Below are 447,182 nucleotides of genomic sequence, written 5' to 3'. Positions count from 1 at the left end.
GGCGACGGCTCGAATGCCGACGAGGCGGCGGATCTGACGGTCGAGCACGGCCAGGTCGCGTCCGGCGTCGCGCGCGGCGATCTCCAGCTCCATCGAAGCCGTCTCGCCATCCTCATGCTCGGTCATGCCGATGGCGCACAGGCGATAGCCGCGCCGCTCGATGAGGCCGAGCACACGAAGAACGGCGCCTTCCGCCATCGCGAAATCGATCCGGATCTTGTCGTTCATCGGGTCTTCTCCATCATCTGAACATTGGAATGGTTGGGGGGCACGAGCGGCCAGACATTCTCGCGCGGGTCGATCCGGACGTGGCACAGGATCGGCCCCGCCGTTTCGAGAAGCCGCCGGATCGCGCCGGGCACGTCGGAGCGGTGATCGACCGTGAAGGCCTCGATCCCGAAGGCTCGCGCCACATCAGCGAAATCGGGATTGTCGGTGAGGTCGATCTCCGAGAAATTCTCCTCGTAGAACAGCTCCTGCCACTGGCGGACCATGCCGAGCTGAGAGTTGTCGAGGAGCACGATCTTCAGCGGCAGGCGGTAGCGCCTCAGGGTCGCCAGCTCGTGGATGTTCATCATGATCGAGCCGTCGCCCGACACGGTGATGACGGTGGCTTCCGGATCGGCGATGAGCGCGCCGATGCCGGCCGGAATCCCGTAGCCCATCGTACCGAGCCCGGCGCTGGTGAGATGCGCCTGGGGACGTGCGAAGCGGCAATGCTGCGCCACCCACATCTGGTGCTGGCCGACGTCGCAGGTGAAGATTGCCCGGTCGCCGGCGGCTTCCGACAATTGCTTCAGGAGCGCCGGCGCATAGACGCCATTGCCGGGCGCGTCGTACGACATGGCCCACATGCGCTTTTGCTCGGCGCATTGCTGCTTCCAGGCCTCGGCATCGGCCGGGATGGCCGTAAGCCGGTCGAGGATCGCCGTCACGTCCCCGGCGATACCGACTTCCGCGCGCCGCAGCTTGCCGATCTCGGCCGGGTCGCCGTCTATGTGGATGACCTTGGCGCGGGGCGCGAACGTATCGAGCTTTCCCGTCGCCCGGTCGTCGAAACGTGCGCCGACGCAGATCAGCAGATCGCAATTGTCGATGGCGACGTTCGCCACCCGCGTGCCGTGCATGCCGAGCATGCCGAGAAAGCTCGGGGCATCGGTCGGGACACCGCCCAAGCCCTTCAGCGTCGCGACGGACGGGATGGCGCTCCTCTCGACGAAGCCGCGCAAGGCACGCTCCGCCCGGGCAATGGCTATGCCGCCGCCGAAATAGAGGATCGGCGATTCCGCCTGGGCGATGAGGGCGTTCGCCTTCGCCAGCGCAACTTCATCGAGTGCAGGTGCCTCAAGCGCGACGGGCTCCGCCTCCTGCGGGACCGCCGCCGTCATGGCCACGTCCTTCGGCAGGTCGATCAGCACAGGCCCCGGCCTTCCCGACCGCGCCAGTGCGAAGGCTTCGGCGAAGACCGAGGGAATATCTTCCGTCCGCCGGACGATATAGCTGTGCTTCACGATCGGCAGGGTGATGCCGAAGATATCGACTTCCTGGAACGCATCGGTTCCGATCAGCGGCGCCGCGACCTGTCCGGTGATCGCCACCATCGGCACGCTGTCCATGAAGGCGTTGGCGATGCCGGTGACGAGGTTGGTCGCGCCCGGCCCGGAGGTGGCAAGACAGACGCCGGGTTCCCCCGTCACGCGGCCATAGGCGTCGGCCGCGAGCGCCGCCGCCTGCTCGTGGCGGACCAGTATGTGCGTCAGGCTCGAGCCCGGCAGCGCGTCATAAACAGGCATGATCGCGCCGCCGGGGTAGCCGAAGATGTGCCTTACGCCCTCGCGCTCCAGCGCCTCCACCACGAGGCGCGCCCCGCTGACGGGCTCGCGGACATTGAGCGGCTGGGCGTGAGAGGCAGGTCTCATGGTCAGGCCGCCTTCGCGTCGGGCTTGGACTGCAGCCATGCCATGTGCTGGCGCAGCCGCGCCCCCACCTTCTCGATCGGCTGGTCGAGATCGGCCGCAAGCATCGCGTCGTAATTCTGCTTGCCGCTCTCGTTCTCGAAGATCCATTCCTGAGCGAACTTGCCGGTCTGGATGTCGCGCAGCACTTCGCGCATGCGCTCGCGGGTCTCGCCGTTCACGACCCGCGGGCCCGAGACGAGATCACCATATTTGGCCGTCTCGGACACGAACTCGTGCATCTTGGCGAGCCCACCCTCATAGAGGAGGTCGACGATCAGCTTCAGCTCGTGGAGGCACTCGAAATAGGCGACCTCGGGCTTGTAGCCGGCCTCCACCAATGTCTCGTAGCCGGCCGTGATGAGCTCGCTCGCGCCCCCGCACAGCACTGCCTGCTCGCCGAACAGGTCGGTTTCCGTTTCTTCCGCGAAGCTGGTCTCGATCGCGCCGGCGAGCGTTCCGCCGATGCCGGAGGCATAGGCCAGCGCCCGCTCGCGCGCCGCTGCGCTCGCATCCTGCTGAACGGCAAAAAGACAAGGGACGCCGCGCCCGATCTCATATTCGCGGCGGACGAGATCGCCGGGCCCCTTGGGAGCGACGAGGACGACGTCGATGTCCTTGCGGGGAACGATCTCGCCATAATGAACCGAAAAGCCATGGGCGACGAGGAGCGCAGCTTCGGCCTTGAGGTTGGGCGCGATCTCATGAGCATAGACCGAGCGATGGCTCATGTCGGGCGTCAGCAATGCAACCAGGTCGGCTTCCTTCGCCGCCTCGGCCGGCGAGACCACGCGAAAGCCATCCGCCTTTGCCTTGCGCTCGGCCCCGCCGCCGGCGCGGGCGCCGACGACCACGTCGAAGCCGCTGTCCCGCAGATTGCGGGCGTGGGCGCGGCCCTGGCTGCCATATCCGACGATGGCGATCCGCCCGCCCTTGAGTGCGGCGGGATTGGCATGCTGTTCCGTGTAGATCATTTCCATCGAGGGTCTCCTTTGGGCAAAGAAAAACCCCCCGCTCCGGTGGGAGCGGGGGGTCCTGGTATCTGGTCGTTTAGATTTGACCGTCACACAGAGCCGTACGCCGCTCCCCTATGGCAGCTAATAAGCAGTACGGTGACGAGAATGGACGCGGCCGCGCGGAGCGCTTCCGTATTGGCTTCAATGCAAGGCTTCGAATTCAGCAGCATTGTTCGTCCTAGACGCGGGACTAAGCCCGCAGGTTCTCACTATGCATAAGCCTTCGCAGCTGCAGCATGCAACTCGTAAAAATACTGCGTTGCGCTATTTGCACGCCGACTTTCCTCATACTGTTGATGTCGCAAGTTTTTCTTCACAGAGCTCAGTACACAGACCAGCTAGGTCGGCCGAAATGCGCCGGCTGCGGGTGGTCCGGCCAGCGATGGCGGAGAGCGCCGCCGGCGGCTCGACGGCGTGGCCGATGGCCGATTCGACGATGCCGGCAAACTTGAAAGGACTGGCGGTCGCGGCCACGATCCAGGGCCGCTCGGCGCGACGACGGGGGTCGAGCCGGGCATAGGCCTCCGCCGCCGTCGCCGAATGAGGGCACCAGACATAGCGGCTTGCTTCATAGTCGGCCCGGATGCGCGCCCGGATGGCATCGTCCTCGACCCGTTCGACTTCGACATCCCGCATCTCGACGGGCAGGTGATCGAGCCGCTCGAAATTGCTCGGCGCGCCGACGTCCATGGCATTGGCGAGCGTGGCGACCGACGCGGCGGGCCGGTAGATACCCTCGGCCTTCCACCGGCTGAGCGGCCGGTTGGCGTTGGTCGCCAGCACGATCGGCCCGATCGGCGCGCCCATGGCCCTGGCATAGACGGCCGCGAAGCCATGGCCGAGATTGCCGGTCGGGATGATGAAACCCGGAGCCACCCCCGTCTCGGCGAACAGCCGGGTCGCGGCATGGGCAATATAGGCCATCTGCGGAAGGAGGCGGCCGATATTGATGGAGTTGGCCGAGGTGAGATTGAACGTGCGCGCGAGCTCCGCATCGGCGAAGGCGGCCTTCACCAGACCTTGGCAAGCATCGAAGTCGCCATCCACCTCCAACGCCCGGACAGGGTCGCCCCAGCAGGTCAGCTGCCGCTCCTGGAAGGCAGACACCCGGCCGGCGGGATAAAGGATGATCGCCCGCAAGGCGCCCCGCCCCTCGGCCGCGCAACCGACCGCGCCGCCCGTATCGCCCGATGTCGCGACGAGCACCGTGAGGGGATCGTGCGGGTCGCCGATGCGGTCGAAGCAGCCCATCAGGAAGCGCGCGCCGAAATCCTTGAAGGCGCCGGTCGGGCCATGGAACAGCTCCAGCGCCCGCAGGCCCGGCCTCATCGGATCAGGCGTCACCAACGGCACGGGAAAATCGAAAGCCTCCCGGCAGAGGGTCGCCAACTCGCCGGCCAGCCGGTCGCCTGCGAAGAAAGGCGCGAGGAAGGCCGCAGCGAAGGCGGGCAGATCCGGCTCAGCCTGGAACTGACCCGTCTCCGGCACCGTTTCCGGAAGATAGAGGCCGCCGTCCGGCGCCGCACCGGCCCGGATCGCCTCGCTGAGCGCGACCGACGGCGATACGCCCCTTGTGCTCCGATAAAGCATCAGGCCGCCGCCATCTCACAGAGCTGCTCGATCCGCGCCCCGGCGGAATGTCCCGCCGCCCGGTAGGCCTTCGCCGCCTTCCCCGCCGCGCGGAACGTGCCGGCCATCGCCGCCTCCACCGCATCCGCCCGGTCCTCCACTGCCCAGGCGAAGACCGACGGACCCGATCCCGAGAAGGAACAGCCGAGTGCCCCCGCCGCCACCGCCGCCAGCCTGACCTCCGGCAGTAGCGGAAACAGGTGCTCGCGCTGCGGCTCGACCAGCACATCCTCCAGCCCCAGACGCACAAGGTCGAGATCGCCCGTCGCGCAGCCCGCCACGAACGCCGCCATCCGCCGCGAATGTTCGACCGCCACCGCCATCGGCACCTCGCTCTTGAGCAGCGCGCGCGCGGCGCGGGTCTCGACCTTGACGTCCGGGTGCAGCAACACGCAAACGACCCCTTCGGGCACCGGCAGCCGCCGGATGGAAGCCGGCTCTTCCCGCGCGGCCAGCACCAGGCCGCCCATCAGGCTTGCGATCACATTGTCCCAGGGCGGCGGGTCTGACGCCACCCGCTCCCCTTCCAGCGCGAAGGGCAGGAGCGCCTCTTTTTCGAACGGCTCCGACAGAAGCGCATTCACCGCCGTCGCTGCCGCCACGGCCGAAGCCGCCGAGCCGCCCATGCCAGCTGCCAGCGGCACGCCCTTGTCGATCGAAAGGCGCGCGCCGAATGGAGCCTGGGCCGCCGCCAGCACGGCCTGGGCCGCCGCCAGCGCGGTGTTGTTTTCCGGGCTGTCGGGCAGCGCATCGACAAGCCCGGTCACCTTACCCAGGCGCACGCCCGGCTTGGCCTCCTGATGGGCGGTCACCGTGTCGCGAGCGGCATCGAAGGCCTGGCCGAGAACGTCGAAGCCGACGCCGACATTGCCGATGCTCGCCGGTGCACTGGCCGTGGCATAGTGGGCCATCACATCCTCCTCACGCGCTCAGGCGAAGCGGCATGGCTTCGCCCCGGGGCTTCCCTGCCGCGCTCTGGCGCAGAAGCGCGCGCTGGCAATCCATGATGTCGGCAAAGACCGACGCCGCCGTGGGCCAACGCCCTGCCCCCTTACCATAAACGCCATGCACTCGCCCGCCAGCATCGGAAACGAGGAAGCGGTTGTTCTCGTCACGGGTGCCGGCGAGGGGATGGTCGAGAGGGAGGGATTCGATCCGCACGTCGGCCTCGACCCGCCCGTCCGGGAGACGTCGGCAGCGGCCTACCTGCTTCAGCACTTCGTCACGCGCCAGCGCCGCCTTCACCATGGCGGCCGTGACATCGCGCAGCGTGTCCTTCGCGATCCGCTCCGGTGGCAGCGCGACGCCGAAGGCCTCGCGCACCAGGATCGCGAGCTTGTCGGCCGCGTCATGGCCATCGACGTCGGCGGACGGATCGGCCTCCGCGAAGCCCCGCGCCCGCGCCTCGCGCACCGCCTGGTCGAAGAGCTGCCCCTCGGCCAACCGCCCGAGCAGGAAATTGGCAGTGCCGTTCATCACCCCTTGGACAGCGACGACCTCGCCCCCGAGCCGCGCAAGCGTCTCCAGGATCGGCGCGCCTCCGCCAACCGCCGCCGAGTATGCGAGCGACACGCCGCCCGCTTCGGCGCAGGCATGGAGGGCGTCATAATGCCGGGCGAGCGCGGCCTTGTTGGCTGTCACTACATGCGCGGCCGAGCGAAGCGCGCTGCACATGATCTCGGCCGGATAATCAGCCCCGCCGAGCAGCTCGACCACCAGATCGGGCTGGCCCGCCAGCGCCTCGCTTAGCGTATCGGTGAACCGCGCATCCTCGCCATGCCTGGCGAGGTCGCGCACCAGAACCGGGTTGAGCTCGAACAGGTCCGGCCGGGCCCTGAGGTAGGCAAGGACGCCCGCGCCCACCGCGCCGCAGCCGAGCAGCGCCACCTTCAGCTTCTCGCCCCTTAGGGGCCGCGCCTTGCGAACGGGCAAGTGGGCGATGGTCGTCGCCTCGCCGGCTCCGAGCGCGGCGACCTCGATCAGCAATTCGTCGGCCTTGGCGGCCATGATCGCCTTGGGCTGGATGAGCCCGGCGCTCGCGGCGGCCGCCTCGTCATAGCCCATTTGCGCGAAGCGTTCGGCGCCGGGGTTCCTCGCCGGATCCTCGGCATAGACGCCGTCGACGTCCTTGATCAGCCGGACGCGATGGGCGCCAAGGCGCGCCGCGAAGAAGACGGCGCTGAGGTCCGTTCCGCCGCGGCCCAGCGTCACGACCCCATGCTGCGCATGGCCGGCCGTGAAGCCCGGCACGACCACCACGTCATGAGCCTCGAGGCTGGCGCGAACCGCGTCGACGTCGAGGCCCACCAGATTGGCATCGAGCGGTTCGCCTTCGGCGCAGAGGCCCATTTCATGGGGGTCGAGGGTGCAGGCGCGAACGCCAATTCGCCCCAGCGCCAGTGCCATCAGCGCGGCGGAGTGAAGCTCGCCGACCCGCGCCACCCGGGCGAGCAGGGCGGGGTTCGCGCCCGCGCCTCCGACCCTCTCGCCCTGGCCGAGCAGCGCGTCGGTCTCCCCCGCCAGCGCCGAGACCACGGCGACCACCTTCTCGCCGTCGCGGACATGGCGGTAGACCTCGAGCGCGGCGGCCGGATAGTCGGTCTCCACCCCCAGCACCGAGCTTCCGAACTTGAGGACGCAAAGCTTCGGCGCCTGCGCTTCGTAGACAGATTGAGGGTTCATCTCGCTTCTCTTTCGTTTTTTCGGGTGTCGGGGGATGTTCGAAGGCACAAAAAAACCCGCTCGCCTGGCGGGGAGCGGGTTATCTGAAGTTCGGTTTTGTCAGTCCGAGGTCAGCCGCATCCCCCGCGCGAACGGGTGGTCGTCGTCGTAATAATGAGGGTGATGGCGGCGATCGCGCACGCATCGACGCGCGCCGCGGCGGTGCGGTCGGAAGCAAACTGGAATGTAACCGGCATCATCATTCGGTCATTCCTCTATTCCCGCCACGGCGGCGGAAACGAACATGCGATTCGCACCTAAAATGACTTTCCGATTCGGCGCTCGTCAATCGCTTTTAGCTGATCAGCCGCCATATGACTGGAATTCGGCGACAAATAGTTCGTTTTAGCTTCGCAGAACCCAGGCAGACGATCGGCGACGTGATAATTTTGGGAGCTTATCTCCACCACTTTTTGGACAACTTTCCCTGCCCCTGATGCTGCATTGCACAACGGGGCTTGACAGACCAAGGCGCCCTTGTCAGCCTTAAGACAGCGGCTGCAAGTGCCGCCATTGGGAGTATCAGGCAATGCGCACAGGACAGGACATTCGTCGCCCCTCCTCGCTGATGGCCGCTCCCTATTATTTTAGCTCGTTTACGGGCCGATACGCCTACTGAGGCGTATCGGAGTCACGACCCAAACCCTTCGTAAAAACTCGAGCTAAACGCCTTCCGTCGGTACCCTTGCGCCTTGTGGCGCCTTGGGGTCGCGGCGACGGCGATCGGACATGAACAATGCCACAGATTCTTGGCCTGACGCGGCTTGTCCGCGGACCCGCGCCTGTCCCTTCCGACCTGGAAGCGCTGAGGGCGCAAATCGACCGTCTCGACCATGAGCTTCTCGATCTGATCGAGCAACGGCTGAACGCCTGCATCGCCATCGCCGGACTCAAAGCCAATGATACGAGCGGAACCCTCCGATTCCGTCCGCGCCGGGAAACGGAAGTCATCGGTCGCCTCATCGACCGCGCCGAACACGCTTCATCGGCGCTCGTCACCCATGTCTGGCGCGAGCTGATGGGGCATTGCCTCCAGGCCCAAGCCCGGACCGATCTTGTCCTGTGCGCTTCGCGAAGCCCGCACACGCTCAAGGAACGCGTCCGGGAGCGATTGGGCCGGGCCGCCCATGCCCAATGGGTCGCCACCCCGGAGGAGGCCCTCGACCTGGCCCGCCGCCGCGAGGTGGTGGCCGCGATCGAATATTCGCCACTCACCCCCTGGTGGACGGCGCTGCGCCATTCCAACCTGGCCGCCTTCGACCTGATCAGGGAGGAAAGCGGCCGGCTGCTCGCCATTATCGTCGGACGCGTTGGCCCGGACGATGTGGCCGAAGGTCCGAGCCTGAGGGTCCTTACCGAAGGCGAATTGGAGATCCGGCGCGCCCGCGGCGAGACGGTCGAGCCGATCGCCGCCAGCGGGGAGCTCCGGCTGTGCCTCACCTCTCAGGGGGAGGCGAACCGATGAGCTGGTCCCCTAAAAGCTGGCGGAATCGCCCGGCCGCGCAGATGCCGGACTATCCCGATCCGGAAGCCCTTGGCCGGGTCGAGGCTCGCCTCGCCGCCGCCCCCCCGCTCACCAAAGTCGCCGACATCATGCACCTCAGGGCCCAGCTCGCGCGGGTGGCGAGCGGACGGGCGTTCCTGATCCAGGGCGGCGACTGCGCCGAAAGCTTCGCCGAATTCGGATCGGACAAGGTCAGGACGACCTTCAACCTGCTCCTGAAAATGGGGGCGATCCTCCGCGCCGGCGGCTATGGCGAGGTCGTCCATCTCGCCCGCATCGCGGGACAATTCGCGAAGCCCCGTTCCTCGCCCAGCGAGACGATCGACGGAGTGACCCTCCCCAGCTATCGGGGCGATGCGGTGAACGGGCCGGCGTTCGACGAAGCGAGCCGAATTCCCGATCCTCGCCGCCTGCTCGACGCCCATCGCCAGGCGCAGGTCACGATCGATCTGCTCAAGGCCTATGCCGCGGCGGCCTATGCCGACCTGCCGGAGATCAACCGCGATGTCGGCAGCAACGAGCCGGCCCGTCCAGTCAGCCTGTTCACCAGCCATGAAGCCCTGCTTCTCAACTATGAGCAGGCGCTGACCCGCTTCGACGAGGCGAGCGAGCGCTGGTGGGCGCTTTCGGGCCATATGATCTGGATCGGCGACCGCACGCGGCAGCTGGACGGCGCCCATGTCGAGTTCGCGAGCGGCATCGCCAACCCGATCGGGCTCAAATGCGGTCCGAACCTGGAGCCTGACGCGCTGCTGCGTCTCATCGACCGGCTCGATCCCGACAACAGGCCGGGCCGGCTGGTCCTGATCGGGCGCTTCGGCGCCGCGAATGTCGGCGATCGCCTGCCTGAATTGATGCGTGTCACCCTGCGCGAAGGCCGTGCGGCCATCTGGTCGATCGATCCGATGCACGGCAACACGCGCAGCCTCGGCGGCTTCAAGACGCGGCTGGTCCAAGACATAATGGCCGAGGTGTCCGCCTTCTTCGAAGTGGCCGCCGCCGAAAACGTCCATCCCGGCGGCGTCCATCTGGAGATGACCGGGGCCGACGTGACCGAGTGTCTTGGTGGAAGCGTGAAGATGTCGGAGGAGGATCTGCCGCGACGCTACCTCACCCTTTGCGATCCGCGCCTCAACCGGACTCAGGCGCTGGATGTCGCCTCGACGATCGCACGGCTGCTCCGTCAGCGTCGGGCCCTCACCAGATCAGACGCGGCGTGAACGGAGGCCAGCTTATGGCCGGCGACCAGGCTACCGCCACGGCGTCGCCCGCCCTTCGCGGCACGATCGAGGTGCCGGCGGACAAGTCCATGTCCCACCGCGCCCTTATCCTCGGCGCGCTGGCGAAGGGCACGACGAGCATCTCCGGCCTTCTCGAAGGCCAGGATGTGCTCGACACGGCCGCCGCCGTGCGGGCGTTCGGCGCCACCGCCGAACGCTGCGCCCCCGGCGAATGGCGAGTCACCGGCGGCGCCTGGCGCTCGCCGCCAACAGCGATCGATTGCGGCAATTCGGGAACGGGCGTGCGTCTGCTGATGGGCGCCGCCGCGGGCTTCGACCTCGAAGCGGTCTTCACCGGCGACCGCTCCCTCACCCGGCGCCCGATGGACCGGGTGCTCGCCCCACTCCGGACGATGGGTGCCGAAGTCGAGGCGAGCGAGGGGGGGCGCCTCCCCGTACGGCTTCGCGGCGGGAGGCTTTGCGGCATCCATTTCCGGAACGACAAGGCTTCGGCGCAGATCAAGTCCGCCATCCTGCTCGCCGGCCTCCGGTCCGAGGCTGCGGTCGAGGTCCTCGAGCCCGCCCCGAGCCGCGACCATAGCGAAAACATGCTCCGCGCCTTCGGGTGCGACGTCGAGGTCGAAGAGACGGCGGACGGCCGCCTCGTCCGTCTCGGCCGCCAGCGTTCGCTCACCGCCGCCACCCTCCAAATACCCGGCGACCCTTCCTCCGCCGCTTTCCCGCTCGTCGCCGCGCTCATCTCGCCGGGCTCGAACCTCACCGTCCGCTCGGTCATGGTCAACCCGCTTCGCGCCGGCCTGTTCACGACGCTGGCCGAGATGGGAGCCGACCTCCGCTTCCTCGATCAGCGCTCTATGTCGGGCGAAGCGGTTGCGGACATCGCCGTCCGCTCCAGTCCGCTTCGCGGCGTCGAGGTGCCCGCAGAGCGCGCGCCTTCCATGATCGACGAATATCCGATCCTCGCCATCGCCGCCGCCTTCGCGCGCGGCCGGACCGTGATGCACGGCATCGGCGAACTCCGGGTGAAGGAGAGCGACCGCCTCGCTGCCATCCTCGCCGGCCTCGCCGCTTGCGGGATCGAGGCCTGGGAAGAAGGCGACACGCTCATCGTCGATGGCCTTGGCGGCCCGCCCGTCGGTGGCGCCAAGGTGCTCGCCCATGACGACCACCGCATCGCCATGAGCTTCCTCGTCATGGGCCTCGCCAGCGAACGCGCCATCTCCGTGGATTCGGCCAACATGATAGATACCAGCTTCCCCGGCTTCGCTCGGACCATGGGTTCTATCGGGGCTCGCATCGCATGAGCCGTCCAACTGTCGCCTATCAGGGGCTGCCCGGCGCCTTCAGCCACGAGGCTTGCCTCGCCTTTTTGCCCGCCTTTTGGCCCATCGCGAAACCCAGCTTCGCCGCCGTAGCCGCTGCAGTGGAGGCCGGCGAAGCTGATCTCGGTATTCTTCCCATCGAAAACAGCAGCGCCGGCCCGGTTGAGGAAGCGCATCGCGTCTTGGCCCAGAGCCCTCTCGCCACCGTTTCGGAACACTCGCTTCCCATCCGCCTCCATCTTCTATCCCTTCCCGGAGCCCGGCTGGAGGCGATTATCCGAGCGATCAGCCACCCGATGGCGCTCGCCCAATGCGCCGAGACGCTGCGCTCGCTGAAGCTCGCGACCGCCGCCGCCGCCAACACGGCCATCGCGGCGGAAAAGCTGGCGACCGGAACCGACCTTCAAACCGCGGTGCTCGCCTCCTCGGCGGCGGCCAGGACCTATGGTCTGGCGATCTTGCGCCGGGATGTGCATGACCGTCCCGACAACGCCACCCGATTTCGGGTCGTCGGTCGGCCGGGAGACAGTGCATGAGCTACAACATGTTCGGCCGCGCCCTGCGCTTCATGACCTGGGGCGAGAGCCACGGGCCAGCCATCGGCGCGATTGTCGACGGCTGCCCCCCGGGGCTCGAGCTGTCCGAGTCCGACATCCAGCCCTGGCTCGACCGGCGGCGCCCCGGCGCCTCGCGCTTCACCACCCAGCGCCGCGAGCCCGACCAGGTCCGTATCCTCTCCGGCCTGTTCGAGGGCCGCACGACCGGCACGCCGATCAGCCTCGCAATCGACAATGTCGACCAGCGTTCCAAGGATTATGGCGAGATCGCCGCCGCCTATCGTCCGGGCCATGCCGACTATGCCTATGACGCCAAATACGGGCTGCGCGACTGGCGCGGCGGCGGGCGCAGCTCGGCGCGGGAAACCGCCTCGCGCGTCGCGGCCGGAGCGGTCGCGCGGCTCATCGTCCCCGAGGTCACGATCCGCGCCTATGTCGTCGAGATCGGCGGGGACGCGATCGACCGTTCCGCCTTCGATGACTCCGCCATCGAGGCCAACCCCTTCTTCTGTCCCGACCCGGCCGCCGCCGAGCGCTGGGAAAAGCTCATCGACGATGTCCGCAAGGCGGGATCCTCGGTCGGCGCCGTGGTCGAATGCGTTGCCACCGGCGTTCCTCCCGGTTGGGGCGCCCCCGTCTATGCCAAGCTCGACAGCGAGCTGGCCGCCGCCTGCATGTCGATCAATGCGGTGAAGGGTGTGGAGATCGGCGACGGCTTCGCGGCGGCGCGGGCCCGCGGCGAAGACAATGCCGATCCGATGCGTGCCGGCCCCGCCTTCCTCGCCAATCATGCGGGGGGAATAGCGGGCGGGATTTCGACCGGGCAGCCGGTGGTCGTCCGCGTCGCGTTCAAACCGACGAGCTCGATCCTGACTCCCGTGCCCACGATCGACCGGACGGGCGCGGAAACGGAGATCAGCACCAAGGGTCGCCACGATCCCTGCGTAGGCATCCGCGGCGCGCCGGTCGTCGAGGCGATGATGGCGTTCGTCCTGGCCGACCAGAAGCTCCTCCACCGGGCTCAGTGCGGATGACCATCCTCAACGTCGCCCTCGGCCAACGCAGCTACGATATCCTCGTCGAGGAAGGCCTGCTCGATCGAGCCGCCGATCACTTGGCGGGCTTCGCTCGCGACGGCCGCCTGATCGTCGTCAGCGACGAAACCGTCTGGGCGGCCCAGGGCGAAAGGCTGAGCCGCGGGCTGGGACCCGTCCAGGCCGCGCCCATCATCCTTCCGCCCGGCGAGGCGAGCAAGAGCTGGGCGACGCTCGCGCACCTCGTCGACCGGCTGCTCGCGCTCGGCGTCGAGCGGCGCGACCATATCGTCGCCTTCGGCGGCGGCGTCATCGGCGATCTCGCCGGCTTCGCCGCCGCCATCGTCAATCGCGGCTGCGGTTTCGTCCAGATCCCGACGAGCCTCCTCGCCCAGGTCGACAGCTCCGTCGGCGGCAAGACCGCGATCAACGTGCCGGCCGGAAAGAATCTGGTCGGCGCCTTCCACCAGCCCTCGCTGGTGCTGATCGACCCGACGGTGTTGGCCACCCTCGATGCGCGCCAGCTGCGCGCCGGCTATGCCGAGATCGTCAAATATGCGCTGATCGAGGATGCGCCCCTGTTCGCCTGGCTGGAGGAAAATGGCCCGGCGCTGCTCGGAGGCGAACCCGGCCTGCTCCACCACGCGATCGCGGCCGCCGTCGCCGGCAAGGCCCGGATCGTCGCCGAAGACGAGCGCGAGACGCTCGGCCGCCGCGCCCTTCTCAATCTCGGCCACACCTTCGGTCACGCGCTCGAGGCGGAAACGGGCTATTCCGATCGCCTCCTCCATGGCGAAGCGGTGGCCGCCGGGATCGTCTGCGCCTTCCAATTCTCGGTGGAACGGCGCCTTTGTCCGTCCGCGGACGCGGAGCGAGTCCAGGCCCACCTCGCCGCCACCGGACTCCCCACCAGGCTCGGCGATATCGGCATCGCCGCCGACGGCAGGAGACTCGTCGCCCATATGATGCACGACAAGAAGCGCGAGGGGGGACGGCTTCCCTTCATCCTGACCCGCGGCATCGGCCAGGCCTTCGTCGACATGAGTGTAGAGCTAGAGGAGGTCGAGCATTTCCTCGACCGTAGAGCCTGACCGGACGGGGCGGCGCCGCTTTCATGTTGACACGGGCCTCCAAGACGGGTTGAACCCTTGCCGATGACCCGCCGTGTGACCTTTGGCCTTGAGGCCCTCGCATCGCGCGATGCCGCTGCCGCGGCGTCGGTCATTTGCTTTACCTATTATCTCACCCGACGGGCGGAGATCGGCTGACGCGCGCACGCAAAAGGCTCGCAGATTTCGAACCCCGCCCGGTCCTCCAGGCGGGGTTTTTTCTTGTTGCAAGAAGGAACCCACGATGTTGCAGAATGATAATCATCAACGAGAAAGGCACGGCGCCCTCGCCTCGCCGACGCCCCCTACTGGCGCGGCGGAGGACTGGACGGTGCCCCAGCGCTGGGACGAGCTGACGGCGGAGGACCATTGGGTGTGGGACACCCTCTTCGCCCGCCAGCAGACCCTGCTCCACGGCCGCGCCGTCGAGGCATTCGGCCAGGGCCTCGACGTGCTCCACCTCTCGCGCCCCGGCGTTCCCAATTTCGACGAGCTGAACGACAAGCTCCATCGCCGCACCGGATGGACGGTCGTCGCCGTGCCGGGCCTCGTTCCCGATGACGTATTCTTCCGGCATTTGAGCGAACGCCGTTTTCCGGCCGGAAACTTCATCCGCGCCGCGGACCAGCTCGATTATCTCGAGGAGCCGGACGTCTTCCACGACGTCTTCGGCCACGTGCCGCTCCTCGCCCAGCCCGACGTCGCCGACTTCATGCAGGCGCTCGGCCATCTGGGCCTCGAGGCGGTCGAGCTTGGCGCCCTCCATCGCCTCGCCCGTCTCTACTGGTACACCGTCGAGTTCGGGCTGGCCCGCGAGAACGGCGCGTTCAAGATCTACGGCGCCGGCATCCTGTCGAGCTTCGGCGAATCGCACTATTCGCTCGAAAGCGCGAAACCGCACCGGCTGAATTTCGATCTGAGGCGGGTCCTGAGAACGGGTTACCGGACCGACTCATTCCAGCTCAGCTACTTCGTGATCGACCGCTTCGAGGACGTACTGAAGCTGGTGCTCAGGAACGATCTGTCCGCGCTTTACGAAGAGCTGGACCGTTCGCCAGACCTCAGCCCCTGTAGCATCGAGGAGGCCGATCTGCTCGCGGCCTGAGCGGATCGCCGCGCGCCATCCCCTGCCTCCCTCTTTGACCCCCATGACTATCGGGCTTTAAGGCCCCGAAGGAGAATGAAATGAAGCTCGAGTCCGTTGCCCTGCACCATGGCTATTCGTCGGATCCCACGACCCGGTCGGCGGCGGTGCCGATCTACCAGACGACGTCCTATACGTTCGACGACACGCAGCATGGCGCCGACCTGTTCGACCTCAAGGTCACCGGCAACATCTATACGCGCATCATGAACCCGACCACCGCCGTGCTCGAGGCGCGGGTGGCGGAGATGGAAGGGGGGATCGCAGCGCTCGGCCTCGCTTCCGGCATGGCGGCGATCACCTACGCGATCCAGACGATCGCGGGGGCCGGCGACAATATCGTGTCGATCTCCCAGCTCTACGGCGGCACCTACAACCTCTTCATGCACGCCTTCCCCCGCCAGGGCATCGAAGTGCGCATGGCGGCCTTCGACGACTATGAGGGGCTGGAGGCCCTGATCGACGAGCGCACCCGGGCCGTGTTCCTCGAATCGATCGGCAACCCGGCCGGCAACGTCGTCGACATCGAGCGCATCGCCGAGATCGCTCATCGCCACGGCGTGCCCGTCATCGTCGACAATACGGTGGCGACGCCCTTCCTGTGCCGCCCCTTCGATTTCGGAGCCGACATCGTCGTCCACTCCCTCACCAAATATATCGGTGGCCATGGCACCACCGTGGGCGGCATGATCGTCGACAGCGGCAAGTTCGACTGGGTCGCCAACAAGGCCCGCTTCCCTATCCTAAACGAGCCCGATCCCTCCTATCACGGCGTCGTCTATACCGAGGCGCTGGGGCCGGCCGCGTTCATCGGACGCGCCCGGGTGGCGCCGCTTCGCAACATGGGCGCCGCGCTCGCGCCGCACAGCGCCTTCCTGATCCTTCAGGGGCTGGAGACGCTGGGCCTCAGGATGGAGCGGCACTGCGAGAACGCGCTCAAGGTCGCCCAGCATCTCCAGGCCCATCCCAAGGTCGAATGGGTCAGCTATGCCGCGCTTCCCGACAGCAAGTTCAATGCGGTCGCGCGCAAGATCACCAAGGGCAAGGGCTCGGGCATCCTGAGCTTCGGCATCAAGGGCGGGAAGGAAGCCGGCGGCAAGTTCATCGACGGGCTCCAGATGATCCTGCGGCTCGTCAATATCGGCGATGCCAAGTCGCTCGCCTGCCATCCGGCCTCGACGACGCACCGTCAGCTCAACCCGGAAGAGCTGGCCCGCGCGGGCGTCTCGGAAGATCTCGTGCGCCTGTCGATCGGCATCGAACATGTCGACGACATCATCGCCGACATCGATCAGGCGCTGGCCGCCGTCTGACGACCCCAGCGATCGCAGCTCGCCAATATGTTGGCGAGTATGCGGTCGCCGAGCGGCGTGAGGATCGATTCCGGGTGGAATTGGAGCCCGACCTGCAGCGCCTCGGGGTCGCTGATCGCCATCGCCATGCCGTCGAGCTCGGCATGTACCTGGAATCGCTCCGGCACGTCGGGCGTGCACAGCGAGTGGTAGCGTCCGACACGAAGCGGGCTTTCCAACCCCAGGAAGGGCCCCTCCGAGTCATGATGAAGGACCGAGGCCTTGCCGTGCACGATCGCGGGGGCGCCGCGGACGGCGCCCCCGGCCTCCTCGACGATAGCCTGATGGCCGAGGCAAATGCCGACCAGCGGGAGACGGCCCCGTGCGAGGCCGATCAACTCCAGGTAGCAGCCGGCATCCGCCGGCCGGCCGGGACCGGGCGAGAGGACGATGATCGCCTCGTTGCGCATCGCCACGTCGAAGGCGCGGCCCGCCTCGACATGGCTCCTCATCACCTGCACGCGGCGCCCCATTCGTTCGAAGGACTCGGCCAGGTTGAAGCTGAAGCTGTCGAGATGATCGACGAGGAGGATCTGGGGCTTCATCGCGCCGCCTCCGCCGATGCCAGCGCGATCAGGACGGCAGACGCCTTGCGCCTCGTTTCATCGGCCTCGCGCACGGGATCGGAATCATGCACCACGCCGGCGCCCGCCCGCACCCGTGCCTGTCCATCGCGGACGACGGCGGATCGGATGATGACGGCGCTGTCCATCTCGCCGGCGCCGGATACCCAACCGACCGCGCCGCCATAGGGGCCGCGCCTTGTCGCTTCCCATTGCCTAAGCAACTCCATGGCCTTGAGCTTGGGCGCGCCGGTGAGCGTGCCGACATTGAGGCAAGCCTGGAGGGCGTGGAAGGCGTCGAAGCCGATCGCAAGATTGCCGCGCACTAGCGAGACCAGATGCATGACCCGCGCAAAGCGCTCCACCTTGAGGAGCGATGCAACCCGCCGGGTGCCGGGGATGCTGATCCGAGCGACGTCGTTGCGGGCGAGGTCGACCAGCATCATATGCTCGGCCGTCTCCTTCTCGTCGAGCCGAAGATCGGCCTCAAGACGGTCGTCCAGGTCGGGAGTCTCGCCGCGCGCACGCGTGCCGGCGATCGGCTTTACCTCGACGATCGGCCAGCCTTCGTCGCGATGGACGCGGACGGCACTTTCGGGAGACGCGCCGAAGATAATTTGGTCGGGACCCGAGACGAAGAACATGTAGGGACTCGGGTCCAGCCCGCGCTGCTTGGCGAAGGCCGTAACGGGATCGCTGCAGGGCATCTCGAAGGTGCGGGACGGCACGATCTGATAGACATCTCCCGCCTCGATGTTGCGCTTGAGACGGTCGACGAGCGATGCGAAGCTCTCGTCGTCGATGTCGACCGCCACCTCGGCGGGCGCCTCGGCCGTGGCCGGGACCTCGACGCTCCTGGTGGCGGCCTCACACCTTTGGACGAGCCGTGCGAGCCGCTGGGCCGCCTCATGATGGGCCTGCTCCGCTTCCCGGCGGCAATCCGATCCGAAAGCGGTGCAGATGAGCCGCACCGACGCGTGCGGCTCCACGACGATCAGGGATTCGGCGAGCCAGAATTGGTAGTCGGGGAAGCCAAGGACATCCTCCTGCCCCGCCGGCAGGCTTTCGAACATGTCCACATGATCGAAGGAAACGATGCCGGCCGTGAAGAGGGCGAACGGCTCGTCTGCGGAGAAACTCTTGAGGTTCTGCACCAGGCTTCGCAGCGCATCGAAGGGTGACGGGGCGATCAGGCGGGCTTCGGCCCCCTCTTCGTCGGTCTTCGGAAAGCTGAGGGTGAGGATATCCTCGGCCGAAGCCGCGACATATCGCCCGAGCTGCGCTGCCGCGACCTCGAGGACGCGCCGTCCGCCGCTCGAGAGGGCGGTGAGCGTGACATCGCGGCCCCTGCACTCCGCGCGAACGGCAGCCTTGTCGACGATGAAGGCCCTGCCGCCCGCCTCCTCCAGGAGCAATGTGTCGGTGCGCTGGCCACGATCGGTCAGCGCCGCGTAGAGGCTCAGCGGATCGCGGCTTACCGACAGGATCCGCCGAAGCGCGACCGCCTCGCCCAGTTGAAGCTCCGGCGCCCTCATGCGAGCCGTCTTCCCAATATCGGCAGCAACGCGCCAAGCTTCGCCATCAGCGCGTCGAACTGCGCCGGGTAGAGCGACTGCTCTCCGTCGGACCAGGCGACTGCTGGATCTTCATGAACCTCCACGAGAAGCCCGTCCGCGCCGCAGGCCGCCGCGGCGAGGGACATGGGGAGGACGAGGTCGCGGATACCCGTGCCGTGCGACGGATCGACCAGGACGGGCAGGTGCGTTCTTGCCTTTATGTAGGGCACGGCGGCGAGGTCGAGCGTATTGCGGATCGCCGTCTCGAAGGTGCGTATGCCGCGCTCGCACAGAATGACCTGATCGTTGCCTTCGGCGAGTATATATTCGGCGGCGAGCAGCAGATCCTCGATGCGCGCCGCGAAGCCGCGCTTCAGAAGAATGGGTTTTCCGATACGCCCCAGCGCCCTCAGCAGCGCGAAATTCTGCATGTTGCGCGCCCCCACCTGGACGATGTCGGCATGGGCGGCGACCAGGTCGACGTCGGCGATCTCCATTACCTCGGTGACGATGGGAAGGCCGATCTCCCGGCCCGCTTCCGAGAGGAGCTGAAGCCCGTCGGGGCCATGGCCCTGGAAGCTGTAGGGGCTCGTCCTCGGCTTATAGGCGCCTGCCCTCAGGGCGACCGCGCCGCCATTCTTGACCGCCCGCGCGGTCGCCCGGAGCTGATCGGGCGTCTCGACGGCACAGGGACCGGCGATCACGCAAAAGTCCCGGCCGCCGATCGCGCTCCTGCCAAGGGGAATCACGGTGTCGTGCGGATGAAGCTCGCGGCTCACCAGCTTGTAAGGGGCGAGGATCGGCTCCACCGAAGCCACATGGGGGTGGCTTTCGAGCGCAAGCTCGGCGACGACAGACGCCTCGCCCAGCGCGCCCAGCACCACCCGGTCGTCGCCCGGCATGTGGAGCGCCCTCAATCCTGTTTCTGAGATCCGCGCGAGCAAGGCGTCGGCTGCCTCGGACGGCGTGTCCGGCTTCAATGTGATGATCATGACAACACAGCTTTCGTCAGGGTAAAAAAAAGCCCGCCAGGAGGCGGGCCAATTTCGCAGTCGATCTCGTGAAGGGAGATCTAGTCGAACGTCGGCGCGGCCCGCCATCGAAGGGCAGTCGAGCGCCACCAGCGCAGGGAAAGCTGCACGAAACCGGACCGCGAACGAGTCGCCGTCGAAGCCGGGTCAGCAAAATGTCCCTGGTGCGTCATGCCACCTTATTGCCCTTGCCCAGCAAGGCGCACAAGAGCGAAATTCCGGCGTGCGACGGGCCGCGTCTTCTTTGGATTGGCGGATACCTCCGAACCTGTCATTTTGGAGGGGGTGCAGGGAGGTCTTCATGGATAAGACCACGACCCAAGTTTACCGCGGCAATGACCGGCTGCTCTACGGCATCATCCTGGGCGTGCTGGCATTTTGGCTCTTTGCCCAAACCACATTGAACATCGCGCCGGTCATGGCCGCGGATCTCCGCGTCGAACAGTCGTTCATGAACATAGCGGTGTCGATCACGGCGCTGTTCTCGGGGATCTTCATCGTGGTCGTCGGCGGCCTGGCCGACCGGGTCGGGCGCGTCCGGATGCTGCTCGTCGGCTTCGGCTTTTCGATCCTGGGGTCGCTGCTGGTCGGGCTGGCTCCGGCCGGGCCGATGGGTGGGACGTTCCTGATGCTCGGCCGGATTTGCCAGGGGCTGTCCGGAGCCTTCGTCATGCCGTCGTCGCTGGCGCTGGTGAAGGCCTATTGGGACGGCGCCGAGCGCCAGCGCGCCATTTCCCTTTGGTCGATGGGCTCGTGGGGCGGCTCGGGTTTCGCGGCCCTGTTCGGGGGGCTGATGGCCGAGAATGTCGGCTGGCGCTGGATCTTCATCATTGCCGCCATCGTGTCGCTGATCGGCCTGCTGATGGTGCGCGGCACGCCGGAAAGCAAAGCGCCCCCGAAAGCCGGCTATCGGTTCGATCTCGCGGGCGTGCTGACATTCATGGTGACCATGGTTGCGCTGCAGATCTTCGCCACCCAGGGCGCCGTCTTCGGCTGGACCAGCCCGGCATCGGTGGGCCTGCTGGCGGCCGCTCTGATCTTCGGCTTTGCCTTTTACCGGATCGAGAGCGGCAATCCGAACGCCTTCGTGCAGTTCCGCCTGTTCCGAAACCTGACCTATACCGGCGCCACCATCTCGAACCTTCTGCTGAACGCGACCGCCGGGATCATCATGGTCGCGATGCTGCTGCTCCAGGAGGGCGGCGAGATGTCGGCCCAGCGGGCCGGTCTGCTCACCGTCGGCTATGCGATCACGATCCTCGCCTTCATTCGCGCCGGCGAAAAGCTGCTGCAGCGCTTCGGGCCACGCAAACCGATGCTGTGGGGGAGCTATATCGTCGGCCTGTCGATCCTGCTGCTGATGCCGACCAACCTGATGCTGGGCACCTATACGATACTGGCCGTCATCGCCTTCTCGCTCTTCGGGCTGGGTTTGGCCTTTTATGCCACGCCCTCGACCGATGCGGCGCTGTCGAACCTCCCCGAAGACCAGGCGGGCGCGGGAGCGGGCATCTACAAGATGGCCTCGTCGCTCGGCGCGTCGTTCGGGGTCGCCATATCGTCGACGATCTACACCGCCATCGCCGGCCGGGAAGAAGGCATTCGCTGGATCGAGGGGGTGATCACATTCGTTGGACGGCAGGAAAATCTGGCCTCGCGCGAGGCGGCCTTCTTCGCGCTGCTGGCCAATCTGGTGATGGTGGTAGCGGCGGTCATCTCGATCGTGACCACCGTGCCGAAGGGCAAGACCGGCGAGCAGGGCTGACCCGGGAGCCGGTCTCCCCTCACGGAGGAGACGCGACATGCAAGCGTTCGCGACGGAGCTCGAACAGGACACCCCGCGCATGAAGGAGTGGTTCGAGCATATGCACCGTCACCCGGAACTCTCGATGCGGGAAACCGCAACCGCCGATTATATCGAGGAGCAGCTGCGCAGCATCGGCGTCGACGACGTCGCCACCGGTGTCGGCAAACATGGCATTGTGGCCACGCTGACGGCCGGCGGGGGCGACAAGGCCATCGGGCTGCGGGCCGATTTCGACGCCCTGCCCATCGAGGAACGGGAGAATCTCCCCTATAAGTCGACGGTATCCGGCGTGGCGCATGTATGCGGCCATGACGGTCATTCGGCCATGCTGCTGGGTGCCGCCCGCTATCTCGCCCGGACCAGGAACTTCAACGGCACCGTCCGGCTGATCTTCCAACCCGGCGAGGAGACCATGGAGGGCGCTCCCGCCATGATCGACGACGGGCTGTTCGAACGCTTTCCGGTCGACGCGGTTTTCGGCATGCACAACATACCGGGCCTCGACGAGGGCAAGCTCTACTTCCGGGCCGGCGAGACGATGGCATCGGTCGACAACTGGGAGGTCGAGGTCGTCGGCAGGGGCGGCCATGGCGGCATGCCCGAGCTAGCCATTGACCCGATCGTGGCCGCCTCGTCGATCGTCATGGCGATCCAGAGCATCGTGTCGCGCAACGTCGCGCCCGCGCATCGGGCCGTCGTCACCATCGGCGCCTTCCTGGCCGGCAATGCCGGCAATGTGGTTGCCGACAAGGCGATCCTGCGTCTCTCGATCCGAACGACAACGCCGGACGATCGCGAGATGATCCTCGGCAACATCCGCCGCATCGTCGCGCATCAGTCCGAGTCCTTCGGCTGCACGTCGGACATCCGCGAGGGCGTTCCGGGCGCCGTTCTGGTCAATGATGAGAGCGAGACCAAAAAGGCGGTGAAGATCGCGCGGCAGGCCTTTGGCGACGACAGGGTGATCTATCCCGGGCCCGCCTTCCTGGCGTCGGAGGATTTCGCCTTCATGCTGCAGGAGAGGAAGGGGACCTATTGTTTCCTGGGCGGGGGCCCGGGCAAGATGGTCCACCACCCCGAATATCGCTTCAACCAGGCCATCCTGCCCATGGGTGCGGCCTATTGGGTGGCGCTCGTCGAGAACTACCTGCGCTGACGGCCGCGACCCCTTTCAGTTGATCCGTTTCGAGGTCTCGGCCCTGGAAGGGGATGGGCGTTCGCCGGACAGTTCCTCGATGATCGGGCAGTCGGGCCTGCCGTCGCCCGCGCACCGCTCGATCAGCTCGGTCAGCGTATGTTCCATCGCCTGCAGCTCGCCGATCTTGGCCCGAATCGTCGCCACGTGCGAAAGCGCCGCTTCCCGGACCTCGGAGCTGGCCCTTCCCTTGTCGCGATAAAGCTCGAGAAGGTGGCGGCACTCTTCGACGGTGAAGCCGAGGCTTCGAGCCCGCGCGATGAAGCGCAGCTCGTGAACCTCTCTCATCGAATAGTCGCGATAGCCATTATCCCGCCGCGCCGAGGAGATGAGCCCGATATCCTCATAGTAGCGGATCGTCTTGGGCGGCAGGCCCGACAGGTCTCCAGCTTGGCCGATGTTCATGGCTGTCCCTCAAGGTCCAGTGTCCGCAGGCGGAGCGCATTGCCGATCACCGAAACGGACGAGAGGCTCATCGCCAGTGCGGCGATCATCGGGCTAAGCAGCAGGCCGGTGATCGGGTAGAGAACCCCTGCCGCGATCGGAACACCGAGCGCGTTGTAGCCGAAGGCGAACCAGAGGTTCTCGCGAATGTTGCGGGTGACGCCGCGCGAGAGCCGCCGGGCGCGAACGAGCCCCATCAGGTCGCCCCTCACCAGAGTGACGCCAGCGCTCTCCATGGCGACGTCGGCGCCGGTCCCCATGGCGATGCCGATGTCGGCCCGGGCGAGCGCAGGCGCATCATTGACGCCGTCGCCGGCCATGGCGACCACCCTGCCTTCGCGTTTGAGACGGTCGATGACGGCGTCTTTGTCTTGCGGCAGCACGTCCGCGATCACCTCATCGATGCCGAGCTTCCTGGCCACGGCTTCGGCGGTCCTTCGGTTGTCGCCGGTAAGCATGATCACCCGGAGGCCTTCCTTGTGAAGAAGCTCGACGGCGCGCGCCGTGGTCGGCTTGATCGGATCGGCAACGGCGGCCAGGCCCGCGAACCTGCCGTCGATCGCCGCGAACATGACGGTGGCACCCTCGTCCCGATAGCGCCCTGCCGCGTCCGCAAGATCGGGTTGATCGGCGCCTTCCGCCTGCATCAATGCCGCATTGCCGATCGCCACGCGGCGGCCCTCGATCTGCCCGACGACCCCCTTGCCCGAGACGGACTCGAAGCCGTCGACCGGCAGAAGGTCAAGCGATCGGGCTTCCGCTCCAGCGATGATCGCATGCGCCAAGGGGTGCGCACTGGAGCGCTCCAGCGAGGCGGTAAGGGTCAGCAGCTCATTTTCGTCCTGGCCGGCCGCCCGTTCGACCGCCACCAGAGCGGGCTTGCCCTCGGTGAGGGTGCCCGTCTTGTCGACGACAATGGTGTCGACGGCCGCGAACCGCTCCAGCGCCTCGGCATTCTTGATGAGCACGCCCGCCTGGGCACCCTTTCCAACGCCGACCATGATCGACATCGGCGTCGCCAGGCCCAAGGCACAGGGGCAAGCGATGATGAGCACCGACACGGCGGCCACCAGCGCGAAGGGAACGCTCGGCGGCGGCGCGGCGAACGACCAGACGATGAAAGCCAGGACAGCCACGGCGATGACGGCCGGCACGAACCAGCCCGAAACCTGGTCGACCTTCTTCTGGATCGGCGCCTGGCTGCGCTGGGCCTCGGCGACCATCTGCACGATGCGCGCCAGCATCGTCTCCGAACCGACGCGCTGAGCCTTCATGATGAAGGACCCATCGCCATTGATGGACCCGCCCGTGACTTCGTCGCCGATCGACTTCGAGACGGGAAGCGGCTCGCCGGTCAGCATGGACTCATCGAGGGCCGAGCTGCCCTCGACCACGACACCGTCGACGGGGACCGCCTCGCCCGGCTTCACCCTCAGCCGATCGCCCAGTTTCACCAGATCCAGCGGAATCGTTCGATCCGTCTTGCCGTCGATCAGATGGGCCGTCTTCGGCGCCAGATCGAGAAGCGCCCTGATGGCCGAGCCCGTGCGTTCCCGTGCGCGCAGTTCGAGCACCTGCCCGAGCAGGACGAGGGTGACGATGACTGCGGCAGCCTCGAAATAGAGGCCGACGCCGCCATCATGTCCGCGGAAGGACGGCGGGAAAATGTGCGGCGCGAGCGCGCCGACCATCGAATAGGCCCAGGCCACGCCCGTGCCCAAAGCGATGAGGGTGAACATGTTGAACCGGCGGCGGACGACGCTCTGCCAGCCGCGCACGAAGAAGGGCCAGCCGCCCCACAGAACGACCGGCGTGGCCATCGCCAATTCTATGAAGTCGAGCGTCCGGCCGCCGGCGAACTCGACCGTCGCCGGCACAAAATGGCGGAGCATGACCAATATGGCGAGTGGTGCCGAAAGCACGGCCGAGACGATAAAACGCCGGCGCATGTAGAGATATTCTTCCGACGGGCCATCGGCCAGGGAGATGCCCTTGGGCTCCAGCGCCATGCCGCAGATCGGGCAGGTGCCGGGTCCGATCTGCTCGATCTCCGGATGCATCGGGCAGGTGTAGACTAGGTCTTCACCTCCGGCGGCCGGGGTCGGCGGCGCCGCATCGAGGAAGAACTCAGGACGGGCAATGAACCGCTCCCGGCATTTGGCGGAGCAGAAATGATAGGCCTGCCCTTCATGCTCGGCGTGATGCGGCGTGGTCACCGGGTCCACGGTCATCCCGCAGACCGGATCGATCACATTGGCGCTGCTTTCACCGTCGCGGTAGTGATGTCCAGGATGAGCGCCCGCGCCGCCGCCGGATTGAGCTCCCTGGTGGGCGTGACCTTCATGGCTATGGCCGTGGCAGCAGTTCTTCGTTTCCACTTCGCACCTTCCGAATCGCATATGGTGCCTCGGAAGTGGAGCTTACAGTAACTGGAAGGTCAAGAGCGCCGCCGCCGTGTCGTGTCCGCGCTTGTTTCAGATGGCTATCATTTGATTCTGACCTTGATCGTGGCGCACTGGTCGAGAGGCCGGCGGAATGTTTGACTGGATTATCACGCGGCCAGAAACGTGAACTAGAGGAGTGACGGCAGGTGGATCGGTTTGATGTGTTGATCGTCGGAGCCGGGCATGGCGGGGCGCAGGCAGCGATTGCGCTCAGGATGCTCAAATTCGGCGGAAGCATCGCGATCGTCGGAGACGAGCCCGAATACCCCTATGAGCGCCCTCCCCTCTCCAAGGAATATCTCGCCGGGGAGAAGCCGTTCGAACGACTGGCGATCAGGCCCCAGCACTTCTGGGAGGAGCGCGAGGTATCGATGCTGCTCGGGCGGCGGGCCACGGCTGTCGATGCCGCGGCCCATGTCGTGACGCTCGAGGATGGATCAAAAATCCAGTATGGATCCCTGGTCTGGGCCACCGGCGGCAAGCCCCGCCAGCTGACGTGCAGCGGCAGCGAGCTAAGCCGGATCCACTCCGTGCGCTCCCGCGCCGACGTCGACGGAATGATCGCGGAACTGGACAGCGTCCGGCGCGTCGCGGTGATCGGCGGCGGCTATATCGGCCTCGAGGCGGCCGCCGTGCTCACCAAGCTCGGCAAGCAGGTCGTCCTGCTCGAAACGCTCGACCGCGTCCTCGCGCGGGTCGCCGGCGAGCCCGTGTCCCGTTTCTACGAGGCAGAGCATCGCGCTCATGGCGTGGACGTCCGGACCGGCATCGCCGTCGAGTGCATAACCGGCGAAGGCGGCGCGGCGACGGGAGTGCGCCTGGGCGACGGCAGCGAAGTGCCGGCCGACATGTTCATTGTCGGGATTGGCATCGTCCCGGCGGTCGAGCCGCTGCTCGAGGCCGGGGCCGTCGGCGGCAACGGCATCGAGGTCGACGCCTACTGCCGCACGAGCTTGCCGGATGTCTTCGCGATCGGAGATTGCGCATCGCACGAGAACCGGTTCGCCGACGGGCTGCGCCTGCGCCTGGAGTCCGTCCAGAACGCCAACGACCAGGCCACCGTGGCCGCGCGGGCCATTGCCGGAGAAGCCCAGCCTTACGAGGCGATGCCCTGGTTCTGGTCCAACCAATATGATCTGAAGCTGCAGACGGTGGGCCTCTCGACCAACCACGACCGGGTCATCGTGCGGGGCGATCCCGCCACCCGGAGCTTTTCCGCCGTGTATCTGAAGCAAGGGCGAGTGATCGCCTTGGACTGCATCAACGCCGTCAAGGATTATGTCCAAGGCCGAAAGCTCGTGCTCGAAGGTCTTTCGCCGGACGCGAGCAGGATCGCGAATGCAGACATTCCTCTGAAGGAACTTGCGTAAGCGCCTTGCTCAACGCCTGCGGCGGTCGAGATAGAGATAGGCCGGATCAAACTCCGCCCCCCGTTTCCAAGTTGGAACCTCGAATGCAAACGATCGGTTTGCTGAATCTCGGTCGTCGGCATCATGAGCCGCGGCGATTTCCAACGAGCATCTCGAGCCAGGCATGCAGCTGCTCAGCAAGCCGTTTGCAATGGACCCAGCCAGTTATCCACCCACCGCACGGCGATGGCGCTGGCCTCCGCCGGAGTGAAAGTGGAAGGGTCTAGCGAGAGCTCCAACCAAAGGCCGTCAACCAGCGCGGTGAGCGCGATCGCCGCGGGCCGCACCTCGGCGGGATCGAGGCCGCAGCCGGCGAGAAGCCGCTCCAGCCCTTCGCGATAGCCGCGATAGGTTTCGCCATGGATGGCGGCGATGGCCGGGCGGGTGTTCACCAGGCTCCAGAAGGCCAGCCAGGTGGCGAGAAGCTTGGGGTCCGCGATCGGCGGGCGGAAGCTGGCGGTGACAAAGGCGATCAGGCGCTGACGAGGCTCCGGTCCCGCTTCCCCTTCCGCCGCCGCCAACGAGCGGGAAACCCGCTCCGTCACATCGCGATAGGTGGCGGCGATGAGGTCGCCGATGCCTTCGAAATAATGCCTGAGCAGCCCCGGCGAAACGCCTGCACGAGCGCAGATGGTGCGGACCGATGTTCCCGCCACGCCCTTGTCGGCGAGGCAGTCCGCGGCCGCTTCGATGAGGGATTGACGCCGGAAGTCGGCGCTTTCCCGCTTTGCGGCCGCTCTCGCCATTGCGCCATCATAGTCGATATTATACGATCGTGCAAAAGCTGGAGACGATCATGGCGGAAGTGCAGCGCATCAACGGGGCGCCGGACGTCGATCCCGACGAAGGCTGGAGCCTGCCCGCCTGGATCTATCGCGACCCCGAATTCTTCCGCGTCGAAATGGAGCGGGTGATGCGGCCGAGTTGGCAGGTCGTCTGCCATTTGAGCGACATCGCCGAGCCGGGCCAATGGCACACGCTCGAATTCCTGGGCGAAAGCATCATCGTGGTGCGCGGCAAGGATGGCGCGGTGCGGGCGTTCACCAATGTCTGCCGCCACCGAGGCTCCCGGATCGTCGACGGAAGCTCCGGCTGCGCAAAGAAGCTGGTCTGCCCCTATCATGCCTGGACCTACAATCTGGACGGGACGCTGGCCGGCGTGCCGGGAAAGGGCGGCTATCCGACGCTCGACCCGGCCAATAGCGGCCTCGCTCCGGTGGAAATGGAAGTGTGGCGCGGTTTCGTCTTCGTGCGGCTGGAAGGCGGCGGGCCATCCGTCAGGGATATGATGGCGCCCTATGAGGACCGGATCGCCCCCTATCGCTTCGAGGAGTTGGAGGCGCTTGGCCGCGTCACGCTCCGCCCCCGCCCGGTCAACTGGAAGAACGTGGCCGACAATTATTCGGACGGCCTCCACATCCCGATCGCCCACCCTGGCCTCACCCGGCTGTTCGGCCGCGGCTACGGTATCGAGGCGGAGGAGAATGTCGACCGGATGTGGGGCGCGCTGGTCGATCAGCCCTCCCCCAATCTGTCGGAACGGACGTATCAGTCCTTGCTGCCCGAAGTCCCGCATTTGCCGGAGGACGCGCAGCGCCTGTGGCTCTATTTCAAGCTCTGGCCCAATGTCGCCTTCGACATCTATCCCGACCAGATCGATTTCATGCAGTTCCTCCCCGTCTCGCCCACCGAGACGCTGATCCGCGAGATCAGCTACGCCCTGCCCGACGAGCGGCGCGAGATGAAGGCGGCGCGCTATCTCAACTGGCGGATCAACCGGCAGGTGAATGCCGAAGACACCGCCCTGATCGCTCGTGTGCAGGCGGGGATGCAGTCGAGGAGCTTCACCGTGGGGCCGCTCAGCGACGAGGAAGTCTGCCTAAAAAGCTTCTGCCGGAAGATGCGTGGGCTCATTCCCGAAGCCAGGCTGCACGAGCCGCCCGCGCCGGGGTGGAGCCAGCGTGGGGCTGTTAATGCCGTGAATTGACGATGGGGCACCCTAGCGAAAGCTGGGGTCCGAACTGGTGCAGCATGGATGCCAGCCTTCGCTGGCAACGAGTAGGGGTAGAGATGACCAAGAGCTACGACGCGATCATCATCGGCGCCGGCCATAACGGCCTGGTCTGCGCCTTCTACCTTGCCCGGGCTGGCCTCAGGGTTCGCATCGTCGAGCGGCGCGACATAGTCGGCGGGGCGGCCGTGACCGAAGAGTTCCATCCCGGTTTTCGAAACTCGGTCGCGAGCTACACGGTCAGCCTGCTCCAGCCCAAGGTCATTCGCGACATGAAGCTCGTCGACCAGGGCTACAAGGTCATCGAGCGGCCCATCTCCAATTTCCTGCCTCAGGAGGATGGCGGCTATCTGAAGCTCGGCGGGGGGCTGGAGCGCACCCAGGCGGAGTTCCGGAAATTCTCCACGAGGGACGCGAGGGCCCTGCCAGCTTATTATGATGCGCTGGAGAATGTTGCGGACGTGCTGCGCGACCTCGCACTCCAGACGCCGCCTAATCTCGGCGACGGTTTGAAGACGTTGCTCGATGGCGCCCGCCAGGGACGGCGCCTCGCCCGGATGCCGCTCGGCCAGCAGCGCGACGTGCTCGACCTTTTCGTGAAGAGCGCGCGGACCTTCCTCGACAGCTGGTTCGAGAGCGAGCCAGTGAAAGCGGCCTTCGGTTTCGACGCGGTCGTCGGCAACTATGCCAGCCCCGACACGCCGGGTTCGGCCTATGTCCTCCTCCATCACGTCTTCGGAGAGGTGAATGGCAAGCGTGGCGCCTGGGGCCACAGCGTCGGCGGCATGGGCGCGATCACCCAGGCGATGGCCAAAGTGTGCCGCGAAGCCGGCGTCGAGATCAGCCTGGAAACGCCGGTCGCCCGAGTCCTCGTCGACGGCAACAAGGCGGCGGGCGTCAGGCTGGAGAGCGGCGAAGAAATCCACGCCGACACCGTCATCGCCAATGTCGGGCCGAAGCTGCTTTACGAGCGGATGATGGACCCCATGGACCTCACCCCCGAGTTCCATCGCCGCATCAAGGCGTTCAAGGCCGGCTCCGGGACCTTCCGGATGAACGTGGCGCTCTGCGAGCTGCCGCGCTTCACCTCCCTTCCCGAACCGGGCGAGCACCACCAGTCCGGCATCATCATCGCCCCCACGCTCGACTATATGGACGAGGCCTTCACCGACGCGAAGCGGCATGGCTGGTCGAAGCGGCCGATCGTCGAGATGCTGATCCCATCCACCGTCGACGACAGCCTCGCTCCGCCGGGACAACATGTCGCCAGCCTCTTCTGCCAGCAGTTCGATCCCGAGCTGGACTGGGACGAGCATCGCGAGGCGGCAGCCGACACCATCATCGACACGGTCGAAACCTACGCGCCGGGTTTCAAGGCGTCGGTGCTCGGCCGCATGATCCTCTCGCCGCTCGACCTGGAGCGCAAGTTCGGTCTTATCGGCGGCGACATCATGCACGGCAACATGACGCTGGACCAGCTCTGGTCGGCTCGTCCGGTGCTCGGCAACGCCGCCTACAGGGGGCCGGTGAAAGGCCTCTATATGTGCGGCGCCGGCACGCATCCCGGCGGCGGAGTCACCGGTGCGCCCGGCCACAATGCAGCGCAAGAGATACTCGCCGACCGCTCGCTATTCGGCCGCCTCATTCGCCGCGGCTGAGCGAGGCGTCAGGAAGTAGAGCGGCACGCCGAGCGCGAGCAGGACGGCTATCCATCCCGTTGCCTCCAGGCCGGCGCCGTAAAAGGTCCAGAGGGCATAGACCAGGCCGAGCGCGGCGATGATCAGGAACGGCACCGAGCGCGGCATCTCGCCGGTGGCGGTGAGGCGCAGGCTGGCGGCGGCGCAGGCGAGGTAGAGAACCAACGTCGCCGCCGTCGACAGCAACGCCATGAAGGTGAACAAGTCCGCCATCGTCCGGCTGTAGTTCATCATGATGAGAATGCTGACGAGGGCGCTCGAGAGGACTAGGCCCCGCCTCGGCGTGTCGTTCCGGTCGGTGATTCCGAACCAGCGCGGAAAGCTCCCGCGCCGCGCCATCGAGAGCGGCAGTTCGCCCTGGATCAACACCCAGCCGTTCAGCGCGCCGATGGCGCTGATCGCGGCGAACAAGGCGATGAGCAGGGCCGGCCCGTGCCCCCAATAACGCTCGATGAAGTCGGCGAAGGGAGCACTTGACTGCGCGACCTGCTCGGCCGGCAACATCAGGATGATCGCCGAGCAGGTGACGATGTAGATCAAACCCACCAGCAGCGTCCCCACCATCGTAGCGCGCGGGATGGTGATGTCAGGCCGGTCGACCTTGCCCTGCGGGATCGACGCGGACTCGAAGCCGAGCATCGCCCATAGGGTCAAGGCCGCGGTGGCGGTGACGGCAGGGGCCGTGATGTCGGCGGCGCGGAAGGGCTGCACCTCCGCCCCGTCCATGCCGCCTACGAAGAGCAGGACGATCACGATCACGGCAAGAAGCGGCAGCAGCTTCAGCACCATCGTCGCGAGCTGAAACCCGCCGGCCGAGCGCGCCCCGAAGAGATTGACGAACGTCACCGCCCAGACTAGGGCGACGGCGAGTCCGGCCGGCAGCCCCGAAACCGACGCTATGCCCGGCGCGAAAATGCTCAGATAGCTAACCGCCGCGATCGAAATGGCCGCGTTCGCGATCCACACCGACATCCAATAGGTAAGCCCCACGAGGAAGGCGGCGAACGGTCCGAAACCCCTTCGCACAAAACCGTAGGCACCGCCCACACTCGGCAAGGCCTGCGCCAGCCGGCTGAACACATAGGCGAGGCAGAGCGCCCCACCGACCGTGAAGACCCAGCCCAGCACCGCGTTCCAGCCGTAGGGCGCGAGGCTCGCCGGCAACAGATAGACGCCGGAGCCGATCATGTTGCCCATCACCAGGGCCAGGCACATCCAGAAGCCGAGCGCCCGGCGCGGTGCTCTCTCGACAATGGGCGGCGGGGCGTGCGCGTCTGCCATCAGCGTTCCCAGCACGGGCCAGTACGAAACCGCCCCATCTAGAAGCTGTAGATCAGCGTTGCGCGGCTCAGCGTATCGACGGGGTCGACCCCCGGCGGCGTCCCGCGCTCATATTGGACATTGTAGGAAAAGCGCGCCTTCAACGATCCAATTAGCTTGGTGTCGAGCGCGGTGAGCGCGCTGGCGCTGCCATCTTCTGATTCCAGGAACAGGGAGCCCTTTTGGCTGAACTGCAGCGTCGGCGTGATCTTCCAGGCGAAATCCAGCGACGCGCGCCCGGCCAGGGTCGGTTCCGTTGCTCCGGCCGTGAAGTCGGTGAGGCGAAAGGCGGGGCCGCCTTCCAGGTCCAAGGTCACCGCGCTCGAGTCGATAACGCCGTAGCCGAGGCCGCCGCCCAGCGTGTAGCGGTTCTCGTAGCCCAGAAACCGGTCATGCTCATATTGCGCAAGGCCGAAACCATAGAGCCGATCCTGCACGACGTAATTGGGCTGCCACGAAGCCAGCACGCGCTGGGTGGTCGTGGTCCCGTTTGTCCGCTGGATGTCGGCGCGGGCGACCAGCTTGTGACTCCAGTCGATACCCTTGCGCTGCGCGCTGAAGGCTCCGTAGAGCCCGAAATTGCTGGTATTGCCGGTGGATCGGGACGCGCCCAGCTCCACCTGGCCCTTCCAATTATCGAACAGGGGCGCGGATGCGAGCTGCCGAAGCGCTTCCGCCTCCTGCCGCGCCTTTTCCTCCGCCAACCGGTGGCGCCAGGCGGCCTCGATCACGTCGATCTCGGCGACCGCCTGGGGATAGGATTTCCGCGCCACGTCCATCACGGCGGCTGCGGCCTTGGCGTCCCCGTCGGCGATGGCGGTGTCGATCATCCGCCGTGCCGGCTCGGGCAAGGCGGCGGCGAGAGCACTCGGCTCCGCGTCGCTCTCTACCACATCCAAGGTGGTGGGGAGTGGGGTCGCGGCGAGCATCAGGGCCGGCAGATAAGCCTCGATCAACATCATCTCGGATCGGTAAACTTCCGGAACGAGGGTGTCGAGTTTCGGTTTTCCCTATCTTGCCGGCCGCTATGGGAGCTCGCGCGCCGCCGCCAGCACTTCCTGGGCATGGCCGGGCACCTTCACCTTGCGCCAGACGCGTTTGATGACTCCGTCCCGGTCGATCAGGAAGGTCGCGCGTTCGATGCCCATATATTTGCGGCCGTACATGGACTTCTCGACCCAGGTGCCGAACGCCTCGCACACGGAACCGTCGGGGTCGGTCGCGAGCGGCACCTTGAGGTCGTATTTGTCGATGAACTTGCGATGCTTCTTCGCATCGTCCTTCGATACGCCCATGATCCATGTGCCGGCCTTTTCTAACTCCTCGGCGAGCGCTGTGAAGTCCTGCGCCTCGCGCGTGCAGCCGGACGTGTCGTCCTTCGGGTAGAAATAAAGGACCAGTTTCTGGCCTTTGAAGTCCGCGGGACGGACGGGTTTCCCCTCCATCCCCTCCAGCGCGACATTGGGTACGGGATCGCCTTCGGCCAGCATCGTCAGTCTCCTTTGTCGGCGGCGATATCGCGCCACAGCTCCAAAATCCTGTGCCGGGCTTCGTCATGCGCCGCAAGCAGGCTTTCCCAGTCGGGCATGCCGCAAGCTCGGGCCACGAGCGGACGCGTCGCCTCGGGCGGCACGTCGGACGCGGGCGATACCAGGCGGAACGTCACCAGCATCCGCGTGAGGAGCTGGTGCGCCTCCTCGATTTGGGAGGGGATGAGGCCCTCGGCGGCGAGTTCCGCGATGGCTCGGTCCAGCCGCGGGTGGAGACCGACTCCATGGCGAAGCTGGAGCACCTGGACGGCGAATTCGAGGTCGACCAGCCCGCCATCCCCCAACTTGATGTCATAGGGCCCCTTGGCGGGCTTGTGGGCGGCCATTTCGGCCCGCATCTTCGCCGCATCGGCGGTGACGAGTGCCGCGTCTCGAGGCCGCAGCAAAATGCCGTCCAGCACCTTCTGGAGCGCCGCACGGCCCTCGTCCGAGCCATAGACCGGCCGCGCCCGGGTCAAGGCCATATGCTCCCAGGTCCAGGCGCGCTCGTGCTGATATTCGGCGAAGCTAGGCAGCGACACGGCGATAAGGCCGTCTTGGCCGGAGGGGCGGAGGCGGGTGTCAACATCGTAGAGAGGCCCGGCCGCAGTCGGTACGGACAAGGCGGCGCTCACCCGCGGCGCGAGGCGATTGAAATAGTCGGTGGCGCCGAGCGGCCTCGGTCCGTCCGATCGCGCCTCGTGCGTGCCCGAAAAAAGATAGATGAGATCGAGGTCCGAGGCATGCGTCAGCGCCTCGCCGCCCAGTCGGCCCAGCCCCAGGATGAGAAGCTCCGACCCCGGGACCCGTCCATGCGCGGCCTCGAATTCTGCGACCGTGGCATCGGCCAGCACCCGGATGGCCGCCTCCGCCACCCGCGCATAGCCACCCGCGACCTCGAGCGGATCGCTGCGCGCCGCCACGAGCTGCACGCCAAGAGCGAAGCGCGTTCCGTTGACGCGGCGTCGAACCCGGTCGAGCAGCCACTGATAATCCTCATCGTACCGGTCCGCCCGCGCAAAGTCTTGCGCCAATGCCTCGACCGACCGGGCCGGCTCCAGCGCGCTCGCGTCGATCAGACCGTCGAGCAGCTCCGGCCGCCGGCCGAGCTGCTCCGCGAGCGCGGGGGCGTGGCTCAACACGGTGGCGAGAAGCTGCATGAGCCCCGGCCTCGCCTGCAGCAGCCGGTAGAAATTGACGCCGCTCGGCAGCTTGGTGACGACATCGTCGAAGCGGTTCATCGCCCGCATCCCGTCCGGTGAGGCGCCAAAGGCATCGACCAATGCCGGAAGCATCGCCTCGAAAGCGTCGCTGGCGGCGGCCGCGCGCAGCGACCGCGCCTTGCCCGAACGCCAGCTTTCGATCCTCAGGCGCCCGGCCATGGGATCATCGAACCCGGCCGTCCTCAGCCGTTCCTCGAGGGCTGCCGGATCGCGGGGCAGGCGCTCGCCACTGCCCTCGTCCAACTCATCATAGATGGCGGCCACCCGTTCCACATGCGGGCGGAGCCGTGCCAGCAGCGCCGCGCCATCGCCCAGCCCATGAAGACGCGCGACATTGTCGAGCGCGTCGCCACTCACGGGAAGGCTGTGGGTCTGCCGATCGTCGACCATCTGGAGCCGATGCTCGATGGTGCGGAAAAACCGGTAGGCCTCGGCAAGGTCGGCCGCCTCACCGCCGGAGATGCGCCCCGCCTCGGCCAGCGCCGACAGCGCATCGAGCGTCCCCGGCGCCCGCAGGCCCGGCTCGCGGCCGCCATGGATAAGCTGATGGATCTGCGCGAAGAATTCTATCTCGCGAATGCCGCCACGGCCGCGTTTCAGATCGTAGCCGGGGCCGAAAGCCTGTCCCTGGGCATAATGGTCGCGGATGCGCCGGGTGATCGAACGAAGCTCGCCGATGGCGCCGAAATCCAGGCTTCGACGCCATATGAACGGGTGGATCGCGTCGAGGAAATAGCGCCCCAGCCCTCGATCTCCGGCCACGCACCGCGCGCGGATGAAGGCGGCCCGCTCCCATGGCAGTGCGCTCGATTCATAATAGGAAATCGCCGCGTTCACCGGCAGCGCCAGCGGCGTCGCCTCCGGCGAAGGCCGAAGCCTGAGGTCGACCCGGAAGACATAGCCGTCCCCCTCCCGCTTCTGGATCAGTTCGACGACGCGCTGGCCGATGCGCACCGCCGCCCGCGCCGGCTCCTCGCCGGGCCGCACGGGGAGGGTGGCCGGATCGAACAGGAAGAGCAGGTCGACGTCGGAGGAATAGTTGAGCTCGCGGCTGCCGAGCTTGCCGAGGGCGATGATCGCGAACCCTTGCGGCGTCGCATCGGGCGTGCGGTCCGCGACCGCGGCCTGCAGCGCCAGTTCAAGCGCGCGGTCGGCGAGATCGGACAGTTCGGCCGTTACCCGCTTGAGCGGGAGGACACCCGCCAGATCGCCAATGCCGAGCACGAGCGCCGTCGCCGCCCGCTGGCGGCGCAAGGCGGAGCCGACGTCGGGCGCCTCGACGCCGCTCGCCCGAGCTCGATCCAGCGCGGTCTCGATGTCGTCCGAACGAAGCGCCTCGACCCAATCCCCGCCCATTTCCAGCTGGCGGGCGAGAAACGTGGAATGCGCCTCCGCCCGCCTCAGGGCCGGGTCCAGTGGCCGATTTTCGAGTGTCACCGTCATGCAACAAATCAGACCCGTTCCGTTAGCGCAGCGCAACTTTTGCAACCGGCAAGAACAAAATGCGTTCTAACCCGCGTGAATACGATGAATCCGAGCAAAGAAGCGATGGTCAATGCTTCCTCGAGGCGTTTCGTGAAGGTGGCGCCGCCCACCGTCCATGCCGGTGTCGGGAATGCCTTGCGCGAAGCTTTCGCCATGGATGGCGAGATGCGGTCGCTCGATGAGTTCGAGGCGCTGCTCGCCAAGCTTGATTAGTCGGCGGGATCCCGGTCCCGGCTAAGATCGTCCACCTCGCTCATGATCGACTGCAGCGCCGTCTTGTCGGCGTCGGTTTCATGATCGCGCCGCGACGGTAGCTTGCCTTCGGCCAACAGCGTCTCCAGCGCAACCCGGCCGCGGGCGACCCGGCTCTTGATCGTTCCGACCGCGCAGCCGCAGATTTCCGCCGCTTCCTCATAGGCGAAGCCGCCCGCGCCCACGAGGATCAGCGCCTCGCGCTGCGGCTGCGGCAGGTGCATCAGCGCCCGCTGCATGTCGCCGAGTTCAACGTGGCGGTCCTGGCTCGCCGGCGCGGCGAGCAGCTTCGACGCCGTGAGTTCGTCCCATTCGCCCTTGAAGCGGGCGCGTCGCATCTGGGACAGGAAAAGATTGCGAAGGATGATGAAGGTCCAGGCGCGCATGTTGGTGCCGGCCTGGAAGCGCTTCCGCGCGGCCCAGGCCTTGAGCAGCGTTTCCTGTACCAGATCGTCGGCCAGATCGCGGCTGCCGGACAAAGAGCGCCCAAAGGCGCGAAGATGAGGGATCACCTGGGCGAGCTGGTCCTTGAATTCATTGTCGGGCAGCGGCACCGGATCTTCCCGGCGCTCCTCTTGCTCGTCTGTCGTTGCAGGCTTGTGGCCGGCCATCAGGTTGCCCCCGGTGGAATGGTGTTGATGACTTAGGAAGGCGACGTGGCTGCCGCCAGTGCGAGCGCGCAGATTCTGCGGCTAGAGCCAGAGAAACACGATCAGCGCGAATAGAATCACGACGAGAAGGGTCGATATCGGCAGAATGTAACGCGTCATGTGAGGCGTGGTGCCCGCCCTCGCCTCCGTCTTGCCTATATGCTGTTCGCGTTCATCCATAAGCGCGCGGCTTCCCTCAAGAGTTGAACCCTGACACCGCAACGCCCGCCGCCGTGGCGAAGTTCCCTTCGGTGGTTATCCGGCCGGAACAGTCGCGCTGTCGAAAAACAGAGCCTGCGCGATCGCTGCTTTCACCGTCGACCGCTGGAACGGCTTGGTGATGAGGAAGGTCGGCTCCGGCCGCTCGCCGGTCAGCAGCCGCTCCGGAAAGGCGGTGATGAAGATGACCGGCACCGAAAATTCGGAGAGGATGTCCTTGACCGCGTCGATGCCCGAGCTGTCGTCAGCGAGCTGAATGTCGGCGAGAACCAGTCCCGGCCGCTTCGCCATCGCCTGCGACACGGCCTCGTCACGAGTCACCGCAACGCCGGTGACGCTGTGGCCGAGGTCGCGCACGATCGTCTCGATATCCATGGCGATGATCGGCTCGTCCTCGATGATGAGGACCTCTGCTCGGGTCTGACGCTCGATCTCGGCCAGTGCTTCGGCGACCAGGCTCTCAACCTCCTCCGCCGACGCGCCGATCAGATAACCGGCATCCTCCGGGGTGAAGCCTTCCATCGCGGTGAGGAGGAGCGCCTGCCGCGACAGTGGGGTGATCCGCGCCAGACGCGCCTGCGCGATCCCTTCCGGCTGGTCCCGGCCGGTATCGGCCGGCTCGTCCTCGATGTGCGCCGACGACCAGATGGCGTGAAAGGTGCGATAAAGGCCGAGACGGGGATCGACGTCGCGCGGGAAATCGTCGGGCGCGGCCACGATCGCCTCCAGGGTCGCTCGGACGAATGCGTCGCCATGACCCTGGCTGCCGGTGAGGGCGCGGGCGTAGCGGCGGAGAAATGGGAGGTGGGGCGCGAGGTCCTGGCCGAGCGACATATTCGTTACGACTCCTGAATAAATCTTGCCGGTGTTGTGATTGGCTGATCCGCCCTTGGCAACCCCGCGCCGCGGAACCGCCCAAGACGTGTGACATGCGAAAGAAAACGGCCCGGCCCGCTCCCTCTCGATGCAATGGAACCAATGGGCGACTTTTTTGTTTCCATCGCCACGCGGACTATTACAAAACGTCTGCATAAGTGGGGTCTGTTCAGGCAGCCCGGCAGGAGCCGGGATCGGCGCAGATATTTTTTATTTCAGCGGGCGCGGTTCTGCCGCGAGGGGTGAATTGTTTTGACTTTCGAGCATGATAAGGACGGCGACCGCCGGCGCAAATCCAATCATTCCACCGAGGCTGAGATCACGAACCCGTCCAGACAGGAAGACAAGCGGGCCGACATGCCGGAACTCGGCCTCGCCTTGAGAACGGTCTATCAGCGCACGGTGGAGGAGGAAATCCCGCCAGAAATGCTCGATCTCCTCGGCAAACTTGGCTAGCGCCCGCTCGGGGGACAATTGGCGCAGCGTGGAAGACGATAAAGGCTGGTTTGCATCTCGGTTCGCCGACCTTTCTACCGGACTGAAGATGCTTCTGATCCTGAGCCTGGGCCTGGCGCCGCTCGGGCTCATCGCCATACTCGCCTCGATCGAGAGCGCCCGCGACAATAATACGGACCGAGCCCAGCAAACCCTATCCCATCTCGACATAAAGGCGCAGCGAGTCAGCTCGCTCCTGTCGCGAAGCGCCAGCACGATCCGCGCCGCCAGCGCGGCGATCGCCCTGACCCCGGTCGGTTCCGGCGTCTGCCAGAGCACGCTCCTCCGGCTCCACCGCGCCCAGACCTGGCCCGGCCGCTTCGCGCTCTATGGAAGCGACAACAACCTTCGCTGCACCACCCCCGGCTTCGTCCCACCGGCGGTTGCCCCCGCCGACGGGAAACGGTCTCTGATCGAGATCAGCGAAAATGGAGAGGCGTTGCGCTTTGCCTTGTTCGACGATTCCGGCCGGCTCGAGGGCATCGGCGAATTCTCGCGGGAAGCCTTGGCGGATCTGACCTATCTCCCTGGAACCGACGGTAATTTCGATCTGACCCTCATCGGGGGCGGGCGAGAAATGCAGCTCCGGGACGGCTACGAACCCGGGCCCCTGGTCAATACCGTGACCGGTACGGTGTCTATCGTCGACGATCGGCTCCACATGCGCATCGCACTCGGCGAGCTGCCCGTCACGGCGGCGGAACTGCTGATGACCCTGCTTCCCGTGCTGATGTGGATGTTAGCCGCCTTCATCGGCTGGATCGTTCTCGACCGCTTGCTATTGCGGCCGCTGTTGAGGATGCAGCGTGCGATCGCGGCCTACCAGCCCGGGGATCGGCATGTGGATCTCCCGGCGCTGAGAACGCCGGCGCGCGAAATCAACGATCTCGGCCGCGCCTTCGAGCGAGTGGTGCACATCGTGGCGCAGCACGAGGCGGAGCTGGAAGCCGGCATCGAGCGCCAGGCTCGCCTGGTGCGTGAGGTTCATCATCGCGTGAAGAACAATCTTCAGGTGGTGGCGTCCCTCCTCAATCTTCATGCGCGGGCCTCACTCAACGAGGAGGTCGCCGCCGCCTATGCTTCGATCCAGCGACGGGTGGACGCGCTCGCCGTGGTGCATCGCAATCACTATGCCGAGCTTGAGGAGAATCGCGGCGTCGCGGTAAGGCCGCTCATATCGGAACTGGGTGCCAACCTGCGCGCCACCGCGCCAGCTTCGGCGGCCGGCATGGCCATCCGGATCGACATCGAACCTTTGTTCGTGACGCAGGACGTTGCCGTTTCAGTGGCCTTCCTGATCACCGAACTCGTCGAATTCGCGATGTTCTGCAACGCCCGCTTGGTTACGATTTCGCTGGTCGGTAGCGATACACGAACCGCTCGGCTGACAATCGAGTCGGATAGCCTCAAGGGAGAGCTTGCCTGCGACGAAGCGCTGATCGAGCGCTTCGATCGGGTCGTCATCGGCCTCTCGCGCCAGCTCCGCTCGGCCCTTGAACGCGACACCGAGAGGGGGCGCTATTCTCTCGACATCGCGATCGTCGATCAAGGCTAGAGCCGGAGCCTATTTGGTGCGGTCGTCACGGCTCTCCTCGTCTTCGACATAGCGTGGGCGGCCAACCGACTTATCCTTCGCCCTGGCCAGATCGCCGCTGTCCTGTCCCGATTTGATAGCCGCATCGACATTGTTTCTCTCGTCCTCGGCGACTCCGTCGAGATCGGAATGGGGCGGCGTTTTGGGCGGTTTTCTCATCTGTTCCTCCATCAAAGGACAACCGTCGACACAAAGGACAGTTGCCTTTCCTCAGAGGCACCGACCTTTTCCGCGACGAACGAAAAATTTTTCGGGATGGGCGGGGAACCGGGGCCGCCCTCCCTCGTTTTGATCTTCGGATAGTGACCTTTTGCCCCCCCGCTCTCGCTATCCAGAACATGAGCCCGGATGCGCCAACCTCCCCCCCCCGGTGGCGCTCCGGGCTCTACATTTTTCGGGCCATCTTCTACGGGAATCCGGCCATCGTCCGCTTGTGACGCGGGTGGAACCAAGCCGCAGCGACACGCATTTATCCCTCACCTTCGCACGCCGAGTATCGTCGCGCGTCGAACTTTAGGAGAGAGATGATGGTTCGTAAGATTTTCGCGGTCTTCGCTCTATCGAGCAGCCTTGCCCTCGCCGCCTGCAACACGATCGCGGGAGCCGGTGAAGACGTCGAATCCGTCGGCGACGCCGTCGAGGATTGCGCCGAGGGCGTCGACTGCTGACCTTCTTGGAGAGTGACTAATCCGTAAAAGGCGCCGTCCATCGGGCGGCGCCTTTTGCCCATTCAGACCAGATCGTCGGGGATGAACCAGTAGGGGCGCCCGAAGCGGCGGGCGCGGCCGAGCTGGTAGGGGATAACGAAGCCCCGGCGGTGCCCGGGATCGGCGGTGCTGTTGTGGCGGGCGATGTCGCGCCAGCCTTCGAGGTCGAGATCGGCGGCGACCGACCCCCCGAACAGCTGTTTCCAGAGGCTGCGGCGGAAGGCGGCGATGGCGTCGCCCGGCTCGGTCCAGATGAAGCCCAGCTCCGTATCCCATTCGAAGCTGCGGCCGTTGATATTGGCCGAGGACAGCAGGCAGGCCGCATCGTCGGCAATCAGCAGCTTGGAATGAATGTGGATGAGGCCGGAGCCGAAGGCGGTTCCGCGGGTGTCCTCGAACTTTTCCTCGCTGGGCTTGACGGGTTCGTCCTTGGCGAGGGTGAACAGGCCGATACGGTTAGGCCCCGCCTTTCGAAGCAGCCGGCCCAACGCTCGGGCCTGAAGATGCTCACCATGGCGATGCGCCAGATTGTCGGTCTGGCCTTCGAAGGCGATTTCCTCCGGCGCGTTGGCGACCAGGATGATCACCTCCAGTTCGGGGCTGGCCCGGAGCGCCGCCTCGATCCAGTCGGCGGCGGCGTTGGAGCGGAAGAACTGGCCCTCGATGTATAGCCGGCGCCGGGCGGAGAGGATCACCGCCTTGTGCGCCGCCTTCAACTCGCGAATACCGGGCTTCGGGCCGATGGCGAACAGGCCGTCCGACTTCAGCGACATCGTCCGGGCGAGTTGAACCGTCGCCTTATCCGTCATCCCGGCGGAAGCCGGGACCCAAGAACTCGACTTGTCCAAATTATGCCGAGCGATTCCGGCTTCCTTAGTGTTCTTGGGTCCCGGCTTCCGCCGGGATGACACATTGTTTTGGTCCGCGTCGCCAATCTCCGTAAGGGGATCGAGCATCAGCTCCCGGCCGCAGCCGTCGATCCACTCGGCGACGGTGGCGCGATAGCGCGGCATCTCGCGATTCCAGAGGCGAGCGAAATGGCACTCAGCATCGGCCACCGCCGGTCCCTCGATCAGCGCCGAGATGTCGTGCCAGGTCCGGTCGGCGCGCTGGTGATGGCGGCGGTCGTCCCAGCGCCGCTCGTCGAGGTCCAGGCCGCCGATGATCGCCTTCTCGCCGTCGATCACGACGAATTTCTGATGATAGGTGGCGGGCCAGAGACGGGGCGGCGGAGCGGCCTTCCAGCCCTGCGCCTTCTCTTCCTCCCATTCGACATGGCGCCACAGGCCCGGCCGGGTATCGAGACCGCCATCGTCGTGCGACGTCTTCTGCAGGAGCTTTTCGACCACCTTGCGGATGCGGCGGCGGAGCAAGAAGTGCAGCAGCTGCCGCCAGCCCCGGCCCATCTCGCCTTCATGCTGGATGATGATGAGCTGGAGCCGCTCGCGCTCTTCTTCCTCCAGCCTCTCCAATATGTTGCGGATCGCCCAATAAGTGCACCAGGAGCCGGCGTGCAGATAGTCGGCGAGCACCGGTTCGAAATCGGAAAGGAGGATGCGGACCTCGACACCGCGCCTGACGGTGTGGGCGAGAAGCTCGGACCAGTCGGCAAGGCCAAGCGCCTTCGCCTCCTCCGAACGGAGCTTGGTGTCCGGATCGAAGATGCGGAAGGAGAGCCAGACCGATCGCGTCGCGTTCAGCACCAGCCGCTCCAGCCGGGGATACATGTCGGCCGCCTCGACCAGCGGCGTGACGCGGCAGCCTTGCCGGGGCGGCGCCGGTTTCATCCAGTCGAGCGGGTGCTTGACCGCCAGCATTGCATTATCGGGTTCGAGAAACGGCGGGCCCCGGTCCTTCAAAGCAGCTCCGTCCCTGTTTCCCGGACCCGCCGGCGCTCGGTGAACCAGATGGCGATAAGCGACAGTTCGTAGAGCAGGATGAGGGGCACGGCGAGCATGAACTGGGAGAGAACGTCCGGCGGCGTCGCCACGGCGGCGATGACGAAGGCGACGAGGATGGCGTAGCGCCGCCCGCGTTTCAGCTGGTCGCGGGTGACGATACCGGCCCGCTCCAGCAGCATCAGCAGCACCGGCAGCAGAAAGGCGATGCCGAACGCCAGGATGAAGTGCATGACGAGGCTGAGATACTCGCCGATCGAGGGCAGCGCTTCCTGCTCGATGCCCCCGAGATTACCCTGAAAGCCAAGAAAAAAGCGGAACGCGGTCGGCATCACTACATAGTAAGCCAGTGCTCCGCCCATCACGAACAGCACCGGCGTGGCGATCAGAAAGGGCAGGAAGGCGCGCTTCTCCTTGGCGTAGAGTCCCGGCGCGACGAAGGCCCATATCTGATTGGCGATGACCGGGAAGGCGAGGAAGAAAGCGGCGAAGAAGGCGACCCTGACCTCGACGAAGAAGGCCTCATAGAGCTTGGTGTAGACCAGCTTGCCCTCGCCCGGGCCGAAAGCGTCGACGAGCGGCTGCGCCAGGAAGGCGAAGATGTCGTCGGCGAAGTAGAAGCAGACGCCGAAAGCGACGAACAGCGCCGCGAAGGACCAGATCAGCCGCCGCCTCAACTCGATCAAATGGTCCATCAAGGGAGCGCGACTGTCGTCCACGTCCCTCATGGCAGTTCCCGCCGATCGTCGCCGTCGCGAGGCGGCGGCATCTGACCCTCGGGCAGCGAGGCCGCCGAGTCCTGGCTGGTCGATGACGGCGGAGCGGGCGGGGCGGCGGAGGGGAAGTCGCGCATGATGCGCTCATTCTCCGCCTTCCACTTCTTCTCCATCTCCTCGAGCTCGGCCTCGCGCATCATCGTATCCAGGCCGGAACGGAAGTGGCGCGCCATGCCCCGTGCCTTGCCGACCCAGTTGCCGACGGTGCGCATCACGCGCGGCAGGTCCTTGGGCCCGATCACGACGAGCGCGACCAGGGCGACGATCAACAGCTCGGTAGGTGCAATATCGAACATTCAGCCCCGCCCTTCAGGCGAGCCGATCAGGGCTCGCGCCGTTCTTCCGGGTCGACGACAGGGCTGCGCTCGACGGGGGGAGTGGCATCGACCGTGCGGCCACCCTCGATGCGGCGCGGCTCGGCCGGCTTCTCCTCGTCCTCGCTCATGCCTTTCTTGAAGCTTTTGATGCCCTTGGCGACATCGCCCATCATGTCGGAGAAACGGCCCTTGCCGAACAGCAGCAAGATGATGACGCCGACGACGAGCCAATGCCAGAGGCTGAGACCACCCATTTCAAAATCTCCGATTACGCTTGAGGACTTACCTAGTCCTCATCACGCTGCGTTTCCAGTTCTAGCTGCTCCATCGCCGCATCGATCGGATCGAGCAGTCCGGCGGCCTTCAGATCGTCGATCCCCGGAAGATCGCGCCGGCTGCTAAGGCCGAAATGCTGCAGGAAGGTTGCAGTCGTGGCGTAGATGAGCGGCCGCCCCGGCACCTCGCGGCGTCCGGCCGGCCGCACCCAGCCCGCCTCCATCAGCACGTCGAGCGTGCCCTTGGAAATCTGCACGCCGCGGATCGCCTCGATCTCGGCGCGGCTGACCGGCTCGTGATAGGCGATGATGGCGAGGGTTTCGACCGCGGCGCGGGAGAGTTTCCTCACCTCGTCCCGCTCCCGCCGCAATATATGGGCCATGTCGGCCGCGGTCTGGAAATGCCAGCGCTTGCCTCGCTCGACGAGATTGATGCCGCGGCCGGCATATTGCTCCGCCAGCACCTGCAGCGCCGACGCTACATCGACGCCCTCGCCGACATAATCGACGATCTCCCGCTCCGTCATCGGCTCCTCGGCGGCGAACAGAGTCGCCTCGACGGCGCGGATGTCGTCCGGCAGCTCTTTCATGCGGCCCGGATCAAGAGCGGCGAAAAGGCGGATCGCTGATCGAGCTCGATCCTTCCCTGCCGCGCCAGCTCGAGGCTGGCGACGAAGCTGGAGGCGAGCGCCGAGCGGCGGAACTCCGCATCCTGGGTGTCGGGGAGAAAGGATTCGAGCGTCGCCCACTCAAGGCTCGCCCCGATCAACCGCTCGACCCTCTGCAGTGCCTCCTCCAAGGTCATCACCGGCCGCCGCGAAACGATATGCACCGCCGGCTCGGTCCGTGCGCGCACGGAGCCATAAGCGGAGATCAGGTCGTAGAGCTCGGCCTGCCACGCCGCCTTGCGGACGACGCGCAGCCCCTCCGGTGCGCCGCGCAGGAACACGTCGCGTCCGACCCGATCGCGGGCCAGCAGTCGCGCTCCCGCCTCGCGCATCGCACCCAGCCGCTGCAGCCGAAGCTGGAGACGAAGCGCCAATTCCTCCGGGCTCGGGTCCTGCTCCGGATCCTTGGGCAGCAGCAGGCAGGATTTGAGATAGGCGAGCCAGGCCGCCATCACGAGATAGTCGGCGGCGATCTCGAGGCGGAGCCGCTTCGCATCGGCGATGAAAGCGAGATATTGCTCGGTAAGCGCCAGGATCGAGATCTTGGCAAGATCGACCTTCTGCGTCCGCGCCAGCGTGAGCAGCAGATCAAGCGGCCCTTCCCACCCGTCGAGGTCCAGCGTCAGCCGTTCCGCCTCCGCCACGGCGGGCGCATCGTCGAAGGAATCGTCGAACTCCACGAGGGGAGACTAAGCGGAAAGACGCCCGATGCGAACCAGAAATCATCGGTTGGAGGGCGGCGGGCTTTCCTCGTCGGCGAGGCATCGTCCGACCGGCACCGGGGCCGGAGCCTCGTCAGGCTCGATCAGGTAGAGGACCGGCCCCGCAACATCGATCACGGCCCGATGCTCCTCCATCACATCGTGTCCGATGATGCCGTGAATGGGCGTCCCTCCGGCGAACGGCCTCAGCACATCGGTCAACTGCGATAGATCCGCGACCGCCATCGATCGCTGACGGATCGCCACCGGGCCGATGGCGAGGCTGTCGACCGACAGCTGGCGCGCCTTCATCGTGCCGCCCAGCCCGATCGCGGCGCCGGGCGCCGCCGTGTCTCCGGATAAGCCGAAATCCTGAACATGGGCGGCGTCCAGCACGCTGAGATTGGCGCCGGTGTCGAGCACGAAATGGCCGGGCCGTCCGTTGACGGTCGCTTCTACGAGATGATGCCCCGTCAGCAGCTCCGTCAGCGGGATGCCCGTGAAGCCGAGCAGGCAAAGCGCATGATCCACCGTCCCTGCCTCGGTCGGTCGATATTCCCCCGTTTCGGTGGCGATCTCGCGACAACCGACGAGCAGCAAAGCGAGCACGAACGGGACGATCAGAGCCTTCATGTCTGAGCCAATGACGGGGCCGCTTACGGGTTCCCGTTTGCGACCGGCCGGGGGAACATCGGCCATGGCGGCGCATTGGCTCGAGATCATGCCGCGCCGCCGGAAAATCGGTGTTCTCACCTTCCACCGCTGCATCAACTACGGCTCCTATTGGCAAGCGCGCTGCCTCGTCGAAGGCTTGCGCGCTCGGGGCGATGACGCGGTTCTTCTCGACCATGATTCGGCCAAGGTGAACCGGGCGGAATGGCGCTGCGCGCTCCGGCCGCTATTGCCCGAGCGGACGTCGCGGTCCGATTATCGGCTCTACGCTCTCAAGACCCGACGTTTCCTCGGCGCCTTCGATGCCCTGCCCCGTTCCGCGCGGTTTCGGCTCGACGATCCGCAAGGGCTCGAGCGCTATGACGTCGTCATCGTCGGCAGCGACGAGGTCTGGAACCTCCGCCATCCCTGGTATGGCGGACGGCCGCTCTTCTACGGCGCCGGACTCAACGTCGAACGCCTCGTCTCCTACGCCGCCAGCTTCGGCAACCACGACGCCGCCGACGGCCTGGACGGTTGGTGGACGGCACTGCTCAAGCGCTTTTCCTTTATCTCCGTCCGCGACGAGAACAGCCGCCGGATGGTCCGTGATGCGCTGAACCGCGAGCCCGAGCTGGTGCTGGACCCCTGCCTCCAGTTCCCGCCCAAGGTTTCGCCTGGCCAGGTTCAACGGCGCCAGCCCTATATCGCGGTCTATGGCCACAGCTTTCCGGCCTGGTTCACGGAGCGCGTCCGGCGCAGCGCGGCGGCCCATGGCTACAAACTCCTCAGCATAGGCTATCGCAACGACTGGGCGGACGAGCAGCTGCTCACCGCCGGTCCCGAGCGTTTCGCCAAGCTGATGGCCGCCTCCGCCGCGATCGCGACCAACTTCTTTCATGGCTGCGTGTTCGCGCTCCTATATGGCCGGCCCTTCGCCTGCGCCACGTCTCCCTATCGCTTCAACAAGGTGCGCGATCTCGCCGACGCTGTCGGTGCGCAGAAGCACGTCGTTGCCGAAGACACTCCCACCTCGCATTTCCACAGGCTCCTCGCCGAACCCCTAGGCCCCGCCGTCCACGAGCGGATCGCCGCGCTGCGCCGCCAGTCCGCCTCCTATCTCGACCATGTCCTCGCCTAGCTGCCTTGCTTCGCCGGAAGAGGCGCGCCCGGTCAGCCGCCGCGACATGATGGCATCCGGCCTGTGCATCGGTTGCGGCGCCTGTCTCGCCGACAAGGGCAGAATGAGGTGGGACCGCCACGGCCAGCTCAAACCCGCGGGGCCGGCCGAATGGCTAGGCGAGCCATCGCCCTCCTTTGCCCGCATCTGCCCCTTCTCACCCACTGCACGGGACGAGCGCGCGCTGGCGGCTCATCTCTTTCCGGCCGCTCGTTATCAAGACGAACGGGTTGGTCCCTTCGAGGCCGCTTATGTTGGCCATGCGCGGGACGGCTTTCGCGAGGAAGGCAGCTCCGGCGGGCTGGTGAGCTGGATCGCGGCCGAACTGCTGCGCCAGGGGCTCGTGGAGGGCGTCGCCCATGTCGTCGCGGTCGATGATCCCGAGAAGGAAGGACGCCATTTTCGCTATCGCATCTCCCGCGACGAGGCGGCCGTGCGCGCCGGCGCCAAGTCGCGCTATTATCCGATCGAGTTGTCGGGCGTGCTTGATGAAATCCGATCCGTCCCCGGGCGCTACGCCGTTGTCGGCATTCCCTGCTTCATCAAGGCGGTGAACCTGCTCCGCGCCGAGGACGAGAGGCTCTCCGATCGGATCGCCTTCACCCTCGGCCTCTATTGCGGCCACATGAAGAGCGCTCGCATGGTCGAGAGCTTCGCTTGGCAGATGGGCATGAAGGCCGAGGAGGTGCAGCGGATCGACTTCCGCCTCAAGGACCCGTGCCGGCCGGCCAACTGGTATCGCGCCGAGATCACCCGCCGCGACGGCCGTCGCGAGGCGCAGGACTGGTGGCATCTCGTCGACGGCGACTGGGGCGCCGGCTTCTTCCAGAACAGCGCCTGCGACTTCTGCGACGACGTGGTGGCGGAAACAGCGGACATCTCCTTCGGCGATGCCTGGGTGGAACCCTATTCGTCGGACGGGCGCGGGACGAACGTCGTCATCGTCCGTTCGCCGGAACTGCACAGGCTGATCAAGCAGGGGATCAGCGAAGGCCGCCTCGACCTCACTCCGGTCGACGCCGACTTCGTCGAGCAGACCCAGGCCGCCGGCTTCAGGCAGCGCCGCGAAGGGCTGGCCTACAGGCTGAGCTGGCGCCGCCCGGGCGTGCGTCCGGCCAAGCGCGTCGAGGCCAACTCAGGCGGCCTGCCTCTTCGACGCAAGCTGATCTACCGCATGCGCCACCACATCGCCGTCTGGAGCCATCCCGTCTTCGACCTCGCCCGCCGCCTGCACTGGCCCGCACTCTACCTTCGTTGGGCGCGAACGGTGGTGACCGTCTATCAGGGCCTCACCTACTCGCGCGGCCCGGTCGGCCGGATGATCGATCGCCTCGAAACGGCGACCGGTAGACACGGTTAGGGCGCCACCGGCGGCGTGCCGCTGCGAGCCTCGGCCACCGCCTCGCCGACGAAGCGCTCGATGTCCGCCGTCATCTGGCGGAGCGCGTCGGGATTGAGATAGGTCATGTGCCCGGCGGGATAATAGGTGAACTGCAGATTCCGCTGCTGCGCCGGCTCAAGCATCATGTGGCGAAGGTCGTATTCGGTGCCGTAGAAGGGCGTCGCCATGTCGTAATAGCCGTTGAGCGAAAGCACCTTGAGGTAGGGATTGGTTCGCATCGCCACGGACAGGTCCACGGCCGTGTTCGGCGTGGTCTGCTCGCGGCGGGTTCCGGGCGCCGCATGGCTCCAGTCCCACTCGAAGCCGGGCGCATCGCGAGCGCTGAGTCGATAGGTCATGTCGGTCTTGTAGCCGAGTTCATGGGTCAGATAGCCGTTCAGCGAGCCGATGAAGGCCCCGCTGATCGCTTCGGACGAGGCGTCGAAATCCGGGCCCTCGCCGGCCGCGTCGCCGTCGACGCCGGTGTAGCGGGAATCGAAGCGGCCGACCGTGATGCGGTCGTCGCGCAGCAGCTCCTTGCGGAAGCGGGAGAGATCGACACGCAGGTTCGCCCGCTTGATGAAGTCGGCCGAAAGCCCCGTCAGCTCGCTCATCCGCTGGGCGACGGCGTCGCGTTCTTCGGGGCTGATCGTCTGGCCCTTGGCGAGCGCAGCCGCATAGGGTCCCTCGGCGAATTGCCGCGCGGCCGCCACCGCTTCCTCGACGGTCTCCGGACGGCTGGGCAGGCGGTTGTGATACCAGGCCGTGGCGGCATAGCTCGGCAGATAGGTGAGGTAGATCTGGTCGAAGCCGGGCTGGCGGACGCCGTAATTCATGATCGATGAGAGCAGGATGACGCCGTTCAGCGCCATGCCCCGCTCCTGGAGCTGATGGGCCAGCGCGCCCGCGCGCAAAGTGCCGTAGCTTTCGCCCAGGATGAACTTCGGGCTGTTCCAGCGCCCGAACTTGGTGGAGTAGCGCAGGATGGCGCGGGCGAAGGCGTCGACGTCCTGATCGACGCCGTAGAAATCGGACGGCTTGGCATCGCCAAGCGGCCGCGAATAGCCGGCGCCGGGCGCATCGATGAAGACGAGGTCGGTGGTGCCGAGCAATGTGTCCGGATTCGGACCGAAGTCGAACGGCGCGGGGCGGATATATTCCGGATTGCCGGTGGTAAGCCGCACCGGAGCGAAGGAGCCCATGTGCAGCCAGAGGCTCGCCGAGCCCGGCCCGCCGTTGAAGAAGAACATGACCGGCCGCTTGGTGCCGGGCTTCGTGCCGTCCAGAGTGTAGGCGGTGTAGAAGATGCTCGCCTCGGGCTTGCCGACGGCGTCGCGGAGGGTGAGCGTTCCCGCCGTCGCGGCGTAGCCGAGCGTCTTGCCGCCGACGCGGACGCTGTGGCGGGTGACGACTTCGCGCTCCTCCACCGGCGCCCGCGCCCATCCGGCTTCCGCCTCCTCGGCGACGGCTTCCTTGTGGAGCGCCTCGATGCTCTTGCCCTTGCCGCCGCCCTTATCGGCTTCCGTTTGCGCAGTCGCGGCCGTGGCGATCATGAGGGCGGCAACGGAAACCAGGGGCAGAAGACGCATGGGCGACCTTTCGTCGGGCTGCTTGGGAAAGGCCGGCACATTCGCGCCAGATCGTTCCGGTGCGCTACCGCATAAACCGCATCGGCGGTTTTTACGGTATTCCAGCGGTCAAAAAGCGCGGATCAAGCGTAGGCGAGCAGCGCGTCGCGCTTGGCGGCGAGTTCCTCATAGGAGCCGGCCGGAGCGGCATCGGCGACGCTGGCCATGGCCCGATCGAGCCGCTCGCGCGTCTTTCCCGTCATCTCTCCCAGGCCGTTCGCGACCGCGACCATCTCGGCCATGTCGCCCGAGCAGTGCAGCGCCACGTCGCAGCCCGCCTCGACGACGCCGCGGGCGCGTCGGTCGAAGCCGCCGGTGAGGGCGTGCATGCCGAGATCGTCGGACATGAGGAGGCCGTCGAAGCCGATACGCTCCCGGATGATGTCGTTGATGACCGTCGGCGAGAGGCTGGCGGGACGATCCGGATCCCAGGCGGTGTAGACGACGTGGGCGGTCATGCCCATCGGTGCGTTGCGAAGGGTGCGGAAGGGTTCGATATCCAGGTCCAGCTCTTCGTCCGACGCGTTCACGACCGGGAGCTCGACATGGCTGTCGCTCATCGAGCGGCCGTGGCCGGGGATGTGCTTGACGACGCCGACGACGCCCGCGGCGGCCATGCCATCGAGCACGGCGCGCCCCAGGGCGGCGACCTGCATGGGTTCGCCGCCGAGCGCACGGTCGCCGATGATGTCGTGGGCGCCGGGCTGGCGCACGTCGAGGAGCGGAAGGCAGTTCACGTTGATGCCGGCTTCCCTCAACACCAGGGCGATCGCCCCGGCGTTGGCCCGAGCGGCTTCGATCGCGCTGATCGGAGCCTTGGCGTAAAGGTCGGCGAAGCGCCCCGCTTGGGGGAATTTCGGCCAGACCGGCGGCTGCATGCGGGCGACGCGGCCGCCTTCCTGGTCGATCAGGATCGGCACATCCTCGCGGCCGTGGAGGGCGCGCAGCGAGTCCGTCAGCGCGCGGAGCTGTTCCCGGTCCGCGCAGTTTCGGCGGAAGAGGATATAGCCGGCGGGATCGGCGTCCCGGAAGAAATCCCGCTCGTCGGCGGTGAGGCTTTCACCCGCCAGGCCGTAAATCGCCGGCTGCATCAGGTCTCCCAAAACTGCCTGTCATTGCGAGCGAAGCGCGGCAATCCAGCCTGGGTCTGGATTGCTTCGTCGCGATGCTCCTCGCAATGACGCTCAATGCTCACAATTAGTCGATACGCACGCAGGCCTCGCCGGCGACGCGCAGGCGACCGCAAATGCCGCTCGCATCGGGACCGCTGGCGCGCAAGCGATAAAGCGTCGCATCGCCGCTCTTCACCGGCGTGACGCTGTGGCTGAGCGGCGCCAGATAGGAGAAGCGGCCGGACAGCGCCTTCCACGCGCTGTTCGCCGCGCTCTGGCTGGAGAAGGCGCCGAGCTGGATCGTGGCACCCGCCGCGGTGGACGGCGCGGCCGCCCGCTTCGGTTCGGCCGGAGCCGCGACCGGAGCCGCTTCCTTGGTCACCGGCGTTTCGGGCAGCGCGCCGGTATCGATCGCCGCCTTGGGAACCGCGCCCTCGCTGGCGGCAAAGGCGGTATCGCCGGTGCCTTCGACCTGCATCCCGCCGGGCTCGTCCGGCTTCACCTTATAGTCGCCGGCCGGCGCGGCGATCAGCTCGGGCTCGCCCCCCTCACCGCTCGCATCTCGACTGCCGATCCAAAACAGGCCGCCGACGATCAAACCGATCGCGGCCAGGCCGATGACGACAAAAGCAATGAGCTTGGCGGCCGACGGTCCCTCGCTCGCTTCTTCCTCCTCGACGGCCTCGAGCCAGGGCAGGCGGTCCTCGTCGGGCAAGGCCTCGTCAACGCGCGTATCGGTCATCACTGCATCTCCTCAGCGGCGGCCACCCCCATGATCGCCAGGCCGTTGCGGATAATCTGCCCTATCGCCGAGGCGAGTTCCAGACGTGCGCGTGTCAAATCGGGATTCTGTGCCAACAAGAAACGGCGCGCCGGGTCATCATTGCCCTTGTTCCACTGGGCGTGGAGCGCCGCGGCGAGGTCGTTCAGGTAGAAGGCGATGCGGTGCGGCTCGTGCGCCTGGGCCGCCGCCTCGACCACGCGCGGGAATTGGGCGCCCAGCTTGATCAGCGCCAGTTCCTCATCGTCCAGCAGGGCGAGATCGGCCGTCTCCGGCAGATCCAGCGCGGCCTCTTTCGTCCGCCGGTGGAGCGAGCAGATGCGCGCATGGGCGTACTGCACGTAGAAAACCGGGTTGTCCTTCGACGCCTCGACCACCTTGGCGAAATCGAAGTCGAGCGGCGCGTCGGCACGGCGGGTGAGCATCATGAAGCGCACCACGTCCTTGCCGACTTCGCGCACGACGTCGGCCAGGGTCACGAAATTGCCGGCCCGCTTCGACATCTTGATCGGCTCGCCGGCGCGGAACAGGCGGACCATGTTGACCAGCTTGACGTCGAGGTCGACGCGGCCGTCGGTCAGCGCCCTCACCGCCGCCTGAACGCGCTTCACCGTGCCGGCATGATCGGCGCCCCAGATGTTGATGAGGTGGTCGGCGCTTTCCGCCTTCTGCAGATGATAGGCGGCGTCGGCGCCGAAATAGGTCCAGCTTCCGTTGGACTTCTTCATCGGCCGGTCCTGGTCGTCGCCGAACTCCGTCGAGCGGAACAGGGTCAGCTCGACCGGCTCCCAGTCTTCAGGCGTCTCGCCTTTGGGCGCTTCGAGCAGGCCCTCATAGACAAGGCCCTTGGCCCGCAGCGTTTCGAGGCCGCGATCGACGGCGCCGCTCGCCTGGAGGTCCGCCTCGGAGGCGAAGATGTCGTGGTGGATGCCGAGGAGGCCGAGGTCGTGGCGGATGAGGACGAGCATCGCCACCACGGTCTTCTTCTTGAAGAGCTGGAGCCATTCGGCCTCGGGCGCGCCGACATAGCGGTCGCCGAACTCCTCCGCGAGCGCCTTCCCGACCGGGAGGAGATAGTCGCCAGGGTAGAGGCCCTCGGGAATCTCACCGATCTCCTCGCCGAGCGCTTCGCGGTAGCGAAGGTGCGCCGAGCGGGCGAGCGTGTCGACTTGGCTTCCCGCGTCGTTCACATAATATTCGCGCGTGACGGCGTAGCCGGCATATTCGAGCAAGGCGGCCAGGGCATCGCCGACCACGGCGCCGCGGCAATGGCCCATGTGCATCGGCCCGGTCGGATTGGCCGAGACATATTCGACATTCACCCTTTCGCCCTTGCCGAGGCTGGAACGGCCATAATCGGCGGCCTCGGCGAGGATGGCGCGAAGCTCGCTCTGCCAGATGCCGGGATCGAGGCGGATGTTGATGAAACCCGGTCCCGCAACCTCGACCGCCGCGACTTCGTCCAGCGCCTGGAGCTTGGGCGCGATCAGCTCGGCCAGCGCGCGCGGATTGGTGCCGGCCTTCTTCGCCAGCACCATCGCCGCGTTGGTCGCGAGATCGCCATGCGAGGCATCGCGCGGCGGCTCGACCGCCACCGCCTTGCGATCGAGGCCCGGCGTGAGGCTTCCTTCCTGCTCAAGGCTGTCGAGAACGGTGCCGACATGCGCGGCGAAACGGGCGTAAAGGGTCACGTCACAATTTCCATTGGCGGGAAAGATGGCGCTGTAGCGGATGGCCAGCGCCAAGGTCCAGCGCCTAGAAGCCTTCGGGCAGCTCCACCGGGCCGACCAGCTCGCGATATTGGCGGATGGCGAAACGGTCGGTCATGCCGGCGATGAAGTCGCCGATGGCGCGCAAGGTCGGCACGGGCTCAGGCGCGGCGGGTTGCCACTCGGGGGGAAGCAGGCAGACATTGGTGCGATAGGCCTCGAACAGGCGGGAAAGGACCCGCTCCGCTTCGTCTGCCACCGCCTTGACCGGGCCGGAGCGGTACATGCGCTGAGAAAGGAAGGCTTTGAGCCCCCGCTCCTCGCGCGCCATCTCGTCCGAAAAGCCGGCAAGAAGCCGGCCCGCCTGCCGCACATCGTCGGGGCTGGCGACGCCGCTTTCGTCCAGTCGGCGGCGGGTTTCCTCGAGCACGTCGTTCACCATCCGGCCGATCTGGTCGCGGACCAGCTCTGGGATGAGGCGCTGCTCGTCGACCTTGGGGAAGCGGCTGCGCACCGCCTGCCAGCCGCGGCCGGTAAGCGGCACGGCGAGCAGTTCGTCCAAGGTGAAGAGGCCGGCCCGGAGACCGTCGTCTATATCGTGATTGTCATAGGCGATATCGTCGGCGATCGCGGCGACCTGCGCCTCCAGGCTCGGCCAGGTGGCGAGGTCGAGCGGGAAGGCGGCATCGGCTTCGGCAAGCGCCCAGCCGGGGCTGGCGACGGGGCCGTTATGCTTGGCGAGCCCCTCCAGCGTCTCCCAGCTGAGGTTGAGACCGTCAAAAGCAGGATAAGGCGTTTCCAGGCGGGTGAGGAGGCGGATGGTGTGGGCATTGTGATCGAAGCCGCCCGCCTCGACCATGGCCGCCTTCAAAGCATCCTCACCGGCATGGCCGAAGGGCGGGTGTCCGATATCGTGGGCGAGGCACAGCGCCTCGGTCAGGTCCTCGTTCAGGCCAAGCGCGCGGGCGAGCGTGCGGCCGATCTGTGCGACCTCGAGGCTGTGGGTGAGTCGTACGCGGAAATGATCGCCGTCGGGCGCAACGAAGACCTGGGTCTTGTGGCGGAGGCGACGGAACGGGACCGAATGGATGATGCGGTCGCGGTCGCGCTGGAAGGCGTCGCGGGGGCCGCGGGTGGCCCCGCGGTCCTCGGCGTGGAGGCGGCCACGGCTCCGGGCGGGGTCGGAGGCGTAAGGGGCCAGCGCCCTCACTGGACGGCCAGCTTCTCGATCTCCTGCCCCTCCGCACTGGTCCAGCTGAAAGCGGCCAGATCCGCCGCGACCAACGCGTTCACGAAGGCCTGCGCCTCGGTCTCGGATTCGAAGGGACCCACGAGAAGGCGATTAGTGAAGCGCAGCGGGGAGGTCCAGGCGGTCTTGCCCGAAAGAAGGTCGGGCGCCTTCGCCTTCAGTCGCTTGAATTCGCGCGGCAGGCCGTCCTTGTTGGCGCCACCCGCGATCTGGACCCAGTGCCGGCTAGGCGCGGCCGCCTTGGGCGCAGGGGCCCTTTGCTCGCCCTGGGCGGCATCGGGAACCGCAGCGACGGCCTCGCCGATGTCGGCGAGGCGCGGCGGCGTGCCCGGTGTCGGCGGGCCGAAGGGAAGACGGACGACCGGCGGCTTCTTCGCCGGCGGCGTGGCAGCGGCGGTCTTTGCTGGCTTCGTCCGTTCGGGCGCGCTCTTCTGAGAGGCCCCGGCCGCGCTCGCCGACCCTGTTGGGGCCGGCTTAGCGTCGGCGGCCGGAGCCGGGGCTGGGTCCGACGGCTCGGACTCCTTTTCCGACGAGGGCAGCGGGGCCGTCCGAACCGCCGTACGCCCGCTCCGCTGAGTGGGCGGCGCCGATGCCGGCTCGGCAGTTCGCTGCGCCTTCGCGAAGGGCGCCTGCCTGACGGTGCCGTCGCGGCTGCCGGGGCGGCGGCGGGCCGACGTCTTATCGGGTTCGGCCTGGGCCGCCCTGCGCGAGGAGGCGGTTGGGCGGCTGGGGCTCGTTGCTTGGCCGGTGGCGGGACCGGCGTTGGCATATTGCGTCTGAGCCGGCGGTGCGGCGGCAGCGTTCTGGGTGCCGGCGGTCGGAATGCGGCCGAAGTGGACCGCCATCGCCCGCTCGGCCGGCGTGAGCCAGGGGAGACGCGCGAAGAAGGGCTGGAGCGCCGACGCCTGCGCCGGCAGCACGGCGCGGGTCGCCTCAGTCGCTCCGGCCGTATCGCCGGTCAGCGCGAGGATGAAGGCCCGGGTCCGCCAGGCGCCGCGATCCTGCTTGCGCAGCAGGTCGTCGATCGTCTTGATCGCGCCATCGCGGTCTCCGCTGATCGCCAGCGACAGGGCCAGACGCTGGCGGACATCCGGATCCTCGCGATAGGCGAGAGACATGCGATAGTCGGCCTGGGCACGGATGGGGTCCCCGGTCAGGTCGTAGGCGAGGCCGCGGTCGCCGGCGAAGGTCCGCTCGAGGATGCCCATGCTCTTCGCCTCGGCGAAGAAGCGCAGCGCGGCCTCCGGCTGCTCCAGCAGCACGAAGGCCGAGCCCATGCCCGCCTTCACCCGGCCGTCGCGCGGCGTCACCTCTTCGGCGCGGGCGAAGAAGGTCAGCGCCGTCTGCGGATCGTTGAGCGCAAGCGCGGCCTCGCCGGCACCCTTCAACGCATTGCCGTTGCGGGGGGATTCGGCCAGCGTGCGCAGATGGCGGGCGAGCGCCACATCCGGCGTCTCGCGCAGCTGGCTACCGCTGTAGACGTGCCGGATTTCCTGCGCGCCCCCTGCGGAGCTGGCGAAACCGACCACTAGCAAGGCGGCGCCGAGCCTTAGCGTGTTCATCTTCATGGGAATCATGCCGCCGATAAGCCCATCCAAAGCTAAACCGACGATGTATGGACCCGATGATCCACGCCCAATCGGTGCCTACCGTCGATAAACGGGTGGCACCGATCGGACCGCGGTTGGGTCTTACTGATTGTTCTGGCGATTGAGGAACCGCGGAATATCGAGCGGATCGCGGCTATGCCGGGCCGGCGCTTCCTCTTCGACCTGCGCCTTGGCCGCGCCGCGGGCGATGTTCGACATGCGCTCGAACAAGGTGCCGCCGGCACGCGGCGCCTGGCGCGCCTCTTCCTGGCCGGTGAGCCAGCTGCGGTTGCCGGACGTCGGCTCCTCCGCCGGAGTCTCCTCCGCCGCCGGGACCGTCTCTTCGCCCGCCAGCATATCGCCGCTGCCAAGCAGAAGCTCGTCGCCCGTCTCCTCCTCAACCGGTGTTTCCAGCCCGAGCTCCGTCGACGCTTCCTCCTCGAGGGTCAGCTCGGCAGCCGGAGCCTGCTCCTCGGCCTCTTCCGATACGATCACGGGCTCGGCCACCGGCATCGGCTTCGGAGCCTCGGCCACGCGCGGCGAGGACGGGAAGGCGAAGACCTTGGCCGGCGCCGGCTGGATCGCCACGGCATCGGCCTCGATGCCGGTCGCGACGACCGAAACCCTGATCTTGCCGTCGAGGTCGTTGTTGAACGCCGAGCCCCAGATGATGTTGGCATCCGGATCGACCAGATCCTTGATGTGGTTGGCGGCCTCGTCCACTTCCATCAGGCGCATGTCCTCGCCGCCGGTGATCGAGATGATGACGCCCTTGGCGCCCTTCATGCTGACGCCGTCGAGGAGCGGGTTGGCGATCGCCTGCTCGGCGGCCTCGAGGGCGCGGTTGTCGCCCGAAGCCTCGCCGGTGCCCATCATCGCCTTGCCCATCTCGCCCATCACCGAACGGACGTCGGCGAAATCGAGGTTGATGAGGCCCGGCATGACCATGAGGTCGGTGATGCCGCGCACGCCCTGCTGGAGCACCTCGTCCGCCATAGCGAAGGCTTCCTTGAAGGTCGTATTCGGGTTGGCGATGCGGAACAGATTCTGGTTGGGGATGACGATCAGCGTGTCGACATGCTGCTGCAGCTCCTCGATGCCCGCGTCGGCCGAGCGGCCGCGGCGCGTGCCTTCGAAGGCGAACGGCTTGGTGACGACGCCGACGGTGAGGATGCCCTTGTCCCGCGCCGCCTTGGCGATGACGGGGGCCGCGCCGGTGCCGGTGCCGCCGCCCATGCCGGCCGCGATGAAGCACATATGGGCGCCGTCGAGCGCCTTCTCGATCTCCGCGATCGTCTCCTCGGCGGCAGCCTTGCCGATCTCGGGGCGGGAGCCGGCGCCGAGGCCCTGGGTGATCTTGAGCCCCAGCTGGATCTTCTGGTCCGCCAGGGACGCGTTCAGCGCCTGCGCATCGGTATTCGCGACGAGGAAATCGACGCCCTGAACATCGCTGTTGATCATGTTCGCGATCGCGTTGCCACCCGCGCCACCGACGCCGATCACGCTGATCCGGGGACGCAGCTCGTCAACTTCCGGACGGATGAAATCGATGCTCATTTGGTTGACTCCCCTGTGCTCACGGCGCCCCCACGAAGCACCTTGCCGACTCTTTTGCACGATGCGATTCGCGGGCGGAAGCAAAAAGTTAACGTGGGCATAATTTTTCCTAATAGTTGCTTTTGAACAATGAGATGAGGCGCTGCATCATGCCCTCCCCTTCGCCCTTGCGCGTGCCCTTTTCATTCCCGCCGAACCGCCTCAGGTCGAGCTCGTTCGACGCCGCGAACAGAGCGAGCCCCGCCAGGGTGGTAAAGGCGGGTCCGCTATGCGCATCGGGAAGGCCGGGCAGCTTCGGCCGGCCGACCCGCACGGCACGGCCGAGCACGCCTTGAGCATAGTCGGCCATGCCCTTCAGTTCCGAGGCCCCTCCGGTCAGCACAACCTGCCTGCCGAACGGCCCGGCGAAACCCAGATCCTTCAGCGCCTGCGCGATCTCGTCCATCAACTGCTCCAGCCGCTGGCGGATGATGGCGATGAGCTGGGCGCGCGTAATCCGCGTCGTCTCCGCCCCCTCCTCTGCGCCGGCGATCGGAGCGATGTCGATCATGTCGTGATTGTCGCGGGGGGAGGTGGTCGCCGAGCCGTAGAAGCATTTCAGCCGCTCCGCCTCCACCCGCCGGGTGCCGAAGGCGGAGGCGATATCGTCGGTGATGTCGATGCCGCCGATGGGGAGCGACTTCAAACCGACCAGCATTCCGCCGGCGAAGACCGAGACGTTGGTGACGCCCGCGCCCATCTCGACGAGCGCCACGCCCAACTCCCTCTCTTCCTCGCTGAGACAGGCCCGGCCGGCGGCGACCGGCGAGGCGACGATGGCGGAGACGCCGAGATGCGCCGAGCGAACGCACAGGTCGAGGTTGCGAACGGGCGACGGCTCGGTGGAGATGACGTGAATGTCCACGGTCAGCTTGTCGGCGTGAAGGCCGAGCGGCTTCTTCACCCCCTGCAACCCATCGAGCGTGTAGAGGGCGGGCAGCGCGTGGAGGAGAATCCGGCCTTCCGGATTGATCGAATCCCGTCCGGCAATGAGCAGATTGTCGATATCGCTCTTCTCGATCTTGCGGCCGCCGATGCCCACCTCGACGCTGGCGACGGTGCTGACAAGGCCGCCCGCCGAATAGCCGACGAAGGCGTCCTCGACATTGGTGCCGGCGATGCGCTCGGCCTGCTCCACCGCCTCGCGGATGGCGGCTTCGGTCCGCTCCATGTCGGCGACATAGCCGCGCTTGACGCCGCGGCTCTCGCGCTGGCCGGTGCCGAGGATGCGCAGCTCGCCCGCCTCGCCCGGCTCCGCGATGAGGGCGGAGACCTTGGACGAACCGATGTCGAGGGCGGTGACGAGCTTGCGGCCCGGAGGCTGCGGCATCCTCCTGCTCAACGGCGCGCCCTCATATCGTCGTCGCCGCGTCGATCGCGGGCGGCGGCGCCGCGGCTTCCATTTCGGGCACGGAGCTGCCGGGAACGTCGGAGACACGCACGACGATCTTCCCGGGTATGCGCATGTCGAAGCGGACGAGGCCTCGGCCCAGCAGCTGCGCCGCCTTGTCCATCCGCGCGAAATGAATGAGCGCCTTCTTGGCCGCCTCCGCTCCTTCCGGCAATGCAAGCACCTCCCCCGACTGGAATCTGATATCCCAACGCCGCCCGCCAATCCAGGTTGCGCCGGCGAGCATCGGCTTCAATTCCGGGGTCGCCGCGAAAAGGGCGACAAGCTCGTCGGCGTGATGATTGGCGGCTGGACCGATGACGAGCGGAAGGTCCGGCATCGCCTCGAGCTTCACATCCTCCAGCACGACGCCGTGGCGGTCGATAAGGGCGAGGCGCTGGTTATGCTGCCACACTGCCGCCGGCGTGCGCTCGACGACGTCGACGACCAAAGTGTCGGGCAGGCGGCGCGACACCCGCGCTTCCTCGACCCAGCCGAATTTGAGCAGTCGCTCGCGCGTGCCGTCGAGGTCGATGAGCGGCATCGCCATCGATTCCTGATCGAGCGCGACCGCATAGACAGGGAGGCGCTGCATCCGCTCCAGCCCCTTGATCTCCACCCGTTTCACGGCGAAGCCCGCCTCGCCGACTGCTTCGCCGGCGCTCCAGGCGATCGCGCGCGGAATGCCCATCGCCACGGCGACGGCAATCGCGACGGCCAGCACCATTCCCAGGAACAGCCAGAAGCCGATCCGCCGCAGCGCCGCGTCACTGATGGGGAGCGTGTCGGCCGGCTTGGCGCGACCTTTGCCGCGCGCCGGCGTCTTGGATCGCGGCCGGGACTTCGCGCTCGAGGAGCCACGGGCGATGCGTGCGCTCATCCACCCCCCCCTTTCAGCGCCTCGTCGATAATGCGCTGGACGAGTTCGGCATAGGAGAGGCCCCGATACTTCGCCTGCTCGGGCACCAGGCTGAGCGGCGTCATGCCGGGCTGGGTATTCACCTCGAGAAGGTAGAGACCCTCGACGCCGCGCTCGTCGTCCCAGCGGAAATCGGATCGCGACGTGCCCTTGCAGCCGAGCAGCCGGTGCGCCTGCAGCGCCATCTCCATCGCGGCGTCGCGAATGTCGTCCGGGATCTCGGCCGGGCAGACATGCTGCGTCAGGCCATCGGTATATTTGGCGTCGTAATCGTAGAAGCCCTGGGTCGGCTTGAGCTCGGTCACGGCGAGCGCCTCTTCGCCCAGCACGGCGACGGTCAGCTCATGGCCCTTGACGAAGGGCTCGGCGAGCAGGCGCTCGAATTTCTGCCATGGCCCCGCCACGTCGCGGCCGATCGGATTGCCGTAATTGCCCTGATCGGTGACGATAGCGACCCCCACGGAGGAGCCCTCGTTGACGGGCTTCAGCACATAGGGACGTGGCATCGGGTCTTCGCTGTAGAGGCTCTCGCTCTCAATGATCCGCCCCTCGGGCATGCGGATGCCGTGGGGCACCAGCACCATCTTGGTGAGTTCCTTGTCGATCGCGATCACCGACGTCTCGACACCGCTATGGGTGTAGGGGATCTGCATCAGATCGAGCATGCCCTGGACGGTGCCGTCTTCGCCCGGCGTGCCGTGGAGCGCGTTGAACACGACGTCCGGCCTGATGCCGGCCAGCACCTGCGCGACGTTGCGATCCATGTCGACGCAGGTGACCTGGTGGCCGAGGCTTTCCAGCGCCTCGGCTATGCCCTTGCCGCTGGACAGGGAGACTTCCCGCTCGGCCGACCAGCCGCCCATCAGAACCGCGACGTGAAGCTTATCCGGCACGCTCATTCTCCACTTTCGTCACCCCGGCGGAGGCCGGGGTCTCAGGGAGACCCGCCGCGACCTCTTGTCCTGGGATCCCGGCTTTCGCCGGGATGACGCCATTCCCCACCCTCTGTATCTCCCACTCCAGCTCGATGCCGCTGTGCTCGCGGACGCGGCGGCGCACTTCCTCGCCCAGCGCCTCGATGTCGGCGGCCTTGGCCCTGCCGAGATTGAGCAGGAAATTACAATGCTTCTCCGACACTTGGGCATCGCCGATGGTCAGCCCCCGGCAGCCGGCGGCATCGATTTCCTTCCAGGCCTTGGTGCCCGGCGGGTTCTTGAAGGTGGAGCCGCCGGTGCGGCTCCTGAGCGGTTGGCTTGCCTCACGCTCGGCCGCGATGCGGTCCATCTCGGCGCCGATCTCGGCGCGGTCGCCCGGCACGCCCTCGAACAGCGCTTCGACCACCACAGCGCCTTCCGGCACTTCGCTGTGACGATAGGTGTAGCCGAAACGCTCGGCGGGCCAGGTCTCGATCGTGCCGTCGCGCAGGACGAGGGTCGCCTCCACGAGAATGTCGGAGACTTCGCGGCCATAGGCGCCCGCGTTCATCCGCACCGCCCCGCCGGCCGTGCCGGGGATGCCGCGCAGGAATTCAAGGCCGGCGATGTGCGCGTCGCGCGCCTTGCTGGCGACGGTGATGCCCATCGCCCCCGCTCCGGCGCGGACACGATTGCCGGGCTCGATATGCACATGCGCAAGCGTCTTGGGCAGCCGCACGACCACGCCCGGCACGCCGCCGTCGCGGACGATGAGGTTGGAGCCGACGCCGACGGGGAGGACGGGAACGGAAGGATCGAGGTTGCGGAGAAACTGCGACAAGTCCTCAACACTCGCCGGTCGCACCAGCCATTCGGCCGGGCCGCCGGTGCGGAACCAGATGAAGTCCGCCAGGGAACCGCCCGCCTTGGCGGTTCCTGCCAAACCCGGAATCTCCGCTCGTTCCGAGCGAAGTCGTGGGGCGTTTTCGCCGGCGTCAGTGCCGCGCCCCTCGACTTCGTTCGGGACGAACGAGGTGGGTTGCCTCGTCACCGGCACAGCCTCGCATCCTTGATGCAGTCCGCCAGCCCGGCCGCCCATTTGGTGATGTCGCCGGCGCCGAGGCAGATGACCATGTCGCCCGGAGCCGCGATGTCGCGAAGCTGGCGGGCCAGGTCCTGCTGGTCGGCAACGCTGCCCACCATGCGGTGGCCGCGCTGCTTCAGGCCTTCGACCAGCGCCTCGGAATCAACACCCTCGATCGGCTCCTCGCCAGCGGCATAGACGGGGGCGACATAGACGATGTCGGCATCGTTGAAGGCGCCCTGGAACTCCTCCATCAGATCGCGCAGGCGCGTGTAGCGGTGAGGCTGGACGACGGCGATCACGCGTCCTTCCGCGCCCTCGCGGGCAGCGGCGAGCACCGCCATTATCTCCACCGGGTGATGTCCGTAATCGTCGATGATCGTAACGCCGTCGATCTCGCCGACCTTGGTGAAGCGGCGCTTGACGCCATGAAATTTCTCGAAGCCCTTGGCCACGATCTCGTCGGGGATGCCCATCTCGAGGGCGACGCCGATCGCGGCCAGCGCATTCTGGACATTGTGGCGGCCCGGCATGGGCAGCTCGACACCCTCGATCGTCCGCACCTCGCCGGCGCGGTCGCGGACGGAGACGTCGAAGCGGTTGCCGCCGGGGATCGGCTCGACATTGTCTGCACGCACATCGGCCTGCGCCGCGAAGCCGTAGGTGACGACGCGACGATCGCGAAGGCGGGGAATGATCGTCTGCACTTCCGGGTGATCGACGCAGAGGAGCGCAGCGCCGTAGAAAGGGACATTCTCGACGAACTCGACATAGGCGTCCTTCGCTTTCTCGAAGCTGCCATAATGGTCGAGATGCTCAGGATCGATATTGGTGACCACCGCGAGCGTGCCGTCCAGGCGAAGGAAGCTGCCGTCGCTCTCGTCTGCCTCGACCACCATCCAGTCCGACTTGCCGAGGCGGGCGTTGGAGCCATAGGCGTTGATGATGCCGCCGTTGATGACGGTAGGATCGATGCCGCCGGCGTCGAGCAGCGCAGCGACCATCGAGGTGGTGGTCGTCTTTCCGTGCGTTCCGGCGATGGCGACGGTCGCCTTGAGGCGCATGAGCTCGGCGAGCATCTCGGCACGGCGGACGACGGGTATGCGGCGCTCATAGGCCGCGTCCACCTCTGGGTTGCCGCGCTTGATGGCGGTGGAGGTGACGACGACCGCGGCGTCGCCCAAATTGTCCGGGTGATGGCCGATGGCGACGGGAATGCCCTGGCGGCGTAAGCCTTCGATCACATAGCCTTCGGCCACGTCCGAGCCCTGCACCTTGTAGCCCAATATATGCATCACCTCGGCGATGCCGGACATGCCGATCCCGCCGATGCCGATGAAATGGATGGTGCCGATGTCGGTCCCGACACCCCTCATGCCATGGCTCCGCCGGCCGGAACGGGACGGAAGGCGACCTCCTCGGGGCCGACGAGGGCCGGCGTCTGGCTCATCCGCTCGACGAGGTCGGCGAGGTCCTTGGCGGCATCCGGGCGACCGCAGCCCTTGGCCCGCTCGGCGGCATTGGCGAGCGCTTCCGGCTCCAGACCCAGCTTCTGCATCTGCTTGGCGAGCTCGACCGGCGTGAAGGCCAATTGCGGAATCATGCGGGCGCCGCCGCTCCGCGCCATCTCGCGGGCGTTGAAGGTCTGGTGGTCGTCGGTCGCGCTCGGCAGCGGGATGAGAATGGCGGGCCGGCCGGCAACGGTCAGCTCGGCGATGGTGGAGGCGCCAGCGCGCGCGATGACGAGATGGGACCAGGCGAGGCGCTCGGGAAGATCGGGCATGTACGTAGCAAGGTCGGCCGGGATGCCGAGGCCGGCATAGCGGGCGCGGACCTCCTCTATGTCCTCGGCACGGCATTGCTGCGTCACCTGCAGGCGGCGGCGGAAATGCTCGGGGAGCATGCCGAGTCCGTCCGGAACCACGCTCGACAGGATCGTCGCACCCTGGCTGCCGCCGGTGACGAGGACGCGGAAAATGCCGTCCTCGGTCAGCGCCGGGAAAGGCTGGTCGCGGAGCGCCAGCACCTCGTCCCGCACCGGGTTGCCGACCAAATGGACCTTGTCCAAGTGCCGAGGTTTCAGCCGCTGAACATCGGGATAGGAGGTCGCGATGGCGTCAACCCTGCGGGCGAGCAAGCGGTTGACCCGGCCAAGCACGGCATTCTGTTCGTGAATGAGGGTCGGAATGCCGTCCCGCTGGGCCGCGAGCAGGGCCGGAAGCGCCGGGTAGCCGCCGAAGCCGACCACCGCCGAGGGGCGGAACGTCTCGTAGAGGCGCGAGGCCATGGCGCGACCGGCGAGAATGTTCTTCAGCGCCTTCAACCAGCCGATCGGTCCGCCGCCCAGGCGGCCGGCCGGGAGGATATGGACCTGCACGCCGTCGAACAGGCCGGGGATGCGAGCGCCCCGCTCGTCGGTGACGAGGGCGACGCGGTGGCCGCGCGCGATCAGCTCCTCGGCCAGCGCGTGGGCCGGGACCATATGTCCGCCGGTTCCTCCGGCCGCCAGAACATAGTGGCGCGAGATCATCCGCCGCTCCATTTCACCACATAGGGAGAGCGATGGAGATAGGGGTTTCGCCGCGTAAAGGCGAGCAGCAATCCCATGCCGAGCGCCAGCGCGATCATCGATGAGCCGCCATAGGAAATGAACGGCAAGGTCATGCCTTTTGACGGCGCGATCTGGACGTTGACGGCCATGTTGATCAGCGCCTGCAGCCCGAACTGGCAGACCAGGCCGGCGGTGGCGAGGACGAGGAAGGGATCTTCCTCGTGCAGCAGCTTGATCAGCACGCGGGCGACGATGCCGAAATAGAGAAGCGCAATGGCGAAGCAGGCGATGAGGCCGAACTCCTCGCCGATGACCGAGAAGATATAGTCGGTGTGCGGCTCCGGCAGGCGGAATTTGTGGGTGCCGGCGCCCGGCCCGACGCCGAACAGTCCGCCGGCGGTCAACGTCCGCATCGCGCTGTCGGTCTGGTAGGTGTCGGTCGCCTCGGTGGCGAAGAGGAAGGCGTCGATGCGCTCGGTCGCGACGGGATAGAAGAAATAGGCAAGGACGATGCCGGCCAGCGCGGCTCCGCCCAGGATCATGAGGAAGCGCATCGGCACGCCCGCAAGGGTCAGGAGAAGCACCCAGACGGCGGCGAAGATGATCGTCTCGCCGAAATTGGGCTGCTGCATCAAAAGCAGGGCAACGACGGCGGTCAGGAGGCCGGTCAGCGGCACGACCGGCAGCGTCTTGTCCTTGTCCCTGAGCGACAGCAGCCAGGCGAGGCTGACGATAAACAGGGGCTTTAAGAACTCGGAAGGCTGAAACTGGGCGAAGCCGTAGCCGATCCAGCGCCTGGCACCATTGATTTCCTGGCCGACCATCGGGGTCAGGAAGAGGAAAAAGGCGAAGATCACCGCCCCGGCGATGCTGAGGCGCCGCGCCTTGGCCTTAGGCAGCATCGAGACGGCGATCATCACCGGCACGGCGACGAATATCCACATCAGCTGACGGTAGAAATAATAGAGCGGCGCGAAGGTGACGCTGCCGCCGGAATAGCGCGCGCCGGCCGCCGGCGACGCCGCCGCCACGGCGATGAGCCCGATCGAGATCAACACGGCGATGAGCAGCAGCAGGACCCGGTCGATTTCCCAGAACCAGCGACCGAGCGCGCTCCGGTCGGAGCGGCCGAGCCGGTTCGCCATAGCTCCGCGAACGCCATCCTGAACGATCCTCATGGCAGAGCCTCCACCGCCGCGCGGAACGCATCCCCCCGCGCTTCATAGTCCCGGAACTGGTCGAAGGACGCACAAGCCGGCGAAAGCAGCACGACCTCCCCCGCTTGCGCCGCGTCGGCGGCCGCGCCGACCGCCTGCGCCAGCATTTCGCATTGGCTGACCGGCACCTTGCCGGCCAGAAGCTCGGCGAACATCGGCCCCGCTTCGCCGATCGTGTAGGCCGCCTTCACATGATCGAAAAAGGGCTCGCACGCTTCGAGATCGTCCGATTTCGGCAACCCGCCCAATATCCAGTGCACCGCGGGATAGGCGGCGAGCGCCGGCGCCGTCGCCGTGGGATTGGTGGCCTTACTGTCGTTGACGAACAGGACGCCATTCCGTTCGGCCACTCGTTCCATCCGGTGCGGAAGGCCGGGATAGGTTTCGAGCGCCCGCGCGATAGCCTCGTCGCCGATGCCGAGCGCGCGGCCGACGGCCACCGCCGCCGCGACATTCTGCGCATTGTGCGGCCCCTGCAGAGAGGGCCAGCGCGACTGGTCCTTGATGTCGGTCGAGGCGACGAGGACGCGCTTGCCGCCCAGTTGGCCGGCGATGGCGCGAGTCCAATCGTCCTCCGCGGCGATGACGGCGACATGCTCCGGCGACTGCATCAGGAACAGCCGCGCCTTGGACGCGGCATAATCGTCGACGCCGTCGTAGCGATCGAGATGATCGGGCGTGATGTTGAGCAGCACCGACACGTCGCAGTCGAGGCTGTGCGTTAGGTCGATCTGGTAGGATGAAAGCTCCAGCACATAGACGCCGCCCTCGGGCAGCGGATCCTGCCCCAGGATCGGCGCCCCGATATTGCCGGCCATGGTGGCCGGCAGGCCGGCGGTCTTGAGGATGTGATGGACGAGCGCCGTGGTCGTCGACTTGCCGTTGGTGCCGGTGATGCCGACCACCTGGTGGGGCGGCAGCGAGGCACGGGCTTGCGAGAAAAGCTCGATGTCGCCGATCACCGGCACATTCGCTTCCCGCGCGCGCTCGGCGATCGGGTGACGGTTAAGCGGCACGCCCGGCGAAACGACGATCCCGTCCAGGCCATAGAGCGCCGTGGCCATGGGGTCGGCGACGCGGGCCTTGTCGGCTACCCCCGCGCGCGCTTCCTCGCGGGCGTCCCAGGCAACGATCTGCGCGCCGCTTGCCGCCAGTGCCTCGACCGACGCCAGCCCCGAGCGAGCTAGGCCGAGAACGGCATATTGCTTGTTCCGGAAGGCGTCCGAGGTGATCATCACCGTCCCCCTTCGCCACCCCGGCGGGAAAAGAGGATCGCCCTCCCAATCATCTCAGCTTCAGCGTGGACAGGCCCGCCAGCGCGAGCACGAAGCTGATGATCCAGAAGCGGATGACGACGGTCGGCTCGGACCAGCCCATCTGCTCGAAATGATGGTGGATCGGGGCCATCTTGAACACGCGCTTGCCGGTGCGCTTGTAGAAGAAGACCTGGATGATGACCGACAGCGCCTCCAGCACGAACAGGCCGCCGATGATCGCGAGCACGATCTCATGCTGCGTCGCCACGGCGATGGCGCCGAGCGCGCCGCCGAGCGCGAGGCTGCCCGTATCGCCCATGAAGACCGCCGCCGGCGGCGCATTGAACCAGAGGAAGGCGAGACCCGCCCCCACGATCGCCGAGCAGAGCACGGTGAGGTCGCCGGCACCCAGCACGAACGGAATGCCGAGATACTCCGCATAGATGGCGTTGCCGACCAGATAGGTGATGACGAGGAAGGCCAGGCTGGCGATGATCACCGGCATGGTCGCGAGGCCGTCGAGGCCGTCGGTCAGGTTGACGGCATTGCCCGCGCCGACGACGACCACCGCCGCGAAGGGGATGTAGAGCCAGCCAAGGTCGACCACCGGCCCCTGGAAGAAGGGGATATAAAGGTCTGTGCCGGTCCCCTGGACGATGATCGCGCAGCCGATGCCGGCGACGACGAACTCGGCCAGCAGCCGCACCTTCCCTGACACGCCCTTGTGATGACGCTTGGTCACCTTGTCATAATCGTCGAGGAAGCCGATCAGCCCGAAGCCGACGGTGATGAACAGGCAGGCCCACAGATAGGGATTGGAGAAGTCCATCCACAGGAGCATCGCCACCGAGACGGAGGTGAGGATCATGAGGCCGCCCATGGTCGGCGTCCCGCGCTTGGCGAGGTGGCTTTGCGGGCCATCCTCGCGGATCGGCTGCCCCTTGCCCTGACGGATGCGCAGCCAGCCGATGAATTTGGGACCGATGAGCAGCCCCAGGAACAGGGCCGTCGCGGTGGCGGCGCCGGCCCGGAAGGTGATGTAGCGGAAGAGGTTCAGGATTCCCGCGAAATCCAGTTGTTCGGCAATCCAAAGAAACATCAGCTTTTCCCGCCCGCCAGCGCCTCGACGACGGCGGCAAGGCCTACAGAGTTCGATCCCTTGACGAGTATGGCATCACCCGGCCCGATCGCTTCTTCGAGCGCTTCGAGGGCCGCGGCCGCGTCGGGCACATGCGTCATTTTAGCCTTTGCGCCAAGGACTTTCGCAAGGGCCGCCATTTCGTCGCCGACCAGGATGACGCGATCGACACCGGCCGCCTCGATCGGCTCGGCGAGGCTCGCATGGAAAGCGTCGGATGTCTCGCCGAGTTCCTTCATCGCCCCGAGCACGGCAACGCGGCAACCCGAGACACGTTCGTCGCCGAGCGTCTTCAAGGTCGCCCGCATCGACGCGGGATTGGCGTTGTAGCTCTCGTCGATCAGCAGCGCCTCGCCGCCCGGCACCGGCAGCCAGTGACGTTCGCCCCGTCCCTTGAGGCCGGCCATGTCGGCCAGCGCGAGGCCCGCCTGGGCAAGATCGCCGCCCATCGCCTGGACCGCGCCCAGCACCGCCATCGCGTTCGACACCCAATGCTCCCCCGGCTGCGAGAGCGTGAAGGTCAGTTCCGCCTCCGGCAGAAGCGCGGTAACCAGCGTTCCGCCAGCCGGCGCCGGCATCGCCTCGCGGGCTCGAATGTCGGCGCCCTCGCCGACGCCGAAGGTCAGGATCGTCGCCGCATGCGGCCGCGCGGCGGCGATCAGCCGATCGCGATGGGGGCTGTCGAACGGCACCAGGGCAGTGCCGCCCTCCTCCAGCCCCTGGAAAATCTCGCCCTTGGCGTCGGCGATTTGCTCGTCGCTCTTGAAGAAGGCGCGATGGGCCGGGGCGATGGCCGTGACGATCGCCACATGCGGCCGCACCAGCCGGGTCAGCGCCGCCAGCTCTCCCGGCGCGCTCATCCCCATCTCGAAAATGCCGAACCGCGTCTCGCGCGGCATGCGAGCGAGCGATAACGGCACGCCGGTGTGGTTGTTGTAGCTCTTGACCGAGCGGTGCGCCTGGCGCGGGGCGGCGCGGTCGAGAGCGGCATAGAGCGCTTCCTTTGTCCCGGTCTTGCCGACCGAGCCGGTGACGCCGGCGATCCGAGCCTGGGTGCGGGCACGGGCGGCGCGGCCGAGATCGTTCAAGGCCCTGAACGTGTCGGCTGCATGGACGTGCGGCTCGGCGATCTCCTGGCTGACCAGAGCGCCGGCCGCGCCCGCGGCGAAGGCCTGGCCGAGGAAGCGGTGCCCATCGGTCGCCTCACCCTTCATGGCGATGAAGAGGTCGCCTTTCCGGATCTCGCGGGAATCGAAGGCGACACCGTTCGCCTCGAACGCGCCATGAGCGGCGCCTTCCACGGCTTCCGCAATCTCGTGAGAGGTCCAGAGCGGCGTCATGCCCACCCCTCCGAAGATCGTGCTCATGCCGCGCACTCCCGCGCTACCGCGACATCGTCGAACGGGAGGACGCGGTCGCCGATGATCTGGCCTTGTTCGTGGCCCTTGCCCGCGAGGAGGATGATATCGCTCGATCCCGCTTCGGCGATGGCCGCGGCGATGGCTTCGCGGCGGCCCGCCACTTCGCGGGCACCCGGCGCGCCGGCGAGAATGTCGCGGCGGATGAGGGACGGGTCCTCGCTGCGAGGATTGTCGTCGGTGACGATGACGAGATCGGAGAGGCGCGCCGCAACCTCCCCCATCTCGGGCCGCTTGCCGACATCGCGGTCGCCGCCTGCGCCGAACACAGTGATGAGTCGGCCCTGGGTGTGGGGGCGGAGCGCCTCGATCGCCGATACCAGCGCGTCGGCGGTGTGGGCATAATCGACATAGATGGGCGCACCGGCGCGGGTGATGACGGCGCGCTCCAGCCGTCCGCGCACCGGCTGCAGGCGGGGCAGGTTCGCCAAGGTCTGCTGGAGATCGCCGCCGGTAGCGATGACGAGGCCGGCGGCGGTCAGGACGTTGGCGGCCTGATAGGCGCCGATCATCGATATGGTCACGACGTGGGTCCTGCCCTCGGCCTCGATCGTCAGCTTCTGGCCGAGTTGGCTGGTCTCGCGGTCGATGAGCTTCAGCGCCTCGCCCTTGCGGCCGACCGTCAGCAGGCGCAGCCCCCGTTCCCGGCACCGCCTGATCACCTCGTCCGACTTGGCATCGTCGGTCCAGACCACCGCCGTGCCGTCGGGCTCCACGACTTCGGAGAAGAGCCGCATCTTCGCCTCGAAATAGGCGTCCATCGTCTGGTGATAATCGAGATGATCTCGGCTGAAATTGGTGAAGGCCGCCGCCTGCACCGGCAACCCCTCGGTCCGATATTGCGACAGACCGTGGCTGGACGCCTCGAACGCGGCATGGGTGATCCCCTCCCGCGCGAGGCCGGCCATATTGGAGAGGAAGGTGACGATGTCCGGCGTCGTGAGGCCGGTCGTCACCTGATCGTCGGCGGTGGTGACGCCCAAGGTGCCGATCGAGGCGGAGGGATGCCCCGCCATCCGCCAGAGCTGGCGCACCATCTCGACATTGGAGGTCTTGCCGTTGGTGCCGGTGACGGCGACCACCGTTTCGGGGAATGGCTGGAAGAAGCGGGCCGCGAGCTTCGCGAACGCCCGCCGCGGCTCCTCGGCGGCGACATGGGCGGCGCCTTCCACCTTCACGTCGGGCCGGGCGACGATCGCCACCGCGCCCGCCTCCACCGCCGCGGACACGAAATCCTCACCGTTGAAGCGGGTGCCGCGAAAGGCTCCGAACACCGTTCCCGGCGCCACCTTGCGGTGATCGATCGCGAACCCGGTGACCGAAGCCGAATCGTCGCCGCCGATCAGCGCCCCAAGTCGCATCAGTCTTCCGCTTCTCCAACCAGAGCCATGAACCGGGAGACGTCGACGTCGCGTCGGTCGCTGGGGATCACGCCAAGCAGGGGCCCGCTGCGCGTAATCACCTTCGACACCACCGGCGCCGCCGTCCATGCCGCCGTCGTGAAGCCGAACGTGTCTGCCGTGCCCTTGGGCGCGTCCATCATCACGATCACGACGTAGCGCGGGTCGTCCATGGGGAAAGCGGCGGCGAATGTCGAGACATTGACTCGCCGGTTATAGCCGCCGCCGGCAGTGACCTTCTCCGCGGTGCCGGTCTTGGCGCCGACGCGGTAGCCCGGCGCCTCACCCTTTCGGCCGGTTCCCTTCAGCACGATCATGCGGAGGAGGCCGCGCATCGTGCGGCTGGTTTCCTCGGAATAGACGCGCCGGCCGGCCGGCGCCTTGTCGGACTTCAGCAAGGTGGCGGGCCGCCAGATGCCCCCATTCACCAGCGTGGCATAGGCAGTGGCCAGATGCAGCGGAGTGATGGCGACGCCGTGGCCGTAGCCGCTGGTCAGCACCCGCGCCCTGCCCCATTCCTTGGGGAAGAGCGTCCGGCTCTTCTCGTAAAGCTCGATATGGGCCGCCTCGTCGAAGCCGAGTGCGCGAAACGCCGCCTTCATCCGCGCCTCGCCCATCTGGTCGGCGATCTGGGCCGTGGCGATGTTGGACGAATAGACCAGCGTCTCGACGATATTGGCCGAGCCAGGAATGGGATGGTCGTCCCGGATGCTGAATCGGCCGATGCGAAGCGGAGCGCCGGTCGGGTAGCTCTGCGCCATCGACTTGATGACGCCCGCCTCGATCGCCGCTGCGACGGTGATCGGCTTGAAGGTGGAGCCGAGCTCGTAAACGCCCATCGTCGCGCGATTATATTGCGCTTCGGGCGGCGATTTCCCGGCCGCATTGGGGTTGAAGGTCGGGTAGGAGGCCATGGCCATGACCTCGCCAGTATCGACGTCGAGGACGATGCCGGTCGCGCCTTCCGCGCTGTGCTTGGCGACGGCGGCGCCGAGTTCGCTCTCCATCGCCGCCTGGACGCGGGAATCGATCGACAGGGCGACAGGGTCGCCGCGCCGGGCGGGGTCCGTCAGCCGCTCGTTCAGCACCCGCTCCATGCCGGCGACGCCCTGCCCGTCATAGTCGGTCCAGCCGAGGACATGGGCGGCGAGGTCCGTCTGGGGATAGAGCCGCTCCGGCTCCCGGTCGAAAACGATGGCGGGCTCGCCGAGCGCGTTGACGGCGGCGACCAGCTCCGGGACGGCGCGGCGCTGCAGATAGACGAAATTCTTGTCGGCGGAGAGGATGCGGCGATAGTCGGCGACGCTCCGTTCCGGCATCAGCCCATTAAGCTCCACCGCCAGCGCCGCCGGATCGCCGATCAACTTGCGGGGGTGAACGGCAATCGACCAGGCGTCGATGGTGCGGGCGAGCGGGATGCCGTTGCGATCGACGATATCACCCCGCGGCGGCAACAGCGGATTGCCGACCGAGCCGCCGTCGGAGCGGTCGGTGGAGACCTGGAGCCAGGCGAGCCGCCCGACGATCAGCAAGGTAACGCCGGCGAAGACCAGCATGACCAGCATCAGCCGGTGATAGGTGAGAGCGAGGGAGTCCTGCCGTGCGCTGCCGGGATCGAGCGGTCGGGTCTGGGCGGCGACTGCTGTCATTGCCCCCCGACGCCGCCTTCGGACTGCTTCTTCTCGACCTTCGCCGTATCACGGATCTCCGCGATCAGCTCGGCATCGAGGAGACCGGCCGGCTTGAACTTCGGCAACGGCTTATCCTCGGTGACGATCAGGCTCGCGCGGCGGACGAGCGGCTGCCCCGGCTTGTCGAGCGCGGGCGCCGGCTCATAGCTGGCGGTGATGACCTTGGCCTGGGGTGCCTCACGCTGGTCGACCGTCTCAAGCGACGCCAGATGAACCTTGGCGCGCTGCTCGATGGTCGGCTGCTGCTGATCGAAACGGGCGAGCATCACCGCGTTGTCGAGGAACTGGGCCGAACCGGGTGCGGACAGGGCCAGCACTTCCGCATTCCAGCGATCGAGCTGGGCGAGGCGGCCGCGCGTGCCGAGCTCGGTCTGGAGCTGGCGGATATCCTGCTTGGCGGCGATGATCTGGCGCTCGACGCTTTCGAGCTCGGCGCGCTCGGCGGCGACGTTCAGCGAGAGCATGTAGCAGCCGAGCGCCGCGACAGCGACGCCGGCAACCCACCCCATGGGCTTGAAACCCTTAGTGATCATGAGGTTGCTCCTTTACGCGCTGTTGACCAGGGAGAGGCATGGGTGCGCCGCGCCACGCGCAACGTCGCCGAGCGGGAGCGGGGATTGGCCCGCACCTCGTCCTCGCCGGCACGCACCGGCTTGGCCACCGCCTCGAAACTGGGCTCGGGCCTCGATGCCCTTGCCTGGGGAAGATGCCTTGAGCCGGACGGCACATCACCGCTCCGCTCCTTCAGGAACCGCTTCACCAGCCGGTCCTCGAGGCTGTGGAAGGTAACGACGGCTAGGCGGCCACCGGGCTTCAAAACCTGCTCGGCAGCCGCCAGCCCGCCCTCGAGCTCCTGCAATTCCTCGTTCAAATGGATGCGGATCGCCTGGAAGGTCCGCGTCGCCGCGTCCTTCTTGGCGCCAGGCTTGTAGCCCACCGCCTTGCGGACGATGTCGGCCAGCTGCCCGGTCCGCTCGATCGGCCGCGCGGCGACGATCGCCCGGGCGACGCGCCTGGACTTCGGCTCCTCGCCATAATGATAAAGGACGTCGGCGATCTCGGCCTCGTCCGCCATGTTGAGGAAGTCGGCCGCGGTGGGCCCCTCCTGCCCCATTCGCATGTCGAGCGGCCCATCGGCCTGGAAGGAGAAGCCGCGCTCCGGCCGGTCGAGCTGCATGGAGGAGACGCCGATATCGAGCGTCACGCCGTCCACCGCTTCAACGCCGCGGTCGGAAAGCGCCTGACGCATCCGGGAAAAACGCTCCGGTACTAGCGTCAGGCGCCCCCCGCTCACATCCGCGAATGGGAGGGCATCGCGGATGGCATCCGGGTCGCGATCGAAGGCGATGACGTTGGCGCCTTCGGCAAGCATGGCGCGCGTGTAGCCGCCGGCCCCGAAGGTGCCGTCGACATGAACCTCGCCCTCGCTGATGGCGAGCGCGGCGATCACTTCGCGCAAGAGCACCGGGACGTGCGGGGCGGCAGGGTCCGGGCTCACAGCGAAAAGCCTTTTTCTTCGAGGCGGTAGGCGGCGAGGTCGCGCAGATCCTCGTCGCCGCTCTTGAGAGCTAGATAGGGGTTCCAGATTTCGAACGTGCCGCCGACGCCGACGAACAGAGCCAGATCCTCGATCTGGCCTTTGCGCCGCATCATAGGGGGCAGGATGATACGGCCGCTGGTGTCGTAGGGGACGTCCTCGGTGATGCCGAAGGTGCGCCGCGCGCGGGCATAATGGGCGGTGGCGTCCTCGCCTTCCTCGAGGAGGCGGCGGCGCTCATTCTCGGCATGGAGGATGCGACCATAGCCACGATCGTAGGCCGTGAGGCAGGGGTCGACCTCATGCGCACCGAGAATGACGGCCTTGGCGTCCGAGCGGCGCTCGATCACCCCACGGATGAACGCCGGAACCGACAGACGCCCCTTGGCGTCCACCGCGTTCAGCGCGCTCCCGTTGAAGAGGTGCTCCAGATCCACCTGTTTCGTCGCCCCTTGATACGCAAACGGACCTTCCCTGTTCGCGAAAGCGCGCATCCGCGCCCTCGCGTGACTTGCCGGTCAGCCAGGAAGTGCCCCGAAACTTTAGACCATAGTGGATAACAGTAAGGGGCTCGGGATGGAAGGGGTTTTCATGCCCTACGCGGGGATTCCATGCCATAAGATGGAATATAGATGAGTATTCATGGTTTGTTCTCATACGAATTCTTGCTCCGTTCCAGGTGCACAACCCTGTGGATAACTATGGGGAAGAAGATTGCAAAAGCCGCCGCTAGCGACCAGCCGCGTCCCTACATCGATGAACGGAGCGCCCGAACGACCGAGTCGCCGATCACAGCCCCGGCGTTGGTCGATCCGTGCTGTTTGCCGTGCTGTTCGAGTCGATATTGCCGGGGGCGACGCCAAGCTCGGCCAGCGGTTCCTTGGGCGCGGCCGGTTCGGCGGCGGCCGCTTCATTGCCTTCGGCCGTCAGTTGCTGCTCGACCGTGTCGGCGGTGATCGGCTCTTCGTCGCTGGGATTGATGAAGATGGCGGCAAGTAGAACCAGCACGAAAACGAAGGCCAGTCCCGTCAAGCCGATACGAACACGTTGCATTTTGATGCGAACTCTCCAGCCCCCGTGTCGCGGCGCAGACTAGGCGAAGTCAATACGCTTGTCGAACCCCGAGGGCATTTCGTCGAAGATCGGAAGCCCTGCGGCGAACCGCATTTCCTAACAAAACTCTTGACGATTCGTGCTGCAATTAGCGAAGGGGCCTGCATGCAACGCACCCAGATTTTCGCTGCCGCCCCGCTTGCGGCCCTTCTCTCCCTCGCGGCTTGCAATTCGGAGCCGGAAGTCGTCAGCGCCAACGGCATCGACCCGCAGGCGGAGCAATTGGCCAAGGCGCCCCCCGTCGAGCTGCCGCCGTCGATCCAGGCGAGCCACACCTATCGCTGCGACGACAACAGCCTCCTCTACGCGACCTTCTACACCAACAACACGGTGAAGGTGGCCGCCGAGCAGGGAGCCGAGGGCACCATCCTCACCGCCGAGAACGGCCAACCGCCTTATGTCGCCGAAGGCTATTCGCTGAGCGCCAACGCCGAAGAGGTGACTTACAGCGCACCGGGCAAGGGTACGCAGACCTGCAACAGCTGATCTGACCCGCATCTGCTACTGAAAAAAAGGCCGTTCGGACCCATTCCCGGACGGCCTTTTTCATTGCCGGCAGCCGTCAGGCCATCTCGCTCGCCATGGCTGACATGCGGCGGCTCATTTCTTCTGCCGACACATCTTCGATGTGCGTGGCCAGCGTCCAGCGATGGCCGTAGGGGTCGACCAGCGTGCCCATACGGTCGCCCCAGAACTGGTCCGCCACCGGTCTTTCCTGAGTAGCCCCGGCATCCAGCGCGCGCTTGAAGGCGGCATCGACGTCGGTGACGTAGACCATCAAGCTGGCAGTGGCGCCGCCCCGCTTTGCCGGGCCCAGCAGGTTCATGTCCGGCCATTCGTCGGACAGCATCACATGGGAGTCGCCGATCTTGATCTCGGCATGGGCCACCCTGTCGCCCATCGGCATGCGCAGGACCTCGGTCGCGCCGAACGCTTCCGAGTAGAAGCGAATCGCATCCGCGGCGCCATCGATGACCAGATAGGGCGTAACGCTATGATAGCCTTCTGGGATTGGATTGACGGCCATGATCCGGTTCCTCTCGCCTAGAACAAACCGTGATCATCCATACGCCTAAAGCTCCCCTTCGACAAACGGGATTCGATGACCTACAGGGCCCGCATGTCGAACCGCATCACGCCCGAAATCGTCGCCGAGCACGGCTTTTCCCCCGAAGAATATGAGCGCGTCCTCCACGCCATGGGACGCGAGCCGAACCTGACCGAGCTCGGCATATTCTCGGTCATGTGGTCGGAGCATTGCTCGTACAAGTCGAGCCGCGTCCACCTGAAGAAGCTTCCGACGGAGGGGCCGCAGGTGATTTGCGGTCCCGGCGAGAATGCGGGCGTCGTGGACATCGGCGACGGCCAGGCCGCCATCTTCAAGATGGAGAGCCACAACCACCCCAGCTACATCGAGCCCTATCAGGGGGCGGCAACGGGCGTGGGCGGCATTCTCCGCGACGTCTTCACCATGGGCGCGCGGCCGATCGCGAACATGAACGCGCTTCGCTTCGGCCGGCCCGACCATCCCAAGATGCGTCACCTGATCGCCGGCGTCGTCCACGGCATCGGCGGCTACGGCAATTGCGTGGGCGTCCCCACGGTCGGCGGCGAGGTCAATTTCCACCGCGCCTATGACGGCAACATCCTTGTCAACGCGATGACGGTCGGCATCGCCGACACGAACAAGATCTTCTATTCGGCTGCCTCGGGCGTCGGCAATCCGATCGTCTATGTCGGCTCCAAGACCGGCCGCGACGGCATCCACGGCGCGACCATGGCATCGGCCGACTTCTCCGAGGACTCGGAGGAGAAGCGCCCGACCGTCCAGGTCGGCGATCCCTTCACCGAGAAGTTGCTGATCGAGGCGTGTCTGGAGCTCATGGCCTCCGACGCCATCGTCGCCATCCAGGACATGGGCGCCGCCGGCCTCACCTCCTCCAGCGTCGAAATGGCGTCCAAGGGGGGCGTCGGCATCGAGCTCGACATGAACGCCGTGCCCGTCCGCGAGGAAGGCATGACGCCCTATGAGATGATGCTGTCGGAATCCCAGGAGCGGATGCTGATGGTGCTGAAGCCCGGGCGCGAAGATTTCGCCGAAGCGATCTTCCGCAAGTGGGAGCTAGACTTCGCCGTCATCGGCCACGTCACCGACACCGGCCGGATGGTGCTGAAATGGAATGGCGAGGTTGCCGCCGATATCCCCCTCGCCCCGCTCGCCGACGAGGCGCCGCTCTACGATCGTCCCTCCGTGCCGACGCCCAAGCCGGAGCCGCTCGGGGCGGTGCCGCCGCAGGGCGACATCGGCGACAATCTCGTGGCGCTGATGGCCTCGCCCGATCTCGCCAGCCGCCGCTGGATCTGGGAACAGTACGATCACATGGTCGGCGCCGACACCGTCCAGCGGCCCGGCGGCGACGCCGCCGTGGTGAGGGTCCACGACACGGACAAGGCGATCGCCATCTCCACCGACTGCACGCCGCGCTATTGCTTCGCGGACCCGGTGGAGGGCGGCAAGCAGGCCGTGGCCGAATGCTGGCGCAACCTTACCGCCGTGGGCTCGACCCCGCTCGCCATCACCAACTGCCTCAACTTCGCCAATCCGCAGCGGCCGGAGATCATGGGTCAGTTCGTCGGTTGCCTCGAGGGCATGGCCGAAGCCTGCCGCGCGCTCGATTTCCCGATCGTTTCCGGCAACGTCAGCCTCTACAATGAAAGCAAGGCGACGGGCGGCGGCAGCGCCATCCTCCCCACGCCCGCGATCGGCGGCATCGGCCTCCTCCAGGATTGGTCCAAGAGCGCCACCATCGCCTTCAAGGAAGAGGGCGAAGCGATCTTCGTGATCGGCGACACGCGCGGGCATCTGGGGCAATCGCTCTGGCTGCGCGAGATCGCCGGCCGCGAGGAAGGCCCTCCCCCGCCGGTCGATTTGGAGAAGGAGCGCAAGGCCGGAGACTTCGTCCGCCAACTCATCGCCGAAGGCAAGGTGACGGCCGTCCATGACGTTTCGGACGGGGGCCTTCTCGTCGCCGTCGCCGAGATGGCGCTGGCGGGAGGCATCGGCGCGACCCTCGAGCAGATCGGCGACCACGCCACCGCTTTCGGCGAGGACCAGGGCCGCTATGTCGTCACGAGCCGCAATCCGGAGACCATCCAGGCCGCCGGCTTCCCGATGACCCGCATCGGCACGACCGGCGGCACGGCGATCAGTGGCGCCGGGCGCGAGGTTTCACTCGACGAACTGCGCCGATCCCATGAGGGCTTCTTCCCGCAACTGATGGGAGCCGACGCGGCGCTGGCTTGACTCTGAACATCCTCGGACCCGTCTGAACGGAAAAGCGACTGCCTTCAAAATCGCACTCTGCCTGCCGAAAGTATATTGCGACACATTCGCAGTAGCCTTAGAAGGCGTGCCGGAGGAGCGATTCATGATCGTGTGCGTCTGCAATGCGTTGAAGGAAACCGAGGTGCGGAGCGCCGCGCGCGAGGGGGCCTCCTGTCCGACCAGCGTCTACCGCGCCTACGGCCGCAAGCCGCGTTGCGGCCAATGCTTCTCATTCGCGCGCGAAATCATCGCATCGGAACGTGCGACTGCTTAGCAGAAGCGGCTGGTTTTCCGCAGTTTTCCGCCATTTTTTGAGTTCAAAATCGACGCTCGGTCGGCTATGCTGCACGTCAAGCATAGGAGGCCGAAATGAAGGGTGACGCCAAGGTCATCGACTATCTGAACGAGGCGCTGAAGAACGAGCTGACGGCGGTCAACCAATATTGGCTGCATTACCGCTTGCTCGACAATTGGGGCGTCAAACGGCTCGCCGAGTTCGAGCGGCACGAATCGATCGACGAGATGAAGCATGCGGACCGGCTGGCCGAACGCATTCTGTTTCTCGACGGGCTCCCCAATTTCCAGATGCTGGGACGGCTTCGCATCGGCGAGACGGTGGAAGAGATATTGAAGGCCGATCTCGAGCTGGAGCGCGAGGCGCTGCCGCAGCTCCGCGGCGCCATCGAATATTGCGAGACCAAGCGCGACTATGTCACTCGCGACCTGCTCGTCGAGATCCTCGACAATGAGGAGGAGCATGTCGACACGCTCGAGACCCAGTTCGAGATGATCGAGCGGATGGGCCTCCAGAACTACATCCAGCTTCAGTCCAAGCCGGCCGAGGAATAACCATCATCGCCGTTTCCGCCGCCTGCCGATTGCGATAACTCCGCCGCGCAGGAGGAATCGCATGAATGCCACGACGGCGCCGCGGTCGCGGATCGCGACATTGGACATCGTCCGCGGCGTCGCCGTGATGGGCATATTGGCGATGAACATCGTCGCCTTCTCCATGCCGATCGAAGCCTATGTGAACCCGGCCGCCTTCGGCATGGAGACGAGCGCGGACTTTATGGCCTGGCTCGGCAGCTTCGTCTTCATCGAGGGCAAGATGCGCGGCCTTTTCTCGTTCCTCTTCGGCGCGAGCATGCTGCTCGTCATTCAGCGCGCGGAAGCGGCCGGTGAATCGGCGCGGCTGGTGCATCTACGGCGGATGGGGTGGCTGCTCGCCTTCGGCCTCCTCCATTATTATTTGATTTGGTTCGGCGACATCCTGTTCAGCTATGCCGTCATCGGCATGGTCGCCTGGCTCTTCCGCAATCTGGAGAGCGAGGACCTCATCAAATGGGCGTTCTGGTTGATCCTGGCGCAATTCGCGATGATGGCGCTGACGGCCTGGTCCTTCTTCGAAATGCGCGAGGCCGCCACGGCTCCGGGCGCGAGCGTCGAGTTGATGGGGCAATGGTCGGCGATGAAGGCCGAGTTCGCGGTGCCGACCGCCACCCGGCTCGCCGAGACGCTGGCGCTTTACCGCGGCGATTATGCGGGGATTTTCCAGGATCGCGCCGTCGAGAACGGTACCTTCCCGATCGTCGGCCTGGTCTTCTTCGGCAGCGAGACGCTCGCCTACATGCTCCTCGGCATGGCCGCGCTGGAGAGCGGATTCCTGAAGGGGGAATGGAGCGGGCGCGCCTATCGCCGGACCGCCATCATCGGCTTCGCCATCGGGGTACCGGCCTATGCCGGGCTGGCCTGGCTGCTCGTGGCGGACAATTACAGCGTGCCGATGGTCGTGGCGACCGTCATGGCGGCCACCGTCGTTTTCCGCCCGGCCATGATCTACGCGATCGCGGCGTTCATCATCATCCTCACGCGGCGTGGCGGTGCGCTGATCGATCGGATCGCCGCTGCCGGGCGAGCCGCCTTCACCAATTACCTCGGCACCAGCCTGGTCATGACGACCCTTTTCTACGGCTACGGCTTCGGCCTTTACGGCACGATGGGCCGGGCCGAGCTGTGGCTGATCGTGGTGGCGATGTGGGCGGTGATGCTGCTCTGGTCCAAGCCCTGGCTCGACCGCTACCGCTACGGCCCGTTCGAATGGCTGTGGCGGACGCTGGCCCGCGGGACGCCGCAGCCGATGCGGAAGCGGGCGGCAATTTGACCCGCTTGGCGCGGAGAGGAATTAGAGCCGACCGAAATTCTGGTTGTGAGCCCCCGCGCGCCCGAAGGCGGGACGGCGCTCGACGAGCGGGTTGGTTTCCTTTTCGAACAGCGCCATCGTCTGGCTGTAGAGCGGGCGAAGCTTGGCGACCGCCGGAACCAGCTCGTCGGGGAAGACGCGCATCTCGATCGAACGGCGGGCGGTGAACTCGATCTCCTCGGCCAGGGCGCCGAGCGGCTCCGCGCCGAACTGGCGGGCTTCCGTCTTCAGCGTGTGGGCAGGAATGACGAGGGCGGTCGCGTCGCGGCGGTGCATCGCGTCCTCGATCTTGGCGACCGACTTTTCCCCGTCCTCGCGGAAATATCCGAGGATGCGCACGAAGCCCGGCCCGAGTTCGCTACGCGTGCGCGAAAAGGCAGCCCAGTCCACGATTGCGCTGGATTCGTCGACCAACTTCGCGTTCCTTCTTCCGGTCTTATATCCACCGTGTCCGGAGGCGACCCTAAGCCCGCAGGGTAAACAGCCGGTTGACGCGGCAGGCCAAAAGGCGCCCGGCGCCCTATTTATCGAAGGGATTCCGGGATGCGCGGGCGGAGAGGCGCACCGGCACGGCGCCGAAGCCCAGCTCCTTGCGAATCCCGTTCACAAGATAGCGCAGATAGCTGTCCGGCAGCTGGTCGACGCGGGTGCCGAACAGGACGAAGCTCGGCGGCCGCGTATTCACCTGGGTGATGTACCGGAGCTTGATGCGCTTGCCGCCCGGCGCCGGAGGCGGGTTGCGCTCGATCGCGTCCTCGAACCAGCGGTTGAGCTGACCGGTGGAGACCCGCTTCGACCAGATGTCACGCACCTCGAAGGCGGCGCCCAGCATCTGGTCGAGCCCCTTGCCCGTCCTTGCCGACACCGCCAGCAGCGGCACGCCCCGCGCCTGGCTGAGCCCCTCCTCAAGCGCCGCCTTGATGCCGTTGAAAAGCGCGCTCTGATTCTCCGCCACGTCCCACTTGTTGATCGCGATGATCAGCGCGCGGCCTTCCTGCAACACATTGTCGGCGATGCGGAGGTCCTGCGCCTCCAAGCCGCGCGTGCCGTCGAGCAGCAGAACGACCACCTCGGCGAAATCGACGGCGCGGCGGGCGTCGGCCACCGACAGCTTCTCGAGCTTATCCTCGACCTTGGCCTTCTTGCGCATGCCTGCCGTGTCGATCAGCCGCACCGGCCGCGTCTCGCCGTCCGGCGTCTCCCATTCCCAGTCGATGGCGATCGAATCGCGGGTGATTCCGGCTTCGGGACCGGTGATCAGCCGTTCCTGCTCCAGCAGGCGGTTGATGAGCGTCGACTTGCCGGCATTGGGGCGGCCGACGATGGCGAGCTTGAGCGGCCCTTCCCCGTCCTCCAGCTCCTCCTCCGGCCCGTCCTCACGTTCGACATAGGGGCGGATATGCTCGAACAGGTCGACGACGCCTTCGCCATGCTCGGCGCTGAGCGCGATCGGCTCGCCGAGACCGAGGCCATAGGCTTCGAGGATGCCGCTCTCTCCGGCCCTGCCCTCGGCCTTGTTGGCGGCGAGTACGACGGGCGTCGTCTCGCTTCTCAGCCAGCGGGCGATCTCCTCGTCGAGCGGCGTCAGGCCGGCGCGCGCGTCTATCAGGAACAGAGCGGCGTCGGACTCGCGCACGGCCGCGATCGTCTGCGCGCGCATCCGGCCCGGCAGGGTCTCGGGATCCTCGTCCTCATAGCCCGCCGTGTCGATGACGCGGAACTCGAGGCCGAGCAGGGTCGCATCGCCCTCGCGCCGGTCGCGGGTGACGCCAGGCCGGTCGTCGACCAGCGCCAGCTTCTTGCCGACCAGCCGGTTGAACAGGGTCGACTTGCCGACATTGGGCCGGCCGACGATCGCGAGGGTGGGCAGTTTCGCCATAGGCGGCGGCCCTGCCTCCTTATCTCCAGGCGGTCAACTGCCCGTTGTTGTGGAGAATATAGAGGGTGCTCCCCGCCACCACCGGCGACAGCGATACCGCCATGTCCGTCTCGACCGTCGACTGGACGCTGCCGTCATAGGGGGAAGCGTAGGCGATCTGCCCCTCCGAGTTCGCCAGCACCAGGCGCTCGCCGGCCAGGACCGGCCCGACCCAGCTGATCGGACCCTTCTTGTCCTTTTCGTCGCGCCAGCGCGGCAGCTGGGTCATCCATTTCACGCGGCCGCTGGAGCGGGCGATGGCGAGAAGCTGGGCCTGATCGGTGACGACGAAGATCCACTCGCCCGCGATCCACGGAGTGGAGATGCCGGCGACATTGATCTCCCAGATGCGCTGCCCGGTGTTGAGCTCCAGCGCGACCATGCGGCCGCCCTGGCCGATCGCATAGACTCGCTCATTGTCGATCACCGGATCGGCGTCGATGTCCGAAAGCGAGGCGACCGAAGTGGAGATGCTGGTGCGCGCGAGCGCATCCTGCCAGAGGATGCGCCCATTTTCGTAGCGATAGGCAGTGAGCTCGCCCGAGGAATAGCCGGCGACGATCGTACCGGCCGCCGCCGCGGGGGTCGCGCTGCCGAACACGCCGGCCAGCTCCACGGTGCCGGCCTCGGTCCAGCGAACCGAGCCGTCGGCGGGATTGAGCGCATAGAGCTGGTTGTCCTGGCTGATCACATAGACGTTGTTGTTGGCGATCGTCGGAGCGCCGCGCAGCGGCCCGCCCGGACGCACCTTCCAGGCGACCGCGCCAGTCTCCGCATCCAGCGCCGCCGCGAAGCCGAGGCCGTTAGTCGCGTAAATGCGCCCGTCGGCGAAGCTGACGCCGCCGCCGAACAACGCACTCTCATTGCCGCCTTCGCCGGTGACCCGGGTTTCCCAGATAGTGGCGCCGGTGTCGGCGTTGAAGGCGCGGACGGTGGCGCGCGAATCGATGGTGAAGATCTTGCCGTTGGCGACGACGGGGGCGCCGGCGAGACGCGCGGTCTTGCTGCTGCCCTGGCCGATGCTGGCGGACCAGGCCCGAGCCGGCGAGGCGGCTAGCGCAACATGGCCCAGCGACTTGGCGGCATTGCCGCCCGGCTGAGCCCAGTCCGCGTTGGCGGTCGGCGGCGGGAGCGTGATCGCCACGTCGGCGAGCGCGGGGTCGACCTCGATGCTGGTCTCGGCGCTCAGCACGGGAATGCGCTTGCCGATGGTCGGCGTCGTCGGCTTCCCGTCACCGCTAAAGAGGCCGCAACCGCCGAGCAGGCCCAGCGCGGCCGCGGTCAGGATCATTCGCTTCATTCGGCATCTTCCTTCGTTGCGGCCGGGGTTTCGGCCGCCTGGTCCGTCTCAGACGCGTCTATCCCCAACGCGCTCGCCATCTGCATGGAACGGGAGCGGATGCTTTGCGGCACGCTCGCGTCCTTGGCCATCGCCGCGAAGAGGGGTGCGGCGCGCTGCGGCTGGTTCTGCTTGAGATGGGCGAGCGCCACCATCTCGCCCGCGCTTCCAAACCAGGGGTTGCCCGGCTTCGCCAGCGGCGACAGCCGCTCGATCACGGCCGCCGGCGCAAGCGTATCGAATTCGACGGCGGTCTGCCGAACGAGCGCCAGGTCGCGATAAGGCTGCGGCAGATCATCGTCGTCGGCCACCTGCTTGAAGGCGGCGACCGCTGCGGCATCCTCGCCCGATTGAAGGGCGATGTCGGCCTTGGTCAGCAGCGCGGCCGCGCGATAGCCGGCGCCGCCATCCGCCGCGATTTCATCGAGCTTGGCCGCGGCGCCCTTGGTCCGGCCCGCCTGGATGTCCGCGATGACTGCGGTAAGGGCCTCGCCTTTCTCGCCGGCCTTCACGTCTTGGAGATGCCGCCAATAGATGACGCCGCCTATGGCTGCCAGCAGCAGGACCACACCGGCGACGACCGCTATGCCGTAGCGCTTCCAGAAGCCGGTCAGCTGCTCGCGGCGGAGCTCCTCGTCGACCTCGCGGTAGAAAGCTTCATTGTCCGTAGGCTTGATCGCCAAGGCCATCCTCCAAAATCAGGTCGGCAGCCCCACCGGATGCTGGCCTCCTTCCTTCGCGCCTTGAAGGGCAGCGAAGATGAACAGGAGATTGGCGCACGGCGGACTGCCCCTTTTTACGTTCCTCTAACCAGTGAGGCCGCCGAGCGAAAGGGCTTCACTTCGCGCGATGATAGGTCTGCTCCGCCGTGGGAAAGGCGCGGCTGCGCACTTCGGCCGCATAAGCGGCGGCGGCTTCGCTGACCCGCGTGGCTAGGTCGTCATAGCGTTTGACGAAGCGCGGCGTGCGCTCGAACATGCCGAGCATGTCGTCGGTGACGAGCACCTGGCCGTCACAGTCGGCGGAGGCGCCGATGCCGATCGTCGGGCAAGCCACCGCCTTGGTGGCTTCGATGGCGATCTCCTCCATCACCCCTTCCAGTACCAGCGCGAAACAGCCGGCTTCGGCCACGGCCTTCGCATCGGCCAGGATCTTGTCCGCCTCATTATCGTCGCGGCCGCGGGCGCGATAGCCGCCGAGCACATTCACCGCCTGCGGGGTAAGGCCCACATGGCCGATCACCGGAATGCCGCGCTTCACCAGGAACTCGACCGTCTCGGCCATCGCCTCACCGCCTTCCAGCTTCACCGCCGCCGCTCCGGTTTCCTTGAGGACGCGTGAGGCATTCTCGAACGCCTGCTGCGGGCTCGCCTCATAGGTGCCGAACGGCATGTCGACGGCAACGACGCTGTGATAGGAGCCGCGCACCACCGCTGCGCCGTGCGCGCACATCATCTCCAGGGTTACGGGGATGGTGGAAGGAAGGCCGTAGATCACCTGCGCCAGGCTGTCGCCGACCAGCAGCAGGTCGCAATGCGGATCGAGAAGCTGCGCCATGCGCGCCGTGTAGGCGGTGAGCATGACGATCGCCTCGCCGCCCTTTCGTGCTTGCAGGGCCGGGACCGTGAGCCGCTTCATCGGCACGGGCGTCGGATGGGCACGGCTGGTTGCGGTGTCGATCGTATAGGTGGACATCGCTCCCCTCTATCGCTGCCGGCGCTTCAAGCAAAGAGCGTGCAGCCTTTTCCTTTCGGAGCTATAATAAACCATCGGCGCGGCGGCCCGCCCTCGCCGGCGGGAGCGCCTATGCTTGACCTCTCGACGATCGGCTTGCTCGATGTCCTGCCCTTCATCGCCGTGGGCTTTGCCGCGCAGCTGGTGGACGGGGCGCTGGGCATGGCCTTCGGAGTCATCTCCAACACCCTGCTCATCAGCCTTGGCATCCCGCCGGCGGCGGCGTCGGCCGGTGTCCATATGGTGGAAAGCTTCACCACCGCCGCCTCCGGCATCAGCCATGCGGCGCACAAGAATGTCGACTGGCGGCTATTCTCGCGGCTCGTGATCCCCGGCGTGATCGGCGGCATTCTCGGGGCTTATGTCCTAACTCAGGTGGACGCGGAGGTCGCGCGGCCGGTCGTCCTCGCCTATCTGTCCGCGATTGGCCTCTACCTGCTCTGGCGGGGCATCAAATATCCTCCGGCTGATGGAAAACCGAAGGTGATCGCGCCGCTCGGGCTGGCCGGCGGCTTCCTCGACGCGGCGGGTGGCGGCGGCTGGGGCCCGGTGGTGACCAGCAACCTGCTGGTCCAAGGCGCCAATCCCCGCAAGGTTATCGGCACCGTGAGCGTCGCCGAATTCTTCCTCACCGTCACCATCTCGGCCACCTTCATTGCGACGCTGGGGCCGGAGGCGTTCACGGTGGCGACGATCGGCCTGCTCCTCGGCGGCGTCATGGCCGCGCCAGCGGGCGCAGTAGTGGCGAAACGGGTGCCGACCAAGGGGCTGCTGGTTATGGTGGGCGTGATCCTCACCCTGACCAGCCTCTATGGGATCTATCGGGTGCTTGGCTGATATTCAGCCGAAAGCCGCTTCGTATCGGGCCCGATCGAAGCCGACCAGCAGCTTGCCCTTCGCCTCCAGCACGGGCCGCTTGATCATCGAGGGCTGTGCGATCATCAGCGCAACGGCCTTGTCTTCGTCCAGCCCGGCCTTTTCGGCGTCGGGCAGCTTGCGGAAGGTGGTGCCGGCGCGGTTCAACAGCGTCTCCCAGCCGACCTCCCCGCTCCAACGCCTCAACCGCGCCTCATCGATGCCGGCGGCCTTGTAGTCGTGGAAATCGTAGGCGACGCCCCGTTCACCGAGCCAGGCGCGGGCCTTCTTGATCGTGTCGCAATTCTTGATGCCGAACATCGTCACAGACACGCGCGTCACTCCCACTCGATGGTGCCGGGGGGCTTCGACGTATAGTCGTAGACGACTCGGTTTATGCCGCGGACTTCGTTGATGATGCGCGTCGCACAGCGGCTGAGGAAGGCGGCGTCGAAGGGGTAGATGTCCGCTGTCATGCCGTCGGTGGAGGTGACGGCGCGGAGCGCGCAGACGCTGTCATAGGTGCGATAATCGCCCATCACGCCGACCGTCTTCACCGGCAGCAGCACGGCGAAGGCCTGCCAGATGGCGTCGTAGAGGCCCGCGTTGCGGATTTCCTCGAGATAGATGGCGTCGGCCTTGCGCAGGATATCGCAGCGCTCCTTGGTCACCTCGCCGGGGATGCGGATGGCGAGGCCCGGGCCGGGGAACGGGTGGCGGCCGACGAAGGCATCGGGCAGCCCCAACTCGCGGCCGAGCTCGCGTACCTCGTCCTTGAAGAGCTCGCGCAAGGGCTCGACGAGCTTCATGTTCATCCGCTCGGGCAGGCCACCGACATTGTGGTGGCTCTTGATCGTGACCGACGGGCCACCCGTGAAGCTGACGCTTTCGATGACGTCGGGATAGAGCGTGCCTTGGGCGAGGAAATCGGCGCCGCCGACCTTCTTCGCTTCCTCCTCGAACACGTCGATGAAGGTCTTGCCGATGAACTTGCGCTTGGCCTCGGGGTCGGTGACGCCGGCAAGGCCGCTCAGGAACAGGGTTTCCGCATCCACATGGACGAGCGGGATGTTATAGTGGTTTCGGAAGAGGCTGACGACCTGCTCGGCCTCGCCGAGTCGCATCAGCCCATGATCGACGAAAACGCAGGTCAGCTGGTCGCCGATCGCCTCGTGGATCAGCACCGCGGCCACGGCGCTGTCGACGCCGCCGGAGAGGCCGCAGATCACCCTGCCCTCGCCCACCTGCTCGCGGATTTCGGCGATCTTGGTGGCTCGGAACTCGGCCATCGTCCAGTCGCCGGCGAGGCCGCAGACGTGGCGGACGAAATTGGCGATGAGCTTGCCTCCGTCGGGGGTGTGGACCACCTCGGGATGGAACTGGACGCCGTAGAAGCGCTTCCCATCGTGGACGGTGGCGGCATAAGGCGCACCGTCCGACTGGGCGACGATGCGGAATCCGTCTGGAAGCCGCTCGACCTTGTCGCCGTGACTCATCCAGACCTGGTGCTTCTCGCCGGTCGTCCAGAGACCGTCGAACAGGGGGCACTCGTCCTTGATTTCGATGAAGGCGCGGCCAAACTCGGCATGGTCGCCGTTGACGACCTTGCCGCCCAACTGCTCCGCCATGAGCTGCTGGCCATAGCAGATGCCGAGCATCGGCACCCCGGCCTCGAACAGCGCGTCGGGCGCTCTCGGGCTGTCCTCGGTCGTCACCGAGGCCGGACCGCCGGAGAGAATGATGCCCTTGGGCTTCATCCGCTCGAACGCTTCAAGCGCGCTGCTGAACGGTGCGATCTCGCTATAGACCCCCGCCTCGCGCACCCGTCGGGCGATGAGCTGGGTCACCTGGCTTCCGAAATCGACGATAAGGATGGAATCGCTGGGCTGGACGGTCATGGATTCGGGGGACTTCCGCGCGCAAAAAAAGATGCGCGCGAGCCCTAAGACCCGCGCGCATCCCTGTCCAGCAAGCTGACGGAAATTACGCTACACGCCGTCAGATGCGGAAATCATAGACCCGGCCGTTCTCCGCATAGCAGGTGAAGGACTCGCGGTCGTAATCGTAGCCGCGGCCCCAGCGGCCATAGTTATAATCGCGGACGTAGGTCCGGCCGCGCACGCGGTAGCCGTTATAGCCGCGGCGATCGACGTCGGTGATCTCCACCCGCGCGCCATAACGCTGCGCGGTGCGGGCACAGGCGTTCACCGAGGCCTGCGGCCCGTAATAGGCGTCGCGATAGCCGTAGCCGTCATAATAGCCGCCATAAGTACGGCCATAGCGATCGTAGCGGTCATAGCGATCGTTCTTGGTGAGCGCGTCGATCGCGAGCGCGGCGCCGCCGATGATCGCGACACCCGCGGCGATATCGCCAATGTCGATGCCGTTATCCCGATCGTAATGACGCCACTGGGCCTGGGCCGGCGCGGCAGCGGTAAGGGTGACGAGGGCGGCTGCGGCGGCGCCCGTCAAGATTTTGGAAAATTTCCTCATGGCAAACCTCCATTCAAAAAACCGCCCATAAATCATGAGCTTGCCCCTCTTGTATCAAGGCCGCCATGACCTTCCGCTGAACTCATTTGTCGCCTCATGTTCAGCTTTTTCCACTGGTTAACCCAGCCTTAGCCCTTTCCGCCCTAGCTGGAGCGGACACCAACGGACGGGCGGATAAATGCCGAGACGAATCAAGGCGCTGATGGATCAGTTGGAGAGTGAAGTGGGCCGTTTCGCCGCCGCCACCGAGCGGATCGCGAAGCAGACCAACTTCCTCGCGCTCAACGCCACGATCGAGGCCGCGCGCTCCGGCGAGGCCGGACGGGGATTCGCCGTCGTCGCCCAGGAAGTGAAGGCGCTCGCCGGCCAGGCCCGGGCGGCTTCCCACGATTTCCGCGCGCTGGTGATAGACCGCCTCAAGACCGGCTCGGCCATCGCCGACAGCCTGGTCGACGACATCGAGGGCAGCCGGCTTGCCGAATTCGCCTCCGCGACCGTGCAGACCTTCGCGCGCGCCGTCTATTCGCGCAGCACCGACATTCGCATCCTGGCCACCGACGAAGCGATCATCGCCGCCATCCGCGATCCCGAGAATCGTGAGAAGGTTTCAAGGGCGGAGGACCGGCTGCGGGCGGCGATGCGTTTCTCGCCTTATTATCTGAACGCCCTGTTCGCGACGCGATCGGGCAAGGTGATCGGCTCGGCCGATCCCCGCAGCGCTCTCCTCGGCGTCGATGTCGGCGGCGAGCCGCAGTTCGCCAAGGTGATCGAAAGCCGCTCGGTCGACGACTGGTTCACCGACGCGGTGTGGGAGAATCCCTATTCGGCGGGCAGGCAGGTGCTGATCTTCGCCTGCGGCATCCGCTCGCTCGAGAATGACGGGCAGCCTGCCGAAGGCTGCCTGTACCTCGAATATGACTGGGAACGGAACGCGGCGGAGCAGCTCCAGACCCAGGTCGCGGCGGCCGACAAGGAAATACGCGGCGCCACCATCCGCATCATGGAGCATGGCGGCCGCATCGTCGCCTCGACCGCGCCGGGCGAGTTCGACAAGCATTATGCCCTCCCCACGGACCGTGCCCCAAGGGGAACCATTCCGCAAAGTGATCGCGTCATCGCCTATGCCGACGCCAACGACCGCGGCGGGCGCAATTCACTGAACCTCACCTGCGTCGTCGAGCACCAGATCGCAGGCGTGGCCGACGAGATGCTGGCCGCCTAGGCGATTCCCAGGGCCCCGATCAGGAGCCACGCCACGACTCCGAGGAGGAGGAGCGAAAGCGTTACCACGCTGGCGATCCTCCCGCCGGCTTTCGCCACCGTGCGGACGTCGACTCCGAGGCCGAGGGCCGCCATCGCCAGGATCGTCAGCCAGGTAGCGAGCGTCGACAGCGGCGCGAGTGCGATCTCGGGCACCGCTCCCGCGGCCCGGGCAGCCGCGAGAAGCAGGAATCCGACGATGAACCACGGCAGCAACTGGTGCGGCCGCGGCCTGGTTCGACGCGGCTGCGCGTCGTCGCGATCGCCCGTCTCATGCAGCCGCGCCCGAAGCAGCGACAAGCAAAGGACGACGGGGCCGAGCATCAAGACCCGGACCAGCTTCACCATCGTGCCGACCTGCGCCGAGAGCGAGCTTATCGGCGCCGTCGCCGCGAGCACCTGCGGAACGGCATAGACGGTGAGGCCGGCGAGGACGCCATAGGCTTCGGCTTCCATTCCAAGGAAAAGCGCGATGAAGGGGAGGAGCAGGACCACAGCCACGCCCAGCACGGCGGTGAAGGCGATGGAGGCGGCGACGTCCCGGCTCTCCGCGCCTATGACGGGAGCCACCGCCGCGATCGCCGAATTGCCGCAGATGGAGTTGCCGCAGGCAATCAACACCGCCATCCGGCGCGGCAGACCGAACAGCCTTCCGAGTCCATAGCTCGCGGCCAAGGACAGCGCGACGACGAGGGCGATGCCGAGCAGCAGGACCCATCCGGCGGCGGCGAGGGCGCTCGCGCTCAAGGTGGCGCCGAGCAGGACGACGGCGACCTCGAGCAGGAATTTGGCGCTGAGGTCGATCCCGGGCTGCCACACATCGCCGGGCGTCCACACCGACCGGATGGCTGTGCCGACCAGAATGGCGAGGACAAGCGCGTCGATCCAGGCGCGCCCGAACAGATGGATTTCGACGGCCTCTAGCCCTGCGGCGGCGAGAACGACGACCCCGCACAACAGCAATCCCGGCACGAGACCGGCTAGTTTTCCCGCCGATGACAACGTTCGCCCCCTTCAACAGCTCCAGGAGGCGCTTACCGGCTGTCGCGCCCGATAATCAACCGAAGGCGCGGCAGAGCCTGCTATCAGCAGCGCCGGTCGTAATCGTAGACGCGCCGGCCGGAACGGTCGACGTAGAAGCAATCGCCGCGCTCGTCCCGATACCAGCCGGGATTGCTGTCGCTGGCGATCGCGCCGACGATGCCACCGATCACCGCGCCGCCGGCCGCGCCTTCGAGCGGGTCCAACCCGTCGACGACGGCGCCGACGCCGGCACCGACTGCGGCGCCGACAGCGGCCCCCGTGGCCGCGTCCCGAATGTCGCGATTATTGTCGTAACCGTAGCGATCGTAGGTGGTGCAGGCGCCGAGCGACAGGCCTGCGGCCAGTACGATTCCCATCATTCCATTACGCATGACTCAAACTCCCTTCGTGAGAAGCGGAAGTGTGCGCCATACGATGAGTACGTCGGCCCTCTTCCGCCCCCTGTTCGGGGAGACAACAAAAGCGACCCCTCTTTCGTTCCGGAGGCGGTGCGGCCCTACGGCGCCGAGGTCTCGGCCGTTCCCTCCACATCGAGACCGGTATGGCGGGCGATGAACGCCCACATGTCGGAATATTCCTCGATGATCTTGTCCGTGGGCTTCCCCGAGCCGTGGCCGGCGCGGGTCTCGATGCGGATGAGGTGCGGCGCGCCTTCGGGATCGGCATGCTGCATGGCCGCGACATATTTGAAGCTGTGGCCGGGCACGACGCGATCGTCGGTGTCGGCGGTCGTCACCAGCACCGGCGGATAGTCCACGTCCGAATCGATATTGTGATAGGGCGAGTAGCCGAGCAGATATTTGAAGTCCGCCTCTTCGCTCGGATGACCGTAATCGTCGACCCAGTAGCGGCCGGCGGTGAAGCGATCGAAGCGAAGCATGTCCATCACGCCCACGGCCGGCAGCGCGGCGGCGAAGAGGTCGGGCCGCTGGTTCACCACGGCGCCGACCAACAGACCGCCATTGGAGCCGCCCTGGATAGCCAGCTGGTCCTTCCCCGTAATCCCCTGGGCGATCAGATATTCGCCGGCGGCGATGAAGTCGTCGAAGACGTTCTGCTTGTTGCCCAGCCGGCCGGCATCGTGCCAGGCCTTGCCATATTCGCCGCCGCCGCGGAGATTGGCGACGGCGAGCACGCCGCCCTGCTCCACCCAGGCGATCCGCGTCGCCGAATAGCTCGGCGTCAGCGAGACGTTGAAGCCGCCATAGCCATAGAGCAGCGTCGGCGCCGGACCGGTGACGCCCTTCTTCTTCACGACGAACATCGGCACGCGCGTGCCGTCCTTCGACGTGTAGAAATGCTGGCTGACGTCGAAGGAAGCGGGATCGAATTTCAGCTCCGGCTGCGCCCAGGGCGTGGCCTCGCCGGTCGCGACGTCATAGCGGTAGATGGTCGTCGGCGTGGCGAAGCTGGTGAAGGCGAAGAAAGTCTCCGAATCCCCCTTATCCCCATCGAAGCCCATCGCCGTTCCGATGCCGGGAAGGCTGACCGTGCCCTTGGGCGTCCCGTCGAGGGCGAAACGCCGGACCTCCGTCTTGGCGTCGACCAGATAGGAGGCGATGAGCGTGCCGCCGACGATCGAGGCGCCGTCCAGCGTGGCCTTGTCTTCGGCGACGATCTCGACCGGTGTCGGGTTTGGCTGCGCCACGTCGAGCGTAACCACCCGCAGGCGCGGCGCATCCTTGTTGGTGGCGAAATAGAAGGTCGATCCCTGGTTGCCGATGTAGGACCAGTTATTCTCCAGCCGCTCGATCAGCTTGTGGGGCTCGGCACCGGCCTTGGAAAGGTCGATCAGCGTGATGGCATATTTGTCGTCTGTGCCTTCGGAGGTGGTGACGATCAGCCAGCGTCCGTCGTCGGACACCTCGGCGAAATGGCCGCGCTTGGGCTGGTCGGGCGTCGCGTAGATCTTCACATCGTCGGATTGCGCGGTGCCGAGACGGTGGAAGTAGATCGCCTGATCGGTGTTCAGCGCCTGAAACTTCTCGCCTTCCTTGGGTTCGGGGAAGCGCGAATAGTAGAAGCCCGAGCCGTCCTTGGCCCAGGCGAGATTGGAGAATTTGACCCATTCCACCGTGTCGGGAAGCAGCTGGCCGGTGGCGACGTCGAGCACCTTCACGGTCCGCCAGTCGGTGCCGCCGTCCTGTACCGAATAGAGGAGCTTCTGGCCGTCTTCCGAGGGCACCCATTCGGCGAGCGCGGTCGCGCCATCCTTGGACCAGCTGTTCGGGTCGATCAGCAGCCGCGGCTCGCCGTTCAGCGCCTCGCGGACATAGAGGACGGACTGGTTCTGGAGTCCGTCATTGCGCGTGTAGAAATAACGGCCGCCCTTCTTCTCGGGAATGCCGAAGCGCTCATAATCGTAAAGCTGGGTGATCCGCGTTTTGAAGGCGTCGCGGCCGGGAAGCGTCCCAAGATAGGCGTCGGTGACTACATTCTGCGCCGTCACCCAGTCGCGCACCTGGCTATCCTCGCGCACATCGTTCTCGAGCCAGCGATAGGGATCGGCCACCTCGACGCCGAAATGCGTCTCGACGAGGTCCTGACGCGACGTCGCCGGATAATCGAATTCGGGATTGGCGGCGGTCGCGGCTTGAGTGGCTTGCATGGCGGGGGCTTGGGTTCCGGCGAGAGTGAGGAGAGGCAGGAGCAGCAGATAGGCGTGACGCATCGGGCTGGAAACCTTCGGAAAGGAATTAATGGGTGGAGCTAAGCGGGCGCCAGGGGGATTGTCCAGTGCGGTGAACCGCTAATGGAAGTTGCGGCTCTTGAGCCTGATCGGCGGATCCTGGGTCCGGCCCATGCGGCGGTCGCTGCTCCCGTGCGTGGCGCCGTCGCCGGGACCGTGGCGATGCGGGAAATCGCGTTCGCCGACGGAACGGAGGAGAGGGGTCAGATCCTCCAGGCGGTCGCTGACGATATGGATGACATCGCCTTCCTTCTGGAGCGTGCCTTTCACGCCGATCATCGGGGCGGACATGACGATCCGCCGGTGCGTGTCGAAGATGCGTTGCCAAAGGATGGCGTTGGCGATGCCGGTCTCGTCCTCCAGGGTGATGAAGGTGACATTGCCCTTGCCGGGCTTCTGGCGGATGAGCACGATCCCCGCCACCTCGACCTTGCTGCCGTCCTTGAGCCGGACGAGATCGGCCGCGCGGGTGATGCGGCGGCGGTCCAGCTCGTCGCGAAGGAAGCTCAGCGGATGGGCGCGAAGCGAAAGCTGGACGGTGCGATAATCCTCGACCACCTCCCGCCCTTCCATCATCGGGCTCAGCGCGACCTCGGGCTCGCGGTTGGCCTCACGGGCATCGGCCGCGGCGAACAAGGGCAACCGCGCCTGCCCCAATCCGCGCACCTGCCACAGCGCCTGCCGCCGGCTCAGCCCGAAACAGACGAAGGCATCGGCATCCGCCAGCTTCTCCAGCGCCGCCACCGGAACGCCGGAACGGAGCCAGACATTCTCTATAGAGGTGAAGGGCCCGTCGCCCCGGACAGTGATGATCGTGGCGGCATGATTGTTTGCCAGCCCCCGCACCATACGAAGCCCGAGGCGAAGCGGCAGCAGCCCCTCCCCCGCCTCCAGCGTACAATCCCAGCGGCTGGCATTGATGCAGACCGGCCGCACCTCCACGCCATGCTCGCGCGCATCGCGGACGATCTGGGCGGGTTGGTAGAAGCCCATTGGCTGCGCGTTGAGCAGAGCCGCGCAGAATATGTCCGGATGGTGGCATTTCATCCAGGATGAGGCGTAGGCGATCTTGGCGAAGCTCGCGGCATGGCTTTCGGGAAAGCCGTAGCTGCCGAACCCTTCGATCTGCTTGAAGGTGCGTTCCGCGAAGTCGCGCGTGTAGCCGTTGGCGAGCATGCCATCGATCATTTTGTCGCGAAACTTGCCGACGCCGCCGGTCGATTTGAAGGTAGCCATAGACCGACGCAGCGCATCGGCCTCCGCCGGGGTGAAGTTCGCTCCCTCGATCGCGACCTTCATTGCCTGTTCCTGAAAGAGCGGCACACCCAATGTCTTCTTGAGCAGCGCCTCCATTTCGGGCTTGGGATATTCCGGCACCTCCTTTCCCTCCCGACGGCGCAGATAAGGATGCACCATGTCTCCCTGGATGGGACCGGGACGGACGATCGCCACCTGAATGACGATGTCGTAGAAATCCTTCGGACGGAGACGGGGCAGCATCGACATCTGGGCCCGGCTTTCGATCTGGAAAACGCCGATCGTGTCGGCCCTGGAGATCATCTCGAATACCTTGGGATCGTCCTTCTGCATCTCCTCGGATGAAAGGGTGAGACGCGGCCCCTTGTGATCGGCGAGGAGATCGAAGGCACGGCGCATGCAGGCCAGCATGCCGAGACCGAGCACATCGACCTTCATGATCTTCAGCTCTTCAAGATCATCCTTTTCCCATTCGACAACTCTTCGATCCTTCATCGTCGCGGGTTCGATGGGAACGAGATCGTCGAGACGGTCGCGGGTGAGCACGAAACCGCCGGGATGCTGGCTGAGATGGCGGGGCGTGCCGACCAGCTGGCGTGTAAGCTGGAGTGTCAGCTCCAGGCGCGGATCGGCCCTGTCGAGCCCGATTTCATCGACATGGCGTTCGGCGACGCCCTCGTTGGACCATCCCCACACCTGTCCGGACAAGACGCTCGTCAGGTCTTCCGGGAGGCCCAGCGCCTTGCCGATCTCACGGACTGCCCCTCGGGTCCGATAGCGGCTGACCACGGCCGCCAGCGCGGCATGCCGATGACCATAGGTCTCGTAGATCCATTGGATCACTTCTTCGCGCCGTTCATGCTCGAAATCGACATCGATATCGGGCGGCTCGTCCCGGCTTTCGGAAATGAAGCGTTCGAACAGCAATTTATGCTCGACCGGATCGATCGAGGTGATACCGAGAACATAACAGATCATCGAATTGGCCGCCGATCCCCGTCCCTGACAGAGTATGTGCTGGCTGCGGGCGAATTGGACGATCGAATTGACGGTCAAAAAATAGGGCGCGTAGCGACACTTATCGACGAGTCGCAGCTCATGCTCCAGCAGGTCCGAATAATTTTTCGGCGGGCCTTCGGGGAATTTGTCCGCGAGCGCCGTTCGGGTCAGCTGTGCCAGCGCATCCTGCGGCGTGCGGCCCGACAGGACGATTTCGTCGGGATATTGGTAACTCAGCTCACGCAGGGAGAAAGTGCAGCGTTCGGCGATGTCGGCTGTGGCGCGAACGGCATCGGGATAATGTTTGAAGCGCCGTTCCATCTCTGCCGGGCTTTTGAGATGACGATCGGCATAGCGTTCCCTGCGGAAGCCCAGTTCGTCGATCGTGCATTTGTGGCGGATAGCGGTGACGACGTCCTGCAACATGCGCTTGTCGGGAGAATCGTAGAGGACATCGCCCGTCGCGAGGCCGCGCAGGCCGTAACGCCGGACGAGGAGGTCGAGCGCATGGAAGCGCGCCGCTTCTCCCGGGCGGCGTCGATGCGTCAATGCGAGATAGGCGCGATCGCCGAATATGTCGGCCGTTTGAGCGAGCGCTGTCTCGGCGACCGCGTCGGCTTCTTCCGGAATCAGCGCCGCGACCAGCCCTTGACTCCAGGCGGCGACATCTTCCCAATGGAGGAAGCACTGGCCCTTCTCGCCCTTTTTGCAGTCGATGCGGCTCTTGCCGAGAGTAAGGAGGCGAGTGAGGCGGGACCAGCCGGCGCGGTCCTCAGGCCAGACCAGCAACGATGATCCATCCATCAAATCGAGGCGGCAGCCGGCGACGAGATGCACGCCCGTTTCCTCTCCGGCTTTGAGCGCCTTGACGAGCCCCCCCACCGTGTTGCGATCGGTAATCCCGATCGCGGAGTGGCCGAGCAGGCGAGCGGCGGCGAACAATTCCTCCGTGCTCGAAACGCCACGGAGGAAACTGAAGTGCGTCGCGACCTGGAGCTCGACGTAGGTCACCCGAACACCCCCTGCAGCCACCAGCCGAGATTGCCGGTGCGCGGATCGAGGCCGTCGCCGCGGCGGTAGAGCCAGAAGCGGGCGCCTTCTTCATCCTCCACCTGGAAATAGTCGCGCACCGCTTCCGCTTCGGCGGTGCGGCGCCACCATTCGCCATGGATGCGCTCGGGGCCGTCGGCGCGGCGGATGCTGTGCATTCGTCCCCGCCAGGTGAAGCGGCGGGGCGGACCGTCAGGAAGCAGGGCGACCACATTCTCGACCGGCTCGGCGCGCGGGAGCAGCCGCACGGGGCGAGGCCATTTCGGCCAGTTTGCCGGGGATTCCACCGGCGAGAGGCGATGGACGCTGCGTTCGGGAACATCGCTTTCGACGGCGCTGAAGCGATAGAGATGGCAAGCGCCGAGACGGCCGGCGAGACGGTCGATCAAGGGAACGAGATCGGGCTCAGGCTTCTCGCTTGCCAAGAGGCTCGCGATCGGCACGGGGCCCAGAGGCTCGCAGCGGGTGGCGACGAGGCGCATGGCCTCGATGCCGAAACCGGGTTCGATCCTCTCGATCTTCATGGCGAACAGGCGCCTGAGATGCGCGGCGTCGCGGGTAGCGCGGGCGGTGCCGATCGGCAGGCGCTGCTCGCTGCCATCGACCCGGAGGCAGGCGAGCGTCAGGGTGCGGGCGGCGAGACCTTCCTCCTCCAGGGTGCGGATGAGGGCCGTCATCAGGTCGGCCAGCACCTGCTCGATCGCTTCCGCCGTGGCGATCGGTTCGACGAGGCGGAGCATGGCTTGGGGTGGGTCAGCGGGAACGATGGGTTCGAACGCTTCGCTCCCCCGCCCCAGCGCCTGGTGCAGGCGGGTGAGCAATCCTTGTCCGAAGCGGCGAACGAGGGGCGCGGCGGGCATGGCCATGATGTCGCCGATCCGTTCGATACCAAGGCGGCGCGCGGGCGCGATCACCTCCTCGTCGATCCGAAGAGCCGCCAAGGGAAGAGACGCGATGGCCTCAGCCGCCTTTCCCGGCGGACAGAGCAGGATGGCGTCGCTGCCATGCCGGGCCAGGGCATGGGCGGCGCCATAATTGTCGGCGACGGCGATGCGGGCGGTGAAGCCGAGGCGCGCGCAGAAGACGAGGATGCGCTCGGCCATCCGCCGTTCGCCGCCGAAGAGATGCGTGACGCCTGTCAGATCGAGCCAGAGACCGTCCGCGCCGGAAACGGCGGCGCGCGGTGTCCAGCGACGCGCCGCAAGCAAGGCGAGACGGGTGAGAAAGGCGGCGTCGGCGCCGGGTTCGGCCTCGCGGACATCCAGGCCCGGCACTAGGATGCGCGCCTGCGTCAGCGGCATGCCGGCGTGGAGACCGAGCGCCTGGGCGGCCGGACAGGCGGCGGCGACCTCGATGCGGTTGCCGACGCGGTGAGTGGTGATCAGGGGAGCTGTGGCGGGTTGGGCAATCCCTTTCGGCTGCGGCTGCGACGGAGCATTTTCCTGCCGCGCCCACCGCGCGCCGGGGCGCCAGCCGCCGCCACGCGGACAGGAGCAATCGGCGATGCGCTTGCCCAATTCCTCCCCAGCCTTGGCTGAGGAGGGGAATCCTGCGGAGCTTGGAATAACTGGCGAGGCCTCGACATTTACCCCTCCACCATGCTGCGCATGGTCCCCCTCCCCATCGCGTTGCGATGGGGAGGAATTAGGCTGCCAGCCGTCCAGCCGCCGCAGTCTGTCGGTCGCGAAGTTCGGCAGGTAGAGCGAGGCGACCCTCGGCATCTGTTGCCTCCATGATCCATTCAAAAGCTTGGCCGCCGCGCTGGCGGGCGAGGGTGAGGCGCCAGCGGGCGCGGCCGACCCCCTCCTCCACCGGCAGTTCGGCGCCCGGCACGCAGGCGATGCGCCAGCGGGTCATGGCGGCCGACGGGATGCCCAGCGGGTCCTCCTCCGCCTTGCGCCAGCGCTTCAGCATCAGAGCGGTGGTGCCGCCCTCCTCCGCCGCCAGCTGCAGCCGCCGGGTCGAGGCCATGGAGACGCGGGCGATTTCCCCCACCACCGCGGCGAGGCCGCCATGGCGCAGCCCCTCCTCCATCACCGCCAGCACCTCCTCGTCGCTCCGCGCCTCGGCATAGAGCACCCGGTCCGGCGGCAGGCCCGCCTGCATCAACCCCGGCGCGAAGAGGTCGCGGCGTGCCAAGGTCCAGAGCACCGCCCCCGGCAGCCGCGCCGCGATACCGGCCGCGAACAGGGTCGCGGCCGCGTCGTCGGAAAGTCCGGGACGCTCGCCCGTCATCTCATGGAGCGCCGCGATCGCCAGTCCGCCACCGTCCAGCCGCCGGTCCATCGCCTCCACGTCAAAAGGCAGGCATCCCCGCTCCTTCCGCCGCCCCGCCGCCTCGATCGCCCGCACTTCGGCGCGCAGAGCCGCCAGATGTGGGTTTCGGGTTGGCGAAGGACCGGGCATAACGACTCCAAAGACTCACTTGTTCTCTTTATGTTCCTCCTGTTCATCCAGAGTCAAGCGACTGGAACGGAAAGGAGATCGCCGCCTGCTCCCACACCCCGCGCCATCTTAGTCAGGACCCGATGCCCTTTCTTCAGCGCTGCCTGCTCGCCCTTCTCCTCATCCTCGTCACCGTCCCGGCCCACGCCGCCGGCGACCCGGACTGGCTCTATCGCGGCAGCGACATTCCACGCGACGAAGCCTGGACCTTCGGCACCCTTCCCAACGGCGTTCGCTACGCAGTGCGGCAGAATGCGCTGCCCGACGAGCAGGTCTCGATCCGCGTCAGGATCGACGCGGGTTCGCTCAACGAGGAGGATCATCAGCGCGGCTGGGCCCATTTCGTCGAGCATATGGCCTTTCGCGGCACCGAGGGCTTCGGCGACGGCGAGGCGCGCGAGACCTGGCAGAAACTGGGCGCCAGCTTCGGCAGCGACACCAATGCGTCGACCAGCGCCACCCAGACGGTCTACAAGCTCGACCTCCCCGGCGCCGACCCGCAGGAGATCGACCTCAGCCTCGATGTCCTGTCCGACATGGTCGACACCGCCCTGTTCGATCCCGCCACGGTCGAGGCCGAACGGCGGGTGATCCTGGCGGAGAAAGGGCGGCGGCCCGAACTCACCACCCGGATGCTGGAGGAAAGCTGGCCGCTCTTCTATGCCGGCCTCAAGATCGCGACACGCGATACGATCGGCACCGACGCGACCTTGAAGGGCGCGACCGCCGACGGGCTCAAGACCTTCTACGAACGCTGGTACCGGCCGGAGCTGACGACGGTGATCATGGTCGGCGACGCCGATCCGGAGCTGATGGAAAAGCTGATCGCCAAGCATTTCGGCCCCTGGCAGGCGAGCATGCCGGCGCCCGAGGAGCCGGACTATGGCGCCATCGCCTCATCGGAGCGCCGCGCCGCCGCCCTCGCCTATCCGGGCGCGCCGCACAGCGCCACGCTGCTCTGGCTGCGACCCTATGAAGTGCTCCCCAACACCAAGGCCCGGGAGAAGACCGATCTCGCCCGCTCGATCGCGGCCCGCATTGTCAACCGCCGGCTGGAGACGAAGGCGCGCGAAGGCGCCTCCTTCCTCCGCGCCGCCACGGGGGAGACGCGCTCGACCCACATCGCCGATCTCACCCAGCTCAACATCACTGCCCGCAACGGCCATTGGCAGGAGGCGCTGAACGAAGTCTTCGCCATCATCAACGACGCGCTGCGGGCGCCGCCCAGCGAAGCCGAGATCGCCCGCGAGATCGACAATGTGGAAACCGCCGCGACGTCCTCCGTCACCGGTGCCTCCACGGTGCGATCGCAGCAATGGGCGGAGCAACTGGTGACTGCCGTCAACAACAACAGCATCGTCGCGAGCCCCGAAACCGCGCTCGCCATCCTTGACGAGCTGACGCCGCAAATCACGCCGGAGTTGGTGGCAGCCGCGACCCGCGAGCTGTTCGAAGGCATCGGACCCAAGCTGATGCTCGTCGCGCCCCAGGCGACAAGCGTCGAGGCGGCCGAAGCGGCCCTCGCCGCCGCTGAAGGGGTTCCGCCGGCCGAACGGGTGGAGGGGCGTGACGTAAGCATGGACGACCTGCCCCCGCTCGGGCCGCCGGGCGAGGAAGTCTCGCGCCAAGCCATCGAGGATCTGGGCGTCACCATCGTCCGCTTCGCCAACGGCTCCACCCTCACCTTCAAGCAGACCGATTTCGAGAAGGGCTCCGTCTCCGTCCAGCTCCGCTTCGGGTGGGGTTATTCGGGGCTGCCCGCCGATCAGTCCTCGCTCGCCTGGCTCGACGGGATCGTCGGCGCCTCGGGCATAGGCGATCTCGATCTCGACGCGATGGAGCGGCTGCTGACCGGCCGCAAGATGGCGATGAGCTTCGGCGTGGCCGAGGACGCGCTGGTGCTTGCCGGCCAGACCAACGGCACGGACCTTCCCGATCAGCTGCGGCTGCTCGCCGCCAAATTGGCCCATCCCCGCTGGGACGATTCCCTGTTCGCCCGCTACCAGGCGAGCGGGCTTGAAAGCTACGATCTACACTTCGCGTCGGCCTCGGCCCGGGCGACTCGCGAATTCCCCTCGTTCAGCCGTGGCGACGATGCCCGCTGGACTCCGGTAAGCCGAGAGGCGATCGCCTCGGCCACGGCCGACGAATTCCAGGCCTTTTTCACGCCCCTCCTGGCACGGGGGCCGATCCATGCGATCGTCGTCGGCGACGTCGACCTCGAGACGACCGTGGCCGCGATGAAAGCCAGCGTCGCCGCCCTGCCGGCGCGTGCGCCGGTCGAGGCTCCCGAGGACTCGCTCAGCGTTCGTCCGCCGGAGCCCAGCCGGGAGCCGACCGTCTTCACCCATAACGGAGCCGCGGACGAAGCCTATGCGATCATCGGCTGGAACACCTTCGGCGGCACCGCCAATATCAAGCAGCGACGGGCGCTGAGCATGGCCGCCAACATGTTCGAGGTGCGGCTCTACGAACGGCTGCGCGTGATCGAAGGCGCGAGCTACTCGCCCAATGCCGCCTCCAGCACGTCGGAAAGCTTTCCGGACTGGGGCATCTTCTACGCGGCTTCGGCGATCAGCCCGGAGAGCGTCGACACCTTCTTTCGCGTCGCGCGGGAGATCGTTGCCGACATGGCCGCCAAGCCCGCCTCGCCCGAGGAGTTCGCGCGGGCCCAGAATCCGATCCTCAGCGGCATCCAACGGCGCCTCAGGACCAACGCCTATTGGCTGAATGCGATGGAGAATTGGCTCCGGCATCCCGAGCTGATCGACCAGACCCGCGACTTCCTGTCCCACTATGAGGAGATGACGCCGGAAGACGTGCGCGCGGCGGTCGCGCAGCATGTCACGGACGCTGGCGACTGGTCGATGCTCGTTTTGCCGAGTAAAGCAAAAGGCAGTGGCGACTGAACCTTTCCCCCTGACCGCCCCGCCCCTGGGCGGCGACGCGGCAAAGCGGCCGAAGCCTTTCGGGCTCCAACAGCAGCCCTTCTTCGCCGACAAGAACCGCGCCTTCTGGACGCTGCAGTCGGCGGGCTGGGCGGGCTATTTCATCCTGCGCGCGCTCTCCGGCATCGCCAATGCGATGGGGTTCACCTTCATCATCCACACGGCATTGCTGACCGCGACCGGCTACTCGATCACGCTGCTCATGTCCGCCGCCTTCCGGCGCCTCATCAAGCTGAGGCCGATCATCACCTGGGCGGTGTCGATCACCCTCGTGCTCATCGCCTCGGCCGGTTTCTCCGCGATCGAGACCTGGAGCCACGCCACCTTCCTGAGGCCCGGCACCCGGCCGCAAGGCGTCGAGTTCCTCGGCGCCATCCTGCTCGATTTCTCGCTCCTCGCCGCCTGGTCCGCGCTTTATTACGGGATCAACTATTATCTTCTGCTGGAAGAGCAGACCGACCAGCTGCTGCGGCTGGAGCATCAGGCGAGCGCGGCACAGCTCGCCATGCTGCGCTACCAGCTCAATCCGCACTTCCTGTTCAACACCTTGAACTCGATCTCGACCCTGGTGCTGCTGAAACAGACGGACAGGGCGAATGCGATGCTCTCCCGCCTCTCCTCCTTTCTGCGCTATACGCTCGTCAACGAGCCGACGGGATCGGTGACGGTGGCGCAAGAGGTTGAAACTCTGAAGCTCTATCTCGAAATAGAGAAGATGCGCTTCGAGGAGCGGCTGCGGCCGCGGTTCAACATCGATCCGGCGGTGGCGCGTGCGCGTTTGCCATCCCTCCTGCTCCAGCCGCTGGTCGAGAATGCGATCAAATATGCGGTGACACCGCAGGAGGAAGGTGCCGATATCGCGGTCGAGGCCAGGAAGGTCGGTGACAAGGTGGTGATCACCGTTTCGGACACCGGCCCGGGGGCGGACGGGCAGGCGCTAAGGCCGGGACAGACGTCGACCGGCGTCGGTCTGGCGAACATAAGAGACCGTCTGGCGCAAGCCTATGGCGCAGACCAGCGGTTTGAGACTCAAACGAACATTACGGGGGGCTTTGGGGTTATCATCGAAATTCCCTATCAAGTTGAGGAGCCGAAATGACCATCCGCACGATCCTGGTGGACGACGAACCGCTTGCGATCCAGGGGCTGCAATTGCGCCTGGAAAAGCATGAGGATGTCGAGGTCGTGGACACCTGCTCCAACGGCCGCGAGGCGATCCGCGCGATCAAGACCCACAAGCCAGACCTCGTTTTCCTAGATATCCAGATGCCCGGCTTCGACGGCTTCTCCGTGATCCAGGGCCTGATGGAGGTGGAGCCGCCGCTGTTCGTCTTCGTCACCGCCTATTCCGACCACGCCATCCGCGCCTTCGAGGCGCAGGCGGTCGACTATCTCATGAAGCCGGTGGAGGAGGACCGCCTCGCCGACACCATGGACCGCATCCGCCAGCGCCTCAGCGAAAAGCGCGGCGTCGAGGAAGTGGGCCGCCTTAAGGAAGTGCTCGCCGAGGTTGCGCCCGACGCGATAGAAGGCGTCGATACCGGCGAGGACGCCCACGCCTCCAGCCGCTACGAGAAGCTGATCAACATCAAGGACCGTGGCCAGATCTTCCGGGTCGACGTCGATTCCATCGAGAAGATCGATGCCGCCGGCGACTATATGTGCATCTATACCGGCGACAACACGCTGATCCTGCGCGAGACGATGAAGGACCTGGAAAAACGCCTCGACCCGCGCCGCTTCCAGCGCGTCCACCGCTCGACCATCGTCAACCTGGATCTCGTCCGCCAGGTGAAGCCGCACACCAATGGCGAATGCTTCCTGGTGCTCGACAGCGGCAGCCAGGTGAAGGTCAGCCGCTCCTATCGCGACGTCGTCGCCCGGTTCGTGCACTAAAGCGTGCCGATGCTCCTGCTGCTCCTGCTCCAGGCATCCGCGGCCCAGCCCGACATAGGGCTCCGCGCAACCGTGGATGCCCGGTCCGTCCGAATCGAGAAAAAAGGTGAGGCGGAACTGACGATGTCCGCCAGCCCCGACGGGGGAAGCCAAGTGAAGGTCGAGGCGCCGGAAGCGGACGGCGCCCGCACCCTTCGCGACGTTCATGTGACGGTGGATGCCGAGGCCCGGATCGCCGATCCCTCCAGCGAAGGTGGGGACACGAAAGAGGAGGACGAAACTCCCTCGCCGAACTAACGTTGTGCAGGCGTAACAGGGAGAAAATAATGCGCTCGTTGCTTGCTTCAACGGCGGCTGTTGCCGCCATGTTCGCCCTCGCCTCGCCCGCCACCGCCCAATCGAACCGAGACAGACAATCGCAGCCGCAGCAGCCTTCGCCGCTCGCGCAGCAGGCGATGGCGGGCAGCGATCAGCCCGATGTGCTGCTCGACGTGCCGAACCTGTCGGTCGAGGAAATCGCGCTCGAGGTGAACAACCTGCAGGTCGACATCGCGCTCGACGCACGGCTCGCCAACCTCCTGAAGCTCACCGCCGGCGCCAATGCCAGCATCGACAATGTGAAGCTGACCATCAAAGGGGTGCAGGCTCAGGCGACGCTGATCGTCCGGCTCGACAACGTTCGCGCGATCATCGAACGAACGCTGCAAACGCTCGACAACAATCCGCAGCTCGTCACGCAATTGCTCTCGACCGTCGACAACACCGTCGACACCGTCGGCGGCGTGGCCAACAATGCCGTCGGCACGGTCGGCGGAGTGGCCAACAACCTCCTCCAGAACGGCCAGGTGCTGGATCTTGCCCGCGCCGGCCTGACCGAAGTGTCGCGGACGGTGAACGGCGCCGGCGAGACGGTTCGCCAGGTGCGGGACAGCAGCGGCGGATTGCTCGAGGTCGTCACCGACAGCGCGGGCCGCATCCTCTCGTCCCGACCGGTGACGCGCTAGGCTTGATCGCAGGTTTCGGGAAGACGCCGCCCCTTCTTGTGCGCTAGTTTCGCGCTTTCGATTACAAGAAGGGGTGGGACGAACATGCAAAAGGACAAGGCGTTTACCTTCGCTTCGCTGCACAAGCCGGGGGAGCCGCTGATCCTGTTCAATGCCTGGGACGCGGGGAGCGCCAAGGTGGTATCCGAGGCGGGGGCCAAGGCGATCGCGACGGGGAGCTGGTCGGTCGCGGCGGCGTTCGGCTTCGCGGACGGCGAAGCGCTGCCGCTGGACCTTGCGATAGCGAATCTCGAGCGGATCATCGGCGCGGTCGACCTGCCCGTCACCATCGACCTCGAGGGCGGCTACGGTCCGGCGCCCGCCGACGTGGCGGCGACGGCGAAACGGGCGGTCGCGGCCGGGGCCGTCGGATGCAACCTGGAGGATCAGGTGGTCGGCGGCGAGGGCCTATACAAGATCGACGATCAGTGCGAGCGGCTCCAGGCGGTGCGGCGGATCGCCGACGAGGGGGGCATCCCCTTCTTCATCAACGCCCGCACCGACCTGTTCCTGAAGGCCAAGCCCGAGGAGCATGGCGGCCTCGTCAAGGCGGCGCTGGATCGCGCAAGCGCCTATGGCGAGGCGGGTGCGAGCGGCCTGTTCGTGCCTGGGCTGGCAGACGAAGACCTGATCGGCACGGTCTGCTCCAAGTCGCCGCTGCCGGTGAACGTCATGGCCATGCCGACGACCCCGCCCGCTCGCCGCCTTGCCCAGCTCGGGGTCGCGCGGATCAGCCACGGTCCGGGCCCCTACCGTCTCGCCATGCAGGCGCTGGCGGAAGCGGCGCGCGCGGCGCATAAGGGAGACTGACCGACAAGGGAGGCCGGCATGGCGAAGGTGACGGGGCTGGGCGGCGTCTTCTACAAGGTCGCCGATCCGGCCGCGACCCGGCGCTGGTATGAGGAGATGCTGGGCATAGGCGGCGAATGGGGCGCGATGTTCCCGTGGAAAGCGGGCGGCGCCGAAGCCTACAGCCTGCTGTCCCCCTTCAAGGCCTCCACCGACTATTTCGAACCGAGCGAGGCCCCCTTCATGGTCAATCTGCGCGTCGACGATCTCGACGCCTTCCTCGACGAGCTCGAGGCGAAGGGCGTCGAAGTGCTGGGGACGCAGGTGGAGGAATATGGCAAGTTCGCCTGGATCCTCGACTGCGACGGGATCAAGATCGAGCTGTGGGAGCAGGTGGGGCCCGCCCCGCCGGCCTAAGGCCGCAAGCCCCTTCGCCTTCCGTCGATTTTGGCATCCCCCTTTGCATTCAATATGCTAGCGGCAGGCCCCATGGACGGCGCGGCATCATTGCGAGCACGGCTGGAGGCGGAAGCGAGGGCGCTCGGCTTCTCCGCCTTCGGCGTCGCGCGGGCGGACGCTACGCCGAGGACCGCCAAGCGCCTGCGGCAGTGGCTCGATTCCGGCGCCCATGGCGACATGCTGTGGATGGAAACCACCGCCGAACGACGCGGATCGCCCGCGGGGCTCTGGCCGGAGGTGAAATCGGTAATCGCGCTCGGCATGAGCTACGCGCCCGCGACGGACCCGCTGGCGCTGGCGGACGAGGGGGAGGTCGGCCGCATCTCCGTCTACGCGCAGGGCGCGGACTATCACGACACGGTCAAGAAAGCGCTGAAGGCCCTGGCGCGATGGCTGGTGGCCGAGGCGGGGTGCGAGCTCAAGGTGTTCGTCGACACGGCGCCGGTCATGGAGAAGCCGCTGGCGGAGGCGGCGGGGCTCGGCTGGCAAGGCAAGCACACCAACCTCGTCAGCCGCACGCATGGCAGCTGGCTGTTCCTCGGCGCCATCTACACGACATTGGAGCTGGAGTTGGAACCGGACAGCGTCCATGAACAGCGCTGCGGAAGCTGCCGACGCTGCCTGGAGGCCTGCCCCACCAATGCCTTCCCCGCGCCGTTCCGGCTCGATGCGCGGCGCTGCATCTCCTACCTCACCATCGAACATAAGGGGCCGATCCCGCACGAGTTGCGTGAGGCCATGGGAAACCGCATCTATGGCTGCGACGACTGCCTCGCCGTCTGTCCCTGGAACCGCTTCGCCGACACGGCGCGGCGGCACCAGGCGTTCGTGCCGCGCGCGGAGCTGGTCGCGCCCTCGCTGGCCGACCTGCTGGCGCTCGACGATGCGGATTTCCGGAAGGTGTTCGCGGGATCGCCGATCAAGCGCATCGGTCGAAACCGCATGGTGCGCAACGCCGCGATCGCGGCCGGCAACAGTGGCAGCGCGGCCCTGGTTGAACCGCTCGAGCGACTGGTGGACGATCCCGACCCGGTCGTGGCCGAAGCGGCGCAATGGGCGGTTGGGAAGCTCACAAACGGTCGTTAGCGCCCTCCCAAACTCCCGCTAACGCGCCTCTTGCCGACGGGTGAGGGCCGCGGCGCAGCTCGCCCGATCCACATCGCGGCCGTCGGGTAGGCGGGCGTCGACATAGCGCACCACCGGCTCCTCGCCCCGCTCCGGCGGATAGAGATAGGCGTCGAGCACGCAGACCTGGCTCGCGAACTGGAGCTTGCGCGCCGCGCCTTCGCGGATGTCGAGGTCCGGCTCGCCGAACTGCGCTTCCAATATATGGGCGGTCTTGCCCATCACGTTTTCCAGGCCGGCCGTGCTGAAGGTCGGCGGCGCCGGCTGGCCCACATCTCCTCCTCCTCCTCCCGCTTTCGGAACCGCCGTGCAGCCGGCGGCAAGAAGCGCCAGGCCGAGGACAGCGCTCCGGCGCCTGATCGAGAATGTCATGCTGTCTCCGAATGATAGAGGTGGGTGGCGACGGCCGCGCCTAGCACGGGCGCCAGAAGATTGACGAACGGGATGGCGAACAGGACCGCCGCCCCGAGGCCGAGCAGCAGGCGCCTGAAGCGGCTGCGGGACAGCCAGCGGCGCAGCGCGTCCCCCTCCAGATGCCGCACCGCCACCATCTCGCCGAGGTCGCGGCCAAGGGCGATGGCGTTGATGACGAAGAAGAGGATGAAGGGACCAATGCCGGTCACCATCAGCAGAAGGTAGAAGGGCAGCGCAAGCAGGTTCCAGAGGATCAGCCGCCCAGCCGAGCGCAAGCCGAGGCTAAGCGAGCGTCCGATCGAAGGGTTGCGGCCGCTTGCCGCGGCGGCGGGATAATGGCGCGCCTCCACCGCCTCGACCACTTCGTCCGCGAACAGGCCGATGACGCCGATGGCGATGGCCGGGAACAGGAACCAGAGCCCGAGCACGCCGAGAACGACTGAGGCCGCCGCGCCGGTGGCCGTGCCGATTTCGCAGCGATAGTCGAGCGGTCCGATGCCGCAGGGATTGGAGCCGATTAGGAGCCAAGCGAGCAGCCCCCCGGCGAGCCCGAACAGCGCCAGGGTGAGCAGCAGCGACTTCAGGAGGACGCGGCGGATGCGGGGATCACCGAACTGGGCAAGGGCGAGCGGCAGGGCGGCGAACATGCCGTCTGATTCGCCCAGCCGGCGGCGAGCGTCAACCGGCGGTTGATCGCCTTCCCTACGGCGGCTAGGCATCGCGCTTCTTCATTCCAAAGGAACCGTCCCCCGTGACAGACACCCGCCTCGACGTCCTCGCCATCGGCAACGCCATCGTCGACGTGATCGCCACCACCGACGACGCCTTCCTGGAGGCGGAGGGGCTCGCCAAGGGCTCGATGCGCCTGATCGACGCCGACGAGGCGGCGCGGCTCTACGGCCGGATGGGACAGGCGCGGGAGACGAGCGGCGGATCGGCGGCCAACACGGTGGCGGGGCTGGCCGCGCTCGGGCTGCGCGCAGGCTTCATCGGCCAGGTGGCCGGCGATCAGCTGGGCGAAATCTTCCGGCACGACATTACCGGCCTTGGCGTCACCTTCACCACGCCGGTTTCACGCGGCGGCGTGCCGACGGCGCGTTGCCTGATCCTGGTCACCCCGGATGCGCAGCGCACGATGAACACCTTCCTCGGCGCGTCGCAGCACCTGCCGGCCACCGCGCTCGACGCCGACCAGATCGAAGGCGCCGCCATCCTCTACCTCGAAGGCTATCTCTGGGATCCGGAGGAGCCGCGCTGGGCGATGATCAAGGCGATCGACATCGCCCGCAATGCCCGGCGCAAGGTTGCCTTCACCCTGTCCGACAGCTTCTGCATCGCCCGACACAAGGACGGCTTCAACCAGCTGATCGACAGCGGCAAGATCGACATCCTCTTCGCCAACGAGGAAGAGATCAAGGCGCTGTCGGGCGAAGCCGATTTCGGCGCCGCCGTGGCCGCCACGGCCCCTCGCGTCGAAACGCTCGTCGTCACGCGCAGCGAGAAGGGCGCCGTGGCCCTGCGTGGACGGGAGCGAGTATCGGTGCCGGCCGAGCCGATCGCAAAGGTTGTCGACACCACCGGCGCCGGCGATCTCTTCGCGGCGGGCTTCCTCGCCGGACAAGCCCAGGAACGGACCCTGGAGGAAAGCCTCCGCATGGGCGCGATCGCGGCCGCCGAAGTGATCTCCCATTATGGCGCGCGGCCGGAGGCTGACCTCAAGGCGCTGGTCGCGGAAAAGCTGAGATAGAGAGTCATCCCGACGAAAGCCGGGATCCAAGAACACCATATTATTAGTTCTACAACCGGCTGATCGTTCAGCTCCATCCCGCATATTCTTGGATCCCGGCTTCCGCCGGGATGACGCTAGGCTATGGCGCAGGGGGGCTGGGCTGGAGCGCCGGGATGCTGCAGGGCTACAGTCCCGGCGGGCGGCGCGGCGGATCGAGCAGGTCGCGTTCGTCGACGCCGGGGATGCTCGGTTCGATGTCGTGGATTTCCGGCTCATGGACCTCGACGAGACCGCGTCCGAGATGGCTCCGGCGCCGCCCGTAGAGGAAGTAGACGGCGAGCCCGATCCCGGTCCAGATCGGCAGCCCCAGCAGCGCCTCGACCGGCAGGTTCAGGAACAGGAAGAGGCAGCCGACGACGGTCAGCGGCGCCACCAGCCACAAGGCCGGTACCCTGAACGGGCGCGGCCGCAGCGGATCGCGCTTGCGGAGCATCCACACCGCCACCGCGACCATCAGGAAGGCGTAAAGCGTCCCGGCGTTGGCGATGTCGGCAAGCTGCCCGACCGGGAACAGGGCCGCCAGCAGAGCGATGAGGGTGCCCATGATCATAGTGATCCTATGCGGCGTCCGCCATTTCGGATGCACCTTCGACAGCCGCTCGGGCAGCAGACCGTCGCGCGCCATGACGAAGCAGATCCGGGTGAGGCCGAAGATCAGGATCAGGACGACGGACGGCAGGGCGATGAAGGCCGCATAGCCGATCAGGTTGCCGACCGTGCCGAAGCCGATGATCCGAAGCATATGGGCCAATGGCTCGGCCGAGCAGACCAGGGCCTCCGCATATTCGGGCCGAGCGCATTGCCGGGCAAGCTCCGGCGATCCGGTGGACAGCGGCGCGCCGCCGGCCGTGATCGGATCGCCGCCGATCGTGCCGATCGCGCCCGCCGATACCAGCATGTAGAAGATGGTGCAGACGCCGAGGCTGCCGATGAGGCCGATCGGGACGTTGCGCTGGGGGTTTTTGGTCTCTTCCGCCGCCGTCGAGACGGCGTCGAAGCCGAGATAGGCGAAGAACATGGTCGCCGCCGCGCCGAGCACCCCGACGCCCGAGCCGAAGCCGCCGAAGACGCCGCCCGGCATGAATGGGCTGAAATTGGCGGCGTCCATCCGAGGAAGGGTAAGAGCCACGAAGGCGATAAGGGCCGTTATCTTGATGGCCACCAGCGCCGCGTTGACGCGGGCGCTCTCGCTGGTGCCGATCACCAGCAGCACGGTCATCAGCAGGGCGATGAACGCCGCCGGCAGGTTGACGAGCCCGCCCGGCTCTCCGCCGAGGAACAGAGGCCCGGCCCGAAGCCAGCTGGGCAGATCTATTCCCAACGATGCTTCAAGCACGGTGTTGGTGAAGTAGTTGGACCAGCCGACCGACACCGCCGAGGCACCGACCGCATATTCGAGCACAAGGGCCCAACCGACGGTCCAGGCGAGAAATTCGCCGAGCACCGAATAGCTGTAGGTATAGGCGGAGCCCGCCACCGGGATCATCGACGCGATCTCGGCATAGCAGAGCGCGGCAATGATGCAGACGGCGCCGGCGATCACGAAGGCGAGGATGAGGCCCGGCCCCGCCTTCTGCGCACCCACCGACGTCAGCACGAAGATGCCGGTGCCGATGATGCAGCCGATGCCAAGCAGGGTCAGCTGCACGGCGCCTAGCGAGCGATGCAGACCCTTCTTCGCCGCGGTCTCGAGGATTGCGTCGAGCGGCTTCACGCGGCCGAAGATCATGATCGCGCTCCCCTTTGAGGCTCAGCAAAAAGGGAGGCCGAAGCCTCCCTTTCCTTTTTACGCGTCCTTGTAGCCGGGCGTGTGCGCATCCGGCATCGGCGGGACGGGCTGCGGCGGCGCGTCGACGTCGTCCTCGTGGACGTCGATGATGCCGCGCGCGATGTTGCTCCGCCGGTGGCCGTAGAGGAAGTAGACGACGAGACCGATGCCGCCCCAGATCGGCAGCACAAGCATCGCCTCGAGCGGCAGCGACAGATAGAGGCCGACGCAGCCGACCACGGAGAGCGGCGCGATGATCCACACGGCCGGCGTCCTGAACGGGCGGTGGCGGGCCGGATCGATCTTGCGCAGCATCAGCACCGCGATCGAGACCATGAAGAAGGCGAAGAGCGTGCCCGAGTTGGACACCTCCGCCAAGCGTCCGACCGGGAAGAAGGCCGCGGCGATGGCGACGAACACGCCGGTGATCATGGTAACGATATAGGGCGTCTTCCACTTCGGGTGCACGGCCGACAGCTTCTCCGGAAGCAGCCCGTCGCGCGACATGACGAAGAAGATGCGGGTCTGGCCGAACAGCATGATGAGGATGACGGACGGCAGCGCCAGGAAGGCGGCGAGACCGATCAGGTTGCCGAACCACTCAAAGCCGATCGCCCGGAGCACATGGGCCAGCGCCTCGTTCGAGCAGGCAAGCGGCTCGCCGGCGCCCGAGGCGATGATCGCCTTGCAACGCTCAGCAAGCTCGGGGCTGCCCGAGATCAAGAACTCGCCGCTGAGGCTCTGCACCGGCTGCGCGCCATAGGCGCCGATCGCGCCGGCCGCGACCAGCAGGTAGAAGATGGTGCAGATCCCGAGCGAGCCGATGAGGCCGATGGGCACGTTCCGTTGCGGATTCTTGGTTTCCTCCGCCGCGGTCGAGACCGCGTCGAAGCCGACATAGGCGAAGAAGATCACCGCCGCGCCGGTGAGCACGCCGCCGACACCCGTCGGCATGAAGGGATCAAACTTGGCGCCGTCGAGCATCGGGAACGACAGGGCGATGAAGGCGGTGAGCGCCACCACCTTGATGGCGACCAGCACGGCGTTGACGGCGGCGCTCTCGCGCGTGCCGATCAGCAGCAGCCAGGTGACCAGAAGGGCAATGACGAGGGCCGGGATGTTGACGATGCCGCCCGCATCCGGACCATTGGCGAAGTCGGACGGGATGACGATGCCGAGCGAGCTGTCGAGCAGACCGACGAAATAACCCGACCAGCCGACCGACACCGCCGAGGCGGCGACGGCATATTCGAGGATCAGCGCCCAGCCGACCATCCAGGCGAGGAGTTCGCCCATGACGGCGTAGGTATAGGTGTAGGCGGAGCCGGACACCGGCACCATCGACGACAGCTCGGAGTAGCACAGGGCCGCGACCGCGCAGACGAAGCCGGCGATGATGAAGCTGACCATCATGCCCGGCCCGGCATATTGCGCCGCTGACGCGGTCAGCACGAAGATGCCGGTGCCGATGATCGCTCCAACGCCGAGCAAGGTCAGCTGAACGGGACCGAGCGAGCGGTGCAGCGATTTCTTCTCGGCAGTCGCGAGAATGGCGTCTAGTGGCTTGACGCGCCCAAAGATCATGTTCTTCCCCTTGAAACTATACCGGTCCGGTCGAGCCCGTTGGCTTCCATTTTGGGGCGGAACCTAAAGGCTAATCGGCGAGGCGCAATAGAGATAATCGCGAAATCCGCCGCTTAGCGTGCCAGCATGGGCCCCAAGGGCTTGCCGGCGAAGATATGGACGTGGAGGTGCGGAACCTCCTGGCCGCTTTCGAGGCCGACATTGGCGAGCAGGCGATACCCGCGCTCGACCAGCCCCGCCTCCCGCGCGATCTTCCCCACGGCCCGAACCAGCGCCGCGATCTCCTCAGCCGACCCGCACTCGGAAAAATCGTCCCACGAGACATAGGCGCCCTTGGGAATCACCAAGATGTGGGTCGGCGAGAGCGGATTGATGTCGTTGAACGCAAGCACATGCTCATCCTCATAGACCTTGGAGCATGGCAGCTCGCCCCTCAGGATGCGGGCGAAGATGTTGTTTTCGTCATAGGGGCGGGTCGGGTCGATCGGCATGGTTTCCTCCGTCGCGCCGGGATAACCTTTGAGCCGGGCCTCGCGCAACGCGCTTGACCGGCTCGCGGCCGGCGTTACGAGTCGCCGCATGAGTGACGAGACGCCCGACAGCCTGATTCCCTATGACGAAATCGTCCAGGAGGCGCTGCGCGCCGTGGTCGGCCGCGTGCTCGGCGAAGTGGAGGCGACCGGCGCCCTGCCCGGCGGTCATCATTTCTACATCACCTTCAAGACCGGCGCCGCCGGCGTCGAGATTCCGAAGCACCTCACCGAACGCTTTCCCGACGAGATGACGATCGTCATCCAGAACCGTTTCTGGGACCTCAAGGTTCGCGACGACGGCTTCGAGGTCGGCCTCAGCTTCAACCAGGCGCCCGCCAAGCTTGTCATTCCCTTCTCCGCCATCACCGGCTTCGTCGATCCGGCGGTCAATTTTGCCCTTCAGTTCCACGCCCAGGCCGAGGAGGCAGGGGCTCAGGAGCATGAGCAAGCGGAGAACGATCACCCCGGCCAGGAGCCGGCGGAAGACGGATCGAACGTCGTCTCGGTGGATTTCAGCCGGAAGAAGTGACGCCTCCCATGGCGTCACCCTGGACTTGCGTCGGGGTTCAGCCGATCACCCATTCGAGCGCCGACAAATGTATGCTGGACCGGGTTCAGCATGACGAGGAGGGGCAGGAATGACGTCCACGACCCGCACCGAGACCGACAGCTTCGGCCCTGTCGAGGTCCCCGCAGACACCTATTGGGGCGCGCAGACGCAGCGCTCGATCGACAATTTCCCTTTCGGCCTGCGCGAGGCGATGCCGGCGGAAATCGTCCACGCCCTCGGTCTGGTGAAGCAGGCGGCGGCGCGGGTGAACGCCCGCATCGGCATTCTCGACGCGGAGCTGGCGGAAGCCATCCAGCAAGCGGCCGGCGAGGTAGCGGCCGGCGCGCTCGACGACCAGTTCCCGCTCGTCATCTGGCAGACCGGGTCCGGCACGCAATCCAACATGAACGCCAATGAAGTGATCGCCGGCCGAGCCAACGAGATGCTCACCGGCCAGCGCGGCGGCAAGAGCCCGGTCCACCCCAACGATCATGTGAACCGCAGCCAGTCATCGAACGACAGCTTTCCCACCGCCATGCACGTCGCCGCCGCGCGCGCGACCCACCGACGGCTGCTGCCCGCCTTGCGCAGGATGCACGATCGGCTTGCCGCCCAGGCGAAGGCATGGGACGCTCTCATCAAGATCGGCCGCACCCACCTCCAGGACGCGACGCCGCTGACGCTCGGCCAGGAATTTTCAGGCTACGTCGCGCAGCTCAGCGACGGCATCGCGCGGGTCGAAGCGGTGTTGCCGCGCCTGCACCGGCTGGCGCAGGGCGGCACGGCCGTCGGCACCGGCCTCAACGCGCCGGAGGGTTTTGCCAAGGAATTCGCCGCCGAGATGGCGAAGCTGACGCAGCTTCCCTTCGAGACCGCGCCCAACAAGTTCGAAGCGCTGGCAAGCCATGACACGCTAGTCGAGCTTTCGGGCGTGCTCAACGTCATCGCCGTGTCGCTCACCAAGATCGCCAACGACATCCGCCTCATGGGCTCGGGCCCGCGCTGCGGCCTCGGGGAGCTGAAGCTGCCGGAGAATGAGCCGGGCAGCTCGATCATGCCCGGCAAGGTCAATCCCACCCAGGCGGAGATGCTGACCATGGTCGCCGCCCAGGTGATGGGCAATCATGTCGCCGTCACCATTGGCGGCCTGCAGGGCCATCTCGAGCTCAACGTCTTCAAGCCGCTGATCGGCGCCAATGTGCTGCGCTCGATCGAGCTTCTGTCGGTGGGGATGGAGAGCTTCACCGAACGCTGCCTCGACGGCATCAAGCCGGACGAGCGGCGCATCTCCGAGTTGGTCAATCGCTCCTTGATGCTCGTCACCGCCCTGACGCCGGAGATCGGCTACGACGATGCCGCCAAGATCGCCAAATACGCCCATGAGCATGGCCTGACGCTGAAGGAGGCCGGCCTGGAGCTGAAGCTGATCAGCGAAGAGCGGTTCGACGCCGTCGTGCGCCCGGAGACGATGCTCGGGCGGTGATCATGACATTTTTCTGCCTCCATTTCCTGGCTTCGGCTGGCGGGTCGGCATGAGCGATCTTCCCGAAGCCATCCCGGCATCGACCCTCATCCTGTTGCGTCCGGCGGAAGCCGGGCCGCCCGAGCTGCTGATGATGGAGCGGGTGCAGAGCATGGCCTTCGCCGCCGGCGCCCTGGTGTTTCCCGGTGGGCGGATCGACCCCGAGGACCATGAACTGGCCGCGGCCGTCGGCGGCGGCATCGACCACGCCGCCGCGCGCATCGCCGCCATCCGCGAGACGATCGAGGAAACCGGAATCGCCCCTGCGCTCGATCCCCTGCCCGACGCCGAGCTGGCGGCCGAGATCAGGCATGCGCTGGAGGCCGGCGCACCCTTCGCCGAGCTGCTGGAGCGCCACTCGCTCCGCCTGGACCTGGAAGCGCTGACGCCGTTCGCCCGCTGGTGCCCCACCTTTCGCGAGACGCGGCGCTTCGACGCGCTCTTCTTCGTCGCCGAGGCGCCCCGGGGCGCGCACGCCACGGCGGCCGAAGCCGAGGCCACGCGGACCCTGTGGGCGAGCGCCCAGGAAGTGCTGGCGGAGGCGGACAGCGGCCGCGCCCGCATCATCTTTCCGACGCGGCGCAACCTCGAACGCCTTGCCCGCTTCGCCGACATCGTCGAAGCCCGCGCCGACGCCATCCGCCATCCGGTCGAAACCATCGTCCCCTGGATCGAGCAGCGCGGCGGCGAGCAGTGGCTCTGCATCCCCGACGACGCGGGCTATCCGGTGACGGCGGAACGGCTGGAAACCGCCCGGCGAACCTGAGCGACGCAACCCCGGCCGCCGTTCATGCGTCGCGCTTGGCATGCGCCCGCTCCGTATCCTCAAGACGCTGCTTGTTCTCGGCCTGCTCGCCTTTGCCGGAATGCTTTTCTACGGCTGGGCCCGCAATCACCCCGAGGACCTCCCCTGGACTCCGCTCGACCTCAGCCAGCCGGTCGGCGCCTTCACCGGCCGCAAGCTGGCGGGGCTCGGCGATGATGCCGAACAATGCCGCACTCTTCTGGACCGTGCCGGAATCGAATTCACCGCGCTTCCGCCCCGCCGAACGGACGCCCAATGCGGCTATGGCGATGCGGTACGCCTCACCGGCGGCGCCCTCGAAATCGAGTACCGCCCCGCCGGCCTCGGCACGAGCTGCCCCGTCGCCGCCGCCTTGGCGCTATGGGAATGGCACGTCGTCCAGCCCGCCGCGCTCGATCATTTCGGGCAGACGGTCGCCACCATCGACCATCTGGGAAGTTACAGCTGCCGCCGCCTCTACGGGCGCGACAAAGGCCGGTGGAGCGAGCACGCCACCGCCGACGCCATCGATATCGCCGGTTTCAGCCTGGAGGACGGCACCCGGATCTCGGTGCTGAGAGATTGGGACGACGGCGGGCCCAAGTCCGCCTTTCTGGACGACGTGCGCGACGGCGCCTGCGACCTGTTCGCCACCGTTCTTTCGCCCGACTACAACGCCGCCCATCGCGATCATCTACATCTCGACCAGGCGGCGCGCGGCGAGATGGGCTGGCGGGCGTGCAGCTAAGTCCGTTTTCGTCATTGCGAGCGCAGCGAAGCAATCCAGGCTGGCTCAACTGGATTGCTTCGTCGCTTCGCTCCTCGCAATGACGCGGACTCGTCGCTCATGAAAAAGGCGAGCCGCCTCACAGGGCGACCCGCCTTCCTTGTCCCCCGCTTAGACGGGTGACCGTTTAGATCAGGGCTGGCTGAGGTGGTTCGACAGATGCTTGTTCATCTCGAACATCGACACCTTGTCCTTGCCGCCGAAAATCGGCTTCAGCTTGGCGTCGGCCATGATTTCCCGCTTGTTCTGCGGGTTCTGCAGGTTGTTCTTCTTGATATAATCCCACATCTTGCTGACGACGTCGCTGCGCGCGATGTTGCCCGAGCCGGTGATGGCCGCGAGCTCGGGGGACGGCTTCATCGGCCGCGCCAACGCATTATTCCCACTTTTCTTCGGTTCCAGCATTACGCCCTCCTTGTGATTTGCTCCTGATAGAGCGCAAACCCGCGTCCTTTGCAATGGCCGACAAGGGTTACCGGGCAATTTATCCAAAGGGAACGACCTTGTTGTCCGCGTCATGGCCGATGTCGGCAACCCCCAGCCAGGGGATGCCGGACCGTTCGCACCAATGGCGGACCACCTCCTCCTCGCTCTCGCCGAAGTCGGGATCGTTCTCCGGCACCAGGCTGCAGCGGCCGAGACGAATGCCGGCGACCCGCCGCACCGCCGGGTTGCTGCTGATGTGGAACATCGATCGGTCGGTGCGATAGGTGTGCTCGGAGACTTCCTCCAGCATCAGCACATGATCCGTGAGGTCGGGCTGAAGCGGCGTCCCGAGCAGCTGGCTGAACACGGTGATATTGAAGGCGGCGTGGCGCGCATCCTCGGCGACGCTCGGCTCCAGCGCATCTACAGAACGATCGACCAGCCAGGAAAGGGCGCGCAGCACGGCGGCTTCACCTCCGTCGCGCTTCACGTCCTGCGGCATCGGCCCGTGCGCGATCTGATCGAAGCCTGCGTGGTAGAGGCCCGCCAGCAGATAGCCCGCGTCGCTGTAGCCGAGATAGGCCTTCTCCCGTGCGGTGATGCCGAGCCGCGCCAACACATCCTCGGCGATCCGGCAGGAGCCATAGCCGCCGCGCGCGAACCAGAGCGCGTCGAAGCCCGGATCGTTCGCGACCTCGACGAACGCGTCCGCCCGGACACGGTCCTCGCCGGCGAAATGCTTGTGGACGAGGAAGCATTGCGGGTGGAAATGGACTTCCGCGCCGGCCTCCTCCGCCAGCGCCGTCACCCGATCCGCGACCGTCCGTTCGATCGGCGTGCTGGGCGCCACCACTCCGATCCGCATCCCCGCTCCTCTTCGTTTGAAATGCCCGACGCTTCCCAATAGGGCTGGCGCATGAACGAGGCCAAACCCTATTTCTTCTGCGGCATCGGCGGGAGCGGCATGCTCCCCCTCGCCTGCATCGTCCGCGCGCAGGGCCACGAGGTCGCCGGCTCCGACCGGGCGCTCGACCAGGGACGGCTCGCGCCGAAGTTCGACTTCCTGAAGGACCACGGCATCGCGCTCTTCCCGCAGGATGGCAGCGGCCTTACCCGCGCGGACCAGCTGCTGGTCACCTCCGCCGCCGTCGAGGAGACGGTGCCGGACGTGCAGGCCGCCCGCCGCCTCGGCGCCGAGCATATCACCCGACCGCAGCTCCTCGCCCGCCTGTTCAATGCGGCCCCGAGCGGCATCGCCGTCGGCGGCACCAGCGGCAAATCGACGACGACGGGGATGATCGGCTGGATTCTCCACAGCCTCGGCAAGGCGCCGACGGTGATGAACGGCGCGGTCATGAAGAATTTCGTGACGCCGGAGACCCCCTTCGCCAGCGCGCTCGTCGGCGGCGGCGACATCTTCGTCAGCGAGGTGGACGAGAGCGACGGCTCGATCGCGCTCTACGAGCCGCGCATCGCCGTCCTCAACAACATCACCCTCGACCACAAGTCGCTCGACGAGCTCCGCACCCTGTTCCGCGACTTCGTCGGCAAGGCCGAGTCCGCGGTGCTCAACCTGGATGATGACGAGACCCGCCTGCTCGCCGCCCTTCTTCCCGCCGAAAAGGTCATCACGGTGGCCTTCGAGGAGGCGGATGCCGATCTCCTCGGCAGCAACGTCCGCGAGGAGCCGCTCGCCATCAGCTTCGACGTGACGGAGCGGCGAACCGGCGAGACCGTTCCGGTGCGCCTCGCCGTCCCCGGCCGCCACAATGCCGAGAATGCCCTCGCCGCCCTCGCCGCGGTGCGCGCCCTCGGCCTCGACCTCGGCCCGGCCGCGGCGGCGCTTTCCGGCTTCACCGGCCTTCGCCGCCGCTTCGACATCGTCGGCACGCGCCACGGCGTCACCGTCATCGACGATTTCGGCCACAACCCCGACAAGATCGCCGCGACCCTCAAGACGCTCCACGCCTTTCCGGGCCGGCTGCTCATCTTCTTCCAGCCGCACGGCTATGGACCGCTCCAGAAGATGGGACGGGAGCTGATCGACGGCTTCGCGCATAATCTCGCCGCCGAGGACGTGCTGCTGATGCCGGACCCGGCCTATTTCGGCGGCACCGTCGAACGCTCCGTCGGCAGCGAGGACATCGTCGCCGGAGTGCTCGCCACCGGCCGCACGGCGGAATATGTCGGCGACCGCCCGACCGCCGCCGAACGCCTCCTGTCCCTCGCCCGGCCCGGCGACCGTATCGTCGTCATGGGCGCGCGCGACGACACGCTGTCTGAATTCGCCGTCAGCCTCCTCGAACGGCTCCAGCCAAAGAAGGACTAGCGCGAGCGCATCGGCTGTGTATTATCCATCTAAGACAGTGGAGCGATTCATGGCCAAGAAATCGAAGAAGCCGAAGATCCCCAAGAAGATCGGCGGCGTGAAGATCCCGAAGCAGGCCCGCAAGGCCGGCAACAAGGCGCTGAAGCTCGCCGTCGAGCATCCGGTGATCAGCGACGTCGTCGCCGCCGGCCTGCTCGCCGCCGCCGCCGCGCTGACCGGCGACAGGAAGCTTCGCGACGCCGCCCGGGAATTGGGCGAGGAAGTCAAGGACGCGGCCGCGGCCGCGAAGGCTGGCCGTGCCAAGGCCGCGGCCAAGGCGGCGGCGGGCGCGATGGGCAAGGCGCTGCGCGACGAGCTCCTCGCCGGCAAGGCCCGGAACGGCGCCGCAAAGCCCTGAGCGGAGACGGCGAGCGGACGTCGGGGTGCCGCTACTGCGCGATGGACGGGGGGAACCGTGCCTTCGCTCCTCGCGTTTTTCTTCCGTTCCCACCCCCTTGGGGGAACTTGAACGGAGGAGGCACTGATGCCAGGTCAGGACAAGAATAAACAGCGTCAGCAAGGCAGGCAGGATCGCCAGCAGCAGCAACAGCAGCAGAGCGATCGCCAGCGGCAGCAGGGCGGCAGCAGCGACCGCGGCCGCCAGCAGCAGTAACTGACGCTCTAATCTCCCTCTCCGGGAGAGCAGAGGATGGATGGGCCGTCTTTCGAGGCGGCCCATTTTCATTTGCCCGCCGCCTTCCGGGCAATTAAGCGGCCGGCGGCACGGCTCGCCCGACGCGATTCCGCCGTCCAGATTTATCCCCGATATCCAATTTATCCACAGGTCGATTTCGCTTGGTGCGACTCGGGAACAGGTGAGATTTTACCTGTGTGGTCGGAACGATCGACCGGAGACGGAAGAACCCTCCCGACCACAAAGCCGATGTGAAGCAGGACATCCGAGAGGACATCCATTGCGACACACAGGCGATGGCCGGAAGAAGCCGGCGCGACACCGACGATCCGAAAGCGCAAGCTTTCGACGGAAGTGAAGCGGCAGTCTTCTAAAGCCAGGCAGAGCTGGAATCCTCCCGATGATGGCTCTGTTGATCGAGAATCCATTCGAAGTCAGCTTCGACGGAAACTCGATACGCCCCAAGCGAGAAAGGCTCCGCCTTCGGGCGCAGCCGATCAAGCAAGGGACAGTGGGGGCTGGTGGCGACACCAGCCCCCATTACGTTTCGCCATGTGTCCCCGCCGCTACGGCATCCCTCCGTTCCAGCCACCTGCGGTTCCCCCGTGCTTGCCGTGGCTTAGGCTTTTGGTGATAGATGGACTCCATCTTCAGGCGAGGGGAGGCGCCGGAACATGTTTGCCAAGGAAAAGAAGGCTCGCGCTCGCGCCGCGGGCAAGTCGGGCAAGAATGGCGGCGGCTTGTCCTTCATCGGCGCCGAAGTGGTGGTGAACGGCGACATCGTCACCGAGGCCCGCCTCCATGTCGACGGCAAGATCGAAGGCGATGTGCGCTGCTCGACCCTGAGCCAGGGCGAGACCGGAACCATCGCCGGCAACATCGTGACCGATGAGGCCCGGCTCGCCGGGCTGGTCGACGGCACGGTGACGGCCCAGCGCCTCACCCTCGGCCCGACGGCGCGAATCACCGGCGACGTCGCCTATGAGGTGCTGAGCATCGAGCCTGGCGCCCGCATCGAAGGCCGCTTCGCCCGCCGCGAAGGCGCGGCGGCGAGTGCGCCGAAGCTGATCGTGGCGGCCGAGAAGGCCAAGCTGCCGCCGCCCCCGGATGCGACCGAGCCGCGCGCCGCGGCCGGCTAGCCCCTCAAGCGGGCTGCGCCGCCGCAGACTGTTTCATCGCGGCGACAAAGGCTTTGAGCGCCGGGACCGGGTCACGCTCGTTGGCCACGATCTTCACGATCGCAGACCCGGAGATCACCCCTGCCGCGCCGGCGGCGAGCGCCGAGCGGACATGAGCCGGCGTTGAGATGCCGAAGCCCAGGACGGGCGGCGGCGCGCCATGACGCGCCAGGCCTTCGAACAGGGCGTCATGGTCCAGTGCCATCTCGGCTTCGGTCCCCGTGACGCCTGGCCGGGCGACGCAATAAGTGTAGCCGCTGCCCAGGCGCGCGATCCGCTCCAGCGTCGCCGCTGGCGTGTTCGGCGCGGCGATCAGCACCGGCGCTACGCCATGCCGCTGCGCCGTATCGACATAGGGTTCGGCTTCGAAGACGGGAACGTCCGCCACCAGCACGCTGTCCACGCCCGCCTGTGCCGCCGCCGCATAGAAAGCGTCGCGGCCCCGGGCGAGCACGATATTGGCGTAGGTGAGGATGCCGACCGGGACATGTCGATGGCGTGTGCGGAACGCCCCGAGAAGATCGAAGCAGTCGGCCGGGGTGACGCCCAGGCGCAGGGCCCGGTCGGCCGCCGCCTGGATCGTGGGACCGTCCGCCACGGGATCGGAAAAGGGTATGCCGACCTCGAGCATGTCAACGCCGGCCTCGACGAGCGCATCGAGAATGGCCGCGCTTGCCTGAAGGTCCGGATCGCCCAGCATGACGAAGGCCCCGAAGGCGCCCTCGCCCCGCGCCCGGAGTCGTTCGAACATCGCTTCGTAACGGCCGCTCATGCTTCGAGCCCGATCAATCGCTGCGCCTGCTCCATATCCTTGTCGCCGCGCCCGGAGAGATTGACGACCAGCACCATCTCCTCCCTCGCCCCTTCCGCCATCTTCAGCGCGTGCGCCAGCGCGTGGGCCGATTCGAAGGCGCAGACGATCCCTTCCGATCGCGCGAGCAGGGCGAAGGCATCCAGCGCCTCGCGGTCGGCCGCGCCGACATATTCCGCGCGGCCGCTATCCTTCAGATGGGCGTGCTCCGGCCCCACCGCCGGATAATCGAGGCCGGCCGAGACCGACCAGCTGTCGGATATCTGCCCGTCCGCATCCTGCAGCACATAGGTTTCGGCGCCATGCAGAACGCCCGGCCGGCCGCGCAGCAGCGTGGCGCCATGCTCGGCGCCGTCGAGGCCCTTGCCCGCCGCCTCGACCCCGATCAGTCGGACCGACGGATCGTCGATGAAATCCGCGAACAGGCCCATCGCATTGGAGCCGCCGCCGACGCAGGCGATCACCGCATCCGGCAGCCGCCCTTCCTCTTCCACTATCTGCGCCCGCGCCTCCGCGCCGATCACGCGCTGGAACTCCCGCACCATCAGCGGAAAGGGATGCGGCCCGGCGACGGTGCCGAGGAGGTAATGGGTGTCGCCGAAGGTCGCCGTCCAATCTCTCAGCGCCTCGTTCACCGCGTCCTTGAGGCCACGGCTGCCGCTCTCGACCGGCACGACCTCCGCGCCCATCAGGCGCATTCGAAAGACGTTGAGCTTCTGCCGCTCGACATCCTGCGCACCCATGTAGATGCGCGTCGTGAGACCGAAGAGCGCCCCGACGATGGCGGTCGCGACGCCGTGCTGGCCCGCGCCCGTCTCCGCGATGAGCCTCGTCTTGCCCATCCGCCTGGCGAGCAGGGCCTGGCCCAGCACCTGGTTGGTCTTGTGCGCGCCGCCGTGGAGCAGGTCCTCGCGCTTGAGATAGATGCGGACCTTGTCGGAGCCGAGGTTGCGGCACAGCGTCAGCGGCGTCGGCCGCCCCGCATATTTGACCAGGAGATCGTCGAGCTCGGCCTGGAAGCCTGCATCCTCGCGCGCTGTCAGGAAGGCTGTCTCCAGTTCCTCCAGCGCCGGCATCAGTATCTCCGGCACATAAGCGCCGCCATATTCGCCGAAGCGCCCGCGCATCAGCATGACAGCGACCTCCTATCGTCATCCCCGCGAAAGCGGGGATCCCGCTGCCTTACGGGGTGCAGGAAGGAAGAAGCGGGATTCCCGCTTTCGCGGGAATGACGGGGAACGGTCAGCATGGCAGCGCCTCCCCGCGCTTGGCCGGCCGCAGCGCCTGGAAGAAGGCGTGGAGCTTGCCCGCGTCCTTGCGGCCCGGCGCCATCTCGACCCCCGAACCGACGTCGAGCGCGAAGGCGCCGACGCGCGAGGCTCGGCGGGCGTTGGAGGGGTTGAGGCCGCCGGCGAGGATTGCCCGGTCCAAGTCTGGTCTCCGCCTGATCCGCTGCCAGTCGAAGGTGCGCCCGGTTCCGCCCGAGCGGCCGCCGACCAGCGTGTCGAACAAGGTTCGGTCGGCACCGGGCCGCGCCGCCGGGACGCGCGCTCCGACCGCTCCCGCCGCCCAGATTTCGCACCGCTCCGGAAGCCGGAGCTTCAAGTCGCTGATGTAGTCGGCGCTCTCCATCCCGTGGAGTTGGACGGCGTGCAGCCGGAGCTCGCGAGCGAGGTCGACGACCTTCGGAACCGCTTCGTCGCGGAAGACTCCGACCAGCGGCAGATCCTGCCCCGCCGCCGTTTCGGCGATCTTCCCCGCCTGAGCGGGCGTCACTGCCCGCGGCGTATGCGGCACCATGATGAGACCCGCATAAGCCGCGCCGCACTCCGCCGCCGTCTCGACATCGTGGGGATCGGTGAGGCCGCAGACCTTCACGCGGCCGAAGGCGAGCGCCCGCGCCGCCCCCCTCGGGTCGCCGGCTCGCATCAGAGACGAGCCGACGAGGAAGGCGTCGGCGTGGCGGGAGAGGCGCTCGACGTCGCTCCTGCCCTGGATTCCGGACTCCGCGACGACCAGCCGGTCGGCAGGCACCAGGCCGGCGAGCCGCTCGGTGACGCGAAGGTCCACCGACAGCGTCCTCAGATCGCGGTTGTTGATACCGATGATCGGCGCGCCGATCCGGACCGCGCGCCGCATCTCCGCTTCGTCATGCGCCTCGACCAGCGCGTCCATGCCGAGCCGGCGCGCCTCATCCATCACGCAGGCGGCCTGCGCGTCGGAGAGGACCGACAGCATGACCAGCACCGCATCGGCGCCGTGCATCCGCGCTTCGGGCACCTGGCGCGGATCGACGACGAAGTCCTTGGCGAGGATAGGACCGTCGAAGACCTGACGGACGGCCCGGAGATCGGCAAAGGAACCGCCGAAATAGGGGCCGTCCGTCAGCACGCTGATCGCGTCCGCGGCGCCGCCATAGGCCCGCGCCTGCGCCGCCGGATCGACGCCCGCGCGGAGCAGGCCCTGGGACGGAGAGCCGCGCTTCACCTCCATGATGAAGCGACCGCCTGCCCGCGCCAGCGCCGTGCGCAAGCTCCGCCGCGTCGGCCTGGCCTGCCCGCGAAGCGCATCGAGGCCGATGTCCCGCAGCCTTTCCGTCACGTCGATCCGCTTGCGGGCGACGATCTCGCCAAGCACGTCAACCATGCGTCGCCTCCACAAAGGCGGTGAGCCGCTTGTAAGGGGCACCCGAGGCCAGGGTCTCACGGGCGAGATCGACCGCCGCCTTCAGACTTTCCGCGAGGCCCGCCGTCATCAGCAGAGCACCCGCGTTGAGCGCCACGACATCGGCCTCGGCGGCGTGGCCCTGGCCCATGAGCAGCCTCTTCAGCCGCTCGGCATTCTCCTCCGGACCGCTGCCCTCGAGCGTCCTCACGGGCGCCCTCGCCAGCCCTACCTCCTCAGGGACAATGATCATCGGCTCGAGCCGGCCACCCGTCAGGCGCAGCGCATGCGTCTCGCCATGAAGAGCGATTTCGTCGAGGCCGGCGCCGTGCACGACCAGCGCCCGCTCGACGCCGAGCGCCGCCAGGGTGAGCGCCACCGGCTCGATGAGGCGCGGATCGGCAACGCCGAGGAGCTGCACCGGGGGCTCGGCCGGGTTCACGCAGGGACCGAGCGCGTTCATGATCGTCCTGACCTTCAGCGCCCGGCGGACGGGTCCGGCATGACGCAGACCCGGATGGTAGCGCGGCGCGAACAGGAAGCAGACGCCGGTCTCGTCCAGTACTCGCCGCGACACCGCCGCCGGCACGTCGAGCTTCGCGCCCAGATGCTCCAGCACGTCGGCGGATCCGCAGCGCGAGGTGACCGAGCGATTGCCGTGCTTCGCGACCGGCAGCCCCGCCGCCGCCGCGACGAAGGCCGCGGCGGTCGAGACGTTGATCGAACCCGATCCGTCTCCGCCCGTCCCGCAGGTATCGGCGAAGAGATAATCGGGCCGCTCGAAGGGTTCGTCGGCCGCGCGAAGCGCCCGGGCGGCGCCGATCAGCTCGTCGGTGGTCTCGCCCTTGAGGCGGAGCGCGACGAGCATGGCGGCGATGGCGGGCTCCGAAAGCCGACCTCCGACCAGCTCGGTGAAGAGGCGCTCGGTCGCTTCTCGGCTCAAGGAATCCCCGGCGTAGAGCCGCCCGAGCGCGGCCTCGACCGCATCCTCCCGGGCGACTTCGGGGGCGACGAATTCGGCGAGATTGTTGTTCATGAACATGGCGATGGTTCCTGGTGGAAGCGCAATAAAAAAGCCCGCCGGGCGGCGGGCTGATCGGGTGAAAAGAGGGACTTAGAGAGTCACCATCACCATCGATGCAGGCGTGCCGCCACGGAATCGCAATTCCGCCACCAGAGCCAAGCCTGCGAATGACCCCCGCACGACACCGCGCCCGCCGAAGCGGCGGCAGCGGTCGAAAAGGGTGCACGATGGGTCATGCCCTTAAACTCACGAAAGCGGCGGGCGGCGTCAAGCCCCGATTTGTACGGCAGGCGATGGGACGAAGTCAGCCGAACGGCTTGTCCAGCGACGGCGGCGGTTCGGAGAAATATTTCGGCCCCGCGTCGGTCATGTAGAAACAGTCCTCGAGGCGAATGCCGAACTGGCCTGGAATGTAGAGGCCGGGCTCGTTCGAGAAGCACATGCCGGGCGCCAGCTTCGTCGTCTCGCCGCGGACCAGGTTGACCGGCTCGTGGCCGTCGAGACCGATGCCGTGGCCGGTGCGGTGCGACAAGCCGGGAAGCTTGTAGTCCGGGCCGTAGCCGAGGCTTTCATAATAAGCGCGCACCGCGTCGTCGACGCTGCCGCAGGTCGCGCCGAGCTTGGCCGCCTCGAAGGCGATCTGCTGGCCTTTGTGCATCTGGTCCCAGACCTCGCGCTGGCGCTGGGTCGGCTCGCCGAAGACGAAGGTGCGCGATATGTCGGACTGATAGCCGTGGACGTCGCAGCCGCAATCCATCAGCACGACCTCCCCTTCGCGCACCTCCTGGGGCTGGCCGGAGCCGTGCGGATAGGCGCTCGCTTCGCCGAGTAGTACGAGCGCGAAGCCGGGGTTGCCGCCCAGCGCCGTCGTCGCCTCGTTCATGATCGCCCCGATGTCCGATGGCGTCATGCCGCGCTCGATGCGGGAATGGGTGTGGCGATAGGCGGCGACGGTGACGTCGTTCGCCAGCTTCATCAGTGCGATCTCGGCGGGCGACTTGACCATCCGGCAGCCGCGCACGACCTGCGCGCCGGAACGAATCTCCACGCCGGGCATCGCCTTCTGGAGCCCGTCGATGGCGAAATGGCGCACCGTTTCCTCGATGCCGACGGGGCCGGTGAGCTTGCGCTTGCCGAGCCAGCCGGCGACCAGCTTCAGCGGGTCCTCATGCTCGTTCCAGGTCAGCACCTCGGCCGGGACGCCCAGGCTCTCGCGCACCGACGGCTCTTCGAAGAAGGGTGTGACGATGGCGATTTCGCCCTCGACCGGCAGCACGGCGGCGGTCAGCCGCTCGCTCCGCCACCATTGCACCCCGGTGAAATAGACGAGGCTTGCTCCGGGCTCGATCAGCAGCGCCGACAGCCCCTGGTCGCGCATCAGCCGCTGCGCCTTGGCGATCCGCGCCTGCCGCTCCTCGGCACTGATCGCCTTCGCACCGGCCGTCATCGACGTGAGGCCGCCTGTCTGCGTCTGCGCCAGCGCCGGCATCACCGCGCCGACGACGGCCGCCGCCCCGGCCAGCCCGAAAAATCCACGGCGATCGACTACAGACATCAGCGGCTCCTTTATTGGCAGCCGCCTCTCTTCCACGGCACGACCGGCGCCGCAAGATTAGCGCGTCCTCAGCGCCCCATCCGGCTAGCGCGGAGCTTCGCCCGTGCCCATTCCTCCGCGCTCAGCCGATCGTCGCGGCCGGCCGGGGCGACATAAAGACTCGGGGTCTTCTCCTGCCGAGCCTCGGGCGGAAGGGCGGCGAGCTCCAGCACCTTTCCATAGGGAATAGGGTCGAAGAAATGGATGCCGCAGAAACCGGCCCGCGCCCATACCACGTCGCCGAGCTCGTCCATGTCGCCGCGCTTCAGCGCCACCGTCCAGCCCTTGGGCGGCAGGTCGGCGCCCTCGACCATGGCGCCCGTGCAGGAGATGTTGCGCAACGTCACCGGATATTCGCGCGTCGTGCCGACCAGCGCCGCGGCGAGCTGCACGCGCGCGCGTTGGGTTTCCCGCCGACCCGTCGTGACGGCGTCGGCCGGTTCCTCTTGGCTCCCGGATTTCCGCGCCTCATCCATGTCGCGATCCTAGCCGGCCATGGCTAATGGACGGTAAAGACGGCTTGGGAAACGACGCTTTTACCGCCCCGATGCGCGCCTTTTCGCACGATTGCTCTTGGGCTTGCCGGCATGGCCGAAATTCGGTCGGCGGCTCTTCGGCCGCTTGACGCGATTGCGCTCGCCCGCCTCGCCGTCGCCATGATGCCGCGGCTGGCCCTTGGGCGGAGCGGGAGGCGCGACACGGCTGGACTTGATGCGGGCAGCCTCGGCGAGGAAATTCTCCGGCAGCGGCACGACCTCGATTCGCTGCCGAGTGAGCTTCTCGATGCCTTTCAGATAGGCCCGCTCATCCTCGGCGCAGTAGGCGATGGCGACGCCCGCCGCGCCGGCGCGCGCGGTGCGGCCAATGCGATGGACATATTGCTCGGAGACGTTGGGCAGCTCGAAATTGATGACGTGGGAAACCCCCGATACGTCGATGCCCCGCGCGGCGATGTCGGTCGCGACCAGGATCTTCACCTTGCCGGACTTGAACTCGCCGAGCGCGCGCTCGCGCTGCGGCTGGCTCTTGTTGCCGTGGATGGCGTTGGCCGCGATGCCGTTGCCGGCGAGAAGCTTCACCACCCGGTCGGCGCCATGCTTGGTGCGGGTGAAGATGAGCACCCGGTCCATATTGCCGCGATCGGAGAAACCGGCGCGTAGCATCATGGTAAGCAGCGCCTGCTTCTCGGTCTGCTGAACATAGGTCACATATTGGTCGACCCGTTCCGCCGTCGTCGACGCGGGCGCGACCGACACCTGCGCCGGATCGGTCAGGAACTTGTCGGCCAGGTCCTTGATCGCCTTCGGCATGGTCGCCGAGAAGAACAGGCTCTGCCGCTTGGACGGCAGCATCTTCACGATGGCTTTCAGCGCATGGATAAAGCCGAGGTCGAGCATCTGGTCGGCTTCATCCAGCACCAGTATCTCGACATTCTTGAGGGTCAGGAAGCCCTGCTCGACGAGGTCGATCAGCCGGCCGGGCGTGGCGACCAGCACATCGACGCCGCGCGAGAGTTCCTGCCGGTTCTTGTTGATCGAAGTGCCGCCGAAGACGGTAGCGACGCTGATATGGCTGAAGCGGCCATAAGCCTTCGCGCTCTCCGCGATCTGGCCGGCCAGCTCGCGCGTCGGCGCCAGCACCAGCATCCGGCAGGTGCGCGGCTGCGGCCGTTTGTCGGAGGCGGCGAGCCGGTCGATCGAGGGAAGCATGAAGGCGGCCGTCTTGCCGGTCCCCGTCTGGGCGATGCCGAGCAGGTCGCGGCCCTTCAGCAGCAGCGGAATAGCCTGCTCCTGGATCGGCGTGGACTGGGTGTAGTCCTTCAGCGCGAGCGCCTGGAGGACGGGCTGCGAAAGCCCGAGATTGTCGAAAGACATGGGATTGAAACTCACTCATGAGCGGCGCTCGCGCGGCCGAAAGGCGCACGGAAACGCGGCGGGTTATAGGCACCATCAAAATATTACTTTGATGGGACCCGGTGCCGACCCGCGTGAAAAGGGAAAGCCTGGAAATCCACGAAGCAGAGCCGGGGCGGACGACCGCCTGTTCACGCTGCATGATGCTTCGCTGGAGGTGCAAGTGGATGCTGCAGCGCAAAAAGTCAACCCGCAGCCACTTGCCGCCGTGACAGAATATGGTGACCCCAACGGGACTCGAACCCGTGTTTTCGCCGTGAAAGGGCGACGTCCTAGACCGCTAGACGATGGGGCCGTTGCCGGCGCGGGCGGACTTAGGCGAGCGTTCCGCGCCGGTCAAGCGGCTCAGTCGGCGAAAGCGGCGTCTTCCAGATGAAGTTCGGCGGACGGCCGGTCGCCCCAGTCGTCGCGCTTCACCCGTCCGGCGATCCAGAGCTTCCGGTGGGATGGAGCGGCGAGCAGCACCTGGCCGAGCTGGCTGTCCGCCATGCGAAAGGCGATCGCCTTGATGCGTCGGCCGTCGTCGCCCGAGACGATCAGGCGGAGATGACCGCTCCCGACCACGTCCGCCTTGACGATGCGCACCGGGCCCGCGGCGACGCGCGGAGCCGGCCAGCCGGCGCCATAGGGTCCGCCCGCCTCGAGCGCGTCGCACAGATCGGGACAGACGCCGCCCGGCGCGAGCACGGCGTCAAGCAGCAAGGCGCGGCCATCGCGGCTCTGGGCGACGCCGTCGGCCAGGCGCTCATCGAGAAAATCGGTAAGCGCCTCGATCCGGTCGCGGGCAACGGTGAGCCCCGCCGCCATCGCATGCCCACCGCCCGCGATGAGGAGGCCGCTGTCCTTCGCCGCCAGCACCGCCGCGCCGAGATCGACGCCGGCGACGGAGCGGCCCGAGCCCTTGCCGATACCGTCGCCGTCCAGCGCCACGACGATCGCGGGGCGGCCAAGCTTCTCCTTCAATCGCCCGGCGACGATGCCGATCACGCCGGGGTGCCAGCCTTCGCCCGCGACGAGGGCAACGGCGCGGTTGCCCTGGCCCTTGCACAGACCCTCGGCCGCCTCGAGCACGAGCGTCTCGATCGCCCGTCGTTCTTCGTTCAACCGTTCCAGCTCGGCGGCAATCTCGCGGGCTTCCGCCGGATCCTCGGTGGTGAGCAGACGGACGCCAAGGTCGGATTTGCCGACCCGGCCCCCGGCATTGATGCGCGGCCCCAGCGCCCAACCCAGATCGGTGGCCGTGGGCGCCCGGGTGAGGCGAGAGGCGTCGATCAGCGCGGCGAGGCCGATGTTGCGCCGTCCCGCCATCACCTTCAGCCCCTGGGTCACGAAGGCCCGGTTGAGCCCCTTGAGTTGCGCCACGTCAGCGACCGTGCCGAGCGCGACGATGTCGAGCAGATCGATCAGCCGTGGCTCGTCCCGGCCCGCGAAGAACTCTCGGCGGCGAAGCTCGCGAACCAGCGCCGCGCCGAGGAGGAAGGCCATGCCGACGGCCGCAAGGTGGCCGTGGACGGCGCCCTCCTGGCTCTCATCGAGGCGGTTGGGGTTGACCAGTGCATGGGCGACGGGGAGCGCGCTCGCGCATTTGTGGTGATCGACGACGACGACATCCACGCCGGCCGTTCGCGCCATCTCCAGCGCCTCGAAGGCCTGGGCACCGCAATCGACGGTGACGATCAGCTTCGCCCCGCCCTCGGCGATCCGCACCAGCGCCTCGCCGGAGGGCCCATACCCCTCCATCAGCCGATCGGGGATATAGGCTTGGGGCTCACAGCCGAGCGTCCGCAACAGGCGGATGAGCAGCGCCGCGGAGGTGGCGCCGTCGACATCATAGTCGCCGAAGATGGTGACGGACTCCCGCCCCTCGACCGCGTCGGCCAGCCGCTCGGCCGCACGGTCCATGTCGCGGAAGACTGACGGGTCCGGCATGAAGCTGCGCAAGGTTGGCGCGCGATGCCGCTCCAGCTCCTCGCGCGTCACCCCGCGCGCCATCAACAGCTGGTCGACCAGGTCGTCCGGCACGAACGCGGCATCCGCCTCGCCCGCCGCCGCCCCGCGCCATCGCCAGGGCTGCCCGAGGATCGAGCGCGAAATGCCGCAGACATGGGCGAAGTCGGAGGAAGGTCGGTGGAGGTTCACGCCCGCCACCCTAACCTCTTCGATCCCGGCCTGTCGAAGGGCTTGCCCCGCTTATCCACAGAAAAGGCCTTTAACGCGCTGTTACTCCAGCCATGATAGCGGCCGCTCGAAGGAGCGACGCATGGCGCCAGGCGGGATCGTCCAGCTGATTTACAATCCGACGGCGGGGCGGCATTGCGCCAAGCGGCTGGATGCGCTTCGTCTCGGCTTCGAGGCTGGCGGCGCCCAGGTCATCCTGTCCGAAAGCGCGCCGGGCCTCACCCTTTCCATCGACAAGCAAGCGAGCCATGTCTGCGCCATCGGCGGCGATGGCACGGCCCGTCATGTCGCCTTGGCCATTGCCCGAAGCGGCCGGCCGCTGCCGTTGAGCGTCTATCCGGGCGGCACCGTCAATCTCCTCCACCGGGAGTTCGCCGCGCCGACGGAACCGGCGCGCTATGCCGCCAGGGCCCTTAGCGGTGAGGCCGCCTGCCTCCATTATGCCGCCGAGATAAACGACACGCTGTTTCTCGCCTGCGCCAGCGCCGGACCGGACAGCCGCGCCGTGGCCGCGGTCACGCCCGCGCTCAAGCGCCGTCTCGGCAGGCTCGCCTATGGCGCCGCCTTCCTCGGCGTGCTGCTCCGTTGGCAGCAGCCGTCGATCCGGCTGATTTGCGACGGCCGCGAGATACGCTGCGAAGCCTTCTACGTCGCCAAGGGCCGCTATTATGCCGGCCCGTGGAGCTTCGCGCCCCAAGCCTGCCGCACCGCGCGATTGCTCCACGTCGTCGCCCTTCGGCGCGCCCGCCGCCGCGACTACGCCCGCTTCCTGTGGGCGTTGCTGCGCGGGAAGCCCGTCGGCGACGGGGCCGGGGCCCTGGCCTTCACCTGCACCGAACTCAGCGCCGAGGCCGACGCGCCGTTCCCTCTGCAGGCCGACGGCGACATCGTCGCCGACCTGCCGGTGCGCATCGCCCTTCGCGCCGACCCCTTTGCCTTCCGCTAGGCATCAGCGGCCGCCCGGCGCGTGATCGTACCGATGCTCGCCCTTCACCCAGCGCACCGTGCCGGTGCTGGCCCGCATCACGACGCTTTCGGTGGTGATGCAGCTCTTGCGCCGCTTCACGCCTTCCAGCAGCGACCCGTCGGTGACGCCGGTGGCGGCGAAGATCACGTCGCCCTTGGCGAGATCGTGGAGATGATAGATGCGATCGAGGTCCTCAACGCCCCACTTGGCGGCGCGGCCGCGCTCGTCGTCGTTGCGGAAGACCAGCCGCCCCTGAAACTGGCCGCCGACGCAGCGCAGCGCCGCCGCCGCCAGCACGCCCTCGGGCGCGCCGCCCTGCCCCATATAGACGTCGATGGTGGTGTCGGGATCGGTCACCGCGATCACGCCCGCGACGTCGCCGTCTGGGATGAGTTGGATGCCGCAACCCAGCGCCCTCAGCTCCGCGATCAACGCTTCGTGGCGCGGACGATCGAGGACGCAGGCGATGATGTCGGACGGCTCGACGCCCTTCGCCTTGGCGATGGCGCGGATATTCTCGGTCGGCGACTTGGCGAGGTCGATCGTCCCTTCCGGATAGCCCGGGCCGATGGCGAGCTTGTCCATATAGACGTCCGGCGCATTGAGCAGGCATCCCTCTTCGGCGATGGCGAGGACGGCGAGTGCGTTGGGCCCGGCCTTGGCGGTGATGGTCGTGCCTTCCAGGGGATCGAGGGCGATGGCGATCTTGGGCCCGTTGCAATCCACGCGGCCCACTTTCTCGCCGATATAGAGCATCGGCGCTTCGTCCCGCTCACCCTCGCCGATGACGACCGTACCGTCGAAATCGAGCTGGTTCAGCGCCTCGCGCATGGCCTCGACGGCGGCGGCGTCGGCGGCCTTTTCGTTGCCGCGGCCGATGAGCTTCGACGCCGCCACCGCTGCGGCCTCCGTAACCCGCACCATCTCCAGCACGAGGACGCGGTCGAGCACATGACTTGCAGTCACCATTTTTTCTGTCACCCTGTTTGAAGCGTTTGCCGCAGCGATAGGCGAGGCCCTTGGCAAAGTCGAGATTGATGGGGGTGCTGATCTGGGGGGCAATGTCCGCCGTCGCCGCGCCCGCACAACCCCTCACGGCCGAGCAGGCGATGGCCAATTATCGCGGCGCTTTCGTGCCCTTGGCGGAACTCGATTGCCCCAAGAGCGAAGACACCGACGAGATCGTCGTCTGCGGCCGCCCGACCGGCGCGCCCGACCCCAGCCGTCTCCCTCTTCCGGTCGAGCCGCTGCCGGGCGATCGGATCTCCGGCGAAGCGATGTCGGCCGTCGAGACCGCAAACATGAAGGACGAGTGCTCCCCCGTCGGACGCCAGAGTAGCTGCGGCGGATTCATCCCCATCTTCCCGATCATCGGGGTGGCGATGAAGGCGGTGAAGGCACTGGTGGACGGCGAATGAGACTGGCGCCACGCGCCGCCGCGTGGAAGCGATACTTCAGGCCTTCTCCAAGGTGCACTGGAGAGGGTGCTGGTTCTCGCGGGCGAAGTCGATGACCTGGGCGACCTTGGTCTCCGCCACCTCGTAGCTGAAGATGCCGCAGACGCCGACGCCGCGCTGGTGCACGTGGAGCATCACGCGGGTCGCGTCCTCTATGTCCATGCGGAAGAAGCGCTGCAGGACGAGGACGACGAACTCCATCGGCGTATAGTCGTCGTTCAGCATCAGCACCTTGTAGGGCGACGGAGTCTTGGTGCGGGTGCGGGTGCGGGTCGCGACGCCGAGGCCGGTGCCTTCGTCGTGGCCCGTGCGATCGTCGCTCATCGCCAGAATTTGGGAATCGTGCCTAATCATCACAACATCAAAATATGGCATTCGGCCGGCACGGGGCAAGACCAGCCACAGCCGACAGGGCGATAAATCGGGACGGCCGGTCGAGGTTCCAGCGCACGCGAAAAGGGCGGCCGCTTCGCTGGGAAGCGGCCGCCCCTCGGTCTCCCTAGGGGGTCGGGAGTGATTTAGAGAGCGAGCGTCTTCACCCGCTCGGCCGCAACCGTGTAGCGGTTGGTGATCGGCTCCGCGACTTCGCCGGCGAGCTTGATCACGGCCTCGCTCAGCTTCGAGCTCTCGGTGACGAGGCTGTCGAAAGCGGAGCGGGCATAGTCGCTCTGCAGCTTGAAGAAGTCGGTCGGCGACTTGACCTCGGCGAAGCTCTTGAGAGCGGCCGACGCTTCCTCAAAGCTCTTGCGGCCATATTCGGCGGCTTCCTGGCCGAGGGTCTCGACGCCCTTGGCGGCGATCTTCGAAGAGGCGACGAACGCCTCGACATTGCCCTTGGTCAGCTCGGTCGCCTCCTCGAACAGGCGGGTCGACTTCTCGACGGCCACCTTGGTGCGCTCATTGGCCTCGCCGAGGGCGGCCTGGAAGCGGTCCGCGGCGGCATTGCCGGTCTCGGCGGCCTTGTTGGCGGCGTCGGCGGTCTTGGCGTTGGTTTCCTTGGTCACGGTCCTGATCCCTCTTTCGATGCACTGCGGGTCTATGTTGCAATGCACAAATAAGGGATCCGATCCGCATTGCAAGATAAAAATTGTGCGATGCAACATAATCGTCACAAACAGTCGCGTTCAGCGACGGAACATGCGCCGGACCCTGCCCCGTCGTTCTTTGACGAAGGCGATGTTCGCCTGTGCGCTGGGCGATTCCTCCGCCGCGTCACGGAGGCCTGACCGAGAGGGATCGTAGGCGGTGACGATCACCCAGCCGGTGACGATGTAATCGGCCGGGGTCATCCCGCCCGCGAGCAGGCGCACACCCGTTTCGGCATCCGCGCCGAGTGTCGACACCGCTTCGTCGGTCTTCGTGCAATGGGGGTATCCGGGGAGGATTTCGAGATTCTTCGCCTCCCGATAAGTCGCGATGGACCAGAAGGTTTCGAAGCTCTGGGGGGTCAGGCGATGACCCAGGATCGCCTCACGAAGCGCAGCGCATTCGGGCGCATCCTCGCCGCGCGTGCCGGCGGCCGCCTCGCCGGCCGTGAGGAGCAGGACCAACAGCGCGAGTGGGGCCGTCCAGCCCATCAAAAGCGTCTCCTACGGACGCCCTCTTATACCATGCTTCCATCGACTTAGCGCGCCTTCACATAACTTCCCGGCGCATCTTCGATCGCCTTCAGCTTGCCCTTGCCCGGCTTGCGGGGGCCGATGGCGAAGGCCTTGTCCGGCGACAGATTGGCGATCCAGCCGATCCAGTCGGGCCACCAGCTCCCCTTGGTCTCATTGGCGCCGGCGATGAACGCTTCGAGCGTGTCGGCCTTCTCGTCGTTGGTCCAATATTGATATTTCTGCGCCTCGGGCGGATTGACGACCCCGGCGATATGGCCGGATCCGGCCAGCACGAAGCGCAGCGGCCCTTGGAAATGATGGGTGATTTTCCAGACGCTTTGCGGCGGCGCGATATGGTCCTCGCGGCCGGCCTGGACGTAGGTCGGCGTCTTCACCTTGCCGATGTTGATCGGCGTGCCGTCAACAACCACCCCGCCCGGCCGGACCAGCCGGTTCTCCCGGTAGAAGTCCCGCAGATAGGCCTGGTGCCATTTGGCCGGCAGGTTGGTCGTGTCCGAATTCCAGTGGAGCAGGTCGAAGGGCGTATAGTCCTCCCCCATCAGGTAATTGTTGGTGACATAGCTCCAGATGAGGTCGCGGCCGCGCAGCAGGTTGAAGGTGGCGGCCATGTAGCGGCCGTCGAGATAGCCCTTGTCGGCCGAAAGCTGCTCGATGAGCTGCATCTGCTCATCGCCGACGAACAGCGACAGGTCGCCCGCTTCCGCGAAATCGACCTGCGCCGTCAGGAAGGTGGCGCTGGCGACCTTGTCTGCCTCGCCGCGCGCCTCGAGCAGCGCCAGCGTGGCGGCGAGCGTGGTGCCGGCGACGCAATAGCCGACCGCGTGGACCGCCTCCACGTCGAGCAGGTCGCGGATCGTGTCGATGGCGTCGGTCTGGGCGGCGACATAGTCGTCGAGCGTCACGTCGGCCATGTCTTCGTCGGCCGACTTCCAGGAAACCATGAAAACGGTGAGACCCTGTTCGACGGCCCAGCGGATGAAGCTCTTCTTGGGGTTGAGGTCGAGAATGTAGAAGCGGTTGATCCAGGGCGGGAAGATGACCAGCGGCGTTTCGAACACCTCCTTGGTTGTCGGCGCATATTGGATGAGCTGGTAGAGCTCCGTCTGCTTGACGACCTTGCCGGGTGTCACCGCGATGTTGCGGCCGACCTCGAAGGCATTGGGATCGGTGTGGGTGAGCTGCCCCCTGGAGAGGTCGCCGAGCATGTGCTCGAGACCCTTGAGGAGGTTCTCGCCGCGCGTCTCCAGCGTCTTTTCCAGCACCAGCGGATTGGTGAGCGCGAAATTGGACGGGCTCATCGCGTCGACGAAGGCGCGGGTGGCGAAGCGCAGCTTCTCCCGCTCCTTGTCATCCAGTCCCTCGACCGCCTCGACCGAGCCGAGCAGGCGGTCGGAGATGAGGATGTAGCTCTGCCGGATCATATCGAAGAGCGGATTCTCCCGCCACTCGGGCGCCGAAAAGCGCTTGTCCCTGTCCGCCTTCTCCTCGATCTCGGACTTGCCCCCATCGCCGCCCAGCGCGCGCTGCCAAATGCCGAGCCCTTCGGTCCACATGTCGACCTGCGCCTTGGCGATCCGCCCCGCATCGGCGAACAGGTTCATGCCGGGCCATGACGGCGTCGCCGCGGGTGCCGCCGGAGCCGTCTTCGGAGCCTCGCTCCACTGCCGGGCGACATGCTCCATCATCAGCTGCTGCGCCCGGCCCATCACCCAGGTCCAGTGCTGCAGCTCCTCCAGGCTCGGAAAAGGCGCGGCCGTGGGGCGGGTATCGGCGTCCGGGTCGGCCATGTTCGGGCTCCTCAAATGCTTCGGCATTTTGACGGCTTTGATGGCTTTTACACGGAATCGCCAATATTTCCTCCTCCGCGCAAACCTGGCCGCTTCCGCTTGCGCATGGCCGGCAAAACTCTAGAAGCCCCGCATGGATCGCATCATCATTCGCGGCGGCAGGCGCCTTGAAGGCAAAGTCTGCATATCGGGCGCCAAGAACGCGGCGCTGACCCTCCTCCCCTGCGCGCTGCTCACCGACGAGCCGCTGACGCTGAGGAACCTGCCGCGCCTCGCCGACGTCGACAGCTTCGGGCATCTGCTCAACCAGCTCGGCGTCTCGACCACCGTCGAAGGCTCCAAGCCGGAGGAGTTCGGGCGGGTGATGACCCTCAGGGCCGCGACGATCAGCTCGACGGTGGCTCCCTACGATATCGTCCGCAAGATGCGCGCCTCGATCCTGGTGCTCGGGCCGTTGATGGCGCGGGCGGGCGAGGCGACGGTGTCGCTGCCCGGCGGCTGCGCGATCGGGAACCGGCCGATCGACCTGCACCTCAAGGCCCTGGAGGCGCTCGGCGCCCATATCGAGCTGGCGGCAGGCTATGTGAAGGCGACTGCGCCCAAGGGCGGCCTTACCGGCGGCCATATCAGCTTCCCGGTTGTCTCGGTCGGCGCGACCGAGAATGCGCTGATGGCCGCTGTCCTCGCCAAGGGCGCGACGGTGATCGAGAACGCCGCGCGCGAGCCGGAGATCACCGACCTCGCCAAGTGCCTGATCGCGATGGGCGCGCGGATCGAGGGCCTGCGCACCGACACGCTCACGATCCAGGGCGTCGAGGAGCTGCACGGCGCCACCTATTCGGTGATGCCGGACCGGATCGAGGCGGGCAGCTATGCCTGCGCGGCCGCCATCACCGGCGGATCGCTGGAGCTCGTTGGCGCGCGCAAGGAGACGATGCCGTCGATCCTCACCGGCCTTCAGGACGCAGGTCTCATCGTCGAGGACGTGGCGGGCGGCATCAAGGTGAGCGCCGATGGGCGGCTCCGGCCGCTGTCGATCTCGACGGCGCCCTACCCCGCCTTTCCGACCGACATGCAGGCGCAGTTCATGGCCATGCTGAGCCTCGCCGACGGCACCAGCCTGCTGACCGAGACGATCTTCGAGAACCGCTACATGCACGTGCCCGAGCTCGCCCGCATGGGCGCCGATATCGAGGTGCGGGGTCGGTCGGCCGTGGTGCGCGGCGTCGAGAAGCTGATCGGCGCGCCGGTGATGGCAACGGACCTTCGCGCCTCGATGAGCCTCGTCCTCGCCGGACTCGCCGCCGAGGGGGAGACCCAGGTCAGCCGCGTCTATCATCTCGACCGGGGCTATGAGCGGCTGGAGGAAAAGCTTCAGGCCGTCGGCGCCGATATCGAGCGGGCCAGCGACGGCTAAGGCGGGAGCCTGGGGACGTCGCCCCCAAACTTGGTTCGGCTCTAGGCGTCCTTCTTCGGCCGCCGCACCGCCTGGATGGTGATACGCCGTTCACGACCTTCCAGGTCGGGCCACTCGATCGTCTGGCCGGTGGAGAGGCCGATCAGCCCGGCGCCCATCGGCGTCATGACGGAAATCCGCCCCGCCTCGATATCCGCCTCGGCCGGCAGCACCAGTTGAACCGTGCGTTGAGCACCGCTCGCCTCGTCCACATAGTCGATCTCGGACCCCAGGGTGATGGCATCCTTGGGGAGCGACGCTTCGTCATGGATTTCCGCCCGTTCGATCTCGGCAAGCAGCATCGCCGCGACGACCGGAACGCGATGCTCCGCCCGCAGCGCGAGATCGCCGAGCAGGTCGGATTCCGTATCCAGCAGATGGATCGGCGGACGGGCGCCCGTCGATGGATCGCGAGTGGCAGCCATGGCATCTTTCCTTGAAGCATCGGCGCACGATGACGTGCGGCCGCCGGGAGTTAAAACGGTTAGTCAGGCGAAAGGAACCCCGGACCCGCGCCCGAGGGCCGATCCGGGGTCAGGCGCGTGCCGGAAGCTGGCCGGCGTGAAGGCGCAGGCGTCTCTCGAAGGCGGAAAGCGGTCCCATCGCTGCGACAGTGCTACAGCCGACGCGCCTTGTCAAAGCGAACGGGCCGCTCACGCCACCATTTCGACGCTGTGGATGACGAGGCCGACGAGGCCGCCCACCAGGGTGCCGTTGATGCGGATATATTGGAGATCGCGCCCGACCGCGTTCTCGAGACGGCCGGTGACCGTGCGGGCATCCCAGCCGCGGATCGTCTCGGACACCAGGGTGACGATCCCCGCGCCGTAGGTCGCCACCGCCCCCACCATGGCGCGTCGGGCGAACTGGTTGATCGTCGCCTTGAGCCGGGCATCCTCCTGGAGCGTCGCGCCGAGCGCACGCACCGCTTCGCCGAAGCGCCCGGCCATGGTCGCGTCGGGATCGCGGGCGGACTTGAGCAGGCCGGCACGAGTCTTCTCCCAGAGCCCGTCGATCCAGTCGCCGAACGCCTTGTTGGCGATGATGTCCTGCTTCGCGCTCTCGACCTTGCTGCGCACGGCCTCGTCATATTGAAGATCCCAAGCGAGCGCGGCCAGCGAATCCTCGGCTTTGGCGCGCAGCGGGTGGTTGACGTCCGTCGCGAGCTCGACGGTGAGGCGCCTCAGGCCGTCGATGATGCCGTCGGCGACGCGGGCGTCGAGGCCGGTGAAGCGCACAACCCAACCCGACTTGTCATGAACCATGCCGCGGATCAGGTCTTCATTGGCGTCGAGCGTGCGGCTCGCCCAGTTGATGACGGCGTCGAGCACCGGCACGTGACGGTCCTCGGTGATCGCGGCGTCCAGTGACTTGCCGAGTAGCGGCGAGACTTCCATCGCCTTCATGCGGCCGGCGATCGCGCCCTTGACCATGCCGCCGAGCCGTTCCTGATCGAGCGCCTCCAGGATGCTGGCGATGAGGCTCGAGGCGCCTTGGCGGAGCCGGCCCTCGCCCGGCGGATCGGTGAGGAAGCGGCCGATCGCGCCGGCCACGTCCGCGCCGCGCATCCGCCGGGCGACGACGGAGGGGGTCAGGAAATTCTCCCGCAGGAACTGGGCGAGGGTATCGCCGATCCGGTCCTTGTTCCGCGGAATGATGGCGGTGTGGGGGATGGGCAGGCCGAGCGGGTGGCGAAACAGGGCAGTGACCGCAAACCAGTCGGCGAGGCCGCCCACCATCGCCGCCTCGGCGAAGGCCTTGACGAAGCCCCAGGCCGGATAGGCGTCGTCCAATGTGTTGGCGAGGAGGAAGACGCCCGCCATCACCACCAGCGAGCCGGTGGCGATGATCTTCATGCCGCGGGCGCCACCCTGCGCGGGGTTGAATCGGGTGAGGCCGGTCCGTTCGAGCAGGGTCATTCCTGCATCAATAGCCGGAACCGGCCTTTGGTTCACTCCGCAGGCTGCACGCCGGGTATCTGCGCGTTCTTGCCACCGGTGGTGAGGTGCCTGGCGAGCTTGGGCCCAAGCCAGCGCTCAAAGCCGATCGCGAGGCTGAACGTCGCCGGGACGATGACCAGGGTCAGCACCGTCGAGACGATCAGGCCGCCGATCACGACGATGCCCATCGGCGCGCGCCAGCTGCCGTCGCCGCTGAGCGACAGCGCGGTCGGGATCATGCCGGCGACCATGGCGACGGTGGTCATCACAATCGGCTGCGCGCGCTTATGGCCGGCATCTTCGATCGCTTCCTGCCTGCCGATGCCCTTGGACATCTCTTCGAGCGCGAAGTCGATCAGCAGGATCGAGTTCTTGCCGACGATGCCGAGCAGCATGAGGATGCCGATGAAGACGAACAGCGACAGGGGATTGCCCGTTATCAGCAGGGCCAGGCCGCCGCCCAGCGGGGCGAGCAGCAGCGAGCCCAGGTTGACGAACGGCGGCATCACCGAGCGATAGAGCAGCACCAGCACCGCGAACACCAGCAGCACGCCGGATATGACGGCGATGACGAAGTTCACCATCAACTCCTGCTGCCATTTGGTGTCGCCCAGGATCAGCCGGGAGACGCCGAGCGGCAGGTTCGACAGCGTCGGCAGCGCCTCGATCTTGGTCATGGCCTCGCCGCTGACGATGCCCGGCGCCAGGTCCGCGCCGATCGTGATCTGCCGCACCTGGTTGGTACGGTCGATCTGGGTGGGGCCGGCGCCGAAGCCGATTTCGGCGACGACGCTCAGCGGCACCGAACCGCCATTCTGCGTCGCCACCGGCAAATTCTCGATGGTCGAGAGTCGTTCCCGCGCATCCTGGTTCAGGGCCACCCGGATCGGGATCTGACGGTCCGACAGCGAGAATTTGGCGACATTCTGGTCGATGTCGCCGAGAGTGGCGATGCGGATCGCCTGGCTCAGCGCCGCAGTGGTGACGCCAAGGTCCGCGGCCAGGTCGAGACGCGGCCGGATGACGATCTCGGGCCGCTGGAGATTGCCCTCGATCCGCGGCGCCACGATCTCGCTGATGCCGGCCATTTCGCCGACCAGCTTCGTGGCCACCTGCATCAGCTGCTCCGGATCGTCGCCGCCGAGCGTGATCGAAACGTCGCGGTTGCTACCGCCTCCGCCGCCATTCTGCGACATGAAGTTGACGCGTGCATCAGGAACCTGGGCGAGCATCGGCGCCAGCGACCGCTCGAACTCGATGCTGGTCACGTCGCGGTCGTCCTTGAGCCGGAGATAGACCGTCGCGCTTGCAACATCGATGCGGGCGAAGGCGCGCTCCACGACGGGTTGCTTCGACATCATGTTCATCACCCGCTCGGCCACGTTCCGGGTCTGCTCGAGTGTCGTCCCGGGCACCATCGCGATCGAAATGCGGCTGGTGTCCTGGTTGGTCGGCGGGAAAAAGGACGAAGGCAGCTGGGAGAAGGTGATGATGGTGGCGACGAAGGCCAGCGCGCCCATGCCCACCGTCTTCCAGCGGTTTTTAAGGGTCCAGCGCAGCACGTCCATGTAGCGGTCCATCACCCAGCCTTCGCCGTGCGAGGCATGGCCCTTGGCCTTGAGGAAATAGGCCGCGATCATCGGCGTGATCAGACGGGCGACCGCAAGGCTGGTCAGCACGGACGCGACCACGGTCATGCCGAAATTCTTGAAGAACTGCCCCGCGACGCCGGGCATCAGCGCGACCGGGAAGAAGACGGCCACGATGGTCATGGTCGTGCCGAGCACCGCAAGCCCGATCTCGTCGGCGGCCTCGATCGATGCCTCATAGGCGGTCTTGCCCATGCGCATGTGGCGCACGATGTTCTCGATCTCCACGATGGCGTCGTCGACGAGCACGCCGGCCACCAGGCTGAGGCCGAGCAGCGTCATGCTGTTCAGCGTGAAGCCCATCAGATCCATGAACCAGAAGGTGGGGATGGCCGACAGCGGTATCGCCAGCGCCGAGATCAAGGTCGCGCGCCAGTCCCTGAGGAACAGGAAAACGACGATGACGGCGAGGATCGCGCCCTCGACCAGCGCCTCCATTGCCGAGCTATATTGTTCCTTGGCGTAGTCGACGGTGGTGAAGAGCTCGGTGAACTTGACCGACGGATTCTGCTCCTGGAGCTTCTTCAGCACTTCGACGGCGTCGTCGTAGACGGTGATGTCGGATTCGCCCTTGGCCCGCTCGAAGCCGAAGGTCGTCACCTGCTGCCCGCCCTGCACCAGCGATATCGAGCGCTGCTCCGCATAGAGGTCCCGGACGTCAGCCACGTCCGAGAGCTTGACCGTGCGCCCGCCGCCGACGCCGATGCGGGTCTCGCCCAGCTCATGCGCGCTCTTCGCGTTGCCGAGGATGCGGACCGACTGCTCAGAGCCGGCGATCTCGGCCCGGCCGCCGGCCGCGTTGAGGTTCACCTGCCGCAGCTGCGCGTTGACCTCGCTGGCGGTGAGGCCATGCGCCTGCATCCTCGCCGGGTCGAGGATGACCCGAATTTCACGCGAGACGCCGCCGCGGCGATAAACCTCCGCCATGCCCGGCACCGAGAGCAAGGCCTTGGCGACATTGTTGTCGACATACCAGCTCAGTTCCTCGAGCGTCATGTCGGTCGTCTCGGCCGCGTAGTAGGCGAGCGTATTGCCGGACGTGGACACGCGGATGACTTGCGGTTCCAAGATGCCGTCCGGCAGCTCTCCCCGTATCTGCGCGATGGCATCGCGGACGTCGGTGACGGCCCGATCGATCGGGGTACCGATATTGAACTGAACGAAGGTTTCCGACGAGCCTTCCCGGATCGTCGAATTGATCTCGTCGACGCCCTCGATGCTCCGGATCGCGGCTTCGACGCGCTGGGTGACCTGCGTCTCCATCTCCGTCGGGGCGGCGCCGGGCTGGCTGATGAGGACGAGGGCCCCCGGGAAATCGATGTCCGGATCGTTCTGAATGTCCATGCGGACGAACGAAATCAGCCCGGCGAGGGTCAGCACCACGAACAGCACGATCGGCGGGATCGGGTTGCGGATCGACCAGGCGGAGATGTTGCGGAAGTTCATCGCTCGTTCCTCAGCGCCCGGCCTTCTGCCGCACAGGTCGGACCTTCTCACCCGGGTTCAGGAAGCCGCCGGCGGAGCGCACGACCCGCTCGGTGCCGTTCAGGCCCTCGACGATCGCGACGCCTTCGTCGGTAATCTGGCCGGTGCGGACCGGCCGCCGGACGACCATGTCCTTCTGGTCAACGATATAGACGTAGCTGCCCTTCTCGTCGCTGAGCACGGCCGATTCCGGCAGGAGCGGAGCGTCGATGGCGCCGGTCACGATCGTGGCGCTGGCGAAGCCGCCCGGGCGCAGGTCAGGCTGGTACGGTATCGATATGCGAGCGTCGCCCTGGCGGGTCTGCGGGTCGATCACCGGCGACACCTGCCACACCTGCCCCTGGTAGCTATCGGTGGAGCCGACCGGCGTCACCGTCGCCGGAACGCCGACGGTAACCCGCGCCAGGTCCTCCTGCGACAGCTTGGCGACCAGCTCCATCTCGCCGCCCATGGCGATGCGGAACAAGGCGCCGGAGCCCGGCCCCACGATCTGGCCCGGCTCGACCATGCGATCGAGCACAAGGCCGCTCGCCGGAGCCCGCACGTCGAGCCGCCCGATGCGGGCGCGCGTCTCGGCGAGCTGCGCCTCGGCGACACGAACGCGCGCCACGGCGGCGTCGCGGGTGGCCGTCTTGCGGTCAACATCGGCCTTGGAGATGAAACCGCGGTCGACGAGCGCGAGCGCGCGATCGAGCTCGCTCTGGGCCAGATCGGCTTCGGCGCGGGCCACCTGGATCTGGGCGGCGAGCTGGCGCGCCTGCTGCGACTGGACGGATCTCTCGATGGTGGCGAGCGCCTGGCCGGCATTCACCCAATCGCCGGCCTCGACGAGCACGCGGCTCACCTCTCCGCCTTCGCCGGCGACGCCGACGGGCATGTCGCGGCGAGCGGCGAGCGTTCCTGTCGCCGAGATGGTGCGCGAAATCTGTTCGTTCCCCGGGACGATGACCGTGACCGAAGGCAATGCCTCGGCCCCCTCTCCAGCGGCGGGGGTTGTGGCCGGATCCTCGCCACCGGCGAATGCGAAGAACGCGGCGATCAGCAGGATAGCGGCGATGGCGGCGGCGATGATGATCCGCCGGCGCTTGCGCCGCTGCGCGATGACGACCTCATCCAGCACCTCGCCCTCGAGCGCCTGGCGCCGCCAACCCGTCGTTTCGAAGTTCATGGTCCTCATCTCTCTCACACCGCAGGGCGGCCGCGCCGCGTCTCGGCCACTGTATTAGCCGAATAAGGCACCGCGCTCAAGCCATATGTTTTCTAATCTGCCGGTCCCCACATTCGCGCGCGCCCATACACTGCAAACTCTACTGTTTCCACAGGCTGAATGAAGTTTCGCTCAGGCTCGCGGGTGGGGGAAACGGCGATTGACCGAACGGGCAGCAGGAGCGCGGTTATTTTCGACGAACCTGCGCGACTTTTCGATGAAAGCCGCGTCCGTAACGTTCAGCAACCGTGCAGGGCGGGGCACGTTCTATGGGCGTGGCCCGGCCGTAGTCGGGCGCCAAATTCGGGAGAACAAAATGATCCGATACGCTCTTTTCGCTTCCGCGCTGGCCCTGGCGCTGCCTGCCGGGGCCGTGGCGCAGGAAGTTGTGCCGGTCCGGGCCATTGCCGGCACTCGGCTCGACGTCGTCGCGACCGGTGAAGTCAGCCGCGTTCCGGATATCGCCCGCATCAATGCAGGCGTCGTGACCCAGGCGAAGACGGCTACCGAGGCCATCGCCCAGAACGCCCAGCGCATGAACCGCGTCATCGCGGCGCTGAAGCGCGCCGGGATCGAGGAGCGCGACATCCAGACCAGCTCGATCAACCTCAATCCGGAATATCGCTATGTCGAGAACCAGGCGCCGATCCTCACCGGATACCGCGCCAGCAACGAGGTGACCGTCCGCTTTCGCGACATCGCCGAGACCGGCGCGATACTGGATGCCCTGGTCGCGGAGGGCGCCAACCAGATCAATGGCCCGATGCTGGAGATCGACAAGCCGGACGAGGCGCTGGACGAGGCCCGCCGCGCAGCGCTCGAAACGGCGCGCGCGCGAGCGGAGATGTATGCGCGGGCCACGGGCATGAAGGTAGCCCGCATCCTCGCCATCAGCGAATCGGCCGTGGCGGGTCCGCCCATCCCCTATCCGATGATGCGGATGGAGGCCGTGGCTCAGGACGCCTCGACCAAGATCGTGCCGGGCGAGCAGACGCTGTCCGTGACTCTCTCGGTCACCTACGAATTGCAGTGAATCCATCCCCGTCATTGTGAGGAGCGAAGTGACGAAGCAACCCAGTCTGCGCCGGGCGGTATTGCTTCGCTCGCTCGCAATGACGTTTCTCTGCGCAACAAAAAGGGGCCGCCTCGCCTGAGCGAAGCGGCCCCTTATCCTTGGACCAGAAAAAGTCTTAACGAACGCTGCCGCGGCGGAACAGGTTGACGATCGCGAGCAGGATGATCGCGCCAAGCAGGGCGACGATCAGCGTCATGATGTCGAAGGCGCCGCTGAGCAGGTTGCCGCCGCCGATGAGCGGGCCGAGCAGGAAGCCACCGAGCAGGGACCCGATGATCCCTACCACAATATTGAGGAGAATACCTTGCTGGGCGTCGGTGCGCATAATGATGCTCGCGAGCCAGCCGATGATACCCCCGATGATCAGTGCAATGATGAGATTCATCTTCTTCCCTCCTGTACTCACTGCCGATGATCCCAAGAGGTTTCAGCGGCGTTCCGAATCCAAGACGCGCGAAGCGCACGCTTGTTCCTGCGAACCGTCGCACGTTCTTCGCGCGTGGATCGGCCGCGCAGGCAGCCCGTCTTACATCGTTTCGGAAGAGTATTGAAGAAGGGAGGACTTGCCACGCGTAAGGCGCGGCAAGGACTCAGAATTTCTGCTGGCGCTCGTAAAGCGATTTGTAATGCTGGATGCGGGTGACCCTGAGACCCGGCATGCCGGACCGGTCGACCGCGCGCTGCCAGCTGGCGAACTCCTCGAGCGTGAGGCCATAGCGTTCGCAGGCTTCATCGACGTTCAGAAGCCCGCCATTGACGGCCGCGACGACCTCCGCTTTGCGGCGCACCACCCAACGACTGGTCGTGCGCGGCGGCAGGGTCTCCAACGTCAACGGCTCTCCCAGCGGGCCGATGACCTGGGCAGGGCGAATCTTCTGATGTTCGATCATTACTACCTCAACTATGGCTCCCGCTGGGGGGAGCGTCTCCTTCGTCGCCACCCGTGTTAGCGCCGAGGCATTGAAGGAAGGCTAAAATGCGAAGGTAAATTTCGCGGTCATTTGAGTTACCGCTTCATTCGGGCGGCACGGTACCGCGATGGAAGCTTCCCTGCTGGACAGCGATCGCGTCCGGCCAGTCGGGAGCGGCGAGCAGGATTTCGACCAGCGGCTCGCGGGCAGTGCGCTCCTCCTCCTCGCCATGAGCGGCGCGGATCTGGGCGCGCGCCGTCGCGCTCGACGACTGCATCGCCTCAAGCGTCGCGACAAGGACGCTGTAATCGAGATGCGCGGGCGTCTGCTTGGCGATTCGCCGGGCGCGACGGAGGAAGCTCATGTCCATTCCCCGAGTCCTAACCAAGAAGGCTGAATCCATCGTAAAATTATCCACAGGCTGGGCGCGGGGCGGCGATGCGCCTATATGGCCGCCTTCATGACCGTGGATTTCCAGCTGGACCGGCCCCTTTCGGAGGCCCGGATCGTCGTCGCCATGTCGGGCGGGGTCGACAGCTCGGTCGTGGCCGCACTCGCCGCCCGCACCGGCGCGGAAGTGATCGGCGTGACCCTCCAGCTTTACGATTATGGCGCCGCCGTCCAGCGGACCGGGAGCTGCTGTGCCGGCCAGGACATTTACGATGCGCGCACCGTCGCCGACCGGCTGGGGATCGCGCACTATGTCTTCGACTATGAAAGCCGCTTCAAGGGCAGCGTGATCGATCGCTTCGCCGACGAATATATGAAGGGCCGTACGCCCATCCCCTGCATCAGCTGCAACCAGGGCGTGAAGTTCACCGACCTATTGAGCCTCGCCAAGGATCTCGGCGCCGATTGCCTGGCGACCGGCCATTATGTCCGGCGGGTCCTGGGCCCGAACGGCGCGGAGCTCCACCGCGCGGCCGATCCGGCGCGGGACCAGAGCTATTTCCTGTTCGCGACGACTCAGGAGCAGCTGGATTATCTCCGCTTTCCGTTAGGCGACATGCCCAAGCCGGCGGTGCGCGAGATCGCCCGCGAGCTCGGCCTGCTCGTCGCCGACAAGCCGGACAGCCAGGACATCTGCTTCGTACCGAACGGCGACTATGCTTCGGTGGTCAAGAAGATCCGGCCGGAAGCGGCGGCGGAAGGCGAGATCGTCGACCTGGAAGGCCGCGTGCTCGGCCGGCACCAGGGCCTCATCCACTTCACCGTCGGTCAGCGTCGCGGCCTCGAGATCGGCGGCCAGCCCGAGCCGCTCTACGTGGTCCGCCTGGAGCCCGAGGCGCGGCGCGTCGTGGTGGGGCCGAAGGCGGCGCTGGCGGTGCGGACGGTCAAGCTCGACGGCCTCAACTGGCTGGGCGAGGACCAGCGCGAGGGTCTCACCGCCAAGGTGCGCTCGATGGCCAAGCCCGCGCCGGTGCGCTTCGACCCCGGATCGGCGTCCGGGGCAGGCGGCGAGGCCGTTCACTTCCTCGCCCCCGAATATGGCGTCGCACCGGGCCAGGCGGCGGTCATCTACGACGGCGACCGCGTCCTCGGCGGCGGCTGGATCGAAGAGACCGTCCCGGCGGAACCTATCTCCGCCTGAACGTCGCCCGGACGAAAGTCGGGGCCCAAGAACAGCTTCTTGAGACGTCCAGCGCGAGGCCTTTCCGATCACTTTGTTTTCTTGGGTCCCGGCTTCCGCCGGGATGACGATTGCGCCAGCAGGTACAGGGCGAGGCCAATCGCCGCCAGGATCAGCAGCATGCGCCAGGAGGCCCATTCCGACTGGAACGCCGCCCACAGGCAGACTATGAGGCCCGCGCTCATCAGGCCGAAGGTGGGGAGCGTCGTCCGCCGGCCCGCGATCTGTTCGGATCGGGGCAGAGCGGCGATGCTGGTGCCGTAGACGAATAGCCGCGCCAGGGTGCTCACCACGGCGAGCCAGAGGAAGCTGCCGGTGAGCGCCAGCACGGCCCCGAGCAGGCCCATGAACAGCACTGAATTGGCCGGCGTATGGTATAGCTCGCTCACGGCGGCGAACCAGCGCGGCAGCAGCCCCTCCCGCGCCAGCGCGAAGGTGATGCGCGGCGTGGAGGTGAGCGAGCCGGCGATATTGCCGCCGATCGAGGAGAGCGCCGCCACGGTAATGACCAGCGCACCGGCCGGCCCGGCCAGCAAGGACGCGAACGCGACCAGCGGCGCCTCGGGCGCCTCGCCCGCCGGCATCGCTGAAACATAGGCGAGTTGGACGATGAAATAGAGGGCAGCGGTGCCGACGATGGTGGCGATCAGGGCACGCGGGATGGTGCGTCCGGGATTGGCGGTCTCGCCGGCGGGCACGACCGAATTTTCGAATCCGATGAAGGCGTAGAAGATGATGAGCGCGGCTGCCTCCACGCCCGACAGGCTCGGCGCCGGCCCCGGCGTCGGCCAGGCGCCGGCGGTGGCGGCGAGGCCCCATATGGCCAGCGCGATCAGAGGCAGGCCCTTCAGCACGGTGAGCCCGTCCAGCGCCCGGATGGCGCGGCGGACGCCGACGATGTTGATCGCGGTGAGCGAGGCGCAGAGCGCGAGAATGGTCGCCGCGCGGCCGACGCCGAAGCCGAGCGGAGCCCACAGGGTCGCGGCGTAGGTCGCGAAGACATTGGCATTGGCGGCGAGCGCCGTCACCCGCGCCAGATAGTAGAGCCAGCCCGCCTGGAATGAAGCGAGCGGCCCGAAGGCAGCGGTGTAGGCGACCGGCCCGCCCGATTGCGGAAACAGCGCCGCGAGCCGCGCGAAAGGCATGGCGACGAGCAGGATGAGCAGGCCGAAGATCGGGAACAGCCACGGGCTGAAGGCGCCGAACTGCATATGCAGCGTCGCCGGCAGCGCGAAGATGCCGGCGCCGACGATGCCGTTGAAGGAGAGAAAGGCCGACCCGGTGAAGCCGATGTCGCGGCGCAGTCGGCTGTCCGGCGCCGTGTCCTGGCTGTCGTTCATCACGCCCCTTCCCTTCACCTGCGCCAGCTTTGCAGGACCGCTTCCGCCGGGGCAAGCCGCTTGCGGACGTCGCGCCTTCGGTGGAGGATCGCGCGGCATGCCGAAGATCAGCGCCGGAATCCTGCTCTACCGCCTGCGCCGCGGAACGGCGGAGGTGTTGCTCGTGCATCCGGGCGGCCCCTTCTGGCGCAACAAGGATGCCGGCGCCTGGATGATCCCCAAGGGCGAGGTCGCGCCCGGCGAGGCGCCGCTCGCCTGCGCGCTGCGAGAATTCGAGGAGGAGCTGGGCGTCAGGCCCGAAGGCTCGCCCCGGCCGCTAAGCCCGGTCCGGCAGGCGGGCGGCAAAAGGGTGGAGGCGTTCGCGCTCGAAGGCGAGCTCGACCCGGACCGGATCGTCAGCAATCGGTTCGAGATGGAATGGCCGCCGAGAAGCGGCCGCCTTCAATCCTTCCCTGAGGTGGACCGGGCGGGGTGGCTCCCATTGGCGGAGGCGCGGGAGAAGATATTGGCCAGGCAGCGGCCGATGCTGGACGAGCTTGCGCAAATGCTGGGCGTCACTCCGCCCGGCGATAGGGAATAAAGTCGCCGAGCAGCACGAAGCCCGTCTGCATGCCCGTGCTCCGATCGCGCAGGTGGACGACGTCGACATTGCACAGCTGGGACGACAGCGTGCGCGTCACTAGCACGTCCCACTTGCCAAGCGATTCCGCACCCGCGTCCGGCCGGTTCACATAAAGGGTGCTGCCGGCATCGTAGATGATCGCCGTGTCTCTGATGACCTTGCTTGAGCGGACGTTGCGCAGGTTGATGCAGTCCACGGGCTCTCCGGCGACGCGGCCTTCCAGCGCCTTGGCGAGCTTCGCCTCGCCCTCGGGCGTGCTGGCCATGGCGGGCACGCCGGCAAGGAGCAGCGAACCTATGAGAAGAGCAGCGGTCTTGCGCATGGGATCATCCTTTCGTCGCACTCCATAGCATATAGGGGCTGAACGTGACGTGACCGAATCGGAGCCTAAAGCCGTAGCGTGCCTTCCATGACGGTGACGCACTGTCCGCCGAGCACGACCCGGTCCCCTTCCCTGCGGCATTGGACGAGGCCGCCGCGCCGGCTTGCCTGATAGGCGGTGAAGCTCTCGCGTCCCAGCCGGTCGCACCAGAAGGGCGTCAGCGCGGCGTGGGCGGAGCCGGTCACCGGATCCTCGTCGACGCCCCAGGCGGGGACGAAGACGCGGCTCACCACGTCATGTGGGCCGTCGTCCGGAGCGGTGACGATTACCATCAGGTCGATCCGGCCGAGCGCCTTCATGTCAGGCGCGCAGGCCCGCACCGCTTCGGCGTCGGGGAGAAGCACGATCGAAGTGGCTTCGACGCCTTCATAGGAGAGGAAGAACTCGCCTTCGGGCGTCCCGAGCACGTCGAGGAGCGTCTCGTGCCGGTCGGGCTTCACCAGGATCTGCGGCAGGCTGAGGGTAAGGGCATCGCCGTCGCGCCCGACCGTCAGCACGCCCGCCTTGCGCGTGCGAAAGCGAACCTCGTCCCCCGCTATCAGCACATGGCCGCTGGCGAGGGTGGCATGGCCGCACAGCGCGACTTCCGTCGTCGGCGTGAACCAGCGAAGCTCGTAATCCGCATCGCCGTCGGTGGGCACGGTGAAGGCCGTCTCGCTGAGATTATTCTCCATCGCGATCGCCTGCATCGTCTCGTCCGGCAGCCATTGGTCCAGCGGCACGACGGCGGCCGGATTGCCGGTGAAGGGGCGGTCGGCGAAGGCGTCGACCTGAACGAGGCGCAGTTGGGTCATCTCTGGGCTCCAGGGGTGAGATCGGTCTCGACCAGGGGATTGCCGGGTTCGTCCACCTGGCCCTCCGGATCGACATGGATCAGGATTTCGACGTCCGGAAACTCCCGTTCGAGCCTCGCCTCGACCGCGTCCATCACGTCATGCGCCTCCGCCACGGTCATGCCGGGATCGACCCAGACGTGGAACTGGACGAAATCCTTGGCGCCGCTCCGGCGGGTGCGGAGATCGTGGATGCCCTTAAGCTCGGGCTGGCGGGCAATGACCTCGACGAACCGGCGTCGCTTCTCCTCCGGCCATTCCTTGTCCATCAGCTGGTCGATCGCGTGGCTCGAAGCGCGGAACGCGCCCCAGGCGAGCCACAGCGCGATGGCGATGCCGAACACCGGATCGGCACCGGTCAGCCCCAGATATTGGTCGAGCACCAGCGCCACGATCACCGACAGGTTGAGCAGCAGGTCGCTCTGGTAATGGACGTTGTCGGCCTGGATCGCGACCGAGCGCGTCCGGGCGATCACCCGCCGCTGATAGTAGAGCAAGGCAAAGGTGGCGGCGATGGCGATCAGGGAGACGCCGATCCCCAGCTCGGCGCTCTCAGTCGGCCGGTCTGCCGTCAGGCTGACGATGGCGCGCCAGCCGATCGCCGCGGCGGAGGCGGTGATCAGGGCGACCTGGAAAAGGGCCGCCAGTGCCTCGGCCTTGCCATGGCCGAAACGATGGTCGTGATCGGCCGGCATCGACGCGATCCTGACGCCGTAGAGGGTGACCAGCGAAGCGAGCAGATCGAGCCCGCTGTCGGCGAGCGACCCCAGCATCGCCACCGATCCGGTCTGCCAGGCGGCGAAGCTCTTGAGCGTCAGCAGGAAGAGCGCCGTCGCCACGCTGGCCAGGGCGGCGCGGGCGGTAAGCTTGCCCTCCTGTTGGCGCGCGGTGCTCATGGGTAGAGCAGCCCCTCGCTCCACTCGTCGCCGCTCCTCACGAAAAGCCGGCGCTCATGAAGCCGGTGCGCGCGGTCGATCCAGAATTCGATTCGCTCGGGGGCGAGGCGGAAGCCCGACCAGCGCGGCGGGCGGGGCACATCGCCTCCAGCAAAGCGCGACCGCACCTCCTCATAACGCGTCTCGAAGGTTTCGCGGCTGTCCAGCGGACGGGACTGCTCGGACGCCCAGGCGCCGAGCTGCGAATCGCGCGAGCGCGTCGCGAAATAGGCGTCCGCCTCGGCTGCGCTGACCGGCTCCACCGCCCCCTCGATCCGCACCTGCCGGCGCAGCGACTTCCAGTGGAAGAGCAGGGCCGCGTGCGGATTATGCGCCATATCCCCGCCCTTGCGACTGTCGAGATTCGTGAAGAAAACGAAGCCGCGCGCATCGTGCCCCTTCAGCAGCACCATCCTGACCGACGGCCGCCCCGTCCCGTCCGCCGTCGCCAGCGCCATCGCATTATGGTCGTTGGGCTCCAGGGCGGCCGCCTCGGCGAACCAGTGATCGAACAGCGTGTGGGGATCGTCGGCCATGGCCGAAGGCTTTAATCGGCCACGGCCACCGGGTCGAGGGTGTGCCGCCGCGCCGGCCGCTTCCGCGGCCCGAGGCCGAGCAGCGGACGAAGCGGCGTGACGCTCCTGGCGATCTCATAAGTGAGCCAGCAGCCGGCGGCGGTGATGGCGACGAGCAGCGTGCCCTCCACAAGCGCCGGCAGGCCGGCGGCCTTCAGATGATGGCCGGCCACGACGATGATCGTCTGATGGGCGATGTAGAAGGGGAAGACGGCCTGCGTCAGCGTCCTCAGCAGCCGGCTGTCGCGGGTGAGATGGCGGGCGCCGAAGCCGAGGATGGCGACGATCGCGCACCATTGGTCGGCCGCGTAGACGAGCCGCATCGCCATGCGCAGCGCTTCGGGTGCGATCGCGTCCTCCGCGCGATAAGCCCAGACATAGCTCGCATAGGCGGCATAGCAGACCGCGAAGAGCCCAAGCGCGATCCAGCGCAGGCGAACGAGGTCGTCGGTGACCGACCGTTTCTTCATCAGCAGGAAGCCGAACAGGAAGGCGGCGAAGGAGACGGCGTGATTGTACCAATCGTCGACCAGCGCGTGCGTCACCTCGAACATCGGCAGGAGGATCAGTCGCGCCGCGGCCAGGAACAGGATCGGCCAGACGAGCAGGCGAAGGCCGGTGAGCGAGGCCGCCAGCCGGTCGCCGAACCGGATAAGGGGACCTCGAGCCGCTTTCAGCATCGCCGTCAGCAGCAGCGTGTAGACGAGCAGATAGGCGACGAACCAGAGATGGTTCCAGGTCGGCAGGATCAGGCACCCGTCGGCGTCGCAGAAGCTCTGGTCGGCGGAAAGGTAGCGGCCCCAGAAGGCGAGATAGCCATCGGAATAGCCGACCTGCTCGACCACTTCATAATAGCTTTGCGGCGGCACGATGATGAGCATGCCGAACAGCAACGGCAGCAGCAGCCGCATCGTGCGCTGCCCCGCCAGCGCGCCCGGCGCGAGCTTGTCCGCCATGAAGCGGGTCGCCACTCCGGACACCAGGAACAATAGGGTCAGCCGCCACGGGTTGGTGGCGAGCATCAGCGGCTCCAGCGCGTGGCCGACATGATCGCTCTTCACATGCCAATCCCACGTCACGTAGAACATGCCGACATGGTAGAGGATCAAGAGGCCGAACGCTGTGACGCGGATCCAGTCGAGATAGATGAGCCGCATCCCCGTGCCGGCCGGCGTCAGTTCCTGCATGTCCCGTCCCTCTTCAATTGCGAACGGTCGAGCGGATGGCGTTTATCGGCATCTTCTCGCAATCGCGCCGGGGCGAGCGGCCGCCTCGCCGGTTCGGCCGGGATGACGGCGTGACGAACGGCGCCATGGGCGTGACGAACGGCAGAGCTTCGCGGCCGCCATGGCTGATCGCCTATGCGGCGATTGCGGCCATCGCCGTGCTCGTCGGCGTCATCAACGTGCTGACGGTGCTCCACGACAGCGGCCGCGACGGCGAGCCGCTGCCAGTATGGGAGCCGGCGACATGGGAGGGGACGAGTGGCATCGTGATCGTCGGCCTCGCCTGGATTCCGATGCTGATGGTGCGACGCTTTCCGCCGGCCGGGCGGGGCTGGGCCGTCGCCCTGGCGGCCCATCTGGCCGCGACCGTCGCCTTCTCGCTCATCCACATCGCCGCGATGGTCCTGCTGCGCCACGGCGTTTACGCGCTGATGGGAGAGACCTACGATTTCGGCCCGGCCGCGAGCGAGCTGCCCTACGAGTATCGCAAGGATTTCCTCACCTACTTCCTCTTCGCAGCCACATTCTGGATCGCCGGGCATTTGGGGCGGGCTCCCGTGGCGCCATCGCCTCCCGCCGCGCCGCCGCGCGACACCTTCGACATCAACGAGGGGCAGCGCCTGATCAGGGTCGACCGGGCCGACATCCTCAGCGTCCAGTCGCGCGGGAATTATGTGGAGTTCAGCCTCGCCGACGGCCGCCAGCCCCTGATGCGCGCCACGCTGGTCAGCATCGCCCAGACGCTGGACGATGCGGGCTTCCTTCGCACGCATCGATCCTGGCTTGTAAACGCGCGCCACGTCGCCGAAATCGTCCCGGCGGGTTCGGGCGACTATGAGCTGGTGCTGAGCAACGGCGCCGCGGTGCCGCTTTCGCGGCGTCAGCCGGAGGCTTTGGCCCGCTTGCGGGCGTCCGGAATCCGCAAACCGGTGGACTTTTGAGACGCGCTGGAGAACGACAGGCGAATGGCGGATCTCTATTCAGAGCTGGGGGTGGCGCGCGGCGCCAGCGAGGCGGACATCAAAAAGGCCTATCGCAAGCTGGCCAAGGAGCTGCATCCGGACCGCAACAAGGACAACCCCAAGGCGTCCGAGCGCTTCTCCAAGGTGACGCAGGCCTATGACATCCTCACCGACAAGGACAAGCGCGCCCAATATGACCGGGGCGAGATAGACGAGGAGGGCAATCCCCGCTCCCCCTTCGGCTTCGGCCGCGGCGGCGCGCAGCCCGGCGCGGGCGGCGGCTTCCGTCCGGGACAAGGCGGCTTCGGCGGCTTCGACACGGCCGGCGCCGAGGCGCCGGACCTTTCCGACCTGTTCGAGGGGCTGTTCGGCGGCGGAGCGCGGCGCGGCGCCGGCGGTTTCGGGGGCTTCGGTGGCACGCGCAGGGCGCCGCCGCCCAAGGGCGCCGACGCCCTCTATCGCCTCCCCGTGTCCTTCCAGGACGCGGCGACGCTCGCCGACCAGCGGGTCACGCTGGCGGGCGGCAAGACCGTCGACATCAAGCTGCCGAGGGGTGTGGAAGACGGCACCAAGATCCGCCTCGCCGGCCAGGGGCAGCCGGGCCCGGGCGGCAATGGCGATGCCATCGTCACCATCTCCATCCAGCCGCACCGCTTCTTCAGGCGCGAGGGCGACGACGTCCGGCTCGATCTTCCGATCTCGCTCGACGAGGCGGTGCTCGGCGGCAAGGTGAAGGTGCCGACGGTGGACGGCGCGGTGATGCTGAGCATTCCCAAGGGATCGACCTCGGGCAAGGTGCTGCGTCTCAAGGGCAAGGGTTTTTCGGGCAAGAGCGGAGCCAGAGGCGACCAGCTGGTGACCCTGATGGTGGATATTCCGGGCGACGATGCGGCCCTGGCGGAGTTCGTCGACAACTGGCCCGGCAAAGGGAAAGGAAACCCGCGCGCCGGCCTGGGCGTCTAGTCGGTCGTGACCAACATCTCCCCCGAATCGCCGGAGGAAAGGCGCAAGCGCTTCGCCGGCGCGCGCGCGGTGGTCGACAAGCATATCGGCCAGGGCACCTACGCCTTCCAGGTGGCCAAGCGAGTCGCCGTCGGCGTTTATAATGACGGCTTCATCCACGCCGGCAATCTCGCCTATCTGGCGCTTCTCACCCTTTTTCCCTTCGTCATCGTCGCCGCCGCCGTCGCCCGGCTGGTCGGCCAGCAGCAAGGCGGCATGGAGGCGGTGATCGCTCTCCTCCAGACGATGCCGCCGAGCGTCGCCGAAGTGCTGTCGAAGCCGATTGCCGACGTCATCGAGGCGCGATCCGGCAACCTCCTCTGGTTCGGCGCGCTGGTCGGCCTCTGGACCACGGGCAGCTTCGTCGAGACGATCCGCGACATCATCCGGCGCGCCTATGGCGTCACCTACAGCCGCCCCTTCTGGGAGTATCGCCTCGGCTCGGTGGGCATGATCATCGGCTCCGTCATCATCGCGATGATCGCCTTTTCGATTTCGATCGTGCTGAGCAGCGTCCAGGAGTTCGTCGTCCAGTTCCTGCCGCTCGCCGACGACATCGTCGCGCTGCTCAGCCTGCTCCGGGTGGTGCCGGGGCTGGTGCTGTTCGGCTCGCTCTACCTGCTCTTCTACACCCTGACGCCGCAGCGCTATCGCAAGCGCGGCTGCCTCAAATGGCCCGGCGCGCTGTTCGTAACCCTCTGGTGGATGGCGACGACGGCGCTGCTGCCCATCGTCCTCAGGAACCTCGGCAGATACGACCTCACCTATGGCAGCCTCGCCGGCGTGATGATCGCGCTCATCTTCTTCTTCGTTATCGGTCTCGGCGTCGTTATCGGCGCGGAGCTCAACGCCGCACTAGCCGAAACGCCGGAAGAGGGCCTAAAGGAAGGCGAAGAGGCATTCTACAACAGGGAAAGCATATGACGGGTTTGATGGCGGGCAAGCGCGGGCTGATCATGGGCCTCGCGAACGACAAGTCGCTCGCCTGGGGAATCGCCAAGGCGCTGGCGGACCAGGGCGCGGAGCTCGCCTTCAGCTACCAGGGCGACGCGCTCAGGAAGCGGGTGGCGCCGCTCGCGGAGCAGCTCGGCTCCGACTTCCTCATCGACTGCGACGTCTCCGACATGGCGGCGCTCGACCGCACCTTCGATGCACTGAAAGCCCGGTGGGAGACGATCGACTTCCTCGTCCACGCCATCGGCTTTTCCGACAAGAACGAGCTTCGCGGCCAGTTCGTCGACACCAGCCTCGACAATTTCCTGCTGACGATGAACATCTCGGCCTACAGCTTCGTCGCCGTGACCAGGCGGGCGCGGGCGATGATGCCCGAGGGCGGTTCGATCCTCACTCTCACCTATTACGGCGCGGAGAAGGTCATCCCTCACTACAATGTCATGGGCGTTGCCAAGGCAGCGCTCGAGACCAGCGTCAAATATCTCGCCATGGACCTAGGACCTGAGAATATCCGGGTGAACGCCATTTCCGCCGGGCCGATCAAGACGCTGGCGGCAAGCGGCATCGGCGACTTCCGCTATATCCTGAAGTGGAACGAATATAATTCGCCGCTCCGACGCAACGTGACGATCGATGACGTTGGCGGATCGGCCCTTTACCTGCTCTCCGACCTTGCCTCCGGCGTTACCGGTGAGATCCACCATGTCGACGCCGGCTACAATGTGGTCGGCATGAAGGCGGAGGACGCGCCGGACATCGCCACTACCTGAGGCCAGGTCCCGCCGACATCCGTCGAACGCCAGGGCGCCTTCGTCGGCCCTGGCGCTTTTTCGCCGAAGCGAAAGCGTTCGCCGTCGAAGCGGACGCGCGCGTCGCGGCGCGCCTGAATAGGACGGGGGAACGGCAGGGAGCATTCCCAATGTTGCCCCCCATCGGACGGGCTTCCTGCCGTACCCCAGTTCAGGAAGGACCAGACAAAATGAAGAATATCATCGCCCTCGCCGCACTCACCATGGCCGGCTTCGCGGCCGTCCCCTGCCAGGCCCAGCCCAATGCGGCCGAGGACGGCTTCATCGCCTTCGTTCCCTATGGCGATCTCAACCTCGCCAGCGCGGCGGGCGCCCGCCGGCTCGAGAGCCGCGTCGAGGCGGCGGCCGACCGCATCTGCGGCGTCCCCCAGGCCCCCGGCCTTGCGGAGGCGCTCCGCGTTCAGGATTGCCGCGACGACGTGCTGAACTCGGCCCGGCCGCAGGTCAGCCGTGCCATGGCGATGAACGACAAGGGCGTGATCGCCTTCGCCAGCCGCTGAGCGGACCGCGAGGGAGGCGGCGGAGCCCGGCTCCGCCGCCTCTGCTCGTTCAGGAGGACTTGGCGGTCCCTCGCCGGTTCGGCTCGGCCTTCACCGTCTTCTCGCCCTGGATCGCTTCGCCGCTGACGCCGCGGGCGCGCTCTTGCTCCTTGAGCGTCGGGTCGTGCAGGTTGTTCTTGCCTTTTCCCTGACCGCCGTTGCTGCGCATCTCGCTTCTCCTCGTGGGTTTGCCCCACCAACCCCTGTCCCGCGCGACTTGTTTCCGCCTATAGCGGCAGGGTGCGCGCTTTTCTGATCGTTCTCCTCATCCCCCTGCTCGCCGGCTGCACGCCGCTCACCGCCTTCAACGCGCTGATCCCCAAGGATGCGGGAGGCCGGCAGGTGGCGGACGATGAACCCTATGGCCAGGATCGACGGCAAAGGCTCGACATCTACGCGCCCGTCGCCGCAGCGTCGGGGCCGCGGCCGATGATCGTCTTCTTCTACGGCGGCTCCTGGAAGAGCGGTTCCAAGGAGGGATACGGCTTCGTGGGCCGCGCTCTGGCCGCACAAGGCTTCGTCGTCGCCATTCCCGATTATCGGCTGGTACCGGACGTCCGCTTTCCTGCGTTCGTGGAGGACAGCGCCGCCGCGGTCCAATGGGTGCAGCGCCATGTCGCCCGCTACGGCGGCGATCCGGATCGCATCGTCCTCGTCGGCCATTCGGCGGGCGCCTATAATGCGGCGATGCTCGCGGTTGACCCCCGATGGCTCGGACCGGATCGGGCAGCGGTGAAGGGTTGGGCGGCGCTCGCCGGTCCTTACGATTTCCTGCCTCTCGACACCGAAGTCACCCGGGCCGCCTTTAGCGCGGCAGGCGACCTGGAGGCGACCCAGCCTATCCTCCTCGCCAGCGCCGACGACCCGCCTGGCTTGCTCCTCGCCGGCGGCAGGGACGAGCTCGTCCTTCCCTCGCAAAGCACGGGCATGGCAATCGCCATGACGGAGGCCGGCGCGGCCGCACAATCCCGTATCTACCCGGACGTCGGCCATGTCGGGATCGTAGCCGCTCTCGCAAAGCCGTTCCGCGGCGACGCGCCCGTTCTTCGCGATGTCGCGGCTTTTGCGCGGCACGTCACCCAGGGCGGAACGGATGCATCCGCCGGTCAGTGAACTTCGCGCTTCGCCGTCTGACCCTTGGAGGCAAGGGAGAAGCGAGGTTCGACCCGCTCCAGGCCTCCGGTGAGCAGGGCGGCGGCATAGCCGCCCACCGCCGGCCCGTGCTTGAAGCCATGGCCTGAGCCGGCGCCGACGAACAGGACATTCTTCAGTTCGGGATGGAAATCGATCAGCAGGTCGCCATTGGCGCTGTTCTCATATTGGCAGACCCGCGCCTCGTTGAGCGGGCGCCCGGCCAGCGCGGGAAAGCGCCGCGCCATGAATGCGCGGACGTCGGCCAAGGCATCGGCCGAAAAGGCGCGATCGCCAACGTCCGGGTCCGTCGCCGGGCCGTGTGCGTCATGCGCGATCTTGAAGCCGCGCCCTTCCAGGTCCGGGAAGCCGTAATAGATGTCGCCGCCGTTGAAGTCCGCCCAGGCCGGCAGGCGCCCCGGCGTGAACCGCTCGTCGCCCGCTTCCGGAGCAAGGAAGAAGACCTCCTGCCGTGTCGGGAAGATGCGCGATCCGAGCAGTGCCGGAAACAGCTTGGGCAGCCAGGGTCCGCAGGCGAACACGAACTGGCTGGCGTCGAGGCGATCTCCCGCGCCGGTGAGGACATAGCCAAGCCCATCGCCCGATGCGGCGGGTGGCGCGATCTCCGCCCGGACATAGGTGCCGCCCTCCGCGACCAAGGCGACGACGAGCGTCTGCACCGCCCGCCGCGCCATCAGGACGCCGAAGTCGGGCTCGAACAACCCCACCTCCACGCCGTCGAAGTCGATCATCGGAAAGCGGCGGCTAAGCTCGGCATTGTCGAGCCGCGCGGTCGGAAGGCCGAGCTTCGCATGGACCTTGAGCGAATCCTCGACATAGGGCTCCACCGTCGGAAAGAAGAACAGCACGCCGGTTTGATGGAAGAGCGGCAGCTTCGCCGAAGCCGACAAGGCTTTCCATTCGGGAAGCGACTCCAGGGCCATGCGGGCATAGACCTCGTCGGGTCCATAGGCGGCGCGGGTCATCCGGGATTCCCCGCCGGACGACGCGCGGGCATGGGCGGGCGCCCAGGCATCGACCAAGGTCACCCTGCGGCCAAGCTGCTGCAGCCGCCGCGCCGTCCAGGCGCCGAACACGCCGGCGCCGACGACGATCACGTCCGCCGGTCCACCCGCGGAAGCCGCGCGGAGCAGGCCGGGCGCCGCCAATGCGCCCGCCGCCCCGGCCCCAGCGATCAGCGCGGAACGGCGCGTCATGTCGGCCAAGCTCCAACTCCCAACGAAGAAGGCCGGAGCGTTTCCGCCCCGGCCTCCCTTGTCAACGGCCTCAGAAGCCCTTGCGCACCGTCAGGCCGAAGGTCCTCGGCTGGTTGGTGCTGAAGCCGAGCCGTGCGCGTCCGCCGCGCTCCCGATCGAAGGACAACAGGGTGTTCTCGTCGAACAGGTTGTTGATGTAGGCGACGATCTCCAACCCGTTCGCCATCTCGACGCCAGCGCTGATGTTGACCAGCTGATAGTCCGGCAGCTTGAGATCGAGCGTGGTCGCCGCAGTCGCCGGCGCGCCCCCGAACGGCAGTCCGTGGACGAAGGTACGCGGGTTGTTCTCCTGGTCGCCTGGCTGGGTAAAGCGACTGCCGACATGCTGGAAGGTGATGCCGGCGAAGGCGTCCATCGTGCTGCTGACAGGGACGGTGTAGTAAGCGCTCGCCGCAACCTGGAAATTGGGCACCGACGGAAGCCGGTTGCCCTCCCTTATGCCTTCCAGGATGTCGCCATTGGCCTTGAGCTGCGTCTCGTCGAACTCGGCTTCGATGAGGCTGCCGGCCACCGACAGGTCGAGCCCTTCCGCCGGCCGCGCCGACAGCTCGACCTCGACGCCCATCGTGTGCGCGTCGGCGTTGAACACGACGCGCGACGAGCAGGAGCCCGCGTCGGCGGTCACCTGCAGGTTCTTGATGTCGGTGTAGAAGGCGGCGGCGTTGAAGGTGATGCCGGCGAATTGCGACTTCACTCCGGCCTCATAGTTCCACAGCGTCTCGTCGTCATAGCGGTCGAAGCCGCCATAGGTCGCTTCGTCGTCGGCGCTGCAGAGCGTTTCGTTCAAGGGGTCGTTGACGCCGCCAAGCCGGAAGCCCTTCGACGCCTGCGCGTTGAAGGTCACATTGTCGCTCGCCTCGTAGCTGAGCAGCAAGCGCGGCGAAAAGCCGTCCGACTTCGTCTCATCGATCTGGTCGTCGCCATTGGCGAAGAGGCCGCCAGAGGTGAAGCGCCGCTCCTCCTTGAAGTCGTAGTAACGAAGGCCCGCGGTGGCGGTCAGGCGATCGGTGAGGTCGTAGCTCGCCTCGCCGAACAGCGCCTTCTGCTTGATGTCGTAGGGCAGGTCCGCATTGTAAGGCGAATCCGGACCGAAGCCGTTGGCCACCGCCGCCGACGTGCCGGCCCCGAGCACGGCATCGGTGAAGGCGTCGTAGCCCGGCGTCGGCAGGCGCTGGGAATAGAGACGCTCGACGTCCGAATAGAAGCCGCCGATCAGCCACTGGAACGGACCGGTCGTCTGCGAAGCCAGCCTAATTTCCTGGGTGAAGGTCTGAAGATCCGTCGTGTCGACGAGATTCGACGGGAGCATCACGCCGGCCGTGGGAAAGCCAAGGTCTACCGAGACGCTGCCCGTCAGAGCACTGGCGTCACGGCTGACCAGGATGTCGCGGTCGATATAGCTCGTCACCGACGTCAAGGCGGCGGCGCCGAAATTCCATTCGAGCACATTGTCGAGGATCAGCGTATCGTCGGCGAAATCCTCGTTGAGCAGCAGGAATTGCTGCCGTTCATCGAAGACGACGGGTTCACGCCCGCCGGGAACGGTCGGATCCGTGAAGCGGTTGGCGTAGAGGTTGTAGACCTCCTGCCGATTGAAGCCGTTCGACCGGATCTCCTGATAGACGACCCGCGGCGTGATGCTGATATCGGGCGTGGGCTGGACGGTGAGCGCGATCCGGCCGCCGGTGCGACGGCCGTCGTTCACATCCTCGTCGATGTCGCCGTCCTCGCGCAGCGCGTTGATGAAGCCGCCATATTCGGTGTGGTAGCCAACCACGCGGACGGCGGCGACGCCCTCCACGAGCGGCACGTTGATCGCGCCCTTCAAATGCCCGCCGAAATCGTCGCCGTCGACGAGGTTCACATTGCCTTCGACCAGGCCTTCGACGGTGTCGAGGTCGGGCTGGTTGGTGATGTAGCGGATCGTGCCGCCGACGGACCCCGAGCCGAACAGCGTGCCCTGCGGTCCGCGCAGCGTTTCCACGCGGCTAAGGTCGAACAGGTCGAGATCCGGCGTGAACAGCGACAGCGAGATGACGGATTCGTCGAGATAGACGCCGACCTGTTCCTTCACGCCCGGTTGGTCGCGGATTATCTGGCCGGCGGAGACGCCGCGCACCGCGACCTGGCTCTGGCCCGGCCCGAGATTCTGGACCGTGAGGCCGGCGACGTTGCGCGACAGGTCCTCGATGGTGACCGCGCCCGACCGCTGAATATCTGCCTCGGTCTGCGCGTTGATCGAGAAGGGAACGTCCTGCACCGTCGAGGCGCGCTTGGTGGCGGTCACGATGATAGTCCGCGTATCGTCGGCTGGCCCGGTCTGGGCATAAGCACCGGAACTCGTCGCCAGTAGCGCAACAATCGACGCGCCGCCGAAGAAAACATTATTCTTCCAACTACTTACGACTTTACGAACTCCCATTTCGAAAACCCTCCAGCCACAGTGTCGCCGGAGACTAGGCGGGCGCCACGGGAATAAACAAGGTCAAGTCCCGCAGAACGGACAAAGCTTTGTCGACTGTGATAGTTTTGTTACAGCGCAGTAACGCTACTTCGGCAAACGCTGGTCGCCAAGTGATTGAACCAAATGGATTTAGCTGCAAATCGCCGCAAAGTAAGCTTAACTAGGCGCGGCCGGCGAGCTTCTTGATGTCGCCTATGTGGCTGCGGCCGATGCGCTGCTCGGTGCCGTCGGCGAGGCGCGCGGCCCAGTGGCCCATGCCGTCCCGCACCAGCCCGACGATGGTGTCGCGGCGCAGGATGGCGGAACGGTGGACTCGGATGAACAGCTCCGGATCGAGCTCCTCCTCCAGCTTGGCGATGGTGCGGTAGATGAGCCAGCTGCGTTTGCCGACGTGGAGCCGCATATAGTCGCGCTCGGCGGTGATCCGATCGACGTCGCGCACTGCGATGCGGATGAGCCCGCTATGGTCGGGGACCCAGAATTCCTCGACATAGTGGGACGAGGGCTGCGGGCGCTCCACATAGCCTTTGGCGATGACCTCGCGCGCTCTCGCCAGTGCGCGTGAGAGACGCTCGGGATCCACCGGCTTCATCAGATAGTCGACGGCGGCGACGTCGAAGGCGGCGACCGCGAAATTGTCGAACGCGGTGACGAAGATGACGGCCGGATCAACCGCGGTGGCGGCCAGCGCGCGCGCCACCTCGATCCCGTCCATGCCGGGCATGGCGATGTCGAGCAGGAGCACGTCCGGATTCACCGCCTCGGCGATGCGCAGCGCCGCCTCACCGTCGGCGGCGGTGCCGACCAGGGTGACGCCCTCGGCCCGGGCGAGCAGCAATTGCATCCGTTCGACGGCCAGCGGTTCATCGTCGACGACGAGGACCCGCAGCGTCCAGTTGTCAGTCACGGTTGACGGGCATGATGACATGGACGGTGAACCCCCCTTCAGGATCGGGCCCGTGGAAGCATCCGGCCTGGACGCCGTATCGGGCGATGAGACGCTCGCAGACATTCTTGAGGCCGACGCCGGTGCCGCAGCCGTCACAATTCAGGGGCGGCGGCTCCTCGCCATCGTCCTTGACCTTGAGATGGAGCCGACCGGCCTCCTCATAGGCCGAGACACGCACCGTTACCCCGCGGCGAGATCGTGCGACGCCATATTTGATCGCGTTCTCGACAATCGGCTGCAGGATGAGGACGGGGACTCGCACACTGGCAAGGTGCGGCGGCACGTCCACCTCGACCTTTAGTCGCTCTGGAAAGCGCACCTGCTCGATGTCGAGGTAAAGGCGCTGCAGCTTGATCTCGTCCTCGAGCGCGATGTCCGCGGTCGGGTCGGCGGACAGCGTCGTTCGGAAAAAGTTGGAAAGGTTCATGATCATCCGCTCCGCCTTCTCGATTCGTTGCGAGAGGATGAGCGAGGAGAGCGAGTTCAACGTGTTGAACAGGAAATGCGGATTGATCTGGTAGCGGAGCGCCCTCAGCTGCGCCTCCTGCGCCTCGCGGGCGAAGGCGGCGGCGCGGCGATCGGCGGCGCGGAGTTCCTTGGCGTAACTCATCGCGACATAGAGCGAGGCCCAAGCGGCGAAGATGAAGTACCAGCTGAGCGCGCTTTCGGCGATATTCTGGAGCGCCATCTGAAGCGGCGTCATATCCTTCATCGCCGCGTCCATCTCGGCGGCGTCGAGCGGCGCGTAGATGTAGAAGATGTAGTAGTTGAAGGCCGAGAAGGCGACCGAGGCTGGCAGGCACAGCAGCCCGGCGATCACCGCCTTCCTGTTGAGGCTCGCCGCCGCCAGCGGCCGCAGGGCCAGATAGACGAGGAAGGTGAGCGCCGCGCCGACCAGAACGACCGCGCCTCGCCGTGCCAGCATCGCCCAGAAATCGGGGAAGTCGAGCACCAATGCACGAAGGGTGATGAGCGCGAGGTAGAGCAGCCAGAACCCCAAGATCGACTTGAGCGCGATCTCGAGGTCCGGCAGCCTGCGCTGCGAAAGAGGTCGTGGCTGCAATTCCATGCCGCCTAATAACGCAGTCGACCCGAAAACGCCGTTGCCGATCAGGTCGTTCGCAGAAGACGCACCGTCATTTGTCGAAAAAGAACGCGGCCTCAGACCGGCCGCGGCCGCCGATGTGTTGCTCGAAGGCTGAACGCCATTTTCGGCCGCGTCCTTGATTCGATGCGCCATCGCCATAGCCCCACAGGTCAAGCAAGGCTTATAGCAGCTTTTCATGACGCGATAATCTTTGTCGGTGCGGCGCGCCGCCGCCTGCACGTTCGTCGCAAAATTGTGGAAAACTTTGCCGCAGAGTTGGGACGCGCCGAAATCCGTCGGCCGGCGCGGGCCCATGTTGCCGCGATGTGACACTGTGGATTCGCAATCCCATCTGCGGCGATTACCAATTGCAGCGCCCAACCTTCTCTGATTCAATCCTTAACGGGAGCCGGGGAACTGATTAAGCGTCGCGTAACCGATTTCGGCGCATGATCCCCCGCAGGGCAAAAGGAGTGGGATCATGGGTACGCAGACCAGGCCCGCCGACGGCGCGCTGACTCTGGCTGAAATGAAGGAATTCGCGAGCTTCTCGAAGGGCACGCAGCGCTACATCCGGCGCTCGCTCGACGTGGGGCTCGGCCGCCGTGACGCGATCAAGCGCTGGTCGCGCGACGTCGCCGAGGCCGCCAGCATCCGTGCCCAGGCCCGCATCTATCAGCGGCTCGACCATATCCGCAATTATGTGCCGGACGACAGCGGCCTCGACGTGATGGAGCCGCTGATGGCGCCGCTCGTCACCATGACCGCCTTCGACCTCAGCCAGGACCGGCTTCCCGACTTCGCCTCCTACCGCTTTCTCTACGAGCGGCTGATCGGCGCGGCGGTGCGGCCGTGGCTGCCGGGCGCCTTCTGCGCGGCGGCGGCGCTCCCGCACCTCCATCCCGAGAAGCGGCGGGTGCTGCTCCAGTCGATCAGCGAGGCCGCGGCGACGGCTCCGGGCTGGTCGAACCGCGAGCCGGTCTTCTATCCCGAATGGGTCGAGAAGGTCGACGTCACAGTCGCGGGCTGAGGATCGAAGCTCGGCTTCGGCCGTTACCCTCCCGACCAGCAGGAGGGCCATGATGATTAACCGCACCGCTTCGGCGCGTTACGAAGGCTTCGGCAAGGACGGCCGCGGCCAGGTTTCGACCCAGTCGGGCGTTCTTGCCGAGCAGCCCTACGGCTTCGGCACCCGGTTCGAAGACGCCCCCGGCACCAATCCGGAAGAGCTGATCGCGGCGGCGCACGCCGCCTGCTTCACCATGGCCCTGTCCTTCGCGCTGGCGAAGGAGGGCTTCACCGACGGCACCCTGGAGACGACCGCCAAGGTCAAGCTCGAGAAGGAGGGCGAGGGCTTCAAGGTCAGCCGCTCCGACCTCAGCGTCGACGCCCGCGTTGACGGCATCGATGAAGATCGCTTCGCAGCCCTCGCCGAGGGCGCCAAGGCCGGCTGTCCGATCTCGAAGCTCCTCAATGCCGAGATCACGCTCGAGCACCGACTGAACGCTTAGCGGTTCGGCGTCGTCGCGAAGGAGACGCGAGCGGCGATTCCGCCGTCCCAGTTCGGATTCTTTCGCTTGGCGCCCAATGATGCTGTGTTTTCGACGCCACAGTGGCAGGGGGCAAACCAGCAATATCCCCATTGGTCGCAAACGGTTCGCCTCGTTGTGTGTGGTTAATGAAACCGCTGCGACAAGGCCCGCGTTGTTCCGTACGAGTAATCAGTGAAGGGAAGAAGTCATGCGTAACATCGCTCTCGCCGTCGCCGCTGCCACCATGGCCGTTCCCATGGCGCTGCCGGCGCCCGCCATGGCCAAGGACGGCTATTACAAGGGCAAGTCCTGGCGTGGCGACGATGGCCGCTATTATTGCCGCAAGAAGGACGGCACGGTCGGCCTGCTGGTCGGCGGCGCGGCCGGCGCCCTGATCGGTCGCGAGATCGACGGCGGCCGCGATCGTGCCACCGGCACCATTGTCGGCGCCGCCGCCGGCGCCCTGCTCGGCCGCCACATCGACCGCAACAGCGGCCGTGGCCGTTACTGCCGCTAAGCTAAGGAAAAGGCGGGGCGCCGACCGGGCGCCCCGCCTCATGCTATTCCAAAGGCTCGGGCGGACTTAGCGGCCGCCGCCCTCGCTTCCGGTTCCAGCGCTCTTCTTGGCGCCCCCCTTGGCCGAGGCGCGTCTCGCCGTGGTCGACTTGGGCTTGCTCGCGGCGGCGGATTTCGCCTTCCGGGCGGAAGCGGTTTTAGTCGGCGCGCCCGACTTGGCGGTCGATGTCTTGGCCGCGCCGGTTTTCTTCGTGCCGCCGCTTTTCGCCTTGCTCGTCCTGGCCTTCGCCGTGCTGCTGCTTTTCTTCGTCGTCGAAGCGACCTTGGTCCCGCCGCCGGTGGTATCGCCGCCGCCAGCTGCCATGAACTTGCGCACGGCGTCCGTTGCGGCGGTGATGATCGCGGCGCCGACCTTGCTCGCATTATCGGCCGCGGCTTCGGCGTTGTCGGCCGCGTCACGGCCCGCCTCCTTCACGCTGTCGCGCACCTTCTTGCTCGAGGTAAGCGCGGCCGCGGCGGTGACCAGGCCCGCGGCCAGCATGCCGCGCGCCACAGGATTCTGCGCCAACTCGGCCGCTCTCTGCCCGGCTTCGCGCAGGGCCTCGTTGATCCGCGCCGATGCGGTCGAACCGGACTTGGTCGACTTCTTACCCCCCGACTTGCCCGTCGTTGATTTCGTCTTCGCCATTGGCCGTCTCCAGCATGTTATAACTGTTGCGTAACAGACGAGCGGGACGACGAACAGTTCCAAAAAAGGAGGGCCGCTCCCGAAGGAACGGCCCCATTTAACCAGCGTCAATTTCAGGCGGTTCAAAGATCGCTTTCGAAATCGATGTCGCCCTGCCCACGATCTTGATGACGCTTCTGGTCCTGCTTGAAGTCGACGCTGCCGCCGCCCTGCTGGCGCTGCTTGCTGCCCTGGCCCTGCTGCTGGTCCCATTCGCTGGTACCGCTATGACGGCCGCCCTGGCTCGGGTCCATGCCGCCGCCACCGGTGCTTCCCATCTGGCGCTCGCGCTGGCCGGTCGCCTGCTGCTGATCCCATTCGCTGCCGCCGCTTATGCTCGACTCGTCGCGGCCGCCACCCTGCTGCTCGTCAATGGCTTCGCCGCGATCCTGGCCTTGGCCGGACCGCATGCCCTGCCCTTGCTGACCTTGCATGTTTTGCTGGTTCTGCATGTCGCCATAGCCGGCGGAGCCGCTGCTGCCGCCGCCTTGACCCATGTCGCTCGCCGAAGCGCCGCCGCCCATCTGCCGGCCACCGGTGCCGCCTTGTGCCGCCTGCTGCTGCCCGCGATGGACGTCGCCGCCGGGTTCGCCCGTCCGGCCGCCCTGCTGCGATTGCTGCAGGTCGCTGCCGCGAAGGCCATGCTGCTTGTCCGTGTCTTTCCGATGTACCATTGCATCCTCCTCAACTGAGAGGATCAATCAACGCCCCCCGGACCGCCCTCGTTCCTGCGCCTGCCGCGCCACCATTTGTGGAAGCTACTGAAAACCTGATCTTTTCCGCCGAGAGCGCGCCGAAGGGTTCTATAGATGCGCCGCACGGCGCGAACCCGCCGGGCCTCGGCCGAGATCCTCGTAGCGGTAAAGCTTCCCATCCGGGTCTACCGCCTCTTCGCCCGGCTGTACCACGGCAGAGTCGTCGTCGCCGGTGCCCTTCTCACGTTCCAGCGGTTCAGGAATCTCGCCGTGCCGCGCTTCATCGCTGGCGGGCAGCGGGTGACGCTTCTTGCCGCCGGTCACGCCGCGTCGCCCTGATGGCGGTCCTCGGGCTTGCGGACGGCCTTGTCGATCGCCCGCGGACCGCCCTGCGGCTCGGCGCCGCCGCCACCCATGGAATCGTCGTCATAATCCTCGCGAGGATTGCCGCCGCCGCCAGCGCCCGATCCGCTGCCATGGACCTCGCCCGATTTGGGATCGAAGGAGGCGCGTCGTCCCCGCTCGCTCTGCTTGTCCTGATTGGTCTCTCGATCGGTCATCGCCGCCTCTCCATGTCGTCTCCTTGAAACGCCCTGTCCATGCCGCCGTTCCGGGGCGCGCACCTTTCTCGCGGCAAGTGCGTTGGTGTCGCGCAACCCCCAGCAGGAGAAGGAAATGTTCGAAAAGAGCCACGATATCCGCGTCTTGAACGGCCTGATCGAGACCACCGTCGACAGTATCGACGGCTATCGCCGCGCGGCCGAGGAGGCCACCAACAGCCGCTTCGCCGCTGCCTTCCGAGGGCGGGTGACGGAGCGCGAGCAGATCGTCGGCAAGCTCCGCGATGAGGTGCGGCGCCTGGGCGGCGATCCCCAGGACGACGGCAGCATCCTCGCCGCCGCCCACCGCGCCTTCTTGACGCTTCGCGACAAGGTCACGGGCAGCGACGACGCGTCGGTGATCGCCGAGGTCGACCATGGCGAGACCTATCTCAACGAGAAATGGGAGACGGCCTTGAGAGACGATCAGCTCTCGCCGGAGACGCGCAGCGTCATCACCCAATGCTATTCATCGATCCGTGCGGGTCACGACGAGTGGCGCGCGGCCCATGCGGGGGTGACCTCCGCCGGCTGATAGCAGTCATGGGAGAGGCGCGCCCGCGCGGGCGCGCCTCTTCAGGCCCGGGGCAGCCCGCCGGCGGGCGCCATCGCAGGCGTCGCGGCTTCACGGGCACGGGGGTGGCGGAAGAGCAGCTTCTCCTGCTTCTGGCGCTGGAGCTGCTCGTCATAAAGGCCGCGCGCGCGGCCCTGCTGATTTTCTGCGGTGATCATAGGGTAAGAACGAACGGCAACCGCCTGCGTTCCTAGTCCGCCGCGCCTTCGCACGCTTCGACCAGAAGCTGTTTCAGCTCGCGCGAGGGCGCCGGGTAAGGCCCGGTCTGCTGCGCCCCGTACAGGGCTCGCACCTCGTCGGCCGCGTCGACGAAGGCCGAGAGATTGTCGGGAACAGCTCCCTCGCCCGTCACGCCCGGCTTTGCCTCGTGCTCATAGGGATTGGCGACGAGCGTCACCGGCTCTGATCCAAGTCCGAGCGCGAAGCGGTCCTCGCTCATCACCGGCCGGAATTCGGGCACGTTGACCACCAGGCGGGGCGGATCGCCCATGCAGGCGATGCTCATCCTCACATTCCCGTCCTTACCGGTCAGCCGGAGCATTGTGCCGCCCCCGCCGGCGACGCTTTCCCAGGCCATGGCGGGCGCAGGGGCCGGAGCGGCAGGCGCCGGCTCCTGGTCCGGCACCGGCGGCCCCGAGGCCTGCGGTATGTCCGGCTGCTCGGCCGGTTGACTATTGATCTCGGGCGCCTCGCCAGAACAGGAAACAAGCGCTGCCGCCGCGCCAATGATCGTGATGGACCTCATTCCGCTCTCCTTCCGGTCTTCAAACGGCAGGCACCACGGCCCTGTTCCCATGAACCCGTGCAGAGCGGACCGAGGCGGCCGACCCCGTGAGGGATCGGCCGCCTCGGCGGATCAGCGAGCGTCGACCAGCACGATCTCCGTATCATCGAGGGCTGCGATGATCAGCCGCTCCTCGCCGGTGACGGCGACGCCATCGCGCGGGGCGGTCGCGACTCCGTTCACCTCGATCCGGCCGGTGACCGGGACGAGATAGACGTGGCGCTGAAGATCGAGGCTGAGTTCCGCCGTCTCGCCCGCTCTCAGCGTCGCGCCCATGACCCGCGCGGCGGCGTTGATCCTGAGCGCATCCGCATCGTCGGCAAAGCCGCTGGCGAGGGTGACGAAGCTCCCTGCCCGGTCGTCCTTGGGGAATTGCTTGGCGCCCCAGCTCGGCTCCGTGCCCGGCTTGTCCGTCAGCACCCAGATCTGGAACAAGGTCGTGGTCTCGTCCTCAAGATTATATTCGGCATGACGGACGCCGGTGCCGGCGCTCATCACCTGAATGTCGCCCGCGGCCGTGCGGCCCTGATTGCCCATCGAATCCTGGTGGGTGATCGCGCCCGTGCGGACGTACGTGATGATCTCCATGTCGGCATGCGGGTGCGGCGGAAAGCCCGAGCGGGCGGCGATCTCGTCGTCGTTCCACACCCGGATCGCGCCCCAGCCCATGCGGCCGGGATCATAATAGTTGGCGAAAGAGAAATGATGACGCGCATTGAGCCAGCCATGGTCGGCATGGCCGAGCGTGTCGAAGGGTCGAATGTCGATCATGTCCATCTCCTTGAGAGGCCCGCCGGGGGAGGGACCGGCGGGCCTCGTGTGCGTCGCCCCGGGGGGAGAAAAGGCGACGGTAATCGGGTCCCTTCCGGGACGTTTATCAGGCGGCCAGGGCCAACTCCTTTTCCGCGCATCCATTGAGCTCGGCGATGGCGCCGTCGACGGCTTCCTGCACGGCCTCAGGACCGAAGCCCAGCTTCTCGGCACGGACGAAAATTACGTCGTTAACGCCCATGAAGCCCAGCAGGGTGCGAAGGTGCGGCTCCTGGCTGTCCATCGCCACCGCCGGCCCCTCGCTGTAGAGGCCGCCGCGCGTCTCGATCACCACCGCCTTCTTGACCGGCAGCAGCCCTTCGGGGCCGTTTTCGGTATAGCGGAAGGTGACGCCCGCTCGCAGGATATAGTCGAACCAGGTCTTGAGCGCCGACGGAATGCCGAAATTGTACATCGGCGCGCCGATCACGAGCAGGTCCGTTTCGCGAAGCTCGTCAACCAGCTCGTCGGAGAGGGCGAGCGCAGCCTTCTCCGCCTCGGTCGTCGCCGTCGCGCGAATGCCGGCCACCGTCTCGGGCAGAAGGTGCGGCACGGGATTGGCGCCGAGGTCGCGTGAAACGATCTGCACCTTGGGGTCGCGGCGGCGAAGCTCGTCGGCGAAGGCCGCGGTCAGTCGCTTGGAGACCGACGCCTCGCCGGTTACCGCGCTGTCGAGAATGAGAGTCCTGGTCATGGTAGATTTTCCTCCGTTGAACTTGCTGGAGGAGATTTAAGAGCCTACCATTGTTGCCAGTAGCCATCCTCGACGCATTACGGTGTTGCTGATTGTGGAACGCTCTTCGATCGACCTGATGGATGTTCTCGCCTTCGTGCGGGTGGTGGAGACCGGAGCCTTCGCCCGCGCCGCCGAACGGATGGGCCTGTCGAAGTCGATTGTCAGCCGCCGCGTCGCCCGGTTGGAGCAGGACCTCGGCGCCAAGCTCCTCACCCGTTCGGCGCAGGGCGCACAGCCGACCGACATAGGCGAGGCCTATTTTGCCCGCGCCTCCAACATTCTCGCCGACCTCGATGCCGCAAGGGAGATCGTCGCCGATGCCGTGACGCAGATCGCCGGAACGATCCGCCTCGCCGCGCCCCTCTCCTTCGGCACCGAGCATCTGGCGCCGGCGATCGCCGAGTTCGCGCGGCTGCACCCCGATGTCGACCTCGACATATCGCTCGACGACCGGCTGGTCGACCTGGTCGGCGGCGGCTTCGATCTGGCGGTACGGATCGGGAGTTTGGCGGATTCGTCGCTGATCGCCCGGCGGATCGCCCCTGTGCGCGCAGTCGTCCTGGCAAACCCCGCCTATCTGGCCGAACGCGGACGGCCCAGGCATCCGCGCGACCTCAACGATCACGACCTCCTCCTCTACGCCAATCCCGGCCGCGGCAATCAGTGGCGGTTCAAGGTCGATGGGCGCTGGGAATATGTGCGCGGCACCGCTCGGCTTCGGGCGGACAATGGTGAGCTTCTGCGCGAGGCTGCGGTCGCCGGGCTCGGCGTCGTCGTCCTCCCCACCTTCATCGCGTCGCCCGCGATCATGTCCGGCCAACTGGAGGTCGTCCTCGCCGACTATCCGCTCGAGGAGAACGGTCTCTATGTCGTCATGCCGCCCGGACGCGCCACCACCGCAAGGGTCCGGGCCCTGGTCGATTTCCTCGCCGCGCGCTTCGGTCCCGAACCCGAATGGGATCCTTGCTGGGACCCAGGCCACGCGGCAAAAAAGAAGCACGCAAGCGGACTTAACAGCCCAGTATCGATGCGCTAGCTGATTGGATCGGCAGAGAAACGGCGCCAATTGAAAAGGCGGAGATTTGTGAATCGAGGCACGACCGACGCAAGCCCGCCGAAACAGAGAAACTTCCTCGTCGGGGGCGGCGAACTCGGGGCGCTGATCGGCGCCTACGATTGGTCGGCCACCTCGCTCGGCCCTATCGATAGATGGCCGCAAAACCTCAAGGCGGCGGTGGGCACCATCCTCCGCTCCCCTGTTCCGCTCGCGACGCTGTGGGGCGAGGACGGCGTCATGATCTACAACGACGCCTATTCCCAGTTCGCCGGCGGTCGTCATCCGAAGTTGCTCGGTTCCAAGATTCGGGAGGGCTGGCCCGAGATCGCCGATTTCAACGACAATGTCATGAAAACGGTGCTTGCCGGCGGCACCTTGTCGTACAAGGACCAGGAGCTGACCCTCTATCGCCACGGCGAGGCCGAGCAGGTCTGGATGGACCTCGATTACTCACCGCTGCTCGACGAGAGCGGCAAACCCGCGGGGGTGATCGCCATCGTAGTGGAGACGTCCGGCCGGGTTTCCAGCGAACGCCGCATGCGCGAGAGCGAGGCGCGCTTTAGGCGCATCGCCGACAGCGCGCCGACGCCCATGTGGGTGACGCGGCCGGACCGCCGGCGCGAGTTCGTTAACCGCGCCTATGTCGATTTTCTCGATGTTTCTTATGGGCAAGCCGTCGATTTCGACTGGCGGACCATCCTCCACCCCGACGATCATGACCGGGTCGTCGCCGAATCCCTGGCCGGCGAGGCCTCGCTCAAACCCTTTGCCCTCGAGGGGCGCTATCGCCGGCATGACGGGGAGTGGCGCTGGCTTCGCTCCATTTCCCAGCCGCGCCTCGGGCCGAACGGCGAAGCGAACGGCTTCATCGGCGTGGCCCATGATATCAGCGATGCGAAGCAGGCCGAGAGCCTTCGAGCGGCACAGACCCGGGTGCTGGAGCTGGCCATCCGGAATACCTCGCTCGAGGAAACGCTGGAAGCGCTGATCGCCTCGGTCGAAGCGCAATCGTCAGCCGGAGTGATCGGCTCCATCCTGCTGCTGGACGAGGATGGCGTGCACCTGCGCCACGGCGCGGCGCCAAAGCTGCCGAAGGCCTATATCGAGGGCATCGACGGCTCCGCCATCGGCCCGGAAGCAGGCTCATGCGGCGCGGCAGCCCACAGCAAGGCGCCGGTCCACGTCTCGGACATCGCCTCCGACCCGCGCTGGGTGAGTTTTCGCGACCTTGCGCTCGGCCATGGTCTCAAGGCTTGCTGGTCGACGCCGATCCTTTCGAGCCAGGGCGCAGTGCTCGGTACCTTCGCCATGTATTATCGCGAACCTCGGGAAGCCAATTCGGACGATCTCGAACTGGTCGAATTCGTCACCCGCACCGCTTCGCTGGTGATCGAGCGCAAGAAAGCCGAGCGGGCCCTGCAGGAGGAAAGTCGCCGGCTGGAGACGCTGAACCGGATCGGCGCGGCCGTCGCGGGCGAGCTGGACCTGGAGCGCTTGGTCCAGAGGGTAACCGACGCGGCCGTCGAGCTGACCGGCGCGCAGTTCGGCGCCTTTTTCTACAATGTGCTGGACCAGGCGGGCGAGAGCTACATGCTCTACACCCTCTCGGGCGTCGACCGTTCGGCCTTCGAGAGCTTTCCGATGCCGCGCAACACGGCGGTCTTCGGCCCGACCTTTCGCGGCGAAGGTGTCGTGCGTTCGGGCGACATCACCCGGGATCCGCGCTACGGCAAGAACGAGCCCTATCATGGCATGCCGGAAGGCCATTTGCCGGTCCGCAGCTATCTTGCCGTTCCAGTCACCAGTCGATCCGGCGCGGTTCTTGGCGGTCTCTTCTTCGGTCATTCGGAAACCGGGCGCTTCACCGAGAGCCACGAGCGTCTGATAGCGGGAATAGCCGCCCAGGCGGCGATCGGCATCGACAATGCCCGCCTTTACCAAGAGGCACAGCGGGAAATCGCCGAGCGCAAGCACGCCGAGCAGACGCTGAGGGAAAGCGAGGCGCATCTTTCGGCAATGGTCAACCAGACCACGGCCGGCTTGGCCGAGGTCGACCTGGACGGGCGGTTCGTCAGGGTCAACGACCGCTATTGCGAGATAGTCGGCCGCAGCCGCGAAGAGCTGCTCGAACTCAAGATGCAGGACATCACGCACCCCGACGATCTGCCGGGGAACCTCGAGAAGTTTCAGCGCCTCGTCGAGAAGACGACGCCCTACGAAATCGAAAAGCGGTACTTTCGTTCCGATGGGTCCGTGGTCTGGGTCAACAATAGCGTCAGCTACATTCGCGCCGCCGACGATCGCCCCGGCACCGTCCTCGCGGTGACCATCGACATCACAGGCCGTCGAGAAACCGAAGAAGCGCTGCGTGATCTCAACGAGACGCTGGAAGCGCGGGTCGCGGAGGCCGTAGATGAGCGCGAGCGAGCCCAGGACGCGCTCCGCCAAGCCCAGAAGATGGAAGCGGTCGGGCAACTCACCGGCGGCATTGCCCATGACTTCAACAATCTGCTGACCGTCGTCATCGGAAATCTCGACATGGGCCGCCGCGCCCTCGACATGGAAGGCGGCGACGCCCGTCTCCGCCGCTCGCTGGACAATGCGCAACGGGGCGCGGAGCGCGCGGCGGCCCTCACCCAACGCCTGCTAGCCTTTTCGCGCCGTCAGCCGCTTTCGCCCAAGCCGCTCGATGCCCACAAGCTAGTGATGGGAATGTCGGATCTGGTCAGTCGGGCGCTCGGCGAGACGATCAGGCTGGAAGTCGTCACGTCGCCGGGCTTATGGCCGATCGAGGCCGATCCCAATGAGCTGGAGGCGGCCATCCTCAATCTCGCCGTCAATGCGCGCGATGCCATGGCCTCGGGGGGCAGCCTGACCATAGAGACGGCCAATGCGGTCGTCTCCGACTGCCAGTTGCCGGGCCAGGGCGCGGTGGCACCGGGGAGCTATGTCGTCATCTCGGTCACCGACACCGGCAAGGGCATGTCGAAGGAGATGGCCGTCCGCGCCTTCGAACCCTTCTTCACCACCAAGGAGGTCGGCAAGGGGACCGGGCTCGGCCTCAGCCAGGTCTATGGCTTCGTCAAGCAATCCGGCGGCCATGTGCATATCCAATCGGAGGAAGGCCAGGGAACGACCGTTAAGATTTACCTCCCGCGCCTTGCAGGCGAGGAGGCGGCCGACGAGGAGGAAGGGGCGAAGCCGGCGCCGGAGCATGGACGTTCCGACGAATGCCTGCTCGTCGTCGAAGACGATGACGACGTTCGCGGCTACACGGTCGAGCTTCTCCGCGAGCTAGGCTATCGCGTGCTGGAGGCGCATGATGGTCCGTCGGCGCTGAGGCTGCTCGAGCGACAGGACGCACCGGTCCAGCTCCTCTTCACCGACGTGGTGATGCCGGGCATGTCCGGCCGCGAGCTGGCGGAGCGCGCCCGCGCGGTTCAGCCGGACCTCAAGATCCTCTACACCAGCGGCTACACCCGGGACGCCATCGTCCATGGCGGACGCCTCGACCCGGGCGTGGACCTGCTCGTCAAGCCTTTCACCTATCAGGCGCTCGCGCGGAAAGTCCGCGACATGCTCGACGGCCGCATTCGGCCGGCCGACCGCGAGCCGCCGCCGCCGCGGGAATGACGGTATTCCCAAGGCCTTGCGATCATGATCTAGATAACGCCTCCGTTCCGACAGCCAGGATGTCCCGTGACGCTCAAGCTTCCGCTCGCCGCCCTCCTCCTCGCCGCCACGTCGCTCAGCGCCTATGCCGCACAGCCGGCCGGAGCGCCCGCCGCCTCGGCCGCCCCGGCCTCCCAGCAAGCCGAGGATGCCCGCCTTCTCGCTTTCCTGGATGCCGCCTTTGATGCGCAGGTGGCGATGAGCCCGGAGGCTATGACCAGCCTCGGCATGAAGACCGATTACGACAAGCTCGACGACTATACCGACGCGCAGAACCAGAAATCCCGCGAGCTGGCGGAGCGGCAGCTCGCCGATATGAAGGCGCAATTCGATTATGAGACGCTGAGCCCCACCGGCCAGCTCAGCTACAAGCTGTTCGAGAACGACGTCGAGCGCGGGCGCAAGCGTTTCCAGTGGCGCTGGCACGATTTTCCAATTTCGACCAACGGCAGCCCGGCCGGCGATATTCCGGTGTTCCTCATCAACCAGCACCGGGTCGACAGCGTCGCCGACGCCGAAGCCTATATTTCGCGGCTCAAACAGGTCGAGCGGGTGATGAACGAGGTCGCCGCCAACGTCCGCACCCAGGCGGGCATGGGCATCCTGCCGCCCAAGCTCAATTTCGATCCGGTGCGGGCCGATGCGCGGAAGGTGCTGACCGGCGCGCCCTTCGACAATGGTCCCGACAACAGCATCCTCGCCGACTTCAGGGAGAAGGTGGCGAAGCTCGACGCCTCCGACGACGTCAAGGCGAAGCTGGTCGCCGACGCCACCGCCGCACTGACCGGTCCCTTCAGGCGCGGTTACGACGCCCTGTTCGCGGTGCTCGACGAGATCGAGCCCCAGGCGACCGACAATGACGGCGCGTGGAGCCTGCCCGACGGCGATGCTTATTATGCCGACCAGCTCCGGTTTTTCACCACCACCGACCTCAGCGGTGACCAGATCCACCAGACCGGCCTCGACCAGGTGAAGCGCATCCATGGCGAGATGGAAGCGATCAAGGACCAAGTGGGCTTCAAGGGCACGCTCCAGCAGTTCTTCGCGCACATCAAGACGAGCCCGGAGTTCAAATATCCGAACAGCGACGAGGGGCGGCAGCAGTATCTCAAGGACGCCACCGCCTATATCGACCAGGTGATGAAGGCGGCGCCGCGCTATTTTAGCCGCCTGCCCAAGGCGTCTCTGGAGGTCCGCGCGGTCGAGGAATGGCGGCAGGACACGGCGCCGGTCGCCTTCTACAATCGCCCGGCGCCGGACGGCTCCCGCCCCGGCATCTATTACGTCAACCTCGCCGACATGACGCAGGTGCTGAAGCCGCAGGTCGAGACCATCGCCTATCATGAGGGTGCGCCCGGGCATCACTTCCAGGGCGCGTTGGCGCAGGAGCTTCCCGGACTCCCCAAGTTCCGCCGCTTCGGCGGCAACAGCGCCTATGGCGAGGGCTGGGGCCTTTATGCCGAGCGCTTCGGCAAGGAGATGGGCTTTTACAAGGATCCCATGTCGGAGTTCGGCATGCTCTCCTCCCAGCTCTGGCGCGCCGTGCGGCTGGTGGTCGACACCGGCCTCCACGCCAAGCGCTGGAGCCGCGAGCAGGCGATCGACTATTTCAAGGAAAACTCGCTGGTGAGCGAGCGCGACATCGTCAAGGAGGTCGAGCGCTACATCAACAATCCGGGCCAGGCGACGAGCTACATGATCGGCCAGATCCGCATCATGGAGTTGCGCGACAAGGCCAAGGCGGCGCTCGGCGACAAGTTCGACATCCGCGAATTCCACACCGTCATCCTCGGCAACGGCGCCCTGCCGCTGGATGTGCTCGAGGCCCAGGTCGACGCCTGGATCGCCGGAAAGAAGGCAAGGGCCTGACAACCTCGCTCGGAGCGAGATGAGATTATGAGAGGAACATTAATGAAGCTTCAGCTCCCGCTTACCGCCCTGCTTCTCGCCACCGCCGCGTGCGCGCCGCAGATGGAGGCGAACCCGCCCGCGCCGCTTGCCACCGCGCCGACCACCGAGGCCGCAGCCACCTCCCCGGCCGAGGAAGACGCCCGCCTCCTCGCCTTCCTCGACGAAGGCTTCGATGCGATCGTCGCGACCAGCCCGCAATTCATGACCGCGCTCGGCATCAAGACCGATTACGACAAGCTCAACGACTATACCGACGCGCAGGCGCAGCGGGTGCTGGCGATGGAGGAAGCCCAGCTCGCCGCGATGAAGGCGAAGTTCGATTATGAGGCGCTGAGCCCCGCCGGCCAGCTCAGCTATCGCCTGTTCGAACATGAGGTCGCCCGCGACCGCGAGCAGTTCGAATGGCGCTGGCACGATTTCCCGATCTCGACCAACGGCAGCCCCGCCGGCTCGATCCCCGTCTTCCTCATCAACCAGCACAAGATCGACAGCGTCGCCGATGCCGAGGCCTATATCTCGCGTCTGAAGGAGGTCGAGCGGGTGATGAGCGAAGTCTCGGCCAACGTCCGCCGCCAAGCCGAGATGGGCATCGTCCCGCCCAAGCTCAATTTCGAGCCGGCCCGCGCCGATGCGAAGAAGGTCATCACCGGCGCGCCCTTCACCGATGGCCCCGACAGCACCCTCTTTGCCGACTTCAAGAAGAAGGTGAGCGCCCTCACCGCTCCGCCCGAGGTTAAGGAGCGGCTGATCGCCGAGGCTTCCGCGGCGCTGACCGGCCCGTTCAAGCGCGGCTACGACACCATGTTCGCCGCCCTCGACGCGATCGAACCGCTGGCGACCGACAATAACGGCGCCTGGGACCTGCCGCGCGGCGCCGAATATTATGCGAGCCAGCTTCGCTATTCGACCACCACCGACCTCAGCGCCGACCAAATCCACCAGATCGGCCTCGACGAGGTCGCGCGCATCCATGGCGAGATGGAAGCGATCAAGGCGAAGGTGGGCTTCAAGGGCACGCTCCAGCAGTTCTTCGAGCATCTCAAGACCGGCGAGCAGTTCCACTTCCCCAACACCGAAGCGGGCCGGGCGCAGTATCTGAAGGAGGCCAACGCCTACATCGATCAGGTGATGGGGGTGGCGCCGCAATATTTCCGGCGCCTGCCCAAGGCGCCGCTGGAGGTCCGCGCCGTCGAGAAGTGGCGGGAGGAGACGGCCGCGGTCGCCTTCTACAACCGCCCGTCGCCCGACGGCTCCCGCCCCGGCATCTATTACGTCAACCTCGCCGACATGACGCAGGTGCTCAAACCCCAGATCGAGGCGATCAGCTATCATGAGGGCGCGCCGGGCCATCATTTCCAGTCCGCGCTCGCCCAGGAGCTGCCGAACGTTCCCAAGTTCCGCCGGTTCGGCGGCTACGGCGCCTATGGCGAAGGCTGGGGCCTCTATTCGGAGAAGCTCGGCAAGGAGATGGGTTTCTACCAGGATCCCTATTCGGACTTCGGGCGCCTCTCGCTCGAGCTCTGGCGTGCAGTCCGCCTCGTCACCGACACCGGCCTCCACCACAAGCGCTGGAGCCGCGAGCAAGCGATCGAGTATTTCCGGGAGAATTCGCTCCTCTCCGAGCGCGACATCGTCAAGGAAGTGGAGCGCTACATCAACAATCCCGGCCAGGCGACGAGCTACAAGATCGGCCAGCTGAAGATATTGGAGCTGCGGGCCAAGGCGGAGAAGGCGCTCGGTGACAAGTTCGACGTGCGCGATTTCCACGCCGCCGTGCTGGAGAACGGATCGCTCCCGCTCGACGTGTTGGAAGCGCAGATCGATGCCTATATTGCGGAGGCGCAGCGCTGAGGTGACAGCCATGGACGAGCAGCCGCTGGAGACGATCGAAACGCCGGCGTTGCTGCTCGACCCGGCGAAGCTCGAACGCAATATCGAGCGGATGCGTGCGCAACTGGCCGAGGCCGGTGACGGCGTCGTCCTGCGCCCGCACCTTAAGACGGCGAAGTCGATCGAGGTCGCCCGGCGCGTGCTCGGCGGGTCGAACGGACCGATCACCGTCTCGACACTGCTGGAGGCCGAGCGCTTCGCCGAGGCCGGCATCACGGACATTTTGTACGCGGTCGGCATCGCGCAGGCGAAGCTCGATCGGGTGATCGAGATCAGGCGACGGGAGATCGACCTCACCATCATCACCGACAATCTCGTCGCCGCCGAAGCGATTGCCGCGGCGGCGCGGGCTTCGGGCGAGCCCATCCCGGTGCTGATCGAGATCGACAGCGACGGCCACCGGGGTGGCGTGCCGCCGGAGGATAGGGACCGGCTCATCGCGATCGCCCGCACCTTGGCGTCGGGCGGAGCCGTGCCGCGCGGGGTGATGACCCATTATGGCGGCTCCTACGACGCCCGCAGCCAAGCCGAGCTTGGCGAGGCGGCGAGGCGGGAGCGCGAGACCACCCTCGCCGCCGCTGCGACGCTTCGTGCCGCCGGCTTCGAGGCGCCGGTCGCCAGCATCGGCTCGACGCCGACCGCCCTCAACACGAAAGACCTGGACGGTATCACCGAGGTCCGCGCCGGCGTTTATCACTTCTTCGATCTCGTCATGGCGGGCCTCGGCGTCTGCTCAATCGATGAGATCGCCCTCTCGGTGCTCGCCACCGTCATCGGCCACCAGCAGGACAAGGGCTGGATATTGGTCGACGCCGGCTGGATGGCGATGTCGCGCGACCGGGGCACGGCGAACCAAGCGGTGGACCAGGGCTACGGCCTCGTCTGCGACGCGAGCGGCCTCCCCTGGCCCGATCTCATCATGACCAGCGCCAACCAGGAGCATGGCATCATCGCCGTCCGCCCCGGCTCCGGTGCTGTGCTCCCCGACCTGCCGGTCGGCACCCAGCTCCGCATTCTTCCCAACCATGCCTGCGCCACCGCGAGCCAGTTCGACGCCTATCATGTGCTCGGGCCCGACGGCGCGGTGACCGGCCGCTGGCCGCGCTTCAACGGCTGGTGAAAGCTTGACGGGGCCGGGGTCGGAGGGCCAAAGAGCCGCGCCATGACCGATACGCCCCCCGATCGCCTCTCGCTCAATCCGCGCAGCCCCTATTTCGACGCCGAGATGCTCCGGCGCGGCGTCGGCATCCGATTCAAGGGGCAGGAAAAGACGAACGTCGAGGAATATTGCGTCTCGGAAGGCTGGATCCGCGTCCCCGCCGGCCGCAGCCTCGACCGCTACGGCCAGCCGATGACCGTGAAGCTCTCCGGCCCGGTCGAGCCCTATTTCCAGGACGCCGCCAAGGCCGACGAAGACAAGGCGCCAGAATAACGCCATTCTGCTAAGCTGGCCGGCATGTCCAAGGCGGTCATGCAGGCGATGCAGCTCGACGCGCCACGCAAGGCGCTGCGCCTCGTCGAGCGTCCGGTTCCCGAGCCCCGGCCCAACGATCTGCTGATCGAGATTTCCGCCTGCGGCGTCTGCCGGACCGATCTCCACATCGTCGATGGCGACATCCGGTCGCAGCTGCCCATCGTGCCCGGGCATGAGATCGTCGGGCGAGTGCTGGCGGCGGGGGATGCCGCGACGGGCTTCTCGATCGGCGAGCGTGTCGGGGTCCCGTGGCTGGGCGGGACGTGCGGCGCCTGTCTCTATTGCCGCGAGGATCGGGAGAATCTCTGCGATCGCCCCACCTTCACCGGCTTCAGCCGCGACGGCGGCTTCGCCAGCCACGCCATCGCCGATGCCCGCTTCTGCTTTGCGATCCCGGCGGCCTATGATGACGTGGAAGCCGCCCCGCTGCTATGCGCCGGCCTCATCGGATACCGCTCGCTCGTGGCGGCGGGAGAGGCCCGCCGCGTCGGCCTCTACGGCTTCGGCGCGGCCGCGCACATCCTGACGCAAGTCGCCCGTTGGCAGGGCCGCGAGGTCTTCGCCTTCACCCGCCCCGGCGACGACGAGGGCCAGCGCTTCGCCCTCGATCTCGGCTGCGTCTGGGCCGGCGGTTCGGACGAAAGGCCGCCCGCGCCGCTTGATGCCGCCATAATCTTCGCCCCGGTTGGCGCGCTGGTTCCCCTTGCCTTGAAGGCCGTGCGCAAAGGCGGCCGCATCGTCTGCGCGGGCATCCACATGAGCGACATTCCCGCCTTTCCCTATAGCGATCTGTGGGAAGAGCGGTCGATCCGCTCCGTCGCCAACCTCACCCGTGCAGATGGCCGCGACTTCTTCCGCATCGCCGCCGAAGCTCCAATCCGCGTCTCGACGGAGGCCTTCCCGCTGGGTCAGGCGAACGAAGCGCTGGCCCGGCTCCGCGCCGGCAAGATCGAGGGCGCGGCCGTGCTTACGCCTGGCGGCTGAGCACATGCCGGACTTGCCGGGAGATTTGTATACGATATACCGCCCTCTTCGGAGGTAATGATGGCTAGTCACAAGAGATTGGCACTGGCCGAGGTCCGCGACCTCGCGCTGACGGTGCTCACGCATTTCGGCCTCGGCGAACGTCAGGCGAAGGCGGTCGCGGAGACGATGGTCGCCGGCGAGCGCGACGGTTGCACGTCGCACGGCATCTATCGATTGCTCGTCTGCGCGCACACCATCCGGGAAGGAAAGGTGGTCGTCGACGCGGAGCCCGAGGTGCACGACATTGCCCCTGCCCTGGTGCGGGTCGACGGCAAGGGCGGCTACGCGCAGATCGGATTCGAGGAAGGGCGTCCGATCCTCATCGACAAGGCCAAGCGCTGCGGCATCGCCGCGCTGGCGGTCAACAACAGCGTCCATTTCGCGGCGCTCTGGCCCGAGGTCGAGACGCTTGCCGGTGACGGCCTGGTGGCGTTCGCCTTCACCCCCAGCCACGCCTGGGTAGCGCCGGCCGGCGGCACCGCGCCGATCTTCGGCACCAATCCCATCGCCTTCGGCTGGCCACGGCCTGGCGAGCATCCGTTCGTCTTCGATTTCGCGACCAGCGCGGTGGCGCGCGGCGAGATCGAGCTGCACCGGCGCGAGGGCAAGCCGATTCCCCTCGGCTGGGGCCTCGATCCGCAGGGGCAGCCCACGACCGACGCCGGCGAGGCGCTGGCCGGATCGATGCTGACCTTCGGCGGCCACAAGGGGTCGGCGCTGGCGGCGATGGTGGAGCTCATCGCCGGCCCGCTGATCGGCGATCTCACCAGCGCGGACTCCCTCGCCGCGGACGACGGCGCCAAGGCCTCCCCGTTCGGCGGCGAGCTCATCATCGCCATCGATCCCGCCGGCTTCCTCGGCTCGGCCGCGGCCGAGCATCTGGCGCGGGCGGAGCATCTGTTCGAAGGCATCACCGCCCAGGGCGCGCGCCTCCCCTCGCAGCGCCGATACGAGGCGCGGACGCGAAGCCTACAGGAGGGCGTGCTGATCCCGGCCCGCCTGCTCGACGATATCCAGGCGTTGCTCGACAAGCCGCTTTCAGCCTAGCCTTGTTCCGATCGGAGATGTTCATGCGCCTATCGAAAGCTGCCCTCGCCGCCCTGCTCTTCCTCGCGGCCCCCGCCGCCGCCCAGACGGACTATGCCTCTGAGGTCAAGGAGCAGGACATCGTCCTCGACGATTTCCGCTTCGGCACCGGCGAGACGATGGAGAAGCTGCGCATCCATGTCTCCACCTTGGGCACGCCCAAGCGCGACGCCGACGGGCGCGTCACCAACGCGGTGATGGTACTCCACGGCACCGGCGGCAGCGGCCATTCCTTCCTGCGGCCGCAATTCACCGAGCTGTTCGGGCCGGGCCAGCCGCTCGACATCAGTCGCTATTACATCATCCTTCCCGACAATATCGGCCACGGGAAATCGTCCAAGCCCAGCGACGGCCTCGCCATGGACTTTCCCGACTATGACTATGCCGACATGATCGAGGCGCAGCACCGGATGCTCACCGAAGGGCTGAAGGTCGATCGGCTGAGGCTGATGATGGGCACCTCGATGGGCTGCATGCACGGCTTCATGTGGGGCGAGCGCTGGCCGGACTTCGTCCAGGCGATGATGCCGATGGCGTGCCTTCCGACCGAGATCGCCGGCCACAACCGCATGTGGCGCAAGCTCGTCATCGAAGGGATCAAGGCGGACCCGGCCTGGAACGGCGGCGACTATGAGACGCAGCCGGTGCTTGGCCTGCGCACCGCGGCGAGCCTCTTGCAGGTGGTCGGCTTCGCCCCGCTCAATCTCCAGAAGGAATATGGCACCCGCGAGAAGGCGGACGCCTATATCGTCGAGCGGATCGAGGCGAGCATCAAGAGCCTCGACGCCAACGACATGATCTACCAGTTCGATTCCTCGCGGAACTACAATCCCTGGCCGGGGCTGGAGAAGATCACCACCCCGATCACCTGGGTCAATTCGTCCGACGACTTCATCAACCCCTGGGACTATGGCATCGCCGAAAAGGCAGCCGCGCGGATGCCGAACGCGCGCTACGTCCTCATCAAGGCGACCGACGACACCCGCGGCCATTCGACCCACACCTGGGCGAAGTTCTGGAAGGACGAGCTGATCGACCTGCTGGCGCGGACGGAGGGGAAGTAGGGTTTTCGCCTACACGTCATCCCGGACTCGATCCGGGACCCAAGAACACGGTTTCACAGGATCGAACACGGCGGTGTTCTTGGGCCCCGGCTTTCGCCGGGGTGAAGGACTGTCAGGGCGTTACCACCGAGGACACGTGGTTGAGCGCGATGACCCATTTTCCGTCGCGCTTGCGCATGAGGCGGGTGTTGATGCCGTCCTGCCGATCCTTCGGTCTATCAAGCGTGTAGCGGCTGATCAGCTGCGCGGTGTCCGGCGCCAGCATCTCGATGCGGATGTCGTAGAAGTGGAGCTTGCCGCGCGTATCCTCCGACGCGCCATAATCGCGGATGTAATGATCGAGCGTGCCCTGCCAGTCCTTCTGGAACTGGCCGCGCGACACGAAAATGACGTCGGGGTTGGCGAAGCCTTCCATATAGCCCCTGAAGTCACCGCGGTTCCAAGCCGCCTCCATGCGAGCGATGACGTCGCGGATGGCGGCCTTCTCCGCCTCCTCGTTGACGCCGGCGAGCCAGGGACGTTCGGGCGGCTGCGCCACGGCCGGAACGGCGAGGAAAAGGGCCGCGCAGGCCAGAAGGGCATTTCTCATCGGGCGTCTCCCTAGGCGACGGTGGATTTGGGGGTGAAGAGCCGGACGCCGAAGACGGGGCCGCAGCGATTGGGGCCGGCGACGGGCTCGAAGCGGACCATGACCTGGTCCTTGCCCTTCGTCAGCGTCTCGGGAACCGGATAGTCGACGGTGAAGAACTCGCCCGGCCGGTCGCCGTCGAGGCGCTGGGTGGCGATGGTCGTGCCGTCGATCTTGATGTCGAAATGCTTGTTGCGCTCCTCGCCCCAATAGGTCGCCTGGAGCACGAGCGGGCCTGACCTCGACTTCATCCGGAACTGGAAGAATCCCTCGGCGCGCGCGTCGCGCCCATGACGGCCGCGATAGGTGACGGGATAGGAGTTCTTGGAGGTGAGCTCGTGATCCCGCTCCGGCTGCATCTCGCCGAGATGCATGACGTCGACGGAACGCGCCTCCAGGTCCTTGAGCCGCGCCTGCTCAGCCGCATAAGCCGCCTCCGCCACCTTCCATTCGGCGTCCGTGAACTTGCGGAAATAGACGGCCGTGCGACGATCGCGCTGCTCATAAAAGGGCGCGAAGGCGAGATCGGCGGGCCGCGCGATGCCGGCCGTGCGGAAGCACTTTTCCGACACCTCGACGGGGGCGAAACCGTCCAGCACGTTCGCCGCGACCAGCGCCGGAGCGGTGCCTTCGAAGGGCTGGTCAGCGGGGCCCATGTCGGCCGCGAGCACGACCGGGCCGTGGAGAAGCGCGATCGTCGAAGGATCGTCCACAGTAGCTTCGGCACGGAGCTTCATCGGCAGCGTGAGGGTCAGCCGGTCGCCTTTCTTCCAACGGCGGCGGACAACGGCATAGCCGCCCTCGGCCCTCGCCGGCTGCGCCTCGCCATTGACGGCGATCGTCATGCCCTCGCACCAGCCCGGCACGCGCAGAGCGATGGCGAAGGTCGAGGGCGTGGCGAGCGCCTCCAGCTTCAGCGTCACTTCCTCGCCGAACGGATAGGCGGTCTCCATCGCCACCGTCGCCCCGCGCTCCTGCCAGTCGAGGCGGGAGGGGATGAAGAGGTTGGCGATCAGCCGGTCCCCCGCCTGCCACCAAATGCTCTCGCCATGCTTGGAATGGGTCTCCATGCCGGTGCCGACGCAGCACCAGAAATGGTCGAAGTCCGACGAGAAGCTGCGATGCGAGCCCGACATCAGCGGCACCATATAGGCGAAGCCGCCGGTCTCCGGATTTTGATGGGCAAGCATGTGATTGATGTGCGCCCGCTCGTAGAAGTCGAACAGGCGCGCGTCCGGCGACCAGCTATAGAGATGCCGGGTCAGCTTCAGCATATTGTAGGTGTTGCAGCTCTCGCAGGTCTGCTCGGTGATGTGCTTGGAGACGGTGCGAGGCTCCGGGAAATATTCGCGGTCGGCATTGCCGCCGATGACGTAGCTGTAGTCGCGCGTCACCGTTTCCCAGAAGAAGCGCGCTGCCGAAGCATCGGCGGGATCGCCGGTCAGCTCGTGCAGGCGGGCGAGGCCGATCAGCTTGGGAATCTGGGTGTTGGCATGGATCCAGGGAAGGACGTCCTTCCCTTGGCTCAGCGGATCGAGGATCTTCCTGTGCCGCAGCCGCTCGGCGAGGCGGAGCCAGCGCTTTTCGCCGGTGCGGGCATAAAGCTCGGCGAAGCTTTCGTTGATGCCGCCATGCTCGCAGTCGAGCACCGTCTGGACCTGATCGTCATCGAGGGCGGCGAAAACCCCGTCGATATAATGGCCGAGGCCGGTAGCGACGCCGATCGCCTTTTCGTTGCCACAGAGGGTCTGGGCGTCGAACAGGCCGGCATAGAGCTTGTGCCAATTGTAGAAGGGCACCCAGCAGCCGTTGAGGTCGAAGCCCGAGGAGCGGATGTCCCCGCGCATCAGCTCCGGGAAGAGAAGCTTGCCGTCCTCGACGATGTCGCCGCGCTTGCGAGTGAAGCCGGCGACATAGCCGTCGCCATGCGCCTTCTGCACCTCGATGAGCTCGTCGACGATATAGTCGACCCGGCGGCGGCATTCCTCGTCGCCGGTCTGGGCGTGCATCAGCGAGAGGGCTGAGAGATAGTGGCCGAGCGTATGGCCGGCGATGGTGTCACTTTCCCAGCCGCCATAGACCTCGCCCTTCGGCTCGAGGCCGGCGCTCGTCCGGAAATTGTGGAGCAGCCGATCGGGCTCCAGCCGGTGCAGATAGGCGCGATTGGCCTCGATCGCCGTCAGGAAGGGCGACGGCAGCAACCGCACCCGCGACAGCGGAAAGGGCGTCGCCGCAGCGGATCTGGGAGATGCAATCCCGCGCGCCCAGGCCACCACCGGGATAAGGGCGGCCACGGCGGCGCTCGCGAGAAGGAGGCGGCGGCTGGGTTTCCAGTCGGTGATCATCGAGACTCCTTGGCGGGACTGTGTCTTTGGAATCGCTCCAGCGCAAATGGCGCGACGTCCACGGCGGGTGCGTCGCCATTGACCATCGCCGCCACGGCCTCGCCGGTGACGGGCGCCAGGGTGAGACCGAGATGCTGGTGCCCGAAAGCATAGAAGAGATTTTCGGCGCGTCGGCTGCGGCCGATGGCGGGCAGATAGTCGGGAAAAGTCGGCCGCGCGCCCATCCAGGGCTCTCCGGGCAGACGGAAAGGAAGGCCGAGCGCCTGCACATGATCCCGCAGCCTCGCCCATTTGCGAACATCGCCCGGGCTGTCGGCGCGCCCGAACTCGACGAAGCTCGCCGCTCGCAGGCCCGAGCGGAAACGAGTGACGATCATCGACCGGTCCTCGAAGACGACCGGCGGCATGTCCTCCGGCCATTCCGTTTCGGCCGACTGGATGTGATAGCCGCGCTCGGCGATGATCGGCACCGTCTCGCTGAGCGGCCGCAGGAGCGCGCCCGAGGCCGCGCCCGCGGCGAGCACAACAGCGTGGGCGCGCAGCTCCTCGCCCGTGTCGAGCCGAGGCACCGCCCTGCCCTCTAGGACGTGGAGCCGGTCCACGCGCGCATGACGCTGGCGCCCGCCCAGTTGCTCGAACGCAGTCCCCAGCCGCTTGGCGAGTTCACCGAGGTCACTGATCTGGCCGCTGCCTTCGAAGCGGATCGCCCCGGCGGGCGGCCTTTGCGTCAGCGCGGTGAGCTGCGCCATCTCTTCCGGCGTCACGTCCCTGAAGCGGGTCGTTCCGGTGTCCGCGGCGGCCCATGCGGCGCGGCCTCTCGCGGCGCTTTCGGGTGTTTCCCAGACGATGAAATGACCTTGGCTCAGCAGCAGCTCCGGCGCGCTCGCCTCCCCGAGAAGCCGCGTCCAGGCCGGCATCGCCTCGCTGAGGAGCGCAGCCAGCGCGGCCTTGCCGGCGGCAAATCGAGCCGGCCTCGCGGCCCCGAGCAGGCGCAGGGAGAAAGGAAGCCAGGCGGCAACCTCCCGCATCGGCAGCGACAGGGCCCCGCCCCGCCAGAACAGGCGTCGCCACATGCTCCTCACCGTCGCCAGAGAAGCCAGCGGCTCCACCTGCTCCACGGCGATATGGCCGGCATTGCCCCACGAAGCCCCGCGCCGCTCCGGCTGTGGATCGACGAGGGTTGTGCTAATACCGCGCGATTGCAGACGAAAAGCGCAGCAGAGTCCTACGATTCCACCGCCGATGACGATGGCCGTTTTCGGCGCCCCGGTTTTTTTGCTTGGCATCGCGGGATCATATACCGTATACGAAATTGACATGCAACGGAGGACCCAGTGAGTTCGTCAAGACCCATGTGGCAGGGCGTCTATCCCGCCGCCACCACCCAATTCGCAGCCGATTCGTCGGTCGACCTCGACGCTACCCAGCGTGTTCAGACCGCCCTCGTGGAGGACGGCGTGGACGGGCTGGTGCTGCTCGGCACCGTCGGCGAGAACAACTCGCTGCTGCCGGAGGAGAAGCGGGCGGTGCTCCGCGGCGCCGTCGAGGCGCTTGGCGGCAAGGTGCCGCTCATCACCGGCGTGTCCGAGCTCAACACCGATCGGGCCGTCCAATATGCCAAGGACGCCGAGGCCATCGGCATGACCGCGCTGATGGTGCTGCCAGCGATGGTTTATGTGCCAACCTCCGAGGAGCTGTTCGCCCATTTGAAGGCGGTCGCCGAGGCGACCTCGCTCCCCGTCATGCTCTACAACAACCCGCCGGCCTATCGCGTGTCGATCGATTTCGAGACGCTGGAGAAGCTGGCCGACATCCCCAATGTCGTGGCCATCAAGGAAAGCGCCCCGGATTCGCGGCGCATCACCGACGTCATCAACCGCTTCGGCGATCGCTACACGATCATGGCCGGGCTGGACGACGTCGCGCTGGAGGCGATGCTGCTCGGCGCGAGCGGCTGGGTGTCCGGCCTGACCAGCGCCTTCCCGCAAGAGTCGGTGGCGCTGATCGCCGCGTTCGAGCGCGGCGACTTCGAGGAGGCCCGGCGCATCTACCGCTGGTTCATGCCGCTCCTTCACCTCGATTCCGATCCGGACCTCGTCCAGTCGATCAAGCTCGCCGAGCAGATCATGGGCCGCGGTTCCGAGCGGGTCCGCATGCCGCGTCTGCCCTTGAGCGGTGCCCGTCGCGCGGACGTAATCGCCATGGTCGAGAAATGCGCGGCCACGCGGCCGACGCTCACCAAGGCCGCCGCATGATTCCATCCAGCTGCGTGGCTGACGCATGAAGCACACCTTCTTCTGCATAGACGGTCATACGGCCGGCAACCCCGTCCGCCTCGTGGCGGGCGGGGCGCCGCTGCTTCGAGGCGAGACGATGGCGGAGCGGCGCCAGGATTTCCTCGCCCGCTTCGACTGGATCCGGACCGGCCTCTGCTTCGAGCCGCGCGGACACGACATGATGTCCGGCGGCTTTCTTTATCCGCCGACGCGCGAGGACGCCGACTGCGGCATCCTCTTCATCGAGACGAGCGGCTGCCTTCCGATGTGCGGCCACGGCACCATCGGCCTGGTGACGTTCGGCCTCGAGCATGGCCTCATCACGCCCCGCCAGCCGGGCAAGCTCCGCATCGAAGTGCCGGCGGGCATCATCGACATCGACTATAAGGCCGAGGGCGACCGTGTGCGGTCGGTCAAGATCCGCAACGTTCCCGCCTATCTCGCCAAGCGCGGCATCGAGATCGACGTGCCCGGCTTCGGGCCGCTGACGCTCGATGTTTCCTATGGCGGCAACTATTACGCCATCGTCGAACCGCAGGGACCCTATACGAGCCTCGACGACCTGGGGGCCTCGCGCATCGTCGAGCTGAGCCGCACGATCCGCGAGCTCGTCCGCGCCGCCTATGAGCCGGCGCATCCGCTGGAGCCTAGCATCCGCGGCGTCAGCCACGTGCTCTGGGCCGACAAGCCCAAGGGCGAAGGCGCCGACGGCCGCAACGCCGTCTTCTACGGCGAGCGCGCGATCGACCGCAGCCCCTGCGGCACCGGCACGTCCGCGCGTCTCGCCCATCTCCACGCCACCGGGCGCCTCAAGGCCGGCGACAGCTTCGTTCACGAAAGCTATATCTGCAGTCGCTTCACCGGCCGGATCGAGGAAGAGACGAGCATCGGCGACCAGCCGGCGATTGTGCCGTCGATCGAAGGCTCCGCCATTGCCACCGGCTTCAACACCATCTGGATCGACCGCGAAGACCCCTTCTGGGCCGGCTTCTCGGTCGTCTGAGGACGAAACATGACCGAGACCATCACCCTTTCCCACCACGTCGCCGGCCGCGCCGTCACCGGCTCCACCGCCTTCGAACAGAGCAACCCTGCCCTGCCGGACGATCTTCGCGTCGAAGGCCCGGAAGCGGCGCCGGACCTCGTCGCCGAGGCGGTGGCCGCCGCGCGCGGCGCCGTCGATGCGCTCGCTTCGGCCGGCATCGAGGCGCGGGCCGATGCGCTCGCCCGTATCGGCCGCGCCCTCGCCGCCGAGGCCGACCGCCTGGCGCTGCTCATCGCCCGCGAGACCGGCAAGACCTTGGGCGATTCCAAGGGCGAGGTGATGCGGGCCGCCCGGCTGTTCGACTTCTTCGCCGGCGAGACGCTGCGTAATGTCGGCGAACGCTTCGCCTCCACCCGCCCCGGCGCGACCGTCGAGGTCGACTACGCGCCCGTCGGTGTCGTCGCGGCGATCACGCCCTGGAATTTCCCCATCGCCATCCCGGCCTGGAAGATCGCCCCGGCGCTCGCCTTCGGCAACGCGGTGGTGTGGAAGCCGTCGGAAATCTCCTCCGCTACCGCCGACGCGCTGATGAAGATCATCGCGGAAAGCGGCCTCCCCGCCGGCAGCGTCAACATGCTGCTGGGCGCCGGTGGCGCCGGCAAGGCGCTGACCGAAGCCGACGGAGTCGACGCGATCAGCTTCACCGGATCGGTCGCGACCGGCGAGCGCGTCCGCCTCGCCGCCGCTCAGCGTTCCGTCCGGGTGCAACTGGAGATGGGCGGTGTGAACGGTCTCATCGTCATGGCCGATGCCGATCTGGACAATGCCGTCGACTGCGCCGTGAACGGCGCCTTCTTCGCGGCCGGGCAACGCTGCACGGCCACGTCGCGCATCATCGTCGAGGAAGCGATCGCCGACCGCTTCGTCGAGGCGGTGAAGGCGAAGGTCGCGACCCTCAAGATCGGCGACCCGCGCGATCCGGCCACCCAGGTCGGACCGCTCGCCGCGCCGCGCCAGAAGCAGCTCATCGCCCGCCAGGTGGCCGAGGTCGAAGGCACCGGGCTGAAGCCCCTCTTCGGTGGCAGCGCCGCGGAGATGGAGCATTGCTTCTACGCGCCGACGCTGTTCGACAATGTCTCGACCGCCAGCACGCTGGGCCAGGAGGAGATTTTCGGCCCGGTCGCCGGCGTCATCCGTGTAAACGGCTTCGATGAGGCGATCGAAACGCTGAACGGCAACCGCTTCGGCCTGTCCGCCGGCATCTGCACGCGCTCGCTGCTCCACGCCGAGGAGTTCAAGCGTCGCGCCCGCGCCGGGATGCTGATGGTGAACCTGCCCACGGCCGGCGTCGATTATCACGCACCGTTTGGCGGCACCGGCGCCTCCAGCTACGGTCCGCGCGAGCAAGGCCGCGCCGCACGTACATTTTATACGATATTGAAGACAAGCTACCAAAAAGCGTTATGATCGCTTCATGAGCAGCATTGTCGTCCGCAATCTTTCCGACCAGCTCGTCGAGCTGGTGCGCGACCGAATTCTTTCCGGCGAGGTCACCGCCGATCTGCCGATCCGCCAGGACGCGTTGGCGGCGGAACTCGGCGTCAGCAAGATCCCGCTCCGCGAGGCGCTGACCCGGCTGGAACAGGAAGGACTGATCCGCTCCCAGGCGAACCGCGGCTTCTTCGTTCGGCCGCTGTCGACGCAGGAGGCCGAGGAAGTCTACGCCTTGAGGTTGAAGCTGGAGCCCGATGCGGTGGCCTTGGCGGCCGAGCAGGCGAAGGACGATGAGCAGGCGGTCGCCCGCCAGGCGCTGGCCGAGCTCGACCGGGTGACCGACGCCCGCGGCGAGAGCGTCGGCGCGTTCAACCGCGCCTTCCACCTCGCGCTCGTGCGGCCGGCCGGCCAGCCGATCACGTTCAGCATCATCGAGCGGCTCCACATCCTTTCGGAGCGCTATGTCCGCAAGCATCTGGAGCCCTCGGGACGCGACGAACGCGCGATCGACGAGCACCGCAGCATGTTGGAGCGCTGGCTGGCCCGCGACGGCAGGACCGCCGCGTCGCTGACGCGCACCCATATCGAACAAACATTGGAGGATCTGCGCCGGCAGCTGTCGGCGGAACGCAAAGAGCAGAAGCCGGAATAGCCGGCCGCATAAAAATCCAGGAAAGAGGAACACCGAAGTGGCGCAAAGTATCTTTGGCCCGCGCAAGCCGTTGCACGCCGACGGCACGCTCGAGCCCGACCGAGTATTAAGGAAAACCCTCAGCTGGCCTCATCTCGTGGCGTTGGGCGTCGGAGCGATCGTCGGCACCGGCATCTACACGCTGACCGGGGTCGGGGCGGACCGGGCGGGGCCCGCGGTGATCCTTGCCTTCGCCATCGCCGGCGCGGTCTGCGCCTGCGCGGCGCTCGCCTATGCCGAGCTGGCGACGATGATTCCCACCTCGGGCAGCGCCTACACCTATACCTATTCCGTGCTGGGCGAGACGCTCGGCTGGATCGTCGGCTGGAGCCTCATCCTCGAATATTCGGTGGCCTGCAGCGCGGTGGCGGTCGGCTGGTCCGCCTATCTGGTCGGCTGGCTCGAGGCGGCGGGAATACATCTTCCACCCCTCTTGCTAGTGGGGCCCCATGAAGGCGGCATCGTCAACCTCCCCGCGGTGCTGGTGGCGCTGACCATTGCCGGAATGCTGATGGCGGGCACGCGGGAAAGCGCGACTTTCAACATCTTCCTCGTCGTTATCAAACTCGCCGCGCTCGGCGTATTTGTAGCGCTCACTCTCCCAGCCTTCGACTCCGCCAACCTGACGCCCTTCATGCCCTATGGCTTCGGCAGCGTTGTGCAGGACGGGGAGACTCGCGGCGTGATGGCGGCGGCGGCGATCGTCTTCTTCGCCTTCTACGGCTTCGACGCGGTCGCGACATCGGCCGAGGAAGCGAAGAATCCGTCCCGCGACCTCAAGATCGGCATCATCGGATCGATGCTGACGGCGACCTCGATCTACATGCTGGTCGCGATCGGCGCGGTCGGCGCGATCAGCTACACGGTGCTCGCCGACTCCGCCGAACCGCTCGCCTTCGTGCTGCGCGCGCTCGATCATCCGTTCGCGGCGTCCGCAGTGGCGCTGGCGGCGATCGTTGCGCTGCCGTCGGTGATCCTGGTGATGATGTACGGCCAGAGCCGCATCTTCTTCGTCATGTCGCGCGACGGGCTGCTGCCGCGCTGGGCGAGCAAGGTGTCGCCGCGGACCGGCTCGCCGGTGCTCATCACCGGCCTCACCGGCCTGTTCGTCGCCGCCTTCGCCGGCTTCTTCACGATCGGCGACCTGGCGGAGCTCGCCAATGCCGGGACGCTGCTCGCCTTCATCGCGGTCGGCGCCTGCCTGATGATCCTGAGGAAAACGCAGCCCGATCTGCCGCGCGTGTTCCGCTGCCCGCAGCCCTATGTGGTGGGCACGCTCGCGATCGTGGGTTGCGCTTATCTCATGCTCAGCCTGCCGGAGATCACCCTGATGCGCTTCGTCGCCTGGAACGCGATCGGCCTTGCAGTCTATCTGCTCTACGGCCGCGCGCGGAGCATGCTCACCCGCGACATCCTCGCGGTCGAACGATCCTGATCTCGGCGCAGAGCGCAGGAAACGAAGGGGCGGCCTACGGGCCGCCCCTTTTTTGTGGCCCACAGCAGTGGAGGTCGCGCCGACCGAGCACCTACACCGGCGTCATGTCCGCGAAGGCTGGCATCCATGCAGCGGTCGCGACCGACACCGTCTGAACCCGGCCTTCGCTGGGTAACGGATGGTTGGTGTCTGATGAAGGATTGAGAGGGCGCGGATGTTGGCGCCGGGTCACTCTCAGTTTCCGCGTCGCTTTGGAGCCCCCGCTGCGCTTCACCCGAAAACAACTGCGCCGGCCGTCGGGGAGACGGCCGGCGCAGCGCTTTTGGCTCGAAACGGCTGCCTTAGGGGGCAGCGGCGGTCATGGGCGGGTTCTCGCCGCCATCGGCGATGAACTGCTTCATCCTCTCCTCCAGCACCGGCAACGGCACCGACCCGATCTGGAGGATCGCGTCGTGGAACTTGCGCTGGTCGAACTTCGGCCCGAGCGCCTGCTCCGCCTCGCGGCGGTGGCGGCGGATCTGGAGCTCGCCCAGCTTGTAGGAAACGGCCTGTCCCGGCCAGGCAATGTAGCGGTCGACCTCGGTCGTGATCTCATGATCCGAGAGGGCCAGATTGGCCTTCATATAGTCGAGCGCCTTTTCGCGGCTCCAGCCATAATGGTGGATGCCGGTGTCGACCACGAGCCGGACGGCGCGCCACATCTCGTAGGTGTGGCGGCCGAACTCCTGATAGGGCGTCTCGTAAATGCCCATCACGGTGCCAAGCCATTCGGTATAGAGGCCCCAGCCCTCGCCATAGCCTGAGAAATAGGTGGCGTTACGGAAAGCCGGACGCGGGGGTCCTTCGAGGGCGAGCGCCCCTTGGAAGCTATGCCCCGGGGTGCATTCGTGCAGCGCGAGCGACGGCAGGGTGTAGAGCGGGCGCGCCGGTAGGTTGTACGTGTTGAACAGGCAGCTTTCGAGACCGCCGCGTCCACCGGTGTAGATTGGCGCCAACGCCTCGGGCACCGGCAGGATGCCGTGGCGGAAGCGGGGCAGGAAGCCGATCGTGTCCTTGAGCTTCAGATCCGCCTTCTTCACCCAATAGGAGGCCTCGGCGATTAGTTCGTGCGGCGTCTTGGCGTAGAATTGCGGATCGGTCTTCAGGAAGTGCCGGAACTCGCCGAGCGTGCCGTTGAAGCCCGCCTTCTTCTTCGTCGCCTCCATCTCGGCCGTGATCCGAGCCACTTCGCTTAGGCCGATCTTGTGGATCTCCTCGGGCGTCAGCTTCAGCGTCGTGAACTTCTCGATCATCGCCTGGTAATAGGCCTTGCCGTCCGGCAGCGAGGACGCGCTGATGTTCGTCCGCGCCTTCGGCAGATATTCGTCACGGATGAAGGAGAGGAGCTCGGTATAAGCGGGCACCGCCTGTTGCGCGATGACCTGCTTGGCCTCGGCCTTCAGTCGCTCCTGCTCCGCCGCCGGAATATTCGACGGCATTTGCAGGAAGGGGACGTAAAGCGGATTGGTCTCGTCGGCCTTGGTGTAAGGCTCGATCGTCTTGTCGCGGCCGGTCACCGACACCTTGGGCACGGTGAAGCCGCGGGCGAGGCCGGCGCGCATGTTGGCGGTCTGCTCGGCAAAGTAGCGCGGCACGTCCTTGAGGCGCCCCAGATAACGCCGATATTCGTCGGCATCCTGGAAGCCTTCGCGCGGGCTGAAGTCAGTCCAGAAGAAGCTGTCGGAGTTGAACGGCGCCTCATAGGTCTTGAAGCGTATGTCGTTGACGAACGCCGTGATGATCGTCTCGAACACCTCGGCGTTGATCTTTTCCTCGGGAGACAGCTGGTCGCGCGGGATTTTGCCCAACTCGGAGAGAACGTTCGTCCAATATTCGAGCCGACGCTGCTGGGTCGCCGCGTCGACGCGGGGGAGGTGGTCGGCCGTAGCGCCGCGCCCGTCCTCGCCCGGTTCGCGCGCCATTTCCTTCTCGCGCCAGTCCCACTCGGCGTCGTACAGCGCCTTCAGCCGCGCGTCGGCGCTGCCCGGAACCGTTTGCGCCGCGCCGGCCGACGGCTGGGCCCAGACGGGTGCTGCCGGCGCGGCGATCATGAGGGCCGTCGCCATCGCGGCCCAGGATATGGTCTTCATTATATGCCCTCCTTGCATCCTCTTATCGGGTGAGGTCGACCGCCTCGATCTTCATCGGGCCGGCCGGAATGTTCCGCTCCGTCTTCTGCCGCGCCACCATGTCGCGCACCTCCGCGCGCAGTTCGCGCGCGTCGTAGATGATGCCGTCCTTGACCGTGTAGCGGATGCCGCCGACGCGCTCGACCTGCTTGGTCTCGTCGTTGAGCTTGACCGTGCCGGTGCCGAACAGCAGCTTCAGGTTCGCGATCGGGTTGCCGTCCACGATGACGAGGTCCGCCTTGCGGCCGACGCGGATGGTGCCGAGTTCGTTTTCATGGCCGAGCGCCTCCGCGCCTGCCTGCGTGGCGGCGTGGATCACCTCCAGCGGGCTGAAGCCGGCCTCGCGCAGCAGCAGCATCTCCTGAGTGTAGCCGAAGCCGTAGAGATTGTAGATGAAGCCGCTGTCGCTCCCCACCGTCACGGTGCCGCCCCGGTTCTTGTAGTCGTTTACGAAGCGCATCCAGAGACGGTAATTCTCCTTCCACGCCATCTCGTCCTCGGTGGTCCAGTCGAACCAGTAGGAACCGTGATTGGTGCGGCTGGGGCGATACCAGTCCCACAGCGACGGCAGCGTATATTCGTCGTGCCAGGTGGCGCGGCTCATGCGCATGAAGTCGCGGCTGGTGAGATAGGCGGTGAAGGTGGGGCTGAGCACGAAATCGCGCTCCAGCAACGTGTCCATCACCTTGTTCCAGGCGTCGGAGCCGGGCTCGGCCGCCTGCTTCCAAAGACGTCCGGCCTCGCCGAAGCGCATCTGCTCGTCATTGTTCACATAATCGGTCGGCCAATCCTGGACCGAGCGATCGGTGAACATGGCTTCGGGAAGGCCGTACCAATGCTCCATCGAGTCGAGGCCGTGGGCGGAGGTGCGGAGCACGTCGGCATAGGCGACCACCTGCTGGGCATGGTGCATGGTCGTCCTGAGGCCGACCTTCTCGGCTTCGTCGAGCGCGGCGTAGAGCACATCCTCCTCGCCGCCGATGAACTTGATGCCGTCGGCGCCGCGACGCTTGGCCTCGCGCACGGCGTGGCGCGCCATCTCCGGATCGTTGACCGGCTTGTCGAGGATGTCCTGGAACATCGGATAGATGTCGATGCGGGGTGCGACGATTTCGTTGGCAGCACTGCGGCGCTTGATGTCGACCAGCCATTCGATCGGGCGCCCGCTGCTGCCGACGTCGCGTACCGACGTGACGCCGTTCGCCAGCCACAGCTTCAGCACATATTCGGAGGGGACGTTCTGGCCGTCCTCCAGGCTGTGCAGATGGACGTGGGAGTCGACGAAGCCGGGCAGGACATAATGGCCGGTGAGGTCGATCTCATGATCGCCGGGCGCGGCGCGGCGATTTTCGTCAATGGCGCCTGGCGAACCGATCGATTTGATCTCGGCGATGCGGTCGCCCGAGAGGACGATGTCATAAGGCCCCTGCGCAGGCGCGCCCGTGCCGTTGACGATGGTGACGTTGCGGAGGACGATCCGCTGATAAGGACCGATCCCTTCGGTGCGGGCAGGGATCGGATCCGGAACCGACGCGCCGGGCGCGGCCGGAAGGGGGGCGGCCACCATCGCGGCCAGCAGGGCGGTGGCGCCTAGGGAGCGCATCAATCGGCTGCGAACATTCTTCATCTTCGACAATCCTCTTCCCAAAAGAAATGCGCCGCCGGGGGGACCGGCGGCGCGGGGGGAACATCAGAACCTCAGCCGTGCTCCCAGGAAGAAGCGGCGGCCGACGACATCGTAGAGGGATGGGTCGGTATTGGTATCGGCGGAGATCGCCGTGCCGAGAATCGGCGGCTGGTTGTCGAAGAGATTGTCGATGCCGCCGAACAACTCGACCTCCTCCGTCACCTCAGCGGTGAATGCGGCGTCGAAATACCACTGCGCCGGCGCGCTCTCGACCGCAGCGATGATGCCTGGGTAAAGCTTCATGTCGCCGATCATCCGGCCCGCCAGCCGAACGGAGAGTGGGCCGCTAGCGTAAGTCGAGCTCAGGTTCAGCTTGAAGTCCGGCGAAGCGAACACCCCGTTGCCCGTGCAGCCGCCGCCGAAATGACCGGCGCAATCGAGCGGATCCTGATCGGCGATCACTTGCGTCGACCGCTCGAACAGGAAGCTGGCCACGGCGCTGAGCGCGAGCGTGGCATTGTCGCCCCCGATCTGGCCGAACGGCAGGTCCATCCGGTAATCGACTTGCGCGTCGACGCCTTCAACCTTCAGCGAACCGATATTGCTGAGCTGGGTCGACACGAAATTGATCTGGCCGTTCGGGAAACGGTTGATCGCCCGGCAAGTCGCCGAATTCTGATCCAGCGTCGTGAAGCAGTCGTTCAACGTTTGGTTGGCGTTGATCCGCGCGATCGCGTCGTCGACCGTGACGTTAAAATAATCGACTGTGAGGTTGAGGTTTGGGATGAAGGGCGGCGAGATCACTGCCCCCACGGTGAACGTCTTCGAACGCTCCTCGGTCAGGTTCGGGTTGCCTCCAGTCCGGGCATCGAAGCCGACGTTCGCCTGAGTGAAGGTCGGAAGGTCCGCCCGTGCGACACCCTGGGCGACGCAGAGGTCCTGCTGGGCCTGGGTCGGATTGCGCGAGGCGATGCAAGGATCCTCGCCCGAGGTGAAGCCCGTGTTGATCGGATCCTTCAGCTCATTGATGGTGGGCGCGCGGATGGCTCGGTTGAACGCCGAGCGGAAGCGGATCCAGTCGACCGGCGCATATTCGGCACCGACCTTCCAGGTGAAAACGCCGCCCACCGCGCTGCTGTCGCCACCATAATCGGAGTAGCGCGCGGCGCCCTCGATCGCGAGTTCGTCGGCAAAGGCCATGTCGGCGAGGATCGGGATGCGCAGTTCGCCGAACACTTCGGAGACGTTGGTGCTGCCCTCGACCGGCGACTGCGACACCGAGCCGTATTCACGCGCAATGTCGAGCGGGCTCGGATTGAAGACGTAACGATCCTTGCGATACTCGCTGCCGAGCGCGAGCGCCACCGGCCCGGCCGGCAGGTCGAACAGAGTGCCGCTCAGCGAGCCGCCCATCATCGTACGGGTGAAACGGTCGTCGCTCGCCCTCACCGGCGTGATGAAGGCGGCCGCCTCCGGGCTGATGGTGTCGAGGCCAAAGATGTTGACCGGCACGCAGCCCAGCGTCTGGTTGCGGCAGACGATATTGCCGTCGGCGTCGACGATCGTGTCGAGACCCTGGCTGAGGCGGGTCTGCGAGATGTAGTTGGTCGTCCGCGTGTCGGTGCGGTTGCGCTGATACTGGAAGAAACTGTCGTAATTCCAGTCGCGCCCGATCATCTCGAACGATCCGCGCAGGCCGGTGGTGAGGCTGAAGGCGTTGCGCTCATAATCGTTCTCGCGCGGTCCAACCTCGCTGTAGCGGCGGCCCGCGCCGATCACGGCGGCGGTGCCGTCGCCGTCCGGATCGAAGATCGCGGCATTGTTGGTGAAGAAGTCGCGAACCGCCGGGAGCAGGCTGGAATTGGTCGCGTAGTTGGGGATCAGCAGCGTGCCGCTGCCCGCGCCCGGCGTCAGCGGGGTCTCCGACGCCGGCGCGAGTTGGGAGCGGTTGCGAGTGTTGACGTAATAGGCCTCGCCATAGAGCTCGACCGCGTCTGAGATCTCGTAGCGGGCGAGCGTCGACACCTGGAAGCGCTCGAGCGGGCGCTGCAGATAGTTGAAGGACGAATAGTTATAGGCGTCCTCCGGGTTGCAATAGGGGAGGACCTGCCCGTTCTCGCCGAAGCGGATGCCGGTGATCGAGGTGCAGGCACCGCTCGGCGTCAGGTCCACTCCGACCAGCTGGTCGCGCTGGGAGCTGCTGAGGCTGATGCGGGTGCCGGGAATGGCACTGGAGCCGCCGGGGACCAGCTCACCGTTGATCGTGTCGAGCGGCACGCGGGAGAAGGCGCGGCCCGACTGAAAGATCGGATCACGCTTCGTGTAGGAGCCCGACACGGTGACGTTGCCGCGGCCATCCTCCAGGTTGGAGCCGACGGTGAGGTCGATCTTGTGCGAGGCGCCGTCGTCCCGGAAGGTCTGCCCATATTGGTAGCTCGCTTCGACACCGTCGAAGCTGTCGTCGAGGATGAAGTTGATGGCACCGGCAATCGCGTCGGAGCCGTAGACCGCCGAGGCGCCGCCGGTGATGATCTCGACCCGCTTGATGAGCGCGTCCGGAATGGACGAGAGGTCGACCTGGCCGTCCGAGTTGGCCGGAATGAAGCGGCGGCCGTTGACCAGCACCAGTGTCCGCGTCGCGCCGAGGCCGCGCAGGTTGGCGGTCAGCACGCCCGATCCGCCACCATTGTTGACGTTCGACGTGTTGCCCGACGACAGCTGGGGAAATTCGTTGATCGTGTTTTCGAGAGTGACGCTGCCCGAGAGCTTAACGTCGCTTTCGCCGACCACAGTCAGCGGGCTCGGCGCAGCGAGATCGCTGCGGATCAAGCGCGAGCCGGTGACGACGATCGCGGCGCCTTCCGAGGGCGCCACTTCGGCGGCTCCAATCGGCTCCGCCGCCGGCGCCGGCGCCTCCTGCGCGAGCGCGGCCGGAGCGACGATTGCAGCACCGCACAGGAACGATGTCGCCATCAAGGCGCGGCGACACGAAAATAGTCTTTTGCTGGAACCCTTCATGATGTCTCCCCTTGAGAACCTTATGTTTTTGCCGCGCTTTTTCATCCGTGGTTCGCGCCGGGGTTTCACCCGCACGTCCCGCCGAATCTTGCGGTCGTTTAATGTATACGAAATACGATATACGTCACTTGACCCCTGTCAATAGCGGGCGCACCACAGGTCGAAATGGCAAAGGAGCGGATTGATGAACTCAGATGTGAGGCGGCTTTTCGTTACCGACATGCACACCGCCGGGGAGCCGGTGCGCATCGTCACCGGCGGCTATCCGGAGCTTTCCGGCGCCACGATCCTCGACAAGCGCCAGGAGGCGCGGCGACTCCACGACGACCTTCGCCGAGCCCTGATGCTGGAGCCGCGGGGGCATGCCGGCATGTATGGCGTGATCCCGGTCCAGCCGAGCGATCCGCGCGCCGACTTTGCCGCCCTGTTCACCCACGGCGAGGGCTACAGCACCATGTGCGGCCATGCGACGATCGCGCTCGGCCAATGGCTGGTGGAGAGCGGCCGCCTGCCGGCCGTGGAGCCAGAGACCCGATTCGCGCTGGAACTCCCCTGCGGCGTGGTCGACGTCCGATGCCGGGTCGAAGATGGCCGAGTCACCGCCACGGCCTTCGACAGCGTGCCTGCCTTCCTCAGCCAGACCGACGTTCAGCTCGATGTCCCCGGCCTTGGATCGGTCACGTTCGATCTCGCTTATGGCGGCGCCTTCTACGCAGTGCTGCCGGCGTCCCGCCTCGGACTCGACTTCTTCGAGACGCCGCTCGACCGACTGGTCGCGGCCGCGGCCGCGCTTACCGACGCGGCCCGAAAAGCGCTCGACATTGTCCATCCCGAGGCGGAGGATCTGGGCTTCCTCTACGGCACGATTCTGACCGACGACGCGCCGCCGCCTGAGCCGACCTATAATCTCTGCGTCTTCGCGGACGGCCAGATCGACCGCAGCCCCACCGGCAGCGGCGTCACCGCGCGGCTGGCGCGGGATCATGCGCGCGGACTCATTGCGCCCGGCGTCGAACGCCGCTTCTTTGGCCCCACCGGAATTCCCTTCAGCGGAAGCGTGATCGAGCTATTGGACGCTCCGGTGTCGGGCGCCGTCCGCGCGCGCGTATCCGGCCGGTCCGCCTGTAGTGGGACGGCGGTTTTCGAAATTCATGCCGACGACCCGCTCGGCCTCGGCTTCACCTTGCCGGCTCGTTTCGGCGCACAGGTGGGCGCAGGCGACTGACAGGCGTCAGGGCAGGGCCTCGCCGGCGGGGAGCAGCGCCGAGGCCAGGAAGAACATCGCCAGAAACAGCAGCAGGATGATGGCCTGGGTCAGGCACCCATTGGGGCGCGGCGCCGATGGATGCGTGTTCATGCCGCGCTCGGGGGTGTCGGATCGTCGGGATGGGGAGCGGGAGGCAGGTTGGGCCGGCGAAACGGGACCACGACGCCCTGTCCTGGCGTGGACGTCTTGTCCGAAGGGTCTTTGTCCTGATCCTCGTTCATCGTCGCCACGACGAGATCCCGCAATGCACGATCGTTGGGCCGCCGAGCGACCTCGGTGCGCACCCCGCCAAGGCCCTTTAGAGGCGCGGCCGCCGCCTCCGAAATGCAATAGGCCGCACCGTTCCAGCGACCGCTGAGATCGGCCAGGAAGGACGCGACACGCTTGCCCGCGCGTGGAGAGTGGATGATGACGCCGTCAACCCAGGGCAGCGCCGCCAAAGCAGGCCTGAGCTGGTCAAATTCCGTGTCGACGCTTTCGTAGACGGACCGCCTCTCGGCGTCGAACCCGACCTGGCGAAGCTGCCCAACCAAGTCCCCTGCGGGCGCAGCCGCGGAGAGGTGGACGATTCGGGCCGGAGGCACCAGGCGCGTGCGAATGAGGTCGTAGAGATCGACGACATCGCCGCCGGCCGAAGTGACATTCGCGTAGCCGGCATCGCGAGCGAGCTTTGCCGTCCGATCGCCGACCGCGAATACCGGAGTTCCCGCCAATGACTCGCAGAACCGATGATGGCGAACGCCGTTCGGGCTGGTGAAGACGAGCGCGTCCACGTCAGCCGAGACCCTGTCGTGCTCGAGCGGCCTCGTGTGCAGCACGGGAAGCTTCAACGGGTTATGCCCCGCCGCCTGAAGATGTTCCGCGGTCTCGTGATTGAAGGGCGCGGATCGCGTCACCCAGAGAAAGAGCGGTCGAGCGGGCGTGTCGTTCATGATGGTGACCTCGGGCCGAGCCAGTCCGTCAGGCCGGGACATTTCTCGACCTGGACGATCGTCAAATCGCACAGCGTGCCGCGTTCATCCGGCCACAAGATGGTCTGGCCGCTGCGCAGCCCGATGAGCCCCGCCCCCAAAAGGGAGGTGATCGGCAGCCCGTAGGCGGGCGCGTGAGGCGACGGATGGATCAGCTGGCAGAATTGCGGCGGCCCGCCGTTGTGGACGAACTCGAGATAGCTGTTCATCGACACGGTCTTGCGGGAAAGCTCAGCGTTGCAAACGATGTGCGCCATTCGAAGCTTCCTCAGGAGCAGGCACGAGGTGACGTCGTCATCGAGGGTGACGGCGACGGTCCTGAGATAATGAACTTCGTCTTCGCAAATAGTCAGCTCCACGTCCTTGTGGAGCGCGGCCCACAGGCCGCCGAGACTATCGGCGAACGAAAGCTGGAGTGCGGGCTGCATCTCTTTGTCTTTCCGCCGATCGCTACTGAAGCGTGCTTACCGTTTCGGACCCCGTCCGCCGCTTGGAGCCGCGGCGGGCCCGAGCCAGCTCGGCGACGCGCTTCGCCATCGCGCGGGCGCGCGGGAAGGTCTTCGATTCCAGCTCATTGAAATCGGGATCGGAGGCGAAAAACCGGAAACCGCCGCGAACCTTGACCGCGACACCGACTACCTGGCGATCCGCCTCCACGATGAAACGATCATCAACCATTCTACAACTCCAAATCCGAAAGCCCCCGTTCAGACGATGCGGAACGCCCGGCGGCGTTGGACACCGATGACGCTATGGCTGTTCCGATTGGGGATTTTTTTGTCCCCGCCAGGCAGGACGAAAACCGGTCCTGCCGCCAGCCCCGGGTCGAAGCGCCCACCGCAGGGATGAGCCGGCCCAGGGCCTATAGGCGTGCGGTACTGCTTCCCGGGTGCAGTTCCGGGCGGAAGATCTGAAGAATTTCACGCATGATGCAATCAATATGGCTCGCCATTTTTAGGTGTCAAGCTCGCCAAAATACCGTCTGGCGCACTTCAGCCCACCATTTTTCGAAAAAGAATAGAGCAGCCGAATACTGGTGCCTAATGCAGAAACACTTCCCATGGATTGTCGGCTTGACCCCTGACCTTGCCATGGTAGGGGCTGCAAAATCGTATACGATCATGGGAGATGGTGGTGGTTTCCGAGACTAGCGACATCGTGGTCATGTCGCTCGATGAGATATTCGCGCTGGCTTATCGGGTGCTGAGCGGGGCCGGTCTGTCCCGAGCGCATGCCGAAGCGGTGGCGCATACCATCATGGTGAGCGAGCGGGACGCCTGCGCCTCGCACGGGCTGCACCGCCTGCCCGGCTGCGTGATGACTATCCGCTCGGGCAAGCTGTCCCTCGATGCCGAGCCCAAGGTCGAGGACGTGACCCCCTCGCTGGTCCGGGTGGATGCGGGCTATGGCTATTCGCGCTTGGCTTTCGACCGCGGCACCCCTTCCCTGGTGGAGAAAGCGCGCCGGTGCGGGATAGCGGCCATGGCCATCAACGACTGCTTCCATTTTTCGGCCTTGTGGCCGGAAGTCGAGGCACTGACCGACCTCGGCTTGGCGGCCCTCGCCATGACCCCCAGCCACGCCTGGGTCGCGCCCGCAGGCGGCACTAGGGGGTTGCTCGGCACCAATCCCATCGCCTTCGGCTGGCCGCGCTCGGGGCGACATCCCTATGTGTTCGACTTCGCTACCAGCGCCATGGCGCGCAGCGAGCTCGCCCGGCGCAAGTCGGAGGGCACTCCCATAGTGGAAGGCATCGGTCTCGGCCCGGATGGGACGCCCACGACGGATGCCTCCGCAGCGCTGGACGGTGCGATGCTGACCTTCGGCGGTCACAAGGGCTCGGCGCTTTCGACGATGATCGAGCTCATGGCCGGGCCGCTCATCGGCGATCGGACCAGCCTCGCGTCGATGGAGTTCGACGAGGATCTGAAGCTCGCCCCCTGCCACGGCGAGTTGGTGATGGCGTTCGATCCCGCCGTGATGGCCGGAGGCCGCGTCGATCAAGGCACCGCCTGGGCCGAGGCTCTGTTCAGTGGGTTTGCCGAGCAGGGCGCGCGGTTGCCGTCCGAGCGCCGTTATGCAGCGCGCGCCAGAACAATTGCGGAAGGCGTGTCGGTCCCGCGCCCGCTCCACGAACGTCTCCTCGCCTTGGAAAGCTAGGAAGTGCGGCCCCAATCCGCCGCATGGCGCAAGCTTGAATTATATATCGCATTACGATACATGATCCTGAACCAATCGCCTGTTTTCAAGGGACGAATATATGATCCCCCTCGTCTGGATATATGTGCTCGCCTTTCTCGCCGGCTTGGGAATCTTGTTCGCCTGGCTCATCAACACGCAGCCCGCCGCCCCCGGCAAGGATCGCCCCCAACCGCCAAAGTCGGACGAGGCTGGGACGCCGCGCGCGGACCCGGAACCCTATCACAAACTCGGCCCCTGGTATTGAAAAAGGTTTGGGAGCGGGGCGTGGCAGAATCGGGCTTTGAGGCCCGGCCGCGGTTGATCGAGCGGTGCTTTTGTTGAAGAGGAAGTTTCCCTGGAGCGTGGCGGACCTCTTCGATGCTCGACGACAATGACTATCGGATCATGGCTGCGGTTCGGGCGGAACTCAGAGGCTTCGCCCATTTCACCGAACGAGTCGTCAAGGCGGCGGGTCTCACGCCCCAGCAGCACCAGGTGTTGGTCGCCCTCAGGGCCGCGAAAGATGGCGCGCTGACGATCGGGCAGCTGGCCGAGACGTTGTTGCTCCAGCCCCACAGCGTGTCGGGCCTGGCGGATCGATTGGAGGCGCTCGAACTGGTCGAGCGCGTGCGAAACGAGGACGACCGCCGCAGCGTCAGCCTGCGGCTCACCCCCAAGGCGCGCGACATCATGGCTTCGCTCTCGACCACACATCGCGACGAGCTTCGCCGGATTCGCCCCCTCCTCATCTCACTGCTGTCGCAGCTCGACTGAGCCCTCCGTCGCAAAGGCCCGGGCAACAGGTCTTGCTATATCTCGGATCGCGATATATTTGAACCATGTCTAACGCGCATGGCGGTCTGCGAGACTGGGCCGCATTCGTCCACGAACAGGTGCGGGAATGGCTCATACGACCGCCGACGCTCTCTTTTTCGACGCCGGTCAAAAAACTGAAGCGGGTTCCACCGGCCACAGGCCCGGCTTCTTCGCCCGCTGGTTCATGTCCACCAACCACAAGGATATCGGTACCCTCTACCTGATCTTTTCGATCGTGGCAGGGATCATCGGCGGGACGATCTCCGGGCTGATGCGATTCGAGCTGATGGAGCCGGGCGTCCAGTATCTGGAGGCCTGGTCCGGGGCGGCCTCGTTCGACGAGGCGCTGCACTTCTGGAACGTCCTGGTGACGGCGCACGGCCTTGTCATGATCTTCTTCACGATCATGCCGGCGATGATCGGCGGCTTCGGCAACTGGTTCGTGCCGCTGATGATCGGCGCCCCGGACATGGCCTTCCCGCGGATGAACAATGTCAGCTTCTGGCTGCTGCCGCCGGCGTTCCTGCTGCTGTTGGGATCGATCTTCGTTCCGGGCGGCATGGGCGACGGGGCCGGCACCGGCTGGACCCTTTATGCGCCACTTTCCACCAGCGGCCATCAAGGCCCCGCCGTGGACATGGTCATCTTCTCCGTGCACCTAGCGGGTGCCAGCTCGATCCTCGGCGCGATCAACTTCATCACCACGATCTTCAACATGCGCGCGCCGGGCATGACCCTGCACAGAATGCCACTGTTCGCCTGGTCGGTGCTGGTGACGGCGTTCCTGCTGCTGCTTTCCCTACCCGTGCTGGCGGGCGCTATCACCATGCTGCTGACCGACCGCAACTTCGGCACGACCTTCTTCGACGCCTCGGGCGGAGGCGATCCGGTGCTCTACCAGCATCTCTTCTGGTTCTTCGGCCACCCCGAAGTGTACATTATGATCTTGCCGGGCTTCGGCATCATCAGCCAGGTCGTCGCCACCTTCAGCCGCAAGCCGGTGTTCGGCTATCTCGGCATGGTCTATGCGCTCGTCGCGATCGGCACGATCGGCTTCATCGTCTGGGCCCACCACATGTTCACGGTCGGCATGACGGTGAACACCAAGCTCTATTTCAGCGCAGCGTCGATGGTGATCGCCGTGCCGACCGGCATCAAGGTCTTCTCATGGCTGGCGACGATGTGGGGCGGATCCCTCGTGTTCCGGACACCCTTGCTCTGGGCGCTCGGCTTCATCTTCATGTTCACGATCGGCGGGGTCACCGGCGTGGTCGTCGCGAACGGCGGCGTCGACAACTATATGCACGACACCTACTATGTCGTCGCCCATTTCCACTATGTGCTCTCACTCGGCGCCGTGTTCGCTCTCTTCGCCGCCTGGTACTATTGGTTCGGCAAGATGTGGGGACGCCAATATAACGAACTGCTCGGCCAGCTTCACTTCTGGACCTTCTTCATCGGCGTCAACGTGCTGTTCTTCCCGATGCACTTCCTGGGCCTGGACGGCATGCCGCGGCGCTATCCCGACTATCCGGACGCCTATGGCGGATGGAACGAGGTCGCGACCTACGGCTACATGATCATGGCCGTCGGCATGCTGTTCTTCTTCGTCAACGTCATCTGGTCTCTGGTCGCCGGCAAGAAGGCTCCGGCCAATCCGTGGGGCGAAGGTGCGACGACGCTGGAGTGGACGCTGTCCTCGCCGCCGCCCTACCACCAGTTCGAAACGCTGCCGAAGGTGCATTGAGAGTCCCCGCGCCGGCTCACCACAGAGTCGGGAACCCCGGAGCCCCCGCCGGCGTCTAATCCGCGTTCCACGCTGAAAAGGACGTGCAATGACTCCAGGGAATCCGAAGAGCACGGCGCATATCGCCACCCATCCAATTCATCCGATGCTTATCCCCTTCCCGATCGCCTTCCTGGTCGGGACTTTGCTGAGCGATATCCTGTTCTCGCAAACCGGCGACGCCTTCTGGGCCACGGCCTCGCTTTACCTTCTCGGCGCCGGAATCATCATGGCGCTGGCGGCCGCGCTCGCGGGCTTTGCCGACTTCTTCGGAGACCGCCGGGTCAGGGCCCTCTCCCATGCCTGGCAGCACATGATCGGCAACCTCGTCGCGGTGCTCCTCTCCATTTTCAACCTGTGGATCCGCCTCGGCGATCCCGAGAGTGCGATCCTGTCGATTGGCCTCCCGATCTCCGCACTGGTGGTCTTGATCCTGCTTTTCACCGGCTGGCGCGGCGGCGACCTCGTCTATCGCCACCGCGTCGGAATTCCCGATGAAGGGCCCGGCGCCCTATAGGCAGAGCCGTGGCGGCAGGCGCGCAACCGCGGGAGGCTGAGGTAAAGGGGCTCAGGACGAGCCCGATCTCCGACTATGCCCTAATAGGGGATTGCCGCTCCGCAGCGCTGGTCTCGAAAGGCGGATCGATCGACTGGCTGTGCTTGCCGAACTTTGCCAGCCCCAGCGTCTTCGCCGCCATACTCGATCCGCAAGTCGGCGGCCGCTTCAGCATCGCGCCCGAAGGCGAGTTCACCTGCAGCCGCCGCTATGTCGGCCAGACCCCGGTCCTGGAGACGACATTCGAAACCGCCACCGGTTCGGTGAAACTTACCGATGCGATGATCATCGGCGGCTCCGCACACAACTTCGAGCCGCGCCGGGAGATCGTCCGCCTGGTCGAAGGGCTCCAGGGATCGGTGGTTCTCGACCTCCGCTGGCAGCCGCGGCCGGACTATGCACGCGGACGTTTCAAGCTGCGGCGGCGGGGCCATGATTGGGCTTGCACATGGCGCAACGAGTTGCTCCTGCTCCGGTCCGACCAGGAGCTTCACGGGACCGGAAGCGATGTCACCGGCCGCATCGAGGTTAACGCGGGCGAGCGGCTTTCCTTCTCGCTCTCCCATGAAAAAGGCGAGATCGCGGTGCGGCTTCCGCTCGGCCGCGACGCCATCGACCGGGTCGAACGCACCGCCGCCTGGTGGCAGGGCTGGGCGGACGGCTGCTCCTGCACCGGCCCCTGGCGCGACGCGGTGCTGAGAAGCGCCGTCACCCTAAAGCTCATGACCTTTGCCTTGTCGGGTGCCGTCGTCGCCGCGCCGACCACATCGCTGCCGGAGTGGATCGGCGGCACGCGCAACTGGGATTATCGCTATTGCTGGCTCCGCGATGCGGCGCTGACGATGCGGGCCTTCACCGGCCTGGGCTTGAGGCGCGAGGCCGATGCCTTCCTGCGCTGGTTGCTGCACGCGACGGCGCTTACCCGGCCGCGGCTGCGCGTCGTCTACGACGTCTATGGCCGCGTGCGGCTGCCGGAGGCGGAACTGACCCATCTCGACGGCTATGCGGATTCGAGGCCGGTGCGGATCGGCAACGGCGCCTACGATCAGACCCAGCTTGACGTTTACGGCGGCGTCATCGCGGCCGCAGCCGATCTCGTCGAGACAGGCGGAACTCTGCAGCGGGACCAGCTCAAGCTGCTCGCCGGCTTCGGCCGGACAGTCTGCGAAATCTGGCGCCAGCCCGATAATGGAATCTGGGAAATGCGGGACCGGAAACGCCATCACAGCTTTTCCAAGCTGATGTGCTGGGTAGCTCTCGATCGACTGCTGGCGCTCAGCGGGATGCAGGAGATGGACATCCCGGCCGGTCGCTTCGAAGAGGAACGCGCCGCCATCGCCGAGGCGATCGACACGCGCGGCTTCAATGAAAACCTGTCAAGCTATGTCGGCCAGTTCGAGGGCGACCGCCTCGATGCATCGCTCCTGCTCATGCCGTGCCTCGGCTATGGCGATCCCGCCGATCCAAGGCAGCGTTCGACATTCGAGCGGATCGACGAGCGGCTCAGCGTGGACGGGCTGATGTATCGCTACGAGCCGGCCAGCGACGGGCTCGCGGGCCCGGAAGGGGCCTTCGGCATCTGCAGCTTCTGGGCGGTCGAGAACCTGGCCCGCCGCGGCGAGGTCGAACGCGCCGAGCGCCGGTTCGAGCGGCTCCTCGAGCGGGCGAACGACATCGGCCTCTTCGCCGAAGAGATCGATCCGGAAACCGGCGCGGCCCTGGGCAATTTTCCGCAAGCCTTCACCCATGTCGGGCTCATCAATGCCGCGCTTGCGATAGAGCGGGAGAAAGGGAGTTCGCGATGAGCCTGGCCGACCTGCCCCCGGTCCTCGAGATGATCATCTGGGGCGCCATCGCCACCGCGGCGATGACCGGCCTGATGCAGGGTGCGCAGGGGCTGGGCCTCTCCCGCCTCAGCATCCCCTTCATGGTCGGCGCGATCTTCAGCGGAGACAGGAGGGTCGCGACCGTCGTCGGGTTTGCGGTCTATTTCATTGGCGGCTGGATCTTCGCCTTCGTCTACTTCCTGATCCTGGCGAGTCTGGACCTGCTCAACTGGTGGGCGGGCGGCTTGGTCGGGCTCCTCCACGGCCTGCTGCTGCTGGTCGCGGCGCTTCCCCTGTTTCCCCTGATCCATCCGCGCATGACTTCGGATTTCGATGCGCCGGTCGCCCGGCCGGTGCTGGAGCCGCCCGGCTTTCTCGGCCTCCACTATGGGGGCGGAACGCCGGCGACGATGCTGCTGGCCCAAGGGGTCTATGGTGTCCTGATCGGCGGCCTGCACCAGGTTAGTCGGTTGTTGTAGAGCAACTCCGGCTTGTGTCAGGCCGCTCCGCTTCGCATGTCGAGAATGACCTGATCCGTCGCGGCGATGTTCTCGACATGGCTGTCCGCCATCTCGCGCAGGTCCGCCCGGAGGACCTCGTCCTCCACGCGCGGAATCAGCGCCTCCAGCCGGCGGACGACCCAACCCTGGCCTCGGTTCAGCAGGCTCAATCGTTGGACCGTCCCGTCCAGCGCCATGACCTTGTCGTAGAAGGCGCCGCACTGGCTGGACGCGGAGCCGCCGAGCCGCTCGATCTGGCCGGCCAGCATGGCACACCAGCGCGCCTCATCGTCGCGAAGCCTGGTCATGAAGGCGTCCATCGTCTCGGTCGAGGCGGTCTTGCGGCCGGCAAGCGCCACTCTCACCCCGGCCCGCTCGGCTTCGAGCAGCTCGTTGAGGGCTGCCAGCAGCTCGTCGGCGTCCATCAGGCGGTCATTGGTTTCCACGGCAGGATTTGTTCTCGGCGGATTCGGGGCCGCATTCAAGGAAGAGTTCGTCCTCCAGATTCTCGCGGTCCCTTCCGACGGAGGCGGACGCACGCAGTTCTCCATTCTCGAAATAGCGCGCGGTGAAGGCGCCCGCGTCCATGTCGCCGTCTATCCGCACCTCGTCCCAGCGCGGCGCGCGGCCGACATAGCGAAGCGCGGTGCCGTACTGCTCGCTCCAGAAGAAGGGGACATGGGAGAAGGGCTTGCGCAGGCCGAGCATGTTGGCGGCGGCGATCCGCCCCTGTTCGAGGGCGGTCACCCAATGTTCGATGCGGCCGCGTCGGCCCGAGCGGGGGTCCGGATAATTGGCGACATCGCCGGCGGCGAAGATGCCGGAGACGCTGGTTTCCAGATATTCGTCGACCGGGATGCCGTCCTCGGCCGTGAGGTCGAGGGAAGCCGCCAGCGCCGTTCGTGGACCCACGCCGACGCCGACCAGGACGAAGTCCGCTTCGACCTTCTCGCCCTTGTCGAGCGTCAGGACGTGGCCGTCGAACTCGCTGGCCGTCCGGCCCAGGTGGAAGCGGACGCCATTCCGCTCATGCAACCGCTGGAGGAAGCGACCTACCTCGGACCCGAATATCCGCTCGAACGGAATCTCGGCGTGTGAAATCACGGCGACCTCCACGCCCCGCGTTCGCAGGGCGGCCGCGGCTTCGAGGCCGATGAAGCTCGAGCCGATGATCGCCGCCCGCGCACCGGCCTCGGCTCGTTCGATGATGTGGCGGGCATCCGCCAACGACCGCAGCGTGTGGACATTGGGGCGATCGAAACCGGGCGCACGGAGCGAGATCGGCTCCGACCCGGTGGCGATCAGCAGCCGGTCGAACGGGAATGCTTCGCCCGACCGCGCCACCGCCGTCCGCTCCTGCGCATCGATGGCCACGATCTCGGTATCGAGACGAAGGTCGATGGCGCGATCCCGATAATAGCCGTCATCGCGCAGCGGCACCCATTCTTCCTGCGCCGTGCCCGCCAAATAGTCCTTCGACAGGTTGGGGCGGTCGCAGGGCGGGTCCCGATCGCTGCTGATCATGGTCAGACGGCCGCCATAGCCGAGGCGGCGAAGCGCATCGGCGGAGGCGAAGCCGGCCGCACCGCCGCCGACTATGACCATGGAGCTGATGTCGGCGGGCAGCGCCATGGTTCCGGCCGGGGCCGGCGCGGTCTCCTTTTCCCTCACGAAGACGAGAGCCCCCTCGCGCTCCACCCTCCATCGAGGCAGCGGATCGAAGGCCGGGGAACGCAGCGCCGCGCCGGTGCGAAGGCTGAAGCAGGCATGGTGCCAGGGGCAGCGGACCGTCTCCCCCGTCACCAGCCCGGCGGCGAGATGCGCGCCATAATGGGTGCAGGCGCCGCCGACGGCGAACAGCTCGTCATTCACGCGGGTGAGGAGCACGGGCTCATCCTTCACCCGCCCCGCGAGGGTGCCGTGCAATGGCAATTCTGCCAGCCTCACACCCTCCGAAAAATCGGGTCCCGTTGCGGCGGCGGTCTCACCCACGATCGTCTCCTGGCTGCTCCCCCCATTTGATGAAGGCGCCGTGCAAAGGTTCCCTGAGACCGGCAGCGGCGGCCGTGCTGCCACCTATCAAATTTTTTGGGGTTAGCCGCGATAATATTAGTTTGTCTTGCCGGCTCAATGCCCTGACAGACACAGGTGGAACCCAGCAGGCTTTCCCGGTCGAGGCGCGTAGCAATGGCATCACATGCCGAACAACTGATCGGCAATATCAACCTGGCGAACTTCGCCAAGGCCACCGATCTCAAGAAGCGCCTTTGGTTCACCCTGGGCGCGCTGGTCATCTTCCGGCTGCTCACCTTCGTGCCGCTGCCCGGCATCGACCCGCGCGCGCTCGATCAACTCTTCCAGACGACTCAGGGCGGGGTGCTCGATCTTTTCAACATGTTCTCGGGCGGCGGGCTCGAACGGATGAGCCTCATCGCGCTCGGCGTCATGCCTTACATCACCGCCTCGATCGTCATGCAGATGGCGACCTCGATGTCCCCCAACCTCGCGGCGCTGAAAAAGGAGGGGGAGAGCGGCCGCAAGAAGATCAATCAATATACCCGCTACGGCACCGTTTTCCTCTGCATCATCCAGGGCTATTTCGTCGCTGTCGGCCTCGAAAGCTGGGGCGCGGGACAAGGCGGCTCGGCTGTGATCGATCCCGGCTGGATGTTCCGCCTGACCGCCGTCGTGAACCTGGTCGGCGGCACCATGTTCCTGATGTGGCTCGGCGAACAGGTCACCAGCCGCGGCGTCGGCAACGGCGTCAGCCTCATCATCACCGCGGGCATCGTCGCGCAGATCCCGACCGGCGTGGCCCAGGCGCTGGAAGGCAGCCGCACGGGCAGCCTTTCGCCCCTGCTCGTCCTCGGCGTGCTCGCCTTCGCCGCTATCCTCGTCCTGTTCATTTGCTTCATGGAACTCGGCCAGCGTCGGGTCCTGATCCAATATCCCAAGCGCCAGACGATGCACTCGGGCATGAAGGCCGAGCGCTCGCATTTGCCGCTCAAGGTCAACACGGCGAACGTCATCCCGCCGATCTTCGCCTCATCTCTGCTGCTGATGCCACTGACGGTCGCGCAGTTCGCCGGCAACCGCGTCCAGGGCGAGAGCTTCTGGGGCGACATGCTGATCACGGTCACGACCGCGCTCCAGCACGGCGCGCCGCTGTACATGTTCCTCTACGGCGCCGGCATCGCCTTCTTCTGCTTCTTCTACACCGCCGTGGTGTTCAATCCGGAAGAGACGGCCGATAATTTGAAGCGCTATGGCGGCTTCATTCCCGGCATCCGCCCCGGCAAGCGCACCGAGGAATATCTGGATTACGTGCTGACCCGCATCACCGTGACGGGCGCCGCCTATCTGACGTTGACCTGCCTCATCCCCGAATATCTGATCGCCCGGGCCGGCATTCCCTTCTATCTGGGCGGCACCAGCCTCATCATCGTCGTGAACGTCACGATGGACACGGTGACCCAGATCCAGAGCCACCTCATCGCCCATCAATATGGCGACCTCATCAAGAAGGCGAAGCTGAAGGGCAGCCGCTGAGCCGGCTATTCGCGCAGGCTGGACTCAAAGGAGATCGGCTGACCGATTGTCCTCAGGCGGGGACGCCCGACTTGCAAAGTCCGGTGCCGATGTCCGGCGAGGTGAAGCGTATGTCGCTCGCCTGGCGATCCAGCGCATAGCCGCTTCCGGAATAGGATCGCCGATCCCCCTGCCCCGCAAGGATAACCGGGGCGCCCTCTCCATTCACCCTCACCATGGCCCTGTCGTCGGTGAAGTAGTCGACATAGATCAGCCGACTATCCGCACACCGATAGGTGACAGAAGACGCAATGGCCGGCGGCAGTGTGACGGGTGCGCGTTCCGCCAGAACGGCCGCCTGCGGGTCCTCGTCTACCGCAGTTATGCGCTGACCCTGATAATCGCAGCCCGCGAGGCCGAGCACCGCCAGACCCGCGACAAGGAGGCTGCATTTGCGGCCATAGCTTCGGGGCGCCGGAGCGCGGCATGTAAAGGATAGCGACGAAATGAGCATGAACCTGTTGCCTTAGCGATCGATAGGAGGCGAAACCGGACTCAAGGGCCGGTTCTTCGCACTGCGTCCTGCGGAATCGGCACGGAGGGCGCCGGCGAACGGGTCGTCGACGCGTCCGCCATCGCCCCATAGGTCCAACGCGGATGCTGATGGAAAGACGAACCCGAGGCTGCTGAGAGTGGGAAACTGGGCGCGGTTACTGGGCGAGTCGGGAAACACCATCGCCGGCGGCGGGACCCCGTGGCGAAAGATATAGGCGGCCCACCCAAGCAGGGGTCGGCAGAGCCATTGAGCCACGCTCTTGAACCAGAACAGGACCGCATCCACTGCGTTCCACCGCCGCCCGAACGCGTAATCCGACCCTGTGACGATCTTCATGGCTGGTCATCCCGCAGCTTTTGCCACGCGAAAAAATCTGAGATATTGCCGAACCAAAGACAAATGAATACTATTGTCCATTATCGGCAAAAAGTTTGATCATGGACATAGGCGCGGCCCGCACCTTCCTTGAGGTATTGAAAACCGGCAGCTTCGTCGCCGCCGCCGCGAATTTGAACCTCACCCAGACGGCGGTCAGCGCCCGGATCCGGGTCTTGGAGGAGCAGCTCAACCGCCCCGTCTTCATCCGCAACAAAGCGGGCGTCCGGTTGACGCCGGCGGGGGAGCAGTTCCAGCGGTTTGCGGTCACTCTCGTCCAGGTCTGGGAGCGAGCGCGGCAGCAGGTGGCGCTTCCCGCCGGGCGCGAGACCGTTGTCACGATCGGCGGCGAGCACAGCCTGTGGAACCCCCTCCTCAAGAAGCTGCTGGAATGGATGCACGAGGAATGCCCGGACATCGCCGTGCGCGCCCATATCGATGTCGGCGATCGCCTGATGGATCAAATCCAGGAAGGGGTTCTCGACATCGCGGTCGTCTATGCGCCGCCGCGCCGCCCGGGCGTGGTCAGCGAGCTCCTGCTCGACGAGAAGCTGATCGCCGTCACGACCGGACCCGGTGACGGGGACTGGCGCCAAGGATATGTCCATGTGGATTGGGGGCCCGGCTTCGCGGCCAGCCATCACGCTGCTTTCCCGGATCTTGCCAATCCGGCGGTGGCGGTGAATTTCGGACCCCTGGCCATGGAGTATATCCTTGCGGCGGGCGGCAGCGGCTATTTTCGCAAGGCAGCGGCCGAGCCCCATTTGCGGACCGGGCAGCTGAACCTTGTCAGGAACGCGCCTCAATTCTCCTATTCCATCTACGCCGTCTATTCGGCGAAGGCGGAAGAGGAGTTCCAGGATCGCGTGAAGGTCGGCTTGAGGACCATCGCCGCCGATCAGCGGTAACTCGCGCGCCCGCGGGCGCGCGCTTGAAAATTGCGGGTGGGCACCGTCGGCCAGTTCAGGTCGGCAAGGCCATCCCGATCGGCGCTAGGCGTTCAGGAGAGGCGCCCCTGGTCGGTCATTGGCGCCGCCCATTCCTCAGGATGTGGCCCGATGGCATCCGGCGGGAAGCCGGTCGTGCGTTCGATCAGGCGCCGAACCGCCGGCGTGCCCGGCCCCTGATGCAGCGCCCTGATGCGTTCGCCGATGGCGGCATCGTCATGGGTGAAGCGCCGGTTGTGCCGGACATATTCGGTCCAGGTCGGACTGTGATAGCGCTCGAGCCAGATCTCGGGATCGGAGAGGTCGCGGAGCAGGGACCAACGCCGCGCGCCGTTCCGGCGCCGGATCTGCCTCCGCTCAGCCATGGCGGCGAGGAAGGCGAACACATCCTCCTCGGCGATGCGATATTCGATGGTGACGATCACCGGGCCCGTTCGCCCCTGGACCGGAACCACGGTTTCCGGTTCCGGGAAGCCCAGCAGGTCGAGGTTCATGGCCTCGGTTTCCGGCAGACGGAACCAGCGACCGAGGGCGATGCAGCCCAGCTGCACCGCCGCCGCGATCAGCAGAGCCGTCGCCAAGCCCGACCCTTCCGTGACATAGCCCCACAGCCAGGCGCCGCCGGCCATGCCGCTGAAGGTCGCCATCTGATAGAGCGACAGCGCCCGCGCGACGACCCAGCGCGGGGCGGACATCTGGACGGTGGCGTTGAGGATCGACACGACCAGCACCCACCCCACGCCGCACAGCAGCATCGCCGCCATGGTCAGCGTCAGCGAGCTACTGAGCGCGCAAATGGCCATTCCCAAGGCCGACGCCGCGAGGGCGAAGCGTACGATCAACTCGTTCGAATAGGCGATGCGCAACCGGTGCGACCAAAGAGCGGCGGCGACCGCGCCGACGCCGAAGGCACCGAGGAGCAGGCCATAGGTCACCGGGCCGCCGCCGATCAGGTCTCGGGCAATCAGCGGCGACAGGGCCGAGGCGGCGCTGGCGCCGGTGCCCGTCACGAAGCCGCGGACGAGCGTCGAATTGATGCTCGGGCTCATCGAGACGTAGCGGATACCGGCCATGATCGCGCTGCCCAACCGCTCGCGCGGGAGCAGGCGTTCCTCGCGCTCCGGTCGCCACCGGGCGAGGACGCCGATCAGCCCGATGTAGCTGAGGGCGTTGATCGTGAAGGCCGCGGCGGCCCCGGCGACGGCGACGATCAGGCCGCCTAGGGCCGGCCCGACGCTGCGCGCGAGATTGAAGCCCATGCTGTTGAGCGTCACCGCCGAGGGGACGTCCTCGCGCGGCACCATCGCGCCCACCGAGGCCTGCCAGGCCGGCGCGTTGAGCGCGGCGCCGCAACCGATGAGAAAGGTGAAGGTGAGCAGCAGCCAGGGGGTGACCCAGTCGATATAGGCCGCGATCGCCAGCATGGCCGAGACGACCAGCATGAAGACCTGCGCGGCGATCATCAGCTTGCGCCGGTCGAAGGCGTCCGCGAGCGCGCCCGCGACGAGCGAGAGCAACACGATCGGCAGGGTGATCGAGGCCTGCACCAAGGTCACCATCTGCGCCGACGCGGCCAACGCCACCATCATCCACGCGGCGCCGACACCCTGGATCATGCCGCCGAAGCTGGAGGCGAGCGTGGCGATCCACACCGATCGGAAGATGCTGTGCCGGAAGGGCGACAGGGCCGAGCCCGAACGCTCGGCCGCCGGTTCCGGAATATCACTCATGATCCTGTCCGCGCATCAACTCGTACTGCCTTGGGCAAAGCGACGTGCCTCATTCCCGCCAGGGAGTAGGAACGTTATGACGACGGACAAGGTTCAGGGTCGAAGCATTCCATCAGGATGAATGCGTGGCGGCCCGCGCGAACTTGGTCAAGCCGCGCGTGGGCCGCGCCGTAGTTCAGACGGGGCTGATCACCACCGCAAGCATGAACAAGGTGAGCAAACCGATCCCGAGGAGGGGCAGGAGCGTGGACTCATCGCTCACGTCCTGGTCGGCTGCGACCACCGCGCCGTTGAGATGGCGGCCGAGGAGGGCGCGCTCGTTGCCCACGAAATCCAGCCAATGCCGAGCCCTGCTGATCGTATCCATCGTTTCTTCCTTTCATCATGCACAGTCAACTACTCGCCCCCGGACGGAGTGAGCGCTGAATGATTCTTTTCGAATTCGCGTCCCACCGACCGGCGGGCGCAGAAGTTAAGTGAAGGATCTCCGGACGCGGCCAGGATGCCGCGTCCGGCTAGACGCTAATTTGGACGCGCTCGAACTCCAGGAGTCGCAAGAGGAACCTGATCTTCATTATCCTGTATCTGGGCTCGGACGGTTTTAATTCAAGCATCGTCTTTGGCGACTGTGAATAGTCTTTCCAAATCAATTCTTTAAGCGCCGACCAAGGAACTGTCGCAACCGCCTGGCGCAGGATCGGCGCGCGCACTCTGCTCATGCTTGACTATCCTCGAGCGGAGGCCCACCTCTCATACATGCACCTACAGCCTGCCTTTCAGCGACATCGCACCCATTCGGGCCAGCTGGTCGCAGGCGCCTAGCCCCGGGCTCAGCCGTCAAGGCCGTCGGGCTCGGGGTTTCTACATAATCCAGAACAGGGTCTCGACGGATGCTATGGGCATCTCCCGATCGAGGCCTACCCCAGACAACGCCTCGATGGTGACATATCATGCAACAGACAGCCGCATCCGCGTCGTCGGAACGGCCGCCGATCCATTTGATCGACGCGGACTACGACCTTATCGCCGGCCTCGCCCTCAGCATCGAGCGCCGGTCACCCGAGCTCTCCAAGATGCTGCTCGATGAAATCGACCGGGCCGAGATCTATGCCAGGGACGAGCTCCCCGACGACGTGGTGACGATCGGCTCCGAGGTGGAGTTCGTCGAAACGGCGACGGGCGCCACCCGCCGGGTGCGCCTGGTCCTTCCCGCCGAGGCCGACATCGAAAACGATCGCGTGTCGATCCTGACGCCGATCGGCGCCGGGCTGATCGGCCTGCGCAAGGGCCAATCGATCGACTGGCCTTGCCCGAGCGGCCGCCCGCGCGTTCTCCAGATCCTGAACGTGACGCGTCCGGTCGCGCCGTAAGGCACGCGGGCGCATCGCCCGAACCGTTCGCACGTTTACCCGAGCGCACACGCTCAAGCGGAGGATCAGGAGGCGCGAAGCCGCCTCGCCCCCGCAAGCCCAGGATCAAGCAGCATGAATTCCGTATCGCCCGCTCTCGCCCCCTTCCCCTCCCACATCCCGGACGCCGTCAGGACCCGCTTCGAGTACAGCCTCGGGCGGTCGCTCGGCGCCGCCGAGCAGCTTTTCCTCGAACAGATTGGCGCCGGCGCCGCCCCGAACGATCTTGCGGGACTTTCGTCGGACGAGCTTGCCGATAATTTCGCCGAGTTGTGGCGCTGGACGAGCGAGGCGGCGGTCCCGCTTCCCCGCGTCAGGGTGCGGGCCAATCCCGCGGATCCGCTGTCGGGGACCCTGGTTGAGATCGCCGACACCGAACGGCCGTTCCAGATGGACAGCGTCGTCGCCGAGCTGTCGGAACAAGGCCACGTGGCCTCGGCGATCTTCTCAGCGGTCGTGCCCGGTGCCTGGACCCCGGACGCAGAAGCCGCCGATCCCGGCGAACAGCTCCGGATCGTCCAGATCGTGCTGCCGGCGACGACGGAGACGCGACGTACACGCCTCGTCGAAGGCCTAACCGAAACGCTCGCCGACGTACGCGCCGCGGTGGAAGATTTCGCGCCGATGCGGTCCCTGCTTGCCGACACGATCGCCCGCCTCCAAGCCAGCGAAGCCGCCGATCATGACCAGCGGGCGGAAGAGATCGCCTTCCTCGAATGGCTCGGCGCCGATCACTTCGTGCTGCTGGGCACGCGCACCTACCGTTATCCGCGCACGCCGCAGGGAACGCTCGCCCCCGACGAACCGCTCTACGCCCCGGAAGACGGGCTCGGCATCCTGCGCGATCCCGCCCGTACCATCCTGCGGCGGGCGAACGAGCCGTCCGTGCTCACCCCGCAGCTCCGCCGCCAGGCCGAGAAGCCGGAGAGCCTGGTCGTCGCCAAGTCGAACTTCCGCTCCCGCATCCATCGCCGGGTCCATTGCGACTATGTCGGCGTGACGCTGCACGACACCGACGGGACGCCGTCGGGCGAAGTGCGCTTCCTCGGCCTGTTCACCGCCGAAGCCTATGACAAGGCCAGCGGAGACGTGCCGCTCATTCGCCTCAAGACGCGACGGGTCATCGAGCAGCTGACGGCCGCCCCCGGCGGGCCGAATCCGAAGCGGCTGAGGAACATCCTCGAAAATTATCCGCGCGACGAGCTGTTCCAGGTCGAGGAGAGCGAACTGGCATCGAGCGTCCTCGCCGTGGCGCGGCTGCGCGATCGGCCGCGCGTGCGGCTGCTGGCGCGGACCGACCCGTTCGACCGCTTCGTCTCGGCGCTGCTGTTCGTGCCGCGCGAGCGCTATGACTCGACCTTCTCCGAGCGCGCGGGCGAGATGCTCGCGGCTGCCTGGCGGGGACGCGTCTCCGCCGCCTACCCCTCCTTCGCCGACGGTCCGCTGGCGCGCATCCATTTCATCATCGGGCTGACGCCGGGCGATCATGGCGAGCCCGCGCTCGACGAGCTGGAGGCGGCAATCGCCGCCGCCAGCCTGACCTGGCGCGACCATTTCGAAGCCGCGATCGACGCCAGCAACGGCACCCTCGGCGAGCCCGACCGGCTGCTGGCGCGGTGGGTGCGGGCCTTCGGAGCGGGCTATCGCGAGCAATATGACGCCCAGGAGGCATTGGCCGACATCGCCGTGATCGAGGCGATGGTGGAAGATCAGCCGATCGCCGTCCGCGCCTATCGCCGCGAGGACGACGCACCGACCGTTTTCCGTTTCAAGCTCTATCACCGCGAGACGGCCGTGCCGCTCGCCGACGTGATTCCGATCCTGCAGGACATGTGCCTCAAGGCGCTCGACGAGGATGGCTATGCCGTCAGGCCCGCCGACGGGCCGACGGACTATTGGATCCACGAGTTTCTGGTCGACGATCCGCGCGGTGCCGACCTCGTCTTCGGTGACATCGCCCGGCCGTTCGAGGAGGCGTTCATCGCCGCCTGGACGGGGCAGACCGAGAGCGACGGGTTCAGCCGGCTGGTGCTGGAGCTGGGCACGAGCTGGCGGGAGGCGGCGCTCGTTCGCGCGCTGGCGCGCTTCCGGCAGCAGACGGGGCTCGACCCGAGCCAGGCGGTGCAGGAAGCCGCGCTGGTCGATCATCCGCGCATCGCCGCCTTGCTGCTCGAGCTCTTCAGGACGCGCTTCGACCCGGCGGTCGATCTGTCGGCCGACGAGCGGAACGAAGCCGGCGAGCGCCTTCGCGCCGAGATCGAGGCTTTGCTGGACGAGGTCCCGAGCCTCGACACCGATCGCGCGCTGCGGCGGATTCTCGCCCTCATCCTCGCGGTGAAGCGGACGAACTTCTATCAGCAAGCCGCCGATGGCGCGCCGAAGCCGCACATCGCCCTCAAGATCGCCAGCGAGGAGCTGGCCGACCTGTCGGCGCCGAAGCCCTATCGGGAGATCTTCGTCTCCGCGCCCAATGTCGAGGGCTCCCACCTGCGCTTCGGCCCCGTCGCGCGCGGCGGCCTCAGATGGTCCGACCGGCGCGACGATTTCCGCAGCGAAGTGCTTGGCCTCGTCAAGGCGCAGCAGGTCAAGAACGCCGTGATCGTGCCGGTTGGCTCCAAGGGCGGCTTCGTCGCCAAGCACGCCTCGCGGGCCGACGGACCAGAGCAGATGCGAGCGGCAGGCGTCGACGCCTATCGCACCTTCCTGTCCGGGATGCTCGACGTCACCGACAATATCGACGCCGACGGCGCGGTCGTGCCGCCGCCGAACGTGATCGCGCATGAAGGCAGCGACCCCTATCTGGTGGTCGCCGCCGACAAGGGCACGGCCACCTTCTCAGACATCGCCAACGAGGTCTCCGCCTCTTACGGATTCTGGCTCGGCGACGCTTTCGCCTCGGGCGGCTCGGCCGGCTACGATCACAAGGCGATGGGCATCACCGCCCGGGGCGCCTGGGAAGCGGTTAAGCGGCACTTCCGCGAGCGCGGCAAGGACATTCAGGCGGAACCGTTCACCGCCGTCGGCGTCGGCGACATGTCGGGCGACGTGTTCGGCAACGGCATGCTGCTGTCGAAGCAGACGCGGCTGGTCGCCGCCTTCGACCATCGCGACATCTTCATCGATCCCGATCCGGACCCGGCCGTCTCCTGGGCCGAGCGCAAGCGGCTGTTCGAGCTGCCGCGTTCGTCCTGGCAGGACTATGACAAGGCGAAGATCTCGGCGGGGGGCGGCGTCTTCCCGCGCTCGATGAAGTCGATCCCGCTCTCGCCGGAGATGCGCGCCGCGCTCGGCACGGACATGGAGAGCGCAACGCCGATCGAGCTGATGCGGGCGATCCTGAAGGCGCCGGCGGAGCTGCTCTACATGGGCGGCATCGGCACCTATGTGAAAGGCTCGGGCGAAACCAACGCCGACGCATCCGACAAGGCCAACGACGCCGTCCGGGTCAACGGCGCGGACCTGCGCGTCGCGATCGTCGGCGAGGGCGCGAACCTCGGTTTCACCCAGGCGGCGCGGATCGAATATGCCCGCACAGGCGGCCGCATCAACACCGACGCGATCGATAATTCGGGCGGCGTCGACAGCTCGGACCTCGAGGTCAACATCAAGATCCTGACCGCCGCGCTGGAGGCGAAGGGCGAGCTGGATCGCGAGAGCCGCGACGCGCTGCTCGCCTCGATGACGGACGAAGTGGCGGATCTGGTGCTGGCGCATAACCGGGACCAGACGCTGGCGCTCAGCCTGATCGAGGCGGACGCCGTCGCGAACCTCGACACCCATGCCGAGTTCATCGCCGAATTCGAGAAGCAGGGTCGGCTCGATCGTGCGGTCGAGGGGCTGCCGAGAGCCGAAGCGTTGGCCGAGCGGAAGGCCAATGGAGAGGCGTTGACGCGGCCCGAACTCGCCGTGCTGATGGCCTATTCCAAGCTCGCCCTGTTCGACGCGATCGTGGCGTCGCCGGCGCCGGACGATCCCTGGTTCGAAGCGACGCTGCGCGACTATTTCCCCAAGCCGCTGCATCGCTTCGAGGAGGCGATGAAGGAGCACCGGCTGCGGCGCGAGATCGTGGCGACCGTGCTCGCCAACGACATCGTCAACGTCACCGGACCCACCTTCGCCTGGCGCCTGATGGCGGGCCTCGGCTGCGACGCGGGCACGCTCGCCACGGCCTTCGTCGCCGCGCGAGCGATCTTCCGCATCAGTGGGGATTGGGCGGCCGTGCACGCGCTCGGCAGCTCGGCTTCGAGCGAGACGCAGATGGCCCTTTTTCGGTCGCTTGCCGCCGCCCTTCGCCGCCAGACCGAGATGCTGGCGCGTCGCAGCGCGGAACATGCTCCTGCCGTCGGCGGCCTGGTCGAGGCCTATCGCGCGGCCGCGGACAGGCTGCGCGACGTTGCCAACGATTTACCTCAGACCGTTGAGGGCCTGAGCCGGCTGAATGACGCCATCACGGTGATCGACCTCGCCTCGGAGTGCGGGCGCGAGGCGCCGGAGACCGCAGCTTTCTTCAACGATCTTCGCGCCGCGATTGGATCGGGAAGGCTGCAATCGGCCGCGGCGGAGTTGGAGCCGGCCGACCGGTTCGAAAGAGTGGCGATCGACCGCATCGCAGGCGAGCTTGTCCGCGGCGAGGAGACGCTCGCCCGCACGCTCCTTCGGACGCGCGCCGGCGATGCCGATCTTTCCAGCACACTCGGTCGGTGGCTGGCGGAGCATCGGACCTTGGTCGAGGAAACCCGCAATGCCCTCGCCGAGATCGAAGCGTCGGACGGTCCATGGAGCCTCGGCAAGCTCATCATCGCGCATCGCGCGTTGGAGGAGTTGGTCAGGACATCCGGTGCGTGAAAAGTGGGGGCGGCGGTCAGTCCGCCGCCCTTGATCTAGCGCGCTGAAGGGAGGCGATCGCGACCTGCGAGACGCCGGTGACGAGGAAGCTCGCCGCCAGGATGAGAGCGAACTGGGCGACGATCTCGCGGGTGGGGCCGAACAGGGCGTTGACGGCGGTCGCGATCGGCAGTCCCGCGAGGAGCGAGACGCCGAGTAGGACGTCCGCCGCCCCGCTCAGCGCCAACCAAGCGCCCACCCGGCGCCCAGCACGACCCGAAAAGGCCATGACGAGCAGCCATGCGCCCCTCAGCAATAGCCAGGCCATCACCAGGTTGGCGACCGGGAAATAGGCGGCGGTCGGGTTGGCGATGAAAAGCACACCCGCGGCGGCCGTTACCAACCCGGCCCCGACCGCCGCTTTGCCGGCCACATCCAGGCCACGCTTCCAGCCGAAGGTAAGTTCGGCCATGCCCGCCAGAAACAGCAGCCAGCCGACGAGACCGCCTCGTGGCATCCAATCAATGACGGGCAGATAGAACGCGACGACGGCAAGGACGATGGTGAAGAGGCCGGAGGCCAAGGTCCACGCCCATTTCCCGATATATGGCTGAAGGATCTGTTGCTGTGTCATCGCCACGGCAGTTACTCACCGGACCCGATTTGTCGCATACTCACCCCTCGATCGTCACCTATTCACCGGTCCATGCTCGCCCACAGCGGTAATCTCGCCGATTGAAAAACAAAAGCAGGCCGAAACCAACTGGTTCCGGCCTGCAATGATTGAGACGACCCCTGAACGAGCGCAATTTCTTCAAATACGGCTGCCCGGCTCAGGTAAGCACCCACCAAAGCGAGCCGATCACGACCAGCGCCGGAAAGGCCAGGAACAGGATGAGGCTGGAGACGGGTGCCTTCAGCTGCTTGTCATGGTCCCTTTGGAACGCGACGAGCTTTTCCGACAGCTGGTCGTCGGCCGTCATCAGGCTGAGGTCGAGCATCGGCAGGAAGGGGAAGAGCTCGATCAGCTCCGCGAGCTCCTGCTCGCGCAGATCAGGATATCGGCTGAGCAACGTCCCCACCCGGAGGGCCGTGGCTGAAGGTTGTCTGGATCTTGAATAAAATTGGCGTGAATAGCGGGTCGCCACTCTACTTTCCTTTCGCAGCAAAAAATGAGCGCCGCCAAGGCGCAACAACACCTCTTCCAGCCGGAAGAGCATCTTCGCCCGGCATCGAAACCCTCAATGAAGAATAGCCCATCGGGCCAACATCTTGGATGATGCCCTAGTCGTGCCGAACCGCGCCGGCGAAACGCGCGCGTCCGGCTTAGCGGCCGATCGTCAGGCGCTGAAACTCCGATTTATCAAAAAGCGAAATGATACTCATCAGACATAGATGAGTTCGGTTGATAATACTTTCAAGTATAGCAACTATTTTTCTATCATTTAGGAACAACACGATTAGAAATTCGTTATGTAATTAGTTCGGAAGTAGAGAATTTTATTGAGGATTGGTGAATCCCTTTTTTGAAATAGGAGTCTCTAAGTGGCAAGCTTAGCTCTGGATCCCGTGGCCAGCACGGCGTCCTTGGGTCGCGAACGACAAGAAAATCTTCTGGATGCGGCGCTTGAGGAAACCTTCCCCGCGAGCGATCCCATAAGCCCCATGTGCCCCCGGTCGATCGACTGACTGCGAGCGACACCCCAATCGGGTGAACGCCGGCCTCGTCTCAATCCGGCGTCGCTTGGTCCGGGACGCGAGCGGGCGTGACCCGCCACACGGTGTTGGAAAGATCGTCGGCTACGATGAGCGCGCCGCGGGGGTCGAGAGTGACGCCCACTGGGCGGCCCCGGGCCTTGCCATCCTTGAGGAAGCCGCTCACGAAGTCGACTGGATCGCCGGCGGGTCTGCCGCCACGAAACGGAACGAACACAACCTTGTAGCCGGCGAGGTCCTTGCGGTTCCAGCTGCCATGTTCACCGACGAACGCCCCTTCGGCGAAGCGCCCGCCCATGACCGGGCTGGAGAAGGCCAGGCCCAGGGCCGCGACGTGCGAACCGAGGCTGTAATCGGGGCGGATCGCGGAAGCGACCTTTTGCGAATTCTGAGGACGGACCCGCGTGTCGACATTCTGGCCCCAATAGCTGTAGGGCCAGCCGTAGAAGCCGCCCTCTCGCACCGAGGTGAGATAGTCCGGCACGAGGTCGGGGCCGATCTCGTCGCGTTCGTTGACAGCCGCCCAGAGCTGGGCCGTGCCCGGCTGGAAGGCCAGCGCCGTCGGATTCCTGAGACCGGTCGCAAATGGCTTGTGAGCGCCGGTCGCGGCGTCGATCTGCCACACCACGGCGCGGTCGACTTCCGCCGCCATCCCACGCTCGGTGATATTGCTGTTGGAGCCGATGCCGACATAGAGCAAGCGTCCGTCGGGGCTGACGGTCAGCGCCTTGGTCCAATGGTGATTGAGCGCAGACGGCAGGTCGGTCACCTTGACTGGCGGTCCGCTCGCCTGCGTCTGACCGTCGCGATAATCGAAGCGCACGAGTGCGTCCTGGTTGGCGACGTAGATCGCGCCATTGACGAAAGCGAGGCCGTAGGGCGCATTGAGATTGCCGGCGAATATCCCCCGACCCTCATAGGCACCGTCCCCGTCGGCGTCGCGGAGCAGGGTCAGCCGGTCGCCGCCCTTGACGCTGCTCTTCCCAAGCTTCTTGATCCGGCCGGCGATGAAATCCTTGGGCGTCAGCGTCGGCGCGCTGCCGCCGGACCCCTCGGCCACCAATATGTCCCCGTTCGGGAGCACCAGGGTCTGCCGCGGAATAGCAAGGTCCGTCGCGATCGCCCGGATCGTATAACCCTGCGGCACGGTCGGAAGCTCGCCGCCCCAGCTGACGGGCTTGGCGATGGTCATGTTGGGAAGCAGACCCCGTTTCGGCTCCGGAAGCGTCGGATCGGGGCCGAATTGCGCCGTCGGGCCGGGATCGCTGCCGCAGGCGGTGAGCATGGAGAAACCCGCGATGCCGGCGAGGAGGATCGAACGCATCACCGCACCTCTCCACTGCGATACGACGAATAGCCGATCCAGGCGGCCGCGAGCGCCAACACTGTGACGATCACGGAGAGGATCACCGCGGCAGGCATTTTCTCCCAAGCGTCCATCGCGTGGACCAGCGCATCGACGAAGCCGAGCGCCCACATCACGAGGATGAGGATGAAATACAGCATCGGGCGCCCTTTCGCTCCGCTTCTGGCTCGCAGCAGATCGACCAACGCCCACAACAGGAGAAACGCCCCGACCAGCAGCGCGCCGGCGATCAGCCAGGACGCGAAGTTGGTCCACTGAATCTCGTAGCTGGAGGCGTAGGCGAGATCGCTCAGCAAGGCGCCGAGGAACAGCGGGAACGGAAAGCCAAGCAGGATCGCATGGACAGGGTGCAGCGATCCCAATCGGCGTCGTTCGAAGGTGGTTGCCACGGCATCGTCCTCATCCTGATGTAACCGCCTCGCGGATCAGAGCCCGGCAGAGCCGAGCCCCACGATGAACGTCTCACCGCCGACATAGTTTCGGAAAAGCAATGGTCAGTTCTTAGGAGTGTGTCGAACGATCATGGCCTGGGAATGTTTGACCGCTTCCTCACTCGCGGCCTCGATGAGCATCATGGTAGCGCGTAGGCGATGACTTCATCTCCGATCGGCGTCTCCATGAAGTGATGGCCGCCGGCCATGATAACGAGATATTGGCGGCCGTTCGCTTCGTAGACCATCGGGCCGGCTTGTCCGCCGGCGGGGAGAGCATCCTGCCACACCGTCTTACCGGTGCGGATGTCGATGGCGCGGATCAGGTCGTCGGTGGCGGCGGCGATGAAGATGAGTCCGCCGGCGGTGACCACCGCGCCGCCATTGTTCGGCGTGCCGATGTTGATCGGCAGCATCGAGGGAATGCCCCATGGGCCGTTGCGCCGCGCCGTGCCGAGCGGCCGATCCCAGATCGTGCGCCCGGTGCGAAGGTCGATCGCGCGGATGCCTCCATAAGGCGGCTCCTTGCAGAGCAGGCCCGTAAAGGGCAGCCGCCAGCCGGCATTGACGTCAACCGCATAGGGCGAACCCCATTGCGGATCGCCGGCCCCTTCCGCGCCGCTGCCCATGTCGCCGCCGCGCGCCTCGCTGCGCGGGGCCCAGCCGAGCCGATCGGCCTCCTCGCGCGGGACCAGCCGGACATAATTGGGCATGTCGTTATAGTTGGCGATGATCAGACCGCGCACCGGATCGATCGCCACGCCGCCCCAGTCGGTGCCGCCATTATAGCCCGGATATTGGATGCTCCGCCGGTCGGCGCGCGGCGGCGTGTAGGGGCCGTCGTAGACGGCGCGGCGATACTGGATACGGCAAACCATCTGGTCGATCGGCGACATGCCCCACATGTCGCGCTCGGTGAGCTTGGGGAAGGCAAGCGTGTGGTAGGTGGAGAAGGGCTGCGTGGGCGACCTTTGCGCAGGCTCGACGCCGCCCTGCGGTACCGGCCGCTCCTGGACCGGGAACAGCGAGCGCCCGGTACGGCGATCGAGGATGTAGATGTCGCCCTGCTTGCTGGGCAGCACCAGCGCCGGCACCACGCCCTGACCGACCGGGAAATCGACGAGCGACGCCTGGCCGCCGAAATCATAGTCCCAGACATCATTGTGCACCGCTTGGAAGTGCCAGCGCGGCCTGCCTGTGGTGACGTCCAGCGCCACGAGCGAGGTGGCGAATTCGTTCTCCTGCGGCCGCCGGCTTGAGCTCCAATAATCCACCGTCGAATTGCCCATCGGTAGATAGACGAGGCCGAGTTGCTCGTCGCCGCTCGCGATCGTCCACATATTCGGCGTGCCGCGCGCATACATCTGGCCCGCAGGCGGATCGCCGGTCCATTGCGGGTTCACCATGTCCCACGCCCAGCGCGTTTCGCCGGTGACGGCGTCGAAGCCCTGGATCACGCCCGACGGGGCGTCCCGGCGCTGCCCGTCGAGCACCTGATGGCCGGTCACGATGACGCCGCGAACGATGGTTGGGGGCGAGGTGATCGACACCATGGCCGGGGAGACCGGCCCCATGCCGCGCTTGATGTCGACCTGGCCGTTGACGCCAAAGTTCGGACAGGGCCGGCCCGTGCGCGCGTCGACGGCGATGATACGCCCGTCGAGCGTGCCGCCGATGATGCGCGCCGCGCACCGGCTGTTAGGGCCGGCGCCAGGCACGGCGTAATAGGAGACGCCGCGACAGGCGGCGGTATAGGGGATCCACTCCTCCGGGACCTGCGGATCGTAGCGCCAGCGCTGACGGCCGGTGACCGGGTCAAGCGCAATCATGACGCCCATGCCGGTGCACAGATAAAGCGAATCGCCGACCTTGAGCGGAGTGGTCTCGGCGCCCCAGCGATCCTCCGGGAGCTCGCCCGTGTTGAAGACCCAGGCGCGCTCGAGGCGAGCCACATTGTCCGGCGTGATCTGAGCAAGCGGGGAATAGCGCCTCGCGCTGTAGGTGCCGCCATAAGCGGGCCAGTCGGCGCCGGCCTGCATCAGTGCCGGATCGGCCATCGGCGCGGCAAATGAGGCGGGGAGCGGGCCCGCCGAGCTGCGACCGCTGGCGGCTATGATGACCGACCCGCCGATCAGCAGGACGAGAAGGCCAGCCGTACCCGCAAGCGCGCCCCGCCAGCGCCAACGCTCGGGGCGGAGCAGCGGCAAGGCGAGGACGGCCAGGATCGCGAGCACGGCCGGGCCCACGATCCGGGGCACCAACGCCCATCCCTCGAAGCCGACTTCCCAGAGCGCCCATAGGATGGTGAGCGCGAATATGATCAGGTAAAGCCAGACACCCGCCACTCGCCCGCGGATCAACAACCAGCCGGAGACGACCAGGCCGAGCCCGGCAAGCAGGTAATAGAGCGAGCCGCCGATGGCGGCCAACCAGGCTCCGCCGACCGCCAGCACCACGCCAATGAGCGCGAACAGCGCGCCCAACAGGACAATTATCAGGGAACGGCTTGCGCGGCGCTTATGAACCGGATCCGGCATTCAGGCCTCCCGCCTGGAGATCTGCGACCGGTCACCCTGCGGACGTGCCGCGGAAGGCGACGTGCGACCTGCTCGGTCGTGGCCCGGTTATCCCGGCCTTCCCGCTCAACCGGCACTCGACACATTTAGTTCCGGCCGGCGCCGAGCCTCGCGGAAACGCATCTTGTTTATGTAAGAGACCGCGGCGGCATCCGCGCCGCGGCCCCGTTTTGACCGGGAATGGTGCCCCACAGGCGACAAAGGTGGGCACTCAGATCATTGGGAAATTTCGCGGCCGCACGTGTGACGGGCTAGATCTCGCTTGGGGATTGTCTGAAAGTGGGCCGGAAGGTCGGGCCCGCGCTACAATCGAGGCAACTGGTCTATCCCCCGCAGCAACGCGGCTCGCGACAATTCCCCCATGTGGGTTTCCTCGATGCGTCCGTCCGGTCTCACGAAAAAAGTCGTGGGAAGGCCAGAGCTGCCGGTCAGCCGCATCAGAGACGCGCCGCGATCCGAGAGAATGTTCCCGGCAGGCAGCCCCTCATCCTCCAGGAAGCGCTGGATCAGGCGCTGGTCCTCGCCTTGGTTGACCAGCAGCACCGCAACCTCCGGCGTCGTCGAGGCCACCTCGACGAACATCGGCATTTCACGGCGGCATGGCCCGCACCACGAGGCCCACAGGTTGACCACAAACGGCCTCCCGCGAAGGGCGTCCAGCGACATCGGCCGACCGGCAAGGTCGACGAGCCGGATTCCTGCGGGGAATGGCGGGCGGGGCCGCTGTGCTTCGAATTGAAGGTAGCCGATCCAAATCCCGCTCGCGACCGCTAGAACGAGCATAGATCCAGCAGCCTTGCGAAAGCTCCCCATGCCCACGACGAGGACGGCCGCAGCGGCGACGATGCCCGCAAGAGGTTCGAACCCACCTTGCCAGAGGTATAGCACCGTTGCCGGGTCGGACCGATACGACTCCCAATGCGATACGACGAAGCTCACGCGAGCAGCCACGATGCCGATCCCGAGCGATAGCCACGGCGTGCGTGTCGCCCGCTGCCCCTTATGCCGAACCAGCCACAGCGAGCTCGCAAGGAACGCCCACGTCAACCCCACGGCAAGGAGGCGCTCCAGCGGAAAGGCCAACGGGCCAAGCGTCACAACATCAGGCATGATGATCAATCAGAACACGGCGGGGCTCTGCCATAACATATAGGCGGCGACGACGAAGATCAGCCCGGCGAAGACGGTAGTCAGGCGACCTTGCGTGCCAGAGAGGCGCTTAGCCAGGCGCGCGCCGATGAGACCACCGGCTATCCCTCCGAGGATGAAGACAGCCGCGAGCGCCCAGTCCACCAGGCCGGAGAAGGCATAGTTCGCGGCAGTCGTCAGTCCGAACGCGCTCACCGCCACAAGCGAGGAACCGACCGCGTTGATCATCGGCATGCCGGTCGCGGCGACCAGGCCCGGAACGATAAGGAACCCGCCGCCGATGCCGAAGAAGCCGGAGAACAATCCGGTGCCAGCGCCATAGCCAACGAGCTTGGGTGCGTTCTCCCGACCGAGGACGACGGAAGGATCACCCTCGCGGCGTCGGTTGCGCAGCATCAGCACGCCGATGACGACCATGACGATCGCGAACAGGAAGAGCAGCTTCTGTCCGTCGAACGCCTTCCCTGCGGTGGATCCTGCAAACGCGCCAACGATTCCGGCGGCAGCGAAGACCAGCGAGCATCGCCATTTCACGTTTCCGTGGCGCACGTGGTTGAGCAGCCCGGTCAGCGCATTGGCCGCGACTGCGAGCGCGCTGGTGCCGATCGCGACATGCGGACTGGGGACGCCCACCAGATAGACCATGAGGGGGACGGCGAGGATGGAGCCTCCGCCGCCGACCAGACCAAGGACGAACCCGACCAGCACGCCCGATCCGGCTCCAAGCAGATATTGAATGGTATCGAGCATGACTGGTTATCCAATCGATCGAAGGGTCAGGAGACCGCCTGCGAAGCCTTCCAAAGAGCGGTCGACCGGTTCCCCGTTCGACAGAAGGCGAGCACCGGGCCGTCCGCCTCGCCGAGGGCGGCGGCAAAGGCGCGGATGTCGCTGTCGGTCATAGCGCCAGGCACGACGGGCACATGCCAGTAGGCAAGACCGACCCGCTTCGCTTCAGCCTCGAGTTCGAGCGAACTCGGTTGATCGGGGGCTTCACCGTCCGGCCGGTTGTTGATGACACCGACGAAGCCAGAGGCGGCAATCTCGCGGAGCTGCTCGGGCCGCACCTGCGGCCCCGTTGCGAGCTGATCGGAAAGTCGTGTGAGGTCCATTGTGATTATCCTTCGTATGCGGGCGCAGGGGCCCGAGTTGCGGTGAAGACGTGGTGCAGCGTCATTCCGGCGAGCATTGCGACGACGAACAGCCACGGTTGCCATGCGCCTAGCACTAGGCCGGCGACGGCGGGTCCGGGGCAGAAGCCCACGAGACCCCAGCCGATCCCGAACATGCCGGCGCCGATGAGTAGCTGGCGGTCGAGCGTACGGCTCGCAGGTATGGAGAAACGGTCGCCGAGCAGCGGCCGAGTCATCCGGCCGCGGACCCGATAAGCGATGGCGGACGGCACGAGGGCCGCGCCCATGACGAAAATCAGGGTCGGGTCCCAGGCGCCGGCAACGTCGAGAAACGCCTGCACGCGCGCCGGATTGACCATGTCCGAGAGGGCGAGGCCCGCGCCGAAAATGGCGCCCACGATCAGCCCCGGAAGAAATTTACGCATGTCAGCCTCCGATCACGTGGCGCAGGATGAACACGGTGGCGGCGGCGCTCGCCATGAATGTCGCCGTGGCGGCGATCGATCGAGGCGACAGCCGCGCCATTCCGCAGACCCCGTGACCGCTGGTGCAGCCGTTGCCGAGCCGGGTTCCGAAGCCGACCAGGAGGCCCGCGACGATCAGCAGCGGCACCGACGAGGTGACAATCACCTCCGGCGTCCGTACTGCCAGCGCGATCAAGGCAGCGCCGATCGGCAGGCCGACGAGAAAGGCCGTCGCTTGCGACCAGGGAGTGCCACCGGCACCCATCCTCGTTGCGGTGGCCACCATTCCGCTGACGCCGGCAATGCGGCCGGTCAGGAGCAGGAGGAGCGCGGCGGCGGTGCCGATCAGCAAGCCGCCGCCAATCGCCATCAATGGCGTCATCGTTTCCATGACTTTCGTCTCCGCTTAGAGCTGGTTGAGCGGGAGCTTGAGGTAGCTGACGCCGTTTTCCTCGGGCTCCGGCATCCGTCCGCCGCGCATGTTGACCTGAATCGACGGCAGGATGAGCTTCGGCATCGAAAGGGTTGCATCGCGCTGCGTGCGCATCTCGACGAAATCATCCTCGCTGACGCCCTCGTGGACGTGGACGTTACCTGTCCGCTCGGCGAGCATCGTCGTTTCCCAGACATATTCGTCGCGGTTCGGCGCTTTGTAGTCGTGGCAGAGGAATACGCGGCTCTGATCCGGCAGCTTCATCAGGCGGCGCACCGATTGGTAAAGCTGGCGCGCATCACCGCCGGGAAAATCTGCCCGTGCCGAGCCGTAATCGGGCATGAACATGGTATCGCCGGTGAACACCGCGTCGCCGATGATGTACGCCATGTCCGCAGGCGTGTGGCCAGGGACGTGAAGCGCGATCAGGGGGATCTCGCCGATCATCAGCTTGTCGCCATCGACGAGCAGGCGGTCGAACTGCGAGCCGTCCCGGGCGAAGCGGGTGCCTTCGTTGAAGATCTTGCCAAACACATTCTGCACGGTGACGATCTCGGCGCCGATCACGAGCTTCCCGCCCAACTTCTCCTGGAGATAGGGCGCGGCCGAGAGGTGATCGGCATGCGCGTGGGTCTCGAGCAGCCATTCGACATTGAGCCCTTCCGCCTCGACATAGGCGATCATGGCGTCGGCGGACTTAAAGCTGGTCCGTCCCGACGGCTGATCGAAGTCGAGCACGCTGTCGATGATCGCCGCAGCCTTGGTGGCGGGGTCGTGAACGACGTAGCTCGCCGTGAAGGTCGGCTCGTCGAAGAAGGCCTCCACGTGCGGTGTGCGGATCTTCCCCTGCAGCACCGCATTGATCTGAGACGCGGCGCGCTCGAGATTGATGTCCATTCCCATTTTCAACTTCCCTTGGTCCCGGTGGCGCTCTCCTGCCCAAGGTCTGGGCAGAAGAGGTCATGGAGAAGCGCGAGCAACTGCTCTGCCTTCGGATCGCAGACGCGGTAGAAGACCATCTGGGCCTCCTTCCTGGTGGCGACGAGCTCTTCCTCGCGCAGCTTGGCGAGGTGTTGCGACAAAGCCGATTGGCTGAGGCCCACCTGCTCCGTGAGCTCACCAGCGGACATTTCGCCGGCCTCGGCGAGGTAGCAGAGCACGAGCAGGCGCGGCTCGCTGGCCAATGCCCTTAGCAAGCCCACTGCCTCGGCGGCGTGACGGCTGAACTGGTTGACGAGGTCAGGCTGCATTACACTCTCCATTAGATCATGCTAATTTAGTAGCATCTAATGGAAGCGCAAGGGGGCTGCCGATCAGGCGGAGCAGCCCCCGTTTTCATCAAATCGGGCGTTCAATCCCGATTGCGCGCGACGCTTTGCTGCATTCGCTCCAGCTGCTCCGGCGTCGCGTCCGTCTGGTGACGGGCCTTCCAGTCGTCGTACGGCATGCCATAGACAGCCGCGCGGGCAGTCCCCTTGCCGAGCGATGCGCCGCCCTCCTCGGCGGCTTCCTCCAGCCATTTCGACAGACAATTGCGGCAAAAGCCGGTCCGTCCCATCATATCCACATTCTGCACATCCGTTCGATGCTGCAGGTGACGGACAAGCCGCCAGAAGGCGGCCGCCGCCACAGCATCCGGGACTGCCAGGGTATCGGGCATCTTGACCTCCCATGACATGGTGGGCCGAGCAACGTGCCCGGCCCACCCATTTGGGCGCCAATCCGACAAAGTCAAAAATGCTCGAGGCGCAGGGTAGCTTTACGAGGCCGCGCGGCTCTCGAAGCGTGGAAACAGGATATTGTTCTCGATGTGGATGTGCTCGATCAGATCGTCCCTGAACTGCATCGCCCCGGCATACAGCGCACGCCAGGTACCGCAGCCGCCCTCCGGCACCGTGAAGTCGCCGGTCAGTTCGGCCATGCGCTCCAGCAATGCGCCATGATCGACATGATCCTCGCGCATTTGTGCGATGGGGCCGTCCAGCGGTCCGGCGCCTTGCCGGCGCATGGCCGGAAAGAGGATCAGCTCCTCCTTCCTCATATGCACTTCCAATTCGCCGAGGGCGTGCTGGAGGACGTCAGCCAACCCCGCCGGAACTCCCGGCTTTCCGGCATGCACCTGCTCGACCCTGCGCGACAGCATGATCAACTCCGGAACCTGACGCCGGTGGACCTCGTGATAACGCGCGACGATATGGTCGGTCAGCTCCGCCGTGCCGTCCGGTATCGCAGACGCGTCTGCGGTGCCGTCAAGCTCCAACAGCGCCCCGTGGAGCAATTCGATTTCGATCCCTCGGGCCTGCGCCGCCTCGTCGAGCGGAACGTCGCCATGGCAGCAAAAGTCGATCCCGAAACGCCGGAAAACGCCCGTCGCTCCTGCCATATTGGCGGCGATCTCGCCGACATTGCGCTGCCCCAGAGGCTCTATGGTTTGGACATGTGTCACGGCTGATTCCTTCGATTGATCTGCTTGCGTCATCGTCTGGGACCGGCAGGGCGCCCTTGGCGATGATCCAGGTCAAATCAGGGCGTGTTCATCTGTGCAATACGGGTCGGCTGCAGAGCACTTCCACACGCTCGTTGGAGCAGTCCTTCCGGCGGCTGGCACACCGCGAATGCAGCATCACTCGGGAATGAAGCGGGCGACGACAGCCTGCGCCAAGCGCGCCGGGCGGCCGGTGGCGGCATCCAGGCAGCACCAGCAGCTTTTCACCTCGGCGAGCACATCCTCGCCTCGCCTGATGATCGTGCTGAAGAAGGCGCGCGCGCCCTTCACCTGCTCCGCGACCACATCGGCCACGACCACGTCATTGAGGAATGTGGGGCGGCGGTAACTGATCTCGTGCTTGAGCGCGACCCACAGATGCGCCGCAACCGATTCGGCAGGGGCCGTCTTACGCCAATAACCGACAACCGCTTCCTGTACCCAGCGCAGATACACCGCGTTGTTCACATGGCCCATGTCGTCGATATCGGCGGCTGCGATCTGGATGGGGTGACGAAACATCCTTCGACTACCGTTGCACCTTGTTCTCATTAGCGGCTTGACTCCTCCGCGTCCAGCCGCCGGGATGGGTCGCCAACAGCCCTCCCACATGGTGCCAGGAAGAGAAATCTACAGTAGGCGCGATGCCGATCGTCGAGTCATTGATGCATATCAAAGCTCCTCGCCTCCGACGCTGCCATCGTCCGCGCTGGCAGCTTTCGGATTCGCCGCCCGGGGGCCTTCATCGACAGTGCAGCACTGGTAGATCCGGTACACATATCTCCATGACTGTAGAGCAATCCGTTCAGACGGCGTCCCTCCGACACACGTTGTTTGAAGACATATATGCCGTTCTGACCGGCTGCATCCTGGCCGTATTGGGGCTCCTCATGCTCCAGGCCGCAGGGCTGGTGACGGGAGGCATGGCGGGGCTCGCGCTCCTGCTATCCTATCTCCTCCCCATGTCGGTCGGCGTCCTGTTCGCCCTGCTGAACATCCCCTTTCTGGGGCTTGGAGGCAGGTCGATGGGCAAGGCCTTCGTCGTTAAGGCGGTCGCGGCCAATCTCCTGATCATGGTCCTGGCGATCGCGGCGCCACTCGGGTTCCGGATCGGCGAAGTGAATGGACTTTTCGCCGCGCTCGTCGGCGGGACGATGATTGGCGTAGGACTCCTGCTGCTGGCGCGCCATCAGGTCGGCATTGGCGGACTGGGAATCCTTGCGCTCGTTCTGCACAAAGCGTTCGGCTGGAACGCGGGTCGAACGATGATGATCGGAGATGCTCTGATTCTCTGCGCCTCGGCGCCCGTGTTGCACATGGGGACGCAACAGTTCGCCTACTCCGTGGTGAGCGCCGTCGCGGCGGCCGGCGTCCTGATCGTCTTCCACAAACCCGGCCGCTACACGGGCCATTGATACGCCTCATTCAAGGACAGGCGACGGCGGAAATGCGAACGGTGCTTCCAATGACGGACGCGCTTGAGCGCGAAATGCTTCAGATGCTCCGCGAACACGAAGCCATTCGGAACGCCCTGACCCGGTTTCGCGCCACCGCTGAGCGCAACGGACGCGAGGATTATGTGCGCTTGGCCGACAATCTCGCAGCGCATGCTCGTGAGGAGGAGGTAATCCTTTATCCCGCAGCCATTCTGATCGGACGCTACGTGGCGCAAACTGCGCCTCAGCAACAATGAACGCGAGCAAGGACCCGCTTCGTAACAGTGGTGCCCCGCAGACGACAAAAATGGGCACTCAAATCGTTGGGAAATCTCGTTGCCGCGGCTCTGACGACGCCATTGGCGCCCCCTGCGATGTCAACGCAGCGAAGACGAGCAGAATCCACGGATTTCTACCGATCTTGCTTGTTTAAGCATCGGAACAGACCGAGAATATAGCACATTCGCAAATCAATTCACCCGGATTTCACCCGGATGTTCGAGCGACAGGTTCTTTGGAGGGCGGTGCCAGAGGCAGGGCCAACAGACGCCTGCGAGCGCCTGTCACTTCAATGGCGAAGTCACCTACCCCCCCGAACGAAGGAGGGTTCAGCGTTCACTCTCCCCGTCCCTATATGACTAGGTTTTTCGCCAGGCGCCTCTCGCCTTGGAGTAGCGGAATAAGCTGCCAAAGCGCCGAGGCTCCGACAATCGCATAGACGATCCGGCTCAATATCGACATTTCGGCAAAGAGAGCCGCGACCAAGTCGAATCCGAACAGCCCAACCAGGCCCCAGTGAGTCCACCAACGATCAGCAACACAAGCGTAAGTGCGTTAATAGCGCGCATTGGTTCACTCCTTAAATCGTGCGATGCCCGCACTATCGCCGGTATTACATTTGGAGACTGCAGGTTCCGAACAGCTATGGAGGCCCGCTTCAGATTGGTAGAATGGCATGCCGCGGATGGTGACCTGGGAACAATTGGAGGAAAAATCTTGAAGCCAGCGAGCCTGTTTTGCTTCCCGCTGCTATTGGCAGCTTGCCAACCGCTTCCCTCAGTGGAGCCGGCGCCATCGGCGACGGCCGTAGAAGGCGGGGCATTTGCTGAGGCATCATGCGCGGAATGCCATGCCGTCGGTCGCTACGGCATATCGCGGATTTCGAACGCACCTCCTTTTCCGGTCATCGTCAATCAGGAAGGCGTCACAGCGGAGACGCTCTCCTATTGGCTGGAGGGTGCGCACAACTATCCGCGAGAGATGGACTTCTATTTGCGGGAGCGGGAAGTCGATGGGCTTGTGGCCTACATGCTTACCCTCCAGGACCCGAATTTCCGCCGCCCGCCCGATTAATGCCCTTGAGCCAGCGATAACAGACACTGTCGCGCAATAGCCTCCTGCTCAGTGAGCACCCTAGAGCCAACATGAGCCATCAAGAACGTGACGATCCGACGTGCGGCGAGGTCAGAGCCGGGCCGGGCCTCCAGCACATAAAGATAGCACCAAGCCCTGGGACGATGCCGGCTAGGAGGGCCACCACCCAATCATTCGTTTGCAGTGCATGCAAATGCGCCAGCGCAGCGAACCTCTCAACCCGGATGAAAACGAAGGCCGAGGCGAAAGCGCAGAGTGCCACCAGCCATGCCGCGCGAGTACCTCCTCGACTCAGCGTGAGCAGCAGGATCGCCAATGACACTACGAGCGTAACGAAGGCCATCGAACGTGCATGTTCAGCTTCTTCTCCTCCGTGCACTGTCAGGACGAAGACGGTGAGTACCGCCGCAGCGACGGCCAAGCCGGTGAGCAGGATCACCGCCCACTCGAATCCGGCGAAAAAGCTGGCTGGGGTTGGACTTCGCCCCGCGAGACTGTCGTCTACGGGTTTCTGAAAGCCCAATATAGCGGCTGGATGGATCAGCAGCTCAAGCCAAACGATGTGGACCGGAAGGTAGAGCAGCGGAAATCCCAGTAAGGGGATGATCGCGGCTGTCGCGACCAGGGGAATATGGACCATTAGCAGGAAGGCGAAGCTCATCCGGAGGTTCTGGAAGAGTTGCCTGCCTTCCGCGATTGCGACGACGATCGTGCTGAAATTGTCGTCCATGAGCACGATCTGGCTGACTTCCCGTGCGCTGCGGGTCCCGCGTAATCCCATAGCGATGCCGACGTCCGCTGCTCGCAGGGCTGGAGCGTCGTTCACCCCATCGCCGGTGACCGCGACGATGCGTCCCGAGCGCTGCAGCGCCTTCACGACAAGCACCTTCTGGGTGGGACTGGCTCGCGCGACGACGCTCAATTGCTGCAGTTCGTCCCCGCCCAAGTCCGAGAGCGCTTCCTCAAGGTGATTGCCCGAGATCGGGACCGGCGCCTCGGCCAGCCCCGCTTCTCTCGCGATCGCAGCCGCCGTCTCGAGATGATCACCCGTCAGCATCACGACCTGTATGCCCGCCTGCCGCGCCTCGACCATCGCTTCGCGGACGCCAGTGCGTATCGGGTCCGTCACCGTGATCAGCCCTGCGAACCGGAAACCGCTCTCCGGCTCCGCCGCCGGCGCTTTCTCGAAAGTGAGCCAGCCGCAGCCGAGGACCTTCTTGCCCTGCGCCGAGAGGCCGCGCACCACGTCGAGCCAGTGGTCCCTTTCCTGTGTCTTCATGTCGCACAGGTCCAGAATCGTTTCGGGCGCGCCCTTTATCGCCGCCAGCATCGGCTCTTCGGGCCTTGTCCAGAAAGCGCTCTCCCGGCGGCGATCTTCGGTGAAGGGGAATAGGCGCACTCGCTCCCATCCGGCCCCTGCCGGCGGGGCCCGCTCGAGGATGGCCGAGTCGAGCGGATCGCCGGACTCAGCTCGCGCAGCAAGGGCGGCGACCGTCATCAGCCACTTCTCGTCCATGGCTGTAGCCGGCACCGCGTCGCTGAACGCAAGTCGCCCTTCGGTGATGGTGCCCGTCTTGTCGCTGCAGATCGCCGATGCGCGTCCGATAGTCTCGACGGCGACGGCTTGGCGCACCAACGCTCTTCGCCTGGCGAGCCGGTAAACGCCGACGCCGAGGAAAAAGGTGAGGACAACCGGAAACTCCTCCGGGATGGCGGCGACAGCGAGGGTGGCGGCGCTGAGGAAGGCATCGACCCACCCGAAGCCTTGCCACAGCCGCACCGCAGCGAGCAGGAGGCAGATGGCGAGCGCGGCAGCGAGCAGAATCCTTACGAGCCGGGCCACGGCATCCTGAAGAGGCGTTCGGCCCTGAGGACCCTCGACGACCGACTTTACGACCTCACCGTAGAGAGTGTCGCCGCCGACCAGCAGGATTCGAACATGGGCTTCCCCGGTCAGGAGCCGTGTGCCGGCGAAGGACCACGCTTCCTCGGGGGGTGCCGCCGATCCGCGATGCGGATGTTTTGCAACGGGAAAGGCTTCCCCCGTCAGGGAGGACTCCTCCGCCTGCAGCCCGGTGCCGGCAATGATCACCCCGTCGGCTGGAAAGGTCTCACCGGGTACGACAATGGCGAGGTCGCCGGCCACCAGCTGATCGGCGGCGATCCGGCCCCGCACCCCGTCGCGCAGGACGGTCGCCTCTCCCGCAAGCACGCTGCTCAGTCCCTCGATCGATGCCTGGGTGCGACGGTGGAGATAGAGATCCATTCCCGTCAATGGCGCGATCGCGACCAGCAGCACCGCCGCATCCGTATATTGCCCCAAGAGGCCGAACAGGCCGCTTGTCAGCAGCAGGAACCACAGCATAGGATCGCCTGCAGCGTCTCGGACCATCGCCGCTCGCGACCGAGGTGCCTGCTCGGCTATCATGTTGTTCCCGAAGCGCTTCCGAAATGCCGTCGCCTCCTGTTCGGAAAGTCCCTCATTCGGAGGCATTGCGAGTAGATGCGCCCGATCTGCAGGTACGCCTCGCTTCACGACAGGGGGCCCGGGGAGCCTCTCATTCCCGCACCACCAGCACCGAGCAACGGGCGTGGCGGACGACGCGTGACGCGTTCGCTCCAATGAGCCAGTCGCGCATCTCCGGGCGATGCGAGGCAAGAACGATCATGTCGGCTTCGACCTGCTCTGCCACGTCGAGAATCCCGCCGCTGATGTTGCCGGTGCCGACTCGGGTTTCCATGGGCGACGCCCCGCGCAACTCATCCGCGAGCGCGCCAAGGCGAGCGCGGGCGGAGGACAGAAGGTCCCGGTAAGCGATTAATGACCATTGCGCCGCGCGTGCCGCCACCTTGTCCTCGACAATTGTCGCCAAGGTCAGCCGGGCATTGAAGCAGCGAGCCAGCGCGAGCGCCGTTGGCGCCGCCTTCGACCATGAGCTGGGCTCCTCCAGGTCAATCGGCACGAGGATGCTGGAGTACAATTATCGTCCCCTTTGAAGGCCGTTGGCTCGGCGCTGGCTGGCGACAACTCGCATGTTTGATCCTGGGCGCCCATCCGGGAATCTCCTTAGCGACCAAGGTCCGGGCGAGCGTAGCCTCCTCAGCCGAGCGGGCACAGGCGCATGGCTCATAAAGCCCCGGCGCTGCGTTCATTAGGTAGGATTGCGGATGTCGGCGCTATGGGAGGGTCATTTATCCCGAGCGAAAGGCATAGGAGACCCGCAGATGGCAACAAGAGCGGACAAGGAGCGTTTGGCCGTCGCCTTCGCGATGCTCCTGGCAGTGATGGGCCTGATCCGGATCGGCCAACTCGGCGCTTCCGACATTCGGCATGCCGGCTTTCCGGGAGCGGCCGCGATGGCTGCGCCCTAACGGGGCCCATGACCGCAACGATGCTGGCCATGCAGCTGGACGCTCCGGGGCAGCCCCTCAGGCCCGTGGAGCGGTCACGGCCGACGCCCGGCAAAGGCGAGCTGCTGATCCAGGTCTCCGCTTGCGCTGTGTGCCGGACGGACCTTCATGTCGTTGACGGCGACCTTGACGGACCGCTGCCGATCATTCCCGCCCATGAGGTGGTCGGTCACATACTGGAAGTCGGCGACGGCGCGAGCGGCTTTTCGCAATTCACCGGCTTCACGCGCGATGGCGGATTTGCCACGCATTTGGTGGCGGACGCGGCCTATTGCTTCTCCTTGCCTCAGTCATTTTCGGACGTCGAGGCCGCTCCGCTGCTGTGCGCCGGCCTCATTGGTTATCGCGCCTACCAAATGGCGGGGGATGCCTCCTGCCTGGGCTTCTACGGCTTTGGTGCCGCGGCGCATGTGCTGGCTCAGGTCGCCTTGTGGGAGGGTCGGCGAGTCTTCGCCTTCACCCAATCCGGAGACACGGCCGGACAAGCCTTCGCCCGGGAGCTGGGCTGCGAATGGTCGGGCGCATCGGACGAGGACCCGCCCGAGGTTCTCGACGCCGCCATCATCTTCGCTCCCGTCGGAGCGCTGGTGCCGCGACGCTGAAGCATGTGCGCAAGGGCGGCCGCGTCGTCTGCGCCGGCATCTATATGAGCGATATTCCGAGCTTCCCCTATGCGGACTTCTGGGGCGAACGCTCGATCCTGTCCGTCGCGAACCTGACGCGCGCCGGCGGCATCGCGTTCCTCGACATTGCCCCTCGAGTGCCTGTTCGCACCCGCACCACTGTCTTTTCCGTGGCCCAGGCCAATGAGGCTCTGTCGGCACTACGTGAAGGGCGTCTCAACGGAGCGGCCGTGCTCGTCCCTTAGCACCGCCAAAGGATGCGGTTGAGTTCGCTACTTGGCCGTCCACCCGCCGTCGATGGCGATGGCCTGTCCCGTGGTGAAGCTCGCTTCTCCGCAGCACAACCACAAGACCGCGGACGCAATCTCCTCGGGGCGGCCGATGCGGCCCATGGGTTCGATTTCCACCATAGTGTCGCGGCCGCCCTCCACGGCCGCCATATAGCGTTCGAGCATCGGGGTCTCGATCGCGCCGGGACAAACGGCGTTCACCCGAATGTTGTGTCGCGCATATTTGAGGGCGGCCGTCCTGGTGAGGCCGACTACGCCATGTTTGGACGCGACATAGGCGGAGATGTTCGGCAATCCGATTAGCCCGGCAACGGAGGAGCAGTTGACGATTGCGCCCCCTTTGGGCTGGCGCAGCATCATCCTGATCTCCTCCCGCATGCACAACCAAACGCCCCGAAGGTTGACGGCGATGACCCGATCGAAATTGTCGACCGTTCCGTCCGCTATGGACGCCTGTCGCCCCTCGATGCCGGCGTTGTTGAAGGCCGCGTCCAGCTTCCCGAACCGCTCATCGATCGTGTCGAAGAGCGTCCGAACCTCTTCCTCGTCCGACACGTCGCAGCGCATAAAGAAGGCCCGAAACTCTTCGGCAGCGATACCCGCCTCGGTTCGAAGGCCGGCGTCCTCATCGACATCCGTGACAACCGTCACATAACCTCGGCGAGCAAAAGCGTAGGCCGTCTGGCGCCCTATACCCGAGGCGGCGCCGGTCACGAGCGCGACCGGGGCGACGGGCTCAGCCACGGGGTTTCTCCACCCAGAGTGTTCTTGGGCTTGGCGGCGGGACCGTGACGCGCTTTCGTTGGCGCCGTATCCAGATCAGCACCTGGCCCAACGGAATGAAAGCCGCCAGCAGCTGACCCGCCAGTTCGAGCAGCGGGGCGGCGTGGCGGTACTGCGCGAGCCAATCCCCAATCGTGAGTCCCGGCATCCACAGCGCCAACCAGATCTCCGTCGCCAGCAACAGGGCGAAGGCCAGCAACCCCATGGTCAAAGCAGCCGAAATCGACTTCAGGCTCGGGAGGCGATCTATCAGCATCTTACTGGCGACCGAGCACGCCGCCAGGAAGAATGGCAGCTCCAGCAGCACGGCCGCCACGTCGCCCACTTCCGGCTCGACAAGCAATTCTCTCACACTACCGAAGGCCACGCCAAAGGCGAAGACCGAGAGGAAGTAGCCGATTGCGGCGATGGCGGCGGCAATCATGTCAGTGCCCCAGCAGGAGAGGCCGGCGGGACTGGTTCAACATGGAGCGGGTGACGCCGCCCAGCACCGCTTCGCGGATACGAGAGTGGCCGTAGGCGCCCATCAGGACATAGTCCGATCCAAGCACGGCCGCCGCGTCGTCGATGCACTCCGCGACCGACCGCCCCGACCACTGCCATTCGTGAAGCTCCGGCCGCACGCCATGATAGCCCAGATATTCGCAAGCATCGGTAGCCGGAAAATTGAGCTCATCCTCGATCACCGTAACGATATCGACCGCGGATGCGCGCTGCAGGAGCGGCACCGCCAGGCGCAGCGCCTGCGAAGCCTCGGCAGATCCATTCCAGGCGATCAAAGCCCGACCGCTCATATCGAAGGCGTTGCCGCCATCGGGAACGGCCAGGGTCAAGGTGCGGGCGTGGACCGCGACATCAGCGGTGGTGGGAAGCACCCGGTCGGCCCGGGCGCCATCGCCATCGGGAAGGCTCATCACGACAATATCGGCGAGACGCGAGCGTTCCACGAGAACCGAGGCGGGAACGCCGCTATAATCGAGCCACGTCCAGGGCACCTGAGCCCGCCGCAATGTCTGCTCGACGCGGGCGCGGTTGGCTGCTTGTTGTTCCTCAAGGCCCGTAATGGCTTCGGCCATCACATAGGTACCGCCGAATGGGTCGCCGAAGACGTAGGACGAGAAGGGCATAACCTGAACGCAGGTCAGGTGCCCGTGGTCCGCCTCGACCAGGTTCAATGCGGCTTCGACGCGGACTTCGAGGCCTGGATCTTCATTTGCGTAAAGCAGGATCGACTTCATGGGACCTCTCCTGTGCCGGTCGCGAGCGCACGATCGTCTCTGGCTAGAGGAGGAGAGACCTCACGTAATTACGTATACCTACTGAGGCGGTAGACGCGGCGATGCCGCCGCGAATCGCGAAGCGCGGGACGGGATCATCGCCAGCGCAGAGCATCCGTAGAAATGCGTAATGATTGGGTCGGAAGGAAGCGGCAGAAATATTCACATGACCTGGAACAGCATCCGCCTCGAGCTCGCCCGTACCAAGGACTTCCCGCAAGGATCAGCGAGCCGCTGCTATTTGCTGCGCCTTCCCCTCACCGAGGACGGCATGATCGACGAGACGGCGCGCAAGGCGGAACCCGGAAGAGCCACCGTCCGCCGCTTCTGGCCCAATGAGCCGGACCTTTCCGGCTATGTCGTCCGGACGCCGCGGGGCTGGGCCTTTTCCTATCGCCCCGGCGAGGAGGACGACGAGTCGGTCTTCCATCTCGAAACGCATCCGATGCGCCTCGGCGAATATATAACGTTGACCGAGCCTGACGGAGAGCGCCTCCCCTTCCGGGTCGCGAGTTTGAGTGCCCTCGGCGGGTTAGCGACGGCGCAGACGTCTACACGATAGATGGAGCGGTTCTTCACCAGCTTTGCCAGCGTAATGGCCAGCAAGGCAGGTCAACCTTCGGCATTCGCCCTATCGGTCGCGCTGATACTCCTCTGGATCGGAACGGGGCCCCTATTCGGCTGGTCCGACACATGGCAGCTCGTCGTCAATACAGCGACGACGATCATCACCTTCATCATGGTGTTCCTCATCCAGAACTCGCAGAACAGGGATGCCGCGGCGCTCCAGGCGAAACTCGACGAGGTTATCCGCGCCTTGGGACATGCCAGAAACGAGTTCATCGGCATTGAGCATCTTACCGATACCGAGATCGAGCGGATCCGGACGCGCCTGGAAGGAGAGGTTGAAAGAACCGGCAATGGCCGGAAGAGTTCTCAAGCCGTCACTAGATTGCTGCGGAGGCGGTAGGCGATGCTAGAGATTAGGATCCCCATCCTCACCCAAACCCGCCGCGAAGGCGATTCGAAGGGCGTCCGACAGGCTGACGACGCTTAGTTTGCTCATCAGATTGGCACGGTGGATCTCGACGGTCCGGGGGCTGATGTCGAGGTCATAGCCGATCGTCTTGTTGGGGTGGCCGCGAACGAGCCCCTTCAGCACGTCTTGCTCGCGCGGTGTGAGAGCCTGGAGCCGCACCTGCGCTTCATTGCGACGGACACGGGTCCGATCCGCCTGATCTATACGGGCAAAGCCCTCCTCGATCGCCTTTATCAGTACTGCCTTTTCGAAGGGTTTTTCGATGAAGTCGACGGCGCCTGCCTTCATCGCCTGGACGGCGACATTGACGTCACCATGGCCGGTCATGGCGATGACGGGGAGCGTCGAGCCGCGATCCCGCAGCGCCTGCTGCACCTCCAGCCCGTCCATGCCGGGCATGCGGATGTCGAGAAGGATGCAGCCGGGCTCGACTTCTCTCTCCTTCAGGAACTCGGTGCCCGAGAGGAAGGACTTCACCAAGAAGCCCGACGTCTTGAGCATGAAGCCGGCCGAGCGGCGGATCGCCTCGTCGTCATCGACCAGATAGACGATGCGGTTATTGTCGTTCATCCGACTCTCCCCCCGCTTCGAGCAGCGTGAAGTGAAAGGCCGTGCCGCCGAGCTGCGACGGCTCGGCCCAAATCCTTCCGCCATGGCCTGTGATGATGGTGTGGCAGATAGAAAGGCCGAGCCCCATGCCGGCCGACTTGGTGCTGACGAATGGATCGAACAGACGCTTCGAGACCTCTGGAGGCAAGCCAGGACCGCTGTCGGCGATGACGACCTCGACGAATTCATCGTCATGCCGTCGCGAGCTGATCTCCAGCCGGCGGACCATTAAGCCATCCATGGCTTCGATCGCGTTTCGGATGAGATTGAGCAGCACCTGCTGGATCTGGATGCGATCGACGAGGACTCGGTCGAGATCGCGCCGCAGCTTCACGTCGACTTCAATGCCCCGCTCGCCCGCGCCGACCAGCGCGAGGGCGCTTGCCTCGCTGATGAGGCGGCTGAGGCTCTCGATACGGCGTTCGGTCTCGCCGCGGGAGATGAAGTCCCGCAGTCGCCGCACGATATGGCCCGCGCGAACAGACTGGGAGGCGCAATCGTCCAGCGCCTCGCGGACCGTCTCCACCGTCTCCGGTCTGGCATCTTCCAGCATGTCCCGCACCGTCTCGACATAATTGGCGATCGCGGTGAGCGGCTGGTTCAGTTCGTGGGCAAGCGACGTGGCAAGCGAGCCCATGGCCGTCACGCGCGACACATGGGCCAGTTCCGATTGGAGGCCATGCAGTCGCAATTCGGTTTGCTGCCGCTCCGTCAGGTCCTGGATGAAGCCGGTGAAAAGACGTTCCTCGCCGATCCGCGTCTCGCCGACATGGAGGTGAATGGGAAAAGTGGAGCCATCCCGCCGCCGCGCCGTCGTGACTCGCCCGATCCCGATGATCCGCCGCTCCCCGGTGCGAAGGTAGCGCTCCAGATAGCCGTCATGCCGCTCCCGATCCGGCGAGGGCATCAGCGTGCTGACATTCTCGCCCAGCAGCTCGGCTTCGGCATATCCGAACATCTCCTCCGCCGTCGCGCTGAAGGAGACGATATGACCCTGCACATCGATGACGATCATGGCATCGGGAACTGTCTCGAGGATTGAGCGGAGGTGACGTTCGCGCCTCTCGAGCTCGCCTACGAGCGCGCCCACCTCCTCGGCGGCATGCAGGGCACGCGCATGCTCGGCTTCGGCGAATTCCCGCTGCCCTTTCTCGGCGCCTCTGGCGCGCACCAGACGCTCGACCAGAAACACGATGCCGGCGCAAACGGCGAAGTAGATGCCGAGATGAACGGCGTCCGCCGTGTTCAGGACCCCGTCTTCAAGGAAGATGAGTGCCCCGGACGCGATCGAAAGGACAGCCGCGGCGGTGGCGGCACCGCGGCCAAAATAGATGCCGCACGCAAGAACCGAGACGGTGAACAGGATGAGCGGCGCACGACCATCGAGCCACGGCTGGAGTGCGTAACGGATGAGGAGGGCAAGCGCGACAGCCACCACGGCGGCAGCCAGGCCCATGGCTTCCTGCCTTACCCGACCTCTGCCGTCGGCGAGCGACGCTTCAAGAGGCTTCCGCGGAGTATCCTGATCGGCCATTGGTCACCCCTGCCGGTCTTTTACCAACAGGAGCGGCGACGGTATAGCTAGCGAGGCTTTAGGCAACTGCAACTCGGCCAGCCGGGCAGCGGCGACAAGTGAAGGCTCTTGTCCCTCGGCCATTCGCCCTAGGAATATTCCGTATCGCAGCTTCGCGCGCAGGCGGCGAATGAAGGTCTGGAGCCTCCGCGGACCCAGGACCCATCGAGTGAATATGACAGGCAACCAAGTGACGCCCCTGATTACCCAGGATCGAGCTCTGTCCGAGGGACCCTGTCAGGAAGAGCCGGCGATCGGCCCCTGGCATAGCTTGACATCCCAGCAATGCCTCCAACGGCTTGCAACCCACGCCGAAGGCCTGACCAGCCGGGAGGCGTCCGACCGGCTCACACGGTTCGGCCGCAACATCATCCCCGCCGGGGGCCGCACCGGCCTGGCACTCCTGTTCGTGAGGCAGTTTCGAAGCCCGCTCATTTATCTCCTGCTCGGCGCGGTGCTCGTCTCAGTCCTGCTCGATCATGGGCGCGACGCGATATTCATCGCCGTCGTCCTCATGATCAACGCCACCATCGGCAGTCTCCAGGAATATCGCGCGGAGACCAGCATGGCGGCGCTGCGCCGGCTGATCCGCCAGAAGGCGCGGGTGCGGCGCGACGGCGCCTCGACAATTGTCGAGGCCGACCAACTAGTGCCGGGCGACATAGTGGAAGTGGAATCAGGTGTCGCCGTCTCCGCCGACCTTCGCCTGCTGTGGAGCAGCGAGCTTCGCGTCAATGAGTCCACCTTGACCGGGGAGTCACTGGCCGTCCGCAAGGAAGCCAGCGCCGTTCCCGCTCAATCAGCCGGAACAGGCGACCGGCCCAACATGCTCCACGCCGGAACCACCGTCGAGGAAGGCCGCGGTGTCGCGGTGGCCGTGGCTACCGGCCTATCAACCGTCTTGGGCGAGATCAGCGCCTCGCTCGGAACCGCGGCCACCGCGCCCCCGCCGCTGGTGCTGCGGCTGGAGCGCCTCGCCAGACAGATAGCGATCGGCACCGTCGCTTTGATCGCACTGCTCGCGATCCTGCTAGGCAGCGAGGGCGAGCCCTTTTCCCAGATATTGCTGCTCGCCGTCGCGCTCGCCGTCTCCGCTATTCCCGAGGGCCTTCCGATCGCCGTCACGGTAGCCTTGTCGGCAGCCACTCGGCGCATGGCCGCCCGCAATGTGATCGTGAGGACGCTCCCGGCGGTGGAAGGCCTCGGCGCCTGCACTCTGATCGCCAGCGACAAGACCGGGACGCTGACCCAGAACCGCTTGTCGGTCGAGCGGGTGTCGTTGCCCGACGGACGATGCCTCACGCGAGAAAACTGGCACGATCCGGCGTTGAAGGAACTCGCGAAGGCCGTCGCGACCTGCAACGAAGCGGCGCCGGCGCCCGACGGCGCCTTCGGGGACAGCGTCGATGTTGCCCTGGCCGAGTTCGTGACCGAGGCGGGAATCGATTTCGCCAAGGCTGCCAACACACCACGCATCGCCATGCTGCCCTATGAGCCCGCGCGCCGCTTTGCCGCCGCCGCCGTCGGCGGCAACGGTGCCGGTCAGCTCTATGTGAAGGGCGCCCCAGAGGTCGTCCTACCCATGTGCGAGTTGCGGGATGACGGCGCCTCGCGGGCAGCCGTTTGGCTTGCCGAAGCAGGCTATCGGGTCCTGGCGGTAGCGGGGCGAGCCCTGGCGCCCAATGAGAGCATTGACTGCGGCAGCCCTCACGGGCTGCGGCTCCTCGGATGGGTCGGCCTGCTCGATCCGATCCGGCCAGAAGCGCCTGCGGCCATCGCAAGATGCGCCGAGGCGGGGATCAAGGTCCGGATGATAACGGGAGATCATCCGGGCACCGCCCTCACCATCGCGCGCCAGCTCGGACTCACCGCAACTGCCGAGCAGGTGGTTACGGGACAAGACCTCGGTGCCGCTCATCCTGAACGCTTTGCCGAACTAGTGGCGAAAGGCCGCGTTTTCGCCAGGATCGAGCCGACTCAAAAGCTCAGGATCGTGGAGACGCTCAGCGCGGCCGGCGAACTAGTCGCCGTGACCGGCGACGGGGTCAACGACGCGCCGGCGCTCAAGGCCGCGCATATCGGCGTCGCCATGGGTCGTGCCGGCACCGACGTAGCCCGCGGGGCGTCCGATCTAGTCCTGTCCGACGACAATTTCGCGTCCATCGTCGCAGGGATTGAGGAAGGGCGGATCACCTATGCCAATATACGCAAGATCGTGATTTTCCTGCTGGCCACCGGCATCGCCGAGATATTCATGTTCATCGGCGCCGTCGGCCTCGGGCTGCCGATGCCGCTGACGCCCGTTCAGCTGCTATGGAGCAATCTCGTCACCAACGGCGCGCAGGACGTGATGCTGGGTTTCGGGCGCGGCGAAGGGGATGAGCTTCGCCGTAGACCGCGGCGGCCCAACGAGCCCATCATCGACGGCTCGGCGCTTGTGCTGATGCTGCCTCCCGCCGCGACCATGAGCGTGCTCGCGCTGGCCATCGTTCAGTGGGGCGTGGATCGGGGCATGGCCTTGGCCGAGATCCAAAATGCAGTGCTCCTGATGACCGTGCTCTTCCAGAACGCCTATGTGCTATGCATGCGCAGCGAGCACCGGCCGCTTCATCGCGAGCCGCCACTTTCGAACCGATGGCTCCTGCTGGGGGTCGGCCTGGCGCTCTCGCTCCACCTCCTCGCCATGCACTGGAGTCCTTTGCGCGCAGTGCTGGGCACGGGACCGGTCGAACCGCCCATCCTCGTAGCCTGTCTGGCCGGCATGGCGCTGATCGTCATCGTGACCGAGGCCACCAAGCTCGGTGTCACGCGCTTCTACGGACATTTACGGATCGGAAGGGACGCAGCGGTCGCCTAGACCGGCTCCCACAGCCGAAGGAAAATGCCATGGCCTCGACCCACACCGAACTCGCCCGCGACGCCGCGTCGCCGCTTTCCACCCAGGCCGCCGAGATCGGCTGGAGCGCGGATCTGGTGACAAAGAGCGGAGTCCCCTTCCATGTCCGGCCCGCGCGGCCGAGCGACGAGGAGAGTCTCGCCGCCTTCTTCCGAAGCCTTCCTCCCGAAGACTTGCGACACCGCTTCCTGACGGGACTTAAAGAAGTCGGACATGAGCGATTGAAGGATATGGTCCGAAACGACGATCCCCACACAATCAACTTCCTCGCCGTCGATGAACCGTCGGGCACGATCCTCGCCACTGCGATGCTGGCGGCGACGAAAGATTATTCCGAAGGAGAGTTCGCCCTGTCCACCAGGCCCGAATGGAAACAGAAGGGCATCAGCTGGACCCTTCTCGATCATCTTGTGCGCTATGCCCAAGCCGCGGGCATCGGAACGATGAAGTCGATCGAGACATCGGATGATGCAATGGCGCTGCAGCTGGAACGGGAGATGGGCTTTACCGTCCATCTTTGCGCCGAGGACTCGACGCTCATGATCGCCGAGAAGAAGCTGGCCGCTCACCGATGATCACCACCTCTCCCTTGAGGAACTCCAGTACGAGCAGAGTCATAACTGTGACGCTGAGCGAAATAGAGCTGCTCGCCTTGGACAACTGGATTGCGAGGCGTCGTGGGCCACGCCCCTCTCGAGAGGAAGCCGTGCGCAGGCTCGTGACGTGCGGGCTATCCGAACACCCAGGGCAGTAATGTCACCCAGGGAGAATAGAGGGAGCGGCTGGCGAAGCCGTACGCTGAAAGGCCCTCGAGTGGCCAGCTCCTCACGGCGTGATCGCCACCTTGATGACACCGTTGCGCTGATGGGCGAACAGGTCATAAGCGCTTTCGATATCGTCGAGGCCGAAGCGATGCGTGACGAGCGGTGCGGTGTCGATCCGCCCGTTCGCGACGAGGTCCATCAGCCGCCGCATCCGTTCCTTGCCGCCAGGGCAGAGCGTGGTCACGATCTTGTGGTCGCCAAGACCCGCGGCGAAGGCGTCGAGCGGTATCTTGAGATCGGAGGAATAGACGCCAAGCGAAGACAGGGTTCCCCCGGGCCTGAGCACTCGTAACGCCGCTTCGAACGTGGCTTGTGTCCCCAAGGCCTCGATCGCCACGTCTACGCCGCGCCCATCGGTTAGGCGCATTATCTCGGCTACCGGATCGACGGCCGCGAAGTCGATGACCTCATTGGCGCCCATCTCGCGCGAGAGTGCCTGACGCTCGGCAACATGCTCCACGGCGAAAATCCTTGCGGCTCCCATGAGCCGAGCCCCGGCGGTCGCGCACAGGCCGATGGGTCCCTGCGCGAACACCGCGACGGTGTCGCCGAGCCGGACATGGCCCGACTCCGCACCGCCGAAGCCGGTCGAAAGGATGTCGGGACACATCAGGACCTGCTCATCGGTGAGCCCCTCTGGGATCAGGGCGAGATTGGCCATGGCGTCGGGCACGAGAAGATATTCCGCCTGGGCGCCATCGATGCTGTTTCCAAAGCGCCATCCTCCAATCGCTTTCCAGCCATGCCTGGTCCCGGCGCCGCATTGCGCCCAGCAGCCCGAGAGCGACGCGTTGGATTGCCCGGAAGGTGTGATGGCGCCAGCAATCACGCGCTGTCCCTCGGTGAAACCCTGCACGGCGGAGCCCAGTTTCTCGATCACGCCCACAGGCTCATGGCCAACGGTCCGGCCGCGATCGACGGGATATTCCCCTTTCAGGATATGGACGTCAGTGCCGCAGATCGTCGTGGTCGTTATCCGGATGAGCGCGTCCAGCGGCCCTATGTCCGGAATCGGCTTTTCGCCGAGGACTATCCGTCCCGGCTCAATGAAGATCGCGGCCTTCATCTTGGTCGCCATGCTTGCTGCTCCTCTCCAACCGGGCCGAGGAGAGGTGATGCACGCCTTGGCGCGGGCGGTCGCTACGCAATGGTCCTTACTAGAGATCCGTGGCGCTTTCGCCGATCCCTGGAGCCTGAATCGAGGCCTCCTCCCCGCTGTCGCCGTCACCGCAGCGGGCCAGTTTGGAGCGTTCCTCCGCAAGCAGCTGCCTGAGGACCCGCTTCTGGGCGGGATTGGAGGAACGACTCAGCCGACGCTCAAAGTTCTGGATATTCAGCCTGGTCAGCCAGGGATCCATCTTTCCTCTCCGGATAGGCCTGACTCCGGATGAGGACGAGAATTACCACAGCCTGGGAGCCAAGTCCCGTTGCACCACACTTGGATAACGCCGTGCGGCGCTCCTACCACGTATGATTTCGTATGATCGAGGTCCTTTGCCAGGCGTATTTTCGGGTTCGGCTATGAACGGGAAGGAGGATCCGACATGCGCCCCGATCAATCGACCACGCCCCGTACCGTGCGACGCGCTTTGCCGGCGTTCACGGAGCAACTGTTCGAACCCTTTGGCAGGCTGAGGTCCGAGCTAGACCGGCTTTTTGACGAGGTCCCAAGCCGCATGCCCGCCCTTCAATTCGGGCGGACAGGGCCCACGGCGCCAGTCCCTGCCCTCGAGATGACGGAGTCCGACGAGGCCTATAAGCTTACTGCCGAGCTTCCGGGCATAGACGCCGCCAATGTCGAGGTGACGGTCGCCGAGGGCGTCCTGACCATCACTGGCGAGAAAAAGGAAGAGAGGGAGGAAAAGGAGAAAAATTATTATTTCTCCGAACGCAGCTACGGCTCATTCCAGCGCAGTCTCCAACTTCCAGGCGACGCGGCGGCGGACAAGATCACCGCCAGGAGCAAGGATGGCGTGCTGACCATCACCTTGCCCAAGGATGAGAAGGCGAACGCCCGCAAGCGGCGCATAGAGATCGACGCCAAATAGTCGCCGGTTGAGCGGTCGAGGGGGCGTCGCAACCACGGCGACGCCCTTTTTGCGAGTCGTCAGGGCGCCTCAGCCGGTGAAGGCGGGGTCACTCAGCAGGCGACGCGCGTCGAAAGCCGCCCTGGCTTCCACTGGTGCAGCGCCGCGACCCATCACGATTTCCGCCTGAGCCTCATCCCGCCGGTTCCTCGTCGATGAGTCTTTAGGCCACCAGGCCGGGTCCCCTGGAACATCACCAAGTCTGAGACCATGGCGATAGAGGCGCCAATAGGATTTCCACGAAGCGTAGCCGGGGCTGTAGCGGAGCCGATAGCTACCGTCGGGAGCCGCATAGACGTAGACGTCTTGCTCCACCGAACGCGCGACGATCTGGAACCAGTCGAAGCCCTCCTGGAGGGTAAGCTCCGCGCAGCGCCGTAGCAGGAAATGTTCGAGCGTCCTCGTGGGCGTCGCCGGCGCGCCTGAGAACGTCACCCTGAAGCGGCCCGTGGCCACCTCTTCTTCATAATATCCGCCAGCGGGGCGCTGACCGCCTATATCAGCCTGATAGGGCGTGGACTGGCCCGCACATGCCACCAGGGTCGCTACGAGGGTCAGCATGAGAAGCGGGCGTCCAGGATGACGCGGTCGCTGAGTGTCCATCCGCTCACTCCCTCAGTTTGTCCTCCCTATCCCCCCGCGAGCTAGATCCTTTCGATAGGTATGAATCCCTAGCCAGGGCTGGGACGAGCAGGAGGTGCTGGAGCGGCTACGGAATAATCCTGATTCAGCTCCGGTGGCGCTCCAGTCATCAAGACGGGGAGGCTCGCTTGATGCGCAGTCTCGGAGACGATCGATGACTGTATCAAACAGGTGCGAGGGCGAAGCGAAACCAATCTGGCGCGAAATGCTGGGCGAGGTGGCGAGCCCGGCCGCCCACGGCCTCGGATGATCCAAGTGGGCGAACGTCCGGCTCCCTTGGCGGACGTGCCGCCGCTCTATCGGCTCGAAGGACTGAGCAAGGTCTACGGCGTCGCGAGTAGCGCGGTTCATGCATTGCGTGGGGTCGACCTGGTCATCGCAGGAGGCGAGCTGATCGTCCTGCTCGGCCCGTCCGGGTCCGGAAAATCCACATTGCTCAACATCATCGGCGGGCTCGACCGGGCGAGCGGCGGCCATGCCTGGTTCGGTAACGTCGACCTCACGGAATGCGATGACGATGAGCTCACCGAATATCGCCGGCGCCATGTCGGCTTCGTCTTCCAGTTCTACAACCTGATCGCGTCGCTGACGGCGCGCGAGAATGTTTCGCTCATCACCGAGATCAGCGAGGATCCGATGGATCCGGCCGAGGCTCTGACGCTGGTCGGTCTCGAACAACGCCTCGACCATTTCCCTGCGCAACTATCGGGAGGCGAGCAGCAAAGGGTGGCGATCGCCCGGGCGATTGCGAAGCGGCCTGACGTTCTGCTTTGCGACGAGCCCACCGGCGCGCTCGACAGCGAGACGGGAACGCGCGTGCTCGCCGCCATCGAGACGATCAACCAGGAGCTTTCGACGACAGCGCTCGTCATCACCCATAACGCGGTGATCGCGGGGATGGCGGACGAGGTCATATTGTTCGGCGATGGTCGCATAGCATCCAGCTACCGCAATACGGCCCGGCAATCTCCGCTGGAACTCAAATGGTAGCGCGCCGCTCCCCGCTGGTCGCCAAGCTGTGGCGCGACCTCTGGCGGCTGCGTGCGCAATCCGTCGCCATCGCCCTGGTCATGGCCGCGGGTGTCGGAATGGTGGTGATGTCGTTCGGCATGATCCGCTCGTTGGAGGCAACGCGGGAAGCCTATTATGGACGCTACCGCCTCGCCAATGTCTGGGCGCCGCTTAAGCGTGCCCCGGAAAGCGTGATTGTCCAGGTCCGGGCGCTGCCGGGCATCGCCGACGCCGAAAGCCGGATCACCGCGGCGGCGACCCTGGACATAGCGGGCGTCGACGAGCCGGTGTCGGCCCGCTTCCACTCGATCCCGCCGGGCGGACAACCTCGCATTAATGCGCTGGTGCTCCGCTCCGGACGCTGGCCCGATCCGCGCCGGCCGAACGAGGTACTGCTCGGCGAAAGCTTCGCCGAGGCCAGAGGCCTCAGGTCCGGAGATACCCTTCAGGCACTTCTCTACGGGAAGCGGACCGAGCTGCGCATCAGCGGGACAGTGCTCTCTCCCGAATATGTCTACTCGGTCGCGCCTGGGCAGCTCTTTCCCGACAACCGCCGTTTCGGGACCTTGTGGATGAACCGCGAACCCTTGGGCGCCGCACTCAACCTGGATGAAGCCTTCAACGAAGTCACGGTCAGGCTGCAGCCAGCGGCCGACGAGGCGGAGGTGATCCGGCGGCTGGACATCATCCTCGCTCGCTATGGGGGCGTCACCGCCTATGGGCGTGACGAGCAGATTTCGGACCGTTTTCTCACCAACGAGATCAGCCAGCTGAGAACGACGGTGGAAGTGCTGCCGCCCATCTTCCTGGTTGTCGCCGCGTTCCTCCTGAACATCGTGCTGGCCCGCCTGGTCGAAACCGAACGCGAGGTGATCGGCCTCCTGAAGGCCTTTGGCTATCGCGACCGCGACATCTTCATCCACTATGGCGAGCTTGCCCTGTTGATGTCGATGGGCGGGTCAATCCTGGGCTGCGTCCTCGGGGCGTGGCTGGGCCGCGGGCTGGCGGCCTTGTACCAGGATTTCTACGTCTTCCCCTTCCTGCGTTTCGGCGCTGGCTTTGACATCTATCTGATCGCCGTCGGAGCGGCTCTGGGAGCCGTGCTGATCGGAGCGGCGGGCGCCGTCCGCCGGGCCGCCGCGCTCACTCCCGCGGAGGCGATGCGCCCCCCCGCCCCCGCCGACTTCTCGGGACGCGTCACGCGCGCGCGCTCAGCGCTTCACGGACTGGACGAGCCGACGCGGATGATCCTGCGCGGCCTTGCACGCCGGCCGCTGCGATCGATGCTGTCGGTGATCGGCCTCGCCGCCTCACTGTCCCTCTATATCGCCTCCGCCTCGGCCACGGACAATGTCGAGCGGATGATAGAGCTCAGCTTCGGCCGCGCGCAGCGCGAAAACCTCGCGGTCACTTTCGCCGAACCCCGGCACCGGCGCGCTTTGTCGGAGCTGGCGAGCCTACCCGGGGTGGTGCGTGTGGAGCCTTATCGAAGCGTCTCCGCCACTCTTCGCGCCGGACCGCGTTCCGAGCGGCAGGCATTGCTGGGCCTGGACCGGGGCGCGGACCTCGCCCGCCTCGTCGATCTTGAGGGCCGGGTCGTGCCGCCGCCTCCCAGCGGCGCCGTGCTGAGTGAACGCCTTGCCCGCGATCTTGAGGTTGGAGCGGGCGACAGGATCGAGGCAAGGCCGGCCGAGGGGCACCGCCGGACGCTCGATCTTACGGTTCAAGCGGTGGTGAAGAGTCCCACTGGCGCGGGACTCGTCATGAGCCGAGCCGCGCTCAATCGCCACTTGCGGGAGGGGGAAATTGTCTCCGGAGCCTATATGGCGGTCGACCGCAAACACCTACCCGACATCTACCGGCGGCTGAAGGAGACCCCGCTGATCGCGGGAGTGTCCGTCCAATCCGCAGTGGTTCAGGGAGTGCGCGATACGATCGCCAGCAACATGGGCATCGTCACGCTCTTCAACACGGGCTTCGCGGCGGCGATCGTGCTGGGGGTCGTCTACAACAGCGCCAGGATCAGCCTCTCCGAGCGCGCACGCGACCTTGCGTCGCTGAGAGTGCTGGGCTTCCGGCGCCGGGAGGTCGCCTATGTCCTCCTCGGCGAGCAGGCTCTTCTGCTTCTCCTCTCCCTGCCGCTCGGCCTGATCTTGGGCGTGCTGCTGTCGCGCTACATGACAGAGCAGTTCAGCGGGGATCTCTTCACGATTCCCGTCGTGACCAACCCGGCCACCCTCGCCGAAGGCGTCCTAGTGGTCGGCGCGGCGGCGGCCGGGACCTGGGCGCTGGTGAAGCAACGCGTCGATCGCCTGGATCTCGTCCGCGCGCTCAAGACGCGGGAATAGACGATGGCCGCGCGACTTATCACTGGCCCACGGATTATCGGTGGCCTCTTGCTCCTCGCGCTCGCCATCGCGGTCTATTTCGCCGTGCGGCAGGCGCCAGTTCCGGTCGAGGTCGGTGAGGTGAGCCGCGGACCGCTGCTCATCTCGGTGGAGGACGAAGGAGAAACCAGGGTCGCCAATCTCTATATCGTCTCTGCCCCCATGACGGGTCAGCTCCGGCGGGTGCCGCTCAAACCGGGGGATCCGGTGATTGCCGGCCGGACCGTGTTGGCACGCATCCAGCCTATCCAGCCGGAGCCGCTTTCCTCCAGGCGCTATGCCGAGACGTTGGCGACAATCCGGGCCCTCACCTCGCAGCAGGCGGCGATCGGAGCGCGAGCGGACGAAGCTCGGGCGAGGCGCGACCTGGCGGAACGCGAACTCGAGCGCGCCGAAACGCTGTTCAGACGCGGATTCGTCTCCAAGGCCGCCCTCGAGCGGGCCCGGGCGGAGCGCGATCGGGCTCTCGCATCCTTTTCTGAAGTGCGCGAGGCCGCCGAGGCAGCGCGCTTCGACCGGGAGGCGGCCGAGGCACAGCTGATCACGCGAGGGCAGGGTCTTGGATCCACCGATGTCGTCGCGCCGGTCAACGGGCGCATCATGACGGTCCCGCAGGAGAGCGAGCGGGTGGTGATCGCGGGCACGCCGCTCGTCGAGATCGGAGACCCCGCACGTCTCGAGATCGTCACCGATCTTCCTTCCGCCGACGCGGTGCGGATCAGGCCTGGAGCGCCGGTGGAGATCGACGCCTGGGGCGGTGATCGCCTGCTCCGCGGACAGGTGCGCCTGATCGAGCCCTACGGCTTCAGGAAGATCTCCGCGCTCGGCGTCGAGGAACAGCGCGTCAATGTCATCATCGCCTTGTCCGAGCCCCGCGATGCGTGGGAACGGCTCGGCCACGGCTATCGCGTGATCGTCCGCATCGCGGTGTCGTCCAAGCCCGCCGTGCTGCGCGTGCCGGTGAGCGCCCTCTTTCGCCAAGGCGAAGGCTGGTCGTGCTTCGCGATCGATGCCGACGGACGGGCGCAGCTCATGCCGCTGACGGTCGTGGCGATGAACGACGAGATGGCTGAAGTCCGTAACATCGACCCCGGTCTTCGCGTCATCCTCCATCCCAGCGACCGCGTCCGGGACGGGGTGAGGGTGAAGGAGCAATCCTACTGAACTGGCCGGCCCGATCACTCCACCGATAGAAGCCTCTTCTCCTTCGCGGGAGATGCGCTGTCGACAGTCGGTGTTTCCTCGCGAATTGCGGCCTCGGCCCGCGCCACGAGACCGAGCGTCTTCACGAAGCTGTCCGGGTTGAGCGACATCGAATCGATGCCGGCCCCCACCAGAAACGGCGCGTATTCCGGGTGGTCGCTGGGGGCCTGGCCGCAAATGCCGACCTTGATGCCGGAGCGGTGCGCCGTCTCGATCGCCTGCTCGATCAACCGCTTCACCGCCTCGTCCCGCTCGTCGAACAGGCTGGCCAGTTCGGCGGCATCGCGGTCGACCCCGAGAATGAGCTGCGTCAGGTCGTTCGAGCCGATGGAGAAGCCATCGAAGCGCGCCGCGAACGCGTCGGCCAGGATGACGTTCGAAGGTATCTCGCACATCATGTAGATCTGGAGTCGGGCCTCGCCGCGACGTAGGCCGTTCCCGGCCATGGCAGCCAGCACTTTGTCCGCCTCGGCTGGGGTGCGGCAGAACGGCACCATCACGATCACATTGGTGAAGCCCATCTCTTCGCGAACGCGCTTCAAGGCCCGGCATTCAAGCGCGAAGCCATCGCAATAGCGCTCACTGTAATAGCGCGAGGCACCGCGAAAGCCGAGCATCGGATTCTCCTCGACCGTCTCGAAGCAATGGCCTCCTATCAGGCTCGCATATTCATTGGTCTTGAAGTCGCTGAGGCGGACGATCGCCGGATGAGGGTGATAGAGCGCAGCCAGCCGGGCGATTCCCATTGAGAGGGTGTCGACAAAATAATCGGCCGGATCGCCTCCATTCGCCAGCCTGCGGACCTGCCTTGCCGCCTTAGGGTCGAGCCGCTCGGGATGGGCGGCCGCCATTGGATGCATCTTAATCCCGCTGCTGATGATGAACTCCATCCGGGCAAGCCCCACCCCCCTGGCCGGCAGGGGCCACCAGCGAAAGGCCGCCGCCGGATCGGCGAGGTTCACCATCAAGGCGGTGCGTGTTTCCGGCAGATCGCCGGTTTCGATCGTCTCGCGCGTGAAGGCGAGCTTGCCGTCATAGACGGTTCCCTTCTCGCCCTCCGCGCAGGAAAGCGTGATTGGCTGGCCTTCCCTCAGGACCGACGTGGCATCACTGGTGCCGATTACCGCCGGGACACCCAGCTCGCGGCTGACGATCGCAGCGTGGCTGGTGCTCCCGCCATGATCGGTGACGATGCCGGCGGCCCGCTTCATGATCGGCACCCAGTCGGGATTGGTGACGTCCGTGACGAGGACGGCGCCATCCCGGAACTTGTGGATGTCCTTGGGCGAACGAATTACGCAGGTCTCTCCGACAGCGATGGCGGTGCCTATGGCTGTTCCTCGCAGGAGCACCGGGCCTTTTGACTTGAGGCGATAAAGCTCGAAGCTGCCCGGCTTTCGCGACGAGTGAACCGTCTCCGGCCGCGCCTGCAGAATGTAGAGCAGCCCCGTCTCTCCATCCTTGGCCCATTCGATATCCATCGGCCGGCCGTAATGAGCCTCGATCAACACGCCCCAACGCCCCAGCTCCAATATCTCGGCATCGTTGAGGACATTGGCCTTGCGTTGTCGGATGGCTGTCGGCACGACCTGGGTGCGCTCATCCGGATGGCGCGCGAGGATCATCCGTTTCGCCTTTGCGCCCAGGCTTTTCTCGATGAGAGGGCTGCAGCCGCCCTCCCCGAGGAGAGGCTTGAACAGAACGTATCGATCCGGATCGACGAGCCCCTGCACCACCGTCTCGCCCAGCCCCCAGGCGGCGCTGATCACCACCACATTGGGGAAGCCCGTTTCGGTGTCGAGCGTGAACATGACGCCGGACCCGGCGAGGTCCGCCCGGACCATGTGCTGAACTCCGACCGACAGCGAGACGTCCAGATGCCCGAAACCCTTGAGTTCGCGATAGCTGATCGCCCGGTCGGTGAAGAGCGAGGCATAACAGCGGCGGCAGGCATCCAGCAGGGCGGGCTTGCCGCGGACGTTGAGGAAGGTTTCCTGCTGCCCGGCAAAGCTGGCGTCGCCCAGATCCTCCGCCGTGGCGCTGCTGCGGACCGCTACCGCCGGCTCGTCGACCCCCAGCTCAGCGGCGAGGCGATCATAGGCGGATTCCAGGCTGCGCGTCATGGCGGGCGAAAATGTGCCGCCGAGGATCAGCGAACGGATCGACCGCCCAGCTTCCCTCAGCGCGATTTCACCGTCCTTCAACCGCGTGAGAATGCCCTGCATCGGTTGTTCGAGGCGATTAAGCTCGATGAAGCGCCGATAGGCGCCAGCCGTGGTCGCGAATCCGCCCGGGACGCGAATGCCCTTGTTCGTCAGAGCCCGGGTCATTTCACCCAGAGAGGCGTTCTTGCCGCCCACCCGGGCGACATCGCCGATGCCGATCTCATTGAACCAGATAACGTCCTGCATGGAACCAGCTCCTCGTTGAAGCCGGCAGCTTGGGCCGGTGCAGGCCGCAAGTCTGTGCGGGAAGATACGTAGAGAAGGGGAATAGGTGCATTCCCTTATGGTGCCTTCCGGCGCTCGCGAGCAGCCTCCTCATCTTGGCGGCGAAGGAGAGGGATGGCCGTGCGGAAGCCTGTTCAGGCATTGGCGATGGCGGCGGCCGCCGCGTCGGCGCTGACATATGTCCGGTATCGCCGAGACATCGCCGACATTCGGGCCGCGGCCCTGCGCGGGGGAACGATCGCAGCGACCGCGGCGGGCCCCGTCGAATATGCCGAGGCGGGGCAAGGCGCGCCCTTGCTTCTCATCCATGGCGCTGGAGGCGGCTACGACCAGGGATTGCTCATCGGCCGCATGTTCGGCGAAGGCTATCACATCATCGCTCCGTCGCGCTTCGGCTATTTGAGGACCCCCGCTCCCGAAGATGCGTCGCTTGTGGCGCAGGCCGAGGCACATGCGGCGCTTCTCGACCACCTCGCGATCGGCGAGGCTATCGTGGTCGGAGTGTCGGCCGGCGCGCCTAGTGCCATAGAGCTCGCGCTCCGGCATCCTGACCGCGTATCGGCACTGATCCTTCTGGTGCCACGCACCTACGATCCAAGCCAGTCGGTCGGGGTGGACGACAGCGCGTCCAGCCAGGTTGTGCTGCGACTGATCGAGGCCTCGTCGGACTTTCTCTTCTGGCTTGGCACCAAGGTGGCGCGCGGCTCGGTTATTCGCTTCCTCGGTGTTCGGCCGGAGCTGGAGGCAAGCGCCTCCGACGCGGAGCGCGCTCGGGTCACCGAGGTGATGCGGAGCATTCTGCCGCTTTCCGAGCGCGTCGGCGGCCTTGCCCTGGACAGCCGACTGGAGCTTTCGGCCTGGCCTCTCGAGGAGATGCGGGTTCCGGTCCTGATCGTCTCGGCGAAGGACGATCTGTTCAAGACGCTGCCGGGCGCGCGCTTCACTGCCGAACACATACCGGACGCCGAGATGAGAATACTCGAAAGCGGCGGCCATCTCATGGTCGGCCAAGGCGCGCAGGTGAAGGCGTGGACAGAGGATTTTCTCCGCCGACGCCTGTCCTAGGCCGCGCCTCCAGGAACCCGAAGGCCGCATTCGAAACCGGCCGGGTTATAATGCATCGATGCTTCGCCCCTTTGGGCGGCCAGTGTCCGGCGGATCATCTCGGTGCCGAAGCCGGCCTTAACCGGGGGGCGCACGGGCGGACCTTCGCGCTCTCTCCAGTGGATTGCGACCTGGCCATCCGGGGCCAGAGACCAATCTACTTCGACACGGCCGCCCGCGCAGGACAGGGCCCCATATTTGGCGGCGTTCGTCGCCAGCTCATGCATCACCAGCCCCAACGCGATAGCGATCTTGGCGCTTACCCGAACTTTGGGGCCCTCGAGAATGATGGGTGTACGGGGGGTCCTAAACGGCTCCAGTTCGGCATCGATGAGAGGCCGAAGCTGCGTCTCGCGCCAGGCGCCTGCGATCAGGGCGTCATTGGCTCGAGAGATCGCCATTAGGCGCGCCAGGAGCGTGTCCCTGAACCCATCGACGTCGTGGCTGCCGCAGGCGGTCAGTGAAACCAAGGATGTCACGATCGTCATCAGATTGCGGATCCGGTGGGCGAGTTCGCCGGCGATGAGTTGCTGCTCCTCCTCTCTTTGCTTGCGCTCGTTGATGTCCCGGATAACCACGGTGAGGAGACGTCCGCTCGCAAGGTCCTGCCGAGACAGGGTCGCTTCAAGCGGGAACTCTTCGCCGGACTTGCGCCGTCCCACCACGTCCCGCCGGGCGCCCATCAGGCGAGGCTCGGGACGAGCGGACGTGGCGAAACGAGCGGCCGAGAGCTTGTGATCGTCGCGAAAGCGCTGCGGCATCAGCAGCTCGACGGGCTGGCCCACCACTTCCGCCGCCGAATAGCCGAACATCGTCTCCGCCGCCGGGTTGAAGTAGAGGATCGTTCCGTTGCCGTCGGTACTGATGACGCCATCGCCGATCAGGGAAAGGATCGTCTGGACCTCCGGATCGGAGAACAAGGCGGAACTCATGCCCGCAAGGGAACGCGGCGAAGGCACAGGGTCGGAGGTCCGTCTCTGTCTCATCGATTCACCCTCAGATCGACATCAGTCCCCCATCATCATGCGTACAGCGGCACCTCTTCGGCTTGGATACGTGAATCTCCCAAGGCTGGAGGGGGCCCGGCCGGAAGCTCATCAGACGATCCTGACCGAGCCGGGCGCAAGCTGCCGTACGTAGAGCTACTTATTTCCTCGCGAGCGGCCCGGCGGCCATTGTCGAGTGACTCGGCAACCCGGAGGGCAAGCAATGCAGTCGATCCTGCTCCACATTTACGACGATGCGGGCCTCGAAAGCAGGCTGCAGGCGGCGTTGGACCTCGCCCGCGCCTTCGAAGGGCACATCACCTGCCTGCACGCCACGCCGCTCGAGGATTATCTTGCCGTCGATCCGCTGATCGCCGCCGCGCTTCCAGAAGAATTCTCCGACAAGATGCGCGATTTGCGCCTGGCCCTCCAGAGGCGGGTCGAGGAGCGTCTACAGCGCGAAGGGGCACGCTGGGATTGGGTCCACGTCGACGATCTGATCTCAACCGCGCTCATCGACTGGTCGGTGCTGAGCGACGTGCTCGTGCTGAGCCTGGCCGGCCCCGCATTGCTGAGGGACGAGCCCCGTCCGCTTGCAGCCAAGGTATCCACCCGCGCACCGGCGCCGGTCCTCGCCGTCCCCTCCGGCCTAGAGCAGCTGACGTTCGATCGTCCCGCGGTCGTCGCCTGGAATGGATCACCCGAAGCGGCTGTCGCGCTGAAGGGAGCCCTGCCGCTGCTCCGGTTGGTCCCCGAAGTGAAGCTGCTCGAGGTCGAAGAGCGCGCGTCTCGCTATCCGCGCGATCGGGCCGCCCGCTATCTCGCCCGGCACGGCATCGAGCCGGAGATCATGCAGCACCCCCCGGTCGACGGCGACATAGCCGAGGCGATCAGGCGCGCCACCATCGCGCTCAACGCCGGGTTGATCGTCATGGGCGCCTATGGGCATTCGCGCTTGCGGCAATGGCTGCTCGGCGGCGTCACACGGTCGCTGATCCAGGATGCGCCGGTTCCGCTGCTCCTCGGCCACTGATGGTTCGCCAGCCAGACGTTGATTAGCCGGGTAATGCTGGCCGTCCCGGCACGACAAGGATATCGCTAGGGCAGCCCAGCAGGACCGCCTCGGCGACGCTCGCCTGAAATAGTCTTGCCAGACCCTGCCGCCCATGCGTTCCGATCACCACGAGATCGGGCTTCGCTTTGTCCCACTCCCGCATGAGCACCGACATGACCTCGCCCTCTTCGACGATGCTGTGGATCTGAGGCCGGACGTCCTCCATCGCGGGGATGCTGGCGATCACCTGGTCGATTTTCGCCGTCTGGTCCGCCCGCACATCTTCCAGGATGTCGCCATAGCCGAACAGGCTCTTGGTGGCCGAGCCATAGGCGTGGACGACATAGAGCTCGTGCATGGAAGCGATGCCGCAGGCAAGGCGAAGCACTTCTTCGGCGCGCCCCTCCTCCGCCGCAGCCATGACCCGCGCATATCGGCGATGGTAGTCGTTTTGGACGACCAGCACCGGCTGCTCGGCTTCGCTCGACACGCGCGAGGCCGTGGTCCCGAAAACGACGTCGCGGAAATGAGGTTCGCCATGCGCGCCCAGGATGATGAGGTCCGGCTTCAACCGCCGCGCCTCTGCCAGGATGACGGCGGCCCCCTCTCCCTTCGTCACGTGCACCGACAATTCCAGTTCGACCAGAGGCGGCGCTTCCGCGAGGGTTTCGGCTTCGTCGTGCAGCCGTCGCCTTATCTCCGAGACCTCCTCGATCTCGCAATCCGATGCCGCCGCGTGCAGGATGTGCAGGTCGGCACCAGACTGACGCGCGAGCCTGCATGCCCGCCCCAACGCATTGTAAGCTTCACTGCTGAGATCCGTGGCGACCAGAATGCATTGCATTGCACCTTCCTTCCCAAGTCAGAGGCTATCTCTCCGGCCGTTGGTCCTCTATCTCAATAAGGGTGGATACGTAGTCGGATCCGTACCGCCGCGGTCTTACTTCGCGCGAAATGATCTAACTCAATGCGATCTGGCTGTTCGGGACCGATGGTTGCGTTCGGAGAAGTCTATGATTCGAACGGAGCCCACTCACCGCTACAGCATCGTGTCTATAGCGCTTCATTGGCTCATGTTGCTGTTGATCGTAGCTGTTTATGCGGCGATGGAGTTTCGCGAATTCTATCCGAAGGGCAGTGGGCCGCGTGAAGCGCTAAAGATGTGGCATTTCATGCTCGGATTGTCCGTCCTCGGCTTGGTATGGTTGAGGATTGCAGCCAGGCTCTTATGGGCAAAGCCACACTCACCTGCGGACGAACCAGTGTGGCGGCGGATGTTGGCGAGAGCTGTCCACCTCGCTCTTTACCTCTTCATGATCGCAATGCCGTTAGCGGGATGGCTGATCCTCAGCGCCGAAGGGGAAACCGTGCCATTCTTTGGCCTCGAACTCCCGGCGCTTGTCGGCACGGACAAGATCCTTGCGGAGCAGACCGAGCAGCTTCATGAGTTTGGAGGAACGATCGGCTATTGGTTGATAGGCATTCACGCAGCCGCTTCGCTATTCCACCACTATATTCTCAAGGACCATGTGTTTGCGCGAATGATACCGGTCCACTCATGAGCCCCAGGGGGCTCAAGCTCATCGAGGTGTGGTATGATGCTCCACTTGAAGTGGTTGGTTGCAGCCGGGTCGATGGCCGTTCTGCTCGCCGCTTGTGGCCAAGCACCAACCGCGCAGCCGCGACAGACCCCCGCGCGGGAAAGGTCTACAATGATCAATACGCCGCAATCGATAGCTGCGGAGCATCGTGAGCTTCACGAGACACTCGCACGAGCGACGGCAGAGGGCGGCGAGATGGCAGCCGCCGCTCACGAGCTGGAACGTGCTCTCGCGCCCCATTTTGAGCGTGAAGAGCAGATTGCAACGCCGCCACTAGGTCTTCTGCCGGCGCTGGCGCAGGGGGAGGCGACGGCGGAAATGCGAGCGGTGCTTCCGATGACGGACGCGCTTGAGCGTGAAATGCCTCAGATGCTCCGCGAACACGAAGCCATTCGGAACGCCCTGACCCGGTTTCGCGCCACCGCTGAGCGCAACGGACGCGAGGATTATGTGCGCTTCGCCGACAATCTCGCAGCGCATGCTCGTGAGGAGGAGGAGATCCTTTATCCCGCAGCCATTCTGATCGGACGCTACGTGGCGCAAACTGCGCCTCAGCAACAATGAACGCGAGCAAGGACCCGCTTCGTAACAGTGGTGCCCAGGAGAGGACTCGAACCTCCACGCCCTTGCGAGCGCCAGCACCTGAAGCTGGTGCGTCTACCAATTCCGCCACCTGGGCACGGGGACAAGATTCTTAGGTAGGCGGCGCGCTTAGCCAGCCCAGAGCGCGCTTGTCAACGGCTAGCCAAGCGGGCATGGGAGGCGCGGATTTTTCGAGGGTGATTTTCTAGGCTCATGGTGCAGAAACTCGATCGACTGGTAACCCTGTTCGGCGGCGGCGGATTTATCGGCCGTTATGTCGCCCAGGCCCTGTATCGGACGGGCGTCCGCGTGCGGATCGCGCAGCGCGACCCGCGGCAGGCCTTCTTCCTCAAGCCGCTGGGCGGGCTCGGCCAGACCCATTTCGTCGCCTGCGACATCCGCAAGCCGGAGCAGGTCGCCGCCGCCGTCGCGAGCAGCGACGCGGTCGTGAACCTGGTCGGCGTCTTCAAGAACCCCTATGCCGTCAATGTCGACGGCGCCCGCAACATCGCCGAAGCGGCGCGGGAGGCGGGCGTCCACGCCCTCGTCCATTTCTCCGCCATCGGCGCCGATCCCTCGGCCAAGTCCGACTATGGCCGCAGCAAGGGCGAGGGCGAGGATGCCGTGCGCGCCGCCTTCCCCGGCGTCACCGTCGTCCGCCCGTCGATCGTGTTCGGGCAGGAAGATAATTTCGTGAACCGCTTCGCCGCCCTCGCGCGGCTGCTGCCGGTCGTGCCGGTGATCAAGGGCGATACGAAATTCCAGCCGGTCTATGTCGCCGATGTCGGCCGCGCGGTCTCAACCGCGGCGCTCGATCCGCGGACGCATGGCGGCAAAACCTACGAGCTGGGCGGGCCCGAGGTCATGACGATGCGGACGCTGAACCAGCGGATCTGCGAGGCGACCGGGCGCTCGCGGCCTCTTCTCGACGTGCCGGACGCGCTGGCATCGGCGATGGCCGGGCTCTTCGGCTGGCTTCCCGGCGCGCCGATGACCTGGGACCAGTGGCTGATGCTCCAGCACGACAATGTCGTCTCGCCCGGCGCCAAGGGTCTCAACGATCTCGGCGTCGCGCCGACCCCGCTCGCCGCCGTCACCCCGGAATGGCTGACCTCCTACCGCCGCCACGGCCGCTTCGCCGTCAAGTCGCCTTATTGATGAATCCGGCCGCGTGACGGTCGTTCCGGCGGACGCCGGAATCGTGCCGTCTCCGGCCGCACAGAAAGAAAGAGTCCGGCCTTGGCCGGAATGACGAGCCAAGAATGGAAGCTTCCCTCCTCACCATCATCCTGCTCGGCATCGTCGAGGGGCTGACCGAGTTCATTCCGGTCTCCTCGACCGGGCACCTCGTGCTGGCGGGCGAGCTACTGGGCTTCGATTCCGAGGCCTCAGGCACCTTCGAGATCGTCATCCAGCTCGGCGCCATCCTCGCCGTGATCGTTCTTTACTGGCGGCGCTTCTGGGACGTGCTCATCGGCCTTGGCGGCCAGGACCGGGACTCCATCGTCTTCACGCGCAACATTCTCCTCGGCTTCCTTCCGTCCGCTATGATCGGCCTCATGGTCTATGACGCGGTGAAGGCGATGCTCGATGCGCCGATCATCGTCGCCGTCGCGCTGATCGTCGGCGGCGTCGCCATCCTGGTGCTGGAACGCTGGAACCGTCATCCGACGACGCCCAGCGTCGAGGCGATGAGCTGGAAAACCGCGCTCGGCATCGGCGTCATCCAGTGTCTGTCGATGATCCCCGGAGTCAGCCGCTCGGGCGCGACGATCATGGGCGCCATCGGCCTTGGCGTCGAAAGGAAGAGCGCGGCGGAGTTCAGCTTCTTCGTTGCCGTGCCAACCATGCTCGCCGCCTCCGGCTACGACCTCTTCAAGTCCGGCGCGGAGCTGGGCCAGGGCGCCTGGGCCACCATCGCGGTCGGCTTCGTCGTCTCCTTCGTCGTGGCCCTGCTGGTCATCAAATGGTTCATCGGCATCGTTTCGCGCCACGGCTTCGCCCCCTTTGCCTGGTATCGAATCGTCATCGGCGGCGCCGCGCTGGCCTGGCTGCTCGCGCGCTGAGCTTTTGATTGATCCTTAAGGGCTGAGGTGAGACGCTGCCCCGGAACGCCATTCGTTCGGGGGTAGTCCAATGAAATTCGTCAGCGTCCTGCCTGCGCTATGCCTCATCGCCGCGCCCGCTTTGGCCGACGAGGGGTCGAACACATCCTCGCCGCCGGCGGCGACCGCCGGCGATGCGGATACGCTCGCCGCCGCGCTCGCCCTGTTCGATGGCCAGGACGTCGATGGGCAGCTGCTTGCCTCGGCGCTTCACATGGCGAAGGCGTCGATGGAAGCCGACATGGAATCGCTGAAGGCCAAGGGCATCGACATGCCGCAGTCGCTGACGGAACGGCTGAGCGCCTTGATCTACGAGGAAACGAAGCTGATGGTGGAGCAGATGGCGCCGACCTTCCGCCAGGATGCCGCCGCCATTTACGCCCGCTATTTCACGGCCGAGGAACTGAGGGAGCTGAAGCGCCTGCAGGAGCATCCCGTCATGAAGAAGATGGAAGGGCTCGCGCCCTCGCTCATGGCGGAGCTGAGCAAGATCGGCATGCGCGCGGCGGCCGAGCGCATGCCGGAGATCGAGCGCAAGAGCCAGGAACTGGTCGAGCAATGGCTTTCCGACGAGAGCATGGCGGAAGCGGGGCCCAATACCTGATCCCCGTTCAGCAAAGGGACACCGGTCGGCTATAAGAGAGCAACCGAGTCGCTCCGCCGCGCGTTGAGTCGCGCCGCCCTTGTGCTTGAGGAGGTCCCGTCTTGCGTAAACTTCTGATCACCGCCGCCAGCCTCGCCTTCGCCGCGCCCGCTGTCGCCCAGCCCTATCCCTATCCGGAAGCGCCCGGCGAGGAGGTCGTGCGCGAGCTTCCCTCGACGCACGAGGTCGAGGCGATGGGCCATGTCATGGAGCGGATGGTCGGCGCGGTCATGGACATGCCGGTCGGCGGCATCGTCGAGGCGATGGAGCCGGGGCGCTATCATAGCGAAGCCGAGCGCAACCGGACGGTCCGCGACTTTGCGACGCGCGACGATCCCTATGCCGAGGCGCGGATGCGGGGATCGATCGATGCGATTACCGGCCAGATGGGCCTGATGACCGAGCAGCTCGCCGCGCTGATCCCGGTGCTCAGCCGCTCGATGATCGACCTCGAGCGCCGCATGGAAGAGGCGATGCGCCCCTATCATTACCATTGGGACGAATGACATCGGCCGTCATTGCGAGCGTAGCGAAGCAATCCAGGCACGGTAGCTGGATTGCCGCATCGCTCCGCTCCTCGCAATGACGAGACCCTAATAGCCAGTGGACGCCGGCCTTTGCGGCGCTATTAGTCGCTGGCCATGTGGCAGCTCTTCCAATTCCCGCTTTGTCCCTTTTCCCGCAAGGTCCGACTGATGCTGGGCGAGAAGGGCGTCGAGCATGGGCTGGTGCGCGAATCGCCCTGGCTGAAGCGCGACGAGTTCATCGACATGAACCCGGCCGGCCAGACGCCGGTGTTGGTTGAGGACAGCAAGGGCACCGTCCTCATCGATTCCAATGCCATCTGCGAATATTTCGAGGAGACGATCGACCGGGCGCCGATGATCCCCGGCACGGCGGTCAATCGCGCCGAGGTCCGCCGCCTCGTCGCCTGGTTCGACGACCGGCTCTATGGCGAGGTCGTCGGGCCGCTGATCGAGGAGCGGATGAAGAAGCGCCTCATCAGCCGCGACCCGCCCGACACGCGCGTGCTGCGCGAAGCGATGAAGGTCGCCAACAATCATCTCGACTATATCGACTATCTGCTCGACCACCGCCGCTGGCTCGCCGGCCCGGTGCTGAGCCTGGCCGACCTGACCGCCGCCGCCCATCTATCGGTCGCTGACTATCTCGGCGGCATCGACTGGCGCGGGCACAAACAGACGACCGACTGGTATGCGGTGATGAAGTCGCGGCCGAGCTTCCGTTCGTTCCTCGGCGAGCGGATGGAAGTGATCGCGCCGCCCACGCATTACGACAAGGTGGACTTTTTCTGACCTGCTGAGCAGCCCGGAAGGGTGCGATGAATATGGGCCGGTGGGCCGGGATTCCGGATCAAGTCCGGCATGACGAAGTGGGAGCGAGATGGACCATTTCCAGCTCAAGGACAGCATCGTTCATTGCGAGGAGGTCCCGCTCCCGCTGATCGCCGAGGCGGTCGGCACGCCCGTCTACGTCTATTCCTCGGCCACCATGCGCCGCCATGCGCGGGTGTTCCGGGAAGCGCTTGAGCCGCTGTCCGATCCGCTCGTCGCCTATGCCGTCAAGGCCAATCCCAACGCGGCGGTGCTGGCGACGCTCGCGCGGGAGGGCCTCGGCGCCGACGTCGTCTCCAGCGGCGAATATGCCCGCGCCCGCGCGGCCGGCATTGCGGCGGACAAGATCGTTTTCTCGGGCGTCGGCAAGACGGTCGAGGAAATGCGCCTCGCGCTGGAAGGCGGGCTTTGCCAGTTCAACCTGGAATCGCTCGAGGAAGCGCGGATGCTGGCGGAGGTAGCCCATTCGCTCGGAAAGGCCGCACCGGCCGCGTTTCGCATCAACCCCGATGTGGAGGCCGGGAGCCACGCCAAGATCTCGACCGGGGCCGCGCACAACAAGTTCGGCCTGCCGATCGACGACGCGCTCGCGGCCTATCGGCTGGCGCGGACCCTTCCCGGACTCGATGTGCGAGGGGTTGCAGTCCATATCGGCAGCCAGCTCACCAGCCTCGCGCCGCTCGAGCGCGCCTTCGCCAAGATCGGCGAACTGATCCGCGTGCTCCGCGCAGACGGCCACAGAATCGACACCGCCGATCTGGGCGGCGGGCTCGGCGTTCCCTATGATCCCGCCGCCCCGTTGCCACCGAGCCCGGAGGATTATGGCGAGATGGTTCGGCGCTTGACCGACGGTTGGGACGTGCGCCTGATCTTCGAGCCGGGCCGCCTCATCGTCGGCAATGCCGGCGTGCTGCTGACGCGGGTGATCCGGGTGAAGCCCGGGGTGGTCCATCCCTTCATCATCGTCGACGCGGGGATGAACGACCTGATGCGGCCCAGCCTTTACGACGCCTGGCACGCGATTGAGGCGGTCGCGCCTAGGGGCGAGCAATGGGTCGCCAATGTCGTCGGACCGGTGTGCGAGACCGGCGATACCTTCGCCACCGCCCGCAGTATGGACCGGGTGGAGGCGGACGACCTCCTCTTCTTCCGCACCGCCGGCGCCTATGCCGCGACCATGGCGAGCACCTACAATAGCCGGCCGCTCACCCCCGAGGTGCTCGTCGACGGCGACCGGTGGGCGGTCGTCCGGGAGCGCATCGACGTCGAGGCGCTGATCAAGGCCGACAGAATACCGTACTGGATGCAGCCTTGACCCCTTCGTGACGAGCCCGGCATGAAAGGCCCCCAATCGGAGATCGCCATGAAATTCCTCGCGTTCCTGTCCTTCCTGTTCCTCGCCCTCCCCGCCGTCGCCCAGACCGGGCTCAGCGCGGAGGAGCGACAGATCGTCCAGACCGTCGACGCGGAGCGTGAGCGAACCATCGGCCTCCTCGAGCGGATGGTGAACCAGAATAGCGGATCCCTGAACCTCGCCGGCGTCGAAGCGGTCGGCAAGATGGTGCGCTCGGAGCTGGAGCCGCTCGGCTTCGACGTCCAATGGGTAGACATGCGCGAGACCGGCCGCGCCGGCCACATCGTCGCCACTCACAAGGGCGACGGCCAGGGCAAGCGCGTGCTGCTGATCGGTCATCTAGACACGGTGTTCGAGCCGGACTCGTCCTTCCAGGCCTTCACCCGCAAGGGCGACCGCGCCGTCGGCCCCGGCATCGGCGACGACAAGGGCGGGGTCGCCATCATCGTCGCCGCGCTGAGGGCGATGGACAAGGCCGGCACGCTCGGCGAGGCCGATATCAAGGTTGTCCTCACCGGCGACGAGGAGCGCACCGGCTCGCCGATCGAAGTCGCCCGCCGCGATCTCATCGAGGCCGGCCGCTGGGCCGACGTCGCGCTCGAGTTCGAGAATCTCGCGCGAGACGACGCCGGCGTCGAATATGGCACCGTCGCCCGCCGCAGCTCGACCGGCTGGACGCTCACCACCCATGGCCGCACCGGCCATTCGAGCGGCATCTTCCGCGAAGGCGCCGGCTATGGCGCGATCTACGAAATGGCACGCATCCTCGACGCCTTCCGCCGCGAGCTGCCCGAGCCCAACCTCACCTATAATGTCGGCGTCATGGCCGGCGGCACGCCCGCGAGCATCGACGAGCAGGGCTTCCGCGTCACCGCGTCCGGCAAGACCAACATCATCCCCGAGACCGCCATCGCTCGCGGCGACCTGCGCAGCCTCACCCGCGAGCAGGACGCCCGCGTCCGCGCCAAGATGAAGGCGATCGTCGCCCAGCATCTGCCGGAGACCTCGGCCGAGCTGGAGTTCGCCGACCATGGCTACCCGCCGATGGAGCCGGCCGAGGGCAACCGCGCCATCCTCGCCAAGCTGAACGCGGTCAACCGCGATCTCGGCCTGCCGGAGATGCCGGAATATGACCCCGCCCGCCGCGGCGCCGCGGACAGCAGCTTCGTCGCCGCCGACGTCGACGTTCTCGCCGGTCTCGGCGTCGTGGGCGGCAAGGCCCACGCCGAGGGCGAATGGGTGGATCTCGAAAGCCTCGCCCGCCAGGCCAAGCGCGCCGCCATCCTCATGACCCGCTACGCGGGGGAGAAGCGCTGAACGGGTCGCAACTTGAGTTCCCCGGCGGAAGCCGGGGTCCAGAACGGAGTTGGCAACTGGACCCCGGCTTCCGCCGGGGAACGGCTAAGCCCGCCGCGCCGTCACGAAATAGTCGAGCGACTTGTCGTCGGATAGGCTGAAGCCGCGCGTCGCGGACCAGGCCATGCCGGTGACGTCGAGCACCTCCAGCTCCGCCTCCTGCAGCATGGCGCACATCTCGTCGGGGGTCAGGAACTTGTCCCAATCATGCGTGCCTCTGGGGATGCGGCCCGTGCCCTCGCCGATCACGATCATCATCAGCCGCGAGCGCGAGGTGCGGTTCGGCGTCGACAGGATCAGCAGCCCCTCCGGCGCCAGACGATCGGTGAGGCCCGCCACGAAGGCGCGCGGATCGGTGACATGCTCGATCACCTCCATCGAAGTGACGAGATCGAACGCGCCCTCCAGCGTCTCGACGCCGCCGACGCGATAGTCGATCGCCAGCCCCTGCCCTGCCGCATGATGACGCGCCGCGGCGATCGTCTCGGGCGCCGCATCGATCGCGGTCATTTCCGCCCCCAGCCGCGCCAGCGGCTCGGCCAGCAGCCCGGCGCCGCAGCCCACGTCCAACACCTTCCTGCCCGCGAGCGGCCGCCGGTCATGCTCGTCGATCCGCCAATAATGGTCGATCTGGTCGCGGATATAGCCCAGCCGCACCGGATTCATCTGGTGGAGCATGGCCGAGGAACCTTTAGGGTCCCACCATTCGGCCGCGAGCTTGCCGAAATGCGCCGCTTCCCTGGGGTCGATCGTCGTCTTCGCGGCCATTTCACTCTCCGTCATTCCAGCGAAAGCATGTCCTGAGCCCGCCGAAGGGCTGGAATCTCTCTTGCACTTCTGGTCGAAGAAGGAAAAGAGACCCCAGCTCTGGCTGGGGTGACATCCCTGGAGGTTTTTGGGAGATCGACCCGGCGCATGGCCCGCATCGTCATGAAATTCGGCGGCACCTCGATGGCGGGCATCGAGCGCATCCGCCATGTCGCCAATCTCGTGAAGCACGAGTCCGAGGCGGGTCATGAGGTGGCCGTCGTCGTCTCCGCCATGGCCGGCGAGACCGACCGTCTCATCCAATTCTGCCGCGAGGCCTCCTCGCTCTACGATCGGCGCGAATATGACGTAGTCGTCGCCTCGGGCGAGCAGGTGACGAGCGGCCTCCTCGCCATCACCCTCCAGGGCATGGGTCTCAACGCCCGCTCCTATATGGGCTGGCAGCTCCCCGTCCGCACGACCGCGGCTCACAGCGCCGCCCTTATCGAGGCGATCGACGTCGCCGTGCTCGACCGGGTGTTCCAGGGCGGCGGCATCGCCGTGATCCCCGGCTTCCAGGGCGTCGCGGCCGACGGCAGCGTCGCCACTTTGGGCCGCGGCGGCTCCGATACCTCGGCCGTCGCCCTCGCCGCCGCGATGAAGGCGGATCGCTGCGACATCTACACCGACGTCGACGGCGTCTATACGACCGATCCGCGGATCGTGCCCCGCGCCCGCAAGCTCGGCGTCATCACCTATGAGGAAATGCTGGAGCTGGCGTCGGTAGGCGCCAAGGTGCTGCAGACCCGTTCGGTCGGCCTCGCCATGCGCGAGAAAATGCCGCTCCGCGTCCTCTCCTCTTTCGAGGACCGGCCCGGAACGATGGTCGTAAGCGACGAGGAACTCGAAGACATGAACATGGAACGCCAGATCATCACCGGCATCGCCTACGACAAGAACGAGGCGCGGATCAGCCTGCTCGGTCTCTCCGACAAGCCGGGCACGGTCGCCGCGATCTTCGCGCCGCTGGCCGAGGCCAACATCAATGTCGACATGATCGTGCAGAGCGTCGCCCGCCCCGGCGAGAAGCGGGACCTCACCTTCACCGTCCCGACCGCCGCCCTCGCCCAGAGCGTCGACGCGCTCAGCCGGGCGAAGGAGGCGATCGGCTTCGACGAGATCATCACCGACATGAATGTCGTGAAGGTCAGCGCCGTCGGCGTCGGCATGCGCTCCAACGCCGGCATCGCCGCCCGGATGTTCGAGGCGCTGGCCGATCGCGGCATCAACATCCTCGCCATCGCCACCAGCGAGATCAAGGTCTCGGTGCTGATCCCCGAGGAATATACCGAGCTAGCCGTCCGCGTCCTCCACACCGCCTACGGCCTCGATGCGGAGACTGAAGCGTGAATGATGTGAACCAATCGATAGGCCATGACCGCCTGAAGCGCCTGATGCAGCGCGGCACCGACTTCCTCGGCTGCGAGGTCGCGATCATGGGCGGCGCGATGAGCTGGATTTCGGAGCGCAATCTCGTCTCCGCTATCTCCAACGCCGGCGGCTTCGGCGTCATCGCCTGCGGCGCGATGACGCCCGACCTGCTCGACACCGAGATCGCCGAGACCAAGAAGCGGACGACCAAGCCCTTCGGCGTCAACCTCATCACCATGCACCCTGAGATCAGCGACCTGATCGATGTCTGCCGCAAGCATGATGTCGGCCATGTCGTCCTCGCCGGCGGCCTCCCGCCGCCCGGCGCGATCGAGCGGATCAAGGGGGGCGGCGCCAAGCTCATCTGCTTCGCTCCCGCGCTGGCGCTGGCGAAGAAGCTGATCCGCTCCGGCGTCGACGCGCTGGTCATCGAAGGCATGGAGGCGGGCGGCCATGTCGGCCCGGTGTCGACCTCCGTCCTCGCCCAGGAGATTCTTCCCGAAGTCGCCGCCGACATTCCCGTCTTCGTCGCTGGCGGCATCGGTAAGGGCGGACTCATCGCCGGCTATCTGGAAATGGGCGCGGTCGGTGTGCAACTCGGCACCCGTTTCGTCTGCGCCCACGAATGCATCGCCCATCCCAATTTCAAGAAGGCGTTCATACGCGCCTCGGCCCGCGACGCCGTCACCAGCGTCCAGGTCGACCCGCGCCTCCCCGTCATCCCGGTCCGCGCGATCCGCAACAAGGAGATGGTGGCCTTCGCCGCCAAGCAGCGCGAGGTCGCCCAGCTCCTCGACGAGGAGAAGATCGAGATGGCCGAGGCCCAGCTCCAGATCGAGCATTATTGGGCGGGTTCGCTGAAGCGGGCGGTGATCGACGGGGACGTGGAGACAGGCTCGGTCATGGCCGGCCAATCGGTCGGGATGGTGAAGGAGGAGGCGAGCGTCGCCGAGATCATCCAGACGCTGGTCGACGAAGCCGCCCACGCGCTCGAACGGCGGGCCATCCACGCCTGATCGCTCGCGCCCGCCGCTCCGGTGAGTGCGCCGCGCTCACCGGGCCCTGATAGCAGCGCCTCAGCTGCAGCGAGCCGCCTTTAGCGCTCCCGGGAGGCGCTGGCGGATGAAGTCGCGCATGGAGCCGCCATAGACGTCCTGAAGCTCCGCATAGACCTTGCACGCGTCCTCCGGCTTCTTCAGCTCGACCAGCGCCTGGCCGAGGAACAAGAGGCTGTCGGCGGCGCGCTCGCCCTTTGGGTCGTCCTGATAGTTGGCGAGCAGGATCTTGGCGGCGGTGGCGGGCTTGCCGTCGTCGAGGGCGGCGCGGCCGGCGAGATTGCGGGCATAGCTGGCGCGCCGGTGACTGGGATATTTCTTCGCCATGGCTTCCAGCGCCTTCTGCGCGTCGGCGAAGCGGCCGGTATCCCACAGGCGATAGCCGAGGAGATAGGCGTCCTCGCCCGCATCGCCGGTATTAGGCTGGTCGACGGCGGCGGGTTCGGCGGTACCGCCCACGGGCTTGTCCGCCTCGGGCGGCCGGGCCGGTCCAGCCGCGGGAGCCCGAGTCTGCTCGAGGGCGTTGAGCCGGAAATCGACATCGCCCCGATATTTGGTCATCGCCTCCTCCATCTGGCGGAGGCGGTAGGCATTTTCCTCGGCCTGGCCGGTCAGCCGCTCGAGCTGGGCCTCGAGCGCATCCACGCGGGCGGTGAGATCGGACAGGGCGCTCGTCGCCGGAATGCCGCCGATGGTGGTGCCGGTCTGCGGCTGGATTTCGGGCGGGACGATCGCCCCCTGGCGTCCGGCACCGCCGGGGAAAACGACGCGCTGGACCGCCTGCATCTCCTGCTCCAGCCGGTCGAGGCGGCGGTCGATACGCTCCTGGGCAAGGGCCGGCATGGCGGTGCTGGCCAGAATTACCAGGCCGAGAAGATGAAAACGCATAAGCTCCTGTCCCCGCTGGATAGTGTTCGCCCGCCTCTATTAGGTCGGCGGTCCTGTCGCCAGTCTTAAGCGAAGCTTATTGGCCGGAGGGCGCCGCTCCGGCGGCGGGCGGAGCCGTGCCTTGCGCCGCCCCAGCCCGCGCCAGCAGGTCGGCAGGCGCGAGGCTGACGTCGGAGATCGTTCGCTCGGCGGGCCCGAGCGCCGGGATTTCGGTGCTGCCGACGGTGACGCGAAGCACGTTGGGCCGGCCGGTGAGGATCAGCGGTCGCTGAGCGGTGGAGGGTATGACATAGCTTTCGCCCGGCGTCATAATCTTCTCGAGCAGCCTTTCGCCGCCTTCCTCGTAGATGCGGAGCCACACCTCTTCCGTCGCGGTGAGGGTGACGGGGCCGGTCGCCGGCGGCGTGGCGGGCGCGGAGGCCTGGCCCGGCACGGTTCCGGCCGGGGTCGCCTCATCCAGCGGCGTCTCGACCTCTACCACCTCGGCCCGATCGACGCCGGAGTCATCGACGGCTCCACTGCGCCACACGGCATATCCGATGATGAGCAGCAGGGCGATCGCGCCGGCGATGATGGCGAGCGAACGCGGCGGCACCCGGGCCGGGTCGGCCGGCTCATAATAGGCCGTGGCGGGGACCGGCCGGTGCTGTCCGGCGCCGAGTTCCTCGCGCAGCTCCACCCCGATCTCGCTGCCGTTGAGCCCGACGACATTGGCATAGGATCGGGCAAAGCCGATCGCATAGGTGGGGGCGGGGAGCGCGTCCCACTCGCCATTCTCGATATTCTGGAGGTGGCGGATGGGGATGCGGGTCCGGTTTGCGACGTCCTCCAGGGTCAGGTCATTGCCCTCCCGGGCCTTCCTCAGCTTGTCACCGATGGAATTGGTCACCATTTGCTCCGGATCCGCTTCACTCATTCACTATCCCCGCGCCCGGCCTTGTGTGCCGTCTCGATTGATCTGCATCATGGCATAGTATGGGGCCGCGTTGTCAACCAAAGCCCTTCGGCACCACGACGCCCGCATTCACCCGATCGCCACGCGATTCTCGTCCGCCCAGTCGGCGAGCGCCGCGCGCATGTCGTCCGGCGGCTTTGCCAGCAGCGCCTCCATATGCGCCAACAACGCCGAACGGTCGAGCGAGCGCACCATGGCTTTCACCGGCCCCACCGCCGCCGGCGTGATGGAGAGGCGGCGGATGCCGAGCCCAACCAGCGCCATGGCCTCCAAGGGCCGGCCGCCCATTTCGCCGCAGGCCGCGACGGGAACGCCATGCTCCCTTGCCAGCCGCACCACCCGCCGGATGAAGCGCAGGATGGCCGGCGAGAGCCAGTCGTAGCGCTCGGCAAGCTTGGGATGCGAGCGGTCGGCGGCGAACAGGAACTGCGTAAGGTCGTTGGTGCCGATCGACAGGAAATCGATCTTCGGCAGCAACAGGTCGAGCGTCTCGGCCAGCGCCGGCACCTCCAGCATCGCGCCATAATTGATCTTGTGGGGCGTCAGCTTCTTCCGGGCGATGAGCCATTCCCGCTGCTCCTCGACCAGCGCTTTCGCCGCATCGAACTCCCAGGGTTCCGACACCATCGGGAACATGATGTAGATTTCGCGGCCCGCCCCCGCCTCGAGCAGCGCCCGCGCCTGCGTCTTCATCAGCGCCGAACGGTCGAGCGACAGGCGCAGCGCCCGCCAGCCCATGGCAGGATTCTCCTCGTCATCATCGCTGCGCAGATAGGGGAGCGCCTTGTCGCCGCCGATGTCGAGCGTCCTGAAAACGACGAGCTTGTCGTCGGCGGCGTCCAGTACGGCCTTGTAGAGCCGCTGCTGCGCCTCGCGCCGCGGCAAGGTAGCCGAGACCAGGAACTGGAATTCGGTGCGGAACAGGCCGATGGCGTCGGCGCCGGTCGTCTCCAGCGCTTCGACGTCGTCGCGCAGTCCCGCGTTCATCGCGATGGTCAGCCGTTCGCCGTCCTTGGTGATCGAGGGCAGCGACTTGAAGGCGGCGAACTCCGCCCGCTGCTTCTGCCGCGCCAGCAGCTTGGCGTCGAACGCGCCGCTGGTCGGCGCCGACGGGCGGACATGGACGACGCCCTCGTCGCCGTCGAGCAGCAGCTCGTCACCCTCGTTGATCATCTGGCGCACGGCGCGCACGCGCCCGATCATCGGCACGCCCATCGCCCGCGCGACAATGGTGACATGGGCGGTGAGCGACCCCTCCTCCAGGATAACGCCCTTTAACCGCCGCCGGTCATATTCGAGCAGTTCCGCCGGGCCGAGGTTGCGCGCCACCAGGATCGTGTCCTGCTGCAGACCCATCTGCGCCGCCGTTCCCAGCCGTCCCGACACGATCCTCAAGAGCCGGTTGGCGAGGTCGTCGAGGTCGTGCATCCGTTCCTGCAGCAGCGGGTCGTCGATCTCGCGCATCCGCATGCGTGTTCGCTGCTGCACGCGCTCGATCGCCGCCTCGGCTGTGAGGCCGCTGTCGATGGCCTCGTTGATCCGCCGCGACCAGCCCTCGTCATAGGCGAACATCTTGTAGGTCTCGAGGATCTCCTGATGCTCGCCGGCGGTGCCGAATTCCGGCGCGCTGGTCATCGCATCGATCTGCTCGCGCATCTTGCGGAAGGCGGAATAGACCCGGTGGCGCTCGGCCTCGATATCCTCGGCGACCGTATGTTCGATGAGGATGCGCGGCTGGTGGAAGACGGCGATGCCGCGCGCCATGCCGAGCACCAGCTTCAGGCCCATCAGTCGCGCCGAGCTCACCTCCCGCGCCGCCTCCGCGGCCGCGGAGGCCCTGTCGGCAAGGCCGGCGTTGGCGATCAGTTCTGCCAGCACCATCGCCACCGTCTGCAGCGCCTCGATCTCGACATCGTCGTACCGCCTGGGCTCGGCATGCTGAACCGCCAGGACGCCGATCGCCCGCTCGCGCCGCACGATCGGCACGCCGGCGAAGCTATGGTACAGTTCCTCACCCGTCTCCGGTCGGTAGGCGAATTCGGGATGGCTGGTCGCTTCGTCGAGGTTCAGCACCGAGACGTCGCGGGCGATAGTGCCGACCAGCCCCTCGCCCATGGCGAGCTTGGTCACGTGCACGGCGTTCTGGTTGAGCCCGACGGTGGCGTAGAGCTCCAGCACCCCGTCGCGCAGCAGGTAGATCGAACAGACCTCGCTCCTCATCGCATCGGCGATGATCTTCACGACCTTGTTCAACTTGGCCTGCGCCCCGGAGCGCGAGGCCATCACCTCATGAAGGCCGGTCAATATCTCGCGGGCTGAGGAAGCGGACGGACCGAGCATGATCGGGAGCTATCAGAAACGCCGCTCCGTTCCAATGGCGCTTCCGGCGTCGATGGCGCTAAGGATGGCGCATGGATATCGATCGGGACACCGTCGCCCGCTTCGCCCGCGGCCTGGACGCCCTCGCCGGCGGCGTGCCGCAGCGTCTCGGCCTCGCCGTCTCGGGAGGGCCGGACAGCCTTGCCCTGCTCCTCCTCGCTCACGCCGCCTGGCCCGACCGCGTCGAGGCCGCCACCGTCGACCATGGCCTCCGCCCGGAGAGCCGCGACGAGGCGCTCTATGTCGGCGAGATTTGCGCCGGCCTTTCCTGCCCCCATTCCATCCTGCCCGTTGCCGTGGCCGAGGGCGGGGCGGGGCTGCAGGCCGAGGCGCGATGGGCGCGCTACCAGGCCCTGGGGCAGTGGGCGGCTCAAAAGGGCCTCGACGCGGTCGCCACCGCCCATCATGCCGACGACCAGGCAGAGACTCTGCTGATGCGCCTGAGGCGAGGAGCGGGGGTGGCCGGGCTTTCCGGCATCCGCGCCGTCCGCCGGGAAGGCGACCTTCTCATCCTTCGCCCGCTGCTCGGCTGGGCCAAGGCCGAGCTGGTGGAGATCGTCCGGAAGGCGGGGGTCGAGCCGATCGACGACCCCAGCAACCGCGACCCCCGGTTCGACCGCACCGAGACGCGGGCCCTGCTGGCCCGAACGCCCTGGCTAGAGCCCGCCCCCCTCGCCCGCAGCGCCGCCGCCCTCGCCGAAGCGGAGGAAGCGCTGGAATGGATGGCCACCCGCTTCTGGCAGGAGCGCGCGGTCCGCGACGGCGACACCCTCACGCTCGATCCTTCCGGCCTTCCGCCTGAGCTGGCCCGGCGCCTCCTCGCCCGCGCCCTCGCCGCCTTCGGCGCCGCTCCCCCGCGCGGTGAAGAGCTCTCTCGTCTTCTCGCCGCCTTGGGGCGGGGGGAAACGGCCACCCTCGCCGGTGTCAAATGCACCGGAGGCGCCCCATGGCGCATCGCTCCCGCCCCGCCGCGGCGCGCGGCGCGTCCATGGGATGAAACGACGGGCCGCTAATCCGGCATTCAGCCTTTCATCCTACATTGTCCTCGGCGTGCCCCGATCCTATCTAGGTCGGGAGAGACATTTCGTGCTGCGCGGACCGCCCCTGCCGAGGCCCCGCAAAGTGCCCATTTCGCGGGACCAAGCAATGAACGACGACCAGAAGGAACCCCAAGGCAATCCGTGGATGAAGAGCCTCTTCATCTGGGCGGGCATCCTGCTCGCGCTCGTCCTGTTCGTGCAGATCGTCGATGGTGGCGGACGCAGCGCCGCCGGCGAAGGCATGGCCTATTCGGAGTTCCTGAACCGCGTCGATGAAGGCTCGGTCAAGCAGGTCATCATCCAGAAGGACGTGATCTCGGGCACGCTCACCAACGGCAACGACTTCCAGACCTATGCGCCGCAGGACCCGCAGTTGGTCGATCGCCTCAAGCAGAATGGCGTCGCCTTCTCGGCCGAGCCCGAGCAGCAGACCAGCGTCTGGCTGATCCTCCTCTATCAGTCGCTCCCCTTCCTCCTCATTCTCGGCATCGCCTTCTTCGTGATGCGCCAGATGCAGAAGAACGCCGGCTCCGGCGCGATGGGCTTCGGCAAGTCCAAGGCGCGGATGCTGACGGAGAAGCACGGCCGCGTCACCTTCGACGACGTCGCCGGCATCGACGAGGCGCGGGAAGAGCTGCAGGAGATCGTCGAGTTCCTGAAGGACCCGACCAAGTTCGCGCGGCTGGGCGGCAAGATCCCGAAGGGTGCCCTGCTCGTCGGCAGCCCCGGCACCGGCAAGACGCTTCTCGCCCGCGCCATTGCGGGTGAGGCGAACGTCCCCTTCTTCACCATTTCGGGCTCCGACTTCGTCGAGATGTTCGTCGGCGTCGGCGCGAGCCGCGTCCGCGACATGTTCGAGCAGGCGAAGAAGAACGCGCCCTGCATCGTCTTCATCGACGAAATCGACGCGGTCGGCCGCCATCGCGGCGCCGGCCTCGGCAACGGCAATGACGAGCGCGAGCAGACGCTCAATCAGCTCCTCGTCGAGATGGACGGCTTCGAGGCGAACGAAGGCATCATCATCATCGCGGCGACCAACCGCCCCGACGTGCTCGACCCCGCGCTGTTGCGCCCGGGCCGCTTCGACCGGCAGGTCGTCGTGCCGCGCCCGGACATCGAGGGCCGCGAGAAGATTCTCGCCGTCCACATGAAGAAGACTCCGCTCGCCCCCGACGTCGACGCCCGCACCATCGCGCGCGGCACGCCGGGCTTCTCGGGCGCCGATCTCGCCAACCTCGTCAACGAGGCCGCGCTGCTCGCTGCGCGCAAGGGCAAGCGCCTCGTCGCCATGGGCGAGTTCGAGGAGGCCAAGGACAAGGTCATGATGGGCGCCGAGAGGAAGTCCATGGTGATGACCGAGGACGAGAAGAAGTCGACCGCCTATCACGAGGCCGGCCACGCGCTCGTCTCGCTCCATGTCGAGGGCTGCGATCCGCTGCACAAGGTCACGATCATTCCGCGCGGCCGCGCGCTTGGCGTCACCTGGAACCTGCCGGACCGCGACCGCTATTCGATGTCGATGAAGCAGATGAAGGCGCGGCTCGCGCTCTGCTTCGGCGGCCGCATCGCCGAGCAGCTCATCTACGGCATGGACTCGCTCAACACCGGCGCCTCCAACGACATCCAGCAGGCGACCGACATGGCCCGCTCGATGGTGATGGAATATGGCATGAGCGAGAAGCTCGGCTGGCTGCGCTACCGCGACAATCAGGAAGAGGTGTTCCTCGGCCATAGCGTCGCGCGCAACCAGAGCGTCTCGGAGGAGACCGCCCGCGTCATCGACCAGGAAATTCGCAAGCTGATCGAGGAAGCCGAGGCTACCGCGCGCAAGGTGCTGACCGAGAATCTCGACGAGCTCCACAATCTCGCCAACGCGCTGCTCGAATATGAGACGCTGAACGGCGAGGAAGCCAAGAAGGCGATCAAGGGCGAGGATATCGGCCGCGAGGATCCCTCCTCCAAGCGTCCGGCGCTCCCCGTCGCCGGCTCCTCCATCCCGAGCACCCGCCGTCCGCGCGGCGGGATCGGCGGCCCCGCCCCGCAAGGCGCCTGATCAAGACTTAAGGACAGGAAGGGCCGGTCACCCCAAGGTGGCCGGTTCTTTTTTAGTCCCGGCTCAGGCGAGGGCGCCGAGCATCACCAGCAGCGTGAAGAAGAAGCCGCCGGCAACGAAGGCGAAATTGACCAGCAGGATGGTCCGCCAGATCGCGCCGAATCGCGTGAGGCCATAGGCGCCCTTCAACTGCCGGTAGATGTGGAGCGGAGGAACGATGATCATCGCGAGGATGAGCAGGCCCTCGCTGATGCCGAACGGCCGCAGGATCGACAGGGTGATGACGCCCAGCGACATGAAGGCGATAGAGTAGGTGACGAAGACGGCGTGGTCGTACATCCGGAAGCGCCGCTTCCAGAAGAACAGCAGCCACACGAACGGAACCGAGATTGGGATCAGCGCCCAGGAGAATTTATAGGCATTGGTCTGGATCTTGTAGAACAGGAGCGACGGATTCTCCTGCGCTTTCTCGATCGCCGCATCGAGCTTCGGCTCGCCGAACTGGAAGCCGTCCGCCTCCAGGTCCTGGTCGCCCGGCGTCGGCGCCGTCTTGAACGGTTCGGTGAACTGCTTGGCGGTTGACGGGGCGCCCTTCCCGACCAGGGCACCGGCCGCGGTGAGGACCTTGAGGTCTCCTTCGACACTCTCGATCTTCTTGTCCAAGCCGGCGGTCGGGTCGCCCGCCTTGCGCAGCTCCTCGCGCTCGGCCTTCAGCTCCGCCAGTCTGTCGCGGGTGGATTCGAGTTCGGCCTCATACTCCGCGGTCGCCGCCTCGCTCGCCGCGGCGTCCCGTTCGACCACGATCGGCCCGCCGAGCGTGCTGAACACGGCGAACATCAGGAAAACGGAGAAGAGGAACAAGGCCATGGGCGAGACGAACTTCGCCCGCTCGCCCTCTATGTAGCGGCGGGTGAGCTCGCCCGGGCGCCAGGCGAGCAGCGGCAATGTCCGCCACACCTTGCCGTCGAGATGGAGGACGCCATGGGCCAGGTCGTGCCACCAGGCGGTGAGGGTGCGGTGAACATGGCCGGACTGGCCGCAGCTATGGCAATAGGGCCCGAGCAGCGCGGCTCCGCAGTTGAGGCAGGTCGCGGGATGGTCGTCCGCCGCTCGCGCCTCGCCCGCCTTCGGCTCGACCGCGCGCGCGATGACCCCTCCCGTCACCGCCTCGCCCATGCCTTCGATGCCGTCTACCATCGTCCGTCCCCTCTGCCCCGGAGTTTCTTACCCCCGATATGGCGGTATGGTCGAGAGGCGTTCGCGCCCGGCGCCGGTCATGCTATCGAGCCGCCCATGCGGACCATCGGCCTCCTGGGCGGCTCCTTCAATCCCGCCCACCGGGGGCACAGACGGATCAGCGCCCATGCTCTGGAGGCGCTCGACCTGGATGAAGTCTGGTGGCTGGTCTCGCCCGGCAACCCCTTGAAGGACCCGGGAGAAATGGCGCCCCTTCCCGCCCGCTTCGCCTCGGCCCTGAAAGCGGCCCGGCGGCTGCCGATCCGGGTCACCGCGATCGAGCGGGAGCTCGGCACGCGCTTCACCGTCGATACGCTGCAGGCACTCACACGCCGCTTTCCCGACCACCGCTTCGTCTGGCTGATGGGCGCCGACAATCTCGCCCAGTTCCACCGCTGGCGCGACTGGCGGAGGATCGCGGCGACGGTTCCGATTGCGGTCGTGGCGCGGCCGGGATATGATGGCGCTGCCCATGCGGCACGCGCGATGGGCTGGTTGCGGCGCTTCGTCCGGCCCGCCAACCAGGCTCGGCAATGGACGAGGTGGAGACTGCCGGCGCTCGTGCTGCTCAAATTGCCGCCCGATACCACGTCCGCCACCGCCTTGCGCGCCGCCGATCCCGACTGGCACCAATCGTTAGCCAAATCGTTGAATCATTCACCCAACCCCATGGCGCTCCGCGACGGCGTGACGCGGCGGCCATTGATGTAAGGAGGCATTTTGCCCGCACCCGCACCCGCTCCGCACGATCGCGGAGCTCATGAACAGGTCGAAGCCCTGCATGATCTCGTGCTTCGCTCTCTCGATGACGACCAGGCCGTCGACCTCGTCTCCATCCCCCTCTCCGGCAAATCCAGCATCGCCGACCATATGGTGATCGCCTCGGGGCGGTCGTCGCGGCAGGTCGCGTCCATGGCGCAGAAGCTGACCGAGCGGATCAAGCAGGATCTCGGCCGCAATGTCCGGGTCGAAGGGTTGCCCGTCGCCGACTGGGTCCTGATCGATGCCGACGATGTCATCATCCATCTGTTCCGGCCCGAAGTACGCAGCTTCTACAATCTCGAACGCATGTGGGCCTTCGAGGAGAACGCCGCCGCGCCCGCAAGCGGTCAGGTCTGACCGTCATTGCGAGCGCGGGAGTTTCAAGGTGGATCGCCGCCTTTCGTCCACCTGCAAGGCAGGCGCTCAGCACAGGCTCGACCGGCGCCTCGCCATGACGCGCTAGGCTGATGCTGCTCCACATCGTCGCGCGGGGGAAGATCGGGCGCGGCCCCGAGGCCGAGCTGGTCGATCGCTATATGAAGCGGATCGCCTGGCCCACCCGGCTCACCGAATTGCCCGAAAGCGGCGGTCGGCCGCCGCCTCCGGCCGAGAATTGCGTCACGATCCTGCTCGACGAAAAGGGGGAAATGCTGGGCTCGGTGGATTTCGCCCGCCGGCTCGAGCGCTGGCGCGACGACGGCCGGCGCGAGGCCCGCTTCATGATCGGCGGCGCCGACGGCTTCAGCGACGAGGAACGCGAGCGGGCGGACCTCCTCCTCGCCTTCGGCCGGGCGACCTGGCCGCATCTCCTCGCCCGCGCCATGCTCGCCGAACAATTGTGGCGGGCCACCAGCATCCTTGCGAACCACCCCTATCATCGCGAAGGATAGACGCATGAGGCGCTTCCTCCTTCCCCTGGGCCTGCTGCTCGCCGCCGGCGGCATCGTCGCGGCGCGGGGTCAAACCTCTTCCAGCGGCGCGGAGGCGCTGACCCTGGCCAAGCGCCAGGCGGCGGAGGCGACGCGCCGGTCGGAGGTGCTGGAGAAGCGCGCCGCCGAGGCGGGAAGCGAAGCCGAGCGAGCCCGCGCCCAGGCGGAAGCGATCGCCGCCCGCATCCAGGCCGCCGAAGCCGACATCACGGCCGCCGAAACGCGGGTCCGAATCATCGAGGCCATGCGCGCCGAGCAGCGCGCCCGTCTCGCCGAACGGCAGCAGCCGCTCATTCGGCTCACCGCCGCGCTCCAGATGATGGCCCGCCGGCCGCCGGCGCTCGCGCTCGTCCAGCCGGGCTCGCTCGACGACACGGTGCGCGTCCGCGCCCTGCTCGCCTCCACCCTGCCCGTCATCCGCGAGCGCACCGCCGCCGTGCGCGAGGAAGTCGAGGCCGGCAACCGCCTTCGCGACCAGGCCGATACCGCCATGGCGGCGCTCGTCCGCAGCCGCGAGGCGTTGAAGCGCGAGCGCCTCGCCTTCGCGCAACTGGAGGAACGGCAGCGGGGCCGCTCCCTGGAATTCGCCCGGTCGGCTCAGTTCGAATCCGATCGCGCTCTGGCCCTCGGCGAGGAGGCGCGGACGCTCGCCGCGCTGATGAGCACGCGAGAATATCGGGCGCGTGTGCGCCAAAGCCTGGCCAGACTCCCCGGGCCGGTCCCACGGCCGGATTCCGGGCGGCCGCCGCCGCGGCCGGGCACGGAACCGCCCTACATTCTTCCGGTCCAGGGCCGCCTGATCCGGGGAATGGGCGAGATTTCCGATGCGGGGGTCCATGCCCGCGGCCTCACCTTCGCGACCGAGGACGGCGCCCCGGTGGTCGCGCCCCGCGACGGCCGCATCGTCTATGCCGGCGATTTTCGCAGCTATGGCGGTATCGTCGTCATCGACCACGGCTCCGGCTGGACGACCCTCGTCACCAATCTCGCCAGCCTGGAGGTGGAAGTCGGCCAGCGCGTTCAAAAGGGAATGCCGCTCGGCCGCGCCGGATCAGATGCGCCGCGCGTGACCGTCGAGCTGCGCCGTGACGGCCGCCCCTTCCCCATCGCGCCGCTGCTCGGGCTCGCCGGTTAAGCCTGTGTTGCTTTTCCCCGGTGTAGAAAGGCTGTAGAAGCCCAAGAACCGCGTTAGCAGGATTCCCCATGGCCAAGAATTTTCTCCCCGCGCTCGGCCTCGTCAGCGCCCTCGCCCTCATCCCCGCCGCAACCGCCGCGATCGCCGCCGTCGACGTCGACACCTATCGCGAGCTCGACCAGTTCATGGACGTGTTCGAGCGCGTCCGCTCCGAATATGTCGAGCAGGTCGACGATAAGACGCTGATCCGCGGCGCCATCGACGGCATGCTCGCCAGTCTCGATCCGCACAGCTCCTATCTCGACGAGAAGGGCTTCAAGAGCCTGATGATGACGACGGACGGCGAATATGGCGGCCTCGGCCTCACCGTCACCCTGGAGGACGGCGCGGTGAAGGTCATCGCCCCCACCGAGGATACGCCGGCCGAACGCGCCGGCATCAAGGCCGGCGACTATATCACCCACCTAGACGGCAAGCTCATCTATGGCGGCACGCTCGACGAAGCGGTCGAGGAGATGCGCGGCAAGCCCGGCACCTCCACCGTGCTCACGATCGTCCGGCCCGGCCGCGACAAGCCGTTCGACGTCAAGCTCACCCGCGCCATCATCGAGCTTCCCGCCGTCAAATGGGAAGTGAAGGACCGCGTGGGCGTCATCAACGTCAACACCTTCAACAAGACGACCACCGACTCGGTCCTCGCCGCCATCACCGGCATCGAGAAGTCGCTGGGCAGCCAGCCGCTGGGCTACATCCTTGACCTCCGCTCCAACCCGGGCGGACTGCTCGATCAGGCGATCAGCCTCAGCGATGCTTTCCTGGAGCATGGCGAGATCGTCTCGCAGCGCGGCCGGACCAAGGGCGATATCGAGCGCTATTATGCGCGGCCGGGCGACGCCGCGAACGGTCTTCCGGTGGTCGTGCTCGTCGACGCCGGCAGCGCCTCGGCGGCCGAGATCGTCGCCGGCGCGCTGCAGGACCATCATCGCGCGATCGTGATGGGCGAGCGCAGCTTCGGCAAGGGCTCGGTCCAGACCCTGCTCCCGCTCGGCAGCGAAACCGCGCTCCGGCTGACGACGGCGCTTTACTACACGCCGTCCGGCCGCTCGGTGCAGGAAGGCGGCATCAAGCCGGACATCGTCGTGCCGCAGCTTTCGGACCCCGATTACAAGGATCGCCCGATCTTCCGCGAATCCGATCTTCGCCGCCATCTCATCAACGAGCTGAAGGTGGAGGACGAGGTGATCCAGGAGGACGGCAAGCCCGATCCACGCTTCACCGCGACCGCCGAGGAGTTGGAGAAGAAGGGCATCGAGGATTATCAGCTCCACTATGCCCTCCAGTCCATCGCTCGGCTGGGCGAGACTCGGATGGCGGCGGCGCCCAAGAAGACGGGCACACGCTGATCGCTGAGGGGAGCATCCGGTCGTGAACCATCTCGAAAAAGCGCGGGTGCTGGCCCTGCTGGTGCCCGTCGCTCTGCTCGCCGGCGCGCTCGGCTCCCAATATATAGGCGGCCTTCACCCCTGCGAAATGTGCTATTGGCAGCGCTGGCCCCATTATGCAGCCGCTGCGCTGGCGATCGGCTCGTTCGCGCTCCGGGGACAGCCCGACCGGGGCCGGAGCCTCGTCTGGCTCGCGGGCCTCGCCATTCTCACGAGCGGGGTGATCGGCGTCTATCATGCCGGCGTCGAGTTGGGCGTATTCGAGGGCGTCACCGCCTGCACCGCATCGATTACGGGCGGCTCCAGTGCCGATATGCTCGCCAACATCATGGCGACCCCACTGATCCGCTGCGACCAAGTGCAATGGTCGTTCCTCGGCATTTCGATGGCGGGGTGGAATGCGCTAATCTCCATATCCTCCGCATTGGTGATTCTATGGCTGAGCCTCAGACGACCCCGACCGGCGAACGCGTGAGCGCCCCCGGCTGGCGCCCCGGCGACGACCGGGCCGATATCCCGTCGATGATCCGCGTCGATCAGGCGGGCGAATATGGCGCCACTCGCATCTATGCCGGGCAGCTCGCCGTGCTCGGCGACCGCCACCCGGCCGCGCGCGCCATCGCCCGTATGGCGACGCAGGAGCAGCGCCATTTGGAGGAGTTCGACCGGCTGATCGCCGATCGCGGCGTCCGCCCCACCTTGCTCCAGCCGGTGTGGAACGTGGCGGGCTACGCGCTCGGCGCCGCCACTGCCCTGCTCGGGCCGGAGGCGGCCATGGCCTGCACCGCCGCCGTCGAGACCGAGATCGACAAGCATTATGCCGAGCAGCTGAAGGCGCTGGGCGACGACGATGCCGACCTCGCGGAAACGATCGCCGAGTTCCAGGCCGAAGAGCTGGAGCACCGCGACGCCGCCATCGCCGCCGGCGCCGAAAATGCGCTGGGCTATCCCGTTCTGTCCGCCGTCATCCGCGCCGGCTGCCGCGCCGCCATCGCCCTTTCCAAGAGGATTTGAGTCAATGAAATCCCTGTTCGTTGCCGCAGCCGGCGCCGCTGCGCTGCTTACCGTTCCGGCCGCCGCCCAGGAGGCCGCGGCGCCGGCGCCCGGCAGCGAGCGGATCAGCCAGCTCATCGTCTTCGGCGACGACCCCTGCCCGCAAAGCACCGGCGACGAGATCGTCGTCTGCGCGCGCAAGCCCGAATCCGACCGCTACCGCATCCCCGAAAATCTGCGCAGCGAGACGGGGGACAAGGAAATCGAGACCTGGACCGAGCGCGCCACCGAGCTGCAATATGTCGGCCGGGCCGGCATCGGCAGCTGCTCGCCGGTCGGTCCCGGCGGCATGACCGGCTGCTATGAGGAACTGGTCCGCAAGGCCCGAGCCGAGCGCCAGGGTCGCGACTCGGTCAACTGGAACCGCCTGATCGAGGAGGCGCGCCGCGAGCGGCTCAGCCGCATCGACGCCGAGGCTGAGGCTGTAGAGCAGCAGCTGAATCCCGCCGAATAAGACGGAACAAAGCGGCGGCCACGGCCCTTATTCCGGAGAGGAAAAGGAGGCCGTCATGAAGGGCGCCATTCCCGTTGCCGCCGCTCTGCTTGCCACGACGCTGTCCGCCCCGGCGCAGGAGCCCGCCGATCCGGTGGCGCAAGCGCAGGAAAGGGTCCGCCGCGTCGTCGTCTATGGCGACGATCCCTGCCCGCCCAGCACCGGAGGCGAGATCGTGGTCTGCGCGCGGCTCCCCGAGACCGAGCGCTACCGCATTCCCGAGGATCTTCGCGGCGAGGGCGAGGTCGACGATCCGGCGAGCGAGTCCTGGGCGTCCCGTGCCCAGAGCATCGAATATGTCGGCGACGCGGGCATCCAGAGCTGCTCCGCCGTCGGCCCCAGCGGCTTCACCGGCTGCTGGGCCGAGATGGTCCGCCAGGCCCGCGAGGAGCGGCGCCGGACGGCGGCGGAGCGGGAGCGCTAAGGTCAGGCCTTCGCCTTCTCCGCCGCGATCCAGTCGGATATCTGCCGCTCCAGCACGTCCAGAGGCACCGAGCCTTGGCCGAGCACGGCGTCGTGGAAGCGGCGCAGGTCGAACTTCGCTCCCAGTTCCTTCTCCGCCTTCTGCCGCAGCTCTAATATCTTGAGCTGGCCGATCTTGTAGGCGAGGGCCTGGCCGGGCCAGCCGATATAGCGGTTGATCTCGGCGTCGATATTGGCGTCGGTGAGCGCGCTATTGTCCTTCATGAAGGCGACGGCCTGGTCGCGGGTCCAGCCCTTGGCGTGCATGCCGGTGTCGACCACCAGACGGCAGGCCCGCCACATGTCGTAGGAGAGGCGGCCCATCTCCTTCTCGGGCGTGTCGTACAGCTCCATCTCGATGCCGAGCCGCTCCGAATACAGCCCCCAGCCTTCGATAAAGGCGGTGAAGAAGGCGGCGTGCTTGCGGAATTCCGGCAGGTCCAACTCCTGCTGCAGCGCGAGCTGTTGGTGATGGCCCGGCACCGCCTCGTGGATGGTCAGCACCGGCACCTCCCAGAGCGGCCGCTGGTCGAGCTTGGAGGTGTTCACATAATAGAAGCCGGCCAGCCCGCTCTCCGTTGAGCCGGGGAAATAATAGGCCGTGGTCTGCGTCTCGGCGTTGGCCGCCGGTATCTCGCGCACGCCATAAGGAAGCCGCGCCGGGGTGCCGACGATGCCGGGCATCTTGCCGTCGATGATCTTGGCCTGGCGGGAGACATATTCCATCAGCTCTTCAGGCGTTTTGGCATAATATTTGGGATCAGTGCGCAGCACCTGGATGAAAGCCTCGCGGCTCGGATAACCGGCCTTCCTGGCCAGCGCCTCCATCTCGCCGCGAATGCGCTTCACCTCGTCCAGGCCGATCTGGTGGATCTCTTCGGGCGTCAGATCGGTGGTCGTCATCTGCCGCACCTGGAAGGCATAATATTCCTTCCCCTGGGGCAGCGAGGTCGCGGCGATGTCCTTGCGGCATCCCGGCATATAGTCTTCGCGGAAGAAGGTCGCGAAGCGCGTGTAGGCGGGATTGATGCCGGCGGTGACGATCTCCCGCGCCCGGGCCTGCATCGCCTGCCAGTCTGCCTCGGCGATGGCGTCGGGCCGGCGGCCGGCAAACGGAGCATAGAAGCGCGACTGCGCCGGATCGGCCTTGATCTCGGCGGTGATGGTCGGCTCGAAACCTTCGAGCGTGACGCAGGGTTGGGTGAAGCCGCCCTCCACCGCCTGACGACTGATCGTGATCGCCTCATCCATCAGCGCCGGTATCTTGCCGAGCCGCGCCAGATAGCTTTCATAATCCGCCTTGGTCCTGAGCGGCATGAAATTGCCGAGCTCGGGGAGGAACTGGTGGAAGCTGTTGGTGCTGCTGAACAGCATCATGCGCGCCCCGAACCCGTTCGCCTCCACCGCCTCGGCGAGCGACCGGCGGAGGATCGCCTTGTTGGTGCGCTGGGCGGCGTGGAGCCCGCTGTCGGGGATGGCGTCGAGCCGCTTGATGAAGGCCGCGGCCTCGGCCGCCCGCCGGTCCTGCGCCGCAAGGCTGAAATCGCCAAGCTCGCGGTCGTAGTCGCGTACGCCGACCAGGGTCGCCTGGATCGGGTTTTCCTTCAGATACCAGGCCCAGTGATCGTCGATCACCGTCTTCAAATCGTCCGCCGGCGCCGCCAGCGCAGGCGTGGCCGCTCCCAGCAGCAGCGCGATGAATATCGTACGCATGACCCCTTCCCCCTCCCTTTGATCGCTACGATTTCATATCCCGGCGCGAGCGCGGCGCAAGAGGGCCCGGAAACATTGCCGTCGCCGCCCGTTGGCTCACCATCAGCAGCGGGAAGGAAGGTCCATGAGCGACCATATCTACAAGATCGTCGAGGTCGTCGGCAGCTCGTCCACCGGCATCGAGGACGCGATCGAGGGCGCCATCGCCCGCGCCGCCAAAACGGTGCGCGAGATAGGCTGGTTCGAGGTCAAAGAGACGCGCGGTCACGTCGAGAACGGCAAGGTGGCCCATTATCAGGTGACGCTGCGCATCGGCTTCACGCTTACGGACTAGCGGCGTCAAAAAAACGTCTGGCGCCGCGGGCATTAGCGGATAGGGTGCTCCAGCCTTTGAGGGGAGGGAGCGAATGACGGTAGCCGAAGCCACTCCGGAACTGGACGCCGTCGCCGACCGCGACGACCGCGCCTTCCTCGGTCATCCCAAGGGTCTCGGCTATCTCGCCTTCACCGAGGCGTGGGAGCGCTTCTCCTTCTACGGCATGCAGGCGCTGCTCGTCCTCTACATGGTGAACGAGCTGCTGCTCCCCGGCCGTGTCGAGAATATCGCCCTGTTCGAGCAGTTCAGCGCCCTTTACGGCGGGCTGGAGGGCCAGGCCCTCGCCTCCGCCATCTTCGGCACCTACGCGGCGTCGGTCTACCTGACCCCGATCATCGGCGGCTGGCTTGCCGACCGGGTGCTCGGCAAGCGTCGAACGGTGCTCATCGGCGCGATCACCATGGCCGTCGGCCATTTCTTGATGGCTTTCGAGCTCACCTTCCTCTTCGCGCTACTCTGCCTCGTCCTCGGGTCGGGCATGTTCAAAGGCAATATCGCCAGCCAGGTTGGCGCGCTCTACGCCCCAGAAGACAATCGCCGCGCCGATGCCTTCCAGATCTTCTACCTCGGCATCAACGCCGGCGTGATCGCCTCGCCGCTGATCGTCGGGACCCTGGGCGAGGTCTATGGCTGGCATTATGGCTTCGGCGCCGCCGGCGTCGGCATGCTGATCGGCCTCGTCATCTATCTCGCCGGCCAGAAATATCTGCCGAAGGAGCATTTCGAGCCTCAGCACAAGGGCCATGTCGCGCCGGTGAAGATGCAGCCCGGCGACTGGCCGGCGGTCATCGCCCTGCTGCTGCTCATCCCGGTGATGGCCGTCTCGATCGTCCCCAACAACCAGATCTTCAACGCCTATCTGGTGTGGGGCGATCGCGAGTTCGACCTCACCTTCATGGGGACCAAGCTCCCCACCACCTGGCTCGTCACATTGGATGCGATCGTCAGCGTCAGCTTCCTCGCCGGCGTCGCCCTCTTCTACCGCTGGTACGGCAAGCACTGGAAGGAGCCGGACGAGCTCGGCAAGATCATCATCGGCTCGCTTTTCTCGATCGGCGGCCAACTTTGCCTGTTCATGGCCGCGGCCACCCAGGGCGAGGGCGAGAAGATCGGCCTCTTCTGGCCCGTCATCTTCCACGTCGTGAACTCGATCGGCTTCGCCCATATGCTGCCGGTGAGCCTCGCACTCTTCGCAAAGCTCGCGCCCAAGGCGATCAACGCGACCGTGATCGGCCTCTATTACCTCTCCTTCTTCGCCGGCAACTCGCTGGTCGGTTGGGTGGGCGGCTTCCTGGAGACCATGCCCACCACCAGCTTCTGGCTGATGCACGCCGGCTTCGCCGCCACCGCGGGCGCGGCCTTCCTGCTGTTCAAGCTGTTCCTGTCCAAGCGCCTCATCGAACGGGAGCCGGCACTGCTGCCCGACTAGGCTGTCCCGGATCTGAGCAAGTATGTGCCAAACAAAGATATAATTTTGGAAGGCGCTCCACTTAAGGTATCATCGGCCTCTTGATCGGTCGATCCCCCGACCCTGTACGCGTGAACAGCCAGGGGAGGTACGATGCAGAATCATTATCCACGTCCACACGAAAAGCCGGAGCGCTCCAGCGGAGATGCTTCCATCAGATCGGAACCAGCCAGCGCGGGCGACGCGCATGGCGAGAAGAGCCCCATTTCGATGATCGGTGCCGACATCGTCATAACAGGGAATATCGAAGCTTCGGTCGACCTCCACATCGAAGGCCGGGTGAACGGAGATGTCCGCTGCGCGACCCTCATTCTGGGAGGGAACAGCTCGGTCAATGGCAGCATCCATGCGGAGCGCGTTCGCGTCTCGGGCATGGTGGAAGGCGCGATCGACACGCGAGATCTCGCCATCGAGGCCGGCGCCCTGGTTACCGGCGACATCATCTATGAGCGGCTGCGGATCGCGAATGGCGGCTGCGTCGAAGGAACGATGAAGCGCAAGGCTCCGGTGGAGGATGAAGGCAGCAAGCTGAAGCTCGTTGAGCCGCAGGGCCAGCCAAGGCAGCAGCAGGAGGTCATCGTAATAGAGTGACCCCACGAGGGGCGCGCGTGGCTGGCGCGAAGCGGGCAAGGAACGGATCGTGGTCGAGCCGAAATTGACGATGGTCGAGGCGCTGCAGGAGCTGAGAGACGTCCTTTTCGCCGTCGTGACCACGGGGCCCACTCATCGGGACTTGGCCGTCCGGTACATGCGGTCACGAGCCGCCCTGATGGAGGGCGAGTTGAGGCCCGTGGTGCCGGGTTTCCTCGTGCAATGCAGTTCGATCGGCAAGTTTCACGATTTCATCACCCTCTATCATCCCCACAAAGAGGCACGGATCGCCTTCTTCGATGAGGCGCTGGACGCATGTTGGGCCCGGCTCAACATGAGTCGCGTCTCCGATGTTTTCGGCGAATCCGGCTTTTGATGAGGCTGCTTTGCGCCTTGGGTCGACACCGACCGGAGCCTTGGCCGCGCTGGAACGCCGGATACTATTTCGCCCGATGCAAACGCTGCGGGCGCGACCTTGTCCGCACCGCCTATGGCGATTGGGGCATCCCCAAAGGATGCCGGGTGGTGTGGCAAACGACTCCGCCGGAGAATGCCGTGACGGCCTATCTGGCCGCCGACACCGAGGCCGCACACGCCGCCTTTTCTTCAACGCGTCCCACGATCGAGGAAGTGCTCCGCACACTGGGCCCGGGCATCCCTCCCGACATCGAGCCCGGCCGGGCACCGGACAGCACGACGGATACCGCCGAAGCCCACGCTGAGCCTGCCGCTCAGGACGAAATCTGGGTACCCATCCCTCACGCCGAAGCGAATGCCGAGCCGCCCGCCCCCAACCGCCGCGAAGACTTCATGGACGATGACAACGACGCGCTATGGGAGGAGTTCTGGGACGGCGGGGCCGGCGCAGGACCTGCCCGCGCAGACGCCCCCTCACCGTCGATGACTTCCAGAGTCGGATCCATGGCAGCCCTTGCCGAGCAGCCGCGTTCCAGCAAAGCGACGCGCAGCTAAAAGGCCCCCGCTCGCTGGACAGTGGAACTTCAAGAACATATATAGAACATATGCCGCGCCTCGACACTCGCGAGAAGCTCGCCATCCTGGCCGACGCCGCCAAATATGATGCGTCCTGCGCCTCATCAGGCACGAAGAAGCGCGATAGCGCCGGCGGCAAGGGCATCGGGTCGACCGAAGGCATGGGCATCTGCCATGCCTACGCGCCGGACGGGCGCTGTATCTCCCTGCTGAAGATCCTGCTCACCAACAGCTGCATCTTCGATTGCCATTATTGCATCAATCGAAAGAGCTCGAACGTCCGACGCGCCCGCTTCACGGCCGAGGAGGTGGTGCAGCTCACCCTGTCCTTCTACCGCCGCAACTACATCGAAGGGCTCTTCCTTTCCTCCGGCATCATCCGCTCGCCCAACTATACGATGGAGCAGATCGTCGAGGTGGCGCGGAGCCTTCGCGAGGATCACGACTTCCGCGGCTATATCCACTTGAAGACCATTCCCGATGCGGACCCCGAGCTGGTGCACAAGGCCGGCCTCTACGCCGATCGCGTGTCGATCAACGTCGAGCTGCCGACCGAGCAGGGGCTGAAGCGTCTCGCGCCCGAAAAGGACGGCGCCCGCATCGAAGGTGCGATGAAGGGGATGAAGGCAGCGATCGACCAGGGCGCGGACGAGAAGAAGCGCTTTCGCAGCGCTCCGGGCTTCGCCCCCGCCGGCCAGTCCACGCAGATGATCGTCGGCGCCGACGGCGCGAGCGATGGCGACATCATCAAACGCGCGAGCACCCTCTACGACCGCTTCGCTCTTCGCCGGGTCTATTATTCGGCCTTCAGCCCCATTCCCGATGCGAGCGCCGTGCTTCCCCTTCGACGCCCGCCGCTGATGCGCGAGCACCGGCTCTACCAGTCGGACTGGCTGATGCGCTTCTATGGGTTCAAGCCGGGAGAGGTGGTGGCGGCAGCCGACGACACGGGCATGCTCCCGCTCGACATCGATCCGAAGCTCGCTTGGGCGCTCAAGTTTCGCGAGCGTTTCCCGGTCGACGTCAATCGTGCCCCGCGGGAGATGCTGCTTCGTGTGCCGGGGCTCGGCGTAAAAGCGGTGGATCGGATCATCGCCTCTCGCCGCTGGCGTCGTCTCCGGCTCGGCGACATTGCGCGCCTCACCGTGTCGGTCGCCAAGCTCCGCCCGTTCATCGTCGCCGCCGATTGGCGACCGACGGCGTTGATCGACCGTGTCGACCTTCAGCAGCGCCTCAAGCCCGCGACGGAACAGCTCGAGCTCTTCGCGGCTTAAGCCGCCATGCGCACCGCTTTTCTGGCTCATCAGGAGGATTTCGAAGGATGGCGCGACGCCGCCCGGTCGCTTGCGTTGAGCCGTGTCCCGCCGAGCGAAATCCATTGGCAGGTGGGCGATGCGCCGCACGACCTGTTCGCCGATGAAGCCGTGCTGGCGTCAGATGACGGCCCCGCCTTTTCCGTCCCGCGCCCGTTCATCGAGCTCGCGCGCTCCGTCGTCTGCCATAGCGATCCGGAGCGGTTCGCCTTGCTCTACACATTGCTGCTGCGCCTGCGGGCCCATCCAGGCGCGATGGAGGACGCGGCGGACCCGCTTCTGCAGCGGCTCGAGAGCATGGCCAAGGCGGTCTGCCGCGACATCCACAAGATGCGCGCCTTCCTCCGCTTCCGCGAAGTCGAGGGGGCGGATGAAGCGGGCGGCACCCGTTACGTCGCCTGGTTCGAGCCGGAGCATCATATCGTCCGCGCCAATGCGGGCTTCTTCGTCCGCCGTTTCGCCTCGATGCGCTGGTCCATCCTGACGCCGGAACTTTCCCTCCATTGGGACGGCGAGACGCTCAAGGAGGGGCCCGGAGCCACCCGCGCCGATGCACCATCGGGCGACCAGGTCGAGGAGGTTTGGAAGACCTATTACGCCTCCATCTTCAATCCGGCCCGGGTCAAGGTCGGTGCGATGCTGAAGGAGATGCCGAAGAAATATTGGAAAAACATGCCCGAGACCGCGTTGGTCGGGCAGTTGATCGCAGGCGCACAGGCGCGGGAAGCGGAAATGGTCGAGCGCTCACGAGCGAAGATGGCGGAAGGGGGGCTCGCCGAAGCGGTCGCGGCCGAGAAGAGGCTGCAGCCGGGCGGCAACGCGCTGGCGGCGTGGGAGGCGTTGGTTGCCGAAGCGCGCAGCTGCACCCGCTGTGACCTCTACAAATGCGGCACCCAGACCGTGTTCGGCGAAGGCCCACTCGATGCGCGCCTCCTCTTCGTCGGTGAGCAGCCGGGCGATCAGGAGGACCTCGCCGGACGCCCCTTCGTCGGCCCCGCCGGCGGCGTTTTCGACAAGGCGCTGGCCGACGCCGGCGTCGATCGCGCCGCCACTTACGTCACCAATGCGGTCAAGCATTTCAAGTTCGAACGCCGTGGCAAGCGCCGCATCCATTCCAAACCGGACGGACCGGAGATAACCGCCTGCCGCTGGTGGCTGGAGCAGGAGCTGGCGCTGATCCGGCCGCCGATCACCGTCGCGCTCGGCGCCACCGCCGCCCGCTCCCTCTTCGGCAAGGCGGTCACCATTTCGGCCACGCGCGGCAAGCCGCACGCGCTTGAAGCCGGCGAAACCTGGGTCACCGTCCACCCGAGCTTCCTGCTGCGCGTCCGCGACAATCGCGAGGAGGAATATGCACGGTTCGTGGAGGACCTGCACGCGATCGGCGAGCGGGCGAAGGCCTTGGCGTGACCCCTAGAGCTTGACCAGCATCTTGCCGATATTGCCGCCGGAGAAGAGGTCCAGAAACGCCTGCGGCATCGCTTCGATGCCCTCGCGCACCGTCTCGCGTGACTTCACCTTTCCCTCTGCGATCCAGCTGCCCATGTCGCGGTAGAAGTCGGGCATCTCGGCCATGAAGTCGGTGAAGATGAAACCCTGCATGCGAATGCGGGCCGCGATCACGCGCATGATGTAGCGGAAGCTGGGCGGCGGCCCGGCATTGTAATTCTCGATCATGCCGCAGATGGCGAAGCGCGCATTGTTGCGGGCCGCGGCGAAGGCGGCGTCGAGATGATCGCCGCCGACATTGTCGAAATAGACGTCGATTCCCTCGGGCGCTGCGTCCATCAATTGCCTGACGACACGTCCGGCCTTGTAGTCGATCGCCGCATCGGCGCCGAGCTCGCGCACCCAGGCGCATTTCTCCTCCCCGCCCGCGGAGCCGATCACCGTCATGCCCCTGGCCTTGGCGATCTGCACGACGGCGGAGCCGACCGCGCCCGCCGCGGCCGAGACAAAGACAACATCTCCTTCCCTGGCCTCCGCCACGCGCAGCAGGCCGAAATAGGCGGTAGCCCCGGTGAGGCCGAGATTGCCGAGCCACTGCTCGTCCGGCACGCCCATCGCCGGCACCTTGGTGAAATGCTTCGCCTCGCCTACCGCCTGCTCGCGCCAGCCCATCATGTGGAGGACGGTGTCGCCGACATTGAGATCGGGCGAGCGCGATTCCACGACCTTGCCGACCGCTCCGCCCTGCAGCGGCGCGCCGACCTCGAAGGGCGGCACATAGCTTTTCACGTCGTTCATGCGGCCGCGCATGTAGGGATCGACCGACAGCCAGCGGTTCTCGACCCGCACCATCCCGACCTGGAGCGGCTGGGGGGCGATGTCCCTGAGGTCGAAATGGGTCATATCGGGCAGCCCCGAAGGCCGCGATGCGAGATGCCAGGCGCGCGTGCCGGTCATGAGCCTCTCCTTCTCGTTGCGATCCGCAACCTAGCCAGGGCCGTTCCGCAAAGAAAGCCCGGCCACGCGGCCGGGCTTCCAGTGCGTCCCCGCGCCCGTCGCGCGGAGACCGGGGGAACCGCCCTCAATAGGTGCCGGAGAAGCTCCGGTTCAGCACGTGCGGGCCTTCGCTGCCCTGGTCTTCGCGTTCGAAGAGCGCCCGATTGCGGTCCTCGTCGCGCCACGCGGCCATGGCTTCGGCCGACGTCTTGTTGACCATCACCTTCTCATCGACCCGTTCGATCCAGGAGCAGGGGATGGAATGATGATGTCCGCCGGCGCTCGGATCGCTCTTGGTGAGGATGATCCGGTCGCCGCGCACCTTGTCGACGGTGCCGATATGCTCGCCATCCGAGCCCATCACTTCCATATGCTCGGTGACCTGGCCCAGCGACTGGCGCTGACCCTGGCGTTTTTCGCGCCAGCCGCCGAATTCCTGCTCGAAGCGGGACTGATGTTCGCGGCGATATTCGTCATAGTCGCGGTCGAGCTGCTGCATCTGCCGCTGGCGCCACTCCGAATAGTTGCGGTCGTGGATATCGCCGCCATAGACGCTCGCATAACGCGCCGAAGAGCCGCCATAGCCCGGCGACATCATGCCGTAGCCGCCTCCATAGGTGCTGCCCGCCGGAGCCGACATCGGATGAGCGCCGTGCGTGCCGGTGCTGCCCACGTCGATGCGGTCGAAGCGACGGCCGCCGGCGCCATAGCCGCCGAAGCCGGACCCGCCCCAGGTGCTCGCCGTACCGGCGTAGCCCGACTGGCCGGAATAACTCGTATCCTGGCCATAGTCGCCCCTGGGATATTCCTCGTTGGAGCGGTTGAAGTCGCTGCCATAATAGCCGCCGCCATAATCGCTGGAGCCGTAGCGGTCGCCATAGCCTTGCTCGCGTTCCCAGCGCCGCTGGTCGCGTTCGCGGCGGCCTTCCGCCTCGTCGTCGCCGAACCAGGAGCGGACTTCGTCGCCGGCCCGGTCGAAGAAGCCACGATCCTCATCCTCGCGATAGCCGCCGCCGTAGCGGGAGCCGCGCTCCTCGTCGCCGCGATAGCCGCCGCCATAGCGTGATCCACGCTCGCGATCGCGCCATCGATCCTGCGAGCGATACTGGTTGCCGTATCGATAGTCGCCACGTTGATTGGCCATGAAGACTCTCCTTCTTTTCCTGATGGTTCGCCGGCTTCACGGACGGTGAGTCCGCGCTTGCATTCCAGTGATGAAACGAAGGAAGGGAGAGCCTCGTTCCAGCCCCGAGGGCCAGCCCGTTGCGGCCCGGCGGCGGAACGACCGTTCTCCTTTTTGACGAGGCTTCCGCGCACATGAAATGCCGCATTGCACCCGGCGCGCGGCGCGGCTATGGGGAGCGCCTTCGCCCGACAGGCGCGGGGCCGTAGCTCAGCTGGGAGAGCGCTGCAATCGCACTGCAGAGGTCAGGGGTTCGATTCCCCTCGGCTCCACCAACCTTCCGTAGACATAACCAACGATGACAAAGGATCGTGGGTCTCGGAAAACTCAGCAATTCGTCGGGACTTTCGAGAAGGCGCTAAGCTGACCGGTAGCTGACAATCCGCTGCCGAAATTAAGGTTGCGACTGCGGCGGCGTCCAAGGTTGCTTCGCCGAAGAGCTTTCGCGCGCGTCGCTGCGCCACCGGGCAGCCGGGTCTGGTGCTCACTTCCGAACCGCAGCCGCAGACCGGCGTTGAGGACGAGCCCCTCGGTCGCGCCCAACGGAGTTCACCATGCGCGGCCGAGACAAGCCCCGGCACGCTTGATTGGAGCAACATGAAAGTTCCCGACCGTACCTTGATCAGGAACCTCGTTGTTCGCGAATGGCGCGAGCTGGTGACGATCAAGGCCAGCGACCGTCCCTGGCAGATGCCCTTCGCGGCGGCGATCGCCAGCGGCGGCCCGATGCTCGTCGCGGCGGCCTTCGATCGGGTCGCGGAAGGCGTCGTGGCGGCTCTTGCCGGGCTCGTCTTCCTCTATCTGCCGTCCACGCCGATGCACCACCGCATGGTCACCTTGATGGCGTGCGCCTTCGGGATGATCAGCTGTTTCGCCTTGGGTGCGCTCAGCCACCTCGTGCCTGCCGCCAGGGTGCCGCTCATCACTCTCTGCGCGATCCTGGTGACGATGGTCTGCCGCTACTATCGGGTGGCTGCGCCCGGCAGCCTGTTCTTCATCATGACCGCCGCCATCGCCGCCTATTCGCCCGGAACCCTGGCGGATGCGCTGTTCAGGACCGGCATATTGGCCATCGGCTGCATCAACGCCGTTTTGATCGCCTTCCTCTACAGCCTGCATATCCTCAGGCGCAGGCGGCCCGATCCCATTCCCGCGATCCAACAGCCGACTTACGACTATGTCTGGGTGGATTCGGTGATCATCGGTTTGCTGGTCGGCCTCTCGCTGGCCGTCGCGCAGCTGCTCTCGCTCGAAAAGGCCTATTGGGTTCCGGTGAGCTGCCTTGCGGTCCTTCAGGGGCTGTCGCTCCGGGCTTCATGGAACCGGCAGGTGCACCGCATTCTCGGGACCGGTATCGGCCTAGGCGTCACCTGGGTACTGCTGCTGGTGCTGAAGGACGGATGGACGATCGCAATCGCCATCATCCTGCTGACGTTCCTCATCGAGACCGCGGTGGTTCGGCACTATGGCTTCGCCGCGATCTTCATCACGCCGCTGACCATCCTGCTTGCGGAGGCGCCGATGCTCGGCGACGAGTCCAGCACCGGTCTGATCCAGGCGCGCTTCATCGACACCTTGCTCGGTGCATACATCGGCTTCATCGGCGCAGTCGCGCTGCACAGCCCGGGCTTCCGCAGCCGGTTCGGACGCGTGCTGCGCCGGCTGTCGCCGAAGCGGCTCGCAGACCTCGATCAATGATCCAGCGCCGCCGCGGTCAGAGGCGGCCGGCCTCGCCTGCGATAAACGCCTCCAGCGCCTCATAGGCCTCGTCGTCGGGAAGCTGGCGCGGCGGATGCTTGCAGAAGAACATGGCGGGGGCGTCGATCGCGCCGGCGAGGCCCCGGTCCTTGGCGAGCTTGGCGCAGCGGATCATGTCGATGGCGACGCCCGCCGAATTGGGGCTGTCCTCGACCGACAGGCGCAGCTCCAGGTTCATCGGCACGCCGCCGAAGACCTGGCCCTCCATGCGCAGGAAGCAGATCTTGTTATCGTTCTGCCAGGCGACATAGTCGCTGGGACCGATATGGATATTCTCGTCGTCGAGGCGATGCTCGGCAACGGATTGCACGGCTTCCGTCTTCGACACCTTCTTCGATTTGAGGCGCGACCGGTTCAGCATGTTGAGGAAGTCGGTGTTGCCGCCGGTGTTGAGCTGATAGGTGCGGTCCAGCTTCACGCCGCGCTTGTGGAAGAGATCGGTGAGGACGCGGTGGACGATGGTGGCGCCGAGCTGGGCCTTGATGTCGTCGCCGATGACGGGAACCCCGGCTTCCTCGAAACGGCGCGCCCAGGCCGGGTGGCTTGCGATGAAGACCGGCATGTTGTTGACGAAGGCAACGCCGGCCTCGAGCGCGCATTCGGCGTAGAATTCCGTCGCCTGCTGGCTACCGACCGGCAGATAGTTCAAGAGCACGTCGGCTTTCGTCTCGCGGAGCGTCTCGATCACCTCGGCCTTGTCCGGCTCCGGCGCGTCGGCGAGGAGGAAGGTGCGCTCGGGCGGAGCGTCGGCCATATGGTCGGACCAGCCGTCGAGGATACAGCCCATGCGCACCTTGACGCCGGCGTGCGGGACATGATCGCAAAAGACGGTCGTGCAATTGGGCTTGGCGAAGATCGCTTCGGAAATGTCGCGGCCGACCTTGCGCTCGTCGACGTCCCAGGCAGCGACGAACTTGATATCCTTCGGCCGATAGCCGCCAAGGTCCCAGTGCAGAAGGCCGATCTGCTCGTTGGCGCCGCCATTTTGATAATGAGCAATGCCCTGCACCAGCGAGCTGGCACAATTGCCGACGCCGACCAGGGCGACGTTGATATCGTGACGTCCGGGATCGTGCAGGCTCATGCGACCGCCGCCTTTCTCTGCGCCGGCGCGTAGCGCTCGATCATCCGCGCGCAGAAGTCCGCGAAATACATCGGGTCCTTGGGGGGGCTCGTATAGTGGGGCGCGACGCCCTCATGATCGGGCGTGAAGCAGAAGGTGACCGTCGTCTCGAACGCCTCGAGCGCCTCCATCTGCCGGTCGAACCAGGCCTCCCAGCCGGGCCGGTAGCTGTCCCACCAGCTGAGCCCGGTGCGGAGATGGGTAACGCCGAGCCGCTTCATCCAGGCGACGGCGTCGTCGAGGCGCGGATCCTCGAAATGGAACCACTGCATGATGCCCATCTGCGGGCTGTGCCGCGCGAAGTTTTCCAGCGCGAGCTTGGGTGTGCCGTCTTCCTTGATGAGTCCCATGTAGAAATGGCGGTAATAGCTTGAGCCTTCGGCCTCGCGGTGGCGGGTCGTCGCCTCCCATTCGCGCGGCAGGTCGAACAGGCTGTACCAGAAGACGCGCGGCACGCGGCCGAGCAGCAGCTCCGCGGTCTTCTCCAGACCGAACACCTGCACTTCCTCGGCGCCGAAGCTGCCGACGCCGACTTCGGTCGCCCAGATTTCATGATCGGGCGCGACGGCTTCGATCTCGGCGATGCGCTGGGGCCATTCGTGGATCGGCCACAAGTTCCAGTCGAGCGGGAAGCCGTGCACCGCCACCACATCGACCTCGTCGAGGACGCCCATGGTTTTCATGCGATTGATGAAGTGCGGATCGATGGGCGAGATTCCGCCCAGCACCCGCTTCACGTCCGGGTTGACCGAGGCGATCGCCTTGCCGGCCTCGATCGCGGTTTTGGCGAAGATCGACCATTCGGGATCGAGCTCAGGGTCCCAATGCGACTTATTATTGGGCTCGTTCCAGATCATCGCCGCTTCGATCACTTATTCGCCTCCCTGCGCCGGATAGACCGCGCCTTCACCCCATTCCGAAAACGGCACCGGCGCCGTTCGGCAGATATAAACTTCCTCCTCGATCCGCTTCTCGATGGCGAAACCGGCCGCGCGCAGCATCGCCTCGGCACAGGCCCGGTTCGGCACCCACCAGTTGGTCCAGTCGTGCGCATATTTTCGCTCGACGAAATGGAGCTTGGGATAGCCGGTCTCGAAGAAGACGCTGGATTCCTCGAACGGATAATCTTCCTCAGTCTTCAAGACATGGGGGGAGCCGCGCTGCATCGACTGGAAAAGCAGCATGTCGCCAGCGACATACTCGCGAATGAGGTCGAGCGCGAGCAGCGGATGGCGCAGATGGTAGAGCACGCCCATGAAGACGACGAGGTCGAACCTCTCGCCGAGCGCGCCGACGTCATAAACGGAGAGCTTGCGGAACTCGATCTCCTGATCCAGCGCGTCGGCGGCGAAACGCGCCTGCTCCAGATAGCGATCGTCGCTGTCGATGCCGAGCACGCGCTTCGCCCCGCGGCGCTTCATCTCGATCGAGTAGAAGCCGGCGTTGCAGCCGATGTCGAGCACGCTCTTGCCGCTGAGATCGGCTGGAAGATGAGGCGCGAAGCGGCGGTATTTCTCACCTGGATAGTCCCCCAGGAAGTGGTCGCCCGCAGTCCAGACGCCGCCCAGATTGATGTTGTGGAACCAGGGGCCGAGCGCCTCGACCCTGTCACGAAGCTCCTCGTCCGCTCTGCTGCGCTCCGCGAGCTTCATTCGGAATTCTCGTGCATTGCGTTCGTCACCGTTTCTAAAAAGACGCTTCGCTTGCGCAACGGTTGCCGGCGAAACCTGTTCCGCAGCGGCTCGATCATCCCTGGCCGGCATTTTACCGCATGGGCCGGAACCAAAGGGGGAGCAGCAACTTAGAGGAACATGTCGGTAGCCAGCCATGACTGGACCGGAGCTGTCCGTCGGGGCGATTACGCGCTCGCCTGGAAGCTATCTGAAGGCATCCTCGCGGCGCGCGATCCCGGAAAGCGGGACGATCCTTCGACACCCTATCACCTCAGATGGGTATGGGACGGCCGATCTTTTGACGGGCGGCATGTGCTTGTTCGCTGCTATCACGGGCTGGGGGATACGATCCAGTTCGCGCGCTATCTTCCCATCCTGCGGCAAAGCGCTGCCTCGGTCGCGATCGAGGTCCAGCCGCGGCTCGCCTGCCTGCTCGACCATTTTCCCGGAGTGGATCGGATCGTCGCCTTCGATCCCGATAGTCCCAGCGCGGAATCGGATTGCGACATCGAGATCATGGAGCTGGCATTCGCGCTCCGGACGCCGCCTTCGAGCGTTGCTCCGCCCTATCTTCAAGCGGAGGCGGCATCGCTCCCGAAGGGCACGGTGGGGCTGTGCGGTCGGGCCGGTGCCTGGGACAGCCATCGCTCCATCCCTGCAGAACGCCTTCTTCCCCTTGCGGAACGGTGGCCCTGCCTCACGCTGGATTGCGGCCCCACCAACCTTCCCGTCCTCAACCCCGAAGGATGTCCTCATGATGTGGAGGCGACGGCGAGCTTGATCGCCGGCCTCGATCTGGTGGTCACCGTCGACACCTTCATCGCGCATCTCGCCGGGGCTTTAGGGAAGCCGGTCTGGCTGCTCCTGAAACACGAGCCCGATTGGCGATGGTCGCCCCTGTCGTGCCGGAGCGACTGGTATCCTTCGATGCGACTTTATGTTCAGCCCGCGCCGGGCGACTGGAGCTCACCCATCGCCCAGGTCGGCCGGGACCTTGCTCAACTCAAAGCGTTCGTAGCCGAACAGTTCAGAGGAGCGGATCAATGGGAGACGCCGCATGCCCGCTCGTTCCCCTGTCCTGGGGAGAGTTGCTCGACAAGATCACGATCCTCGACCTCAAGCGAGAACGGATCGCTGACTCGACCGCCGTCGGGAACGTGAACAAGGAATATGGCCTTCTCAGGGGCGTGGCCTCGCCAGTCATGCGCAGAACCGCCGTCGTCTTGCTGATCGAGCAGCTTCGGGAGGTGAACGCGTCGCTATGGGATATTGAAGAGGCGATCAGACAGAGGGAGACGGACGCCGATTTCGGCCCGGAGTTCATCCGGCTCGCGCGCTGCGTGTACCAGAGCAATGACCGGCGGGCCGCGCTCAAGCGTGAAATCAACATCCTCCTCGACTCCCCGATAATCGAAGAGAAGAGCTATCATGCCGGAGCCTCGTCGCTCTCGGGGCTAGCGGTCCGATTCGAGCCACCATCTCCAGTTGAGCGACACGAGGCGGCCGCCCCATTCGCCTATGACGAGCCGCGAGACCGAGGCCGGATCGATGTCGAACCGAAGCAGGTTGTCGAAGGGTAGCCCGAGGTAGCGGGCGACCACGGCCCTGATGACATCGCAATGGGTGACGCAAACGACCGTCTTGCCGGGATGATCGTGGGCGATGTGTTCCAGTGCACGCGCCGCCCGGTCAGCTGCCTCCCCGATGCTTTCACCACCGGGCGGACGAGCGGTGCCGCGGGCTTCGTTCCAACGCTGCCACTCGGGATCGCCCTCCAGTGCGTCGAAGGACAAGCCCGTCCATTCGCCAAAGTCGATCTCGTCGACATCCTCGGCGATACGCACCTTGAGCTCATGCCGGTCGGCGATTTCGCGTGCCGTATAGTAAGCGCGCTCCCGCGGCGACGAGTAGACGGCAGCGATCGGTTCGGCACCCAGCAGGTCGGCTATAATCGTCGCCTGTTCCAGCCCTTCCCTGCTCAGCGCCACATCGCGCCGCCGCCCGGTCAGGACCTGCCCCAGATCCACATGCGCAGCATGGCGAATTAGGAGTATGTCGGTCGTCACCGGCGGCGACTTGGTCGATCAGGCATCATCTACAACGATCGACTCTTGAACGACGCCGCTCCGGCCCTCGATACATTTCCGCAATGGAACTGCTGCGGAACTATGTCCGCTTTTGATCGGTTGATGATGAAGAAGATGATGCAAACTAAACCTATGTAAACCTTAAAAATCGCTACGGATACGCAATGAACTGGCCGGTGGGAACAACAACAGGTTCAACTCGGTTCGTTCACATAACAATCCACTAACGGACGGCTTCCAACACCGTTCCCGCCATAACAATGTAGCGGAGGGCAAGACCTTATGGAGACGATTCTCGTAACGGGCGGCGCGGGATTTATCGGGCGAGCGGTGACCGGGGAGCTGCTTCGCCGCGGCCACCGGGTCCGAGTGCTCGATAGCCTGATAGAGCAGGTTCATGGTGCCGACGCCGACGCGAGGTCAGTCACCTCGGATGTCGAATTCTTTCATGCGGACGTGCGCGATGGCGCCAAGGTTGCCGAGGCGCTGCGGGGGGTCGACAGCGTCGTCCATCTCGCGGCCGAGGTCGGGGTGGGTCAATCCATGTATGCGGTCGAACGCTACACGTCGGTCAACGACGTCGGCACCGCCGTTTTGTTCGAGAAACTGATCGACCAGCCGGTCCGCCGCGTCGTCACCGCCTCCTCGATGAGCATCTATGGCGAAGGCCTCTATCTCGATGCCGATGGCGAAATGGTCGAGAATGCAGAGCGGCACCCGCGCGCCAGCTCCGATCAGGCCTGGGACCCGCTCGACGGCCGTGGCCGACCGCTGACGCCGGTCGCGACGCCGGAATGGAAGCGGCCGCAGCTCGCCTCCATCTACGCCCTCAACAAATATGTGCAGGAGCGCACCAGCCTCATCCTCGCCAATGCCTATGGGATGGAGGGCGTGTGCCTGCGCCTCTTCAACGTCTACGGCCCGGGCCAGGCCCTTTCCAATCCCTATACCGGCGTTCTCGCCATTTTCGCCTCGCGCCTGCTCAACGGACAGCGGCCGATGGTCTTCGAGGATGGCGAGCAGCGCCGCGATTTCGTGTATGTTGGCGACATCGGCCGCGCCTTCGCCGACGCGCTGGAACTGCCGCAGGCGGCGGGCGGCGTGTTCAACATCGGGTCGGGCGACGACCGCTCCGTCAACGAGGTGGCGCGGGCGCTCGCCGGTGCCCTGGGCCGCAACGATGTCGAGCCGGACATCGTCGGCAAGTCGCGCATCGGGGACATCCGCCACTGCTTCTGCGACACCAGCAAGGCGGCCGAGACGCTCGGCTTTCGCGCCGTCAAGGACTTCCACGAGGGCCTGACCGAACTGGCCGAATGGGTGGCAGAGCAGACGGCCGACGATCGCACGCAAGAGGCGCGGGCCGAGCTGGAAGTACGGGGTCTTGTCGCATGATCCCCGCCGATCGGAGGCCCGTTCTCATCACCGGGGGCGCCGGGTTCATCGGCTGCAACATCGCCGACCGGCTCGCTCGCGAAGGTCATGACATCCTGATCTACGATGCGCTGTCGCGGCCCGGCGTGGAGGCCAATCTCGACTGGCTGAAGGAACGCTATTCCGATCAGATCACGCCCATTATCGCCGACATAAGGGACGAGGAGGAGCTGTCGCGCGCCGCGCGCGAAGCCAAGGCGGTGTTCCACATGGCTGCCCAGGTCGCCGTCACGACCAGCCTCACCGACCCGCGCGACGATTTCGAGATCAATCTTCGCGGCACGCTCAACCTGCTCGACGCGCTGAGGCTGCACGGCCGCCCGACGCCCGTCATCTTCGCCTCGACCAACAAGGTCTATGGCGATCTCGCCGACCTCGATTTTCGGCTGGAGGGGCAAGGCTATGCGCCTCCGGACGAGGCGGTGGCCGCGCACGGCATAAGCGAGGCAAGGCCGCTCGACTTTCACACGCCCTATGGCTGCTCCAAGGGCGCGGCCGATCAATATGTGCTCGACTATGCCCGCAGCTACGGTCTTCCCGCCGCGGTGCTGAGGATGAGCTGCATCTACGGCGTCCGGCAGATGGGCACCGAGGACCAGGGCTGGGTCGCGCATTTCCTGATCCGCGCCCTCGAGGACGAGCCGATCACCCTCTATGGCGACGGCCACCAGGTCCGCGACATCCTCGACGTTTCGAACGCCGTCGACGCCTATCTCCGGGCTTGGCAGCGCATTGGCCACATCTCGGGCCATGCCTTCAACCTCGGCGGCGGCCCGGCCAATGCCGTCTCGTTGCGCGAGCTTGTGACCTATATGGCCGAGCTCCTCGGTCGCCAGATCGACGTGCGGTTCGACGATTGGCGCGCGGGCGATCAGCGCTGGTTCGTGGCCGACACCCGGGCGATCCGCCGGGCGCTTGACCTCTCGCCGGCCGTGCCGTGGCGGCAGGGCGTCGCACGGCTGGCCGAATGGCTGTGCGAATGCCGCAGCCTGCGCACCCGGCCCGAGCTGGTCGAGGCGGCACAGTGAAGATACTTCTGACCGCCGATGCCGTGGGCGGCGTCTGGCAATATGCAACCGACCTCGCCCAAGGGCTTGCCGACCTCAATATCCAAACCGTGCTTGCCGCCATGGGCCCACCGCCCTCCCCCCGGCAGCGTGACGCGGCGCGATCCATCGACGGTTCGACCCTGGTTGAGACCCATTTGCCGCTCGACTGGCTGGCCGAAAGCCCGAAGGCCATCGCCGACGCGGGACGGACGCTCGCGGAGCTTGCTCGCCGGCACGACGCGGACCTGGTCCAGCTGAACGCGGCGGCACTCGCAGCGGAGACCGAGTTCGACCAGCCGGTCGTGGCGGTCGCCCATAGCTGTCTCGGCACCTGGTGGCGGGCAACCAAGGGCGATGATCCGGACAGCCCCTTCCGCTGGCGCTCCGAGCTGACCGGCCAGGGCCTCGCCCTCGCCGATCGCGTCGTCGCGCCGACCAAGGCTATCGCGCGGGCGACGAAGGAGGTCCACCGTCTCGCCCAGCTGCCGACGACGGTTCACAACGGCCGCAGTCTCCGGCCCGTGGAGCCCGTCGCTTCGCACGACTTCGCCTTCACTGCCGGACGGCTGTGGGACAAGGGCAAGAATGTCGCGACCCTGGACGGCGCGGCGGCGCGACTCCCCTTCCCGCTCCACGCCGCCGGCCCGATCGAAGGTCCCAGCGGCGACAGGATCGAGTTCAACCACATCCACGCGCTCGGCACGCTGAGCGATCGCGAGATTTCGTCCTGGCTCGGGGCGCGGCCGGTGTTCGTGTCCGCCGCGCTCTACGAGCCTTTCGGCCTCGCGGTGCTGGAGGCGGCCGCTGCCGGCTGTCCGCTCGTCCTCGCGGACATCCCAACGTTTCGCGAGCTTTGGCACGGCGTCGCGGTCTTCGTCGACCCGATGGACGCCAACGGTTTCGCCGAGGCGATCAGCCTCGTCGTCCGCGACGATTTCGCGCGTGCCGAGATGGGCCGGCAGGCGCAGCTTCGCGCCGCCCAGTTCAGCGTTGAGGCGATGGCGGGCAAGATGGCGGCCATCTACCAGTCCCTGCTCCGCCCACAGGCCGCGGCCACCCTGGCGCAGGAGGTGGCGGCATGAAGATCGTCTATTTCACCCATTCGCTCGCCAGCTGCTGGAACCACGGCAACGCCCATTTTTTGCGCGGCGTGCTGCGCGAGTTGATCGCGCTCGGCCATGAGGTGCAGGCCTATGAGCCGGAAGGCGCCTGGAGCCTCGCCAATCTGCTGGAGGACCATGGCCCCGAAGGCCTCGACGCCTATCGCGACGCCTATCCGGAGCTGCGGTCGGAAAGCTATGGCGAGCGGGGGGACCTGGCTCGCATGGTCGACGGCGCCGACCTCGTCATCGTCCATGAATGGAGCGAACCGGATCTGGTCGCGCGGCTTGGCAAGCTGCGTGCGCAGGGCGCGCCCTTTCTACTGCTCTTCCACGACACGCATCACCGCGCCGTCAGCGAGCCCGAGGCGATGCGCGCCTACGATCTTTCCGCCTATGACGGCGTCCTCGCCTTCGGAGAGGCGCTCGCCGAAGTCTATCGCGGCTGGGGCTGGGGCGACCGGGCGTTCGTCTGGCACGAGGCCGCCGACCTTCGCCATTTCCATCCGCCGGCTGTCGAGCGGGAACGGCAAGGTCTCGTCTGGATCGGCAATTGGGGCGAGGGCGAGCGCACCAAGGAGCTGAAGGAATTCCTCTTCCGCCCCGCCCGCGAGACCGGCATCGGCCTCGACGTCTATGGCGTGCGCTATCACGAAACCGCCAAGGCGACGGTGCGGCGCTATGGCGGCCGCTATCATGGCTGGCTCCCCAATGCGGCGGCACCGGACGTGTTCGCCCGGCACCTCGCCACCATCCATGTCCCGCGCCGCTTCTACACCAGGCTGCTTCCGGGCATCCCCACCATCCGGATCTTCGAAGCGTTGGCCTCTGGCATCCCCCTCCTGTGCGCGCCTTGGGACGATGCCGAGGGCCTGTTCCGCGCCGGCACCGACTATCTGACCGCCTCCGACGGCGCGGACATGACCCGGCAGCTCGAGCGGCTGCAAGCCGACCCGGACCTTCGAGTCTCGCTGGTCCGGCATGGCTTGGAGACCATCCGCGCCCGCCACAGCTGCGCGCACAGAGCAGAGGAGCTCCTAGCCATCGTCACCCGCCTTCGTTCGTCCCGAGCGAAGTCGAGGGGCGTACCCACAGAGGCCGTACATCACGCGTCGACCGAGCCCGAGTTGAGGAGCGTCGCATGAAGATCGCCTTTTACGGATCGAGCCTTCTCTCCTCCTACTGGAACGGCGCGGCGACCTATTATCGCGGGCTGCTCCGGGACCTTGCGGGGCGCGGCTACGACATCACTTTCTATGAGCCCGATGCCTTCGATCGGCAGCAGCATCGCGACATCGAGCCGCCGGAATGGGCTCGCTCGGTCGTCTATCCCGCCACTCTCGAAGGGTTGCGAAGCGTCCTCAGCCAGGCCGGCGCCGCCGACATCGTCGTCAAGGCGAGCGGCGTCGGGGTGTTCGACACGGAGCTTCTCGAAGGCATCGTCCAGCATTCGCGGCCCGACGCGCTTCGGCTCTTCTGGGACGTCGACGCCGCCGCCACCCTGGACGAGATGCGCGGCGACGACGCCCATGTCGTCCGCCGGATGCTGCCGTCGCTCCACATGGTGCTGACCTATGGCGGCGGACCGCCGGTGGTCGAGGCTTATGAAGGCTTCGGCGCTCGTCTTTGCGTTCCCATCTACAACGCCCTCGACCCGACGACCCATTTCCCCGTCGGGCCGGACGAGCGCTTTGCCGCCGATCTGGCCTTCCTCGGCAACCGCCTCCCAGACCGCGAGGCGCGGGTAGAAGAGTTCTTTTTGAAAGCTGCTGCGCAGCGTCCCGGGCGGCGCTTCCTGATCGGCGGCAATGGCTGGGAGACCAAGGCGATGCCGGACAATGTTCGCCATCTGGGTCACGTCTACACCCACCAACACAACGCCTTCAATTGCACGCCGCTCGCCGTGCTCAATATCGCCCGCGACAGCATGGCGCATATCGGCTTCTCGCCCGCCACCCGCGTGTTCGAAGCGGCGGGCGCCGCGGCCTGCCTCATCACCGACGCCTGGGACGGCATCGAGCAGTTCCTGAAGCCGGACGAGGAAGTGCTGGTGGCCCTCGACGGCCGCGACGTGGCCGAGCATGTCGGTTCGCTCACCCGCGAGCGCGCTCGCACCATAGGCCAGGCTGCTCTGCGCCGGGTGCTGAGCCAGCACACCTATGCTCATCGCGGCGCCGAGGTGGACGCCCTGTGGCGCGAGCAGCGCGCGAAGCAGAGGAGCGCGGCATGAAGCTCGTCGTCCTCGGCCTCAGCCTGTCCTCCTCATGGGGCAACGGCCATGCCACCACCTATCGGGCGCTGCTCAGGGAATTCGCCGCCCGCGGCCACGACATCCTGTTCCTGGAGCGCGACGTGCCCTGGTATGCGTCGCACCGGGATCTCGCCGAGCCCGATTTCGCGCGGCTTCAATTCTATTCGGACCTGGATGAGCTGGCGAGTTGGCGCGGCGAGATCGCGGAGGCGGACGCGGTCATCGTCGGCTCCTATGTGCCGGAAGGGGTCGCCGTCGGGCGCTTCGTCCAGGGAGCGGCGCACGGGGTCACCGCCTTCTACGACATCGATACGCCCGTCACCCTGGCCAAGCTGGAGCGCGGCGATTTCGAATATCTGTCGCCGGAGATCATCCCCGGCTACGACCTCTATCTCTCCTTCACCGGCGGGCCCACCCTTCGCACCCTCGAAAGCCGCCACGGCTCGCCGGCGGCGCGGGCGCTCTATTGCTCGGTCGATCCGGAAGCCTATCCGCCGATGGACGTGCCGAAGCGTTGGGACCTCACCTATCTCGGCACCTACAGCCCCGACCGCCAACCGACGCTGGAGCGGCTGCTGATCGAGCCCGCGCGCCGCCTGCCGGAGCGGCGCTTCGCGGTGGCGGGACCGCAATATCCGGCGGACATCGACTGGCCGACCAACGTCGAGCGGATCGATCATCTGCCTCCCGCCCAGCATGCCGAATTCTACGCCGCCTCGCGCTTCACCCTGAACGTCACGCGAGCGAACATGATCGCCGCCGGCTGGTCCCCGTCAGTGCGGCTGTTCGAGGCCGCTGCTTGCGCCATTCCGGTGATCTCGGACCGATGGGAGGGCCTCGACACCTTATTCGCGCCGGACGCCGAAATCCTGCTCCCCTCCGGCACCGACGCCGTCATCGGCGCGCTCCGAACGACCACCGACGAACAGGCGCAGCGGATCGGCCGCGCGGCCCGATCCAGCGTGCTGCAGGCCCACACCGCCGCTCACCGTGCGGGCGAGCTCGAAACTTATCTACGGGAAGCGGCGCAGAACCGCTCCCTATCCGCCGCCAAAACAGAGACCCACATCCGGAGCGACGTGCAATGACAAGTAAGAACAAAACAATCCTGGTGACCGGCGGCGCGGGCTTCATCGGCTCGCATCTATGCGATGCCTTGCTCGGCGAGGGGGCGCGGGTAGTGTGTCTCGACAATCTCCTGACCGGGCGCGAGTCCAACATCGCCCATCTCCGCCGGGACCATCGGTTCGATTCCATCGAGAGCGACGTCGTCGATCCCCTTCCCTACCGTATCGCCGGCAAGGCGCGCTTTACCCACATTTATCATCTCGCCTGCGCCGCCTCGCCGCCGCATTATCAGGCGGACCCGGAGCATACGATGCTGACCTGCGTCGTCGGCACGCGCAACATGTTGCGGCTGGCGGAGGAGACGGGCGCGCGATTGCTGCTCAGCTCCACCAGCGAAGTCTATGGCGACCCCGAGACCCATCCCCAGCCGGAAAGCTATCGCGGCTCCGTCAGCTGCACCGGCCCCCGCGCCTGTTACGACGAAGGCAAGAGGGCGGCCGAGACTCTGGCCTTCGACTTCCACCGCTCCAAGCGCGTCGACGTGCGCGTCGCGCGCATCTTCAATACTTATGGCCCGCGCATGCGCCCGGACGACGGCCGCGTCGTGTCCAACGTCATCTGCCAGGCGCTCTCCGGCGACGAGATCACCATCTATGGCGACGGCTCGCAGACGCGCAGCTTCTGCTTCGTCAGCGATCTGATAAACGGGCTGATGCGCCTCATGGACAGCGACCGGCCGATCGACGTCCCCGTGAATCTCGGCAATCCGACGGAACTGACCGTGGGCGATCTCGTTGAGCGGGTCGTCGCCCTCACCGGCAGCAACTCGCCCGTTACCTACATGCCATTGCCGATCGACGATCCCCGTCGCCGCAAGCCCGACATTTCCCGGGCCCGCGAACTGCTGGGCTGGGAACCGGCCGTGGCGCTTCAAAAGGGGCTCGAACGGACGATCGAATGGTTCGCCTCCGAACAGGCGAAGTCGTCGCAACAATGGCGCGGCGTTGCCCATGCGGAGGCATCGCCGGCCGAGCGCCACCTGATCGCCGTTGCGGAGTAACGGGGCCGGCGGCGAAACCTGGGATGGGTCCTATGTCCGACGACAAAGGGGTCACCGTCGAGCCGCCGGAGTCCCGATATCTCGCCGCTCCGCTCGGGCGCAACATCGAGGCGCTGAGGCGTCGCCGGGAACGGAAGGAGGAGGAAGCCACATGGCGGGACCGTCTCGCCGGGAAGATTACGAGCTTCACCGGAAGCATGACGTTCGTGTTCCTCCACCTCGGCTTGTTCGGATTCTGGATCCTGGCCAATCTGGGCTGGGTGCCGCTGATAACGCCGTGGGATCCGACCTTCGTCGTGCTGGCGATGATTGCGTCGGTGGAAGCGATATTCCTCTCGACGTTCGTGCTGATTACCCAGAATCGAATGGCCAAGGCGGCGGACGAGCGCGACGATCTCGATCTCCAGACCAATCTGCTGGCCGAGCATGAAGTGACCCGGCTGATCGAGATGGTCTCTGCGATCACCGATCATCTCGGCATCGGCGACGCCAAGCCGGACGACGTCGAGGACCTGAAGCGCGACGTGGCACCGGAGCGCGTCATGGATGCCATCGAAGCCACCAAGAAGGAGTGAGGATGCTGGCCGCGAGTGAAATGTTGGACGATAAGCCCGTCTCGACCGCCACGATGCGTGCCGCCGTGCTGAGCCAGCCCGGCCGGATCCGCATCGACGAGGTCGCAGTGCCGGAGCCGGGGCTGGGCCAAGTGCGGGTGCGGCTGGAAGGCTGCGGCGTCTGCGCCTCCAACCTCACCCCCTGGAAGGGGCCGGAATGGATGCAGTTTCCGACGGAGCCAGGCGCCCTCGGCCATGAGGGCTGGGGCGTCGTCGATGCCGTCGGCAGCGGCATCGACACCGTCTCCGTCGGCGATCGCGTCGCCGCCCTCTCCTTCAAGGCCTATGCCGAATACGACATCGCGGCCGCCGATGCCGTGGTGCCATTGCCGGCCGCTCTCGAAGGCCGCGCCTTTCCGGGCGAGCCGCTCGGCTGCGCGATGAACATCTTCCGCCGGAGCGCGATCGAGCCCGGCCAGACGGTAGCGATTATCGGCATCGGCTTTCTCGGCGCGCTCCTGACCCGCCTCGCAACGGATGCCGGAGCCCGCGTCATCGCCATCTCGCGACGCCCCTATTCGCTCGACGTGGCGCGGCAAATGGGTGCGGCGGAGACGATCGCGATGGAGGACCATCATGCGATCATCGAGCAGGTGAAGGCACTGACCGCCGGGCAGTTCTGCGATCGCGTCATCGAGGCGGTCGGCAAGCAGTGGCCGCTGGACCTCGCCGGCGAGCTGGTGCGCGAGGGCGGCCGGCTCGTCGTCGCCGGCTACCATCAGGACGGCCTCCGCCACGTGAACATGCAGCTCTGGAACTGGCGCGGCATCGACGTGATCAACGCGCATGAGCGCGACCCGAAAGCCTATATCCGTGGTATCGAGGAAGCCGTGCAGGCGGTGGCCTCGGGCCGGCTCGACCCCGACCCGCTCTACACCCATCGCTATCCGCTCGAGCAGCTGGTCGAGGCGCTGAACGCCACTCGCGACCGACCGGACGGTTTCCTGAAAGCGCTGGTGATCTTCCCATGAGCCCGGCCGCCGCCCTCGCGCCCGAAGCGGCCAAGCCCCGCGTCGGCTTTCTCGGCGTCGGCTGGATCGGCCGCCACCGCATGGAAGCGATCGCAACCAGTGGAGCCGCCGAAATCGCCGCCATCGCCGATCCTTCTGCCGACATGACGAAGGAAGCGGCGAAGCTGGCGCCCAAGGCGGAGCTGGCAGCCTCGCTCGACGATCTGCTCGCGCTCGGCCTCGACGGTATCGTAATCGCCACCCCCAGCGCGCTTCACGCCGAGCAGGCGATCCGTGCGCTCGACGCCGGCGTCGCCGTCTTCTGCCAGAAACCGCTCGGTCGCACTGCGGCTGAGGCGCGGCAGGTCGTCGAAGCGGCGAGGAGGGCGGACCGGCTTCTCGCCGTCGACCTCAGCTATCGCCATACCGCGGCCATGGAGAAGATCAGGGAGCTGGTCCGCTCCGGAGCGCTGGGCGAGGTCTACGCCGCCGACCTCGTCTTCCATAACGCCTACGGACCGGACAAGGCCTGGTTCTACGATCCGGCGCTGTCGGGAGGCGGCTGCGTGATGGACCTCGGCGTCCATCTCGTGGACCTCGCGCTATGGATGCTCGATTTCCCCGCCGTGACCCGCGTCTCCGCCAGCCTCTTCGCGGGAGGGCGGCCGCTGCAGCCGTCGCAGCAAGTCGAGGATTATGCTGTCGCCACGCTCCAGCTCGAGACGGGCGCCATCGTGCGGATCGCCTGCTCCTGGCGCCTCTCGGCCGGATGCGATGCCCTCATTTCGGCGGACTTCCACGGCACGAGCGGCAGCGGCGCCATGCGCAACGTGAACGGCTCCTTCTACGATTTCACGGCCGAACATTTTCAGGGCACCGCCCGTACTACCTTGGCCGTGCCTCCCGATGCCTGGGGCGGCCGCGCCGCCGTCGACTGGGCGCGGCGGCTGGCGGCTGGCGCCCGTTTCGATGCCGAGGCGGAGCGGCTGGTCGACGTCGCCGCCGCCGTCGATGCCATCTATGCTGAAGGTGCGGCCGTCCGCCGCTGATGGGAGGTTCGGCTCAGCCGGCTTGCCAAGCCCGAACGGCGTCGATCGGCGCGACCAGCATCAGGACGTTGAGCGTCAGATTATCGCGGATCGTCCAAAGGGTGAGAAGCTCGAAGCCGATCGCCAGCAGGATTGTGGCCCACAGCGGCAGGCGCCGGGCCAGCATGAAGCCCAGCGTCATCCAGCCGATGTCGGCCATGCTGTTGAGGACGCTGTCGCCATTATAGCCGAAGGCGAAGGTCGCCTCGCGATAACGATCGATGATCCACTGGCTGTTTTCCAGCAGCTCCCAACCCGCCTCGATCGCGACGGCGGCGAGGAAGCGGTCGCCGAACGGATTTTGCCGCAGGAAGAGCCAGCCGAGGGAATAGAAGAGAAAGCCGTGGATGATGTGGCTCGGCGTATACCAGTCGGCGAGATGCTGGCTGTTGTCAGCGCTCTGCACGGCACCGGTCCACAGCTTCACCTCGCCGCAGGTGCAGATCGGTGGACGGCCCATCCACAGCAGGATCGCGGCGGTGGCGACGACGATCGCAAGGGCGACAAGGCGGTAGTTGGCGCCGATCCGGCCAACGGTCCGTTCCGTCATTCGGCCACTCCGGCCAATTCGGCCAGCTTCGCGACCGTGCGGACATTGCGGCCGGTGGTGGGGGAGCCGCACACTTTGTCGATGAAGGCGGGCGTCAGCTTCGACGTTCCGACACCGGCGGGAAAGTGGAACCAGAGCGCCCCGCCCGCGGCCTTCACCCTTTCGTCCGCCTGAGCGCGCTCCAGCAGCCGGTCGGCGGCGTCGGGCGGCGGCGCGGCCTTGGAGAGAAGGAGCAGCACTCGGTTCGGCTCAAGCTCCGACTCCTCGGGAAAGGGATTGGAAGCCATCAGCGCCGGCCATTCATCGGCCGTGCGGACGATCACCTCGACGGGAAAACCGAAGCGGCTGGAGATCGCCTCCTCCAGCGTGCGCGCCACCGCATCGGCTTTCCCCTCGCCGGAGAACAGGAGGTTGCCGCTGGCGACATAGGTTCGCACGTCGGTGAAGCCGATTTCCTCGGCCAGCGCCTTCAGCGCCTTCATCGGAACCTGGCGCTTTCCGACATTGATGGCGCGAAGGAGGGCGATGAAGGTTGTCATGGGCCGCAGTTCAACCGGCCCGCGGCCACCTTGTAAACTCGCAAATGCTTGACGCGCCCCGGCGCGCCACGCCAGTAGCGCGCATGGCGACCTCGATACAGCTCAAGCGGAGAGGCCTTCTCTTCGTCCTCTCCAGCCCCAGCGGCGCGGGCAAGACGACCATCGCGCGCATGCTCCTCGCGCAGGACGAGGGCATTTCGCTCTCGGTCTCGGCCACGACCCGGCCGATGCGCGAAGGAGAAGTCGAAGGGCGCGACTATCATTTCGTGACCGATGCCGAGTTCGATCGGATGGTGGAGAGCGGCGCTTTTCTCGAATGGGCGCACGTCTTCGGCCGCCGCTACGGAACACTGCGCAACGAAGTCTGGAAATCGATCGAGAATGGCTGCGACGTGTTGCTCGACATCGATTGGCAGGGGACGCAGCAGCTGAAGCAGGTCGATCCCGACATCGTCCGCGTGTTCATCCTGCCGCCGTCGATGAAGGAGCTGGAGCGGCGGCTGCGCGCGCGCGGCACCGACAGCGACGAGGTGATCCAGAGCCGGATGGAGCGGGCGGCGGGCGAGATCAGCCACTGGGCCGAATATGATTATGTGCTGGTCAACGAGGATGCCGAGACCTGCCTCTCCAAGGTGCAGGCGATCCTCGATGCCGAGCGGCTGAAGGCGACGCGGCGCATCGGCCTCCACGACTTCGTCCGAAGCCTGATCGGCTGACGCTTTTGCTTTGCCGGCTTTGGGAGTAGCCTTCCCACAAACAATGCAGGGGAACGGCCATGATGGGACGGGCAGTCATCGGCGCAGTCGCGGCCGCGGTAGCGATGTTCATCCTCGGATTCATCTTCTTTGCGAGCGGTCTGCAGAAGACGGTGACCGGCAGCCTCGATGATATGCCGGCGGCAGCGGTGCAGCAGGTCCTCGCCGCCAACCTGCCGGGCACCGGCACCTTCGTCGTGCCCGACCCCGAGGCATCATCGAGCCAGACGGTGATGTACGGCCAGGGCCCCGTCGCCACCATCTTCTACAACACGTCCGGTTTCCCCGCGATGGACAGCGGCGCGCTGCTGGCCGGCTTCATCCAGATGCTGATCGTGGCCCTGCTGATGGCCGCCGCGCTCTATCTGCTGTCCCGCCATGTGGCGAGCTTCGCGGATCGGGTGAGGATGCTGGTGCTCGCGGTGTTGGCAGCGGCCATCTTCATGCGCCTCGGCGATCCCATCTGGCATCACCATGGCTGGGCCTATGCCATCTACCTGTTCGTCGCCGACACGGTGTCGCTGACGGTGGCCGGCCTCGTCATCCTGAAGCTGCTGCCGGCGGCTGTGTATCGGCCGAGTGAAACGAGCCCTCCCACGGACGTGTAGGAACCATCGTCATTCCGGCGAAAGCCGGAACCCAAGAACACTGCCTCCGCCAAGTCAGGCGATGCGGTCTCGCCTTTACTATTGGCTCCGGTGTTCTTGGGTCCCGGCTTTCGCCGGAATGACGGAAGCTTATCGCACCTGCACGAGAGTCAGAAAGCGGTAGGCGGCGGCGAAGTCCCGGCGTCGCTCTTCGAGCACGGCGGCGGCGTCCACATCCTCGCCCCATTGCTCGGCCTGCCACGTCTCGTCGAGGGTGGCCGCCGACCAGGCGGCGTCGAGGTCGATCGCCTCCTCGGCCAATGCGAGCGCGATGACGAGCGATCCTCCGATCGTCACCAGCGGCGACAGGCCAGCCAGCTCGAACGGTCCGCGCGCGGCCACGGCATGGGCGAGCTGGCGCAAGGTCGCTTCATGCTGGGGCCGGTGCATGATGCCGCAGACGATCTCGAAATCGATGTCGAAGCGGCGACGCGCCCAGGCGAGGAGCGGGTCCCAATGCTCGGCCTGGCGCCGAACGAGCGGTGCGGGCGTGTCGGCGCGATAGCAGAGGAGGTCGCTTTCCCCATAGCGGGCGAGGCTGGCGGCGAAGGTCTGGGGGTCGGGCGCGACGCGATCGAGGGCGGCGTTGGCGAGGCCGGTGAGCGGCATCGATCGCGGGTTCACCTCCTCGCCCTGGGCGTTCCATTCTTCGGCAATGGCCTGGGCGAGGCCCTCGGTCGGAACGTAGAGGAGGTTTCGTGCGGGCGTTCTGACGGGCCTTTCGTCGAGCCGGATTTCGAACCCGTCCGCAGCCGGGTCGAATCGGGCCTGATCGTAGAAGCGTTTCATGGCCCGGGCGGCGTCTTCCAGCGGCGCGCGAGCCATTTGGGCGCGCCGAAGCTCGCGGCGAGGCCGACGATCACCATCGGAATACCGACGGCGGGCGCGCCGCCTTCGCGCAGCAGATCACCTTGCCACACGACCAGCCCGATTAGGACGACGATCGTGCCGCCGATCCGCGCCAGGTTGAGCAGGATGAAACGGTTGCGCCACGTCGCCTCGTCGGGGGATGGTGTCATGCGAAAGCCCTTGTGAGTTGGAGGATGTCGAGCGGATGCGAGGCGACATGATGCGCGCCCGCCTCGCGAAGCTCATCCGCGCCGTGATAGCCCCAGCTGACCCCGATCGCCGTCACGCCCGCGGCGCGCGCCATCGCCATGTCGTAGCTGGTGTCGCCGATCATGATGGTCGTCTCGCGCGCCGCGGCGGCGTTGGCGATCGCCTGCTCGATCATCGACGGGTGCGGCTTGGAGGGGTGGCGATCGGCGGTCTGGCAGGTGACGAAGCGGCGGGCGATGCCGTGATGGTCGAGGCAGAGGCTGAGGCCGCGATCCGACTTGCCGGTGGCGATGCCGAGCATCCAACCCTCTCCGTCCAGCGCCTCGATCAGCTCGACGATACCCTCATAGAGCGGCTCGTCAACCAGGCCGCCGCCGCGCAGCCGCTGGAAAGAGCGCTTGTAATCCTCGGCGAGCGTGATGTGGAAATCCGGGTCGGCGTCCGGAAGCATGGCGCGCATCGCCTCGACGAGGCTGAGGCCCACCACCCGCCGCGTCCGTTCGCGACACGGCGCCTCCAGCCCCGCGCGGGCGAAGCAATCCTCCATCGCCAGGCAGATGTTGATCTGGCTGTCGACGAGCGTCCCGTCGCAATCGAAGATGGCGAGGCGGTTCATCGACCCCTTCCGCGGCTGCGCCGCTCGCCCTTGCGCTCCTTGCGGCGGGCCTTGGCGGCGACGGTCGCGGCCCGGCGCTTGCCTTCGGGCGTCTCGGAGAACTTGACCTCGTCGAGCGGAAGGTCGCCGAGTTCCATGTCGAACCCGAGCGATGCCATGCTCTCGGCGAAATGCTGGGGCAGCTCGGCGGTGACATCGATACGGCCGCCGTCGGGATGATCGATCCGGAGGCGCCGGGCGTGGAGGTGGAGCTTGCGGCTGATCGTGCCGGTGAGGAAGGCGTCCTGCCCGCCATATTTGCCGTCGCCGACGATCGGATGGCCGATCGCCGCCATGTGGACGCGAAGCTGGTGCGTGCGGCCGGTATGCGGCTGCAGCTCGACCCAGGCGGCCCGGTTGCCAGCGCGCTCGATGACGCGGTAGCGGGTGCGGGCGGGAAGCCCGTTCTCCTCGTCGACATGCATCTTCTCGCCGCCGGTGCCGGGCTGCTTGGCTACGGCCAAGTCGATGAAGCCGTCCTTCACTTCGGGCACGCCGACGACCAAAGCCCAATAGACCTTGCGCGCGGTGCGGCCGGAAAAGGACTTGGAGAAATAGGCGGCGGCGCGCGGCGTGCGCGCGACGAGGAGTGCGCCAGAGGTATCCTTGTCCAGACGGTGAACGAGCTTGGGGCGCGTGCCGCCTTCGGCGAGACCATCGAGCAGCCCGTCGAGATGCGCCTTGGTCTTGGTGCCGCCCTGGGTCGCAAGGCCCGGCGGCTTGTTGACGACGATCGCCGCCGCGTCGCGATGGATCACCATCTCGTTCACATAGGCGATCTCATCCTCGCTAAGCGCACGCCGCTCGGGCGCGGGCTTGGCGCTCGCCGGCGCTTCGGCGGGAGGCACGCGGATGATCTGCCCGGCCTCGACCCTGTCGCCGGGCGCGGCGCGCTTGCCGTCGAGGCGCAGCTGGCCGGTGCGCGACCAGCGCGAGACGATGTTGAAGGTCGCGTCCGGCAGGTTGCGCTTGAACCAGCGGTCGAGCCGGATGCCGTCGTCCTCGACCGAGACGGTGAACTGGCGGACTTGATCGGAAGCGGCGCTCTCGCTCATGCCGCTGCCCTGGCGAGCCAAAGCCCGACGATCAGCAGCATCACCGACCCGGCAACCGAAGACACGGCATAGGCGACCGCCAGCAGGGCATTCCCACGCTCAAGCATCTGGACCATCTCGAGGCTGAAGCCGGAAAAGGTGGTGAAGCCGCCGAGCACGCCGACGCCGAGGAAGAGGAGCAGCGGCTCGCCCGACGGGCCGTGCCGCACGACGACACCGGCAAGCAGCCCGAGCAGCAGGCTCCCCAACAGATTGACGATCCACGTCCCCCACGGAAAGGCGGGGCCGAGCAGCTGGAGCGCGATCCGGCTCAGATGCCAGCGGAAACCGGCGCCGATGGCACCCCCGGCCATGACGAGGAGAAAATTGGGCATGGCCGGCGATGTAGCGAGGCCATGGCCGCTCCGCCAGTGGGCTGGGCTTCAGCGTCCGTTATTGGCGATGATAGCGACGTCGGAACCGCCGCCCTTGGGCGTCACGATCAGGTAGAAGGCGCCGCCGGTGCGCTCGTTGGCGCCGCCCAATATATGATCGGCGCCTCGGACCTGATGCTCTGACGAGTAGCCGGCGCGGACCGCGCTTGTATGATACCAATCGAGCACCCGCTGCCACGGCGCGTCCGCGACGAAGGTGGCGACGCGAACGCGGCAATCGCCCTGATCATTGCCGGCCGCATCCGTCAGCCGGGCACCGGGATAGACGGCAAAGGCGGCGGGAAGACGCGAGGCCCAGGCCGGATCATGGTCGAAACGCTCGCCGCAGGCGACGCCGCGCCGCCCCGCCATGTCCTGACGCAGCTCGCTGAACTGGACATGGTCCGCGCGCGTCGGCGCCGGCGCCGACATGAGCCCGCGGCCCGTGCGGGCCGCATCGGCGTCCTCGGCAGCCACGGGATATTGTGCCGTCATCGGCGTTTCCGGAGGCCGCACGGCGTTGCCGTTCGACTGCTGCGACAATGTCGGGTCGACCATGATCTGGTCTTCGAGCGCGCTGGTCAGCGCCGGATCGGCATCGTTGCCGGCGATCTGCGCGTCGAGATTGGCCAGCTCCGCCTCGTCGGAGGCGTCGCCACAGGCAGCCAGCATCAGCGCCGCAGCGAGCGCGGCCGATCTCGTCAGCGTGCGTAAGCGTTCAGCCATGTGGGGGGCATATGCTTGAAAAAAGCGGGGAATGGGTGACCAGACAGGGTTAATCGGACCCGCCGTCTTCGCCTGTCCCATTCTCGGACCGCCAGAAGGCGAAGGTTTCCGCCTGCACGCGCGCGATGAAGCGCGCCGCCTCCGGCCCTTCCCACGGGCCTTGATAGCCGCGCGAGCGAGCGCCGCCCGCCACCCACCAGCCCTGCCCGGGAATACCGTCGCTCTGGCGGACGACGAGGACGGCGAGTTCCGGTTCGCCCCTGGCGGCGCCGACCTCGTCGATGGCGCCCAATATCGCGCAGAGTTGGCGCATCTTCGGCCGCGAAAAGGCGTAGCCGAGCTGCTCCAAGAGCTCCGAATAGGTGAGGGCCGTGCCCGCCCGCGCGGCCGCGACCAGGTGCGCCCGCACCTCCTCGGGCTCGGCGAGCGCCGACACGGTAGCGCCTCAATCCCGGTCGCTGAGGACCAGCCGCCCGTCGGTGCCGCCGCCGGTTCCCGCGCTGAGGTGCACGGTGAATGGATCACCATCGTCGGTTTCGCTGCCTTCGACAATGAGGCTGCCTCCCTCCTGCCGCACCGCCGCGACCTTGAGCTTGTCGGCGCGGCCCGGATCCTGGTACCAGGCGGCGACGGTCTGCGGCGCATCGCTGCTCGCGAAGCGAAGCTCGACACTATCGCGGCCGGAGCCTTCTTCGGCCTGGATGTGCATGCCGGTGAGGCGCGCGCCGGGATAGAGGACGTCGCTGTCGCTGTCGATCTTGGCTCGGTCCGTCATACCCTCGGGGATCCGGAACTTGAGGTCGAACCCCGGCGCATCGATCGAGAACTGGCCGGTCTCCGACTTGCCCTCCGCCGAAGCGACGCTGGCGTTCCCCTCCCCGCTCTTGGCGGTTTCGCCGTCGTCCTTGCCGATCCGCGCCTCGCAAGCGATGAGCAGCACGGCGGCGGACAGAGCGGCTACGAGCTTTGCGCGATTCATGGATTTCCTTCCCTCTGGTCGAAGGCCGAGCTTAGCTCATTGCGTGGCCGGCACCAATTCGAACACGTCGAGCTTCGATTCCTGGCGGGGCCAAGGGATGACGAGCCGATAGCGGAAGGGCGCGACCCGCTCCATCACGCCCGCCATGTCGCGTTCAGGATCTTCGCCATAAGGCAGCGGTTCCGCCTCGTCACCCAAACCCAAGGTGCCGAGGAAGATCATCCGCTCGTCGCTTTCCGGATAGAGGCGCCCCGCCGGCCGTTCCGAGCCGGTCTGCTTGACGATAGTCAGCAAATCGTCCTCCGCTTCCACATAGCAGAAGAAGGGCTTGTAGGCGGTGTAGGCGGGGCCTTTGCCCTGCGACCCGATCTTGACGACGCGGCAACGATAGGAGCCCGGCGGCGGCGCTCCGCGCGGCTGGGCGATGGCGGGATCGAGCAAGGCGCCTTCCTTCTCGATCGCGGCGCCAAAGCCCTTCGCGCGGGCTTCGGAAAGAGCGGCTTCCCAGGCGGAATCGAGGCGCAATATGCGGTCGAGATCGTCCGCGCTGGCGATGCCTTTCCAGCCCGCTTCTTCCTCCGCGCTTGCTTCATCGACGATCACGTCCGCCTTGCCGGCCGGGGGGGCCGTCTCCGCGATGGGCGCGCAGGCAGCGCAAGCGCTCACGAGCAGGAGGGTCGAACAAAATTGCCCGGTGCCGATGGACATGCTTCCCCACCCGATGCTGAACGGCAACCCCCTTCGCTCAAAATAGACGAGTCAGCCCGCCGACGAAAGGCTCGATCAAAGCTAAGTGATATGTGCCGTCGCCCAATCCTGCGGCCACCTTCAAGGCGTGGCGGGGACCAGTTCGAAGACGTCGAGCTTCGATTCCTGGCGCGGCCAGGGGATGACCAGGCGGTAGCGGAAGGGCCCGACCCGCTCCGCAACCCCCACCATGTCGCGCTCGGGATCCTCGCCATAGGGTAGTGGCTCCGTCTCGTCCTCGAGCGCCATCGTGCCGAGGAAGATCATCCGTTCGTCGCTCTCCGGATAGAGGCGCCCGGCCGGCCGCTGCGAGCCGGTCTGCTTGACGATGGTGAGCAGATCCCCCTCGGCCGCGACGTGGCAGAAGAAGGGTTTGTAGGCGACATAAGCGGGCGCTTTCCCCTGCGTTCCGATCTTGATGACGCGGCAGCGATATGAACCTGGTGGCGGAGCCCCGCGCGGCAGCGCCGCATCCGGGTCCAGCAGCTCGCCCTCCTCGGCAACGGCGGTCTTGAAGCCTCCCGAACGCGCCTCCGACAAGGCTGTGGTCCACGCCTCGTCCAGCCGGTCCAGCCTATCTATATCCTCGGGTCTGGCGACCTGGCGCCATTCGCTTGGATCTTCCACCACCGGCGCGACCGTCACGGCCGGCTCCACCACTACCGGTTCATGAGCGCAGGCGGCGAGCAGGAGCAGCGGTGGCAGGAGCGCGCGGATGGCCATAGATCTGACGATTATGTCCTCCTGTAGAAGAAAGCCCAGAGCAAGTCCGACAAGCCGTGATTAAGGTTAATAATTCGTTAAACCGTCGGCCCTTGGGACCCCCGACCCATTCGACCCGGAGACGCCTACCCCGGTATTCTCCGCGCTTGCGGCCGTCTTGGCGCTGCTCTAGGCGCGCGCCATGACGCACGACCATGGCCACATCCGAGGGGGCCTGCTTCTCGGGCTTGGTGCCTATCTTCTGTGGGGCGTCCTGCCGCTCTACTTCAAAGCGCTGGATCATCTCCTCCCGACCGAGATCGTGGCGCATCGCATCGTCTGGTCGTTGCTCTTCCTTGGCCCGCTGGTCATGCTGTGGAAGCGCTGGCCGGCGATCCGTCGAGGCCTCGGTTCCATCCGCATAATGGCGACCTTGGCGCTGACGGCCGCGCTGATCGCGGGCAACTGGCTCGTCTATGTTTGGGCCGTGCTGAACGACCATCTGCTCGAAGGCAGCCTTGGCTATTACCTCAATCCGCTGGTCAACGTGCTGCTGGGCGTAGTCCTGCTGAAGGAGCGGCTGACGAAAGCGCAGACCTTTGCCGTCGCCCTGGCCGGAACCGGTGTCGCGGTGCTCGCCTTGGGCGCCGGCGACGCCATCTGGATCAGCCTGACGCTTGCCGGCAGCTTCGCCCTCTACGGCTTTTTCCGCAAGGTCGCGCCGGTCGAGGCGCTGGAGGGGCTCTCCATCGAGACGGCCTTGCTGACACCGCTCGCGCTTGGGTGGATTTTGTGGCTGGAGGGCAGCGGCCAGGGCGGGTTCACCTCCGACCCGCTCACCACCATCCTCATCCTGCTGGCCGGGGCCGCGACCGCCATTCCGCTGCTGATGTTCACGGCGGCGTCCAAACGCCTGCCCTATTCGACGCTGGGCTTCCTCCAATATGTCGCGCCGTCCATCCAGTTCCTGATCGCGGTCTTGTTGTTCGGCGAAAAACTGACCACCGCCCACGCCGTCTGCTTCGGGGCGATCTGGACGGCGCTCCTCATCTTCGCGGTGGACGGCCTGCGCGCCGGCCGGGCGGCGGCGCGCGAGCGGGCGGCCGCCCTCAAGGCCGCCGCTTGCGCTGAACCCTGCCGCGTCCCATGATAGGGACATGCTAAACCTCGTCTCCCTGCTCATCGGCGCGATCGCCCTGCTCTTCGCGATCATCGCCTTCCTGCCTTTGCTCGGATGGGCGAACTGGGTGATCATCCCGCTGGCGCTGGTTGGCGCCGGCATCGGCGTCCTCTCCAGCCAGAAGAGCGGCCGCAACCTCAACCTGCTGGTGATCGTGATCGGCATCGTCCGCCTGATGCTCGGCGGCGGAATCTTCTAGGGCTCTTTCGCCTTCGGCCGCATCGCCTCCGCAATCGTCTCCAGCCGATAGTTTTCCGACGATGGTCGCTTGCGCGAAGCGGAAGATCGTTCGATGCTCGGGGACGGCTGGGGAGACTTTCGATGTCCAGTGACGAGCGCATAGACGCCTATATTGCCCGCCAGGCCGATTTCGCGCGGCCGATCCTGGAGCATCTGCGCGCCTCGGTCCACGCCGCCTGCCCGGGGTGCGAGGAGACGCTCAAATGGAGCGCGCCCGCCTTCCTCTACAAGGGCGAGCAGCTGGCGATGATGGCCGCGTTCAAGGCGCACGCCACCTTCGGCTTCTGGAAGGGCAGCCTGGTGACGGGTGACACCGACAAGCAAAGAAGCGCGATGGGACAGTTCGGCCGATTGACGTCCATCGACGATCTTCCCGACGAGGAGACCCTGCGCGACCTCATCCGCAAGGCGATGGATTTGACGGACAAGGGCGTGAAGCCGGCGCGAACCAAACATCCCAAGCCGGACATCCCGATGCCCGACGATCTGCGCGCCGCGCTCGATGCGGAGCCGAAAGCCGCGGCCAGTTTCGACGGATTCCCGCCCGGCGCCCGCCGCGACTATCTGGAATGGATCACCGAGGCGAAGCGGCCAGAGACCCGCGAGAAGCGGATCGCCCTAGCGGTCGAATGGATGGCACAAGGCAAGAAGCGCAACTGGAAATATGAAACCTGCTAACGAGGCGGACCCGCGTGCCAACCATCCTGCTGCTGCTCGCCTCCAACATCTTCATGACGATCGCCTGGTACTGGCATCTGAAAGGGGACCTCTCCAAGCCGCTCCTTCTCGTCATCCTGATCAGCTGGGGCATTGCGCTCATCGAATATTGCTTTGCGGTACCAGCCAATCGAATTGGCTATCTGAATGGATGGTCGGCGGGCCAACTGAAGATCGTGCAGGAGGCGATCGCTCTCCTCGTCTTCGGCGCCTTCATGGTTTGGGTATTGGGCGAGCCGCTGCACTGGCGCCACGCTGCAGCGTTCGCCTGCATCATGGCGGCGGTCGCATTTCTGTTCGTGGGCCGCTGAGATGCGGCCTCCACCCTTGATCGCCGCCGTGGCCAAGGCCACATGAAGCTTATGCTGATTCAAACTGAACCGACGCCCAATCCGGCGACCCTCAAATTCCTTCCCGGCGAGGCCGTGATGACCGCCGGCACGCGCGACTTCGCCACGCCCGAGGAGGCCGAGGCTTCCCCGCTGGCGGAAGCGATCTTCTCGACCGGGGAGGTCGAAGGGGTGTTCTTCGGGCGCGACTTCATTTCCGTGACGGCGGCGCCCGGCGTCGAATGGGCCCACCTCAAGCCCGACGTGCTGAACGTCCTGCTCGATCATTTCTCGAGCGGAGCGCCGCTGTTCAAGCCGGGCAGCGCGGCGGGCATTGCCGTGGCGCCGGCCCAGGCGATCGAGGACGATCCGGCGGACGCTGATGTAGTCGCCCAGATCAAGGAGCTGATCGACACGCGCGTCCGCCCGGCGGTCGCGCAGGACGGCGGCGACATCGTCTATCGGGGTTTCCAGAAGGGCACCGTCTTCCTGGCCCTGCACGGCGCCTGCTCGGGCTGCCCCTCCTCGACCATGACCCTGAAGCAGGGCATCGAGAGCCTGCTCAAACATTATATCCCCGAGGTCGAAACGGTCGAAGCGATCTAAGGGGCATGCAGCTGGTCATCGACAGCGCGACCGCGGCCTGTTCGGTCGCGCTGATCGAAGGCGGCACGCTGGTCGACGAGCGCCACGAGGTGGTGGGGCGCGGCCACGCCGAACGGCTGATTCCGATGATCGAGGACTTGCTCGCGGGGCGTCGGCCGCTCGGCATTCTGGTCGATTGCGGCCCAGGCAGCTTCACCGGCGTCCGCGTGGGCCTGGCCGCCGCGCATGGGCTGGCGATCGGCTGGCGCGTTCCCCTGACAGGCTATTCCGCGATGGCCGTCGTCGCCGCAGCGGTGCAAGGCGGCGACGACATCGGGGTCGCCCTGGAAGGAGGACATGGACAGCTTTTCGTGCAAAGTTACGGTGATGACCCGCTCAGGCCTCGCGACGATCTCCAATCCCTGCCGCCGGCGGAGGCGGCCGCCGTCGTCAGCGCCCGGCGCGTCCACGGATCGGGGGCAGAGACGTTGGTGAGCACGCGCGGCTTTGGCGAGGCGCACAATGCCCTCCCCCGTGCCGCCGACGCTCGCTTCCTGCCCGAGCCGCTCCGCCGCCTTCCACCACGCCCGATCTACGGCCGCGCGCCCGACGCGAGACCGATGCCGTGAGTTCCCGGCAGGTCACGCTTGCCGAGGGCAGCATCCTCGATCTCGACGCAGTGATGCGCGTCATGGAAGACAGTTTCGATCCGGCCTATGGCGAAGGCTGGACGGCACCCCAATGCGCCGGGCTCATGCCGATGCCGGGGGTCTGGCTGACCCTCGCGCGCGACGGAGGCAAGGTGGTCGGCTTCGCCCTCGCGCGCATGGTCGCCGACGAGGCCGAGCTGTTGCTCCTGGCCGTCGAACGAGGCCGCCAGCACCAGGGGATCGGGCAGATGCTGCTCGATCGCTTCACTTCCATTTCCGCGAGCCGGGGAGCGGGAAGGCTCCATCTGGAGGTCCGCGACGGGAACCATGCAATTAAGCTTTACTCCAGGTCAGGCTTTATCGAAGTCGGCCGGCGCCGAAATTATTATAATGGGCGCGATGGACAGGTATACGATGCGCTGACGTTGGCCCGACGCGCGCCGCGCTAACCAACAATTTGCGACTCCATCTCGAATTTCGCTTGTAAAAGTTCGTGGAAGGGGCGATTTGCCGCCCCCGAGGACCAGCGAACACGCCCACTTCTAGTCGGAGGCTCAAAAAGCTGACCATGGAAAATACTGATAACCTGAATGAAACTCTGATCACTCTTACGGCAGACATCGTTTCGGCGCACGTCAGCAACAATAGCGTGGCGGTGAACGATCTTCCCGCGCTCATCCAGAATGTTCACGGTGCGCTTAAGGTCCTGGGCACGCGCGACGAAGAGCCGGAAGTGAAGCAGGAGCCTGCCGTCTCGATCCGGGCGTCGGTGAAGCCGGACTATATTGTCTGCCTGGAGGACGGCAAGAAACTGAAGATGCTGAAGCGGCATCTGATGACGCACTACAACATGACGCCCGACGAATATCGTCAGAAGTGGGGTCTTAACGCCGACTATCCGATGGTCGCCCCCAATTATGCCGAGCAGCGTCGGACGCTTGCCAAGAAGATCGGCCTCGGCACCAAACGCCGCGCCAAGAAATAACCAGGCCGGCCGGGGCGCGGAGACGCCCCGGCCGCTTTGACGCGGCCGTCCTTTTGGCTAAAGCCATGGGTTATGACACGCAGGATCGACATCGAGGCGCTGTGCGCCGAAAAAGGGCTCCGAATTACCGAGCAGCGGCGAGTGATCGCCAAGGTGCTGTCGGAATCCGATGATCATCCCGACGTCGAGAAGCTGCACGAGCGGGCCGCGGCGATCGACGCCGGCATTTCGATCGCCACCGTCTACCGCACCGTCCGCTTGTTCGAGGAAGCGGGAATCCTGGAGCGCCATGATTTCGGCGATGGTCGCGCCCGGTACGAAGCCGCCGCCGAGACCCATCACGACCATTTGATCGATGTCGAGAGCGGCAACGTCATCGAGTTCGTCGACGAAGAGCTGGAGGCTCTGCAGCGTCGCATCGCCGAGAAGCTGGGCTTCCGTCTCGTCGATCACCGGATGGAGCTTTACGGCGTCAGGCTGGACCGCGAGAAGTAAGCGGCGGCGATGCGCCTGACGCTACGCGTCGCCGCGATCGTGGCGGGACTGCTGGCCTGCCTGCCCCTGCATTATCTCTGGCGTCTGGCCGGCCGCCCTTCGCCCTGGCCGCGCCGATGGCTGGCCTGGGTCGGCTATTCGTGCGGCCTTCGCGTCCGGGCCGTCGGCATCCCGCTGAGGCGCCACGTCCTGTTCGTCTCCAACCATCTCAGCTGGCTCGACATCATGGCCGTGGCCGGCGTCACCGGCGCGGCCTTCGTCTCCAGGGATGACGTGGCGCGCTGGCCGGTGATCGGCTGGCTGGCTCGGCTCAACAACACGGTGTTCGTCGCCAGAACCGATCGACGGGCGGTGCAGGGCCAGGCCGACGCGCTGAGGAAGGCGCTGGCGACGGGACAGCCGGTGGCGCTTTTTCCCGAAGGGACGACGGCGGGCGGGCAAGAGGTACTGCCCTTTCGCCCAAGCCTGCTCGCATCCGTGATGCCGCCGCTGCCGGGCCTCAAGGTCCAGCCGATCGCCATCGATTATGGCAAGGCGGCCGAGGAGATCGCCTGGGTGGGGAACGAAGCCGCCAAGGCGAATGCCCGCCGCATTTTGTCGCGCAAGGGCAACATCCCCGTGAGGCTCCACTTCCTCGAGCCGGTCGATCCGCACGACGTCAGCGATCGCAAGGCTTTGGCCGAAGCGGCGCGCGCTGAGATCATTCAGGCGCTCGACGCTTCCGCCGAGGAGCGCAACACACTATATGCCGCGCGATGAACGATCGGAATCCCAAGACTTTTCACGTCAAATCCTTCGGCTGCCAGATGAACGTCTATGACGGCGCCCGCATGGCGGAGCTGCTCGAGGCCGAAGGCATGTCCGCCGCCGCGGAGAGCGCCGAGGCCGATCTGGTCGTGCTCAACACCTGCCATATCCGCGAGAAGGCGGCGGAAAAGGTCTATTCCGACATCGGCCGCCTGAAGCGCGAGGACGGCTCGCGCCCGATGATCGCGGTCGCCGGCTGCGTGGCGCAGGCCGAGGGTGCGGAGATCCCGCGGCGTGCGCCCAGCGTCGACATCGTCGTCGGGCCGCAGGCCTATCATCGCCTGCCGGAGCTGGTGACCCGGGCGAAGGCGGGTGAGCGCGCGCTCGACACGGATATGCCGATCGAGTCCAAGTTCACCGCTCTTCCCGCGCGCCGCAAGCAGGGGCCGACCGCCTTCCTCACGGTTCAGGAAGGCTGCGACAAATTCTGCACCTATTGCGTCGTCCCCTATACGCGCGGCGCTGAAGTCTCGCGAAGCTGGGCTGCCATCCTGGATGAGGCGAAGGCGCTGGTCGACCACGGTGCCAGGGAAATCACCCTGCTCGGCCAGAATGTGAATGCTTGGGAAGGCGAGGACGAGAAGGGCCGCACGCAAGGCCTGGACGGGCTCGCGCGGGCGCTCGACCGCCTGCCGGGCCTGGAGCGCATCCGCTACACGACCAGCCATCCCAACGACATGACCGAGGGCCTGATCCGTGCCCATGGCGAGGTCGAGAAGCTCATGCCCTTCCTCCATCTGCCGGTGCAGTCGGGCAACGACCGGGTGCTGAAGGCGATGAACCGCAGCCACACGACCGCCAGCTATCTCGCCATCATCGAACGGGTGCGCGAGGCGCGGCCGGACATCGCGATTTCCGGCGACTTCATCGTCGGCTTTCCGGGCGAGACCGATGCCGAGTTCGAGGACACGCTCAAAATCGTGGAGGCGGTGAACTACGCGCAGGCTTACTCGTTCAAATACTCCGCGCGTCCCGGGACGCCAGCGGCCGAAATGGACGGACAGGTGCCTGCCGACGTCATGGATGAGAGACTGCAACGACTCCAGGCGCTTCTCAATGAGCAGCAACTCGCCTTCAACCGCGCCACCGTCGGACGGCGCACGTCCGTCCTGCTGGAGCGGCTGGGCAAGAAGCCGGGCCAGCTCATCGGCAAGTCGCCCTGGCTGCAATCGGTCCATCTCGAAACCGACGCGTCTCTCGGCGATCTGGTCGAGGTTGAAATCGTCTCCGCCGGACCCAACAGCCTCGCCGGGGCTCAAGCATGAGGACCGCCGCCTGATGGCGCAGAAGAAAGCCACCGAACCCTCGGAACCGCGCGCCCGGCTGGAGGTCGAGTTTCAGGAGCCGCACCTGCTCGGCCCCCTGTTCGGCGAGTTCGATCGCAACCTGGTGGCCATCGAGGACCGTCTGGGCGTCTATATCGCCGCGCGCGGCAGCCGCGTGCAGATCGAGGGCGAGCCCGAGGCGGCGGCGCGGGCGCGCGACGTGCTGACCGGCCTCTACAACCGGCTCGACCAGGGCCAGGACATCGATGCCGGCGCGGTCGACGCGGTCATCGCCATGTCGGGCCAGCCGACCTTGGACGGCATCATCTCCAACGACGTCGCGGAACCGCCCAAGGTGATGATCCGCACGCGCAAGAAGACGATCGTGCCGCGCTCCAAGACCCAGGCCGTCTATATGGAGGCATTGGCGCGGGACGAAATGATCTTCGCGCTGGGCCCGGCCGGCACCGGCAAGACCTATCTCGCCGTCGCGCAGGCGGTGCAGCAGCTCATCGGCGGCTCGGTCGACCGGCTGATCCTCTCGCGGCCCGCCGTCGAGGCGGGCGAACGGCTGGGCTTCCTTCCCGGCGACATGAAGGAGAAGGTCGACCCCTATCTTCGCCCGCTCTACGACGCGCTCTACGACATGCTGCCGATGGAGCAGGTCGAGCGCCGTATCGCGAGTGGGGAGATCGAGATCGCGCCCATCGCCTTCATGCGCGGCCGCACCTTGAACGACGCCTTCATCATCCTCGATGAGGCGCAGAACACGACGCCGCAGCAGATGAAGATGTTCCTCACCCGCTTCGGTATGCGGAGCCGCATGGTCATCTGCGGCGACCCCCTGCAGGTCGATCTGCCGGACCACGGCAAGTCCGGCCTCGCCGACGCCGTCTCCAAGCTGGAGGGCATCCCGAAGATCGCCACCGTCCGCTTCGGTCCGGGCGATGTCGTCCGCCATCCGCTCGTCGGCAAGATCGTCGAGGCCTATGAGGGGCCGGCGGCGTGATCAAGCGCACTCACCTCGTTCGTCCCGAGCGAAGTCGAGGGGCGCACCCAGGGACTCCTGAGTCCCCGCGCCTTGACTTCGCTCGGCACGAACGATTCTCCGGGAACGCGAGATGATCCTCGTCGAAGCCGATGCCGGCGGGGAATGGGACAGTCGGGTCGACTGGGAAGACCTGGCTGAACGGGCCGTGCTGTCCGCCGTCGCCTGCAGCAGCCGCGCGGCATTGAACAATAGCGACCTTGCTATCGAGATATCCGTAAAGTTCACCGACGACGAAGAGGTGAAGGCGCTGAACGCCACCTATCGCGGCAAGGACAAGGCGACCAACGTGCTCTCCTTTCCGATGGTGGAGCCGGGGCTGCTCGATTCCATCGCGTCGGCGGATAGCGGCGAGGTGCTGCTGGGCGACGTCGTCCTCGCCCACGGCGTCTGCGCCCGGGAAGCCGCCGAGAAGGGTGTCGCCACCGAGACCCATGCCGCGCATCTTGTGGTCCATGGCACCCTGCATCTGCTAGGCTATGATCATGAAACGAGCGACGCGGACGCCGAGAGCATGGAAGCCGTGGAGCGCGAGGCCCTCGCCGCCATTGGCATCGACGATCCCTACACAGTGACAGAGGTTGAGACTTAACAATAATGCCCGACGACGACAGCAGCGACGACTCCCCGGAGAATGGGCGAAGTTTCTGGAGTGGCCTCAGAACATTCCTCTTCGGCGAGGAAGGCGAAGCGACCCTTCGCGACCAGATCGAGGAAGCGATCGAAAATCATGAAGGCGAGGTCCCACGCGTCGGCGACCTGACGCCGGTGGAGCGGCAGATGCTCCGCAACCTCCTCCATTTCGGGGAGAGCACGGCGGGCGACATTGCCGTCCCGCGCGGCGACATCTTCGCGGTGCCGAGCAGCATCGACTTCAAGGGTCTGGTCGCGGCCTTCGCCGATGCCGGCCACAGCCGTCTTCCCGTCTATGAGGAGAATTTGGACCGCGTCATCGGCATGGTCCATGTGAAGGATGTCTTCACGCGGCAGATGTCCGGCGACATTCCGGAGGATGTGAGGGTGCTCATCCGCGCTCCTCTGTTCGTCCCGGAATCGATGGGCGTGCTCGACCTGCTCGCCCGGATGCGGGCGGAGCGAGTCCACCTCGCCATCGTGGTCGACGAATTCGGCGGCACCGAGGGCATCGTCACCATCGAGGACGTCGTCGAAGAGATCGTCGGCGAGATCGAGGACGAGCATGACGAGGAACCGACCGGGATGCTGATCCCGGTGGAAGACGGCATCTGGGAGGCCGACGCCCGCGCCGAGCTCGACGAGGTCGCGGAGACGATCGATGCCCGGCTCGGCTATATCGAGGAGGATGTCGACACATTGGGCGGCCTTGCCTTCCTGCTCGCCGGTCATGTCCCGCAGTGCGGCGAAGTGGTCGAACATCCGAGCGGCTGGCGGCTTGAGGTGACGGACAGCGATACGCGGCGCGTGAATCGGCTGCGGCTCCACGCGCCCGAGGAGAATCAGCCGCTGAAATAGCGTAGTCGCCATGAGCCGCCGGTTTGGCGATCGGCGGGTGAATATCTCACGGCGCGGCCGCCGACGACATTCGCTAAGGCTCTACACGGGGGCGCTAATCGCTCCCTGTTCTGAAGGATCAGAAGCGAGGCGCCATGCCACTTGAACTCTGGCTCGCCTATGTGGCGCTCTGCTTCCTGTTCGCCGCCACGCCGGGGCCGGCGGTCCTGCTGACGGCCGGCCAGGCGATCGCCCGCGGCTTCCGCGCCGGCTTCGGCGTGATCCTGGGGACCCAGCTCGGCAATCTCATCTATTTCATCGTCTCGGCCGCCGGTTTGGGCGCCGTGCTCATCGCCTCCGAGACGGCGTTCATGGTCCTCAAATATGCCGGGGCCGCCTATCTCGTCTATCTCGGCCTGCGCACGATCTGGAAGGCCAAGGACGCGGCGACGCCGGACTCGGGAAAGCGGGTGCCGGTCTGGCGCCATCCCTTCATGCAGGGGCTGCTCAACCAGCTCGCCAATCCCAAATCGATCCTGTTCTGGGGCGCCCTTTTTCCGCAATTCGTCGATTTCCGCGCAGCCAATCTGGTCACCCAGTTCGCCATCCTCGCCATCACCGGCATCACCATCGATATTCTCGTCCTCTCGACCTACGCGGTGGTGGCGACGCGGGGCGGCAAGTTCATGGCGGCGGGGCCCCTCGCCGTCTGGCGGGAGCGTATTTCGGGTGCGGCCCTGGTGGTGGTCGGCGGCGCGCTTTCGCTGGTGAAGCGGGCCTGAGGGGCGCTCGTCACCCGAAGCTGTAAGGCACCACCGTTCGATTGTCGGGATCGACCCTGATGGAACGACCGGCAGGGGGAAAGGCGCGCTGCTCGCAATTGTCGCGGGGACAGATGCGGCATGAGACTCCGATCGGCGTCGCGCTCCCCGCGCCCCTTAGATCGAGCTGGTCGCTGTAGATGAAATCGGCGGCATGGTTGACCTCGCATCCCAGCGCGACCGCATAGCGTCGGCTGGGGCGCGCATAGCTTCCCGAAGGCTTAACCAGCCCCTTCGCCATCGAGACGTAGCGCACCCCGTCCGGCGTTTCGACGAGCTGGACCAGGATGCGGTCCGGAATCGCGACCGCCTCGTGAACCATCCAGAGCGGACAGGCACCGCCGAAGCGCGCGAACTGGAGCCGCGTGGCGGAATGGCGCTTGGTGATGTTGCCCGCCATGTCGACGCGGCAGAAGTAGAAGGGGATTCCCGCCGCGCCCGGCCGCTGAAGCGTCGAGAGGCGATGGCAGGCCTGTTCGAAGCTGACGCCGAAGGACTGGCGGAGCGCATCGATATCATGCCGCGTCCGCCGCGCCTCGGCCCGGAACGAGGCATAGGGCATCAGGAAGGCGCCGGCGGCATAATTGGCCAGCCCCACCGACAGGAGCTGCTGCGCCTCTTCCGAGCGAAGCTGCGCCGCCGTCGCCACCGCCGCGATCGTCTCGACAAGCTCCAGGCGCATGAGCTGGTGCGCGATCAGGAACGCATAGCTTTCGGGCGGCAGCGACCGCTCGACGGCCAGCTCGCGCGTCGCCGGGTCGAAGCTCCGCAAGGTCGAAGCTCCTCCTTCCGGCGCGGACCGCCTGATGACGACCCCGTGACGATCGCGAAGACGCGCCTCGACGGCCGCGGCGATCAATCCCGGCGGGTCGCCCAGTTCCTCGGCGATGGCCTCGGCCTGCCGATCGATCGCATCGACATAATTGCCTTCGCGGTGGAACCAGTCGCGCACCTCGTCCCACGGCAGCGGACTTCCCCCCGACGCGCCCCGTTCAAACGCATCGTCGAGCGTCCGCAACTGATCCTGCGACCGGCGATAGGCGGCGTGCACGGCGACGAGCCGCTCCGCCAGTTGCGGCTGCCGCTTGACGGCGCGGCGCAAGGCTTCTTCGGCCAGCGGCGCATCGGCCACGGTCGGATCGGCCGCCGCCTCGATCGCCCGCGCGAGCAGCACCGCGTCTTCGTCCGCGTGGATATCCGCCCAGTCGGCCGGAAAAGCGCGGGCGAAGGCCATCAGCACGGCGTCGGTCATCGGCCGATCGTCGCTTTCGAGCTGCGAGAGGTAGCTGACGGAAATCCCGACCCGCGCGGCCATCGCGGCCTGGCTGAGCCCGAGGCGCAGGCGCAGCGCCCGGGCGCGGGCTCCGGCGAAAATGCGTCGAGGGGTTGCGTCGGTCATGGGCGACTCCTTTGCAAACTCCATATACACATTTTCACAAGTTTACATTTGCGCTCGCGCGGGAAGGCTGGAAGGGCAAGACTTCCATCTTTTCGAGGGCGAGAATGGCGGCCAATCTGGAAATACTCGAAGCAAAGCGCGCCGAGGCGCGGCTTGGCGGCGGCGAGAAGCGCATCGCGGCGCAGCACTCCAAGGGGCGGCTGACGGCGCGCGAACGGCTCGACGTGCTCCTAGATGAGGGCAGCTTCGAGGAATATGACATGTTCGTCGAGCATAATTGCGCCGACTTCGGGATGGAGAGCCAGAAGTTCCCGGGCGACGGCGTCGTCACCGGATCGGGCACGATCAACGGCCGCCTCGTCTATGTCTTCGCGCAGGACTTCACCGTGTTCGGCGGCTCGCTCTCCGAGCGGCACGCGCAGAAGATCTGCAAGGTGATGGACATGGCGATGAAGGTCGGCGCGCCCGTCATCGGTTTGAACGATTCCGGCGGCGCCCGCATCCAGGAGGGCGTGGCTTCGCTTGGCGGCTATGCCGAGGTGTTCCAGCGCAACGTCCTCGCCTCGGGCGTCGTGCCGCAATTAAGCCTCATCATGGGCCCCTGCGCGGGCGGCGCAGTCTATTCGCCGGCGATGACCGACTTCATCTTCATGGTGAAGGACAGCTCCTACATGTTCGTCACCGGCCCGGACGTGGTGAAGACCGTGACGAACGAGGTCGTGACCCAGGAGGAGCTGGGCGGCGCCGTCACCCACACCACCAAGTCGGGCGTCGCCGACGTCGCCTTCGAAAACGACATCGAGGCTTTGCTCGCGACCCGCGACTTCTTCGACTTCCTGCCGCTCTCGAACCGGCACGATCTGCCGACGCGCCCGACCACCGACCCCTGGGACCGGATCGAGGACAGCCTCGACACCTTGATCCCGGACAGCGCCAACAAGCCCTACGACATGCACGAACTCATCCTGAAGACGGTCGACGAGGGCGACTTCTTCGAGGTGCAGCCCGCGCACGCCGCCAACATCATCTGCGGCTTCGGCCGGATCGAGGGCCGCACGGTCGGCATCGTCGCCAACCAGCCGATGGTGCTGGCGGGCGTGCTCGACATCAAATCGTCGAAGAAGGCCGGGCGGTTCGTGCGCTTCTGCGACGCCTTCGACATTCCGATCGTGACCTTCGTCGACGTCCCCGGCTTCCTCCCCGGCGTCGCGCAGGAGCATGAAGGCATCATTAAGAACGGCGCCAAATTGCTCTTCGCCTATGCCGAGGCGACCGTGCCGAAGATCACCGTCATCACGCGCAAGGCCTATGGCGGCGCTTACGACGTCATGGCCTCCAAGCACCTGCGCGGCGATTTGAACTATGCCTGGCCCTCCGCCGAGATCGCAGTGATGGGCGCCAAGGGCGCGGTGGAGATCATTTTCCGCAAGGACATCGGCGACCCCGAAAAGATCGCGGCACGCACCGCCGAATATGAGGCCCAGTTCGCCAACCCGTTCGTGGCGGCGAGCAAAGGCTTCATCGACGAAGTGATCATGCCCCATTCGACGCGGCGACGGATCGCGCTCGGCTTACGCAAGCTCCGCGACAAGCAGCTCGAAAATCCGTGGAAGAAGCATGACAACATCCCTCTCTGAGGACTTGCTTGTCGGGCTTGTCGCCTTGGGCCTCGTTCCCTGGACCGCCTGGACGGTCATTCGCGGTCTGAGGCAGGAGCGGCTGCCCATCGGTCGAGCCTATGTCGGGCGTGACCGCCGGGGCGCCTTCCACGTCTTGCTCGCCTTCTATCTTCTGGCCGGCCTGATGGCCGCCATCATCGCCGTGGATCTCCTTTTCGGCATCAGCATTCGGCAGGCTCTATGACCCGGCGTCGTTTCAACCGTCTCGGCGGCCTTGTCCTTCTCGGCACGTTGGCGGCCTGCGGCCAATCTGACGAGGGTGGCAAGCAGGTGGCGCCGCCGGAAGCTTCGCAGGAGGCGGCACCCGCCACGCAGCATCCGGTCCAGGCCCTTCCGATCGAGAAGCAGCGCAGCCTCGCCTTTCGGGCCGCCTTCGCGGAGAATCCCGTCCTCGATGTCGAAGATGGGCAATTGCGCTACTCGCCGGCCAGGTTGGAGTGGATCGGCGACCGCGCGGTTCTGCTCAGTCAGGGCAAGAATTTGGACGAATGCCACGCCTGCACCGGGGCGCTGGCGGTGCATTATCTGGAGCCGGCGGGCGATGGCTTTCGCGTGACCGGCGCCTGGCCGACCCTGATACGAGGCTCGGGTTATGGCGCGCCGCCGTCCGAGTGGAACCTGTCGGACAAGTTCGCCCAATATCCGGTCGTGCTCGTCGAGGGCGGCTATACGGCCCAGGGCTGCACGTCGGGAGGGATAACGCTGACCGAGCTGCGGCCGGACGAGCCCGTCCAATCCACCCTGATCCGCACGATCTATTCGAACCAGAGCGGCTTCGGCGCGGACAATGGCGCCGAGATCGAGGGCGAGATCGCCAACATCGACAAAGGCGCTTCGTTCGACGTGGTCTATTCCGGATCGCGCGACTTCACCGAAACCTGGATCCGCCGGGGCGATAGTTTCGAGCTTCGCGGCGGCGAGACGAGGATGCCGATATGCTAGGCCGCTTGAACCATGTCGGCGTCGCCACGCCCTCGATCGAGAAGAGCATCGCGCTCTATCGCGACATGCTGGGCGCGACGAAGATCCACGAGCCGTTCGACCTGCCGCCGCAGGGGGTGCGGGTGTGCTTCGTCGATACGCCGAACAGCCAGATCGAGCTGATCGAGCCGCTGGGCGAGAATTCGCCCCTTCATGGCTTCCTTGCCAGGAACCCGGCGGGCGGACAGCATCATGTCTGCTTCGAAGTGCCAGACATCCACGCCGCCAAGGCCGAGATGGAGGCCAAGGGCGCCAAGGTGTTGGGCGAACCCCGCATCGGCGCGCACGGCACGCCCGTGATCTTCGTCCACCCGAAGGACATGGGCGGCGTTCTCGTGGAGTTGATGGAGACGCCGAAAGAGGCGCATTGAACTAACCGCTCATCCTGAGGAAGGACTGAGCCTGGCGAAGGCCTGTCTCGAAGGGCCGAGAGAGGCAGTGCGTCCTTCGAGACGCCGCTTCGATAAACTCAGCGGCTCCTCAGGATGAGCGATTTTGGTATGGAAACAAACGTGACTGACAAGAAACCCACCCCGGCCGATTGGCAGGACCGCGCCGACAAGGAAGTGAAGGGCAAGGACCTCACCTGGCACACGCCGGAAGGCATTGCCGTGAGGCCGCTCTACACGGCGGAGGACATCGCCGACCTCGATCCGGGCCTCCCCGGCTTCGCGCCGTTCACGCGCGGCCCCTATGCATCGATGTACACCGGCCGGCCCTGGACGATCCGCCAATATGCGGGCTTCTCGACCGCCGAGGAATCGAACGCCTTCTATCGGCGCAACCTCGCCGCCGGGCAGAAGGGCCTGTCCGTCGCCTTCGATCTCGCGACCCACCGCGGCTATGACAGCGACCATCCCCGCGTCACCGGCGACGTCGGCAAGGCGGGTGTCGCGATCGACACGGTCGAGGACATGAAGATCCTCTTCGACGGCATTCCCTTGGGCGACATGTCGGTCTCTATGACGATGAACGGCGCGGTGCTACCGGTGCTCGCCTTCTACATCGTCGCCGCCGAGGAACAGGGCGTTTCTCAGGACCAGCTTTCGGGCACGATCCAGAACGACATCCTCAAGGAGTTCGCGGTCCGCAACACCTATATCTATCCGCCCGAACCCTCGATGCGGATCGTGGCCGACATCATCGGCTACACCTCGCGCCACATGCCGCGCTTCAACTCCATCTCGATCAGCGGCTACCACATGCAGGAAGCCGGCGCGACGGCGGTGCAGGAGCTCGCCTTCACCCTCGCCGACGGTATGGAATATGTGCGCGCCGCTACGGCCAAGGGGCTGGACGTCGACGCCTTCGCCCCGCGCCTCAGCTTCTTCTTCGCGATCGGCATGAACTTCTTCATGGAAGTCGCCAAGCTCCGCGCCGCGCGCCTGCTGTGGCACCGCATCATGGAGGGCTTCGAGGCGAAGAACCCCAAGTCCAAGATGCTGCGCACCCATTGCCAAACGTCGGGCGTCAGCCTCACCGAGCAGGATCCCTATAACAACATCATCCGCACCACGATCGAGGCGATGGCGGCCGTCCTGGGCGGGACGCAGTCCCTCCACACCAACAGCTTCGATGAGGCGATCGCGCTGCCGACCGACTTCTCCGCGCGCATCGCCCGCAACACCCAGCTCGTCATCGCCGAGGAGACCGGCATCACCAATGTCGCCGATCCCTTGGGCGGCTCCTATTATGTCGAGGCGCTGACCAAGGAGCTGGCCGACAAGGCCTGGGCGCTGATCGAGGAAGTCGAAGCGATGGGCGGCATGACTTCGGCCGTCGCCGAAGGCATGCCCAAGCGCCGCATCGAGGAAGCCTCGGCCGCGCGCGCCGCGCGCGCCGACAGGGGCGAGGACGTGATCGTCGGCGTCAACCGCTACCGCCTCAAGGACGAGCCGCCGATCGACATCCTCGAAGTCGACAACGCCAAGGTCCGCGCCGGACAGATCGCGCGCATCGAGAAGGTCCGGGCCGAGCGGGATGAGACAAAGGCGCGGGCTGCCTTGGAGGCGCTCAAGCAGGGCGCCAGACATTCGTTCGTCGCGAGCGAAGTCGAGGGGCGCTCCACCGAGACCGATGCCAAGCGCCCTTCGACTACGGCCGATCCAGGATCGGCCTCCGCTCAGGACGAACGGGGGTTTGAGCGGACGAACCTGCTTGCTCTGGCGGTGGAATGTGCCCGCGCCCGCTGCACCCTGGGCGAAATCTCCGCCGCGCTGGAGGATGTGTTCGGCCGCTACGACACGGTGCCGGAGCCCGTCACCGGCATCTATGGCGGCGCCTATGCGGGAGACCCGCGCTGGGGCCAGGCCGAACAGGGCGTCGCCGCCGTCGGCCGCCGCCTCGGCCGCAAGCCCCGCCTGCTCGTCGCCAAGATGGGCCAGGACGGTCACGACCGCGGCGCCAACCTCGTCGCCTCGGCCTTCGCCGACCTAGGCTTCGAGGTCGTGCCCGGCCCGCTCTTCCAGACGCCGGAAGAGAGCGCGCGGATGGCGGTGGACAAGGACGTGGACGTCGTCGGCGCCTCCAGCCTCGCCGCCGGCCACAAGACGCTGGTGCCCGAGCTGATCGGCCACCTGAAGGACCTGGGCCGCGCCGACATCAAGGTCGTCGTCGGCGGCGTCATTCCCTCGCAGGATTACGACATGCTGCGCGAAGCCGGCGTTCAGGCCATTTTTGGCCCCGGCACCAATCTGGTCGAAGCCGCCGGCGAAGTGCTGAAGCTGCTCGGCCACAACCTCCCCCCGCTCGAGGAAGCCGCTGAATGAGTCTGTGCAAAGAAGATAATTCGTTCCGGACCGATTGGACTCGCGCGGAAATCGCCGCGCTGTTCGATCGCCCCTTGCTCGACCTCCTGCTCCAGGCCCAGCAGGTCCACCGAGCCTATCACCTGGCGAACGAGGTCCAGCTCTCCACCCTCCTCTCGATCAAGACCGGCGGCTGCCCGGAGGATTGCGGCTATTGCAGCCAGTCGGCGCGTGCGGAGAGCGGCCTCAAGGCCGAGAAGCTGATGGACGTGGACGCGGTGCTGGCGGCCGCGGCCGAGGCGAAGGCCGCCGGCTCCGGCCGCTTTTGCATGGGCGCGGCATGGCGCAACCCCAAGGAACGAGACATGGGCACGCTCTGCGCGATGGTCGCGGGGGTCAAGGCCATGGGGCTGGAGACCTGCATGACCTTGGGCATGCTGAGCCGGGACCAGGCCGATCGTCTCGCCGAGGCCGGCCTCGACTATTACAACCACAATCTCGACACCTCGCCCGAATATTATGGCGAGGTCATCACCACCCGCACCTATGAGGACCGGCTGGAAACGCTAAGCCACGTCCGCGCCTCGGGCATGTCGGTCTGCTGCGGCGGCATCGTCGGCATGGGCGAGAGCCGAGAGGATCGGGTCGGCTTCCTTCACGCCCTGGCGAGCCTCCCCGCCCATCCCGAAAGCGTGCCGATCAACGCACTGGTGCCGGTAAAGGGCACCGTGCTCGGCGACATGCTGGCCGGCACGCCGCTGGCGAAGATCGACGACATCGAATTCGTCCGCACCGTCGCCGTCGCCCGCATCGTCATGCCGAACTCGATGGTCCGCCTTTCGGCGGGGCGCGAGAGCATGTCTGAATCGACGCAGGCGCTCTGCTTCATGGCCGGCGCGAACTCGATCTTCACGGGCGACAAGCTGCTCACCACCGGCAATGCCGGCGCCGGCGCCGACGCCGTGCTGTTCGAAAAGCTGGGACTGCAGCCGATGACGAGCGAGGAGCCGGCAAGAGTGGCGGCGGAATGAGCGCGCGGGCGCTCCTCGCCGCGCTGATGATGCTGTGGGCAGCGCCTGCGCTTGCCGAGCCGCCGGCGGCGACGCCGATCGTCATCGGTCAGTCCTACAGGCTGCCATCCAAGGCCTTGGGCGCCGAGCGAACGATCAACGTCTACACGCCCGCCAGCTATGCCGGAGGCGGGAAGCGCTATCCGGTTCTTTACCTCCTCGACGGCGGAACCGATCAGGACTTCCACCACATCACCGGCCTCGCGCAGCTCGGCGGCTTTCCCTGGGGGTCGATGGAGGAGATCATCGTCGTCGGCGTCGAGACGGTCGACCGCCGGAAGGAGCTGACGTCGCCCACCGCCGACCCGGCGCTCCAGAAGGAGTTCCCGACCGCCGGCGGAGCGGCCGACTTCCGCCGTTTCATCGCCGACGAGGTCGAGCCTTTCGTCGACGCCCATTATCGCACCAGCGGCGACACGGGCGTGCTGGGGGAATCCTTTGCCGGCCTGTTCGTCGTCGAGACCTTCCTGCGCGCGCCGGGCACGTTCGACCGCTATGTCGCGATCAGCCCCAGCCTCTGGTGGGACAATGAATCGCTGTCGAAGGAAGCGGCCGACCTGCTCGCGAAGCAGGATGGCGACAAGCGCTCGCTCTGGCTCAGCATCGGCGACGAGGGGCGCGAAATGCAGTCGGGCATGGACCGGCTCGTCGCAGCTCTGAAAGCCGGCGCGCCGGCTTCGCTCGACTGGCGCTACGAGCCCCGCCACGACCAGTCCCATTCGTCAATCTACCACGCCACCGCATATGAGGCGCTGCGCGCCTTCTATCCGAAGCCCGACACCGAAGGATCGCGCTGAAACGATGTTCAAGAAAATCCTGATCGCCAATCGCGGCGAAATCGCCTGCCGCGTCATCCGCACCGCCAAGAGGATGGGGATCGCAACGGTTGCGGTCTATTCGGACGCCGACGCGCGCGCGCCGCATGTGAAGATGGCTGACGAGGCCGTGCATATCGGCCCGCCGCCCGCCGCCGAGAGCTACCTCATCGCCGACAAGATCATCGAAGCCTGCAAGGCGACGGGAGCCGAGGCCGTGCACCCGGGCTACGGCTTCCTGTCCGAACGCACCAGCTTCGCCCAGGCGCTGGCCGAGGCCGGCATCGCCTTCATCGGCCCGCCGCCCAATGCCATCGCCGCGATGGGCGACAAGATTGAGTCCAAGAAGCTCGCCAAGCAGGCGGGCGTCAACGTCGTCCCCGGCTATCTCGGCGAGATCGCGAACACCGAAGAGGCGGTGAAGATCGCCGGCGACATCGGCTATCCGGTGATGATGAAGGCGTCCGCGGGCGGCGGCGGCAAGGGCATGCGTCTCGCCTGGTCCGAGAAGGACGTCCGCGAAGGCTTCGAGGCGACCAAGCGCGAAGGCCTCGCCAGCTTCGGCGACGACCGCGTCTTCATCGAGAAGTTCATCGAGAGCCCGCGCCATATCGAGATCCAGGTGCTGGGCGACCAGCACGGCAACATCGTTTACCTCGGCGAGCGCGAATGTTCGGTCCAGCGCCGCCACCAGAAGGTGGTCGAGGAGGCGCCCTCCCCCTTCGTCACGCCCGAAATGCGCAAGGCGATGGGCGAGCAGGCCGTCGCGCTGGCGCGGGCCGTGGGCTATTACAGCGCGGGCACGGTCGAGCTCATCGTCAGCGGCGCCGATACCAGCGGCAAGAGCTTCTACTTTCTCGAGATGAACACCCGGCTCCAGGTCGAGCATCCGGTGACGGAATGCGTGACCGGCCTCGACCTCGTCGAACAGATGATCCGCGTCGCCTATGGCGAGAAATTGGGCTTCACCCAGGATGACGTGACGCTGACGGGCTGGGCGGTCGAGAACCGCGTCTATGCAGAGGACCCTTATCGCGGCTTCCTCCCCTCGACTGGCCGCTTGGTGCGCTACCGCCCGCCCGCCGAGAGGGATGGCGTGCGCGTCGATGACGGCGTCGTCGAGGGCGGCGAAGTGTCGATGTTCTACGATCCGATGATCGCGAAGCTCATCACCTATGGCGCCACCCGCGAGGAGGCGATCGACCGCCAGATCACCGCGCTGGACGCTTTCGCCATCGACGGCATCGGCCACAATATCGATTTCCTCTCCGCGCTGAGGCAGCATCCCCGGTTCCGCGAGGGACGCCTCACCACCGGCTTCATCGCCGAGGAGTATCCGGAGGGCTTCAACGGTGCGCCTGCCGGCGAGGCACTGCAGCGAAACCTCGCCGCGCTGGGGGCCCTCGATGCAGCATCCCCGGTTCCGCGAGGGACGCCTCACCACCGGCTTCATCGCCGAGGAGTATCCGGAGGGCTTCAACGGTGCGCCTGCCGGCGAGGCACTGCAGCGAAACCTCGCCGCGCTGGGGGCCCTCATCACGACCGCGGAGGCGAGGCGGGCCCGTCACATCGACGGCCAACTCGGCGAGCCGCTGGAGCCGCCGGCAAAATGGGTCGCCCGCATCGACGGCCGCGATTTCGACGTGTCCGTCAATGGCGAGGGCATCGCCGTTGAGGGACAGGCGATGACCCTCGATCTCGGCTACACGCCGGGCCAGCGCGTCGTCGAAGCCCTGATCGACGGCGAGCCGCTCACCGTGCAGGTCGAGCGCAACGGCTCCTCGTGGCTGTTCACGACGCGCGGCGCCCGCCACTCGGTCCGGGTCCTCGATCCCCACACCGCCAGGCTCGCCGCCCACATGATCGAGAAGACGCCGCCCGATCTCTCCAAATATCTGCTCTGCCCGATGCCCGGCCTCCTCACCGCGCTCCATGTCGGCGAGGGCGACAAGGTCGAGGCCGGCCAGCCGCTCGCGGTGGTCGAGGCGATGAAGATGGAGAACATCCTTCGCGCCGAGAAGGCAGGCATCGTGGCCAAGGTAGAGGCGAAGCCGGGCGACAGCCTCGCCGTCGACGCGGTCATCCTGGAATTCGAGTAAGCCGTCATTGCGAAGAGCGGAGCGACGACGCAATCCAGCGCCGCGCCGACCACGGGGTTGCTTCGCTTCGCTCGCAATGACGCTGCGGAGCGTAGATCCAGATTGACGATGATCTAGTTTTCTTCTCCGCGTCTAGCTATGAGCCCGCTCCTTTCCCAGGAGCGAGCCATGACTGTTCTTCCGCGCTCGCGCTTTCGGCCCGCGATCGCCTTCATCTTCGTGACCGCCGTGCTCGACATCATGGCGATGGGGATCGTCATTCCCGTGCTCCCGACGCTGATCGAGGAGTTCACCGGCTCGAACGCCCAGGCGGGCATCTACAACGGGCTGTTCGTGACCCTGTGGGCGGGGATGCAGTTCATCTTCTCGCCGGTGATCGGATCCCTGTCCGACCATCACGGCCGCCGCCCGGTGATCCTCATCTCCACCGCCGGCCTCGCCGCCGATTTCGCGCTGATGGCGCTGGCGCCGAACCTCTGGTGGCTGGCGGTGGGGCGCATCCTCGGCGGGATCACCTCGTCGAGCTTCACGACCGTCTTCGCCTATATGGCGGACATCACCCCGCCCGAAGGCCGCGCCCGCGCCTATGGCCTGATCGGGGCCGCCTTCAGCGCTGGGTTCATCGCCGGGCCGTTGATCGGCGGCGTGCTCGGCGAATGGGGGCCGCGCGTACCCTTCTGGGCGGCGGCCGCCTTGAGCGCCCTCGCCTTCCTCTACGGCCTGTTCGTGCTGCCCGAATCCCTGCCGTCCGAAAAGCGAATGGCCTTCGCTTGGAAGCGAGCCAATCCGTTCGGCGCGCTGAAGCTGCTCCGCTCGCATCCCGAGCTGACGGGGCTCTCGGCGGTCAACTTCCTTCTCTATTTCGCGCATCACGTCTTTTCCGCCGTCTTCGTTCTCTACGCCGCCTATCGATATGGCTGGAGCGCCTGGGAAGTGGGCCTGGTGCTGGCGCTCGCGGGCGCCCTCGACATGCTGGTGCAGGGCGTTCTCGTCGGGCCGCTGGTGAAGAAATGGGGTGATCGGAGGACGATGATCTTCGGCCTCTTCGGCGGTGCGGCGGGGCTGGCGGCGATGGGTCTCGCCCCGACCGGGCTGGCCTTCGCGCTGGCGATCGTCCCCAACGCGCTGTGGGGCTTCGCCATGCCGACCTTGCAGTCGCTCATGACGCGGCGAGTATCGGAATCGGAGCAGGGCCAGCTGCAGGGCGCCAATATGAGCGTGGCGAGCATTGCCGGCATCGCCTCGCCCCTCTTCTTCGGCTTCGTCTATTCGATGTCGGTCGGCGCCGCGCCGGCTTTGCCCCACGCCGGCACCTCCTTCTTCATCGCCGCCGCCGTGTTGCTCGCGGCCGGGATCATCGGCCGCGAGGTCGGCCGGCGGAGCGTTCCGGAGCCCGCCTGAGCCCGGGTTCAGCTCGGCATCAGCACCGCGTCGATGCCATGGACGACGCCGTTCGATGGCGTCCCGTCCGGCCGGATCACGCGGGCCTGCCCGCCTTTGGCATCGGTGATGACGAGGGTGCCGTCCACGGCGGTTACGGTCACGTTGCCGCCGCCCAGCGTCGCCAACACCGCCTTGCCGCCACCCGCCTCGACAGCCTTGGCGAGGTCCGCCGCCATCACGACGCCGGGGACGATATGATAGGTGAGGATCGAGGTGAGCCGCGCTTTCTGCTCGGCCTGCATCAGGCTATCGGCGGTCGCGCCCGGAAGCTTCTCGAACGCGGCGTCGGTGGGCGCGAAGATGGTGTAGGGGCCCGGGCCGGCCAGCGTCGCCTCCAGCCCCGCCGCCCGCAAGGCGCCGGCCAATCTCGAATGATCAGCCGATCCGCCGAGCAACTGGGCGATGGTGCCCTGGCCCGCGGGCTGGCGGACGGTTTCGCTGGCATTTCCCGGTGTGGCCACCGCCGCGTTCTGCTCGGCGCGCTCCTCGCCGCTGCATCCCGCCACGACAGCCGCCGCGGCCGCCATCGCCAGAAAGCTGACACGCATGACCCTCACTCCCTTTCTCACCGGCACTACGCATGAGCAGCCGTGCCGGTTGCGTTACGAAAAAGGGGCCGCCCCGTTCGGAGCAGCCCCCTTCGACCCGTCCTCGCGCGTCGTCAGATCAAGGCGGACATGACGTTCTCGATCAGCCCCGTCTGGGCATCCGCCTGGTAGATGTTCCCGTCAGCGTAGCGATAGATATAGTCGTCATTGTCGACATATTGATCGCGATACTGGAGCGGCAGATTGTAGGCGTCGTAGCCGGTCGGCAGTGGCTGGCCGATGTTGAGATCGCCCGCCAGCAGCGCCACGATCGCCTCGATCATCCCGGTCGAGGGATCGACCTGGAAGATGCCGCCGTCGCCGTAGCGATAATAGGCATCGTCCGTGTCGTAATAATAATCCCGGTACGGATAGGGGACGTTGTAGGCGTCATAGCCGACCGGCATCAGCTGTCCGACGGCAAAGCCTCCGCCCAGCAGCGGGATCACATCCGCGATCAGGTTGGACCCGCTATCCACGCGATAGATGTAGCCGTCGTCATAGCGATAATAGTCGGACGGCGTGTCGTAGTAGATGTCCTGATAGCGATAGGGCACGTTGTAGCGGCGGCCCCAGGCGGGCGCCCAGGCCGGCGGAGCCGAGCGCCCGACCGGCAGGAAGTTGCTGGCCGAGTAGAAATAGGCCGGTTCGACGTTCCGATAGAGGTAGCGATAGTCGTAGTCGTCCCAATCGTAGCTGGCCCTGCGATAGCGGCGCGCCTGCGCGGCATAATAGCGCTCCCGGTCGAGCCAGCGTTCGCGGGCGGCCAGGCGCCGCTGGAAGGCGCGGCGATCGTCGCGGCGATCGCGCGCCAGTTCCCGCTGCCAACGGCGGCGGTCCTGAAGCCGTTCGCGACGATCCGCCCGGCGCTCGCGCGCAGCGATGCGCTGTCTCATGTCCTGGCGACGCTCGCGCGCGGCGATACGCTGCTGGCGTTCCCGGCGATCAGAGCGGAGGTCGCGCCGCGCAGCGGCCTCGCGACGGTCCTCCAGCCGCTCGCGGGAGGCCAGACGCTGCTGGCGCTTACGAATGTCCTGGCGGCGCTCACGCGCCTCGGCGCGCTGCCGCCGATCGCGGCGGTCCTCGACCCTATCGCGGGTCACGAGACGCTCCGCGCGCTCGCGCCGTTCGGACGTCCGCGCCCGCTGGGCCTGACGTTGCTCCTGCGCCCGCTCCTGGCGAGCGGCCGTGGCGCGGCGCTGCTGGCGGCGCTGCGCGACCTCGCGCCATTCGCGCTGCGCGTCCGCCCGGGCGCGACCGCCCGCCTGCGCCTGCCGGCGTTCCGCCCGACGCTCATTCTGCGCCCGGGCCTGCCGGCGATCGGCTCGCCGCTCGTTCTGTGCGCGGGCCTGCCGGCGATCGGCTCGAGCCTCGGCCCGCGCCCGGCTTCGCGCCTGGGCCTGCTTCTGCCGGCGCTCGGCACGCCCGTCCGCGCGAGCGCGCGACTGCCCGCGCTCCTTATTCTGGGCGGACTTGCCGTTGCCTCGCGGTTGATCCTTGGCGGCGGCGGGCATCGAAAAGGCCATCGCGGCTGCGCCGGCGAGCATGAGGAGCCTACGCATATGACTGTCTCCTTTGGTTCGCTACAAAAACGAGCGGGAGAAAAGGGCCGTTCCTGGCCGATTCCATCGGCTCGCCGCACCAGCCCCGCAGATGGACCCGCGAGGTTAAACCCCCTCTGAACAGGTCGTTCATCATGGCGTTCGTAAGCCCGTGCGGACCCGGGCTGGCTCGGAAAACGACGCGTTGGTCGCAGCGGCGCGCATTTTCGTCACGCCATGCTGGGCGAAGGCGTGAACGGGAGCGGATGGTGCGGCCCGATGCTGATGATGAGTGACAGGCCAGGGACATTGCGGCTAGCTACGCCTCCGCTCAGGGGGAGGGTTGTCTCGATCATGCGGTCCGCGAGTTCCGATGCGCGGTGGCGGGAGGCGATCCTCCTGACGCTCGCTCTGTGGCTGTTCGTCGCGATCATCTTCCTGCCGACGATCATCATCCGCCACTGGGATGCGGGCGTCGGCAGCATGGCGCTCGATTTCTCGACCTATTTCGTCTCGTTCGCCTTCGCGATGGCGATGTTCTGGGTGTTCCGCAAAACGGTCGACTGGCCGCAGACGGCGCGCATCCTGATCCTGGTCGCAACGGTCTTCACCGTGGCGGTGGCCAATACCGTCTTCGATCTCGCCTATACCGATTGGGTCGCCGCCAACGTCGAGTCCTCCTGGAGCAATCTCCAGCGGACGCTGGAGCGCGGCTATCCTTCAGCGCTCAACTATACGCTCGTCTTCGGCGTCAACATGGCCTTCTTCCAGCTGAGCTTCGCGCGGCGCCGGGAGCTTCGCCAGGAGCGGCAGCTGGTCGACGCCCGCTCGGCGGCGCAGCAGGCGCAGCTCGCCGCGCTCCGCTACCAGCTCAATCCCCATTTCCTGTTCAACACGCTCAATTCGATCTCGGCCCTCATCGTCACCCGCCGCAACGAGGATGCGGAGCTGATGACGGACAAGCTGTCGAGCTTCCTGCGCACCTCGCTTGCCTGCGACCCGGCGGAGCTGGTGCCCCTCGAGCACGAGCTGTCCCTCATCGAGGAATATCTCGACATCGAAGGTGTCCGCTTCGGCGAGCGGCTGAACGTCGAGATCGACTGCGACGCCGATGCCGGCCGGGCGCTCGTCCCCGGCTTTCTCGTCCAGCCGCTGGTCGAGAATGCCGTCAAGCACGGCGTCGCCCCGTCCCGGGATCCGGTCACCATCACCGTCCGCGCCGTGATCGAGGACAAGGATCTCTGCATCACCGTCGCCAACGATCATGCCGGTTCCCGCACCGTGGGAATGCACGGCACGGGAGTCGGCCTGATCAATGTCGAGCGGCGGCTGGAGGCCGTCTATGGCAAGGCGGCCAGCCTGACGACCGAGCGCGGCGAGGACTTCTACACCGCCACCATCTGCATTCCGGGTATCCAACGAGCCGATTGACTCGCGCGGCCGCGCCCCGGAAAAGGAGAAGGGGGAGTGCCGGTGGGGATAGCACTATGCGTGTATTGCTCGTGGACGACGAAGCTCTTGCACTCGATCGCCTGCGCACCTTCTTCGACAATATCGACGGGGTCGAAGTGGTGGGCGAGGCGCACGACGGCGATCAGGCACTGGCGGAGATCGAACGGCTGACGCCAGATCTCATCATTCTCGACGTGCAGATGCCCGGCAAGAACGGCCTTCGCGCCGCCGCCGAGCTGGCGATCGAGCCGCGGCCCGAGATCGTCTTCGTCACCGCCCATGAACATTACGCCCCCGACGCCTTCGACGTCGATGCCGCCGACTATCTGCTGAAGCCGGTGCGCTTCGACCGGCTCCGCCAGGCGGTCGATCGGGCCCGGCGGCGGCGCAGCCTGCGCGACCAGGCGGAGCGCGCCGGAAAGCTGGAGCAGGAAATGGCGGCGCTGAAGGCGGGCGCCCCGGCGATCGACGACAACGGCTTCTGGGTGCCCGAACGGCACGGGCAGCGCCGCGTCCCGATCGAAAGCATCGACTGGATCGAGGCGGCGCGGGATTATGTGCTCCTCCACACCGCCGTGAAGGGCCACCTGCTGCGCACGACGATGGCGGCGCTGGAGGAGAAGCTCAAGGGCACGCAGCTGCTGCGCGTCCACCGCTCCGCCTTCGTGCGACCGGACAAGGTGGTCGAGGTGAAGCGCGCCAACCGGTCGCTGACCTTGCTGCTCGTCGACGGCGCGCATGTGCAGGTGGGGCCGAGCTATATCGGCGCGGTGAAGGAAGCCCTCGGGCTGGACTGAAACGCCGCTCAGTTGCGGCTGGTCGGGAGGTCTTCGGCGTCGCTATCGTCGTCGTCGGCGATCTTGCGATCCGTCGCGAGCAGCCGCGCGCCGAACAGGCCGTGGGCGGGGTTGGGCCGCCTCGTCTCCGCCCCTCGGGACGGCTGGCTGCGGCGGCCCGCGCCTCCCGTCTCGCCGAAGATGGAGTGTTCGCTCATCGTCGGCTCAAAAGGCCATCGGCACAGACGTGGCCGCCGTCACCAGCATCGTGCTGACGAACAGCGCCGCGACGCAGGTCGAAAATGTACGAAACAGGTCCGCAGTCATCTTTTGTCTCCGCTCTAAGTGCCGGCCCGATCGCCGACACTCTCCCGTTAGATCAGCCGCGCGGGGCGGGCGCGCCTCCGTCGACGGCGGTGGACAAGGCTTCGACAAGGATGCGCCGGTTCGACGAAGATGCGCTTCCCGTCGATCAACATGTCGGAGGCGAGCGGCCGGTTTGACGGCAAGCAGCGTGATGCGACGACTCGGCCGGCTCGCTATGGGAAGCGAATGAACAGGATCGACAGCATCGATTGGCCGCGGATCGAGGCCGATCTCGACGCGCAGGGATGGGCGGTGGCGCGGCAACTGCTGGTGCCGGCGGAATGCCGGTCCCTCTCCGCTCTCTATGACCAGGATGGCCGCTTCCGCAGCACCGTGACGATGGCGCGCCACGGCTTCGGCAAGGGCGAGTATCGCTATTTCGCCTATCCGCAGCCGGGCCCCGTCGCGGAGCTCAGGACCGCCATCTATCCGCGCCTCGCAGCGGTCGCCAATCGCTGGCATCGGACGCTCGGCATCGACATCGACTTTCCGGAGGACCATGTCGATTTCCTCGCGCGCTGCCACGCCGCCGGCCAGGCGCGGCCGACGCCCCTCATCCTGCGCTATGGTCCCGGCGACTATAATTGCCTGCACCAGGACCTTTACGGAGAGCATGTCTTCCCGCTCCAGCTGGCGATCCTGCTCGACCGGCCGGGAGAGGATTTCACCGGCGGCGAGTTCATGCTGACCGAGCAGCGTCCGCGCATGCAGTCGCGCGGCTCGGTGGTCCCGCTAGACCAGGGCGACGCGGTGATCTTCGCGGTCAACCAGCGGCCGGCGCAAGGCAGCCGCGGCCCCTATCGAGTGACGATGCGCCACGGCGTCAGCACGATCCGCTCGGGCCGCCGCCACACGCTGGGCATCATCTTCCACGATGCGGCGTAGGTTCGTCATTGCGAGGAGCGCAGCGACGGGCAGGTGATCAGGCCTTCCGCTCCGCAATATGGGCGTCGATCTCCCGCTCCAGCACGGTCATCGGCACGCCGCCCGTCTTGACGACGGCGTCATTGAAGGCGCGATAGTCATAGCGCGCGCCAAGCGCCGTTTGCGCCCGGTCGCGCAGGCGGTTGATCTCGATATGGCCCATCTTGTAGCCGCAGGCCTGGCCGGGCCAGGCGCAATAGCGGTCGACTTCGCCCTGCACCTCCTCGACCGTCGAGCCGTTGGTGGTGGCGAACCACTGGATGGCCTGGTCGCGGGTCCAGCGCTTGGCGTGAAGCCCGGTGTCGACCACGAGCCGGCAGGCGCGGAACGACATCGACTGGAGATAACCGAGCCGCCCGAGCGGATCGCCTTCATAGACGCCCAATTCGTCGGCGAGCTGCTCGGCATAGAGCGCCCATCCTTCCGAATAGGCGTTGAAGGCGAGCAGCGAGCGGACGAGCGGCAGGTCGTACGTATATTCGCCCTGCCAGATATGCCCCGGAATGCCCTCATGATAGGTGAGCGTCGGCAGCGCGTAGCGCGGCCACATCGCCGTGTCGCGAAGGTTGATATAATATTGGCCGGGCACCGAACCGTCCATCGTCCCCGCCGCCGCATAGCCGCCGGGCGCGCCTTCCTCGATCGCCGGCGGCACCCGCTTCACCACCAGGCGACCCTCCACCAGCGTGTGGAAGGCGCGCGGCAGGCGCGGGCGGATGTCGGCGATGCGTCCGTCGATATAGTCCAGTATCTGCTTCCGCCCGGCATCGGTGTTGGGGAAGAGATGTTTGGGGTCCTTGCCGAGCGCGGTCATCCGCTCGCCGACCGTGCCCTGGGTCAATCCCTGCGCGCGCAGCAGCGGGTCCATCTCGGCGGAGAGTTCGCGAAGCTGCTCCAGTCCGAGCTGATGCACCTCGTCCGGGGTCATGTTGGACGTCGTCGCCGCCTTCAGCGCCCAGCCATAATAGGCTTCTCCGTCGGGCAGCTTCCAGACGCCGGCATCCTGCGTCGCGCGGGCGCGATGACGCTCCAGCTCGGCGATCTGCCGGTCCATCGCCGGCGCCACCTTGTCCGACACGATCTGCGCCGCCCGCCGGCCGTAATCGCCGCCGATCGCCTTGCTGCGCTCCGCCAGCGACGTCACCAAAGTCCACTGCTCGATCGGCTGGGCGCGCGCCGGCTTCATCTGGCCGAGCGTCTTGTCGAGCAGGAAAGCGGGAGCGACGACGCCAAGGCCAGCGTCATGGGCGAGCCGGGCCGTCTCGCCGTCCAGCGCTTCCGCATAGGCCTCGAGCCGCGCCAGATAGGCGTCCGCGTCGGCCGCTGTCTCGACCTTGTGATTGCTGTCGAGGAAGTCGGGAACCTCGACGAAGGCGCCGGTATTCTGTGCGACCACATAGGGAGCGTTGCGATAGGACCATTGCGCGCTCAGCGACACGACATCGCCGAACGGAAAGGCGAAGCCCTCCTTCGCCAGCTCATGCGCGGTGCGCACGACATCGACGTTGATCCGCGATTGCGGGTCGAGCGTGCTCGTGTCGACCGCCTCGAGCTCGGCCAGGCGCTGCGCCGCGGCGGCGGCGAGCTGGCGCCGGCCTTCGAGCGAGCGATCCGTCAGCTCGGACTTGAGCGGCGCGCGCGCGCCGGTGTCGAGGCCGAGGGCGGTGGCATTCTCAGGATATTCGCGCAGCAGCTGTTCGGCGATGCCGGCGAGAAGCGATTCGGTCCCGGCACTGCCCGCCGGTGGGCGGAGCGCGGGGACCGACGCGCAGCCGGCCAGCAACTGGACCGTCGCGGCGGCCCCGGTGACGGCCATGAATTCCCTGCGGTCCAGCTTTTCCATATGTCTCCCTCCGGTTGCTGGTGCCGTTACTCACATGGCGCGGCGCGCGGCGCAACGGCTTGCCGCCATGTCTCGGGCGACGAACGCGGTTCCAGGAACCGGGCCGGTCGCGCTCGCGTTCTTTCGATTCAGGCTTTCCACCCAATGATAGGAGGTTTGTACAGGAATGCGTGTCGCCCATGTAGCGCCGCTGGCCGAAGCGGTGCCGCCAAAGCTGTATGGCGGGACCGAGCGGGTGATCTGGTGGCTAACCGAGGCTCTGGTCGACCTCGGCCACGACGTGACGCTGTTCGCCAGCGCCGATTCCATCACGTCCGCGCGTCTGGTGCCCTGTGCCCCCTCGGGGCTGAGGCTCGCCGGTATCGGGGACCACACCGCCTATATGCTGGCGATGCTGAACAAGGTCCTGCAGTCGGCGGACCGCTTCGACATCATCCATTTCCACACCGACCTTTTCCAGTTCCCGATCTTCCGTCATCTCGCCCATAAGTGCGTCACCACGTTGCACGGCCGGCAGGACCTGCCGGACTTCCGGCCGATCTTCGACGCATTTCCGGAGATGCCGCTCGTGTCGATCTCAGACGCCCAGCGCGCCCCGGTGGCGCACGCCAATTTCGTAGCGACGGTCCATCACGGGCTTCCGGAAAACCTGATCCCGTTCGCGCCGGGGGGCGGCGATTATCTGGCCTTCATGGGCCGCATCTCGCCTGAAAAGCGGCCCGACCGCGCCATCGAGATCGCCAAGCGCGCCGGCATGCCCCTCCGCATCGCGGCCAAGGTCGATCGCGTCGACCAGCGTTATTTCGAGGAACAGATCAGGCCGCTGCTGGACCATCCCCTGATCGACTTCATTGGCGAGATATCGGACGCCGAGAAGCCGGCCTTTCTCGGCGGCGCCAGGGCGCTCCTCTTCCCGATCGACTGGCCCGAGCCCTTCGGCCTAGTCATGATCGAAGCGATGTCGGCCGGGACCCCGGTCATCGCCTGGCCGGGCGGCTCGGTGCCGGAGGTGATCCGCGACGGCGAGAGCGGCACCATCGTGACGAGCATCGACGAAGCGGTGACCGCCGTCCACCGTGCGAGCGGGCTTTCCAGAACCGGAGTGCGCCGCTGCTTCGAAGCGGAATTTACGGCCGCCCGGATGGCGCGAGACTATGTCGCCCTTTACCGCCGCCTGATCGCGCACTCGCGACCGGCGCCGCCCTTCGACATGGTCGTGCCGGCATGAACGAGCTCGCCGGCGCGCCGAAGCCGCCTCCCCCCGAGGATTATTACATCGAGGCCGAGACCTCGCTCGTCGACCGTCCAGTTCGGACGCTCAAGCAGCACGACCTGTTCGGCGTCTTCAACAATCACGGCGATTTTCGAGCGGCGGACAAGGGGCCCGAGGGTCTGTTCTTCCTCGACACGCGCCATCTGTCCCAACTGGAGCTGCGGCTCGGCCGCAAGCCGCCACTGCTACTCGATTCCGTCGTCCTCGACGACAACAGCGCCCTGCTGGTCGATCTCACCAACGCGGACCTGCTGGAACCGGACGGCACGGTCGGCCTGACGCGCGACAGCGTGTTCGCCAATCGGCTGAAATTCCTCTGCGGCGCCAGCTGCCACGAACGCATCACCCTGCGCAGCTATGAGGCGGTGCCGGAGCCGCTCCCGGTCGAGCTGGCCTTCGCCGCGGACTTCGCCGACCTGTTCGAAGTGCGCGGGGAAGAGCGCGAGCGCCACGGGACACTTCATGTCGAGCTCATGTCCGATCGGGCGGTTCGGTTCTTCTATCTCGGCCTCGACGGCGTCGAGCGGACCACGACACTGGAATTCGATCCGGCGCCCGCCGTCCTCACGCCCTATTCGGCGCAGTGGCAGATCGATCTCAGCACGAAGAACCGGGCCTCCATCGGTATCCGGATCGACTGCGGCCATGCCGAACGAGATGGACCGGAGCCGACGACCACCCTCGCGGCCTATCGCTCCGTCCGGCGGGAGAGCCGTGGCTGCACCAGTCGGCTCGGCGACATCACCAGCTCCAACGAGCTGTTCGATGCGATCGTGCGACGCTCGACCGCCGATCTCGACATGTTGCTGACCAACACCGAATACGGCCTTTATCCCTATGCCGGCATCCCCTGGTACAGCACCATCTTCGGCCGCGACGGGATCATCACGGCGATGCAGCTTGTCTGGAACGCGCCCGACATCGCGCGGGGCGTGCTGCACGCGCTCGCCCTCACGCAGGCAACCGAGATAGACGAAACCGCCGATGCCCAGCCTGGCAAGATCCTCCACGAAATGAGGGGCGGCGAGATGGCTCGCGTCGGCGAGGTGCCGTTCCGCCGCTATTATGGGACGGTCGACGCCACGCCGCTGTTCGTCATGCTAGCGGGCGACTATTTTCGGCGCACCGGCGACGTCGAGACGATCCGCGCCATCTGGCCCAACATCCTGGCCGCGCTCGAATGGATCGATATCTACGGCGACGCCGACGGCGACGGCTTCGTCGAATATTGCCGGATGACGGAGCGCGGCCTCGCCAACCAGGGCTGGAAGGACAGCCACGATTCCATCTTCCACGCCGACGGCCGCCTCGCCGAGGGGCCGATCGCGCTGTGTGAGGTGCAGGGCTACGTCTACGCCGCGCGCCGCGCCGCCGGGGAGCTGGCGGGAGCGCTCGGCGATAGCGACCGGTCCGAACGGCTCCACGCCCAGGCGGAGGCGCTTCGCCGCCTGTTCGAGGAGAAATTCTGGGTGGAGGAACTGGGCAGCTATGCCCTCGCCCTAGACGGCGCCAAGCAGCCGTGCAGCGTGCTGGCGTCCAATGCAGGACACGCGCTTCTCACCGGCATCGCCGCTCCCGATCGGGCGGCCTCGATCGCGCGGCTGCTCACCTCACCCAAATTCTTCAACGGCTGGGGAGTGCGCACCATCGCTTCGGGCGAGGCGCGATACAATCCCATGTCCTATCACAACGGGTCGATCTGGCCGCACGACAATGCCCTGATCGCCATGGGCCTTGCCCGCTACGGCCACAAGGCAGAGGTGGCGCGCATCTTCGAGGGGCTGTTCGCCGCCGCCAGCTATGACGAGCTTGGCCGCTTGCCGGAGCTGTTCTGCGGCTTTCCGCGCCGGCCCCGCCGGGGCCCCACCGCCTATCCCGTCGCCTGCTCGCCTCAGGCCTGGGCCGCCGCCGCCCCGTTCGCCCTGCTCGCCGCCTCCATCGGCCTGGAAGTGGACCACAAGAGCGAGCGCGTACTGCTCAATGACCCGGCGCTCCCCGCCTTTCTCAACGAGCTGTGGCTTCCGAACGTGGCGCTCGCCGGTTCGCGCCTCGGCCTTCGGCTTCAGCGCAGCGACAGCGACATCACCGTCGCCGTCACGCGTCGCGAAGGGCCGGCCCGGGTGGTGATCTTCAAATGAGGGAGGCGCGGGCCTGGCAACGCCTTGTTGCGCTTTCGCCGCCTTCCCGCACCGCAGGGAAAGCCCCAGATCGGCGGCATGAAACAGCCCAGCTTCTTCCTGCCGCACGGCGGCGGCCCCTGCTTCTTCCTCAATGAATCCGGGCCTATGCCGCCGGAATGGCAAGCCATGGGCGCCTTCTTGGCGAAGGCGATTGCCGAGCTGCCCGAACGGCCGAAAGCGATGCTGGTCGTCTCCGCCCATTGGGAGGAGCCCCGCTTCACCGTCCACCACGGCGATCGGCCGCCGCTGCTCTACGATTATGGCGGCTTTCCCGATCATACCTACAGGCTGCGCTGGGACGCCCCCGGTGCGCCCGCTTTGGCCGCACGGACGGCGCAGTTGCTCGCCGAGACAGGCTTCGCGGCCGACCAGGAGACCGAGCGTGGCTGGGACCATGGCGTCTTCATCCCGCTCAAGGTCGCGGTGCCCGATGCCGACATTCCGACGGCCCAGCTTTCGCTCCGGCGCGACCTCGACCCGGCCGCCCATATCGCCGTCGGGCGGGCGCTGGCGCCCTTGCGCGATGAGGGCGCGCTGATCGTCGGATCGGGCATGAGCTTTCACAACATGCGGCTGCGCGACGGCTCGGTTCAGGCCGTCGCCGACGCCTTCGACGACGCGCTGACGGCGGCCGTCACCGATCCCGAACCGGCATCGCGAAACGCCCGCCTCGCCGAATGGGAGACGCTTCCCCATGCGCGGCTCGCCCATCCGCGCGAGGAGCATCTCCTGCCGCTGATGGTCGCCGCGGGCGCGGCGGGCGACGACCGCGGCCAGCACGTCTTCCGCGACCATGTCATCGGCTGGACCGTCTCCGCCTACCGCTTCGGCTGAGGCAAGCGGCGTGAGCGGTCGCCGGCCCGGTCACGGCCCCGGCAGGCTGACATGCACCGGCGCCGGGCCGCGTTGGCGCACCTCCAGCCCGAGGGCGCGCGCCAGATCCTCGTCCCAGCCATAGGCGTCGGGCCGGAACAGCACCCGCCCGCCCGGCCCGACGAAGGCCGTCTGATAGATGAGCCGCACCGGGATCGGCTTCGGCAGTTCGACGAAGCTCTCCTCCCGCCCGGTCATCGCCTTGTCGAATTCGCCGAGCTTGCCTTGGCGCTCGGCCACCATCCGCGCGAACCCGACCGCGTCATGCACCCGGACGCAGCCATGGCTGGCGTGGCGCTCCTCCTGCTCGAACAGCGACTTGGCCGGGGTGTCGTGCAGGTAGATGGCGTGCGGATTGTCCATGTCGAACTTGACGAGACCGAGCGCCGATTCCGGTCCCGACCGCTGGACGATCCAACCGTCGCGCCAGACCATGTCGTTCGCCGCCATATAGCCGGGACCCTTGGGGATGATCTCCTCCTCGGCAATCGATTTGGGGACCGTCCAGTTGGGATTGGCGACGAGCCGGACGATCGGCGATCCGAGCTGGGGCGTCTCCCATCCCGGCTGTCCGACCACGACCCGCGTCCGGTGCACAGGGGTGCCGTCGTGCCAGTAATCGAGCTCGGCCGCGGCCGTGTTGACGTCGATGCGGGTCGCCGGCGGCGCCCGATCGAGCCAGCGCCGCCGCTCCAGATTGATGGCGAGGATGCGGGCCCGCTCCGCCGCGCCGGTGTTGAGCCTCTCCAGGGTCGAGGGGCCGACCACCCCGTCCGCCTCCAGCCCATAATCCTCCTGCAGCCGCTTGACGGCCGCGGCCATGGCCGGCGCGAAGAGACTGGGTTTGGCGGGTGGCTCCTCCGGCGCCTCGCCGAGATAGCCATTGGCCCGGAGCGCCGCGGCGATGGCCGGAACGCGCGGGTCGCTGTCGCCCTGCCCGATCGCCTCGCCGGCGGGGATGGGCTGCGCCTTGTCCTGGGCCGCGCGCTGCGAATAGCTCAGGAAGGCCTCCGACAGCGCCTTATACTCCGCATCCTGCGGCGCCAGGCTCGCCAGCCAGGGCTCGAGCTGCTCGGCGGCGATCGCTTGGGTGAGCCCCGCCACCACGTCCCCGCGCGGCCGCGGCACCGTGTAGATCTCGCGCAGCTCGGTCGGGTCGACGAGGCCGTTGGCGAGGGCATCGGCATAGGTGATGGCGGCGAAGGTCAGCGCCGCCTCTTTGGCGGCCGGGTTGTCGGCGGCCGCGACTTCCTTGCGGAAGCGGGTGTCGTCCATCCCGTGGCGGCGGGCGTCGTGGAGCGCCGCGACCAGCGTCTCGGCCCGCTCCACCGTCCAGACCGGCTCCCACTGCCGCGCCTCGTAGAAGCGGGCCACCCGCTCGTCGGTGACGGCGCCGCGCAAATCCTCGGCGCTCACATCGTCGGGCGCGACCGCGAGCTCGGCCGTCTTGGCCTCGACGGGATCGGCATGGTCGCTGCAGGCCGTCGCGGTCAGCAACGCCGCCAATGAGGCAGTCAATAGTGGGATACGCATGAATACTCCTGGACATTCAACTCGTTCAAAGAACGCCGCCACGCGCCGATCCGATCCACGCCCGCCGGCGCTGGAAACGCCGAGGCCCGCCCGTCCCGCTCCGGGACAGCCCGAATTGGCCTAACGAAACCCTCATCATTTGCCGCTAAGGTCCGCGCTCCCGAGAGCGGGCGAGGCGGGCAAAACGCATGGCATCCATCCGGAAGCGCAGAAGGCAGGACCGGTCGCGGCGCGAATGGCTTGCGCTCGCGCTGCTGGTGCCGGCGGCGTCCTGCGTTCCCGAAACGGCGCGCCTTCAGTCCCCCGGGTCGATGGCAGGCGTCTCCCTAGAGCTGCCACCGGCAGTCCCGGTCGCAGCGCCCTCCGCCCTTCCCTCCCGGCTGGAGCTCCTCCCCGCCGCGACCTCCATCCCGTTCCGGGCGGCGAGCAGCGTCGACGGCATGCGCGCCCTCGATTGTCTCGCCGAAGCCATCTATTACGAAGCGCGTTCGGAGGCGGAGGAAGGGCAGCGCGCCGTGGCACAGGTCGTGCTCAACCGCGTCCGCCATCCCGACTATCCGAAGAGCATCTGCGGCGTCGTCTATCAGGGACCGATGAAGACCGGTCCCGGCTGCCAGTTCACCTTCACCTGCGACGGCTCGCTCGTCCATCGTCCGACCGGGATTGCCTGGGCCCGCGCCCGCCACATTGCCGCCGAGGCGATTGCCGGCCGAATATTCGCCCCCGTCGGCCATTCCACCCACTATCACACGCTCAGCGTCTACCCCGGCTGGGCGCCGGCGCTGACGAGGACGGCGGTGATCGGGTCCCATATCTTCTATCGCCGGCCGGGCGCGATCGACGCGCCGAGCGCCTTCACCCAAATCTATTCTGGCCGTGAGCCGGGGCCCGCCGCGCGCATCCGCTATGCCGCCGCGCCGGCCTTCGTGCCGAACGCGCGAGACGCGGAGACATTCACGCCCATCGCCCCGGCACCCGCCCCGGTCGTCACGGCGACGGACCGCCTCCCCCAGTCGCGGGTGCGTCCTGAATATGAAAATAGCGGTCGCTGGAAGGACGCCCCCGCCGACATTCACTGAGGCCTCCGCCCTGGAGTGATGCTATCATCGTCGCATGACGATTTGGCGCGCGATCCAGGCCGACATCACCACGCTTGCCGTCGATGCCATCGTCAATGCCGCGAACAGCTCGCTGCTCGGCGGCGGCGGCGTCGACGGCGCCATTCATCGGGCTGCCGGACCAGGGCTGCTGGAGGAATGCCGGACCCTCGGCGGCTGCCCGGTGGGCGAGGCGCGGTTGACCCGCGGCTACGCCCTCCCCGCGCGCCACGTCATCCACACCGTCGGCCCGGTCTGGCGCGGCGGGGCGAGCCGCGAGGCCGGCAAGCTCGCCGCCTGCTACAGGAGCAGCCTCGGCGTCGCCGAAGCGCACGGCCTTCGCACCATCGCCTTCCCCGCCATCTCGACCGGCGTCTACGGCTATCCGATCGACCGGGCGGCCGGCATCGCCGCCGCCACCGTCGACGACGTGATCCGCCGCAATCCCGATCTTTTCGAGGAAATCCTCTTCGTCTGCTTCAGCGCACCCGACCAGGCCGTCTATGCCGCCGCCATCGAGGCCGCTGCCGGCGCCTGACGCCCGCCGCAATCCAGACTCGCGTGAATGGACTCAGGCCCGCCGCGTCAGCAGGTCGTCGGTGACGGTCATGGTGAAAGCAGGCTCGCGCGGCGCCTCAGCGATGGCGTCGAGCCACATCGCCCGCGCTTCCGGGTCGTCATACGCCATCCTGGCGTCGAAGGCCCTCTGCCAGCTGGCCTCGTCCGGCCATTCGGCAACGCCGACGAAACGTCCGTCGCGATCCTGGTGCAGCCGTGAGCCATAGCTCCCGTAGAGGCGCGTGATCGCCTCCGTGCCGCGACGCCAAGCTTCGCGGAACTGATCTTCCTTGCCGGCATGCACGCGCCACCAATAGACGGCGACGAACACTTCGGCTTACAGCCCCCACCAGGGCATCGTGCCGTAATAGCCCGAAACTTCCTCGTCATATTCGCGGCTGCGCGGTCGGTCGGCTTCATCCAGCCGCATCGTCGGCGCGTTGGTGAGCTGCTCGCGAGTCAAATCGACGACATAGGCGTCCAAATCGACATCGTAGGTCAGCATTTCCCAAGGCACCGGATGGACATGCTCACGCATGCCGAGGAAGCCTCCGAACGACATCACCGCATAGGCGACCTTGCCGCTCCTCTTTTCGATCATCACCGAGTGGATCGACCCCAGCCGCTCGTCCTTCCGGTTGTAAACCGGAGTCCCCTCGACCCGCCGCGATGAGATCAGCTCGTGCGCATAATCCAACATGTCGGTGCGCGGTTCTGCCATCTGTTCGGCCATGGAGTGTCTCCTTTCCTTGAGACTCTGGCGACGATTAACCATAGCATATTTGGCGCTGAAAAGCACTTCGGAGCCGTGTTTCTCGGCCCTGTGTTGCTCAAAATGCAACCCCGGGGTTCGCCGGAAGCGGCTTTCGCCCCTCTGGTCATCTCCCTAGATGGAACCTGCCGGCGTGGCCGGTTCCCCTTTTCCCCGACAGACCAGAAATCAAGGATCGTCCCAGCCATGCGCAAGATCGCCCTCGCCCTCGCGGCCGCCGCCGTTGCCGTCGCCGCCCCCCATGCCATCGCCCAGCAGCAGCCCACGACGGAAACGCCGGCCGTCGCCGCCCAGCAGGATGTCCGCGGCGGCGCCTATACGCTCGACAAGAGTCACGCGAAGATCATCTGGTCGGCATCGCATTTCGGCTTTTCGACCTATTATGGCGAGTTCACCGACTTCGATGCCAAGCTGAACCTCGACCCCGCTAATCCGGCGAACAGCAAGCTGTCGGTGACCGTGCAGACGGACTCGGTCGACGGCCACAACGAGGCGCTCGAGAAGCACCTCGAGAGCGCCGACTTCTTCAACGTCGAGAAATTCCCGACCGCGACCTTCGTCTCCACCTCGGTCGTCCCGACCGGCGCCACCACCGCCGACGTCACCGGCGACTTCACCCTGCTGGGCGTGACCAAGCCGCTGACGCTCAAGGTCACCTTCAACAAGGCCGGCGAGAATATGGCCGGAACCTATGTCGCCGGCTTCTCGGCCGAAGGCGCCGTCAAGCGCAGCGACTTCGGGATGAACTATGCCGTCCCCGGCGTCAGCGACGAGGTCAAGCTGACGATCAGCGGCGAGTTCAATCCGGTCGCCTGAGATGGATAAGGCGACGGCGCGCGTGCCGACCGCCCATGGCGGCAAATATATCCAGCAGCTCTGCAAGCATTGGAGTCACAAGCTGCAAGTTGAATGGACGCCGGCCAGCGCTGTCGTCCGGTTCGAGCGCGCCGTCGCCACGATGACGGCCGATGCCGACGCGCTCGACGTCCGGATCGAGGCGGAGGATTCGGAAACCCTGGCGCGGATGAAGGCGGTCGTCGCCTCCCATCTCGACCGCTTCGCCTTCCGCGAGGCCCCGCTCGCCTTCGATTGGCGGACGGGGCCTTAATCGGCTCAGGCGGCGGGCTTGCGGAAGCGATAGACCACGCGATCGGTCTTGCCGCGCACGGCGGGATCGAACACCGACTTGGCGTGATCGTCATCGGGGTTGCGAAGCAGGTCGCTCTCGCCGTCGAACACGAACCCGGCCCGTTCGAAATCGGCGCGGATCACCGCCGGATCGATCCGATGCAGCGCCTCCACCACTTCGCGCGTGTCGCCGCCCGGCGTCGCGACATGATCGATGACGCCGACGGTCCCGCCGGGCTTCATCGCGGCGTGAATGGCACCGAGGAAGGCCGCCGGATCCAGCCGCGGGAACTTGTACTTCTCGCTCTCCCAATAGGCGTCGTGATAGTTGAGGTGGAGCATCGCGAAGTCGAAGCTGTTTTCCGGCAAAGCGGGGGCGGTCGCCGGCGCGACGTGAACCCGCACATTGGGCACGCGGGCCGTGACGGCGGCAAGCGTCTCCTTGGCCTTCTCGTCGTAGAAATTGGCCGGCTCCCAGGCGACGACGCTGCCCTCGGGCCCAACCGCGCGGCCCATGATCTCGGCATAATAGCCGGTGCCGGTGAACAGGTCCAAGGCGTCCTCACCCTTCTCCAGGCCGAGGAAGGTCAGCACCTCGGCCGGCCGACGGCTCTCGTCGAGCTTCACCGCCTCGGCCGGGCGGTCCGTTGCCGCCACCGCCGCCGCGACATCCGCCGGAGCCGCCTCGACCCCCATTGTCGGCAGCGCGAGCGCCATCGCCATCATCAAAGCCTTCATCCTCATATGGAGCCTCCCTGATCCTGTGCGCCGCTCATGGCCCGTGGCCACATTACCAGCCGACAGCTTTCGACGAACGTCCGCTTCCCTTCGGCAAGCGGCGACTCACCCAGCGAGCAAGCAGCCTCGTTCACCGTCCAGCCGGCGGCAAGAGCTTTGCGACCAGCAAGATGCGTTCCCTCGCAGCGCCTTCACTCGGGTCGTACCGTCTCGCTTTCGGCACTCGCGTCTCCATCCCCTACGGAGATCGCGAGCGCAGGTTCGTCCGTGGCCTGCGTTCCGGCGGGCTGGGCGCCGCTGCTCCTTGTCTCTCGCAGGCCCCGGCACGTGTCGACGATGGGCAGCACGGTCTTCGTCTCATGGACCGGAGCCTCCGGCGCGCGCCTCACCTTCACGATGATCCGGACGGCCGAATATTTGCAGCTCACCGCCGTCTCGAAATAGACGTCGTCGGCTTCGCCCGGCTCCAGGTGCAGGGCCCGCCACATGAAGAGCGGCCTCACATCCGCGTCCGAGTATCGCTCCCTCTCGGCGGCTAGGCAGGCGGCGATGTCTTCGTCGGGAGGAGTTAGGGAGCCGTCCGCCTCCCTCAATGCCGCGTCATAAGCTATGTACTCGTACCGGGCGAGGCGCCGGAATTTAAGATCCTGACTTGGATTTCGCCGTTCAAGGGCCGCTCCGGACGGCAGTGCCAGCAAGTCAACTGACAGGCATCTCAGAAGAACCTTCCTGTAGCTCTTGTTCTCGATTGGAACACGGACCGTCAGCAGTAATTCTCTTGGCCAAACGTCTCCCGACGCGAAGAGTTCGGCATCCTTCGGCCAGAGGCGGTGGACCTTCGCCTCTATGTCAACGTCGAGCCGGGCCTTGTCGCGTCTTTCGACGAAATAGAAAAGGCCGGCGATCATGACCGCTATGGCCGATACGATCCCGAACAGCCCCTGTCCGTAATTATTCCATTTATTTAGGCCCGAATCCCGCGTTTGAGCCCATCCATAAATGGCGATTGCAGACAATCCCGCAATTATTGCTCCGGCGATCCACCCCCACATGGCGTCCTACCGCGTGATTTAGGCATTAGCTGCAACAATCTATACGATTACGTGAACGCTGCATATTCCCGCCGGGTATAACCGCCAGCGTTCCTGTCTGCTTCCGCCCCCTGCTCCTGCTCGAACGCCAACTCTCACCATTCCGGATCATTCGAGCGTAGCCGTTCGGGAATGCACGCCCGATGGTGCGCGTCCAGGGGGCGCAGCGACCAGTGACGAACCGGCTTTACTATGCCGACAATCTCGACGCACTGCGCGAGCATGTGGCGGACGAGAGCGTCGATCTCGTCTATCTCGACCCCCCATTCAATTCGAACGCCAACTACAACATCCTCTTCAAGTCGCCCGCCGGTCTCGCCGCCGACAGCCAGATCGAGGCGTTCGAGGATAGCTGGCATTGGAACAACGCCGCCGAGGACGCCTTCGAACAGGTGATGCGCTCGGGCTATGCGCGCGCCTTCGATCTTCTGCGCGCAATGCGGACCTTTCTCGGCGAGAACGACATGATGGCCTATCTCTCGATGATGGCGATCCGGCTCATCGAGCTCCACCGCGTGCTGAAGCCCACCGGCAGCCTCTACCTCCACTGCGATCCCACGGCTTCGCACTATCTGAAGCTGCTGCTCGACGGGGTGTTCGGGCCGGAAAATTACCTCAACGAGATAACTTGGAAGCGCACCACGGCTCATAACGATGCCGGCAAGTTCGGCCGCAACACCGACATCATCCTCTTCTATTCCAAGGGACCGAACCGGGTCTGGAATCCCATCTACAGCGCCTATAGCGAAGATTACATCGCCCGCTTTCGCAATCGAGATCCCGACGGCCGCCTCTGGATGGACGACAATCTCACCGCCAAGGGCTTGTCGGGCGGCGGTTACACCTATGAATATAAAGGCTGCACGTCACTGTGGCGGGTCCCGCCCGACACCATGCGTCGTCTCGACGGAGAGAACCGCCTACACTTCACTCGCGCCGGCGGCATAAGGCTGAAACGCTATCTGGACGAGGCTAAGGGTCTGCCGCTCCAGGCGCTGTGGGACGACATCCCGCCGATCAACTCAAGGGCGCAGGAACGGCTCGGCTATCCGACCCAGAAGCCGCTGGCGTTGCTCGAGCGCATCATCGCCGCCTCCTCGAACGAAGGCGATCTGGTGCTCGATCCCTTCTGCGGCTGCGGCACCGCCGTCCACGCCGCCGAGAAGCTCGGCCGTCGCTGGATCGGGATCGACGTCACCCATCTCGCCATTTCGCTGATCGAGCGCCGCATGAGGGACGCCTTCCCCGATTGCGCGTTCACCGTCGAGGGCACACCCAAGGATCTCGCCTCCGCCCTCGATCTCGCCCGGCGCGACAAATATCAGTTCCAATGGTGGGCGGTGGCGCGCGTCGACGGCATTCCGCTCGACGGCAAGAAGAAGGGCGCGGACGGCGGCGTCGACGGCGTCATCTATTTCAAGCCCGACGGCAAGCGCACCGAGAAGGCGCTCGTCTCGGTGAAGGGCGGCACCCATGTCGGCGTGCAGATGATCCGCGATCTCCACAGCGCTATGGAGCGCGAGAAGGCGCCGATCGGCGTCTTCATCACCGCCGCGCTCCCGACCGGCCCGATGCTGCGCGAGGCAGCGGCGGTCGGCCGCTTCACCGACGAATGGGGACGAGGCTGGCCCCGCCTTCAGATCCTCACCCTGGCCGAGCTCTTCCGCGGCGCACGCCCTGCCCTGCCTTTCGTCGACCCCCTGATCGCCCTCCGCCGCGCGAGACGCGAGGAGACGACCCGGCAGGAGAGCATGCTTTAGGCGCTCCCGCGAAATCTCCCCGCCACCAGCCGCTACACAGGTTGCGGGATGTCGTGCGCATGCTATTCATTGGGTCGGGGGGAGACGTCGTTGAGAGCATTGCATTGTTTTGCGGCTTTGACGCTCGCTCTCGCCCCCGTTGCCGCCGGGGCGGCACCGCTCCCGAAGCCGGAAGAGATCGCGGAAGCCGACGAGCGCGTCCTGCTGCCCAGGCTGGCTGCAGCCATTGATGGCGACGAGTCCGCCGAGGAAAGCCTTGCGTCACTGGATAGGCTTCTCGCCGAGTTAACGCGGCCGACGCGGCTGCGCGGCATTGTCCAGTTCGTGCGCGCAGGGCTGCTGACGCAGCAGCAAGAGGAGCTCGAGGGGCGCGAGGCGATCCGCGAAAGCATCCGGCTGCTGCCCGGTTATAGCGGGCCGCTCTTCTTCGCATCGCAGCTCTACGCCTTCACCGATCAGCCCGGTCCCGCCACCGACTATCTCTTGAGGGCGATCGAAATTGATCCGGTGCTCGTCAATGTGATTGGCGATTACGAGATCGGGAACCTCCTGAGGCGCCTGGCCGAAGCGAGCGACGACCGTCGCGCGGAAGCCCTGAGCGAGCGCCTTCTGGAGAGCGGGTGGTCGCAAGGCAGATCAAGCACAATTTCCTCCATGGCCATGCGGGTGCTCGAGGCGCGGCTCGATCGCGGCGACGTGCAGGGCGCGGCGAAGATGGTGCCGAAGCTCGTCACGCCCAGCGGCTTCGCACGGCTGCTCACCCGGAAGAAGTTTCTGCCTCTTCGCGAGCACGTCTTCGATTGGGCGGGCCCGAGACTGGAGAAGCAGTGGCCCATCTATCTCGACCAGGCCCGCGCCGAATGGGAAGTCAGCCATGATCTGGACGCCGGCCTCGATTATGCGCAGGCGCTGGCGGCCGCCGGCCATGACGCGACGCTCGCTGCGACCTTCCTCCCGCTCTTCCAACGGGAGATAAGCGCGGCCGACTATCGGCTGATCTTCATCGCGCCCGTGGTGGCAACCGGACTGGCCCGGCTGGGCCGTTGGGACGAGGCGTTCGACCTGTTCGAACACGCGCTCAGGGTGTGGCCGGCGGGCGAGTCCGCGCTTGCCATCAATCTGACGGGCAACCGGGCCAAGCTGCTCGCGAGCCGAGGCGAGTTCGAGGCGGCGGTAACGGCCTTCGATAAGGTACTGGAGGAGGCCGCCCGCTGGGGAGGCGAGGTGAACGGCGGAGCCTTGCGAGCCATCCACCTTTACCGGGCCTGCGCGTTGGAGCAGCTCGGACGGACGGATACCGATATGATCTCTATGGCCATCGTTGCCCAGAGGCGGGCGATCGAGCCGATCTCCTTCGTCTACCTTCAGCTATGCGCGAATGATTTGGAGTCCGCGCGCGAGACCTTTCTCAACGCTTTGAAGAACGAGGCGACGAGGGGCGACGTCATCGGCGTCATGCAGCCCGCCGACGAGGAGCCCCTCGACAGCGCCTTTTCCCGCACCATGGCGGAACGGTGGCGGCGGCTAAGGTCGGACAAGAGATTGATCGCCGCCGTCCGCGAATACGGGACGATCCTGTCCGAACCGGTGAATGCCGGCGCGCCCGACGAGAGGATTCCCGCCGCGGAAGGCGCCGAGGTTTATTGAGAGGACGACAGCCGCGCACCTCAGCCGGGCTGGCCGGCGGGCCCGGGTCGGGTCTCGACGGTGAGCCGATCGAGGAAGAAGTGCACCAGCGGCCCGATCGCCACCGCGTAGAGGATCGTGCCGAGGCCGATCGTGCCGCCGAGCGCGACGCCCGCGGCCAGCACCGCCACCTCTATGCCCGTCCGCACGCGACGGATCGTCCAGCCGGTGCGCGCGGAAAGGCCGGTCATCAGGCCGTCGCGCGGACCGGGGCCGAGCGAAGCGCCGATATAGGCGCCGCCGGCGATGCCGTTGAGGACGATGCCGGCCACCAGCCACGCCGCCCGCACCGGCAGGCTCTCCGGCTCCGGCAGCAGCGCCAGGCTGAGATCGGCGGCGATGCCGATCACGATCATGTTGGCGATCGTGCCAAAGCCGGGCCGCTGCCGGAGCGGGATCCAGAGCAGCATCACCACCGCGCCGACCGCGATCACCACCGTGCCGAAGCTGCCGCCGACCTGCTCGAACAGGCCCTGGTGGAACACGTCCCACGGGTTGAGCCCGAGATTCGCGCGCAGCATCAGCGCGGTCGAGAAGCCGAACAGGAAAAGCCCGGCGAAAAGCTGGATGAGGCGGCGCGTCATGCCGCGGCCTTTGCCCGCATGCGCCGGCGAATCCTAGCGGCGTTCGGCGCAACCCGGCCCGCCCGAATTTGCAACGCTGTCCCGAGCCGCGGGCGGACTTCGCCGACGCCAGGCGGAACGAACGGCCCGCCCTATCATTATAACGGCCGGGCCGGCTCGACCGGCAGGACATGAAGGAACCGACATGCGCACTATGATCATCGCCGGCCTCGGCGCCGCCACTCTTGCCCTAGCGGCGTGCGGCGGGCAGGGCGACGACAGCCTCGGCGACAATGCCGCCGACGCGGCCGAGAACCGCGCCGACATTCTCGAGGACATGGCCGACAACGCCGCCACCGACGCTGAGGCCGACGCGCTCGAGCAGCAGGCGGACGTGGTCGAGGACATGGGTGAGGCCCGCGAAGAAGCGATCGACGAAGCCGACGTCAACGCCGACGCGATGACCCCGAACGAGCAGGAGGCGGCCGTCAACGGCATGTAGTCTCGCGTCCGGGCGCCGCCCTGGCGGGGGGCGCCCGTTTCGTCACCCGAAGTCCGTTCGTCCCGAGCGGAGCCTGGCTCCGGAGGAGGCAAGCGCAGTCGAAGGGCGCACCTCGCAGTCCGACAGGCGCCCCTCGACTTCGCTCGGGACGAACGGCGCTCAGTCCCGCCAACCGCTGTTCTTCCTCAGCCACGCCCCGGGCCCGCACTGGCAAGTCGGCCGCGCACCTCTTATCTCCCTAGTGGAATTCTCCCCGGAACAAAGCTAGAACCCTGCGCATGGCACTCACCACCATCTCCGTCCGCGGCGCGCGCGAGCACAATCTCAAGGGCGTCGACGTCGACATTCCGCGCGACACGCTGACGGTCATCACCGGCCTCTCGGGCTCGGGCAAATCCAGCCTCGCCTTCGACACCATCTATGCCGAGGGGCAGCGGCGCTACGTCGAGTCGCTCAGCGCCTATGCGCGCCAGTTCCTGGAGATGATGCAGAAGCCCGACGTCGACCATATCGAAGGGCTCTCCCCCGCCATCTCGATCGAGCAGAAGACGACCAGCCGCAACCCGCGCTCCACCGTCGCCACCGTCACCGAGATCTACGACTATATGCGCCTGCTCTGGGCCCGGGTCGGCGTGCCCTACAGCCCCGCCACCGGCCTTCCCATCTCCGCCCAGACGGTCAGCCAGATGGTCGACCGCGTCATGGCCCTTCCCGAAGGCACCCGCCTCTACCTCCTCGCTCCGGTCGTGCGCGGCCGCAAGGGCGAGTATCGCAAGGAAATGGCGGAGTGGCAGAAGGCCGGCTTCACCCGCGTCCGCATCGACGGCCAGTTCTACGACATCGAGGACGCCCCCGCCCTCGACAAGAAATACAAGCACGACATCGAGGTGGTGGTCGACCGCCTCGTCGTCCGCGAAGGCATCGAGACTCGCCTGGCGGATTCGCTGGAGACCGCGCTCAAGCTCTCCGAAGGCCTCGTTTACATGGACCCGGCCGATCCGCCGAAAGCAGAAGATTCCGTTCGTCCCGAGCGGAGCCCGGAGGGCGTAGTCGAGGGGCGCACCTCGGAGTCGTCGGCAGACGCCCCTCGACTTCGCTCGGGACGAACGGAGGCCTCGGGGGACAAGGCGGACAAGGCCGCTCTCCAGGACAATGCCCCGCCCGGCCGCATCGTCTTTTCCGAAAAGTTCGCCTGCCCGGTCTCCGGCTTCACCATCGCCGAGATCGAGCCGCGGCTGTTCAGCTTCAACGCCCCGCAGGGCGCCTGCCCCGCCTGCGACGGCCTTGGCGAAAAGCTCCTCTTCGATCCGGACCTCGTCGTCCCCAACCACGCCCTCACCATCAAGAAGGGCGCCGTCGTCCCCTGGGCCAAGTCCAACCCGCCCAGCCCCTATTACATGCAGGTGCTGGGCTCCCTCGCCCGCGAGTTCGGCTTCAGCCTCGACACCCCCTGGGCGGACCTGCCCGAGGAGGTGCGCGACATCATCCTCTTCGGCACCAAGGGCAAGCCCGTCACCCTCACCTTCGTCGACGGCCGCAAGACCTACGACGTCAAGAAGCCCTTCGAAGGCGTGATCGGCAACCTCAACCGCCGCATGCTCCAGACCGAATCCGCCTGGATGCGCGAGGAGCTCGGCAAATATCAAAGCTCCGCCCCCTGCGAGACCTGCGGCGGCGCCCGCCTCCGCCCTGAGCCGCTCGCGGTCAAGATCGCCGGCGAGGACATCAGCCAGTCCACCCGCCGCAGCGTCCGCCACGCCTATGAATGGTTCTCGACCCTCGAGGAAAAGCTCGCCCCGCAGCAGCAGGAGATCGCCCGCGCGATCCTCAAGGAGATCAACGAGCGCCTCGGCTTCCTCAACAATGTCGGCCTCGATTATCTGAACCTCGACCGCACCTCCGGCACCCTGTCGGGCGGCGAGAGCCAGCGCATCCGTCTTGCGTCACAGATCGGCTCCGGCCTCTCGGGCGTCCTCTACGTCCTCGACGAGCCCTCGATCGGCCTCCACCAGCGCGACAACGACCGCCTGCTCGTGACCCTCAAGCGCCTGCGCGATCTCGGCAACACCGTGCTCGTCGTCGAGCATGACGAGGACGCCATCCGCACCGCCGACCATGTCATCGACATGGGCCCCGGCGCCGGCGTCCATGGCGGCGAGATCGTGGCGCAAGGCACGCTCGAGGAAGTGCTGGCGAACGAGAAGTCGCTGACCGCCGATTACCTGACGGGCCGCCGCGCCGTCGCCGTCCCGGCCCAGCGCCGCAAGGGCAACGGCAAGAAGCTCACCGTCCACGGCGCCACCGCGAACAACCTCAAGAACGTCACCGCCTCGATCCCCTTGGGCACCTTCACCTGCATCACCGGAGTCTCGGGCTCGGGCAAGTCGAGCTTCACCATCGACACCCTCTACGCCTCCGCCGCGCGCCAGCTGAACGGCGCCCGCATCCTCAGCGGCAAGCATGAGAAGCTCACCGGCCTCCAATATCTCGACAAGGTGATCGACATCGATCAGTCGCCGATCGGCCGCACCCCGCGCTCCAACCCGGCGACCTATACCGGCGCCTTCACCTCCATCCGCGACTGGTTCGCGGGCCTCCCCGAGGCGCAGGCGCGCGGCTACAAGCCCGGCCGCTTCAGCTTCAACGTCAAGGGCGGCCGCTGCGAGGCCTGCTCGGGCGACGGCGTCCTCAAGATCGAGATGCACTTCCTCCCCGACGTCTACGTCACCTGCGACGTCTGCCACGGCGCCCGCTACAATCGCGAGACCCTGGAGGTGAAATTCAAGGGGATGAGCATCGCCGACGTGCTCGACATGACGGTCGAGGACGCGCACGAATTCTTCAAGGCCGTCCCCCCGATCCGCGACAAGATGGCGATGCTGGAGGAGGTCGGCCTCGGGTACGTCAAGGTCGGCCAGCAGGCGACGACCTTGAGCGGCGGCGAAGCCCAGCGCGTCAAGCTCGCCAAGGAACTCTCCCGCCGCGCGACCGGCCAGACCCTCTACATCCTAGACGAGCCCACCACCGGCCTCCACTTCGAGGACGTGCGCAAGCTCCTCGAAGTCCTCCACGCCCTCGTCGAGCAGGGCAACACGGTGGTGGTGATCGAGCACAACCTCGAAGTCATCAAGACCGCCGACTGGATCATCGACCTTGGCCCCGAAGGCGGCGACAAGGGCGGCGAAATCGTCGCCGAAGGAACGCCGGAGCAGGTGGCGGAGGAGCCGCGGTCATATACGGGGCATTATCTCAAACCGCTGCTTCAGGGACCGCGCGCCGAAGCCGCAGCTTCACCAAGCAGGAAAAAACGGGGATCCACCTCGATGCGCGAGCGAGAGGCCGCTGAATGATGTGATGTCGGAAGGACGACCGCCCCTCATCCTCGCCCCATGAAAGGCAGCCTACACGCCTTTTACGTGCATGACATCCACAGCCATTAGTCTGCCGTCCTGATCTTTTTCTAGGCGAAATCGTACGCGGTCTCCCTTGCGAACCGCCGACGTGGCAATAACCCGGTTGCCGTGGAAAAACATATCAACTGGCATACCGTCCTGCACTATGAAGCCAAATTTATCGCTTATCTTGAAGAACTTAACTGTCCCCTCGAAGAAACCAGCTCTGCTGGGAGCAACGACGGCCGTACCGCTCTTCCGTCTCGAGCGAATTTTTTTCCCCGTGTTCAGAACGTTTCCGAGACCGTAATGTATTTCATAATCCATATTTGTTTTGACTTTAGGCGAGATATTTGACGGGCTTCTTTCAATAAAGCACCACCGAATAAATCGTTCGTCGTCCGTCATTTCTATGTAAGAAATGATATTCTGGTCGTACAAAAACTGGAGGAAGTCTTCAGCTGTTTCCATAAAGTCGGGACGCTTCTTACCCGATCGTCCAATGAAAGTGACAAAATCGGCATACGCGCTGAGGAACTTGCTGTAATCAAACTTGTTATGGCCATCTAAGTATTCGAAGAATTTCAAAAATAGCTCATACTCGTCCTCACCGTAATAAAACGACAGGCTATCTTTAACTTCTCCAAGCATATAAGTACCATATGCCCGCCTAAATTCTTTTGAAGTCAGCTGTTCGTACGTAAAATTATCTGTGGCCTGTCCCGTCCGGACGTATAATTCGTCAAGGGTGTCCAAAACGGCTAATATGTCTCGAGGGCGGTGAAATGAATATCGGAGCACTGTGATAAATGATGTTGGCCTACTCTCTTCCTCGAGAAGAGATGCTGCATTAAAGGGGAAATAATGATCCCAAGCCACACCCGGCTGAGGGCTGGTATCCTGCTGTACTGACAGAAATCTGTCAGCCATTTTGAATAGGTTAGACTCCCGATACCCATGGTATCTGGTGCGCCAATCTAATACTGTTGAGTTATCCTTCAGCTTGGTATTTCTATTTTGCATTCCAAGCGAATTAAATATATCCGGTCGTAAAAGAGCAACTACCTTAATTCGACCTTTTGAGTCCCGTATGCTCGGAAAGAAATCGTTGTTCAGACTCCATAGAGCATTAGCAAGCCCTTTAACACAATCCTGATATCTTGGATATGGTATGCTTTCTGGTCTTATGTCTATGCCGTCGATAAATACGGTGTGATCCGCAGTTAGATTGAGAGACGATATTGCATTTTCGAATGACCGTTGGATGGTCAGGAGGTCGGTCTGAAATCTTTGTAGATTCTTTTGGGTGCTTGAGGATTGTTTGACATCTGCACCAGCCTGAACCAAGCCGGCAAACTTTACCAACATCTTTATTATTTCTTCGGAGTTCTCAACCAATTGCAAGCCGGAGACGACCTCAGGCGAGAACGCGTTCTGGTAATAGGCGTCTATCGCTGCCTTGAGGCCCTTGAACTTATTGTTGGCCCCCGCGAACGAACGCGCCTCGTTCTCAATTATCGAGCCTGCTACCAATAGGAGCAGAATTACTTTCCATATGTCTACGTACTCGGAAAGGCCCAACGCATTCTGATTTTTTAAGGCGACAAACTTGGTGTAGTCAGTTTCTCTTATAAACTTGTGTGAGTATTTACGCACATCGCTGGGAGAATTAGTTAGGTAGACTGCATATGCTGTCTTGCCTGTACCCTTCTCGCCAACGAGAAAGAAGGTGTTACGCTCTGTCAGTTCTTCGAGTGCCTCGGTACGCAGGAAAATCTGATTAAACAGATTCTTATTCTCACGCCTGCGATAGTTCTCCGCATCCGCAAACCCGAATGTAAGCTTATTCAGTGGCTTCAAGAGTCGGCCCTCCGGTTAGGGAACTTATCCGTGGCGGAAGTAAGCGCAACCCAGTTGCTGACAAAATTTGGAGCCCCGTAGGATTACCGTGACAGTGCGCTAATTTCGTCGGTCAGCGGTCCTTGGCAGTTTCCGGGCACAGATGTAACTCGCCCCGTCACCGCCGCATAGCCTGCTCATGCCGCGCCTCGGTCTCGCCCCCGACCGTCAGCTGTAGGCTCCCCACCGCCGCCGCCTCGCGCTAAACAGGCGCGATGTGCAACGACTATCGCCGCACGCCGCCGATGCACACGATCCGCGAGCAGTGGAGCCAGACGCGCATCCCCTTGCTGTTCCCTTAAAGGCCTGCCCAACCTCGCCCCGCTGGAATCGATCCGCATCACCGCCGCCGTCATCCGCGCCTCCGGGCAGGCTCCGTCCCTGCCTTCGATCTGCAAGCCGCTTCCCGCCCGCCGCCTCGATCCGGTCAGGGTCTCCTGGGCAGGGCCTGAAGGCTTTGCCTGCTTCGCGTCTTCGCGCTTTCGCGTGAACCAGAAAAGGCTTTCCTACAGGCCCTGCTTTCTGGTTCATCATGCCGGATGAAGCCGTCTGTTCCTCTCGCCGACCAGCGCCGCATTCCCGCCCGCGCCCAACCACGGGGCCAGGCCGGTCCCATGGCCAGTGCGACCGTTGGGACCATTCGCCCGGTCCGAGCGCGAGTTCCGGGGAGCGAGCCTGGGCCAGGCCGCCTGATGACTCGGCTGAGGTGTGGCCTTCGTGTCGGCGCCGCCGCTTTTCCGCGCCGCCGCTCCCCCGCTTCTGCCGCCCGCTTCTGGCGCCCGCCTCCCGCTCCCGCTACACGGACAACCATGTGCAACGACTATCGCCGCACGCCGCCGATGCACACGATCCGCGAGCAGTGGAGCCAGACGCGCATCCCCTTGCTGTTCCCGGAAGGGCTGCCCAACCTCGCGCCGCTGGAATCGATCCGCATCACCGATCCCGGCGCTATTGTCCGGGCGTCGGAGCAGGAGCCGGGCTCGGCCGAGCTGGTCGTGCGCCGCTGGTCCTGGCCCGGCCCGGGCGGCAAGCCGGTCTATAATTACCAATCGGATGGGCGGGAGTTCACCAAAGGCCGCTGCCTGATCGTCGCCGACGGCTTCTACGAGTTCACCACGCCCGTCGTCGCCCCCGGCGCGCCGAAGCCGAAGCGCAAGGACAAGTGGCTGTTCACCCGGCCGGGCGAGGAGGTGATCGGCATCGCCGGCCTGTGGCGCGCCACGGCACAGGTGGGCGAGGCCTTCACCATGCTGACCTGCCCGCCCGGCCCGGACGTCGCCCCCTATCACGGCCGCCAGATCGTGATCGTCGACCGCGCCGACTGGGGCCGCTGGCTCGACCCCTCCGTCCCCGCCGCCGAAATCTGCCAACCCCTCCCGGCCGGAAGCCTCGCCGTCAGCAAAGTGGCGTGACGATGCCTGGGGCCGTCGACTATCCAGCCGTCACCACGCGTCGACGAAGCGCTCGCCGGCGCTCAGCAGGGATTCGATCCTTGCCCATCGCGGCTCCAGCCGATCGCGCCGGGCCTAGGCGCCGGCGTCGGCGAGCTGGCGGGCGTCCGCTGCGTCCCAGGCCATGCGGATGCCCTTGGGCAGGGCGCCCCTGACCTTGGTGACCTGGCCTTCGGAGATGTGGCGGGTCAGCACCGCGAAGACGGCGCGGATCGCCTCTTCGGGATCGATCGGCCGCGTGTCGCTCAGCCATTCGGCGACCTCAGCGACGAACTCTTCCTGGCTGTTGCAGCCGCTCGGCTGCCGGCCGGGCTCATATTGGTCGTAATAGACGCCCCTCACGAGCAGCGGCAGCTGCGAGCCCAAATGGGCGGAGAGCTCAACGGGAAGCCGGTCGCGCAGCTTGTGGAGCACGGTCGACAGCACCTTCCAGGCGACGTGCCGGTCGGGCCCGATCCGCTCCATGATCTCGTTGAGCCAGATGTTGGTGGTTTGCAGCGTCTTGTCGAAGACGTCCAGGCCGGTGGCGCTCATGGCGACCTCCTTCGTTGGCGGACATGCCATGCCAACCGCCGCGCGGCGCTTCCGTTCCCCTTCAAAATGCACCCGCGGGCCGGGGCGGGTGCGGTGCGAGGCGGGCACTACTTGCCGAGCTGGCCGCGTATGGCGCCGGCCGGGAAGTCGGCATTGTGGACGTTGACGTAGAAGCCGGCCGGCGTCTGGATCAGCGCCTTGGCCAGCTCGGCGGTGACGCTGGCGCAGCCCTCGCTGGCGCCGTCGGCGGGCGCCTCGAGCGTCGCCACCGGCGGGCCCGACTCGTTCGAACGGGCCTTGTGGATATGGGCGGCGGTTGCGGTCTCGATACCCGAGACCTTCAGCGTGTAGCAGACGCGCGCCTCGCCCGGATTGACCTGGAGGGCGGCGGTGCCGGCGCCGTCCGCATCGCCGGGTCCGGGCCGCTCGGCCGCACCGGTCAGCGCGGCGGTGAGCTTGTGCCCCTCCTCCTGGGCGAGGGCCGGGCCGGCGGCGAGCAGCAAGGCCAGCGGCAGCATGGTCCTGATCATCGGATCCTCCTTTCGCCGCATGCGGCGCGGGACTCAGTGGTAGAAATAGGGATCGAGGACTCTGACTTCGTAGATGGCGTCGACAGGGAGGCCGTTCTTCTCGGCGACGTTGCAGATCGCGTCGGGAGTCGGCGCGTCGTAGATACAGAAGGTCCTGGTCTTGTCGGCGCTGACATAGGAATGGACCCAGCTCACGCCCTCGCCGGCGTTGCGCGCGACGACGCCGCAGCACGCCTCGGCGCCTACGTCGTTGGTGGGGATGTTGAGACCGTCCGGAAAGCTGCGTTCGACCAGGTAGCGGGGCATGGGACCTCTCCTTTCGCCAGACGGACCAGAATAGCATGACCCCGGAGTCGCGGCAAAGCACTGGCGGCGCCGATCCGCATTCCATTCGCCGCGATATCCGGTCCCGCCGGCTCTGGCATTCTGTAGCGGACTGGGACGGGCGGCTGCTTGTGCGGCGGTCGCTTTTCGGGCGATACTCCGCCCCTCAACAGGGGGGAGATGACGTGGGCGAGGCCACCTTCAAACTTGCGCCGCTGCGCGCGATGCTGCCCGCATCGCTCGGCGAGCGGCTGGAGCCGCATGCGCGGGTAGTCGGAGCGGCGCCCGGCGAGATGGTGCTGAGCTTCGGCGCGCGCAGCACCGAGGTCTATCTGATCCTCGACGGCCATGTCCGCGCCCAGCTCTATTCGCCCGGCGGCCACGAGGTGATCCTCGGCGATCTCGGCCCCGGCGACATCTTCGGCGAAGTCGCGGCGATCGACGCCGCCCCCCGCACCGCGACCGTGGCCGCGGTCTCCGAATGCCGCTTCGCCCGCATTCCGGGCGCCATCTTCCGCGAGGCGGTGCTCGGCGATCCGGCGGCGGCGGAGTGGCTGGCGATGCAGCTGATGGCGCGGATCCGCCTGCTCACCGAGCGCATTTTCGAGCTCAACACCCTCGCCGTCCGCGACCGGCTCCATTGCGAGCTGCTCCGGCTCTGCCTCGACGCGGGCATCGAGGCCAATCGCGCGGTGATCGAAGACGCCCCCACCCACAGCGAGATAGCCGCCCGGATCGGCACCCATCGCGAGGCGGTGACCCGCGAGCTGCAGTCGCTCGCCCGGCGCGGCATCGTGACCCAGCAGCGCCGGCGGCTGGCGGTGAGCGACGTACTGGCCCTCGCCCGCATCGTCCGCGCCGCCGCCGGCGACGTCGAGCTCATCCAGCAGGTAGTAGGGACGGTGCGCGAATAGGCGCGCCTCCCACACCGCGGGCACTGTGGCAAATGCCACAGACGGGCGGCGGACCGGGGGCCAAGAGGCTGCCTCCCACGCACCGTTTTCACGGGCGGACGGCGGGGGCTGAAGGGGGGAGACGCGGCGTGGGGCCGCGGTCTTCCGGCCCGGTCGCCGAACCCGACAGGGACGTGGGTAGGGGAGGGCTCGGTCCCTCCCCTATTTTCCCTGCAACGGCGATGCGGTCACCCGATCTCGCCGACGACGGGCGGGGCGTCCGAGAGATAGCCGATGCGGGCGAAACCGGCCCGCAGCGCCAACGCGACCGCCCGGTCCCAGCATCCCGGGCGCGCCCGCGCCGGCCGCGGCCCGATCACCACCCCCGCCGTGCGTGCCGCCAGCCGCCGCAGATGCGCCTCGAGCCGGGCTTCGGCCGACGGCAGGGCAAAGCGGCGTCCCTCGACCTCGATCACGCAGCTATTATCGCCGCCGACGTCGATGAAGACGGCGTCGTCGCGGGTGAGTGAGGCGCAGGCGGTAAGCAGGGCGAACGGCAGAGCGAGCCGGAGAGAGCAAAGACGTGTCGCCGGCAATGCGGCGCTGAGCATAGCGCCTCTCCTGCAGACTCATTTGTCAGGAGCATAGCAGGCGGCGGGGCCGTCCCGAAACGGGTTGTAAGTTGCTTTTTAGCTGAGACGCATCGAAGGGGGCTGTGCCCTCATTCGGCGGCGGCGGCCATCTCGGCCTTCTTGGCCTCGGCTTCGGCCCGCATTCTTTCGCTGCGGGCGGCGCGGGCGGCCATATTGTCCCAGGCGGCGGCGGCGCGGAGGCAGCGGTCGCGGACATTGTCGAGGGTCGCGGCGTCGGCATCGGTGCGCGCCTCGGCGGCGCGGGCGAGATAGAAATCGAGCTGCTGCGACATGTGGGACTTTCCGTGAAGGGTGGGAAATGGGGAGAAGGGAGGCCCCCCGCGACCCTCTCCCGCACGCGGGAGAGGGGGGGCAGTGCTTACGCGGCCGTCAGGTTGACGGCGCTCATCTTGCCGCGCCGGTCCTGCTCGAGCTCGTAGGAGACGCGCTGGTCCCGATCGAGCGTGCGCATGCCGGCCGCCTCGACGGCGGTGATGTGGACGAAGGCGTCGTTGCCGCCATCCTCGGGCTGGATGAAGCCATAACCCTTGTCCGCGTTGAAGAATTTCACGGTGCCGATAGGCATATTCAATTTCCTTCCGGATTGTAGCAGGCCGACCATCGGCCCACGGGTGCTAGAAGAAGCGAGGGAGAAGGAAAGAGGAGCCGCAAAGCACCAAAGACCGTCCATTTGCGACTGGTAGCCGGTTCTACATAGGGGAATGCGCCGAAAATTACAATGATGAGCAGCCGCGGCGGGGGTGGTACGATGCTTACATCGAATTGAGATGAAGAATGTTTCCGTCCGGATCCTTCAGCCAGACCAGCTTCGCGCCGCCTGCGACATGGACGTTGCCTTCGAGGCGGCCGATGTCGGGATAATGTTCGAAGGCGACGCCCTTCGCCTCCAGCGCCGAGACGATCGCCTCGAGATCGCCGCCGACACCCCAGACGACGCCGTTGGCGCGATTGGTGCCGGCATAGTTTGAGGCATAGACGACGAGGCGGGTGGCGCCGGTCCGGTACACGAGCACGCCCTCCTCCGTGCCTTCCTCCGCCAGTTCCAGGCCGAGCACGTCGCCGTAGAAGGCGCGGGCGCGGCCCAAATCGCGGACGGCGACGATGGCCGAGCTGTCATGGTCCTTCAGCATGGGATTCCCTTCTTCGATGTGCCCCCTTTTTCGCTCAACCGCCACCGGCATCGGAGGTTCAATCGCGGACGGAAAAGAGTGGCCGGCGGCGGCGGTTCTTCCGCGTCCATGCACGATCCGCTATCGATGCGGCCATGCCGCGTGCGCTCAAGGTCTTCCGCCTCCCGATCGGCTTTCACGACGCCTATGTGGCGGCGCCGACGCAGAAGGCGGCGATCGAGGCGTGGGGATCGGACAAGGATGTGTTCCAGCGCAAGCAGGCGGAGCTGGTCACCGATCCCCAGTTGACCCAGGAGCCGCTCGAAAACCCCGGCCACGTCATCAAGCGCCTGCGCGGCACGGCCGCCGAGCAGATCGCGGCTTTGGGCGAGAGGAAGCCGGTATCGGACTCCCCCGCTGGCCGGCGAAAGGCGGGATCCACTTCAGGCGCCGAAACTGGACCCCGGCCTTCGCCGGGGATCAAGAAGAAGCCCACCAAGCAACCGGCTCCCAAACCCAAGCCCCGCCCCAGCCGGGCCAAGCTTGACGAAGCCGAACAGGCGCTGGCCGAGGCCGAAGCGAGGCACAAGGCGGCACTCGAGGAGCTGCGCGCACGCGAGGCCGCGCTCGCCCGCGAGCGCAAGGCGCTGGAGACGGAGCAGGACGAGGAGCGCGAGCGGCTGGAGGCGCGGCGCGGCAAGGCCGAGGCGGCTTATGAGGAGGCGATGCGGCGGTGGCGCGAGAGTTGACCGCCGTCTCGCCTGGAAGGGCCTAAGGCAAAAGCGGGATTCCCGCTCCGGCCGCAATGACGCTACAGAGCCCGTGTGTATCTCGCCCGCCTTTCCCTCACCCACTTCCGTTCCTACGCCGACGCCCTGATCGCGCCCGGCCCCGGCTTCGTCGTCCTCACCGGCGAGAATGGCGCCGGCAAGACCAATGTGCTGGAGGCGGTGTCGCTCCTTTCGCCCGGCCGGGGCCTCAGGGGCGCGACGCTGACGGAAATGGCGCGCAAGGACGGCCCCGGCGGCTTCGCGGTGGCGGCTCGCCTGGAGTTTCCCCTCCCGCTCGCGGGAGGGGATCAAGGGGAGGGCCTGTCTGCTCTCGCAGCGACAGGGACGGACAGCCCCTCCCGCGAGCGGGAAGGGAGCGTCGACATCGGCACCGGCACCACGGCGTCCGCCCCCGAGCGCCGCCAGGTCCGCATCAACGGTGCGCCCGCCTCGGCCACCTCGCTGTCGGAATGGCTCTCGGTCCTCTGGCTCACCCCCGCCATGGACCGGCTCTTCACCGAAAGTCCCGGCGGACGCCGCCGCTTTCTCGACCGCCTCGTGCTGGGGCTTCGCCCCGACCACGCCGTCCACGCCGCCCGCTACGAAGCCGCCATGCGCGCGCGCAACAAGCTGCTCGCCGAGGAACGGCCGGACACGGAATGGCTCGCCGCCCTCGAAGCCCGTATGGCTGAGCATGGCGCCGCGCTGGCCGAAGCCCGAGCCGCCACCGTGGAAGCGCTCGGCGCTCGCCTCTCGGCTGCCCCCGAAGGCCCATTCGCCCGCGCCGGCCTCGCGCTGGAAGGCGGGGCCGGCGAAAACCTCGCCCGCGAGCTTGCCTCCGGCCGCGGCCGCGATGCCGCCGCCGGCCGCACCCTCGCCGGCCCGCACCGCGCCGACCTCGCCGTCACCCATCTCGGCAAGAACCAGCCCGCCGCCCTCTGCTCGACCGGCGAGCAGAAGGCGCTTCTCCTCGGTATCGTCCTCGCCCATGCCGATCTCGTCGCGCAGCGCGCCGGCCGCCGCCCCATCCTTCTCCTCGACGAGGTCGCCGCCCATCTCGATCCCACCCGTCGCGCCGCCCTCTTCGACCGCCTCGCCGCCGCCGGCGGCCAGGTGTGGCTCACCGGCACCGAACGCTCGCTGTTCGGGGCGATCGGTGAGGCGACCTGGCTGGACGTGGAGAATGGGAAGCTCCGGCCCCACCCGTGATCCCGGACTTGATCCAAGAGCAAATCCCGGGTCGCACGTTCCACCGCCTTGTTCTTGGGTCCCGGCTTTCGCCGGGATGACGAGCAGTTTCCAGGGCGGCACTCGCCGGTTTCGGCCACGTTTCGCAGGCGCGCAGAGCTCGCCCGAGGGGCCCGTTTTTCCTTGGGTTTCCCGACCCTCATGGCTATATAATCGATATGGCATCCAATCCTTCTGAAAACAGCTACGGCGCCGAATCCATCAAGGTGCTGAAAGGCCTCGACGCGGTCCGCAAGCGGCCGGGCATGTACATCGGCGACACCGACGACGGCTCCGGTCTCCACCACATGGTGTTCGAGGTCTCCGACAACGCCATCGACGAGGCGCTCGCCGGTCATTGCGACCTCATCCGCATCACGCTCAATCCCGACGGCTCGGTCTCGGTCGAGGACAATGGCCGCGGCATTCCGACCGACATCCACAAGGAAGAAGGCGTGTCGGCGGCCGAGGTCATCATGACCCAGCTCCACGCCGGCGGTAAGTTCGACAACACCGCCGACAGCAACGCCTACAAGGTTTCCGGCGGCCTGCACGGCGTCGGCGTGTCCGTCGTGAACGCGCTGTCGGAATGGCTGGAGCTCACCATCTGGCGCGGCGGCGAGGAGCATTGGATGCGCTTTCGCCACGGCGACGCCGAGGCGCCGCTCAAGGTCATCGGCCCGGCCCCCGAAGGCAAGAAGGGCACCAGGGTCACCTTCCTGCCTTCGCCGTCGACCTTCAAGATCACCGACTTCGATTTCGAGAAGCTGGAACACCGCTATCGCGAGCTCGCCTTCCTCAACTCCGGCGTACGGCTGCTGCTCAACGACACCCGGCACGAGGAGGAGAAGGTCGTCGAGCTGTTCTACGAAGGCGGCATCGCTGCCTTCGTGCGCTATCTCGACCGGACCAAGACCGCGCTCATCCCGGAGCCGATCTCCGTCACTGGCCAGCGCGACGAAATCGGCATCGATGTCGCGCTGGAGTGGAACGACAGCTATTATGAGCAGGTCCTCTGCTTCACCAACAACATCCCGCAGCGCGACGGCGGCACCCATCTCGCCGCCTTCCGCGCCGCGCTGACCCGTACGCTCAACCACTATGCGGACAAGAGCGGCATCCTGAAGAAGGAGAAGGTGAACCTCACCGGCGAGGACATGCGCGAGGGACTGACTGCGATCGTCTCGGTCAAGCTGCCCGACCCCAAGTTCAGCTCGCAGACCAAGGACAAGCTCGTCTCGTCCGAGGTCCGCCAGCCGCTCGAAAGCCTGATGGCCGACAAGCTCGCCGAATGGCTGGAGGAGAACCCCGCCCACGCCCGGACGATCATCAACAAGATCATCGACGCCGCTGCTGCCCGCGAAGCCGCGCGCAAGGCGCGCGAGGCGAGCCGCAAGAGCGTGCTCGGCGTCGCGTCGCTGCCGGGCAAGCTCGCCGATTGCCAGGAGAAGGACCCGGCCAAATCCGAGCTGTTCCTGGTCGAGGGTGACTCCGCCGGCGGCTCGGCCAAGCAGGGGCGCAACCGGCACACCCAGGCGATCCTGCCCTTGAAGGGCAAGATATTGAACGTCGAGCGCGCCCGCTTCGACCGGATGCTCTCGTCCAAGGAAGTCGGCACGCTCATCCAGGCGCTGGGCACCGGCATCGGCCGCGACGATTTCAACATCGAGAAGCTGAGATACCACAAGATCGTGATCATGACGGACGCCGACGTCGACGGCGCCCATATCCGCACGCTCCTGCTCACCTTCTTCTATCGGCAGATGCCGGAGATCATCGAGCGTGGGCACCTCTACATCGCTCAGCCGCCACTCTACAAAGTCGCCAAGGGCCGCTCCGAAGTCTATCTGAAGGACGACGCGAAGCTGGAGGAATATCTGGTCGACGGCGGCATCGGCGCGATGGTGCTGGAGACCCGCGAAGGCCCCCGCTCGGGCGACGACCTCCGCGCGCTCGCGGACCATGCCCGCCGCGTCCGCACCCTGATGCACTATGTGCCGCAACGCTATGACCCCGCCATCATCGAGGCGCTGGCGCTGACCGGCGCACTGGAGCCCGACGTTGACATTCCGCGCCGGCGCGCGCTGGTCGAGAAGGCCGCCGCCTGGCTCCAGGCGAGCGACGAGGAGGCGACCTGGACCGGCGAAGTGACCGAGCCCGGCGGCTACGGCCTGAAGCGCCTCTGGCGCGGCGTGACCGACTATCACCTCGTCGATTACAAGTTCCTCGCCTCGGCCGAGGCGCGCAAGCTCCACGGACTCGCTTCCGAGCAGGCGACGACCTATGCCACGTCATCCCGCCTCATCACCTTGAAGGCGTCCGAAGCGGCCGCCGAAACGGATGAGGAGGGCGAAGAGCCGACGGCGGACACCGCCAAGGGCGTGCTCGTCCGCCGCCCGAGCGAACTGCTCGAAGGCATCCTCGCCGCCGGGCGCAAGGGGCTCTCGATCCAGCGCTACAAGGGTCTCGGTGAAATGAACGCCGAGCAGCTCTGGGAGACCACGCTGGACCCGGAGAATCGCAGCCTTCTCCAGGTGGAGGTCGAGCAGGCGGATGTCGCCGACGAGATATTCACCCGCCTGATGGGTGACGTCGTCGAACCGCGCCGCGACTTCATCCAGGAAAATGCGCTGAGCGTCGCCAACCTCGACGTTTGAGATCAGATCGTCGGCGCGGGGTCAGCCCCGCGCCAATATCTCCTCGGCCACCCGGTGGGTGCGCTCGTTGTCGACGTCGATGGCGAGGCGGCCGTCGGTCACGACCATCGGCCTCACCCGCACGCCGAAGCGGCGGGAGATGTGGCGGAACATGCCGTCTAGGGTGGAGAGGCCGAAGCGGAAGCGGAGGAGGTTGAGCAGGCCGAAGGCCTTGACGATGCGCTTGGGGTGCTTGGCGAACTGGCCGCCCTCGCGGAAGCTCTCGGTTGCTTTCAGCGCTTTCTCGCTGCTGAGCCAGAACAGGTTGCAGTTGGAATAGCCGCCGCCCCTCATCTCGTAGAAGCGGCGCTGCCCGTCCGGATGTGCTGCCAATATGTCCTGCTTCTCGGCCATCACGACGATGGCGTCGGCTTCGCCCATCGCGCCCTGGGCGGCAAGCCGATGCAGCACCTCCCTCGTCATCAGCACATTGTCGGCGGTCGTGATGATCAGCGGGAAACCGGTCACCCGGCTCGCCGCTACCACGCTGTCGACGATGTGAAACTGGGCTTCGACCGGAGTGAGGCGGCCCTCGGCGTGAAGCTTCGCGACGGTCGGCTCTTCAGCCACGGCGGCGAAGTCCTCGACCGAGAGGAACAGCTCAGCGTCGGGCCAGGCGTCAGCGGCGGTGCGAAGGACGCGGCCGACCATGGCCTCGCCCTGCACCGGCACCAGGCATTTGTGAGTGACCCCCGCCGCTTCGGCGAGAGGATCGAGCGTCGCCGAACGGCGCCCGGCCAGGACCAATATCTTCGCTGCCATAGACGTTCCGCCCCAGAGAGATGCCAGCGCCTCAGGCGGCGCGACTGCCGATCGCTTTCTGGCGCCGGCGCTGGACCGACGATCCGATCCCCATCGACTCCCGATACTTGGCGACGGTGCGGCGCGCAATATCGAAGCCCTTGGCGCGGAGAAGATCGACGAGTTGATCGTCGGAGAGGATCGCGCCTGTCTCCTCGGCGGCGATCAGCGTCTTGATGTGGCTCTTCACCGCCTCGGCGGAGACGGCATCGCCGCCGTCGGCGCTCTGGATGCCGCTGGTGAAGAAATATTTAAGCTCGAACAGGCCGCGGTCGCAGGAGAGATATTTGTTGGAGGTGACACGGCTCACGGTGGATTCATGCATGCCGATCGCGTCCGCGATCGCCCGCAAGGTGAGGGGACGGAGGTGTGCGACCCCGTGGCGGAAAAACCCGTCCTGCTGCTTCACGATCTCGGTCGAGACCTTGATGATCGTCCGCGCCCGCTGGTCGAGCGCCTTCAGCAGCCAGTTGGCGCTGGCGAGGCATTCCGACAGCCAGGCCTTGGACTGCCTGTCCTGGGCGCCTCCCGACAGTTCGGCATAGTAGCTGCGATTGACCAGCAGCTTCGGCAGGGTGGCGCTGTTGAGCTCGATCGCCCAGCCCGAGCCACGCCGCCCCACGAACACGTCCGGCACGATCGCGTCGATCCGCTCGCCCTGGCCGAAACGGCAGCCGGGCTTCGGATCATAGGCGCGAAGCTCGCGGATCATGTCGGCCAGATCCTCGTCGTCGACGCCGCAGATCCGCTTCAGCGCGGCGAGATTGCCCTTGGCCAGATAATCGAGGTTGTCGATCAGCCGCGCCATTGCGGGGTCGTGGCGATCGGCTTCCTTGGCCTGAAGCGCCAGGCATTCCGACAGCGAGCGGGCACCCACGCCGGCGGGATCGAACGTCTGGACCACGCCCAACACCCGCTCCACGTCGGCGAGCGGCGCGCCCAGCCGCTGAGCGAGATCGAGCAGGTTCCCGAGGAAATAGCCCGTCTCGTCGATCTGCTCGATGATCTGGCCGGCGATGATGAGGTCGTGATCCGCCAGCGAAGACCCCGCCTGGGCGAGCAGATGCTCGTGCAAGGAAATGTCGGCGCTGGCGAAGCTGTCATAGTCCGGTCCTTCGCCGGACGCCGACCCGCCCGCGCCCAGCCCTTCCAGCCCCAGCCCGCCATCCAGGCCGCGCATGCTGTCGGCGGCGCTGTCCTGATGGAAATCCTCGCTGTTGTAGTCGACGTCGAGCGGCGCATCGCGCTCGGCATCGCCGGACTGGACGAGGCTGTCGACCGTCTCCGGCTCCTCCGTCTCGACCGCGACGATCTCGACGTCCGCGGCCTCGCCGTTGGGAGCCTCCTCGCCCGCGCTGTCGAGCAGCGGATTCTTCTCCAGTTCTTCGGCGATGAAGCTTTCTATCTCCAGGTTCGAGAGCGCCAGCAGCCTGATCGCCTGCTGGAGCTGCGGCGTCATCACCAGCGACTGGCTTTGGCGCAGATCCAGGCGGGGGCCGAGTGCCATCGCTACAGCTCGAAGCTCTCGCCGAGATAGAGGCGGCGGACATTCTCGTCGGCGACCAGCGCGGCCGGGCTGCCGGCGAACAGCACCTGGCCGTCGTAGATGATGGCGGCGCGGTCGACGAGGTCGAGCGTCTCGCGGACATTATGATCGGTGATGAGCACGCCGATGTCGCGCTTCTTGAGCTCGGAGACGAGATCGCGAATGTCGGCGATGGAGATCGGGTCGATGCCGGCGAAGGGCTCGTCGAGCAGCATGATCGACGGATCGGCCGCCAGCGCCCGGGCGATCTCGCAACGCCGCCGCTCGCCGCCCGACAGCGCCATGGCCGGCGCGTCGCGGAGCCGCTCGATATGAAACTCGCCGAGCAGCTGTTCCAGCCGCTGTTCGCGCACCTTGCGGTCGGGCTCGGCGACCTCGAGCACGGCCATGATATTCTGGCTGACGGTGAGGCCGCGGAAAATCGACGTTTCCTGGGGCAGATAGCCGAGGCCGAGAATGGCCCGGCGATACATGGGCAGGCCGGTAATGTCCTCGCCGTCGAGGAGGATTCGCCCGCTATCGGGCTTCACCAAGCCCATGATCGAATAGAAACAGGTGGTCTTGCCGGCGCCGTTGGGGCCCAGCAGCCCCACGACCTCGCCCCGCTCGACGTGCAGCGACACGTCGGTCAGCACGGACTTCCGGTCGTAGGATTTGGCGATCGATATGACCGACAGCCCGCGGTCGATGGGCTCGACCGCCGCCGCATCCTCAAGCCGATCAAGAAGGGCCGTGTCGTTCATCCCTGCTCCAGTCCCACACCGTCTGATCTAGGCCAGCCGGTCCGCCGGCTCAACTGGCAAGATTCGTGCATAGCCGCAAAATTCTATCGTAGCGTCGGCCCCGCAACAGCTTTCCTGTTGCCATAAAGCACTGTCGATCCAGGATTTAGTCGTTGCGCTGAGGGACCGTGAATGTGCCGGTGACGCGGCCGCCCTCCTTGCTAGTGGTGCCGGGAGCGCCGCCGGCGCCTCCGTCCAGCACCGCCCGGCCGGTGTCGAGGCTGAGCACCAGGCGCGCGCCGCTGACCCGCGATTGCCCGCGCGTCAAGGTCACGCCGCCGAGCATCGTGATCAGCCGGTTGTTGAGGTCGTAGATGGCGAACTGGCCGCGGGCCGTTTCGGACGGGCTCCGCAAGGTGACCCCGCCGCTGGCGTTGAGGCGATCGATCTGGATTCCGCCGGCGTCGCTGTAGGCGACCGTCAGCCGCTCCGCATTCAGGGTCAGGTCCCCCTGCCGGACCACGACATCGCCCGAGAAGATCGCCCGGTCCGAACGGTCCTGCACCTCGATCCGATCGGCGGCGACATCGACGGGCGCATTGGTATTGTGGCCGCGCAGCGCCGAGGCCGCGTCCTGTCCCACCGCCGGCTGGCTGCCCGCCAGCGCGAGGAGGACGGCGCCCATGCCCGCCGAAGTCACGATCGTCTTCATCGCGCTCATCTGAGACCGCCCTGCACGATATGCAAGCGCGCGTTGCCGGTCAGCGTCACGGTCCTGCTCTCCAGATCGGCCCGCATCCGATTGGCCGAAAAGCGGCCGAGCGGCATCTGTCCTTCCACGCGCCCGTCGGTGGCCATGACCCGGCTGTCGAGATCGACCGCCACGTCACGAGTTTGGAGACGATAGCCGTCGGCCGCGGTGAAGAGAATCGGTCCGATCACGTTCACCGTCTCGGTCTCGAGATTGTAGCGGCCGCGGTCCGCCTTCAGCGTCGCCGGACCGCTTTCGAGCGCGATCCGCGCCCGCATGCCCAATATGTCGACGATGGGATCGCGCGACGTCGCCTGCACCGCGGACCGGGCGGTGATCATGAAAGGCCGCCCCTTGTCGTCCTGCCCACGGTAACGGGCCTCCTGGACGCGCATCCGTTCCTTGGCAACGTCGACCTTCTGCTTGTCGAGGATGAAGCTGATTTCCTGGTTCTTGGAGAGCGGCGCCATGGCCAGGAAGGCCATCAACACGCCGATCAGCACAGGCAGCGCGATCTTGAGGGTTCGCACGACCTCGTCATGGCTGCCGCCGGGCGCCGCCCAATGCTGCTTGCGTATGCGCTCGCGGTCGGCAAGCTCAGACATGGGCGAAGATATCCACCTCCGGCCAGCCCGCGAGGTCGAGCAACGCCCGGTGGGGGAGGAAATCGAAACAGGCCTGGGCGAGCCGCACGCGCCCTTCCCGCTCCAGCCGCTCGTCCAGCCGCTCCTTCAGCGCGTGGAGATAGCGCACGTCCGAGGCAGCATAATCCTTCTGCGCATCGCTGAGCTCCGGCGCGCCCCAGTCGGACGTCTGCTGCTGCTTGGAGATCTCCAGGCCCAGAAGCTCGCGCACCAGCTCCTTGAGGCCGTGCCGATCCGTGTAGGTGCGGATCAGGCGCGAAGCGGTCTTCGTGCAATAGACCGGCTCCGCCATCACGCCGAGATAGGCCCGGATCGAGGCGATATCGAAACGGGCGAAATGATAGATCTTAAGCCGCGCCGGATCGGCCAGCACGGCTTTCAGATTGGGCGCCGCATAGTCGCTGCGGGGCGCGAAGCGGACCAGATGCTCATCGCCGCGTCCGTCGGCGATCTGGACCACGCACAGGCGGTCGCGGCCGAGCTGAAGTCCCATCGTTTCGGTATCGACGGCGACGGGGCCGGGGGCGAGCGCGCCTTCCGGCAGATCTTCCTCGTGAAAATATACGGTCATGCCGCCTCGCATAGGGCAAAGCTACGGGCCGCTCAATGCAGCACGCCGATCCGTGCGAAGGCTTGATCGCGACGCTCGACCTCGTCACAGGGACGATGCCGAAACAGGGGACGGATCTTCATGCCCAGTGGTCTTGCCGCGCTGCTCGACGATGTCGCGGCCATCGCCAAGCTCAGCGCCGCATCCATCGACGATATCGGCGCCGCCGCCAGCCGCGCCGGAATGAAGGCTGCGGGCGTGGTGGTCGACGACACCGCCGTCACGCCCCGCTACGTTACCGGCTTCACCCCCGATCGCGAGCTTCCGATCATCGGGCGAATCGCGAAGGGTTCGCTCAGGAACAAGCTCCTCATCATCCTGCCGGCGGCGCTGGCGCTGAGCGCACTCCTCCCCTGGGCGATCACGCCTTTGCTGATGCTGGGCGGCGCCTATCTCTGCTACGAAGGCGCGGAGAAGGTCTGGGAAGCCGTGGCGGGGGACACGCACAGCCTCGCCGAGACCGCCGTCGAACTCAACAGCGCCGAGCATGAGCAGAAAATGGTGGCGGGCGCCGTCCGCACCGACTTCATTCTTTCCGCCGAGATCATGGCGATCGCTCTTGCCGAAGTCGCCACCGAACCCTTCTTCGCGCGCGCCGGGATCCTGGCCCTGGTCGCGATCGCCATCACTGCCGGCGTCTACGGCGTCGTCGGGTTGATCGTGAAGATGGACGATATCGGACTTCATCTCGCCGAGCGGGAGCAGAGCGGCACGCGCGCGCTGGGGCGTGGCCTGGTCCACGCCATGCCGAAGCTGATGGCCTGGCTCTCGGTGATCGGCATTGCCGCAATGATCTGGGTCGGCGGAGGCATCATCATCCACGGCCTTGAGACGTTCGGATTATCGGGCCCCGCCCATGTCATCCACGACATCGCCGATGCCGCGGGACACGCCGTGCCGGCGATTGGCGGAGTCGTCCAATGGACCGTCGGCGCTGTCGGATCAGGCCTTGTTGGACTTGGTATCGGCGCATTGATCGTAGCCGCGCATCATGCTCTCGCCGGAAGACACTGATCCCCTGACGAAGCTTTGTCCCAAGAGGCCTCAAATATTGCGTCGATGCCAAGTCTAAAGCCCCTCGCTAGACGCTGAATTCTAAGCTATAAGAGTCGGCGGTGCGCCTTATGGCGCCAAGGCCGTTTGCGCTTCTTGCCCGGCGCGGTGGTTCTCAACAGGGGTTTATGGGCGCGGGAAAGAATTAGACGGCATGAGTTTTGACAGAGGGCGTCGCGGGGATCGCGGCGGGCGTGGGCGCGATAAGCGCGACGGTTTCGGCGAAGATAGCTACAGCGGCGGATTTCAGGACCGGGGCGGCTTCGGCGGCGGCGACCGGTTCGGCGGCGGCGGTTATGGCGGCGGAGGCGACCGCTTCGGCGGTGGCGGCTTCGGCGGCGGCGATCGATTCGGCGGCGGTGGCGGTGGCTATCGCGGCGGCGGCGGTGGCGGCTTTGGCGGCCCACGTGGCGGAGGCATGCCCCCGCAGGTGGTTGGCGAAGGCAAGGGCGTCGTCAAATTCTTCAACGCCCAGAAAGGCTTCGGCTTCATCGTTCGCGACGACGGCGGCGAAGACGTTTTCGTCCACATCTCGGCGGTCGAGCAGGCCGGCCTCACCGGCCTTGCTGAGGGACAGCCGCTCGAATTCACCTTGGTCGACCGCGGCGGCCGCGTCTCGGCGACCGATCTCAAGATCGAGGGCGAGCCGCTTCCGGTTCCGGAGCGCGGAGCCCGCGAGGGTGGGATGGGCGGCGGGCCGCAGCGCCAGCTGACCGGCGAGAAGGCTTCCGGTACGGTCAAGTTCTTCAACGCGATGAAGGGCTTCGGCTTCATCAGCCGCGACGACGGGCAGCCCGATGCCTTCGTCCACATCTCCGCCGTCGAGCGCGCCGGCATGGTGAGCCTCAATGAAGGCGACCGGCTGGAGTTCGAGCTCGAGGTGGACCGCCGCGGCAAGACGGCGGCGGTGAACCTCCAGCCGATCCAGTAATCGGCATATGAGGCCGGCGCCCAGCGCCGGCCTCATCCTCTATCTTCGGAATGCCGATGCGATCGCTCATGCTCCTGCCGCTGGCGATGCTCCTTGGAGCCGCCGCCACCCCCGACGAAGCCGCGCTGGACGATGCCCGCTGCCTTATAGCGATCGGCCAGCTCACCGCGGCCGAGGACAAGACGGTTCAGCAGGCGGGGCAACTCGGCGCCCAATATTATTTCGGTCGTCTCGACGGGCGCGGCGTGTCGGACCTCGAGGCGCTGCTGACCCAGGCCGCCGAAACGATGAAGCCGGAAGAGCTGGATTCGACCATTCAGCGCTGCGGAGCCGTGCTACAGGAGCGCGGTCTCGCACTCCAGGCGATCGGCGAGCGGATGACCGCCAAGGCCAAACCGGAATAGCGCGAGAGCTAGGCCGCCTGCTCCATCGGCAGCGGGCCATGCGCGCGGCTAAGGCTGCCATGCCCCCGCGCCGTCGCTTCGGCGAGCGCAAGGGCGGTGCCGCAAAAGCCGCATTCCGCCGAGACACGGCCGACATACCAATGTGTCCGGCCACAGCCGGGGCAGTGATTGATCTCATTTTCCCGATAAAGGACGTGATAGCCCCTCAGGCCGGGGTCATGGGCGACGCTTTCGCCCCCGACCGTCACCATATTCATCATGGCCGTTCCCTTTCGCCGTCTGGTCCTTAGCGATTCGACCGGTCTTCATTATTCGCTAAATCCGAGCCTTTGTCGCCAGCACAATAGCCAGCGTTCCAAAAGGAAACGGCCGTTGCCCCCAGGCTTAATCGTCCTCATCCTCGTAGCCGACGAGGTTCAGCTCCCGTGCCTTGATCTGGTGCATGGCGCACCAGTGGATGAGCGCCTCCTCGCGACCATGCGTTACCCAGACCTCACTCGGCGCGATTTCGGTCAGGGTCCGGGTCAACTCGTCCCAGTCGGCATGGTCGGAAATGATGAGGGGCAGCTCGACATTGCGTTGGCGGGCTCGCTGGCGGATCCGCATCCAGCCCGACGCCATGGCGGTGATCGGGTCGGGCAGGCGCCGCGACCAGCGGTCGTTGAGGGCGGAAGGCGGGCAGAGGATGACTTTGCCCCTGAGCTCCTCCTTCCCGGCGGCCGTTGCCGGGCGCAGGTCGCCGAGCGCGATGCCATGCTCGCTGTAAAGATCGCACAGCCGCTGCAGCGCGCCGTGGATGTAGATCGGCTCCTCATGGCCCCGGCATCTGAGCTCTGCCACGATCCGCTGCGCCTTGCCGAGCGCATAGGCGCCGACGAGGACGCAGCGGTCGGGATTCTCGTGGAGTCGAAGCAGTAGGCGGTCGATCTCGCTCGCCGTCTCGGGATGGCGGAACACGGGCAGCCCGAAGGTCGCCTCGGTGATAAAGATGTCGCAGGGGATCGGCTCGAACGGGGCGCAGGTGGGGTCGGGCCGGCGCTTGTAGTCGCCGGAGACGACCACTCGCTCGCCGCCATGCTCGATCACGATCTGGGCGGAGCCGAGGACATGGCCCGCGGGGACGAAGCTTATCTCCACCCCGTCCATCCGGAAGCTCTCGCCATAGGCGACCGGCCGCCCCGGCTGCGGGCCGTAGCGGCAGTCCATGATCGCCAAGGTCTCGGGCGTCGCCCAGACCGCGCCATGGCCGCCGCGGGCGTGGTCGGCATGGCCGTGGGTGACGAGCGCCCTCGCCTTGGGCTGGCTCGGATCGATCCAGGCGTCGGCGGGCTTTACATAAATGCCTTCGGGAAAAGGCTCGATCCAGGAACTGAGGCGGGCCATCGGGAGCTATATGGGCGGAGTGTGCGATGCCGCCAAGACGGATCGCTCCGCGGCGCTCCTGCGTTGACCCACCGAAACGAACCCGCGGAAAAGAGGAGCTGACGTCATGGATCTGGGTGGAGCCAGTTGGACCATAATATTGATCGTGGGGCCGCTGATCCTGGCCGGCGTGCTGCTGTGGGCGCTGCTCCGCAATCGCCGACGCGGGCCGGCGGACGAGGCTCGCACCGAGCAAGCGACCAGGGAGCTTTACCGCGAGGAAAATCGGGCCCATCGCGGCGAGAATGAAAAAGGCCCCTGACCGGACATGCTGACGGGATCGGCGGTCGATCTTCCGCCGGTCGTCGCCGAGTGGTTCGCGAAGCGCGGCTGGAGCCCGAGGCGGCACCAGTTCGAGATGCTCTCCTCGGCGCGGGCGGGGCGCAACGTCCTCCTCGTCGCGCCCACGGGGGCGGGCAAGACCTTGGCCGGGTTTCTGCCGAGCCTGGTGGAGATCATCGAACGGCACGGCGCCGCTCGCGCCGAGCGCACTCCGGCGCGCTTGCACACCTTATACGTCTCGCCGCTGAAGGCGCTCGCCGTCGACGTGCAGCGCAACCTGCTGACACCGATCGCGGAGATGGGTCTCGATATCCGCGTCGAGACTCGCACCGGCGACACGCCCGCCGATCGCAAGGCGCGCCAGCGGGTGAAGCCGCCCGAGATGCTGCTCACCACACCGGAGTCGCTGAGCCTGCTGCTCAGTCACGAGGATAGCGCGCTTCTGTTCGAGGGGCTGAGCACCATTATCCTCGATGAGGTCCATGCTTTCGCGACCGGCAAGCGCGGCGACCTCTTGAGCCTCGCCATGGCTCGCCTTCAGCGGCTCGCCCCGGGCCTTCGCCGCGTCGCCCTCTCCGCCACCGTCGCCGATCCGGAAGCCTATCAGGGCTGGCTCGCCCCCCATGCCGATGTCGAGACCGTCGATCTGGTGATGGGCGATCCTGGCGCGGACCCCGACATCAGCATCATGCTCCCGGAAGATGAGCGCATCCCCTGGTCGGGCCATAGCGGCCGCTGGGCGGCGCGGCGGGTGATGCAGGAGATCGAACGGCACAAGACGACGCTCGTCTTCTGCAACACGCGGAGCCTTTGCGAGCTGACGTTCCAGGACCTGTGGGCGGTGAACGACAATCACCTTCCCATCGGCATCCACCACGGCTCGCTCGACATCGCGGCGCGGCGCAAGGTCGAAAAGGCGATGGCCGAGGGGCGGCTGCGCGGCCTCGTCTGCACCGCCAGCCTCGATCTCGGCGTCGACTGGGGCGACGTCGACCTCGTCCTGCAGATGGGAGCGCCCAAGGGCAGCTCGCGTCTCCTCCAGCGGATCGGCCGCGCCAACCACCGGCTCGACGAGCCGAGCGAGGCGATCCTCGTCCCCGGCAATCGCTTCGAATATCTGGAAGGCCGCGCGGCGCTCGACGCGATCGAGGAAGGGGCGCTCGACCACGAGCATTTCCGTCCCGGCGCGCTCGACGTGCTCGCCCAGCACATCATGGCGGTCGCCTGCGCCGCCCCCTTCGGCGAGGAGGAAATGCTGGCCGAGGTGCGCTCCGCCGCGCCTTATGCCGGGCTCGACGAGGCTTTGTTTCAGCGGGTCCTCACCTTCATCGAGAGCGGCGGCTATGCGCTGCGCGCCTATGATCGCTTCAAACGTCTCACCCGCGATTCCGACGGGACGTGGCGCGTGTCCCACCCGCGCTTCATCCAGCAGCACCGGATGAACGCCGGGATCATCGTCGACCAGCCGCTGCTCGACGTGCGCTTCAGGAACGGGCGCCGCCTCGGCACCGTGGAGGAAGGCTTCGCCGCCACCTTGTCGCCGGGCGACACCTTCTATTTTTCCGGCCTGGTGCTGGAAGTCGAAAAAATCGACGGCACGGATCTTTACGTCCATGCCAGCCACAAGTCGGCGCGTATCCCGACCTATGGCGGCACCCGCATGGCGATGAGCACCCATCTCGCCAGCCGCGTCCGCCGCTTCCTCGCCGAGCCGGACGGATGGGACCGCTTCCCCGACGACGTTCGCGACTGGCTTCGGGCCCAGGCCCAGCGCTCCGCCCTCCCCGCGCCCGACCAGCTGTTGGTCGAGACCTTTCCCCATGAGGGGCGGCACCACATGGTCATCTACAGCTTCGAGGGCTGGAACGCGCACCAGTCGCTGGGCATGCTGATCACGCGGCGCATGGAGAGCGCCGGTTTGGGGCCCCTCGGCTTCGTCTCCAACGACTATGCCCTCGCCTGCTATTCGCTGCAGCCGGTGACCGATCCCGCCGATCTCCTTTCCGCGGACATATTGGAGCAGGAGTTCGTCGAATGGGTGGAGGGCTCGCACCTCCTGAAACGCGCCTTTCGCGAAGTGGCCGTGATCGGCGGCCTGGTCGAGCGCCAACATCCCGGCAAGCGCAAGTCGGGCCGGCAGGTCACCTTCTCGACCGACCTCATCTACGACGTTCTCCGGCGCTACGAGCCCGACCATCTGCTGCTCCGCGCCGCCTGGGAGGACGCCCGCGCCCGCATGACCGACGTCGGTCGGCTTGCCGATCTCCTCGATCGCGCCGCGGGCACCATGCTCCATGTGCCGCTGGAGCGGGTTTCGCCCATGGCCGTCCCGGTGCTCATCATGATCGGTCGCGAGCAGGTCTCCGGCGGCGGAGCCGAGGACCTGCTGCTGATGGAAGCGGAAGCGCTCGCCGAGGAGGCGATGCGATTGGATTAATTGCGCACAAAAGCTAGGCTGGCGGGAAGACTCAGATCGGGAGATCCATATGGCCCGCCTGTCCGCCGCCGTCACTGCCCTCGTCTCGCTAGCTTTCACTGCCCCGGCCTGCGCCCAGCCTGCGGAACAGACGGAGGAGCAGGCCATGGCCGAGGCCGCCGCGACCGCCACGGTGACCAAGGTCTTCCAGCTGCCGGAAGGGTCCGGCCCCCACGATGTCGCCCCAGCGCCGGACGGCAAGATCTGGTACACCGCCCAGCGGCAAGGAGCGCTCGGCATCCTCGATCCGGACACGGGCGCGGTTCGGCAGGTGCCGCTGGGGCCCGAGTCGGCGCCGCACGGGGTCATCCAGGGGCCGGACGGCGCCGCCTGGATCACCGACGGCGGCCAGAACGCCATCGTCCGCTACGACCCCAAGACTGAGAAGATCGACGTCTGGAAGCTGCCGGAAGGAACCGGCTACACCAACCTCAACACCGGCGCCTTCGACGGCGACGGCATCCACTGGTTCACCGGCCAGAATGGCATTTACGGCCGCATCGACCCCAAGACCGGCGCGATGGAAATATTCAAGGACCCGGAAGGGCGCGGCCCCTACGGGATCGACGCCGCGCCTTCGGGTGACGTCTATTATGTCTCGCTGGCGGGAAGCCATCTCGCCCGCATCGACCGCCAAACCGGCGAGGCGACGATCATCGAGCCGCCTGTGGCCGATGCCGGCACGCGCCGCGTCTGGGCGGACAGCCAAGACAATCTCTGGATTTCCGGATGGAAAAGCGGCGAGCTCTATCGCTACACGCCGGCGAGCGGCGAGTGGAAGAGCTGGAAGCTGCCCGGTGACGCGCCCAAGGCCTATGCCGTCTATGTCGACGACCGCGACATCGTCTGGGTCAGCGATTTCGGCGCCAATGCCACCCTCGCCTTCGACCCGGCCGCGGAAAGCTGGACCAGCTTTCCGGGCAGCGGACCCGAGGCGAACGTGCGCCAGATACTGGGAAGGCCCGGCGAGGTCTTCTTACCGGAATCCGGCACCGACCGGCTGATGATCGTCTACACCGGAACACGATGAAGGTTTTCGCGATCGGCGCGCTGCTCCTCTCGGCGGTCGCACTGACCGCCCCGCCCAAGGGCGATGCGGAGCGCGGGCGGGTCGCCTTCCAGAAATGCTACGCCTGTCATGACATGGCGCCCGACAACGACGTTGCCGGGCCCAGCCTCCATGCCATTCTTGGCCGCCCTATCGCAGCTCGTCCGGGCTATGATTATTCCCCGGCCCTGAGGCGGCTTGCGAAGCGCGAGGGGCGCTGGAGCGAGGCGCTGCTCGACCGATTCGTCGCCGACCCGGAGACGGTCGCGCCCGGGACGGCGATGACCTTCACCGGCATGCGCGACCCGCAGGAGCGCGCCGACCTCATGGCCTGGCTGCGACAATCGGCGCCTCGGCTGGACAGCACGCGCCCCGACGAATAGTCGCGGACCATGCGCTATTTCCTCGACACGGAATATAACGGCTTCGGGGGCGATCTCATCAGCCTGGCGCTGGTGCCCGAACATGGGGACCAGGAATTCTACGCCGTCTTGCCGCTGCCGGACGAGATCCATCCCTGGGTCGAGCGCAATGTCGTCCCCTATCTCGGCTCCGTGCCGCCGGGGCACCATGCCGAGCCGGTATCCCGCCTCTCTGCCGCGGTCGAGATCGCCAATTATCTTGCTCGTGAGAGCGAGCCAGTGATCGTCGCCGACTGGCCCGACGACATCGCGCTGTTTTGCGCCCTGCTCGTCACCGGGGAGGGCGAGATGGTGCCGGTGGGAAGCATCCGCTTCGAGCTTGTCAGCAGTCCCGGCTTCAGCGTCTCGGTCTCCAGCCGCATTCCGCACAACGCGCTCCACGACGCGCGGGCGCTGAGGGACTTCATGGTGCATTGGGAAGCCTGAGTTCAGCCGAGCGACCAGTCAAGACAGAGCATCAGCACCAGCCCCGCCATCAGCGCTGTGGTAGCGGCATTCTGACGACCCTCGCGGTGAGTCTCTGGTATGATCTCGGAGCTCACCACCCAGATCATCGCGCCGGCGGCGAAGCCGAGGCCCCAAGGAAGGAGGGCGGAGGAAGCGGTGACGGCGGAGATGCCGAGGAAGCCCCCGACCGGCTCCACCAGACCCGTCATGAAGGCGGCGACGAAGCTGAAGATGCGGCTATAGCCCACCGAGGCAAGCGAGACTCCGACCGCCAGGCCCTCCGGCACATTCTGGATGCCGATGCCGAGTGCGGTGGCGATGCCGTTCGGCATGTCGCCCCCGCCGAAGCTGACGCCCACCGCCAGCCCTTCCGGGAAATTGTGGAGGGTGATGGCGATGACGAACAGCCAGATGCGCGCGAGACGCGTCGCCGGCGCGGTGGGGTTGCGACCGATGAGGAAATGCTCGTGCGGCACATAATGGTTGATGAACTGGAGCGTCAGCGCGCCGAGCAGGATCGCGCTGGCGACGGTGAGCGCCGCCGTGGCGGCGCTATGGCCACCACGTTCGGCGGCCTCGAGACCCGGAAGTATCAGCGAAAAAAAGGACGCGGCCAGCATCACGCCGGCCGAGAAGCCGAGGAAGATAGCCTCGAGCCGGCGCGACATTCCCCGGATCGCGAGCACGGGCAACGCGCCCGCCGCCGTCGCCATCCCCGCCGCGGCGCTCGCCGCGCTCGCCGTTCCGATAAGCTGCCAGTCCATCGAACCTCCTGCGGCCACGGCGCCGCCTTGCCATATGGGGCCGAGGCTTTCATGCTGGACCCGTCACAACCAGGAGTATCCGATGCGTGCCCGGCTTGTCTTCTCCCTTCCGCTCCTTCTTGCCGTTCCCGCTTCCGCCCATGAGGCGGTGAGCCCCGTCGACCGCCTGATCCACGAGCAGATGCTGGTGCTCGACACCCATCTCGACACGCCGATGCTGTTCGAGCGGCCGGGCTGGCAGTTCGACGAGCGGCACGAATATGCGTGGGACCTGAGCCAGGTCGATCTGCCGCGCATGGCCGAGGGCGGCCTCGATGGCGGCTTCTTCGTCATCTACACGCCGCAGGGGGAGCTGACGCCGGAAGGCTATCGCAAGGCGCGCGACGCGGCGCTCATGAGGGCGATGGCGATCCAGCGCGTGATGGCCGCGAACGGCGACAAAATCGCTCTGGCGACGACCGCCGCCGATGCCGAGCGTCTGGACAAGATGGGCAAGCGCATCGCCTATCAGAGCATCGAGAACAGCTATCCGCTCGGCGAGGACCTGTCGCTTCTGGAGACCTTCTACAAGTTCGGCGTGCGGATGGCGGGGCCCGTCCATTCGAAGAACAACCAGTTCGCCGACAGCACGACCGACACGCCGCGCTGGAATGGCCTCAGCCCGCTCGGCAAGGAGTGGGTGAAGGAGATGAACCGGCTCGGCATGGTCGTTGATGGCAGCCACTCCTCGGACGCGGCGCTCGAGCAGCTGATCGAGCTGTCAGCCACTCCGGTGATCCTCTCCCATTCGGGGCCGAGAGCGCTTTACGACCATCCCCGCAACGTCCCCGACGCGCTGATGCGCAAGCTCGCCGCGTCCGGCGGCGTCATGCAGATGAACAGCCTCTTTCTCGGCGCGGGCGACAGCTCGGACGAGCGTTCTGCGATCGAGGACCGCCAGGCGAAGTGGCTTGACCTCACCCCCGCCGAGCGGCGCCAGCTGGTCGCCGACAAGGCGGCGCTCGACGCCCGGCAGCGCAGCAACGAGGCCGATTTCGAGACCTATATGAAGAGCCTGCTCTACGCGATCGAGGTGATGGGCGTCGACCATGTCGGCCTCGGTGCCGACTGGGACGGCGGCGGCGGGCTTGCCGGCATCGAAGACATCGCGGCCCTCCCGCGCATCACCGCGCGGCTGCGCAAGGCCGGCTACAGCGACGCGGACATCGAGAAGATCTGGAGCGGCAACGTCCTGCGCCTGCTGCGACAGGCGGAGGCGCATGCCCAGGGGCGAAGCCGTAGCGAGTGATTGACGATCCGATCGCCCGCTTTGCCGGCGGCGGCCGCCGCCTTATAGCGCTGCCCCTGTGAAGCCGAAGATCCTGACGACTCTCGCCACCTATTCGTGGCGCACGTTCCTGGCGGACATGCTGGCGGGCGTCACCGTGGCGATGGTCGCCCTGCCCCTCTGCATAGCGATCGCCATCGCGTCGGGGGCGGAACCCGAAAAGGGAATCGTCACCGCCATCGTGGCGGGCTTCCTCATTTCGCTGCTGGGCGGCAGCCGGGTGCAGATAGGCGGCCCGACGGGCGCGTTCATCGTCGTCGTCTACGGCGTCATCGCCCAATATGGCTATGACGGGCTGGTCCTCGCGACGTTCATGGCCGGGTTCATCCTGCTGATCGCCGCGATGCTGCGGATCGGCACCCTCATCTCCTATATTCCCGAAGCGGTCGTCGACGGGTTCACCGTCGGCATTGCCGTCATCATCGCCACCAGCCAGCTCCAGGATCTTTTCGGGCTCGAAGCCACGCCGGTCCCCGCCGATTTTCTCGAGAAGCTTCCGGCCTTGTGGGGCCTGCGGGAAAGCTTCACGCTCTCGGCCCTGGCAGTCGGCCTCGCCACCATCGTGCTGATCGTCGGCCTGCGCCGGCTGGCGCCCAGGTTGCCGGGCCTGATCATCGCGGTCGGGATCACCTCGGCGGCGGCCATCCTGCTGGCATTCCCGATCGACACGCTCGGCGGGCGCTTCGGGGCGCTTCCCGATCGGTTGCCGATGCCGGCGATTCCGGAGGTCAGCGTCGCCCGGCTGCTCGAGCTGCTGCCGTCCGCCTTCGTGATCGCCTTCCTGGCGGGGGTCGAATCGCTGCTGTCGGCGCTGGTCGCCGATCGGATGATCGGCGGGAGCCATCGATCGAACGCCGAGCTTTTGGCCCAAGGTGCGGCGAATATCGGCTCCTCGCTGTTCGGCGGATTGCCCGCGACCGGGGCGATCGCCCGCACCGCAACCAACGTCCGCGCTGGCGGCAAGACGCCCCTCGCCGGCATCGTCCACGCGCTTACGATCCTCGCGGTGATGATGCTGGCGGCGCCGCTGGCCGGCTATCTCGCGCTCCCCGCGCTCGCCGGGCTCCTCATGGTGACGGCCTGGAACATGAGCGAGCCGCACAAGTGGCGCGAGCGCATGGCGGCGCGTCCTTCCGACCGCCTCCTGTTGCTGCTCACCATGGCCCTCACGGTCTTTTCCGACCTCACCGTCGCCATCGGCGTGGGTACCGCACTCGGCCTCGCCCTTCGGCTGCGCCGCCGCAACGTGCCGCCGGCCGAATGGAAGACTCCCGAACGCTAGCGGATCGGGGCCACGGCTAAAGCCTTGTCATTGAAGGGGTGGTGCTGCCGGTGAGGATTGAACTCACGACCTCAGCCTTACCAAGGATGCGCTCTACCACTGAGCTACGGCAGCATGCCCGGACCGCGAGTGTCGGAAGGGACGCGCGGCGCTATGGCCGGGTGAGCGATGGAATGTCAAGGCGGCTTGCGGCAAGAGGGGGCGAGCGCCTAATTCCCTGCCCATGAGCAAGGGCGACGAGGAACGGGCGAAGCGGCTCGCCGAGGCACTGCGGCAGAATCTGCGTCGGAGAAAGGCGCAGGCGCGCGGGGAGCAAGCTGAGACTCGTCATTCCGGCGAAAGCCGGAACCCAAGAACATCGAACGATTGAGCTGTAGCAACAAGGCCGGTGTTCTTGGATCCCGGATCAAGTCCGGGATGACGATCGATGTGAACGGGCGATTCAAAGCGGTCGGCAGACCTTTTCCAGCCACGCCAGCGTTTCGCCTTCGACCAAGGGGCCGACGATCCTCAACACCTGCCCGTGATAATCGTCGATCCAGCCGCGCTCCACGTCGGTGAGCAGGGCCGTGTCGATGAGGGTGCGGTCGATCGGCGCGAAGGTGAGGGTTTCGAAGCCGAGCATCGGCCTTTCGGCGCCGGGAATGTCGATTTCCGTCACCAGCACCAGATTCTCGATGCGGATGCCATATTCGCCGGTCTTGTAATAGCCGGGCTCGTTCGAGAGGATCATGCCGGCGCGGAGCGGCTCGTCGCCGCCCGGCTGGCTGCTGCCGGCCGGAGAGATTCGCTGCGGCCCCTCATGGACGGCCAGATAGGCGCCGACCCCGTGGCCGGTGCCGTGGGCGTAATCGAGTCCCGCAGCCCAAAGGAACTGCCGCGCCAGCGCATCGAGCTGCGTTCCGCGCGTGCCTTGGGGAAAGCGGGCCATGTCCAGGGCGATGTTGCCCTTGAGGACGCGGGTGAAGCGGTCGCGCATTTCCGCGGTCGGCTCGCCGATGGCGACGGTGCGGGTGATGTCGGTGGTGCCGTCCGGATATTGGCCGCCCGAATCGATCAGGTAGAGCGTATTCATTTCCAGCGGCCGATTGGTTTCCTCTGTAACGCGATAGTGGACGATCGCCCCGTTAGGCCCGGCGCCGGAGATGGTGTCGAAGCTGATGTCGCGCAGGTCCCCGCCCGCTTTGCGAAAGTCGAGCAGTCTGGCGGCGGCCGTGAGCTCGTCGACGCCCCGCCCTTCGGCGCCGCCTGCGGCGTCGCTCAGGACAGGCTTGGGCGCCTCAACGGAGAGCCAGTGGAGGAAGCGCACCATCGCCGCGCCGTCGCGGGCCTGGGCGGCGCGGTGGCCGGCGATCTCCGCCTCGTTCTTTACCGCCTTGGGGAGCACGGCCGGATCACGCTTCTGGAGGATTCGGGCGCCCGCTTCCTCCAGCGCCTCGAAGATGGCGGCGACGGCGCGCTCCGGGTCGGCGACCACCGTCTTCCCCTTCATCGACTTGAGGTGCGGCTCGAAGTCGCCGCGCTCGTGGATGCGGACGCCGTTGCCGAGATGCTGGCGGACATCGTCGCCGAGCTTTTCCGAGGCGACGAACAGATCGGCGGTGCCGTCGTCATGGACCAGCGCGAAGGACAGGGCGACCGGCGTGTGGTCGACGTCCTGGCCGCGCACGTTGAAGGTCCAGGCGATCGAATCGAGGGCGGAGAGGACGGCCGAATCCGCCTTCTGGTTCTTCAGCCAGTCGGCCATCTCCTGCCTTTTGGCGGCGGACGATTTGCCGGCGAGTTCCTCGGAGTGCACCACCAGCCTCGCCTTGGAAGGCTCCGGCTGCCCCTCCCAGATCTGGTCGATGGGATTGCGGCCGACGGCGACCAGCTCGACGCCCTTGTCGGCGAGCGCCGCGCGCGCCTTCTTGACCCATTCCTTGGTGTGCAGCCAGGGATCGTAGCCGATGCGTCCGCCATCCGGAGCATGGTCCTTCAGCCAGTCGGCGACGCTGGTTTCCGGCACGGACTGGTAGCTCCAATGCTTGCCGTCGACCTGGTCGCGCACCTGGAGCGTGTAGCGGCCGTCGGTGAAGATCGCGGCTTCCTCGGGCAACACCACTGCCGACCCCGCCGAGCCCTGGAAGCCCGTTAGCCAGGCGAGCCGCTGGGCATAGCTGCCGACATATTCGCTCATATGTTCGTCGGTCAGTGGAACAACGAAGCCATCCAGGCGATCCGCCTTCAGCTGTTCGCGGAGAGCGGCAAGGCGGGCTTCATAGGTCGACATGGCAAATTCTCCGGCGGCAACTATGTGGGGGCCAATAGACCAGCAGGCCGCCTGCCGAAAGGGAGAGCATGACCCGAAACCCCGCCCCGCCCGTCGCCGCCCAACGCCCCTATAGCTACGAGCAGCACGGGGTCACGATCGAGGACCCGTACCACTGGATGCGCGACCAGAGCTATCCGAAGGTCGATGACCCGGAGGTGCTCGATTATCTGAAGGCCGAGAACGCCTATTTCGAGGCGATGATGGCTCCGCAGGCGGAGCTGGTCGAGACGCTCTTCCAGGAGATGAAGGGGCGCATCAAGGAAGACGACCGCTCGGTGCCGGTGAAGGACGGCGACTGGCTTTACTGGTGGGCGTTCGAGGAAGGCGCCCAATATCGCAAATGGTATCGAAAAGGGGTTTCCGGTGGTGCCGACCGGCTCATTTTCGACGAACCCGCTGAGGCCGAGGGCAAGGAATATTTCCGCCTGGGTGCGATCGAGATCAGTCCCGACGGCCGCTACGCCGCGACCATGGTCGATGATGACGGCTCGGAGCGTTACAAGCTCCGCATTCGCGATCTCGAAACCGGCGAGGATGTCGAGATGATCACCGAGGTCGGCATCGGCGCCCCCGTCTGGTCGGCCGACAGCCGCGGCATCGTCTTCACCGAAGTGAATGAGAATTGGCGCAGCTACCGCGCCCGCTACCACCGTCTTGGCCAAGCCTTGGAGACGGACCTCACCCTCTACGAGGAGACGGAGGACAAGGGCTTCTCGGTGGGCGTCGGCAAGAGCCACGATCGCAGCCTCATCATCATCGCCACCGGCGACAACAGCTCGACCGAAGTGCGCTTCGTCTCCGCCGGCGACCCGACGGCACCGCTTACCTTGGTCGTGCGGCGGCGGCCGGACATCATCTATTCGGTCGACGCGGCGCACGGAAAGCTGTGGGTGCTCGCGAACGACGAGCATATCAACTTCCGCCTCGCCGAAGCCGACCCCGCGAATCCCGGCGAATGGAAGACGGTGATCCCCGGCTCCGAGACGGTCTACATGCGCGGAATCACCCCCTTCCGCGACCACCTGATCATCGAGGAGCGGGTCCACGGCCTCGACCAGATTCGCCTCCGCCGCTACTCGGGCGAGGAACATCGCATCGCCTTTCCGGAGGCCAGCTACACGGCGTCCCTCGGCAGCAATCCGGAGTTCGCCCCAGTCGCCTACCGCATCGGCTACACATCGATGGTGACCCCCGTCACCGTCTACGATTACCACCCGGCCGAGGACCGGCTCGAGACGCTGAAGGTCCAGGAAATTCCGTCGGGCTACGACAAGTCGCTCTACGAGACGGAGCGGCTGATGCTCCCGACGCGGGACGGCAAGCTCGTGCCAGTCTCGGTCGTCTACAAAAAAGGCTTTCACAAGGACGGCAAGGGCAAGCTCTATCTCTACGCCTATGGGGCCTACGGCCATGCGATTCCGCCGAGCTTCTCGACGGCGCGGCTCAGCCTGATCGACCGCGGCTTCGCCTGTGCCATCGCCCATATCCGCGGCGGCGACGATCTCGGCTATGGCTGGTTCCTGGAGGGCAAGCTCAAGAAGCGGACCAACACCTTCAACGATTTCGTAGATGCCGCCGAGGGTCTGATCGCGGAGGGCTTCGCCGCTCCGGGCCGCATCGCCATCCAGGGCGGATCGGCCGGCGGCAAGCTGATGGGCGTCGTCGCCAATTCCGACCCCCATCTGTGGGGCGCGGTCGTCGCCGACGTGCCCTTCGTCGACGTGCTCGCCACCATGCTCGACGAGACATTGCCGCTCACGCCCGGGGAATGGCCGGAATGGGGCAATCCGATCCTCGACAGGGAGGCGTTCGAGCTCATCCGCTCCTACAGCCCCTACGACAATGTGAAGGCGCAGGATTACCCCCCGATGCTGATCACCGGCGGCCTCAACGACCCGCGCGTCACCTATTGGGAGCCGGCGAAATGGGCGGCGAAGCTGCGCGCTACCAAGACCGACGACAATTTGCTGCTCCTCAAGATCAACATGGGCGCCGGCCATGGCGGCAAATCCGGCCGCTGGGAAAGCCTGCGCGAAGTGGCGGAAGGTTACGGCTTCATCATCACCCAGACCGGCGAATGAAGATCTTCGAGAAGCGGATCACCGCACGGCCCGAGGACATCGACGAGCTCGGCCATGTGAACAACGCCGTCTGGGTGCGTTGGATACAGGACATGGCGACAGCGCATTGGGAGGCGGTTGCGCCGGCGGAGCATCGGGAGGCCTATATCTGGGTCGTGACCCGGCACGAGATCGACTATCTGAGGAGCGTTGGACCAGGCGAGACGGTGACGGGGCGAACCTGGGTCGGCGAGGCTCCGAGGGGAGCGCGTTTCGACCGGCATGTCGAGTTCGTCGGAGAGGACGGCAGGCCCCGAGTGCGAGCGCGTACGACCTGGGCCATAATCGACAAGGCCAGCAGCCGCCCCATCCGCGTGCCGCGCGAAGTGGCGGAGCCTTTTCTTCCCTCCCTGTCGCGAAGCGCGCCCTGATTGCGCCCCTCGTGCGCATCCTCTATAGGCTCCCCGTCCGCCTCGGCCGCGCCCACGACCGCGCCACCGGGGCCTTTGTCTTTTCGTCCGGAGCACGCCACCCATGTCCCGCCGCCGCCAGATCTACGAAGGCAAGGCCAAGATCCTCTATGAAGGTCCGGAGCCCGGCACGCTCATCCAGTATTTCAAGGACGACGCGACCGCCTTCAACGCCCAGAAGAAGGGGACGATCTCGGGCAAGGGCGTGCTCAACAACCGCATCTCCGAGCATATCTTCACCCTGCTCGGCCAGATTGGCGTGCCGACTCATTTCATCCGCCGCCTCAACATGCGCGAGCAGCTCATTCGCCAGGTCGAGATCGTGCCGATCGAGGTGGTGGTGCGGAACGTCGCCGCCGGCACGCTCTCCAAGCGGCTCGGCATCGAGGAGGGGACGCAGCTCCCCCGCACGATCATCGAATATTATTACAAGGACGACGCGCTCGGCGATCCGCTGATCGCCGACGAGCATATCGCCTGCTTCGGCTGGGCCAGCCAGGAAGAGATGAACGACATCGCCGACATGGCGGTGCGCGTGAACGATTTCCTGTGCGGCCTTTTCGCGGCGATCGGCATCCGCCTCGTCGACTTCAAGCTCGAGTTCGGCCGGATCTGGGAAAACGAATATAGCCGCATCATCCTCGCCGACGAGATCAGCCCCGACGGCTGCCGCCTTTGGGACATGACCACCAACGAGAAGCTCGACAAGGACCGCTTCCGCCGCGACCTCGGCGGCGAGGCCGAGGCCTATCAGGAAGTGGCGCGCCGGCTCGGCCTGCTTCCCGAAGGCGACGCCAACAGCGTCCTCGACCTCGAAAAGCACCGCCAGAAGAGAGGGAAATAGAGCTGCTGGGGGCAGCTTTATTTCCCTCTCTGGGCAAATAGCTCAAGTTCGTAGCAGTGCCGCCGCCTCACGGCTCTCGCGCGCGAGATGGTCACTGATACGAGTCCGGATCGCTTCAAAGCGTCCATTCCCTCGCAGCGACTGGAAGCCGGGCTCGTCGCCGATATCCGGCAAGTCCGTCTGGTCCGCGTGCATCCAACCGTCGCGCACGGCCCGCTCCAGAGCCGTAAGCGCTTGATCGTGCCTGCCTTGCAGCGCCCAGACCGCCGCCGCATTGGCGTGCAACGATGAAGGAGTTCGCCTTTGCTGAGCGAGGACGGCGCGGATCGTTGAGTCGGCCTCTGCGAGCAGCCGATCGGCTTCGGCGCTCCTGCCGCCGGCGCGCAGCGCGAGAGCGACCACCGGAACTGCCTGCAGCTGATCGAGGCGAGGGCGCTGCCCCTTTTTCAGGCCCAGCAAACCGGCGGGGCTGTCGTACGTCTCGAGCAATTCCAAGTGCCGCCGCTTGGCCAGCATCAGCTTCGCCGCGACCAGATTCCGCGGCCTGTAGAGCACCTCCTCGGCGACCGGATTGCGGGTGCGGGCGCGCCAGGTCTCGGCCGTTGGCGGCTCTGTCATGATCACCCGCAACTCGGGATCGACGAGGTTAGGCCCGATCCGGCCCTGATCCGGCAACCCGAGCATTCGCAACGTGCTGCCGGCGGCGCCGCGGAAATAGTAGCGCTCCTCACCGCCAGGGCCCTGGGCACCCGCCAGCCAATGACGCACCGCTTCGGAATAGTCGCCATTCTGATAGGCGAGGAACCCTTGCAGGCCATGGTGCCAGGCAGGGCCGAGAGCCGCCCCGCGCGCCACATATTGCTCGGCCAGTTCGCGATAACCCATCTCCCGCGCTATTTCCGCCGCGGTCTGAATCGCGGTCGGCAGCAGGGGCTCGATCCGGACGGCGCGACGATATGCGGCAAGCTGCCGGTCGAAACGGCCGGCATTTCCTTCCACATGGCCGAGCCAGAAGAGGATCTCGCCATCATTGGGATTGAGTTGCGCGGCGCGACGAATATGGGCGGCTGCCTCGGGTGAAGCGAAGCCGAGGATCATCCCGAGCGCGCCATGTGCCTCAGCCAAGTTCGGCGCGAGCTTCAGCGCGTGTCTGACATGGGTCGTGGCTTCCTGCTGAAGCTTAAGGAAAGTGTCGTCGGATTCGGCGTTCGCAGCCAGCCGCAGAGCCTTGCCGAGACTCGACCAGGCGGGTGCATAGTTCGGGTCGAGTTCCAGTGCGCGGCGAAGAAGCTCGGCGGCGGTGGCGGCATTGGAGGGCTTTCTCGTGCGCATCAATCCCTTGGCCGTGAGGTAGAGACTGTAGACGTCGCCGCGCGTCACGAGCGGGCCGGAAGGCGGCAAGCGGACCAACTGACGCTTCAGCGCAGCGGCAATTGCATTGCCGATCTGGCGCTGGATGGCGAATATGTCGTCCAACGACCCGTCATAGCTGCTCGACCAGAGCCGCATGCCGTCCTTCACCTGCACCAGAGCGGCATTGACTCTCACTCGACCGGCCTGCGTCCGCACGCTGCCTTCCAGGACATATTTCACGTCAAGCTTCCGCCCGACCTCCCGAAGGTCAGCCGCGTCCTTGAAGAAGCCGGAGGACGTGCGACCAGCGACGCGGAACTGGGGCTCGCGGGCCAGCCGCGCCAGAATTTCGTCGCTCATGCCTTGGGCGAAATAGGGGTCGGCATCGGACAGGTTGCGGAAAGGAAGTACGGCGATCGACGCAGGCGCTTGATCGGTGCTCGATATTCGATCCGTCCTCCACAAGTAGATGCCGGTGAGCGTCGCCGCCAATATTGCCAGACCGATAAGCAGCAAAAGCGCAGGCTTCCGTGCCAAGCCTGCTCCAAGGTTGGTCTTCCCAGCTGAGTTCGGCGGCGGCGAGGCCCCTTGAGTGGCGGACGGGACCTCCAGACTGTAGCCGACGCGGGGCACCGTCTGAATTACGAACGCCGGCGGATCCGTCTCCTTTGCGAGATGTCGTAGCGCGACGACGCAGCGGTTGAGAGCATCGTCGCCAACGACCCGTCCGTTCCAGCATTCCTCGAAGAGCCTGTCGCGGGAGACGACTTCGGGCCGCCCGGCCGCCAACGCGACCAGCACCTGCATAATGCGGGGCTCCAGTTCGCGGCAGTCGCCGTTGATGCAGACCTGTCGATGGGCGGGCCGGACGCGCAGGCGGCCTAGATCGAAATCGGGCGTCGTGGCGAGATCGATCCGTGACGCGCGCACTCCGGTGCCGAGACCCGCCATGATCGGCGATCCATCACCAAAAGATCACCTTCCCTTACTAGCTGATCGGGGCCGATTTGTCTTTTCATGATCGATGGGACGAGTGAGTCTTGCGAAGCAAGAGAGGCGGGTCATGATGCCAAGACGCTGGGAAGCTACCCTGACTGGCCTGCTTGCCGCATTTTTCCTGTCGAGCGCCGCTGTGGCTCAGGTCCTGATCGTTGTTGAACGCCCGGCCGACGCAGCACCCTGCTTCCAGCTTCGGTAGCCAGCCTCGACACCGGTCAGTCGGAAGAATGACGACCCATGCAGAAAGGCCCGCCGGTCTTGCGACCGACGGGCCTATCCTCTCCTAACCAGGAAAATTTACTTGCTGCCGCCTTCCTGCGGGCCGCCCATGGCGACCTTGTTGGCCGCGGCGGCGCGGCGCTGGACGGCAAGCAGATAGTCGTTCGACTGCATGAAGGGGATCGGGTTCACGGCCTTGCCGTCGATGCGCACTTCATAGTGGAGGTGGCTGCCCGTGGAGCGGCCGGTCGAACCCATCAGCCCGATGAGGTCGCCGCGCTTCACGCGCTGGCCGTCGGCGACCAGCCGCTTCGACAGGTGACCATAACGGGTCTCGATGCCGCGGCCGTGGTTGAGGACGACGAGGTTGCCGTAACCCCCGCCATTATATTCGGACCGGCTGACGATGCCGTCGGCGGTAGCGTAGATTTCGGTGCCGACCGGACCGGCGAGGTCGATACCGGCATGCATGGCGGCGCGGCCGCGGAAGGGGTCGGAGCGGACGCCGAAGCCGCTGGTGAAGGCGGTGCCCTTGACCGGCTCGACCGACGGAATGGCGATCGTGCCCTGCTCGATCTGGTCGAGCCGCTTCCAAGTGGTGAAGAGCTGCTTGAACCGGGGATCGGATTCCGTGCCGAGCGAGTCGACCGCCTCGAACGGACCGCCGGTGCCCTGGAAGCGCTTCGGATCCAAGCCGAGCTCGCGAAGCGCCTCTTCGGTCATCTGATAGCGTTTGTCGGCCACGGCCTTGATCGCCTGGACGTCAGCCTGCATGGCGCGGACCCGAAGCTCCATGCGAGCCACCTCGGCCGGATCCACCGTCTTGGTGGTCGCGATCTGGGCGGCGGCGAAGGCCGACCAGCCGATGAGGAAAAGAACGGCAAGCGCCGCCACGACCTGCACCGGAACGCTCACGCTGACGCGACGCAAGCTCTTGCCGTCGTGGAAGAAGATGTCGCGCGGCTTGAAAATATTGCGGAACTTCAAAGCCGCCGCGCCGTTCTTCGTCTGAACCAAATTCGTCATCACCATCCCCGGTCGACCCAACGCGGGGTCGGCACGGCCGCCGAAAAGCGACCGTAGAAAACTATACTCTGGGCTCTTCGCCCGGCTTTAGTGCGTCAAGAAGTTGCCCACCCCGTGACGTGTGAGCGGAGACTGTTAAACATCCCTTGCCCCGGCAAGCCCCGCGTAAAAATCGCGGGATAGACCGGCTTCATCACGCGCCGAATCGTTGAACGGAGGCTTCAGCACCCCCCGGAAGTAGGTTTTCGTTAACCGTTTCCAGTGGCTGATCGGCTCAAATCCGCGAGATTCGCACGCTGTTTTGAACCATCTCGTTCCGGCGCCGACATGGCGGATTTCGTCGTGATAGATGCGCCAGAGGATGGCCGCCGAACGGTGGTCGCCGACCCTCTCCAACCGCTCCACCGTGGCCGGCGTGACGTCGAGCCCGCGGGCCTCCAATATCATCGGCACGACCGCCAGCCTGGCGAGCGAATCGCCGGCCGTTTGCTCGGCCGCCTCCCACAGGCCGTCATGGGCGGGGAGCGCGCCGTAGGAGGAGCCGAGGCTCTTCAGCCGCCGGTCGAGCAAGGCGAAATGGATCGCCTCGTCGGCACCGACGCCGATCCAGTCATCGACAAATCCCCGCGGGAACTCGGCACCGAACCGCCCCGCCGCGTCGAAGGCGAGATCGATCGCGCCGAATTCGATATGGGCGAGCGCGTGGAGCATCGCGATGCGGCCGCGTTCCGACCCGCCCTTCCCCCGTTTCGGCATCCGCGAAGGCGGCAGCAGCTCCGGCCGCGGCGGCCGCGCGGGACGCTCCGGCATGGCGACATTGAAGACATGGGTCAGCCCGCCCCTCCGCCAGGCACGGGCGACGGTGCGGGCCAGCCGGACCTTGGCATAAGGATCGCCGGCAAGGAGCACGGCGCGGCAGGCTTCGGCGACGGTATGCATCGGGTGGGTTCAGCGGCAGTCGGGGCCGGGGCAGCGATGGATCTCGATCGACAGGTGAACGATGGTGTCGAGGTCCGAAAGGCGCCGATGATATTCGGCGACCTCGTGCGGCCGGTCGGCGACCAGCGAGACGATGCCGGCGTGGGCGCCTGGCGCGATCCGCCAGATGTGGAGGTCGGTGACGCGGGCGTCGCCATCATTCTCGATGCGTCGCCGCGCCTCGTCGGCCAGCTTGAGGTCGGAGCGGTCGAGGAGGATGCTTCCGGTGTCGCGCATCAGTTCCCAGGACCAGCGCAGGATCACCAGCGCGCCGACGATCCCCACCGCCGCGTCCAGCCAGGCCCAACCGAGATAACGGCCGGCAAGCAGGGCGAGGATGGCGAGCACCGAGGTCAATGCGTCCGCCAGCACGTGGAAATAGGCTGAGCGGAGATTATGGTCGTGATGATGGTGGTGATCGTGGCCATGCTGATGCCCGTCCGACAGCAGCCAGGCCGAGGCGAGATTGACCAGCAGCCCGAGCACCGCGACGACGATGGCTTCGTCATAGGCCACGCCGCGCGGCTCGATCAGCCGCTCGATCGACTCCACCCCGATCCCGATGGCGAAGACCGCGAGCATCAGCGCCGAGCCGAAACCGGCGAGATCGCCGACCTTGCCGGTGCCGAAGGCGAAGCTCGGATCGTGCGCGCGCCTGCGGGCGAAGGCATAGGCGCCGGCCGCCACCGCCAGCGCCGCCGCATGGGTCGCCATGTGGAAGCCGTCGGCCAGCAACGCCATCGATCCGGTGAGCCAGCCGGCGGCGATCTCCCCCACCATCATCACGGTGGTGAGGGCGACCACCCAGCGCGTCCGCCGCTCGTTGGCGTGGTGGGCCTCGCCCAGAAAGGCGTGCTGGTGCCACTGCTCGGCCGCGGCCGCGGCGTGCCTATGCTTGGTATGTTCGGCGGCTGGTCCCATGGCCAAGTCCATAGAAGAAAAGGGCGAGGCTATCCATCCGCCCCTTTATCGGACCTTACGCGCCGTCTGGGCCGAGCCTTGTCCGCCGCCGCGCCTCGATGCGGAGCCGAAGCGCGTTGAGGCGGATGAAGCCGGCCGCGTCGCGCTGGTCGTAGCCGCCCGTACCCTCCTCGAAGGTGACGAGATCCTGGTCGTAGAGCGACAGCGGGCTTTCCCGGCCGATCACCGTGGCGTTGCCCTTGTAGAGCTTCACACGCGCCGTGCCGGTCACATTCTCCTGGCTCTTGTCGATCAACGCCTGCAGCATCTCGCGCTCCGGCGAAAACCAGAAGCCATTGTAGATGAGCTTGGCGTAGCGCGGCATCATCTCGTCCTTCAGATGCATGGCGCCGCCGTCGAGCGTGATCGATTCGATGCCGCGATGGGCGGCGAGCAGGATGGTGCCGCCGGGCGTCTCGTAGACGCCGCGAGACTTCATGCCGACGAAGCGGTTTTCCACCAGGTCCAGCCGGCCGATGCCATTGTCGTGGCCGAGCTGGTTGAGCCGCGCCAGCAGCGCGGCCGGCGACAGCGTCTCGCCGTCGATGGCGACGGGATCGCCCTTCTCGAACGCGATCTCGATCACCGTCGGCCTGTCCGGCGCGTCCTCCGGCGAGATCGTCCGCTGGTGGACATATTCGGGCGCCTCGAGCGCCGGGTCCTCCAGCACCTTCCCTTCGGACGAGGAATGAAGAAGGTTCGCGTCGACCGAAAAGGGCGCCTCGCCGCGCTTGTCCTTGGCGATGGGGATCTGGTGCTTCTCGGCGAAATCGAGCAGCTGCTCGCGGCTGGCGAAATCCCATTCGCGCCAGGGCGCTACGACGCGGATATCCGGCTCCAGAGCGTAATAGCCGAGCTCGAAACGGACCTGGTCGTTGCCCTTGCCGGTGGCGCCATGGCAGACCGCGTCCGCCCCCACCGCCCGCGCGATCTCGATCTGGCGCTTGGCGATCAGCGGCCGGGCGATCGACGTGCCGAGCAGATACTGGCCCTCATAGACGGTGTTCGCGCGGAACATCGGGAAGACGTAATCGCGGACGAACTCCTCGCGCAGGTCCTCGATGAAGATGTTCTCCGGCCTGATGCCGAGCAGCTCGGCCTTGCGCCGCGCCGGCTCCACTTCCTCGCCCTGGCCGAGATCGGCGGTGAAGGTCACGACTTCCGCGCCATATTCGGTCTGGAGCCATTTGAGGATGATCGAGGTATCGAGCCCGCCCGAATAAGCGAGCACGACCTTCTTGGGCTTGGAGGTCATTTCGGTTCCTGTGACAGAGAAAGAGCGCGGAAGCGGTGGGCGACGGCGTCGGGATGGACGCCGTTCCTGAGCGCGAGAAACAGCGTGTCGTCGCCGCAGATAGTGCCGGCGACTTCGGGCAAATTCGCCTGGTCGAGGGCGAGGCCGACGAGATGGGCAGAGCCGGGCGGCGTCTTCATGACGATGAGGTTTCCGGCCGCCTCCACCGACTGCACCCAGTCGGCAAGGATGCTCTGCAGCCGCGAAGCGGCCCAGTCATTGTCGGCCATCTGGTCCGGCAGCGCATAGCCGAGCACCCCGCCGCGCTTCACCTTGACGGCGCCCATCTGGTCGAGATCGCGCGACACGGTCGCCTGGGTGACAGCAATGCCCTGCTCGGCGAGCCGGGCGGTCACTTCCTCCTGGCTGGAGACGGAGCCGGCGCGGATCATCTCGGCGATCAGCTTCTGCCGCCGCACCCGATTGTCGGTCATCTCGCCTCCCCCAGCATCCAGGCCATGGCACCCCGCGCGCTGTGCATGCGGTTCTCGGCCTGCCGCCAGACGGCGCTCCTCGGCCCGTCGATGACGGCGTCTGCCACTTCTTCCCCGCGCCGCGCCGGAAGGCAATGGAGAAACCAGGCGTCGTCGGTCCGCGCCATCAGCTCGGCATCGACGCTATAGGTCCCGAGCGCTTCACGGCGCGCCGCCGCCTCGTCATCCTGGCCCATGGAGACCCACACGTCGGTGTAGACGAAGCGGGCGCCCTTCACGGCCTCGGCGGGATCCACCGTCTGGCGAATGCCCAGCGCGTCCGCCTCGGCCGGAGCGAAGCCGTACCCTTCGGGGCTGGCGATGATCATCTCCGCACCCAGAGCCGCGCAGCCCTCGGCGAGCGAGCGGCAGACATTGTTGGCGTCCCCGACCCAGGCGATCTTCACCCCTTCGATTTTGCCGGCGATCTGCCGGATGGTGAGCAGGTCGGCCAGCGCCTGAAGCGGATGGTTGCTGTCGGACAGCATGTTGAGCACAGGAATCTCGACGGCCGCCGCCATGCGGTCCAGCAGCCCGTGATCGGCGACCCGGGCCGCTATGACGGAGTGATAGCAAGCGAGCGTGCGAGCGACGTCCTCGGCGGATTCGCGAGTGCCGAGGCCGACCTCGTCCTTCTGGATATAGACGGGGTGCCCGCCCAGCTGCACCGCCGCCATCTCCATCGAATTGCGGGTACGGGCGCTCGGCTTCTGGAAGACCAGCGCGACGCCCTTGCCGGCAAGCGGGCGGCCGAGATCGGCGCGCGCCGAGAGATCGAGGATCGTCTCCAGCGTCCCGGGCTCGAGATCGGCGATAGTGAGGATGTCGCGGCTCACCAGTCGGCCTCCTTCTTGATCATGGTTCCAATGCCCTCGTCGGTGAGCAGCTCGATCAGCAGCGCATGCGGCACCCGGCCGTCGATGATGTGGGCGTAGCCGACGCCACCATCGACTGCGTCGGCGCAGGCGCGGAGCTTCGGGATCATGCCCGCGCTGACGCTCTCATGCGCGATCCGGTCCCGGAGCTCGGCCGAAGTGAGGCGCGGCACCAAGCTGGACGGATCGCTCACATCCTCCAGCAGGCCCGGCGCGGCGGTGAGATAAATGATCTTCTCCGCCTTCATCGCGACCGCGATCGCCATCGCCGCATCGTCGGCGTTGATATTGTAGGGCTGGCCCGATGCGTCGGCACCCACCGTCGAGACGACCGGAGTGAGCCCGTCGTCGAGCAGCTTGTGGAGGAGACCGGCGCGCACCCTGGTGACCTCACCGACGAAGCCGAGCGCCGGATCGCGCGGGCTCGTGGTGAGGAGCCCGCCATCCTCGCCGGAGACGCCCACCGCCACCGGCTCGTCCAAAGCCTCGCGGTTGATGGTGGCGACGAGATCGCGGTTGACCTTGCCGACCAGCACCATGCGGACGATCTCCAGCGTCTCCGCATCGGTGACGCGAAGGCCGTCGCGGAACTCGGGCGCCTTGCCCATCCGGTCCATCACGGCATTGACCTGCGGCCCGCCGCCATGGACGACGACGCAGCGCACGCCGACGCTGCGGAGCAGCAGCACGTCCTGCGCCAGCGCCCGGTCGAGCGCCTCGTCGATCGCCGCGCCGCCCAGCTTCACCACGACCGACTTGCCGGCGAAGCGCCGGATATAGGGCAGCGCCTGGACGAGGATGGTGGCGGTGTCGGACGGGCTCAGCATGATGCTCTTCCCGTCACCCCGGCGAAGGCCGGGGTCTCGTGGGGAACCGCCGAGACGTCTTGTCCTGAGACCCCGGCCTTCGCCGGGGTGACGATAAGATGTGTGCGCCTCATGAGGTCACCGAATTCTCTTTGATGTAGCCGGGGCCGAGGTCGATCCCGATCACCTGCGCCGCGCCGGTGCCGAGGCCGAGCGCGACCTCGATGTCGATCCGCTCATTCTTCATGTGCTCCGCCACCGCGGCCACGTCATGGGCGACCGGAGCGCCGGCCTTCGAGACGGTGATCCCGCCATAGGCGACCGCCGCCCTCTCCGGATCGAAGTCGATCCCGGCGGACCCGGCGGCGGCGAGCAACCGGCCCCAATAGGGATCGGAGCCGTACCAGGAGCATTTGACGAGATTGTTCTCGGCGATCGACTTGGCCGCGGTCCGCGCCTCGGCATCGCTCGCCGCTCCAGTGACGCGGAGCGTGACCATCTTGGTCACGCCCTCGGCATCGCGCGCCATCTGCCAGGTGAGGTCCTCGCAGACCTTGTGCACGGCGCCCGCGAACTCCGCCATGTCCGGCCGCCCCGCCCGGCCGTTGGCGAGCAGGATGACGGTGTCGTTGGTGGACGTCGCGCCGTCGACGTTCAGCGTGTTGAAGGTGCGGTCGGCGGCATCGCGCAGGATCGCCTGCAACTCGTCCGCCGGCACGTCGGCGTCGGTGGTGAGGAAGGCGAGCATGGTCGCCATGTTGGGCGCGATCATGCCGCAGCCCTTGGCCATCCCGCCGAGGGTGAAGGTCGAGCCCTTCACAACCGCTTCCTTCGGAACATGATCGGTGGTGAGGATGCCCTTCGCCGCCGCTTCCGATCCCTCGGCGGAAAGCGTTTGGGCCAGCTTCGAAACGCCCGGCAGCACCTTATCCATCGGCAGGAGGTTGCCGATGATGCCCGTGGAGCAGACTAGCACGTCGCCGGTCGCGCACCCGATCGCCTCTGCCGTCGCTTCGCACATCGCCTCCGCATCGGCATAGCCCTGCAGCCCGGTGCCCGCATTGGCGTTGCCGGAATTGACAATGACAGCCGCCGCCCGCCCGCCACTCTCGGCGAGCTTCCGGCGGCTCACGCCCACCGGCGGCGCGAAGAACTTGTTCTGCGTGAAGACGGCGACCGCGGTGACCGGCCGAGCGTCATCGGTCGCGATCAGCGCCATGTCGTGGCGCCGGCGCTTGATGCCGGCATGGATGCCGGAGGCGACGAAGCCGGGGGCGGCGGTGACGCTCATGGGTAGACTCCACAGGTTGAGAGGCCCGCGCCCTCGTCGAGGCCGAGCATGAGGTTGGCGCACTGGATCATCTGGCCCGCCGCGCCCTTCACCAGATTGTCGAGGGCGGCGATGGCGAGCACCCGTCCGGTGCGCGCGTCGTAGCGGGCGGTGACCTGGACGGCGTTGGAACCCAGCGTCCATTTGGTCGCTGGCGCCTGGTCGGTGACATGGACGAAGGGCTCGTCGGCATAGGCCGTCCGCAACGCCTGCAGCGGCGCGTCGGCCGCCATCGGCCCAGTCGCGGTGCCGTAGCAGGTAGCGAGGATGCCCCGGTTCATCGGCGCCAGATGCGGCGTGAACAGCAGCTGCGCGTCGAGAGCCGCCTCCATCTCCGCGGTATGCCGGTGAGTGAGAAGGCCATACGCGGAGAGCGATTCCGAGACGCTGTTGAAGTGGGTGGAGTCCTTCAGCCCCTTGCCCGCGCCGCTGACGCCGGAGACGGCATCGACGACGAGGCTCGCCGGATCGATCAGCCCGGCATCCACAAGCGGCTTCAGTGCCAATATCGTCGCGGTGGGGTAGCAGCCGGCCGCCGCGACCGCCGCCGCGGAGCGGATCGCGTCCCGGTGCAGCTCGGGAATGCCGTACACGAAAGCGCCCAGCAGCTCCGGCGCCTGGTGCGGTTCGCCATACCACTGCTCGTAGGCCGCCGCGTCCTTCAGGCGAAAGTCCGCGCCAAGATCGACGAAGGGAATGCCGCGCTCCAATATCGCCGGCGCGAGCGACTGCGACTGACCATGGGGAAGCGCGGCAAAGACGAGGTCGATGTCGTCGAGCGATGTCCCGCCCGCATAGGCTTCGATGCGCGCGCCGGCGTAGGCCAGCGCGAGATGCGGATGCACCTCCTCCACCGCCTGCCCGGCCCGGCTGTCGCCGAACAGCCGCACGGCCTCAAGGCCCGGATGCGCCGCGCACAACCGAAGCAGTTCCCCGCCCACGAAACCGGACGCGCCGAAGATAGCCACACGAATCATGCGGTGCATATGTATATTTATACATATATATGCAATATTATTTTATTGCTGCTCGGTTGCGCCCCGTCGCAAGGCGCGCAAACATGCCGCTCTTTCTGAGGGAGGGGTTATGAAGCTGCGTTCTGCTTTCCTGGGTCTGGCTTTGGCGGCGGCGGCGCCTGTTTCGGCGCAGAATATCGGCCCCACCGATATCGCTGAGGCCAAGGACATCCTGAAGCGCTCCGTTGCCTTCAAGACGGTCGAGGGGCAGGGCCAGGTGCCCGCCTATGCCGCCTATCTCGCCTCGGTGCTGAAGGAAGCGGGCTTTCCCGACAGCGACATCACCGTGACACCGATGGGCGAGACGGCGACCCTCGTCGCCCGCTGGCCGGGCACCGGCGACGCCAAGCCGATCGTGCTGCTCGGCCATATGGACGTAGTCGCGGCCAAGCCGGAGGATTGGGAGCGCGATCCCTTCATCGCCATCGAGGAGCAGGGCTACCTCTACGGCCGCGGCGTCGAGGACAATAAATACGACATCAGCATGATGGTCGCGACCCTGGCCCAGATGCGGCGGGACGGCTTCAAGCCGGAGCGCACGATCGTGCTCGCCCTCACCGGCGACGAGGAAACCGCCATGGCGACCACCCGCGCCCTCGCCCAGCAGCTGAAAGGCGCGGAGCTCGTGTTGAACGGCGACGGCGGCGGCGGTCTGCTCGGCCCCGACGGTAAGCCGGTCTTCTACGGCCTCCAGGGCGGCGAGAAGACCTATGCCGATTTCGAGATCACCTTCACCAGCCCCGGCGGCCATTCCAGCGCGCCGACCGGCGACAATGCCATCCAGCACCTCGCCGCGGCGCTGCAGCGGATCGGCGCCTATGACTTCCCGCCGCAGGCGAACGAGCTCACGCGCGCCTCTCTGACGGCGGCCAGCGAGCAGATCGGCGGGGAGATCGGCGCGGCCATGGCCCGCTTCGCCAAGGACCCCACCGACAGGGCGGCGGCGGATCTCATCTCCTCCCGGCCCGAATTCATCGGCCAGGTGCGCACCACTTGCGTCGCGACGATGGTGAATGCCGGGCACGCCCCTAATGCCCTCCCCCAGCGGGCCACGGCCAACATCAATTGCCGCATCTTCCCCGGAGTGTCGGTCGAATCGGTCAAGGCGAAGCTCACGGAGCTCGTCGCCGACGAGAAAGCGCAGGTCACCGTCCTCGACGACCCGACCGGCAGCGACGCTTCGCCGCTCCGCCCCGACGTGATGGCGGCCGTCACTAAGGCGGTGCACGCCCGTTATCCGGACCTCGCCGTCGTGCCGAGCATGTCGGCGGGCGCCACCGACAGCTATCATTTCCGTGCCGCCGGCGTGCCGAGCTACGGCGTCTCCAGCCTCTTCATCCGCGCCGAGGACAGCTTCGCTCACGGCTTGAATGAGCGGGTTCCGGTCGCGGGCATCGGCCCGTCGCTCGAGCATTGGCGCTCGCTGCTGCGAGACCTCAGCCGGTAAAGCGGGGCGAGGGCTAGTTGACCAGCGCGCTTGCCCAGCGCGCGAAGGCGAGCCAGGCCGGCGTTTCCCAGATCGCGATCCGGAATATGTCGGAGCCTATCACCGCCGCGGCGCCCGCGACCGTCGCCGTCTGCGGCCGGCCCTTGCTCGCATAATCCCAAGCGAAGAGCGGCAGCAGGAACAAGGCGGAGACGCCGAAGAAACCGATCGGGCCGGGGAATATGTCCGAGACCGGCATGCGCCCGATCGCGGGCGGGAGCAATCCGATCATCGCGATCAGCATCAATCGCTTGTGCACCTGCGGCTTGTGACGGAAATACAGCGCGGCTCCGATCAGGCCCGCGAACAGGGGGACGTCCAGCAGCGGCACCGCCAGCCAGGACAGCGGCGGGACCGTAGGCGGGCCTGACTGTCTCGCTACGCCGCCGAGCGCGGTCAGCGTCGCGACGACAATCATCGCCGGAAGCAGCACCATGGCGAGGCGGCCGAGGCGGCGATGGATATCCGTCCTGCCGCCGCTGATCAGCAGCGTCTGCGTCATGAACAGCAACACCCATGAGGAAAACAGCAGCCCGTGCAGGATGACGAGCGGCGTCATCGGCAGCAGCGGCCGCGGCGCGGGAATCGCGTCGCGAAGGTAGAAGCTGGGGGCGAAACCTATGAATATCGCGGCGAGGATGGCGACGGCCATGGTGCCGAAGAACAGCCGCTCGTTGCGAGCCTTGCCCACCGCTGGCGTGCGTGTCGCCATGATCCGCTCCTCCGGGCCCGACCCGCTCTATAGCATGATCCTGCGCCTCCCTGCCACGCATCAGGCGCATTTCGAGTATTCCGGCTCTTGAAAGCGCTGGCCGCCGGCGCCATGCACCGCGGCATGCGTCGTAAAGCCCGTCAGGCCACCAAGGCCGAGAACCGCCCTCGCTTCTGGGGCCGCCACGCGGTCGCGGCCGCGCTCGCCAATCCCGAGCGCACGATCGTCCGGCTGTGGCTGACGCGGGAGGCGGCTCACGCCTTCGACGTCGATCCGTCGATCCCCGTCACCTACGCCGATGCCGCCGATCTCGGCCGGCTGGTGCCGCGCGACGCGCCGCACCAGGGCGTCGTCGCCGAAGTCGATAAGCTGCCGGACCTCTGGCTCGGCGACATTGTGGAGGGCGCGCCAGAGCGCCGCCCCTTGCTGGTCCTCGATCAGGTGACCGATCCCCACAATGTCGGCGCCATCCTCCGCTCCGCAGCCGCTTTCGACGCGCTCGGCATCGTCACCCAGGACCGCCACGCTCCGCCCGAATCCGGGGCGCTCGCCAAGGCGGCGAGCGGCGCGCTGGAGACGGTGCCCTGGGTCCGCGTCGTCAACCTCGCCCGCGCCCTCGACGAGATCGCCGAAGCCGGCTTCTGGCGCGTCGGCCTCACCGGCGAGGCGGACATGACCCTGGCGGAAGCCATGGGTCCGCCCCGTATCGCGCTTGTCCTGGGCGCCGAGGGCGAAGGCATGCGCCAGAACACCGAGACCCATTGTGACGCCCTCGCCCGCCTCCCCATCAGCGACCGCATCGAAAGCCTCAATGTTTCCAATGCCGCCGCCATCGCGCTTTACGCGGCGACGGTGGGCCGCGCTTAGTCCTCTGGCGCGATCGTCACGCGCATCCCGTCCAGCGCGTCGCTGAACTGGATCTGGCAGGACAGGCGGCTGTTCGCCTGCTTGTGGTCCGAGCTGTCGAGCAGGTCGTCCTCGTCGTCACTTTTGGGCGGCAGGGCGTCCGTCCATGCCTCGTCGACCTGGACGTGACAGGTGGCGCAGGAGCAGCAGCCGCCGCATAGCGCCAGCAGCTCGTCCAGGCCATTGTCGCGGATCACCTCCATGACGCTAAGCCCGGCGCGCCCTTCGATCGTCATTTCCGTTCCATCGCGAGTAACGACCGTGAGCTTGGGCATTGCGGAAAGCTGTCCTTGAAAGCTGAAAAGAGGAATGCGCGCGCCGCCTCCTATGCTAGGCGCGACCCGCGAGGCAAGATGAAGGGAGTCGCGGGTGGGCATTCCGGTTGAGGCATTGCGGGAATCGCTGGACGAGCTGGCGAAGCGGGAACCCGCCTTCGCCGCGGCGCTGTCCCGCGTCGGCTATCCGGAGCCTAGGATCAGCGAGCCCGGCTACATCACCTTGCTGCGCGCCATCGTCGGCCAGCAGGTGAGCATCAAGGCCGCCGCCGCCATCTGGGAAAAGCTCGACGCCGCGGTCGGCGGCTGCGGCGATCCGCGCAAGATCGCGGCCGCGAGCGAGGAGACGCTACGCGGCGCAGGCCTCTCGCGCCAGAAAGTCGTCTACGCCCAAAGCCTCGCCGATGAGGTGCTGGCCAAGAGGATCGACCTCGCGGACCTTCCGACTGACGACGAGGAAGCGATCAAGCTCCTCACCCACATCAAGGGCATCGGCCGCTGGACCGCCGAAATCTATCTTCTCTTCGCGGAAGGCCGCACCGACATCTGGCCCGCCGGCGACCTCGCCATCCAGATGGAAGTCGGCCGCATCCTGAACCTACCCGAAAAGCCCAGCGAGAAACGCATTCGCGAGCTCGCCGAAGCGTGGCGCCCGCATCGCGGCGCGGCGGCCGTCTTCAGCTGGCACCATCGCCGCGTCGCGCCGATCTGAGCGGGCACGACGTCGGCCGGCTGCACGCCCCCTGCGATAATCTAGCTGAAACCGCGGAGGCCGCGATCGCCGAGGTCATCGGAATCATCGAGATCGTCCGCCGGAAGGTCGAGCTTACCCTGGCGCAGGGACGAGAGGATGTTGGCACCCCGGGCGACCTTGCGATCGGGATCGTCGTGGGTCGGCTCCTGAACCTCTCCGAAAAATCCGGCGAGCGGAGGATGGCCTGGAGCCCGCATGGACCTGCTGTCGGGATCCTTATCTGGAATCATTAGAAGCCTCCGAGATCCGAGCCGGCGCTCCCGCGGCTCCATCGGTGCATGAATGGGAGACCATATCAGTATCATGCCGTCCGCTGAAGGATTTTCGGAAGGCGAAGGAAACCGCTCGTCCGCCGCTCGAGACGCAAGGACTTTCTCCCGATTGTCGGGCGGACGACAGGATCCTTCCAAACATGCCTTGGTCGGCCGTTTCGCGTTGCCCCCCGGCTTGGCACCTGTATGTCTTCTCCCTTGTTCAACAGGGAATAGACAACAGGGGATGAACATATGAAGCGTCTTTCTATTGCTATCCTGGGTGCCGGCTTGGTCGCACTCGGGGCCTGCAGCGGCGCGTCCGAGGAGACTGCCGTCGACAATGCCGCCACCGACACGCTCGCCGTGCCCGAAGACGAAACGCTGGCGCCGGTCGACGACACCCTCGGCGACGAGGTGAACGCTATCGGCGACGAGGTGAACGCCCTCGACGCCGGCAATGCCACCGAGGCGAATGCCGCTGACGCTAGCGTCGAGAGCAACCGCCAATAGACCGGCCCCGTACAGACACGCACCGCGGAAACTCCCTAGCTTTATGCGGTGATACTGGCCCCGGCTTCCCGTCGGGGCCTTTTTCGTCTTCAGCCCGCACTGGCTCTGGTGAAGCCAACGCCCTCGCTCCTTGCGCGGCGCCCCGGCAGGCTCACCCGGCAACGACCGGTCCAATCATCATTTTTTCCGTCCATTGCCAACCGCTTCGTAGCTGAGTTAGCTTCGCATGGCTGACAGAGGGAAACGATCCGTGGCTGAAGGATGGCGGCACTCTCTCAGCGCGGACTCCTGGCGGACGCTGCCGCCGCGTCTCTACATAGCGCTCGTCGGCCAGCTGTTCGGCACGCCGCCTTCAGTCAACATGCTGGAAGTGCTGATCGTGGCGGCGATCGGCGGACTGGCATCCTGGCGGTCGGGCGACCTGGTGCTCGCCGCCCTCACCGCCGCGACCTGCGCGGCGATCCTGGCGATCGTTCCGATGCGGCGCCATTACGCAAAGCGACGGATATTGGAGCAAAGCGCCGAAGCGGTCCGCGCCTTCGAGCGGCGCTTCGAATGGCTTTCCTGGGGCGTCACTGCCGGAATCGGCCTGATGGGCGCCCGCGCGATATTGGCCAGCGGCGACACGCTCGTTCACTTGATGATAGGTCTCATCGCCCTCGGCGCCGCCTGGGTGAGCGTGCGCTATCATTACCGCCCCCGCATCGCATTGGGCCGCATCGTGGGGGTCAACGGTTTGTTGGGCCTTGCCCTGATCCTGTCGGGAAATCCCTATTATCTGGCGCTGGGGCTCGTCGCGCTGGCCGCCACCCGCCTGTCGATTGGCATCTGCGCACAGCTTCACAACAACGCCGTCACCCTCTTGACGACGATCGAAGAGAAGGAGCGGTTGGCGGATCTCATCGAGACGGCCCATGCCGACCTCGAGCGGCGCGAACGTGAGCGCGGCGCGGCGGAGGCGGCGCTGCGCCGCCTCCAATCGGAGGTCGGCGATGCCGCGCGGTTGAGCGCGATGGGCGCGATGGCCTCGACGCTCGCGCACGAACTCAACCAGCCGCTCACCGCCGTCGCCAATTACGTCCGCGGCAGCCGTCGGCTGCTTGAGAGGCCGACACAAGCCAATCTCGAGGAAGTCGCCGAGGCGCTGGCGGCGGCCGAGGAGGGAACGTTGCGCGCCGGCGAAATCATCCGCCGGCTGCGCGGCCTCGTCTATCGAGGTGCAGCCGATACGCGACCGGAAGATCTCGACTTGCTAATCCACGAGTCCGTCAGGCTTGCCCTGTCCGACATCAGTCCGGCGCAGGTCACCTGTCGCTTGGATCTCGCCGCGGAAGCCCGCTGGGCCTATGTCGACCAGGTGCAGATCCAGCAGGTGCTGATCAACCTCATCCGCAATGCAGCCGAGGCGATGGAGACCGCGCCGGTGCGCGAGATCGTAATCGCAACGCGCCTGCTTCGCGAGGATCTCATCGAGGTCACCGTCGCCGATACCGGCCCTGGCATTGGCGATATCGCCGACGCGGTGCTGTTCGCGCCTTTCCACAGCACCAAGGCCGAAGGGCTGGGGATCGGATTGGCGATCAGCCGCACCATCGTCGAGGCTCATGGCGGAAAGATCTGGGCGAACAACGGGCCCGCCGGGGGGGCCGTCTTCCGCCTGACCCTGACGTCCGCGCCCCCTCCGACTAGCGGCAAGGATAGGGATAACCGGATCGCCCGCAAATAGCCGCCGAGCCGCGAATGAACAGCGATGTTGCTGCTCGCCGATGTCGCCGAGATCAGCGGTGCAGTCTTTCGATCGGCAATGCCAATAAAAGTTGAAGGGCCGCCGCGCATTCGCGCGACGACCCTCCGAACATGGTCAGCGGCCGGATGCTCCAGCCCGGAAGACCTTGGAAAGGCTTAGCCTTTCATCTCCCGAACGAACAGAACCGACCCCTCTGCTGAACCATGAGACATCGGATCACCTCCTTTCGCTGTTGAACACAAGGCAATAATGAGTCGCGGGGAGTCACCGATCAAGACTTGTATTCAACTATTTTGTCGGTAGGATTCCATGCTTCGCGCCGCGTTGTGCACGACTTCCCCGATCAGCTTCTGCAGTCCTCCACGACCCGTGCCGGCGCCGGCCAGGCCGGTATGACGAGCATCGGCCCGCCCGGCATCTCGACGGTGAAGCGGCCGCGGCTGAAGACCATGCTGTCGAGGAAGCGATCGCTCGCCGGGACCGCGGCCTGGACGTAAGCGCGGGGCCCGCCGCCGCCCGCCGCCGGAAAGCTGCGCGCGCCGGAGGTGGTGCGGATCGTCATCGCGTTGCCGCTCGCCGCGCCGGAGCGCGACAGGACGATCTGCCGCTGGGAGCGATCGCAGCGAACACTGAACAGCGGCTCGCTGTTGGCGGGGCCGAACTGCGCCTGCGATGCTGTCCCTTCCGCGCTATAGACCCAGTGGCCGGGCGTCAGTGGAACGTCGCGCCAGTCGGCGGCGGGCGGCGGCGGCGCGGCAGGGGGCGGTGGCTGCGGCGCCGGCTCCGGTCGTGGCTCGGGTGTCGGCGCCGGGCGGGGCACGCAGGCCACGGCCGCCAGCGCGCCGAACAGCACAAGGATACGCATGGACTTCATGGAAAACCGCTCCCGTCTCTCGTCCCAGAACAACACGACAGCCTCGCTTTCGATCCAACGCCGAATTTAGGGCAGGCTGAGAACGATAGTCGTCACGGCGTCTCGTCGGCGGGGGCGGCGGCATTCGCGGCATTGTCCGCCTCCTCGTTTCCGACGAGCGGCGGGGCTTCGCCGCGGCCGCATGCCGCGATGAACTCGCCGATCATCGGACTGGGCGGCAGCACCAGCGGCGGTCCGTCCCCGACCTCCAGCTCGAGCGGGCTTTCCTGCGCGCCGAGCGCATCCAGGACCGGGTCGTTCGCGGACACGGTGGCGCGAAGCATCGGCGGCGGCCCCGCGACCGGATCGACCGCGAGCCGGTGCTGGTCCCCACCCAGCGTCAGCGTCATCATGCCGGCGCTGCCCGTTTCGACGACGCCGTGCCGGTGGAGCAATATGCCCTCTCGGTCGTCGCAGCGCAGACTGAAGAGCGGCTCCGCCCCAGTCGGCCCGAAGGCCAACGCCGGCCGCTCGTCTTGCATTGTCCGCGTCCAGTTGCCGATGGCCGGAGCCGTGTCCTGCGTCACCTGAGTAGTGACCGGATCGATCATGTTGTAGGCGCCGTCATCGTCCGCCGGCGTCGGATCGGGCGGTTCGCTGTCGGCACAGGCGGCGAGCACCAGAAGGGCCGAAAAGGCGACCAAGCGGGGCATGAAGTCTCTCCTCCAACATGACGGACGGCTGATGCGACCGCTCCTCAAAGCCTGATTTGGCTCTCCTGACAAGGCCGGCAGAACCCCGGATCGCCAGCCGCATGCCGTCGCGGCATCCATGATCGCCCAGCCGAGTGGAGCGCAATCGCAATGATGGGTCAGGCCCGCCTCTTGCCCATCCTGATCTGCCGCTGCTTGCCATAGCGGGTCTTGCGCGTGCCGGGCTTGCCCTCGTTGGAACGCCCCATAAGCGGCGCCTTCTTCTCATGATCGGGAAGCCCGAGCTCGTCGGCTTCGAGGCGGCGGATTTCGTCGCGCAGGCGGCCGGCTTCCTCGAACTCCAGGTCGGCGGCGGCGGCGCGCATGCGCTTTTCAAGATCCTCGATATAGGCGCGCAGATTGTGCCCGACGAGATGGGGCGCCTCCTCGTCGCCGGTGTCGACGACGACGCTGTCGCGCTGCGACACGTCGGCGAGCACATCGGCGATGTTGCGCTTGATGGTGGTCGGCGTGATGCCGTGGGCCTCGTTATATTCCCGCTGCTTCTCGCGCCGCCGATCGGTTTCGCGCAGCGCCCGTTCCATCGAGCCGGTGATGCGGTCGGCGTAGAGGATGACGCGCCCCTCGACGTTGCGCGCGGCGCGGCCGATGGTCTGGATGAGCGAGGTCTCGGAGCGAAGGAAGCCCTCCTTGTCGGCATCCAAGATCGCGACGAGGCCGCATTCGGGGATGTCGAGACCTTCGCGGAGCAGGTTGATGCCCACCAGCACGTCGTAGACGCCTAGTCGAAGGTCGCGGATCAGCTCGATGCGCTCCAAGGTCTCGACGTCGGAGTGCATATAGCGGACCTTCAGCCCCGCCTCGTGGAGGAACTCGGTCAAATCCTCCGCCATGCGCTTGGTGAGCGTGGTGACGAGAGTGCGGTAGCCCTTCTTCGCCGTCTCCCTCGCCTCGTGGATGAGGTCGTCGACCTGATCCTCGACCGGCTTGATCTCGACCGGCGGATCGATGAGGCCCGTGGGGCGAATGACCTGCTCGGAGAAGACGCCGCCCGTCTGCTCCATCTCCCATGGCCCGGGGGTCGCCGAGACCGCCACCGACTGGGGCCGCATCGCGTCCCATTCGTTGAAGCGCAGCGGCCGGTTGTCGATGCAGCTCGGCAGGCGGAAGCCATATTCGGCGAGCGTGATCTTCCGCCGATGGTCGCCCCGCGCCATCGCGCCGATCTGCGGCACCGTCTGGTGGCTCTCGTCGACGAATAGCAGCGCGTTCTCGGGCAGATATTCGAACAGGGTCGGCGGCGGCTCGCCGGGCAGGCGGCCGGTAAGGAAGCGGCTGTAATTCTCGATCCCGGCGCAGGAGCCGGTCGCCGCGATCATCTCGAGGTCGAAATTGGTACGCTGCTCGAGCCGCTGCGCCTCCAGCAGTTTGCCCTCCGCCTGAAGCTCCTTCAGCCGCTCGGCGAGCTCGTGGCGGATCGCCTCCATCGCCTGTTTGAGCGTCGGCCCCGGCGTCACATAGTGGGAATTGGCGTAGACCTTCACATAATCGAGGCTGGCGACCTTCTTTCCGGTCAGCGGATCGAACTCGACGATCTCCTCGATCTCGTCGCCGAAGAAATTGATCCGCCAGGCCGTGTCCTCATAGTGGCTGGGGAAAATCTCCAGATTGTCGCCCCTCACCCGGAAATTGCCGCGCGCGAACGCCTGGTCGTTGCGCTTGTACTGGAGGGCGACGAGCTTTCGGATGATCTCGCGCTGGTCGACCGTCTCGCCCTTCTTGAGGCTGAAGACCATCGCCGAATAGGTTTCGACCGAGCCGATGCCGTAGAGGCAGGAGACGGAGGCGACGATGATCACGTCGTCCCGCTCCAGCAGCGCCCGGGTGGCCGAATGGCGCATCCGGTCGATCGCCTCGTTCACCGAGCTTTCCTTCTCGATGTACGTGTCCGAGCGAGGCACGTAGGCTTCCGGCTGGTAATAATCGTAATAGCTGACGAAATATTCGACGGCATTCTCCGGAAAGAAGCTCTTGAACTCCCCGTAGAGCTGGGCGGCGAGGATCTTGTTCGGCGCCAGCACCAGCGCCGGGCGCTGCAGCGTTTCGATCACCTTCGCCATGGTGAAGGTCTTGCCGGAGCCGGTAACGCCCAAGAGCACCTGGGTCTGCTCGCCCGCGTCGATCTGTTCGACAAGTTCCTTGATCGCCGTCGGCTGGTCGCCGGCGGGCTCATAGTCCGACACGATCTTGAAGCGCTTGCCGCCTTCAGCCTTTTCCGGCCGCTGCGGTCGGTGGGGAACGAAGCTTGTCCCGGTTTCCGGCTCGTCGAGACCGGTGCGAATCTGGATGGCCATGGCGGCAATATGGTCATGGTGGCCGATCTGCGCTACCTTGGCGGGACAAGACGACTAGGGGGGATTGCGGATGCGTAGGCTCGCACTCATTCCACTGCTTGTGACCGCCGCCTGCTCCGACGCCACGGCGGACCAGGAAACACCGAAAGTCGAAGTCGCCTCGGCGCTGCAGCCGGGACAATGGGAGATCTCACGGGAAGTCACTCGCCTTGTCGCCACCGACAAGGGGAAGCCGGCGCTCGACCAAGAGGTCGGAAGCCACACGACCTTCAGCCATTGCCTGACGGCGGCCGATGCCGAGAAGCCCGATGCCACGCTGTTCGCCGGGATAGAGGGCGAGACGTGCGAATATAAGAATTTCTACATGTCGCGCGGCCGTATCAACGTCTCGATCGCCTGCACGCCGCCCGATCTCGGCGGCCAGGTGATGCGGACGATCGACGGCAAGTTCACCGCCGACAGCATCGAAGCCAGCGCGAGCGCCGACACCTATTTCGGCGCCTATGGCGATGTCAGCATCGCGGCCAAGTTGATCGGACGACGCATCGGCGAGTGCGCGCCTGATCAAAACGCATAGGGTCAGGCGGCGCGCCAACGCTGCCGTCCCAACGTCCAGGGAAGGAACTTCTGCGCGCTGATCCGTGCGCGGTTACTCGCTCGTCACTTCCTGGAAATGCTCGGGCACGGGAGGATAGATCACGGGCTTGCCGCCATAGCGCTCCTCGAGGGCAGCGCGACGTCGATCCCTAGAATCCTCGTTCGGATCGAGCTCTTCGGCATATCTGAACTGGGCGTCGAACTGGCTGCCGTCGACCTCATATTCCATGACTACCCACCGCAGGGCCTCATCCCAATTTTCGGCTTCCCAAGCGTCGTGCAGGAGGCCGACAAGCTCCGGCGTGGGTTCAAAGTAGCGGACGGTCTCGCCCTCGTCCTTGAACACCCCAGCGACGACCGCGCCGTCATCGAGCTCGGCATAGATGTACAACCCGTCGGGGTCGCCGCCGACGATCGCCGCCCCCTCACCGCCTATCGCATTCAGGATCGGACCGATCTCGTCGAACTTGTCCTGAGCCGCCTCTTGCCTCGCCCTCTTCTGCCCATTGGCGTTCGAGGTCGCCATAGATGTGGACACCAGCGCCTGGGTGGGAAGCGTTGCAGGCGTCGCGCGGACCGTTGGAGCGGGCAGCGACACGGCGACCGCCATCGTCATTGGAACACCGATCCGCGCGACCCATTTCAGCCTGCGACGGTTTCGAGCGCCGACGCGCCGGATTGAGTGCGACCCCATCACGCTCCCTCTTCGTGAACCTGTGGCAAAGCTCTAGCGCAAAAGCGAGAACATAACAAGAACTGACTCATTACGTACTATGCTGCCCGAATGACCTATGACGCCGCTGGTTCGAGATCAGCGGCAGGCGGGTCGGTGGCTGCGCAATGGGATAGCCAGCGACGCCAGCAGGCGCTACCAATCCTCAAAAATGAGGGGATTGATCGATGCGCCTGACGCCTTTGCTTCTTGCCACTGTTCTGATCGCCGCGCCCGCGCTCGCCGCGCCGGACTTCGCCGACGAGGTGAAGGCCGATTACGACGAGCATCTCGAAGCGCTGTTCATCGATTTCCACAAGAATCCGGAGCTGAGCTACGTCGAGAACCGCACCGCCGGGATCATCGCCAAGGAGCTCCGCGCGGCCGGAGCGACGGTGACGGAGGGCGTCGGCGGCACCGGCGTCGTTGGCATCATGAAGAATGGCGAGGGCCCGACCGTGCTGGTCCGCGCCGACATGGACGGCCTTCCAGTCAAGGAGGCGAGCGGCCTTCCCTATGCCTCCACCGCGACCCAGGTCGACATCGAAGGCCAGAAGATGCCGGTGATGCACGCCTGCGGCCATGACGTGCATATCACCTCGCTGATCGGCACCGCCCGCCGCCTCGCCGCGATGAAGGATCGCTGGAAGGGCACTATCGTGTTCATCGCCCAACCCGCCGAGGAGCGGATCGGCGGCGCCCGCAAGATGCTGGAGGACGGCCTCTACACCCGCTTTCCCAAGCCCGACTATGCGTTGGCCTTCCATGTCTCCTCCGGCACCCCGACCGGCAAGCTTATCATGGAACCGGGCCTCAACGCCTCCTCGTCCGACAGCGTCGACATCATCATCCACGGCGTCGGCGCGCACGGCGCCAGTCCCCATACCGGCAAGGACCCGATCGTGATGGGGGCCGAGGTCATCATGGCACTCCAGACCCTGGTCAGCCGCGAGATTTCTCCGCTGAAGCCCGGCGTCGTCACCGTCGGCGCCTTCCACTCGGGCCTCAAGCACAACATCATCTCCGACCGCGCCGAGATGCAGCTCACCGTCCGCTCCGACGATGAGGAGACGCGGCAGACGTTGCTGCAGGGCATCAAGCGCATCGCCGTCAATGTCGGCCGGATGAATGGCCTGCCCGACGCCAAGCTGCCGGAGGTGAAGGTCAGCCGCGAATCCACGCCGGCGACGATGAACGATGCCGAACTCACCGCCCGCATGCGCGAGGCCTTCCAACGCGCGTTCGGCAAGGACGTGCTCCACTCCGAACCGCGCGAAGGCATGGGCGCGGAAGACTTTGCCTATTTCGTCCAGCCGGAGCTTGGCGTCCCCGGTGCCTATTTCGCCGTCGGCGGCACGCCCCAGGCGGAGATCGACGCGTCCGAAAATGGCGGGCCTCCGATTCCGTCCCACCATTCGCCGCTCTTCAAGATCGAGCCCGAACCTTCCGTCCGCCTCGGCACCGAGGCGATGACGGTCGCCGTGCTCGACCTTCTCTCTCCCGCCCGCGCTTCGGCCGCCGCGCAATGATCTTCAGGAGTTTCCTACTATGAGACTAGCCGCCTTCACCTTCGCCGCTCTCCTTCCCCTTGCCGGCTGCAACCTGTTCGACGCCCCCAAGCAGGAGGGCGGAGACATGTCCGCCGAAGAAGTCGCCGAACAGCTCGCCGACATGAAGATCCAGCCGGGCCAGTGGGAGGCCACCAACGAGATCATCTCGGCGAGCGCGCCGGGCGTGCCGGAGGAAGCCCTGGCGCAGATGGTCGGCCAGAAGACCACGGTTAGCAACTGCATCACGCCCGAGCAGGCGGCCCAGCCCAACGCCAATTTCCTCGCCGTCCAGAAGACCAGCGACTGCACCTATCAGGACTGGTCGATGCAGGACGGCCGGATGACCGGCACCATGACCTGCACCGGCGGCCAGCTCCCGGGCACGATGGTGATGAAGATGGACGGCACCTACAGCGACGAAGCCTATGACATGACGATGGACATGGAGACGGGCGGCCTGCCGGGCGGCGTCACCATGACCGTCAAGGCCCGCACCAGCGGCGAACGCGTCGGCGAATGCGTCGGCTGAGGCGCAGAGAAGCTCGCCGATCCGTCGTTGCGAGGAGCAAAGCGACGAAGCCATCCAGGCTTGCCTATTCGCCGCACTGGATGGCTTCGCTCCGCTCGCAATGAGGGCCGCTTTCAGCGAGAAGGACCAGGCATGATCGGCGCCACTGGCCCCTTCGTGGTCGTCTGGCGGTACGAAGTCGCCGATGCCAATCGCGAGGCCTTCGAGCGTGTCTACGGCCGCGACGGCGACTGGGCGCGGCTGTTCGCTACCGCTGAAGGCTTCATCGAAACCGAGCTGCTGGCGGGCGGCGGCGGAATATACATAACGCTCGATCGGTGGCGATCGTGGTCTGACTTCGAGGCGTTTAAGGCCGCAGCCGGCGAGGCCTACCGGGCGCTGGACGAGCAATGCGCGGCGCTGACCGTCCGGGAGGAGAGGATAGGCGCGTTCAACGTCGCCGCTTAGACGGACCCTAGAGGCCGGGCACCTCGAACGATCCGCCCGCCTCGACCGTCACGAAACGGTCCCGCGCGCCTGCCCTCGTCCTCTTCAGCGCCTCCAGCCGGCGCAGCGGATCGTCGATCGGCTCCCAGGTGAGCTGGAACGTGCCCCAATGGATGCCCAGCGCCGCCGCCGGATCGAGCTGATCGAAGAGCCGCATCGCCTCTTCCGGATTGATGTGGTTCACCGCCATGAAATCGCGCGGCTCATATGCGCCGATCGGGATCAGGGCCAGGCGGAACGGCCCGTGCGCCGCCGCTTCCGTCGCCCAGCTTCCGTCGCCCCAGCCGGTGTCTCCGGCGAAGTAGATGTTTCCGCCCGGGAGCGTCACCGTGAAGGCCGACCACAAGGCACGGTTCCGATCGGTGCCCCAGCGCGAGCTCCAATGATGGTTGCGCTCCACCATCACCTCGACGCCGTCGGTCACTCGAGCGCGCCCGCCCCAATCCAGCGCCGTCGCCTCGATCCCCTCGTCCTTGAGGATCGTGTCGTTGCCGAGGCCGGTGAGGATCAGCGGCCGGTCCCGCTTCCACAGCCGCTTGAGCGTCGCCAGATCGAGATGATCGTAATGATTGTGGCTGACGAGCACGAGGTCGATCGGCGGCAGGTCCTCGAACCGCACGCCCGGGGCCCGCACCCGCATGGGCCCAATGAAGGAGAAGGGCGACACCCGCTCGGACCAGACCGGATCGGTGAGGATGTTGAGGCCGCGGGTCTGGACCAGCACCGTCGCATGGCCGATCCAGGTGACGCGCATCGCCTCACCCTCCACCCGTCGCGGCGGCACCGTCTGCCTGACCGGCACCCGGTCCGGCCATTCCGCCGCCGCGCCGGTCGATCCGCCGATCAGGAATGACAGCCGTCCCCGCTCGTGCACCTCGACCTCCGCCGCGTTGCCGCCCGGATTGAAGAAGCGCTCGCCGTCATAATGGCCGCTCGCAGGGCCATCATAATAGATGCGGTCGAGGAAGGGCGGCACCAGGGTTGGGGCGAAGCACAGCCCCATGACGAGGAACAGCAGCGCCGCGCCGAGGCGCTTCATCCAGATACGCATGGCCCCGCATAGCAAAGCGCCGCCGCCCCGCAACCGGCGGCGTGCGAGCCGATGCGAGCCGGCGCCTGGCTAGGCGACGGCGGGCCTTTCTCCCGTCGGCGAGGCGCCGACCCATGCCCAGGCCTGCGCCTCCTCGTCCGCCTGGAAATGCCGCATGTCCACGCGGAAGAGCGGGTCGAGCATCGCGATCCATGACTTCAACCAGTCCGGTCCGCCGACCACGGCATAGCGTTCGACATGGCGAAGCATGCGCGATTTCATCTCGAAATAGTCGCGATTGGCGTAAGCCGACATCTCGACACCGCCGAAGTCGCGCACGCGGCCGACGACGCGCAAAGGCTCGCCGCGATCCAGCGCCGGCTGGAAGGCGCGGACCAGCGCCTCGAGTTCCTGCACGGTGACCCTTCCGTCGATCTCGAAGCCGAGCACGTCCGGCTTGTCCGTGTCGATGATCTTGAGCGCCGGGCGGTGGGGGTGCTCGACCTTGCCCTCGACCCAGGCGAGCGCCTGTTCGCGCTCGGCTAGGATGAAGGTCTCGTAGCGAACCTTGGGCAGCAACGCGCTCTCGATCCGGGCGGCCCACCGGATCCAGGACTGATCCGCGACCACGGCGATGCGGCCAAACCGCTCCAGCCGGCCGAGCAAACCGGTGGCGCGGACGACATAGGCGCCCATGCCGTCCATATCGACGCCGGAAAGCGCCTCTACCTCCACATAGAAGTGCGTCCGCTCCCGCGCCGACAGCGAGGCCTCGACACGGTCCAGCACGGCGCCGAAATCGCGCGCCTCCACGCGGCCGTCGATGCGGACCGCGATGGCGGAGTCGGTGGTGGGAAGAAATTCGAGCATTCGCGCCTCCTTGCGGTGGGCAACGCGGTCCGCCGGCGCTTCCGATCCATGACCACCGGAGAAGGGGTGCCTTGCGCCGGCCCACGGAACCCTTACTGCACCGAAACGCTCTTAGCACCGGAAAGGAAGATGAAGATGCGCCACTCCCTTCTCGCCCTCCTCCTCGGCGCCCTCACGCTCGGCGGCTGCGCCACCTTGGGGATGGGCCGCGCCGGTGACGAGCTGGTCGGCGAGGCGCTGAGGATGCAGACGTCGCGCGGCCAGATCACGCACTTGCTCTTCCAGGGCGACGGCACCGTCCGCGCCGCCTTCGGCGAGAGCGTCGTCACGGGCCGCTGGTCGGTCGAGAACCGCAACCTCTGCTTCTACTGGACAGGGGCTCCGCGCGAATGCTGGCCCTACGCCGCGCCCTTCCGGCGCGGCGAGACCCGCGCTCTCACCAGCGACCGCGGCAACGCCATCCGCGTGACGCGCCAATGAAAAGGGCCGCCCGAGGGCGACCCTTTGCTTACCAGGATGGAGAAAAGGAGGCGGTATTTACGCCGCCTCGAACTCGTCCTCGTCGGCCATTACGGGGCCGCTGTCCTGGCCCTTGGCGTCGACATCGCGGTCGACCAGCTCGATGATGGCGATCGGCGCGGCGTCCGAGGCGCGGATGCCGGCCTTGATGATGCGGGTATAGCCACCGTTGCGATCGGCGTAGCGATCGGCCAGCACGTCGAACAGCTTCTTCAGCTGCGTGTCGTCGAGCAGGCGCGAATGGGCGAGGCGACGATTGGAGAGGCCGCCCTTCTTGGCGAGCGTGATCAGCTTCTCGACATAGGGACGAAGCTCTTTCGCCTTGGCGGTGGTGGTGGTGATCTGCTCATGCTTGATGAGCGCGGCCGCCATGTTGCGGAACAGGGCCGCCCGGTGACTGGAAGTACGCTGGAGCTTACGCCCGCCGACGCGATGACGCATGGGTCTTACCTTTCGTTCGTCCCGGAGCCGTTCAAGGTACTCCGGACCAGGCCGCCAAATGGGGGACGGCCCAAACCCCAAACAAAACAGCGGAGCCGCGGCCCCGCCTCATATGCCGCGCTCCCAAAGCCGATTGCGCCCGCAGAGTCAAGCTTCGCGCGTTCGGAGCACGCTTAGGAACTAGCGAGGGTCAAAGCAGTTAGGGCTGCCAAGGAGACCGATCCATGGCTCGCTATAACATCGAGTTGAGAACCGAGAGCCGTGTGTCGGAGACGCTGCAGGTTGAAAAAGCCGATCTCACCGAGCTGCGGATCGAGGTCGCTCGCTTCGTCGGTGACCTCCTGAAAGATCACGCCAACCAAATCTGGATCGATGAAGACTGGCGAGTCGACGTAACGGACCAAACCGGCCTCATCCTCTATGTGATGCAGATCACGGCCACAAACTCGGCAGCCACGGCACCGCTTCGTCGCTAAACGGCAGGGGCGCACCGGGGCGGGAACCGGCTCGGGCAGGCATCGTTCGACTGGAATGATCTATGCCGTTATCCCGGTCCTGGTGCTGGGCATGCTAAGCTATATGTTCTGGCGCACCGCAGCTCAGATGCGGCGCGACCGCGTATTCAACGAGCGGAAAGCAACGCGCGGGAAGAGAGCTTTCACGCGGCTGCACCGGGCGCGTTTCCTCCTCAACCGCGCCTTTCGCCTCACGAACGAGGAGCCGCCCTGGCATTCCGAGCTGCGGAGCAGGCTCGATCAGGTCCCGGCAGCCGCGGATGAAACAGTCGAGCGCCGACCTGCGACCGGTGCGGCGGCTCCGACGAACCGCGCGTGAAACCATCTTCAACGATCCACGTTTTTCGCACACGCCATGATTATTCCTTTCGATATCAAAGGGGTGCCGGATGTTTGACTACGCGATCATAAGTGAAACCGTTGACGGCGAGCGTGATCGGGAAATCGGCCGGTTCGCCGATGACGATGCGGCGATCGCCTACTGCCTGCCAATCGCTCGCGGCCGGCTGGTGGAAGTATGGCGAGCGGGGAAGCTGGTCGCGACCGTCGACGAGAGGCCATGCGCCGCGATGGTGGCTTGAGGAGCCACACCTGCCTCGTGCAGCCGCAGGCCATCAACCGATTTGAAGATTGCGAGGCCTAAACAAAAAGGGCCGCCAATTTGGCGGCCCTTCCTGTCTTAATACCGGTAGAAGCAATCTTATCCGAGCAGTTCCTGCTCCAGCTTCTTGGCCATTTCCTCGATATTCTCAGGCGGCCAGCCGGGGATGTCCATGCCGAGGCGGAGGCCCATCGACGAGAGCACTTCCTTGATCTCGTTCAGGGACTTGCGGCCGAAGTTCGGCGTGCGGAGCATTTCCGCTTCCGTCTTCTGGACGAGGTCGCCGATGTAGATGATGTTGTCGTTCTTCAGGCAGTTGGCGCTCCGGACCGACAGCTCGAGCTCGTCCACCTTCTTGAGAAGATAGCGGTTGAGCTGGTTGGCGTCGGCTTCGGCCTCGGTCGCGGTGGCGGCGACGCCGGTCGGCATCTGCGTCATCGTCAGCGCCTCGTCGAAGTGGACGAAGAGCTGCAGCTGGTCCTGGAGGATGCGCGCGGCATAGGCGACGGCATCGTCGGGCGTCACCGTGCCGTCGGTCTCGATCGTCAGGGTCAGCTTGTCATAGTCGAGCTCCTGCCCGACGCGGGTGTTCTCGACCTTATAGCTGACCTGGCGCACCGGCGAGTAGAGCGCGTCGATCGGGATGAGGCCGATCGGCGCGTCGGCCGGACGGTTGGCCGCGGCGGGGACATAGCCCTTCCCGGTCTCGGCGATGAGCTCCATGTTGAGCGTCGCGCCCTCGTCCAGATGGCAGATGATGAGGTCCGGGTTCATCACCTCGATGTCGCCGGTCGTCGCGATCTGGCCGGCGGTGACTTCGCCCGGGCCGGTGGCGGAAAGCTGGAGCCGCTTGGTGCCCTCGCCTTCCATCTTCAGCGCGACCTGCTTCACGTTGAGGACGATGTCGGTGACGTCCTCGCGGACGCCCTGGAGCGACGAGAATTCGTGCAGCACGCCCTCGATCTTCATCGAGGTGACCGCGGCGCCCTGGAGCGAGGAGAGGAGCACGCGGCGAAGCGAGTTGCCGAGCGTCAGGCCGAAACCACGCTCCAGCGGTTCGGCGACGAACGTCGCCTTGCGCTTGGCGTCGCCTCCGGGCTTCTTCTCCAGCTGGTTGGGCTTCTTCATTTCCTGCCAGTTTTTAGCGTTGACGGCCATGATCTTCCCTTGGCTGTGTGGGAAGCGCTGGGGGTCGCGCCTCCCGATCAAAATGTTCAGCGGCGGTGCCGTTCCACGGCGCCTCCGATTTTTTAG

Annotated in this window: 442 protein-coding genes, 4 tRNA genes and 3 pseudogenes (2 of these 449 running past the window's edge); 215 read left to right on the top strand and 234 right to left on the bottom strand. The window is 66.2% G+C overall.

Translation table 11 applies throughout. The annotated features are described in order from the left end of the window. The 7 genes from DF286_RS10385 to DF286_RS15500 form a co-directional block, all read right to left on the bottom strand. Window positions 1-228, bottom strand: the 5' portion of a protein-coding gene (locus tag DF286_RS10385; RefSeq protein WP_109271368.1) for an ACT domain-containing protein. The gene continues 33 nt to the left of window position 1, outside the view; 228 of the gene's 261 nt are visible here — the first part of the coding sequence; the start codon lies at window positions 226-228; the stop codon falls past the left edge of the window. Next, window positions 225-1,919 (bottom strand): acetolactate synthase 2 catalytic subunit, encoded by a 1,695-nt coding sequence (ilvG, locus tag DF286_RS10380; protein WP_109271367.1) that lies wholly within the window; start codon window positions 1,917-1,919, stop codon window positions 225-227. Before ilvG ends, DF286_RS10385 begins: the two co-directional genes overlap by 4 nt. A gap of 2 nt (window positions 1,920-1,921) precedes the next feature. Next, on the bottom strand, window positions 1,922-2,935 hold the full coding sequence (ilvC, locus tag DF286_RS10375) for a ketol-acid reductoisomerase (RefSeq protein ID WP_109271366.1): 1,014 nt from the start codon (window positions 2,933-2,935) through the stop codon (window positions 1,922-1,924). A gap of 321 nt (window positions 2,936-3,256) precedes the next feature. Then, window positions 3,257-4,561, bottom strand: a complete 1,305-nt coding sequence (gene thrC / locus DF286_RS10370) for a threonine synthase (protein ID WP_109271365.1) — start codon at window positions 4,559-4,561, stop codon at window positions 3,257-3,259. Then, window positions 4,561-5,511, bottom strand: a complete 951-nt coding sequence (locus DF286_RS10365; RefSeq protein WP_109271364.1) for a homoserine kinase — start codon at window positions 5,509-5,511, stop codon at window positions 4,561-4,563. The genes thrC and DF286_RS10365 overlap by 1 nt, the downstream gene beginning before the upstream one ends. 10 nt (window positions 5,512-5,521) lie before the next feature. Then, complete coding sequence (locus tag DF286_RS10360; protein ID WP_109271363.1) at window positions 5,522-7,282, bottom strand: homoserine dehydrogenase; 1,761 nt, start codon at window positions 7,280-7,282, stop codon at window positions 5,522-5,524. Window positions 7,283-7,392: 110 nt separating this feature from the next. Then, window positions 7,393-7,524, bottom strand: coding sequence for a hypothetical protein (locus tag DF286_RS15500; RefSeq protein ID WP_279379359.1), 132 nt, complete (start codon window positions 7,522-7,524; stop codon window positions 7,393-7,395). A 533-nt stretch (window positions 7,525-8,057) separates the two neighbouring features. Here DF286_RS15500 and DF286_RS10355 point away from each other — a divergent pair. The 8 genes from DF286_RS10355 to DF286_RS10320 all read left to right on the top strand — a co-directional run bounded on the left by DF286_RS10355 (window position 8,058) and on the right by DF286_RS10320 (window position 16,545). Further along, entirely contained in the window at window positions 8,058-8,786 is a 729-nt protein-coding gene (locus DF286_RS10355) for a chorismate mutase (RefSeq protein ID WP_109271362.1), read from the top strand. After that, window positions 8,783-10,045, top strand: coding sequence for a 3-deoxy-7-phosphoheptulonate synthase (locus tag DF286_RS10350; RefSeq protein ID WP_109271361.1), 1,263 nt, complete (start codon window positions 8,783-8,785; stop codon window positions 10,043-10,045). The genes DF286_RS10355 and DF286_RS10350 overlap by 4 nt, the downstream gene beginning before the upstream one ends. A 14-nt stretch (window positions 10,046-10,059) precedes the next feature. Beyond that, window positions 10,060-11,370 (top strand): 3-phosphoshikimate 1-carboxyvinyltransferase, encoded by a 1,311-nt coding sequence (aroA, locus tag DF286_RS10345; RefSeq protein ID WP_109271360.1) that lies wholly within the window; start codon window positions 10,060-10,062, stop codon window positions 11,368-11,370. Continuing rightward, window positions 11,367-11,924, top strand: coding sequence for a prephenate dehydratase domain-containing protein (locus DF286_RS10340; RefSeq protein ID WP_109271359.1), 558 nt, complete (start codon window positions 11,367-11,369; stop codon window positions 11,922-11,924). The genes aroA and DF286_RS10340 overlap by 4 nt, the downstream gene beginning before the upstream one ends. Next, window positions 11,921-12,979, top strand: coding sequence for a chorismate synthase (aroC, locus tag DF286_RS10335; RefSeq protein WP_109271358.1), 1,059 nt, complete (start codon window positions 11,921-11,923; stop codon window positions 12,977-12,979). The genes DF286_RS10340 and aroC overlap by 4 nt, the downstream gene beginning before the upstream one ends. Beyond that, a complete protein-coding gene (gene aroB, locus DF286_RS10330; RefSeq protein WP_109271357.1) occupies window positions 12,976-14,070 on the top strand; it encodes a 3-dehydroquinate synthase in 1,095 nt (364 codons plus the stop codon). Before aroC ends, aroB begins: the two co-directional genes overlap by 4 nt. A 262-nt stretch (window positions 14,071-14,332) precedes the next feature. Continuing rightward, complete coding sequence (gene phhA, locus DF286_RS10325; RefSeq protein WP_109271356.1) at window positions 14,333-15,193, top strand: phenylalanine 4-monooxygenase; 861 nt, start codon at window positions 14,333-14,335, stop codon at window positions 15,191-15,193. 80 nt (window positions 15,194-15,273) lie between these two features. Next, window positions 15,274-16,545, top strand: coding sequence for an O-acetylhomoserine aminocarboxypropyltransferase/cysteine synthase family protein (locus tag DF286_RS10320; RefSeq protein WP_109271355.1), 1,272 nt, complete (start codon window positions 15,274-15,276; stop codon window positions 16,543-16,545). Here DF286_RS10320 and DF286_RS10315 read toward each other — a convergent pair. Genes DF286_RS10315 through aroF form a run of 3 tightly spaced genes read right to left on the bottom strand, consistent with a single transcriptional unit; the run spans window position 16,524 to window position 19,695 of the window. Further along, a complete protein-coding gene (locus tag DF286_RS10315) occupies window positions 16,524-17,129 on the bottom strand; it encodes an anthranilate synthase component II (RefSeq protein ID WP_109271354.1) in 606 nt (201 codons plus the stop codon). The two genes, DF286_RS10320 and DF286_RS10315, sit on opposite strands and share 22 nt — an antisense overlap. Further along, window positions 17,126-18,682, bottom strand: coding sequence for an anthranilate synthase component 1 (locus tag DF286_RS10310; RefSeq protein WP_109271353.1), 1,557 nt, complete (start codon window positions 18,680-18,682; stop codon window positions 17,126-17,128). The genes DF286_RS10315 and DF286_RS10310 overlap by 4 nt, the downstream gene beginning before the upstream one ends. Beyond that, on the bottom strand, window positions 18,679-19,695 hold the full coding sequence (gene aroF / locus DF286_RS10305) for a 3-deoxy-7-phosphoheptulonate synthase (RefSeq protein WP_109271352.1): 1,017 nt from the start codon (window positions 19,693-19,695) through the stop codon (window positions 18,679-18,681). The genes DF286_RS10310 and aroF overlap by 4 nt, the downstream gene beginning before the upstream one ends. A 340-nt stretch (window positions 19,696-20,035) precedes the next feature. On the opposite strand from aroF, the gene DF286_RS10300 reads away from it, so the two are divergent. Further along, entirely contained in the window at window positions 20,036-21,499 is a 1,464-nt protein-coding gene (locus tag DF286_RS10300; protein WP_109271351.1) for an MFS transporter, read from the top strand. A 37-nt stretch (window positions 21,500-21,536) separates the two neighbouring features. After that, window positions 21,537-22,697 carry an amidohydrolase gene (locus DF286_RS10295; protein ID WP_109271350.1) on the top strand — a complete coding sequence of 387 codons (1,161 nt, stop codon included), beginning with the start codon at window positions 21,537-21,539 and terminating at the stop codon, window positions 22,695-22,697. Window positions 22,698-22,712: 15 nt separating this feature from the next. Here the strand turns inward: DF286_RS10295 and cueR are convergent, their stop codons facing one another. Beyond that, window positions 22,713-23,141: a Cu(I)-responsive transcriptional regulator gene (cueR, locus tag DF286_RS10290; protein WP_109271349.1), complete on the bottom strand. Its 429-nt coding sequence runs from the start codon at window positions 23,139-23,141 to the stop codon at window positions 22,713-22,715. Then, entirely contained in the window at window positions 23,138-25,558 is a 2,421-nt protein-coding gene (locus DF286_RS10285) for a heavy metal translocating P-type ATPase (RefSeq protein WP_481125053.1), read from the bottom strand. The genes cueR and DF286_RS10285 overlap by 4 nt, the downstream gene beginning before the upstream one ends. A gap of 212 nt (window positions 25,559-25,770) precedes the next feature. Between DF286_RS10285 and DF286_RS10280 the strand changes: the two genes are divergently transcribed. Continuing rightward, complete coding sequence (locus DF286_RS10280) at window positions 25,771-26,994, top strand: NAD(P)/FAD-dependent oxidoreductase (RefSeq protein WP_109271347.1); 1,224 nt, start codon at window positions 25,771-25,773, stop codon at window positions 26,992-26,994. A 173-nt stretch (window positions 26,995-27,167) separates the two neighbouring features. On the opposite strand, the gene DF286_RS10275 is transcribed toward DF286_RS10280, so the two are convergent. Next, window positions 27,168-27,779, bottom strand: a complete 612-nt coding sequence (locus DF286_RS10275; RefSeq protein WP_109271346.1) for a TetR family transcriptional regulator C-terminal domain-containing protein — start codon at window positions 27,777-27,779, stop codon at window positions 27,168-27,170. Between the two features lie 50 nt (window positions 27,780-27,829). On the opposite strand from DF286_RS10275, the gene DF286_RS10270 reads away from it, so the two are divergent. Continuing rightward, the gene (locus tag DF286_RS10270; protein WP_109272135.1) at window positions 27,830-29,020 is read left to right on the top strand and encodes an aromatic ring-hydroxylating oxygenase subunit alpha; all 1,191 of its coding nucleotides are present in this window, start codon (window positions 27,830-27,832) and stop codon (window positions 29,018-29,020) included. A gap of 83 nt (window positions 29,021-29,103) precedes the next feature. Further along, entirely contained in the window at window positions 29,104-30,702 is a 1,599-nt protein-coding gene (locus tag DF286_RS10265) for a phytoene desaturase family protein (RefSeq protein ID WP_109271345.1), read from the top strand. Here DF286_RS10265 and DF286_RS10260 read toward each other — a convergent pair. From DF286_RS10260 to DF286_RS10245, 4 genes are all read right to left on the bottom strand, one after another. Further along, window positions 30,673-32,022: an amino acid permease gene (locus DF286_RS10260; RefSeq protein ID WP_109271344.1), complete on the bottom strand. Its 1,350-nt coding sequence runs from the start codon at window positions 32,020-32,022 to the stop codon at window positions 30,673-30,675. The genes DF286_RS10265 and DF286_RS10260 overlap by 30 nt on opposite strands. 38 nt (window positions 32,023-32,060) lie before the next feature. Further along, the gene (locus DF286_RS10255; RefSeq protein WP_207790025.1) at window positions 32,061-33,020 is read right to left on the bottom strand and encodes a DUF481 domain-containing protein; all 960 of its coding nucleotides are present in this window, start codon (window positions 33,018-33,020) and stop codon (window positions 32,061-32,063) included. 66 nt (window positions 33,021-33,086) lie between these two features. Continuing rightward, the gene (locus tag DF286_RS10250) at window positions 33,087-33,551 is read right to left on the bottom strand and encodes a peroxiredoxin (protein ID WP_109271342.1); all 465 of its coding nucleotides are present in this window, start codon (window positions 33,549-33,551) and stop codon (window positions 33,087-33,089) included. A gap of 2 nt (window positions 33,552-33,553) precedes the next feature. After that, complete coding sequence (locus tag DF286_RS10245) at window positions 33,554-36,256, bottom strand: bifunctional [glutamine synthetase] adenylyltransferase/[glutamine synthetase]-adenylyl-L-tyrosine phosphorylase (protein ID WP_109271341.1); 2,703 nt, start codon at window positions 36,254-36,256, stop codon at window positions 33,554-33,556. An 84-nt stretch (window positions 36,257-36,340) separates the two neighbouring features. Between DF286_RS10245 and DF286_RS15150 the strand changes: the two genes are divergently transcribed. After that, window positions 36,341-36,511: a hypothetical protein gene (locus DF286_RS15150; protein WP_158274662.1), complete on the top strand. Its 171-nt coding sequence runs from the start codon at window positions 36,341-36,343 to the stop codon at window positions 36,509-36,511. On the opposite strand, the gene DF286_RS10240 is transcribed toward DF286_RS15150, so the two are convergent. Together DF286_RS10240 and DF286_RS10235 are read right to left on the bottom strand one after the other, a co-directional pair. Next, the gene (locus tag DF286_RS10240) at window positions 36,508-37,161 is read right to left on the bottom strand and encodes a sigma-70 family RNA polymerase sigma factor (RefSeq protein ID WP_109271340.1); all 654 of its coding nucleotides are present in this window, start codon (window positions 37,159-37,161) and stop codon (window positions 36,508-36,510) included. The genes DF286_RS15150 and DF286_RS10240 overlap by 4 nt on opposite strands. Window positions 37,162-37,455: 294 nt before the next feature. Next, complete coding sequence (locus DF286_RS10235; RefSeq protein WP_109271339.1) at window positions 37,456-38,253, bottom strand: response regulator; 798 nt, start codon at window positions 38,251-38,253, stop codon at window positions 37,456-37,458. Between the two features lie 294 nt (window positions 38,254-38,547). On the opposite strand from DF286_RS10235, the gene DF286_RS15420 reads away from it, so the two are divergent. Continuing rightward, complete coding sequence (locus DF286_RS15420; protein ID WP_109271338.1) at window positions 38,548-38,751, top strand: NepR family anti-sigma factor; 204 nt, start codon at window positions 38,548-38,550, stop codon at window positions 38,749-38,751. A gap of 28 nt (window positions 38,752-38,779) precedes the next feature. Beyond that, a complete protein-coding gene (locus tag DF286_RS10225) occupies window positions 38,780-40,345 on the top strand; it encodes a sensor histidine kinase (RefSeq protein ID WP_146193598.1) in 1,566 nt (521 codons plus the stop codon). A 9-nt stretch (window positions 40,346-40,354) separates the two neighbouring features. Here the strand turns inward: DF286_RS10225 and DF286_RS10220 are convergent, their stop codons facing one another. Beyond that, complete coding sequence (locus tag DF286_RS10220) at window positions 40,355-40,543, bottom strand: hypothetical protein (RefSeq protein WP_109271336.1); 189 nt, start codon at window positions 40,541-40,543, stop codon at window positions 40,355-40,357. 368 nt (window positions 40,544-40,911) lie between these two features. Between DF286_RS10220 and DF286_RS10215 the strand changes: the two genes are divergently transcribed. Next, window positions 40,912-41,052: an entericidin A/B family lipoprotein gene (locus tag DF286_RS10215; protein ID WP_170303953.1), complete on the top strand. Its 141-nt coding sequence runs from the start codon at window positions 40,912-40,914 to the stop codon at window positions 41,050-41,052. Window positions 41,053-41,114: 62 nt separating this feature from the next. Here DF286_RS10215 and DF286_RS10210 read toward each other — a convergent pair whose 3' ends face one another. From DF286_RS10210 to DF286_RS10180, 7 genes are read right to left on the bottom strand one after another with little or no spacing between them, the layout of a single operon-like run. After that, entirely contained in the window at window positions 41,115-42,908 is a 1,794-nt protein-coding gene (locus DF286_RS10210) for a phospholipase D family protein (protein ID WP_109271334.1), read from the bottom strand. A gap of 38 nt (window positions 42,909-42,946) precedes the next feature. After that, entirely contained in the window at window positions 42,947-43,717 is a 771-nt protein-coding gene (tatC, locus tag DF286_RS10205; protein WP_109271333.1) for a twin-arginine translocase subunit TatC, read from the bottom strand. Continuing rightward, window positions 43,714-44,061 carry a Sec-independent protein translocase protein TatB gene (gene tatB, locus DF286_RS10200; protein ID WP_109271332.1) on the bottom strand — a complete coding sequence of 116 codons (348 nt, stop codon included), beginning with the start codon at window positions 44,059-44,061 and terminating at the stop codon, window positions 43,714-43,716. The genes tatC and tatB overlap by 4 nt, the downstream gene beginning before the upstream one ends. 26 nt (window positions 44,062-44,087) lie before the next feature. Next, window positions 44,088-44,336 carry a twin-arginine translocase TatA/TatE family subunit gene (locus tag DF286_RS10195; RefSeq protein ID WP_109271331.1) on the bottom strand — a complete coding sequence of 83 codons (249 nt, stop codon included), beginning with the start codon at window positions 44,334-44,336 and terminating at the stop codon, window positions 44,088-44,090. 32 nt (window positions 44,337-44,368) lie between these two features. Beyond that, a complete protein-coding gene (gene scpB, locus DF286_RS10190; protein WP_109271330.1) occupies window positions 44,369-44,947 on the bottom strand; it encodes an SMC-Scp complex subunit ScpB in 579 nt (192 codons plus the stop codon). Beyond that, window positions 44,944-45,705 (bottom strand): segregation and condensation protein A, encoded by a 762-nt coding sequence (locus tag DF286_RS10185; RefSeq protein WP_109271329.1) that lies wholly within the window; start codon window positions 45,703-45,705, stop codon window positions 44,944-44,946. Before DF286_RS10185 ends, scpB begins: the two co-directional genes overlap by 4 nt. A 42-nt stretch (window positions 45,706-45,747) precedes the next feature. Next, window positions 45,748-46,359, bottom strand: coding sequence for a retropepsin-like aspartic protease family protein (locus DF286_RS10180; RefSeq protein ID WP_158274661.1), 612 nt, complete (start codon window positions 46,357-46,359; stop codon window positions 45,748-45,750). A 64-nt stretch (window positions 46,360-46,423) separates the two neighbouring features. Here DF286_RS10180 and DF286_RS10175 point away from each other — a divergent pair, with 64 nt between their 5' ends. After that, window positions 46,424-47,518, top strand: a complete 1,095-nt coding sequence (locus DF286_RS10175) for a polysaccharide pyruvyl transferase family protein (RefSeq protein ID WP_243444795.1) — start codon at window positions 46,424-46,426, stop codon at window positions 47,516-47,518. A 103-nt stretch (window positions 47,519-47,621) separates the two neighbouring features. Further along, window positions 47,622-48,917, top strand: a complete 1,296-nt coding sequence (locus DF286_RS10170) for a Coenzyme F420 hydrogenase/dehydrogenase, beta subunit C-terminal domain (RefSeq protein WP_109272134.1) — start codon at window positions 47,622-47,624, stop codon at window positions 48,915-48,917. Here DF286_RS10170 and DF286_RS10165 read toward each other — a convergent pair. From DF286_RS10165 to DF286_RS10055, 23 genes are all read right to left on the bottom strand, one after another. Further along, entirely contained in the window at window positions 48,914-50,527 is a 1,614-nt protein-coding gene (locus DF286_RS10165) for a S10 family peptidase (protein WP_109271326.1), read from the bottom strand. The two genes, DF286_RS10170 and DF286_RS10165, sit on opposite strands and share 4 nt — an antisense overlap. A gap of 122 nt (window positions 50,528-50,649) precedes the next feature. Beyond that, on the bottom strand, window positions 50,650-51,657 hold the full coding sequence (gene nagZ, locus DF286_RS10160; RefSeq protein ID WP_109271325.1) for a beta-N-acetylhexosaminidase: 1,008 nt from the start codon (window positions 51,655-51,657) through the stop codon (window positions 50,650-50,652). Between the two features lie 106 nt (window positions 51,658-51,763). Further along, window positions 51,764-52,420: an SPOR domain-containing protein gene (locus tag DF286_RS10155; RefSeq protein ID WP_109271324.1), complete on the bottom strand. Its 657-nt coding sequence runs from the start codon at window positions 52,418-52,420 to the stop codon at window positions 51,764-51,766. Beyond that, window positions 52,420-54,150, bottom strand: a complete 1,731-nt coding sequence (gene argS / locus DF286_RS10150) for an arginine--tRNA ligase (protein WP_109272133.1) — start codon at window positions 54,148-54,150, stop codon at window positions 52,420-52,422. The genes DF286_RS10155 and argS overlap by 1 nt, the downstream gene beginning before the upstream one ends. 64 nt (window positions 54,151-54,214) lie before the next feature. Next, window positions 54,215-55,378 (bottom strand): deoxyguanosinetriphosphate triphosphohydrolase, encoded by a 1,164-nt coding sequence (locus DF286_RS10145; RefSeq protein WP_109271323.1) that lies wholly within the window; start codon window positions 55,376-55,378, stop codon window positions 54,215-54,217. Further along, the gene (locus DF286_RS10140; RefSeq protein ID WP_146193597.1) at window positions 55,375-56,985 is read right to left on the bottom strand and encodes an SPOR domain-containing protein; all 1,611 of its coding nucleotides are present in this window, start codon (window positions 56,983-56,985) and stop codon (window positions 55,375-55,377) included. Before DF286_RS10140 ends, DF286_RS10145 begins: the two co-directional genes overlap by 4 nt. 123 nt (window positions 56,986-57,108) lie before the next feature. Then, window positions 57,109-58,563, bottom strand: a complete 1,455-nt coding sequence (ftsZ, locus tag DF286_RS10135) for a cell division protein FtsZ (RefSeq protein ID WP_109271321.1) — start codon at window positions 58,561-58,563, stop codon at window positions 57,109-57,111. A 109-nt stretch (window positions 58,564-58,672) separates the two neighbouring features. Beyond that, window positions 58,673-59,932, bottom strand: a complete 1,260-nt coding sequence (ftsA, locus tag DF286_RS10130) for a cell division protein FtsA (protein ID WP_109271320.1) — start codon at window positions 59,930-59,932, stop codon at window positions 58,673-58,675. Between the two features lie 22 nt (window positions 59,933-59,954). After that, the gene (locus DF286_RS10125) at window positions 59,955-60,872 is read right to left on the bottom strand and encodes a cell division protein FtsQ/DivIB (RefSeq protein WP_109271319.1); all 918 of its coding nucleotides are present in this window, start codon (window positions 60,870-60,872) and stop codon (window positions 59,955-59,957) included. Then, a complete protein-coding gene (locus DF286_RS10120) occupies window positions 60,869-61,810 on the bottom strand; it encodes a D-alanine--D-alanine ligase (RefSeq protein ID WP_109271318.1) in 942 nt (313 codons plus the stop codon). The genes DF286_RS10125 and DF286_RS10120 overlap by 4 nt, the downstream gene beginning before the upstream one ends. Beyond that, entirely contained in the window at window positions 61,794-62,777 is a 984-nt protein-coding gene (gene murB / locus DF286_RS10115; protein WP_424141253.1) for a UDP-N-acetylmuramate dehydrogenase, read from the bottom strand. The genes DF286_RS10120 and murB overlap by 17 nt, the downstream gene beginning before the upstream one ends. 95 nt (window positions 62,778-62,872) lie before the next feature. After that, window positions 62,873-64,285, bottom strand: coding sequence for a UDP-N-acetylmuramate--L-alanine ligase (murC, locus tag DF286_RS10110; protein ID WP_109271316.1), 1,413 nt, complete (start codon window positions 64,283-64,285; stop codon window positions 62,873-62,875). Next, a complete protein-coding gene (gene murG, locus DF286_RS10105) occupies window positions 64,282-65,439 on the bottom strand; it encodes an undecaprenyldiphospho-muramoylpentapeptide beta-N-acetylglucosaminyltransferase (RefSeq protein ID WP_109271315.1) in 1,158 nt (385 codons plus the stop codon). The genes murC and murG overlap by 4 nt, the downstream gene beginning before the upstream one ends. Beyond that, window positions 65,436-66,638, bottom strand: coding sequence for an FtsW/RodA/SpoVE family cell cycle protein (locus DF286_RS10100; protein WP_109271314.1), 1,203 nt, complete (start codon window positions 66,636-66,638; stop codon window positions 65,436-65,438). The genes murG and DF286_RS10100 overlap by 4 nt, the downstream gene beginning before the upstream one ends. Then, entirely contained in the window at window positions 66,635-67,912 is a 1,278-nt protein-coding gene (gene murD / locus DF286_RS10095) for a UDP-N-acetylmuramoyl-L-alanine--D-glutamate ligase (protein ID WP_109271313.1), read from the bottom strand. Before murD ends, DF286_RS10100 begins: the two co-directional genes overlap by 4 nt. A gap of 49 nt (window positions 67,913-67,961) precedes the next feature. Next, a complete protein-coding gene (gene mraY / locus DF286_RS10090) occupies window positions 67,962-69,032 on the bottom strand; it encodes a phospho-N-acetylmuramoyl-pentapeptide-transferase (protein WP_109271312.1) in 1,071 nt (356 codons plus the stop codon). Then, on the bottom strand, window positions 69,032-70,411 hold the full coding sequence (locus DF286_RS10085; RefSeq protein ID WP_109272132.1) for a UDP-N-acetylmuramoyl-tripeptide--D-alanyl-D-alanine ligase: 1,380 nt from the start codon (window positions 70,409-70,411) through the stop codon (window positions 69,032-69,034). The genes mraY and DF286_RS10085 overlap by 1 nt, the downstream gene beginning before the upstream one ends. A 23-nt stretch (window positions 70,412-70,434) precedes the next feature. After that, entirely contained in the window at window positions 70,435-71,850 is a 1,416-nt protein-coding gene (locus DF286_RS10080) for a UDP-N-acetylmuramoyl-L-alanyl-D-glutamate--2,6-diaminopimelate ligase (RefSeq protein ID WP_109271311.1), read from the bottom strand. Continuing rightward, the gene (locus DF286_RS10075; protein WP_109271310.1) at window positions 71,850-73,538 is read right to left on the bottom strand and encodes a peptidoglycan D,D-transpeptidase FtsI family protein; all 1,689 of its coding nucleotides are present in this window, start codon (window positions 73,536-73,538) and stop codon (window positions 71,850-71,852) included. Before DF286_RS10075 ends, DF286_RS10080 begins: the two co-directional genes overlap by 1 nt. After that, window positions 73,535-74,113, bottom strand: coding sequence for a hypothetical protein (locus DF286_RS10070; RefSeq protein ID WP_109271309.1), 579 nt, complete (start codon window positions 74,111-74,113; stop codon window positions 73,535-73,537). Before DF286_RS10070 ends, DF286_RS10075 begins: the two co-directional genes overlap by 4 nt. Continuing rightward, window positions 74,110-75,078, bottom strand: coding sequence for a 16S rRNA (cytosine(1402)-N(4))-methyltransferase RsmH (rsmH, locus tag DF286_RS10065; protein ID WP_109271308.1), 969 nt, complete (start codon window positions 75,076-75,078; stop codon window positions 74,110-74,112). Before rsmH ends, DF286_RS10070 begins: the two co-directional genes overlap by 4 nt. Further along, window positions 75,075-75,554 carry a division/cell wall cluster transcriptional repressor MraZ gene (locus DF286_RS10060; protein WP_158274660.1) on the bottom strand — a complete coding sequence of 160 codons (480 nt, stop codon included), beginning with the start codon at window positions 75,552-75,554 and terminating at the stop codon, window positions 75,075-75,077. Before DF286_RS10060 ends, rsmH begins: the two co-directional genes overlap by 4 nt. Window positions 75,555-75,906: 352 nt before the next feature. After that, window positions 75,907-76,149: a hypothetical protein gene (locus tag DF286_RS10055; RefSeq protein ID WP_170303910.1), complete on the bottom strand. Its 243-nt coding sequence runs from the start codon at window positions 76,147-76,149 to the stop codon at window positions 75,907-75,909. 186 nt (window positions 76,150-76,335) lie between these two features. Between DF286_RS10055 and DF286_RS10050 the strand changes: the two genes are divergently transcribed. Beyond that, a complete protein-coding gene (locus DF286_RS10050) occupies window positions 76,336-76,716 on the top strand; it encodes a hypothetical protein (RefSeq protein WP_109271305.1) in 381 nt (126 codons plus the stop codon). A gap of 76 nt (window positions 76,717-76,792) precedes the next feature. On the opposite strand, the gene DF286_RS10045 is transcribed toward DF286_RS10050, so the two are convergent. Continuing rightward, on the bottom strand, window positions 76,793-77,257 hold the full coding sequence (locus tag DF286_RS10045; protein ID WP_109271304.1) for a VOC family protein: 465 nt from the start codon (window positions 77,255-77,257) through the stop codon (window positions 76,793-76,795). A gap of 75 nt (window positions 77,258-77,332) precedes the next feature. Between DF286_RS10045 and purL the strand changes: the two genes are divergently transcribed. The 4 genes from purL (at window position 77,333) to DF286_RS10025 (ending at window position 81,719) form a co-directional block, all read left to right on the top strand. Continuing rightward, window positions 77,333-79,534: a phosphoribosylformylglycinamidine synthase subunit PurL gene (gene purL / locus DF286_RS10040; RefSeq protein ID WP_170303952.1), complete on the top strand. Its 2,202-nt coding sequence runs from the start codon at window positions 77,333-77,335 to the stop codon at window positions 79,532-79,534. A gap of 124 nt (window positions 79,535-79,658) precedes the next feature. Further along, entirely contained in the window at window positions 79,659-79,829 is a 171-nt protein-coding gene (locus DF286_RS10035) for a (2Fe-2S)-binding protein (protein ID WP_109271303.1), read from the top strand. Window positions 79,830-79,924: 95 nt separating this feature from the next. After that, window positions 79,925-80,404 carry a bacterioferritin gene (gene bfr / locus DF286_RS10030; protein WP_109271302.1) on the top strand — a complete coding sequence of 160 codons (480 nt, stop codon included), beginning with the start codon at window positions 79,925-79,927 and terminating at the stop codon, window positions 80,402-80,404. A gap of 61 nt (window positions 80,405-80,465) precedes the next feature. After that, window positions 80,466-81,719, top strand: a complete 1,254-nt coding sequence (locus DF286_RS10025; protein ID WP_109271301.1) for a DUF418 domain-containing protein — start codon at window positions 80,466-80,468, stop codon at window positions 81,717-81,719. A 21-nt stretch (window positions 81,720-81,740) separates the two neighbouring features. Here DF286_RS10025 and DF286_RS10020 read toward each other — a convergent pair whose 3' ends face one another. The 5 genes from DF286_RS10020 to panB form a co-directional block, all read right to left on the bottom strand. Continuing rightward, window positions 81,741-82,172, bottom strand: a complete 432-nt coding sequence (locus DF286_RS10020; RefSeq protein ID WP_170303951.1) for an Hpt domain-containing protein — start codon at window positions 82,170-82,172, stop codon at window positions 81,741-81,743. A gap of 106 nt (window positions 82,173-82,278) precedes the next feature. Further along, window positions 82,279-83,637 carry a ribosome biogenesis GTPase Der gene (gene der / locus DF286_RS10015; protein WP_109271300.1) on the bottom strand — a complete coding sequence of 453 codons (1,359 nt, stop codon included), beginning with the start codon at window positions 83,635-83,637 and terminating at the stop codon, window positions 82,279-82,281. Window positions 83,638-83,656: 19 nt separating this feature from the next. Further along, window positions 83,657-84,976 carry an outer membrane protein assembly factor BamB family protein gene (locus DF286_RS10010; protein ID WP_109271299.1) on the bottom strand — a complete coding sequence of 440 codons (1,320 nt, stop codon included), beginning with the start codon at window positions 84,974-84,976 and terminating at the stop codon, window positions 83,657-83,659. Beyond that, complete coding sequence (locus tag DF286_RS10005; protein WP_109272129.1) at window positions 84,973-85,698, bottom strand: tetratricopeptide repeat protein; 726 nt, start codon at window positions 85,696-85,698, stop codon at window positions 84,973-84,975. Before DF286_RS10005 ends, DF286_RS10010 begins: the two co-directional genes overlap by 4 nt. Before the next feature lie 154 nt (window positions 85,699-85,852). After that, complete coding sequence (panB, locus tag DF286_RS10000; RefSeq protein WP_109271298.1) at window positions 85,853-86,710, bottom strand: 3-methyl-2-oxobutanoate hydroxymethyltransferase; 858 nt, start codon at window positions 86,708-86,710, stop codon at window positions 85,853-85,855. A 111-nt stretch (window positions 86,711-86,821) separates the two neighbouring features. Between panB and DF286_RS09995 the strand changes: the two genes are divergently transcribed. Beyond that, window positions 86,822-87,586, top strand: a complete 765-nt coding sequence (locus DF286_RS09995; RefSeq protein ID WP_109271297.1) for a sulfite exporter TauE/SafE family protein — start codon at window positions 86,822-86,824, stop codon at window positions 87,584-87,586. A 3-nt stretch (window positions 87,587-87,589) separates the two neighbouring features. Here DF286_RS09995 and DF286_RS09990 read toward each other — a convergent pair whose 3' ends face one another. The 3 genes from DF286_RS09990 to DF286_RS09980 form a co-directional block, all read right to left on the bottom strand. Continuing rightward, window positions 87,590-87,937: an ArsC family reductase gene (locus DF286_RS09990; protein ID WP_170303980.1), complete on the bottom strand. Its 348-nt coding sequence runs from the start codon at window positions 87,935-87,937 to the stop codon at window positions 87,590-87,592. Window positions 87,938-87,942: 5 nt separating this feature from the next. Further along, on the bottom strand, window positions 87,943-89,502 hold the full coding sequence (guaA, locus tag DF286_RS09985; RefSeq protein WP_109271295.1) for a glutamine-hydrolyzing GMP synthase: 1,560 nt from the start codon (window positions 89,500-89,502) through the stop codon (window positions 87,943-87,945). Between the two features lie 100 nt (window positions 89,503-89,602). Then, window positions 89,603-90,097 (bottom strand): hypothetical protein, encoded by a 495-nt coding sequence (locus tag DF286_RS09980; protein ID WP_109271294.1) that lies wholly within the window; start codon window positions 90,095-90,097, stop codon window positions 89,603-89,605. Window positions 90,098-90,275: 178 nt separating this feature from the next. Between DF286_RS09980 and DF286_RS15415 the strand changes: the two genes are divergently transcribed. Further along, on the top strand, window positions 90,276-91,319 hold the full coding sequence (locus DF286_RS15415) for a methyl-accepting chemotaxis protein (protein ID WP_109271293.1): 1,044 nt from the start codon (window positions 90,276-90,278) through the stop codon (window positions 91,317-91,319). Here DF286_RS15415 and DF286_RS09970 read toward each other — a convergent pair. The 6 genes from DF286_RS09970 to DF286_RS09945 form a co-directional block, all read right to left on the bottom strand. Next, a complete protein-coding gene (locus DF286_RS09970; protein WP_243444793.1) occupies window positions 91,316-92,314 on the bottom strand; it encodes a YeiH family protein in 999 nt (332 codons plus the stop codon). The two genes, DF286_RS15415 and DF286_RS09970, sit on opposite strands and share 4 nt — an antisense overlap. Before the next feature lie 128 nt (window positions 92,315-92,442). Beyond that, complete coding sequence (locus DF286_RS09965; RefSeq protein WP_146193596.1) at window positions 92,443-92,772, bottom strand: YMGG-like glycine zipper-containing protein; 330 nt, start codon at window positions 92,770-92,772, stop codon at window positions 92,443-92,445. 125 nt (window positions 92,773-92,897) lie between these two features. Beyond that, window positions 92,898-95,072, bottom strand: coding sequence for a prolyl oligopeptidase family serine peptidase (locus DF286_RS09960; RefSeq protein WP_109271290.1), 2,175 nt, complete (start codon window positions 95,070-95,072; stop codon window positions 92,898-92,900). Between the two features lie 78 nt (window positions 95,073-95,150). Next, entirely contained in the window at window positions 95,151-98,357 is a 3,207-nt protein-coding gene (locus tag DF286_RS09955; RefSeq protein WP_109271289.1) for an error-prone DNA polymerase, read from the bottom strand. Further along, entirely contained in the window at window positions 98,354-99,913 is a 1,560-nt protein-coding gene (locus DF286_RS09950; RefSeq protein WP_341533236.1) for a DUF6504 family protein, read from the bottom strand. Before DF286_RS09950 ends, DF286_RS09955 begins: the two co-directional genes overlap by 4 nt. A gap of 127 nt (window positions 99,914-100,040) precedes the next feature. After that, window positions 100,041-100,802: an ImuA family protein gene (locus DF286_RS09945; RefSeq protein WP_109271287.1), complete on the bottom strand. Its 762-nt coding sequence runs from the start codon at window positions 100,800-100,802 to the stop codon at window positions 100,041-100,043. Window positions 100,803-100,924: 122 nt separating this feature from the next. Between DF286_RS09945 and DF286_RS09940 the strand changes: the two genes are divergently transcribed. The 8 genes from DF286_RS09940 (at window position 100,925) to queG (ending at window position 109,062) form a co-directional block, all read left to right on the top strand. Continuing rightward, on the top strand, window positions 100,925-103,750 hold the full coding sequence (locus DF286_RS09940; protein ID WP_109271286.1) for a M16 family metallopeptidase: 2,826 nt from the start codon (window positions 100,925-100,927) through the stop codon (window positions 103,748-103,750). Then, window positions 103,740-104,888, top strand: coding sequence for a sensor histidine kinase (locus DF286_RS09935; protein ID WP_424141245.1), 1,149 nt, complete (start codon window positions 103,740-103,742; stop codon window positions 104,886-104,888). The genes DF286_RS09940 and DF286_RS09935 overlap by 11 nt, the downstream gene beginning before the upstream one ends. Further along, on the top strand, window positions 104,885-105,685 hold the full coding sequence (locus tag DF286_RS09930; RefSeq protein ID WP_109271284.1) for a LytR/AlgR family response regulator transcription factor: 801 nt from the start codon (window positions 104,885-104,887) through the stop codon (window positions 105,683-105,685). The genes DF286_RS09935 and DF286_RS09930 overlap by 4 nt, the downstream gene beginning before the upstream one ends. A 9-nt stretch (window positions 105,686-105,694) precedes the next feature. Beyond that, complete coding sequence (locus DF286_RS09925) at window positions 105,695-105,982, top strand: hypothetical protein (RefSeq protein ID WP_109271283.1); 288 nt, start codon at window positions 105,695-105,697, stop codon at window positions 105,980-105,982. A 29-nt stretch (window positions 105,983-106,011) separates the two neighbouring features. After that, complete coding sequence (locus DF286_RS09920; RefSeq protein ID WP_109271282.1) at window positions 106,012-106,689, top strand: thioesterase; 678 nt, start codon at window positions 106,012-106,014, stop codon at window positions 106,687-106,689. An 84-nt stretch (window positions 106,690-106,773) separates the two neighbouring features. Further along, window positions 106,774-107,538, top strand: a complete 765-nt coding sequence (locus DF286_RS09915) for an isocitrate lyase/PEP mutase family protein (protein ID WP_109271281.1) — start codon at window positions 106,774-106,776, stop codon at window positions 107,536-107,538. Between the two features lie 18 nt (window positions 107,539-107,556). Continuing rightward, window positions 107,557-107,934: a VOC family protein gene (locus DF286_RS09910; RefSeq protein ID WP_109271280.1), complete on the top strand. Its 378-nt coding sequence runs from the start codon at window positions 107,557-107,559 to the stop codon at window positions 107,932-107,934. A 72-nt stretch (window positions 107,935-108,006) separates the two neighbouring features. Further along, window positions 108,007-109,062, top strand: a complete 1,056-nt coding sequence (gene queG, locus DF286_RS09905; protein ID WP_109271279.1) for a tRNA epoxyqueuosine(34) reductase QueG — start codon at window positions 108,007-108,009, stop codon at window positions 109,060-109,062. Window positions 109,063-109,080: 18 nt separating this feature from the next. Here queG and DF286_RS09900 read toward each other — a convergent pair whose 3' ends face one another. Then, window positions 109,081-109,473 (bottom strand): hypothetical protein, encoded by a 393-nt coding sequence (locus tag DF286_RS09900; protein ID WP_109271278.1) that lies wholly within the window; start codon window positions 109,471-109,473, stop codon window positions 109,081-109,083. Next, window positions 109,470-110,234 carry an EI24 domain-containing protein gene (locus DF286_RS09895; protein ID WP_341533235.1) on the bottom strand — a complete coding sequence of 255 codons (765 nt, stop codon included), beginning with the start codon at window positions 110,232-110,234 and terminating at the stop codon, window positions 109,470-109,472. Before DF286_RS09895 ends, DF286_RS09900 begins: the two co-directional genes overlap by 4 nt. A 32-nt stretch (window positions 110,235-110,266) precedes the next feature. Between DF286_RS09895 and DF286_RS09890 the strand changes: the two genes are divergently transcribed. Then, the gene (locus tag DF286_RS09890; protein ID WP_109271276.1) at window positions 110,267-111,262 is read left to right on the top strand and encodes an adenosine kinase; all 996 of its coding nucleotides are present in this window, start codon (window positions 110,267-110,269) and stop codon (window positions 111,260-111,262) included. 166 nt (window positions 111,263-111,428) lie between these two features. Here DF286_RS09890 and DF286_RS09885 read toward each other — a convergent pair whose 3' ends face one another. The 3 genes from DF286_RS09885 to DF286_RS09875 form a co-directional block, all read right to left on the bottom strand. Beyond that, a complete protein-coding gene (locus DF286_RS09885) occupies window positions 111,429-113,033 on the bottom strand; it encodes an amino acid permease (protein ID WP_109271275.1) in 1,605 nt (534 codons plus the stop codon). Window positions 113,034-113,090: 57 nt separating this feature from the next. Then, window positions 113,091-114,656: an amino acid permease gene (locus DF286_RS09880; RefSeq protein ID WP_109271274.1), complete on the bottom strand. Its 1,566-nt coding sequence runs from the start codon at window positions 114,654-114,656 to the stop codon at window positions 113,091-113,093. Between the two features lie 113 nt (window positions 114,657-114,769). After that, window positions 114,770-115,147 carry a histidine triad nucleotide-binding protein gene (locus tag DF286_RS09875; protein WP_109272128.1) on the bottom strand — a complete coding sequence of 126 codons (378 nt, stop codon included), beginning with the start codon at window positions 115,145-115,147 and terminating at the stop codon, window positions 114,770-114,772. An 88-nt stretch (window positions 115,148-115,235) separates the two neighbouring features. On the opposite strand from DF286_RS09875, the gene DF286_RS09870 reads away from it, so the two are divergent. The 4 genes from DF286_RS09870 (at window position 115,236) to DF286_RS09855 (ending at window position 118,793) form a co-directional block, all read left to right on the top strand. Continuing rightward, on the top strand, window positions 115,236-115,718 hold the full coding sequence (locus tag DF286_RS09870) for an SspB family protein (protein WP_109271273.1): 483 nt from the start codon (window positions 115,236-115,238) through the stop codon (window positions 115,716-115,718). Window positions 115,719-115,827: 109 nt separating this feature from the next. Then, complete coding sequence (gene fumC, locus DF286_RS09865; RefSeq protein WP_109271272.1) at window positions 115,828-117,222, top strand: class II fumarate hydratase; 1,395 nt, start codon at window positions 115,828-115,830, stop codon at window positions 117,220-117,222. 49 nt (window positions 117,223-117,271) lie between these two features. Then, window positions 117,272-118,027 carry an NUDIX hydrolase gene (locus DF286_RS09860; protein WP_109271271.1) on the top strand — a complete coding sequence of 252 codons (756 nt, stop codon included), beginning with the start codon at window positions 117,272-117,274 and terminating at the stop codon, window positions 118,025-118,027. A gap of 40 nt (window positions 118,028-118,067) precedes the next feature. After that, a complete protein-coding gene (locus DF286_RS09855; RefSeq protein ID WP_109271270.1) occupies window positions 118,068-118,793 on the top strand; it encodes an extensin-like domain-containing protein in 726 nt (241 codons plus the stop codon). 171 nt (window positions 118,794-118,964) lie between these two features. Here the strand turns inward: DF286_RS09855 and DF286_RS09850 are convergent, their stop codons facing one another. Both DF286_RS09850 and DF286_RS09845 read right to left on the bottom strand, forming a co-directional pair. After that, window positions 118,965-119,237, bottom strand: coding sequence for an SWIB/MDM2 domain-containing protein (locus DF286_RS09850; RefSeq protein ID WP_109271269.1), 273 nt, complete (start codon window positions 119,235-119,237; stop codon window positions 118,965-118,967). Window positions 119,238-119,316: 79 nt separating this feature from the next. Then, on the bottom strand, window positions 119,317-120,123 hold the full coding sequence (locus DF286_RS09845; RefSeq protein ID WP_109271268.1) for an LD-carboxypeptidase: 807 nt from the start codon (window positions 120,121-120,123) through the stop codon (window positions 119,317-119,319). 51 nt (window positions 120,124-120,174) lie between these two features. Between DF286_RS09845 and DF286_RS09840 the strand changes: the two genes are divergently transcribed. The 4 genes from DF286_RS09840 (at window position 120,175) to DF286_RS09830 (ending at window position 123,399) form a co-directional block, all read left to right on the top strand. After that, window positions 120,175-121,587 (top strand): glutamate ligase domain-containing protein, encoded by a 1,413-nt coding sequence (locus tag DF286_RS09840; protein WP_109271267.1) that lies wholly within the window; start codon window positions 120,175-120,177, stop codon window positions 121,585-121,587. A gap of 49 nt (window positions 121,588-121,636) precedes the next feature. Then, complete coding sequence (locus DF286_RS09835; RefSeq protein WP_109271266.1) at window positions 121,637-121,984, top strand: hypothetical protein; 348 nt, start codon at window positions 121,637-121,639, stop codon at window positions 121,982-121,984. Window positions 121,985-122,110: 126 nt separating this feature from the next. Beyond that, window positions 122,111-122,239, top strand: a complete 129-nt coding sequence (locus tag DF286_RS15495; RefSeq protein WP_279379357.1) for a hypothetical protein — start codon at window positions 122,111-122,113, stop codon at window positions 122,237-122,239. Between the two features lie 695 nt (window positions 122,240-122,934). Continuing rightward, window positions 122,935-123,399, top strand: a complete 465-nt coding sequence (locus DF286_RS09830) for a bactofilin family protein (protein ID WP_109271265.1) — start codon at window positions 122,935-122,937, stop codon at window positions 123,397-123,399. A gap of 4 nt (window positions 123,400-123,403) precedes the next feature. Here DF286_RS09830 and trpA read toward each other — a convergent pair whose 3' ends face one another. The 9 genes from trpA to recJ form a co-directional block, all read right to left on the bottom strand. Further along, the gene (trpA, locus tag DF286_RS09825; protein ID WP_109271264.1) at window positions 123,404-124,210 is read right to left on the bottom strand and encodes a tryptophan synthase subunit alpha; all 807 of its coding nucleotides are present in this window, start codon (window positions 124,208-124,210) and stop codon (window positions 123,404-123,406) included. Then, the gene (gene trpB / locus DF286_RS09820; RefSeq protein ID WP_109271263.1) at window positions 124,207-125,382 is read right to left on the bottom strand and encodes a tryptophan synthase subunit beta; all 1,176 of its coding nucleotides are present in this window, start codon (window positions 125,380-125,382) and stop codon (window positions 124,207-124,209) included. The genes trpA and trpB overlap by 4 nt, the downstream gene beginning before the upstream one ends. 109 nt (window positions 125,383-125,491) lie before the next feature. Next, window positions 125,492-126,895, bottom strand: a complete 1,404-nt coding sequence (gene trpCF / locus DF286_RS09815; RefSeq protein WP_109271262.1) for a bifunctional indole-3-glycerol-phosphate synthase TrpC/phosphoribosylanthranilate isomerase TrpF — start codon at window positions 126,893-126,895, stop codon at window positions 125,492-125,494. Beyond that, entirely contained in the window at window positions 126,888-127,955 is a 1,068-nt protein-coding gene (trpD, locus tag DF286_RS09810) for an anthranilate phosphoribosyltransferase (protein WP_207790023.1), read from the bottom strand. The genes trpCF and trpD overlap by 8 nt, the downstream gene beginning before the upstream one ends. A gap of 286 nt (window positions 127,956-128,241) precedes the next feature. After that, on the bottom strand, window positions 128,242-129,492 hold the full coding sequence (locus tag DF286_RS09805; protein ID WP_109271261.1) for a M24 family metallopeptidase: 1,251 nt from the start codon (window positions 129,490-129,492) through the stop codon (window positions 128,242-128,244). Window positions 129,493-129,560: 68 nt separating this feature from the next. Continuing rightward, the gene (locus tag DF286_RS09800) at window positions 129,561-130,007 is read right to left on the bottom strand and encodes a PilZ domain-containing protein (RefSeq protein ID WP_109271260.1); all 447 of its coding nucleotides are present in this window, start codon (window positions 130,005-130,007) and stop codon (window positions 129,561-129,563) included. 60 nt (window positions 130,008-130,067) lie between these two features. Next, window positions 130,068-131,405: a DEAD/DEAH box helicase gene (locus tag DF286_RS09795; protein ID WP_109271259.1), complete on the bottom strand. Its 1,338-nt coding sequence runs from the start codon at window positions 131,403-131,405 to the stop codon at window positions 130,068-130,070. Window positions 131,406-131,663: 258 nt separating this feature from the next. Further along, window positions 131,664-131,739, bottom strand: a tRNA-Glu gene (locus DF286_RS09790). 50 nt (window positions 131,740-131,789) lie between these two features. Continuing rightward, window positions 131,790-133,583: a single-stranded-DNA-specific exonuclease RecJ gene (recJ, locus tag DF286_RS09785; protein ID WP_279379365.1), complete on the bottom strand. Its 1,794-nt coding sequence runs from the start codon at window positions 133,581-133,583 to the stop codon at window positions 131,790-131,792. A 121-nt stretch (window positions 133,584-133,704) separates the two neighbouring features. Between recJ and DF286_RS14965 the strand changes: the two genes are divergently transcribed. Beyond that, the gene (locus DF286_RS14965; protein ID WP_158274659.1) at window positions 133,705-134,568 is read left to right on the top strand and encodes a diacylglycerol/lipid kinase family protein; all 864 of its coding nucleotides are present in this window, start codon (window positions 133,705-133,707) and stop codon (window positions 134,566-134,568) included. A gap of 3 nt (window positions 134,569-134,571) precedes the next feature. Here the strand turns inward: DF286_RS14965 and glpX are convergent, their stop codons facing one another. Continuing rightward, complete coding sequence (gene glpX, locus DF286_RS09775; RefSeq protein WP_109271258.1) at window positions 134,572-135,558, bottom strand: class II fructose-bisphosphatase; 987 nt, start codon at window positions 135,556-135,558, stop codon at window positions 134,572-134,574. Between the two features lie 50 nt (window positions 135,559-135,608). Between glpX and DF286_RS09770 the strand changes: the two genes are divergently transcribed. Then, window positions 135,609-136,007: a hypothetical protein gene (locus DF286_RS09770; protein ID WP_146193594.1), complete on the top strand. Its 399-nt coding sequence runs from the start codon at window positions 135,609-135,611 to the stop codon at window positions 136,005-136,007. A gap of 36 nt (window positions 136,008-136,043) precedes the next feature. Here the strand turns inward: DF286_RS09770 and clpS are convergent, their stop codons facing one another. The 4 genes from clpS to DF286_RS09750 form a co-directional block, all read right to left on the bottom strand. Then, window positions 136,044-136,400 (bottom strand): ATP-dependent Clp protease adapter ClpS, encoded by a 357-nt coding sequence (gene clpS / locus DF286_RS09765; RefSeq protein WP_109271256.1) that lies wholly within the window; start codon window positions 136,398-136,400, stop codon window positions 136,044-136,046. Between the two features lie 164 nt (window positions 136,401-136,564). After that, entirely contained in the window at window positions 136,565-137,050 is a 486-nt protein-coding gene (locus DF286_RS09760; protein WP_243444792.1) for a phasin family protein, read from the bottom strand. Window positions 137,051-137,170: 120 nt separating this feature from the next. Next, entirely contained in the window at window positions 137,171-137,623 is a 453-nt protein-coding gene (locus DF286_RS09755) for a hypothetical protein (protein ID WP_109271254.1), read from the bottom strand. Window positions 137,624-137,670: 47 nt separating this feature from the next. Beyond that, complete coding sequence (locus tag DF286_RS09750; RefSeq protein ID WP_109271253.1) at window positions 137,671-139,455, bottom strand: PHA/PHB synthase family protein; 1,785 nt, start codon at window positions 139,453-139,455, stop codon at window positions 137,671-137,673. Window positions 139,456-139,588: 133 nt separating this feature from the next. On the opposite strand from DF286_RS09750, the gene murA reads away from it, so the two are divergent. Next, complete coding sequence (gene murA, locus DF286_RS09745; protein WP_109271252.1) at window positions 139,589-140,872, top strand: UDP-N-acetylglucosamine 1-carboxyvinyltransferase; 1,284 nt, start codon at window positions 139,589-139,591, stop codon at window positions 140,870-140,872. Window positions 140,873-140,913: 41 nt separating this feature from the next. Here murA and rnk (DF286_RS09740) read toward each other — a convergent pair whose 3' ends face one another. The 4 genes from rnk (DF286_RS09740) to DF286_RS09725 form a co-directional block, all read right to left on the bottom strand. Further along, window positions 140,914-141,336 carry a nucleoside diphosphate kinase regulator gene (gene rnk, locus DF286_RS09740; protein ID WP_109271251.1) on the bottom strand — a complete coding sequence of 141 codons (423 nt, stop codon included), beginning with the start codon at window positions 141,334-141,336 and terminating at the stop codon, window positions 140,914-140,916. A 228-nt stretch (window positions 141,337-141,564) separates the two neighbouring features. Next, complete coding sequence (locus DF286_RS09735) at window positions 141,565-142,830, bottom strand: DUF445 domain-containing protein (protein ID WP_109271250.1); 1,266 nt, start codon at window positions 142,828-142,830, stop codon at window positions 141,565-141,567. A 32-nt stretch (window positions 142,831-142,862) separates the two neighbouring features. Beyond that, window positions 142,863-145,946 (bottom strand): efflux RND transporter permease subunit, encoded by a 3,084-nt coding sequence (locus tag DF286_RS09730; protein ID WP_109271249.1) that lies wholly within the window; start codon window positions 145,944-145,946, stop codon window positions 142,863-142,865. Between the two features lie 10 nt (window positions 145,947-145,956). Continuing rightward, window positions 145,957-147,153, bottom strand: coding sequence for an efflux RND transporter periplasmic adaptor subunit (locus tag DF286_RS09725; RefSeq protein ID WP_109271248.1), 1,197 nt, complete (start codon window positions 147,151-147,153; stop codon window positions 145,957-145,959). A 355-nt stretch (window positions 147,154-147,508) separates the two neighbouring features. Between DF286_RS09725 and DF286_RS09720 the strand changes: the two genes are divergently transcribed. Continuing rightward, window positions 147,509-148,225 carry an SIMPL domain-containing protein gene (locus DF286_RS09720; RefSeq protein ID WP_109271247.1) on the top strand — a complete coding sequence of 239 codons (717 nt, stop codon included), beginning with the start codon at window positions 147,509-147,511 and terminating at the stop codon, window positions 148,223-148,225. Between the two features lie 157 nt (window positions 148,226-148,382). Here the strand turns inward: DF286_RS09720 and DF286_RS09715 are convergent, their stop codons facing one another. From DF286_RS09715 to DF286_RS09705, 3 genes are all read right to left on the bottom strand, one after another. Then, window positions 148,383-148,652 (bottom strand): GlsB/YeaQ/YmgE family stress response membrane protein, encoded by a 270-nt coding sequence (locus DF286_RS09715; RefSeq protein WP_109271246.1) that lies wholly within the window; start codon window positions 148,650-148,652, stop codon window positions 148,383-148,385. Between the two features lie 205 nt (window positions 148,653-148,857). Beyond that, a complete protein-coding gene (gene sciP, locus DF286_RS09710) occupies window positions 148,858-149,157 on the bottom strand; it encodes a CtrA inhibitor SciP (protein WP_109271245.1) in 300 nt (99 codons plus the stop codon). A gap of 124 nt (window positions 149,158-149,281) precedes the next feature. Further along, complete coding sequence (locus DF286_RS09705; RefSeq protein WP_146193593.1) at window positions 149,282-149,542, bottom strand: hypothetical protein; 261 nt, start codon at window positions 149,540-149,542, stop codon at window positions 149,282-149,284. Window positions 149,543-149,638: 96 nt separating this feature from the next. Between DF286_RS09705 and mnmA the strand changes: the two genes are divergently transcribed. Further along, on the top strand, window positions 149,639-150,769 hold the full coding sequence (mnmA, locus tag DF286_RS09700) for a tRNA 2-thiouridine(34) synthase MnmA (RefSeq protein WP_109272125.1): 1,131 nt from the start codon (window positions 149,639-149,641) through the stop codon (window positions 150,767-150,769). 68 nt (window positions 150,770-150,837) lie between these two features. Here mnmA and DF286_RS09695 read toward each other — a convergent pair whose 3' ends face one another. Continuing rightward, on the bottom strand, window positions 150,838-152,148 hold the full coding sequence (locus DF286_RS09695; protein ID WP_158274658.1) for an APC family permease: 1,311 nt from the start codon (window positions 152,146-152,148) through the stop codon (window positions 150,838-150,840). 97 nt (window positions 152,149-152,245) lie between these two features. On the opposite strand from DF286_RS09695, the gene DF286_RS09690 reads away from it, so the two are divergent. Further along, window positions 152,246-152,728, top strand: a complete 483-nt coding sequence (locus DF286_RS09690) for an NUDIX hydrolase (RefSeq protein WP_109271242.1) — start codon at window positions 152,246-152,248, stop codon at window positions 152,726-152,728. On the opposite strand, the gene DF286_RS09685 is transcribed toward DF286_RS09690, so the two are convergent. The 5 genes from DF286_RS09685 to DF286_RS09665 all read right to left on the bottom strand — a co-directional run bounded on the left by DF286_RS09685 (window position 152,703) and on the right by DF286_RS09665 (window position 156,682). After that, window positions 152,703-153,092, bottom strand: a complete 390-nt coding sequence (locus DF286_RS09685) for a hypothetical protein (protein WP_109271241.1) — start codon at window positions 153,090-153,092, stop codon at window positions 152,703-152,705. The two genes, DF286_RS09690 and DF286_RS09685, sit on opposite strands and share 26 nt — an antisense overlap. Window positions 153,093-153,157: 65 nt before the next feature. Next, on the bottom strand, window positions 153,158-153,946 hold the full coding sequence (locus DF286_RS09680) for a PhzF family phenazine biosynthesis protein (RefSeq protein WP_109271240.1): 789 nt from the start codon (window positions 153,944-153,946) through the stop codon (window positions 153,158-153,160). Further along, complete coding sequence (locus tag DF286_RS09675; protein WP_109271239.1) at window positions 153,943-154,881, bottom strand: cation diffusion facilitator family transporter; 939 nt, start codon at window positions 154,879-154,881, stop codon at window positions 153,943-153,945. The genes DF286_RS09680 and DF286_RS09675 overlap by 4 nt, the downstream gene beginning before the upstream one ends. Next, window positions 154,878-155,456 (bottom strand): pyridoxamine 5'-phosphate oxidase, encoded by a 579-nt coding sequence (gene pdxH / locus DF286_RS09670; protein ID WP_109271238.1) that lies wholly within the window; start codon window positions 155,454-155,456, stop codon window positions 154,878-154,880. The genes DF286_RS09675 and pdxH overlap by 4 nt, the downstream gene beginning before the upstream one ends. Before the next feature lie 11 nt (window positions 155,457-155,467). Continuing rightward, window positions 155,468-156,682, bottom strand: a complete 1,215-nt coding sequence (locus DF286_RS09665; protein WP_170303950.1) for an acyltransferase family protein — start codon at window positions 156,680-156,682, stop codon at window positions 155,468-155,470. Window positions 156,683-156,717: 35 nt separating this feature from the next. Here DF286_RS09665 and DF286_RS09660 point away from each other — a divergent pair, with 35 nt between their 5' ends. The 5 genes from DF286_RS09660 to DF286_RS09640 all read left to right on the top strand — a co-directional run bounded on the left by DF286_RS09660 (window position 156,718) and on the right by DF286_RS09640 (window position 160,948). Next, a complete protein-coding gene (locus DF286_RS09660) occupies window positions 156,718-157,662 on the top strand; it encodes a LytTR family DNA-binding domain-containing protein (RefSeq protein WP_109271237.1) in 945 nt (314 codons plus the stop codon). Window positions 157,663-157,686: 24 nt separating this feature from the next. Next, entirely contained in the window at window positions 157,687-158,646 is a 960-nt protein-coding gene (locus DF286_RS09655) for a DnaJ C-terminal domain-containing protein (RefSeq protein WP_109271236.1), read from the top strand. A gap of 6 nt (window positions 158,647-158,652) precedes the next feature. Continuing rightward, entirely contained in the window at window positions 158,653-159,609 is a 957-nt protein-coding gene (locus DF286_RS09650; RefSeq protein ID WP_109271235.1) for a YihY/virulence factor BrkB family protein, read from the top strand. Then, the gene (gene fabI, locus DF286_RS09645; RefSeq protein ID WP_109271234.1) at window positions 159,606-160,409 is read left to right on the top strand and encodes an enoyl-ACP reductase FabI; all 804 of its coding nucleotides are present in this window, start codon (window positions 159,606-159,608) and stop codon (window positions 160,407-160,409) included. The genes DF286_RS09650 and fabI overlap by 4 nt, the downstream gene beginning before the upstream one ends. A gap of 209 nt (window positions 160,410-160,618) precedes the next feature. Beyond that, entirely contained in the window at window positions 160,619-160,948 is a 330-nt protein-coding gene (locus tag DF286_RS09640; RefSeq protein ID WP_158274657.1) for a UrcA family protein, read from the top strand. A 49-nt stretch (window positions 160,949-160,997) separates the two neighbouring features. On the opposite strand, the gene DF286_RS15140 is transcribed toward DF286_RS09640, so the two are convergent. Further along, window positions 160,998-161,156 (bottom strand): hypothetical protein, encoded by a 159-nt coding sequence (locus DF286_RS15140; protein ID WP_158274656.1) that lies wholly within the window; start codon window positions 161,154-161,156, stop codon window positions 160,998-161,000. Between the two features lie 71 nt (window positions 161,157-161,227). Here DF286_RS15140 and DF286_RS09635 point away from each other — a divergent pair, with 71 nt between their 5' ends. Further along, entirely contained in the window at window positions 161,228-162,100 is an 873-nt protein-coding gene (locus DF286_RS09635) for an alpha/beta hydrolase (RefSeq protein ID WP_109271232.1), read from the top strand. Here the strand turns inward: DF286_RS09635 and DF286_RS09630 are convergent. The 4 genes from DF286_RS09630 to DF286_RS09615 form a co-directional block, all read right to left on the bottom strand. Beyond that, window positions 162,094-163,335 carry an FAD-dependent oxidoreductase gene (locus DF286_RS09630; protein WP_109271231.1) on the bottom strand — a complete coding sequence of 414 codons (1,242 nt, stop codon included), beginning with the start codon at window positions 163,333-163,335 and terminating at the stop codon, window positions 162,094-162,096. The genes DF286_RS09635 and DF286_RS09630 overlap by 7 nt on opposite strands. A 70-nt stretch (window positions 163,336-163,405) precedes the next feature. Beyond that, entirely contained in the window at window positions 163,406-165,817 is a 2,412-nt protein-coding gene (locus DF286_RS09625; protein ID WP_109271230.1) for a TonB-dependent receptor, read from the bottom strand. Window positions 165,818-166,019: 202 nt separating this feature from the next. Beyond that, the gene (locus tag DF286_RS09620; RefSeq protein ID WP_109271229.1) at window positions 166,020-166,787 is read right to left on the bottom strand and encodes a LytR/AlgR family response regulator transcription factor; all 768 of its coding nucleotides are present in this window, start codon (window positions 166,785-166,787) and stop codon (window positions 166,020-166,022) included. Further along, complete coding sequence (locus DF286_RS09615) at window positions 166,759-167,877, bottom strand: sensor histidine kinase (RefSeq protein WP_109272123.1); 1,119 nt, start codon at window positions 167,875-167,877, stop codon at window positions 166,759-166,761. The genes DF286_RS09620 and DF286_RS09615 overlap by 29 nt, the downstream gene beginning before the upstream one ends. A 499-nt stretch (window positions 167,878-168,376) precedes the next feature. Between DF286_RS09615 and DF286_RS09610 the strand changes: the two genes are divergently transcribed. From DF286_RS09610 to DF286_RS09600, 3 genes are all read left to right on the top strand, one after another. After that, window positions 168,377-168,925, top strand: a complete 549-nt coding sequence (locus tag DF286_RS09610; protein ID WP_109271228.1) for a hypothetical protein — start codon at window positions 168,377-168,379, stop codon at window positions 168,923-168,925. 52 nt (window positions 168,926-168,977) lie between these two features. Continuing rightward, entirely contained in the window at window positions 168,978-169,406 is a 429-nt protein-coding gene (locus DF286_RS09605; RefSeq protein WP_109272122.1) for an OsmC family protein, read from the top strand. A 229-nt stretch (window positions 169,407-169,635) separates the two neighbouring features. Next, a complete protein-coding gene (locus tag DF286_RS09600) occupies window positions 169,636-169,944 on the top strand; it encodes a glycine zipper 2TM domain-containing protein (protein ID WP_109271227.1) in 309 nt (102 codons plus the stop codon). A gap of 66 nt (window positions 169,945-170,010) precedes the next feature. Here DF286_RS09600 and DF286_RS09595 read toward each other — a convergent pair whose 3' ends face one another. The 4 genes from DF286_RS09595 to DF286_RS09580 form a co-directional block, all read right to left on the bottom strand. Continuing rightward, complete coding sequence (locus DF286_RS09595) at window positions 170,011-170,757, bottom strand: hypothetical protein (RefSeq protein ID WP_146193592.1); 747 nt, start codon at window positions 170,755-170,757, stop codon at window positions 170,011-170,013. Beyond that, complete coding sequence (locus DF286_RS09590; protein WP_109271225.1) at window positions 170,754-171,344, bottom strand: hypothetical protein; 591 nt, start codon at window positions 171,342-171,344, stop codon at window positions 170,754-170,756. The genes DF286_RS09595 and DF286_RS09590 overlap by 4 nt, the downstream gene beginning before the upstream one ends. A 129-nt stretch (window positions 171,345-171,473) precedes the next feature. Next, window positions 171,474-171,689, bottom strand: coding sequence for a hypothetical protein (locus DF286_RS14960; protein WP_146193591.1), 216 nt, complete (start codon window positions 171,687-171,689; stop codon window positions 171,474-171,476). Then, window positions 171,686-171,925, bottom strand: a complete 240-nt coding sequence (locus DF286_RS09580; RefSeq protein WP_109271223.1) for a hypothetical protein — start codon at window positions 171,923-171,925, stop codon at window positions 171,686-171,688. Before DF286_RS09580 ends, DF286_RS14960 begins: the two co-directional genes overlap by 4 nt. Before the next feature lie 115 nt (window positions 171,926-172,040). Here DF286_RS09580 and DF286_RS09575 point away from each other — a divergent pair, with 115 nt between their 5' ends. Further along, a complete protein-coding gene (locus tag DF286_RS09575) occupies window positions 172,041-172,499 on the top strand; it encodes a PA2169 family four-helix-bundle protein (protein ID WP_109271222.1) in 459 nt (152 codons plus the stop codon). A gap of 41 nt (window positions 172,500-172,540) precedes the next feature. Here the strand turns inward: DF286_RS09575 and DF286_RS15135 are convergent, their stop codons facing one another. The 4 genes from DF286_RS15135 to DF286_RS09560 all read right to left on the bottom strand — a co-directional run bounded on the left by DF286_RS15135 (window position 172,541) and on the right by DF286_RS09560 (window position 174,826). Next, window positions 172,541-172,696: a hypothetical protein gene (locus DF286_RS15135; RefSeq protein WP_158274655.1), complete on the bottom strand. Its 156-nt coding sequence runs from the start codon at window positions 172,694-172,696 to the stop codon at window positions 172,541-172,543. Window positions 172,697-172,728: 32 nt separating this feature from the next. Then, window positions 172,729-173,283, bottom strand: coding sequence for a hypothetical protein (locus DF286_RS09570; RefSeq protein ID WP_109271221.1), 555 nt, complete (start codon window positions 173,281-173,283; stop codon window positions 172,729-172,731). Between the two features lie 111 nt (window positions 173,284-173,394). Next, a complete protein-coding gene (locus DF286_RS09565) occupies window positions 173,395-174,093 on the bottom strand; it encodes a pirin family protein (RefSeq protein ID WP_109272121.1) in 699 nt (232 codons plus the stop codon). Window positions 174,094-174,199: 106 nt separating this feature from the next. Then, complete coding sequence (locus DF286_RS09560; protein WP_109271220.1) at window positions 174,200-174,826, bottom strand: FMN-dependent NADH-azoreductase; 627 nt, start codon at window positions 174,824-174,826, stop codon at window positions 174,200-174,202. A gap of 118 nt (window positions 174,827-174,944) precedes the next feature. On the opposite strand from DF286_RS09560, the gene DF286_RS09555 reads away from it, so the two are divergent. The 9 genes from DF286_RS09555 to DF286_RS09500 all read left to right on the top strand — a co-directional run bounded on the left by DF286_RS09555 (window position 174,945) and on the right by DF286_RS09500 (window position 188,048). Continuing rightward, the gene (locus DF286_RS09555; protein WP_109272120.1) at window positions 174,945-175,904 is read left to right on the top strand and encodes a LysR family transcriptional regulator; all 960 of its coding nucleotides are present in this window, start codon (window positions 174,945-174,947) and stop codon (window positions 175,902-175,904) included. 48 nt (window positions 175,905-175,952) lie between these two features. Beyond that, window positions 175,953-179,558, top strand: a complete 3,606-nt coding sequence (locus DF286_RS15290) for a PAS domain S-box protein (protein WP_207790022.1) — start codon at window positions 175,953-175,955, stop codon at window positions 179,556-179,558. A gap of 66 nt (window positions 179,559-179,624) precedes the next feature. Next, window positions 179,625-181,466 carry a DUF885 domain-containing protein gene (locus DF286_RS09530; RefSeq protein ID WP_109271219.1) on the top strand — a complete coding sequence of 614 codons (1,842 nt, stop codon included), beginning with the start codon at window positions 179,625-179,627 and terminating at the stop codon, window positions 181,464-181,466. Between the two features lie 42 nt (window positions 181,467-181,508). Further along, complete coding sequence (locus DF286_RS09525; RefSeq protein ID WP_109271218.1) at window positions 181,509-183,359, top strand: DUF885 domain-containing protein; 1,851 nt, start codon at window positions 181,509-181,511, stop codon at window positions 183,357-183,359. Window positions 183,360-183,369: 10 nt separating this feature from the next. After that, the gene (locus tag DF286_RS09520) at window positions 183,370-184,518 is read left to right on the top strand and encodes an alanine racemase (RefSeq protein WP_109271217.1); all 1,149 of its coding nucleotides are present in this window, start codon (window positions 183,370-183,372) and stop codon (window positions 184,516-184,518) included. Window positions 184,519-184,560: 42 nt separating this feature from the next. After that, entirely contained in the window at window positions 184,561-184,830 is a 270-nt protein-coding gene (locus DF286_RS09515) for a DUF3297 family protein (RefSeq protein ID WP_109271216.1), read from the top strand. A gap of 24 nt (window positions 184,831-184,854) precedes the next feature. Continuing rightward, a complete protein-coding gene (locus tag DF286_RS09510) occupies window positions 184,855-185,856 on the top strand; it encodes a zinc-dependent alcohol dehydrogenase family protein (RefSeq protein WP_243444790.1) in 1,002 nt (333 codons plus the stop codon). Window positions 185,857-185,916: 60 nt separating this feature from the next. Next, the gene (locus DF286_RS09505; RefSeq protein WP_243444789.1) at window positions 185,917-186,945 is read left to right on the top strand and encodes an Ldh family oxidoreductase; all 1,029 of its coding nucleotides are present in this window, start codon (window positions 185,917-185,919) and stop codon (window positions 186,943-186,945) included. A gap of 17 nt (window positions 186,946-186,962) precedes the next feature. Beyond that, a complete protein-coding gene (locus DF286_RS09500; protein WP_109272117.1) occupies window positions 186,963-188,048 on the top strand; it encodes an alpha/beta fold hydrolase in 1,086 nt (361 codons plus the stop codon). 112 nt (window positions 188,049-188,160) lie between these two features. Here the strand turns inward: DF286_RS09500 and DF286_RS09495 are convergent, their stop codons facing one another. The 3 genes from DF286_RS09495 to DF286_RS09485 are packed head-to-tail and all read right to left on the bottom strand — an operon-like array spanning window position 188,161 to window position 192,307. Then, complete coding sequence (locus DF286_RS09495) at window positions 188,161-188,637, bottom strand: YybH family protein (protein ID WP_109271214.1); 477 nt, start codon at window positions 188,635-188,637, stop codon at window positions 188,161-188,163. Between the two features lie 11 nt (window positions 188,638-188,648). Beyond that, complete coding sequence (locus tag DF286_RS09490) at window positions 188,649-191,021, bottom strand: glycoside hydrolase family 127 protein (RefSeq protein WP_109271213.1); 2,373 nt, start codon at window positions 191,019-191,021, stop codon at window positions 188,649-188,651. Next, window positions 191,018-192,307 carry an NAD(P)/FAD-dependent oxidoreductase gene (locus tag DF286_RS09485; protein WP_109271212.1) on the bottom strand — a complete coding sequence of 430 codons (1,290 nt, stop codon included), beginning with the start codon at window positions 192,305-192,307 and terminating at the stop codon, window positions 191,018-191,020. Before DF286_RS09485 ends, DF286_RS09490 begins: the two co-directional genes overlap by 4 nt. 66 nt (window positions 192,308-192,373) lie before the next feature. Here DF286_RS09485 and DF286_RS09480 point away from each other — a divergent pair, with 66 nt between their 5' ends. The 5 genes from DF286_RS09480 to DF286_RS09460 are packed head-to-tail and all read left to right on the top strand — an operon-like array spanning window position 192,374 to window position 197,902. Next, a complete protein-coding gene (locus DF286_RS09480; RefSeq protein ID WP_109271211.1) occupies window positions 192,374-193,276 on the top strand; it encodes a dihydrodipicolinate synthase family protein in 903 nt (300 codons plus the stop codon). A gap of 25 nt (window positions 193,277-193,301) precedes the next feature. Then, window positions 193,302-194,300 (top strand): 4-hydroxyproline epimerase, encoded by a 999-nt coding sequence (locus tag DF286_RS09475; protein ID WP_109271210.1) that lies wholly within the window; start codon window positions 193,302-193,304, stop codon window positions 194,298-194,300. A 9-nt stretch (window positions 194,301-194,309) separates the two neighbouring features. Then, a complete protein-coding gene (locus tag DF286_RS09470) occupies window positions 194,310-195,749 on the top strand; it encodes an aldehyde dehydrogenase family protein (RefSeq protein WP_109271209.1) in 1,440 nt (479 codons plus the stop codon). A 7-nt stretch (window positions 195,750-195,756) separates the two neighbouring features. Beyond that, window positions 195,757-196,428: a GntR family transcriptional regulator gene (locus DF286_RS09465; protein ID WP_109271208.1), complete on the top strand. Its 672-nt coding sequence runs from the start codon at window positions 195,757-195,759 to the stop codon at window positions 196,426-196,428. Window positions 196,429-196,465: 37 nt separating this feature from the next. After that, the gene (locus DF286_RS09460; protein ID WP_424141244.1) at window positions 196,466-197,902 is read left to right on the top strand and encodes an amino acid permease; all 1,437 of its coding nucleotides are present in this window, start codon (window positions 196,466-196,468) and stop codon (window positions 197,900-197,902) included. Between the two features lie 341 nt (window positions 197,903-198,243). Here DF286_RS09460 and DF286_RS09455 read toward each other — a convergent pair whose 3' ends face one another. The 3 genes from DF286_RS09455 to DF286_RS09445 form a co-directional block, all read right to left on the bottom strand. Further along, window positions 198,244-200,031 carry a DUF885 domain-containing protein gene (locus DF286_RS09455; RefSeq protein ID WP_243444788.1) on the bottom strand — a complete coding sequence of 596 codons (1,788 nt, stop codon included), beginning with the start codon at window positions 200,029-200,031 and terminating at the stop codon, window positions 198,244-198,246. 22 nt (window positions 200,032-200,053) lie between these two features. Beyond that, window positions 200,054-201,697 (bottom strand): amidohydrolase family protein, encoded by a 1,644-nt coding sequence (locus DF286_RS09450; protein ID WP_109271207.1) that lies wholly within the window; start codon window positions 201,695-201,697, stop codon window positions 200,054-200,056. A gap of 63 nt (window positions 201,698-201,760) precedes the next feature. Beyond that, window positions 201,761-204,715 carry a TonB-dependent receptor domain-containing protein gene (locus DF286_RS09445; protein ID WP_243444787.1) on the bottom strand — a complete coding sequence of 985 codons (2,955 nt, stop codon included), beginning with the start codon at window positions 204,713-204,715 and terminating at the stop codon, window positions 201,761-201,763. A 184-nt stretch (window positions 204,716-204,899) separates the two neighbouring features. On the opposite strand from DF286_RS09445, the gene DF286_RS09440 reads away from it, so the two are divergent. Further along, complete coding sequence (locus DF286_RS09440; RefSeq protein WP_109271205.1) at window positions 204,900-205,940, top strand: proline racemase family protein; 1,041 nt, start codon at window positions 204,900-204,902, stop codon at window positions 205,938-205,940. Between the two features lie 6 nt (window positions 205,941-205,946). On the opposite strand, the gene DF286_RS15490 is transcribed toward DF286_RS09440, so the two are convergent. The 4 genes from DF286_RS15490 to DF286_RS09425 are packed head-to-tail and all read right to left on the bottom strand — an operon-like array spanning window position 205,947 to window position 207,631. After that, window positions 205,947-206,072 carry a hypothetical protein gene (locus DF286_RS15490; RefSeq protein WP_279379348.1) on the bottom strand — a complete coding sequence of 42 codons (126 nt, stop codon included), beginning with the start codon at window positions 206,070-206,072 and terminating at the stop codon, window positions 205,947-205,949. Continuing rightward, a complete protein-coding gene (locus DF286_RS09435) occupies window positions 206,069-206,914 on the bottom strand; it encodes a uroporphyrinogen-III synthase (protein ID WP_109271204.1) in 846 nt (281 codons plus the stop codon). Before DF286_RS09435 ends, DF286_RS15490 begins: the two co-directional genes overlap by 4 nt. After that, window positions 206,911-207,381 carry a GreA/GreB family elongation factor gene (locus DF286_RS09430; RefSeq protein ID WP_109271203.1) on the bottom strand — a complete coding sequence of 157 codons (471 nt, stop codon included), beginning with the start codon at window positions 207,379-207,381 and terminating at the stop codon, window positions 206,911-206,913. Before DF286_RS09430 ends, DF286_RS09435 begins: the two co-directional genes overlap by 4 nt. Window positions 207,382-207,403: 22 nt before the next feature. Next, window positions 207,404-207,631, bottom strand: coding sequence for a hypothetical protein (locus DF286_RS09425; protein WP_109271202.1), 228 nt, complete (start codon window positions 207,629-207,631; stop codon window positions 207,404-207,406). Between the two features lie 450 nt (window positions 207,632-208,081). Here DF286_RS09425 and DF286_RS09420 point away from each other — a divergent pair, with 450 nt between their 5' ends. The 7 genes from DF286_RS09420 (at window position 208,082) to DF286_RS09390 (ending at window position 214,597) form a co-directional block, all read left to right on the top strand. Further along, window positions 208,082-209,113: an Ldh family oxidoreductase gene (locus DF286_RS09420; protein ID WP_207790019.1), complete on the top strand. Its 1,032-nt coding sequence runs from the start codon at window positions 208,082-208,084 to the stop codon at window positions 209,111-209,113. A 100-nt stretch (window positions 209,114-209,213) separates the two neighbouring features. Then, complete coding sequence (locus DF286_RS09415) at window positions 209,214-209,399, top strand: hypothetical protein (RefSeq protein WP_109271201.1); 186 nt, start codon at window positions 209,214-209,216, stop codon at window positions 209,397-209,399. 113 nt (window positions 209,400-209,512) lie between these two features. Further along, window positions 209,513-209,908: a MarR family winged helix-turn-helix transcriptional regulator gene (locus DF286_RS09410; RefSeq protein ID WP_109271200.1), complete on the top strand. Its 396-nt coding sequence runs from the start codon at window positions 209,513-209,515 to the stop codon at window positions 209,906-209,908. Window positions 209,909-210,035: 127 nt separating this feature from the next. Further along, on the top strand, window positions 210,036-211,697 hold the full coding sequence (ctaD, locus tag DF286_RS09405; RefSeq protein WP_109271199.1) for a cytochrome c oxidase subunit I: 1,662 nt from the start codon (window positions 210,036-210,038) through the stop codon (window positions 211,695-211,697). An 88-nt stretch (window positions 211,698-211,785) separates the two neighbouring features. Next, window positions 211,786-212,253, top strand: coding sequence for a DUF2231 domain-containing protein (locus DF286_RS09400; protein WP_109271198.1), 468 nt, complete (start codon window positions 211,786-211,788; stop codon window positions 212,251-212,253). An 8-nt stretch (window positions 212,254-212,261) separates the two neighbouring features. Further along, window positions 212,262-214,097 (top strand): glycoside hydrolase family 15 protein, encoded by a 1,836-nt coding sequence (locus tag DF286_RS09395; RefSeq protein ID WP_109271197.1) that lies wholly within the window; start codon window positions 212,262-212,264, stop codon window positions 214,095-214,097. Beyond that, window positions 214,094-214,597 (top strand): hypothetical protein, encoded by a 504-nt coding sequence (locus DF286_RS09390; protein WP_109271196.1) that lies wholly within the window; start codon window positions 214,094-214,096, stop codon window positions 214,595-214,597. Before DF286_RS09395 ends, DF286_RS09390 begins: the two co-directional genes overlap by 4 nt. 17 nt (window positions 214,598-214,614) lie before the next feature. Here the strand turns inward: DF286_RS09390 and DF286_RS09385 are convergent, their stop codons facing one another. Together DF286_RS09385 and DF286_RS09380 are read right to left on the bottom strand one after the other, a co-directional pair. Continuing rightward, on the bottom strand, window positions 214,615-215,064 hold the full coding sequence (locus tag DF286_RS09385; protein WP_243444786.1) for a DUF6306 domain-containing protein: 450 nt from the start codon (window positions 215,062-215,064) through the stop codon (window positions 214,615-214,617). Next, window positions 215,051-216,610: an FAD-dependent oxidoreductase gene (locus tag DF286_RS09380; protein ID WP_109271194.1), complete on the bottom strand. Its 1,560-nt coding sequence runs from the start codon at window positions 216,608-216,610 to the stop codon at window positions 215,051-215,053. Before DF286_RS09380 ends, DF286_RS09385 begins: the two co-directional genes overlap by 14 nt. 195 nt (window positions 216,611-216,805) lie before the next feature. Between DF286_RS09380 and secY the strand changes: the two genes are divergently transcribed. Beyond that, window positions 216,806-218,167: a preprotein translocase subunit SecY gene (gene secY / locus DF286_RS09375; RefSeq protein WP_109271193.1), complete on the top strand. Its 1,362-nt coding sequence runs from the start codon at window positions 216,806-216,808 to the stop codon at window positions 218,165-218,167. Between the two features lie 52 nt (window positions 218,168-218,219). Here the strand turns inward: secY and DF286_RS09370 are convergent, their stop codons facing one another. Both DF286_RS09370 and DF286_RS09365 read right to left on the bottom strand, forming a co-directional pair. After that, window positions 218,220-218,660, bottom strand: coding sequence for a hypothetical protein (locus tag DF286_RS09370; protein ID WP_109271192.1), 441 nt, complete (start codon window positions 218,658-218,660; stop codon window positions 218,220-218,222). A gap of 12 nt (window positions 218,661-218,672) precedes the next feature. Beyond that, window positions 218,673-219,038 carry a hypothetical protein gene (locus DF286_RS09365; RefSeq protein ID WP_109271191.1) on the bottom strand — a complete coding sequence of 122 codons (366 nt, stop codon included), beginning with the start codon at window positions 219,036-219,038 and terminating at the stop codon, window positions 218,673-218,675. A gap of 101 nt (window positions 219,039-219,139) precedes the next feature. Here DF286_RS09365 and DF286_RS09360 point away from each other — a divergent pair, with 101 nt between their 5' ends. After that, window positions 219,140-219,985, top strand: a complete 846-nt coding sequence (locus tag DF286_RS09360; protein ID WP_109271190.1) for a LysR family transcriptional regulator — start codon at window positions 219,140-219,142, stop codon at window positions 219,983-219,985. Between the two features lie 92 nt (window positions 219,986-220,077). On the opposite strand, the gene DF286_RS09355 is transcribed toward DF286_RS09360, so the two are convergent. Both DF286_RS09355 and DF286_RS09350 read right to left on the bottom strand, forming a co-directional pair. Then, window positions 220,078-221,754 (bottom strand): MFS transporter, encoded by a 1,677-nt coding sequence (locus DF286_RS09355; protein WP_109271189.1) that lies wholly within the window; start codon window positions 221,752-221,754, stop codon window positions 220,078-220,080. Window positions 221,755-221,929: 175 nt separating this feature from the next. Then, window positions 221,930-222,121 (bottom strand): hypothetical protein, encoded by a 192-nt coding sequence (locus DF286_RS09350; RefSeq protein ID WP_109271188.1) that lies wholly within the window; start codon window positions 222,119-222,121, stop codon window positions 221,930-221,932. A gap of 583 nt (window positions 222,122-222,704) precedes the next feature. Here DF286_RS09350 and rnk (DF286_RS09340) point away from each other — a divergent pair. Further along, window positions 222,705-223,124 carry a nucleoside diphosphate kinase regulator gene (gene rnk / locus DF286_RS09340; RefSeq protein WP_109271186.1) on the top strand — a complete coding sequence of 140 codons (420 nt, stop codon included), beginning with the start codon at window positions 222,705-222,707 and terminating at the stop codon, window positions 223,122-223,124. Between the two features lie 114 nt (window positions 223,125-223,238). Next, entirely contained in the window at window positions 223,239-228,008 is a 4,770-nt protein-coding gene (locus DF286_RS09335) for an NAD-glutamate dehydrogenase (RefSeq protein ID WP_109271185.1), read from the top strand. Window positions 228,009-228,024: 16 nt separating this feature from the next. Here the strand turns inward: DF286_RS09335 and DF286_RS09330 are convergent, their stop codons facing one another. The 15 genes from DF286_RS09330 to DF286_RS09260 all read right to left on the bottom strand — a co-directional run bounded on the left by DF286_RS09330 (window position 228,025) and on the right by DF286_RS09260 (window position 240,262). Next, a complete protein-coding gene (locus DF286_RS09330; RefSeq protein WP_146193590.1) occupies window positions 228,025-228,621 on the bottom strand; it encodes a DUF308 domain-containing protein in 597 nt (198 codons plus the stop codon). Between the two features lie 199 nt (window positions 228,622-228,820). Then, window positions 228,821-229,069, bottom strand: a complete 249-nt coding sequence (locus DF286_RS09325; RefSeq protein ID WP_109271183.1) for a hypothetical protein — start codon at window positions 229,067-229,069, stop codon at window positions 228,821-228,823. 647 nt (window positions 229,070-229,716) lie between these two features. Further along, window positions 229,717-231,027, bottom strand: a complete 1,311-nt coding sequence (locus DF286_RS09320; protein WP_109271182.1) for a PQQ-dependent sugar dehydrogenase — start codon at window positions 231,025-231,027, stop codon at window positions 229,717-229,719. Beyond that, window positions 231,027-231,458 carry a DUF2231 domain-containing protein gene (locus DF286_RS09315; RefSeq protein ID WP_109271181.1) on the bottom strand — a complete coding sequence of 144 codons (432 nt, stop codon included), beginning with the start codon at window positions 231,456-231,458 and terminating at the stop codon, window positions 231,027-231,029. The genes DF286_RS09320 and DF286_RS09315 overlap by 1 nt, the downstream gene beginning before the upstream one ends. A gap of 182 nt (window positions 231,459-231,640) precedes the next feature. Further along, on the bottom strand, window positions 231,641-234,037 hold the full coding sequence (locus DF286_RS09310) for a membrane-bound PQQ-dependent dehydrogenase, glucose/quinate/shikimate family (RefSeq protein ID WP_109271180.1): 2,397 nt from the start codon (window positions 234,035-234,037) through the stop codon (window positions 231,641-231,643). A gap of 342 nt (window positions 234,038-234,379) precedes the next feature. Next, a complete protein-coding gene (locus DF286_RS09305) occupies window positions 234,380-235,186 on the bottom strand; it encodes a TlpA disulfide reductase family protein (protein WP_146193589.1) in 807 nt (268 codons plus the stop codon). A gap of 9 nt (window positions 235,187-235,195) precedes the next feature. Continuing rightward, on the bottom strand, window positions 235,196-235,975 hold the full coding sequence (locus DF286_RS09300; protein ID WP_109271178.1) for a sulfite exporter TauE/SafE family protein: 780 nt from the start codon (window positions 235,973-235,975) through the stop codon (window positions 235,196-235,198). Between the two features lie 26 nt (window positions 235,976-236,001). Then, window positions 236,002-236,337 carry a protein tyrosine phosphatase family protein gene (locus tag DF286_RS09295; protein WP_109271177.1) on the bottom strand — a complete coding sequence of 112 codons (336 nt, stop codon included), beginning with the start codon at window positions 236,335-236,337 and terminating at the stop codon, window positions 236,002-236,004. A gap of 5 nt (window positions 236,338-236,342) precedes the next feature. Beyond that, the gene (locus DF286_RS09290; protein ID WP_109271176.1) at window positions 236,343-236,783 is read right to left on the bottom strand and encodes a DUF6691 family protein; all 441 of its coding nucleotides are present in this window, start codon (window positions 236,781-236,783) and stop codon (window positions 236,343-236,345) included. 1 nt (window position 236,784) lies between these two features. Continuing rightward, window positions 236,785-237,213 carry a YeeE/YedE family protein gene (locus DF286_RS09285; RefSeq protein ID WP_109271175.1) on the bottom strand — a complete coding sequence of 143 codons (429 nt, stop codon included), beginning with the start codon at window positions 237,211-237,213 and terminating at the stop codon, window positions 236,785-236,787. A gap of 15 nt (window positions 237,214-237,228) precedes the next feature. Then, on the bottom strand, window positions 237,229-238,152 hold the full coding sequence (locus DF286_RS09280; RefSeq protein WP_109272113.1) for an MBL fold metallo-hydrolase: 924 nt from the start codon (window positions 238,150-238,152) through the stop codon (window positions 237,229-237,231). 8 nt (window positions 238,153-238,160) lie between these two features. After that, window positions 238,161-238,505 (bottom strand): ArsR/SmtB family transcription factor, encoded by a 345-nt coding sequence (locus tag DF286_RS09275; RefSeq protein WP_243444785.1) that lies wholly within the window; start codon window positions 238,503-238,505, stop codon window positions 238,161-238,163. 101 nt (window positions 238,506-238,606) lie between these two features. Further along, complete coding sequence (locus DF286_RS09270) at window positions 238,607-238,915, bottom strand: DUF1244 domain-containing protein (RefSeq protein WP_109271173.1); 309 nt, start codon at window positions 238,913-238,915, stop codon at window positions 238,607-238,609. A 99-nt stretch (window positions 238,916-239,014) separates the two neighbouring features. Further along, window positions 239,015-239,701 carry an iron-sulfur cluster repair di-iron protein gene (ric, locus tag DF286_RS09265; RefSeq protein ID WP_243444784.1) on the bottom strand — a complete coding sequence of 229 codons (687 nt, stop codon included), beginning with the start codon at window positions 239,699-239,701 and terminating at the stop codon, window positions 239,015-239,017. 177 nt (window positions 239,702-239,878) lie between these two features. Then, entirely contained in the window at window positions 239,879-240,262 is a 384-nt protein-coding gene (locus tag DF286_RS09260; protein WP_109271171.1) for an acyl-CoA thioesterase, read from the bottom strand. A gap of 263 nt (window positions 240,263-240,525) precedes the next feature. Here DF286_RS09260 and DF286_RS09255 point away from each other — a divergent pair, with 263 nt between their 5' ends. Together DF286_RS09255 and DF286_RS09250 are read left to right on the top strand one after the other, a co-directional pair. Continuing rightward, window positions 240,526-241,155 carry a YitT family protein gene (locus DF286_RS09255; protein WP_109271170.1) on the top strand — a complete coding sequence of 210 codons (630 nt, stop codon included), beginning with the start codon at window positions 240,526-240,528 and terminating at the stop codon, window positions 241,153-241,155. 50 nt (window positions 241,156-241,205) lie between these two features. Beyond that, window positions 241,206-241,433: a hemerythrin domain-containing protein gene (locus tag DF286_RS09250; RefSeq protein ID WP_109271169.1), complete on the top strand. Its 228-nt coding sequence runs from the start codon at window positions 241,206-241,208 to the stop codon at window positions 241,431-241,433. 373 nt (window positions 241,434-241,806) lie between these two features. On the opposite strand, the gene DF286_RS15540 is transcribed toward DF286_RS09250, so the two are convergent. Then, entirely contained in the window at window positions 241,807-241,965 is a 159-nt protein-coding gene (locus DF286_RS15540; RefSeq protein WP_424141252.1) for a DUF378 domain-containing protein, read from the bottom strand. Between the two features lie 207 nt (window positions 241,966-242,172). Between DF286_RS15540 and DF286_RS09240 the strand changes: the two genes are divergently transcribed. Continuing rightward, window positions 242,173-242,529 (top strand): c-type cytochrome, encoded by a 357-nt coding sequence (locus DF286_RS09240; protein WP_243444782.1) that lies wholly within the window; start codon window positions 242,173-242,175, stop codon window positions 242,527-242,529. Window positions 242,530-242,608: 79 nt separating this feature from the next. On the opposite strand, the gene DF286_RS09235 is transcribed toward DF286_RS09240, so the two are convergent. Then, window positions 242,609-245,044 (bottom strand): cation-translocating P-type ATPase, encoded by a 2,436-nt coding sequence (locus DF286_RS09235; protein WP_109271168.1) that lies wholly within the window; start codon window positions 245,042-245,044, stop codon window positions 242,609-242,611. A 64-nt stretch (window positions 245,045-245,108) separates the two neighbouring features. Beyond that, window positions 245,109-245,531: a universal stress protein gene (locus DF286_RS09230; RefSeq protein ID WP_109271167.1), complete on the bottom strand. Its 423-nt coding sequence runs from the start codon at window positions 245,529-245,531 to the stop codon at window positions 245,109-245,111. Between the two features lie 244 nt (window positions 245,532-245,775). On the opposite strand from DF286_RS09230, the gene DF286_RS15130 reads away from it, so the two are divergent. From DF286_RS15130 to DF286_RS15570, 3 genes are read left to right on the top strand one after another with little or no spacing between them, the layout of a single operon-like run. Next, on the top strand, window positions 245,776-245,922 hold the full coding sequence (locus DF286_RS15130; RefSeq protein WP_158274654.1) for a hypothetical protein: 147 nt from the start codon (window positions 245,776-245,778) through the stop codon (window positions 245,920-245,922). Window positions 245,923-245,951: 29 nt separating this feature from the next. Continuing rightward, complete coding sequence (locus DF286_RS09225; RefSeq protein ID WP_424141243.1) at window positions 245,952-246,563, top strand: alcohol dehydrogenase catalytic domain-containing protein; 612 nt, start codon at window positions 245,952-245,954, stop codon at window positions 246,561-246,563. A 5-nt stretch (window positions 246,564-246,568) separates the two neighbouring features. After that, window positions 246,569-246,829: an MDR/zinc-dependent alcohol dehydrogenase-like family protein gene (locus DF286_RS15570; protein ID WP_424141242.1), complete on the top strand. Its 261-nt coding sequence runs from the start codon at window positions 246,569-246,571 to the stop codon at window positions 246,827-246,829. Between the two features lie 27 nt (window positions 246,830-246,856). On the opposite strand, the gene DF286_RS09220 is transcribed toward DF286_RS15570, so the two are convergent. From DF286_RS09220 to DF286_RS09210, 3 genes are read right to left on the bottom strand one after another with little or no spacing between them, the layout of a single operon-like run. Beyond that, complete coding sequence (locus tag DF286_RS09220; RefSeq protein ID WP_109271166.1) at window positions 246,857-247,618, bottom strand: SDR family oxidoreductase; 762 nt, start codon at window positions 247,616-247,618, stop codon at window positions 246,857-246,859. Further along, a complete protein-coding gene (locus DF286_RS09215) occupies window positions 247,611-248,081 on the bottom strand; it encodes a hypothetical protein (protein WP_109271165.1) in 471 nt (156 codons plus the stop codon). Before DF286_RS09215 ends, DF286_RS09220 begins: the two co-directional genes overlap by 8 nt. Window position 248,082: 1 nt before the next feature. Beyond that, window positions 248,083-248,895 carry a universal stress protein gene (locus DF286_RS09210; RefSeq protein WP_109271164.1) on the bottom strand — a complete coding sequence of 271 codons (813 nt, stop codon included), beginning with the start codon at window positions 248,893-248,895 and terminating at the stop codon, window positions 248,083-248,085. Between the two features lie 205 nt (window positions 248,896-249,100). Between DF286_RS09210 and DF286_RS09205 the strand changes: the two genes are divergently transcribed. Both DF286_RS09205 and DF286_RS09200 read left to right on the top strand, forming a co-directional pair. Continuing rightward, window positions 249,101-249,496 (top strand): hypothetical protein, encoded by a 396-nt coding sequence (locus DF286_RS09205; protein ID WP_109271163.1) that lies wholly within the window; start codon window positions 249,101-249,103, stop codon window positions 249,494-249,496. Beyond that, window positions 249,497-249,904 carry a low affinity iron permease family protein gene (locus tag DF286_RS09200; protein ID WP_109271162.1) on the top strand — a complete coding sequence of 136 codons (408 nt, stop codon included), beginning with the start codon at window positions 249,497-249,499 and terminating at the stop codon, window positions 249,902-249,904. Window positions 249,905-249,910: 6 nt separating this feature from the next. On the opposite strand, the gene DF286_RS09195 is transcribed toward DF286_RS09200, so the two are convergent. Both DF286_RS09195 and DF286_RS09190 read right to left on the bottom strand, forming a co-directional pair. After that, on the bottom strand, window positions 249,911-250,543 hold the full coding sequence (locus tag DF286_RS09195) for a response regulator transcription factor (RefSeq protein WP_109271161.1): 633 nt from the start codon (window positions 250,541-250,543) through the stop codon (window positions 249,911-249,913). Then, the gene (locus tag DF286_RS09190) at window positions 250,530-252,038 is read right to left on the bottom strand and encodes a PAS domain-containing sensor histidine kinase (protein ID WP_109271160.1); all 1,509 of its coding nucleotides are present in this window, start codon (window positions 252,036-252,038) and stop codon (window positions 250,530-250,532) included. The genes DF286_RS09195 and DF286_RS09190 overlap by 14 nt, the downstream gene beginning before the upstream one ends. 292 nt (window positions 252,039-252,330) lie before the next feature. Between DF286_RS09190 and DF286_RS09185 the strand changes: the two genes are divergently transcribed. After that, entirely contained in the window at window positions 252,331-255,012 is a 2,682-nt protein-coding gene (locus tag DF286_RS09185; RefSeq protein WP_158274653.1) for a cation-translocating P-type ATPase, read from the top strand. A gap of 29 nt (window positions 255,013-255,041) precedes the next feature. Beyond that, window positions 255,042-255,626, top strand: a complete 585-nt coding sequence (locus tag DF286_RS09180) for a GNAT family N-acetyltransferase (protein ID WP_109271158.1) — start codon at window positions 255,042-255,044, stop codon at window positions 255,624-255,626. Window positions 255,627-255,876: 250 nt separating this feature from the next. On the opposite strand, the gene DF286_RS09175 is transcribed toward DF286_RS09180, so the two are convergent. Next, the gene (locus tag DF286_RS09175; protein ID WP_109271157.1) at window positions 255,877-256,953 is read right to left on the bottom strand and encodes an NAD(P)-dependent alcohol dehydrogenase; all 1,077 of its coding nucleotides are present in this window, start codon (window positions 256,951-256,953) and stop codon (window positions 255,877-255,879) included. Window positions 256,954-257,032: 79 nt separating this feature from the next. Beyond that, a complete protein-coding gene (locus DF286_RS09170) occupies window positions 257,033-257,233 on the bottom strand; it encodes a hypothetical protein (RefSeq protein ID WP_109271156.1) in 201 nt (66 codons plus the stop codon). A 375-nt stretch (window positions 257,234-257,608) separates the two neighbouring features. Here DF286_RS09170 and DF286_RS15410 point away from each other — a divergent pair, with 375 nt between their 5' ends. Then, window positions 257,609-257,923 (top strand): Hsp20/alpha crystallin family protein, encoded by a 315-nt coding sequence (locus DF286_RS15410; protein WP_243444780.1) that lies wholly within the window; start codon window positions 257,609-257,611, stop codon window positions 257,921-257,923. A 69-nt stretch (window positions 257,924-257,992) separates the two neighbouring features. Here DF286_RS15410 and DF286_RS09160 read toward each other — a convergent pair whose 3' ends face one another. Beyond that, window positions 257,993-258,523, bottom strand: coding sequence for a CC0125/CC1285 family lipoprotein (locus tag DF286_RS09160; protein ID WP_146193588.1), 531 nt, complete (start codon window positions 258,521-258,523; stop codon window positions 257,993-257,995). A gap of 336 nt (window positions 258,524-258,859) precedes the next feature. Between DF286_RS09160 and DF286_RS09155 the strand changes: the two genes are divergently transcribed. The 3 genes from DF286_RS09155 to DF286_RS09145 are packed head-to-tail and all read left to right on the top strand — an operon-like array spanning window position 258,860 to window position 263,166. After that, window positions 258,860-259,594, top strand: a complete 735-nt coding sequence (locus tag DF286_RS09155; protein ID WP_243444779.1) for an ABC transporter ATP-binding protein — start codon at window positions 258,860-258,862, stop codon at window positions 259,592-259,594. Next, window positions 259,588-261,963 (top strand): ABC transporter permease, encoded by a 2,376-nt coding sequence (locus DF286_RS09150; protein WP_109271152.1) that lies wholly within the window; start codon window positions 259,588-259,590, stop codon window positions 261,961-261,963. Before DF286_RS09155 ends, DF286_RS09150 begins: the two co-directional genes overlap by 7 nt. Before the next feature lie 3 nt (window positions 261,964-261,966). Next, window positions 261,967-263,166, top strand: a complete 1,200-nt coding sequence (locus DF286_RS09145) for an efflux RND transporter periplasmic adaptor subunit (protein ID WP_109271151.1) — start codon at window positions 261,967-261,969, stop codon at window positions 263,164-263,166. A 14-nt stretch (window positions 263,167-263,180) separates the two neighbouring features. Here the strand turns inward: DF286_RS09145 and ppsA are convergent, their stop codons facing one another. Further along, complete coding sequence (gene ppsA, locus DF286_RS09140; RefSeq protein ID WP_109271150.1) at window positions 263,181-265,616, bottom strand: phosphoenolpyruvate synthase; 2,436 nt, start codon at window positions 265,614-265,616, stop codon at window positions 263,181-263,183. Between the two features lie 159 nt (window positions 265,617-265,775). Between ppsA and DF286_RS09135 the strand changes: the two genes are divergently transcribed. Next, entirely contained in the window at window positions 265,776-266,720 is a 945-nt protein-coding gene (locus DF286_RS09135; RefSeq protein ID WP_158274652.1) for an alpha/beta fold hydrolase, read from the top strand. Here DF286_RS09135 and DF286_RS09130 read toward each other — a convergent pair. Beyond that, complete coding sequence (locus DF286_RS09130; RefSeq protein ID WP_158274651.1) at window positions 266,717-267,679, bottom strand: PAS domain S-box protein; 963 nt, start codon at window positions 267,677-267,679, stop codon at window positions 266,717-266,719. The two genes, DF286_RS09135 and DF286_RS09130, sit on opposite strands and share 4 nt — an antisense overlap. Window positions 267,680-267,968: 289 nt before the next feature. On the opposite strand from DF286_RS09130, the gene DF286_RS09125 reads away from it, so the two are divergent. Beyond that, window positions 267,969-268,778: a universal stress protein gene (locus DF286_RS09125; protein ID WP_109271147.1), complete on the top strand. Its 810-nt coding sequence runs from the start codon at window positions 267,969-267,971 to the stop codon at window positions 268,776-268,778. A 22-nt stretch (window positions 268,779-268,800) separates the two neighbouring features. Here DF286_RS09125 and DF286_RS09120 read toward each other — a convergent pair whose 3' ends face one another. Further along, window positions 268,801-269,643 carry a universal stress protein gene (locus tag DF286_RS09120; RefSeq protein WP_109271146.1) on the bottom strand — a complete coding sequence of 281 codons (843 nt, stop codon included), beginning with the start codon at window positions 269,641-269,643 and terminating at the stop codon, window positions 268,801-268,803. Between the two features lie 169 nt (window positions 269,644-269,812). Between DF286_RS09120 and DF286_RS09115 the strand changes: the two genes are divergently transcribed. Together DF286_RS09115 and DF286_RS09110 are read left to right on the top strand one after the other, a co-directional pair. Continuing rightward, the gene (locus DF286_RS09115) at window positions 269,813-270,361 is read left to right on the top strand and encodes a cytochrome b (RefSeq protein WP_109271145.1); all 549 of its coding nucleotides are present in this window, start codon (window positions 269,813-269,815) and stop codon (window positions 270,359-270,361) included. 150 nt (window positions 270,362-270,511) lie between these two features. After that, window positions 270,512-270,964: a hemerythrin domain-containing protein gene (locus DF286_RS09110; RefSeq protein WP_109272111.1), complete on the top strand. Its 453-nt coding sequence runs from the start codon at window positions 270,512-270,514 to the stop codon at window positions 270,962-270,964. Window positions 270,965-270,992: 28 nt separating this feature from the next. Here the strand turns inward: DF286_RS09110 and DF286_RS09105 are convergent. After that, window positions 270,993-271,079 (bottom strand) — tRNA-Leu (locus DF286_RS09105). Window positions 271,080-271,198: 119 nt separating this feature from the next. On the opposite strand from DF286_RS09105, the gene DF286_RS09100 reads away from it, so the two are divergent. The 7 genes from DF286_RS09100 to DF286_RS09070 all read left to right on the top strand — a co-directional run bounded on the left by DF286_RS09100 (window position 271,199) and on the right by DF286_RS09070 (window position 277,756). Beyond that, window positions 271,199-272,140 (top strand): complex I NDUFA9 subunit family protein, encoded by a 942-nt coding sequence (locus DF286_RS09100; RefSeq protein ID WP_243444777.1) that lies wholly within the window; start codon window positions 271,199-271,201, stop codon window positions 272,138-272,140. A 104-nt stretch (window positions 272,141-272,244) separates the two neighbouring features. Beyond that, complete coding sequence (locus DF286_RS09095; RefSeq protein WP_109271143.1) at window positions 272,245-273,048, top strand: undecaprenyl-diphosphate phosphatase; 804 nt, start codon at window positions 272,245-272,247, stop codon at window positions 273,046-273,048. Window positions 273,049-273,118: 70 nt separating this feature from the next. Continuing rightward, window positions 273,119-273,691: a DUF2059 domain-containing protein gene (locus DF286_RS09090; RefSeq protein ID WP_109271142.1), complete on the top strand. Its 573-nt coding sequence runs from the start codon at window positions 273,119-273,121 to the stop codon at window positions 273,689-273,691. 101 nt (window positions 273,692-273,792) lie between these two features. Next, a complete protein-coding gene (locus DF286_RS09085) occupies window positions 273,793-274,236 on the top strand; it encodes a hypothetical protein (RefSeq protein WP_109271141.1) in 444 nt (147 codons plus the stop codon). 135 nt (window positions 274,237-274,371) lie between these two features. Beyond that, on the top strand, window positions 274,372-275,046 hold the full coding sequence (locus tag DF286_RS09080; RefSeq protein WP_109271140.1) for a glutathione S-transferase family protein: 675 nt from the start codon (window positions 274,372-274,374) through the stop codon (window positions 275,044-275,046). Between the two features lie 88 nt (window positions 275,047-275,134). Beyond that, window positions 275,135-276,400, top strand: a complete 1,266-nt coding sequence (gene lysA, locus DF286_RS09075; protein ID WP_109271139.1) for a diaminopimelate decarboxylase — start codon at window positions 275,135-275,137, stop codon at window positions 276,398-276,400. 48 nt (window positions 276,401-276,448) lie between these two features. Further along, a complete protein-coding gene (locus tag DF286_RS09070; RefSeq protein ID WP_109272110.1) occupies window positions 276,449-277,756 on the top strand; it encodes a M20/M25/M40 family metallo-hydrolase in 1,308 nt (435 codons plus the stop codon). 84 nt (window positions 277,757-277,840) lie between these two features. On the opposite strand, the gene ubiG is transcribed toward DF286_RS09070, so the two are convergent. Next, on the bottom strand, window positions 277,841-278,563 hold the full coding sequence (gene ubiG / locus DF286_RS09065) for a bifunctional 2-polyprenyl-6-hydroxyphenol methylase/3-demethylubiquinol 3-O-methyltransferase UbiG (RefSeq protein WP_109271138.1): 723 nt from the start codon (window positions 278,561-278,563) through the stop codon (window positions 277,841-277,843). Between the two features lie 147 nt (window positions 278,564-278,710). Here ubiG and DF286_RS09060 point away from each other — a divergent pair, with 147 nt between their 5' ends. Next, the gene (locus DF286_RS09060; RefSeq protein ID WP_109271137.1) at window positions 278,711-279,952 is read left to right on the top strand and encodes an aspartate kinase; all 1,242 of its coding nucleotides are present in this window, start codon (window positions 278,711-278,713) and stop codon (window positions 279,950-279,952) included. A gap of 44 nt (window positions 279,953-279,996) precedes the next feature. Then, on the top strand, window positions 279,997-280,989 hold the full coding sequence (locus DF286_RS09055) for an NAD(P)H-dependent flavin oxidoreductase (RefSeq protein ID WP_109272109.1): 993 nt from the start codon (window positions 279,997-279,999) through the stop codon (window positions 280,987-280,989). Between the two features lie 60 nt (window positions 280,990-281,049). Here DF286_RS09055 and DF286_RS09050 read toward each other — a convergent pair whose 3' ends face one another. The 3 genes from DF286_RS09050 to ptsP all read right to left on the bottom strand — a co-directional run bounded on the left by DF286_RS09050 (window position 281,050) and on the right by ptsP (window position 285,211). After that, window positions 281,050-281,916, bottom strand: a complete 867-nt coding sequence (locus tag DF286_RS09050) for a tetratricopeptide repeat protein (protein WP_109271136.1) — start codon at window positions 281,914-281,916, stop codon at window positions 281,050-281,052. Window positions 281,917-281,992: 76 nt separating this feature from the next. Continuing rightward, window positions 281,993-282,832 carry a helix-turn-helix domain-containing protein gene (locus DF286_RS09045; RefSeq protein WP_109271135.1) on the bottom strand — a complete coding sequence of 280 codons (840 nt, stop codon included), beginning with the start codon at window positions 282,830-282,832 and terminating at the stop codon, window positions 281,993-281,995. Window positions 282,833-282,940: 108 nt separating this feature from the next. Further along, on the bottom strand, window positions 282,941-285,211 hold the full coding sequence (gene ptsP / locus DF286_RS09040; RefSeq protein WP_109271134.1) for a phosphoenolpyruvate--protein phosphotransferase: 2,271 nt from the start codon (window positions 285,209-285,211) through the stop codon (window positions 282,941-282,943). 71 nt (window positions 285,212-285,282) lie between these two features. On the opposite strand from ptsP, the gene tilS reads away from it, so the two are divergent. Next, window positions 285,283-286,263, top strand: coding sequence for a tRNA lysidine(34) synthetase TilS (tilS, locus tag DF286_RS09035; RefSeq protein WP_109271133.1), 981 nt, complete (start codon window positions 285,283-285,285; stop codon window positions 286,261-286,263). A 133-nt stretch (window positions 286,264-286,396) separates the two neighbouring features. Then, complete coding sequence (gene ftsH / locus DF286_RS09030; protein WP_109271132.1) at window positions 286,397-288,343, top strand: ATP-dependent zinc metalloprotease FtsH; 1,947 nt, start codon at window positions 286,397-286,399, stop codon at window positions 288,341-288,343. A 63-nt stretch (window positions 288,344-288,406) separates the two neighbouring features. Here the strand turns inward: ftsH and DF286_RS09025 are convergent, their stop codons facing one another. Then, entirely contained in the window at window positions 288,407-289,540 is a 1,134-nt protein-coding gene (locus DF286_RS09025) for a DUF3667 domain-containing protein (RefSeq protein ID WP_243444776.1), read from the bottom strand. Between the two features lie 96 nt (window positions 289,541-289,636). Between DF286_RS09025 and DF286_RS09020 the strand changes: the two genes are divergently transcribed. From DF286_RS09020 to DF286_RS08980, 9 genes are all read left to right on the top strand, one after another. Continuing rightward, window positions 289,637-290,290 (top strand): nicotinate-nucleotide adenylyltransferase, encoded by a 654-nt coding sequence (locus tag DF286_RS09020; RefSeq protein WP_109271131.1) that lies wholly within the window; start codon window positions 289,637-289,639, stop codon window positions 290,288-290,290. Between the two features lie 9 nt (window positions 290,291-290,299). Then, window positions 290,300-290,698, top strand: coding sequence for a ribosome silencing factor (rsfS, locus tag DF286_RS09015; protein WP_109271130.1), 399 nt, complete (start codon window positions 290,300-290,302; stop codon window positions 290,696-290,698). A 110-nt stretch (window positions 290,699-290,808) separates the two neighbouring features. Continuing rightward, window positions 290,809-291,231, top strand: coding sequence for a 23S rRNA (pseudouridine(1915)-N(3))-methyltransferase RlmH (locus DF286_RS09010; RefSeq protein WP_109271129.1), 423 nt, complete (start codon window positions 290,809-290,811; stop codon window positions 291,229-291,231). A gap of 4 nt (window positions 291,232-291,235) precedes the next feature. Next, window positions 291,236-292,405, top strand: coding sequence for a murein hydrolase activator EnvC family protein (locus tag DF286_RS09005; protein ID WP_109271128.1), 1,170 nt, complete (start codon window positions 291,236-291,238; stop codon window positions 292,403-292,405). Between the two features lie 68 nt (window positions 292,406-292,473). After that, the gene (locus DF286_RS09000) at window positions 292,474-293,808 is read left to right on the top strand and encodes a S41 family peptidase (RefSeq protein ID WP_109271127.1); all 1,335 of its coding nucleotides are present in this window, start codon (window positions 292,474-292,476) and stop codon (window positions 293,806-293,808) included. Window positions 293,809-293,830: 22 nt separating this feature from the next. Next, window positions 293,831-294,322 (top strand): disulfide bond formation protein B, encoded by a 492-nt coding sequence (locus tag DF286_RS08995; protein ID WP_109271126.1) that lies wholly within the window; start codon window positions 293,831-293,833, stop codon window positions 294,320-294,322. Further along, a complete protein-coding gene (locus DF286_RS08990) occupies window positions 294,283-294,861 on the top strand; it encodes a demethoxyubiquinone hydroxylase family protein (RefSeq protein WP_424141241.1) in 579 nt (192 codons plus the stop codon). Before DF286_RS08995 ends, DF286_RS08990 begins: the two co-directional genes overlap by 40 nt. Before the next feature lie 4 nt (window positions 294,862-294,865). Further along, window positions 294,866-295,354 carry a hypothetical protein gene (locus DF286_RS08985; RefSeq protein ID WP_109271125.1) on the top strand — a complete coding sequence of 163 codons (489 nt, stop codon included), beginning with the start codon at window positions 294,866-294,868 and terminating at the stop codon, window positions 295,352-295,354. Window positions 295,355-295,409: 55 nt separating this feature from the next. Further along, a complete protein-coding gene (locus tag DF286_RS08980; protein ID WP_109271124.1) occupies window positions 295,410-295,817 on the top strand; it encodes a hypothetical protein in 408 nt (135 codons plus the stop codon). 2 nt (window positions 295,818-295,819) lie between these two features. Here DF286_RS08980 and DF286_RS08975 read toward each other — a convergent pair whose 3' ends face one another. Further along, the gene (locus DF286_RS08975; protein ID WP_109271123.1) at window positions 295,820-297,568 is read right to left on the bottom strand and encodes a DUF885 domain-containing protein; all 1,749 of its coding nucleotides are present in this window, start codon (window positions 297,566-297,568) and stop codon (window positions 295,820-295,822) included. A gap of 124 nt (window positions 297,569-297,692) precedes the next feature. On the opposite strand from DF286_RS08975, the gene DF286_RS08970 reads away from it, so the two are divergent. From DF286_RS08970 to DF286_RS08940, 7 genes are all read left to right on the top strand, one after another. After that, window positions 297,693-297,902, top strand: a complete 210-nt coding sequence (locus DF286_RS08970; RefSeq protein WP_109271122.1) for a dodecin — start codon at window positions 297,693-297,695, stop codon at window positions 297,900-297,902. Window positions 297,903-297,975: 73 nt separating this feature from the next. Further along, window positions 297,976-299,373 (top strand): peptide MFS transporter, encoded by a 1,398-nt coding sequence (locus tag DF286_RS08965; RefSeq protein ID WP_109271121.1) that lies wholly within the window; start codon window positions 297,976-297,978, stop codon window positions 299,371-299,373. A 249-nt stretch (window positions 299,374-299,622) separates the two neighbouring features. Continuing rightward, window positions 299,623-300,003 carry a bactofilin family protein gene (locus DF286_RS08960; protein WP_158274650.1) on the top strand — a complete coding sequence of 127 codons (381 nt, stop codon included), beginning with the start codon at window positions 299,623-299,625 and terminating at the stop codon, window positions 300,001-300,003. A gap of 49 nt (window positions 300,004-300,052) precedes the next feature. Beyond that, complete coding sequence (locus DF286_RS08955) at window positions 300,053-300,379, top strand: hypothetical protein (protein ID WP_109271119.1); 327 nt, start codon at window positions 300,053-300,055, stop codon at window positions 300,377-300,379. A gap of 179 nt (window positions 300,380-300,558) precedes the next feature. Then, window positions 300,559-300,975 (top strand): hypothetical protein, encoded by a 417-nt coding sequence (locus DF286_RS08950; protein ID WP_146193586.1) that lies wholly within the window; start codon window positions 300,559-300,561, stop codon window positions 300,973-300,975. A gap of 50 nt (window positions 300,976-301,025) precedes the next feature. Continuing rightward, window positions 301,026-302,270 (top strand): putative DNA modification/repair radical SAM protein, encoded by a 1,245-nt coding sequence (locus DF286_RS08945; protein ID WP_109271117.1) that lies wholly within the window; start codon window positions 301,026-301,028, stop codon window positions 302,268-302,270. Window positions 302,271-302,276: 6 nt separating this feature from the next. Further along, complete coding sequence (locus DF286_RS08940; protein ID WP_109271116.1) at window positions 302,277-303,719, top strand: UdgX family uracil-DNA binding protein; 1,443 nt, start codon at window positions 302,277-302,279, stop codon at window positions 303,717-303,719. Between the two features lie 3 nt (window positions 303,720-303,722). Here DF286_RS08940 and DF286_RS08935 read toward each other — a convergent pair whose 3' ends face one another. Both DF286_RS08935 and DF286_RS08930 read right to left on the bottom strand, forming a co-directional pair. Then, complete coding sequence (locus tag DF286_RS08935; protein WP_109271115.1) at window positions 303,723-304,715, bottom strand: NADP-dependent oxidoreductase; 993 nt, start codon at window positions 304,713-304,715, stop codon at window positions 303,723-303,725. Between the two features lie 124 nt (window positions 304,716-304,839). Then, window positions 304,840-305,898, bottom strand: coding sequence for a DUF2171 domain-containing protein (locus DF286_RS08930; RefSeq protein WP_109271114.1), 1,059 nt, complete (start codon window positions 305,896-305,898; stop codon window positions 304,840-304,842). 238 nt (window positions 305,899-306,136) lie between these two features. Between DF286_RS08930 and DF286_RS08925 the strand changes: the two genes are divergently transcribed. Together DF286_RS08925 and DF286_RS08920 are read left to right on the top strand one after the other, a co-directional pair. Beyond that, window positions 306,137-306,212: transfer RNA gene (locus tag DF286_RS08925), tRNA-Ala, on the top strand. Between the two features lie 322 nt (window positions 306,213-306,534). Beyond that, window positions 306,535-307,635, top strand: coding sequence for an FUSC family protein (locus DF286_RS08920; protein ID WP_109271113.1), 1,101 nt, complete (start codon window positions 306,535-306,537; stop codon window positions 307,633-307,635). A gap of 16 nt (window positions 307,636-307,651) precedes the next feature. Here the strand turns inward: DF286_RS08920 and DF286_RS08915 are convergent, their stop codons facing one another. The 3 genes from DF286_RS08915 to DF286_RS08905 are packed head-to-tail and all read right to left on the bottom strand — an operon-like array spanning window position 307,652 to window position 310,470. Continuing rightward, window positions 307,652-308,779, bottom strand: a complete 1,128-nt coding sequence (locus DF286_RS08915) for an inositol-3-phosphate synthase (protein WP_109271112.1) — start codon at window positions 308,777-308,779, stop codon at window positions 307,652-307,654. Then, window positions 308,776-309,690, bottom strand: coding sequence for a beta-xylosidase (locus DF286_RS08910; protein WP_109271111.1), 915 nt, complete (start codon window positions 309,688-309,690; stop codon window positions 308,776-308,778). The genes DF286_RS08915 and DF286_RS08910 overlap by 4 nt, the downstream gene beginning before the upstream one ends. After that, on the bottom strand, window positions 309,691-310,470 hold the full coding sequence (locus DF286_RS08905; RefSeq protein WP_109271110.1) for a TIGR04290 family methyltransferase: 780 nt from the start codon (window positions 310,468-310,470) through the stop codon (window positions 309,691-309,693). It abuts the gene before it with no gap. A 159-nt stretch (window positions 310,471-310,629) separates the two neighbouring features. On the opposite strand from DF286_RS08905, the gene DF286_RS08900 reads away from it, so the two are divergent. Both DF286_RS08900 and DF286_RS15405 read left to right on the top strand, forming a co-directional pair. Beyond that, complete coding sequence (locus DF286_RS08900; protein ID WP_146193585.1) at window positions 310,630-311,652, top strand: glycosyltransferase family 9 protein; 1,023 nt, start codon at window positions 310,630-310,632, stop codon at window positions 311,650-311,652. Then, a pseudogene (locus DF286_RS15405) lies at window positions 311,535-311,879 on the top strand (DUF6165 family protein); the annotation flags it as partial. The gene DF286_RS08900 and the pseudogene DF286_RS15405, both read left to right, overlap by 118 nt. A gap of 66 nt (window positions 311,880-311,945) precedes the next feature. Here the strand turns inward: DF286_RS15405 and DF286_RS08890 are convergent. Then, window positions 311,946-312,557 carry a histidine phosphatase family protein gene (locus tag DF286_RS08890; RefSeq protein ID WP_109271109.1) on the bottom strand — a complete coding sequence of 204 codons (612 nt, stop codon included), beginning with the start codon at window positions 312,555-312,557 and terminating at the stop codon, window positions 311,946-311,948. Between the two features lie 303 nt (window positions 312,558-312,860). Between DF286_RS08890 and DF286_RS08885 the strand changes: the two genes are divergently transcribed. Genes DF286_RS08885 through DF286_RS08840 form a run of 10 tightly spaced genes read left to right on the top strand, consistent with a single transcriptional unit; the run spans window position 312,861 to window position 323,153 of the window. Beyond that, on the top strand, window positions 312,861-313,973 hold the full coding sequence (locus DF286_RS08885; protein ID WP_109271108.1) for an SDR family NAD(P)-dependent oxidoreductase: 1,113 nt from the start codon (window positions 312,861-312,863) through the stop codon (window positions 313,971-313,973). Then, window positions 313,970-315,040: an SDR family NAD(P)-dependent oxidoreductase gene (locus DF286_RS08880; RefSeq protein WP_109271107.1), complete on the top strand. Its 1,071-nt coding sequence runs from the start codon at window positions 313,970-313,972 to the stop codon at window positions 315,038-315,040. The genes DF286_RS08885 and DF286_RS08880 overlap by 4 nt, the downstream gene beginning before the upstream one ends. After that, window positions 315,037-316,143 (top strand): glycosyltransferase family 4 protein, encoded by a 1,107-nt coding sequence (locus tag DF286_RS08875; protein WP_243444775.1) that lies wholly within the window; start codon window positions 315,037-315,039, stop codon window positions 316,141-316,143. The genes DF286_RS08880 and DF286_RS08875 overlap by 4 nt, the downstream gene beginning before the upstream one ends. Beyond that, entirely contained in the window at window positions 316,140-317,306 is a 1,167-nt protein-coding gene (locus DF286_RS08870) for a CgeB family protein (protein WP_109271105.1), read from the top strand. The genes DF286_RS08875 and DF286_RS08870 overlap by 4 nt, the downstream gene beginning before the upstream one ends. After that, a complete protein-coding gene (locus DF286_RS08865) occupies window positions 317,303-318,391 on the top strand; it encodes a CgeB family protein (RefSeq protein WP_109271104.1) in 1,089 nt (362 codons plus the stop codon). The genes DF286_RS08870 and DF286_RS08865 overlap by 4 nt, the downstream gene beginning before the upstream one ends. After that, entirely contained in the window at window positions 318,388-319,500 is a 1,113-nt protein-coding gene (locus tag DF286_RS08860) for a CgeB family protein (protein WP_109271103.1), read from the top strand. The genes DF286_RS08865 and DF286_RS08860 overlap by 4 nt, the downstream gene beginning before the upstream one ends. Then, the gene (locus tag DF286_RS08855) at window positions 319,497-320,540 is read left to right on the top strand and encodes a UDP-glucuronic acid decarboxylase family protein (RefSeq protein WP_109271102.1); all 1,044 of its coding nucleotides are present in this window, start codon (window positions 319,497-319,499) and stop codon (window positions 320,538-320,540) included. The genes DF286_RS08860 and DF286_RS08855 overlap by 4 nt, the downstream gene beginning before the upstream one ends. A 32-nt stretch (window positions 320,541-320,572) precedes the next feature. Next, a complete protein-coding gene (locus DF286_RS08850) occupies window positions 320,573-321,115 on the top strand; it encodes a DUF1003 domain-containing protein (protein ID WP_109271101.1) in 543 nt (180 codons plus the stop codon). A gap of 2 nt (window positions 321,116-321,117) precedes the next feature. Next, complete coding sequence (locus DF286_RS08845) at window positions 321,118-322,125, top strand: MDR/zinc-dependent alcohol dehydrogenase-like family protein (protein WP_207790016.1); 1,008 nt, start codon at window positions 321,118-321,120, stop codon at window positions 322,123-322,125. Next, window positions 322,122-323,153: a Gfo/Idh/MocA family protein gene (locus DF286_RS08840; protein WP_109271100.1), complete on the top strand. Its 1,032-nt coding sequence runs from the start codon at window positions 322,122-322,124 to the stop codon at window positions 323,151-323,153. Before DF286_RS08845 ends, DF286_RS08840 begins: the two co-directional genes overlap by 4 nt. 13 nt (window positions 323,154-323,166) lie before the next feature. Here DF286_RS08840 and DF286_RS08835 read toward each other — a convergent pair whose 3' ends face one another. Next, window positions 323,167-323,742, bottom strand: coding sequence for a DUF2585 domain-containing protein (locus tag DF286_RS08835; RefSeq protein WP_109271099.1), 576 nt, complete (start codon window positions 323,740-323,742; stop codon window positions 323,167-323,169). Continuing rightward, window positions 323,739-324,281 (bottom strand): DUF1697 domain-containing protein, encoded by a 543-nt coding sequence (locus DF286_RS08830; protein WP_109271098.1) that lies wholly within the window; start codon window positions 324,279-324,281, stop codon window positions 323,739-323,741. The genes DF286_RS08835 and DF286_RS08830 overlap by 4 nt, the downstream gene beginning before the upstream one ends. Window positions 324,282-324,364: 83 nt before the next feature. Between DF286_RS08830 and gmk the strand changes: the two genes are divergently transcribed. After that, window positions 324,365-324,997 carry a guanylate kinase gene (gene gmk, locus DF286_RS08825; RefSeq protein WP_109271097.1) on the top strand — a complete coding sequence of 211 codons (633 nt, stop codon included), beginning with the start codon at window positions 324,365-324,367 and terminating at the stop codon, window positions 324,995-324,997. A 59-nt stretch (window positions 324,998-325,056) separates the two neighbouring features. Beyond that, a complete protein-coding gene (locus DF286_RS08820; protein WP_109271096.1) occupies window positions 325,057-325,644 on the top strand; it encodes a hypothetical protein in 588 nt (195 codons plus the stop codon). A 129-nt stretch (window positions 325,645-325,773) separates the two neighbouring features. Here DF286_RS08820 and DF286_RS08815 read toward each other — a convergent pair whose 3' ends face one another. The 10 genes from DF286_RS08815 to DF286_RS08770 all read right to left on the bottom strand — a co-directional run bounded on the left by DF286_RS08815 (window position 325,774) and on the right by DF286_RS08770 (window position 332,040). Beyond that, window positions 325,774-326,472, bottom strand: a complete 699-nt coding sequence (locus DF286_RS08815) for an ATP12 family chaperone protein (RefSeq protein WP_109272105.1) — start codon at window positions 326,470-326,472, stop codon at window positions 325,774-325,776. After that, window positions 326,469-326,702, bottom strand: coding sequence for a hypothetical protein (locus DF286_RS08810; RefSeq protein ID WP_109271095.1), 234 nt, complete (start codon window positions 326,700-326,702; stop codon window positions 326,469-326,471). Before DF286_RS08810 ends, DF286_RS08815 begins: the two co-directional genes overlap by 4 nt. After that, window positions 326,699-327,358 carry an HAD-IA family hydrolase gene (locus tag DF286_RS08805; protein WP_109271094.1) on the bottom strand — a complete coding sequence of 220 codons (660 nt, stop codon included), beginning with the start codon at window positions 327,356-327,358 and terminating at the stop codon, window positions 326,699-326,701. Before DF286_RS08805 ends, DF286_RS08810 begins: the two co-directional genes overlap by 4 nt. Continuing rightward, on the bottom strand, window positions 327,355-328,452 hold the full coding sequence (locus DF286_RS08800) for an RluA family pseudouridine synthase (protein WP_109271093.1): 1,098 nt from the start codon (window positions 328,450-328,452) through the stop codon (window positions 327,355-327,357). The genes DF286_RS08805 and DF286_RS08800 overlap by 4 nt, the downstream gene beginning before the upstream one ends. Next, window positions 328,449-328,826, bottom strand: a complete 378-nt coding sequence (gene crcB / locus DF286_RS08795) for a fluoride efflux transporter CrcB (protein ID WP_109271092.1) — start codon at window positions 328,824-328,826, stop codon at window positions 328,449-328,451. Before crcB ends, DF286_RS08800 begins: the two co-directional genes overlap by 4 nt. Window positions 328,827-328,874: 48 nt before the next feature. After that, a complete protein-coding gene (locus tag DF286_RS08790; RefSeq protein WP_146193584.1) occupies window positions 328,875-329,591 on the bottom strand; it encodes a hypothetical protein in 717 nt (238 codons plus the stop codon). Between the two features lie 49 nt (window positions 329,592-329,640). Continuing rightward, window positions 329,641-330,027, bottom strand: a complete 387-nt coding sequence (locus DF286_RS08785) for a ribose-phosphate pyrophosphokinase (protein WP_109271090.1) — start codon at window positions 330,025-330,027, stop codon at window positions 329,641-329,643. Between the two features lie 9 nt (window positions 330,028-330,036). Beyond that, window positions 330,037-330,570 carry a hypothetical protein gene (locus DF286_RS08780; protein WP_109271089.1) on the bottom strand — a complete coding sequence of 178 codons (534 nt, stop codon included), beginning with the start codon at window positions 330,568-330,570 and terminating at the stop codon, window positions 330,037-330,039. 36 nt (window positions 330,571-330,606) lie between these two features. Continuing rightward, complete coding sequence (locus DF286_RS08775) at window positions 330,607-331,278, bottom strand: DUF4893 domain-containing protein (RefSeq protein ID WP_109271088.1); 672 nt, start codon at window positions 331,276-331,278, stop codon at window positions 330,607-330,609. A 120-nt stretch (window positions 331,279-331,398) separates the two neighbouring features. Beyond that, window positions 331,399-332,040: a DUF4893 domain-containing protein gene (locus tag DF286_RS08770; RefSeq protein WP_109271087.1), complete on the bottom strand. Its 642-nt coding sequence runs from the start codon at window positions 332,038-332,040 to the stop codon at window positions 331,399-331,401. Window positions 332,041-332,221: 181 nt separating this feature from the next. On the opposite strand from DF286_RS08770, the gene rarD reads away from it, so the two are divergent. The 15 genes from rarD to DF286_RS08695 all read left to right on the top strand — a co-directional run bounded on the left by rarD (window position 332,222) and on the right by DF286_RS08695 (window position 342,572). Next, a complete protein-coding gene (gene rarD, locus DF286_RS08765; RefSeq protein ID WP_109271086.1) occupies window positions 332,222-333,169 on the top strand; it encodes an EamA family transporter RarD in 948 nt (315 codons plus the stop codon). A gap of 7 nt (window positions 333,170-333,176) precedes the next feature. Next, window positions 333,177-333,398, top strand: a complete 222-nt coding sequence (locus DF286_RS08760; RefSeq protein WP_109271085.1) for a hypothetical protein — start codon at window positions 333,177-333,179, stop codon at window positions 333,396-333,398. A gap of 122 nt (window positions 333,399-333,520) precedes the next feature. Further along, on the top strand, window positions 333,521-334,117 hold the full coding sequence (locus DF286_RS08755) for a YdeI/OmpD-associated family protein (protein ID WP_109271084.1): 597 nt from the start codon (window positions 333,521-333,523) through the stop codon (window positions 334,115-334,117). Between the two features lie 14 nt (window positions 334,118-334,131). Continuing rightward, window positions 334,132-334,467 carry a DMT family protein gene (locus tag DF286_RS08750; RefSeq protein WP_109271083.1) on the top strand — a complete coding sequence of 112 codons (336 nt, stop codon included), beginning with the start codon at window positions 334,132-334,134 and terminating at the stop codon, window positions 334,465-334,467. Window positions 334,468-334,518: 51 nt separating this feature from the next. Continuing rightward, a complete protein-coding gene (locus DF286_RS08745; protein WP_109271082.1) occupies window positions 334,519-335,091 on the top strand; it encodes a NifU family protein in 573 nt (190 codons plus the stop codon). 5 nt (window positions 335,092-335,096) lie between these two features. After that, window positions 335,097-335,699, top strand: coding sequence for a tRNA (adenosine(37)-N6)-threonylcarbamoyltransferase complex dimerization subunit type 1 TsaB (gene tsaB / locus DF286_RS08740; RefSeq protein ID WP_109271081.1), 603 nt, complete (start codon window positions 335,097-335,099; stop codon window positions 335,697-335,699). After that, window positions 335,696-336,169, top strand: a complete 474-nt coding sequence (rimI, locus tag DF286_RS08735) for a ribosomal protein S18-alanine N-acetyltransferase (protein WP_243444774.1) — start codon at window positions 335,696-335,698, stop codon at window positions 336,167-336,169. Before tsaB ends, rimI begins: the two co-directional genes overlap by 4 nt. 119 nt (window positions 336,170-336,288) lie before the next feature. Continuing rightward, entirely contained in the window at window positions 336,289-336,705 is a 417-nt protein-coding gene (locus DF286_RS08730; RefSeq protein ID WP_109271080.1) for a Ros/MucR family transcriptional regulator, read from the top strand. A gap of 72 nt (window positions 336,706-336,777) precedes the next feature. Continuing rightward, the gene (locus DF286_RS08725) at window positions 336,778-337,200 is read left to right on the top strand and encodes a Fur family transcriptional regulator (RefSeq protein WP_109271079.1); all 423 of its coding nucleotides are present in this window, start codon (window positions 336,778-336,780) and stop codon (window positions 337,198-337,200) included. Window positions 337,201-337,209: 9 nt separating this feature from the next. Beyond that, window positions 337,210-337,959: a lysophospholipid acyltransferase family protein gene (locus tag DF286_RS08720; RefSeq protein ID WP_109271078.1), complete on the top strand. Its 750-nt coding sequence runs from the start codon at window positions 337,210-337,212 to the stop codon at window positions 337,957-337,959. After that, window positions 337,956-339,272: a tRNA (N6-isopentenyl adenosine(37)-C2)-methylthiotransferase MiaB gene (miaB, locus tag DF286_RS08715; RefSeq protein WP_109271077.1), complete on the top strand. Its 1,317-nt coding sequence runs from the start codon at window positions 337,956-337,958 to the stop codon at window positions 339,270-339,272. Before DF286_RS08720 ends, miaB begins: the two co-directional genes overlap by 4 nt. A gap of 13 nt (window positions 339,273-339,285) precedes the next feature. Continuing rightward, a complete protein-coding gene (locus tag DF286_RS08710; RefSeq protein WP_109271076.1) occupies window positions 339,286-340,281 on the top strand; it encodes a PhoH family protein in 996 nt (331 codons plus the stop codon). Window positions 340,282-340,393: 112 nt separating this feature from the next. Continuing rightward, window positions 340,394-340,912: an rRNA maturation RNase YbeY gene (ybeY, locus tag DF286_RS08705; RefSeq protein ID WP_109271075.1), complete on the top strand. Its 519-nt coding sequence runs from the start codon at window positions 340,394-340,396 to the stop codon at window positions 340,910-340,912. A 5-nt stretch (window positions 340,913-340,917) separates the two neighbouring features. Further along, window positions 340,918-341,811, top strand: a complete 894-nt coding sequence (locus DF286_RS08700) for a hemolysin family protein (RefSeq protein WP_109271074.1) — start codon at window positions 340,918-340,920, stop codon at window positions 341,809-341,811. Window positions 341,812-341,945: 134 nt separating this feature from the next. Continuing rightward, entirely contained in the window at window positions 341,946-342,572 is a 627-nt protein-coding gene (locus tag DF286_RS08695) for a LysE family translocator (RefSeq protein ID WP_109271073.1), read from the top strand. Between the two features lie 10 nt (window positions 342,573-342,582). Here DF286_RS08695 and DF286_RS08690 read toward each other — a convergent pair whose 3' ends face one another. Further along, the gene (locus tag DF286_RS08690) at window positions 342,583-344,010 is read right to left on the bottom strand and encodes a helix-turn-helix domain-containing protein (RefSeq protein ID WP_109271072.1); all 1,428 of its coding nucleotides are present in this window, start codon (window positions 344,008-344,010) and stop codon (window positions 342,583-342,585) included. A gap of 104 nt (window positions 344,011-344,114) precedes the next feature. Between DF286_RS08690 and DF286_RS08685 the strand changes: the two genes are divergently transcribed. The 10 genes and pseudogenes from DF286_RS08685 (at window position 344,115) to DF286_RS08640 (ending at window position 354,802) form a co-directional block, all read left to right on the top strand. Beyond that, entirely contained in the window at window positions 344,115-345,647 is a 1,533-nt protein-coding gene (locus DF286_RS08685) for an acyl-CoA carboxylase subunit beta (RefSeq protein ID WP_109271071.1), read from the top strand. Next, the gene (locus DF286_RS08680; protein WP_146193583.1) at window positions 345,628-345,873 is read left to right on the top strand and encodes a hypothetical protein; all 246 of its coding nucleotides are present in this window, start codon (window positions 345,628-345,630) and stop codon (window positions 345,871-345,873) included. Before DF286_RS08685 ends, DF286_RS08680 begins: the two co-directional genes overlap by 20 nt. After that, complete coding sequence (locus DF286_RS08675; protein WP_109271069.1) at window positions 345,870-346,631, top strand: hypothetical protein; 762 nt, start codon at window positions 345,870-345,872, stop codon at window positions 346,629-346,631. The genes DF286_RS08680 and DF286_RS08675 overlap by 4 nt, the downstream gene beginning before the upstream one ends. Further along, window positions 346,625-347,041: a methylmalonyl-CoA epimerase gene (gene mce, locus DF286_RS08670; RefSeq protein WP_109271068.1), complete on the top strand. Its 417-nt coding sequence runs from the start codon at window positions 346,625-346,627 to the stop codon at window positions 347,039-347,041. Before DF286_RS08675 ends, mce begins: the two co-directional genes overlap by 7 nt. A gap of 141 nt (window positions 347,042-347,182) precedes the next feature. Beyond that, window positions 347,183-349,438: a methylmalonyl-CoA mutase gene (scpA, locus tag DF286_RS08665; protein ID WP_109272103.1), complete on the top strand. Its 2,256-nt coding sequence runs from the start codon at window positions 347,183-347,185 to the stop codon at window positions 349,436-349,438. Then, entirely contained in the window at window positions 349,435-350,448 is a 1,014-nt protein-coding gene (gene bioB, locus DF286_RS08660) for a biotin synthase BioB (RefSeq protein WP_109271067.1), read from the top strand. The genes scpA and bioB overlap by 4 nt, the downstream gene beginning before the upstream one ends. Continuing rightward, on the top strand, window positions 350,445-351,284 hold the full coding sequence (locus tag DF286_RS08655) for an alpha/beta hydrolase (RefSeq protein ID WP_109271066.1): 840 nt from the start codon (window positions 350,445-350,447) through the stop codon (window positions 351,282-351,284). Before bioB ends, DF286_RS08655 begins: the two co-directional genes overlap by 4 nt. 4 nt (window positions 351,285-351,288) lie before the next feature. Continuing rightward, window positions 351,289-352,680: pseudogene (locus tag DF286_RS08650) on the top strand (acetyl-CoA carboxylase biotin carboxylase subunit); the annotation flags it as partial. A 28-nt stretch (window positions 352,681-352,708) separates the two neighbouring features. Continuing rightward, window positions 352,709-353,401, top strand: a pseudogene (locus DF286_RS08645) (biotin/lipoyl-containing protein); the annotation flags it as partial. A gap of 168 nt (window positions 353,402-353,569) precedes the next feature. Then, window positions 353,570-354,802, top strand: a complete 1,233-nt coding sequence (locus DF286_RS08640; protein WP_109271064.1) for a TCR/Tet family MFS transporter — start codon at window positions 353,570-353,572, stop codon at window positions 354,800-354,802. An 8-nt stretch (window positions 354,803-354,810) separates the two neighbouring features. On the opposite strand, the gene DF286_RS08635 is transcribed toward DF286_RS08640, so the two are convergent. Then, complete coding sequence (locus tag DF286_RS08635) at window positions 354,811-355,392, bottom strand: fasciclin domain-containing protein (protein ID WP_109271063.1); 582 nt, start codon at window positions 355,390-355,392, stop codon at window positions 354,811-354,813. 113 nt (window positions 355,393-355,505) lie between these two features. Further along, the gene (locus tag DF286_RS08630; RefSeq protein ID WP_109271062.1) at window positions 355,506-356,993 is read right to left on the bottom strand and encodes a hypothetical protein; all 1,488 of its coding nucleotides are present in this window, start codon (window positions 356,991-356,993) and stop codon (window positions 355,506-355,508) included. 333 nt (window positions 356,994-357,326) lie between these two features. Between DF286_RS08630 and DF286_RS08625 the strand changes: the two genes are divergently transcribed. Both DF286_RS08625 and DF286_RS08620 read left to right on the top strand, forming a co-directional pair. Next, window positions 357,327-358,403: a sensor histidine kinase gene (locus DF286_RS08625; protein WP_158274649.1), complete on the top strand. Its 1,077-nt coding sequence runs from the start codon at window positions 357,327-357,329 to the stop codon at window positions 358,401-358,403. Between the two features lie 56 nt (window positions 358,404-358,459). Continuing rightward, window positions 358,460-359,221: a LytR/AlgR family response regulator transcription factor gene (locus tag DF286_RS08620; RefSeq protein WP_109271060.1), complete on the top strand. Its 762-nt coding sequence runs from the start codon at window positions 358,460-358,462 to the stop codon at window positions 359,219-359,221. Window positions 359,222-359,229: 8 nt separating this feature from the next. Here the strand turns inward: DF286_RS08620 and DF286_RS08615 are convergent, their stop codons facing one another. After that, entirely contained in the window at window positions 359,230-359,418 is a 189-nt protein-coding gene (locus DF286_RS08615; RefSeq protein WP_109271059.1) for a hypothetical protein, read from the bottom strand. 334 nt (window positions 359,419-359,752) lie between these two features. On the opposite strand from DF286_RS08615, the gene DF286_RS08610 reads away from it, so the two are divergent. Continuing rightward, the gene (locus tag DF286_RS08610) at window positions 359,753-360,451 is read left to right on the top strand and encodes a 2OG-Fe(II) oxygenase (RefSeq protein WP_109272102.1); all 699 of its coding nucleotides are present in this window, start codon (window positions 359,753-359,755) and stop codon (window positions 360,449-360,451) included. A 37-nt stretch (window positions 360,452-360,488) separates the two neighbouring features. Here the strand turns inward: DF286_RS08610 and DF286_RS08605 are convergent, their stop codons facing one another. Beyond that, window positions 360,489-362,333, bottom strand: a complete 1,845-nt coding sequence (locus tag DF286_RS08605; protein ID WP_109271058.1) for a DUF885 domain-containing protein — start codon at window positions 362,331-362,333, stop codon at window positions 360,489-360,491. Window positions 362,334-362,499: 166 nt separating this feature from the next. On the opposite strand from DF286_RS08605, the gene DF286_RS08600 reads away from it, so the two are divergent. The 3 genes from DF286_RS08600 (at window position 362,500) to DF286_RS08590 (ending at window position 366,620) form a co-directional block, all read left to right on the top strand. Then, window positions 362,500-363,561: a glycosyltransferase family 4 protein gene (locus DF286_RS08600; protein ID WP_109271057.1), complete on the top strand. Its 1,062-nt coding sequence runs from the start codon at window positions 362,500-362,502 to the stop codon at window positions 363,559-363,561. Continuing rightward, complete coding sequence (locus DF286_RS08595) at window positions 363,558-365,744, top strand: amylo-alpha-1,6-glucosidase (RefSeq protein WP_109271056.1); 2,187 nt, start codon at window positions 363,558-363,560, stop codon at window positions 365,742-365,744. Before DF286_RS08600 ends, DF286_RS08595 begins: the two co-directional genes overlap by 4 nt. Window positions 365,745-365,822: 78 nt before the next feature. Then, window positions 365,823-366,620: a DODA-type extradiol aromatic ring-opening family dioxygenase gene (locus DF286_RS08590; protein WP_109272101.1), complete on the top strand. Its 798-nt coding sequence runs from the start codon at window positions 365,823-365,825 to the stop codon at window positions 366,618-366,620. A gap of 30 nt (window positions 366,621-366,650) precedes the next feature. Here the strand turns inward: DF286_RS08590 and DF286_RS08585 are convergent, their stop codons facing one another. Beyond that, window positions 366,651-368,192: a L,D-transpeptidase family protein gene (locus DF286_RS08585; RefSeq protein WP_109271055.1), complete on the bottom strand. Its 1,542-nt coding sequence runs from the start codon at window positions 368,190-368,192 to the stop codon at window positions 366,651-366,653. 188 nt (window positions 368,193-368,380) lie between these two features. Here DF286_RS08585 and DF286_RS08580 point away from each other — a divergent pair, with 188 nt between their 5' ends. Together DF286_RS08580 and DF286_RS08575 are read left to right on the top strand one after the other, a co-directional pair. Then, the gene (locus tag DF286_RS08580; RefSeq protein ID WP_109271054.1) at window positions 368,381-369,271 is read left to right on the top strand and encodes a cell wall hydrolase; all 891 of its coding nucleotides are present in this window, start codon (window positions 368,381-368,383) and stop codon (window positions 369,269-369,271) included. A gap of 34 nt (window positions 369,272-369,305) precedes the next feature. Next, on the top strand, window positions 369,306-369,827 hold the full coding sequence (locus DF286_RS08575; RefSeq protein WP_109271053.1) for an O-acetyl-ADP-ribose deacetylase: 522 nt from the start codon (window positions 369,306-369,308) through the stop codon (window positions 369,825-369,827). Window positions 369,828-369,860: 33 nt separating this feature from the next. On the opposite strand, the gene DF286_RS08570 is transcribed toward DF286_RS08575, so the two are convergent. Then, a complete protein-coding gene (locus DF286_RS08570) occupies window positions 369,861-370,178 on the bottom strand; it encodes an antibiotic biosynthesis monooxygenase family protein (RefSeq protein ID WP_109271052.1) in 318 nt (105 codons plus the stop codon). A 6-nt stretch (window positions 370,179-370,184) separates the two neighbouring features. Beyond that, window positions 370,185-370,580, bottom strand: a complete 396-nt coding sequence (locus DF286_RS08565; protein ID WP_207790015.1) for a PRC-barrel domain-containing protein — start codon at window positions 370,578-370,580, stop codon at window positions 370,185-370,187. 225 nt (window positions 370,581-370,805) lie between these two features. Between DF286_RS08565 and DF286_RS08560 the strand changes: the two genes are divergently transcribed. After that, window positions 370,806-371,435, top strand: coding sequence for a YceI family protein (locus DF286_RS08560; RefSeq protein ID WP_109271051.1), 630 nt, complete (start codon window positions 370,806-370,808; stop codon window positions 371,433-371,435). Between the two features lies 1 nt (window position 371,436). Next, window positions 371,437-371,727 carry a DUF2218 domain-containing protein gene (locus DF286_RS08555; RefSeq protein ID WP_109271050.1) on the top strand — a complete coding sequence of 97 codons (291 nt, stop codon included), beginning with the start codon at window positions 371,437-371,439 and terminating at the stop codon, window positions 371,725-371,727. Window positions 371,728-371,732: 5 nt separating this feature from the next. Here the strand turns inward: DF286_RS08555 and DF286_RS08550 are convergent, their stop codons facing one another. Beyond that, window positions 371,733-372,491, bottom strand: coding sequence for a class I SAM-dependent methyltransferase (locus DF286_RS08550; protein ID WP_243444773.1), 759 nt, complete (start codon window positions 372,489-372,491; stop codon window positions 371,733-371,735). 185 nt (window positions 372,492-372,676) lie between these two features. Then, window positions 372,677-373,393, bottom strand: a complete 717-nt coding sequence (locus DF286_RS08545; protein WP_109271049.1) for a hypothetical protein — start codon at window positions 373,391-373,393, stop codon at window positions 372,677-372,679. A gap of 356 nt (window positions 373,394-373,749) precedes the next feature. On the opposite strand from DF286_RS08545, the gene DF286_RS08540 reads away from it, so the two are divergent. Together DF286_RS08540 and DF286_RS08535 are read left to right on the top strand one after the other, a co-directional pair. After that, window positions 373,750-375,336: a DNA methyltransferase gene (locus DF286_RS08540; protein ID WP_243444772.1), complete on the top strand. Its 1,587-nt coding sequence runs from the start codon at window positions 373,750-373,752 to the stop codon at window positions 375,334-375,336. Window positions 375,337-375,426: 90 nt separating this feature from the next. Further along, the gene (locus tag DF286_RS08535; RefSeq protein WP_158274648.1) at window positions 375,427-376,983 is read left to right on the top strand and encodes a tetratricopeptide repeat protein; all 1,557 of its coding nucleotides are present in this window, start codon (window positions 375,427-375,429) and stop codon (window positions 376,981-376,983) included. Window positions 376,984-377,003: 20 nt separating this feature from the next. Here the strand turns inward: DF286_RS08535 and yczE are convergent, their stop codons facing one another. Next, a complete protein-coding gene (gene yczE, locus DF286_RS08530) occupies window positions 377,004-377,606 on the bottom strand; it encodes a membrane protein YczE (RefSeq protein WP_109271046.1) in 603 nt (200 codons plus the stop codon). Window positions 377,607-377,790: 184 nt separating this feature from the next. On the opposite strand from yczE, the gene DF286_RS08525 reads away from it, so the two are divergent. Together DF286_RS08525 and uvrA are read left to right on the top strand one after the other, a co-directional pair. Further along, the gene (locus DF286_RS08525) at window positions 377,791-378,087 is read left to right on the top strand and encodes a hypothetical protein (protein ID WP_109271045.1); all 297 of its coding nucleotides are present in this window, start codon (window positions 377,791-377,793) and stop codon (window positions 378,085-378,087) included. Window positions 378,088-378,365: 278 nt separating this feature from the next. Next, entirely contained in the window at window positions 378,366-381,437 is a 3,072-nt protein-coding gene (uvrA, locus tag DF286_RS08520; RefSeq protein ID WP_109271044.1) for an excinuclease ABC subunit UvrA, read from the top strand. Window positions 381,438-381,488: 51 nt separating this feature from the next. Here uvrA and DF286_RS08515 read toward each other — a convergent pair whose 3' ends face one another. Then, entirely contained in the window at window positions 381,489-383,339 is a 1,851-nt protein-coding gene (locus tag DF286_RS08515; RefSeq protein ID WP_109271043.1) for a cold-shock protein, read from the bottom strand. 848 nt (window positions 383,340-384,187) lie between these two features. Between DF286_RS08515 and DF286_RS08510 the strand changes: the two genes are divergently transcribed. Next, a complete protein-coding gene (locus tag DF286_RS08510) occupies window positions 384,188-384,790 on the top strand; it encodes an SOS response-associated peptidase family protein (RefSeq protein WP_109271042.1) in 603 nt (200 codons plus the stop codon). A 114-nt stretch (window positions 384,791-384,904) separates the two neighbouring features. Here the strand turns inward: DF286_RS08510 and DF286_RS08505 are convergent, their stop codons facing one another. The 3 genes from DF286_RS08505 to DF286_RS08495 all read right to left on the bottom strand — a co-directional run bounded on the left by DF286_RS08505 (window position 384,905) and on the right by DF286_RS08495 (window position 386,199). Continuing rightward, window positions 384,905-385,363, bottom strand: a complete 459-nt coding sequence (locus DF286_RS08505) for a DUF2267 domain-containing protein (RefSeq protein ID WP_109271041.1) — start codon at window positions 385,361-385,363, stop codon at window positions 384,905-384,907. A 107-nt stretch (window positions 385,364-385,470) separates the two neighbouring features. Then, window positions 385,471-385,893, bottom strand: a complete 423-nt coding sequence (locus DF286_RS08500) for a CHRD domain-containing protein (RefSeq protein WP_158274647.1) — start codon at window positions 385,891-385,893, stop codon at window positions 385,471-385,473. 33 nt (window positions 385,894-385,926) lie between these two features. Next, window positions 385,927-386,199 (bottom strand): DUF4242 domain-containing protein, encoded by a 273-nt coding sequence (locus DF286_RS08495; RefSeq protein ID WP_109271039.1) that lies wholly within the window; start codon window positions 386,197-386,199, stop codon window positions 385,927-385,929. Window positions 386,200-386,402: 203 nt separating this feature from the next. Here DF286_RS08495 and DF286_RS08490 point away from each other — a divergent pair, with 203 nt between their 5' ends. After that, a complete protein-coding gene (locus DF286_RS08490; RefSeq protein WP_243444771.1) occupies window positions 386,403-387,131 on the top strand; it encodes a Crp/Fnr family transcriptional regulator in 729 nt (242 codons plus the stop codon). Window positions 387,132-387,358: 227 nt separating this feature from the next. Here the strand turns inward: DF286_RS08490 and DF286_RS08485 are convergent, their stop codons facing one another. The 4 genes from DF286_RS08485 to DF286_RS08470 form a co-directional block, all read right to left on the bottom strand. Next, window positions 387,359-387,721, bottom strand: coding sequence for a hypothetical protein (locus DF286_RS08485; protein ID WP_109271038.1), 363 nt, complete (start codon window positions 387,719-387,721; stop codon window positions 387,359-387,361). A 110-nt stretch (window positions 387,722-387,831) separates the two neighbouring features. Next, window positions 387,832-388,035, bottom strand: coding sequence for a hypothetical protein (locus DF286_RS08480; protein ID WP_109271037.1), 204 nt, complete (start codon window positions 388,033-388,035; stop codon window positions 387,832-387,834). Window positions 388,036-388,121: 86 nt separating this feature from the next. After that, entirely contained in the window at window positions 388,122-388,328 is a 207-nt protein-coding gene (locus DF286_RS08475; RefSeq protein WP_109271036.1) for a cold-shock protein, read from the bottom strand. 187 nt (window positions 388,329-388,515) lie between these two features. Next, window positions 388,516-388,893 carry a VOC family protein gene (locus DF286_RS08470; protein ID WP_109271035.1) on the bottom strand — a complete coding sequence of 126 codons (378 nt, stop codon included), beginning with the start codon at window positions 388,891-388,893 and terminating at the stop codon, window positions 388,516-388,518. A 134-nt stretch (window positions 388,894-389,027) separates the two neighbouring features. On the opposite strand from DF286_RS08470, the gene DF286_RS08465 reads away from it, so the two are divergent. The 3 genes from DF286_RS08465 to gyrB all read left to right on the top strand — a co-directional run bounded on the left by DF286_RS08465 (window position 389,028) and on the right by gyrB (window position 393,526). Continuing rightward, entirely contained in the window at window positions 389,028-389,621 is a 594-nt protein-coding gene (locus DF286_RS08465) for a hypothetical protein (protein WP_109271034.1), read from the top strand. Between the two features lie 75 nt (window positions 389,622-389,696). Further along, on the top strand, window positions 389,697-390,851 hold the full coding sequence (gene recF, locus DF286_RS08460) for a DNA replication/repair protein RecF (protein ID WP_109271033.1): 1,155 nt from the start codon (window positions 389,697-389,699) through the stop codon (window positions 390,849-390,851). A 197-nt stretch (window positions 390,852-391,048) separates the two neighbouring features. Continuing rightward, on the top strand, window positions 391,049-393,526 hold the full coding sequence (gyrB, locus tag DF286_RS08455; protein ID WP_109271032.1) for a DNA topoisomerase (ATP-hydrolyzing) subunit B: 2,478 nt from the start codon (window positions 391,049-391,051) through the stop codon (window positions 393,524-393,526). Window positions 393,527-393,547: 21 nt separating this feature from the next. Here the strand turns inward: gyrB and DF286_RS08450 are convergent, their stop codons facing one another. From DF286_RS08450 to DF286_RS08425, 6 genes are all read right to left on the bottom strand, one after another. After that, window positions 393,548-394,327 (bottom strand): NTP transferase domain-containing protein, encoded by a 780-nt coding sequence (locus DF286_RS08450; protein WP_109271031.1) that lies wholly within the window; start codon window positions 394,325-394,327, stop codon window positions 393,548-393,550. 31 nt (window positions 394,328-394,358) lie between these two features. Next, complete coding sequence (gene rpoN / locus DF286_RS08445) at window positions 394,359-395,873, bottom strand: RNA polymerase factor sigma-54 (protein ID WP_109271030.1); 1,515 nt, start codon at window positions 395,871-395,873, stop codon at window positions 394,359-394,361. A 2-nt stretch (window positions 395,874-395,875) separates the two neighbouring features. Next, window positions 395,876-396,655, bottom strand: a complete 780-nt coding sequence (gene lptB, locus DF286_RS08440; protein ID WP_109271029.1) for an LPS export ABC transporter ATP-binding protein — start codon at window positions 396,653-396,655, stop codon at window positions 395,876-395,878. A 145-nt stretch (window positions 396,656-396,800) separates the two neighbouring features. After that, window positions 396,801-397,355 carry an LptA/OstA family protein gene (locus DF286_RS08435; protein WP_243444770.1) on the bottom strand — a complete coding sequence of 185 codons (555 nt, stop codon included), beginning with the start codon at window positions 397,353-397,355 and terminating at the stop codon, window positions 396,801-396,803. Then, window positions 397,352-397,990 carry an LPS export ABC transporter periplasmic protein LptC gene (lptC, locus tag DF286_RS08430; protein ID WP_109271028.1) on the bottom strand — a complete coding sequence of 213 codons (639 nt, stop codon included), beginning with the start codon at window positions 397,988-397,990 and terminating at the stop codon, window positions 397,352-397,354. The genes DF286_RS08435 and lptC overlap by 4 nt, the downstream gene beginning before the upstream one ends. Continuing rightward, a complete protein-coding gene (locus DF286_RS08425) occupies window positions 397,983-398,600 on the bottom strand; it encodes a ribonuclease D (RefSeq protein WP_109272096.1) in 618 nt (205 codons plus the stop codon). Before DF286_RS08425 ends, lptC begins: the two co-directional genes overlap by 8 nt. A gap of 120 nt (window positions 398,601-398,720) precedes the next feature. Here DF286_RS08425 and DF286_RS08420 point away from each other — a divergent pair, with 120 nt between their 5' ends. The 3 genes from DF286_RS08420 (at window position 398,721) to DF286_RS08410 (ending at window position 401,027) form a co-directional block, all read left to right on the top strand. Next, window positions 398,721-399,653: a DUF808 domain-containing protein gene (locus DF286_RS08420; protein WP_109271027.1), complete on the top strand. Its 933-nt coding sequence runs from the start codon at window positions 398,721-398,723 to the stop codon at window positions 399,651-399,653. Window positions 399,654-399,846: 193 nt separating this feature from the next. Beyond that, the gene (locus tag DF286_RS15485) at window positions 399,847-400,623 is read left to right on the top strand and encodes a cold-shock protein (RefSeq protein WP_109271026.1); all 777 of its coding nucleotides are present in this window, start codon (window positions 399,847-399,849) and stop codon (window positions 400,621-400,623) included. A 56-nt stretch (window positions 400,624-400,679) separates the two neighbouring features. Then, window positions 400,680-401,027: a hypothetical protein gene (locus tag DF286_RS08410; RefSeq protein ID WP_109271025.1), complete on the top strand. Its 348-nt coding sequence runs from the start codon at window positions 400,680-400,682 to the stop codon at window positions 401,025-401,027. 8 nt (window positions 401,028-401,035) lie between these two features. Here the strand turns inward: DF286_RS08410 and DF286_RS08405 are convergent, their stop codons facing one another. Continuing rightward, complete coding sequence (locus DF286_RS08405; protein WP_109271024.1) at window positions 401,036-401,287, bottom strand: hypothetical protein; 252 nt, start codon at window positions 401,285-401,287, stop codon at window positions 401,036-401,038. 124 nt (window positions 401,288-401,411) lie between these two features. Further along, window positions 401,412-402,410: a ligase-associated DNA damage response exonuclease gene (locus DF286_RS08400; RefSeq protein WP_109271023.1), complete on the bottom strand. Its 999-nt coding sequence runs from the start codon at window positions 402,408-402,410 to the stop codon at window positions 401,412-401,414. 106 nt (window positions 402,411-402,516) lie between these two features. Between DF286_RS08400 and DF286_RS08395 the strand changes: the two genes are divergently transcribed. From DF286_RS08395 to DF286_RS08375, 5 genes are read left to right on the top strand one after another with little or no spacing between them, the layout of a single operon-like run. Next, window positions 402,517-402,711 (top strand): hypothetical protein, encoded by a 195-nt coding sequence (locus DF286_RS08395; protein WP_109271022.1) that lies wholly within the window; start codon window positions 402,517-402,519, stop codon window positions 402,709-402,711. 6 nt (window positions 402,712-402,717) lie between these two features. After that, window positions 402,718-405,168, top strand: coding sequence for a ligase-associated DNA damage response DEXH box helicase (locus DF286_RS08390; RefSeq protein ID WP_109271021.1), 2,451 nt, complete (start codon window positions 402,718-402,720; stop codon window positions 405,166-405,168). Between the two features lie 49 nt (window positions 405,169-405,217). Further along, a complete protein-coding gene (locus DF286_RS08385) occupies window positions 405,218-406,237 on the top strand; it encodes a Vgb family protein (protein ID WP_243444769.1) in 1,020 nt (339 codons plus the stop codon). Next, window positions 406,234-406,638, top strand: coding sequence for a c-type cytochrome (locus DF286_RS08380; protein WP_109271020.1), 405 nt, complete (start codon window positions 406,234-406,236; stop codon window positions 406,636-406,638). Before DF286_RS08385 ends, DF286_RS08380 begins: the two co-directional genes overlap by 4 nt. A gap of 9 nt (window positions 406,639-406,647) precedes the next feature. Next, a complete protein-coding gene (locus tag DF286_RS08375; RefSeq protein ID WP_109271019.1) occupies window positions 406,648-407,103 on the top strand; it encodes a hypothetical protein in 456 nt (151 codons plus the stop codon). 2 nt (window positions 407,104-407,105) lie between these two features. On the opposite strand, the gene DF286_RS08370 is transcribed toward DF286_RS08375, so the two are convergent. Beyond that, window positions 407,106-407,888, bottom strand: a complete 783-nt coding sequence (locus DF286_RS08370) for a ZIP family metal transporter (protein WP_109271018.1) — start codon at window positions 407,886-407,888, stop codon at window positions 407,106-407,108. An 82-nt stretch (window positions 407,889-407,970) separates the two neighbouring features. Here DF286_RS08370 and DF286_RS08365 point away from each other — a divergent pair, with 82 nt between their 5' ends. Continuing rightward, entirely contained in the window at window positions 407,971-409,176 is a 1,206-nt protein-coding gene (locus DF286_RS08365) for a dipeptidase (protein WP_109271017.1), read from the top strand. 58 nt (window positions 409,177-409,234) lie between these two features. Then, the gene (locus DF286_RS08360; RefSeq protein WP_109271016.1) at window positions 409,235-410,497 is read left to right on the top strand and encodes a SulP family inorganic anion transporter; all 1,263 of its coding nucleotides are present in this window, start codon (window positions 409,235-409,237) and stop codon (window positions 410,495-410,497) included. A gap of 39 nt (window positions 410,498-410,536) precedes the next feature. Here DF286_RS08360 and DF286_RS08355 read toward each other — a convergent pair. Continuing rightward, window positions 410,537-410,611, bottom strand: a tRNA-Thr gene (locus DF286_RS08355). Between the two features lie 328 nt (window positions 410,612-410,939). Beyond that, complete coding sequence (locus DF286_RS08350) at window positions 410,940-412,769, bottom strand: aminopeptidase P family protein (protein WP_109271015.1); 1,830 nt, start codon at window positions 412,767-412,769, stop codon at window positions 410,940-410,942. 68 nt (window positions 412,770-412,837) lie between these two features. On the opposite strand from DF286_RS08350, the gene DF286_RS08345 reads away from it, so the two are divergent. The 3 genes from DF286_RS08345 (at window position 412,838) to purC (ending at window position 416,185) form a co-directional block, all read left to right on the top strand. Next, window positions 412,838-414,892 carry a S9 family peptidase gene (locus DF286_RS08345; protein ID WP_109271014.1) on the top strand — a complete coding sequence of 685 codons (2,055 nt, stop codon included), beginning with the start codon at window positions 412,838-412,840 and terminating at the stop codon, window positions 414,890-414,892. Next, window positions 414,889-415,302, top strand: coding sequence for an acyl-CoA thioesterase (locus tag DF286_RS08340; protein ID WP_109271013.1), 414 nt, complete (start codon window positions 414,889-414,891; stop codon window positions 415,300-415,302). The genes DF286_RS08345 and DF286_RS08340 overlap by 4 nt, the downstream gene beginning before the upstream one ends. A 103-nt stretch (window positions 415,303-415,405) precedes the next feature. After that, window positions 415,406-416,185: a phosphoribosylaminoimidazolesuccinocarboxamide synthase gene (gene purC, locus DF286_RS08335; protein ID WP_109271012.1), complete on the top strand. Its 780-nt coding sequence runs from the start codon at window positions 415,406-415,408 to the stop codon at window positions 416,183-416,185. Window positions 416,186-416,227: 42 nt separating this feature from the next. On the opposite strand, the gene DF286_RS08330 is transcribed toward purC, so the two are convergent. The 10 genes from DF286_RS08330 to argC form a co-directional block, all read right to left on the bottom strand. After that, window positions 416,228-418,489: a winged helix-turn-helix domain-containing protein gene (locus DF286_RS08330; protein WP_109271011.1), complete on the bottom strand. Its 2,262-nt coding sequence runs from the start codon at window positions 418,487-418,489 to the stop codon at window positions 416,228-416,230. A gap of 345 nt (window positions 418,490-418,834) precedes the next feature. After that, the gene (locus tag DF286_RS08325) at window positions 418,835-419,782 is read right to left on the bottom strand and encodes a M23 family metallopeptidase (protein WP_109272094.1); all 948 of its coding nucleotides are present in this window, start codon (window positions 419,780-419,782) and stop codon (window positions 418,835-418,837) included. A gap of 135 nt (window positions 419,783-419,917) precedes the next feature. Beyond that, complete coding sequence (locus DF286_RS08320) at window positions 419,918-420,721, bottom strand: ferritin-like domain-containing protein (protein WP_109271010.1); 804 nt, start codon at window positions 420,719-420,721, stop codon at window positions 419,918-419,920. 9 nt (window positions 420,722-420,730) lie between these two features. Next, entirely contained in the window at window positions 420,731-421,681 is a 951-nt protein-coding gene (dmeF, locus tag DF286_RS08315) for a CDF family Co(II)/Ni(II) efflux transporter DmeF (protein ID WP_109272093.1), read from the bottom strand. 55 nt (window positions 421,682-421,736) lie between these two features. Then, window positions 421,737-422,975: an argininosuccinate synthase gene (locus DF286_RS08310; RefSeq protein ID WP_109271009.1), complete on the bottom strand. Its 1,239-nt coding sequence runs from the start codon at window positions 422,973-422,975 to the stop codon at window positions 421,737-421,739. Continuing rightward, window positions 422,972-423,448, bottom strand: coding sequence for an arginine repressor (gene argR / locus DF286_RS08305; RefSeq protein ID WP_109271008.1), 477 nt, complete (start codon window positions 423,446-423,448; stop codon window positions 422,972-422,974). Before argR ends, DF286_RS08310 begins: the two co-directional genes overlap by 4 nt. Beyond that, window positions 423,445-424,323, bottom strand: coding sequence for an ornithine carbamoyltransferase (gene argF, locus DF286_RS08300; protein ID WP_158274646.1), 879 nt, complete (start codon window positions 424,321-424,323; stop codon window positions 423,445-423,447). The genes argR and argF overlap by 4 nt, the downstream gene beginning before the upstream one ends. Further along, entirely contained in the window at window positions 424,320-425,189 is an 870-nt protein-coding gene (gene argB, locus DF286_RS08295) for an acetylglutamate kinase (RefSeq protein ID WP_109271006.1), read from the bottom strand. Before argB ends, argF begins: the two co-directional genes overlap by 4 nt. Before the next feature lie 109 nt (window positions 425,190-425,298). Next, complete coding sequence (gene argJ / locus DF286_RS08290) at window positions 425,299-426,459, bottom strand: bifunctional glutamate N-acetyltransferase/amino-acid acetyltransferase ArgJ (protein WP_109271005.1); 1,161 nt, start codon at window positions 426,457-426,459, stop codon at window positions 425,299-425,301. Then, entirely contained in the window at window positions 426,456-427,475 is a 1,020-nt protein-coding gene (gene argC / locus DF286_RS08285) for an N-acetyl-gamma-glutamyl-phosphate reductase (protein WP_109272092.1), read from the bottom strand. Before argC ends, argJ begins: the two co-directional genes overlap by 4 nt. A gap of 109 nt (window positions 427,476-427,584) precedes the next feature. Here argC and DF286_RS08280 point away from each other — a divergent pair, with 109 nt between their 5' ends. After that, complete coding sequence (locus DF286_RS08280) at window positions 427,585-428,961, top strand: M20/M25/M40 family metallo-hydrolase (protein ID WP_109271004.1); 1,377 nt, start codon at window positions 427,585-427,587, stop codon at window positions 428,959-428,961. A 13-nt stretch (window positions 428,962-428,974) separates the two neighbouring features. Here the strand turns inward: DF286_RS08280 and DF286_RS08275 are convergent, their stop codons facing one another. Further along, entirely contained in the window at window positions 428,975-429,712 is a 738-nt protein-coding gene (locus tag DF286_RS08275) for a hypothetical protein (protein ID WP_109271003.1), read from the bottom strand. A gap of 123 nt (window positions 429,713-429,835) precedes the next feature. Between DF286_RS08275 and rlmB the strand changes: the two genes are divergently transcribed. Further along, window positions 429,836-430,579, top strand: coding sequence for a 23S rRNA (guanosine(2251)-2'-O)-methyltransferase RlmB (rlmB, locus tag DF286_RS08270; RefSeq protein ID WP_109272091.1), 744 nt, complete (start codon window positions 429,836-429,838; stop codon window positions 430,577-430,579). Here rlmB and DF286_RS08265 read toward each other — a convergent pair. Further along, window positions 430,576-430,893 (bottom strand): 2Fe-2S iron-sulfur cluster-binding protein, encoded by a 318-nt coding sequence (locus tag DF286_RS08265; protein ID WP_109271002.1) that lies wholly within the window; start codon window positions 430,891-430,893, stop codon window positions 430,576-430,578. The two genes, rlmB and DF286_RS08265, sit on opposite strands and share 4 nt — an antisense overlap. 94 nt (window positions 430,894-430,987) lie before the next feature. Between DF286_RS08265 and DF286_RS08260 the strand changes: the two genes are divergently transcribed. Beyond that, entirely contained in the window at window positions 430,988-431,605 is a 618-nt protein-coding gene (locus DF286_RS08260) for a DNA-3-methyladenine glycosylase family protein (protein ID WP_109271001.1), read from the top strand. A 41-nt stretch (window positions 431,606-431,646) separates the two neighbouring features. On the opposite strand, the gene DF286_RS08255 is transcribed toward DF286_RS08260, so the two are convergent. Continuing rightward, the gene (locus tag DF286_RS08255; protein WP_146193582.1) at window positions 431,647-431,877 is read right to left on the bottom strand and encodes a hypothetical protein; all 231 of its coding nucleotides are present in this window, start codon (window positions 431,875-431,877) and stop codon (window positions 431,647-431,649) included. A 276-nt stretch (window positions 431,878-432,153) separates the two neighbouring features. On the opposite strand from DF286_RS08255, the gene DF286_RS08250 reads away from it, so the two are divergent. Together DF286_RS08250 and DF286_RS08245 are read left to right on the top strand one after the other, a co-directional pair. Next, entirely contained in the window at window positions 432,154-432,411 is a 258-nt protein-coding gene (locus tag DF286_RS08250) for a hypothetical protein (protein ID WP_109270999.1), read from the top strand. Window positions 432,412-432,661: 250 nt separating this feature from the next. Beyond that, a complete protein-coding gene (locus tag DF286_RS08245) occupies window positions 432,662-434,137 on the top strand; it encodes a sensor histidine kinase (RefSeq protein ID WP_158274645.1) in 1,476 nt (491 codons plus the stop codon). 364 nt (window positions 434,138-434,501) lie between these two features. Here DF286_RS08245 and DF286_RS15125 read toward each other — a convergent pair whose 3' ends face one another. The 3 genes from DF286_RS15125 to uvrB form a co-directional block, all read right to left on the bottom strand. After that, window positions 434,502-435,032, bottom strand: a complete 531-nt coding sequence (locus DF286_RS15125) for a hypothetical protein (RefSeq protein WP_158274644.1) — start codon at window positions 435,030-435,032, stop codon at window positions 434,502-434,504. Window positions 435,033-435,124: 92 nt separating this feature from the next. After that, on the bottom strand, window positions 435,125-435,724 hold the full coding sequence (locus DF286_RS08235; protein ID WP_109270997.1) for a hypothetical protein: 600 nt from the start codon (window positions 435,722-435,724) through the stop codon (window positions 435,125-435,127). Between the two features lie 158 nt (window positions 435,725-435,882). Continuing rightward, complete coding sequence (gene uvrB, locus DF286_RS08230) at window positions 435,883-438,078, bottom strand: excinuclease ABC subunit UvrB (protein WP_109270996.1); 2,196 nt, start codon at window positions 438,076-438,078, stop codon at window positions 435,883-435,885. A 70-nt stretch (window positions 438,079-438,148) separates the two neighbouring features. Here uvrB and DF286_RS08225 point away from each other — a divergent pair, with 70 nt between their 5' ends. Continuing rightward, window positions 438,149-438,655, top strand: coding sequence for a DUF3617 domain-containing protein (locus DF286_RS08225; protein WP_109270995.1), 507 nt, complete (start codon window positions 438,149-438,151; stop codon window positions 438,653-438,655). Window positions 438,656-438,727: 72 nt separating this feature from the next. On the opposite strand, the gene DF286_RS08220 is transcribed toward DF286_RS08225, so the two are convergent. Continuing rightward, window positions 438,728-439,291: a hypothetical protein gene (locus DF286_RS08220; RefSeq protein WP_243444768.1), complete on the bottom strand. Its 564-nt coding sequence runs from the start codon at window positions 439,289-439,291 to the stop codon at window positions 438,728-438,730. A 284-nt stretch (window positions 439,292-439,575) separates the two neighbouring features. Here DF286_RS08220 and DF286_RS08215 point away from each other — a divergent pair, with 284 nt between their 5' ends. The 3 genes from DF286_RS08215 (at window position 439,576) to DF286_RS08205 (ending at window position 441,913) form a co-directional block, all read left to right on the top strand. Next, window positions 439,576-440,916, top strand: coding sequence for an amidohydrolase (locus tag DF286_RS08215; protein WP_109270993.1), 1,341 nt, complete (start codon window positions 439,576-439,578; stop codon window positions 440,914-440,916). A gap of 19 nt (window positions 440,917-440,935) precedes the next feature. Next, the gene (locus tag DF286_RS08210; protein ID WP_109270992.1) at window positions 440,936-441,466 is read left to right on the top strand and encodes a DUF3617 domain-containing protein; all 531 of its coding nucleotides are present in this window, start codon (window positions 440,936-440,938) and stop codon (window positions 441,464-441,466) included. Window positions 441,467-441,598: 132 nt separating this feature from the next. Beyond that, window positions 441,599-441,913, top strand: coding sequence for an antibiotic biosynthesis monooxygenase family protein (locus DF286_RS08205; protein WP_109270991.1), 315 nt, complete (start codon window positions 441,599-441,601; stop codon window positions 441,911-441,913). A gap of 7 nt (window positions 441,914-441,920) precedes the next feature. Here DF286_RS08205 and DF286_RS08200 read toward each other — a convergent pair whose 3' ends face one another. Continuing rightward, entirely contained in the window at window positions 441,921-443,003 is a 1,083-nt protein-coding gene (locus DF286_RS08200; protein ID WP_109270990.1) for an MBL fold metallo-hydrolase, read from the bottom strand. A 69-nt stretch (window positions 443,004-443,072) separates the two neighbouring features. Then, window positions 443,073-443,852 (bottom strand): SpoIIAA family protein, encoded by a 780-nt coding sequence (locus DF286_RS08195; protein WP_109270989.1) that lies wholly within the window; start codon window positions 443,850-443,852, stop codon window positions 443,073-443,075. Window positions 443,853-443,987: 135 nt separating this feature from the next. Between DF286_RS08195 and DF286_RS08190 the strand changes: the two genes are divergently transcribed. Next, window positions 443,988-444,332: a hypothetical protein gene (locus DF286_RS08190; RefSeq protein WP_146193581.1), complete on the top strand. Its 345-nt coding sequence runs from the start codon at window positions 443,988-443,990 to the stop codon at window positions 444,330-444,332. Window positions 444,333-444,389: 57 nt separating this feature from the next. On the opposite strand, the gene rplQ is transcribed toward DF286_RS08190, so the two are convergent. Further along, window positions 444,390-444,812: a 50S ribosomal protein L17 gene (gene rplQ, locus DF286_RS08185; RefSeq protein WP_109270987.1), complete on the bottom strand. Its 423-nt coding sequence runs from the start codon at window positions 444,810-444,812 to the stop codon at window positions 444,390-444,392. Window positions 444,813-445,036: 224 nt separating this feature from the next. Here rplQ and DF286_RS08180 point away from each other — a divergent pair, with 224 nt between their 5' ends. Both DF286_RS08180 and DF286_RS08170 read left to right on the top strand, forming a co-directional pair. After that, a complete protein-coding gene (locus DF286_RS08180; RefSeq protein WP_109270986.1) occupies window positions 445,037-445,288 on the top strand; it encodes a DUF6894 family protein in 252 nt (83 codons plus the stop codon). A gap of 428 nt (window positions 445,289-445,716) precedes the next feature. Continuing rightward, on the top strand, window positions 445,717-445,908 hold the full coding sequence (locus DF286_RS08170) for a hypothetical protein (RefSeq protein WP_109270984.1): 192 nt from the start codon (window positions 445,717-445,719) through the stop codon (window positions 445,906-445,908). 119 nt (window positions 445,909-446,027) lie between these two features. On the opposite strand, the gene DF286_RS08165 is transcribed toward DF286_RS08170, so the two are convergent. Continuing rightward, window positions 446,028-447,086, bottom strand: a complete 1,059-nt coding sequence (locus tag DF286_RS08165) for a DNA-directed RNA polymerase subunit alpha (protein WP_109270983.1) — start codon at window positions 447,084-447,086, stop codon at window positions 446,028-446,030. A gap of 92 nt (window positions 447,087-447,178) precedes the next feature. Next, a protein-coding gene (rpsK, locus tag DF286_RS08160; protein ID WP_109270982.1) for a 30S ribosomal protein S11 crosses the window boundary here: on the bottom strand, window positions 447,179-447,182 show its final stretch. Its footprint extends 386 nt past the window's final position; only the last 4 of its 390 coding nucleotides appear in the window; its start codon lies beyond the right edge, outside the window; its stop codon occupies window positions 447,179-447,181.

The sequence above is a fragment of the Sphingosinicella humi genome, from assembly GCF_003129465.1.
Lineage (GTDB): Bacteria > Pseudomonadota > Alphaproteobacteria > Sphingomonadales > Sphingomonadaceae > Allosphingosinicella > Allosphingosinicella humi.
Note: the sequence above shows the minus strand (reverse complement) of the source record. Positions and strands in the feature narration are given on the sequence as shown.

What these genes read in the sequence shown, in the direction of transcription:
- ilvG (WP_109271367.1), bottom strand. Translation starts at nt 1,919, where the DNA reads ATGAGACCTGCCTCTCACGCCCAGCCGCTCAATGTCCGCGAGCCCGTC.
- ilvC (WP_109271366.1), bottom strand. Translation starts at nt 2,935, where the DNA reads ATGGAAATGATCTACACGGAACAGCATGCCAATCCCGCCGCACTCAAG.
- thrC (WP_109271365.1), bottom strand. Translation starts at nt 4,561, where the DNA reads ATGCTTTATCGGAGCACAAGGGGCGTATCGCCGTCGGTCGCGCTCAGC.
- DF286_RS10365 (WP_109271364.1), bottom strand. Translation starts at nt 5,511, where the DNA reads ATGGCCCACTATGCCACGGCCAGTGCACCGGCGAGCATCGGCAATGTC.
- DF286_RS10360 (WP_109271363.1), bottom strand. Translation starts at nt 7,282, where the DNA reads ATGAACCCTCAATCTGTCTACGAAGCGCAGGCGCCGAAGCTTTGCGTC.
- DF286_RS15500 (WP_279379359.1), bottom strand. Translation starts at nt 7,524, where the DNA reads ATGATGATGCCGGTTACATTCCAGTTTGCTTCCGACCGCACCGCCGCG.
- DF286_RS10355 (WP_109271362.1), top strand. Translation starts at nt 8,058, where the DNA reads ATGCCACAGATTCTTGGCCTGACGCGGCTTGTCCGCGGACCCGCGCCT.
- DF286_RS10350 (WP_109271361.1), top strand. Translation starts at nt 8,783, where the DNA reads ATGAGCTGGTCCCCTAAAAGCTGGCGGAATCGCCCGGCCGCGCAGATG.
- aroA (WP_109271360.1), top strand. Translation starts at nt 10,060, where the DNA reads ATGGCCGGCGACCAGGCTACCGCCACGGCGTCGCCCGCCCTTCGCGGC.
- DF286_RS10340 (WP_109271359.1), top strand. Translation starts at nt 11,367, where the DNA reads ATGAGCCGTCCAACTGTCGCCTATCAGGGGCTGCCCGGCGCCTTCAGC.
- aroC (WP_109271358.1), top strand. Translation starts at nt 11,921, where the DNA reads ATGAGCTACAACATGTTCGGCCGCGCCCTGCGCTTCATGACCTGGGGC.
- aroB (WP_109271357.1), top strand. Translation starts at nt 12,976, where the DNA reads ATGACCATCCTCAACGTCGCCCTCGGCCAACGCAGCTACGATATCCTC.
- phhA (WP_109271356.1), top strand. Translation starts at nt 14,333, where the DNA reads ATGTTGCAGAATGATAATCATCAACGAGAAAGGCACGGCGCCCTCGCC.
- DF286_RS10320 (WP_109271355.1), top strand. Translation starts at nt 15,274, where the DNA reads ATGAAGCTCGAGTCCGTTGCCCTGCACCATGGCTATTCGTCGGATCCC.
- DF286_RS10315 (WP_109271354.1), bottom strand. Translation starts at nt 17,129, where the DNA reads ATGAAGCCCCAGATCCTCCTCGTCGATCATCTCGACAGCTTCAGCTTC.
- DF286_RS10310 (WP_109271353.1), bottom strand. Translation starts at nt 18,682, where the DNA reads ATGAGGGCGCCGGAGCTTCAACTGGGCGAGGCGGTCGCGCTTCGGCGG.
- aroF (WP_109271352.1), bottom strand. Translation starts at nt 19,695, where the DNA reads ATGATCATCACATTGAAGCCGGACACGCCGTCCGAGGCAGCCGACGCC.
- DF286_RS10300 (WP_109271351.1), top strand. Translation starts at nt 20,036, where the DNA reads ATGGATAAGACCACGACCCAAGTTTACCGCGGCAATGACCGGCTGCTC.
- DF286_RS10295 (WP_109271350.1), top strand. Translation starts at nt 21,537, where the DNA reads ATGCAAGCGTTCGCGACGGAGCTCGAACAGGACACCCCGCGCATGAAG.
- cueR (WP_109271349.1), bottom strand. Translation starts at nt 23,141, where the DNA reads ATGAACATCGGCCAAGCTGGAGACCTGTCGGGCCTGCCGCCCAAGACG.
- DF286_RS10275 (WP_109271346.1), bottom strand. Translation starts at nt 27,779, where the DNA reads ATGGCGAGAGCGGCCGCAAAGCGGGAAAGCGCCGACTTCCGGCGTCAA.
- DF286_RS10270 (WP_109272135.1), top strand. Translation starts at nt 27,830, where the DNA reads ATGGCGGAAGTGCAGCGCATCAACGGGGCGCCGGACGTCGATCCCGAC.
- DF286_RS10265 (WP_109271345.1), top strand. Translation starts at nt 29,104, where the DNA reads ATGACCAAGAGCTACGACGCGATCATCATCGGCGCCGGCCATAACGGC.
- DF286_RS10260 (WP_109271344.1), bottom strand. Translation starts at nt 32,022, where the DNA reads ATGGCAGACGCGCACGCCCCGCCGCCCATTGTCGAGAGAGCACCGCGC.
- DF286_RS10255 (WP_207790025.1), bottom strand. Translation starts at nt 33,020, where the DNA reads ATGTTGATCGAGGCTTATCTGCCGGCCCTGATGCTCGCCGCGACCCCA.
- DF286_RS10250 (WP_109271342.1), bottom strand. Translation starts at nt 33,551, where the DNA reads ATGCTGGCCGAAGGCGATCCCGTACCCAATGTCGCGCTGGAGGGGATG.
- DF286_RS10245 (WP_109271341.1), bottom strand. Translation starts at nt 36,256, where the DNA reads ATGACGGTGACACTCGAAAATCGGCCACTGGACCCGGCCCTGAGGCGG.
- DF286_RS15150 (WP_158274662.1), top strand. Translation starts at nt 36,341, where the DNA reads ATGAATCCGAGCAAAGAAGCGATGGTCAATGCTTCCTCGAGGCGTTTC.
- DF286_RS10240 (WP_109271340.1), bottom strand. Translation starts at nt 37,161, where the DNA reads ATGGCCGGCCACAAGCCTGCAACGACAGACGAGCAAGAGGAGCGCCGG.
- DF286_RS10235 (WP_109271339.1), bottom strand. Translation starts at nt 38,253, where the DNA reads ATGTCGCTCGGCCAGGACCTCGCGCCCCACCTCCCATTTCTCCGCCGC.
- DF286_RS10220 (WP_109271336.1), bottom strand. Translation starts at nt 40,543, where the DNA reads ATGAGAAAACCGCCCAAAACGCCGCCCCATTCCGATCTCGACGGAGTC.
- DF286_RS10215 (WP_170303953.1), top strand. Translation starts at nt 40,912, where the DNA reads ATGGTTCGTAAGATTTTCGCGGTCTTCGCTCTATCGAGCAGCCTTGCC.
- DF286_RS10210 (WP_109271334.1), bottom strand. Translation starts at nt 42,908, where the DNA reads ATGCTGGCGGTCAAGCACCCGCTCGACTGGATGAAACCGGCGCCGCCC.
- tatC (WP_109271333.1), bottom strand. Translation starts at nt 43,717, where the DNA reads ATGAGGGACGTGGACGACAGTCGCGCTCCCTTGATGGACCATTTGATC.
- tatB (WP_109271332.1), bottom strand. Translation starts at nt 44,061, where the DNA reads ATGTTCGATATTGCACCTACCGAGCTGTTGATCGTCGCCCTGGTCGCG.
- DF286_RS10195 (WP_109271331.1), bottom strand. Translation starts at nt 44,336, where the DNA reads ATGGGTGGTCTCAGCCTCTGGCATTGGCTCGTCGTCGGCGTCATCATC.
- scpB (WP_109271330.1), bottom strand. Translation starts at nt 44,947, where the DNA reads ATGAAAGAGCTGCCGGACGACATCCGCGCCGTCGAGGCGACTCTGTTC.
- DF286_RS10180 (WP_158274661.1), bottom strand. Translation starts at nt 46,359, where the DNA reads ATGAAGGCTCTGATCGTCCCGTTCGTGCTCGCTTTGCTGCTCGTCGGT.
- DF286_RS10175 (WP_243444795.1), top strand. Translation starts at nt 46,424, where the DNA reads ATGGCGGCGCATTGGCTCGAGATCATGCCGCGCCGCCGGAAAATCGGT.
- DF286_RS10170 (WP_109272134.1), top strand. Translation starts at nt 47,622, where the DNA reads ATGAGGTGGGACCGCCACGGCCAGCTCAAACCCGCGGGGCCGGCCGAA.
- DF286_RS10165 (WP_109271326.1), bottom strand. Translation starts at nt 50,527, where the DNA reads ATGCGTCTTCTGCCCCTGGTTTCCGTTGCCGCCCTCATGATCGCCACG.
- nagZ (WP_109271325.1), bottom strand. Translation starts at nt 51,657, where the DNA reads ATGCAGCCGGCGATTTACGGCCTGGCGGGTGAAAGCCTCACCGCCGAC.
- DF286_RS10155 (WP_109271324.1), bottom strand. Translation starts at nt 52,420, where the DNA reads ATGACCGATACGCGCGTTGACGAGGCCTTGCCCGACGAGGACCGCCTG.
- DF286_RS10140 (WP_146193597.1), bottom strand. Translation starts at nt 56,985, where the DNA reads ATGAAGATGAACACGCTAAGGCTCGGCGCCGCCTTGCTAGTGGTCGGT.
- ftsZ (WP_109271321.1), bottom strand. Translation starts at nt 58,563, where the DNA reads ATGAGCATCGATTTCATCCGTCCGGAAGTTGACGAGCTGCGTCCCCGG.
- ftsA (WP_109271320.1), bottom strand. Translation starts at nt 59,932, where the DNA reads ATGCCGCAGCCTCCGGGCCGCAAGCTCGTCACCGCCCTCGACATCGGT.
- DF286_RS10125 (WP_109271319.1), bottom strand. Translation starts at nt 60,872, where the DNA reads ATGAGCGCACGCATCGCCCGTGGCTCCTCGAGCGCGAAGTCCCGGCCG.
- DF286_RS10120 (WP_109271318.1), bottom strand. Translation starts at nt 61,810, where the DNA reads ATGAGCGTGCCGGATAAGCTTCACGTCGCGGTTCTGATGGGCGGCTGG.
- murC (WP_109271316.1), bottom strand. Translation starts at nt 64,285, where the DNA reads ATGAGGGGTGTCGGGACCGACATCGGCACCATCCATTTCATCGGCATC.
- murG (WP_109271315.1), bottom strand. Translation starts at nt 65,439, where the DNA reads ATGATCTCGCGCCACTATGTTCTGGCGGCCGGAGGAACCGGCGGACAT.
- DF286_RS10100 (WP_109271314.1), bottom strand. Translation starts at nt 66,638, where the DNA reads ATGAGGATCGTTCAGGATGGCGTTCGCGGAGCTATGGCGAACCGGCTC.
- murD (WP_109271313.1), bottom strand. Translation starts at nt 67,912, where the DNA reads ATGATCACCTCGGACGCCTTCCGGAACAAGCAATATGCCGTTCTCGGC.
- mraY (WP_109271312.1), bottom strand. Translation starts at nt 69,032, where the DNA reads ATGTTTCTTTGGATTGCCGAACAACTGGATTTCGCGGGAATCCTGAAC.
- DF286_RS10085 (WP_109272132.1), bottom strand. Translation starts at nt 70,411, where the DNA reads ATGACGCCGCTCTGGACCTCTCACGAGATTGCGGAAGCCGTGGAAGGC.
- DF286_RS10080 (WP_109271311.1), bottom strand. Translation starts at nt 71,850, where the DNA reads ATGCGACTTGGGGCGCTGATCGGCGGCGACGATTCGGCTTCGGTCACC.
- DF286_RS10075 (WP_109271310.1), bottom strand. Translation starts at nt 73,538, where the DNA reads ATGACAGCAGTCGCCGCCCAGACCCGACCGCTCGATCCCGGCAGCGCA.
- DF286_RS10070 (WP_109271309.1), bottom strand. Translation starts at nt 74,113, where the DNA reads ATGATCACTAAGGGTTTCAAGCCCATGGGGTGGGTTGCCGGCGTCGCT.
- DF286_RS10050 (WP_109271305.1), top strand. Translation starts at nt 76,336, where the DNA reads ATGCAACGCACCCAGATTTTCGCTGCCGCCCCGCTTGCGGCCCTTCTC.
- DF286_RS10045 (WP_109271304.1), bottom strand. Translation starts at nt 77,257, where the DNA reads ATGGCCGTCAATCCAATCCCAGAAGGCTATCATAGCGTTACGCCCTAT.
- purL (WP_170303952.1), top strand. Translation starts at nt 77,333, where the DNA reads ATGACCTACAGGGCCCGCATGTCGAACCGCATCACGCCCGAAATCGTC.
- DF286_RS10035 (WP_109271303.1), top strand. Translation starts at nt 79,659, where the DNA reads ATGATCGTGTGCGTCTGCAATGCGTTGAAGGAAACCGAGGTGCGGAGC.
- bfr (WP_109271302.1), top strand. Translation starts at nt 79,925, where the DNA reads ATGAAGGGTGACGCCAAGGTCATCGACTATCTGAACGAGGCGCTGAAG.
- DF286_RS10025 (WP_109271301.1), top strand. Translation starts at nt 80,466, where the DNA reads ATGAATGCCACGACGGCGCCGCGGTCGCGGATCGCGACATTGGACATC.
- der (WP_109271300.1), bottom strand. Translation starts at nt 83,637, where the DNA reads ATGGCGAAACTGCCCACCCTCGCGATCGTCGGCCGGCCCAATGTCGGC.
- DF286_RS10010 (WP_109271299.1), bottom strand. Translation starts at nt 84,976, where the DNA reads ATGAAGCGAATGATCCTGACCGCGGCCGCGCTGGGCCTGCTCGGCGGT.
- panB (WP_109271298.1), bottom strand. Translation starts at nt 86,710, where the DNA reads ATGTCCACCTATACGATCGACACCGCAACCAGCCGTGCCCATCCGACG.
- DF286_RS09995 (WP_109271297.1), top strand. Translation starts at nt 86,822, where the DNA reads ATGCTTGACCTCTCGACGATCGGCTTGCTCGATGTCCTGCCCTTCATC.
- guaA (WP_109271295.1), bottom strand. Translation starts at nt 89,502, where the DNA reads ATGACCGTCCAGCCCAGCGATTCCATCCTTATCGTCGATTTCGGAAGC.
- DF286_RS09980 (WP_109271294.1), bottom strand. Translation starts at nt 90,097, where the DNA reads ATGAGGAAATTTTCCAAAATCTTGACGGGCGCCGCCGCAGCCGCCCTC.
- DF286_RS15415 (WP_109271293.1), top strand. Translation starts at nt 90,276, where the DNA reads ATGCCGAGACGAATCAAGGCGCTGATGGATCAGTTGGAGAGTGAAGTG.
- DF286_RS09965 (WP_146193596.1), bottom strand. Translation starts at nt 92,772, where the DNA reads ATGCGTAATGGAATGATGGGAATCGTACTGGCCGCAGGCCTGTCGCTC.
- DF286_RS09960 (WP_109271290.1), bottom strand. Translation starts at nt 95,072, where the DNA reads ATGCGTCACGCCTATCTGCTGCTCCTGCCTCTCCTCACTCTCGCCGGA.
- DF286_RS09945 (WP_109271287.1), bottom strand. Translation starts at nt 100,802, where the DNA reads ATGCCCGGTCCTTCGCCAACCCGAAACCCACATCTGGCGGCTCTGCGC.
- DF286_RS09940 (WP_109271286.1), top strand. Translation starts at nt 100,925, where the DNA reads ATGCCCTTTCTTCAGCGCTGCCTGCTCGCCCTTCTCCTCATCCTCGTC.
- DF286_RS09930 (WP_109271284.1), top strand. Translation starts at nt 104,885, where the DNA reads ATGACCATCCGCACGATCCTGGTGGACGACGAACCGCTTGCGATCCAG.
- DF286_RS09925 (WP_109271283.1), top strand. Translation starts at nt 105,695, where the DNA reads ATGCTCCTGCTGCTCCTGCTCCAGGCATCCGCGGCCCAGCCCGACATA.
- DF286_RS09920 (WP_109271282.1), top strand. Translation starts at nt 106,012, where the DNA reads ATGCGCTCGTTGCTTGCTTCAACGGCGGCTGTTGCCGCCATGTTCGCC.
- DF286_RS09915 (WP_109271281.1), top strand. Translation starts at nt 106,774, where the DNA reads ATGCAAAAGGACAAGGCGTTTACCTTCGCTTCGCTGCACAAGCCGGGG.
- DF286_RS09910 (WP_109271280.1), top strand. Translation starts at nt 107,557, where the DNA reads ATGGCGAAGGTGACGGGGCTGGGCGGCGTCTTCTACAAGGTCGCCGAT.
- queG (WP_109271279.1), top strand. Translation starts at nt 108,007, where the DNA reads ATGGACGGCGCGGCATCATTGCGAGCACGGCTGGAGGCGGAAGCGAGG.
- DF286_RS09900 (WP_109271278.1), bottom strand. Translation starts at nt 109,473, where the DNA reads ATGACATTCTCGATCAGGCGCCGGAGCGCTGTCCTCGGCCTGGCGCTT.
- DF286_RS09895 (WP_341533235.1), bottom strand. Translation starts at nt 110,234, where the DNA reads ATGCCTAGCCGCCGTAGGGAAGGCGATCAACCGCCGGTTGACGCTCGC.
- DF286_RS09885 (WP_109271275.1), bottom strand. Translation starts at nt 113,033, where the DNA reads ATGATCTTCGGCCGCGTGAAGCCGCTCGACGCAATCCTCGAGACCGCG.
- DF286_RS09880 (WP_109271274.1), bottom strand. Translation starts at nt 114,656, where the DNA reads ATGATCTTTGGGCGCGTCAAGCCACTAGACGCCATTCTCGCGACTGCC.
- DF286_RS09875 (WP_109272128.1), bottom strand. Translation starts at nt 115,147, where the DNA reads ATGCCGATCGACCCGACCCGCCCCTATGACGAAAACAACATCTTCGCC.
- DF286_RS09870 (WP_109271273.1), top strand. Translation starts at nt 115,236, where the DNA reads ATGAGTGACGAGACGCCCGACAGCCTGATTCCCTATGACGAAATCGTC.
- fumC (WP_109271272.1), top strand. Translation starts at nt 115,828, where the DNA reads ATGACGTCCACGACCCGCACCGAGACCGACAGCTTCGGCCCTGTCGAG.
- DF286_RS09860 (WP_109271271.1), top strand. Translation starts at nt 117,272, where the DNA reads ATGAGCGATCTTCCCGAAGCCATCCCGGCATCGACCCTCATCCTGTTG.
- DF286_RS09855 (WP_109271270.1), top strand. Translation starts at nt 118,068, where the DNA reads ATGCGCCCGCTCCGTATCCTCAAGACGCTGCTTGTTCTCGGCCTGCTC.
- DF286_RS09850 (WP_109271269.1), bottom strand. Translation starts at nt 119,237, where the DNA reads ATGCTGGAACCGAAGAAAAGTGGGAATAATGCGTTGGCGCGGCCGATG.
- DF286_RS09845 (WP_109271268.1), bottom strand. Translation starts at nt 120,123, where the DNA reads ATGCGGATCGGAGTGGTGGCGCCCAGCACGCCGATCGAACGGACGGTC.
- DF286_RS09840 (WP_109271267.1), top strand. Translation starts at nt 120,175, where the DNA reads ATGAACGAGGCCAAACCCTATTTCTTCTGCGGCATCGGCGGGAGCGGC.
- DF286_RS09835 (WP_109271266.1), top strand. Translation starts at nt 121,637, where the DNA reads ATGGCCAAGAAATCGAAGAAGCCGAAGATCCCCAAGAAGATCGGCGGC.
- DF286_RS15495 (WP_279379357.1), top strand. Translation starts at nt 122,111, where the DNA reads ATGCCAGGTCAGGACAAGAATAAACAGCGTCAGCAAGGCAGGCAGGAT.
- DF286_RS09830 (WP_109271265.1), top strand. Translation starts at nt 122,935, where the DNA reads ATGTTTGCCAAGGAAAAGAAGGCTCGCGCTCGCGCCGCGGGCAAGTCG.
- trpA (WP_109271264.1), bottom strand. Translation starts at nt 124,210, where the DNA reads ATGAGCGGCCGTTACGAAGCGATGTTCGAACGACTCCGGGCGCGGGGC.
- trpB (WP_109271263.1), bottom strand. Translation starts at nt 125,382, where the DNA reads ATGCTGATGCGCGGGCGCTTCGGCGAATATGGCGGCGCTTATGTGCCG.
- trpCF (WP_109271262.1), bottom strand. Translation starts at nt 126,895, where the DNA reads ATGGTTGACGTGCTTGGCGAGATCGTCGCCCGCAAGCGGATCGACGTG.
- trpD (WP_207790023.1), bottom strand. Translation starts at nt 127,955, where the DNA reads ATGTTCATGAACAACAATCTCGCCGAATTCGTCGCCCCCGAAGTCGCC.
- DF286_RS09805 (WP_109271261.1), bottom strand. Translation starts at nt 129,492, where the DNA reads ATGTCTGTAGTCGATCGCCGTGGATTTTTCGGGCTGGCCGGGGCGGCG.
- DF286_RS09800 (WP_109271260.1), bottom strand. Translation starts at nt 130,007, where the DNA reads ATGGATGAGGCGCGGAAATCCGGGAGCCAAGAGGAACCGGCCGACGCC.
- DF286_RS09795 (WP_109271259.1), bottom strand. Translation starts at nt 131,405, where the DNA reads ATGTCTTTCGACAATCTCGGGCTTTCGCAGCCCGTCCTCCAGGCGCTC.
- DF286_RS14965 (WP_158274659.1), top strand. Translation starts at nt 133,705, where the DNA reads ATGGCGCCAGGCGGGATCGTCCAGCTGATTTACAATCCGACGGCGGGG.
- glpX (WP_109271258.1), bottom strand. Translation starts at nt 135,558, where the DNA reads ATGGTGACTGCAAGTCATGTGCTCGACCGCGTCCTCGTGCTGGAGATG.
- clpS (WP_109271256.1), bottom strand. Translation starts at nt 136,400, where the DNA reads ATGATTAGGCACGATTCCCAAATTCTGGCGATGAGCGACGATCGCACG.
- DF286_RS09755 (WP_109271254.1), bottom strand. Translation starts at nt 137,623, where the DNA reads ATGGGCTGGACGGCCCCACTCGCGCTGTTGGTCCTGCTCCTCACGGCC.
- DF286_RS09750 (WP_109271253.1), bottom strand. Translation starts at nt 139,455, where the DNA reads ATGGCCGACCCGGACGCCGATACCCGCCCCACGGCCGCGCCTTTTCCG.
- murA (WP_109271252.1), top strand. Translation starts at nt 139,589, where the DNA reads ATGGATCGCATCATCATTCGCGGCGGCAGGCGCCTTGAAGGCAAAGTC.
- rnk (WP_109271251.1), bottom strand. Translation starts at nt 141,336, where the DNA reads ATGGCTGCCACTCGCGATCCATCGACGGGCGCCCGTCCGCCGATCCAT.
- DF286_RS09735 (WP_109271250.1), bottom strand. Translation starts at nt 142,830, where the DNA reads ATGACCCTGCTCGAACGGACCGGCCTCACCCGATTCAACCCCGCGCAG.
- DF286_RS09730 (WP_109271249.1), bottom strand. Translation starts at nt 145,946, where the DNA reads ATGAACTTCCGCAACATCTCCGCCTGGTCGATCCGCAACCCGATCCCG.
- DF286_RS09725 (WP_109271248.1), bottom strand. Translation starts at nt 147,153, where the DNA reads ATGAACTTCGAAACGACGGGTTGGCGGCGCCAGGCGCTCGAGGGCGAG.
- DF286_RS09720 (WP_109271247.1), top strand. Translation starts at nt 147,509, where the DNA reads ATGATCCGATACGCTCTTTTCGCTTCCGCGCTGGCCCTGGCGCTGCCT.
- DF286_RS09715 (WP_109271246.1), bottom strand. Translation starts at nt 148,652, where the DNA reads ATGAATCTCATCATTGCACTGATCATCGGGGGTATCATCGGCTGGCTC.
- sciP (WP_109271245.1), bottom strand. Translation starts at nt 149,157, where the DNA reads ATGATCGAACATCAGAAGATTCGCCCTGCCCAGGTCATCGGCCCGCTG.
- DF286_RS09705 (WP_146193593.1), bottom strand. Translation starts at nt 149,542, where the DNA reads ATGAGCTTCCTCCGTCGCGCCCGGCGAATCGCCAAGCAGACGCCCGCG.
- mnmA (WP_109272125.1), top strand. Translation starts at nt 149,639, where the DNA reads ATGACCGTGGATTTCCAGCTGGACCGGCCCCTTTCGGAGGCCCGGATC.
- DF286_RS09695 (WP_158274658.1), bottom strand. Translation starts at nt 152,148, where the DNA reads ATGAACGACAGCCAGGACACGGCGCCGGACAGCCGACTGCGCCGCGAC.
- DF286_RS09690 (WP_109271242.1), top strand. Translation starts at nt 152,246, where the DNA reads ATGCCGAAGATCAGCGCCGGAATCCTGCTCTACCGCCTGCGCCGCGGA.
- DF286_RS09685 (WP_109271241.1), bottom strand. Translation starts at nt 153,092, where the DNA reads ATGCGCAAGACCGCTGCTCTTCTCATAGGTTCGCTGCTCCTTGCCGGC.
- DF286_RS09680 (WP_109271240.1), bottom strand. Translation starts at nt 153,946, where the DNA reads ATGACCCAACTGCGCCTCGTTCAGGTCGACGCCTTCGCCGACCGCCCC.
- DF286_RS09675 (WP_109271239.1), bottom strand. Translation starts at nt 154,881, where the DNA reads ATGAGCACCGCGCGCCAACAGGAGGGCAAGCTTACCGCCCGCGCCGCC.
- pdxH (WP_109271238.1), bottom strand. Translation starts at nt 155,456, where the DNA reads ATGGCCGACGATCCCCACACGCTGTTCGATCACTGGTTCGCCGAGGCG.
- DF286_RS09665 (WP_170303950.1), bottom strand. Translation starts at nt 156,682, where the DNA reads ATGCAGGAACTGACGCCGGCCGGCACGGGGATGCGGCTCATCTATCTC.
- DF286_RS09660 (WP_109271237.1), top strand. Translation starts at nt 156,718, where the DNA reads ATGGCGTTTATCGGCATCTTCTCGCAATCGCGCCGGGGCGAGCGGCCG.
- DF286_RS09655 (WP_109271236.1), top strand. Translation starts at nt 157,687, where the DNA reads ATGGCGGATCTCTATTCAGAGCTGGGGGTGGCGCGCGGCGCCAGCGAG.
- fabI (WP_109271234.1), top strand. Translation starts at nt 159,606, where the DNA reads ATGACGGGTTTGATGGCGGGCAAGCGCGGGCTGATCATGGGCCTCGCG.
- DF286_RS09640 (WP_158274657.1), top strand. Translation starts at nt 160,619, where the DNA reads ATGAAGAATATCATCGCCCTCGCCGCACTCACCATGGCCGGCTTCGCG.
- DF286_RS15140 (WP_158274656.1), bottom strand. Translation starts at nt 161,156, where the DNA reads ATGCGCAGCAACGGCGGTCAGGGAAAAGGCAAGAACAACCTGCACGAC.
- DF286_RS09630 (WP_109271231.1), bottom strand. Translation starts at nt 163,335, where the DNA reads ATGACGCGCCGTTCCGCGCTGATCGCTGGGGCCGGGGCGGCGGGCGCA.
- DF286_RS09625 (WP_109271230.1), bottom strand. Translation starts at nt 165,817, where the DNA reads ATGGGAGTTCGTAAAGTCGTAAGTAGTTGGAAGAATAATGTTTTCTTC.
- DF286_RS09620 (WP_109271229.1), bottom strand. Translation starts at nt 166,787, where the DNA reads ATGTCATCATGCCCGTCAACCGTGACTGACAACTGGACGCTGCGGGTC.
- DF286_RS09615 (WP_109272123.1), bottom strand. Translation starts at nt 167,877, where the DNA reads ATGGAATTGCAGCCACGACCTCTTTCGCAGCGCAGGCTGCCGGACCTC.
- DF286_RS09610 (WP_109271228.1), top strand. Translation starts at nt 168,377, where the DNA reads ATGGGTACGCAGACCAGGCCCGCCGACGGCGCGCTGACTCTGGCTGAA.
- DF286_RS09605 (WP_109272122.1), top strand. Translation starts at nt 168,978, where the DNA reads ATGATTAACCGCACCGCTTCGGCGCGTTACGAAGGCTTCGGCAAGGAC.
- DF286_RS09600 (WP_109271227.1), top strand. Translation starts at nt 169,636, where the DNA reads ATGCGTAACATCGCTCTCGCCGTCGCCGCTGCCACCATGGCCGTTCCC.
- DF286_RS09590 (WP_109271225.1), bottom strand. Translation starts at nt 171,344, where the DNA reads ATGGTACATCGGAAAGACACGGACAAGCAGCATGGCCTTCGCGGCAGC.
- DF286_RS09580 (WP_109271223.1), bottom strand. Translation starts at nt 171,925, where the DNA reads ATGACCGATCGAGAGACCAATCAGGACAAGCAGAGCGAGCGGGGACGA.
- DF286_RS09575 (WP_109271222.1), top strand. Translation starts at nt 172,041, where the DNA reads ATGTTCGAAAAGAGCCACGATATCCGCGTCTTGAACGGCCTGATCGAG.
- DF286_RS15135 (WP_158274655.1), bottom strand. Translation starts at nt 172,696, where the DNA reads ATGATCACCGCAGAAAATCAGCAGGGCCGCGCGCGCGGCCTTTATGAC.
- DF286_RS09570 (WP_109271221.1), bottom strand. Translation starts at nt 173,283, where the DNA reads ATGAGGTCCATCACGATCATTGGCGCGGCGGCAGCGCTTGTTTCCTGT.
- DF286_RS09565 (WP_109272121.1), bottom strand. Translation starts at nt 174,093, where the DNA reads ATGATCGACATTCGACCCTTCGACACGCTCGGCCATGCCGACCATGGC.
- DF286_RS09560 (WP_109271220.1), bottom strand. Translation starts at nt 174,826, where the DNA reads ATGACCAGGACTCTCATTCTCGACAGCGCGGTAACCGGCGAGGCGTCG.
- DF286_RS09555 (WP_109272120.1), top strand. Translation starts at nt 174,945, where the DNA reads ATGGATGTTCTCGCCTTCGTGCGGGTGGTGGAGACCGGAGCCTTCGCC.
- DF286_RS09525 (WP_109271218.1), top strand. Translation starts at nt 181,509, where the DNA reads ATGAAGCTTCAGCTCCCGCTTACCGCCCTGCTTCTCGCCACCGCCGCG.
- DF286_RS09520 (WP_109271217.1), top strand. Translation starts at nt 183,370, where the DNA reads ATGGACGAGCAGCCGCTGGAGACGATCGAAACGCCGGCGTTGCTGCTC.
- DF286_RS09515 (WP_109271216.1), top strand. Translation starts at nt 184,561, where the DNA reads ATGACCGATACGCCCCCCGATCGCCTCTCGCTCAATCCGCGCAGCCCC.
- DF286_RS09510 (WP_243444790.1), top strand. Translation starts at nt 184,855, where the DNA reads ATGTCCAAGGCGGTCATGCAGGCGATGCAGCTCGACGCGCCACGCAAG.
- DF286_RS09505 (WP_243444789.1), top strand. Translation starts at nt 185,917, where the DNA reads ATGGCTAGTCACAAGAGATTGGCACTGGCCGAGGTCCGCGACCTCGCG.
- DF286_RS09500 (WP_109272117.1), top strand. Translation starts at nt 186,963, where the DNA reads ATGTTCATGCGCCTATCGAAAGCTGCCCTCGCCGCCCTGCTCTTCCTC.
- DF286_RS09495 (WP_109271214.1), bottom strand. Translation starts at nt 188,637, where the DNA reads ATGAGAAATGCCCTTCTGGCCTGCGCGGCCCTTTTCCTCGCCGTTCCG.
- DF286_RS09490 (WP_109271213.1), bottom strand. Translation starts at nt 191,021, where the DNA reads ATGATCACCGACTGGAAACCCAGCCGCCGCCTCCTTCTCGCGAGCGCC.
- DF286_RS09485 (WP_109271212.1), bottom strand. Translation starts at nt 192,307, where the DNA reads ATGCCAAGCAAAAAAACCGGGGCGCCGAAAACGGCCATCGTCATCGGC.
- DF286_RS09480 (WP_109271211.1), top strand. Translation starts at nt 192,374, where the DNA reads ATGTGGCAGGGCGTCTATCCCGCCGCCACCACCCAATTCGCAGCCGAT.
- DF286_RS09475 (WP_109271210.1), top strand. Translation starts at nt 193,302, where the DNA reads ATGAAGCACACCTTCTTCTGCATAGACGGTCATACGGCCGGCAACCCC.
- DF286_RS09470 (WP_109271209.1), top strand. Translation starts at nt 194,310, where the DNA reads ATGACCGAGACCATCACCCTTTCCCACCACGTCGCCGGCCGCGCCGTC.
- DF286_RS09465 (WP_109271208.1), top strand. Translation starts at nt 195,757, where the DNA reads ATGAGCAGCATTGTCGTCCGCAATCTTTCCGACCAGCTCGTCGAGCTG.
- DF286_RS09455 (WP_243444788.1), bottom strand. Translation starts at nt 200,031, where the DNA reads ATGAAGACCATATCCTGGGCCGCGATGGCGACGGCCCTCATGATCGCC.
- DF286_RS09450 (WP_109271207.1), bottom strand. Translation starts at nt 201,697, where the DNA reads ATGAAGAATGTTCGCAGCCGATTGATGCGCTCCCTAGGCGCCACCGCC.
- DF286_RS09445 (WP_243444787.1), bottom strand. Translation starts at nt 204,715, where the DNA reads ATGAAGGGTTCCAGCAAAAGACTATTTTCGTGTCGCCGCGCCTTGATG.
- DF286_RS09440 (WP_109271205.1), top strand. Translation starts at nt 204,900, where the DNA reads ATGAACTCAGATGTGAGGCGGCTTTTCGTTACCGACATGCACACCGCC.
- DF286_RS15490 (WP_279379348.1), bottom strand. Translation starts at nt 206,072, where the DNA reads ATGAACACGCATCCATCGGCGCCGCGCCCCAATGGGTGCCTGACCCAG.
- DF286_RS09435 (WP_109271204.1), bottom strand. Translation starts at nt 206,914, where the DNA reads ATGAACGACACGCCCGCTCGACCGCTCTTTCTCTGGGTGACGCGATCC.
- DF286_RS09430 (WP_109271203.1), bottom strand. Translation starts at nt 207,381, where the DNA reads ATGCAGCCCGCACTCCAGCTTTCGTTCGCCGATAGTCTCGGCGGCCTG.
- DF286_RS09425 (WP_109271202.1), bottom strand. Translation starts at nt 207,631, where the DNA reads ATGGTTGATGATCGTTTCATCGTGGAGGCGGATCGCCAGGTAGTCGGT.
- DF286_RS09420 (WP_207790019.1), top strand. Translation starts at nt 208,082, where the DNA reads ATGGTGGTGGTTTCCGAGACTAGCGACATCGTGGTCATGTCGCTCGAT.
- DF286_RS09415 (WP_109271201.1), top strand. Translation starts at nt 209,214, where the DNA reads ATGATCCCCCTCGTCTGGATATATGTGCTCGCCTTTCTCGCCGGCTTG.
- DF286_RS09410 (WP_109271200.1), top strand. Translation starts at nt 209,513, where the DNA reads ATGCTCGACGACAATGACTATCGGATCATGGCTGCGGTTCGGGCGGAA.
- ctaD (WP_109271199.1), top strand. Translation starts at nt 210,036, where the DNA reads ATGGCTCATACGACCGCCGACGCTCTCTTTTTCGACGCCGGTCAAAAA.
- DF286_RS09400 (WP_109271198.1), top strand. Translation starts at nt 211,786, where the DNA reads ATGACTCCAGGGAATCCGAAGAGCACGGCGCATATCGCCACCCATCCA.
- DF286_RS09390 (WP_109271196.1), top strand. Translation starts at nt 214,094, where the DNA reads ATGAGCCTGGCCGACCTGCCCCCGGTCCTCGAGATGATCATCTGGGGC.
- secY (WP_109271193.1), top strand. Translation starts at nt 216,806, where the DNA reads ATGGCATCACATGCCGAACAACTGATCGGCAATATCAACCTGGCGAAC.
- DF286_RS09370 (WP_109271192.1), bottom strand. Translation starts at nt 218,660, where the DNA reads ATGCTCATTTCGTCGCTATCCTTTACATGCCGCGCTCCGGCGCCCCGA.
- DF286_RS09365 (WP_109271191.1), bottom strand. Translation starts at nt 219,038, where the DNA reads ATGAAGATCGTCACAGGGTCGGATTACGCGTTCGGGCGGCGGTGGAAC.
- DF286_RS09360 (WP_109271190.1), top strand. Translation starts at nt 219,140, where the DNA reads ATGGACATAGGCGCGGCCCGCACCTTCCTTGAGGTATTGAAAACCGGC.
- DF286_RS09355 (WP_109271189.1), bottom strand. Translation starts at nt 221,754, where the DNA reads ATGAGTGATATTCCGGAACCGGCGGCCGAGCGTTCGGGCTCGGCCCTG.
- DF286_RS09350 (WP_109271188.1), bottom strand. Translation starts at nt 222,121, where the DNA reads ATGGATACGATCAGCAGGGCTCGGCATTGGCTGGATTTCGTGGGCAAC.
- rnk (WP_109271186.1), top strand. Translation starts at nt 222,705, where the DNA reads ATGCAACAGACAGCCGCATCCGCGTCGTCGGAACGGCCGCCGATCCAT.
- DF286_RS09335 (WP_109271185.1), top strand. Translation starts at nt 223,239, where the DNA reads ATGAATTCCGTATCGCCCGCTCTCGCCCCCTTCCCCTCCCACATCCCG.
- DF286_RS09330 (WP_146193590.1), bottom strand. Translation starts at nt 228,621, where the DNA reads ATGACACAGCAACAGATCCTTCAGCCATATATCGGGAAATGGGCGTGG.
- DF286_RS09320 (WP_109271182.1), bottom strand. Translation starts at nt 231,027, where the DNA reads ATGCGTTCGATCCTCCTCGCCGGCATCGCGGGTTTCTCCATGCTCACC.
- DF286_RS09310 (WP_109271180.1), bottom strand. Translation starts at nt 234,037, where the DNA reads ATGCCGGATCCGGTTCATAAGCGCCGCGCAAGCCGTTCCCTGATAATT.
- DF286_RS09305 (WP_146193589.1), bottom strand. Translation starts at nt 235,186, where the DNA reads ATGCCTGATGTTGTGACGCTTGGCCCGTTGGCCTTTCCGCTGGAGCGC.
- DF286_RS09300 (WP_109271178.1), bottom strand. Translation starts at nt 235,975, where the DNA reads ATGCTCGATACCATTCAATATCTGCTTGGAGCCGGATCGGGCGTGCTG.
- DF286_RS09295 (WP_109271177.1), bottom strand. Translation starts at nt 236,337, where the DNA reads ATGGACCTCACACGACTTTCCGATCAGCTCGCAACGGGGCCGCAGGTG.
- DF286_RS09290 (WP_109271176.1), bottom strand. Translation starts at nt 236,783, where the DNA reads ATGCGTAAATTTCTTCCGGGGCTGATCGTGGGCGCCATTTTCGGCGCG.
- DF286_RS09285 (WP_109271175.1), bottom strand. Translation starts at nt 237,213, where the DNA reads ATGGAAACGATGACGCCATTGATGGCGATTGGCGGCGGCTTGCTGATC.
- DF286_RS09280 (WP_109272113.1), bottom strand. Translation starts at nt 238,152, where the DNA reads ATGGACATCAATCTCGAGCGCGCCGCGTCTCAGATCAATGCGGTGCTG.
- DF286_RS09275 (WP_243444785.1), bottom strand. Translation starts at nt 238,505, where the DNA reads ATGCAGCCTGACCTCGTCAACCAGTTCAGCCGTCACGCCGCCGAGGCA.
- DF286_RS09270 (WP_109271173.1), bottom strand. Translation starts at nt 238,915, where the DNA reads ATGCCCGATACCCTGGCAGTCCCGGATGCTGTGGCGGCGGCCGCCTTC.
- DF286_RS09260 (WP_109271171.1), bottom strand. Translation starts at nt 240,262, where the DNA reads ATGTTTCGTCACCCCATCCAGATCGCAGCCGCCGATATCGACGACATG.
- DF286_RS09255 (WP_109271170.1), top strand. Translation starts at nt 240,526, where the DNA reads ATGACTGTAGAGCAATCCGTTCAGACGGCGTCCCTCCGACACACGTTG.
- DF286_RS09250 (WP_109271169.1), top strand. Translation starts at nt 241,206, where the DNA reads ATGACGGACGCGCTTGAGCGCGAAATGCTTCAGATGCTCCGCGAACAC.
- DF286_RS09235 (WP_109271168.1), bottom strand. Translation starts at nt 245,044, where the DNA reads ATGCCTCCGAATGAGGGACTTTCCGAACAGGAGGCGACGGCATTTCGG.
- DF286_RS15130 (WP_158274654.1), top strand. Translation starts at nt 245,776, where the DNA reads ATGGCAACAAGAGCGGACAAGGAGCGTTTGGCCGTCGCCTTCGCGATG.
- DF286_RS09225 (WP_424141243.1), top strand. Translation starts at nt 245,952, where the DNA reads ATGCAGCTGGACGCTCCGGGGCAGCCCCTCAGGCCCGTGGAGCGGTCA.
- DF286_RS09215 (WP_109271165.1), bottom strand. Translation starts at nt 248,081, where the DNA reads ATGATTGCCGCCGCCATCGCCGCAATCGGCTACTTCCTCTCGGTCTTC.
- DF286_RS09210 (WP_109271164.1), bottom strand. Translation starts at nt 248,895, where the DNA reads ATGAAGTCGATCCTGCTTTACGCAAATGAAGATCCAGGCCTCGAAGTC.
- DF286_RS09205 (WP_109271163.1), top strand. Translation starts at nt 249,101, where the DNA reads ATGACCTGGAACAGCATCCGCCTCGAGCTCGCCCGTACCAAGGACTTC.
- DF286_RS09200 (WP_109271162.1), top strand. Translation starts at nt 249,497, where the DNA reads ATGGAGCGGTTCTTCACCAGCTTTGCCAGCGTAATGGCCAGCAAGGCA.
- DF286_RS09195 (WP_109271161.1), bottom strand. Translation starts at nt 250,543, where the DNA reads ATGAACGACAATAACCGCATCGTCTATCTGGTCGATGACGACGAGGCG.
- DF286_RS09190 (WP_109271160.1), bottom strand. Translation starts at nt 252,038, where the DNA reads ATGGGCCTGGCTGCCGCCGTGGTGGCTGTCGCGCTTGCCCTCCTCATC.
- DF286_RS09185 (WP_158274653.1), top strand. Translation starts at nt 252,331, where the DNA reads ATGACAGGCAACCAAGTGACGCCCCTGATTACCCAGGATCGAGCTCTG.
- DF286_RS09180 (WP_109271158.1), top strand. Translation starts at nt 255,042, where the DNA reads ATGGCCTCGACCCACACCGAACTCGCCCGCGACGCCGCGTCGCCGCTT.
- DF286_RS09175 (WP_109271157.1), bottom strand. Translation starts at nt 256,953, where the DNA reads ATGGCGACCAAGATGAAGGCCGCGATCTTCATTGAGCCGGGACGGATA.
- DF286_RS09170 (WP_109271156.1), bottom strand. Translation starts at nt 257,233, where the DNA reads ATGGATCCCTGGCTGACCAGGCTGAATATCCAGAACTTTGAGCGTCGG.
- DF286_RS15410 (WP_243444780.1), top strand. Translation starts at nt 257,609, where the DNA reads ATGACGGAGTCCGACGAGGCCTATAAGCTTACTGCCGAGCTTCCGGGC.
- DF286_RS09160 (WP_146193588.1), bottom strand. Translation starts at nt 258,523, where the DNA reads ATGCTGACCCTCGTAGCGACCCTGGTGGCATGTGCGGGCCAGTCCACG.
- DF286_RS09150 (WP_109271152.1), top strand. Translation starts at nt 259,588, where the DNA reads ATGGTAGCGCGCCGCTCCCCGCTGGTCGCCAAGCTGTGGCGCGACCTC.
- DF286_RS09145 (WP_109271151.1), top strand. Translation starts at nt 261,967, where the DNA reads ATGGCCGCGCGACTTATCACTGGCCCACGGATTATCGGTGGCCTCTTG.
- ppsA (WP_109271150.1), bottom strand. Translation starts at nt 265,616, where the DNA reads ATGCAGGACGTTATCTGGTTCAATGAGATCGGCATCGGCGATGTCGCC.
- DF286_RS09125 (WP_109271147.1), top strand. Translation starts at nt 267,969, where the DNA reads ATGCAGTCGATCCTGCTCCACATTTACGACGATGCGGGCCTCGAAAGC.
- DF286_RS09120 (WP_109271146.1), bottom strand. Translation starts at nt 269,643, where the DNA reads ATGCAATGCATTCTGGTCGCCACGGATCTCAGCAGTGAAGCTTACAAT.
- DF286_RS09115 (WP_109271145.1), top strand. Translation starts at nt 269,813, where the DNA reads ATGATTCGAACGGAGCCCACTCACCGCTACAGCATCGTGTCTATAGCG.
- DF286_RS09110 (WP_109272111.1), top strand. Translation starts at nt 270,512, where the DNA reads ATGATCAATACGCCGCAATCGATAGCTGCGGAGCATCGTGAGCTTCAC.
- DF286_RS09095 (WP_109271143.1), top strand. Translation starts at nt 272,245, where the DNA reads ATGGAAGCTTCCCTCCTCACCATCATCCTGCTCGGCATCGTCGAGGGG.
- DF286_RS09090 (WP_109271142.1), top strand. Translation starts at nt 273,119, where the DNA reads ATGAAATTCGTCAGCGTCCTGCCTGCGCTATGCCTCATCGCCGCGCCC.
- DF286_RS09080 (WP_109271140.1), top strand. Translation starts at nt 274,372, where the DNA reads ATGTGGCAGCTCTTCCAATTCCCGCTTTGTCCCTTTTCCCGCAAGGTC.
- lysA (WP_109271139.1), top strand. Translation starts at nt 275,135, where the DNA reads ATGGACCATTTCCAGCTCAAGGACAGCATCGTTCATTGCGAGGAGGTC.
- DF286_RS09070 (WP_109272110.1), top strand. Translation starts at nt 276,449, where the DNA reads ATGAAATTCCTCGCGTTCCTGTCCTTCCTGTTCCTCGCCCTCCCCGCC.
- ubiG (WP_109271138.1), bottom strand. Translation starts at nt 278,563, where the DNA reads ATGGCCGCGAAGACGACGATCGACCCCAGGGAAGCGGCGCATTTCGGC.
- DF286_RS09060 (WP_109271137.1), top strand. Translation starts at nt 278,711, where the DNA reads ATGGCCCGCATCGTCATGAAATTCGGCGGCACCTCGATGGCGGGCATC.
- DF286_RS09055 (WP_109272109.1), top strand. Translation starts at nt 279,997, where the DNA reads ATGCAGCGCGGCACCGACTTCCTCGGCTGCGAGGTCGCGATCATGGGC.
- DF286_RS09050 (WP_109271136.1), bottom strand. Translation starts at nt 281,916, where the DNA reads ATGCGTTTTCATCTTCTCGGCCTGGTAATTCTGGCCAGCACCGCCATG.
- DF286_RS09045 (WP_109271135.1), bottom strand. Translation starts at nt 282,832, where the DNA reads ATGAGTGAAGCGGATCCGGAGCAAATGGTGACCAATTCCATCGGTGAC.
- ptsP (WP_109271134.1), bottom strand. Translation starts at nt 285,211, where the DNA reads ATGCTCGGTCCGTCCGCTTCCTCAGCCCGCGAGATATTGACCGGCCTT.
- tilS (WP_109271133.1), top strand. Translation starts at nt 285,283, where the DNA reads ATGGATATCGATCGGGACACCGTCGCCCGCTTCGCCCGCGGCCTGGAC.
- ftsH (WP_109271132.1), top strand. Translation starts at nt 286,397, where the DNA reads ATGAACGACGACCAGAAGGAACCCCAAGGCAATCCGTGGATGAAGAGC.
- DF286_RS09025 (WP_243444776.1), bottom strand. Translation starts at nt 289,540, where the DNA reads ATGGTAGACGGCATCGAAGGCATGGGCGAGGCGGTGACGGGAGGGGTC.
- DF286_RS09020 (WP_109271131.1), top strand. Translation starts at nt 289,637, where the DNA reads ATGCGGACCATCGGCCTCCTGGGCGGCTCCTTCAATCCCGCCCACCGG.
- DF286_RS09010 (WP_109271129.1), top strand. Translation starts at nt 290,809, where the DNA reads ATGCTGCTCCACATCGTCGCGCGGGGGAAGATCGGGCGCGGCCCCGAG.
- DF286_RS09005 (WP_109271128.1), top strand. Translation starts at nt 291,236, where the DNA reads ATGAGGCGCTTCCTCCTTCCCCTGGGCCTGCTGCTCGCCGCCGGCGGC.
- DF286_RS09000 (WP_109271127.1), top strand. Translation starts at nt 292,474, where the DNA reads ATGGCCAAGAATTTTCTCCCCGCGCTCGGCCTCGTCAGCGCCCTCGCC.
- DF286_RS08990 (WP_424141241.1), top strand. Translation starts at nt 294,283, where the DNA reads ATGGCTGAGCCTCAGACGACCCCGACCGGCGAACGCGTGAGCGCCCCC.
- DF286_RS08985 (WP_109271125.1), top strand. Translation starts at nt 294,866, where the DNA reads ATGAAATCCCTGTTCGTTGCCGCAGCCGGCGCCGCTGCGCTGCTTACC.
- DF286_RS08980 (WP_109271124.1), top strand. Translation starts at nt 295,410, where the DNA reads ATGAAGGGCGCCATTCCCGTTGCCGCCGCTCTGCTTGCCACGACGCTG.
- DF286_RS08975 (WP_109271123.1), bottom strand. Translation starts at nt 297,568, where the DNA reads ATGCGTACGATATTCATCGCGCTGCTGCTGGGAGCGGCCACGCCTGCG.
- DF286_RS08970 (WP_109271122.1), top strand. Translation starts at nt 297,693, where the DNA reads ATGAGCGACCATATCTACAAGATCGTCGAGGTCGTCGGCAGCTCGTCC.
- DF286_RS08965 (WP_109271121.1), top strand. Translation starts at nt 297,976, where the DNA reads ATGACGGTAGCCGAAGCCACTCCGGAACTGGACGCCGTCGCCGACCGC.
- DF286_RS08960 (WP_158274650.1), top strand. Translation starts at nt 299,623, where the DNA reads ATGATCGGTGCCGACATCGTCATAACAGGGAATATCGAAGCTTCGGTC.
- DF286_RS08945 (WP_109271117.1), top strand. Translation starts at nt 301,026, where the DNA reads ATGCCGCGCCTCGACACTCGCGAGAAGCTCGCCATCCTGGCCGACGCC.
- DF286_RS08940 (WP_109271116.1), top strand. Translation starts at nt 302,277, where the DNA reads ATGCGCACCGCTTTTCTGGCTCATCAGGAGGATTTCGAAGGATGGCGC.
- DF286_RS08935 (WP_109271115.1), bottom strand. Translation starts at nt 304,715, where the DNA reads ATGACCGGCACGCGCGCCTGGCATCTCGCATCGCGGCCTTCGGGGCTG.
- DF286_RS08930 (WP_109271114.1), bottom strand. Translation starts at nt 305,898, where the DNA reads ATGGCCAATCAACGTGGCGACTATCGATACGGCAACCAGTATCGCTCG.
- DF286_RS08920 (WP_109271113.1), top strand. Translation starts at nt 306,535, where the DNA reads ATGAAAGTTCCCGACCGTACCTTGATCAGGAACCTCGTTGTTCGCGAA.
- DF286_RS08915 (WP_109271112.1), bottom strand. Translation starts at nt 308,779, where the DNA reads ATGAGCCTGCACGATCCCGGACGTCACGATATCAACGTCGCCCTGGTC.
- DF286_RS08905 (WP_109271110.1), bottom strand. Translation starts at nt 310,470, where the DNA reads ATGAAGCTCGCGGAGCGCAGCAGAGCGGACGAGGAGCTTCGTGACAGG.
- DF286_RS08900 (WP_146193585.1), top strand. Translation starts at nt 310,630, where the DNA reads ATGTCGGTAGCCAGCCATGACTGGACCGGAGCTGTCCGTCGGGGCGAT.
- DF286_RS08885 (WP_109271108.1), top strand. Translation starts at nt 312,861, where the DNA reads ATGGAGACGATTCTCGTAACGGGCGGCGCGGGATTTATCGGGCGAGCG.
- DF286_RS08880 (WP_109271107.1), top strand. Translation starts at nt 313,970, where the DNA reads ATGATCCCCGCCGATCGGAGGCCCGTTCTCATCACCGGGGGCGCCGGG.
- DF286_RS08870 (WP_109271105.1), top strand. Translation starts at nt 316,140, where the DNA reads ATGAAGATCGTCTATTTCACCCATTCGCTCGCCAGCTGCTGGAACCAC.
- DF286_RS08865 (WP_109271104.1), top strand. Translation starts at nt 317,303, where the DNA reads ATGAAGATCGCCTTTTACGGATCGAGCCTTCTCTCCTCCTACTGGAAC.
- DF286_RS08860 (WP_109271103.1), top strand. Translation starts at nt 318,388, where the DNA reads ATGAAGCTCGTCGTCCTCGGCCTCAGCCTGTCCTCCTCATGGGGCAAC.
- DF286_RS08855 (WP_109271102.1), top strand. Translation starts at nt 319,497, where the DNA reads ATGACAAGTAAGAACAAAACAATCCTGGTGACCGGCGGCGCGGGCTTC.
- DF286_RS08850 (WP_109271101.1), top strand. Translation starts at nt 320,573, where the DNA reads ATGTCCGACGACAAAGGGGTCACCGTCGAGCCGCCGGAGTCCCGATAT.
- DF286_RS08845 (WP_207790016.1), top strand. Translation starts at nt 321,118, where the DNA reads ATGCTGGCCGCGAGTGAAATGTTGGACGATAAGCCCGTCTCGACCGCC.
- DF286_RS08840 (WP_109271100.1), top strand. Translation starts at nt 322,122, where the DNA reads ATGAGCCCGGCCGCCGCCCTCGCGCCCGAAGCGGCCAAGCCCCGCGTC.
- DF286_RS08835 (WP_109271099.1), bottom strand. Translation starts at nt 323,742, where the DNA reads ATGACGGAACGGACCGTTGGCCGGATCGGCGCCAACTACCGCCTTGTC.
- DF286_RS08830 (WP_109271098.1), bottom strand. Translation starts at nt 324,281, where the DNA reads ATGACAACCTTCATCGCCCTCCTTCGCGCCATCAATGTCGGAAAGCGC.
- gmk (WP_109271097.1), top strand. Translation starts at nt 324,365, where the DNA reads ATGGCGACCTCGATACAGCTCAAGCGGAGAGGCCTTCTCTTCGTCCTC.
- DF286_RS08820 (WP_109271096.1), top strand. Translation starts at nt 325,057, where the DNA reads ATGATGGGACGGGCAGTCATCGGCGCAGTCGCGGCCGCGGTAGCGATG.
- DF286_RS08815 (WP_109272105.1), bottom strand. Translation starts at nt 326,472, where the DNA reads ATGAAACGCTTCTACGATCAGGCCCGATTCGACCCGGCTGCGGACGGG.
- DF286_RS08810 (WP_109271095.1), bottom strand. Translation starts at nt 326,702, where the DNA reads ATGACACCATCCCCCGACGAGGCGACGTGGCGCAACCGTTTCATCCTG.
- DF286_RS08805 (WP_109271094.1), bottom strand. Translation starts at nt 327,358, where the DNA reads ATGAACCGCCTCGCCATCTTCGATTGCGACGGGACGCTCGTCGACAGC.
- DF286_RS08800 (WP_109271093.1), bottom strand. Translation starts at nt 328,452, where the DNA reads ATGAGCGAGAGCGCCGCTTCCGATCAAGTCCGCCAGTTCACCGTCTCG.
- crcB (WP_109271092.1), bottom strand. Translation starts at nt 328,826, where the DNA reads ATGCCCAATTTTCTCCTCGTCATGGCCGGGGGTGCCATCGGCGCCGGT.
- DF286_RS08790 (WP_146193584.1), bottom strand. Translation starts at nt 329,591, where the DNA reads ATGGCTGAACGCTTACGCACGCTGACGAGATCGGCCGCGCTCGCTGCG.
- DF286_RS08780 (WP_109271089.1), bottom strand. Translation starts at nt 330,570, where the DNA reads ATGAATCGCGCAAAGCTCGTAGCCGCTCTGTCCGCCGCCGTGCTGCTC.
- DF286_RS08775 (WP_109271088.1), bottom strand. Translation starts at nt 331,278, where the DNA reads ATGTCCATCGGCACCGGGCAATTTTGTTCGACCCTCCTGCTCGTGAGC.
- DF286_RS08770 (WP_109271087.1), bottom strand. Translation starts at nt 332,040, where the DNA reads ATGGCCATCCGCGCGCTCCTGCCACCGCTGCTCCTGCTCGCCGCCTGC.
- rarD (WP_109271086.1), top strand. Translation starts at nt 332,222, where the DNA reads ATGACGCACGACCATGGCCACATCCGAGGGGGCCTGCTTCTCGGGCTT.
- DF286_RS08760 (WP_109271085.1), top strand. Translation starts at nt 333,177, where the DNA reads ATGCTAAACCTCGTCTCCCTGCTCATCGGCGCGATCGCCCTGCTCTTC.
- DF286_RS08755 (WP_109271084.1), top strand. Translation starts at nt 333,521, where the DNA reads ATGTCCAGTGACGAGCGCATAGACGCCTATATTGCCCGCCAGGCCGAT.
- DF286_RS08745 (WP_109271082.1), top strand. Translation starts at nt 334,519, where the DNA reads ATGCTGATTCAAACTGAACCGACGCCCAATCCGGCGACCCTCAAATTC.
- tsaB (WP_109271081.1), top strand. Translation starts at nt 335,097, where the DNA reads ATGCAGCTGGTCATCGACAGCGCGACCGCGGCCTGTTCGGTCGCGCTG.
- DF286_RS08730 (WP_109271080.1), top strand. Translation starts at nt 336,289, where the DNA reads ATGGAAAATACTGATAACCTGAATGAAACTCTGATCACTCTTACGGCA.
- DF286_RS08725 (WP_109271079.1), top strand. Translation starts at nt 336,778, where the DNA reads ATGACACGCAGGATCGACATCGAGGCGCTGTGCGCCGAAAAAGGGCTC.
- DF286_RS08720 (WP_109271078.1), top strand. Translation starts at nt 337,210, where the DNA reads ATGCGCCTGACGCTACGCGTCGCCGCGATCGTGGCGGGACTGCTGGCC.
- miaB (WP_109271077.1), top strand. Translation starts at nt 337,956, where the DNA reads ATGAACGATCGGAATCCCAAGACTTTTCACGTCAAATCCTTCGGCTGC.
- DF286_RS08710 (WP_109271076.1), top strand. Translation starts at nt 339,286, where the DNA reads ATGGCGCAGAAGAAAGCCACCGAACCCTCGGAACCGCGCGCCCGGCTG.
- ybeY (WP_109271075.1), top strand. Translation starts at nt 340,394, where the DNA reads ATGATCCTCGTCGAAGCCGATGCCGGCGGGGAATGGGACAGTCGGGTC.
- DF286_RS08700 (WP_109271074.1), top strand. Translation starts at nt 340,918, where the DNA reads ATGCCCGACGACGACAGCAGCGACGACTCCCCGGAGAATGGGCGAAGT.
- DF286_RS08695 (WP_109271073.1), top strand. Translation starts at nt 341,946, where the DNA reads ATGCCACTTGAACTCTGGCTCGCCTATGTGGCGCTCTGCTTCCTGTTC.
- DF286_RS08690 (WP_109271072.1), bottom strand. Translation starts at nt 344,010, where the DNA reads ATGACCGACGCAACCCCTCGACGCATTTTCGCCGGAGCCCGCGCCCGG.
- DF286_RS08685 (WP_109271071.1), top strand. Translation starts at nt 344,115, where the DNA reads ATGGCGGCCAATCTGGAAATACTCGAAGCAAAGCGCGCCGAGGCGCGG.
- DF286_RS08680 (WP_146193583.1), top strand. Translation starts at nt 345,628, where the DNA reads ATGACAACATCCCTCTCTGAGGACTTGCTTGTCGGGCTTGTCGCCTTG.
- DF286_RS08675 (WP_109271069.1), top strand. Translation starts at nt 345,870, where the DNA reads ATGACCCGGCGTCGTTTCAACCGTCTCGGCGGCCTTGTCCTTCTCGGC.
- mce (WP_109271068.1), top strand. Translation starts at nt 346,625, where the DNA reads ATGCTAGGCCGCTTGAACCATGTCGGCGTCGCCACGCCCTCGATCGAG.
- bioB (WP_109271067.1), top strand. Translation starts at nt 349,435, where the DNA reads ATGAGTCTGTGCAAAGAAGATAATTCGTTCCGGACCGATTGGACTCGC.
- DF286_RS08655 (WP_109271066.1), top strand. Translation starts at nt 350,445, where the DNA reads ATGAGCGCGCGGGCGCTCCTCGCCGCGCTGATGATGCTGTGGGCAGCG.
- DF286_RS08640 (WP_109271064.1), top strand. Translation starts at nt 353,570, where the DNA reads ATGACTGTTCTTCCGCGCTCGCGCTTTCGGCCCGCGATCGCCTTCATC.
- DF286_RS08635 (WP_109271063.1), bottom strand. Translation starts at nt 355,392, where the DNA reads ATGCGTGTCAGCTTTCTGGCGATGGCGGCCGCGGCGGCTGTCGTGGCG.
- DF286_RS08630 (WP_109271062.1), bottom strand. Translation starts at nt 356,993, where the DNA reads ATGCGTAGGCTCCTCATGCTCGCCGGCGCAGCCGCGATGGCCTTTTCG.
- DF286_RS08625 (WP_158274649.1), top strand. Translation starts at nt 357,327, where the DNA reads ATGCGGTCCGCGAGTTCCGATGCGCGGTGGCGGGAGGCGATCCTCCTG.
- DF286_RS08620 (WP_109271060.1), top strand. Translation starts at nt 358,460, where the DNA reads ATGCGTGTATTGCTCGTGGACGACGAAGCTCTTGCACTCGATCGCCTG.
- DF286_RS08615 (WP_109271059.1), bottom strand. Translation starts at nt 359,418, where the DNA reads ATGAGCGAACACTCCATCTTCGGCGAGACGGGAGGCGCGGGCCGCCGC.
- DF286_RS08610 (WP_109272102.1), top strand. Translation starts at nt 359,753, where the DNA reads ATGAACAGGATCGACAGCATCGATTGGCCGCGGATCGAGGCCGATCTC.
- DF286_RS08605 (WP_109271058.1), bottom strand. Translation starts at nt 362,333, where the DNA reads ATGGAAAAGCTGGACCGCAGGGAATTCATGGCCGTCACCGGGGCCGCC.
- DF286_RS08600 (WP_109271057.1), top strand. Translation starts at nt 362,500, where the DNA reads ATGCGTGTCGCCCATGTAGCGCCGCTGGCCGAAGCGGTGCCGCCAAAG.
- DF286_RS08595 (WP_109271056.1), top strand. Translation starts at nt 363,558, where the DNA reads ATGAACGAGCTCGCCGGCGCGCCGAAGCCGCCTCCCCCCGAGGATTAT.
- DF286_RS08590 (WP_109272101.1), top strand. Translation starts at nt 365,823, where the DNA reads ATGAAACAGCCCAGCTTCTTCCTGCCGCACGGCGGCGGCCCCTGCTTC.
- DF286_RS08585 (WP_109271055.1), bottom strand. Translation starts at nt 368,192, where the DNA reads ATGCGTATCCCACTATTGACTGCCTCATTGGCGGCGTTGCTGACCGCG.
- DF286_RS08580 (WP_109271054.1), top strand. Translation starts at nt 368,381, where the DNA reads ATGGCATCCATCCGGAAGCGCAGAAGGCAGGACCGGTCGCGGCGCGAA.
- DF286_RS08575 (WP_109271053.1), top strand. Translation starts at nt 369,306, where the DNA reads ATGACGATTTGGCGCGCGATCCAGGCCGACATCACCACGCTTGCCGTC.
- DF286_RS08565 (WP_207790015.1), bottom strand. Translation starts at nt 370,580, where the DNA reads ATGGCCGAACAGATGGCAGAACCGCGCACCGACATGTTGGATTATGCG.
- DF286_RS08560 (WP_109271051.1), top strand. Translation starts at nt 370,806, where the DNA reads ATGCGCAAGATCGCCCTCGCCCTCGCGGCCGCCGCCGTTGCCGTCGCC.
- DF286_RS08555 (WP_109271050.1), top strand. Translation starts at nt 371,437, where the DNA reads ATGGATAAGGCGACGGCGCGCGTGCCGACCGCCCATGGCGGCAAATAT.
- DF286_RS08550 (WP_243444773.1), bottom strand. Translation starts at nt 372,491, where the DNA reads ATGAGGATGAAGGCTTTGATGATGGCGATGGCGCTCGCGCTGCCGACA.
- DF286_RS08545 (WP_109271049.1), bottom strand. Translation starts at nt 373,393, where the DNA reads ATGATCGCCGGCCTTTTCTATTTCGTCGAAAGACGCGACAAGGCCCGG.
- yczE (WP_109271046.1), bottom strand. Translation starts at nt 377,606, where the DNA reads ATGACGCGCCGCCTCATCCAGCTTTTCGCCGGGCTTTTCCTGTTCGGC.
- DF286_RS08525 (WP_109271045.1), top strand. Translation starts at nt 377,791, where the DNA reads ATGCGCACTATGATCATCGCCGGCCTCGGCGCCGCCACTCTTGCCCTA.
- uvrA (WP_109271044.1), top strand. Translation starts at nt 378,366, where the DNA reads ATGGCACTCACCACCATCTCCGTCCGCGGCGCGCGCGAGCACAATCTC.
- DF286_RS08510 (WP_109271042.1), top strand. Translation starts at nt 384,188, where the DNA reads ATGTGCAACGACTATCGCCGCACGCCGCCGATGCACACGATCCGCGAG.
- DF286_RS08505 (WP_109271041.1), bottom strand. Translation starts at nt 385,363, where the DNA reads ATGAGCGCCACCGGCCTGGACGTCTTCGACAAGACGCTGCAAACCACC.
- DF286_RS08500 (WP_158274647.1), bottom strand. Translation starts at nt 385,893, where the DNA reads ATGATCAGGACCATGCTGCCGCTGGCCTTGCTGCTCGCCGCCGGCCCG.
- DF286_RS08495 (WP_109271039.1), bottom strand. Translation starts at nt 386,199, where the DNA reads ATGCCCCGCTACCTGGTCGAACGCAGCTTTCCGGACGGTCTCAACATC.
- DF286_RS08485 (WP_109271038.1), bottom strand. Translation starts at nt 387,721, where the DNA reads ATGCTCAGCGCCGCATTGCCGGCGACACGTCTTTGCTCTCTCCGGCTC.
- DF286_RS08480 (WP_109271037.1), bottom strand. Translation starts at nt 388,035, where the DNA reads ATGTCGCAGCAGCTCGATTTCTATCTCGCCCGCGCCGCCGAGGCGCGC.
- DF286_RS08475 (WP_109271036.1), bottom strand. Translation starts at nt 388,328, where the DNA reads ATGCCTATCGGCACCGTGAAATTCTTCAACGCGGACAAGGGTTATGGC.
- DF286_RS08470 (WP_109271035.1), bottom strand. Translation starts at nt 388,893, where the DNA reads ATGCTGAAGGACCATGACAGCTCGGCCATCGTCGCCGTCCGCGATTTG.
- DF286_RS08465 (WP_109271034.1), top strand. Translation starts at nt 389,028, where the DNA reads ATGCCGCGTGCGCTCAAGGTCTTCCGCCTCCCGATCGGCTTTCACGAC.
- gyrB (WP_109271032.1), top strand. Translation starts at nt 391,049, where the DNA reads ATGGCATCCAATCCTTCTGAAAACAGCTACGGCGCCGAATCCATCAAG.
- DF286_RS08450 (WP_109271031.1), bottom strand. Translation starts at nt 394,327, where the DNA reads ATGGCAGCGAAGATATTGGTCCTGGCCGGGCGCCGTTCGGCGACGCTC.
- rpoN (WP_109271030.1), bottom strand. Translation starts at nt 395,873, where the DNA reads ATGGCACTCGGCCCCCGCCTGGATCTGCGCCAAAGCCAGTCGCTGGTG.
- lptB (WP_109271029.1), bottom strand. Translation starts at nt 396,655, where the DNA reads ATGAACGACACGGCCCTTCTTGATCGGCTTGAGGATGCGGCGGCGGTC.
- DF286_RS08435 (WP_243444770.1), bottom strand. Translation starts at nt 397,355, where the DNA reads ATGAGCGCGATGAAGACGATCGTGACTTCGGCGGGCATGGGCGCCGTC.
- lptC (WP_109271028.1), bottom strand. Translation starts at nt 397,990, where the DNA reads ATGTCTGAGCTTGCCGACCGCGAGCGCATACGCAAGCAGCATTGGGCG.
- DF286_RS08425 (WP_109272096.1), bottom strand. Translation starts at nt 398,600, where the DNA reads ATGACCGTATATTTTCACGAGGAAGATCTGCCGGAAGGCGCGCTCGCC.
- DF286_RS08420 (WP_109271027.1), top strand. Translation starts at nt 398,721, where the DNA reads ATGCCCAGTGGTCTTGCCGCGCTGCTCGACGATGTCGCGGCCATCGCC.
- DF286_RS15485 (WP_109271026.1), top strand. Translation starts at nt 399,847, where the DNA reads ATGAGTTTTGACAGAGGGCGTCGCGGGGATCGCGGCGGGCGTGGGCGC.
- DF286_RS08410 (WP_109271025.1), top strand. Translation starts at nt 400,680, where the DNA reads ATGCGATCGCTCATGCTCCTGCCGCTGGCGATGCTCCTTGGAGCCGCC.
- DF286_RS08405 (WP_109271024.1), bottom strand. Translation starts at nt 401,287, where the DNA reads ATGATGAATATGGTGACGGTCGGGGGCGAAAGCGTCGCCCATGACCCC.
- DF286_RS08400 (WP_109271023.1), bottom strand. Translation starts at nt 402,410, where the DNA reads ATGGCCCGCCTCAGTTCCTGGATCGAGCCTTTTCCCGAAGGCATTTAT.
- DF286_RS08395 (WP_109271022.1), top strand. Translation starts at nt 402,517, where the DNA reads ATGGATCTGGGTGGAGCCAGTTGGACCATAATATTGATCGTGGGGCCG.
- DF286_RS08390 (WP_109271021.1), top strand. Translation starts at nt 402,718, where the DNA reads ATGCTGACGGGATCGGCGGTCGATCTTCCGCCGGTCGTCGCCGAGTGG.
- DF286_RS08385 (WP_243444769.1), top strand. Translation starts at nt 405,218, where the DNA reads ATGGCCCGCCTGTCCGCCGCCGTCACTGCCCTCGTCTCGCTAGCTTTC.
- DF286_RS08380 (WP_109271020.1), top strand. Translation starts at nt 406,234, where the DNA reads ATGAAGGTTTTCGCGATCGGCGCGCTGCTCCTCTCGGCGGTCGCACTG.
- DF286_RS08375 (WP_109271019.1), top strand. Translation starts at nt 406,648, where the DNA reads ATGCGCTATTTCCTCGACACGGAATATAACGGCTTCGGGGGCGATCTC.
- DF286_RS08370 (WP_109271018.1), bottom strand. Translation starts at nt 407,888, where the DNA reads ATGGACTGGCAGCTTATCGGAACGGCGAGCGCGGCGAGCGCCGCGGCG.
- DF286_RS08365 (WP_109271017.1), top strand. Translation starts at nt 407,971, where the DNA reads ATGCGTGCCCGGCTTGTCTTCTCCCTTCCGCTCCTTCTTGCCGTTCCC.
- DF286_RS08350 (WP_109271015.1), bottom strand. Translation starts at nt 412,769, where the DNA reads ATGTCGACCTATGAAGCCCGCCTTGCCGCTCTCCGCGAACAGCTGAAG.
- DF286_RS08345 (WP_109271014.1), top strand. Translation starts at nt 412,838, where the DNA reads ATGACCCGAAACCCCGCCCCGCCCGTCGCCGCCCAACGCCCCTATAGC.
- DF286_RS08340 (WP_109271013.1), top strand. Translation starts at nt 414,889, where the DNA reads ATGAAGATCTTCGAGAAGCGGATCACCGCACGGCCCGAGGACATCGAC.
- purC (WP_109271012.1), top strand. Translation starts at nt 415,406, where the DNA reads ATGTCCCGCCGCCGCCAGATCTACGAAGGCAAGGCCAAGATCCTCTAT.
- DF286_RS08330 (WP_109271011.1), bottom strand. Translation starts at nt 418,489, where the DNA reads ATGGCGGGTCTCGGCACCGGAGTGCGCGCGTCACGGATCGATCTCGCC.
- DF286_RS08325 (WP_109272094.1), bottom strand. Translation starts at nt 419,782, where the DNA reads ATGACGAATTTGGTTCAGACGAAGAACGGCGCGGCGGCTTTGAAGTTC.
- DF286_RS08320 (WP_109271010.1), bottom strand. Translation starts at nt 420,721, where the DNA reads ATGCATACCGTCGCCGAAGCCTGCCGCGCCGTGCTCCTTGCCGGCGAT.
- dmeF (WP_109272093.1), bottom strand. Translation starts at nt 421,681, where the DNA reads ATGGGACCAGCCGCCGAACATACCAAGCATAGGCACGCCGCGGCCGCG.
- DF286_RS08310 (WP_109271009.1), bottom strand. Translation starts at nt 422,975, where the DNA reads ATGACCTCCAAGCCCAAGAAGGTCGTGCTCGCTTATTCGGGCGGGCTC.
- argR (WP_109271008.1), bottom strand. Translation starts at nt 423,448, where the DNA reads ATGACCGACAATCGGGTGCGGCGGCAGAAGCTGATCGCCGAGATGATC.
- argB (WP_109271006.1), bottom strand. Translation starts at nt 425,189, where the DNA reads ATGCTGAGCCCGTCCGACACCGCCACCATCCTCGTCCAGGCGCTGCCC.
- argJ (WP_109271005.1), bottom strand. Translation starts at nt 426,459, where the DNA reads ATGAGCGTCACCGCCGCCCCCGGCTTCGTCGCCTCCGGCATCCATGCC.
- argC (WP_109272092.1), bottom strand. Translation starts at nt 427,475, where the DNA reads ATGATTCGTGTGGCTATCTTCGGCGCGTCCGGTTTCGTGGGCGGGGAA.
- DF286_RS08280 (WP_109271004.1), top strand. Translation starts at nt 427,585, where the DNA reads ATGAAGCTGCGTTCTGCTTTCCTGGGTCTGGCTTTGGCGGCGGCGGCG.
- DF286_RS08275 (WP_109271003.1), bottom strand. Translation starts at nt 429,712, where the DNA reads ATGGCGACACGCACGCCAGCGGTGGGCAAGGCTCGCAACGAGCGGCTG.
- rlmB (WP_109272091.1), top strand. Translation starts at nt 429,836, where the DNA reads ATGCGTCGTAAAGCCCGTCAGGCCACCAAGGCCGAGAACCGCCCTCGC.
- DF286_RS08265 (WP_109271002.1), bottom strand. Translation starts at nt 430,893, where the DNA reads ATGCCCAAGCTCACGGTCGTTACTCGCGATGGAACGGAAATGACGATC.
- DF286_RS08255 (WP_146193582.1), bottom strand. Translation starts at nt 431,877, where the DNA reads ATGATTCCAGATAAGGATCCCGACAGCAGGTCCATGCGGGCTCCAGGC.
- DF286_RS08250 (WP_109270999.1), top strand. Translation starts at nt 432,154, where the DNA reads ATGAAGCGTCTTTCTATTGCTATCCTGGGTGCCGGCTTGGTCGCACTC.
- DF286_RS15125 (WP_158274644.1), bottom strand. Translation starts at nt 435,032, where the DNA reads ATGAAGTCCATGCGTATCCTTGTGCTGTTCGGCGCGCTGGCGGCCGTG.
- DF286_RS08235 (WP_109270997.1), bottom strand. Translation starts at nt 435,724, where the DNA reads ATGCCCCGCTTGGTCGCCTTTTCGGCCCTTCTGGTGCTCGCCGCCTGT.
- uvrB (WP_109270996.1), bottom strand. Translation starts at nt 438,078, where the DNA reads ATGGCCATCCAGATTCGCACCGGTCTCGACGAGCCGGAAACCGGGACA.
- DF286_RS08225 (WP_109270995.1), top strand. Translation starts at nt 438,149, where the DNA reads ATGCGTAGGCTCGCACTCATTCCACTGCTTGTGACCGCCGCCTGCTCC.
- DF286_RS08220 (WP_243444768.1), bottom strand. Translation starts at nt 439,291, where the DNA reads ATGACGATGGCGGTCGCCGTGTCGCTGCCCGCTCCAACGGTCCGCGCG.
- DF286_RS08215 (WP_109270993.1), top strand. Translation starts at nt 439,576, where the DNA reads ATGCGCCTGACGCCTTTGCTTCTTGCCACTGTTCTGATCGCCGCGCCC.
- DF286_RS08210 (WP_109270992.1), top strand. Translation starts at nt 440,936, where the DNA reads ATGAGACTAGCCGCCTTCACCTTCGCCGCTCTCCTTCCCCTTGCCGGC.
- DF286_RS08205 (WP_109270991.1), top strand. Translation starts at nt 441,599, where the DNA reads ATGATCGGCGCCACTGGCCCCTTCGTGGTCGTCTGGCGGTACGAAGTC.
- DF286_RS08200 (WP_109270990.1), bottom strand. Translation starts at nt 443,003, where the DNA reads ATGCGTATCTGGATGAAGCGCCTCGGCGCGGCGCTGCTGTTCCTCGTC.
- DF286_RS08195 (WP_109270989.1), bottom strand. Translation starts at nt 443,852, where the DNA reads ATGCTCGAATTTCTTCCCACCACCGACTCCGCCATCGCGGTCCGCATC.
- DF286_RS08190 (WP_146193581.1), top strand. Translation starts at nt 443,988, where the DNA reads ATGCGCCACTCCCTTCTCGCCCTCCTCCTCGGCGCCCTCACGCTCGGC.
- rplQ (WP_109270987.1), bottom strand. Translation starts at nt 444,812, where the DNA reads ATGCGTCATCGCGTCGGCGGGCGTAAGCTCCAGCGTACTTCCAGTCAC.
- DF286_RS08180 (WP_109270986.1), top strand. Translation starts at nt 445,037, where the DNA reads ATGGCTCGCTATAACATCGAGTTGAGAACCGAGAGCCGTGTGTCGGAG.
- DF286_RS08170 (WP_109270984.1), top strand. Translation starts at nt 445,717, where the DNA reads ATGTTTGACTACGCGATCATAAGTGAAACCGTTGACGGCGAGCGTGAT.
- DF286_RS08165 (WP_109270983.1), bottom strand. Translation starts at nt 447,086, where the DNA reads ATGGCCGTCAACGCTAAAAACTGGCAGGAAATGAAGAAGCCCAACCAG.